The sequence below is a fragment of the Streptomyces sp. NPDC059201 genome (assembly GCF_042754585.1).
Lineage (GTDB): Bacteria > Actinomycetota > Actinomycetes > Streptomycetales > Streptomycetaceae > Streptomyces.
Genome location: NZ_JBHZBB010000003.1, coordinates 163,251 through 620,023, shown reverse-complemented (window position 1 = coordinate 620,023; position 456,773 = coordinate 163,251). Strand labels below are relative to the sequence as shown.

Sequence of the window (456,773 nt, the reverse complement as noted above, 5' to 3'; positions counted from 1 at the left end):
GGTAGAACAGGCGGTCGCGGACGGCGTCGAAGGTGACGGCCGCGCTGTCGTCGCCGGCGGTCACCCACTGCCTGACGTACCGGATCCGGTCCTCGTCGCGGCCCCAGCCGGGGGAGAGGGCGACGGGCAGGTCCTGCCGCAGGACCGGGTCCGCGAGGATCAGCTCGGCGATCCGGGCGAGCGCCACGACCGTCAGCCGGACGTGCCCCGACCACTCCTCCGCGAGGCGCGGCTCCCGCTCCGCGCCGTCCTCGAAGACACCGGAGGCCACCGGGGTCAGCGTGCTGAACGGGCTGGTCTTGCACGCCGTCCGGTAGAGGTAGGTGAGGGCGGACCGCTCGACCTTCCGCATCCGCTTGCCGGGCTCGGCCGCCGGGTCCGCGAGGTACGCGTCGAGGCGGGAGTCCAGCGTCGGGGAGGCGAGAAGCAGCCCGTGCCGCAGCCGGTCCTCCGCGAGCGCGGACCTGAGCGCGCCCCGGGCCTCGCGGAGCTCCGCCGCGAGCAACTCCGGTCCCTCGGCGAGCAGTTCTCCGTACCGGCCCCGCTCCTTCAGCCAGTCCTCCACGCGCGCCCCGGCCTCGGCGTCGAGGCCGGTGACGAGCCGCCGCGCAGCGTCCGGGTCGGCGGGGAGCCGGTTGTTGAAGATCTGTCGGCGCAGGGCGAGAAGGGCGCGGCGGGCCTCGTCGCCGCGCGCGTCGGCGGCCTCGACGAGGCCGTGCAGCAGCTCGCTCAGCCCGGCCCCCTCCCCGGCGAGCCGGGCCTCGTGCTCCAGGACCTCGTCGGCCCAGGCCAGGGCGCGCGGACAGCGCAGCCCCCGGACGGTCTCGACGGGCAGGCCCGCGGCCCGCAGCAGGAACCTCCGCCCCACCTCCCAGCCGTCCGCCGGACGGGCGGGGGTGGTGGACATCGCTTCGGTCGGTGTATCCGTCGGTGTCATGGCGGCCCCCTCAGGCGATCTCGTGACGGAAGTCGGCCGGCGCGGGCCGCTCGTGCCCGAGCGGCATGATCAGCAGCGGCGCCTCCCCGGTGCCCGCGAGGCCCAGCCGCTCCACGAAGGACACGTTGTCGAAGCCGAGCGCCACGCCCGCGCCCACCGACAGGGCGGAGGCCGCGAGGTAGAAGGTCTGGGCGACGGCGCCGGCGGTGCCGACGGCGATCCGGTAGCCCCGGCCGCCGACCGCGTCCAGGACGGCCTCGGTGCGGACGGTCGGCACGAGGACGGCGCCGGCCTGCTCCAGGTTGTAGTTGGCGAGGAAGTAGTTCTCCTGGAGGAAGTCACCTTGTGCGCCCGTGACTTGGAGCACCAGTTCGCCGCTGTCGGGGTCGTAGGCGTACGCGCCCGGCTCGATCCCCTCGACGTGGTTGACGAAGACGTACAGCCGCACGAGCCGATCGGCGCCCGCACTGTCCGGCCCCCCGGTCCCGCCTGCTCCCTCGCCGCCGAGGGAGGTCGCGGCGCAGGCGGCGAGCACCGCCGACAGCTCGGCGGGCGTCACCGGCCGGGCCGCGTCGAACCGCCCGAAGCTGGAGCGGCGGTCGCGCAGCACCCGCCGCACCGGTACCTCGGGCAGCGCGGGGGAGGGCAGTGCCACCCGAGGCCCGCCCTCCGGCAGCGGCCGGACGGCCGCCGCCGCGAGCGCCCCCGGCGCGGGCCGCGCGGTGGCCCCGGCGAGCGTCGCCGCGTGCATGGCCCGCACGGTCGGGAACCCGATGACGGTACGGGACCGCTCCAGGTCCCGGTGGAGCACGGCCGGATCCGGCCGTGCCGCCCGCGCGCGTACCGAAGCATCCCCCATGGGCCCAGCCCCAGCCCCCACCCCCTTCCACCGCAGCGGCACCACCGCGAAGACCGACTCCTCCTCGCTCTCGGCGCCGAGGAGCCCGTTCAGACGGGGCTCGTCGAACCAGAACAGCGGGTCGAGGTCCATCCCGTGGGCGGCGGCCCAGACGCGCCAGGTGCCCACGAGGGTGCCGACGTCGGTGCAGACCACGTGGAAGCCGAAGCTGTTGTACTTGAACGCGGTCTGCCAGTACTTCACGGAGAGCAGCAGGTACTGGTCGGTCTCCCGCGCCTCCGCCGGCGCGTCCGGGCCGAGCGCCTCGCGGACCCGGTCGGTCACGTCCCCGGTGAGCAGCCGCTGCACGGCGTGCCGCTGCACGTCGTAGTGGTGGAGGCCGGGGGTGAGCGGGCCGGACGGGCCCGAGGCCCAGTGGACGGCCACCGGGTAGAGGCCGCCGCCGCCCGCCGTGCCGCGCGACCAGTTGGCGTGGGTGTACAGCGGCAGGCCGGGCAGGTCGCTGTTGGCCTGGATGCCCAGGCGGCGGCCGGTCAGGCCGTAGGAGTCCTTGAGCATCGCGGACAGCAGCGGCAGCGTGAAGCCGGCGTCCGCGTCGGCACCCGCGGCACCCGCCGCGGCTCCCGGCGCCGGGAGCAGCCCGGCCGCGGCCGGGGCGTCGGCGAGGTCGTCGCCGTCCGGGAGGGCGTACGGCTCCACGCCCGGGTAGAACTTCCCCTTGCGCGGGGCGTCCGGCCAGTCGGGGACGAAGTCGGCGGGTTCCATCGGGACGCGGCCGCGGTGCAGCACGGCGTCGGCGTACTCATGGGCGTACCCCATGGGGTCGGCCCCCTTTCGGACGTTCGGAAGGCGAGCGGGTCGGGCGGGCGGACCGGCCGGTCACGGGAAGGGATGCGGGGCGGGGTTGAGCCCGGCGGGGCCGAGCGCCGCCCGCATCCGGGGCATGTGGCGGGCGCGCTGCCGCGCCCAGCCGAAGTCGATCGGCAGCAGGCCGGGCACCAGGACTTTCACCGTGTGCAGGCCGAGGGCCCGCTGCTCGGGCAGGGTCTGGTCGACGACCACCACGTCGAAACCGGCCGCCGCCACCGCCTCAACCGCCCGCAGCAGGTCGTCCCGCAGATCGGCCGAGGCGACCGCGCCCGTGGCGTCGGGCCAGGCCAGGTCGGCCACGGCCAGCGCCGGGCGCGGTGACTCCTGCCGCAGCAGGAAGTCGGCGTACCGGCCCATCTCGGGGATCCCGTACAGGATCGGATGGTCGTGGAGGCTGGTGACCAGGTCGAAATCGGCGGCCATGGCGCGCAGCCGGGCCTCGTCGCGCCGGGTGCGGCCGGTCAGGTTCACCGCGTCGGTGGCGATCTCGCACAGCGCCGAGTCGAGCGCCGACTCGGGGTCGAGCCCCGCGCCCGCCCCGAAGCACATGCGTCCGGTGCCGCCGTCGACGCGCTCGGCGCAGGCGGTGACGACCGGGATCGGGAAGCCGATCCGGGTGTCGAAGAACCGGGCCCGGTAGCCGTACATCGCCAGCCGGTCCACCATGTGCCGGGTCGAGCGCCGGGTGCTCGTCGCCGGGTCGATCTCGCGCAACGGCGCCTGCCCGTACCAGGCCAGCAGGAAGGCGTCCCGCTCGACGACCTCCATCAGCCCGAAGTAGGCGGCCTCCTCCGGACTCCCTCCGGAGGCGCAGCCGTTGGAGCTCTCCTGGACGAACCGGTGCTCCAGACCGGGGGCGTGGTAGTACGCCAGCACCTCCGGCACCGGCCGGGGCCGCGCGTCCCGCAGCGACCAGCCCCACACCCAGGGGATCGGCCGCGTCGTCGAGAACGGCGTGACCCGAGGGTTGGCGTGGTAGAAGGCGGCGTCGTACAGCCCGGTCTCGCGGGGGTCGACGGCGACCGGCCCCAGGTCGTCGAGGGAGGCGACGAGCAGGCCGGACCGCCCGCGCGCCCGCATCCCCGCGTACCGCTCAAGGCCCTCAAGCACTCCGATGCTCCGGCTGCGCGCGTAGCTGTCGGCGTGCCCGCCCCAGAACGTCTCGCGCAGATACTCGCCGGAGCGGGTCGAGAAGCAGCCGACGGTGGCCGAGGTCGTGGTGGACGCCACGTCGAAGACCACGGACGGACCGACCGCCCCCCAGTGCGGATTGGCGAACGCGTCCTCGGGCAGCCCGAGTTCCCCGACCGGCCGCACGCGGAAGGCCCCCGGCCGGTACTTCGGCGCCGGACCGGGTATCAGGGCCGCGCCCTCGGCGGTGTCGGGCACGGGCCGCGCGCACGAGGGGCATTCCGGGTCCGGGACCAGCGGGTGGGTGCGTACGGTGAGGGCGTCCAGGTCGAGCAGGCGGACGGTCGGGTACGGGCCGGGCTCCGGGCCCCGTGCGGCCGCCCGGGCCACCAGCGCGGCCACCGCCGTCGCCGCGAACGGGATCCCGTACGGCCACGCGCCCGCCGCCAGGGTCCCGCCGCCCAGCTCCAGCCCCTCCCGCAGCGCCACCGACCGCACGCCCTGCCAGCGCCGCTCCAGACAGGTCGCGCAGCCGGGCGCGCCGTCCGCCGAGGGCCAGGGGCCCACGAGGATCTGGCGCCCGTACAGCCGCACCGGCAGCCGCCCGTCCGCGACGACGCCACCGGAGGCGTACGCGTCGGTCAGCCCCAGAGGTGCCACGTCGGTCGCGAGATCGCAATCGAACTCCGCGAGAAATGACGCCAGTTGGAGGGAGAACTGGTCTGCGGTGTCCGCCTGAGGTGGCAGGGTGTCAGTCGGCATCGGCGGCCGCCCGGGTCAGCAGCACGCGGACGGTGACGATGCCCGCCGTCGGCAGGTCGGCGGCGTGCGTGGGCACGACGAACGCGTCCCGCCCGGCCGCCGCGAGGCGTTCCAGGACCCGCGTCCACTCCACCCCGGGGCCGTTCCCCTCGGCCGGACCGGCGGCGGTGACGAGGACGAGCGCCGGGTCGAGGTCCCGCAGCAGCGGATCGCCCGGATCGGCGGCGAGCGTCGACTCGCCGTCCTCGGCGGCCAGTTGGGCCTCTCCCAGGAGATCCCGTACGGCGTCCACGGCCGCGCCCGGCAGGTCGAGCGCGGCGCCGACCGCCCACCGGCCCGCGCCGTCGCCGGTTCCGGCCGTGCGGGCCAGCACCACCGAGGCGCCCGAGCGGGCCCGCTCGCCGAGGTCGAGGAGTTCGACGTCGAGGTCCAGGAGCGCCGCCGAGCGCAGCAGGAAGGTCAACTCCGGGTCCTCGCCGAGGACATCGGGCGCGAGGACGGCAACGTCCCCCGCGCCGGCCACCGCCCGGCGGAGCGCGTCGTGGGCGAGCGCCGACAGGAGGCCGGCGGCCGTCGCCTCCGGCAGGTCCGTACCCGCCCCGGCCCCGGCCCGGGTCGGCTCGAAACGGCGGTCGGCGTTGGCCGGGCCGAACGGCCGCACGGCCCCGGCCGGGACACGTACCGCCTCCTTCGTCAGCAGCGAGACCGCGGCCGTCCAGCCGACGCCCCCACCCGAACCGCCCGTCCCCGAAGCGACGGTGAGCAGCTCGGGGGCCACCTCCGGCAGCCCGTCCAAGGGCTCGCCGGGGACGGCCGCCGGCACCACGTGCTCGGCGTAGACGCAGGCCGCCGCGGACAGCGCCCGCAGCCGCGCCCCGGCCGTGTGGTGCACGTCGAAGGCGGTGATCGTACGGGTGCCCCGCGCGCCCAGACCCAGGACGACGGAGCCCACCTTCAGCGGCGTCTGCGTCAGCGGCTCGTCCGCGTAGGCGCGGAACACCCCGGCGTGCGGGCGGACGAGGGCCGAGCGGCGCTCCAGCTCGGCCAGCGGACCCTGGGCCGCGTCGTCGTCCGGCGCGGTGGCCACGGTCGGCAGGAAGGCGGGCCGCGCGGGCGCCGACCCGAGGTCGACGGGCTCCGGCGCGGCGGCGGGCCCGGCGCAGAACGGGCAGCGCGGGTGCGGGAGCAGCGGCTCGGCGGCCACGTCGAGCGTCGCCGTGTGCTGGATCAGCAGCTTGTCCCGGGTCTCGGCGGGCAGCACGCCCGTCGTGAGCCGGAAGACCTCGTAGCCCAGCAGGTTCCCGACCATCGCGGCCAGCGGACCGGTCGGCTGCGCCCCGGAGGCGCCGAGGGCGAGCCCGCTCCACAGCTCGGCGGCGTCCGCCGCGTCCCCCGCGCCCCCCGCGGAGCCGAGCCGCAGCGCGGCGCACGCCCAGCAGGTGGCCGATCCGTCGTTCATCACCGGCCCGGCCACCACCCGGTCGCCGAAGGTCCAGGCGGGGAGCAGCGCCCGCCCCTCGGGCACACCCGCGCGCAGCAGCTCCAGGACGGTGGCGGGCGCGCTCGGACCGGCGGCGGCCACCACCAGGTCGTACCCCTCGTAGGCGGCCCAGCCGGTGGCCCCGGCGGGGAGCACGGACAGGTCCACCGGGCAGCCCTCGGCGGCGAGTTCGGCCGCCTCGGCCCGTACGGCGGCGAAGTCCTCCGGGGCGGTGGCGCCCGTCCCCTCGGCGAGCGCGGGCTCGACGCCGATGGCGGCGCAGCCGTTGCGCAGCAGCGAGAGCACGCACCAGCGGGCCACCGGCCCGTCGCCGAGGACGGCGACCCGGGTGGCGCGGTAGCGGGCGAAACGGGCGTCGGCCCCGTCGGTGTAATGGTCGACGTAGGCGATCTGCGGGGCGAAGCGGGCGGCGGCGGCCGGGTCGGTCGCCGGGCCGTCCGCGTCCTCGGCGGGCGCGGGGACGGGACGGGCGAAGCCACGCGCGTAGAGCGCCTTGACGAGTCCGCCCACCATCGCCTTCTGCCGGTCGCCGAAGCCCGTACAGATCTCCTCGACCGACCGGCTGCCGTCGAAGTGCGGCAGGAGGAGGGTGGCGAAGCGGTAGCCGGAGGCGCCGGTGAGCCGGAAACCGCCGTCGGCGTTGTGGAAGATGACGCCGTCGGGCGTGCGGGTGTACAGGACATCGCGACGGACTCGGGGCCGGGTTCCGGCGACTTCCGTGTACGACGGGGAGGTCATGCGTGCGTCACACCTCTCGTTGCGGTGCGGGCGGGCCCGGGGTGGTGGGGCCGGCCGCTCGGGGGGCGGGGTGGGGCGGGGTGGGGCTGGTGGGGCCTGGGGGAGGGGAGTCGGTGCGTGGGGCCGGCGGGCCGTCAGGGGGAGGACCGGCCGGTGAGGGAGTGCGTCAGCGCAGGGCGGCGGGCCGGGGCGGTCGCAGCAGCGCCTGCGGAGGGCCGCCGGGCGGGCCCGCCGCGCGCCGGGCGTGGGCGCGCAGCAGCGCGTGCGGGCGGAAGTCCCCGGGCAGGCCCTCCTCCAGGAAGCCCGCGTCCAGGAGCCCTTCCAGGATCAGCTCGGCCGTCTCCGCCGGGACGCCGAGGACGCCGGCGGCGCGGTCGGCGGTGAGCGGGTCGTACGGGGAGGCCGCGAGCCGCAGATGGGCCTCGGCGAGCGCGGGGGAGAGCCGGCGCAGGGCCTCGTCGAGGCGCTGCGGCACCGAGGTCCGGGGGTCGTCGGCGAGGCTCAGCCGGCCGGCCGGGTCCTGGCGCAGCCAGTCGGCGTAGGCGGCGAGCCGCAGCCGGGGCCGGGTGAGGAGCCGGGCGGCGGCGATCCGCAGGGCGAGCGGGTGGTGGCCGCAGGCGTCGGCGAGGTGGCGGATCGCGGCGGGTTCGGCGCCGGTCCGCTCGCGGCCGAGGGCGGAGGCGAGGAACGCCTCGGCCTCCTCGGGGGCGAGCACGCCGAGCCGGTGCACGGCGCCGCCGTGGGTGGCGACCAGGGCGGCGAGCCCGGTCCTGCTGGTGACGATCGCGGAGGCCCCGGCGTGCGCGGTGAGCAGCGGGCGGACCTGGTCGGGGTGGACGACGTCGTCGAGGACGAGGAGCGCGGCCCCCGCGCCGGAACCGGCCCCGGAACCGGGGACGCCGACGGATCCGGAACCGGCCACGCCACGGGACACGCCACCGGCGGCGTCGGGCAGCGCGCGGCGCAGCTCGGCCGCCGCGTCCTCGGCCGTGCGCGGGGTGCCGTCGGCGTGGGTGAGCTGCACCAGCGCGCTGCCGCCCGGGTGGTGAGCGGCCACCAGATGGGCGACGTGGAGGGCGAGGGCGGTCTTGCCGATGCCGGGGGCGCCGGAGAGGACCGCGACCGGAGCGCGGCCCTCGTCGCCGGCGCCCCCGGTGAGCAGCCGGACCAGCGCGGCGACCTCGGCCGCGCGGCCGGTGAAGCCCGGCACCGTCGGCAGGGGCGCGGCGGCCGGGGCGTGCGGAGCGGGAGCCGGGTGGGCGGGGCTCGGCAGGGCGGGCGCGGGTATGGGGGGCTCGGTGGGCCCGGCGGGTGCGGGTCTTCGCCCGCTGGAGACCGGGCCGAGGTGTTCGCCGCGCAGGATGGAGAGTTCGAGACTCTGGAGCTCGGACCGGGGGTCGACGCCGAGCCGGTCGCGCAGGTGCTCCTTGACGCGCCGGTACTCGGAGAGCGCCTCGGTCTGCCGGCCGAGCCGGTACAGGGCCGTCATCAGTTGTTCGGCGAACCGTTCGTGCGCCGGGTATACGCGCGTAACCTCCCAAAGATCGACGAGGGCCTCACGACATCGGCCGTGCTCCAGCTCGATGTCGACGACCCGCTCCAGGACCCGCAGCCGCTCCTCGGCGAGGCGCGGCACCTCGTCCCGGTGGAGGAGGTCGGAGGGCACGTTGGCGAGGAGCGGGCCCTGCCAGAGCGCGAGGGCGCTCCGCAGGGTGCAGAGCTCGGAGTCGGGGTCCTCGGCGGCGGCCCGCTCGACGAGCCGGCGGAAGTGCAGCAGGTCCAGGGTCTCGGCGTCGGCGTCGATGCGGTAGCCGCCCGCGACCGCCACGACGGCCTGGTCCTCGATGCCGTACTTGGCGAAGAGCCGGCGCAGCCGCAGGACGCAGCTCTGGAGGGCTGCCTTGGCGGTGGTGGGCTGTTCCTCGCCCCAGACGGCCTCGCGCAGCCGGTCGGTGGAGACGATCGAACCGGGGCGGACGAGCAGCGCCGCGAGGAGAGCCGTCGGCTTGGAGGGCGGGAGCACGGCGACGTCCCGCCCGTCGGTGATGCTCAGGGGCCCCAGCAGTTGGAATCGCACGTGTTCTCCGTCTTCCCCGAGGGACGTACCCGGCCGCTGATCGAACGGCCGGCGATGCGTGGGCGTGCGAAGGGCCGTCGGCGGTCGGCGACGGGTCCCTCCGGTGGGTGCGCGGCTGTGGTCGGACGGGGCCCTAGGGCCGGGCGGAGCCGTGCCGGTGGGGGAGCGGGGTCGGGGGCCGAGCGGGGACAGCGGGCATGGGGGAACCACCGGGGGAGCGGAGGGGCGGGGCGATGCGCTGGGCGGTCGCGGCCGGGGGGCGGCCGGAGGGTGGGGGGCGGGCATGGCCCTGGTCGGCGGCGGGGCCAGCACGGAAGGTACAGGCGGCGCGCCCGGCGCGGACCAGGGGCCGTGGGCTTCCGGCCATGTGCCGTCGCGCCGTTGACGGCGGCCGCCCGGGTGTGCGGGGGCGGGGAAGCGGAGTCCGGCCGGGACGGCAGGTGGTGAGGTCATGGCCAAGGCCGCCCGGTATCCGGACGCGGGGAGGCGGATCTCGCCGCTCACCGGAGAGGCGCCGGGCCCTTCGTCCCGTCCGGCAACAATGGCCGCTTTCCGACCAACCACCTCGGCCGAGACGCGTCGGGGCGGCTCAGGACGTGGAGTCGAGCGCGACCCGGGCCAGCAGCGGCAGGTGGTCGCTCCCGGTGGCCGGAAGGGTGCGGACGGCGGGGACATGGGCACCCCGGGCGAGGACCTGGTCGATGCGGGCCAGGGGGAAGCCGGCCGGGTAGCTGAGGGCGAGACCGCGCTCGGGGGAGGCGAGGCGCGAGGTCAGCGGGGCCAGGCCCCGGTCGTCGACGGTGCCGTTGAGGTCTCCCGCGAGGACGACCCGGCGGGACGGCTCCGCCGCCAGGATCCGGCCGAGCCGGGCGGCGCTCTCGTCGCGCCGCGCCGAGGCGAGCCCGCCGGGGCCCAGCCGGACGGACGGCAGATGGACGACGTACGCCGCCACCTCCCCGTACGGCGTGCGCACCTCGGCCCGCAGCGCCCGCTGCCACGGCTCCGTGATGTCCCGGGGCCGGATGTCCAGGGCCCGGGCACCGCTGAGCGGGTGCCGGGACCAGAGCCCGACCGTGCCCTGGACGGAGTGGTACGGATAGGCGGGCGCGAGGGCCTGCCGGTAGACCGCGAGCGCCGGATCGACCAGCTCCTGGAGGGCGACCAGGTCGGCGCCGCTGTCCACGAGTGCCCGCGCGGTGCCGGCCGGATCGCCGTTGTCGTCGGCCACGTTGTGCTGGACCACGGTGAGTTCCCGCTCCCCGGCGGCGGGCGCGGGCAGCAGCAGCGGCCCGAACACGACGCCCCAGGCGACGACCGGGACGAGCAGCACGACCAGCGCGGTACGGGCCCGCCGGACCACCGCGCAGAGGAGGAGCAGGCCGGTGAAGGGCCCGAGCCAGAAGAGAAACGACTCCAACAGGCTGCCCAACCGCCCCGGGGTGTTCGGCACGAACCGGTGCAACACGAGCACCCCGGCGGTCACTACACCGACCCCGGAGAGCATCCACCCGCGCCTGCGCCCGCCGTCCGCAGTGCGCCGCGCGGCCCACGGCCACCGCGCCGCCGGTTTCCCTTCCCGCCCCGCCATGTGCATCCGCCCTTTCCCCGGTCGTCCCGCGATCTTCCCCCGGCGTCCCTGATCAGGACGTTCGTGGCCGATCGGCGGTTGCCGACCGTTTGGTGGGCTCTTGGAGTGGGCATGCCAGCGCGCGATCGTGTCGTTCGCCGGGCGGGGGCGCCCCGCCAGTCCCCGCCCCGCCACGAGACCCCACCAGGGAGCCGGAGTTGAAGACCACGCGTCGCGTCACGAAGGGTGCCGCCGTGCTCGGCAGCGCCCTCGCCCTCCTCCTCGCGTTCCCGGGCGGCGCCCTCGCCGCGCCGCCCGCCGCGCTCCCCGCGAACGCCGACGCCCTGGAGCGGGCCTACCAGCCCGCGTACGACTACGACACCGACGGCTGCTACCCGACGGCCGCGATCGGGCCGGACGGCACGCTCAATCCCGGGCTCAACCCGTCCGGGACGGTCAGCGGGCAGTGCCGGGACTCCTGGGACCTGACCGCCACCAACGGGTACGCCCGCTCGCTGTGCGACAACGGGTGGTGCGCGGTCCTCTACGGCCTGTACTTCGAGAAGGACCAGGCCGTGTGGGGCAGCGGGCTCGGCGGCCACCGGCACGACTGGGAGCACGTCGTCGTCTGGATCCAGAACGGGCAGGCGCAGTACGTCTCCACCTCGAACCACGGGTCCTTCACCGTCCACGCCCGGGACCGGATCCGCTGGGACGGCACCCACCCGAAGGTCGTCTACCACAAGGACGGCATCGGCACCCACTGCTTCCGTGCCGCCGACGCCGACGACGAGCCGCCCGAGAACCACCAGGGCGCCTGGCAGTACCCCGCCCTGGTGGGCTGGAACGGCTACCCGCCCGGCATCCGCGAGAAGCTGAGCCAGGCCGACTTCGGCAGCGCCGTCTTCGGGCTCAAGGACGGCAACTTCGCCGCCCACCTGGCGAAGGCGAAGCCGGCCGGCATCCCCTTCGACCCCTACGCGTAGGCCCCGTCCCGTACGCCCCGTCCCGTACGTCCCGTCCCGTACGTCCCGTCCCGTACGCCCTGTCCCGTGCGCCCTGTCCTCAGGTGGAGACCCGGTCCCGCAGGGCGGTCTGCCAGGCGGGCGCCGGGATGCTCGGCGCGGGTTCGGGGCGCCGGCCGCCCTGGGCGAAGAAGTCGACCAGCGGGAGGAGCCCCGCGCCGACCGTCACCGCCTCGGGCCCGAGCGTGCCGAGCGCGATCTCCGTGCGCCCGCCGGGGTGGCGGAGCGCGTACGCGCGGGCGTGGGCGCTGACGGCGGCGAGGAAGCGGGCGCCGAGCTGGAGCCCCGCCCAGCCGCCGACGAGGATCCGCTCGGGCTGGAAGAGGTTGATCAGGTCCGCCAGGCCCGCGCCGAGGAACTCGGCGGTCTCCTCCAGGACGGCGAGGGCCGCCCCGTCGGGGGAGCCGTCCCCGGGATACGCGGCGGCGAGCATCGCGGTCAGCGCGGTCTCCTCGTCGGCCCCGGCCGGCGGCTCGCCGCCCGCCTCCCGCCACCGTTCCAGCAGCGCCTCGGCGCCCGCGTACGCCTCCAGGCAGCCCTGCGCCCCGCAGCGGCAGCGGCGGCCCCTGACCCGGACGGTCAGGTGCCCCCACTCCAGGGCCCGCCCGGGCCCCAGCGGATCGGTCACGACGCAGGCGCCGACGCCCGAGCCGAAGAGCACCACGACGGCGCTGCCCGCGCCCCGGCCGGAGCCGAACCACATCTCGGCCTGGCCGAGGGTCTTGGCACCGTTCTCGATCCGGTACGGCACCTCCGGCGGCAGGTCCACCGCCTCCCGCAGCAGCCGCTCCAGCGGGACCGCGTCCCAGCCGATCGTCTGCCCGTGGACCACGGCCCCGCGCTCCGGGGTGCGCTCCACGATGCCCGGGACGCCGATGCCGACGCCGAGCAGCCGTCCCGCGTCCACCCCGGCGGTCCGCAGCACCTCCGCGATCCCGTCCCGCAAGTGGCGCACGACGACCCCGACCTCGTACCGCCCGGTCCGTGGCCCCGAGGTCGCCAGCGGGCGCTCGGTGCGGGCCAGTTCGGTGAGCGCGAGGTCGAAGAGCTCGATCCGCACCCGGGTCTCGCCGATGTCGACGCCGATCATGCAGCCGCTGGAGGGTGCGATCCGCAGCAGGGTGCGGGGCCGCCCGCCGGCGGAGTCGACGCTGCCGGCCTCCTCGACGAGGCCCTCGGTGACCAGCTCCGCGACCACGTTGCTGATCGATCCCGAGCTGAGCCCGGTCGCCGGGCCCAGCATCAGCCGGCTCATCGGGCCGTCGAAATAGAGCCTCCGCAGCACCGCCGTCCGGTTCTCGCGCCGCAGGTCGCGCACCGTGCGGCCACTCTTCGCGTGCACTCTCGTCCCCGTCCGTCGTAGTCGTCGGCTGCAACATACCCGCACGACAAGCCTTGACGCGACCTTCTCATGGGGTTTAACTCACATCCTAAATTAAGCCGATGCGGCGGAGAGCGGTCCGGGCGCTCCCCCTGTCGGTACTCCCGCCTTCCCTGAAAGGGACCAGGAGCCATGCGCAGAATCAGAGCCGCCGTCACGGGTGCCGTCACCCTCTCCCTCGTTCTCACCGCGACCGCCTGTGGCGGCGGCGGGGAGGACACCGGCGGCCAGGCGTCGAAGACCCTCACCTACTGGGCCACGAACCAGGGCTCCAACCTGGAGGTCGACAAGAAGGTCCTCCAGCCCGAGCTGGACGAGTTCGAGCGCCGTACCGGCGTCAAGGTCAAGCTGGAGGTGATCCCGTGGTCCGACCTGCTCAACCGGATCCTCACGGCCACCACCTCCGGCCAGGGCCCTGACGTCCTCAACATCGGCAACACCTGGAGCGCCTCGCTCCAGGCCACCGGCGCCCTGCTGCCCTGGGACGCGAAGAACTTCGAGGCGATCGGCGGCAAGGACCGCTTCGTCGACTCGGCCCTCGGTTCCACCGGAGTCCCCGGCCAGGACCCGGCCGCCGTCCCGCTCTACTCGATGGCCTACGCCCTCTACTACAACAAGCAGATGTTCAAGGACGCCGGCATAGCCAAGCCGCCGACGACCTGGGACGAGGTGATCGCCGCCGGCAAGAAGCTCAGCAAGGACGGCAAGTCGGGCATCGGCGTCGAGGGCTCCAACCTCTCCAGCAACATCCACCAGGTGTTCGTCCTCGCCAAGCAGCACGGCGCCGACTTCTTCACCGCCGACGGCAAGCCCGACTTCACCTCCGACGGCGCCGTCGCCGCCGTCAAGCAGTACGTCGACCTCATGGCCACGCACAAGATCGTCGCCCCGGGCAACGCCGAGTACGCCCAGAACCAGTCCCTCAGCGACTTCGCCAAGGACAAGACGGGCATGGTCCTCTGGCAGACCCCGTCCCAGACCTTCGCCTCCCAGGGCATGTCCGAGGAGGAGTGGGGCGTCGCCCCCGCCCCCGTCCCGTCCGGCAAGCCGGGCACCGGCACCGCCACCAACTCCATGGTCGCCGGCATCAACATGGCCGTCTTCAAGAACACCAAGAACCTCGACGGCGCCCTGAAGTTCGTGAAGTACATGACCAGCGACGAGGAGCAGATCGCCCTCAACAAGAGCTACGGCTCCGTGCCGCCGGTCAAGACCGCCCAGAAGGACGCGGCCTTCTCCGGACCCTCACTCGCCGTCATCCGCGACACCCTCGCCTCCAGCGCCGCGGCCCTCCCGCAGGTCCCGGAGGAGTCCCAGTTCGAGACCGTCGTCGGCACCGCCGTCAAGGAGCTGTTCGCCGACGCCGCCGCCGGCCGGCCCGTCACCACCGAGTCCGTCAAGGCCAAGCTCGAAAAGGCCCAGCAGCAGATGCCCAAGAAGTAGGCACCGGCCCCATGACCCAGACCGCCGTCACCCCCGCGCGGGAGCCGGCGGTGCGCAAGGCCACACCCGGAGGGGCGCGCACCGCACGCCGCTCCGGGCGTCGCCGCCTCGCACTGCCCTACGTACTGCTCCTGCCCGCCCTGCTCCTCGAACTCCTCGTCCACCTCGTGCCGATGCTCATGGGCATCGGCATGAGCTTCAAGGAGCTCACCCAGTTCTACATCCGGGACTGGGCCGCCGCCCCCTGGTCAGGACTCGACAACTTCTCGGTCTCGCTCGACTTCGACGCGGCCGTCGGCCAGTCCCTGCTCAAGTCCTTCCTGACCACCTGTCAGTTCACCGTGCTCTCCGTCGGCCTGTGCTGGCTCCTCGGCACGGCCGCCGCGGTCCTCCTCCAGGAGAACTTCCGCGGCCGGGGCATCCTGCGTACCCTCTTCCTCGTCCCGTACGCGCTCCCCGTCTACGCCGCCGTCATCACCTGGGCGTTCATGTTCCAGCGCGACAACGGCGTCATCAACCACGTCCTCCACGACCAGCTCGGCATCGGCGACAGCCCCGCCTTCTGGCTCATCGGGGACAACAGCTTCTGGGCCCTGCTGATCGTCTCGGTGTGGAAGGGCTGGCCCTTCGCCTTCCTCACCGTCATGGCCGGCCTCCAGAACATCCCCCGGGACATGTACGAGGCCGCCTCCCTCGACGGGGCCGGCATGTGGAAGCAGATCCGGCACATCACCCTGCCGTCCCTGCGCCCCGTCAACCAGATCCTCGTCCTGGTCCTCTTCCTGTGGACCTTCAACGACTTCAACACGCCGTTCGTCCTCTTCGGCGAGGCGGCACCGGAAGCCGCGGACCTCATCTCGCTCCACATCTACCAGTCGTCCTTCCAGACGTGGAACTTCGGCACCGGCTCGGCCATGTCCGTGCTCCTGCTGCTCTTCCTCCTCGTCGTCACGGGCGTCTACCTCCTGCTCACCACCCGCGGAAGGAAGACCTCCGATGTCTGACGCCGCCCACGCGCGCGCCGCCCGGCCCCGCTCCCCGATGGCCCCGCCCCGCTCCTTCCTCTGGACCCGGCGGATCGTCCTCACCCTCCTCACCGCCTTCGTGCTGCTGCCGGTGTACGTGATGATCTCCAGCTCCCTGAAGCCGCTGGAGGACGTGTCGGGCAAGTTCGAGTGGATCCCCTCCGGGCTCACCGTGGCTCCCTACTTCGACATCTGGGAGACGGTCCCGCTCGCCGACTACTTCGTGAACTCGATCGTCGTCGCGGGCGGAGCCACGGTCCTGTCGGTGATCGTCGCGATCTTCGCCGCGTACGCCGTCAGCCGCTACACCTTCCGCGGCAAGCGGGTCTTCACCGTCACCGTCCTGTCGACGCAGATGTTCCCCGGCATCCTCTTCCTGCTGCCGCTCTTCCTCATCTACGTCAACCTCGGCAACGCCACCGGCATCGCACTCTTCGGCTCCCGCGAGGGCCTGATCCTCACCTATCTGACCTTCTCGCTGCCGTTCTCCATCTGGATGCTCACCGGCTACTTCGACTCGATCCCGCGCGAGCTGGACGAGGCGGCCAAGGTCGACGGCTGCGGCCCGGTCAAGGCGCTGTTCCGGGTGATCGTGCCCGCCGCCCGGCCCGGCATCGTCGCCGTCGCGATCTACGCCTTCATGACGGCCTGGGGCGAGGTCCTCTTCGCCTCCGTCATGACCAACGACAGCACCCGCACCCTCGCCGTCGGCCTCCAGGGGTACGCCACCCTCAACGACGTCTACTGGAACCAGGTGATGGCCGCCTCCCTCGTGGTGAGCGTGCCCGTCGTCGTCGGCTTCCTCCTCCTCCAGCGCTACCTCGTCGCCGGCCTCACCGCGGGTGCGGTCAAGTGACGTCCTCCCAGCCCCGTACCGCAGAAAGGCACCCCGTGTCCGACCCCACCGCCGCCCCGCTCGACCTGGCGGCCTTCCCGCCCTCCTTCGCCTGGGGCACGGCGACCTCCGCCTACCAGATCGAGGGCGCCGTCGCCGCGGACGGCCGCGCCCCCTCCATATGGGACACCTTCTCCCGCGTCCCCGGCGCGATCGACAACGGCGACACCGGCGACACGGCCTGCGACCACTACCACCGCTGGCCCGAGGACATCGCCCTGATGAAGGAGCTCGGCGCCGGCACCTACCGGATGTCGATCGCCTGGCCCCGCGTCGTCCCCGGCGGCGACGGACCCGTCAACGCCGCCGGACTCGACTTCTACGACCGGCTCGTCGACGGCCTCCTCGACGCCGGCATCACCCCCTCCGTCACCCTCTACCACTGGGACCTGCCGCAGGCCCTCCAGGACCGGGGCGGCTGGACCTCCCGCGAGACCGCCGAACACCTCGCCGCGTACGCCTCCGTCGTCGCCGGGCGCCTCGGCGACCGCGTCACCAACTGGGCCACCCTCAACGAGCCCCTCTGCTCCGCCTGGATCGGGCACCTGGAGGGCCGGATGGCCCCGGGCCTCACCGACCTGACGGCCGCCGTCCGCGCCTCGTACCACCTGCTCCTCGGCCACGGCCTCTCCACCGCCGCGATCCGCGCCGCCGCCCCCGGCGCCCGCGTCGGCCTGGTGACCAACCACTCCACCGTCGAGCCCGCCTCCAGCCGCCCCGAGGACCTCGCCGCCGCCCGCCGCATGGACGGACACAGCAACCGCTGGTGGCTCGACCCGGTGTACGGCCGCGGCTTCCCCACCGACATGCGCGAGCTGTACGGGGTCGAGCTCCCCGAGCGGCCGGGAGACCTGGAGACCATCGCCGCCCCGCTCGACTGGCACGGCCTCAACTACTACTTCCCGGTCACCGTCGCCGACGACCCCGAGGGCCCCGTCCCCCACGCCCGCGAGGTCCGCCTGCCCGACGTGCCCCGCACCGGCATGGACTGGCAGATCGAGGCGGCGGGCCTGGAGAGCCTCCTGATGCGGCTCACCGAGGAGTACGGCGTCCGCGAGCTGTACGTCACCGAGAACGGCTCCGCGTTCCCCGACACCGTCGGCCCCGAGGGCGCCGTCCACGACCCGGACCGCACCCGCTACCTGGAGCAGCACCTCGCCGCCTGCGCGAGCGCCGTCCGCAAGGGCGCCCCGCTCGCCGGCTACTACGCCTGGTCGCTCCTGGACAACTTCGAGTGGGCCTACGGCTACGACAAGCGCTTCGGCCTCGTCCACGTCGACTACGCCACCCAGAAGCGGACCGTGAAGACCAGCGGCCGTCGCTACGCTGAACTGATCCGCGCCCACCGGGAGCTGCGCGGCTGACCCGCCGGCAGCCGCGACCGTCCGGAAGGCCGCCCCACCGACGGCGGGGCGGCCTTCCGGCGGCGCGTTTGCGGTGCGCCGGTCAGCCGTCCGCGGCTAGTCCGCTCCGCTCCGTCAGCTCCACACAGGAGGAGAGCCCCATGGCCGACGCCGACACCGACACCGCCGCTCCGCACCGCCCGCCGGTGCCGGAGGACACCGCCGCACGGTTACGCCGGGTCCTCGGCCCCGTGACCATCGCCCGGAGCACACCGCTCACCGGAGGCATGTACAACTCCGCCGTCCTGATCGCACTGGAGGACGGAAGGCGGCTGGTGCTCAAGACCGCGCCCGAGGCGACCGTGCCCGCCCTCACCCACGAGCGGGACCTCCTCGGCACCGAGGTGCTCTTCCACCGCCTCGCCACACGGGCGGGGGTCCGGGTCCCCGACGTCCTCCACCACGAGCCCGTCGGGCCGGACAACCCCGCCGAGTGGCTGCTCCTCTCCTACCTCGACGGCACCACCTGGGACGCCGCCCGCGCCCGGCTCACCCCGACCGACACCGCCGCGCTGCGCCACCGGCTGGGGGAGGACCTGGCCCGCATCGCCTCCGTCACCGGACCGGCCCACGGATACCCGCGGCCCGCCCTCGGGCTCCGCGCGCCCGACTGGCCCGCCGCGTTCACCGCCATGCTCCACGCGATCCTCGCCGACGCGGACCGCTTCGGCGTCGCCCTGCCCGTCCCGGCCGGAGTCCTCGCCGGACTGCCCGCCCGGTTCGGCCACCGGCTCGCCGAGGTCGAGCGCCCCGCCCTCGTCCACTTCGACGCCTGGGCGGGCAACGTCCTCCTCGACCGGACCGGCGACGGCCCGTGGCGGCTCGGCGGCCTCATCGACGGCGAACGCGCCTTCTTCGGCGACCCCCTGGCCGAGTTCGTCGCGCTCGACCCGCACGGCGCGGCCGAGGACGACCCCGACCTGATGGCCGGCTACCGCTCCCTCGTACCGACCCTCACCCTCGACACCGGTGCCCGGATCCGCCTGGCCCTCTACCGCGTCTACCTCACCCTCGTGATGCGCGTGGAGGCCGCCCCGCGCGCCTACGACGGGGAGTCCGCGGCCTGGCTCGACACCTGGTCCGCCGAGCGCCTCACGGGGCAGGTCGCGCTGCTCGACGCCCTGGGGGCCTGAGCCGCGCGCCGGATCAGGCCGACTCCCGTACGACCAGGACCGGTTCGAAGACCTTCGAACCGGTCTCCGCCATGCCCGTGTCGAGCTGTTCGAGCAGCAGCCCGGTCATCGCGGCCGCCATCTCCTCCACCGGCTGGCGCACGGTGGTCAGCGGGGGAGCGGCGTCCCGGGCCGCCACCGAGTCGTCGAAGCCGACCACGGCGACGTCCTCCGGCACGGCGACGCCCCGCTCCGCGAGGAGGCGGCAGGCGCCGCGGGCCATCAGGTCGTTGGCGGCGAAGACCGCGTCGACGTCCGGGTGCCGGTCGAGCAGCCGGGCCATCGCGTCCCGGCCGCTCTCCTCGGTGAAGCGGCCCCGCTCCACCGGCACCTCGGTCACCCCGCGCGCGGCGAGGGCGGCCGTGAAGCCGTCGAGCCGTTCGCGCGCGGTCGGCGCCGACACCGGCGCGGCGATGGCCGCCGGCCGCCGCCGCCCGGCCGCCCACAGGTGCTCGGCCGCGAGCCGGGCGCCCGCGCCGTTGTCCAGGTCCACCCAGCCGCAGCGCACCCCGCCGCGCGGGCGCCCGAAGAGCACCGTGGGCAGTCCGGCCGCCACCAGCATCCCGGGCAGCGGGTCCTCCTCGTCGAGCGGCACCACGACCGCCCCGTCGGCGCCGCCGCGCCGCAGGTAGGCGACGAGCTGGAGGCGGGCCGGTTCGGACTCGGCGACGAGCAGCACCGGCTGCACCGCGCGCTCGCGCAGCACCGGGAGCACGCCGTCGACGACGCGCCCGAAGAAGGGGTCGGAGAAGAGGCGCGCGGTGAAGGAGCCGCCGGTCGCCGAGAGGACCAGGGCGACCGCGCCGGTGCGCCGGGTGACCAGGGAGCGGGCCGCCTGGTTGGGCGCGTAGCCGGTCCGGTCGACGGCCGCGCGGACCGCCTCCTGGATCTCCGGAGCCACGTTCCGCACGCCGTTGACCACGCGGGACACCGTCGCGCGTGACACCCCCGCCTCGCGTGCGACGTCCTCCAGCGTCGGTCCTCGATTCCCCATCCACGCACTTTATCGGTGCGGTGTGTCCGGTGGAGGTGCAGTCGGCGGCGCTCGGGCCCCGCCCTGTGATCGATGCTTAATGCAAGCCAAAAGAAAAGTCGTGTCACATGGCTTGACCGTCAACTCCGACCCCGGGCAAGGTTTCGGGAGAGCGCTCTCCCATGTGTCCGCCACGTTTCAATGAGGAGATCCATGTCCTCCTTTGGGTCCCCGCCGCCCCGCCGGCGCCCCGCCTCCCCACTCCGCCGTGCCACGGTCGGCGCCCTCGTCGCCTCCCTGGCCGGCACCCTGCTCGCGGTGGTCCCCACCACCACGGCCCAGGCCGCCGAGACCCTGCTCTCCCAGGGGAAGACGGCCACCGCCTCGACGGCGGAAGGAGCGGTCTTCCCCGCCTCCGCCGCCGTCGACGGCGACCTCGGCACCCGCTGGGCCAGCCAGTGGCAGGACGCCCAGTGGCTCCAGGTCGACCTCGGCGCCAGCCGGCAGCTCAGCAGAGCCGTCCTCACCTGGGAGGCGGCCTACGGCAAGAGCTACGAGATCCAGGCGTCCGACAACGGCACCGACTGGCGCACCGTCACCGCAGTCTCCGCCGGCGACGGCGGCACCGACGACGTCACCCTCTCCGGCTCCGGCCGCTACGTCCGCATGAACGGCCTCACCCGGGGCACCGGATACGGCTACTCCCTCTGGGAGTTCCAGGTGTACGGCTCCACCGACGGCACCGGCCCGACGCTGCCCGGCGGCGGCGACCTCGGCCCCAACGTGCACGTCTTCGACCCGTCCACGCCCGGCATCCAGGCCAAGCTGGACCAGGTGTTCCAGGAGCAGGAGTCGGCCCAGTTCGGCAGCGGCCGGCACGCCTTCCTCTTCAAGCCGGGCACGTACAACAACCTCAACGCCCAGATCGGCTTCTACACCCAGATAGCCGGCCTCGGTCTGCGCCCCGGCGACACCACCATCAACGGTGACGTGACCGTCGACGCCGGCTGGTTCAACGGCAACGCCACCCAGAACTTCTGGCGCGGCGCGGAGGGCCTGACCCTCAACCCGGTGAACGGCACCAACCGCTGGGCCGTCTCGCAGGCGTCCTCCTTCCGCCGCATGCACGTCAAGGGCGGCCTCAACCTCGCGCCGAACGGCTACGGCTGGGCCAGCGGCGGCTACATCGCCGACTCGAAGATCGACGGCCAGGTCGGGAACTACTCCCAGCAGCAGTGGTACACCCGCGAGAGCTCCATCGGCGGCTGGTCCAACAGCGTCTGGAACCAGACCTTCTCGGGTGTCGAGGGCGCTCCGGCGACCTCCTTCCCCGAGCCCCGCTACACCACGCTCGACACCACGCCGATCTCCCGCGAGAAGCCGTACCTCTACCTCGACGGCAACGAGTACAAGGTCTTCGCCCCCGCCAAGCGCGTCAACGCCCGCGGCACCAGCTGGGCCAACGGCACCCCGCAGGGCGAGTCGATCCCGCTGAGCCAGTTCTACGTGGTCAAGCCGGGCGCGACCGCCGCCACGATCAACCAGGCACTGGCCCAGGGCCTGCACCTGCTGTTCACGCCGGGCGTCTACCACGTCGACCAGACCATCAACGTGAACCGCGCCAACACCATCGTGCTCGGCCTCGGCCTCGCCACGATCATCCCGGACAACGGCATCGCCGCGATGAAGGTCGCCGACGTCGACGGCGTCCGCCTCGCCGGCTTCCTCATCGACGCCGGCCCGGTCAACTCCCCGGTCCTGCTGGAGCTCGGCCCGCAGAACTCCGGCGCCGACCACGCCGCCAACCCGACGACCGTCCAGGACGTCTACATCCGCATCGGCGGCGCCGGCGCCGGCAAGGCCACCACCAGCATGGTCGTGAACAGCGACGACACGATCATCGACCACACCTGGGTCTGGCGCGCCGACCACGGCGAGGGCTGGGGCTGGGAGACCAACCGCGCCGACTACGGCGTCCGCGTCAACGGCGACGACGTCCTGGCCACCGGCCTGTTCGTCGAGCACTTCAACAAGTACGACGTCGAGTGGTACGGCGAGCGCGGCCGCACGATCTTCTACCAGAACGAGAAGGCGTACGACGCCCCCAACCAGGCCGCCATCCAGAACGGCACGACCAAGGGGTACGCCGCCTACCGGGTCGACGACTCCGTGAACACCCACGAGGCATGGGGCCTCGGCAGCTACTGCAACTACAACGTGGACCCGACGATCGTCCAGGACCACGGCTTCAAGGCACCCGTCAAGCCGGGAGTGAAGTTCCACAGCCTCCTGGTGGTCTCCCTCGGCGGAATGGGCCACTACAACCACGTCATCAACGACACCGGGGCGTCCACCATCCCCGCCGGCACCTCCACCGTGCCGTCCACCGTCGTCAACTTCCCGTGACGACGGGCCGGGGCGCCCCGCGCCCCGGCCACCGACCCCTTCCGGGCGGCAACCCGTCCCGCTGTGCCGCCCGGAAGGGCACCACCCGCACCACCTCCCCCCTCCTCCGTGTCCGTCCTGGAGCCGCCATGACCGCGCACCACCTGCCCACGACCAGCCGCGTTCGCGAGCGCACCCGCACCACCGCCTCGCTCGTCTCCCTCGGCGCCCTGCTCGCCACCTCCCTGACGGCCCTCGTCGCCGCCCCCGCCTCCGCCGCCGAGACCCTGCTCTCCCAGGGCAGGACGGCCACCGCCTCCTCCACCGAGGGCGTCGGCTTCCCCGCCTCCGCCGCCGTCGACGGCGACCCCGGCACCCGCTGGGCCAGCCAGTGGACCGACGGGCAGTGGCTCCAGGTCGACCTCGGCCGCACCGCCACCGTCAGCCGGGTCGTCCTCAGCTGGGAGTCCGCCCACGCGACCGCGTACGACATCCAGCTCTCCGACAACGGCACCGACTGGCGGACCGTGAAGTCCGTGACCGGCTCCGACGGCGGCACCGACGAGATCGCCGTCACCGGCACCGGCCGCCACGTCCGCCTCCAGGGCGTCACCCGCGCCGGCGGATACGGCCTCTCCCTCTGGGAGTTCAAGGTGTACGGCGAGGAGGGCGGCACCCCGCCCCAGTCCGGCGGCGCCGTCCGCGTCACCGGTAGCCAGGGCAACTGGCAGCTGACCGTCGGCGGCCAGCCCTACACCGTCAAGGGCGTCACCTGGGGCCCGTCCGTCGCCGACGCCGGCCGCTACATGCCCGACGTGAAGTCCCTGGGCGTCAACACCATCCGCACCTGGGGCACCGACGGCTCCACCAAGCCGCTCCTCGACGCCGCCGCCGCCCAGGGCATCCGCGTCATGAACGGCTTCTGGCTCCAGCCCGGCGGCGGCCCCGGCTCCGGTGGCTGCGCCAACTACGTCACCGACACGGCGTACAAGACGACCATGCTCAACGAGTTCGCCAAGTGGGTCGAGACCTACAAGTCCCACCCCGCCACGCTCATGTGGAACGTCGGCAACGAGTCCGTCCTCGGCCTCCAGAACTGCTACTCCGGCACCGAACTCGAAGCCCAGCGCAACGCCTACACGACCTTCGTCAACGACGTCGCCAAGAAGATCCACTCCATCGACCCGGACCACCCGGTGACCTCCACCGACGCCTGGACCGGCGCCTGGCCCTACTACAAGCGCAACGCCCCCGACCTCGACCTGTACTCGATGAACGCCTACGGCGACATGTGCGGCGTCCGCGAGGACTGGGAGCAGGGCGGCTACACCAAGCCGTACCTCATCACCGAGACCGGCCCGGCGGGCGAGTGGGAGACCCCGAAGGACGCCAACGGCGTCGCCGAGGAGCCCACCGACGTGCAGAAGGCCGAGGGCTACACCCGCGCCTGGAACTGCGTCACCGGCCACCAGGGCGTCGCGCTCGGCGCCACCGTCTTCCACTACGGCACCGAGCACGACTTCGGCGGCGTCTGGTTCAACCTGCTGCCCGACGGCCTCAAGCGGCTCTCGTACTACGCCCTCAAGAAGGCGTACACGGGCAGCACCGCGGGCGACAACACCCCGCCCGTCATCACGAACATGACCGTCACCCCGTCCGGATCCGCCCCGGCCGGCGGCGAGTTCACCGTCCGCGCCGACGTCCGCGACCCCGACGGCGACCCCGTCACCACCAAGGTCTTCCTCAGCGGCAACTACGCCAACGGCGACAAGCGCCTCCTGGAGACCCCCTACCGGCGCAACGCCGACGGCTCCCTCGCCGTCACCGCCCCCGAGAAGCTCGGCGTCTGGAAGGTCTACATCCAGGCCGAGGACGGACGCGGCAACGCCGGCATCGAGACCAAGTCCGTGAAGGTCGTCGCCCCGCCGGTCGCCGGCACGAACCTCGCCCTGGGCCGCCCCACCACCGCCTCCTCCTCCCAGGCGTCGTACGGCGACTGCCCGTGCCCGGCGAGCAACGCCACCGACGGCACCACCTCCACCCGCTGGGCCAGCGACTGGAGCGACCCCCAGTGGATCCAGGTCGACCTGGGTTCGGTCCGCTCCTTCAACCGCCTCCAGCTCGTCTGGGACCCGGCATTCGCCCGCGCCTACGAGGTCCAGGTCTCCGACGACGGCCAGAACTGGCGCACGCTCCACACCCAGACCGCCGGCAACGGCGACGTCGACACCATCGAGACTCCCGCCACCGCCCGCCACGTCAAGCTCCAGCTGACGGCCCGGGGCACCGGCTGGGGCTACTCGCTCCACGAGTTCGGCGTCTACAGCTGACCGGCCCGCACCACCCCTCCCACCCCACTGAGGAGATCCCCATGAGATCGAGTCCGAAGCGGCTCTCGGTACTTCTCGTCAGCACGGCCCTCATCGCCGGCGCCCTCGGCATCGGCACCATGGCCCAGGCCACCGACCCGGAGGCCGGCATCCCGCCCGCCGTCGCCGCGGCCGCCAACCACGTCGGGCACAAGATGGCCGCCTCCACCCAGGCGTCGGGCGACGACGCCGACGGCGACGGCTACATCCCGGCCGTCCCGCCGGTCACCGGCGTCACCCCGTCCACGGCCACCCCGCCCCCGGCCTACCACGAGTTCCAGGCCGGCTGCGACGCCAGCCACACCGCGCCGGACGACCCGATCGTCTACCCGGGCCAGTTCGGCAAGTCCCACGACCACACGTTCATGGGCAACACCTCCACCGACGCCGCCAGCACCACCGCCTCGCTCTACGGCGGCACCACCACCTGCAAGGCGCCCGCGGACGCCTCCGCGTACTGGATGCCCACGCTGTTCAAGGGCGACCAGAAGATCCTGCCCGTCGGCCCGCAGGTCATCTACTACAAGGCGGGCGTGACCGACTACCGCAGCGTGCGGCCCTTCCCCAAGGGACTGCGGTTCGTGGTCGGCAACCCGATGCAGACCGAGCAGGAGTTCCGCAACCACAAGGGCTTCGTCGAGGGCTGGGAGTGCGGCGACAGCTTCTTCAACACCGACATCCCGGCGAACTGTCCGAGCCGGCCCGACGTGCAGCTCAACCTGCGCATGCAGGCCCCCAGCTGCTGGAACGGCCTCCACCTCGACACCCCCGACCACAAGAGCCACATGGCCTACCCGGTCGTGAAGCCCGGCACCAACGACAACATGTGCCCGGCCTCCCACCCCGTCGCCCTGCCGATGATCGAGTTCAAGATGGCGTGGCCGGTCAACGGCGACATGAGCCAGGTCCGCCTCGCCAGCGGCCGCGGCTACTCCTTCCACTACGACTTCTTCAACGCGTGGGAGGAGCGCACCCTCAAGGCCCTCGTCGACCACTGCATCAACGGCGGCCTCCAGTGCGACACGCGAGGCTTCGACCTGTACCGCCCCGAGCGCGGCCAGGTGCTGAACGCCGACCACCGCCTCCCCTGACCCCCGCCCACCCCGTACGGGGCGGCCGCCACCCCCGGAGTTCCCACACATGCCTGCCCACGACCGCTTCCCCGACGACGACGCCCTCATCGACCGCCTCCCGCCCGGCTTCCGGATCGGCGCCGCCACCTCCGCCTTCCAGATCGAGGGCGCCACCGCCGAGGACGGCCGCACCCCCTCCATCTGGGACACCTTCTGCCGCGTGCCCGGAGCGGTCGACAACGGCGACACCGGGGACACCGCCTGCGACCACTACCACCGGATGCCCGAGGACGTCGCCCTCATGGCGGACCTCGGCCTCGACACGTACCGCTTCTCCGTCTCCTGGCCACGCGTCCAGCCCGGCGGCCGCGGCCCCGCCAACCCCAAGGGCCTCGCCTTCTACGACCGGCTCGTCGACGAACTCCTCGCCCGCGACATCACCCCCTGGCTGACGCTCTACCACTGGGACCTGCCCCAGGAGCTCCAGGACGCCGGCGGCTGGCCCGCCCGCGACACCGCCCACCGCTTCGCCGACTACGCCGCGCTCGTCCACGACCGGCTCGGCGACCGCGTCACCCACTGGACCACCCTCAACGAGCCCTTCTGCTCGGCCGTCCTCGGACACGTCGAGGGCGTCCACGCGCCCGGCGGCCGCTCCCTCGCCGACGGCGTCGCCGCCGTGCACCACCTGCACCTCGCCCACGGCCTCGCCGCGCAGCGGCTGCGCGCCGCCGCCCGCCGCCCCCTCGACCTCGCCGTCACCCACCTCCTCGGCACCAGCGCCCCCGCCACCGACAGCCCCGCCGACCGCGAGGCCGCCCGCCGCGCCGACGCCTTCGGCTTCCGCTTCTACCTCGACCCCATCCTGCGCGGCGCCTACCCGGACGACCTGATCGCCGACCTCGCCGCCCAGGGCGTCGAGATCCCCGTCCACGACGGCGACCTGGCCGCCATCGCCACCCCCATCGACACCCTCGGCGTCAACTACTACCGCTCCATGAAGTCCTCCGGCACCGGCCCCGACGGCGCCACCGCCGACGCCCGCGGCCTCCCCGTCACCCGCGGCCTCCCGCACGGCGGGCTGCCCGTCACCGGCCTCGACTGGGAGGTCATGCCCCACGACCTCACCGCCCTGCTGCTCCGCATCGCCCGCGACTACCCCGGCACCCCCCTGGTGATCACCGAGAACGGCGCCGCCTACGACGACCGCCCCGACGCGGACGGCTTCGTCGACGACCGCGAGCGCACCGCCTACCTCTCCGCCCACCTCGCCGCCGTCGCCCGCGCCCGCGAGGCCGGCGCCGACGTCCGCGGCTACCTCGCCTGGTCGCTCCTCGACAACTTCGAGTGGGCGTACGGCTACGCCCAGCGCTTCGGCCTCGTCCGCGTCGACTACGCGACCCAGACGCGCACGCCCAAGCGCAGCGCCCACTGGCTCCGCGACACGGCCCTCCGGGTGCGCGGCGGGGTCTGAGCCCGGCGATTGCGGGCGGTCCCGGCGCGGCGGACGATGGAAGGAGGGCGGTCCCGGCCGCCACGGCGGCACCCGGCCCGCCCTCCTTCCCACCGAGCCCCGAGGCCGAGCGCGGAGCCTTGACCCCGAGCCTTGACCCCGAGCCTTGAGCCCGGAGCCGTGAGCCTTGTGCCCCGAGGCCCGCGTCGTGAGCCGTGAAGGACGAAGGAGACGTCATGGCCGAAGAGCAGAGCGACCCGCTGGCCGTCTGGACCGGACGACTGCTCCGCCTCGGTCCCGGGATCTCCCCGGACGACGCCAGGGCGTTCGTCCACGACCTCTACGCCCACGCGCAGTCCGACCTCGACGCGGAGCGCGCCGAGGCCGACTTCGTACGCGAGGAGTAGCCCCGCACCGGGCCGCTCGGGCCCTCGGGGGCACGTGGCGCGTCAGTCGCGCAGCGTCCGCAGCAGCACCACGGCGCCGGCGACCGGCACGCCGAGCGCGAAGAGGCCGATCAGCAGCACCTCCACCGGGCCGAGCCGGCCGGTGGAGAGAAGCAGCCCGCCGAGCAGGAGCAGCGCCGGTACGGCCACGGAGGTGGCCGTGCCGATGCGCTTGTGCCGGACGTCCCACAGTGGGGACTTCCACAGCAGCGCGAGCCCGATCGCCAGGACCAGCGTGCCCGCGAACGGGGAGCCCAGGACCAGCAGGCCGCCGAGCGCGGGCAGGGCCGCGACGAGCCGGGCGACCTGACGGCCGGAGAGCGGGCCGATGCCCGCGGGGAGCGCGGAGGTGCCGGCGGCGCGCGGTCCCTCCTCCTCGGCGAGCGCGGAGGCGGCGACCGTACGGGGCTCGCCCAGCTCGGCGAGGACCGCGCGGACCCCGGCGTCGTCCTGCGCGTCGCTCACCTCGATGTGCTCGCGGAGGTCCGCGAGGAGTTCCGCCCGGCGCTCGGCCGGGAGTTCGGCGGTCTCGCGGGCCACGGAGTCGAGGTAGGCCGCGACGAGCGGGTGGTCGATGGCGTTCATGCGGTGTCCCCCTGCGGGTCGTTGAGGAAGTGGTCGACGGCGTTCCGGAAGTGCGGCCACGCCCCGGTGAACTCGGCGAGCGCGGTCCGGCCGAGTGCCGTCAGCGCGTAGTAGCGGCGCGGCGGCCCGCTGGGGGACTCGCGCAGCTCGGTGTCGACGAACCCCTCCCGCCGCAGCCGCGACAGCAGGGGGTAGATCGTGCCCTGGCTGGTGGTCATCACGCTCACCGCGGAGAGCTCGGCGAGGAGTTCGACCCCGTACTTCGGCTCGTCCCTGAGCAGCGCGAGGACGCAGTACTCCAGCACCCCCTTGCGGAGCTGGCTGGGGACTCTGCCGCCCTCGGTCTCGTTCTTTGCGTTACCAGGAACCATGCAATGCAAGATAGCGCCGACCGGTGCCCGCGACAAGCCGCGCCGCGCCGCCGGGCCCTCAGGGCACCCGTCGGGAACCGGCCGCCGTGGCCGAACGTGTAACGGGGGACGGACGCGAGACGGGACGAGGGGAGACGTGGTGGTCGCCAACGAGGCGAGGATCGAGGGGGACAGCCTCCTGCTGGGGGACGGGGTGCGGGTCCGCTTCATACGGACGCTCCGGCTGCCGGAGACCGGGACGCACCGGCTGCCCCCGGGGCTCGGCACCTTCCCGCTCCGCCGGGTCGAGGACTACCCCGACACCGTGCCCGAGCAGTGGCGCGCCAAGGGCGGCGTGATGATGCCGGTCTACCTCCGCGAGGCGATGTGGCTCAGCTTCGCCGGCAGCCCGGAACCCACCGCGCTCCAGGTCGGCGTCGGCAAGGTCTGCGCGGTCTCCGGCGAGAAGTGGACCGGCCGGCTCTCCCGGCGCCCGCAGAACTACGTGGTGCTGCCCCGCCAGCCGTGGCTCGACGGCATCAACTCCGGCAAGGGCACGGTGCGCCAGTTCGTCGCCGTCCCGCTCGGCATGGGCGCCACCGTCGAGGGCCAGGTCACCGGCGAGGAGACCGTCGGCGGCCTCCAGCTCCAGGCGTTCCCGCTCGCCCCGGAGCCGCGCGCCGCCTGGCGCGAGGAGCAGCGGCGGATCGAGGAGGAGCGGCGGCGCCAGGCCGAGGAGCGCGCCCGGTTCCGCGCCGCGAACCCGCCGCAGTTCGGCGCGGCGCCCATGGCGTACGGCGCTCCGCCCCCGATGCCGATGGCCGCCCCCGCGGGCGCGCCGCCCGCCGGCGCCGCGATGGGCATCGGCGCGGGCGGCACGATGCGCCAGGAGGTGTACGAGGACGACCGCAAGGCCCGCGACTGGTCCGACACCCCCGAGGCGCGCGTCTTCGTCCACCTGGTGACCCCGCCGGAGTGGCGCCGCATCACCGGCGAGGAGCCCCCGCCGTCCCCCGCCGACCGCGCCGCCTACACCCGCGCGGGCCTGCCCTGGTTCGACTACTTCGACGCCGACGGCACCGACCTCGCCCCCTCCGACACTCTCGCCGACGTGAAGCCCGTAGGGGAGTGGCTGGGCGACGACCTCGACCCCTGGACACCGCCCTCCCCGCACCAGGTCAAGCCGCTCGGCCCCCCGCCGCCCCCACCGGGCGGCGCACCGATCGCGGACGGCGACTGGTGAACCGTACGGGGCGACCCGCAGGTACGGGGGGCACGGGCACCGGTACGGGGGCGGCGGCGCTGGTACGGGGGCGGCGCCGGCCTCCGTACCGCGACCGGCCCCCCCGTTCCGCGACGGGTGCCCCGTACCGCGACCGGCCCTCGTACCGCGACGACCGGCCCCTCGTACCGCGACCGGCCCCTCGTACCGCGACCGGCGCCCCCGTACCGGGACCCGCTCGCGAGGCTTCGGTCGTGGCACGATACGAAGACTCCTGTGAACGACTCGACCCAGCCCTCCACCATCCGCGTCTTCATCGCCCTGGCGCCGCCCGACGACGCCAAGGACGAACTCGCCCGCGCCCTGGCGCCCGCCTACGCGGCCCACCCCGGCATGCGCTGGAACCGGATCGAGGACTGGCACATCACCCTCGCCTTCCTCGGCGAGCTGCCCACCACCACCGTGTCCCTCCTCCACGACCCCCTGGCGGAGCTCGCCGCCGCCTGCCGCCCCCTCGGCCTCTCCCTCGTGGGCGGCGGCCACTTCGACTCCCGGGTCCTGTGGAGCGGCATCGCGGGCGACGTCCCCGGTCTCCACCGGCTCGCCGACGAGGTCCGTGCCCTGGTGAAGGAGTCCGGCATCCCCTACGAGGGCCGTCCGCTGCGCCCGCACCTGACCCTGGCGCGCGCCCGGCGCGGCGACCTCACCAGCGTCCCGGACGCGGCCGGCGTCCTCGACGGCTTCCTGGGCCGCCCCTGGCCGACCGCCCGCCTCCACCTCGTCGGCAGCGACTACGCCCGGGGCCCGGCCCCGGTCCGCTACCAGGACCTCGACTCCTGGCCGTTCGCAGGAGCCTGACCTCGTACGCCCCCCGGCTGCCTCAAGGCGCCGTGATCAACTCGCTCAGCCGCGTCGCGAGCCACGGCCTGCGCCCGCCGGCCCGCATCCGACCCAGGGCGATCGCCTTCCAGATCGGTATGCGCCCGAAGGAGACGAGCAGGAAGGCCGCCGGGTCGGCCGTGATCCGGCAGTCGTACGGGCGCGGCGCCGCGTCCCGCGTCACGGTCGCGGCGCCGTCCTCGACGACCACGGCAAGCCGGGGACCGCCCTTGAAGGCCAGGTCGAAGGCGATCCGCACCCCCTCCGCCTTCTCGGCGTCGAGCGCGAGCGGCATCATCGTCACCATCGCCTGCCCGATCACCAGCGAGGCGTCCGCCGGGGTGACGGCCCACGGCAGCCCCGCGCCCCGCGCCATGTCGAGCCCGTGCACCAGCGTCTCGCTGAGCATCAGCCCCGTCGCCGCCGCGAGCGGCACCGTCCGCCCCGGCCCGTACCAGGGCGCCGGGACGGGCGTGTCGTGCGCGAGCCCCTCGGAGCGGCGCAGGAACTCCGCGCCCCGCGCGGCCAGGATCGCCCCCAGGCGCCGGCGCTCGGCCCCGGTGATGAGCCCGATGGACAGCTCGTTCACCGCGGCGATCCGCTCCCCGAAGCCCTCCTCCCGTCCCCGCCCCGCCAGCAGCGCGTCCCAGTCGACGCCCCCGTCACCGGCCACGGCGGACCCGTAAGCGAGATACACGGCGGCGAGATGCGCCCCGACATCCCCCACGGACCACACCGGCACCCCCGACCGAACCTCCAAGTCCCCCACCCCGCCGACCAGTTCCACCACCCGTGCGACCGCCGCCTCCAGCGCGACACGCGTCCGCTCGTGCTCGGTCACCGGATCGAAAGCCGTGACTGCACCCATGCGATTCCCCCAAGACCGTGGACGGGCCTGCACGTTACCGCCCAGTAGCCGCCGAGCGACAGCCCCCGCCCTAGGTCCCGGGGTGCGGTGTACGCAACCGGTCCAGGAGTGCCGCCTCCGCCGCCTCCGAGCGCGTGTCGCTCCACTGCCCCAGCGGCACCGCCCGCAGGTGCCGCCCCCGGGGGTCGAGCAGATGGCCGCCCAGTTTCATCGGCCACAGGGTCAACGCCCGGTCCGCGACGCTCAGTTCGGGGAAGCGTTCGGCGAGGCGGGACTCGAAGGGGGCGATGTCGTCCACCGAGCGCAGCCAGGCCGCCAGGAGGAGGTTGTACGGCCCCGACAGGGAGGCGCAGAGCCTGATCTCCCGCAGGGCGCTGAGCCGCTCCGCCAGCCGGGGCGCCTGGCTCTGCGGGACCGCCGCCCACAGCGACACCGAGACCGGCCAGCCCGACAGCGCCCGCGCCACCTCGCAGCGGTACACCAGCGCCTGCTCGGCCTCCAGCCGGTCGAGGCGGCGCCGGACCGTCGTCGGGCTGAGCCCGGTGCGCTCCGCAAGGCGCGCGGCGGACTGCCGGGGATCCTCGCTCAGTACGCGTACGAGCTCCAGGTCGCGCCCTTCGAGGAGACGGCCGCCCGCCGGACGGGCGGGAGCGGGCCGGTCCGGGCCCGCCAGCCTGCGCCGCTGCTCCTCGGTCAGCCGGTCGAGCCGCCACCGGCTCCCTTCGGTGTGCAGGGTCGTGGCCACCTGCGTCCGCGACGCGGCCACCCCGTCCAGCGCGCCGAGCCGGAAGCCCACGTACCGCGCCAGCTCCGCCTGGTCGGCGAAGACGGCGGTCACCAGCAGGTCCCGCCCGCCGCTGACGTGCTCCAGGTTGAACACGTGCGGATCCTCGGCGATCTCCGCCGCCACCTCGTGCAGCCGGCCGGCCGCGCAGTCCACCTCGATGAAGGCGACCACGGCGGGCGCCTGCGCCCGGACCGCCGGATGGACGCTGATCCAGGCGTTCCCCGCCCGGGTCAGCCGCGCCCACCGGCGCGCCACGGTCGAGGCGTCGAGCCCGAGCGCCTCGCCCACCGTCTGCCAGTCGGCGCGCGGGGCCACCTGGAGCGCCGTCACCAGCAGATAGTCCAGCTCGTCGAGCACGCCCACCACCCCGTTCCCGAAACGGCTCATTCGCGCAAACGATCACCGTAGAGCGGTGGATCCTTGCAAGCGGATCCCGTTCATCCGGCGGATCGGCACTATACCCGGCATGTTCACGCACAGCGACGCCCTGGCTCACGCCGACACCCTCATCGCCCTGCGGCACGACCTCCACCGTGCCCCCGAGCTCGGCCTCGACCTGCCGCACACCCAGCGCAGGGTCCTCGACGCGCTCGCCGGACTACCCCTGGAGATCACCCTCGGCAAGCGGCTCAGCTCCGTCACGGCCGTCCTGCGCGGCGGCCGCCCCGGCCCCGCCGTCCTCCTCCGCGGCGACATGGACGCCCTCCCCGTCCAGGAGGACACCGGCGTCCCGTACGCCTCCGAGCACCCCGGACGCATGCACGCCTGCGGCCACGACCTGCACACCGCCGGGCTCGTCGGCGCGGCCCGGCTGCTCGCCGCCCGCCGCGAGGAACTCGCCGGCGACGTCGTCCTCATGTTCCAGCCGGGGGAGGAGGGCATGGGCGGCGCCGGGCTCATGATCGAGGAGGGCGTCCTCGACGCGGCCGGGAGCCGCGTCGTCGCCGCCTACGCGCTCCACGTCACCTCGACCCTGCTGCCCACCGGCTACGCGGCCGTCCGCCCCGGCCCCATGCTGGCCGCCTCCGACTCGGTCACCCTCACCGTCCGCGGCTCCGGCGGCCACGGCTCCTCGCCGCACTCCGCCAAGGACCCCGTGCCCGCCGTCTGCGAGATCGTCACCGCGCTCCAGACGATGGTCACCCGTACCGTCGACGTCTTCGACCCGGCCGTCGTCACCGTCGGCTCCCTGCACGCCGGCACCGCCGGGAACGTCATCCCGGAGACGGCCGTCCTGGAGGCGACCGTCCGGTCCTTCTCCACCGCCACCCAGTCCGCCGTCCGCGCCGGGTTCGAGCGCGTCGTCCAGGGGGTCGCCGCCGCCCACGGCGTCGAGGCCGAGCTCGACTACCGGGAGAACTACCCGGTCACCGAGAACGACCTCGCCGAGGCCGCGTTCGCCCTCCGCACCGCCCAGGGGCTGCTCGGCGCCGACCGCGCCTTCGAGGCGCCGCGCCCGCTCACCGGCTCCGAGGACTTCTCCCTCGTCCTGCGCGAGGTCCCCGGCGCGTACCTCGGCATCGGCGCCTGCCCGCCCGACCGCGACCCGGCCACCGCCCCCATGAACCACTCGCCCCAGGCCGTCTTCGACGACCGCGCCGTCCTCGACGCGGCCGTCCTGCTCGCCGAACTCGCCGCCCGCCGCCTCCAGGAAGCCGCCGAGGACCCCGCATGACCACGACCGACCACCCCGGCCCCGGCGCCCCCACCCCGGACCTGCCGGACATCTCCGGCCCAGGTGCCGACTCCGGCTCCGGCTCCGTGCGCGCCGTCGTCGGGCTCCTCGTCCTCTTCGAGCTGACCAGCGGCTTCCTCCAGGGCGGCATCGCGCCCCTGCTGCCGGAGATCGGGCGGGAACTCGGCATCGCCGACGCCGACCTGACCTGGGTCATCTCCGCCCAGCTCCTCGCCGCCGCCGTCAGCGTCCCCGTCCTCGGCCGCCTCGGCGACCTCCACGGACACCGCAGGGTCCTGCGCTGGGCGCTCGCCTGCGTCGCCGTCGGCACCCTGCTCGTCGCCCTCGCCCCGAACCTGCCGGTGCTGCTCGCGGGCCGCGTCCTCACCGGCCCGCTGGCCGCCCTGCTGCCGCTGGAGATCGCCCTCGTACGCGACCGGCTGCCGCTCGGCCCGGCCCGCTCGGCCATCGCCCGCCTCGTCGGGGCCCTCGCGCTCGGCACCCTGCTCGGCGGCGTCCTCACCGGCGCCGTCCACGAGCTCACCGACGACGTCCGCCTCACCCTCCTCGTCCCGGTGGTCCTGGCCGCCGCCTGCGTCCCCGTCTCCTTCCTCGCCATCCCCGAGTCCCGGCGCCTCGCCCGCGGCCGCCTCGACTGGCCGGGCGCCGTCCTGCTCAGCGCCACGATGCTGCTGCTCCTCTCCGGCGTCTCGGCCGTCAAGGACGACGGACTCGGCGCTTCCGCCCTGGTCCAGCTGGGCCTCGCCGTGCTGCTCGGATCCGTCTGGACCCGCGTCGAACTGCGCACCGCCGAACCCCTGGTGGACGTACGGGCGCTGGCCGACCGCCGGGTCGCCCCCTTCTTCCTCTGCGCCTTCGCCTTCGGCGTCGTCTATTTCGGCGGCCAGGCGCCCGACGCCACCTTCCTCGCCGCCGACCCCGCCACCACCGGCTACGGCTTCGGGCTCTCCGCCCTGTCGATCTCGCTCGTGGCGCTCCCGGCGGCGGCGACGGCCGTCGCCGGCTCGTCCCTCACGGCCCGCATCGCCGGCCGGACCGGCTACGTCCCCGCCCTCGCCGTCTCCTTCGCCCTCGTCGCGGCGAGCTTCCTGACGACGGCCGCCCTGCACACGGCGATCTGGCAGCTCGTCGCCGCGAAGATCCTCGCCGGTCTCGGCCTCGGCGTCGCCCTCGGCGCCATGCCCACCGTCATCGCGGAGGCCAGCGACCCGTCCCGGACGGGCGTGACCACCGCCCTCTACAACAACGTCAAGACCCTCGGCGGCGCGGTCGCCGGCGGCGTCATCGCCGCCGTCCTCACCGCCTCGGTCCCGCGGGGCACCACCACCCCGACCGAGTCGGCGTACGTCACGGTCTGGCTCCTCTGCGCGGCCCTCGCCGCCACGGCCGCCGCCCTCACCCTGACCGCCCGCCGCCCCGGCACCCCGAAGAAAACCAGTCGCGGCACCGACGGGCCTCCGACACCCTGACCCCATGCCCCGACGCATCATGTTCGTCCACCTGAAGACCGGCCACCCCACCGACCAGGGACCCTCCTGGATCGGCTGGGTGGACTTCTCGAAGACCTGGAGCACCGCCCACTTCCGCGGCAGGACCCTGCGCCGGACGGCCGGGCTGTACGACGCCAACTTCCACGACGTCGACTCCGGCGAGGAGTTCTGGCTCTCCGGCCCCAAGCGGGACCGCACCGACGCCCGCTACGGCCGGTACGCCCCCGAGATCGAGCCGGCCGCCGCCGACGCCTACCGCGCCTTCCTGGCCGGCGCGCCCCTGCCGGGCCGCGAGAACGGCTGAGCCCCCGTCGTCCGGGGGCGGGCCTCAGCGGACGGCCGCCAGCAGACCGGCGATCTCGTGGAAGCCCCGGCGTCCGGCGTGCTGGAGCGGGGTGACGCCGTCGTGGCCGGGGAGGTGGGGCGCGGCGCCGGCGCTGATGAGCAGCTCCACGATCTCCTGGTGCGCGGGGCCGCCGTCGCCGAGGATGACGGCTTCCAGGAGGGCGGTCCAGCCGAGCCTGTTGACGTGGTCGACGTCGATGTCGGTGGCGCGGAGCACGGCCCGCACGTAGTCGACGTGGCCGCGTTCGGCGGCGGGGATGAGGCTGACGCCGCCGAAGCGGTTGGTGAGCGTGACGTCGGGCGCCGGAACGGCGGTGAGCAGCACCCGCATCATCGGGACGCTGCCGGTCACGCCGGTGACCAGCCACGGCGTGTCCTCGCGGTCGTCCCGCGCGTTCGGGTCGGCGCCGGCCGCGACCAGGGCCCGGGCGGCCACCACGCGGTCCTCGGCCGCGGCGAGCAGGAGCGGGGTGCGGTCGTGCGCGTCGCGGTGCTCGATACCGGCTCCACCGGCGAGCGCCTCGCGCACGGCGGCGGCGTCGTCGTTCCGTACGGCGGCCCGAAGGGCCTGGTCGGCGGCGGACATGGGGTTCCTCCTCAGGAAGATCGGGCGGCGCAGCACGTGGAGGGTCGTCCTCAGCCCCGTCCGCACGGCCACCGCGAACCCGCCCCGGACGCCGGCGCGGAGCCGGGCGGGGTCGAGGAGCGGGGGCCGCGCGGGCCCGGAGACCGTACGCGTCCGTGACCTCTGCCGCATGGTCGGATACTCCATCCTGGATCCACTTCCGGGCCTTCCCGTAGGCCCGACGGCTCCATGGTCAGGGCGGAAGGCCGAGGCGGGGGTCAACCGATCGGTGGATACGCCCGCCGGATCCGCGGGTTTGTATGCCAGGAAGGATCCCCATGGAAGCCCTCCCCACCAGAACCGCCCCAGCCGACGCGAGCCCGCGTCACCGCCAGTTGGAGGCCGGCCTCGACCGGATCGGCGTGACCGGAGCGCACAAGCAGATCGGCGCGATGGTCCACCGATACGGCGTCGCCGGCATGTTCACGCTTCTCGGCTCCCTCTTCGTCGGCCTCGCCGTCTTCGTGCAGTTCCCGCCGGAGACCTTCGGCAGGTCCATGGAGGGCGATGATGAGGAGGACATGGCCGCCACGGCCGGGAAGGAGACGGACGCGTGACCCTCATCGGGCTCATCAACCCCAACACCAACGAGGCCACCACCGTGATGATGGCCGCCATCGCCCGCCGCACCCTGCGCCCGGGGGACGGGTACGAGGTCCGGGGCGTCACCGTCGCCGCAGGCCCGCCGATGCTCACCGACGAGGAGGTCCTCCGCGCCTCGGTCCGCCACGTCCTCGACGCGGCCGACCGGCTCCTCGCGGCCCCGGACGCCGACCGCGTGGCCGCCCTCGTCGTCAGCGCCTTCGGGGACCCCGGCGTCGAGGAGCTCCGCACCCGCACCACCGTCTCCGTCATCGGCATCGCCGAGGCCGCCATGCGCGAGGCGGGCGCGGACGGCCGCCGCTTCGGCATCGCCACCACCACCCCCGGCCTCGCCACCGCGATCGACGCCCGCGCGGCGCGCCTCGGCTGGTCCGGCCAGTACACCGGCATCCGCCTCACCCCCGGCGACCCCCACCGGCTGGCCGCCACCCCCGAGGAGATGACGGAACGCCTGGCCGAAGCGGTCGACCGGTGCGTGCGGGAGGACGGCGCCGAAGCGGTGATCATCGGCGGCGGCCCCCTCGGCGAAGCCGCCGAAGCCCTCCGTCACCGCTTCCCCGTCCCGGTCATCGGCCCGATCCCGGCCGCGAGCAGGGAGGTCCTTCGCCGGCTGGCGTGAGCGAAGCGGTACGGGCCGGGCGACGGAAGGAGGATGCGTCGCCCGGCCCGTACCGCCGAAGGGGTGACAGACCCGCCGGGCCCGTGACACCCGGACGGGTGCGGACGGTTGCCCAGGGCATGCGAATGACGACGATTCTCGGAGTGGCCCTGACCGCCGTGTTCCTGGCGGCCGTCGCCCCCGCCCCCGCCGCGCCCGAGCGGATCGATCCGTGCGGCCACGAGGTCGGCGGCCCGGTCCACCTCCGCACCGGCCCGAGCACCTCCCGCGCGTCCCTCGGCGTGCTCAGACCCGGGGACGACATCACCGTCCTCCGGGAGAAGGGCGACTGGTACCGCGTCCGCCTCGACGAACGCGCCAGGGAGGGCCTGCGCGCCGACACGGAGGGCTGGGCGGTGCAGCGGCACATCAGGGCGCGCGCCTGCACCCGCCCCGGCGGCTAGGAATCGGCCGACGGCTCCCGGTGGGCCGCCGCGCGGTCGGAGTCGCTGCGCAGGACGCAGAACTCGTTGCCCTCGGGGTCTCCCAACACACGGAACTAGTAGTTCTGGAGTGTTGCCGTGGGTACGTCGGTGCTGGTCAAGAGCGGTTCCGGGACACCCCCGGTCCCTACAGGGGGTATGAACACCCTCACCCGTGAAACCCGGAACCCTCTCGCGGGCACGGTCTACACCGAGACCCTTCGCGGGGTCCGGTGTGTCCGGCTGTCCGTGCTCACAGACGAGACCACCAGCCCCGAGCGGCAGCGCGAGGCCGACGACCTAGCGGCAGCCGCGCACAACATCAGCTTCGCCGAGGGCGACCAGCTCCGCGAAGCGGTGGACCTGGACGTGTCCGCGTCCAAGGTGTCCCCCTTCGACCGTCCCGCCCTCGGGGCTTGGCTCGCCCGACCCGACGAGTTCGACGCCCTGGTGTGGTGGCGTTTTGACCGTGCTATCCGGTCCATGGCCGACATGCACGAGCTTGCGAAGTGGGCCCGCGAGCACCGAAAGGTTCTCGTGTTCGCCGAGGGCATCGGCGGGGGCGGGCGCATCGTCTTTGACTTCCGCAACCCCATGGACCCCATGGCGGAACTTCAAATGACGATGTTCGCTTTCGCCGCTCAGGTGGAAGCGCAGTCGATGTAAGGAAACAATCATGAATGAATTTCTCGGACAGGTCGAATTCCTGGATGGAAAGCGGGATAAGGGCCAGATTCGCGCCGCCGCGTTCAAGCGGGATAGCCGCATGGAAGCGCTCGCCGAACTGCGCGACTCTCGCCCTGAGGTATTCGAGACGCTGGGCGTTTCCGTACGGATGAACCTTGGCTACTACGAGAACGACAAGAAGATTGCAGCCGAGCACGGCCGCGACGTGACGAAGGGGAGTAACTGACTATGATGACCGACATTCAGAAGGCGGCCGAGCGAGTCGCAAAGCTGCGGGCACAGGCAGAGAAGGCATCCGCCCCGCTTGCGGAAGCCGAAGCACAGTTGCGGGCAGCGCAGGAGGCGGAATCGGCACGGCGTACGGAACGAGCCGCAGCGTACAACCGTGAGGTTGTCGAGACGTGGCGCGAGCGCGCCGACGATGCGACTAACTCCGGTGACACTGCGCGAGAAACTTTCCTCGCTGCCCTTTCCGCAGAGCCCTGGTTCGCGGCATACGTCGAATACCGGGCAGCCCGCCACAAGCGCGGGCATGTACTGACCGAGGCGCAGCGCGCGCAGACCGCATTGGGCGAGGTGCAGACCGTTCCCGAACAGCGCTGGTATGACGCAAGGCTGTTGGAAGACATGGTGTCGCACGCTGACCGAAAGGCTGCCGAACTCGGTGCCGAGTTCGACCAGGAACTGACCGATAAGCGGGACGCATACATTGCGGGCACGGACTGACGGTCACCGCCGGCTCTCGGCGTGGGGGCTGCCCGACCAGGGGGGTACTCCCGACTTCCCCCGCCCCAGATCGGCAGTGAGGCAAAAAACTCGCATGGCTGATTACAGCTTTTGCGCGGAGCGCTGATCGCCCCGCCAGTCCTCTTTCACGAGGCTGGCGGGGCTTTCTGTGTGCAGGAATTCACGCGGCCTTGAGTTTGGCCACTTCGCGCGCTCGCTCGTGAAGTTCCCGAACGACGGAAGAATTGCGCGGCATCGTGAGTGCCCGAAGCTTGCCGAAGTGCTCGTCCCCGCGCGCGGTGGACAGCACTTCGTAGTCGTCCAGGAAGCGCCCCCATGTACGGCACGACTCTTCGAGGTGCCCGTGTTCGTGCTGCCGCTGCGCCAGCACCGCGTGTGCGTGGAGTCGGCCTTGACGCTCCGACGGGGACATGACCCGGATGGAGGACTTGAGTGCCTTGATCGAACCTTCCAGGTCCCGCCCCTCGTAGTGGACGTGCGAGACGTGGAACAGGAACGCGGCGCGGTCGTAGCCCCCCACGGCGTCGCGCCGCGAGTCCGCCCGCGAGAGCGCGGTTTCCGCCTCCCGGAGTCGGACGACGGCCGTCCGTCGGTCACCGACCATCGCGGAGGCGTGGGCTTGCTGCCCCCGCAGGAACGCCACGAGACGGGGACCGGCCGCGCCGGTCGGAGCCGCCTCCGCCGCAGAGTCCGCGAACTCCAGGGCTCGCCGGCCGTAGCGCAGGTGCGATGCCTGCAAGCTCATCCCGCGCAGGGTCCGGCAGTACGTGAGCTGGTCGCCGGACTCCCGAGCGAGATCGAGAGCGTGCAGGTAGTAGGTCTGCCCCAGACCGTGGGCGCGTTCGTACATCGCCATCCACCCGGTGAGGTAGACGAGATCCGACGCGGCGGAGAGCATGTCTCGGTGTACGGCGTCCGGAGCTGCCGCGCGCAGGTACCCGCCAACGGTGTTGACGAGGAACGCCGATGCCATCGGGCGGGCGTGTCCGCCCCCGAGATCATCGAGAATGTCGGCGATCTTGTCCGTCATCCGTCGGACGGTCTCGACCTCACCTTGACCGATGCGGCCCGTGGGCCTGGTGAGCCTTCCCTGGTCCTCTGCGTGCGCCGTGGTCATCAGCGCGGAGAAGGCCGGAACGGTGAGGGCGGCGGAGTACAGAGTCGTCGTGAGCAGCTTGCGGCGGGACGGGTCCATATCTTCCTTCCCGAGGTCGATAAGAGAATCCACGGTGTCACGCCCGGGATCGGCAGCCACCCCGGCAGGCCGCTGCAAGCCCGCTTCCGCGTAAGAGACCGGGCGCCCTAGCTTCCGTTCCAGTACGGCAATGATCACGGGTCTGATCTGGGGTTTCGGCTGCCCGCCCTGCTTCCACTGCGAAACGGAAGGTTGGCGGTAGTCCACCGTCAGACCGGCTTCGGCAGCAACTCGGTTCACGGCATGGGCGAACTTCGTTTCCGAGTATCCCGCCTGTTCAAGGAGGGTGCAGAGTCCTTCATTGCGCGGTCGTTCGGAAGCTCTGGGCACGACAACCCCCGGCGCTTATGAGTCTTATGGTTTGCCCTCCCCGCAACGGTACCGGTTCAAGCGTGCTTCGCGGTTTGCTCTTCGTACGCAAGAGATCAGCGCATGGCGGGAACAAGCCGTTCCCGTAAAGGAGGTGAGCCGCGATGAATGGCCCCCCGGTAGACCCGGTAACGAGTGCGGACCGCCCGCAGGTGCCCGACGGAGACCGGATCGACGACGCCGGGCACGACCAGGCCGTGCCGACCGGCACCACCGATGACTCGCCCGTGCTGGTCGCCCTCATGGCGCGGGTCTCGGAGGAGAACGGGATGCGCCGAGCCATCCGGAGCGGGACCCCGGGGATGCCCGAGTGAGGACCGACAGAGCGCGGACCTATGCCGAGTCCCCGATCACCCTTCCGATGACGTCGGTACCGCCCGCCGTGCCCGTCCCGGGCTGCACGACATGTGCGCTCGCGGCGGAGGGCGAGCGGTACAGCGTCCGCGTCCGCGACGAGTCGGCGGCTGCGGACTACCGCGTCGAGATACGCAATCACCCGCACGAGGAACCGAAGTTGACGATCAGGGAGGGTGCTCCGTGACCACGGCGCCGGCTGTCGCGGTCCCGGTGTACCGCATGGCCAAGCATCCCGGGCGGGAGTCCGAGGTCACCATGACGGCTCGCTGCCTGGACGGCGGGTGTGCTTGGGAGTCGGAGCCGACAACGGCCGACATGTCGTCGGGTGGGTGTGAAGCGCACACGGTCACGACCGGACACACCGTCTTCGCCGTGACGCTGGAGTACGTGGCGCTGGTGACCCGTGAGTGAAGGAAGCCGTGGCCGTCACGGTGACCGCTGTTCTCCTGCTGCTTTCTCTGGTCGTCGCCGTCCTCGCGGAGTGACGCGGCGCGCGTCGGTTTCGTAGAGCGGACGTGACCCGCTCGCGGTCTGACAGGTTGGTGCCGTATCCGGCAACCCTGCGGACCTGTCCCCCTCGAAAGGCTTGCTCATGAAGCGTGTTGTGGCCCGGCTCTGGCGGCTCATCCGGGGCCCGTTGCAGTGGCGCGTCCTGTGGTTCGCCCACGCCAAGTTCATGGTGGGCGTCACCGGTGTCGTACGCGACGACCAGGGGCGCGTTCTGCTCCTCAAGCACCGGATGTGGCCGCCGGAGCGCCCGTGGGGATTGCCCACGGGCTATGCGATCAAGGGCGAGGAGTTCCCGGCGACCATCGTCCGGGAGGTGAAGGAAGAGACCGGGCTCATCGTCAAGCCCGGTCGTCTGGTGAGCGTGACGAGCGGTTACAAGCTCCGTGTGGAAGTCGCCTACGAGGCACTGCACGCCGGAGGAACGCTGTCCATCGATGGCTTCGAGATCTTGGAGGCGCAGTGGTTCGAACCGGACTCCCTGCCGGAGGGGATGCAGGAATCCCACCGGCAGCTCATCAGGGGCACCACCCCGTCGTAGCCCCTCTGGCACCGAACGAAACGGTGGTCGGCGCGCGGGCGTCAGAGGCTCTGGCCTCCCTGCGGGCCGACACCGCCGTCCTCACCTCAGCCCACCCCGACCACGTGTTCCGCACCGCCACCGAACGTCTGGCCCGATGGCAGGCGGCGGGTCTGGACACGGGGGTCTTCCACGCCGGCTTCTACATGGCGTGGAACCGGTACGCGGAACTGGGACTCTCCCAGATGCTCCCGCTACACCGGGTGCTGGTCGGGGCGGAGTCCTCGCGCCCCGGCGCGTTCGGGGGCTTCCATCACCCCGACCAGGGTTACCGGCACTTGCAGATGGTCGCGTTGGTGACCATGCACGGTCCGTTGGGGAGCGACGTTCCCGAGCGGGCGAACCTGGCCCTACTCGACCTGTTGCGGGCCTACGCCCACGACTGTCTTCACTACGGATCCCGGCGCCGGTACGTGTACGTCGACGGGCGCTTGGTCCGGACGCAGTACGGCATCAACTTCCGTCGCGCGTCGGGGCGTACGTACTCCGCTGCTGACCCGAAGGGCGCGCCGCACACCCGAAACCTCGGTGTCGTCATGGAGGGCGCGTGCGACAGGGAAGCCCGCCGCATCGCCCGTGAGGCCGCTGCACGTGTCGGGGTCGGAGAACCCGAGGACGCGACGGAACGGCTCGCGTTCCGGGACGTGACGGGAACCCTGGCGGGGGAGGAGGCGACCGCTTCGGCCGATGCATCCACGGACGAGGTCACGCGCTACACCGGGGCGCTCTGGCGCTACGAAGCGGGGGTGAATCGGCGGTACGCGTCGTTCCTGGACGAGTTCGCTCCCGGTGAGCAGGAAGACCTACACACCCTTGTCCTGCGCTCGGTGATCAGCGGAGCGACCGGGGCCCTCTCGGGGTGGCTGGACGACCGGCACGGCCCCGGTACTTTCGCCGGCCTGTTCCGTACGCCGGAGTACTTCGACCCCGGAGTGCCCGTCTGAACGGTTCCCACGTTGTTCGTGCACCCGTCCCCAGGGTGCGCGGAGGGGCCTACTGCGCGTCCGCGCTGCGGTCGCGTACGTAGGTGCCCCGCTGCGGCACGGTGTAGACGTAGCCGAGTTCACGCAGGTGCCGCACGGCACGGCGGGCGGTGTCCCGGGCCACGCCCCATCGCTGGATCAACGCGGACTCCGAGGGGATCGGGCGATCCACCGCGAGCGTGCCCGACTCGATGTCCCGGATGAGCTCCGCCGCGATCTGCTGGTACGGCGGTGTCGGGGCTTCGTAATCAATGCTCGGGCTCATGGGGGGAAGCGTAGACAACCAGCCACAGTGAGAGCCGTAGCCATACGTAGGTAGACGAGGGTAGAGGAGTTGGTTACCGTCGAAACGAAAAACGCCCCGAGGAACCGATTAGGCCCGGTCCCTCGGGGCTTGCCGAAACAGCTTTAGGGAGCTGAAACGACCATGCGTGAGCTTATCGCCCTCGCCGCTATCGGACTCGGGTCCGTGCTCGTCCTCGCGGTCGTCCGTGCCATGGCCCCTCGCCGGCCCGGACGCCACACCGCCGAATTCCTCGCCGAGCTGCCCGAGCCTGCCCCTGCGGACCCGTGGGCTAAGCCGTGGCCCACCCCGACCCCCGAGCACGTTCGAGCGCTCTACACCCCGCTTCGTGGGGAAGACGTGGCGCTTACCCGCCCGTACTGCCGGATGGACACCACCATGGACCTCGGTGTGATCCGCGAACGGCGCACTGCTGCCGTCCTCGCCACGCTCGGCGTGGACTACGCGTACGGCTACGCGGGCGACCAGTTCGAAACCCTCGCCGGTCTCGCCGCTACAGGGGTGACCGCATGACCCGCGAAGCCTTCGCTGCCGAGTCCGCCCCCGCGAGGCGAGGCGCGCTCTGCTGCCGCTGTAAGCGCTGGACGTACGCGCCCGTGGAGGTCGGCTACATCGAGCGTCAGAGCGGCCCCGGGGTCGTCCTCTGGGGCTGCCCGAGCCACGCCGTGGCCATGACCCCCGCCCCGGTGCCCGGAGAGGGCCGGTCGGGCACGTAGCCCCCGCAGACAGCAAAACGCCCCGTGCGGCTCAACTGTCGTGCGGGGCTTCTGTGTTCTCTGACGTGCGCGTAAGCTCAGAACTGGTAGTCAGAGGTGTTGGGGTCCGCGAGGACGGCCCAGCCCGCGCCGTCCGGCTCCCGGCGGTCGGCCACGAGGGTCGCCCCGAGCTTCAGCAGGCGCTCGACCTCCGCGTCGCGCGTGGTCGTCGGGCGGAGGCACAGGTGGACGCGGTTCTTGACCGTCTTCGGCTCCGGGACCTGGCTGAAGTAGAGGACCGGGCCCCCGGGAAGCAGCACCTGCGTCTCGTGGGCGCCCGGCGCGTCCTCCGGGTCCAGCGGGGCACCGGTCACCTCGCTCCAGAACCGCGCCAGTTCATAGGCATCCGCACAGTCGACCGCCACGTTCTGCACCACCGAGATCATGCCGGTGATCTTGCCCGAACGCCGCGCGCCGCGCCACCGCCCGCGCTCAGCCCTTGGTGGCCGGGGCCTTCGGACCGCAGGAGAGGCGGGCCGCGTCCCGGCCCGGCGCGGAGTCCTTGAGGACCTTCGCCGGCTCGTCGCAGTCGAGGATGCCCGTGCCGTCGACGATCCAGCTCGTGGCGCGGCCGGCGGACGGCTTGCCCCCGGGGCAGGAGTAACGGAAGTCGCCGGTGGCCAGGCGTACGAAGCTGTACTGCACGATGGTGCCCGCGCCCTGGACGTCGGTGATGCCCGGGTCGAGGTCCGGCGCGGTGCGGCCCGCCTCGGCGAACGACGAGTCCTCGCCGCCGCCCCCGATGTGGGCGCCCAGCGAGCGCAGCGCGGCCGCCGCGTCCACCGCGGGGCCCGTCTCCATCGTCACGGCGGTACGCGGCGAGTGGAGCCGCGCGATCGCCCGCGTGAGCCTTCCGCCGCCCTTGCCGAGAGTCTCCTTCTCCGCGACCCCCGTCAGGACGTCCCGCCGCTCTACGTTGAACCACGTGTACGTACCGCCCGAGCACGCCGTCGGCGCCGAGCTCCGGGCCGCGTGGGACACGCGCTCGGTCGCGGCGGGCCGCGTGTCGCCGTCCGACGAGCAGGCGGCCGTGCCCGCGAGCAGGACGGTGGCCGCGCACGCCGCCAGGGCGTTCTTCATGGTGTTCTTCATGCTGATGATTCCCCCGTATCGCGCCATTGGTCGATGGCGGTACGGCGACCTTGCCCGCTACCGATCCGACGTGGCAAGCGACTTGAGCCACATTTGAGCGGCCCAGCAGGGGAGGAGAAGCTTCCGCCCGGGCCGCGCGGGCATCAGCCGGGGCGGGTCACCCGCAGGCCGGTCACCTCGAAGGACATCTCGCTCGTGCCCGGGTCCGGTGCGGGGTGGTAGCGGCCCGCGCAGACGGACAGGCTGACGATCAGGAAGGCGTGCCAGGACGGTCCGACCCCCCGCCCGTCCGCGTACACCTCGGTGCCGTCGACCCACCAGCGCACGGACCCGGCGCCGAACTCGGTCCGCAGATCCACCCAGCCGCCGGGGCGGACGGCGGGCGACCGGTAGTAGTGGTGGGTGCCCGCCACCCGGTTGGACAGCTCCAGGAGATCCGGGTTGTCCGGGTGGTACTCGAAGACGTCGACCTCCTGTCCGCCGTCGCGCCACGTCCAGATCGCCGGCCAGGCACCCGTCTCCACGGGCAGCCGTACGCGCGCCTCCAGCACGTCACCCGCCCGCACCTCGAAGCCCTCGTCGCTGCCCTCCGTCGTGAGCAGCCCGTTGTCCCACATCCCGTCGCGGCGGCGGGTGGCCCGGAAGACGCCGGAGCGGCTGTAGGAGGGATCGTCCACCAGGTGGTCGAGCTTGTTGTCGAGCGGATTGACCGGACCGCCCCCGGGATAGGCCCAGGAACGCCCGGCGACCCATTGCGCGGCCGACCCGAAGTCGGCGGTGAACAGGGGACCGTCGGGCGGCGACAGCGGCGGAGGCGGAGAGGACATGGCGGCTCCTGGCGGTGCGGACGGGAGACGACGGACACCGTCATGGCTCCCCGCACGCGCACCCCGCATGCGGAACCGCCCGCTCCTGTCGAGAAATCGTCACGGGCGTCACGGCGACGCCCGGCCGCGATCCCGGCCACGGCGCCGCGCGAGGGACGGCCTCGTCGGCCTCGTCGGCCTAGGTCCTCACCCGGCCCGGTGGCGCTCCACCAGCGGCCGCCACACCGCCTCCTGCGCCGGGTCGAGACGGCTGCCCCACACCAGCGCCTCACCCACGAGGCCCGGTATGTCCCGCGTGGCGAGGGCCGGTGCCTCCAGCATGTCGGCGAGTTCCTCCAGGTACGTGCCCAAGGTGTCGAGCTCGTCCGGCTGCCCCTCGTTGTAGCGGGACCAGCGGCCCAGGTACCCGGACTCGGTGTCCAGGTACCAGCCCGAGGTGCGGTCGGCCGCTCCGTGGGAGACGACCGGCACCCAGGCGGCCCTCCAGACGGTGAACCGGTCGTACTCCGGCCGGCGCGCGTTCAGGGCGTCCTCGTGCCGCTGGGCTTCCATCTGCTGCCGATGGAAGGCGGCGACGGCGTCGAGCGGCATCAGCGCCTCGTTCCCGGGCAGGCACCCCGCGCCCCGCACACCGCCGTCGCCCGCCGTCAGCAGCCACAGCGCACGCAGGTCGGCGGGGACCCGGACGCCGAGCTCCGCCTCCAGCGCGGCGATCCGCTCCGGACTCGCCCCGGGCGCTAGCGCGGCGTGGGAGCCGGGGGCGTGACGGCTCAGCCAGTGCGTGACGCGCCGCCAGGCGTCCTCGATCACCCGCGCGGCGACGGCCCCGGGCTCAGTCACGGTCACGGACGAGGCAGAACGGGTGCCCCGCCGGATCGGCGAGGACCCGCCAACCCCCCTTGCCGTCACCGCCGTCACCGCCGTCGAGCGCGGTCGCGCCCAGCGCGCGAGCCTCCGCCTCCGCGCGGTCCAGGTCCTCGACGCCCAGGTCGAGATGGAACTGCTGTGGGTGAGCGGGGTCCGGCCAGCGCGGCGGGCGGTGGTCCGCCACGCGCTGGAAGGCGAGGACGAGGCCGCCGTCGGTGTGCAGCGTCGACCAGTCGTCGTCGAGCGACCACCGGGGATCGGGCCGGTTCACCGCGCCCCCGAGGAGCGCCTGGTAGAACCGCGCGAGCTCCGTGACGTCCGGACAGTCCAGCACCACGCACTGCAATGGGGCGATCATGAGGGGAAGGGTAGATCAGCGGCCCGCGCCTGCCCAACGGGTCAGGCGGTGCAGCCGAGTTCCTTCTTCACCTTCGGTACAAAATCGAGGGTGAAGGTCTCGATCGCCTCGCGGCGTTCGGCGGTGCCGGAGCCGCCCTCCGTGCCGCCGTCCACGCTCACGTACGCGATGAGGTGGTCCACCCCGGGGCCGGAACAGGGCGTGGCGACCATGGAGTTGGAGTCGCCGACGGCGCCGAGGCCGGAGAACGGCAGGCCGGTCATCTTCGCGCGGGAGCGGAAGCGGTACTCCTCCGACGCGTGCATCGGGTCGTAGAGCTTGTCGACGCGATCGACCTGGAGACCGACGACCAGCGCGCCGTCGACCCGGAGCTCGCACCGGCTCCAGGTCTTGCCCTGAGGCGGGTCGACGACGGAGTCGCCGGTGACGGTCAGCCGCTCGCCGTCGACGAGGAACGGCGACAGGACCTTCTCGTCGAGCGGGACCCCGCAGGCCGCCTCGGGCACCGTGTAATCCCGGCCGTCCCCGCCGCACGCGGTCAGGGTCAGGGCGAGGGCGGGGGCGAGCACGGCGGAGGCCATGAGGCGCCCTCGTGTCGTCGTCATGTTCTCTGTCGTCCTCACTGCACGCCTCCCACGCCTTCGGCCTTCTTGTTGCCGTCGTTCGCGGCGCCCTCGATCTGAGAGTAGATGCCGTGGTTCTTGGAGTAGCCCTCGTGCGCGGGGTCCTCCGCCCACTCCTTGTTCTGCTGGTACCAGAGGTCGGCCAGGCCGCGCAGCTCCTCGCTGCGGTTCTCGTACGTCTTGGTGTGATCGGAGGTGGCCTGCGCGTTGATCCTGTTCTGCTCGTCCTCCAGCATCTTCGCGGTGATCATGTCCACCCCGCGCTGCACGGCGTCACCGGCCGGATGCCACGGCGTGAGGAGACCGCCCACGATGTGGTACCTCCACGACTTCTCCCACGAGGCGTCGGCGAGCGCTTCGCCCTTGTCGGTGTTGGTCGCCTGGTAGCGGGCCTCCTCCAGGAAGCCGATCGTGCGTCCCGCACGGTCAAGGCTGTCCTCCGGGTGGCCCTTCTCCGTCATGATGTCGGCCACGACCGACTGGTGCATGACCTGGGTGAGGGTCTGGTAGTCGTCCCGGTTCCGCGAGATCTGCTTGCTGACCTCCATGAGCTGGCCGGCGTCCAGCTCGTGCCGTCCGACCGGATCGCTCATCGCCTGGTGCACCCGGTCGCCGTGGTTGCCCAGCGCGTACGCCATGCTGTCGCGCAGCTCCGGCGGGAAGTCGTTGCCGGTGCTCGCGAGGATGGCGAGGGAGCGCTTCATGGCCTCCCGCTGCTCGGGCGTGTGCTCCGCGTACTTCTGCCCGGGCGCCTCCGGGTCGGTGACCCCCGAGACCGCCGCGAACATCGCCTTGCCGGCGGCGTCCCGGGCCTCGTTCGGCCCGTCGTCCAGCGGCGAGTCGTCGAAGTACCCCCGGTCCTTGAGGACCCACTCCGCGTTGTCCTGCGGCTGCTTGGCGTTGAAGAACTCCGTCGACGCGTCAGGGCTGTTGGCCAGGGCGGTCATGAACCCCGCCAGGGGGTCGCGGCCGAACTCCTCGTCGCCGATGAAGTTCATCTTCGGCATCTGCGCGCCGTTCCAGTAGCGGTCCGGGAGCCTCATCTCCTTCTCCTTGGCGACGAGATCGTTGCCGTACCGCGTGAGGAACCGGTCGTCGTAGTCGCCCGTGCGCATGAGGTTGCTCATGATCTGGTAGCCCCACACCTCGCCCTGCCGGGTGCGGTACCGCTCGCCCGACAGGCGCAGCATGTCGTTCTCCCACTGCCGCATGGCGGGGCTGTCCGACTGGGTGGCGCCGCCGAGCACGTACCCGAGGTTCTTCTGGAAGTCGCCGAGCTGGTTCAGCTGCGTCCGGGTGAGGTCCTTCGTGCTGTCCGGGCTCGACAGGTCGGCCCAGAACTCCAGCATCCCCTTCGGCCCCACCTGCGTGGCGAACTTCTCCTGGAACAAAGGGTCGTTGCGGTACGAGGCGAGCAGCCCGTTGAGCCTCTGGAACTCCTCGGGCGACATCTCGTCGCCCTTCCGCTTCAGCAGCTCGGCCGCTTCGTCGGCCTTGCGGAGCGCGTCGGCCGCCGCGTCGCGGTCCCCGTACCTCGCCCCCGAGAAGCCGGTCTCGGCCTGGTCGACGAGCGCCCGCAGCACGGTCGCCGCGGTCGTGTCGCTCTCCGTCGCCCGGTCCAGGATCCGCTGCACGTCGTCCCGCAGGTGCTGCGCGTCCTGCGGCGAGTGATCGGGTACGTCGTGCCCCTTGGCGGCCCGGTCCGGATGGATGAGCATCGTCACGGTGAAGCCGCCGCCCCCGAGGGACGTCACGGTGAGGTTCTTCGTGCGGCCGCGCTCCAGAGCCTGGTCCAACTGCTGCTTGTAGCTGACCAGTTCGTCGTGGGTGTCCTTCAGGATGTCGTGAATGCTCTGCGCCTGGGTGTGGGCGTCCGAGAACTCACCCGCCGTCTTGCCGATGAACCCGCGCGAGACCGTGGCGTTCACACCGGCCCAATCGGCCTTGTCCGCCTTCGCCTTGAGGTCGTCCCTGGCGCTGGTCTCCAGCGTCTTCAGCTTGTCGGCGACCCCCTTCCAGGCGGTGACGGCCTGCCCGAGCTGCCCGAAGCTGCCCTGCCGCAGCGACTCGAAGTCCATCAGCGCCGCGTCCTCTCCGTGAAGCCCTCGTCCAGCGTCGCGATACTGCTCACGACCCCGTAGATGTAGTGCTCGTCGCCCGCGTGGGCGTTCTGCGTGAAGTCCATGTGGTTCGAGATGTGCGCGCAGGCGTCCAGTAGCGTCTTCAACTGCTTCTCCCAGCGGTCCTGTACGTGATCCAGCGCCCCGCCCAGCGCGAAGCCCTGCGTACTCAGGTCCTTCGAGGCGGACTGGCTCACGGACCAGGCGTCCCGCCCGTACTTCCCCAGGTCGTCGAAGAGCCGGAACGCGGCGTCACCGACGGCCGCCAGATCCCGCTGACTGACCTTCAGATCCCCTCCGGGCGCCGCGGCCCCGGGGTCCTCGTCCGGAACCCCGTTCAGCAGCATGGCCGTCGACTGCCGCTCGACCGCCTCCGATTTGAGCTGCTCCCACTCGTCCCAGCCCATGAGACTTCCCTTCCCCCGTACGTTCCCCGCTGCTTCCGCCGGCGCCCTGGACGCGCCTGCGTGATCTTCGCTCGCAGGGTTGGGGGTGCTCAACGTTTCACGCGAGAGGGAGGGGAGATGTATGCGCTAATGTCAGGATATTCGCCCCTGGTGGGGAGAGGAAATGGGTGTCAGCACCCATCAGGCCCGCGGGCCGCGTCCTGGGCGGCCATGACGTCGTCACCGTGCTCGAAGGCCCACGCGCCGAAGGCGTCGATGGGCGCGAGCAACGTCCTTCCCAGAGGGGTGAGTTCGTAGGAGACGCGTGGGGGCACGGCGCCGGGCTCGGGGTGCCGGTCGACGAGTCCGTTGAACTGGAGCCGGCGCAGGGTCTCGGTGAGGACCTTGGAGCTGATGCCCCCGATCCGCTCCCGCAGTTCGAACGGGCGTCTGGGGCCGTCGCGCAGCGCCCAGATCACCACGGCGTTCCAGGTGTTGGAGAGAAGGTCGAAGGCGAGCCGGGCACGGCAGTCGGCGAGGAACGGGTCGCTGGTCACGTACCACATGGTGCCCGACGGGCCCTCTAGCGTCGGTACGCAAGGTCGAAGCAGGCGACGGAAAGGCGGCACGACATGAGGATCGGCGTACTGGGAACGGGCAACATGGCCGACGCACTCGCCACCCACTGGGCCCGAGCCGGACACCACGTGACCATCGGAGGCCAAAGCACGGACAAGGCGGCGAGGCTGGCGACCCGTATAGGGGAAGGCACGGAGTCGGGCTCGCTGCGAACGGCAGCCGAGGCAGGCGAGGTGGTACTCGCCGCGCTCCCCTTCGAGGCGGGAACGGAAGTGGTCAGCGAACTGCGCACGGCGCTGACGGGTAAGGCACTGATCGACTGCTCCAACCCGGTGGGCCCCGGCTTCCGGCTCCTGACCGAAGGAGGCCTCTCCGCGGCGCAGCGCCTGGCGGCAGCGGCCCCGGAAGCGCACGTGGTCAAGGCGTTCAACCTCTGCCACGAAGACGTGTGGCGCATGCGGCCCCCCGTCTTCGACGGCCGCCCTCTCTCCGTCCCGGTCTGCGGCGACGACGAAACGTCCCTGTCCCACGTACACACCCTGATCCGAGCCACAGGCTGCACCCCTGTCCCCGCCGGCGACCTGGCCCGCGCGGCCCTCCTGGAGGCCACGGCCGCCCTCTTCATCGGCCTCTGGGTGGGCGAAGGCGCGGACGCCCAGTCCATCGCCCCACCCCTGGCCTACGCGACGGGCCCGGCGAGCTAGCGGCCGACGAGCCGGCTGCTTATGCGGTGGAAGTCCATGACCCAGTTCACCAGCCACTCCTCCGTGCCCTCGGGGGCGAACGCCTGCTCCCAGCGGGCGGAGTCGGGGGTGATCTCCGACCAGCGGAAGCGGACGTGGACGGGGTGGCCGGCGTAGTGGTCCTCGCCGTGGAACTCGCCGGTGCCGTCCTCCTCGAAGCGGCCGCGGACCGGGGGGTCCAGGCGGCCGGTGCGGGTGCTGGACCAGTTCAGGGTCCACTCGTCGGTCTCCGGTTCGTACAGGCGCAGGGTCAGACCGCTGAACGACTTCGCGGGGAAGACGATCTCGTCGACGTGGGCGCGTCCGCCCCAGTGGAGGCGGCCTGTGGTGTGGCCGTCGAACTCCTCCCAGCCGGCGGCCGGGTCCAGGAAGTCGACGAGGCGGCGGTTGCGGACGGTGAACGCGCCGTCCAGGAAGTCGAAGCCGTGGGAGGTCATGCGGGTGCTCCGTCCGTGGTGCGGGTCGCTGTCGTGCCGGTGCGGAGGGCGTCCGCCAGGTAGGCGGGGAGGTCCGGGGTGTCGGGGGCGAGGACGTGGCGGATCCAGGCCGTGCGCTCGTGGTCGAGCGGCGCCAGTTCCCAGACGCAGCCGATCCAGCCTCGGTCGCGGGCGGTGCCGGTGACGGGGACGAAGTGGGTCGGGTCGGTGTCGGGGCAGTCGAGGGCCGGCTGCCCGGCCGCCGCACCCGCGAAGTGGAGGACGTTGTCCCACGCCCAGCTGTAGACGTTCAGGTATGCGCCCGTGTCGCCGCCCCGGTGGAGGACGACGAAGCTCGCCGCCGGGGTGCCGTCCGGCTCCGGCAGGAGGTCGGGGAGCAGGGCGTAGGCCGCCTTCTCCACCTCCGGTTCGATGCCCGCCGGGTCCGCCGTGACGTGGTAGCGCTTGATGTGCCGGCCGCCGATGTCGACCGGTTCCAGCGCGACGAGGTACTTCTCCGCGAAAGCCATGGCTGGACTGTAGGAGGACTTCACTGACACCTTGTGTCAGTGAAGTCGAGCCGTCTGCTGTCGATCCTGCTCCTCCTGGAGACCCGCGGCCGGATGACCGCCGCCGACCTCGCCGAAGAGCTGGAGGTCTCCGTCCGCACCGTCTACCGGGACGTCGAGGCCCTGCACGCCGCCGGAGTCCCGCTCTACGGCGACGCCGGGCACCGCGGCGGCTACCAACTGCTCGCCGGACACCGCTCCCGCCTCACCGGCCTGTACGCGCGCGAGGCCGAGGCGCTCGTCCTCGCCGGACTGCCCGTCGCCGCCGACGAACTCGGCCTCGGCGGCCACTTCGCCGACGCCCAGCTGAAACTGCGCGCCGCCCTCCCGGCCCCGCTGCGCGACCACGTCGACCGGCTCCGCACCCGCTTCCACATCGACGCCCCCGGCTGGTACGCGGAGGACGCCGGCGCCCCGTTCCTGCCCCAGGTCGCCGAAGCCGTACGGGCCGGGCGCGTGCTCGCCGTCCGCTACCGGCGCTGGAAGGAGCCGACCGATGTCGACCGGCGGCTCGCGCCGTACGGCCTCGTGCTCAAGGCGGGCCGCTGGTACCTCGTCGCAGGGCCCGGCCCGCGCACGTACCGTGTCGACCAGATCCTCGGCCTGACCGTCACCGACGAGGAGGCGGACATCCCCGCCGGCTTCGACCTCGCCGCGCACTGGCGCGCGAGTCAGCGGGACTTCCACGCCCGGCTCCACCAGGGCGAGGCCGTCGTCCGGATCTCCCCGCGCGGAGCCGCCCGCCTCACCGGCGCGGCCGCCCGCGCCCTCGCCGAGAACGGCGTCCCGGAACCAGACGGCTGGACCCGCGCCACCCTCCCCGTCGAGAGCCCCGACCACGCCCACGACACCCTCCTCGCCCTCGGCGCCGAGGTGGAGGTCCTCGCCCCGGACGACCTCCGCGACCGCATCACCGCCACCGTGCGTGCCCTGGCCGCCCGCTACCGCTGACACGGCAGGGGCGGGGCCTCGGTGCCTCGGGTGGCGGGCCGCCGCGCCGGGGATGCGCTTGCGGGTTCCCCGCGTACGGGACAAGGTCGGGCGGACACCTCACCAAGACGGAGAACGATGTCCACGCACCCCCACCCCGACACCCTCGGCCCGCTCGACGACGAACTCGTCCGGGCCGCGGCGGACGTCGCCCGCACCCGCTGCCGGGGCGACGACCACAGCATGGCGGCCGCGGGCCGCGCCCGGGACGGCCGCATCATCACGGCGGTGAACGTCTACCACTTCACGGGAGGCCCCTGCGCCGAGCTGGTCCTCATCGGTACGGCCGCGGCCCAGGGCGCGTACGAGCTGGAGACGATCGTCGCGGTGGGCGACGGCGGCCGGGGCGTCGTTCCCCCGTGCGGCCGGTGCCGCCAGGTCCTGCTCGACTACTTCCCCCGCATCCGGGTCATCGTGAGCGGCGAAGACCGCGCCCGCGCCGTCCCCATCGCCGAGCTGCTGCCCGACAGCTACGTCTGGGCCGACCACCAGCCCGACAGCGACTAGAAGGCGGGGGCGCGGGCCAAGACTCGGGCGCGCCCCTCACTCCGGGCGGCTGAAGCGGCGGGCCGCCCACATCAGGGCCAGGACGCCTCCCGCCAGCAGCAGGCCCGCTTCGAGGAGGAGGGGTGGCTGCTGTCCGGCCCATTCGACGCCGGGGGCGGCCGCCTGCTCGGGCACGCGCAGGGTGATGGAGCGGCGCAGGACGTCCACTCCGTACGCCAGCGGGTTCGCCGCGGCCGGTACCTGCGCCCAGCCGGGCAGGGACGCCAGGGGGAAGAAGCCGCCGGAGAGGAAGAGCAGCGGCATCATCACCAGGCCCAGCAGCGTGTGGAACGTCTCCGGCCGGCGCAGCCCCACCGCCAGGGCCAGGGACATGGCCGTGATGGTGAAGGAGGCGAGGATCATGCCGCCCAGCAGCATCGCCAGCAGGACGGGGTCGTACGGGAGGCCGACCGCGCCGGCCAGGCCGAGGAGCACGGCGCCCTGCACGGTGGCGACCAGGGTGCCCCCGGCGCAGCTGCCGAGCAGGAGGGTGACGCGGCTGACCGGGGCCATCAGGAGCTCGCGGAGATAGCCGCTCTGCCGGTCGGTGATCAGGCGGATCCCGACCATGATGGCCGGGGTCTGCACGGTCATCATCAGCATGCCGGGGAAGAGGTACGTCTGGTAGCCGACGCCCAGCGAGGCGGCGGGGATCAGCGCCGCGAGGCCACCGCCCAGGATGAAGAGGTACAGCACCGGGTGGAGCAGCATCAGCGCCGTCGGGGTCCGCTGGCAGGCGAGGCGGAGCAGGTCGCGGTGGATCAGGGCGTGCATCGCGCGCAGTTCGCGCCGCAGGCGGGGCAGGCGATCCGCGCCGACGCCGTCCGGTTCCCGCAGGGTGAGCGTCGTCATCGGCCGCCGCCCTCCGGGGTCATGCTGCGGCCGGTGTGGTGGAAGAAGACGTCGTCGAGGGTCGGCGGGGTCGCGGACGCGGCGTGGACGGCGATGCCGTGGGCCACCAGCGCCGCGCACAGGCGGGGGATCCAGGCGCTGCCGTCGGGCACCCGCAGCCAGAGCCCGTCCGCGTCGACGGTGACGGACCGGTCCGGGGGCGCGAGGAGGCGGACGACCCGCCGGGCGGCCTCGTCGTCGCTGGTCCGCAGCGCGACCCGGTCGTCCCCGATCGCGGCCTTCACCCCGTGCGGGGTGCCCTGGGCGACCAGCCTGCCCCCGTCGATGATGGCGAGGCGGTCGCAGTGCTCCGCCTCGTCGAGGTAGTGGGTAGTGACGAACAGGGTGCTGCCGTGCCGGTCGCGCAGGGTCCGCAGGTGCTCCCACACGCGGGCGCGCGCGTGGGGATCGAGGCCGGTCGTCGGCTCGTCCAGGAACAGCACGCCGGGGGAGTGCAGGAGCTGGCGGGCGATCTCCAGGCGCCGCCGCATGCCGCCGGACAGGGTGCGTACGGGGGAGCGGCGCCGGTCGGTCAGGTCGGCGAGGTCGAGCACCTCGGCCGTGCGGCGGCGGACCTCGGCGCGGCGGAGCCCGTACAGGCGCGCGTGGATGCGCAGGTTCTGCTCGGCCGTCAGGTCCGGGTCTAGGGCGCTGTGCTGGAAGAGGAGGCCGACCCTGCGCCGTACCCGGTCGGGTTCGGTGAGCACGTCGGCGCCGGCCACGGTCGCGTGACCGGAGGTGGGGAGGGTGAGGGCGCAGAGCATCGCGATCGTGGTGGACTTCCCCGCGCCGTTGGGGCCGAGGAACGCGAAGGTCTCGCCCCGGCGGACGTCCAGGTCGAGGCCGCGCACCGCGTGGGTGGTGGCGCCGTCCGGGGACCGGTAGCTCTTGACCAGGCCGCGCGTGCTGATGGCGTGCGCCGGCCCGGGAGGGTCGGCCCTGGGGTGCGGGGCGGCCGTGCGGGTGGACTCGTGGTCACCGGTGTGCAGCTGCATGCGTCGGGTCCTCGTCGCGGGGGCGTCGGGCCGGGCGGGCGGGGCCTGGGCCTCGCCCCGGCCGGTGGCTGTCCCGGGACAGCCACCGGCCGGGGGAGGCGGCAGGGTTACGCGCAGCTGATGCCGATACAGACGGTGTTGAGGAGCGTGAGCAGGCCCACGCACTCGCACGTCGCGGCGAAGGGCGCTCCGTCCGCGCCGACCGGGTCGGTCTCCGGAAGGGCGTGCAGGCGTGCGAGCAGGTCGAGGTCCTGGTTCTCCATGGCGTTCTCCTTCTCGGTGAGGATCCCAGCGGTTCGCCCGTGGGGGGCGCCGCGGGTGCTCCGCGGGTCGCTGGGGGATGCGTGGTGCGATATCTGCGAGATCCCCGGGGAACGGGAATCCCTGGGGAGTCCCTGGGGGATCTCTGGGGACCGGCGGCGGGCTCTCCGCCGCTCAGACCGGCCGCTGGAGCATCCAGTGCCGGGGCTCTGTGTGGCGGACCCGCAGGAGGAACGCCAGGATTCCGGCGGACCCGTCGCTCCAGCCCGTCGAGACGTCGCCGTACTCGTTGGGGAAGACGACGTGACCGCCGCGGTGGGACCGTTCGGCGACGAGCAGGCGGGCCAGGTCCTCGGCCCGCGCGCGGTGCACCGGGTCGCCGGTGGCCTCCGCCAGGTCGAGGAGGAAGTCGCCGTTGCCCGCCAGGCCGTGGCACTGGGTGAGCGCGGCGCGGGAGGCCCGCTCCACGACGGCCCGGCCCGCGCGGCGGGCGAGGTCGCCGAACCGGTCGTCACCGGTCGCCCGCCACAGCCGCACCAGGAAGGAGCCGATGCCGGCCGAGCCGTGGCACCAGTACGGGGCCGTGGGTACGTCCCCGGCCTGCGCCGGCCACTGGGCGGCACCGTCCACGTCCACGGCGTGGGCCACCAGGAGTTCGCCCGCCGCCAGCGCCAGCTCCCGGTCCTCCGCCCGGCCGGTCACGGACGCGGCGGTGAGGAGGAAGCAGCCGATGCCCGAACTGCCGTGGGCGAAGCCGAGATACCGCTTCCCCGCCTCCTGCGCGACCGCCTCCGCCGGAACCGGCCAGCTCGCCCCGGACGCCTCGCGGCGCGCAGCGGCGGCGAGCCGGTCGGCCGCGTCGGCCACCAGCCCGGCGAGGCGCGGATCGCCGGTGCGCTGCCACAGATGGGCGGCGGCCAGCCCGCCGCCCGCCGTGCCGTGGGTGATGTCGTGGCTGGGCGTCGTTTCCTGCGGCGCCAGCGCCAGGGCCAGCGCGTGGTCCATGAGCGCCTTGTCGCCGACGGCGCTCCCCGCGTCGTACAGCGCCCAGGCCGTGCCCCGGGTGCCGAAGTGCAGACCGGGGCGGGCGGAGCGCGTATCGGTGCGGTCGGCGATCCAGCGGCCCGCCGTGGACAGCAGCTCCGGCAGGCGGGGGTCGGCGGTGAGCTCGAAGTACCGTGTCAGCACCGCCAGGACACCGGACGCGCCCTGCTGCACCGTGCACGGGTCGGTCTCGCCTGCCCTGGTGGAGACGGGCCACAGGCGCCCCTCGTCCTCCGGCGTCATGGTGTCGACGAGGTGGTTCACGATGCCGGTGACGGCGGCGTCGATCGCGTCGTGAGGGGCGGTGCGAGGGTCGTGGTCGGTGCGGCTGTCCGTACGAGCCTGACGGGCCGCCTTCGTCCGCGTCAGGGCCTCCCGCGCCCTCGTCGGGTCCCAGCGCTCGGCGGGCTCGTCCCGCATGAGCCCGAGGATCAGCTCCCGCATGCCGTCGGGGAGTCGTACGGAGGCGGTGCAGGCGGTCAGCCAGTCGGCGAGGCGGTCCTCGGCGGGCCTGTCGGCCGGTTCCTCGGCCAGCAGGTTCGGCACCTTGCCCGTGAGGACGAAGCACACCGTCGCGCCGAGGCTGTAGTGGTCGGCCGTCGGCGAGACCGGCGCGTCCACCAACCGCTCGGGGGCGCTGAAACCGGGTGTCCCCACCCGGGTCGGGAGCGCGACGTCGTCCGTCAGGACGGCGAGCTCCAGGTCGATGAGGCGCAGCTCCCCGTCCGGCCGGACCATCACATTGCCGGGCGTGAAGTCCCGCAGGACGCAGCCGCGCGCGTGTGCCGCCGCCACCAGCTCCACCAGCCGCGCGACCTGGGCCGTCGCCTCGGCCCGGTACCGCTCGCCGCCGACGTCACGGAAACGCTCGGCGACCCAGGTGCGCAGCGGCACACCCGGCACCTCCTCCTGCGCCAGGAAGAGGTGGCCTCCGTGCTCGAACAGCGCCAGGGGCTCCGGCGCGAGACCGGTGCCCTTCAGCTTCTCCAGGGTCCGTGCCTCGGTGCGCAGCCAGTCGCGGACGTCGGAGCCGGAGGCGTCGGCCTCCACGTGCGGCCGGGTCTCCTTGATCACGACCGGCGCGCCGGTGCGGACGTCGCTGCCCCGGTAGACACCGCCCTTGTTGGTGTGCCGGATCGCCTCCCGTACCGCGTACCGGCCGCCGACCACCACCGGGCGGGGTGCCGTCTCCGCGGGGCGCGGCGCGACGGGCACCGTGGCCGGGAACGGGCTCACGGCCCACTCCGGAGGCGCGTACTGTCCGGTCCGCTTGTCCTCCACCGGATTGCCGTCGGGGTCCTCGTAGTACCAGACCAGCAGGCCCTCGTCGGAGAGGCGGCGCCGGCCGACGAAGGCGCCGTACCGGTAGTGCACCAGGCTGTTCACGGCGTACGGCTGGTCGGAGAGGATCCGGGGGCCGGTGAGTCCCGCCGTCGCCCGGTGCAGCTCGCCGGCGATCCGGGCCGCGTCGGCGTCGGAGCGCGGGTAGACCGTCAGGAACTTGCCGGAGCTTCCGCGCGGTGTCGCACGGGAGTTGAGCGCGCTGACCCGCTCCAGCGAGCGCGCGAACTTGAACCCCGACGTGTCCGCCAGCAGCACTTCCAGGGCCTTCGTGAGGACCTCGGGCGCCGAGGCGACCGATGCGGACAGGTGCAGCTTCCATCCCTGCCGGCGCCGCTGGCCGGACGTGGGCGCCACCCGGCACCACATGTCGTCCGACTCGGTCGTCCAGAGCCCGCCCGTGCCCGTGGCGAGCAGTGCGCTGTGGAGGAGGTCTTCCAGTACGGCTTCGGTGGCCTGACTCGTCATGCCCATCCCTCTCAACGGCGAGAACCGCTGGCGGGAACGTGCCCGGCGCACGTGTCGGGCCCACATACCGGGGGCCGGATTCACCGGTTCCGGCGAGCGCGCGCCGGAGTTGTCCCACCCTGAGGTGCGACCGGCGCACAAGGGCGCACGGCCGCGCGCTCAGGGGCGGAAACGGCCGTGCGGGGCAGCTGGTGTCACGGCTTCAGAAACGTCCCGACGTGCCGGTACAGGGTGCCCGTGCCCCCGAACTCTTTGAGGACCGCCTCCCACACCGCCTCGATGTGCGCCGCCGCCTGCTCCTCCGACAGCCACTCGGAGAAGCTGAGGACCTTCGTCCCGTCCAGGCTGATGTGCAGGTGCGCGGCGACCGCGCCGGGGTAGGCGCGGTCCGCCCCCTCCGAGGTCTCCTCCGCCGCCAGCAGGCCGTCGAGCCAGTCCCGGGCCGCCGCCTCGTCCGCCGTGTCGAAGAACGCGACCGGGAACGACTCGGGGAGCGCCTCCGGGTCGGCCGGAGCGGTGCCCAGGACCGCGCGGTAGTGGCGGAAGGGCGTGGCCGTCGGCACGCCCGCGTGCGGGAGGGCGCCGAGGCCGGCGGGCCAGATGGCGGCGGGGGCGGCCTCGGTGAGGGACTGCTCCGACTCCCACTGGGTGTAGGTGAGGACCGAGTCGCCGGTGTTGTCGACGTAGACGGTGAACGACCTCAGGCCCCGGGGCCACGCCTCCGGGTCGGCCCCGAGGCGCGCCACCGCCTCGGCCACGGCCGACCCGCGGCCAGGTCCCTCGACGGGCACGGTGGTGACGAGCGCGACGGCGCTCTCCGGGCTGTCGAGGACCGGGCGGGAGGTGGTGGGGTTCTGCGGGTGCGGCACGAGGAGCCTCCTGGGCGTGCGGCCGGGGGGTACGGGGGAGGGGCAGGGGGACGGATCCAGTCTCCGTGTCGCGTACGGGCCGCCCAAGAGTCGCCGTTTCAGGTCTTCGTCAGATCTTCGAAAGGTCCGTCTCCGGATCCTTGGCCCGCGTCAATTCCCTTGCAGGAGCTGCTTGGTGATGTCCTCCAGGCGGTGTGCGGCCGCGCGGTCGAAGTCGGGGGAGTCGACGCGGAGGCGGTGGCCCTCGACGAAGGCGCTGAGGGGTGCGGCGGGCGGGTCGTCGAGGGCGTCGACAATCGGGGGCAGGGCCGCCGACACGGGCTTCGCGCGCTGCTGCATCGACCTGATGTGCCGGAGCGTCTCGGCGTCGTACTCGCCGGAGAAGCCGGTCGCGGTGACGCCGGGGTGGATGAGGACGTACCGGATGCCCGTGGTGGCGGCGTACCGGTCGGCGAAGGCGACGGCGAGGAGGTCGTTGAGCTTGCCGCCGTGGCCGAGGGCCGCGCCGCCGTGGTAGCCGTACCGGAGCTGGAGGTCGTCCCAGCGGACCACGCCGAGCGGCGCGCCGGGCCCGGCGACGTTGACGACGACGGGCCGCTCGGCCTTGCTCAGGACGGGGACCAGCCCGTGGCCCAGGAGGTAGCGGCTGAGGTAGAAGAGCGCGAAGTTCTCCTCGTACCCCTCCCGTGTCACCGTGCGGCGGAAGCGGTAGTGGCGGGCGCAGAGGACCAGCGCGTCGACGGCGGGCGTCTGGGCGGTGATCTCGTCGATCGCGGCCGTCGTGTCCGCGAGCAGGCTGAGGTCGGCGGTGACGAAGCGCGCCCGGTCGCCGGCGCCGCGGGCCCGGGCGCGCTCCAGGTACGCGCGGCCCTTGGCGGGGTCGCGGCCGATGACGAAGACGGTGTCGCCCCGGTCGAGGTGGCGCTCGGCGAGGGCCTTGCCGATGCCGTCCGTGCCGCCCGCGATGACGAGGGTGCTCACTGCTTGTCTCCCTGGGTGGCGGTGGCGGTGGCGGTGGCGGGCTCGGCGGTCGTCGCGGTGGGAGGCGTGTCGGCCTCCGTGGTCGGCTCCGGGGCTTCCTTGTGGGGTTCCGGGCGTCCGGGGAGCTGGGTCGCGGCGGCCAGGGTGACGACGAGGGCGATCGCCACGGTCCAGGCGGCGGCCCGGAAGCCGCGGACGGCGTCGCCGTCGCCGGCGGTCTGCACGACGAGGGCGACGGTCGCGATGCCTACCGAGGCGCCGAGCTGGTTGAGCATGTAGAGGACGGAGCTGCCCTGCGGGACCAGCGCGGACGGCAGGGTCCGGTAGAGGGAGGCGATGGTCGGGGCGCCGACCGCGCCGAGCCCGAGGCCCAGGGTGAACGCTGCCAGGGCCGTCAGCACCTCGGGGGTCTGTGCGCCCGCCCGGGTGAACGCCAGGGCGCTGAGCGTGGCGAGGACGGCGCCGCCCAGTACCAGGGGCCGGGAGCCGAGCCGGTCGGAGAGCCGCCCGGTGAGGGGCATCGAGAGGGCGGACCCGACGCCGAGCGGGGCGAGCAGCAGGGCCGACGCGAACGTGCCGTGTCCGCGCGCCTGCTGGTAGTAGAGGGGCAGCGCGAAGAGGAAGGCGAAGGTGGCGAGTCCGACCAGCGAGCCCACCGTGACGCTGGCCGAGAAGCTGCGGCGGGTGAAGAGGCGCAGGTCGATCAGGGGAGCCGTACGCCGGGCGCCGAGCGCGTGCACCGCGTAGCCGCCGAGGAGCAGGACCGCCGCGGCGAGCGGGACGAGGACCTGCCACGCGGCGAAGGCCGCGCGCTCGGCGGCTTGCGAGAGGGCGAGGACACCGGCGGCGACACCGGGGCCGATCAGGGCGATGCCGGTGATGTCGAGGCGTGCGACCTGGGTCCCGGCCTCCGGCGCGTCCTTCGGGACGGTCCGCAGCGCGAGGATCAGGGCGACGATCCCGATCGGGATGTTGACCAGGAACATCCAGCGCCAGGAGAGGCCCTGGAGGATGATGCCGCCGACGACCGGGCCGAGTACGGGACCGCTGGAGCCGACGACGCCCATGAGACCCATGACGCGGCCGGCCCGCGCGGGGCCCGAGGCGCGGGCGAGCAGGGTGAGCATCAGCGGGTCGAGGAGTCCCGCGCCCAGGCCCTGCACGACGCGGAAGACGATGAGGCTCGGCGCGTCCCAGGCGAGGCCCGAGCCGATCGAGCCGGCGAGGAAGACGACGAGGCCGACGAGCCAGAGACGGCGGCCGCCGAAGCGGTCGACGGCCCAGGTGGTGACGGGGATGGAGACGGTCAGGGCCAGCAGATAGCTGGTGGACACCCAACTGACCGTCGCCAGTGAGGTGTCGAGGTCCCGGGCCAGGGTGTCGGCGGCGGCGGCGATCATCGAGCTGTCGAGGATCCCCATGATCCCGCCGAGCAGGATGACGCCGATCAGCCGCCGCAGGGCGGGATCGAGGCGTCCGTCGGATGTGTGTGCCATGACTCTCTCTTCCGGAGGTCGAGCAAACTGCACTGGCGGGTGCACTTTATGGGGATGGCTGGTGCGACTGCAACCGCGTGTGCGCTCAATTGCACTCACCAGTGCAGTAGTTGGGTCGGGGCGGTACGATGGCGCGGTGACCGGAACCAGTGCAGCGACGAAGGCGGCGAAGGCGATCGATGCGACGAAGGCGGCGGCGCCCGCCAGGCGGGGCGCGTCCCGCGGCCGTATCGACAAGCGCGAGGCCATCCTCGGCGCCGCGTTCACGGTGTTCGCCCACCGCGGCTACGCCCGCGCGTGCATGGAGGAGATCGCCGAGGTGGCGGGTGTCGCCAAGCACACCGTCTACAACCACCTCGGCGACAAGGAGAACGTCTTCCGCAGCGCCCTGGAGGCGGCCGCCGACACCGTCATGGCCGAGAACCTCGCCGTCGTCGACCAGTTGACGGCGGATGGGGTCGGTGTCGGGGGTGAAACCCCCTTCGGGCCGGACGAGTTGCGTGAGACCCTGGCCGGTGTCGTGCACCAACTCCTCTTGCGATGTTGCGACGAGCGCTCCTGGTCGCTGCGCCGCCTGCTGTACGCCGAGGTCGCCCAGTTCCCCGACCTGCTCGACGTCGTCTGGGGGCGGGGCGCGAGCCGGCTCAAGCAGTCCCTCGCCGACCGGCTCGCCCGCCTCTCCCTCGCCGGACACCTCCGCCCGTGCGACCCCGCCGAGGCGGCCGAACAACTCCTCGCCCTCCTGACCGGACCCATGGAGGCCCGCTCGCGCCTCGGCACCCACCGGGTCTCCGAGGCCGAACTCCATGCCGTGGGCGGCGCCGCGGTCCGTACCTTCCTGGCGGCGTACGGCCCCGTGGCCTGAACCTTTTTGTGAACGCGGGTGAACGCTCCTTTAAGACGGTGCCCGCGCCCCGCCACGGCGTCGGATCTGGTGAATGATCAAACAGATGACGGCAGTTGGAAGGGGAGGCAGCGTGCACGTCTTGGTCGTGGGGACGCCGGCGGACGGATCCGGCTCTCCGGCCGCCCGGCTGGAACGGCTCGGACACGACGTCACCTGTGCCGCGACCGGAGCCGAGGCCCTCACCCTGCACCAGGACGCGGACCTCGTCCTGCTCGACCTGGACCTGCCGGACATCGACGGTCTGGAGCTCTGCCGGCGCATCCGCGCCCTCAGCCAGGTCCCGGTCATCGCGTTCACCGACAGCGGCACCGAACTGGACCGGGTGCTCGGGCTCTGGGCCGGCGCCGACGACTGCCTCGACAAGCCCTACGAATTCCGCGAACTGGTCGCCCGGATCGAGGCCGTCACCCGCCGCACCCGCCCTCGGGAACTCGTACGGGAATCCCTCACCGTGGTCTCGATAGGGGCTCTCCGGGTCGACGCGGAATCACGCGAGGTCCTGGTGCGCGGGCGCCTCGTGGATCTCACGCGCAAGGAATTCGACCTCCTCTACTACCTCGCGCAGAACTCCGGGAAAGTCGTCAGCCGGCAACAGCTCATGAAGGAGATATGGGGCGACCCGCGCGGCGAGGAGATCGGCGCCCGCGCCAGCCGCACCGTCGACACCCACGTCAGCTCCCTGCGCAGCAAACTCGGTGACAGCGCCTGGATCCGTACGGTGCGCGGCGTCGGATTCCGGCTCGGCGCCGGATAGGCCGCCGCGCGTCGACAGCTTCACAGTGAATTGTGAATAAGTGGTCGTTCTCCTGACGATCGCCCTGGCTGATTCAACCTAGAGTCGAAAGGTCAGTGCCCGCCCTATTCAGCGACGGAGACGGACCCATGACTTCCGCCGATTCCCTTTCCCAGGACCTTTCCCGGGGCCTTCACCAGGACCCTTCCGAGGCCCCCTCCTGCCCCTACCTCGCCTCCGCGTTCACCTCGCGGCGCCTCGACCTCGACCCGGTCTACGCCCGGCTGCGGAAGGAGGAGCCCATCAGCCGGGTCACCATGCCGCACGGCGGTGACGCCTGGCTGGTGACCCGTTACAACGACGTGCGCGCGGCGCTCGCCGACCCACGGCTCAGCCGCGCCGCGACCGTCGGCAAGGACGTGCCCCGCTCCAGCCCGCTCATCCAGCACCCCGAGTCGCTGCTGAGCATGGACCCGCCGGAACACACCCGCCTGCGCCGCCTCGCCGCCAAGGCGTTCAGCGTGCGCCAGGTCGAGGCCGTACGCCCCAGGGTCCAGGCCATCGTCGAGGGCCTCGTCGACGACCTGGAGGCGACCGGGCGGCCCGCCGACCTGGCGAGCGGACTCGCCTGGCCCATGGGCATCACCGTGATCTGCGAGACCTTCGGCGTCCCCGAGGAGGACCGGGCCGCCTTCCGTGCCTGGACCGACACGATGATGGCCCTCACCGTGGCCGACCCCACCGACATCCAGGCCGCGCGCGCCGGTCTCGACGCGTATCTGCGCGACCTGATAGCCCGGCGGATCGCCGCGCCCGGCGACGACCTCCTCAGCCGGCTGGTCACCGCGCGCGAGGGCCGCGACCAGCTCACCGAGGCCGAACTGGCCATCTTCGCCGTCGACCTGCTCACCGCCGGCCACGAGACCACCGCCAACCAGACCGGCAACTTCCTCTACACCCTCCTGTCGAGGCCCGCCCTCTGGGACAGCCTCGTCGCGAACCCGGACCTCGTGCCCGGCGCCGTAGAGGAACTGCTGCGCATCACCCCGCTCGCGACGAGCGTCGCCCCCTTCTCCCGTATCGCCGTCGAGGACGTCGAGATCGGCGGCGAGCTGATCCGCGCAGGTGACGCGGTCGTCGCCCAGAACGACTCCGCCAACCGGGACGAGTCGGTCTTCGAGCGGCCCGAGGAGATCGACTTCACCCGCACCCACAACCCGCACCTCGCCTTCGGCCACGGCGCCCACCACTGCCCGGCCGCCCCCCTCGCTCGCCTCGAACTACGCACCGCCGTCGCCACGCTGGTGCGCAGGCTCCCCGGACTGCGCCTGGCCGTGCCGGTGGACGAGGTCGTGTGGCAGAGCAACCGTGTGATGCGCGGGGTGAAGGAACTGCCCGTGACCTGGTGACCACGACAACAGGCGACGGCGCGACTCCCCTCCCGCACGAGGGGGGCCGCGCCGTCGCGGTGGAGGGCCGGCGCCGGACCCGTCGGCGCCGGCCCGGCTGTCAGCGGAACGCCGCCGCGTGCTCCCGCGCCCACTGTGCGAACGGCGCCGCGGCCCGGCCCAGGACGCGCTCCGCGTCGGGCAGCGGTGTCCCCGGACGGCCGTCGCGCTTCCGCTGGAAGTCCAGCAGGAGGTCCGCGATCGGTCCCGGCAGCGCCGCCGTCAACTGGGCGCGGTGCTCGGCGCGTTCGACCTGCTCCACCGGGACGGGTACCCCGGAGGCCGTCGCTATCAGTTCCGCCTGCTGCCTCGCCGACAGGGACTCGGGGCCGGTGATCCGCAGTACCTGTCCGCGGTGCGTGTCGTCCAGCAGTGCGCGGGCACCGACCTCGGCGACGTCGTCCTCGTGGACGGGCTCGCTGTACGTCTCCGGGTAGGCGACCCGCAGGCCCTGACCCGCGCGGATCGGGCCGGCCCACTGGAGGGCGTTGGAGGCCAGGGCCCCCGCCCGCAGGAACGTCCAGTCGAGTCCCGAGGCCCGCAGCGCGTCCTCCACGCCCTGGTGGAGTTGGGCGATGGGGCTGTGCTCGGCGCCGTCCTCGTCGATCGCCAGCGACGAGAAGAGGACGACATGTTCGACGCCCGCCTCGGCGGCCTCCCGCGCGAACCGCTCGGCGGTGTCGGGGCGCGCGTACAGGAACACCTTCCGTATCCCGTCGAGCGCCGGGGCGAAGGTCTCCGGATCGCCCAGGTCGAGGCGGACCGGCGGCTCCCCGGACACCGCCCCGGCCGACTCCGGGGCGGCGCTCGCGGCCCGCGCCTTCACGTCGGCCTCGTGCAGCCGGCGCAGCACGGCACCGCCCACCCGCCCGCGTACTCCGGTCACCAGAAAGGTCATGGGGTGCTCCCGTCGTGGCCGGTACGGGACCGGCCGAGGTCGATGGCGTGGTGCGGGTGGTACCGCTTGAAGCCGATGGGGCGGACGCCCGGGGTGGCCCCGGTCGCCCGCAGGGTGGCCCGGCGGGTGGCGCCCGCCAGGAACGCCTCGTGGGCCTCGTCGCTCGTCCAGCGCGCGTAGTTGAGGACGCGGCTGCCGTCGGTGCTGGTGTGGAAGTGGGCGCTGAGCATGCCCCGGAGCTGCTCGGCGGGGGCCTCGCCGAGCGCGCCGACGATGGACTCGATGATCCGGTCCTGCCGCTCGGCGCCGTCCACGTCGAAGCTCGCCACCACCGCGCACCCCGGCGGCCGCGCCGACGTCGCGAGGGTGACGCCGCGGCGCAGCCGGTACTCGACCGGCTCGGCGCGGGCGGCCCCGTGCAACGCCCGGACGAAGGGCCGGTAGGCGTTCGGATCCCGCGCCTGCACATAGGTGAGGACGGTGTCGTCGTCGGTGCTGAGGTAGGAGTGGAAGGCGATCAGGCCGTCCGGCGGGGCGGCGGTACGCCACTGCTCGGCGACCTCGTCGAGCAGCCGCGTACCCTCGGCCCGCCCCGCCACGTACCACTGCGTCACGAACACCGCGTGCGCGTCCGGGCGATCCAGATCAGGATCCAGGCCGGCAGGGGCGAGCGGTGTGTCACGTCCCATAGGGGCGCTCCGTGCGTGCCGTCCGCAGCGCCCGTCCCCACCAGTCGAGCTGGTCGAGCAGGGTGACCGCCGCCGCGTCCGCCGCCTTGTCGTCGAGGATCCGCCCGTCGGCGTCGAGCCGCTCCCACGCGGTGTGGAAGCTGACCGTCTCGCGTACCGTCACGGCGTGGAGTTCGGCGAAGACCTGCCGCAGCTGCTCCACGGCGCGCAGCCCGCCCGCCAGGCCCCCGTAGGAGACGAAGCCGACGGGCTTGGCCGCCCATTCGGTGAGGAACCAGTCGAGGACGTTCTTCAGCGAGGCCGGGAAGCTGTGGTTGTACTCGGGCGTCACCACCACGAAGGCGTCCGCCCGCTCCAGGACGGAGCGCAGGGCGTCGCGGACGGCGGCCGTGTCGGCCGGCGGCTCCTGGCCGGGCTCGGGCAGCGTCAGCGGCAGCGGTACGTCCCGCAGGTCGACGGTCTCGACGGCCAGGCCGGGCCGGGCCTGGGCCCGGGTGGTGAACCAGTCGGCGAGGGCGGGTCCGAGCCGCCCGTCACGGACGCTGGCCGTGATGACGGCCACGGTGAGCGGGGAGCCCGGGGAATTGGGGGAGTTGGAGGGGTGCGGGGTGGTCATGGGCGGGCCTTTCGGGAGGACGGGAGGAGTGGGGGCAGGGCCGCCGCCAGGCCGACGGCGGCGGCGACGGTCAGCAGGGCGAAGGCGGGCCGCCCGCCGTGCCCGGTGGCGACGAGCGCGCCGGTCGCGGGCAGCAGCACCACGGCGCCGAGCTGCACGGCGGCCTGATAGGCGCGGACGACCGCCGGCCGGTCCGCGGCCGGACCGGCCGACGCGGCCCGCATGTTGAGGGCCGCGAAGGACAGGACGAAGCCCGCGCCGACGAGCAGGAGCACCGGCAGGACCCCGGTGGCGTACGGGGAGAGGTTGGGCCGGACCAGGAGCAGGGCGTATCCGGCGAGCGGCGCGGCGGCGCCGAGCGCGATCAGCCGCCCGGGGTCCCAGCGGGCCGTCGTCCGCGCGGCGAACGGCACCGTCACGGCGAGCGGCACACAGGCGGGCAGCAGCGCCAGCGTGTTGAGCCACGGGGACCAGCCCAGCCGCTCCTGGACGTGCAGGGTCACGAGGAGGAGCACGCTGTGATAGGTGCCGTTGAGCGTCGCAGCCCCCACCGCCGTCCGCAGCAGCGTGCCGTTGTGCAGCAGCCGCAGCGCCGACGGGGAGGGCCGGACGGGGGCGCCGGGACCCCCGTCGCGCGGCAGCACCCGCAGCGCCGGCACCAGCACGAGCAGCGCCAGCGGCGCCGGGAACGCCAGGGTCCAGCGCCAGTCGGCCGCCAGCAGCGCCCCCGACAGCAGCAGCCCCGCCGTGAACCCGGCCGCCCCGCACAGCGAGTACACCGACACCGCGCGCTGCCTGAGGGGGCCCTCCGGGAACGCGGTGGCGATGATGGCGAGCCCCGCCGGGGCGGTCAGCGCCGCGCACACCCCCTTCACGACCCGGGTGGCGATGAGCAGGGCCGGATCGTCCAGGAGGCCGCCCGCCACGGACGCCACGGCGAAGCCGAGCATCGCCGCCAGGTAGACCCTGCGCGTGCCGAGCCGCGCCACCAGCCGCGCGCCGGTGAGCAGGGCGGCGGCGAACCCCAGCGCGAAGCCGCTCATCAGCCACTGCACGGTCAGCGGCGACAGACCGAGCTCCGCCCGGATGTCCGGCAGGGCCACCAGGACGACCGAGACCTCGATGGCGTCGAGGATCATGTTGGCCGACAGCACCAGGAGGACCGCCCGGTGCCGCACGTCCCAGCCGTCCCGTGCGGGGGGAGGCCCGGTGGCCTTCGCCGTCGCGCCGCCGCTCACCGGGAGCCGGGGGCGGGGGATCCGGAGTCGGTCCCGGCGGCGAGGAGCGGGGGCAGCTTCTCCGTGATCAGCTCGACGTTCTCGGCGACCAGGTCGTCGGGCATGCCCGCGATGCTCGCCCAGAAGATGAGGTGGCGTACCGGCAGCCCCGCCGTGAGCTGCTTGATCCGGGCGGCGGCGTCCTCGGGGGTGAGGATGTCGAGGAGGCCCCGGGTGTCCGTGGCGTCCGGGTCGCGCAGGTCCTCCAGGGTCAGCGGCGGGGGGCCTTCGAGGCCGGTGCCCTGGAGGGCGCCCTGCCGGTAGGAGTTGACCTGGTGCAGCAGGTGCGGGCCGACCCGTTCCCAGGCCGCCTCCGGGTCGCTGGAGAGGATGATCGGCAGCAGGTCGGAGACGCGGGCCGTCTCGGGCGGGTGCCCGCCCTCCTCCAGCCCCTTCAGGTAGTGCTCGTGGACGGTGGGGTTGATGTGGAGCAGGCCGAGGCCGAGCCGTCCGGCGATGCGGGCGCCGCGCGGCCCGTAGAAGCCGCCCCAGACCGGCGGCGGGTCCTGGATCGGGGCCGGGGTGATCTCCCGCTCCCGCCACAGCCGCAGGATCTCGGCGATGTTCCGCTCGGTGTGCTGGAAGCGGCGCCCGAACTCGGCGTCGTACAGCGCGTATTCGGGCCGCCGGTAGCCGGCCCCGAGGCCGAGTTCGAGCCGTCCGCCGCTGATCAGGTCGACCAGGGCGGCCTGTTCGGCGAGGTCCACCGGGTGGTGCAGCGCCGGCAGCACGACGGAGGTGCCGATCCTGGCCCGGCGGGTCCGGGCCGCGACCGCGGCGGCGAAGGTCAGCGGCTGCGGTAGGTAGCCGTCCTCGAAGAGGTGGTGCTCGGTGAACCAGAGCCCGCCGACACCGCGCCGGTCGGCCTCCTCGCACAGCTCCAGGGTCTGCGCGTAGTGGTCGGCCCAGGGGCGGTGCCACGCGTCGGGGTTGCGCAGGTCGAAGAGGAGTCCGACGTCCACGGTGTGCTGTTCCTCCGGTGCGTGCGGGGTCGGCGGCGTCATCCGAGGAGGGTCCCGCCGCTGGCGTCGACGAAGGACCCGGTGATCCAGCGGGCCTCGTCGGTGGCGAGGAAGGTGACGACGTCGGCGACGTCGCCGGCCTCGCCGACCCGGTGGAAGGCGGAGAGCGCCGCCATCTGCTCGACCGCCTCGGGGATGTCGAAGACGGCGCTGCCGTTGTCGGTGATGCCGGGCGCCACGCTGTTGATGGTGATGCCGCGCGGGGCGAGCTGCCGGGCCAGGTGCAGGGTGAGCTGCTCGATCGCGCCCTTCGTCATCGCGTACGCGACCTGGTCGGGGTTGGCGACCCGGGTGAGGCCGGACGAGATGTTGATGACGCGCCCGCCCTCGGGGATCTGCGGCAGCGCCCGCTGGAGGAGGAAGTACGGGGCGCGGGCGTTGACGGCGAAGAAGCGGTCGAACTGCTCCGGGGTGACGTCCTCGAAGGCGACGCCGCTCTGGCTGGTCTCGCCGGCGTTGTTGACGACGATGTCCAGCGTCGTCGTGCCGGTACGTTCCTTCAGCGCCTCCTCCAGGCCGAGGAAGAGCGTGTGGACGTCGCCGGGGACGCCGAGCTCGGCCCGGACGGTGAAGCCGCGCCCGCCGTCCTTCTCGATGAGCCGCAGGGTCTCCTCCGCCGCGGCCTCGTTCCCCGCGTAGTGGACGGCGACGAGCGCGCCCTCGCGGGCCAGGCGGACGGCGATGGCGCGGCCGATGCCGCGACTGGAGCCGGTGACGAGCGCGGTCTTGCCGGTGAGCCGGGTCATGCGGCAACTCCTCTGGTGGTAGGGGTGCTTGGTGTCTCGGTGGCGGTGTCGGGCTCGTGGTCGACGCCGCTGATGATGCGGGCGAGGTAGCCGGCGGCCGAGTCGAGGTGGAGCAGCTCGGCCATGACGCTCCGCAGCCCCTCCACCTCCGGCCCGCCCAGGAGCAGCCGGGACTGCGCCCGGATGCCGGTGAGGGTGCGGGCGCCGACGCGGTGGCGCAGCCGTTCGTACTCCTCCAGGCCCGCGCCGGGCGTGCGGCCGGTGAGGTGGCCGGCGAGCCGGTGGCCGAGCGCCGCCGCGTCCTGGAGGCCGAGGTTGAGGGCCTGCCCGCCGACGGGCATCTGCACATGGGCCGCGTCGCCCGCGAGGACCACCCGGCCCTTGACGTACCGGGCGGCCTGCCGGCTGGTGTCGTCGAAGGCGTCGAGCCAGAGCGGGGTGCCGTGGCCGATGGACTCGCCGGTGACCTGCGCCCAGGCGTCGGCGACCTCGTCGAACGAGGGCGGACCGGTCCGGGGCGCGGGGGTGGAGCCGTGGACGTGCACCATGATCCGGGTGGTGCCGTCGGGCCAGCGGTGGGCGGTGGCCAGCCCGTTGGGCCGGCGCTCGAAGCGCCGGTTGGGCACGCCGATGCCCGCCACGTCCGCGCGGAGCATCTCCAGCGTCGGATCGTCGCCGGGGAAGTCGAAGCCGGCGAGCTGGCGCACGGTGCTGCGCTCGCCGTCGCAGCCGACGACGTACGAGGCGGCGAACCGCCGTGGCCCAGAACCGAGTTCGATGCCGCTGACGACGACCCGGTCCGCGTACTGGCGCAGCCCGGTGACCGCGTGCCCGCGCCGCACCTGGGCGCCGAGCCCCGTCGCCCAGGCGCCCAGGACCGCCTCAAGGCGTGGCTGCGGGCACTTGAACTGCCCGGCGTACGGGTGCCCGGGCGCGGCGGCCCGCAGGTCGAGCGGGAGGCCGCCGAAGTGGCCTGGCCCGCCGGGCGGCAGCGGGCCGAGCCGGGCCAACAGCCCGCGTTCGGCGAGGAGTTCCATGGTGCGGGTGTGCAGCGTGGAGGCCCGGGACTCGGTGGACGGCGCGGTGAGCTGTTCGAGGACCGTGACGCGTACCCCCGCCCGGCGCAGGTCGCCGGCGAGCAGCAGACCCACCGGACCGGCACCGACCACGATCACGTCGGTCCGCTCCGGCGCGCCGGCGTACGGGGGAGCGGGGCGCGGTAGCGAGGCCATGGGTCAGCGCCGCGCTTCCGCGTACCGCTTGGCGAGGCCCAGGGTGGCGCGGCTGTTCCCGCCGAGCGCCTCCCGGATGAAGGCGCGGGCCTCGGGGACCCCGGCGTCGGCGCCGAGGACCTGGGTGATGGCGTCCCCGTTGAGGATCACCGTGTGCTGCGAGGTGGCGGTGGTGACGCCGTCGGCGTCCTCGGTGAGCTGCCAGTACCCGGTGTGCAGGGCCAGCAGGGCGGGCAGCGTGGTCTGCTTGTAGGCGATCTTGTGGTGGGGGAAGGCGACCCGTACCGACTCGGTGGTGTGGGTGGAGCCGTCCTTGGTACGGGTGTCCATGCGCAGCGTCTGGAGACCGGGCGCGGGCTCGGCGAACTCGACCGAGGCGACGTGGGGGAGCCGTTCGGTCCACCGGTCGGCCTCGTTGAGGAAGTCGAAGACGTCCTTGGCGGCGCCCTCGACGCGGACGCTGTCCTCGAAGGACAGGGTCAGCTCGTCCGCGCGCGAGGCCCGCTCCAGGTTCTCCTTGAGGGCGGGCAGCTCGGCCCGGCTGTTGCGGTCGACGGCCTGGTCGATCCAGGTCAGCGAGTCGGGGTCGTCGTCGATGGCGCGGTAGGTGTGCAGCAGCCGCACCCGCGTGCCGCCGTCGGCGGTCGGCTCCAGGATCCAGGTGCCGGTCATCTCGGCGATCGGCGGCGAGGAGACCTCCTGCCAGAAGCGGATACGGAGCCCCTCGGGGTCGAGGACCCGGCGGGAGGTCCAGTTCTTGGCCTCGCCGTTGGCGGTGGCCCAGATGCGTATCCGTTCCTCGTCGCCGTTCTGCTCCAGGCGGTCGACGTAGACGGACGGCGGGAACAGGCGCGGCCAGTTCTCCACCTCGGCCAGCAGCCGGTACACCTCGGCGGCCGCGGCGCGCACGGTGATCTCGTGTTCGACCTCACGAACGGTCATGGTGAACTCCCGGGAGATTGGAGATTGGAGATTGGATATCTGAGGTTGGAGGTTGGATTTCGGGGGTTGGATTTCGGGGGTTGGATTTCGGGGGTTGGAGGTTGGATATCGGAGGTTGGACATGGGAGACGGGTGACCGGGGGCGGTCAGAAGTTGCCGAGGCCGCCGCAGACGTTCAGGGCCTGCGCCGTGATGGAGGCGGCGGTGTCCGAGGCGAGGTAGCCGACGAGGCCGGCGACCTCCTCCGGGGTGGAGTAGCGGCCGAGCGGGATCTTGGCCTGGAACTTCTGGAGGATCGCGTCCTCGCTGGTGTCGTAGGCGGCGGCGTACCCCTGGCGGACGCGGGCCGCCATCGGCGTCTCGACGTAGCCGGGGCAGACGGCGTTGACGGTGATGCCGGTCGGCGCCAGCTCGTTGCCGAGGGCCTTGGTGAAGCCGACGACGCCGTGCTTGGAGGCGGAGTAGGGGGCGCCGAGGACGACGCCCTGCTTGCCCGCGGTGGAGGCGATGTTGATGATGCGGCCGCGGTCCTTGGCGCGCAGGCCGCCGGCGTTCAGGACCTCGCGGGTGACGCGGAAGACGCTCGTGAGGTTGGTGTCGATGACGTCGTCCCACAGCTCGTCGGCGAGGTCGGCGGTGACGCCGCCGCCGCTGCGGCCGGCGTTGTTGACGAGGACGTCCACGGGCCCGAAGCGCGTCACCGCGGCGCTCACGAACTCCCGGACCTCGTCGGCGGAGCGCACGTCGAGGACGGCGCCGTCGACGTCGAGGCCCTCGGCGCGCAGCTCCTTGACGGTGGCCGTGACGTTCTCGGCGCTGCGCGCGCCGATGAAGACGCGGTGGCCCTGGGTGGCGAGCAGCCGGGCGACGGCGAGGCCGATGCCGCTGGTGGCGCCGGTGACCAGGGCGACGCGGGGGGCGGGGGTGGTCTGCTGGGTCATCTCCGGCTCCCTCAGGCGGCGCTGGCGGCGGACAGGTGGGCGTTGACCGCGTCGACCAGCGCGCCCGGGGTGCGGGCCTCGCCGAGGGTGTCGTCGTCGAGGGTGATGCCCCACTCGCGTTCGATCCGCCCGGCGGTCTCCAGGAGGGCCAGGGACTCGTAGCCGAGCGCGTCGAACTCGGCGTCGCGGATGTCGCCGTCGAGGTCGACGCCCTCGTCGGCGCCGGCCGCCTCGCGCAGCACACGGCGCAGATCGTCGAGGGTGAAGGGGTTCGTGGACATGGGGATGGCCTCTCGTAGGACGTTGCGTAGGGCGTTGACTAGGACGTTGCGTGGGAAGGCGCGGAGGGTCGGGATCGGCGCTCAGCGGTCCACCGCGCGGACCACGAGCGCGGAGTTGAAGCCGCCCTGGCCGCGGGCCAGGACGAGCGCGGTACGCAGCCGGGCCTCGCGCGGCGCGCCGGTGACCAGGTCGAGGGCGTGGGAGGGGTCGGGCCGGGTGGCCACGGTCGGCGGGATGACCCCGTCGCGCAGGGCGAGCAGCGCGGCGGCCAGGTCGAGCGGCGCCGCACCGGAGTAGAGCCGGCCCGTCATCGTCTTCGGCGCCGTGACCGGGACGCCGCGCGGACCGAACACCTCGGCCAGCGTCCGCGCCTCGATCCGGTCGAGCTCCGGGACGGCGGCGGCGTCCGCGAAGACGACGTCGACGTCACCCGGCGCCGCCCCCGCGTCGGCCAGCGCCAGCTCGATCGCGCGCCGCAGGCCCGGGGCCCGGTCGCTGCCCGGCCGGGGGTCCATCGTCGCCGCGTGACCGGCGATCTCGCCGTACACCCGGGGCGCGCCCCGGCGCCGGGCGTGCTCCTCGTCCTCCACGACCAGCAGCGCGCCGCCCTCGCCCGGCACGTGCCCGGAGGCGTCCTCGTCGAAGGGCAGGTACGCCCGCTCCTGGTCGTCGCTCGTGGTCAGCCGCCCGCCGGCCTGCTGGGCCACCCAGCCCCAGGAGCAGATGGAGGCGTCGACGGCGCCGGAGACCACCAGAGAGGTCCCCTTGCGGACCTGCCGGCGGGCCTGCGCCACCGCGTCCAGACCGCCGGCCTGGTCGCTGACGACGACGCTGCTCGGGCCGCGCAGCTTGTTCCGGATGGAGATCTGGCCGCTGTTGACGGCGTAGAACCAGGCGAAGGACTGGTAGGCGGAGACGTACTGCCCGCCCCGGCTCCACAGCGCCTTCAGCTCGTTCTGCCCGAACTCGAAGCCGCCCGAGTGGCTCGCCGTGATCACACCGGCGGCGTAGTCCGGCAGGTCGTCCGGCGCCACCCCGGCGTCGGCGAGCGCCCAGTCGGCGCTCACCAGCGCCAGCCGGGTCATCCGGTCCGTCTGCGGCAGCAGCCGGCTCGGCAGGTGCTCCCCGGCCTCGAAGCCGCCGATCTCGCCGGCGAGCCGCGACGGGTAGGAGGAGGCGTCGAAGCGTGTGACCTCCCGGATCGCGCTGCGCCCGGCGAGGGTGTTGGACCAGTACTCCTCCAGGCCGAGGCCGTTGGGGGCGGCGACGCCGAGGCCGGTCACCACGGCGCGGGCGCTCATCGCGCGCTCCGGTCGGGGCGGGCGAGGACGACGGCGCTCTGGAAGCCGCCGAAGCCGCTGCCGACCGAGAGGACGGCGTCGACGAGCTGGTCGCGCGCGGTCAGCGGCACGTAGTCCAGGTCGCACTCGGAGTCGGGGGTGTGGAGGTTCGCCGTCGGCGGGACGACGTGGTGCTCCATGGCGAGCGCCGAGGCGGCGATCTCGATGGAGCCGATGGCGCCGAGCGAGTGCCCGACCATCGACTTGATGGAGCTGACGGGGGTGCGGTAGGCGTGCTCGCCGAGGCTCGCCTTGAAGGCGGCGGTCTCGTGCCGGTCGTTCTGCTTGGTGCCGGAGCCGTGCGCGTTGATGTAGTCGACGGCGTCGGCGTCGAGCCGGGCCTCGTCCAGGGCCACCCGGATCGCCTCGGCCATCTCCCGGCCGTCGGGGCGCAGGCCCGTCATGTGGAAGGCGTTCGAGCGGGTGGCGTAGCCGGCGATCTCCGCGTAGACGTGGGCGCCGCGGGCGCGGGCCCGGTCCAGGCGTTCCAGGACGAAGACGGCGCAGCCCTCGCCCAGGACGAAGCCGTTGCGGCTGGCGTCGAAGGGCCGCGAGGCGTGCTCGGGGTCGTCGTTGCGGGCGGTGGTGGCCTTGATGGCGTCGAAGCAGGCCACGGTGATGGGGGAGATGGGGGCGTCGGTCGCGCCGGCCACCATCACGTCCGCGAGGCCGTCGCGGATGACCTCGGCCGCGTAACCGACGGCGTCGAGACCCGAGGTGCAGCCGGTGGAGATGACGGTGCTGGGGCCCTCGGCGCCGACCGCCCAGGCGACCTCGGTGGCGAAGGAGCTGGGGACCAGGAAGTTGTACAGGTGCGGCACCGCGTAGGTGTCGTCCACGACGTCGAGCCGGCCGCCGTCGCTGACCGTGCGGTACTCCTGGTCGAGGCCGGTGGTCGCGCCGACGGCGCTGCCGATGGTGACGCCGGTCCGGGACGGGTCGAGGGCGTCCAGGTCGAGCCCGCTGTCGGCCACGGCCTCCCGGGCGGTGACGATCGCGAACTGCGCGGCCCGGTCCGTGCGCCGGATCTCGTGCGGGGTCAGCCCGGCCAGCTCGGCGTCGAAGTCGACCTCGGCGGCGATCTGGGAGCGGAACGGCGTGGGGTCGAAGAAGGAGATCCGGCGGGTCGCGGTGCGGCCGTCGGTCAGCAGCTGCCAGAAGTTCTTGGTGCCGAGGGAGCCGGGGGCCGTCACCCCGATCCCGGTGATCACGACCCGGCGGTCGTCGGGCCGGGTCACCGGGCGCTCCAGTGGTAGAAGCGGCGGGCCATGGCGTCCGCGGGGGAGCGCCAGGTGGCGGGGTCGTACGCCTCGATGTGCGGCTTCAGGTCGTCGCTGATGGAGACGAACCGCGGGTCGCTCTTGGCGCCCTCGATGCGGCTGCCGCCGTCGGTGTCGTCGAAGTCCTGGAGGTGGAAGTACAGGCCGCGGTAGGCGAAGAGCTGGCGCCTGCGGGTGCCCATCAGGTGGGGCATCTCGGTCGCGTCGAACGCGCCGAAGAGCTGGGCGACCTCGTCGTCCGAGCCGGTGAGCCGGGCGACGATCAGGGTGCTGTGCATCGATACCTCTCTCGGGAGCCGGTGCGGTGCGGAAAGGGTTCTTTGTGGGTGTGGGGTGGGTGGTCAGGCGGGTGTCGGGCGGGGCCCTCGGGTCCGGGCCGCCGCGGGTCCGAACCAGCGGTCCAGGGCGGTGGGCAGGTCGTCGTGGCTGCCGGGCGCCGCCCACGCCACGTAACCGTCGGGCCGCAGGAGCACGGCGGCGCTGCCGTGCGGGACGGGCCCCGGGGGCGTACCGGTCACCACGTCGACGCGGTCGTGCCAGGGGGCGGCCCGGCGGCGCAGCCACGCGTTGTCGTCGAGGTCGAGCAGGACGCCGCGGCCCCGGTGCAGCAGCTCGGCGCTGCCGGTGGCCCGGCCGGCCACGGTCAGGGGCAGCGCGGGCAGCCGGACGCCGAGCAGCGGATGGGTGCCCGCGCCGACGTCGTAGCGGATCTCCACGCCGCTCACCTTCGCGGCCAGGTGCCGGGCCACCTCCTCGTACGAGACGAGCTCGCCCAGCACCTCGCGCAGCGGCCCCACCTCGGCACCGCCGAGGATCAGCAGGCTCTGCGCCTGGGTGTTGGCGAGCAGCCCGCGGCCCACGGCGTGCCGTTCGGAGTGGTACGTGTCGAGGAGCGCGGCGGGCGCCCGCCCCTGGAGGACGGCGGCCAGCTTCCAGCCCAGGTTGACCGAGTCCTGGATGCCGGTGTTCATGCCCTGCCCGCCGGCCGGCAGATGGATGTGGGCGGCGTCGCCGGTCAGGATCACGCGCCCCCGCCGGTACTCGGTGACGAGCCGGGCGGCGTCCGTGAAGGCGCTGACCCACACCGGTTCGCCGTGCGCGATGTCGTGCCCGGTCAGGCGCTTGTAGGTGTCGGCGACCTCCTCGAAGCGGGGCGGGGCGGTACGTCGGCGGGGCGGCGTACCGCGCTCCCCGACGATCAGACGGTGGACGCCGTCGCCCAGCGGCGCGGACATGACCATGCCGCCGGGGACCAGCTCGCCGATGCCCCGGGGCGGCACCTCCACCGCGCGCACGTCGGCGAGGAGGAGCTCGGTGGTCGCCTCCGTACCGGGGAAGTCGAATCCGGCCTCCTTGCGGACCGCGCTGCGGCCGCCGTCCGCGCCGACGAGGTACCGCGCGGCCAGGGTCAGCGGCCCGTCCGGGCCCTCGGCGCGCACCCGGACGCCGTCGGCGTCCTCCTCGAAGCCGAGGAAGGCGTGACCGCGCCGGACGTCCGCGCCGAGCCCGCGGGCCCAGGACTCCAGCACGCTCTCGGTGAGCGACTGCGGGACGGCCTTGGCCGCCTGGTGCGCGCCGTCCAGGACGCCGAAGTCCAGCGGGATGCCGCCGAAGTGGCCCTGCGGGCTCGTCACCGGGTCGCCGAAGCGGGGCAGCAGCCCGCGCTGGTCGAACGTCTCCATCGTGCGGATCGTCAGTCCCAGCCCGCGCGACTCGCCGGTGGGCGCGGCCAGCCGCTCCAGCACCACGACACCGACGCCGGCCAGCCGCAGCTCCCCGGCCAGGGCCAGACCGGCCGGCCCCGCCCCCACGACGACGACGGACACGTCCATACGGCTCTCCTCTCACGACTTTCGTGCGACCGGTCTTCGATATTCCGGCCGTTCCCCGCGGTCTGCCGCCTTTTCGGGCGGCCCGTCGAACGGCCATGAATATCGTCGGCCCGGCCGTCCGGCGTTTTCAACCCGTGAATCTCAGGACCGGCAAAAGGAGTTGTGAAGCGAGAGTCAACCCGGCGGGCCCCGCAAAGAAATCGACAAGCGAATGTCAGAGGAACGGCAAATCTGCCGGACCGGGCCGGGCCGGCAGCGTCCAACTGCCCTGCCTGTGACCCCGGTCACTGCCAGAAACCCAAGGTGTGCCTAGCCTCGGCACCTGTCCCCGAACAGGTCGCGGAGCGCCATCGACGTCGCTCCCCGTCCTCTTTACAGGCTTGTGAATTGTCCGAGCCCGGGGTTGTGACGACACGCCAGACACTGCCAGGCTGCGAACTCGTACGGCCACGGCATGGAACCGGGGGAATTGATGCATGCACTGGTGGTCGATTCCGACCTGGCCGAGAGCTCATTCATCAGCGACGAGCTGAAACGCCATGGATTCGACGCGATGAAATGCGTGACAGGGGCCGAAGCCCTGGATATGCATGAAGAATTCGATCTACTCCTCCTCGACCTGCGGTTACCCGACATCGACGGTCTGGAGGTGTGCCGGGCCGTGCGCGCCACGAGCGACATCCCGCTCATCGCCTTCGCCTCCGCCGACCGCGGACTCGACCGCGTCCTCTGCCTCCAGGCCGGTGCGGACGACTGCCTCGCCAAGCCCTACGGGCCGCGCGAACTCATCGCCCGCATCGAGGCGGTGCTCCGCAGGACCCGCCCCGCGCGGGCGGCCTCCCGCCGGACGTCGGCCGTGCTGGCGCGCGGCTCGCTGTGCATCGACCCCGCGACCCGGGAAGTACGGCTCAACGGGCGCCTGATCAAGCTCACCCGCAAGGAGTTCGACCTGCTGCACCGCCTGGCCGCCGAGCCGCACACCGTGCACTCCCGCGCCCGCCTCATGGCCGACCTGTGGGGCTACCGCGAGGGCTACGCCCCCGACGCCCGGGCCAGCCGCACCATCGACACCCATGTCAGCGCCATCCGGACCAAGTTGGGGGCCCCGGACTGGATCGTCACCGTGCGCGGCGTCGGCTTCCGCTTCGGCCGCACCTGACGCCGGTGGCCTCGTAACCCCTCTCTCTTTTCACCACACGCACTCTTCTCATCACCCGCACGACAGGAGTCACCCCGCCATGCCCGCCACCCGCACCCAGACCCCTCCCCGCACCCCCGCGGAGCCCAGACGTCACGCCGCCGTCGCCTCCGTGCTCCTCCTCGCACTGCCGCTCACCGCCTGCACCGCCGCCGGCTCCGACGGCGAGGGGGGCGCGGGCTCCCGCTCCGGAGGCACCCTCACCTTCGCCCTCTCCTCCGACCCCACCTGCGTCGACCCGCACCAGGCCGCCACCAACGACGCGATGTACGTGACCCGGGGCATCGTCGACTCGCTCACCGACCAGGACCCGAAGACCGGGAAGATCGTGCCCTGGCTCGCGAGCTCCTGGGAGGTCGGGAAGGACGCCTCCCGGTTCACCTTCAAGCTGCGCGCCGACGCCACCTTCAGCGACAAGACCCCTCTCGACGCGAAGGCGGTGAAGGCCAACTTCGACGCCATCCACGCCCTCGGCGCCCGCTCGATCCTCGGGGCGGGCTTCCTCCAGGGCTACAAGGCCACCCGGGTCGTCGACGCGCACACCGTCGAGATCAGCTTCGACGGCCCCAACGCCCAGTTCCTCCAGGCCACTTCCACTCCCACCCTGGGCCTCCTCAGCCCCGCCTCCCTGCGCCGCACCGCCGAGCAGCGCTGCACCGGCCCCCTCGTCGGCTCGGGCCCCTTCACCCTGACGAGCTACACCCCCGACACCTCCGTCGAACTCGACCGCCGCGACGACTACGCCTGGGGCTCACCCCTCTGGAAGCGCCCCGGCGCGGCCCGCCTCGACGGCATCACCTTCCGGGTCGTGCCCGAGTCCGGCGTCCGCTCCGGCAGCCTCACCTCCGGCCAGATCGACGCCTTCGCCGGTGTGGCGCCCCAGGACGAGGCCCTCCTCAAGGGGCAGCAGGTCTCCGTCGTCGGCCGCTCCAGCCCCGGCGTGCCCGTGGCGCTCAGCGCCAACACCGCGAGCCCGGTCGCCAAGGACCTCGCCGTCCGCCGCGCCCTCCAGGCCGCCGTCGACCGCGACGAGGTCGTCGACACCGTCCTCAGCTCCAGCTACCGCCCGGCCACCAGCTCCCTCGCCGAGACCACCGACGCCTACCACGACAACCGGGCCCTCCTCACCCACGACGTCGACCGCGCCAAGTCCCTTCTGGAAGAGGCTGGTTGGCGCGCCGGAGACGACGGGATACGCGTCAAGGACGGACGCCGGCTCGAACTCAAGGTCATCCTCGGCACCAACTTCGGCCCCAACCAGTCCGCGCTCGAACTGATCCAGCAGCAGGTCAAGAAGGCCGGCATCCAGCTCACCCTGAGCGTCCTGTCCGTCGCCGACTACCAGAAGGCCAGGGGTGCCGGCGACTACGACCTCGCGTGGGGCAACGGCACCCGCACCGACCCCGACATCCTGCGCACCGCGTTCTCCTCGAAGCTGCTCAACCTCTCCCGCATCGACGACGCCACGCTCCAGCGCGACCTCGACGCCCAGGCCGCCGAGACCGACCCCGCCCGCCGCGCCGCCCACGTCGCCGCCGCGCAGCGCCGCATCCTCGAACAGGGCTACCAGATCCCGGTGTTCGAGATGACCAGCGTCTTCGCGGTCTCCAAGAAGGTGCGCGACCTGACCTTCGACTCCTCCTCCCGCCTCCAGTTCCACGACACGTGGCTGTCGTGACCGCCCACCACCGGCCCGTACGCCTCACGGAAACCGAAACAGAAACCGAAACAGAAACCGAAACAGAAACCGAAACAGAAACCGAAACAGAATCCGAAACGGAGACGCACCGGTGAAGCGCCGCCTCCCGCGCATCCTGGCCCAGGCACTGTTCGTGCTGTGGGCCGCGTACACGGTCTCCTTCGCCGTGCTCTACCTGCTGCCCGGCGACCCGGTGACCATCATGGCCGCGGGCGGCGGCGACGCGAGCTCGGTCAGCCCGGAGCAGGTCGCCGCACTGCGCGCCCGCTACGGCCTCGACCGGCCGGTGCCCGAGCAGTACGCGACCGCGCTCTGGAACGCCGTACGCGGCGACCTCGGCACCTCGGTCCACGGCGGGCGGCCGGTGACCCAGCTCATCACCGAGGCCCTGCCCGCCACCCTCCAGCTCGCCGGCGCGACGCTCCTCCTGGCGCTCCCGCTCGGCGGCGCGATCGCCCTGCTCGGCACCTCCACCCGGCGGCGCTGGCTGCGGCAGCTCCTGCTGTCGCTGCCGGCCGCCGGCGTGTCGGCGCCCACCTTCTGGATCGGGCTCCTCCTCGTCCAACTGGTCTCGTTCCGCTGGGGCCTGCTGCCCGCCTTCGGCAACGACGGCTGGAGCTCCCTCATCCTGCCCTCGGTGACCCTGGCCCTGCCCGCCTCCGGACTGGTCGCCCAGGTCTTCGCCAAGAGCCTGCGGACCGCGCTGGCGGAGCCGTACATCGACACCGCGCGCGCCAAGGGCGCGGGCCGCGCCCGCGTCCACCTCCGGCACGCCGCCCGCAACGCCCTCGCCCCGCCGCTCACCGTCGCCGGACTCCTCACCGGCGGCGTCCTCGCCGGCTCCGTCGTGGTCGAGACGGTCTTCGCCCGCACCGGCGTCGGCCGGCTCACCGCCACGGCGGTCACCACCCAGGACATCCCCGTCGTCCAGGGCCTCGTGGTCCTCGGAGCCGTCGTGTACGTCACCGCGAACCTCGTCGTCGACCTCGTCCACCCGCTCGTCGACCCCCGCATCGCGGCGACCGACCGCCCGGCGGTGACCGCGTGACCGACCTCGCCACCCACCCCGTCGACACCCCGGCCACCAAGCCCCCCGGCCCCCTGCCCGCCCCCCGCTCCCGGAACCGGACCCGGATCCGCGGCGCGGTCGCCTTCTGGTTGAGCAGGCCGGGACTCCTCCTGTCCGTGGCCCTCCTCGCCGTCGTCCTGCTCGCGGCGCTCTTCCCCTCCCTCCTCACCGGCCGCGACCCCCTCGCCGGGGTCCCCGGCGAACGGCTCCTGCCTCCGAGCGCCGACCACCCCTTCGGTACCGACCAGCTCGGCCGCGACCTGTACGCCCGCGTCGTGCACGGCAGCGCCCTCACCCTGCGCGCCACCGGACTCGCCGTCGCCGTGGGGCTCGTCGCCGGCTCGCTCGTCGGTCTCCTCGCCGGATACCTCGGCGGGCGGGCCGACGCCGCCCTGATGCGCCTCACCGACGTCCTGCTCGCCGTCCCCGGACTGCTCCTCTCCCTCGCGCTGGTGACCGCCCTCGGCTTCGGCACGGTCGAGGTCGCCGTCGCGGTCGGCGTCACCAGCGTCGCCATGTTCGCCCGCATCATGCGCACGGAGGTCCAGCGCGTCGCCCGCACCCCGTACGTCGAGGCCGCGCGGGCGGGCGGCGTCCGCTGGTACGGGGTGCTGCTGCGCCACGTCCTGCCGAACGCCGCCGCCCCCGTCCTCGTCTACGCGGCCGTCGACTTCGGCGCGGTCGTCCTCCAGGTGTCCTCCCTCTCCTTCCTCGGGTACGGCGCCCGCCCGCCGCAGCCCGAGTGGGGCGCCCTCGTCGCCTCCGGACGCGACTACCTCGCCGCCGGCTGGTGGCTCACCACCCTGCCCGGACTCACCCTCGCGGCCACCGTCCTGGCCGCCAACCGCATCGCCCGCGCCCTCGACGGCGAGGCGAGGGAGACACCATGACCACCACCCCGCCGACAGGCGCGGAAACCGGCCCTGACACGGACGCGCGTACGGAGACCGGTGAGGACGCACTCCTCTCCGTACGGAACCTCACCATCACCTACGGCACTCGCGCCGCCCCCGTCCACGCCGTCCGGGGCGTCGATCTCACCGTCCGGCCCGGCGACGTCCTCGCCCTCGTCGGTGAGTCCGGCTCCGGCAAGAGCACCACCGCGCACGCCGTCCTCGGCCTGCTCCCGCCGGGTGCCCGTATCGACAGCGGCTCGATCCGGTACGACGGGACCGAGCTGGCGGGCGCCGACGAGGGCGTCCTGCGGGCGCACCGGGGCCGGGCCATCGGGCTCATCCCGCAGGACCCGGCCGTCTCCCTCAACCCCGTGCAGCGGATCGGCGCCCAGGTCGCCGAGGTGCTCCTCCTGCACGGCCTCGTACCCGACCGCGCCGGCGCCCTGGACCGGGCCGCCGAACTCCTCGGCGAGGCCGGTCTCGACCGGCCGCGGGAGCGGGCCCGCCAGTACCCGCACGAACTCTCCGGCGGCATGCGGCAGCGCGCCCTCATCGCCATCGCCCTCGCCGCCCGCCCCCGCCTCCTCATCGCCGACGAACCCACCAGCGCCCTCGACGTCACCGTGCAGCGCACCATCCTCGACCACCTCGACACGCTCACCCGCACCTCGGGCACCGCCGTCCTGCTGATCACCCACGACCTCGGCGTGGCCGCCGACCGGGCCCAGCGGATCGCCGTCATGGCGCAGGGCCGCATCGTCGAGACCGGCCCCACCCACGACGTCCTCACCTCACCCCAGCACCCCTACACCCAGTCCCTGCTGGCCGCCGCCCCCGCCTTCGCCCCCGCCCGCGTCACCCTCCCCGCCGCCCGCCGGAGCGCCGACGCCCCCGACCTGCTGACCGCCGAGGGACTCGTCAAGGCGTTCCCGCGCCGCCGTACCGGCCCCCACGGCCCGACACCCCCCGCCGTCGACGGCGTCAGCCTGCGCATCGCGCGCGGCGAGACCCTGGCCCTGGTCGGCGAGTCCGGCTCCGGCAAGTCCACGACGGCCCGGCTGCTGCTGCGCCTGACCACCCCGACGGAGGGCCGGATCACCTTCGACGGCCAGGACATCACCCGGCTCCGGGGCCCCGCCCTGCGCGCCCTGCGCCGGCGCCTCCAGATCGTCTACCAGAACCCCTACACCTCCCTCGACCCGCGGCTCCCCGTCGCCGAGATCGTCGCGGAACCCCTCCGCGCGTTCCGCGTGGCCGACCGCGCCGAACGCTCCCGCCGGGTGGCCGAACTCCTGGACCGCGTCCACCTGCCCGCGACCGTCGCCCGCCGCCGCCCCTCCGAACTCTCCGGCGGGCAGCGCCAGCGGGTCGCGATCGCCCGCGCCCTGGCCCTCCGCCCCGACCTCGTGGTCTGCGACGAACCCGTCTCCGCCCTCGACGTCTCGGCCCAGGCCCGCGTCCTCGACGTCCTCACCGAACTCCAGCGGGAGGACGGCCTGAGCTACCTCTTCATCACCCACGACCTGGCCGTCGTACGCCAGATCGCCCACCGCGTCGCCGTGATGCGGCACGGCCGCATCGTCGAGACGGGCCCCGTCGAGACCGTCTTCACCGAGCCCCAGGACCCCTGGACCCGCGAACTCCTCGCCGCGATCCCCGGCCGGAAGCTCGCCCTCGACGAGCCGACGCGGACCGACCCCACCCGGACCGACTCCACCCGGACCGACTCCACCCGGACCGACCCCACCCGGAACCCCTCACCCCACGACGCCGACTGAGTCCACCGTCCGCACCGACCACGTCCCCCCGGCGGGCACCGGCACGGCCACCGCCGCCGCGTACCCCGCCTGGGCGGCCACCGCGCCCACACCCCACCCCGCCGGCCGTGCCGCCGGCTCCCCGTCCCCCAGGTAGTCGGCGCGCGGCGGACGCCCGAGCCCCGTCCCCAGGCCCTTGAGGTACGCCTCCTTGCGCGCCCACAGCCGGGTGAACTCCACCGCCCGCCGCGACGGGCCCAGGCGCTCCAGCTCCGCCCGCTCGCGCGGATGCAGCCTCGCCAGGCACGCCTCCACCGTCCCCGGCGGGCACTCCCGCTGCACGTCCACGCCGACGGCGCCCGCTGCCACGGCGACGGCCACCAGCCCGTGACTGTGCGACAGCGAGAACCCGACCGGCGCCCCGGCGTCCCGCAACACCGGCCGCCCGTAGCGCCCTTCCCGGCCGAACCGCAGCTCCGCCGGAGCCACCCCCGTGTACGAGGCCAGCACCCGCCGCAGCACCACGTGCGCCCAGACGTACCGGTCGCGGCCGCCCGTCGTCACGAACTCCCCGACCCGGCGCCGCTCCTCCTCGTCGAGAATCCCGTACGCCTCCGAGGCCGCCCCCGCAGCCCCGCCGGGAACGCCCGTCAGCCACACCTCCACGGCCCCCGCCCCGGGCAGCTCCCTCACGGCCGCGCCCGCTCCCCGGACGACTCCCGCCCCCGCGCGACGACCTCGGCGGACCCGCCCCCGTCCTTGGCCTCGCCCTTACCCCTGCCCCCGTCTCCCCGCTCGCCACGGCGCCCGACGACGACCGCCGCGAGCCCCGCCGCCAGCGACACCAGCCCGCCGGCCACGAACCCCCACCGCACCCCCCACCGGTCGGCGAGCGCGCCCACGAGCAGTGCCCCCAAGGGCGTCGACCCCTGGAGGATCAGCGTGTACAGGGCCAGGACCCGGCCGCGCAGCTCGGGCGGGACGCCCAACTGCACCCGGTGGTTGGCGGCCTGCACGAAGAAGATCGACGCGCCGCCGGTGAGGAAGAGCAGCACCATGGACAGCCCGTACGACGACACGACCCCCACCCCGGCCTCCAGCACGCCGAAGCCGACGGCCGCCCCGGCGACCAGACGGGCCGAGGGTCGGCCCCGCCGCACGGTCGTGGCCAGCGCGGCCACCAGCGATCCGGCCGCGAAGACGGCGGTCACGACGCCGAAGGTCGAGGCGCCGGCGTGATGCACCTGCGCGGCGAGCAGCGGCAGCGTGAGCTGGAAGTTGAGGCCGAACAGCCCCACCACCGCCACCAGCACCAGCGGCACCACCAGGTCGAACCGGCCGGCCGCCTTCAGCCCGTCCAGCACCCGCACCCGGTCCCCGCGCCGCGCCGCCCCGCCCGCCCGGCCCCGCATCAGGCGCAGGGCGACGACGGTGGCGGCGTAACTCACCGCGTTCAGGAGCATCACCCAGCCGACGCCGGCCACCGAGATCAGCAGCCCCGACAGGGCCGGGCCGACGACGCGGGCGACGTTGAAGTACGCGGCGCTGAGCGCCGAGGCGTTGGGCAGCAGGTCCGATCCGACGAGCTCCCCGACGAACGCCATCCGCGCGGGCACCTCGACCGAGTTCACCACGCCGAGCGCGCACGCGAAGACGTACACGTGCCACAGCCGGACCTCACCCGCCAGGACCAGCACCGCGAGCGCCAGGGCCAGGACGCACGACAGCACGTTCGCGACCGTCAGCAGGGCCCGCTTGTCGTACCGGTCGGCGAGCCGGCCCCCGTACAGCGTGAAGAGCAGCAGGGGCGCGAACTGCAAGGCGGTCACCGTGCCCAGCGCGCTCGCCGACCCGCCGGTGAGGCCGAGGACGAGCCAGTCCTGTGCGACGACCATCATCCACGTCCCGGCCACCGACACGATCTGGCCGAGGACGAACAGCCGGAAGTCCCGGACGCGCAGGGCGCGGAAGACCTCGCCGAGGCCGCCGCTCACGACTCCGGCCCCGCGGGCGCGGCGCCCGCCGCCAGGCACTCCTCCAGGAACGCGAAGACCCGGAGGTGGTACGTGCGGGCCGCCCATCCGAGGCTCACGTTGTGCCCGGCCCCGGGCAGCCGGTCCACCACCACGCGCGGCGACCGGGCCAGCAGGCCCGTCAGGTCGGCCACGTCGTCGGGCCCGTGCCGCCACCACGCCTCGTACTCGGCGAACGTGAAGCGCACGGGCACCGTGACGCGCCCGAGGACGTCCGCGCCGCCACCGGTCCACCCGCCCACCGACTCCACCTCCCGCCTCGGCATCGGTGCCACCACCGACCGGCTGGCACGGAACGTACCCGGCGGATAGAGCCCGAAGGTCGGACCCCAGTCGAGCCGCCGCGCACCGAACCCCGCCTCCCGCGCGGCGCGCCCGGCCGGTACGGCCAGCCGGTGCCCCACCCCCGACACGTCCACGCCCACCAGCCCGGGCGGCGGCCGGTCCGCCGCCAGGGCGAGGGCGACCTTGCCGCCGAAGGAGTGCCCGAGGAGCAGCACCGGCCCCTCGGCGAACCCCTCCAGCGCCTCTCCGACGGCCCCGGCCTGGTCGGCGACGCCCCGCCCGTCCGGCTCCAGCCCGGCGTACGGCCCGTACCCCGGCCGGTCAAGGGCGAGCACCGCGTAGCCGAGCCGCGCCCCGAGCGCGAGGAGGGACACGTCCGGGTGGGCCTGCCCGTCGAAGTACCCGGCGCTCATCCCGCCGCCGTGCAGCGCGACGACCAGCGCGCGGGCCGGCCCGGCGTCGGGCTGGGGCTCCGGCTCGGCCAGCAGCCCCGTCACGGGCGCCCCCCGACCGGACCCGAGCGTCACCCGGCGTACCCCGGGCGACACCCGCGACGACACCCGCGACGACACCCGCGACGACACCCGCGACGACACGACGCTCATCCGCCCTCCCCCTCCCACCCGCCACCGAAGAACCGACCCCTCCAGCATTGGCAGGCGCCGCCCGCCCCCTCAAGACGCGCCGCTCCAGGACTCGGTGAGCTTCCCGCCGCTTCCCTCGGAAACGTCGGCGCCCCGCAAACCCCGCGACAGAGAAGTGTCAGAAGAGGTCGGGCCGCGTTCAGTGGATCACTTCGCGCTCCCACCGCTCGCGCGGCTGGGTGTGCAGACGCCAGTAGTGCTCGGCGATGTCCTCGGGGTCGTACGCCGTCCCGGGCGCGACCGCGCCGCCGACGGTGACCGTGGCGACGTGCACGCCCGACGGCCCGTACTCCGTGTCGAGCAGCTCGACCAGGGCCCGTACCCCGGCCTTGCCCAGCGACAGGCTCACGTACGGCGGCTTCATCTCGGGCATCCCGCCGGTGACGACGAAGGTGCCCCGCCCGCGCCGGGCCATCCCGGGCAGGAGGTGCGCGGCGGTGGTGAGGGCGCCGAGGACGTTGACCGCGTACGTCTCCAGGTGGGCGCGGTGCGGGAGTTCGCCGACGGCGTCGGGCCGGATGACGGCCGCGTTGTAGACCACGACGTCCGGTTCGCCCAGCTCACCGACGGCCGCGTCGAGCGCGGCCCGCAGGGCCGTCTCGTCGGCCACGTCGGCGATGAGCGGCACGCCCCGCACCCCCAGCGCCCCCACGGCCTCCGCCGCCGCCGTCACGGTCTCCTCCGACCGCGCGACCAGCCCGACCGCCAGCCCCTCCCGCGCGAACCGCCGCGCCACGGCCTGCCCGATCCCCGGCCCCGCCCCGATGACCAACGCCCCACCCATGACCGCTCCTCCGTCTCGACGCCCAACGACGCACAACAACGTCGAGCACAACCCCTCTTGATCGTCATGTCTTCCCGGGAGGGAGGGCGTTGTCAGAGGCGCCTGTCAGGATCGCCGCATGAGCGATGTGAAGGATCTTGTCTCCCGGGTGGCGGCGCGGGCCACAGCAGAATCGGGGCCGCTGCCCCCGGCCGTGAGCGGGGAAGAGGTGGCCGCGGCGGAGCGGGCGCTCGGCTTCCGCCTCCCTGCGCTGCTCGTGAGCCTGTACCGGGACGTGGCCAACGGCGGCTTCGGCCCCGACTACCAGTTGCTTCCGTTGACGGGGGAGGGGCGGACGGTGCTTGCCGAGTACGCCTCCGCGCGGGCGGAGTCGGCGGAGGAGGAGACCCCGTACTGGCCTGCCGGTGTGCTGCCGGTTCTCGACTGGGGGTGCGGGATGTACGCGGCCGTCGACTGTCGTGGCGAGGGCGGGCCGGTCCTGCTGTTCGATCCGAACCCGATGGACGACGACGGGGCGCAGGCGTGGTTTTTCGATGCCCCGAGTCTGGAGGGGTGGCTGGAGACCTGGCTTGCCGGGAGGGGCTGGTACCGGGAGGACGCCGACGAGGACGGGGGGCCGGTGGAAGGGCCGCTGCGGTGGGCGGAGGCCGGGGCGCGGATTGCGGAGAGTCATCGGGGTGCGGTGGGGAGCGCTTGACCTTGACACGGTGACAAGGCTTTGACTGCCGGTCGAGGAGGTGGTCCCGATGACCACGACGTATCAGGACACGGATGTACGGCGAGCGCTCCAGGCGCTGGCGGACGAGCGTGCGTCGGTGCGGCTGCGGGCCGCGCTCGCGGTGGGGACGACGCCCGACGACCGGTTCGTCGACGCGCTCGTCCAGCGGTGCGCGGTCGAGCCCGAGTTCTTCGTCCGCGACATGCTGACCTGGGCGCTGACCCGCCACCCCGTGGGCCTGATACTGCCCAGGATGCTCGCCGAGCTGCGCTCGGAGCGGGCGCAGGCGCGGAGCCAGGCCCTGCACACGCTGTCCAAGCTGGGGGAGCGGGTGGCGTGGCCGGCGATCACGCACGGGCACCTGACCGACGCGGACGACGAGGTGGCGCGCGCCGCGTGGCGGACGGCGGTGCTGCTCGTTCCGGACGGCGAGGAGGCCGCCCTCGCCGCCGTGCTCGGCACACAGCTGGGGCGCGGCGGGCAGGACACCCAGCTGAGCCTCAGCCGCGCCCTGATCGAGCTCGGCGACGTGATCCAGCCGGTCCTCGGCGCCGCCGCGACGCACCCCGACCCGGGGGTCCGCGCGCACGCGCTCGCCACCGAGCGGATCCTGCGCGACCCCGACACGGGGTTCGCGTACGCGATCGAGGAGGCGAAGCGCGTCGTGGCACTGGGCGGGTCCGGGCAGGAGGGACACTAGGGCGTGTTGATCGGTGAGGTGGCACGCCGCTCCGGTGTCAGTGCCCGCATGCTCAGGCATTACGAGTCGCTCGGCCTGGTGCGGCCCTCGGGCCGCACCGGCTCCGGCTACCGGGAGTACCGGGACGAGGACATCCGGCGGATCTTCCACATCGAGAGCCTCCGCTCGCTGGGGCTGTCGCTGCGGGAGATCGGCCGCGCCCTCGACGACCCCGGCTTCACGCCCGCGCAGCTCGTCGGCGACCTCATCGACCAGACCCGCGCCCGCATCGCCGCCGAGACGGAGCTGCTCACCCGCCTGCGCCGCATCGACGCGGCGGGACCGGACAGCTGGGACGACGCGCTCCAGGTCGTCGCGCTCCTCCAGGCCCTGGGGTCGGCGAGCAAGGACGCCCGCCAGCGCGCCGCGCTCTCCTCGTCCGACGAGGTTCCCGTACCGGTGGAGGCCCTGGTCGAGGCGGCCCTGCACGAGACGGAGACCAATGTCGCGGGCGCCCTGCGCTGGGCGCTCGTGCGCTCCGGCGACGGCGGCCCCGCCCTCCTGGCCCAGGCTCTGGACTCCCCGGCGGCGGCGGTCCGCGAGCGGGCCGTCCGCACCCTCGCCGCGCTCCCCGGCGACGACGCGGCCTCCCGGCTCCGCACCGCCCTCGCCCACCCCGACCCTGTGGTCCGGGGCCAGGCGGCCCTGGCCCTCGGCAATCGCGGGGAGCCGGAGGCGATCCCGACGCTCGTCGAGATGATCGTGGACGGCAGGAACGACACGGACGCGGCCGACGCGCTCAGCGCCCTGGCCACCGACACCACCACGGCCGACGCGATCGCGGCCGGACTCGTCGCCCGGCTCGCCGACACCGGCACCGGACCCCCCGCGCGGGGCCGCCTCACCCAGGCCCTCGCCGACATCCCCGGCCCCACCGCCACCCGCGCGCTCGCGGACCTGACCCACGACGAGGACCGCGCCGTCTCCCTGACCGCCACCTACCTCCGCCACCTCCGCGACGCCCGCTGAACCGCCACGTCGCTCGTCTCCCGGGCGAGTCGCTACGTCAGTACGTCAGGATGCCCGGGTCCGTCACGCCCTCCGCGCCCGTCTCCACGTGCCCGGCCAGGCGGCGCACGTAGTCGGCGTGCGCGCTGGAGGTGACCGTGACGTCGTACCAGCGGCCCGAGGCCGACAGCGGCACCGCGTGGGTGACGGTCGCGCCCTGCGCCACCGTCAGCGTCCGGGGGCCGCTGGCGTAGGCGTTGGTGAGGGTCACCGTCGTCGCGGCGCCGGCGTTGGTGAAGGTGAGGTCCAGGGTGGCGGTGGTGGCGTTGTGGCGGGCGGTGACCTCGGGGACGGCGGTCTTGCCGGGCGAGCGGAAGCGGCGCAGGAAGCCGTTCGGGCCGTGCACGGTGAGGTCGGTGACGCCCTTGGAGTACTTGGTGTTCCAGGTGTCCGCGATCGACTTCCCGGCCTCGGCCGTGTACGTCCAGGGGGCGTCGGTGCGGTTCGCCGACGTCACGTAGAACTGGGCGCCGGCGGAGGGGCCGCCGCTGAAGGCGAGGCGGAAGGTGCCGGCCGCAGTGTCGGCGGAGCCGTCCACGTACGGGGCGTACTTCAGCGGGCGCGTGGGCTTGGCCCCGCGCTCCTGGCGCGGCATCGTGCCGACGGCCGGCGCGGTGGCCGGGAAGTCGGGGTGCCGGTCCCGGTCCGGCGGGTAGTACCCGGCGGTCGACGGCAGCGCGACCGGCTGCGGCTGCGAGCGGCCGAAGTCGAAGGCCGAGGTCAGGTCGCCGCAGACGGCCCGCCGCCAGGGCGAGATCTGCGGCTCCTGGACCCCGAAGCGGCGCTCGATGAAGCGGATCACCGAGGTGTGGTCGAAGGTCTCGGAGCAGGTGTAGCCGCCGGTGGACCAGGGGGAGACGACGAGCATGGGGACACGGGGGCCCAGGCCGTAGGGCCCGGCGACGTATCCGACCTTCCCGGGGAAGTGGTCGAGGGCGGTGGGGGTGGTCGACAGACCCTGCGCCGCCGAGGCCGGCACGTACGGCGGGACGACGTGGTCGAAGAAGCCGTCGTTCTCGTCGTACGTGATGAACAGCGCCGTACGGGCCCACACGTCCGGGTTCGACGTCAGCGCGTCGAGCACCTGCGCGATGTACCAGGCGCCGTAGTTGGAGGGCCAGTTGGAGTGCTCGGAGAAGGCTTCCGGCGCGGCGATCCAGGAGACCTGCGGCAGCCGCCCGGCCCGCACGTCCGCCCGCAGCCGGTCGAAGTATCCGTCGCCCGCCTTGGCGTTCGTGCCGGTGCGGGCCTTGTCGTGGAGCGGGTTCCCGGGCTGGGCGTTGCGGTAGGTGTTGAAGTACAGCAGCGAGTTGTCGCCGTAGTTGCCGCGGTACGCGTCGTTGATCCAGCCCCACGAGCCGGCGGCGTCCAGCCCGTCGCCGATGTCCTGGTAGACCCGCCAGGAGACCCCGGCCGCCTCCAGGCGCTCGGGGTACGTCTTCCAGCCGTATCCGGCCTCGGCGTTGTTGAGGACCGGCCCGCCGCCGGTGCCGTCGTTGCCGGTGTGGCCCGACCAGAGGTAGTAGCGGTTCGGGTCGGTCGAGCCGATGAACGAGCAGTGGTAGGCGTCGCAGATCGTGAACGCGTCGGCGAGGGCGTAATGGAAGGGGATGTCCTCCCGGGTCAGGTGCGCCATCGTCGCCTTGGACTTGGCCGGAATCCACTGGTCGTAGCGGCCCTTGTTGAACGCCTTCTGGCCACCCGCCCAGTCGTGGTTGAGCCCCTGGAGGAACTCCATGCCGAGCTTCGCGCTCTCCGGCCGGAAGGGCAGGGTCACCTTCGAGCCGTCCGACTGGTTCCACACGGACTTCCCGCTGGGCAGCGTGACCGGACGGGGGTCGCCGAAGCCGCGGACGCCCTTCATCGCCCCGAAGTAGTGGTCGAAGGAACGGTTCTCCTGCATGAGGACGACGATGTGCTCGACGTCCTGGAGCGTGCCGGTGGACCCCTGGGCGGGGATGGCGGCGGCGCGGGCGATGGACTCGGAGAGCGCGCTGAACGCGACGGCGCCACCGGCGAGCTGAAGGAACCGGCGGCGATCGAGGTCGGCCATGGGGAGTAATCCTCCGGAGTACGAGCGGACGGACACGGAACACCGGCCGTGACCGGCGCGGAGCGCCCCAAGAAGAGCGTCCGAGAACTACCGCCTCACGGCCGCCCCGTGACTTCCCGCTGTACACGCGGAGAATTCGCCCCCCGCCCCCGAGCCCGACCGCGATGGCCGGAAACGATCGGTGCTGCGGGCGCGGGCGCGGGCCCGCCCCTGGCGGTCTACGCCGGCTGGTCCTCCGTCGCCGGGTGCGGGGGAGCGGGTGTGTCGGCGTGGCGGAGCTCCGCGAGGAGTTCGCTCTGGCCTACCAGGAGCTCCGTGAGGATGCGCCGGGCGGCCTTGAGGAGATCGGCCACGTCGCCGCCGGCGAGGGCGTAACTGACGGTGGCGCCGTCGCGGATCGAGACGACGATCCCCGACCGGCGCAGGACCGCGAGCTGCTGGCTGAGGTTGGACGGCTCGATGTCGATGTCCTTGAGCAGTTCCCGTACGGGGAGCGGGCCCTGCTGGAGCAGTTCCAGGACACGGATCCGGACGGGATGCCCGAGCATGCGAAAGAACTCCGCCTTGGCCTGGTACAGCGGCACCTGCATGCGACGACTCTCTCCCCCCGGGCCGGCAGGACCGGGCACCGACGGCCCGACCTGCGACATCCCTTGTCCACGGCTGACGCCCATTCTCCCGCGTCCCGGCTCCCGCTCACCCTCGACTGATCACTTTCAGATGTTCCGAGTTGAAGAGTTCTTCAAGTCGAGGGCATACGAAGCCGGGCCGCGGGAGCCCGGCTACAGCTCCAGATCGGCCTCGATGCGCTGGAGCCGATGCCTGGCCATGGCCAGATTGGCGCGGCTCTTGTCCAGGACCATGTACAGGAACAGGCCGTTGCCGCCCCGCCCCTTGATCAGGCGTATGAGGTGGTACTGGGTATCCAGGGTGATCAGGACGTCCTCGATGCCCTCGTGGATGCCCAGCATCTCCATCGTGCGGAGCTTCGCCCGGATGACATCGGTGTTGCCGGCGGCCGCGACGGTCAGGTCCAGGTCCTTGCTCCCGCCCAGCGTCCCGAGGGCCATACCGCTCGTGTAGTCGACCAGCGCGACCCCCACACTGCCCTCGATGGAGGTCATCGCCTCCTTCAGAGACGTTTCCACACTCACCATCAGTAGGTGCTCCCTTGGTTCTCGACGGCCCGGGACCGGAGTCGTGCCCACGGCCGGGGGTGATCACAGACGTCCCCCACTAGACACCAACGGGGCGGGGTGCGAGGGGCTTTCGGCGGAAGAGGTTGCCCCGGGCATAGGACAACGCGCCATTACGCGCTGATCGCGGCTGGATCCACCTGGTTCGCCGGGGCGGCAGGGGGCGTCACGCGGCCGTCCGGGCGATCTAGGGTGGGCCGATGAGCGCATACCCCCACTCCCATCCCCGTCCCATCGAGCGGCCGGCCGACCTCGACGTCGTGCGCGAGTCCTACGACCGGGTGGCGGACAACTACGTCGACATGGTGCTGACGACGGGAATCGGCGACATCCGTACGCACCCCTGGCTCAAGGCGTCGATCGACGCCTTCGCCGACTCGGTGAGCGGGCTCGGGCCCGTCCTCGACGTCGGCTGCGGACCCGGAACCGTCACCGGCTACCTCGCCGAACGCGGGCTCGACGTGTCCGGGGTGGACCTCTCGCCCCGGATGATCGAGAACGCCCGCCGGCTGTACCCGCACTGCCGTTTCGACGTCTCCTCCGCCACCGACCTCGACCTGGCGGAGGCGTCGCTGGGTGGTGTGCTCGGCTGGTGGTCGCTCTTCAACCTCCCCCGTGACGTGCTGCCGCAGGTTCTCGCCCTCTTCGCACGGGCGTTGAAGCCGGGCGGACACTTCATCACCGCGACCCACGTCGGCGACGAGGACCTGGTCCGCACCGAGGCGTACGGCGGCGTGCCCGTCCGGTGGACGACCCACAAGTGGCGGCCCGAGGAGCTCGTGGAGCTGATCGAGGGGGCCGGGCTGCGCACGGTCGCCGAACTCCGGCTGCCGGCCGACGAGACGACCGGGCCGGGCGTCGTCGTCATGGCCAGGCGGCCCGACTGAGCAGGGGCCGGACGCCGGGGGCCGGGAGGCTCGCCGAGGGGCGTTGTCAGTGGTGCCCACTACCTTCGGAGGTGTCGCAAGAGACCGTTCCGACAGGGGGATTCGATGACTGACGGCTGTGTGGACACCGCGCTGCGGGTGGTGCTGACGGATGTCAACGCGGGGGTGGTGGAGGCGTGGCGCGCCGCCTTCGCCGACGTGCCCGGCATCGAGATCCGGCGGGGTTCCATCCTCGACGAGGACGTGGACGCGTGGGTCACGCCGACGAACGCGGCCGGCCGGATGGACGGCGGGGTCGACGCCGCGATCAAGCGCCACCTCGGCGCGGGGATCCAGCTGCGGGTGCGGCGGGCGATCAGCGACCGCTTCGACGGGAGCATGCCCGTCGGCAGCGCCGTCTGCGTCCCGTCGGGGGCGACCGTGCCGCGCTTCGTCATCTCGACGCCGACCATGGTCTCCTCCTCGCAGAACGTGAGCGAGACCCTCAACGTCGCCATGGCCTGCGCGGCGGCGTTCCAGGCCGTGCACCGGCAGAACCGCAAGGCGCCCGGCAGCATCCGCTCGGTGGCCCTGGTCGGGATGGGCGCCCGCACCGGCCGCGTCCCGGCCCGGGTGTGCGCCAACCTGATGTGGACCGGCTACACGCTCTTCCACGACCACTGGTTCCAGGACGACGACGAGCTGCGCGCCACCGTCACCGCCCAGCTCGCCGGCATCGACCAGGCACCGCCCACCACGCGCGTGCGGATCGTGCCGCCCGCCGAAGGAGCACCTGCCAAAGGGGCAGCCGCCAAAGGAGCACCTGCCAAAGGAGCACCTGCCAAAGGGCATTCCTTTCGCCCCTGACGAGGCAGAGCCGGTCGAGGCCCCGACCGCCGTCCCGGCTCACCCCGCAGGCACCGTCCACCCCGCAGGTACGACCACCGGGAGTTCCCCCGCCATGAGCGACACCACCACGCCCTCCACGGAGCCGCAGCCGCAGCCGGACCCGAACGACCCGCTCGCGCTCGCCGAGCTGTTCACGGGCGGGGGCGAGCCGTGGCTGCCGGTGCTGAAGCCCGTCATCGAGGCGCGCGTGGACGCCGACCGGTTCATCGGCGCGGGCCGCAGCCCGCAGGTCGTCCCGGTCCGCGAGCTCACCTTCCAGGCGCTCAAGCCGCATCCGGCGCACAAGTGGAAGGTCGTCGTCTTCGGCCAGAACCCCTACCCGCGGCCGGAGAGCGCCACCGGCATCGCCATGTTCGACAACACGTTCAACGACTGGAAGGACAGCCAGTTCGGACGGGTCGTCAGCATCCGCTGCCTGATCAAGGCGGCGGCGATGTGGAAGTACGGCATCGTCAAGAAGACCCCGATCGCCGACATCCGCGCCCTGCTCAAGGAGCGCGACACCGTCCAGCCGCCCGAGTGGTTCCAGGCCATGCTCACCCAGGGCGTCCTGCTGCTGAACGCCTCGCTGACCGCCAGCGCCGACGGCGCCATGGCCACCGACCAGCACACCGCGTTCTGGCGGCCCGTCGCCGAGCGGATCGTCGAGGAGATCCTGCGCGCCAAGCAGGAGGCCGAGGACCCGGAGGACCGGGGCGTCGTCTTCGCCTGGTGGGGCGCCCACGCCCGCAGCCTCAAGAAGACCGTGCAGCGCCTGGAGAAGAAGTACCCGGGCGTCGAGGTCCGCCACATCGACCACGCCAACCCGGCGGCCCAGGGCGACCTCTTCTGCGACGGCGACCACCTCGCCACCGTGAACGACGCCCTGATGTCCCTCGGCGCCGACGCGATCGACTGGCTGCCGAGCAAGGGCTGGAACCAGCCCCCGGCCGGCCAGGCCACGGGCGCGGACGGCGCCGCGGGCGCCGGAGGACCGGACACCGACGTCGCCGCCCGCATGGGCGCCTTCATCGCCTCGACGATGGAGCTCCACCAGCTGTACCTGGAGCGGCTCACCAGCGTCCGCGACGAGGGCCACGTCCTCCCGCCGCTCACCGGCGTGTTCGACACCCCGCTCATGCCCTTCGAGGACGCCGTCGCCCCGGTCACCCGGGTCCTGCGCGGCCTCGGGGGACACATCGACCGCTCCCGCGAGTTCGGCAAGCGGCGCGCCGACGAACAGGGCGGGGCCGGGCTCTCCGCCGACGCCATCGCCGCGCTCTTCCTCTACACCTGCGAGTCCGGCTTCTACCGGAACATCAACGCCGTCCTCCGCTCGCCGGACCGCGCCCGCGTCGTGCCCTACCTGCCCTACCTGCGGCTGCTGTTCTCGGCGGTGGAGTCGCTCCCGACCCGCACCGAGCCCCTGTGGCGCGGCGTCGCCCTGGACCTCCGCGGCCAGTACCCCCTGGGATCGACGGTCACCTGGTGGGGCGTCTCCTCCTGCACCTCCGAGCTGGGCGTGGCCCGCTCCTTCCTCGGCAGCCGCGGCAAGCGGACCCTGTTCGAGGTGACCCCCGCCCGCGCCGTGGGCATCCGCCGCTTCTCCGCCTTCACCGGCGAGGAGGAGTACATCCTCGCCCCGGGCACCCAACTGGAGGTCACCGACGTGAAGGCCGAGCGCGGCGGCCTGTGCACCGTGAAGCTGAGGGAGGTGGACACCCGCCTCGTCTCCTGACGCCGACTACCGCCCGCCGCCCGCCGCCGGGTCGTGGAGGGTGATCGCGCCGGAGGGGCAGACGCCGGCGGCCATGTGGGCGGCGGCGCGGTGGGCGGGGGCGGGTTCGGGGGACAGGAGGAGGACGAGCCCGTCGTCGGGGTCCTGGTCGAAGACGTCGGGGGCGGTCATGGCGCACATGCCCGCGCCGATGCAGCGCTCCCGGTCGACGCTCAGGCGCGGCGCCGCGGTCACTTCGCGTCCCAGGTGACCGGGAGGCTCTTCACCCCGAAGATGTCCGCCGTCTCCGGCCGCAGGACGACCTCCTCGGCCGGGACGGCCAGGCGCAGCGTCGGGAAGCGGTCGATCAGCGCGCGGAAGGCGACCCGCATCTCGACACGGGCCAGCTGCTGGCCGAGACACTGGTGGATGCCGTGGCTGAAGGCCAGATGGCCGTCGTACGGGCGCCGCAGGTCCAGGACGTCCGGGTCGGGGAAGCGGTCGGCGTCGCGGTTCGCGGTGTTGAACGACAGGACGACGGTCGTACCGGCCTCGATGGTCTGCCCGCCCACCTCGACGTCCTCCAGCGCGGTCCTCATGAACGTCTTGCCGACGCTCAGGTACCGCAGCAGCTCCTCGACCGCCCCGTCGGTGAGAGCGGGATCGTCGCGCAGAGCGGCGAGCTGCTCGGGGTGCTGGAGCAGTGCGAAGGTGCCGAGCGCCAGCATGTTCGCGGTGGTGTCGAAGCCGGCCGCCAGCAGGATCAGGCTGATCCCCCGGAGCTCCTCGTCGGTCAGGTCGCTGTCGGTGAGTTCGCTCAGCACGTCGTCGGTCGGGTTCGCGCGCTTGGCGGCCACCAGCGTCGCGAGGTACTCCTGGGTCGCCGTGTAGGCCGCGATGAGCTCCTCGTCGCTCACGTCCCCGCCCATGAACGTGTCGATCTGCTCCTGGAAGGAGGCGCGGTCCTCGTACGGCACGCCGAGGATCTCGCAGATCACGATGGTGGGGATGGGCTTGGCGAACGCCGTCACGAGGTCCGCCGAGGGGCCCGCCTCCTCCATGGCGTCCAGGCACTCGGCGGTGATCTGCTCGATCCGCTCGCTGAGCATCCGCATCCGCCGGACGGTGAACTTGCCCACGAGCGGCTTGCGGTAGCGGCTGTGCTGAGGGTCGTCCATGAGCAGGAACTCGCCGGGCGGCGCGGGCGGGAGCTCGAAGTCCACCACGTTCATCAGCTCCTTGCGGGAGCTGAACCGGGGGTCGGCCAGGACCGATCGCACCAGGTCGTAGCCGGTGATCATCCAGCCGGGTATCCCGCCGGGATGCGTGAAGCGGCTGAGGGGCCCGTGCTCACGGGCTTCGAGCAGCTCGGCCGGCGGGTCGAAGGGACAGCCGGGCCGACGCTCGGTCGGAAGCGCCGCGACGGTGTGGAGGGATTCACTCATGACCATTCCTCATCTCGCGATATGACGTGTTCGACACTTCCGAAAGCTACGTTGCGTTCAGTATCTCGTCAATCGCGTAATGGTGAAGTCCGAGGTCACAGAAGGAAATTGGTGCAATGGCTCGCTTTCGAACGCAACGAGCCGTTGCAATGAGTGAACGCGAAGGCAATGCCCGCCGACGGGCCGGGCTTCAGTCCGGCAGCGGCGCCGTGGGTACGAGCCGCTCCGTCAGGTACGCGATGATCTCGTCGCGCGCCCGCACGGTGGGGTGACCGGCGGCATCCACGAGATGGGCGGTGACGACGCTGTGCGGGCAGCCGACGACCTCGCGGAAGAAGGGCGGCGGCTCGGGGTTCGCCGCCTCGTCCGGAAGGACCCGGCCGTCGAACGCGTCGCCGAGCAGCGAGCGGTACGCCGCGAACCGGCGCCCCGTGCACCAGCGGTCGTTCTCGAAGCGGTACGCGAGCACCTTCAGCCCGTCGCGCCGGACCCGCTCGGCCACGGCGGCGGCGTCCTCGTCGCTCAGCTCCAGCCCGCCGGGATCGTCGAGCGGGAGGGACGGATGGTTGACCACCGGCGCGACGACCGAGGGTTCGAGCGTCATGGAGAGCGCGAAATTGCCCGTGAAGCAGAGCCCGACGGCTCCGACGCCCGGCCCGCCCCGCTCGGCGTGCGCCACCCGCGCGAGCCCCCGCAGCCACGTCACCACAGGGCTGGTCCCGCCGCCCGCGAACGCCCGGAACTCGGCACTGACGCAGGCGCGCCGCATGACGGTCTCGGCCGCCTCGGCGAGCGGATAGGCCCCGTCGACGCCGAACAGGGACGGTACGTACACCGACAGCCCCGCGTCCCGGATCCACCGCGCGAACCGGACCACATCAGGACTGATGCCTGGCATCTCCGGCATGAGGACGACCGCGGGCCCCGCCCCGGAGACGTACACACGCTTGCCGACACCCTCCACCTCCACGACCCTGCACTCGAAATCGTCCAGCGGGTCGTCGTACGGCCCTTGCTTCTGCCCCTGCGTGTTTGTCATGGCATGCAGCATGGCGAGACTCTGTCCCTGGGGTGAAGCGGCGATATCGCCGCTTCACCGGGAGATACCGCCACCCCGCCTGTTGTCCGTTGCCCGCTGCCCACCGTCGACCGGAGAAGCCCCATGAGCCCGCTGCGAGTGAGCGTCCTCGCCTACCCCGGCTGCTTCGCGTCCGAGGTCTACGGGGTGCCCGACCTCCTGACCATGGCCGCGCACGTCACGGCGGCCGAGGGGCGGACGGGACGCACGGGACGGACAAGTCCCTCGTACGAGACCTCGGTGGTGTCCCCGCGGCGGCGCGTGCTCGTGTCCGGCGGAGCCCGTATCGACGTCTCGGCGGTCCGGCCGTCGGACGTCCTCATCGTGCCCGGCTTCGAGCTGTCGCCCGCGCTCGACCTGGACGCGGCGCTCGCGGCGCTCGCGCCCGAGGTCGCCGCGATCCGGGCGCAGGCGGCGTCGGGCAGCGCCGTGGTGTCGATCTGCGTCGGCGCCTTCCTCCTGGCGGAGGCGGGACTGCTCCGCGACCGCGACGCGACGACCTCGTGGCTGTACGCGGACCGCCTCGCCCGCCGCCACACGGACGTCCGGGTCCGCGCGGAGAGCCTGGTGGTGACCGACCGCGGCGTGACGACCACGGCGGCGTTCAGCGCCATGTACGACTTCGCCCTGCGCCTCGTCCGCGACCACGACGGCCCCCGCACCGCCCGGGCCACCGCCCGCGTCGCCCTCCTGGACGACATCCGCTCCACCCAGACCCCGTACGTCGACACGGACCTCCTCCCGACGTCCGGGCGCGCCTTCTCGGCGACCGTGATGCGCCAGCTCGACCAGCACCTCGCCGACCGTTACGACCTGCCGGCCCTCTCTCGCGCGTTCGGCGTCAGCACCAGGACCATGCTGCGCCGCTTCGGCGCCGAGACGGGCCAGACCCCGCTCACGTACCTGCACAGCGCTCGCGTACGCAGAGCCCGGCACCTCCTGGAGACGACGGACCGGACGATCGCCGCCATCGCCGCGGACGTCGGCTACCGCGACCCGGGAACGTTCACCGGCGTCTTCGCCCGCCACACGGGCCGCCGGCCCAGCGTGTACCGGGCGACCGCTCAACCGGTGGTGGAAGGGGCCGAGGCGGCTTCCTCCGTCGCGGCCAGGGAGGCGAGGAGCCGCAGGCCCTCCTCGGAGGGGGAGCCGGGTTCGGCCGTGTAGACGGTGAGGGTGAGGCCGGGTTCGGCGGCCATCTCCAGGCCCTCGAAGGCGAGGGTGAGGTCGCCGACCGACGGGTGGTGGAAGCGCTTGGTGCCGGTGCCGTGGTGGCGGACGTCGTGGGCGCCCCAGCGGGTGCGGAACTCGTCACTGCGCGTGGACAGCTCACCGACCAGGTCGTGCAGGCCCTTGTCGTGGGGATTGCGGCCCGCCTCGGTGCGCAGGATGGCCACGGCGACGTCGGCGAAGAGCTCCCAGTCCGGGTAGAAGCGCCGGGAGGCCGGGTCGAGGAAGTTGAAGCGGGCCAGATTCGCCTGGTTGCCGGGCGTGGCGTAGACGTCGGCGTAGAACGCGCGGGCCAGCCGGTTGGCGGCGAGGACGTCCATGCGCCCGTTGCGGACGAACGCCGGGCCCGCCGTGATCGCGTCCAGCGTCCACTGGAGGCTGCGGTGCGGCCTCCACTGCTCCTTGGTACGCCGGCGGCGGGGCCGGGTGAGGGCGTCGGAGCCGTCGGCGGCATGAGCGAGATTCGCGAGGTGGGCGCGTTCGGCGTCGTCGAGCCGGAGCGCACGCGCGAGCGCCTCCAGGACGGCCGGGGAGACGCCGGCGAGACTGCCGCGCTCGAGCTTGGCGTAGTACTCGACGCTCATGTCGGCCAGAGCCGCGACCTCGCTGCGCCGCAGCCCCGGCACGCGGCGCCGGGGACCGGCGGGCAGCCCGGCCTGCTCGGGAGTGATCTTCGCGCGCCGCGAGGTCAGGAACTCGCGGACCTCTTCACGGTTGTCCACCCCTCGACCGTACGTCCCGCCCGCCGCCGGAGGGATGTACTGCCGGTACACCCTTCGAGCGTGCCTCGTCGCGCGAGCGGAGAAACGGTTGTCTGGAAGGCGTGGCGCTTCGGCGCATCCAGCCGGCAGACGCCAGAGCACGTACACGCACACGTACACGTACACGCACTTGTTTACGTTCACGTAAAGGAGCCCCACTCATGCGCGGAGCAGTGATCCACGCCCCCGGCGACGTCCGCTTCGAGACCCTGGACGACCCGAAGATCCTCCACTCCACCGACGCGATCATCCGGACGGCCGTCACCTGCGTGTGCGGCTCCGACCTGTGGCCGTACCGCGGCGCGGAGCCGATCGGCGACCCCCACCCGATGGGCCACGAGTACGTCGGCTTCGTGGAGGAGGTCGGGTCCGCGGTCACGTCGATTCGGGCGGGCCAGTTCGTCGTCGGCTCGTTCGCCACGTCGGACAACACCTGTGCGCATTGCAGGAACGGTTTCCCCTCGAACTGTCTGCACCGTGCGTTCATGTCCACCTGCCAGGCCGAGTACATCCGCATCCCGAACGCCGAGGGCACCCTGGTCGCCACCGAGGAGGTGCCGGGGGAGGAGTTCTGGCCCGGTCTGCTGGCCGTGTCCGACGTGATGGGCACGGGATGGTGGGCCGCCGAGGCGGCAGAGGTCAAGCCCGGCTCGACCGCCGTGGTGGTGGGAGACGGCGCGGTCGGCCTGTGCGGCGTGATCGCGGCGAAGGAGAGGGGCGCGGAGCGCATCATCGCCATGTCCCGCCACGAACCGAGGCAGAAACTCGCGCTCGACTTCGGCGCCACCGACATCGTCACCGAACGCGGCGAGGAGGGCGTGGCCCGGATCAAGGAGCTGACCGGCGGGATCGGCGCCGACAGCGTGCTGGAATGCGTCGGTACGGGCGAGGCCATGCGGCAGGCCCTGCACGCGGCGCGGCCCGGCGGCAGCGTCGGCTTCGTCGGCGTCCCCCACGAGGTCGCCATCGACGACCAGGAACTGTTCTTCTCCCACGTCGGCCTGCGCGGCGGCCCCGCCCCCGTACGCCGCTACCTGCCCGACCTGATCGACCGCGTCCTGAGCGGCAGCATCGACCCCGGCAAGGTCTTCGACCTCACCCTCCCCCTGGAACAGGTCGCCGAGGGCTACCAGGCGATGGACGAACGCCGCGCCATCAAGACCCTCCTCACGCCCTGAGCACCTCCGCGTCGACAGCGTCTACGTGCTCCGCCGCGTGGACGGCGGCTGCGGGAAGCGGGAGACGTAGCGGCGTTGCCAGGGTGTCTCGACGGCGCGGGGAGCGTAGTGCGCCCGGACGTACGCCACGGCCTCGCGGTGGGGCACGCCGTCGAGCACGGCGAGGCATGCCAGCGCGGTGCCGGTTCGTCCCTGCCCACCGGCGCAGGCGATCTCGACGCGTTCGGTCGCGGCGCGTGCCCATGCCTCGCGCAACGCCTCGGCGGTCGCGGCGCGGTCGGCCGGCAGCCAGAAGTCGGGCCACCGCAGCCAGCGGCTCTCCCAGGCGACGGGCGGTGGCCGGTGGCCCAGCAGGTAGAGCGCGAAGGTAGGCGCCGGCCCCTGCGGAAGCGGCCGACTCAACCCCCGACCCCGGACGAGCCGGCCCGAGGGCAGCCGCAGCACACCCGCCGTCGTGGGTTCCCATGCGCCTGTCACGGTGCGAGCGTAACCCCGGTCCGGTCCGGTCGACGGCTGGGCGGTATCGGTGGTTCGCGGCGGCTGAGGAACGGCGGCGTTCTCCGGCGGGCGAGCGGCGGGCCGCGGGAAGCGCCGGGGGTCCCGTGCGGCCTGCGCGGGAGCAGGCCAGGGGGTCCGGCAGACCCACGGGCCGACGGCGCCGGACGGTGTCCTAGCCTGTCCCTGACAATCAGGGGGGTGTCGCCATGCGGCGGACGAACAGCCGGACGGCGTCGGCGCGGGCCGCCGTCGTCCTGATGGTGGTGCTGACCGCGGTCCTGTCGGGCTGCGGCGAGCAGGAACCCGATCCAGAGCGGGTCGCGGCCTGGCGCGAGGACTACTGCTCGGATCTGGCGGCCTGGCAGCGGGTCACCCACGACCCGCCGGAGAAGGGCTACGGTAACGAACCCGTCCTCACCGCAGCGGCGGTGATCGCCGCGGCGAAGGTCATCGACCGCGAACACCTCGACCACGACGGCACCACATCCTGAACGACACCGCCCAGGCGGTCTCCCACAACGACCGGGTGGCGGAGGGCCGCGTGTCGGCGTACTGCTCCGCGGTGGGCTTCGAGACGCTGATGAAGTACTAGAGCGCGCGCCGGATCGGCTCGGCGGCGGAACCGGCCGAGCCGTTCACGTTCGCGGCCGGGACGGACGGTGTGCCGCGACCGGCGCCGCGACGAAGCGACCACGTGGCTGTGCTCTGGACGCGGTAGAGCTCGGGGCGGACCATCCCGACGAAACGCGTCAGGGCGTGGGCCGAAGCTTCAGGGACCACTTCCCTTCGGCCTCTCCCAGCCTCACCAGGATCGGGCCCTCCGGCAGCGGCACGCGGTACTCCTGGTCCTCGTACGGCTCGCTGATGAGCAGGTCGGCGTCCCAGACGCCGCGGGCTCGGGGCTTGTAGCGCCCCACTTGGAGGTAGGGGAGGTCGGCCTCTGGGTGCAGCCGGACGGACAGCTCGCCGGCGGGCCCCGTGTGGAGCAGCACGTTCCGTCCCCGGCCCTTCGCCTCGAGGCCGAGTTCCTCGACCACGCTCACCGGGCGGAACGTGAGCTTCCATGTGCTGTCCCGCGCGCGGACCCGCATACGCAGCGGTTTGCTGGGGTCGTGCCGCATCAGGTCCCGGCCCTGGAAGTCCTTCAGTTGCGTGTGGGCGACCAGGTCCAGGCCGGGCTTGGTCTCGTCGAGGACCTGCACCATGAAGGAGCCCTCGCCCGAGCGCTCCGTGTCGACCACGAAGAAGGTGGTCGGCAGCGGCTCTTCGACGGTGAACTCGGCCGAGCCGCTGCCCTCCAGGGTGAACTCCGGAAAGTCCTCACCGAACAGCGCGGCAGCGGGGGAGGGCTTCCTGAGCGCGCTGACGGAGGGCTGCACCTTGGTCAGGCGGGGCGGTTCAGGTGCCGGGTCCGGAATCTGCGCCGGGGCGGGCGGCTCGGGTGCCGGGTCCGAAGTCTGTGCCGGGGCGGCCGGCGTCTGGACCGGCCGCTCGGACCCCGGGGCAGGGGCCTCGGACGCCGGGACCTTGGCCACGCCCTTGATGCGTACGGGGCCGGGACCGGGGACCCCAGCCGGAACCCCGCCCGCGATGCCGTAGTCCTCCGCGAGACCCGCGAGCCCGGAGTCGTACCCCTGCCCCACCGCGCGGAAGCGCCACGCGCCGTCGCGCCGGTAGAACTCGCCGAGGACGAACGCCTTCTCGCTCGTCGCGCCCTCGACCTCGTACAGCGCCAACCGCTCCCCCGTACCGGCGCCGATCGTCTGGACGTGCAGTCCGGGCACCTGCCCGAACGTCCCCTCGTCGCTGGAGGCGACGATCACGATCCGCTGGACGCCGGGCTCGACCCGCGCGGTGTCGATCTCCAGCCAGTCGGCGACGCGTCGCCGCCCCTCGCTCCGTACCTGTCCGAAGAGTTGTACTGCCCCGGAGGCGTGGGCGCGCCGGTCCCGGAAGACGAGGTCGCCGCCGTCCCTGACGCGGCCCGCCGCGTCCAGGAGCAGCGCGGCGGCGTCGACCTCCGGCACTCCGCCGCCGGAAGCCCCACGGACGACCGCGATCTTCCACACCTGCCCGGGGGCCGGCAGGTTTCCCCCCTTGATGATCTGATTCACCGCGTCATGCTGGCACGCGCCCCGGGGGGAAGTCGATGGGGCTTCCGTGGCTTCCGTGGAAAGCACCGTTGCACTGTCGCTGCACTGGCTAGTCCGCTCCGTAGAGCGTGGCCAGGGCCGTGGCGCGGGCGCGCAGGGAGGTGCGCAGCGACTCGGGGGTCAGGGCCTCCGCCTCCGTGCCCAGTTGCCACAGGGCCCATTCGGCGTGCCGGGCGTCTTGGAAGATCAGCTCCAGGCGCAGTCGGCCGTCCGCGTCGGGTTCCTCCGCGCGGACGGCGAGCGCGGTGTCCAGGAGTTCCTCGCGCCGTACGGGGTTCACCCGGACCTGGACGGTGATGTGGTCGCTGCCGGAGAGGAACTGCGCGGAGCGCTCCCGCCAGATCCGGTCCAGATCCACCTGGTTCGGGCGTTGGGCCGCTTCGGGGAGTTCCTCGGCGGCCAGGACGCGTGACAGGCGGTACGTGCGGTCCTCGCCGGCGCGCGTGGCCAGCAGGTAGCCCTTGTCCCGTACGGTGACCAGCCCGATCGGGTCGACCGTCCGCCACCGCGCCGCCTGGCCGTGCGCCGCGTAGTGGATGCGCAGCTTGTGTCCGGCGAGCACCGCGCGCCGGACCTCGAGCATCGTCGCGCCGGGCGGCTCGTCGGTGACCGCGCGGCGGGCGAGCAGGTCCGTCTCCGGTTCGACGAGGAAGCGCCGCGCCGCGTCGCTCGCGGTGGCCTGGTGGCTCTCGGGCAGCGCGTCGACCACCTTCCGCATCGCCGACGCGAGCGCCGAGCCGAGGCCGAACGCCTGCTCGCCACGGCCCGAACCCGCCGTCAGCAGGGCGAGGGCCTCGTCGTGGTTCAGCCCCGTCAGCTCCGTGCGGAACCCGGGCAGCAGCGCGAAGCCGCCGTTCCGGCCGCGTTCGGCGTAGACCGGGACGCCGGCCGAGGACAGCGCCTCGATGTCGCGGAGCACCGTACGGGTGGAGACCTCCAGCTCACGGGCGAGCGCGCTGGCGGTCAGCCGGCCGTGGCGGCGGAGCAGGAGGACGAGGGAGACCAGCCGGTCGGCACGCATCCGACAACTGTATCGAGATACATGACAAGAGATGTCGTGTTTCGTTGGCAGGCTCGTTCATACGGCGTGCGGAGGACCGACGGACCCCTACGTACGCACGTCTCCCCTCGATCGAATGGAGCTGTCATGACGATGGAACGCACTCCCGTGAACCCGGTCACGTGGTCGGAGGCGCTGGGCTTCCACCAGGGCGAGGTCGTCTCCGGGCACACCCGGACCCTGTACATCTCGGGGCAGACCGCGATGAGCGAGGAGGGCAAGCCGCTGCACGACGGCGACATGGCGGCGCAGCTCGCGCTGAGCATCGAGAACGTGGAGGCCGTACTCCGCGAGGCCGGCATGTCCCTCGCGAACCTCGTCCGGCTCAACGTCTACACGACCGACGTCGATGCGCTCTTCCCGCACTACGGCCTGCTGGCGGCGCGGCTGGGCGCCGCCGGGGTGGCCCCGACCACCACCATGCTCGGCGTGACCCGCCTGGCGATTCCGGGTCAGCTGGTCGAGCTGGAGGGCACCGCCGTCGCCTGAGACCCGTCCCTCTTCCCGTCCAGCCCTCTGTCCTCGGCGATCAACTCGCCGAGGACAGAGGGCTGTTGTCGTCTCGCGGTGGGGTCGGAGTCCTTGACGGCGGGGAGAGCGCTCGGTCATGCTCTTCGCCAGGCGCCGCTCAGAATGTTCAACAATCCTCAGATGATGATTCTGACTGATAGCGCCTGCTATCCCCACACTCCACGCTCCCCGTACTTCCCGGTCACCCTCCCTCGCGGAAGGACTGCACGTGACGAAGACGAACTGGAACAGCGAGGCGTACCCCGCACGACTGGAAGAGCGACTGGACGACGACGTCGTCCGCTGCCGCCTCAGCCCCAGGAACTGCCGCATCCGGCCCGGTCAGCACGGCTTCTGCCGGGTGCGGGCGAACCGGGACGGGCGGCTCGTGACCCTGAACTACGGGCGGTCGGTGCACGCCACCGAGGAGACCATCGAGACCGAGGCCGTGTTCCACTACGCGCCCGGCGCCCGGATTCTGTCCATGGGCAACGTGGGCTGCATGCTCAACTGCGACTACTGCCACAACTGGAAGACCTCGCAGGCGCGTTATGTCGAGGACAAGGACGTCCACCGCTACACGCCCGAGGAGGTCGTCGGCATCGCCCTCCGCCATGGGATCAAGGTGATCTCCTGGACCTACAACGACCCGGTCGTGTGGCACGAGTTCGTCGTCGAGACCGCCGCGCTCGCGAAGGCCGCCGGCATCGTCAACCTCTACAAGTCCGCCTTCTTCATCACCGGCGAGGCGATCGACGAACTCCTCCCCGTCATCGACATCTTCTCGGTGTCGATCAAGTCGCTCGACCCGAAGTACTACCGGCGGATCACCAAGGGCTGGCTGGAGCCCGTCCTGGAAGGCACCGAGCGCGTCTTCCGGGCCGGAAAGCACGTCGAGGTCTCCACGCTGATGGTCACCGACCTCAGCGACGACGAGAAGACCGCCCGGGACATGGCCACCTTCGTCGGCGAGCGACTCAGTCCCGACGTGCCGACGCACTTCGTGCGCTTCCACCCCGACTACAAGATGACGCACACCATCCGCACCCCCGTCGACCGCCTGGAGCGGGCCCGGAGCACCGCCCTCGGCATGGGGCTCCGCCACGTCTACCTCGGCAACGTCTACGACACCGAGTCGACGCACACCCGGTGCGCCCGCTGCGGGCGGCTCCAGGTCACCCGCTACGGCCTGAACGCCGACCTCGTCGGGCTCGACGCCGGGGCCCGCTGCGCCGGCTGCGGCGCCGACGCGGGCTTCACCCTCCTCCCGGACGCCCGGCGCCGCGACCGGATCCAGGACCTCCCGCCCGGCCGGGACCTCGACGTCGCCGGCTTCGACTGGCACGGAGACGTACGAGCCCTCCACATCCAGCTCCGCAACACCTCGGCCACCCCCGTCCGGGCCTACACCCGCCGCTACGGCGACCCCGCCGCGGGGGACCCCGGATCGCGGGACGGGCGTGGCTGGGAGGTCATCGAGCTCGCGCCGCAGGAGAGCTTCCGGTACATCGCCGCCAAGAGTACGCCTGGGGAGACCGGAGTGCAGGTGGCCGTACCGAGGCAGTGCGAGTCCACCCTCCACCAGGTCTTCGACCGCGCCCACTTCCCCACCGTCGAGGCGACGGACGGCACGCTCAACGGCGACATCTCGCCGCTGCCCCTCTTCCGCCCGGGGACACGGCCGTGACCGGGAACGAAGCCCGTGAGAGCAACCACCCGGAATCGGCCATGCGCCACGGTACGGACTACCGCGTCCTGCCCTTCGACGACGACACCGCCGCCGTCCTCATCACCGGCAACCACCGGCTCCTGCTCGCCCCGGCCGCCACCGCCCGGCGCCTGGAGGCCGGTGTGGACCACCTCCTGCCGGACGAGCGGCGGGCATGGACCCGCCTGCGGGCCGGCGCGGGCGTCGGCGACGACACCCACAGGTCCCTCCTCGCGGGGAGCGCGCTGTCCGACGGCGCGGACTTCGCGGTCAACGTCAACCTGACCAACGCCTGCAACCTCGCCTGCGCCTACTGCTTCGCGGAGGGCGGCGACTACGGCAGGATCACCGGGGCGATGGGGGAGCACTCCATCGCGTGGATCTTCGACTTCATCGAGACCCACGCGGCCCCGGGGCAGCGCGTCCGCTTCGAGTTCTTCGGCGGCGAACCCCTGGCGAACGCCGAGATCATCCGCAAGGTCTGCGAACGCGCCAGGGGGGTCGCCGAGCGCGACGGTACGCGGTTCCTGCACCGGGTCTCGACCAACCTGACGCTCCTGCCGCCGGGCATCACCGAGCTCTTCCGCGACCACCGCTTCATCGTGTCCGTCTCGCTCGACGGCGGCCGCGAGGTGCAGGACGCCAACCGGCCCTCCAAGAACGGCAAGGGGTCGTACGACAGGATCGTCCGCAACCTCCGGCGGCTGCGGGCGGAGTGCGGCGACGCCGTGACCCTCGTCGCGCGGATGACGATCGCCACCGCCGAGCCCCGCCTCAAGGACAGCGTCCTCGACCTGTGGCAGCTCGACCTCTTCGACTACTTCCAGATCTACCCGGGCGTCTACCCGGTCAGGACGGGTACGACGGTCCCGATCGCGCTCACCCTCGGGGACCGCACGCTTTCCGAGCCGCAGGGCGGGATCCGGTACATCAACCACTTCCTCCAGCCGGGCATCGTCGAGCAGTTCAAGGAGTTCCTCGTCCACTACCCGAAGCTCTTCGCGCCCGGCAACCGCTTCAAGGGCGTGCTGGAGTACGAGAGGACGGTGCAGATGATCACCGAAGGCGCGGCGGCCCTCGCCTTCTGCTCCGGCGGCCGCACCTACTACACCCACTCCCCGGACGGCAGCGTCAGCCCCTGCCACCGGCTCGTCGGCGACGAGAGCTTCGACGTGGGCACCGGAGAGCGGGGCATCACCCGGGAGCACCCCGAGTGGCGGCGGACCGTCGACCAGCACCCGGTGTGCGGCGGCTGCTGGGCGCGCTACCTGTGCGGCGGCGGCTGTCGGCAGGAGAACCACGTCGCGACCGGGGACCTCAACACGCTCAACGACGAGTCGTGCCAGTACCAGTTGATGCTCGCGGAGGAGGTCATCCGCATGCTGGCCCGCTCCACGACCGCGTACCGGAACCGCTCCCGTACCCGCTACGACGACCTCTTCGTCTCCTGCGGCCGCCCCGTCCTCCCCAGCGGAAGACCCACCGCCGACACCCTCACCGACACCCTCACCGACACTCTGACCGCCACCACCACCGACTACGCCCCCTTCCAACTCCTCTGCTGATCGCCGGAAGGTGACGCAGAGTGGCCGGAAATGTGTGCGGTCGTCACCCGATGGAGCGAAGGAAGGGGCGAGGTGTAGACCCGGAGCACATGCCTACGTAGCGTGCCTGATCAGTGAACGCCACCGATCATCGAAGCGGTGGCGCGTGGTCAAGGGGGAGTGCGTGGAAGGTAGTTGGATGGCGTCGGGGCTCTGCCGGGCGGCGGACGCGGAGGACCTGTTCGTCGAGGGGGCGGCCCAGAACCAGGCCAAGGGGCTGTGCGTCGGCTGTCCCGTGCGCTCCGAATGCCTCGCGTACGCCCTGGACCGGCGGATCGAGCACGGCGTCTGGGGCGGAATGACGGAGCGAGAGCGCCGCGCCCTCCTGAAGCGCCGCCCCACCGTACGAGACTGGGCCGGCCTCCTCCAGGCCGCCCGCCGCGAACACACCACAGGCACCCCGACGGCCGACCGCCGCACCGCCTGAGCGCACGGAGTGGCCCCCTGCGCCTACGACCCTCGTGAAGGAGCGTTCCGGCGAGCGGCTGGTGGGGCGAGCTGGGTGCATGAGGTGATGAGGCCACGGAGGGTTTGTTCCGTGGGGTGTTGTCCCAGGGCGGTGCACGCTGCCTTCAGGAGGACGGGAGAGGTTCGGACGCCTCGGCCTGCCGCGTGCCACGCGATGCCGAGTGCGCGGGCCGCGGCGGACATGCGGGCCGCGGTCGCGGGGTCGGCCTGGGCGAGGTGGGCGCCCAGGGTCACGGGCAGGGCGAAGACCGTGCCCGTGGTCAGGGCGATGGCCTCGGCCGCGCGGGCCGCCGGGGGCGGGCCGGAGGTGTCGGGGCGGGCGAGCAGCGTGCCCACGCAGACGTCCGCGCTCGCGCGGCTCATCAGCCGTACCGCCCACGCCCCGACGCCCGCGGCCAGCTCCAGGGCACGGAACAGCAGGTAGTCGCCCGCCGAGACGGCGAACAGATTGGCGGAGCGCGGCCCTTCGCCGCCCGGCAGCGAGTCCAGGACGTCCTCGTGCGCGGCGAGCGCGAGGCAGGCCAGCTCGGAGGCGACGGCCAGCCGGACCGCCTCCCGCCGCCGCCGGTGCGTGGCCGCGAGGGCTCCGGCACACACGAGCAGGGACGCGATCCGGACCTGCTCGGCCGCAGGGTCGCGCAGCTCCGTCACCGCACCCGCGAGCATGGGCAGTTCGGCCCGCGTCTCCTCCCGTACGGCCCGCTGCACCGACCGCACCTCGTTCAGCAGCTCGTGCTCCGCCAGCCACCGGCTCAGCTCGGCCGGTTCCGCCGTTCGCTCTGGCGCGGGCTCCTCGCAGTCGTACGTGCGCACCGCGCGTCGGGCCCCGCGATAGAGAGGCCGGTCGACCGTCGCGATGCCGTTCACCACACCCCACACGAACTCGTGGTGCTCCACCAGCGACCATGCGGCGTCGATACGGCGCCCGAACCGCCGCCGCAGCTCAGCGCCGTATGTGGGTACCTCGCGCCTGCCGACGGCGAGGGAACGGTCGATCAGCTCGGCGGCCAGCGCGCCCGACCCCAGCGCCGTGTCGATCCCCTCGCCCGACAGTGGATCGACGAGGCGCGCCGCGTCCCCCACCAGGACCAGGGCGCCGGACGCGCACCGGGCGGGGTCGAAGTCGCAGGGCAGCGGCGCCCCGCGAAGAGGACCCGGCCGGGGCGGACCCGCCGAATCCAGGGACCCGAGGAAGCTCCGGAACACCGTGCGGAGGTTCACCGACGAGTCCTGTGGGCGGATGCGCAGACAGCCCACGCCCACGTTGGCGACATCGTCGGAGACCGGGAAGACCCAGCCGTAGCCGGGCAGGGTACGGCCCGAGTCGGGGTCGACCAGCGGCACGAAGACGCGGAACTCGTCGGCCAGGTCGCCCAGGCCGCTGACGTAGGCCCGTACGGCGAAGCCCGACCGGTCGGCGGGCCGCGCCAGGCCGGCCTCGCGGGCCAGGGCCGAGTTCGCCCCGTCGGCGGCGATGACGAAACGGCTGGTCACGTCCCGGATCGTCGCGCCGTCGACGTACCGGACACCGACGGTGCGCCCCGCGGGCCCCTCGTCCCGCAGCAGGCCGGTGACCCGGCACGAGGGGGCGACGGTCACCCCCCTCGCGCGGGCCTCGGCGGCGAGCAGCGCGTCGAGGGTGGCGCGTGGCACCACCCTTCCCCGCCCGTCCAAGGACGCCCGGGTGAACTCGGGGCCGGACGCGAAGGAGAGTCGGGTGCCCCGGACGGCCTGGTACGGCGTGAGCGTCGGCTCGACCCCGAGGGCGCCCAGCTGGGCGAGCGAGGCACGCGTGAGGCCGTCGCCGCACGCCTTGTCCCGGGGCGACGCGGACCGGTCGAGCAGCAGGACAGAACGACCGCGGCGGGCCAGCGTCATCGCCGCGGAACACCCGGCGGGCCCGCCGCCCACGACGACGACGTCCACATCCACGTCCGCGTCCACGGTCACACCCACACCTGCGTCCGCGTTCACGTCAGACGACATCACCCACCTCCTCCACCATCGCGTGCAACTGCCGCCGCGCCCACGTGTCCGGCACCGCGTCGAGCTCCGTGTGCGCGCGGTCGAGCAGGCCGCGCAGGGCGACGACCGACCGGTCGACGGCCCCGGTGGCGACAGCCAGCTCGCGGACCTCGGCGGCCCCGGACGCGTCCATGCCCGGCACGCCGAGCAGCGTCCGCAGCCGCGCCCCGGCGGGGCCGTCCGTCGCCAGGGCGAGGATCACCGGCAGGGTGTAGATGCCGGCCCGGACATCGGCGGAGGCGGGCTTGCCGAGCCGCACCGTCGTGCTCGTGAGGTCCGCCAGGTCGTCCGCGAGCTGGAACGCCGTGCCCCAGGTCCGGCCGAAGCGTTCAAGCGCGCTCACGGTCGCGGTCGGGGCGTGCGCCGCGAGGGCACCGGCCAGGCCCGCGAGGCCGAACAGCGCGCCGGTCTTGCGGCCGATCACGTCCAGGTACTCCTCCTCGGTGCGGTCGACGCGGTACGTGGCGACCAGCTCGCGCGTCTGCCCGCGCCACAGCTCGGCCGTGCACGCCGCCGCGGCCCCCGCGGCCCGCTCTCCCGCCGCCGCGATCAGCTCGGTGCCCCGCGACAGCAGGAAGGTGCCCGCGAAGACGGCCGTGCGGTTGCCCCACAGGGCGGCGACCGTGGGGTGCCCGCGCCGCAGGGCAGACTCGTCGACGACGTCGTCGTGGTGCAGGGTGCCCAGGTGCATCAGCTCGACTCCGGCGGCGACCCCGACCGGCCGAGGCGCGTCGGCCGCCCCGCCGCCCCCGGCGGCCGAGGCGAGGAGCGCCATCCGGGGCCGTACGCCCTTGCCCCCGTGCGACGGCAGGTACCGCAGCACGGCGTCCACGCCGGGCATGCCCGCGCCCGAGGAGGCGAGGACGAGGCGGTTCACCTCGTCGAGCGTCCGGGTCAGGCCGTCGGCCGCCGTGGCGGTCGACGTCGTCGCGGTCACTCGACGACCCCGACGAGCGTGTAGCCGCCGAGAGTGAGGTCCTCCCAGCGCTGCCCGAGGGCGACAGCGGCGAACCGGCCCGGCTTCGGATCCACCGCGTCGACCACGACCTCGACGCCGCGCTGCTCGCCCGGCTTCATCTGCGCGGTCGCGACGACCTCCCCGGACGGCTGCTCCTCGACCCTGCCGACGTGCTCGACCACGGTCGCGGCGTACCCCCGGGCCTCTTCGGTGGAGACCGTCCCCACCACCTCGCCGACGGCGACCTTCACCGCGGGCGGCCGGCCCACGGCGCGCACCGGGCCCTCCTTCGGCGCGTGCGGGTCGCCGGCGAGCGCCGCGAGCCCCGTCAGCACCACGGCCTCGCCGTGCTCGGCGAGGAACCCGGGGTCGATCTCGAACATCCCGGCCCTGAGGGTGACGAACATGCGCGTCGAGAACGGCAGCGGGTTGGTCAGCTTCACGGTGAGCGCCATGGAGCCGCCCGGGGCGGGCAGGACGGTCAGGTTGCGCTGGCCGACGTGGCGGTCGAGCCGCGGTCCGAAGGGGACCTGGATCGGGTCGAAGGGGCCGTAGACCGTGCCAGGAGCGGCCGCCATCGTGGGATTGCCGGTGTTCACGACGAGACACTCGTGGCCGCCGTTGACGAACTGCGGGACCCACGGGGTGCGGCAGCGCACGTCGACCGAGGCGCCGTGCCGGATCTCGACCCACTCGGTGCCGATGGGCACGCACGTGCCGGGACCGACGCCGAGCGAGGGGTCCGCCCAGAAGAAGTCGACCTGGGTGGGGGCGGCGGTGGCCTTGCCGAAGTTGAACACCCGCGCGTGCACGAAGTTGTCCTCTCCCGCGCGGGCGGTCAGCCCGATGCCGCCGCTGTTCTCGACCACGATGTACGGCGAGGCCCAGAACGCCTCCCCGGCCGGGACGGGCCGGACCCGGCCCAGGTCCGGGGTCTGGCCGGCCACCACAGGGGCGACCGGCTTGTACGGCACGACGAGGAACGGCGTCCAGGTGCGCCGCTGCTCCGCGAGCCGCGCCCAGATCCGGCGCAGCTTCTCGTGTTGACCGTTCTTCAGGTCCTGTACGCCCTCCAGCCCGATCCCGGGATCGAGCGGGGGCGACCGCCGGTCGATGCTCATGATTGCCTCCTCGCCGCCCGCCCCTCACGGGGACGGCTGGATCGAGACCGCGTCGGGGTCGTAACCGCCGGGGAACTCCCAGGTCAGGTGGGCGAGGCCACGGTCGGCGTCCAGGTTCCAGCCGGGGCGGGCCTCGCCGATCCGTGACAGCAGGTCCACCGCGTTGGCGACGGCGTTGCCGAACTGTACGGGTTGGCCGTGGGCGTCGAGACGGACGGGGAAGGCACCGGACGTGCCCACGTCACCGTTGGATAGCGGGTTGTTCACGTCGTCGTCGACGAAGAACGACGGGTAGACCGCGGACAGGTACGCGACGCTCCTCGGCTTCTCGAAGCCGGGGTTGGACGCCGTCGGCCGCTGGTTGAAGGTGAGCAGGCCTCCGTCCCACGGCTTGGAGGGGAACTCCTGGTCGAAGCCACGCGACTTGACCAGGTTGCGGCCGGATTCGAACGGCAGACCCGACAACGTCGCCGACACGATCTCGTCCTCGGCCAGCGTCTCCGGGTAGGGGTACACGAACCCCGCGAGCGACAGCAGCTCGTTCATGCCCTTGAGCCCGTTGTAGAGGTACGTCCGGTACCAGAACAGCTGGCAGCGCAGCTTCTGCCACTCGACGACGTTCGAGCAGTCGAGCAGCGCCGCCGCGAGGACGATCGCAACGGCGCCTCCCACGAGCGCGCCGCCCAGGAGCAGCAGTCCGCCGAGGATCGCGAGGATGATGCCGCACACCGCCGCGGCGGTGTCCTCCAGGTCGCTGTCGAAGGTCGGCGGCAGGCTCGGCCCGCCGCCGGGTGCGGGCACGAACGGGTCGAGCACGCCCGGCGCCGTACCGCAGTCGCCCGGCGGCTCCACCGGAGCGCCGAAGTTGCAGCCGATCACCTCGCCGCTGGTCTGCACCCAGAGCATCAGCCAGGTCATCTGGTATGCGCCGTTGAGCTGGTCGGCGGCGAGCCCGGCGGGGTGCGGTCCGGGATGGGCGGCGGTCAGGGCCTTGAACCAGGACTGGGCGAAGTCGTCGGGAAGCACGCCGGCGGGCAGATCGCGGTTCCTCTTGACGTCGACGAGCAGCGCGGCGGGATCCATCGGCTGGAACTCGATGCGCTTCTGGAGGTTCGCCGAGCACAGCGACGGCCACTGGGGGTAGGGCGGTGTGGGCGAGTCGACGGCTGCGGGCAGCGGATTCTGCGAGTAGTGGCCGTGGACCCAGGCGTCGATGAAGTTGTTGGTGAACCGGCGCCGCCACCACTGGGTCCGGTGGGGGCCGCCGACGCAGGAGTTGACGAACGGGCTGCCGCACACGTTCGCCGCGTAGCCGATCAGATACCCGTAGGCGTACGCCCGCAGGCGGTCGTCGCCCGTCGCCGCCGCCTCGTCGAGCAGCGCGTCGACGAACGCGCCCGTGCGGCGCCAGTGCAGGAAGTCGCGCGCGTGCCAGTCCTGGGCGGGCGGCACGGGGTCGGCCGGCGCCGCCGTGTCGACCACGGGCTTCAGCCGCTCGGTGATCGTCGAGGCGATCTCGCCGATGACGGGACTCGTGGCCGGGTCGAGCGCGCCGATGATCGTCACGAAGTCGTTGGCGGTCGTCTCGATGTCGCTGAGGCTGATGCCCGGCACGTTGCCGTCCCTGATGTCCTCCAGCCGGTCGCAGTCCTCCGCGTCGGCCACCGTCGTCAACTCGTCGAGGATCCGCCGCATGCGGACGAGCACGGCGTGCAGTCCCACGCCGCTGCCCGGGAACCGGGACTCGTCGCCGCCCAGCAGGGCGAAGACCTGCTTCCAGACGTACGCGTACGGGTTCGGGTCGGCGGTGATGTTTGATCCCTCGACGCGTCCGTTCGGCATGAAGTCCGCGAGGGCGGGACCGATCACGCCGAGGTTCGCGTACGCGGGCTGGGCCCGCATCGCGTCCGCGACGGCCATCAGCTCCGTGTCGCCCGACGCGCTGAGCCGTGTGAGCGTGCGGTCCAGCACGATGAAGTGCGTGGCGATACCGGGCATGGTTCCTCCGGTGTCTGTCAGGCGAGCCCGGGCAGCAGGGCCATGGGCTCGGTGGGGTCGCGCAGCCACAGCAGCGCGTGTGCGATTCCGGCGCTCCCGAGCATCAGCCCGGGGCTCTCGGAGGGGGTGCCCAGCGGCCACCGGCCACCGCCGTGCACGGCCAGGGCGCGGGCGACCGCGTCCCGCGCCGTCCGCTCGCTCTCCCGGTCCCCGACGGCCCGGCCGGCGAAGGCCAGCACCACCGCGTTGCCGAGCAGGCCGTGGCAGAGCGAATGGTCCGCCGCCGGATGCGTCTCACGGACGGACGCGCGGGTCGTCGCGAGCGCCGTGACCGTCTCGTCTCGGTACACCGGGTCGCCGGTGAGCCGCCAGGCCCGCACCCGCGACACGGCGATGCCGGGCGCGCCGTGGCACCAGTAGGTGGAGTAGGCCAGCGCGCCGCCGTCCGTACGCCGGGTGGCCCTGGTCTCGCGCAAGTCGGGCCAGTTCCCCGCGACCGGGTCGAACCAGCCGCGTTCATGCCGGAAGCCGGCCTCGGCGGTGGCCAGGAACCGGGCGTCGCCCGTGGCCGCGGCGAGTTCGAGCAGAGCGAGCGCGATGCCCGCGGTGCCGTGTGAGAGCCCGGTGAGGTGGTACTCGCCCTTGCGGTTGATGGTGCTCCAGGCCAGTCCCTCGCCCGTGGGTGCCGCGTGCGCGACGAGGAGGTTTCCGAGCCGGACCGCGTCGTCGATCAGGGAGCGGTCCCCGGTGAGCGCGGCCAGTTCGAGCGCGGCCAGTACTGCCCCGGCGGCACCGCTGATCAGGTCGTGCTCGGAGCACGGCTGCGCCAGGGCCTCGTGGGCGGCCGTCCGCGCCGCCGCGAGCAGGTCCCGGTCACCGAGCCGGTGGGCGACACGCGCCTGCGCGAGCGCCTGCCCGGTCCAGCCGTCGAAGAGACCGAGCCGGCGCTCCGGGGCGATGTCCTCGCGCAGGCGGGCCGCCTGGCGCAGCGCGGCGCGCGCGGTGTCGGCGCACCGGGGCCCGTCCAGCTGGGCGAGGACGAGCGCGACCCCGGCGAGGCCGTCGTACAGGGGCGGGCCGAGGGTCGCGAGCACCCGATCGGTGCCGTCCGGCACGAGCGAACCGAGCCACGTACAGGCGTCGCCGTCCCGGAACGCGTCCGCCACGATCCGCTCGCCGAGCCGCAGTGCCTCGTCGCGCAGGGCGTCGGACGACGCGGCCACCGAAGGCGGGGGAGACGGCGGCGGCGCCGTGGACGTCGGACCGAAGACCCGGTAGGCGTCGACCGAACCCGGGCGGAGATACGGCGTGTCGAGGGAGACCCCGTGGGTGTCGAGGTACGCGCCGACGCACTCCAGCCGGTCGGCTCGGCGCCCTCGCGCGGACGCCTCGACGAGGCCCTCGGCGAGCAGCCGGCAGCGGTGCATGCCGAACGAACGGCCGTGGTCGGTGTCCTCGGCGAGGCCGACACCGGCGCCGAGCTCCTTGGTGAACACCGGGACCCGCGTGCCCCGCGCGCGGCGCGTGTCCGCGAGCAGCCGGTGCGCCCGGTCCAGGTGCGGGTGCGCCGCCTCGACCGTGTCGGCCGCGAGGTAGAGGACCGCCGCATCGCAGCGGTCGAACGCGGTCGGGTCGTCGAGGACCTTGAACTGGTAGGCGATGCCCGCGCCGTTGAGGCTCGTGGTCAGCGCGCCCATGAGGTCGAGCGCGCCGCGCGCCGTGCAGTTCCAGTACACCCGCACGACGGCCGCGCCCGGGGCGACCGGCTCGTCGGACAGGGCCAGGTAGTGGCCGGGGGAGCGGTGGAGCAGCTCTTTGGGCATCCGCAGCGCGGACGTGACCGCACCCTGCGGTCGCAGCAGCCGCTCGTCCAGGACGCTGATCCGTACGCGCTCCCGCTCCAGACGCACCTCCGGCGGTGGGCCCGTACCCGCGCCCGGCGGGCTCTGGTGGACCTGCCAGCCGCCCTCCCAGCTGCCGGCGCCCGCGTTGCGCCGGCGCAACGCTTCCACGAGCGGGGCGGATCCGCCGCCCACGGTGGGGGGTTCCCAGTGCATCGGCGAGGCATGGCCCTTGACGTAGAAGTAGGCGTAGAGGTGTTCGGCGAGGGCCTGGGCGAGGTAGTCGCGCCGCACTTGCGCGTCGAGCGAACGGGTCAGCCGCGCGGGCAGCCGGGGCGGCCGTTTCCCGAACCAGGCGAACCCGTGGTCGCCGACGATGGCGGTCGCGGCGACCGCGGCGGCGACGTGGTCCCGTGCGGTCATGGTGCGATCCCGAACAGCGCGCGGCCCCCGGCGTCCGGGTCCGCGAGCAGGTTGTGGGCGAGTTGCAGCTTGAGCACCACCTGGCCGGGCAGGTCCGCGAGGAACTGGGTGCTCTCGTACGCCGTCTGTACGAGGCGCGCGGCGGCGAACAGGACGGCCCGGGACCACAGCGCCTCGACGGTGGAGGCGGCGGCGGTGGCGGCGTACGCCGTCCAGAAGTGGTGGACGGACGGCTGCCAGCGCGCGAGCGGGAACGGCCCGTGCTCGAGGAAGCGTTCGGGCGGTGTCGCGGCGCTCACCGGCGCGTGGTCGAGCCACAGGGACAGGTACTCCGAGAGCACGGTGGCGACGTCCCACGCGGGATCGCCCCACATCGCCATCTCCCAGTCGGCCAGGCGCAGCCCCTTGCCGGTGCGCGCGGGCAGCGCCGGACGCACGATGCCGTTGTCGAGACGCAGGTCCGCGTGCACGACGCAGCCGGGCCGCCACTCCCCACGCAGCCGCCCGAGGCGCTCGGCGAAGTCGCCGGTGCCGTGGACGGCGGTGAAGAGCTGGAGGGTGGCCGAGCTGGCGCCGTAGTAGACGGTGACGTCCGGGCAGTCGAAGGAGAACACCAGCGGCAGGCCGGAGACCACCGGGACGAGCGCGCGCACGCCGTCGTCCCGGAGCGCGTGCACCGCCGCGAGCCGGTGGCCCAGCGCCGCCGCCACACCGGGTGGAAACCGGCGCGTGCGGCGGTGATAAGCGGCCAGGCTCTCCGCGTCGGGGTCGATGCCCAGTACGAGGACGGAGCGGTCCGGCAGGAACCGTACGACGGGTGGCAGCGCCGCCGTCAGCGCCGTGGATCCGCAGCGGGCGAGCGCCTCGTAGGTCTGCGCCTCGTTGGCGAGGGTACGCACCTTGTCGGCGTCGCCCGCCTGCTTGACCAGGTACGACGGGCCCGTGGTGGTGACGATCCGGTAGTTGCGGTTGCGGCGCGACACGTCGGTCACGACGACTCCGCCGACGACGTCGGCGACCGTCAGCAGGTCGAGTTCGCGGAGCAGGCCGACCGCGCCGGTCGCGTCGAGCGTGCCCTGACGCACCTGGTCGCGCCGCGCCCGTACGGCATCCGCGGGCGGCGCGGCGGCGATGGCCACGTCAGCACCCGCAGGACAGGCCCACGGAGTCGCCACCCGGCAGCGACGAGCACGAGGTGGTGCAGTGCGCGCAGCCGGAGCAGGGGCAGCCCTCGGCGGCCAGAGCCCTGACGCCGGTCAGTCCCGACAGCCCGCGGAGGAATCCGGTGCGGACCTCGCCCTGGAGGAATTCCACGGGGAGGGTGCGCGAGGTGGTCTCGGTGATGCGCGCGTCGCGCTTCACCCACACCATCGTGTGACCGGGCCTCGTCTCCTCCGCGTGCAGCACATCCGTCGCCTCGCACTCCACGAAGTGCGTGAGCTCCGAGTTGAGGTAGACCCGCCACCGGCCCTCGTCGGCGCTGCGCCCGAGCGCGAATCCCGTGAGGGTCTTCACGTCGGCGTTCGCCGCGGCACGATCGACACGTTCGCTGAACTCGCGGGGTCCGAAGTCTTCCGCTCCTGAGCTGGACACGATTGCCTCCTCGAGGGAATCGTCCTAGGGAAAATCGACGTAACTGCCCCCGCCTCCCTCGGTGCAGCGCCGAAAGCGGTCACCGGTGAGCATCAGGCCGCGGAAAAGACCGTATTTGGTCACTGCGCGTTGCGCGTAGTCCGTGCAGGTGGGGAGATAGACACAGGTTCTTCCGTCCTGCTTCAGACGGTCGCGGAGGAAAGACTCCTGGTACACCTTGACAAACCAGACGATCACCACTCTACCGGCCCGGTGGGGGCGCGCAACCGCACGAACGGGGGGCTCGGCGCGAGCGTTCGGCCTGGGTGCGAGCCGTATGAGCAGGCGGACGCCGGCGTACGCGACGACGCTCGCCGGCGCGGTCTTCCAATTCCCTTTCCTGTCCACGGCGCCATTCCTTCCGTGGGGGTTCCCCCGGTCAATTATGGCGCTCCGATGCGCAGGAGCATCGTGTCCGAGCCGCCGTTGCGGCCGACTCGGGTGAATCCGAGTGAGGAGTAGAGGCGTGCGGCGGGGTTGCCGTCCTCGACGCTGAGGCTGAGGCGGGTGACCGGGGTCGGTTGCTCGGCGGCGGCTTGGATGAGGGCCGTCATGAGGGCGCGGCCGTGGCCCTGGCCGCGGTGGCGGGGGAGTACGCCGAGGGTCAGTTCGGGGACGTCCGGGGCTACGAAGCCGTAGCCGGGTTCGGCCTCGGGGAGGTGGCGCGCCCAGACCGCTCCTATCGGGTCGCCGGTTTCCGTCTCGGCGACGATGCCGAAGTCGCCTTCGCGGGGCCAGCCGGTGAGGTAGCGGGCGGCGTGCGGGTCGGTGGTGAGGTCCTCGGGGCGGAAGCGGTGTTCGCCGTTCCAGTTGTACGCCTCCAGCAGGACGCGCAGGAGGAGGTCGGTGTCGTGGGCGGCGGCGGGGCGCAGGGGCATGAGGGGACGCTAGACCGTCACGGGCGGGGAGGGCGAGGGGGGTTCGGGGGGGCGCAGGTCGAGGGTCCAGTTCTGGCCTATCAGGGCGTGGCCGAAGCTGTGGTGGGGTTCCTCGTCGGCGAGGGTGAAGCCGAAGCTCTGGTAGATGCGGCGGGCCGCGACCAGGACGTCGTTGGTCCACAGGGTCACCTCCTCGTAGCCCGCCTCGCGGGCGAAGGCGAGGCAGGTGGCGACCAGGCGGGTTCCGAGGCCCAGGCCCCGGCCCTCCGGGGTGACGAGGAGGAGGCGGAGCTTGGCCAGGGTGGGGGTCTCGCCCGTGACGAGGAAGACGCAGCCCACGCGGGCGCCGTCGAGCTCGGCGATCCAGGCCGCCTCGCGGGCCGGGTCGTGGCGCTCGCCGTATCCGGCGACGATCGTGGCGACCAGGGCCTCGAAGTCGGTGTTCCAGCCGAACTGCCGGTGGTAGCTCTCGCCGTGGGTCATCACCACCCACCCCAGGTCGCCGGGGCGGTCGGCGCGGCGTACGACGACCTGCCGCTGATCCTGTTCGTGCTGCTGATCCTGTTCGTGACGCTGATCCTGCTGTGCCATGCGCTGTTCTCCCGGGCCCGTGATCGATCGAGCGGTCCACTGAAACACTTGTTTCAGTTGCGTTAGGCTAGCCACGTGACCCAGGAAACGCCAACCCCGTCCGCCCGGCAGACCGAGCTGCTGGAGGCGGCGTACACGTACGCCCTCGCCCACGGCCTGACCGACATGTCGCTGCGCCCGCTCGCCGAGGCCATCGGGTCCAGCCCGCGGGTCCTGCTCTTCCTCTTCGGCAGCAAGGACGGGCTCGTGCGGGCGCTCCTGGCGCGGGCCCGGGCCGACGAGGTGGCGCTCCTCGACCGGGCCCGGCGGCCCGACGACCCGGTGGGGCTGGTGCCGGCCGTCGAGCGGGTGTGGGCGTGGCTCGCCGCGCGCGAGCACCGGCCGCTGCTGCGGCTGTGGGCCGAGGCGTACACGCGGTCCCTCGTCGAGCCGGACGGGGCCTGGGCCGGGTTCGCCCGCGCGACCGTCGAGGACTGGCTCGCCGCCCTGGCCGACTGCCAGCCGCCGGCCGAGCGGGACAGCGAGTCCGGGACCGTCCTGCGGACCCTGGCCCTCGCCGTCCTGCGGGGCGCCCTGCTCGACCTCCTCGCCACGGACGACGAGCGGCGGGTCTCCGACGCCGTCCGTCACCAGCTCACCCTGCTGAGGGGCTGAAAACGCACATCCCGGCCGGCCTTCGGACCTCACGCGCCGCGCCGCAGCCACGCGTTCAGCGTGCCCACCGCGGCCCCGCGCAGGACGGGGTTCCCCGCCACGAGGCTCCGGGTCCGGCCGACCGCGGCCGACTCGGCGCTGCGCAGCGCCGCCCGGGCCGTGGGCCGGGACACCTGGCCCTCGCCGACGACGAGGTCGCCCGTCTTCAGCTGGGTCTTGTACCGGTCGTCGCCCCTGCCGAGGTCGACGTGGTGCAGACCGGCCTCCGCCGCCGCGCGCAGGATGCCCACGAGGAGCAGGATGCCGGGGGAGCAGGAGGCCCACGCGGGGTCGTAGGCGGGGAACCAGTAGGTCAGCACCGACCGGGAGCGCAGGCCGAAGTGGCAGGCCACCGGCCGGTGGTCGGCGTAGAGCACGGACAGCGTGCCCGAGCAGGCCGGAGAGCCGGCGCGCAGCAGCTCGCGGACGGTCGCGGCGACCCACGGGCGGGAGAACTGGTCGATGCGGCCCTTCGCCCGGTACTGGGCGGACTTCCAGGCCATCAGCGCCTCCAGCGCCTCCGGGTCGTGGGAGTCGAAGACGAAGCGGACGTCCCCGGCCCGCCGCGCCAGCCGGTGCTCCTTCGTGCGGACGTCCCGCCGGAAGGCGGAGGAGGCGTGGGCGAGGACGGCGCCGGGTTCCGTGTCCGCGCACACGACGACGGGCGAGGTCGCGCGGCGCGCCACGCCCGGCGCGAACAGCGGCTGCCCGGCGGCGAGATGGTCGAACTGCCACACCTGCAACCCGCAGGCCCGCAGCAGTTCCGCGCTGTCGCCGACGCCGTCCGGGCCGGTGGCTCCGGCGTCGCCCACCAGCCCCTGGCAGTCGCAGACGCCGTCACCGATCGGGCGGCCGAGCCCCAGCGGGCGCCGCTCGAAGGGGAAGAACCCGACGGGGCCGCGGCCGTCCTCCAGGACGGCGACGCGCGCGCCGGGCCTGAACCGGCCGACGGCCCGGGCGAACTCGGGCGACAGGAAGGGGCTGGCGGCCTCCTGGCGGCCCAGCAGGGACCGCCAGACGGTGAGAGCGGTGGTGTCCAGTTCCCCGGGGCGGACCACGGTGGTCTTCATCCTGTCCTCCGTCCCTCGTCCTGGGACTGTTCGATGACCCGGGCGTAGTCCTGGAGGGAGGACCCGGGCGTCCCGTCGTACAGGTTCTCGTCGAAGGCCCACATGAGCCCTTCGAGGCCGCAGGAACGCATCTGCCGGGCGGCCTGCTCCATGACGCCGGGGCGGTACGGCTCCACCTGCGGGCCCGCGCTCTCGCCGCTGACCGGGAAGCCGTTCCGTACGGCGATGGCGGTGACCCAGCGCACCGAGGACCAGGTGCGCGGCACCGAGGAGTCGGGCGCGCGCACGTCGACCGCCGCGTCCCGGGGCTCGCAGCCGCTGTCGCGCGGTGCGCCGGTGCCGTCGACCAGCGAGGTGGGCACGATGTGGACCTCGCCGTCCTTGCGGACCTGCTCGACGGTGAGGAAGAACCCGGCCCCGCGCGCCATGAGCCGGGTGGTCACCGACGTGTCCAGACGGGCGCGGATCGCGGCCCTGTGGTCGGCGGGGAAGTAGCCGGAGCCGGGCACCAGGACCTTGACGATGCCGTCGAAGCCGAGCGACCGGTACATCAGGGTCTGCCAGTTGACGGCGTCGGCGAGGGCGCCGAGGTACCAGTCGTACCACTCCGTCACCTGGGCCGTGGTGACCGGATCGCCCCGGTAGTCGCGGTCGCCCGGCCGCCATCCGGGGAGCGGCGAGGCGGGGACACCGGGCGGCCGGTCGGACTCGTCGCCCTGGGCGTTGGCGTCGTACGCCCAGTAGGCGCTCTCCTCCTCCGCCGGATCGCCCCCGGTGTCCGGGTCGCCGGCGGGACTCGGGTAGGCGAACTCGCCCGTCTCGCTCACCCCGACGCGTACGGCCCAGAACTCCTCCGGCCCGGTCTCCTCCATGACCCGGCTCACGTACCGGGCCGCCTCGTCGCGCACGGACTCGCTGAAGACGATGTTCGGCACCTCCACCGTCCGGCCGCCGTGCTGGTCGGTGAGGACGGCCGACGGGTACTGCTCGAAGAGCCACGCCGGCGGATGGTGGAGGCCCAGGCTCACCTCGACCTTCGCACCGGCCGCGTGGAACACCCGCAGCTCCTCCCTCACCTGCTCGATGTAGCCGCTGTCGTACACCCCGTCCTCCGGTTCGAACCGGTCCCAGTGGATCTCCATGTGCGCGACGCGCACACCGTGCTCGTGCTCCGTCCGGGCGCGCGCCGGATCCGTCTGGAGGGTGCCGAAGAGGTACGGGGGCGGATCGCCGCGCGGCGGGACGAGCAGGGCGGTCAGGACGAGCGCGAGGACGGCCGCGAGGACGCCGAGGAGGACGAGGAGCCGGGTGCGGCGCCGGGCGGTCATGGCAGCAGCTCCCGGTAGAGGGCCTCGTAACGCGCCCGGAAGCGCTCGGGCGTGAAGTTCTCCTGCACGGTGGCCCTGCCCTGCGCGGCGAGGCCCTGCCACCACCACGGGCGGTCGAGCAACTGGCGCAGCAGATGGCCCGTGCGGTGGGAGTCGCCGGGCGGGGCGCGCAGCACGGCGTCGCGGAGGACGGCGAACTCCGGCAGGTCGCTGAGGATGACCGGCCGCCCGGTGGCCAGCGCCTCCAGCACCGTCAGCGGGATGTCGGCCTTGCCGCCCAGGGCGCGCGGCACGAAGAGCAGCACGTCGGCGGCGGCCAGCAGCCCCTGCATGTCGTCGACGCAGCCGAGGACGTCCGTCCCGAACAGGCCCTCCCGGGCCGCCTGCTCCCGCAGCGCCCGTTCGAGCGAGGGCACGTCCTGGCCCGGCCGCCCCCGCAGCGCCAGCGTCAGCCGCAACCGCGCCCCCGCCCGTACGGCGACGGCCGCGGCCCGGATCGCGTCGAACGCGCCGCCCAGCGCGTCGTGGTGGCCGGTGACCAGGACGGTCGGCGGCCCGTTGACCGGCCGCGGCACGAGCGGCCACCGGTCGAGCCGGATCATGGGCAGCACCACGCCCACGTCGCCGAAGCCCGCCCGGCTCAGCTGCCGCGCCGTGACGTCGGACAGCGCCACCGTCGTCCCCAGCGGGCGCGCCCGGTGCAGCAGTTCCGGGTCCACGACCCCGGGCACGGTGTGCAGCACGGGGGTGTCGCCGATCAGCCGCGGCCACACGCGGGAGAAACGCGGATAGCCGGGGCCGAGGGTCATCACGACGTGCGCGAGGTGCGCCCGGCGCGCCAGCGGCACGCTGCGCAGGGCCACCTGGAGCCGCTGCCGCACGTGCGGCAGGCCGTCCCGGGAGTACACGGGCACGGGCCGACCGCCGGAGACGGGGGGCGGCCGGGAGGTTCGCGGGCGGCGCGCGAACCAGACGAAGTCCACGTCGGTCATCACCTCGGCGACGGCGGCGGCCAGCCCTATGTCGGCGCCGTCCTGGCCGTCCAGCGGTCCGCTGGTGACGAGGAGGACGCGTGGCCGCCGGGTCGCCGAGGTCATCAGGGACTCCCGGGCGGCGCGGAGGGCGAGGGCTGGCCGGGCAACGGCAGGAGGTACAGGGCGAGCGTGCCGTAGGTGCGCCCGTCGACGGAGAAGAGCAGCCGCCCCCGCGAGACCATCCGCTCGACGGCGTCCTCGTCGAGGGGCGCGTACCCGTCACGGACGATCTTCCACGGCACCACCAGGTAGTGGGCACCGTGCTCGTACCGCTCCTCGGGCGTGATCCACGTGCCGACCCGGTACTGGTCCTTCAGCGCCCACTGCGTCACCCCGGGGGTCGGCTGCCCGTCGGCGGCCCCCACCGCCGTCCCCGGCGGCACATGCGCGGCCAGATACGCGCGCAGCTGCGCGAAGCCCGTGTCGGGATCGGTCCTGACCTGCGCGTACGAGACGCCCGACAGCGCGGTCACGGCGACGAGGACCGCGCCCGCGCCCGCGCACGCCACGGCCTGGAGGCGCCGGCGCGCCCGCCGCGGGGCATCGGGCCACCGGGGCCAGGCGACGGTGACCGCCACGAGGGTCGGCACCACGAGCAGATAGAGCGCCTGCTCCTCCAGGGTGCCGAACCCGACCGCGTACAGGAGGGTGAAGCCGGCCGACAGCTGGAACAGCGCGAGCAGCCGGCTCGTCGGGTCCTTGCGGCGCAGCAGCACGACCAGCGCGACCGCGCCGAGCAGCAGCAGCAGGTAGGTGGTCCCGAAGGTCGCCACCTCCTCGGCCAGCCGGGTCGTCAGCGGCGGCCCCTGCTCGGCGTTGAAGCCGGTCTCCTGGACGAGCCCCAGGAGGCGCCTCACCCCGTGCGTCTTCGTGAACCAGAGCTCGTCGAAGTGCCCGGCGAGCGTCACGACGAGGACGTACACGCCGTAGGGGACGACCGCGACGGCGGCGGTGAGCAGCATCTGGCGGCGGGGCAGCCCCCAGCCGAGCGCGGCTCCGAGGAGCAGCGGCAGGAGGGTGATCAGGGCGGTGTGGTCCTTGGTCAGGAGGGCGAGACCGAACAGGAGCCCGGCGCAGCACACCCGGGCCCCGACCCGGGAGGGGCGCGGCTGGGGCCGCCGGGTCAGCGGGAGGAGGACGAGGTAGCCCGCCAGCACCCACATCATCGCCTCGGTGTCGAGCATCACCCGGTCGTTCTGGCGCAGGATGTACGGGTCGAGGGCGAACAGCAGGGCGGCCGCCGCCCCGAGGGGCAGCGAGCGGGCCCGCGTCACCAGCAGCACGAGCAGCGCGGCGGTCACCCCGGCCAGCAGCGCGTTGATCTCCCGGAACTCGTACACCCCGGAGACGACGTCCGGTCCGAGGCCGAACACCGAGGCCCAGGCCGCCTGGAGGTAGAAGTAGCCGGGCGGGTGCAGGAAGAACAGTCCGCTCGCGGTGGCGGGCAGACCGCCGTCCACGACGCTGGCGCCGAGCTCCCGGTAGATCAGCTCGTCGATGAACAGGTCCCCGGAGCCTTGCAGGCCCACCAGCCTGAGCGTCGCGGTGAGCACGAGGGCCGCTCCGGCGACCAGACGGACCTGTACGGCGCGGCGCCGCAGGACAGGCAGCCGGCGTACCGGAGGAGCGGTCCCGGACGCGCCCGCACCGGGCGTCGTGGGCGGTGTGCCCTTCACGACCGTGGTCATCACGGACCTCCCCGGGGCAGCAGGTAGACCTCGGGACGGAGCGGCACGCGACCGCCCGGGAAGAGGCCGTCGACCTGGGTGCGGTAGGAGCGGATCAAGCCGGTCTTGCCGGCGAGGCCCCGGTCCCAGACGGTGCTCTCCAGCCCGCTGCGCAGGAGGAAGGCGCCGTCCGCCCGGTGGCTCTCGTTGTACGGGAAGTCGCTGTAGTAGGCGACCCATCGGTGGCTGAGCTCGGCCGCCGTGCGCACCAGCAGGTGATCGACGTGACCGCCGACGGCCATCGGCGCGAGCAGCAGCGTGCGGTCGCCCGGCGCGTCCCGCGCCACGGCCTCGATCACCCCGGCCAGCACCCCGGAGTCGTACCGGGAGAGCCGGTTGGCGCTGAGGTGGAAGCGGTACGTGGGATAGACGTGCCGGTACGTGTGGATCCGCCCGCCCCGCCCGCCCCGCCCGGCCGCGGTTCCGCGCGGCCGCCGGGGCCTGCGCCGGAACAGCCCGTCGACCAGGCCGAGATGGTGCCAGCGCGCGCCGAGCCGCTCCAGGGCCTCCCGGTCCTCCGCGCGGCGGGCCGCGTACAGGCGGGCGGCGTTCAGGTCCCCGGTGCTGTGCAGGTAGCGCAGGCCCGACAGGGTGTGCGGCGGCGGGCCCGCCTCGGTGAAGGCGGTCACGACCGTGACGGGCACCCGGTCGGCGGCGTAGCTGAGGAACGCCCCGCAGGACAGGACGGCGTCGTCCAGGTGCGGTGAGAGCACCGTCACCGGGAGGCCGTCCGCGACGAGGGAGGTCAGGCGGGGACCGGTCATGACGAGCTCACCTCACGCGGGGACGGGGGAGGGGAGGGGGAGGGCACGGGGGACGGCGGCGCGCCGTCCAGGAGCCGGCGGGCCAGGGACAGATAGCGGTCGGTCATCCGGGACCAGGAGAACGCCCGTGACGTGGCGAGGGCGTCCTCGCCGAGCCGCCGGCGCCAGGGGGAGTCCGTGGTCAGCCGCCGCATGGCCTGCGCCAGCGCGTCGACGTCGTACGCCGGTACGGGCACGCTGCCGCCGATCCGGGTCCAGCGCAGGGCCGGCAGGTCGAAGTGGAGGACCGGCTTGCCGTGGGCCATCGCTTCGAGGGCCACCAGACCGAAGGTCTCGTGCCGCGAGGGCATCACGACGAAGGCGCAGTCGGCCAGCAGCCGTTCCTTGTGCGCGCCGGTGACGTGGCCGAGCCGGCGGACCTCGCCGTCGCGCCCCCGCTCCGCCAGCAGCAGGTCGAGCCGGTGCTCCTCGGCCTTGGTGCCGCTGCCCGCGAGCACCAGCGGCAGGCCGGTGTCGGCGCGGGCGTGGGCCTCCAGGAGCAGGTCGATCCCCTTCTGCCAGAGGTCGACCCGGCCGAGGAAGAGGACGAAGCCGCCGTCGCCGGTCCGTTCGCCGTCCGGCCGCGGGGCCACGCCGTTGGGGATCACCTCGACGTCGGCCCGGGGGCTGAACCGCCGGACGGTCGCCGCGTCGGCGTCGTTGAGGACGACGAGGTCCCGGTAGAAGCGCAGGCCGATCCGTTCGACGAGGAAGAAGGGGATGTGGTACTTGCGCCACATCGCGTCGCCGCTGCGGACCTGGTCGATCCCGACGACCGGCGCCCGGGTGAACAGCGGCAGGAAGCTGGTGGAGAACGGCGGGGTGAAGCTCTCCAGCCACAGGTCGTGCGGGACGCGCCGGGCGACGAGCGGGAGCAGCGCCTGGAACAGCAGTTGGCCCGCCCGGGGGCCGGCCCGGCAGACGGGCAGCCGGCGGTACGTCACCCGGTCGTCGGTCGACACGCCTCCGCGCGCACCGGCCGTGACGACGGTGACGTCGAACTCCTCCGCGAGCCGCCGGGCGATCTCCCCGACGACGACCGCGCCGCCGCCCCTGTAGTTGGCGTTGCCGAGGTCGTCGAAGACGGACAGCACCACCCGGGGGCGGCTGTTCGTCGGGCCGGTCCGGGGCAGGTGCGCGCGTACGAGACGGTCGCGTACGAGACGGAGGGCGTCGCCCGCCGTCGCCGAGGGGGTCGGGCCGGGGCGCAGACGGACCGGAGCCGTCCCCGGATCGTCGGCCCAGCGCCGGTAGCGCCGCTCGGTCCCGTCCGGCCGGGTGCCCGTGATGGCGTCGGACGACACCACGTCGGGCTCCAGGAGGAGGGTGAGGTCGCAGCGGTCGGCCAGGCGGCGGAGGCGGCGGGCCAGGGAGGTGCCGGGGGAGGGATCGAAGGCGGCCAGGCCGTCGAGGGGGCCCCGGTCGGTGACGACCACGGCGGGGCGCCGCCCCCGGGACCGCAGGGCCGCGAGGCGGCGCGCCGCCGCGACGCGCAGGGAGAGTTCGGCGGCGTCCACGGACCCGTGGACCCGGTCCAGGAGCGCGCGGCCGGAGCGGCCCGGCTCCGAACGGTCTCCGGAGCCGTTCCGCCACCGGGCGGGGGCGTACCGGCGGCGGCACAGGACGCACCCGTCGCAGGGGGCCGTGACCACGGTGAGCCCGTGCTCCCGGAGCATCGGCGCGAGCCGGTGGACGAGGGTGGTCCTCGCGACGCCGTCGGGGCCCGACACGGCGACGAGGAACGGGGTTGCGGCCCTGGTCATGAGACGGTCCTCCTGAGTTTCTTCGCGACGACCAGCGGCACCCGCAGGCCCGCCTCGCGCACGGCGGCCCCGGGCCGGCCGTGGTGGAGCAGATGTCCCGCGTGCTCGGCCCCGGCCCGCAGCGACACCCGGGCGGGCAGCGGCACGGGCAGCGGCACGGCATGGCGGGCGTCCAGTCGGTGGACGGCGTCGGCGGCGGCGTCGAGCGCGGCGCGGAAGCCGAGCGGCCAGCCCTCCCGCGCCGCCTCGCGACCGGCCCCGGCGATCACCTCGGGACGCAACAGGCCCCGGATGGCCAGCAGTTCGGACAGGTCGAAGGACAGGTCCCGGAAGAGGGCCTGCGCCAGCCGGATCCGCAGCCGGTCCGGAGCGCTCGGCACCCGCCAGGGCAGGCCGTCGCAGGGCTCCGCGCAGGCCAGCAGCCGGTCCGCCGGGATCACGGGGACGCCGCACCACGACACGGCGTCCCGCAGGTGCGCCGCCGGTCCCTCGGGCGGCACCAGCAGTGCCTCGCCGGAGCGCGCGGGCCCGTGCCCCGAGCGGTGCGCGTACCAGCCTGAGAGCGCCGCGTGCGCGGCCCGCCAGTGCTGGGGGAGGACGACCAGGTCGACGTCGCCGTCCACGTGGTCGCCGTGGGGGTCGGCCCCGATGAGCACGACGGGGATGCCGGAGGCGTGCAGGCGGCGGGTGACCTCGGCGAGGTTGCGCCGGAAGCGCAGGGTGGCCGCCTCGACCTCGGAGCGCGTCGAGGCGAGTTGGGCGGGATAGGCGCGGGCGAAGCCGCCCTCGGTGCCGTTGCGGCGGGCCAGGACGAGGGCCCGCGCGAGCTGCCCGTCGGCGGCGGGCGGTGCGGCCCGGTGCCAGACCGCCTCCGTGAGCAGCCGGGTGGTGTCCGGGTCCGCGGCGTGCCGGGCGGCCGCCCGCCCGGCGGCCGTACGCCGTCCCGACCGTGCCGGAGCGGCGTGCGCGCCCCGCCGCCGGAAGAAGCCGTAGGCCGCCCAGGCTCCGGTGCCGACGGCGACCACCAGCCACAGGGCGGGCACCGGGCGGGTCGCGAGCAGGGCCGCGAGGACGAGCGTGAACGGCAGGGCCGCGCGCGCCGCGCGGCGCGCCGTCGCGGTCCCGGACCGGCCCGGTGCGCCCTGCCGCCGCACGAGGCGCGTGCCCAGCAGGACGCCCGCGACGATGTGGCCGGCCGCGGCGCCTGCGGCGAGCCCGGTGATCCCGCCGGCGCCCCATCCGACGAGCAGGGCGACGAGGTAGACGCCCAGCCCGACGATCTGGACGCGCACGCACCGGAAGTCGCCGACGGCCTGACTGAACGTCGCCGTGATGAGGACCGCGCCGAGTGCCAGGCCGGAGATCGCGACGAGCGGCAGCAGGCCGCCCATCAGGGCGTACTCGGCGGGGAAGACGGTGGTGAGCACCGCGCCCGGGATCGTGGCGCAGACCAGGGCGAGCGGCAGGGCGGCCGTGGCGTACATCCGCGCGGCCCCGGCGGTCAGCGGCGGGGCCGACCGGTTCCGGGAGAGGGCGGGGAAGAAGGCGATGGCGAGGGCCCCGGCGACGTAGAGGGGGACGCGGCCGACCATGACGGCCGCCTGGTAGCTCGCCGAGGCGGCGGGTTCGGCGGGCAGGACGGTGACGAGCACGACGTCGGTGGCGGCCATCAGGGCGATCAGGCCCTGGACGGAGGCCGTGCCGAAGGCCCGGCGCCACAGGTACCGGTCGGCGGTGGAGTCCCGGAAGGAGGCGAGGAGCGGGCGGCCGGGCGTCCGTGTGTGGCGGGGCCACCAGAGCAGGAACGGGAGCACGCCGATGCCGATGGCGGCCAGCGCGCCGGTCTCGCCCATGCCCAGCGCCGCGACCATCAGCAGTCCGGCGACGAGCTTCAGCACCGCCTCGCCGGTGGAGACGCAGGCGAGCGTCCGCATCCGCTCGTTGCCCTGGAGCCAGCCGACCGTCACACGGGTGAGGTAGATCAGCAGCGTGCAGACGGCCAGCACGGCCACCGTCCCCCCGGTGGCGAAGCGGGTGGCGACGGCGGCCACGATCGCCGCCGCGAGGATCGCTCCGCCGGTCGCGAGCACGAGGGCGAAGCGGACGGCCTCCGCGCGCTGTTCCGGCGATCCGGCCCGGGCCAGCGCCTGGGCCAGCACCCAGGGGACGACGACCACGGCGACCGTGGCGGCGCACAGGACGAGCGCCTGGCCGGCCGCGAACGTGGCGTACGCCTCCACGTCGAGGAGGCGGGTGAGCACCAGCGCGTACGCGTAGTTGAGCGTGCCGACCAGGACGGCGGCCGTGGTGACCCAGCGCGCTCCGGCTTCGACCCGGTGTTCCTCGGGCCCGGTGCGCTCCTCGGTCAGCGGCTGCCGTACGGAGGTCATGGCGTGGTTTCCCCGCCGCTGCCGACCAGCACGTCCCGCCGGGAGGCGAGGGTCACGGAGCCGTCGAGGACCCCGAGCCGGCGCAGGGCGCGCAGGGCCCGCACCTCGTCGCAGCCGTGCAGGAGCAGTCGGAAGTCGTCGCCCTGGCGGGCGTAGTCGTCGGTCTGGCGCAGGACGCGGGCGATGGACCGTTCCATCGCGTCGCCGTCGGCGGCCCGGAAGCGGCCGGCCGCGGTGAGGTCGTTGGGCCGCCGCCGGGACCTGCGGTGCCTGCGGAGCCGGTGGCTCTCCTCCAGCACCACGGCGGCCAGCCGTTCGGCGCTGGCGTCCCAGGAGAAGCGGGCGGCCCAGGCGCGGCAGCCGGCGGCGAACCGCTCCCGCACGGCCGGGTCCGCCAGCTCCTCCAGGGCGTCCGTGATGCCCTCGGCCAGGTCGGCGTCGGCGGGCAGCAGCCAGCCGTTGCGCCGGTTCTGCACCGCGTCGCGCAGCCCCGGTACGTCGTAGGCGACGGCGGGGGTGCCGACGGCGTTGGCCTCGATGACGGTGAGGCCCCAGCCCTCGGCGGAGGAGGGGACGACGGTCAGCCAGGCGCGGGCCAGGAACTCCTGCTTGCTCCGCTCGTCGACGTGCCCGTGGAACTCCACGGCGTCGGCCACGCCCGTGCGGTCGGCGAGGGAGCGCAGCCGCCCCAGTTCGTCGCCGTCGCCGCAGACGTGGACCCGGAGGTCGGGGAACCGGCGCAGCAGCGCGGGCACCGCCCTGACCAGCAGTTCGACCCGCTTGTGCGGGACCAGCCGGCTGACGACGGTGAGGGTGGGGGTGTCGGCGCGGGGGGCGACGGGGCGCGACGGGGGCGCGGGGCTGCCGTTGGGGACCACGTACACGGGGTTGGCGAGGTGCAGGTCGCGGCGGGTGCCCTCGCGGGTCGACGGGGACACCACGACCACGGGGCGGCCGCGGTAGACCACGCGGCTGACCTGCTTCTCCAGGAGCCGCCCGAGCGTGTTGAGGGGCCACGCGAAGCGGTCGTCGAACTGCCGCTGGTGGATGTGGTGGATGACGCAGACGTCGGCGGTCCAGCGGCTGGTGAACAGCGGCGAGAAGAACGGGATCCCGTTCTGGAAGTCGACGACCGCGTCGTACGCGTGCCGGTGGCGCAGCAGGTGGCGGGCGGCCGCGAGGTAGACCGCGTACGTCCCGCCGCGGCGCAGGATCCGTACGCCGTCGGCCATGCCGGCCGGGGCGGAGCCGGGGTAGCGGGCGGTGAGCAGCGTGACGTCGGCGCCGGCGGCGGCGAACCGCCGGGCGATCTCGAAGCAGTACGCCTCGGCCCCGCCGGCCTGCGGGTGCCAGGGGTCCCGCCAGTTGAGGAGGAGCACGTCGGCCCGGGCGAGCTGGGACAGGTTCTTCGAGGTCATGACGTCACCTCGTGAGGGAGAGGCGGACGAGATCGGCCATGGAGTGCAGTCCGTCCCGGCGGGCGGAGAACGTCGAGCCGGGCATGTCCGTCCAGGCGACGGGGACTTCGACGATGTCCGCGCCCCGGCGGGCGAGCCGGGCGAGGAGCTCCACGTCGAAGGCGAACCCGTCGATCCGGCAGCCCACGGCGGCCGCGCGGACGAGCGGGCCGTCGAAGAACTTGAACCCGCACTGGGTGTCGGCGATGCCGGGCAGCGCCCGGTGCGCCAGCGCCCGGAACGCCCAGCCGCCGCACCGGCGCAGCAGCGGCTGTTCGATCTCGTAGCGGGCGCCGGCGGCGAGCCGTGAGGCGATCACCGCGGAGTGACCGGCCGTCAGCAGGGCCATGACCTGGTCGAGCGTGCCGATGGGGGTGGCGCTGTCGGCGTCCTCGAAGCCCACGAAGCGCGCCGTGGAGGTGAGGAGGCCGCGCCGCACGGCGGCGCCCTTGCCGGGGTCGCTGCATCCGATGGTGTAGAGCGGCACCCGGGGGTGCGGGAAGCGTTCGACGATGTCGCCGGTCGCGTCGGAGCTGTTGTTGTCGACCACGACGACCGCGCTCGACCAGGGGCGTCCTGCGAGGAAGGCGACGGTGGCGTCGATGGTGCCGGGCAGGCGCCCCTCCTCGTTGTACGCCGGGATGATCAGTTCGAGGTCGACCGGGGGCCGCCGGAGCGAGGCCGGGACCCGCGGGTCGGCGGGCCGCGGCACGGGGCGTGTGGGGGGCGCGGTGGCGTACGGGCGGCGGGCGGGCGTGTGGACGGGCAGTGCGGGCGTCATCGGGACCCGCCTCCCTCTGGTGGGAACCGGTGACGTCGGCACCGGGAAGCGGGTCCGCGCACGCGCCCCACCGCGCGGACGGCGCGGTGGGGGCGGGAGCGAGGGGGGTGTGGGCGGGGCGCCGTCGGCGGCGCCCGGGCCGGACGAGCGGCGGCGGGCTCCGGAGCGGGCGCCCGTGGAGCGGGCGCGCCTGCGGCGGCGGGCCGTGACCCGCGGGCGGCCGGTCAGGGTGCGGACCACGGGAGCGGCCCGCAGGACGCGGTCCGAGGCGCGGCGCACCGGGCGGCCGGGGTGACGGGTGGGGGATTGCGGACCGCCGGGGCGGGAGGTGCGCACAGGCCAGTCGGTCGCTCGCCGCAGCGGGTGCGGGGCGGGTGACGCGAAGCGGGTTTCCTGGAGTGAGGACACCGAGCGCCTCTTCCGGAGGGTCGTCACGGGACTTGCGGGCCTGTCTTCTCCACTCTAGGCACGTTATGTCCGGCGTCAACCGCGCCGATGCCGGGTGGCGGTCCTCAGCACCGCGTTCCGGGGGCGCTCCCGCCACAGGACGCGCAGGATGCGCCGCCCTTCCCGAAGGGTCCGCGCGGTCGTCTTCCGTACGGCTTCCGGAGCCTCCCGGCTGGGCACCTCGGCGATCCGCAGGCCGTAATGCAGGGCGTGCACCACGATTTCCGGGCCCACCAGCTCAGGGGATTCCTCCTGCTCTTCGAGGAGGGGCAGGAATTCCCTGCGGAAGGCGCAGAATCCGTACCACACATCGGTCAGCTGCTGCCCGTAGAGGAAACGGGCCGCCGTGAGCAGGAAGCGGTGCCCCATTCTGCGGATCGCCGGATAGGTGCCGCATTCGCCGCCCGCGATGAAACGGGACCCCTTGACGAAGTCGAATCCGTTGTCGAGGTAGTAAAGGAAATGCGGAATGTCCTCGGGGGACATGCTGCCGTCGGCCTGGATCAGGACGACGCGCTCTCCCCAGGAGATGTCCGGCCAGCGATAGGGCCGGCCCGCTCCGGGCGATTCCACCGTCACCACGTCGTCCACGGAACCGGGCAGTTGATCGATGAACCTCTCGGGGACGGGATCGTCGTGATCGACGAGGACGACCAGGGTCACGGTGTTTTCCTGACCCGGCGTCCGGCGACGGTCCGTGGACCGGCGAAACGGATGAGTGACCAATCGGAACACCTCCGGCCCCGAGGTGCGGAGCCATTCCATGATGCTTCCTCGGCCGACGAACGGTCAATGATCCGCATTCGGTACTAGAATCTCCATCATGGCCGGAAAGATCGAGGACTACGCCCTGATCGGTGATCTCGAGACGGCTGCACTCGTCGGACGGGACGGGGCGATCGACTGGTTGTGCGTGCCCCGATTCGACTCCTCCGCAAGTTTCGCGGCACTCCTCGGCACCGCCTCCAACGGGCAGTGGTGGATGGGCCCGGCCGACCGCCCCCTCTCCAGCCGGAGGGCGTACCGCGGCGAGACGCTCGTCCTGGACACCGTGTGGGAGACCGTCGGCGGCGCCGTGCGGCTGACCGACTTCATGCCGCCGCGGCGTCAGTTCCCCTACGTGATCAGGATCGTGGAGGGAATCTCCGGACACGTGCAGATGCGCGGCGAGTTCGGGCCGCGCTTCGACCACGGCCGGGTCGTGCCGCGGAACTGGGCGGCCGGGGAGCGCGTCATGCGCTCGGTGGCCGGACCCGACGCGATGTCCCTCCTCTGCGAGCAGCCGGTGGCCATGTCCGTCACCTCGGCCGGGGCGGCGCTCCGGTTCTCGGTGTCGGCGGGACAGCGCCTGGGATTCGTCCTGCGCTGGACCCCCTCGCACCTCGTCGACAGCGACGTCCCCGTCCCCGACGCCCAGTCGGCCCTCGCCGAGACGCTCCGCTACTGGCGTGCCTGGTCGGCCCGTTGCCGCTACCAGGGCCCCGCCCGCGAGGCGGTGATCCGCTCCCTCATCACCCTGAAGGCGCTGACGTACGCGCCGACGGGCGGCATCGTCGCCGCCGCCACCTGCTCCCTCCCCGAATACCCGGGCGGCGAGCGCAACTGGGACTACCGCTTCTGCTGGCTCCGCGACTCCGCGTTCACCCTCTCCTGCCTGATGCGCAGCGGCTACCACGAGGAGGCGACCGCCTGGAACGCCTGGCTGATCCGCACGATCGCCGGCGAACCCTCCGACCTCCAGCCGGTGTACGGGGTCTGCGGCGAGCGGCGGCTGGGCGAGCGCTCCGCCCCGTGGCTCACCGGTTACGAGGACTCCTCGCCGGTCCGCATCGGCAACGCCGCCGCCGACCAGGTCCAACTCGACGTCTACGGCGAGGTGATGAACACCCTCTACTCGGCCCTGCGGTCCGGAGTGACCCTCGACGCCCGGATGCGCAGCCTGATCGTCTCCTTCATGGACCACGTGGAGAAGCGCTGGCAGGACCCCGACGAAGGACTGTGGGAAGTCCGCGGCCCACCCCGCCACTTCGTGCACTCCAAGGTCATGTCCTGGGTCGCCGCCGACCGCGCCCTGCGCCTCGCCCGCGTCATGGGCCTGCGCTCGCGCGAACCGCGCTGGCGGCTGATGCGCGACCTCGTCCGGCGCCAGGTGTGCGACCAGGGGTGGGACGACGGCCAGCGCTCCTTCGTCCAGTACTACGGCTCCCGCCGCATCGACGCCTCCGCCCTGCTGCTGCCCAAGCTGGGCTTCCTGCCGCCCGCCGACCGGCGCGTGCGCGACACCGTCGACGCGGTGCGCCGGCTCGACCACGGAGGCTTCCTGCGCCGGTACGAGGACGACGCCGCCCGCTCCGGCGGGACCCACGAGGTGGACGGACTCCCGGGCGGCGAAGGGGCGTTCCTCGCCTGCTCCCTGTGGTACGCGGACGCGCTGTCCCTGATCGGGCGCGGCGACGAAGCGCGCGACGTCTTCGACCGCGTGCTGTCCGTCCGCAACGACGTCGGCCTCCTCTCCGAGGAGTGGGACCCGGTGGCGGGGCGTCAACTGGGCAACATGCCCCAGGCGTTCAGCCACGTCGCCGTGGTCAACACGGCGTTCGTGCTCGACGACATCCGGACGGCCTCCCGGGGTCAGCGGTCCGCCCGGACGGCGTGCAGCAGCAGGATGCCGGTGTCCCCGTAGTCGGGCAGCGTGGGGTCCTTGTCGACCCGCCGGACGTCCAGGTCCCGGGTGTACGGGGCGAACACCTCACGGACGGCGCCCGCGTCCACCGGACAGGCCGGCCACAGCGGACCCGTGCCGATCCGGTAGCTCGGCATGTTCTCCATGAACGCCGCCAGCAGATGCCCGCCGGGCCGCACGCAGCCGAGAAAGTCACGGCACACCCGCGCGAACTCCCCGGCGTCCTCCGTCACGCTCTCGGCGACGAAGGACATCGACCCGAGCCCGTAGCCGTGGCGCTCCACCGCGTGGACGTCCCCCCGCACGGCGGTCACCCCCCGCAGCGCCGCCGACAGCGTGCGCGGCAGTGCGGGATCGAGCCGCCGGCACAGCGCGTAGAACGGCTGCCAGCTCGGATCGGGGCCGTTCCGCAACTGCCCGCTGAGATAGGCGTGACCCGCCGCGCCGGGCTCCAGGGCGTCGATGGACCGGCACGCCGTGGCCGCCGGCATCAGCGGGTACAGGTTGGGGCCCGCCCCGAACTCCAGGGAACGCGCCACGCTGCCGGGCCCGAGCCGCCGGTAGAGGGCCGCGTGGTGCCGGATGACCGCGATGTCGCAGGGGTGCAGCCGCCGGTAGTTCTCCGCCAGATAGTCCTGGACGGGCCACCGGTCCCAGTCCGCGTCGGCGTTGCGCCGCGGCGCCGTCACCGCCGTTCCGCCCCGCCCGCCACCCGCTTCAGCGGGAAGCGCTCGTCGAGCCCGGTCAGCGTCCGCAGCAGCCCGTCGATCTCCTCGTCCGTGTTCGCGGCCGTGATCTGGATCCGGAATCCGACCTGGTCGCGCGGGACGAGCGGATACGCGGCCAGCGTGACGTACACGCCCCGCTCCCACAGGTACTCGGCCACGCGCCCCAGGTCCTCGGGGCGTTCGAGGGGCAGCTCGACGATGGGCAGGCCGTCCGTGTTCGGCGTGGCGGCGCCGAGACGGCGCACATGCCGCAGCACCCGCCGCGTCTTGCGGTACAGGTCCGCCCGGATCGCGTCGCCCCGCCGCTCGTTGACGTCGAGCCCGGCCAGCGCCGTGGCCAGGGACGCCGTCGGGGAGGGACCCGAGTAGAGGTACGGGCCCGCCGCGACCTTCAGGTGCTCCTTCACCTCCGTCGGGACCGTGAGGAACGCCAGCAGCGACGAATACGCCTTGGAGAAGCCGCCCACCAGGACGGTGCGGTCGTAGTCGAGCCCCAGGTGCCGCACGATGCTGTTGCCCCGGCTGCCGTACGGGGAACTCTCGTCCGCCCGGCGCTCGCCGATGATCCCGAACCCGTGCGCGTCGTCGACGTACAGCGTCGCGTCGTGCTCGCCGCAGATCCGGGTCAGCTCCCGCAGGTTCGGCAGATTGCCCGTCATGCTGTTGACGCCGTCGAGACACACCAGCCGCGGCCCCCACCGGGGCGCCGCCCGCAGCAGGGTCTCCAGCTCCCCGGGGTCCTCGGCGCGGAAGCGCCGTACCGCCGCCCCGTTCGCCCGCGCGACGAGGCAGCCGTCGTACACCGTGCGGTGGGCCCGGTGCTCGACGAAGAGGTGACCGCCCTCGGCGAGCACCGGGATCACCGACGTGTGGATCAGGGTGATGGTCGGCAGCAGCAGCGCGTCGGGGGCACCGAGCAGATCCGTCAGCCGCTCCTCGATCTGCGGGTACAGCCGGGGGTTGCCGATCAGCCGGGACCAGCTGGGATGCGTGCCCCAGGCGCGCACCTGCGGATCGATGGCGTCCATGATCTCCGGATCGAGGTCGAGGCCCAGGTAGTTGCAGGACGCGAAGTCGGTGAGCCACTGCCCGCCGCTGCGGATGCGGCGCCCGTCGATCTCGTCGATCACGGCGTCGCACATCCGCGCGGTGTGCTGGAGCCGCCCCAGGTCCTCCCACCGCTGCCGGTGCCGCCGCACCGGCACCGACGCCCGCCGGGTCAGCGGTTCGAGGACCGGCGCGGGGTTCGCCGCCCGCCCCGCCGGCACCGCCAGGAAGTCCACCGCCTCGGCCGCCGTCATCGGCTCGGCGAAGAGGTAACCCTGCCCGAAGCCGCAGCCCATGGCGGTCAGCAGGTCGCGCTGCGCCTTGGTCTCGATGCCCTCGGCGATGACCTGGAGCCCCAGCACGTCGGCCAGGCGCACGATGCCCTCGACGATGGCGACCTGCTGCCCGTCGGTGACGATCTGGTCGATGAACGACTTGTCGATCTTCAGGATGTCGAGGGGGAACTCCCGCAGGTAGCTGAGGGACGAGAAGCCCGTCCCGAAGTCGTCGATCGCGATGGAGGCGCCCAGCTCCTTCAACGACCTCATGGTGTCCCGGATCTGCTCGTCGCGCCGCATCAGCACCGACTCGGTGAGCTCCAGGGTGAGCGAGCCCGAGCCGAGGCCGAAGCGCTCCAGGACGTGCCGGACGTTGCCGACGAAGCCGGTGTCGCGGAACTGGCGCGCGGACACGTTGACGTTGACGCGCAGCCGCCGCGCGTCGGGCCGGGCGCGCCGCCACTGGGCGGCGTCCCGCGCGGCCTGGTTCAGCACCCAGGCGCCGAGCTGGAGGATCTGCCCGGTCTCCTCCGCCAGGGCGATGAACTGGTCGGGCGGGACCATGCCGCGCCGGCGCGGCCACCGCACCAGCGCCTCGAATCCCGTGACGTCGCCGCTGCCGATCTCCACGATGGGCTGGTAGCGCAGCTCGAAGCCCTCCTCGGCGATGGCGTCGTACAGACCGGCCTGGAGGTCGTGCCGGGCCTCCATGCGGGCGTGCAGGGCCGGACGGAAGCTCTGCCACTGGCGCTTGCCCGCCGACTTCGCGGCGTACAGGGCGAGGTCGGCGTGGCCGATCAGGGACTCCGCGTCGTCGGCGCGGGTCGCCGTGGCCACCCCGACGCAGGCCGAGATGCTGGCCGAGCCGTTGGAGAGCGGGAAGGGCCGGTCGAGCGCCCGGACGATCTGCTCGGCGAGGGCGTCGGCGTCGCGCGGTTGCCGGGCGCCCTCCACCAGGAGGGCGAACTCGTCGCCGCCGATCCGGGCCGCCGTGTCGCTGCGGCGCAGGGTGGAGGTCAGCCGCCCGGCCACGGCGACGAGGAGCTCGTCGCCGACGGAGTGCCCCATCATGTCGTTGACCAGCTTGAAGTCGTCGAGGTCGATGAAGAGCACGCTGGTCACCGCGGACTTGCGGCGGTCCCGCAGCAGGGCCTGCCCGATGCGCTCCACCAGCAGGATCCGGTTGGGGAGCCCGGTCAGGGCGTCGTGGAACGCCAGGTGCGTCAGCTCCCGTTCCAGCGTCCGCTGCTGGGTGACGTCGCGCAGGGTGAGCACCAGGCCCTCCACCGTGGGGTCGTCGCGCAGGTCGCTGCAACGGACCTCGACCTCGGGGGTGGAGCCGTTCGACCCCCGCATGCTCCAGCTGTCCAGGACCTGGCCCTCGTGGGGGCTCCGCGCCCGGGTGAGGGTGCCCGCCGCCCGCACGCGGTCCTTCGGGTGGACGAACTCGCTCAGCACGGCGTCGGACGGCGGGACGGCGCCCAGCATGCTCTCCGCCGCGGGACTCGCGTACTGCACCGTGTCGTCGTCGCCCAGGATGAGGATCACGTCCGACGCGTTGTGCACCAGCGCCCGGAAGTACGCCTCGCTGTCCCGCTTGGTGATCTCCTCGCTGAGCTCGACGCGTTCGAGGGCGAGCGCCGCCTGGAACGCGAGGGACCGCATCGGCCCGAGGACCTGCCGCAGCTCGGGGGCGGGCGCGGCGAGGACGAGCGCGCCGAGCGGCGGCCGGGTCGGCACACCGGCCCCTCCGGGCAGCAGGGGGCACAACAGCGCGGTACGGAACGGCCGGAGCGCCGCCCGCGCGTCGGGCCCCAGCTCGTCGACCGGCAGGTGCCGGATCTCGGACCCGACGGACGCGGCGGAGGCGCCGGCCCCGTCGCCCAGCGGCCACGACCCGATCTCGCTGGGGGACGGTACGGAACGCAGCCCCCGCCCGCGGTCGAGCACGAGCAGCCGGGCGACGTGCTCCGTCGACCCGAACAGCGCGTCGGCCGCCCGGGTGATCGCCGTGGCGACCTCCCTCCGGGTCCGGGCCGCCACAAGGAGCGCCGCCGCCACCTGGAGGCTCCGCTCACGGGCCAGCGTCTTGCGGTTCTCGACCACCAGCAGCCACAGGCGCAGCAGCACCAGCAGGAACATGGCGGCGGAGACGGCGGCGATGACGGGCGCGTCCCTGACGGTGCCGCCCAGCGACTGGGCCAGCAGGACGCCCGGGGCCACCAGCGCGGCGAGGGCGAGCAGGGCGAGGCGCCGCCGGATCCGGATGCCGGGCGGGTCCTGCCTCGGCTCGGTCAGCCGGACCATGGACGGGTGCAGGGCCGCGAACCCCCAGGCGGTGAAGTACAGCACCCACCCCAGGTCCATGGGCGTCCCCACCTGCCAGGTGCCCTGGAGCTGGAGGTACCCGTACAGCACGTCCGAGGCGAGCAGCCCGACGGCGCCCAGCGCGAGGAGCTGCACGGCCCGTTCGCGCAGCCCGGCCAGGACGAAGCGGGTGAGCATGGCGAGGACGAGGATGTCCCCCAGCGGATAGGCCATGGAGATGGCCCGCTCCACCCACGTCAGCCCCTCGGACATGCGCAGCGGACTGATGAGGAAGACCCAGGACAGCACCGCCAGACCGGTGGTGAGCAGCAGCGCGTCCAGCAGGGCGGAGAGGTCGTGCCCCTGGTAGCGGTACCGCAGGAAGCCGAAGATGCCGGCGGCGAAGAGCGGATACGTCGCGAGGTAGAGGACGTCCGCAGGGGACGGGAAGGGGTTGTCCTGGTTCAGGTAGGTCTCCAGGATGTTGTACGTCGAGTCCCCCGCGACGAACGTGATGTTGGCGCAGGCGAGGACCCACCAGGGCCAGCGGTGCGCCGGCCGGTAGAGGTGGACCCCGGCGAACATCATCGCGACGCCGCCGAGCCCGACGATGGCCCACGTGGTGGTGTGCCGCGACGGAACACCGAGATACGTGACGGTGGCGACGGTCGCGACGACACCGTAGACGAGCGCCAGAACACGGCCCTTGCGGGCGGCCCGGTCACGAGCCGGTCGCACCGGCTCCGCCGGTTCCACCGGTTCCACCGGATCCCCGGTCCCGAGTGAGGGTGGGGTCATGGCTACCTCTGCGCCGGAGCGCGTCCGAGTCGGTGGGAAACCGGACCCTCACTTTCCGTCGCCCGGGCTCCCCCTGCATGGCCACCGTCCATTATGTCCCGATACTTTCGGCCATGCTCGACGTGCCCGGGGGCACGGGTCCGCAGGGCGCGAGGCCGGTCCCGGAATGCGGAGACCCGTGCGGCAGAGTGACCCCATGACGAGCTACGAGACGATGGCGTACCACCTGGAGACCGAGCGGCTCATCCTGCGGCCCTGGGCCGAGTCGGACGCGGAGGAGTTCTCCGCCTTGCTCCGCGAGCGCGAGAAGGGGTCGCCCACGGTCGAGAAGGCCCGCGCGGGGATCGTGGAGCTGCTCGCCTCGACGGAGGCCACGGGGATCGCCCTGCTGCCCGTCCAGCGCCGCGACGAGGGCGACTTCATCGGCTACTGCGGGCTGATCATCGGCCGCGCCTCGCTCGACGAGCCCGAGATCGCGTACGAGCTGTTCCGGCACGCGCACGGGCGGGGTTACGCCACCGAGGCGGCCGGCGCGGTGCTCGACGCCGCGATCGCGACCGGCCGCAAGCGGCTCTGGTCGACGGTCGGCACCTGGAACGCGCCCTCGCTGCGCGTCCTGGAGAAGCTCGGATTCGAGCGGGACCACCTGTCCACAGAGGAGAACGGCGAAGTGGTCTGGCTGACGCGCTCGTTGCCGTGACACGCCGGGTGTCATGACGGGGAGTGACACCATGTCGCGTCCGGCTCGTTGAGCGCGGCATGGAGAACACCATCATGCACCGGCGGGCCTCCGTCGTCGTCCTGGTCACCGCCCTCACGCTGGGCCTCTCGGGCGTGGGGAACGCGCAGGCGGGCACCGACGGCGGGCCGTGCCCGTCGGAGGCGGAGATCTTCGCCACCGACAACACCGCGATCATCACGGATCCGTCCGATCCCCGCCTCGACACCCGCCTCACGCGCTTCGACCGCGAGGTACGCCGCATCATCCGCGCCCACGGCGCGAAGCCCGGCGCCTCGACCCTCCTGGAGGGCGTCTTCTGGTCCTCCGACCTCCAGCGGGCCACCTACGAGCGCTCCCGGGACTTCGACGTCGACAGGATCGGGCGCGAGGGACTGAACCACCTCGCCGGAGTCATCGCCAAGCAGTACCGCCAGGAGGCGGTGCTCACCTTCCGCTGCCTGCCGCGGACGTCGCCGGAGGCGGACGCGGTGCGGATCGAGGCCGACGGCGTCGGCGCGACCCGGCTGCACGACGCGCTCGTCGCCGACCCCGAGGCCCGCGAGCGGCTCGGCGGCGGCTCGACCACCCTCGACGGGCGCCTCATCCTCGTCGCCCCGCTCGCCGACCTGCCCCTCGCCCGGAAGTTCACCAAGGACCTGGGCGTCGACTGGAACACGGCTCAGGTGCGGTACGGCGACGAGGAGTTCGTGAGCTGAGACGGGCCGGGCTCGGCCGGCGGGTCCAGTCGGCCGGGCTCGGTCGGCCGGGCTCCGTCGGCCGGCTCCGTCGGCCGGGCTCAGTCGGGCGGGTCCAGGAGGTGGGGGCCGTTGTTGCGGACGTTGTTCACGGCCGGGGAGACCGGCCGGGCGTCGAGCCGGCCCCCGGCGGGCTGCGTGAGCAGGGCGCGGAGGTCGCCGGTGTCCTGATGGTGGGGGTCGAGCCACGCGGCGTAGTGGTCGGGGGAGAGGGCGAGCGGCATGCGGGGGTGGACGCGGCCGGCCGCGTCGGTGGCCTCCGTGGTGATGACCGTGCAGGTGAGCAACCAGGCGGCCGGATCGTCGTCCTGCGCGACGTCGGGGTCGCGCCAGTACTCGTAGAGGCCCGCCATGGCCAGCGGTTCGTCATTGTCGGCGGGATGGATGAAGTACGGCTGCTTGCGGGTCTTTCCCGTGGCCTCGTCCTTCACCGGGTCCCACTCGTAGAAGCCGTCGGCCGGGAGGAGGCAGCGGCGCTTGGCGAAGGCGCGGCGGTAGGCGGGCTTCTCGTGCACCGTCTCGACCCGCGCGTTGATCATCCGGGCGCCCGACCCGGGGTCCTTCGCCCACGACGGCACCAGACCCCACCGCAGCGCCCGCAGCTCGCGGCGCACCTGGCCGTCGCCCTCCCGGCCGGCGCGTTCGAGGACGGCGTACACCTGGTCGGTGGGGGCGACGTTCCAACTGGGTTCCAGGGTCTCCTCCGGCTGCCAGTCGGTCACCTGGAAGAGCCGGGTCAGCTCCTGGGGGCTGCGGGTGGAAGCGTATCGGCCGCACATCCCGTCACTGTGCCACCGCCGACCGCGCTCGCGCCGGGCGACAGGCCGAGGGCGGGGAAGGCGCGGCCCGCGTGGCACCGGAACGGCCTGGGGACAACGGGTGTGACGCGGGAGGGGGTTGGCCCCACCCTGGACGTGCCGGGTGGCCGGATGGGTCGCCGTGCCGCCGGGCGGCAGGGTGAGGGCATGACAACACATCGCCCTGGCACTGGCACTGGCACTGGTACTGCTACTTCTACTGGTACTCGCACTTCCACTGGTACGTCCCTCGTCGCTTCCTTCCTCTCCGCCGCCGTCCTCGCCTCGGTGGGCCTCGTCTCCGCAACCGGAGCCTCCGCGAACGCGGCGACCGCGGCGACCGCGACCGTGCGGACGAGCGCGGCCGCTGCGGGGGGCGCGCTGCGGTGGGAGGAGTGCGCCGCATCCGTGAAGGCGGTCCCCGGGCAGCGGTGCGCCGTCCTGTCCGTGCCGCTCGACCACGCCGACCCCGCGGGGCCCCGTATCGACCTGGCCGTCTCCCGGCTGCCCAGCGCCCGGCCGGAGGCGCGCCGGGGGACGCTGCTCGTGATCCCGGGCGGGCCCGGGAGCTCCGGGGTGCAGCGGCTCGCGCAGAAGGGCGCCGCGCTCGCCGGGGAGACGGGCGGGGCGTACGACCTGGTGGCCTTCGATCCGCGCGGGGTCGGCGGCTCCGCCAAGGCCCGCTGCGGGCTCGCGGCGGAGGACCGGTGGATGGTGACCCTGCGGTCCTGGCCCGCCGCCGACGGGTCGATCCGCGCCAACGTCGAGCGCTCGCGGCGGATCGCCGACGCCTGCGCCCGCGACGGCGGCGCCATGCTGCGCGGCCTCACCACCGCCAACCAGGTGCGGGACATGGAACTCCTGCGGCGGGCGCTCGGCGAGGAGAAGGTGTCGGCCTGGGCCACCTCGTACGGCACCTATGTCGCCGCCCGGTACGCCCAGGAGCACCCGCGGCGCACCGACCGCTGGGTGCTGGACAGCAGCGCCGACCCGGACCCGCGCCGCGTCGCGTACGGCTGGCTCGCGGACATGGCGAAGGGGGCCGAGGACCGCTTCCCGGACTTCGCCGCCTGGGCCTCCCACCCGGACCGCGCGGGGGAGGGGCTGCGGCTGGCCGGGACCCCCGGGGAGGTACGGGCGCTCGTCCTCGCGCTCGCCGCGCGGCTCGACCGGGCCCCCAGGGCCACCGGCGTGCCCGGCGCGCCGCTGGACGGCGCCTCCTTCCGGCAGGCGCTCCAGCTCGCGCTCTACTCCGACACGGCCTTCCCCGCCTTCGCGCGGCTCGTCGGCCAGGCCCTCGATCCGCAGGCCGTTCCCGTGCTGCCGCCCGAGCTGTCCGGAGCGATGCCCGACGAGGCCGCGGCCGTCGCCGTGGGGGTGATCTGCAACGACGTCGACTGGCCCCGTTCCGTACGGGCGTACGCCCGCGCGGTCGCCGCCGACCGGGTCCGGCACCCGCTCACCGGAGGCATGCCCGCCAACGTCACGCCCTGCGCCTTCTGGAAGGGCGGGGCGGTGGAGAAGCCGGTCCGGCTCACCGACGACGGGCCGTCGAACATCCTGATGATCCAGAACCTGCGGGACCCGTCGACCCCGTACTCCTCCGGTCTGAAGATGCGCGGGGCGTTCGGCGACCGGGCCCGGCTGGTCTCGGTCGACCGGGGCGGCCACGGCGTGTACCTGACCGCCGCCGGCGGGGCGGGGAACGCCTGCGGGGACAGGACCGTGACCCGCTTCCTGCTGACCGGCGAGCGGCCGGCCACCGACGTGCGCTGCTGACACGCCGTACTGAGCCGTACCGGGCCGGGTGCGTCAGGCGGCCGCCTCGTCGGCCGGTCCGTCCGCGGCCCCGTCCGCCGTCCCGTCGTCGGCCAGCAGGCCCGCCCTGAGTTCGCCGTAGATGCGGGCGAGGACGCGGGAGACGTGCATCTGGGAGAGGCCGACGCGGCGGCCGATCTCGGCCTGGGTGAGCTCCTCGCAGAAGCGGAGGCCGAGGATCTGCCGGTCGCGGGCGTCGAGGCGGGCGATCAGCGGTTTCAGGGACTCCAGGTCGTCGATCAGCGCGTAGGCGGGTTCCGTGACGGCGGTGCGACGCCCGGCGGTGCCCGCGGAGGCACCGGTCTCGTCGTCGCCGAGGGGGGCGTCGAGGGACTGGGCGGTGTGGGCGTTGGCGGCCAGCTCCGCCTCGGCGACCTCGGACTCGGTGAGGTCGAGCAGGGCGGCCAGCTCCGACCGGCTGGGCCGGCGGCCCGCGCTCTGGAGCAGCGCGTCGGCCGCCTTGGCGAGGGCCATGCGGCGCTCCTGCATCCGGCGGGGGACGTGGACGGCCCAGCCGGTGTCGCGGAAGAAGCGCTTCAGCTCCCCGACCACGGTCGGCAGCGCGAAGGACGAGAAGTCCACCCCGCGCCCCGGGTCGAAGCGGTCGATCGCCTTGATCAGGCCGATCGTCCCGACCTGGAGGATGTCCTCGGCGGGCTCCGGGCGGCCCCGGAAGCGCCGGGCGGCGAACTTCACGAGGCTGAGGTTCAGCTCGATCAGCGTGTCGCGGACGTACGCGTGCTCCTCCGACCCCTCGTCCAGCTCCCGCAGCCGCTGGAAGAGCGACACGGAGAGGGTCCGGGCCCGGTCCGTGGACACGGCGGCCGGGTGCGCGAGCTCGGGAAGCCCTGCCAGCGCCCGCCGCCGTCCGGCGGCCGCCGGGCAGTCCGGGGCGAGGAGGGGGGGCCGGGGTTCCGCGGGTCGTGGAGTCATGCTTCCTCCTGGGTCGGAGGTCCCAATCCGAGTGTCCGCTTCCCGCTGTTATGCGTCAATCTTTACATGAAAGGCGCTTCCGGTATCGCCGCTCCGACCAGGCAGGACGCCCTCGGGTGGTGGCTTCGGCCGACTGCGCCCAGGCTGGGAGGCGTGCGCGGCGGCGCGGGACGGCCGGGACGCCCCCCTGCCCGCCCTCGCCCCCGCCCCCGCGCCCGGCCGAGTCACCAGACGGAGCGACGAAAGGCAGACGTACCGATGACCGAGAGCCGTCCCGCCACCACGACCGACTCCGGCGCCCCGGTGGAGAGCGACGAACACTCGCTCACCGTGGGCCCCGGCGGGCCGATCCTGCTCCAGGACGCCTATCTCATCGAACAGATGGCGCAGTTCAACCGCGAACGGATTCCGGAGCGGCAGCCCCACGCCAAGGGCAGCGGCGCGTTCGGCCGCTTCGAGGTCACCCACGACATCAGCCGCTTCACCAAGGCGGCCCTGTTCCAGCCGGGCACCCGCACCGATCTGGTCATCCGCTTCTCGACGGTCGCGGGCGAGCGCGGCAGCCCGGACACCTGGCGCGACCCGCGCGGCTTCGCGGTGAAGTTCTACACCAGCGAGGGCAACTACGACATGGTCGGCAACAACACGCCGGTCTTCTTCGTCAAGGACCCGATGAAGTTCCAGCACTTCATCCGCTCCCAGAAGCGCCGCGCCGACAGCAACCTGCGCGACCACGACATGCAGTGGGACTTCTGGACGCTGTCGCCGGAGACCGCGCACCAGGTCACCTGGCTGATGGGGGACCGCGGCATCCCGCGCACCTGGCGCCACATGAACGGCTACACGTCCCACACGTACATGTGGATCAACGCCTCCGGCGAGCGGTTCTGGGTGAAGTACCACTTCAAGACCGACCAGGGCGTCGAGTTCTTCACCCAGGACGAGGCCGACCGGATGGCGGCCAGCGACACGGACTTCCACATGCGGGACCTCTTCGAGCACATCCGCGACGGCGACTTCCCCTCGTGGACGCTGCACGTGCAGGTCATGCCGTACGCGGAGGCCGCGGCGTACCGCTTCAACCCCTTCGACCTGACCAAGGTGTGGCCGCACGGCGACTACCCGCTCATCCCCGTCGGCCGGATGACGCTCGACCGCAACCCCACCGACAACCACGCGGAGATCGAGCAGGCGGCCTTCCAGCCCAACAACCTGGTGCCGGGCATCGGACCGAGCCCCGACCGCATGCTGCTGGCCCGCCTGTTCTCGTACGCGGACGCCCACCGGCACCGCATCGGCGCCAACTACCAGCAGCTCCCGGTGAACGCGCCGATCGTCGACGTCCACTCGTACTCGAAGGACGGGGCGATGGCCTACCGGAAGACGGCCGACCCGGTCTACGCCCCGAACTCCAAGGGCGGACCCGCCGCCGACACCGAGCGGTACGGGTCCCCGCCCAGCTGGGCGGCGGACGGCGAGATCACCCGGGCGGCCTACGTCTCCCATCCGGAGGACGACGACTGGGGCCAGGCCGGAACCCTCGTGCGCGAGGTGCTCGACGACGCGGCCCGCGACCGCCTCGTGGACAACGTCGTCGGCCACCTCCTCGACGGCGTCGGCGAGCCCGTCCTGGAGCGCGCCCTCGCCTACTGGAGGAAGATCGACAAGGCACTCGGCGACCGCATCGCCCAAGGGGTACGGGCCAAGGCCGGCGCGTAGCAGCCCCTCACGGCGCCCCGCCCTTCGGGCCGGTGGGTCAGACGGTGCGTTCGACGACGAAGACGGGGATCTCGCGGTCGGTGTGGAGCTGGTAGTCCGCGTAGTCGGCGAAGGCGGCGACGGCGCGGTCCCACCAGACCCGGCGCTCCTCGCCCTCGACGAGGCGGGCCTTCATGTCCCACAGCTGGGGCCCGTCGCGCAGTTCGACGAGGGGCGAGGCGACGAGGTTGTGGTACCAGACGGGGTGCTTCACCGCGCCGCCGTTCGAGGCGACGAGCGCGTAGGCGCCCTCGTGCTCCACCCGCATGAGGGGCGTCTTGCGGAGCTTGCCGCTCCTGGCGCCGACGCTGGTGACCAGGACGACCGGCAGGCCGCGCATGGTGGTGCCTTCGGCGCCGCCGGACGACTCGTAGAGGGCGACCTGGTCGCGGACGAGCTGGTTCGTGCTGGGCTCGTACGTGCCTGTGAGCGGCATGGGTGCTCGCCTTTCGGGGAGGGTGCGACGGAGCCGGACGTTCCAGCTCCGCCTCCGACGCTATCCGACGGCGGCGGTCAGAGGGGCTGTCGGCCGTCACCCGGGGCGGGCAGAATCGGCCGCATGCCGACCACCGCGGGCGGGCCGCCCGCGCACGACACGCCCGCCGACCTCGCCCTCGGCTTCCTGACGGGCGGCGTGATCGGTGGATCGCTGACCGCCTTCATCGGCGGATGCGTCGCCGAGGAGGCGTCGCTGATCGTCACGGGCCTTGTGCTGCCCGCCGTCTACGGCCTCGCGTTCTTCCTCTGTACCCCTCCGCGCCGCGCACGGCGCTCGCCAGGATCGAGCGTTGCCTGGAGACCGCCGAGGCCGAGACCACCGACTTACCGGTCCGGTTCGAGCTGAGCGTCACCCCGGACGCGGTGATCCTGCCGGGGGGTTCCGCACGGCCGGGTGGCGCAGGATCGCGCGCGCCGACCGGCGGCCCCGGAGCCCTCCGCAGAGGCTGGACGGGTCGGCGCCACCCGGTCGCCGGTCCGTCCAGGAGGTCCCGCATGCCCCGATCCGCCCCGGCCCCGCACCCGTACCGACCGCGCCGGGCCGCCGTCACCGCCCTGCTCCTCGCCGCCGCGCTGACCGGCCCCGCCCTCCCGTACGCCAGCGCCGGCGACACCGGCAGCGCCCCGTCCGGGGCGCACGGCAGCGGCGGGTCGGAACGGGAGCTGCGGCAGGCGCTCGCCGACCTCGTCGCCGCCCCCGGCGGACCACCCGGGGCGATCGCCGTCCTCACCCGTGACGGCGTGCCGAAGGTCTACCGCGCGGGTACGGCCGAGGTGGGCACCGCCCGGCCGCCGCGCCCGCACGACCACATGCGGATCGCGAGCGTCGCCAAGGCGTTCAGCGGGGCCGTCGCCCTGAGCCTGGTGGACCGGCGGGCACTGGACCTGGACGACACCCTGGGCCAGCGCCTGCCGCGCCTCCCGAAGGCATGGCACGCCGTGACCCTGCGCCAGCTCCTCCAGCACACCAGCGGCCTGCCCGACTACAGCAAGACCGCGCGCTTCCAGGCGATCGTCCGCGCCGACCCGCGCCACCGCTTCGACTCCCGGCGCCTGCTGGACTTCGCCGCGGGCGAGGGCCTCGCCTTCCCGCCCGGCAGCCGCTACGCCTACTCCAACTCGGACAACATCGCCGTCGCCCTGATGGCCGAACAGGCCACCGGAGAACGCTACGAGGACCTTCTGCGGGACCTGGTCTACCGCCCGCTCGACCTCCGCGACACCAGCCTCCCCTCCGGATTCCGGCTGCCCCGCCCCCTCCTCCACGGCTACGCCACGGCCCCGGGCGAAGAGCCCGAAGACGTCAGCGAGGCGATCAGCGCCTCCGGCGCGTGGGCCTCGGGCGGAGTCGTCTCCACCCCCGCCGACCTGGGCGCCTTCTTCGGCGGCTACGCCGGTCCCGCGCTGCTGTCGCCGCGCACCCGCCGCGCCCAGACGCGGTTCGTGCCCGGCGAGTCCCAGCCGGCGGGCCCCGGCGTGAACGCGGCCGGTCTGGGCCTCTTCCGGTACACCACCCGCTGCGGCACGGTCCTCGGCCACACCGGCAACACCCCGGGCTACACCCAGTTCGCGGCTGCCACCCGCGACGGCCGGCGCACCGTGACCGTCTCCGTCACCAGCCAGGTCCCCCTCGACCCCGCCCTGCTCGCCCGCCTGCGCGCGACGGAGGAGCGCTTCGTCTGCGCCCTCCTGAAGGACGGCCACGGAGGAGACGGGCACCAGGCGTCAGGAGCCGGAAGCTAGGAGCAGATGAGGACGGTCTTCGCGATCGTGGCGCGGGCTTCGAGGGCCGCGTGGGCGTCCGCCGCGTCGGACAGGGCGTAGCGCTGCCCGATCCGGACCCGCAGCCGCCCCTCGCGGACGAGCTGGAGCACGGCCGTTCCCCGGCGGAGGAGTTCCGCCCGGTCCTGGATGTGATGCGTCAGGTTCGGGCGGGTGACGTAGAGGGATCCGGCGGCGTTCAGGCGCTGGAGGTCGAGCGGCGGCACCGCGCCGCCGGACTGCCCGTAGACCGCCAGGACTCCGCGCGGGCGCAGCGCGGCGAGGCTCTCGTCGAAGGTCGGGCCGCCGATGCCGTCGAAGACCGCGGCGGCGCCGAGGCCGTCGGTGTGGCGGCGTACGGCCTCAAGCAGCGCGCCCGGCCGGTGGTCGACGACCTCGGCGGCGCCCGCGGCACGCGCAGCCTCCGCCTTGGCCGCGGTCGACGCGGTGCCGATCACCGTGCCGCCGCGCATCCGCACGAGCTGGGTCAGCAGCGTGCCGACGCCGCCCGCCGCGGCGTGCACGACGACGGTGTCGCCGGGCCGGACCGGGTACGTGTCGTGGCACAGGTAGTGCGCGGTCATGCCCTGGAGCAGGGTGGCCGCCGCCAGTTCGGGGGCCAGTCCGTCCGGGACCGGCACCAGCCGGTCGGCGCGCAGCACGGCGTACTCCGCGTAGGCGCCGGGCAGGTTCGCCCAGGCGACGACGTCGCCGACGGCGACCTCGCGCACCCCGGGGCCGACCTCGACGACCGTGCCGGCGCCCTCCTGCCCGGGGACGAACGGCAGTTCCTGGGGGTAGAGGCCGGACCGGAAGTAGACGTCGACGTAGTTGACCCCGGCGGCGGCGAGGCGTACCAGCGCCTCGCCTTCGCGCGGTGACGGGCGGGGCAGTTCGACGGGTTCGAGCACGTCCGGCCCGCCGGCCCGGCTGACCTGAATGGCTTTCATGGCGGGGATCGTACGGGGGTCGTCCAGGGCCGTACGAGCCACGGCCGCCTCAGCGGAGGTCATAGCCGGCCTCTTCGGCGAGGTCGCGGACGACCGGCAGGACCTGGCGGATCTCGGACTCGTGACGGCGCCACTTGTCCGGGTCGGGCACGGTCTGCGTCATCACGACGGGGAGGTCGCGGCGGCCCCAGGCGTCGGAGAAGGGAAGCTTCACGGCGTCGGCGACGGCCTCCATGGTGGCCACCGGGTCGGCCTGGACGTCCTCGTAGCGGACGAGGACGGAGTTGCCGGTGGGGGCCATGCTCCGGGCGGCGTCCAGGACGGCCCGGTTGTGGGCGACCCAGTTGTGCGCGCAGACCTCGGCCAGGCGCAGGTCCACCCACTCCCGCCAGCCGGGCGGCAGGCTGAGGTTCCACCACTCCTTGCCCCACGGGAACACGTCCGAGTAGCCCTTGATGCGCAGCGGCTCCGGCACCGGGTACGAGAAGAACATCCGCGGGTTGAGCCAGGCGTCCATCAGGGAGCCGACGCTGGTGCGCGGGTCGCGGACGACGAACACGTAGGTGGCGTCCGGGTAGAGGGCCTGGAGGAAGGGGATGCGGAAGCAGGACTGGATGCTCTTCTCCACCAGCCGGATCCCGTCGGCGAGTTCGGCCTCGGTGGGGCGCGGGCCGCGCGGCGGGAAGCAGAACGGGGTGATCTCGTCGAGTTCGCCGCCGTCCCGCGTGGTGGGCGGGCCCTCCGGCAGGACGCCGGGGAAGCGCTCCTTGAGGGCCTTGAGCGGCACGTCGTAGTAGTACGGCTGGAGGCCCTGGGCGCTGATGAAGTCGAGGTAGTCGAGCTTGTCGCCGACGGACCACTCCGCACCGGGCCTGCGGGCGGCGGCCAGCAGGTCGGCGGTCAGCCGCGCCGCCACCTCGGGGGTCGCGTCGGAGGCGTCCAGGGCGTTGGAGTGCCAGCCGCGCCGGCTCGGGTGCAGGTCGCCGCGCTCCCATATCGGCTTGCCTTCGCGGCCGATGCTCCAGACGTGCTCGCTGCGCTCGATCAGACTGCGGACCAGGCTGGTGCCGGAGCGGGGGTGGCCGACGATGAAGATGGGCTGCTTGAGCATGGGTGAGAGCTCGCCTTCGTGAAGTCGTGAAGTCGTGAGTTCGTGAGGAGGGGAGTGCGGAGGGCGCGCGCGAGAAGGGGGTGCGTGCTCAGGCGGGCCAGCGGGCGGACCTGACGTGCCGGTTCGCGAGCCCGGCCACGGTGATCAGGGCCTGGACGCCGGCGATCAGGACGATCGCGCCGGTGACGCCGAGGAACTGGAGGGCCAGGCCGCCGGCCAGGGAGCCGAGGGGGGATCCGGCGCCGATGAGGGTGATGGTCGCGGCGATGGCGCGGCCCCGCCGGTGGTCCGGGGTCTGCCGGAAGATCATGATGTCGACGAGGATCTTCAGCGCCGGCAGGCCGAGCGCGGCCAGGGTCAGCATGGCGAAGACCCAGACCGGTCCGAGCGGGAGCGCCAGCAGGGCGACCGCGGCGGTGGTCAGCGTGGACGCCGAGAGCAGCAGCGCGCCGGGGCTGAGCAGGCGGTTGAGGCGCGGCACCAGAGCCGAGCCGACGAGCATGCCGACGGCGGTGCCGGACAGGGCCAGACCGATGGTGCCGGCGGAGTGGTGCTGGTCTTGCAGGGCCACCATCACCATGAGGATCGCGGCGGTGACGCTGAAGTAGAAGACGCTGATCAGGAGGAGCGCGGACCGCAGCAGCCGGTCGCCGAGCAGCTCGACCACCCCGGAGAAGGCATGGGTGAGCGGTCCGAGCGCGCTCTTCCGTTCGTCGCCCGCCGGCTCGGTGACCGGCTCCGTCTTCGGGACGCGGATCACCAGGGCGCAGACGAACGAGATGACGAATCCGGCGATCGCCGCGACGAACGGGAACGTGCGGGAGACCAGGTAGAGCGCGCCGCCCAGGGGCGGTCCCGCCAGGGCGGCGGCGCCGCTGCGGGCCTCGTCCTGGCTGAGCGCCGCGGTGAGCTGATGGTCCGGCACCACGGCGCGGATCAGCAGCATCCTGGCCGGTGCGCCGAAGGCCGTTCCGGCGCCCAGGACGACGGCGGCGAGGATCAGCAGGCCGAAGTCGGCCCAACCGGCCATCAGGCCGACGACGATGAACGTGAGAGTGAGCGCGCGGACCGCTTCGGAGATCAGCAGGATCCGGCGCCGGTCCCACCGGTCGACCACCGCGCCGGCCGGCAGTCCGACCAGGAGAGCGGTGCCGATCTGGGCGAAGCCGAAGAGACCTGCCAGCGCCGGTGACCCGGTCAGGTGCATGATCAGCAGGGGATACGCGACCTCCACGGTTTCGAGACCGAGGTTGGCCGCGGCCGCCCCGATCCAGAGGATCTGGAAACGCCGGTTGCGGCGCAGGGGTGTTGGCGTGGCGGGAGCTTCGCTATCACTCTGACGTAAGCGTTCACTCATGCGTGAACGGTAGCATGTTGGTGAATGGTTCGCTACGAGGAAACGGAGTGCGGCAATGGCTGACGATGCCGACGCGGTGGCGGTCGTCCGGGAAGTGGACGACGTGGAGACGCTGAAGGCCCTGTCCGACCCGCTGAGGCTGGCGATCCTGCGCACGATGATGAGCGACGTGCGCGCGGGGCACCGGGTGAAGGACATCGCACGGCTGCTGGACCAGCCGCCCACCCGGCTCTACCGGCACATCAAGGTGCTGGAGGCGGCGGGCCTGATCAAGGTGGCGCAGACCCGGATGGTCTCCGGGATCCAGGAGAGCCAGTACCAGGTGGCGCAGTTCGCCCTGCGGCTGAGCCGGGACCTGCTGGCCGCGCCGGGCAACGCGGGCGACCTCGCCGACGCGTTCGCCGCGACGCTGAACGACTTCCGCGACCGGCTCGTCCGGGACATCATCAGCGGTCGCTTCCAGCCCGAGGCGGACCCGGAGACCGAGGAGAAGCCGGACCCGCTCGGCCCGATGGTCGTGGCGCTGGACCGCCGGCTGTCGCCGGAGCGGGCCACCGAGTTCCGGTCCCGACTGTCCGCGCTCATGGAGGAGTTCAACCGGCCCGACGACGAGGAGAACGCCGTCGTGCCCGTCGAGTTCCTGATGATGTTCTGGGCTCCCAAGGAGCCCGCCGGAGAGCCGTCGGCGTAGCAGTCCCACCTTTCCCAGGCCGGGCATGCGGATGACCGCGCCGTACGCCCTTCCGGACGTCTCGGCGCGGTCACCGTCGTGCGGGTCGTTCGGGGGGACGCCTCACCCGGGTACGGGTACGGGCAACGGGCGTCCCCCGCGGCTCACTTGGCCGCGATGAAGAGGCGGCCGCCGGGGAAGCGGTGCGGCACGCACCGGGCCTGCTCGAAACCGGCCTGCCGGAAGCGGGCCAGCCAGTCCTCCTCCGGAGGCAGCGGTACGTCCATGAACCCGGCGTGCAGATAGGTGAACAGGGCGCTGAACCTGCGCTCGCGCTCACCGGAGGCGTACGGCACCGAGTCGGTGATGGCCATGATGCCGCCAGGGCGCAGCGCCTCCCGGCACGCGCGCAGCACCCGGTCGAAGACGTCGCCCTCCCGCACGATGTCGTGGAAGACGAACCCGGCGTGGACGACGTCGGCGCCCTCCACCGGCGTGGGGTCGTCGGCCACGGACTGGATCGGCCGCTCCACCACCTCAAGACGGTCGCCGACGCCCGCCGCCAGCGCCGCGCGGGCCGCCTCCCGGCACGCGCCCGCGCTCATGTCCAGGGCCACGCCCGTGCTCTCCGGCAGCCGGCCCAGCAGGTCGATCAGCAGACCGGCGGCGCCGGCGCCGAGGTCGACGATCCTGCGCGGCCGGGCGGCGAGGATCGCCTCGGTGGCGGCCGGGTAGAAGCCCTGGCTGCCGATCCACCGGGAACTGACCGCGACCTCGCGCCCGTTCCGCTCGTACCGCGCCCCGGCACCGGCCGGGTCGCGCAGGAACTCGGCGGGGTTCTGGACGTACGGCTGGTTGGCCCTCAGCGACCAGATGAGGTAGCCGGACTCGTGGATCCGGTCGGCGAAGTCGTCCGCGATCCGGAACTCCTTGACGCCCGCCGGCACCAGCAGCGCGGCGGCGACCAGGGCGGACAGGAAGGCGTCCATGCCCTCCTCCGGCACGTCGGCGGCGGCCGCCAGCTCGGCCGAGGTGACCGGCTCGCCGCGCTCCAGCAGCGGGACGATGCCCAGCCGGTCGGCCATCTCCAGCAGGGCGGCGACGGCGGCGAGATCGGCCGCGGTCTCAGGGCGATTGATGGGTGACATCGCGCTCTCCCACTCCATTTCGACGATCAACTCGGGTTCCACGGGGCCGGGCCGGGTGCGTGCCCGGCCGGCGGGCGCGGCACCGTCGGCGCCGAGCCGGTCTTGAGTCCCGCCGCCACGGCTCGCCTGCCACGGCTCGCCCGCCGCGGGACGGCGGGGGAGGGCGGGTGCGGCGGCGCGCGCGGACCGGTCGGGTCCGTCGAGGTCCGCGCCGCACGGCACGCCGGCGGGGTGGTGGCCGTGCGAGCCGGTCGGGCCGGCACGGCCACGCGAGGGGTACGCCCCTGGCCTCATCGCGAGTCCGCGTCCTCGCCGCTGGAGCCGCTGGGCCTGTCGGGCGCAGCGGGGCCGCTGGGGCCGGTGCGCCTGCGGAGCTTCGGGCGGGTGCGGGTCGGGGCCTGGCCGAGGTGCGCGGCGAGGGCGGCGACCGTCGGGGACTCGAAGAGGACGGCCACGCTGAGGCTCGCGCCGAAGCGGGTGCGCACCCGGTTGAGCAGGCGGGTGGCGAGCAGCGAGTGGCCGCCGAGGTCGAAGAAGTTGTCGTCCACGCCGACCCGAGGGGTCTTCAGGATCTCGGCGAACAGGGCGCACAGCGCCGCCTCCCGCTCGTCCCGGGGCGCCACGTACGCCCTCGTGGACGCGCTCGGGTCGGGCGCCGGGAGCGCCTTCCTGTCGACCTTGCCGTTGCCGGTCAGCGGCAGCCGGTCCAGGGTGACGAACAGGCTCGGCACCATGTGGTCCGGGAGCGTCAGGGCGGCGTGGGCCCGTACCGCGGCCACGTCCACGTCCGCCGGTACCAGGTAGCCGATCAGCCGCTCGCCGTCCCCGGTGACCGTCGCGTGCGCCACGTCCGGATGGCCCGTCAGGGCCGCCTCGACCTCGGCCGGTTCGATCCGGAAGCCGCGGACCTTCAGCTGCGCGTCGGCGCGCCCGTCGAACTCCAGGATCCCGTCGGGCCGGTACCGGGCGAGGTCGCCGGTGCGGTACATGCGCCCGCCGGCCGGGCCGTACGGGTCGGCGACGAACCGCGCGGCCGTCACGTCCGGCTGGTGCGCGTAGCCGCGGGCGAGCCCGGTCCCGGTCACGTACACCTCACCGGGGACGCCGGGCGGTACCGGGCGCAGCCGCTCGTCGAGCAGATAGATACCGGTGTTGTCCATGGCCCGGCCGATCGGCACCGTGCGGGACGGTGCCGTGGTGATCGGGTACCAGGAGGAGATGACGGTGGTCTCGGTGGTGCCCCAGGCGGCCGCGACGGCCGTGCGCGGCGCGGCGGCCAGCAGGTCGGCGACCGAGGCGGGTGACACCACGTCACCGGCCACCCAGACGAGGTCCAGGGCGGCCAGGGCGGGTCCGGCCTCGGCCACCATCAGGTTGAACAGGGCGGAGGTGAAGACCGCGGTGGTGGCCTTCCCCTCGACGATGGTGCGGGCCAGGACGTCGGTGTCCAGGTCGACCTCGGGCGCGATCACCACCCGGCCGCCGGTCAGCAGCGGCAGCCAGATCTCGTACGTGGACGGGTCGAACGACGTCGGGGAGTGCATGAGCGCGTCGGCCGGCCGCAGTGCCGCCCAGGCGCGGTCGGTGACGAACTCGGCGACGCTGCGGTGCGAGACGCCGACCGCCTTGGGGGTGCCGGTCGAGCCGCTGGTGAACATCGTGTACGCGGTGCGGTCCGGGTGGCTCGTGGTCGACGGCGCGTGCTCCTCGGAACCGGGGGAGGGCGTGACGACCGTGACCCCGGTCAGCTCGGTGGGCCGGTCGGTGACGAGCAGTCGGGCCCGCATGTGGTCGACCATGCGCTGCTGCCGGGCGAGCGGCGCGGACCCGGGCAGGGGCAGGTAGCCGCCGCCCGCCTTGATCACGGCGAGCACCGTCACGAGGTAGTCGATGCCGCGCGGCTGGAGCACCGCCACCGGGTCGTCGGGCGCGCAGCCCGCCGCCACCAGCGCGTGTGCCAGGTGGTTGGCGCGCCGGTCGAGCTCCCGGTAGCCGATCGACCGGTCGCCCTCGACGGCGGCGACCGCGTCCGGGGTGGCGGCGGCCCTGCGGGCGAAGAGGACGGCGAGGTCCTCGTCGACGACCGGCCGCGCGGTGTCGCTCTCGCCCGCCAGCGCGGTACGCCGCTCGGTGTCGGAGAGCAGGTCGATCCGTCCGATCGGCGCGTCGGGGTCCTCGACGGCCGCGTCCAGGACCCGCAGGAGCCGGTCCATGAGGGCGGCCACGGTGTCCCGGTCGAACAGGTCGGTGCGGTAGCGCACCTCGCCGGTGATGCCCTCGGGCGCCCGGCCGTCCCCGTGGTGCTCGACGAAGCTCAGGTTGAGGTCGAAGTCCACCGGACCGACCCGGATCGCCTCGACCGCGCCCTCGGCCGGGGCCGGCGACACGTCCACCCCGGCGAGCGCGAACGCGGACTCGGCGTTGTTCTGGAGCACCAGCATGGTCTGGAAGAGGGGGTGCCGGCTCAGGCTGCGGGCCGGGTTGAGCGCGTCCACGACCCGGTCGAAGGGCAGCTCCTGGTGGGCGTAGGCCGCCAGGTCCAGCTCCCGCACCCGGCCGAGGAGTTCGCGGAAGCTCGGATCACCGGCGGTGTCGGTCCGCAGGACCAGGCTGTTGACGAAGCAGCCGACCAGGTGGTCGAGGCTGTCGTCGCTGCGCCCGGCGACGGTGGTGCCGACGGGGATGTCGGTGCCCGCGCCGAGCCGGGTGTAGAGCGTGGCGAGCGCCGCGTGCAGCACCATGAAGAGCGTGGTGTGCGTGGACCGGGCCAGGTCGAGCAGCCGCGCGTGGAGCGGTGCGGGCAGCGTCACCGGAAGCAGCGCGCCGGGCAGGTCGGAGGAGTCGGGCCGGGGCCGGTCGTAGGGCAGGGCCAGTTCCTGCGGGAGACCGGTGAGCCGCTCGGTCCAGTACGCCGAGAGCCGCTTCCCGGCAGGGCCTTCGAGGAGGGCGCGCTGCCACAGGGTGTAGTCGGCGTACTGCACCGGCAGGGGCCGCCAGACCGGCGCGTCCCCGCCGGCGCGGGCGGCGTACGCCTGCGCGAGGTCCCGGGTCAGCGGGGCCAGCGACCAGCCGTCGCCGCCGATGTGATGCATCAGCAGCAGCAGTGTGTGCCGGTCCGGGCCGGTGGTGAACAGGTGCAGCCGCAGCGACAGGTCGGTGGTGAGGTCGAACCGGTGCCCGGCGGCGGCCGTCAGCTCCCGGTCCAGCTCGGCCGGGTCCACCGCCGAGATCCGCAGCACCTCGTCCGGGTCGGCGGCGGCCAGGACGTGCTGGCGCGGCGCGCCGTCGACCTCGGGGAACCGGGTGCGCAGCGTCTCGTGGCGGTCCAGCAGATCGCCCACCGCGGCGCGCAGCGCGCCGGTGTCCAGGGCCCCTTCCAGGCGCAGCACCAGGGGCCAGCCCAGGCCGTTCCACCGGGACAGGAACCACAGCCGCTCCTGGGCGTAGGACAGCGGCATCGGGACCGGCCGGACGGCCGGCAGCAGGGGGCCGTGGGCGCGGCCCGCCCCGTCGCCGGAGTCGAGCCGCGCGCCGAGCCGGGCGCCGAGTGCCGCCGCCGTCGGGGCCTCGAACAGGTCCGCGATGCCCAGGTCGGCTCCCAGGTGGGTGCGGATCCGGTTGACCAGGCGGGTGGCGAGGAGCGAGTGGCCGCCGAGGTCGAAGAAGTTGTCGTGGACGCCGACCCGGGACCTGCCGAGGAGTTCGCCCATGAGCGCGACGAGGATCTCCTCGGCCGGGGTGCGCGGCGCCGTGTATCCGGTACCGGTCTCGAACCGGGGCTCCGGCAGGGCCCGCCGGTCGACCTTGCCGTTGCCGGTGAGCGGCAGCCGGTCGAGGACGACCCAGGCGCCGGGCACCATGTAGTCGGGCAGGACCGCGGCGACCCGGTCCTGGACGCGGGCGACGTCCAGGCCGCTCTCCTGGGGCACCAGGTAGGCGACGAGCCGGCGTTCGCCGCCCCGGTCCTCGTGGGCGGTGACGAACGCCTGCCCGACCTCCGGCAGGGCGGTGAGCGCGGACTCGACCTCGGCGGGTTCGACCCGGAAGCCGCGGATCTTCACCTGGGCGTCGGCCCGCCCGACGAAGTCCAGGGTGCCGTCGGCGCGCCACCGGGCGATGTCACCGGTCCGGTACATCCGGCTCCCCGGCGGCCCCCACGGGGCGGCGGTGAACCGCTCGGCGGTCAGGTCGGGCCGGCCGGCGTACCCGCGCGACAGTCCCGAGCCGGCGATGTACAGCTCGCCCGGCACCCCCGTCGGCACCGGCTGGAGCCGCGCGTCGAGGACGTACAGGCGGGTGTTGTCCATCGGCGTGCCGATCGGCACCCGGACGGGCACGGCCTGCGCGTCCGACAGGGTGAACCGGGTGGAGCAGGTGGTGGTCTCGGTCGGCCCGTACAGGGCCCTCACCGTGAGCCCCGGATGGCGGTCGAGGAGCCGCGCGACCGCCGCGGGCGGCACCACGTCGCCGCCGGTCAGGACCTCCCGGACGCCCGCGAAGCAGCCCGGGTCCTCCGCGAGGGCCCCGAAGAGGCCGGAGGTGAGCCAGATCCGGTCGACCCCGTACGAGGTCACCGCGCGGGCCAGGCCGGTGGCGTCGAGGATCCCCTCGGGGGCCACCACGACCGTGCCGCCGGTCAGCAGCGGCGTCCAGATCTCGTGCACCGACGCGTCGAACCCGGTGGCGGAGTGCATCAGGACGGTGCCGCCCGCCCTCCAGAGCCCGTCCCGGACGAAGCCGGCCGTGTTCCGGTGCGTCAGGACGACGGCCTTCGGGGTGCCGGTCGAGCCGCTGGTGAACATCACGTACGCGGCCTGGTCCGGGTGCGGGTCCGCTGGGGGCGGCTCGGGCGACTCGCCGTCCCCGGGCGCCAGCACGGTCAGGCCCGCCGACTCGTCCGGCCGGTCGGTGACGAGCAGGGTGGCGCCGGCCTGGCCGGCCATCTGGCGCAGCCGGTCCTCGGGGGAGTTCTCCGGCAGCGGCAGATACGCCGCGCCGGCCTTCAGCACCGCGAGCATGGACACGATGAGGTCGGCCGAACGCCGCTGGAGCAGCGCCACCGGCCGGTCCGGGGCGGCGCCCGCCTCGATCAACCGGTGCGCCAGATGGTTGGCGCGCCGGTCCAGTTCGGCGTACGTCAGGGTGACCGGGCCGGTGACCGCGACCGCGTCGGGGGTCGCCTCGGCGCGCGCGGCGAACAGGCGCGGCAGTGAGGCTTCCGGCAGCGGCCGCTCCGTGTCGTTCCAGGTCCGCAGGAGGGTGTCGCGCTCGCCGCTCCCGAGCACGTCGAGCCCGCCCAGCCGCTGGTCGGGGTCGGTGGCGACGGCGTCGAGGACCCGGACGAACCGGTCGGCCAGCGACCGGACCGTGTCCGCGTCGAAGAGCCCCGTGCGGTAGACGATCTCGCCGACCATGCCGTCGGCGCCGCCGTCCCGCCCGTACAGCTCCGTGAGGTTCACGAAGAGGTCCAGCTGCGCGGCGGACGGCGTCGACCGCACCACCTCGACGTCCAGACCGGCCAGGTCGAAGGCGGCGTCCGCGTTGTTCTGAAGGACCAGCATCGTCTGGAAGAGCGGGTGCCGGCTCAGCGTGCGGGCCGGGTTCAGCGCCTCCACGAGCCGGTCGAAGGGCAGCTCCTGGTGGCTCAGGGCGGCCACGTCGTCGGTCCTGGTGCGCTCCAGGAGCTCACGGAAGGTCGGGTCGCCCCCGGTGTCGGTGCGCAGCACCAGGTTGTTGACGAAGAACCCGATCAGATCGTCGAGTTGGTCGTCGCCGCGCCCGGCGACCACCGTGCCGATGGGGATGTCGGTCCCCGCGCCGAGCCGCGTGTACAGCGCGGCCAGGGCGGCGTGCAGCACCATGAAGAGCGTGGTCCGGCTCTGCTGCGCCAGGGCTGCCAGACGCGCGTGCAGGGACGCGGGGATCCGCAGGGGGAGAAGGGCGCCGTCGTGGTCGGCGCCGCCGGGGCGGGGCCGGTCGTAGGGCAGGGCCAGCTCCTCCGGGAGAGCGGCCAGGTAGGCGCGCCAGAAGCCCGAGAGCTGTTCCTGGTACGCCGGGGTGAGCAGGTCGCGCTGCCAGAGCGCGTAGTCGGCGTACTGCACCGGCAGCGGCCGCCACTCCGGCGCGGAGCCGGTGACCCGCGCCGCGTACGCGGTGGACAGGTCCCGCGCCAGCGGCCGCATCGACCAGCCGTCGCCCGCGATGTGGTGCAGCACCAGCACCAGGACGTGCCGGTCCGGCGCCGTGCGCAGCAGCCACACCCGCACCGGCGCCTCCGCCGTGACGTCGAAGGGGCGCCGGCAGGCGCTCCGTACCGCCTCGTCCAGCTCGGACTCCTCGACGTCCCGCACACGGATCAGGTCGTCGTCCGCCCGGACGTGGGGCAGGATCCGCTGGTACGGCCGGCCGTCCCGCTCGTCGAAGACGGTGCGCAGCGACTCGTGCCGTGCCATCAGGTCCTCGACGGCTGAGGCCAGCGCCGCCCGGTCCACCGGGCCGGAGAGGCGCAGCACCACGGGCAGGTTGTAGGTCCAGCCCAGCGGGTCCGTCCGGTTGACGAACCACAGGCGCTGCTGGGCCCAGGACAGCGGGACGCGGTCCGGTCGCGGGCCCGAGGCCAGGGCGGGCGCCTCCTGCCCGGTGGTCTCGGCGATGGCGGCCGCGAGACCCGCGACGGTGGGCGCGGCGAACAGGGCGTCGAGCCCGAGCCGGACGCCGAGGGCGCCCCGGATGCGGTTGAGCAGACGGGTGGCGAGGAGCGAGTGGCCGCCGAGGTCGAAGAAGTCGTCGTCGATGCCGACCGAGGGCCGGTCGAGCAGTTCGGCGGCCAGTTCGCAGAGCAGCCTCTCCCGCGCGTCACGCGGGGCCCGGCCGGTCCCTTGGCCCCGGAAGTCGGGTGCGGGCAGCGCCCGCCGGTCCAGCTTCCCGCTCGCCGTCAGCGGCAGCCCGTCCAGCACGACGAACGCGGAGGGCACCAGGTACGAGGGGAGGCGCTCCTTGGCCCAGTCGCGCAGCGCCGCGACGAGCAGCCCACGGCGGCGGGTGGCGATCGGGTCGTTCGTGAATCCGGAAGACGTCGTGGCACCGTCGGCTCCGCCGCGCAGGTAGACGCCGTCCAGGACCATCGGGCCGTCGGCGGCCGGGAAGAGGACGTCGAGCAGGTCCGGGCCCTCCGCCGACCAGGTCACGACGGCGGTGCGTCCGTGCTCGGCGGCGAGCGCGGGCCACTGCTCGGGGTCGATCTGGTCGCCGGGCCCCGCGAGCGCGGCGCGCGCGGTGTCCACCGGCGCGTGCGCCCGGACCGCCCGCGCGGCGGCGACCTCGCCGGCGACGCGGGCGTTGCGTACCCCGGTGAGGCGCAGCGCGGTGCCGTCGGCCAGCCGGGCGGCCAGGTCCCCGGTGGACCGGACGTCGCTGCCCCAGCGCAGGGCCGGGACCGCCGTCAGGTCCTGCGCGCCGGTGCCGTCCTTGTGGAGCACGACGTCGTAGCGGTGCTTGGTGAGTTCGTTGTGGTCGGCGCCCGGCTTGAGCCGCAGGTCGACCGCGCCGGCGCCGACGGTGCCGAAGAAGCCCGGGTCGACCAGGAGTTCCTTCTCCAGGACCACCGCCTGCTCGATCTCCCGGCGCAGCACCTCAGGTGCAGGGTCGTGGTCGGGTTGGCCGAGCTGACCGAGGCGTACGCCGGTCCACATGCCGTCCACGAGCGGGAGGCACCGCACGTCGCCGACGAACAGCCGGCCGCCCGGCCGGAGCAGGTCCAGCAGCTTCGTCAGGACGTCCCGCAGGTACTCCTCGTGGGGGAAGTACTGCACGACGGAGTTGATGACGATCGTGTCGAAGTGGCCTCGGGGCAGGCCGGTGGTGTCGTCGGCGGCCTGGGCGCGCAGGGTGACCTTCGCGGCGGTGTCCGGCTCCCCGGCGAGCCGGTCGCGCAGTCCCTCGATCGCGGAGGCCGAGTAGTCGGTGCCCCAGTACGCGTCCACCTCGCCGACCAGCGGCGTCAGGATCAGTCCTGACCCGACGCCGACCTCCAGGACACGGCGCGGCGCGAAGCCGCGGATCCGGGCGACGATCGCCTCGCGCCAGCGGGCCATCTGCTCGACCGGGATGCCCTCGCCGGTGTAGCTGGAGTTCCAGCCGGTGAAGTCGGTTCCGAAGGCGGAGCGGTCGGAGCCGTCGTAGAACGAGTCGTAGATCTGCTGCCACTCGTCGACGTGCGACGCGGCGCCGCCGTCGTCACCGTCGTCGCCGTCCGGTGTCCGGGCGGCGACCAGGTACCCGGCGAGCCGCTTCTCGCCGGCCTGGTCCTCGTGCACCAGGACCCGGGCCTGCTCCACCCCCGGGTGCCCGGTGAGGACCGTCTCGATCTCGCCCGGCTCGATCCGCAGACCGCGGATCTTGACCTGGTCGTCGGCCCGGCCGCAGTAGGCGAGCTGACCGTCCGGCAGCCGCCGCACCAGGTCGCCGGTGCGGTACATCCGCGTGCCCGGCGCCCCGAACGGGTCGGCGACGTACCGCTCCGCCGTGAGTCCGGCGCGGTCGACGTACCCCCGCGTCACGCCGCCGCCCCCGCTGTACAGCTCGCCGATCTCGCCGGGCGGCGTCGGGCGGAGCTCCTCGTCCAGCACGTACAGGTGGCTGTCGCCGGCCCGGGAGCCGATCGGCGGCGCGTCCGGCCCCGGCGTGAGCGGCTCCGAGAGCGTGATCGCCATGGTGGTCTCGGTGGGCCCGTAGCCGTTGACCATCCTGCGGCCGGGGCTCCAGGTGTCCACGAGCCGCGCGCCGCACGCCTCGCCGCCGACCATCAGGGCCTTCAGGGCGGGCAGTTCGGTCCGTGGCACGGTGGCCAGGACCGACGGCGGGACGAACGCGTGGGTGACGGCCCCGTCCGCGAGGAATCCGGCCAGCTCCTCGCCGACGAGCGTGTCGGGCGGCGAGACGACCAGCGTGCCGCCGGGCCCGAACGCCAGCAGCACCTCGATGATCATGGCGTCGAAGCTGGGCGAGGCGAGCTGCGACACCACGCAGCCGGGGCCCGCCGCCATCCGGCCGGCCAGGTCGGCGGCGAACGGCGGGATCCCCCGGTGCGGTACCGCGACCCCCTTCGGCCGGCCCGTCGAACCGGACGTGTAGATGACGTACGCCAGGGACAGCGGATGGTCCACCGGGTCCGGCGCGGTCACCGGCGCCCCGGCCGCCTCCGCCAGCAGCTCCGGCAGCGACCACTGCGCCGTGCCCGGGGTGTCCGGCAGCCCGGGCAGCACCGCCTCCGCGGCCAGCAGGGCGCGGGGCGCGCTGTCGGCGCACATGAAGGCGATCCGCTCGGCGGGGTGGTGGACGTCCACCGGCAGGAACGCGCCGCCGGCCTTGCCGACCGCGAGCATGGCGACGATCAGCTCCGCCGAGCGGGGCAGCGCGAGGGCCACCACGTCCTCGGCGCCGACGCCGCGCCCGCGCAGCACGTGGGCCAGTCGGTTGGCGCGCGCGTCCAGCTCGGCGTAGTCCCACGCGACCGGGCCGCAGCGCAGCGCGGGCGCGTCACCGCGCCGCGCCGCGTGCCGGGCCACCAGGCCGTGCAAGGACTCGGACACGTCGGTGTCGGCTGACGGCAAGCGCTCCGGCGAAAACGGCATCGCGGCTCTCCATGTCCCTGTGTGCCGGTGGTCCCATGCGGGCTGGCTCATGATGGGCGTACGAAAAGTTTTGCGACAACCCCTAGATGAGACCGCCAAAACCCCTGGAGACAGGGCCATTTGGGCGCCGGTGACCTTGCTTTCACCGGAGCCGTCCTAGCGTGTGCGGCCGACGACCGTCGATGTCTCGCAGGCGCAGGAGGATCCGTGTTCCCGTTGTCGTTCGCGCAGCAACGCCTGTGGTTTCTCAACCGCCTCGACACCTCGGCCTGGACCTACAACCTGCCGCTCGCGCTCCGGCTGGACGGGCTGCTCGACACCGTGGCCCTGCGCGCGGCCCTGGGCGACCTGGTCGCCCGGCACGAGAGCCTGCGCACCGTCTTCCCCGAGATCGACGGCGAGCCGCGGCAGCTCGTACGCGACACCGTGGAGGTCACCGAGTTCCTTACCGGTCTCGACGTCACGGCGGCCGAACTGCCCGCCACTCTGGATCAGTTGGCGCGGCACGCCTTCGACCTGACGGCGGACCTGCCGCTGCGGGTGTGGCTGCTGCGTACCGGCGAGGAGAGCCACACGCTGTATCTGGTGCTCCATCACATCGTCGGCGACGGCTGGTCGATGGCGGTCCTCGGCCGCGACCTGGGCCGCGCCTACGCGGCCCGCAGGGCCGGTGCCGCGCCGGACTGGGAGCCGCTGCCCGTCCAGTACGCCGACTACGCGCTGTGGCAGCGGGAACTCCTGGAGGGCCCGGACGGCGCCGACCTCCTCGCCCACTGGACCGGGCGGCTCGCCGGCCTTCCCGACGAGCTGCCGCTGCCGCTGGACCGGCCCCGGCCCGAGGTCTCCGGCGACGACGGCGGCGAGGTGCGGATCGACCTGCCCGCGGCCCTGCACGCGCGCCTGTTGCGGCTCGCGCGCGACGCCGACGCCTCCCTGTTCATGGTCGTGCACGCGGCCCTCGCCGCCCTGCTGACCCGGCTCGGAGCCGGCACCGACATCCCCCTCGGCACCATGGACGCGGGGCGTGCCGAGGAGGACCTGGAGGACCTGATCGGGTTCTTCGTCAACACGCTGGTGCTGCGGCTGGACACCGGGGGAGACCCGACCTTCCGGCACCTGCTCGCGCGGGCCCGGGAGACGGACGTCGCCGCCCTCGCCCACCCCGAACTGCCCTTCGACCGGCTCGTCGAGGCGCTCAACCCGAGCCGGGCGCTCAACCGCCACCCGCTCTTCCAGGTCGCCCTCGTCCTCCAGAACAACGCCGCCGCCCAGTACACCCTCGACGGCCTGACCGTGACGGAGCTGCGCAACCGGACCATCGCCGCCCACTTCGACCTGTCGGTCTCCTTCACCGACCGGTACGCCCCCGACGGCACGCCGCTGGAGCTGTCCGTGCAGCTCGTCCACCGCACCGAGCTCTTCGACCGGGAGACCGTCACGGCGTTCGCCCACCGCCTGGTGCGGCTGCTCGAAGCGGTGGCGGACGACCCGGACCGGGCGCTCGGCGACATCGACCTCCTGGACGCCCGCGAACGCGCCGCCGTGCTCCGCGACGGGAACGGCACGACGCGCCCGGAGCCGACCACCGGCCTCGCCGAGGCGTTCGCCCGGCAGGCCGCCCTCACCCCCGCCGCGCCCGCCGTCTCCGACCCCGACGGCTCCCTCAGCTACGCCGAACTCGACCGCCGCAGCGACCTGTTGGCCGGGCGCCTCCACCGCCTCGGCGTCACGGCCGAGACCCCCGTCGCCCTCCTCCAGCGGCGCTCCGCCGACCTGCTCGTGTCGATGCTCGCCATCCTCAAGGCCGGCGGCTGCTTCGTACCGCTGCCGCTGACCGCGCCCACCGAACGGCTCCACGACATCGTGGACGGGTCCGGGGCGGAACTCCTCCTCGTCGACGACGCGCTGCGCGACCACGAACTGACGGCCGCCACCCGGGCCCGGCTCCTGACGGTGACGGGATTCGAGGCGACCGACGCCGACCGCGCCGCCGTGCCCGTGGGCCTCGCGCACCCCGACCAGGCCGCGTACATCATGTACACCTCGGGCTCGACCGGCGCGCCCAAGGGCGTCGTCACCACCCAGCGCGGCGTGCTCGCCTTCGCCCGCGACCAATGCTGGCAGGACGAGCGCCCCCGCCGCGCGCTCCTGCACTCACCGCACGCCTTCGACGCGTCGACCTGCGAGATCTGGGTGCCGCTGCTGTCCGGCGGCGAGGTCGTCGTGGCACCGCCCGGCGACGTCGACGGCGCCGTCGTACGGGCCGCCGGCCTCACCGACGTCCTGCTCGTCTCCGGCCTCTTCCAGGTCGTCGCCGAGGAGGACCCCGACTGCTTCGCCGGACTGCGCGAGGTGATGACCGGCGGCGACGTCATCAGCCCCGCCGCCGTCCGCGCGGTCCTGCGCCGCCACCCGGGCCTGCGGATCCGCGCCACGTACGGCCCCACCGAACTGACCATGTGCTCCGTGCAGATGCCCCTGCGCGACCCGGACGCCGTGCCGGACAGCGTGCCCATGGGCCGCCCCATGGACGACACCGCCGTCTACGTGCTCGACGACCGGCTGCGGCCCGTACCCGTCGGCGTCGTCGGCGAGCTGTACGGCGCCGGGCCCGGCCTCGCGCGCGGATACGCCGGGCGCGCCGGACTGAGCGCCGAACGCTTCGTCGCCGACCCCTTCGGCCCGCCCGGCACCCGGATGTACCGCACCGGCGACCTTGCCCGCTGGCGCGCCGACGGCACCCTCGAATTCGCCGGCCGGGCCGACACCCAGGTGAAGATCCGCGGCTTCCGCGTCGAACCCGGCGAGGTCGAGAGCGCGCTGCTCCGCCACCCGGACGTCGCCCAGGCCCATGTGCACGCCCGCGAGGACCGGCCCGGCGACAAGCGCCTCGTCGGCTACCTCGTGCCCGCCGTGCCCGCCCCGGACCTCGCCGGGATCCGCGCCGCGGCCGCCGCGGTGCTGCCGCCGTACATGGTCCCCTCGGCGCTCGTCCCGCTCGCCCAGCTGCCGCTCACCCCGAACGGCAAGATCGACCGGAAACTGCTGCCGGAACCCGAGCAGGACACCGCCGACACCGCGTACGTCGCCCCCCGCGACGACCGGGAACGCGCCCTGTGCGCCCTGTTCGCCGAAGTCCTGCGGGTCCCGCGCGTCGGCGTCCACGACGGCTTCTTCGCGCTCGGCGGCCACTCGCTCCTCGCGATCCGCCTGGTCAACCGGATCCGCACCGCTTTCGACGCCGACCTCGGTGTCGCCACCCTCTTCCGCGCGCCCACCGTCGCCGAACTCGCCACCCGGCTCGGCGCACCCGACAGCGCCCGCCGCATCCCCGCCGTCCCGAGGACCGACGCGCTCCCCCTGTCGTACCAGCAAGAGGGCCTCTGGTTCCTGCACCAGCTCGACCCCACCTCACCCGTCTACAACGTGCCGCTCGCCCTGCGCCTGCGCGGCCGCCTCGACGTCGACCGGCTCTCCCACGCCCTCGGCCGGCTCGTCGCCCGCCACGAGAGCCTGCGCACCCGCTTCGTCACCGTGGACGGCACCCCCGTCCAGGTCACCGACCCCGCACCCGAGGCCCGGCCGCTCACGGTCGTCCCGACCCACCCGGACGCGGTGCCGCAGCTCCTCGCCGAGGCCGCCACCCGCCCCTTCGACCTCGCCACCGACCCGCTGCTGCGCACGGAACTCCTGCGACTCGGCCCGGCCGAGCACGTGCTGGTGCTCTGCACCCACCACATCATCGCCGACGGCTGGTCGGCGGGCGTCCTGCTCGACGAACTGTCCACCCTGTACACCGCACCGGACACCGCCCTCCCGGAACTCGCCATCCAGCCGGCCGACCACGCCGTCTGGCAGCGCGCCCGGCTCGCCGACGCCGTCCTGGACAAGCAACTGGGCTACTGGCGCGAGCAGCTCCACGCCCTGCCGCGACTGGACTTCCCGACCGACCGCCCGCGCGGCACCGGAGCCGGACACCCCGGCGCCACCGTCGACCTCCACCTGCCCGACGGCCTCGGCGCCTCCCTGCGCGCACTCGCCGACACCGAACGCGCCTCGCTGCTCTCCGTCGTGATGGCCGGATTCCTCGTGGTGCTCTCCCGGCACACCGGACAGGACGACATCGGCATAGGCTCGGTGCTCTACGGCCGCGACCGACCCGAACTCGAACCGCTCGTCGGCTACTTCGCCCACACCGTCGTGCTCCGCGCCGACCTCGCGGGCGACCCGACCTTCCGGGAGCTGGTCCGCCGCTGCGAACGCGCCGTCCGGGGCGCCACCGAACACCAGGACCTCCCCTTCAGCACCCTGGTCGAACAGCTGCGGCCGGTCCGCGAACCGGGCCGCAACCCGCTCTTCCAGATCAGCCTCACCCTGCACGCCGACGAGGTCGCGTCCGCCGGACCGGCCTTCGGCCCCGTCACCGCCGAACCCCTGCCGGTGGCAGGATCGGTCGCCCGCTTCGACCTCGCCGCCCACGCCACCGTCACCGCCGACGGCGGACTGCGCCTCCAGGCCGAGTACGCCACCGACCTGTTCGACGCCGACCGGATGAGCCGCCTGCTGGAACACCTGGGCCGCGTCCTCACCCACGCGGTCGCCGGACCCGACGCGGCCGTCCGCGACTTCGTCCTGCCCGGTCCCGACGAGGCGGCGCTGCTGCGCCGGTGGAGCGCCGCCTCCCGCGAGGTACCGGCCGACGCCTCCCTCTGGGACCTCTTCGCCGCACAGGTCCGGGCGCGCCCCGACGCGGTCGCGGTGATCGCCGGCGAGGAGCGGACCACGTACCGGCAGCTCGCCCGGCGCGCCGAACGCCTCGCCGCCCGGCTGGCCGCCCGGGGAGTCACCCGGGGAAGCCTGGTCGGCCTCTGCGTCCGCCGGGACACCGACCTCGTCGTCGGGATCCTGGGCATCCTGCGCGCCGGCGCCGCCTACGTGCCGCTCGACCCCGACCATCCGGCGCAGCGGCTCGCCTACATGGCCGCCGACGCGGGCCTGGACCTGGTGGTCACCCAGCGCGGACTGGAGGTGCCCGCGACCGCGCTGACCCTGGACTCCGACACCGACGGGGACCTGCCGGTGCCCGACGTCACCGTGACCGGCGCCGACCTGGCGTACCTCATCTACACGTCGGGCTCGACCGGGGCGCCCAAGGCGGTCACCGTCCCGCACGGACAGGTCGTCCGGCTGCTGCGCGCCACCCAGCACTGGTACCGCTTCGACGAGCGGGACGTGTGGACGCTGTTCCACTCCTTCGCCTTCGACTTCTCCGTCTGGGAACTGTGGGGCGCCCTCGCCCACGGCGGCCGGCTCGTCGTGGTGCCGTTCTGGCAGACCCGCTCGCCCGAGGAGTTCCAGCGCCTGCTGGCCCGCGAGAAGGTCACGGTGCTCAACCAGACCCCCGCCGCCTTCCGGCAGCTCGTCGCGGCCGACGAGGAGCGCCCGGAGGAACTCTCCCTCCGGTACGTGATCTTCGGCGGCGACGCGCTGGACGCCGACGCGGTACGCCGCTGGTTCGACCGGCACGGCGAGGACCACCCGCGCCTGGTCAACATGTACGGCATCACCGAGACCACCGTCCACGTCACCTACTGCCCGCTGACCCGGGAGCTCCTGCGCGACAACGCGGGACCCATCGGCGAGCCGATCCCCGACCTTTCCCTGTGGGTCGTCGACGCGGCCGGACACCCCGCCCCCATCGGCGTACCGGGCGAACTCCTCGTCGGCGGCGCCGGCCTGTCCTGGGGCTATCTGCACCGGCCCGACCTGAGCGCGCAGCGCTTCGTCGCCGACCCGTTCGGCGGCACACCCGGCGCCCGCCTCTACCGCTCCGGCGACCTCGCCCGGCGGCGCGCCGACGGCGGCCTGGAGTACCTGGGCCGCATCGACCACCAGGTCAAGATCCGCGGCTACCGCATCGAACTCGGCGAGATCGAGGCCGTGCTCGCCGAACACCCCCGCGTCTCCGGCGCGTGCGTGACCGTCCGCGACGACCGCCTCGTCGGCTACGTGGTGGCCAAGGGCGCGGACGAGCGGGGCGACCTCGGTCCCGGTGATCTCGGCCCCGGAGACCTCGGTCCCGGTGACCTCGGAGAGCTCCGCGCACACCTCGCCGCGCGCCTGCCCGACTACATGGTCCCCTCCACCCTCGTCCCCGTGGAGCGCATCGCGCTGACCGCCAACGGCAAGGTGGACCGGGCTGCCCTGCCCGCACCGGAACCGAGCCGCGCCGGCGAGTTCACCGCCCCCCGCACCGAGACCGAGCGGGCGGTCGCCCGCGTCTGGGCCGGTCTGCTCGGCACCGACCGGATCGGCGTCCACGACAGCTTCTTCGACCTGGGCGGCACCTCGCTCGACCTGACCAGGCTGCGGGCCGAGATCCGCCGCGCGTTCGGCGTCGAACTGGGCGTGCGCGACCTGTACTCGGCACCGACGGTGGAGATGACCGCGATGCTCCTCGACCCGTCCCGCCAACAGCGGCCCCAGTCCTCGCCGCTCGTGCCCATCAAGCCCACCGGCGGCCGGCCGCCGCTCTTCCTCGTCCACGCCGTCGGCGGATCCGTGGTGCCGTACCTGCCGCTGGCCCGCCTCGTCGACCCCGAACAGCCGCTCTACGGCCTGGAAGACCCGGGCCTCGACGGCGGCCCGGTCACCACCTCGCTCACCACCCTGGCGGAGCGGTACGTCGACGCGATCCGCGCCGTCCAGCCCCACGGCCCCTACCACCTCGGCGGCTGGTCCCTGGGCGGCATGGTCGCCGCGGAGATGGCCGGCCGGCTCACCGCCGCGGGCGAGGAGGTGGCACTGGTCGTCATGCTGGACACCGGCATGCCGCCGTACCTCGGCGACGAGACGCCCGACCGCGCGGTGCTCCTCGGTGGCTTCGTCCACGACCTGGCCGGCCTCTCGGGCGCCCCGGCGCCCGGGTACGACGAGACCGCGCTGCGGGGCCTGTCGCCGGACCGCCAGGACGAGGCGCTGCTCGACCTCCTGGAGCGCGCGGCCCTCGTCCCGGAGGGCATCCGCGAGGACATGCGGGACCGGATACGGGTCTTCGAGGCCAACACCCGCGCCCTGCTGCGGCACCGCCCGGGCCCGGTCGACGGCCGCCTCGTCCTGCTGTCGGCGCGGCAGCAGCCGCGCAGGCCCAAGACCCGGCCCTGGCGCCTCCTCGCCCGTGCCGGCTTCGAACTCCACACCGTCCCGGGCGACCACCACACGATGATGCAGCAGCCCCACCTGACCACCCTGGCGCAGAGCCTCCAGAGCGTCCTGGACCGGCTGAGCCGGCCGTAAGCCCCCGCCCGGCCCACGCACAGGACGGCGGGAGCGATGGATTCGCTCCCGCCGTCCTGTTGCCTGTGTCGGCTGTCGTACGGTCGTCAGGGCCGGTCCGGGGACCGCTCCCCGGACCGGGCGAGCTGCTCGGCGAAGTCCGCCAGCACGGGGTGTTCGAGCAGGACCCGGACCTTGACCGAGACGCCGAGGCGCCGGCGTACCGCGGCCACCACCTCCATGGCGGCCAGCGACTGGCCGCCCAGGGCGAAGAAGTCGTCGTCGTCCGCGACCGGCACGCCCAGAACCTCCTGCCAGATCTCGGCGATTGCGGTGGTACCCATCTCCATCAGCTCCTTGACGGGATCACGCCGGGCTGAGCCGCACCGGCAGACTGGTCAGTCCATGGATGAAGTTGCCGGTGCTCCACACCGGCGGCCCGGCCGGGGCGATCGCGCGCACGCGGCGGATCAGCGCGGTCAGCAGAGCGGTCAGTTCGAGCCGCGCCACCCGGGCCCCGACGCAGACGTGCGGGCCCCAGCCGAAGGCGAGGTGCCGGTTGGGGGCGCGGTCCGGCCGGAAGGTGTCCGGGTCGGCGAAGACCGCCGGGTCCCGGTTGGCCGAGCAGATCCAGGCGGTCACCCGCTCGCCGGGGACCAGGGCCGTACCGGCGACCGTCACCGGGCGGGTCACCGTCCGCAGCGCGTGCAGGCCGGGGCTGGTCCAGCGCAGGATCTCCTCGACGGTGGTGGGCAGCAGCTCCGGCGAGGCGCGCAGCGCCGTCCACAGCTCGGGCCGGTCGCCGAAGACCAGCAGCGCTCCGGCCGCCGCGTAGCGGACGGTCTCGCTCGCGCCGGTCAGCACGCCGCTGCAATTGACGATCAGCTCCTCGTCGGTCAGATCGCCGCCGGCCGCGAGGAGTTCGCTGATCAGGTCGTCGCCGGGGCGGGCGCGGCGCCGGTCGATGAGCTCGGCGAAGTAGCCGAAGATCTCGGCGTTGGCGTCCAGCCGGTCGATCGGGTCGGGGGAGTCCAGGCCGTCGGTGGTGAGCCGGCCGATCAGCGGCCAGTCGGCCCGGGGCAGGTCCATCATGGCGCAGATGACCTGGTTGGGGAGCCGCTGGGCGAGGTCCGTGACGGCGTCCCGGACCAGCGGCCCGGGCGCCTCGTCCGCTCCGCCGCACGGGGGCGCGCCGGTACTCGTCCCGATCATCTCGTCCACCAGGTCGGTGACGCCGTCGACGATCCGGTCGTGCCAGCGGCGCAGCGCCGCCGGGGTGAACGGCGCGCCCACCACGCGGCGGATCCGGCCGTGCCGCGGCGGGTCGCTGACCACCATCATCCGGTCGGCGACCAGCCGGGCCGCCTCGTCCGAGCCGCCGAGCCTGATGCCGGAGCGGGAGCTGAACGTGCCCGGATCGCCGAGGACCGTCAGGACGTCGTCGTACCGGGCGGCCACCCAGAACCCGGGACCGTCGGGTTCCGGATGCCAGGTCAGGCCCGGGCGGGCGCGGGCGGCCGCGAGCTGGTCCAGGTGCCGGTTCCCGGCGAAGACCTCCGCTGTGAGCAGGTCGATGTCCATCGCCGGTCAGCGCGCCTCGATCACGGAGAACGGCGACCCGGCGATGTCCGCGACCCGCTCCATCCGGTAGCCGGCGGCCTCCAGGATCCGTCCGAACCCGGCCCGGTCGCGCTCCCGGCCGCCGGTGAGGACCATCATGCCGAGGTCGCTCCAGCGGCTGAGGTGCGGGGAGCCGTCCTCCGGCACGAGCATCTCGATCACCAGCAGCCGGCCGCCGGCCGGCAGGGCGCGGCGGCTCGACCGCAGGATGTCCACGGCCTGTTCGTCGGTCCAGTCGTGCAGGACGCTGCACAGGAGGTGGGTGTCCGTGCCGGTGGGCACCGAGACGAAGAAGTCGCCGGGCACGGCGCGGCATCCGGGGACCCCGCCGCGCAGCTCGACCTCGTCGATCACCGTGGGGCGGTCGAAGAGGACGCCGCTCGCGTGCGGGGCCACCGAGAGGATCTCGCCGAGGAGGAAGCCGTCGGCGCCGCCGATGTCCAGGATGACCTCGGACCCCGACCAGTCGACGGCCTCGGCCGCCTGCCGGTAGAGGCGGCCGGTGCGTTCCCGCATCCGGCGCAGGAACGCGACGTTCTCGCCGCGTCTGGAGTTCTTGACGCCGAAGAAGTCGCCGCCGCCGTCGCCGTCGAAGGACGCCGCGCCGGTACGGAACGTGTCCGTGGCGCGCAGCCAGGCGACCTGGCTCTCGGCGTTGACCAGCGACGCGGAGAGGCTCCGCGGGTCGTCCCGGCGCAGCCGCGCGCCGAGCGCGGTCAGCCGGAAGCCGGTGGCGGCGTCCCCGGCGAAGAACCCGGCCGCGGCGAGGGCGGAGAGCAGCCGGCCCAGGGCGTCGGGGTCGGCGTCGATCAGGGCGGCCGTGGCCGCCACGGGCCGCGCCGCCGAGGGGTCCAGGACATCGGCGACGCCGAGTTCGACGGCGATGCGCAGGGCGTGCGGCAGGACCGCGACCATGCTGTCGTCGACGAGCGTGAGGTAGTCCTCCACGATCGCGGCGGTGGTCCTGGCGGAGCGGGCGTCGGCAGTGGCCGTTCCCGCGGGAGCGGCCTCCGCGGGGGTGGTCTTCGTGGTCTCGGCGAACGTGGTCATCGTCAGGCCCTTTCCGGGGGTCGGGACGCTTCCGGGGGTCGGGACGCGCAGCAGCTCCGTCACGGCTCGGTGGTCGACCTTGCCGTTGGCGTTGTGAGGGAGTGCGTCGAGGCGGCGCACCAGGTCGGGTACCAGGTGGCCGGGCAGCCGGTCGCGCAGCGCCGCGCGCACCCGGTCCGGGTCCGCGTCGCCGGTGAAGGCCAGCGCGAGGCGTTCGTACGCGCCGCTCCGGCCGGCCAGCGCCACCGCCATGCAGTCGCGCACACCGGTCTGCCCCGAGGCGTGGCTCTCGACCTCGCCCAGCTCCACCCGGTAGCCGCGGATCTTCACCTGCCGGTCGGCGCGGCCGAGGAAGTGCAGCACTCCCTCGGCGTCCCGCGTCGCGCGGTCGCCGGTGCGGTAGACCCGGGTCGGCACCCCGTCGATGTCGACGGTGACGAACCGTTCGGCGGTCCGTTCCGGGTCGCGGAGGTATCCCTGGGCCAGTCCCGCGCCGGCGACGCAGAGTTCGCCGTCGACGAGGTGGACCTCCGTGCCGGGCACGGGGCGTCCGATGGGCACGCCGTGCGGCAGGTCGCAGTCCTCGGGCCGGATGTGGTGCATCGTGGCGAAGGCGAAACTCTCCACCGGGCCGTAGCAGTTGTGGACGGTGGTGTCCGGGTGGCGCAGCAGCAGTTCCCGGACCGGCTCGGGCGCCAGCCGCTCTCCGCCGATGAACATCAGGTCGACCCCGCGGAAGCAGTCGGGGTCCAGCCGCACCAGCAGGTTCACCACGGACGCGACCAGGACGAGGGTGTTGACCCCGTGCCGTGCGATCAGGTCGCGCAGGGCGTCCGGCAGCAGGTGGTCCTCGTCCGGCAGCACCACGGTGCCGCCCCGGCACAGCGTGCCCCACAGCTCAAGGCCGCAGGCGTCCCAGCCGACGGGGGCGAGCTGCGGCAGCACCCGCCCGGGGCCGAGGGCCGCCAGGGGGCCGCCGTCGAAGAGCCGCAGCACGGCCTGGTGCGGGGTCACGACGCCCTTGGGGGCGCCGGTGCTGCCGGAGGTGAAGAAGACACAGGCCGGGTCGACCGGCCCGATGGCGTACCCGACCGGTCGTGACCCGGGGGCGGGCTCGTCCGGCGGGGTCCAGCACGGTGCGCCGGCGAGCGGGGTGTCGGTGACGAACAGCGGTGCCCGCAGCAGGCGCAGCAGTTCCCGCACCCGCTCGTCGGGCCACTTCACGTCGATGGGGCAGTAGGCCGCGCCCGTCTTGAGGACGGCCAGCAGCAGGGTCACCATCCGGGCCGAGCGGGTGATCCGTACCGGCACCAGGCAGCCCGGCCCGACCCCCGCCGCGACCAGTGCGGCGGCATAAGCGTCCGCCGCGGAAACGAGTCGGGAATAGGTGACCGGGCCCTTTTCGTCAATCAGCGCAATATCGTCGCCGTGTTGTGCCGCGCGCTCGTCGAGTGCCTGATGAATCAGCACGTACCGCTCCTTGTCCGCAGCTTCGATCGCCCGCATATTCGCCTGTCACGACGGGCCGTGCAACCCCTACGAACCCCATAGCGCCCGCCTCGACACCCGGGTGCGGACAGGGGGATTCCGTACTGTCGGGCAGCTCGGGACGGGATTTCGTTGACACGCTTCCCCCGCCGTCCATAGCGTTTTTCCGTCGCGGTACCGGGATCCGGAAATTCTCGTTCCCGAAGTCGAAACCGATTATCGAGCCTTGGGGGAATTCGTGTCGTCCGCACCCCATTCCAGAGATCAGCACCCCGTCGACGCCGGCATCGACCACATCACCCTCTCCGTCGGCGACGCCCACGCCCGCGCGGCGGAGTTCGTCGAGCGCTACGGCTTCGCGGTGATCGCCGCCGGGGAGACCCCGGAGTTCGCCGCCGTGGCGGTGCGGCAGCGGGACGTCGTCCTCGTGCTGCTGGAGGGCCGCACCGACGACCATCCGGCCACCCTGTACACCGCCCGGCACGGCGACGGCGTGAGCGACATCGCCCTCAGCGTGGACGCGCCGGACCGTACCGCGCTCGAAGCCTTCGGCGACGTGACCCACTCCTTCGTGGGCCGGCGCCCCGCCGACGCGCCCTGGTCGCTCCCCGGCATCGACCCGGTCCCCGCCGCGGAGACCACCGGGACCACGGGGACCACCGCCACTGCCAGGAGCCACCTGCTCCGCGTCGACCACGTCGCGGTCTGCCTGGAGAACGGCGAACTCGACCGGACCGTCGAGTCCTACCGGACCCTCCTGGGCTGGCGCGTGGTGTTCGAGGAGGACATCCACGTCGGCGCCCAGGCCATGCAGTCCAAGGTGGTGCAGAGCCCCGGCGGGCAGGTGACGCTGACGCTGCTCCAGCCGATGACCGGTGCCGTCCCGGGCCAGATCGACGACTTCCTGAAGAAGCACGGCGGCAGCGGTGTGCAGCACCTGGCCTTCGCGGTGCCGGACGTCGTGGACGCGGTCGCCGACCTCGGCAGCGCCGGCGTACGGTTCCTGGCCACGCCCGACACGTACTACGAGAACCTGGAGGAGCGGCTCGGGGAGTCCGGCCATCCGGTGGCGGAGCTGCGCAAGTACAGCGTCCTCGCCGACCGGGACCACGACGGCGAGCTGTTCCAGATCTTCACCCGCTCCGAGCACCCGCGCCGCACCCTCTTCATGGAGATCATCGAGCGGCGCGGCGCGACCACCTTCGGCAGCAACAACATCCGCAAGCTGTACGAGGCGGTCGAACGACAGGACCGGACATGACGGGCGGGCGGGCCGCCCTGGCGGCGGATCCGCTCACCCTCGCCGACCTTGAGGACCGGGCCCGCGCCGTCCTGGCGCCCGAGGTGTACGACTTCGTGGCCGGCGGAAGCGGCGACGAGTCGACGCTCGACGCCAACCGTGCCGCGTTCGACCGGTGCCGGCTCGTCCCCCGCGTCCTGTCCGGGGCGGCCACCGCCGACACCACCACGACCCTCCTCGGCGTACCGGCCTCGATGCCGGTCGCGGTGGCGCCGATGGCGTTCCACGCGCTGGTGCACCCGGACGGCGAACCGGCGGTGTCCCGCGCCGCCGCCACGGCCGGCATCCCCTTCACGGCGGCGACCCTGGCCGGGCACCCGCTCGACGCACTCGCCCGCACCGGCGGCGACCTCTTCTTCCAGCTGTACTGGCTCCGCGACCGGGCCCGCACCGAGTGGCTGATCGACGAGGCCGAACGACTCGGCGCCCGCGCCCTGTTCCTCACCGTGGACGTGCCGTTCATGGGCCGGAGGCTGCGCGACCTGCGCAACGGGTTCACCGTGCCGGCACACGCCGCGCCGGTGAACCTGGCCGACACCGAGCGCGGCGGCGGGCAGAGCGTCGGCGGACACGCGGCGGCGGTGATCGACCCCACCCTGTCCTGGTCCGACCTCGCCTGGCTCCGGCGGCGCACCCGCCTGCCGCTGGTGCTCAAGGGAGTCCTCGACCCGGCGGACGCGCGCCGCGCCGTGGACCTCGGCGCCGACGGCCTGGTGGTGTCCAACCACGGCGGGAGGCAGCTCGACGGCGCCGTCCCCAGCCTCCAGGCCCTGCCCGGGATCCGCGAAGCGGTCGGCGACGCCTGCGAGGTGCTCCTGGACAGCGGCGTCCGCGGCGGCACCGACGTGCTGCGCGCGCTCGCCCTCGGCGCGTCCGGGGTGCTCCTCGGCCGGCCGGTCCTGTGGGGGCTGGCCTGCGGAGGCGAGCCGGGCGTGACCGGGGCGCTGGAACTGCTGCGTACCGAAATAGAGGTGGCGATGGCCCTCGCCGGCGCGCCCGACGTGACCGCCGCCGGACGGCTGGGCGTGCGCTGGGCGCCCGGGACGCACGCACGGGAGGCGGGATGACCGAGTCGCCCCACGCCCGGACCGCACGGCCCGGGGCGGTGATGGACCTCGCCGACCTGCACGGGTCGCTGTCCGATCCGGCGCTGCTGTCGATGAACCTGCTGAACGAGGTGTCCGAGCGCTACCCGGACGCGGTGTCGTTCGCGGCCGGACGCCCGGACCCGGGCGGATTCGAGGTCGAGGACGTCCACCGGTTCCTGCGCACCTGGACCGCGCACGTCACCGACGGCGGGCCCGGGGGAGCGGAGACGGCCCGCAACCGGCTGTACCAGTACGGGCGGACGAAGGGCGTGATCCAGGACCTGGTGGCCCGCAACCTCGCCACCGACGAGGACATCCACGCCGACCCGGAGTCGATCGTGGTGACCGTCGGCTGCCAGGAGGCGATGGTCCTGGTGCTGCGCGCGCTGCGCGCCGGTGACGGCGACGTCCTGCTCGCCACCTCGCCGGCGTACGTGGGCATCACCGGCGCCGCCCGTCTGGTCGACCTGCCGGTCGTGCCGGTCGACAGCGGCGACGGCGGCATCGACCTGGACGACCTGGCGGCCAAGGTGAAGGGCGCGCGCGAGGCCGGACTGCGGCCCCGGGCCTGCTATCTGGTGCCCGACTTCGCCAACCCGACGGGGCTCAGCCTCGACGTGCCGACCCGGCGGCGGCTGCTGGACCTGGCCGCGGAGCTGGACATCCTGCTCATCGAGGACAACCCGTACGGCTTCTTCGGCGACGGCGCCGCCCCCAGGCCGACCCTCAAGTCGCTGGACGCCGGGCAGCGGGTCGTCTACCTCGGCTCGTACGCCAAGACCGCCCTGCCCGGCGCCCGCATCGGGTACGTCGTCGCGGACCAGCCCGTCGTCCGGGACGGAGCGGTCGTCGGCACCCTCGCCGACGAGCTCTCCAAGATCAAGAGCATGATCACGGTCAACACCCCGCCGATCGCCCAGGCGGTCATCGGCGGCCGGCTGCTGGAGAGCGGCTTTGCCCTGCGCGAGGCCAACCGGGACGCCACCGCGCGGTACGGACAGCGGCTGCGGCACCTGCTCGACGGGCTGGCCGCACGGTTCCCCACGACGTCGCCGGTCGCCTGGAACCGGCCGGCCGGCGGATTCTTCCTGGTCGTCACGGTGCCCTTCGTCGCCGACGACGACCTGCTCGCCTACTCGGCACAGCGGCACCAGGTCATCTGGACGCCGATGCACCACTTCTACGCGGCAGGCGGCGGTCGGCGACAGCTGCGCCTGTCCTGTAGCTCGCTCACGCCGGAGAAGATCGACCTCGGTCTGGACCGGTTCGCTTCGCTGGTGACCGATCTTCTGGAGAGGACCTGAGAACCATGAGAGCGCTGACGGTAAACGGTCGGACGATCTCCGACGAGACCGACGCCTATGTGATCGCGGAGATCGGCCACAACCACGAGGGCGATCTGGGCAAGGCGGAGGAGCTGGTGCGGCAGGCCGCCGCGGCCGGCGCCAGTGCGGTCAAGCTACAGAAGCGGGACAACCGCTCGCTGTACACCCGGGCGATGTACGACTCCCCCTACACCGGGCGCAACAGCTTCGGCCCGACGTACGGAGCGCACCGCGAGTTCCTGGAGTTCGGCGTCCACGAGTACACCCACCTCCAGCGGCTCTCGGCCGAACTGGGCGTGGACTTCATGGCGACCGCCTTCGACTTCGCCAGCGTCGACTTCCTCGCCGAACTCGGCGTACCCGCCCTCAAGATCGCGTCCGGGGACATCAGGAACACCCCCCTCCTCGCCTACGCGGCGAAGGCGGGCAAGCCGCTGATCGTGAGCACCGGCGGCGCCGACATCGAGGCCGTCCGGCGCGCCTGCGGCACCATCCTGCCGATCAACCCGGAGCTCGCGCTCCTCCAGTGCACGGCGACCTACCCCGCCGAGCCCGAGGAGCTGAACCTCGCGGTGCTGGACACCTACCGGGCCGAGTTCCCCGAGACGGTGATCGGCTTCTCCGGCCACGACCTCGGCCCCTGGGCCGCGTGGACCGCGTACGCGCTCGGCGCCCGGGTGGTGGAGAAGCACGTCACCCTCGACCGCACCGCGCCCGGCAGCGACCACACGTTCTCCCTGGAGCAGGCCGACATCGCCGAACTGGTCGACGGGCTGCGCCGGGTGCGCCGCTCGCTGGGCAGCCCGGACAAGCGGGTCCTGGCCGCCGAACGGCCCGCGATCGCCAAGATGGGCAAGAAGCTCGTCGCCCACCGGGACCTGCCCGCCGGGCACCGTCTCACCCTGGAGGACGTGGCGATCAAGTCGCCGGGCGACGGGCTGACCCCCGACCGGCTCGCCGACGTCGTGGGCCGCCCCCTCGGCCGGGCGCTGTCCGCCGACGACGACATCGTCCTGGACGACCTGGTGGACGGCGATGCCGACCGCGATTGACCTGACCGGCGAGGTCGCCGTCGTGACCGGAGTCCGGGGACGCCTCGGAGCCGTCTGGGTGGACGCCCTGCTCGGCGCGGGCGCCCATGTGGTGGGCCTGGACGTCCGGGACGACGACGGACCGGACCTGCGGGCCGTGCTCGAACGGCACGAACCGAAGCGGTTCGTGCCGCTCGTCGCCGACGTCACCGACACCGACGGGCTGCGCCGCGCGCTCGACGCCTGCCTCGACCTGGCGGGCGAGCCGACCGTCCTGATCAACAACGCCGGCGTCGACAGCCCGCCGTCGGCCCAGGGCGCCAGCTGGCGCTTCGAGGACATCCCGGACGAGGTGTCCGGCGGCGTCCTCGCCGTCAACGCCCAGGGCACGCTGCGGATGTGCCAGGTCTTCGGGTCGCGGATGGCCCGGCGGGGCGGCGGCTCGATCGTCAACATCGGATCGATGTACGGCGGCCTCGCCCCCGACCCGCGCATGTACGAGCACCTGCCGGTGGAGCCGCCGTTCCTGAAACCGCCCGCCTACGGCATGTCCAAGGCCGGTGTCGCCGCGCTCACCCGCTACCTCGCGGCGCTCTGGGGACCGGCCGGGGTGCGGGTCAACACCCTGTCGCCGGGCGGTGTGCTGGGCGCGCAGGACCCCGTGTTCCGGGAGAAGTTCGACGCCCGGGTGCCGCTGCGGCGGATGGCCCGCGCCGAGGACCTGACCGGGCCGCTGCTGTTCCTCGCGTCCGGCCTGAGCCGCTACGTCACCGGCACCGAACTCACCGTGGACGGCGGGTTCGGCTGCTGGTGACCCCGCCCCCTCTCCACCGCCCCCTCTCCGAGGAGAAGCCATGGACAGGTCCTTGGCATGGATCCCGCGCGCCGAGTTCGCGCGCGTCCTGGACCACGTCGACGACCCGTACGACCGGGCCCTCGCCTTCGCGGCGATGTCCCGGATCAACACCCTCTACATGATCACGCGGGCCGGGTCGGGGCACATCGGCTCCAGCTTCAGCGCCGCCGACGTCGTCAGCTGGCTCCTCCTGGAGGAGCTCGACCGGCCCTTCGATCCCGACGGAGACGTCTACTTCTCCTCGAAGGGCCACGACGCACCCGGACTGTACGCCGCGATGATCGGACTCGGCCGGCTGGACGAGGACCTCCTCCACCGGCTGCGGCGCGTCGACGGGCTGCCCGGACACCCCGACGTCGGCACCCCCGGCATGCCGTTCAACACCGGCTCCCTCGGCATGGGCATCTCCAAGGCGAAGGGCCTGATCCTCGCCCACCGCCTCGCCGGCCGGACCTCCCGGGTCGTGGTGATGACCGGGGACGGCGAACTCCAGGAGGGCCAGAACTGGGAGGCCCTGCCCAGCGCCGCCCGCTACGGCATGGGCGAGCTCACCGTGGTCGTCGACCACAACCGCCTCCAGTCCGACACGTACGTCACCGACGTCAGCGACCTCGGCGACCTGGCCGGCAAGTTCACCGCCGCGGGCTGGGGGGTGCTCCACTGCGACGGGCACGACCCCCGGCAGTTGGAGAAGGCGTTCACCCGCCGCGCCGAGAACTACCCGGAGCGGCCCGTGGTGATCATCGCGGACACCGTGAAGGGCGGCGGATGCGCCACCTTCGCCGCGACCTCGATGGCACCCGGCGAATGGCGCTACCGCCACCACAGCGGCGCGCCGAACGCGCAGGACCAGCACGCCGCGTACGGGGAACTCACGGCCACCGCCGACGAGATCCTCGTCCGGCACGGACTGCCGCCCCTGCGGCCCGTCGCGCTCACGCTGGACCTGCCCGCGAAGCCGTCCGGGGTACGGCTGCCCGAGCTGTACGGGCGGCTGCTCACCGAGGCGGCGCACGAGGACCCGCGGATCGTCGCGCTCGACGGCGACCTGGTGCTCGACACCGGCCTCATCCCGTTCCGCGACACCCACCCGGACCGGTTCGTCGAATGCGGCATCGCCGAACAGGACATGGTCTCCATGGCCGGAGGACTGGCGGCGGGCGGCCTGCGGCCGTTCGTCCACTCCTTCTCCTGCTTCCTGCACGCCCGGCCCAACGAGCACATCTACAACAACGCCACCGAACGGCGGCCGGTGGTCTACGTCGGCTCGCTCGCCGGACTGCTGCCCGCCGGGCCCGGCCACTCGCACCAGGCGGTCCGCGACGTGTCGGCCCTGGCCGCCGTCCCCGGCCTGACCATCCTCGAACCCTCCCACCCCGCCCAGCTCGACGCCGCCCTGCGCTACTGCCGCTCCACCCCGGACAGCGTCTACCTGCGGCTCGCCAGCACCCCCGTCCCCGCCGAACTGGCCGACCTGCCTCCCGCGCCCCTGGTGCCCGGCCGCGGCCACGTCCTGCGGGCCGGCGGCGACGCCGTCGCCCTCGGCGCCGGACCGGTGGTCCTCGCCCAACTGCTGGGCGCCGCCGCCCTGCTCGCCGCCCAGGGCCTCGCGCTGACCGTGGTGGACCTGCCCTGGCACAACCGGGTCGACCCCGCGTGGCTCGGCGACCTGCTGAACGGCATCGGGCACGTGTACGTCGTCGAGCACCAGTACGGCAGCGGCGGCCAGGCCGACCTGATCGCCCGGCAGCTGGTGGAGACGGGCACCTGGCACGGGACCGCCTTCCGCGGCCTCGGCCTCACCGACGTGCCGCGCTGCGGCACCGACGCGGAAGTGCTCGCCGCCCACGGCATGGACGCGCCCCACCTGGCGCGCATCATCGGCGCGGACCTCCTGGACCGCGCCCCCACCCCCCGACCGACGGGAGACACACCGTGGAAACTGTCCGCAACGAACTGAACCGCCCGCCCGAGGAGATCGTCGAGGCGTTCCGCGCCGTGCTCGCCGAGTACAGCCCGAGCTGCCTCGTCACCGACGCCCGCCGACGCGTCGGCGCCATCGGCGGACTGCTGCCGGTGAAGCACCACCACAAGATCGCCGGGCCCGCGCTCACCGTCAACCTCTCGATCGACGACCTCGTCGACTGCATGCCGGTGCTGACCCGCGCCCGCCCCGGCGACGTCATCGTCGTGGCCTGCCACGAGACCACCCGCACCGCGATGTGGGGCGGCCTGATGTCCACCCTGTCGCGGCAGATCGGCATCGCCGCCGGCATCGTCGACGGCGCCATCCGCGACGTCGACGAGATCCGCGACCTGGACTTCCCCGTCTGGTACCGCAGCACGGTCCCGCGCCCCTCCCCGACCGCCGTGCACGACCGCACCGAGCCGGTCCAGGTCAACGTGCCCGTCGTGATCGACGGCCAGGTCATCAACCCCGGCGACATCGTCGTCGCCGACGAGAACGGCATCGCGGTCGTCCCCCAGGGCGACGCCGAGACCGTGCTCGCCCACACCCGGATGAACATCGACAGGGAACGGGTGATCCGCGACAAGATCGCCTCCGGCCTGTCGGTCGCCGAACTGATCGCCGAGTTCGGACACCTGTGATGCGGGTCTACCTCACCGGCGCCGACGGGATGCTCGGCACCGCGCTGCGCCAGGAGCTCGCGGCGCGGCCCGAGACCGCCGACTGGCCCGTCCTCGGGGTCTCCCTCGCCGACTTCGACATCGGCGACGAGACCGCCGTCCGGGACTCGATCGCCGGATTCCGCCCCGACGTCGTGGTGCACACCGCCGCGAACGCCGTGGTGGACTCCTGCGAACGCGACCCGGCGGCGGCCCTCCGCGTCAACGTCGGCGGCACCCACCACGTCGCGGACGCCTGCCGAAGGCACGGCAGCCGCCTGGTCTACATCTCCAGCGACTACGTCTTCGACGGCCGCGCACCCGGACCCGCCGGCTACAACGAGGACGACATCCCCGCCCCGGTCAGCGTCTACGGCCTGAGCAAACTGGCCGGCGAACGGATCGTCGAGGCCGTCCCCGACCACCTCGTGGTCCGCACCTCCTGGCTGTACGGCGGCACCGACCCGCGCCTCGACCAGGTGCTCGCCGCCGCCCACGCGTTCCTCGACGGCGGCCGGCCGCGGCTCATCGACGACCAGTTCAGCAGCCCGACCTACATCCCCGACCTGGCGTCCGCCCTCGTCCGCCTGCTGCCCGGCGCCCTCGCCGTCCGCGGCCTGCTGCACATCGCCAACCGGGGCCGGGCGAGCTGGTACCAGGTGGGCATGGCACTCGCCGAACGGCTCGGCACCGCCCACCCGGTCCCGATGTCCATGGACGACGCCGGATTCGTCGGCGGCCGGCCGCGCGACTCACGCCTCGACAGCACCCGCGCCGCCGCCTTCGTCCACGCCATGCCCCACTGGACCGACGCCCTCGCCCGCTACTGCACCCGGCTCACCGCCCTCGACCGGGGCCCGGTGAACCACTGATGCCCCAGCCGTTCCTCCTGCTGGACTTCGACGGCGTGGTCTGCGACACCGAACGGGCCGCCCTGCTGGCCTGGCAGGACCTCTACGACCGGCTCGGGGTCCCTCTGAGCGCGGACGTACGGGCCGCGATGCTCGGCAACTCCGCAGGAGCCCGGGTCGCCCTGGCCGACCTCGCCGACCGGCTGGGCCGGCCCGTCGGGGACGCCGAATGGGCCTGGCAGCGGCGGCGGCGGACCACCCGGTGCGCCGCCGCCCCCGCCCGGCCCGGCGTGGAGCGGCTGCTGGCCACCACCGAACGCGCCGCGATCGTGTCCAGCAGCCCGGCCGCCTGGGTGGAGGACCACCTCGCGCGGCTCGGGCTGCGGCACCGCTTCGCTTTCCTCGTGACCGGCGACGACACCGACCGGCACAAACCCGCACCGGACCTGTACCTGCTCGCCCTGGAACGCGCCGGAGTGACCGCCGCCGAGGCCCTCGCCGTCGAGGACTCCCCGACCGGCGTCCACGCCGCACGGGCCGCCGGCCTGCGCTGCGTCGCCGTGCCCTGGGAGCCTGGAGGGGCGGCCACCCTGACAGGCGCCGACACGGTGCTGACCGGACTCGACCGACTGGACCTGCGGCACTACCGGCATGACGAGGTGTGACATGGAGATCACGGCGGACAACGCCCTGGAGGAACTGTCCCGGCACGTCCTCATGGACGGCCTGGACCTCGTCCTGGACCTGGAACGCAGCCGCGGCAGCACCCTCGTCGACGCGCGCGGCGGCGAGGAGTACCTCGACCTGCTCACCTTCTACGGCTCCCTGCCCCTCGGCATGAACCACCCCGGCATGGCCGGCGACCCCGCCTTCCTCGCCGAACTCACCCGCGCCGCCCTCCACAAGGTGACCAACTCCGACATCTACACCGCGCAGTACGCACGCTTCACGGCCGCCTTCAGCCGTGTGCTCGGCGACCCGCGGCTGCCGCACCTCTTCTTCATCGACGGCGGCGCCCTCGCCGTCGAGAACGCCCTGAAGGTCGCCTTCGACTGGCGGGCACAACGCCCGCGCACCGACACGGCGGCACCCCTCGAAGTCCTCCACATGGAAGGCGCCTTCCACGGCCGCAGCGGCTACACGCTCAGCCTCACGAACACCTCGCCCACGGTCACCGAGCGCTTCCCGGCCTGGACCTGGCCGCGCGTCCCGCTGCCCCGGCCCGGCGCCGAACGGGACGCCGTCGAGACCGCGCGACGCCACCTGGAGGAACGCGGCGACCGCATCGCCTGCTTCCTCGCCGAACCCGTCCAGGGCGCGGGCGGCGACCGGCACCTCGGCCGGGAGTTCCTGCTGCGCATGCAGGACCTCTGCCACGAGCACGACGTGCTGTTCGTCCTCGACGAGGTCCAGACCGGCTGCGGCGTCTCCGGCGCGCCCTGGACCTACCAGCGCCTCGGCCTCGCCCCGGACGTGGTCGCCTTCGGCAAGAAGACCCAGGTGTGCGGCCTCATGGCGGGCGGCCGGGTCGACCAGGTGCCCGAGGGGGCGCTGGCCGTGCCCGACCGGCTCGGCTCCACCTGGGGTGGCAACACCGCCGACATGGTGCGCGCCACCCGGATCCTGGAGATCATCGAACAGGACGGCCTGGTGGAGGCCGCCGAGACCAAGGGCCGGCACCTGGAACGGCTCCTCGCCGACCTCGCCGCCGCCCACCCCGCGCTCGTGCACGACGTGCGGGGCCTCGGCCTGATGTGGGCGTTCGACCTGCCGGACCCGGGCCTGCGCAAGGAGGTCCTGGACCGCCTGCGCCGCCACCACCGGGTCCTGCTGCTCCCCGGCGGCGCCCGCGCCGTACGGTTCCGCCCGGCCCTCACCATCGGGCTCGGCGAACTGGACAAGGCGGTCGCCGCGGTGGACGCGGTCCTGACCTCGCTGCGTACGGGTTCGTAGGGGTTGTCAGCGAGGAGCGGCCCGACCAGAATGCGGGCGGCTTTGTATTTCGGAAGAAATGAAGGAGTGCGACGGCTCATGAGTAATCCGTTCGAGGATGAAAATGCCTCCTACTGCGTTCTGGTCAATGCGGAGGAGCAGTATTCCCTGTGGCCCGCATTCGCGGAGGTACCGGCCGGCTGGACCGTCGTCCTGCCGAGCACGACCCGGCAGAAGTGCCTGGACCACGTGAACGAACACTGGGTCGACATGCGCCCCAAGAGCCTGGTCGACGCGATGCGCCGGACCGGCTGACGCGCCTTCCCCCTCCACGGCCAGGGACCGCACCGCCCGGCGGAGCGCTCCCTGGCCGTCGTGTTTCCCCGCCCTCCCACGGCGGAGGGCCGCCGTCCGGCACAGCTGATAGCCCGCTGATAGCCGGTCGATGAGCCCGGCCGGAACCATGAGTCACGTCGGTGATCGTCTTTCTCACTGACCCATGGGAGGAGGAGTTCGCGGTGGAACTGGTGGAGCGCGAAGCACCGTTGGCACTACTGACCGAGCTGGCCGAGGAGGCGCGGGAAGGACACGGACGCGCCGTCCTGGTCTCCGGACCGGTCGCGGCCGGCAAGAGCGTGCTGGTCCACACCTTCGCCGATCACGCCCCGAGTCGGGGCATGCTCGCCCTGTCGGCGCTGGGATCGGAGGACGAACGGCACCTGACCCTGGGGGTGGTACGCCAACTCGTCGACGACGCGCCCCTGGAACCGGAGGACCGGGCGCGGGCCGTCGCACTGATCGAGGACGGCGTACGCACCGCCCGGCACCGGGGCGCCGGAGAACCGGTGGACGCCGGCATCGTGCACGGGCTCTGCACCGTGCTCCTGGAACTGGCCGAACGCCGCCCGCTGTACCTCGCCGTCGACGACGTCGAACAGGCCGACCAGGCGTCGCTCACCTGCCTGGCCTACCTGGCCCGGCGCCTCAACAGCGCCCGGGTGCTCGCCGTGTTCACCCACAGCGGCCACGGCTGCGACACCGAGTTCCGCTTCGGCGCCGACCTGCTGCGCCAGCCCAACTGCCACCGCGTCGAGGTGACACCCCTCTCCCCGGCGGGCGTCCGGCGGCTGATCGCCCAGCACCTCGGCGACACCACCGCCGACGAGCGGGCGGCCGACTGGTACGCCTACAGCGGCGGCAACCCGCTGCTCGTCGAGGCCCTGGTCCGCGACCACCTCGGCGGCGACGAGGCGGGCCCGCGCTTCCGCGAGGCCGTCCTGTCCTGCCTGCGCCGCGGCTGCCCCGACATGACCCGAGCGCTCAGCGGCTACCTGGTCCTCGGCGAACTGGACCACGTCGACGGCCTGGTGGACCTCAGCCCGTCCCGTACCACCGAGGCCGTGCACGCGCTGATCGCCGGCGGCGTGCTCACCATGGACGGATTCCGGCACGAGGCCGCCCGCGACGCGGCCGCCGGCGCCCTCGACGCCGACGACCTCGCCCGGCTGCACGCCCGCGCCGCCGTCCTCGCCCACGAGCGCGGCGCGGGCACCGACGTGATCGCCGACCACCTGCTCCAGGCCGGGGCACCCGCCGACGGCGGCGCCCCGGCCGAGCCCTGGGCCCTGCCCGCCCTGGAGGACGCCGCGGCCCACGCCCTGCGCGACGGCGCCGCCGGCCGCGCCGTCGACTGCCTCCGGCTGGCCCTGCTGGTCTGCGCGGACCCGCTCCGCCGCGCCCGCGTCACCGCCGCCCTCGTCCGCGCCGAGTGGCGCATCAACCCGGGCGTGTCCGGCGCCAGACTCGGCGAACTCGTCGAGGCCATGCGCCAGGGCCGCCTGCGCGGCGCCGACGCCCTCACCCTCGTCCGGGCCCTGCTCTGGCACGGCCGCTTCGAACAGGCCCATGAAGTCCTCGGCCACCTGGCCGGATCCGCCCAGGCCACGGACCCCGAGACGGCCACCGAGCTCCAGATCACCCGGCGCCGGCTGCGCCACACCTACCCGTCCTTCCTCGCGGCCCTCGGCCCCCGCCCCGCCGCAGGACGCCCGCCCACCCACTCCGTCAGCGCCGACCGCCGGCTCCAGGCCGTCTCCGCGCTCGCCGCCGTCCTCGCCGAAGGCCCCCACCAGGAGGCCGTCGGCGTGGCGCAGCGCGTGCTCCACGGCACCCGGCCCGACGAACTGTCCACCGAGACCGTCGAATGCGCCCTCCTCACCCTCGCCTACAGCGGCCGCGCCGAGCGGGCCGCCGCCTGGTGCGACGTCTTCCTGGACCAGATGCGGACCCGGCACACACCGAGCCGGCGGGCGCGACTCGGAGCCGTACGGGCCGAGATAGCCCTGCGCCGGGGCGACCTCGTCGACGCCCGGAGGTACGCGGGCGAAGCGCTCGCCACGCTGCCCGCCGCCAGCTGGGGCGTCACCGTCGGCGCACCCCTGAGCACGCTGGTCCTGGCCACCACCGCCATGGGCCGCTACGACGAGGCCCAGAGCCACCTGGACCACCGCGTCCCCGAGGCCATGTTCGAGACACGCTACGGCCTGCACTACCACCACGCCCGCGCGCGCTTCGGACTGGCCACCGGCCACCTGGAGATGGCCCTGGAGGACCTCCGCCGCTGCGGCGCCACGCTGCGCCGGTGGGGGATGGACACACCCGGACTGATCCCGTGGCGCACCGACGTCGCCGAGGTGTACCTGGGCCTCGGCCGCCCCGACGACGCCCGGCGGATCCTGGAGGAACAGGCGGCCCGGTTCACCGTGATGCCGAACCGCGCCCGTGGCGCCGCGACCCGCGTCCTGGCCGGAACCGGCGCCCCCGCCCGCCGGCCCGCACTGCTGCGCCAGGCGGCCGAACTGCTCCAGTCCGACGACGGCGACCGCTACGAACTGGCCCTGGCCTTCGCCGACCTGGCCCGCGCCTACCGGACCCTGGGAGAGTTCCGCCGGGCCGCGGCGGCCGAGCGCCGCGCGGTCATCGTGGCCGCCGACTGCCACGCCGAGGCCCTGGTCCGCGGGCTCGCGGTGGAGTCCGCCACGGCGGTGCCGGAGCGGATCGACGGCGGCGACGGGCTCACCGAGGCGGAGCGCCGCGTGGCCGCGATGGCCGCCGTCGGCTGCTCCAACCGGGAGATCGCCGAGGGCCTCCACGTCACCGTCAGCACCGTCGAGCAGCACCTGACGCGCACCTACCGGAAGCTGCGCATCAGCCGGCGCGCGGATCTGCCGTCCCTCCTGGGCGGACCGTCCACCGGTCCCACCGGTCCCGTTCCGCAGTCGAAATTCCGCCAACTCCGCTAATTCCGGCAACAGGGCCCGATCGCCTTCTCCGAACTCGCGGCCAATCCCCCAGTCGCTTCCGCAGCCGAATCCCCGGTCACTTCCCAAACACGGCTCTCTGGACAGAGCCGATCGGGTTAGGTAGATATGGTGTCGCTGCGTAGCTGACCGGCGGGAAATGTGTCGCGGATGTGAAGGACGGTCATGCGCTTTCGTTTACTCGGGCCGTTGGAAGTGACCGGTCCCGGTGGCCCTGCGCTGATCACCGCCGAGCGTCAGCGCATCGTTCTGGCGGTCCTGCTGCTGGAGCCCAACCGGATCGTGCCGATGGGCCGGCTTGTGGACGCGGTCTGGGGCGCGTCCCCGCCGCCCACCGCGCGGGCCCAGATCCAGATCTGCGTCTCCATGGTCCGCGCCAGCATGGCGAAGGTCGGCCTGGCCGACGTCATCCAGACCAGATCGCCCGGCTATCTCGCCGAGGTCGGTGACGACGAGCTCGACCTGCACGTCTTCGAGCGGGCGGCGTCGGCGGGACGCACCGCCGCCGAGGCCGGCCGCTTCGACGAGGCGGCGACCGCCTTCGAGACCGCGCTCGGGCTCTGGCGCGGGTCCTCGTCCTTCGGCGGCGGCGTCACCAGTACGGCGCTCCAGGCGCCGGCCGCGCGGCTGGACGAGCAGCGGCTGGCCGTCGTGGAGCAGTGGGTGGACGCGCGGCTGGCCCTCGGCCTGCACCAGCGGCTCGTGGCGCGGCTGATCGACCTCGTCATGCAGAACCCGCTGCGGGAACACCTGCGCGCCCAGCTCATGGTGGCGCTGTCCCGGTCGGGCCGCCAGGCCGAGGCGCTGGAGGTCTACCGGCGCGGCCGGCGCGAGCTGATCGACGAACTCGGCATCGAACCGGGGGAGGAGCTCCGCCGGCTCCAGGAGGCGATCCTGTCCGGCCGGCTCGACGGCGGACAGCCCGCCGCAGCGCCGCCCGCGCTGCCCGCACCGCCCCTGCCGCCCGCTCCGTCCCCCGTACCGGCGCCCGCCCCCGCCCCGGCCCCCGCTCCGACACCGGCACCTCCGGAGGCACCCGCGCCGGAGCCGGCCGCGCCCCCGGCGGCCGCCGCGTTCGTCGAGCCGCCCTCCGTGCCCCGCCTGCTGCCCGGCGCCATCGCGGACTTCACCGGACGCGACGACCTGCTCGCCCGGCTCCGAGCGGGCCTTGAGGAAGCCGCGGAGACGCCGTACGCCCTGCGGATCGTCGCGATCACCGGCAAGGGCGGCGTGGGCAAGACCACGCTCGCCGTGCACCTCGGGCACTCGTTGGCGAATCGTTTCCCCGATGGTCAGATGTTCGCCAAACTGCGCGGCCCGTCGGCCCAGCCGATCCTGCCGACCCGCATCCTCGAACGCTTCCTGCGCAGCCTGGGCATACCGGGCCCGGCCGTGCCGTCGAGCATCGAGGAACGGGCGGAGCTCTTCCGCAACCTCGTCGCCGACCGCCAGATGCTCATCGTCCTCGACGACGCGATCGACGAGGAACAGGTGCGCTGGCTCTTACCCGGCTCCTCCAACTGCCCGGTCCTCATCACGAGCCGGTCCCGGCTGGCCGGTCTGGAGGGCACGAGCGCCGTCCAGATCGACGTCTTCTCCACCGAACAGGCGCTCCAACTGCTCAGCCGCATCCTCGGCGCCGAGCGGATCGACACCGAGATGTCCAGCGCCCTGCTGCTGATCAAGCAGTGCGGCAACCTCGCGCTGGCCCTGCGGATCGTCGCGGCGCGGCTGGCCGCCCGCCCGCACTGGCCGCTGAGCAAGATGGTGTCCCGGCTCCGGGACGAACGCCAGCGGCTGGACGAACTGACCCACGGAGGCGTCGGCGTCCGCGCCGGACTCGCCATGGCCTACCAGGGCCTGCCCTCCGACGCGCAGCGCCTCTTCCGGCGCCTGTCCATGCTGGAGGCGGCGGAGTTCGCCGGCTGGGTCGCGGCGCCCCTGCTCGACATCGCCGTGACGGAGGCGGAGGACGTCCTGGAGTTCCTCGTGGACGCCCAGCTCGTCGACGTCGAGGTGGTGAAGGGCAGCCGGCCCCGCTACCGCCTCCACGACCTGGTGCGGGTCTACTCGCAGGAGTGCCTGGCCGAGCACGAGAGCACCGCCGAGCGGTCGGTCGTCCTCGGGCGCGTGCTCGGCACCTGGCTCTTCCTGGTGGAGGAGGCGCACCGGCGGGCGTACGGCGGGGACCACACGCTGATCCACGGCGAGGCGCCGCGCCTCGCGCTCGACCAGTCGGTCATCGACCGCGAACTCGCCGATCCGCTGCGGTGGTTCGAGGACGAGCGGGCCAGTCTGATCACGGCGGTCAGACAGGCCGCCGGCGCCGGTCTCGACGAACTGTGCTGGGACCTGGCGCTGACGCTGGTCACGCTCTTCGAGATGTACAGCTACTTCGACGACTGGCGCACCACGCACGAGATCGCGCTCGCGGTCACCCAGCACAACGACAACCGGCGCGGCCAGGCCGCGATGCTGTACTCCCTCGGCTCCCTCCACATGTTCCAGTACAAGCTGGACGACGCGCGGGGACGGCTGGGGCTCGCCCGCGACCTGTTCCTCCGGGTCGGCGACGTCCACGGCGAAGGGCTCGCCCTGCGCAACCTCGCGTTCGTCGACCGGATCCAGGGCCGCCTCGACGAGGCGATGGCGGGCTACGAGAAGGCGCTGGCCATGCTCGCCGAGGTGAACGACTCGACCGCCGAGGCGCACGTCCTCAGCAACATGGCGCAGATCCACCTGGACCGCGGCCTGATCGCGGAGGGCAAACGGACCATGGAGGCCGGTCTGGCCGCCGTGGAGCGCTCGGGCAACCGCCGGGTGCGCGCGCAGATCCTGGTCCGCCTCGGTGAGGCGCACCTCCAGCTCGACGAGGTCGCCGAGGCCGAGTCCGCGTACGCCGGGGCGCTGGAGACCGTCCGCTCCGTCGGCGACCCGGTGGGCGAGTGCTACGCGCTCCGCGGCCTGGCGATCGTGCGGGCGCGCCAGGGGAGCGACGACGCGGCCTACGAGATGCTGGAGCAGGCCATGGGGATCGCCTCCCGGGCCCACGAGTACCTGGCCCTCGGCCGGATCCGGCTCTCGCTCGGCGAGGTCGCCGCGGACCGGGGCAGCCACGAGCGTGCCAAGGAGCACCTCACGGCGGCCCTGGACATCTTCGGCAGGATGCGGGCGACCAGGTGGCAGAAGCAGACGGCGCGCCTCTTGAGCGACGTCTGCGCGGCCTCCGGCGACCCGGCCGGGGCCGCCGCGTACGCGCGGCTGAGCTCGGGCTGATGCTCGTAGACGGGACGCGTCCGGTGTTCCGTCCCACAGGATGCGATCGATGGGCCGGTGTCACGTGAAGCTGGGAGTGTCTGTCTCCGATGGAACCAACGGGCGGCCCGTCGACGGGCTGCTGATCCGCGTCGAGCGGCCCCGCCCGGACGCGTGGGAGACGGTGTGGCAGGGGCTGACCGGCAGCGACGGGCGCCTCGACCGCCCGTCGCTGCCGGACGACCCGCCCGGGCCGTTCCGTCTCGTCCTGGAGACCGAGCGGTATTTCACGACGCTCGGGATGCGCCCGTTCTACAGTCACATCGTGGTGGCGTTCGCCGCGTGGGAGTCCGACCAGGAGATCCCCATCGTGATCGCCCCCCACGGATACGCGGTGTCCGCCGTCGCCCCGTAGCCGCGGCCCCCGTGTGAAGCACCAGGAAAGGCGACCCCACCCGGGTCGCACCCCCGGCGCGGTGACCCCCGCCGACCCGCGCCGACGACCGCCCCACAAGGGCGCCTTCGCTCCCGACGCCCGGCGCTTAGCGAGGACTTAGCGTTCCGGTAGGGGGACGAAAAGAGGACTCGCTAGAACTGGAGGAGTCCACCCGACCTCCGGGTCACGAGATTCCCCACGGGAGATCCCTATGTTGGCTCTGCTCTGCACCCTGGCCGGTTTCGCGGGCTTCTACGCCACGGACGACACCATCTGGGGCTGACCTTCCGCCGGCCGGCACACGGCTGCCGCCGGCGCGGGCACGGGTCGCGACCGCATGCGGCCGGCGAGTGCCCTCACGTACTGATGACGCGGGATGTGATGCGGTGTTGATGGCAGGAGAGGAACGGCCGGCGAACGGCGCGGGCCGGCGGGGAGGTGACGGCGGATGAGCATCTCGGTTCGGGTCATCGACTCCAGCAGCGGCCGCCCCGTCGAGGATCTGGTCGTCACCCTGCACGCCCGGGAGCACGGGGCCTGGCCCGCCGTGGCACGGTCGCGGACCGACAGCGGCGGGCGGATCGGCTCGCTGAGCGACCGGGCCCTGCCGCACGGCTCCTACCGGCTGGTCTTCGAGACCGGCGAGTACTTCGCCGAGCGCGCGGTCGACAGCCTGTACGCGGAGGTCATCGTCTCGCTCCACTACCAGGGCGACCCGGGTCACCTGCACGTTCCGCTGCTCCTGAGCCCGTTCTCGTACACCACCTACCGGGGGCTCGCCCCCCGGACGACGACGCCCGAGAACGCCTGAGGTCCGCCAGACAGCCCCACCCGTTCCCGTACGAGCCCCGCCAGCAGAAGGGATGGAACACGTTGTCCGACCCAGCGCAGTCGACGATCCACACGGTGCCGGTCGCCTCCCTGCTGCCGGCGGACTCACCGCGCCTGTCGGGGCTGAGCGAGGACCACGCGCGGGCACTGGCGGAGAGCGGGACCGCGTTCGAACCGCTCCTCGTGCACCGGGAGTCGGGGCGCGTCGTGGACGGCATGCACCGGCTCCGCGCCGCCGTCCTGCGCGGGGAACGACACATCGCGGTCCGCTATGTCGAGGGCGCGGCGGCCGACCTGTTCATCCGCTCGGTGCAGGCCAACATCCGCCATGGCCTCCCCCTGACCCTGGGGGACCGCAAGGCGGCGGTCCTGCGCATCCTCACCTCCCATCCGCACTGGTCGGACCGGGCCATCGCCGCCGTCACAGGGGTGTCGCCGAAGACGGTAGGGGCTGTACGGGGGCGGCGTTCGACTGAGGAATCTCCTCAGTCGAACCCCCCGGTGCCGCGCGTCGGCAGGGACGGCCGGGCCCGCCCGGCCGACATGCCCGAGCGGCGCGAGAAGGCCCGGTCCTTGCTGACGGAGCGGCCCAGGGCGACCCTGCGCGAAGTGGCCCAGGAGGCCGGCGTCTCGGTCAGCACCGCGCACCGCCTGCGGCGGGAACTGCGGTCCGGCACGCCCGACACCGACGCGTACCCCGCCCCGCTCGTGGTCGCCGGGTCCGCGCGCTGTCCCGGCCTGGTGAGCCGTCAGGCCCCGGCCGACCTCACCGCGCGGGGGACGGCGCGCGTCCGGGTCCGGGCCATGGACGTCCTGTCCAACGACCCCTCCCTCCGCTTCACCGACAGCGGCCGGGCCCTGCTGCGCTGGCTCAACGGCCAGGCCCACGGGCTCGCGGCGGGCGAGCAGTTGCTGGCCGCCGTCCCGCCGCACTGCGCCGGGGCGCTCACCGAGGTCGTGAGCCACTACGCGAGGGAGTGGGAGCGGCTGGCCACCGGGCTCCAGCAGACCGATCCGGTGAAGGGCCCCTGGCGGGCGGTCCGTTGAGACCGCGTTTCCAGAGGAAGGCGGCGAAGATGAGAAAGCAGCGGGAAGCCTTCTACGGGGCTCACTTCGTGGCTACGGTGAGGCGCGAAACGAGGGAGGCAGGCGGTGGGCCCCGGGCCCGGCGGCCGTGCCCCCCTCGCCCGGATCCCTTCGAACGATCCGAGTGACGCGGTCCGAGAGTGACGCGGTCCGAGTGACGCGGTCCGCACGTCACGGACCTCGTGTTCCCCGAGTGCCGGTGGCCGCCCGTCAGGGGCGGGCGGGCGGCACGGACGACGCCGACGCGTCGGAACACGGGCAGGTCCGCGCACGGGAATTCCGACGGGCCATGAGGCAGGCGCGATGTGTTCTGACAGGAGCAGCGTGAACATCTCGGTGGACGATGCCAGGGTCAAGGCCAAGGCGCTGTACGAGGCGCGGGCCACGGGCCGCCCCATCCCCCCCTTCACCGACGACAGTCCGGCGCTGGACATGCACGACGGCTACGCCATCCAGCGGGAACTGGTCGGGATGCTGACGGCGGCCGGCGACAGCGTCGTCGGCTACAAGGCGGGACTCACCTCCGCCCCGATGCAGGCGCTGTTCGGTGTCGGCACCCCCGACTACGGGCCGGTGCTGGGATCGACGGTGTACGAGAACGGGGCCACCACGCCGGGCGGCGCGTTCATCGCGCCCAAGGTCGAGGCGGAGATCGTCTTCCGGCTCGGACGGCCCCTCAAGGGGCCCGGCGTCACCGTGGCGGCGGCGCGGGAGGCGATCTCCGAGGTCATGGCCGGGCTGGAGATCGTCGACTCCCGGATCGAGGACTGGAGGATCCGGCTCGCCGACACCATCGCCGACCTCGCGTCGAACGGCGCGGTGGTGCTCGGCCCCCCGGTCGTCCTGCCCGAGGACTGCGACGTACGCCTCGTCGGCATGGCGTTCTCCCGCAACGGCGCCCTCGTGGCGACCGGGGCCGGGGCCGCCGCCCTGGGGGACCCGGTCGCGGTGGTCGCGTGGCTGGCGAACGTGCTCGGCGAGCACGGAGTGACCCTCGAAGCGGGTCAGCTGATCATGACCGGCGCCCTCCACGCGGCGGTCCCGATGGCCCCCGGCGACCGCTTCGTGGCCGAGTTCGACCGGCTCGGCACCATCACTCTTCACGTGGGCGACGCGTAGACCACCGGCGCGCCCAAGGCGAATCTCTAGAGAGGGAAGGGCGATGCAGCCATGAAGCGAAACGGGCGCCTGCCCGTGGCCGTCCTCGGCGCCGGCCTCATCGGAGTCGATCTGGCCGAGAAGATCATGCGTTCGGAGGTGCTCGACTGCCGTCTGGTCGTGGGACGCGACGAGAACACGCCCGGCCTGCGCCAGGCGGCCGAACTCGGCCTTCCCATCGGGACACGCGGGATCGAGTCCCTCCTGGACGCCCCCGAACCGTTCGCCATCGTGTTCGACGCGACCAACGCCATGGCCCACGCCGAACACGCGGAACGCCTGTGCCTGTCCGGCGTCAAGCTCGTGGACCTGACGCCGAGCAAGGTGGGGCGGATGGTGATCCCGAGCGTGAACGGGGCGGAAGTCCTCGACTGCGACGACATCAACATGATCAGCTGCGGCGGCCAGGCGTCGATCCCGATCCTGCACGCCCTCACCCAGACGCACCGGGTCGAGTACGTCGAGGTCGTCACGACGGCCGCCAGCCCGAGCGTCGGCCGCTCCACCCGGCTCAACCTCGACGAGTACGTCGAGACCACCCAGGACGCGGTACGCGACTTCACCGGCGTCAAGGACGTCAAGGCCATCCTCAACATCAGCCCGGCCCGGCCGCCGGCCACCTTCCGGGTCGCCATGTCGATGCTGGGGGAGGGCTTCGGCACGGCCTCGGTGACCGCGGCCGTGACCGCCGCCGCCGACCGGGTGCGCTCCTTCGTCCAGGGCTACCGGATCACCGCGTGCGTCGTGGAGGAGGGCAAGGTGTTCGTCGCCGCCGAGGTCACCTCGTCCGGCGGACGCATCCCCCGGTACGCCGGAAACCTCGACATCATCAACTCCGCCGCGGTCCACGTCGCCGAACAGTGCGCGGCGGTCGGCCTGGCGAGCATCGGTACGGAGACCTCATGAGCGCAGCAGCACCGCCCGGCGGCGGCGCCGGAAGGCCGGTCCTCCTCTACGACGCGTCCCTCCGCGACGGCCACCACGCCGTCCGGCACCAGCTGGACGCCGAACAGCTGCGGGCCTACGCGCGGGCGGCCGACACCGCCGGCGTCCCCATGGTCGAGGTGGGACACGGCAACGGTCTGGGAGCCTCCTCCCTCCAGGTCGGGCAGGCCCGCCTCGGCGACGACGAGATGCTGTCGATCGTGCGCGAGTCCCTGCGCGACAGCCGGATGGCCGTCTTCATGCTGCCCGGCTGGGGCACCACCCGGGACCTGGAGCGGGCCATCGCCCACCAGGTCGACGTGGTGCGGATCGGCACCCACTGCACCGAGGGCGACCTCGCCGAACGGCACCTCGGCTTCCTCCGCGAACAGGGCGTCGAAGCCCAGGCCGTCCTCCTCATGAGCCACATGGCGAGCCCCGACCGGCTCGCGCGGGAGTGCGCCCGGCTGGTCGAGTTCGGCGCGAACGCCGTCGGCATCATGGACTCCTCCGGCCACTACCTCCCGGACGACGTCACCGAACGCATCGCGGCCATGCGCGAGGCCGTCGACGTACCGGTGATGTTCCACGCCCACAACAACCTCGGCATGGCCGTCGCGAACTCGGTCGCCGCCGTCGAGGCGGGCGCGGACATCCTCGACGCCTGCGCCCGCGGATTCGGAGCCGGCGCCGGGAACACCCAGCTGGAGGTCCTGGTGCCCGTCCTCGAACGGATGGGCTACCCCACCGGTATCGACCTGTACGGCCTCCTGGACGCGGCCGACCTCGCCGAGCGCTCCCTCATGCCGTCCCCGCCCACCATCGACTCGGTGAGCGTCGTCAGCGGCCTCGCCGGAGTCTTCTCCGGATTCAAGAACCGCGTCCTCGACATCGCCCGCCGCGAGGACGTCGACCCGCGCGACGTCTTCTTCGAACTGGGGAAGAGGCAGGCCGTGGCCGGCCAGGAGGACCTCATCGTCGAGGTGGCCCTCGCCCTGAAGGCGGGACGCGATGCGTGAGAACCGCGAACCCGCGGCCCCCGGCCGGGCGAGGACAGAGAGAGGGAAGAGCCAGCCGTGTACGACGCACTGAAGGACATCCTGGTCGGCGACCTCCACGTGCGCGAGGAGGACGTCACGCCCACGGCCACCCGCGAGGAGGTCGGGCTGGACTCCCTGGCCGTCCTGGAACTCGCCACCGCGCTCCACGAACGGCTCGGCATCGAGGTCCACGACTACGAACTGCTGGACGCCGACACCCTGGCCGACGTGGCCCGTCTGATGGCCGAACGGCGGCCCGGAGGCTGAGCCCCCCAGTCGACCCGGGCGCCGCCCGCCCGCCCGCACGACCGGGCGCGGCGGCGTCCACTCCATCGGGAGTCCCCATGGCTTACCCACCCCTGCGCGCGGTCCTGGAGACCGTCGCCTCCTACCAACCGTCCGACGGCCTCCACGGCCCGGCCGCCCGGACTCGCCCGCTGTCGGCGAACGAGTCGCCGCACACCCCGCTCCCCGGCATCGCCGAGGCGATCGCCGACGCCGGTACCACCGTGAACCGCTACCCGGACCCCGGCTGCGGACAGCTGATCCAGGCCCTGGCCCGCGCCCACGGGATCACGGAGGACAGGATCGCCGTCGGCGCCGGCTCCGTGGCCCTCCTCCAGACCCTGTTCCAGGCGGTCGCCGACCCCGGCGCCGAAGCCGTCTACGCCTGGCCCTCGTTCGAGGTCTACCCCACGCTCGCCGCCCTCGCCGGAGTGGAACCCGTACAGGTCCCGCTCGTCGCCGAGGCACACGACCTGCGGGCCATGGCCGACCGGATCTCGGACCGGACCCGGCTCGTCATCGTCTGCAACCCCAACAACCCCACGGGCACCGTCGTCGGACCCGAGGAACTCCGGGCGTTCCTCGCGTCCGTCCCCCCGACCTGCCTGGTGGCCGTCGACGAGGCGTACCACGAGTACGTCCGCGGACCGGCCGCCGCAAGCGCCCTGCCGCTCTGCGACGCGCACCCGAACCTCGTCGTGCTGCGCACCTTCTCCAAGGCGTACGGGCTGGCCGGACTGCGCACCGGCTACCTGGTCGGGCACGCCCACATCGTCGAGCGGCTGCGCAAGGCGTGCCTCCCCTACGCGGTGAACTCCGTCGCCCAGACGGCGGCCGTCGCCGCCCTCGCTCTGGAGGACCGACTCCTGCGGCGCGTCGACGACACGGTCGCCGAACGCACCCGCGTCCGCGACACCCTCGTGCGCCAGGGCTGGGAGGTCCCGGACAGCCAGGCGAACTTCCTCTGGCTGCCCCTGGGCCCGTACGCCGCCGAGTTCGGCGCCTGGTGCGCGGAGCGGGACCTCGCGGTACGGGCCTTCCCGGGCGTGGGCGTGCGCGTGTCGATCGGCTCCACCGAGGACGACGACCAGTTCCTGGCGGCGGCGGACGCTTGGCACGCCGCGCACGGGACGGCGACGGACGCGGAGGCGACCGGGGGCGGACAGGCGACCGGGGACGGGCAGGCGCCGCAGGCGCGGCAGGTGCTTGAGGAGGCGGGGGCATGACCACTCTTCCCACCGAGCGCGGCACGCTCGTCCCGGTCGGCGACGGGGTCTCCCGCCACGTGGTCGTCGCGCCGGGCATGTGCAGCGGCGGCTCCCTGGTGTTCGGCCAGATCGGGGACTGGACCTGGGAGGTCGTCAGCGCGTCCTGCCGCATCAACGTGCACGCGGCGCGGACCGCCGAGGGAGACCCCGCCTACCTGTCCTTCTACTACTTCCACGTGCGCGGCGGAGACGTCGTCCACCCGCACGGACTCACCTTCGGCGACGAACTCCGGGTCGACTCCCGGTCCTTCCGGTTCGGCGGCCAGTCGGTCATCACCCTCCACCGGCTCGCCCCCGCCGGCCTGGAACTGCCCGACGGACCCCTGGACCCGGCGGAGGTCTACGAACACCCGCACCCGCAGTGCCTCTACGCCGAGAACTTCAACCGGTGGATCGCCCGCACCACCGCCGGCAGCAACCAGGGCCTCGCCCAGGTGACCCCGCCGGACTTCGCCTACCAGGAGCTGCCACCGCTGCCGAACGCCTACTCCCCCCGCTCCCTCGTGGGCCGCGCCCGGGCCACCGGAAGCTTCCACCCCGAGGGCCCGCCCGGATTCCACGAGGCAGGGAAGCCCGAGACGTACGCCTACACCCTGGACGTCGTGCGCGACCTCAACGGCGCCGGACTGATGTACTTCGCCTCGTACTTCGCCGTCTTCGACACGATGCTGCTGCGCCTGTGGCGCTCGCTGGGGCGGACGGACGAGGAGTTCCTGCGGCGCAAGGTGACCGACCAGAAGATCGGCTACTTCGGCAACGCCGACCCCGGCACGGTCTTCGAGGTCACCGTCCGCCGATGGCGGAGCACCCGGTCCCCGCAGACCGAGGTGGCCGACATGGCCCTGCGCGACACGGCGACGGGGCAGCTGATCGCCGTCACCGCCATCGAGACCGCTGTCGAGGCGGTTGCCGAGTACGGGACCGGCACCGAGGCGACGGGGTCCGGCACATGAGCGGGGCCGGTGCGACGGTGTGGCTGACCGGGCTGCCCAGCGCGGGCAAGACCACCATCGCGCGGACGGCCGCCGCCGCACTGCGGTCCGCCGGCCGCCGCGTGCACATCCTGGACGGCGACGAGGTCCGCGCCCACCTGACGGCCGACCTCGGCTTCTCCCGCGAGGACCGGTGCGCCAACGTGGGGCGGATCGGCTTCGTCGCCGAGCTGCTCGCCTCCCACGGCGTGACCGTGCTGGTCCCCGTCATCGCCCCGTACGCGCACGCCCGCGAGGCCGTGCGCGTACGCCACGAGGCCGCCGGCACCCCCTACGTCGAGGTGCACGTGGCGACCCCGGTCGCGGTGTGCGCCGCGCGCGACGTGAAGGGGCTGTACGCCCGGCAGGCGCGGGGCGAGATCTCCGGGCTGACCGGGGTGGACGATCCGTACGAGCCGCCGGCCGCACCGGACCTGCGGATCCCGGCGCACGAGCAGAGCGGGACGGAGTCGGCGCGGGCGCTGATCGCCCTGCTGCGGGAGAAGGGGCTGGCATGACGACGGCGACGACACGGCCCGGTACGGCCCACGATCCGGGCGCGCTGACCCACGCGGACGTCCTGGAGTCGGAGGCGGTGCACATCCTCCGCGAGGTGGCGGGCGAGTTCGAACGGCCGGTGATCCTCTTCTCCGGCGGCAAGGACTCCATCGTCATGCTGCACCTCGCGCTGAAGGCGTTCGCGCCCGCCCCCGTGCCCTTCGCGCTGCTCCACGTCGACACCGGGCACAACTTCCCGGAGGTCCTGGAGTACCGGGACCGCGTGGTGGCCGCGCACGGACTACGGCTCCATGTGGCGTCCGTCCAGGAGTACATCGACCGGGGCACCCTCAAGGAGCGCCCGGACGGCACCCGCAACCCGTTGCAGACGCTGCCGCTGACGGAGCGGATCCAGTCCGAGGGCTTCGACGCGGTCCTCGGCGGCGGCCGCCGCGACGAGGAGAAGGCCCGCGCCAAGGAGCGGGTGTTCAGCCTCCGGGACCGGTTCTCGCAGTGGGACCCGCGCCGCCAGCGCCCCGAGCTGTGGCAGCTCTACAACGGCCGGCACGCCCCCGGCGAGCACGTCCGCGTCTTCCCGCTCTCCGACTGGACCGAGCTGGACGTCTGGCAGTACATCGCCCGCGAGGGCATCGAACTGCCCCGCATCTACTTCGCCCACGAGCGCGAGGTCTTCCGCCGCTCCGGGATGTGGCTGCCCGTGGGGGCGTGGGGCGACCCGGGGGACGGCGAGACCGTCGAGCGGCGGCTGGTCCGTTACCGCACCGTCGGCGACATGTCCTGCACGGGCGCGGTCGACTCCCACGCGGTCACCCTGGAGCAGGTGATCGCGGAGATCGCCGCGTCCAGGCTGACCGAGCGGGGCGCGACCCGCGCCGACGACAAGCTCTCCGAGTCCTCCATGGAGGACCGCAAGCGCGAGGGGTACTTCTGAGCATGCCCACCACCACCGTCACCACGGCCACGGAGCTCCCGGCCCCCACCCTGCTGCGGTTCGCCACCGCCGGCTCCGTCGACGACGGCAAGTCCACCCTGGTCGGCCGGCTGCTCCACGACTCCAAGTCGGTCCTCGCCGACCAACTGGAGGCCGTGGAGCGCGCGTCGGCCGGCCGTGGCCAGGACACGCCCGACCTCGCCCTGCTCACCGACGGCCTGCGCGCCGAACGCGAACAGGGCATCACGATCGACGTCGCCTACCGCTACTTCGCCACCCCGAAGCGGCGGTTCATCCTCGCCGACACGCCCGGACACGTGCAGTACACCCGCAACATGGTCACCGGCGCCTCCACCGCCCAGCTGACCGTGATCCTGGTCGACGCCCGCAACGGCGTCGTCGAGCAGACCCGCCGCCACACCGCCATCGCCGCCCTGCTCCGCGTCCCGCACGTCGTCCTCGCGGTCAACAAGATGGACCTCGTCGGCTACAGCGAGCCGGTGTTCGCCACGATCGTGGCGGAGTTCACGGCGTACGCGGCCGAGCTCGGCGTCCCCGAGGTCACCGCGATCCCGATCTCGGCACTGGCCGGGGACAACGTCGTCGAGCCGTCGGCGGTCATGGACTGGTACAGCGGCCCGACGGTGCTGGAGCACGTGGAGTCCGTCCCGGCCGGCCGCGACCCGGCGCCCCTCCAGGCCCGGCTCCCGGTCCAGTACGTCATCCGCCCCCGGACCGCCGAACACCCCGACTACCGCGGCTACGCGGGCCAGATCGCGGCCGGATCCCTCCACGTCGGCGAGCCGGTCACGATCCTGCCGTCCGGCCGCACGACCCGGATCACCGGCATCGACCTGCTCGGCAGACCGGTGGACACCGCCGTGGCCGGACAGTCGGTGACCGTCCTCCTCGCGGACGACATCGACGTCGCGCGCGGCGACCTGATCGTGCCGACGACGGACGCCCCGGCGACCACCCAGGAGATCGAGGCAACCGTCTGCCACGTGGCCGACCAGCCCCTCACCGTCGGCCACCGGGTCCTGCTCAAGCACGGCACCCGCACGGTCAAGGCCCTCGTCGAGTCCATCCCCTCCCGCCTCACCCTCGACGACCTGTCGCTGCGCCCGCACTCCGGCCGGCTCGTCGCCAACGACATCGGCCGCGTCAGGATCCGTACCGCCGAGCCGCTGCCCGTCGACCCCTACGCCGCCTCGCGCCGCACCGGCTCCTTCATCCTCATCGACCCCGGCGACGGCACCACCCTGACGGCGGGCATGGTCGGCGCGTCCTTCGCCGCCCCCGCCCCGGCCGAGCCCGCCGCCGAGACCGAGGCCGACGACGGCTGGGACTTCTGAGACCGCGGCTCCCTATCGTCCCGCCGCCCCCTCCGTGGCCCGGGCCGACAGCACCGCGCCGATCGTGGCCAGCGGAGCCGGATCCAGCATCTCGTAGTGGCCGCAGGCGACGTCGAAGGCCGCGAGCCGCCCGCCGCCGTACGCCCGCCAGGCGTCCGGCGCGGTGCTCGCGGCGTCCGACGCGGCCCGGAAGTGGATCACGTCCACACCGTGGGTCCGCGCCGGAGCGGCCCGCAGCGCGTCCACCGCCGACCGCACCGCGAGCCGCGCGCCCTCTACGACCCGCTCCCCGAGCAGCGCGATCTGCTCCGGCGGCGTGCCGTCCTCGGCGAACCCGGCCGAACCGGCCACGTGCCGGTGCGTCGCCTCCCAGCCGGGCAGACCCTCCTCGGGCGCCGGGTACGAGTCGAGCAGCGCCACGAACTCCACGGGGTGTCCCGACTCCACCAGCTCCGCGGCCACCCCGTAGGCGAGCGTGCCGCCGACCGACCAGCCGAGCAGCCGGTACGGCCCCTCCGGCTCCACCTCCCGGATCCGCCGCGCGTACTCCCGCACCAGCTCCTCCGGCTTGCGCGCGCCGCCCTCCGGATCGGCCAGGCTCGGCGCCTGGAGCCCGTACAGCGGCACGTCTGGGTCCAGGTGCGGCAGCAGCCGGGCGTACGGCCAGGCGAGGCCGCTCGCCGCGTGCACCGCGAACAGCGGCCTGAGACGCCCGCCGGTCCGCAGCGGCAGCAGCACGTCCAGGCCGGAGCCGTCCCCGCCCCCGTCGAGCCGGCGGGCGAGGTCCGCCGGGGTCGGCGCCTCGAACAGGGCCCGGACGGACAGTTCGGTGCCCAGGACCGCGCGCACCCGGCTCACCAGCCGCGTCGCCAGCAGCGAGTGCCCGCCCAGATCGAAGAAGCCGTCGTCCGGACCCACCCGCTCCACCCCGAGCACCTCGGCGAAGAGCGCGCACAGCGGCTCCTCGTGCGCGTGGGCCGCCTCCCGGCGGGCGCCGGCCCCGTACGCGGGGGCGGGCAGCGCCGACCGGTCCAGCTTGCCGTTCGGCATCAGCGGGAACCGCTCCAGCACGACCACCGCCGACGGCACCATGTGGTCCGGCAGCGCCTCCCGGGCGAAGCGCCGCAGGTCCGTGCCGTCGAGCGGCGCCCCGGGCCCGGCCGGCAGGACGTACGCGACGAGCCTGCGGTCGCCCGCCCGGTCCTCCCGCACCACCGCGACGGCCTGCCCCACGCCCTCGTGCCGCAGCAGCGCGGCCTCCACGTCGCCGAGCTCGATCCGGAAGCCGCGCACCTTCACCTGCCCGTCGAGCCGGCCCAGGTACTCCAGCTGCCCGTCCTCCCGCCACCGCACCTGGTCGCCCGTGCGGTACATCCGGCCGCCGGGCGCGCCGAACGGGCAGGCCACGAAGCGCTCCGAGGACAGCGCCGGCCGGTTCAGATAGCCGCGGGTGACGCCCGCCCCGGCGATGTACAGCTCACCGGGCCGCCCCACGCCGACCGGCTGGAGCCACGGATCCAGCACGTACAGGCGGGCGTTGGGCACCGGCCGGCCGATCGGCGGATCGCCGCCGGGGTCCTCGGCGGCGCCGCGCCACCACGTCGAGTAGGTGGTCGCCTCGGTGGGGCCGTAGATGTTGGTGACCACGCAGCCGGGCACCCGTGCCCCGAGCTCGCGCAGCAGCGCGTGCGGCACCGCCTCCCCGCCGAGCACCACGTGCCGCGCCGACGCCGCGAAGCCACTCCCCGCCGCGGAGCCCGCCAGACCAGCCGTACCCGCCATGCCCGCCATGCTCGCCATCGCCGAGGGGACGCCGCTGATCAGGCTCCCCTCCCAGCCGTCCCGTTCGAGCAGCGCGAACAGGTCGTCGACCAGCTCCAGTTGCCCACCGAGTGCCAGCGTCGTGACGATCTCGAAGACCGACACGTCGAAGCTGAGTGACGTGGACGCCAGGACCCGGGCCATGCCCTCGGCGCCGAAGTGGTCCTCGACGGTCGCCACGAAGTTGACGGCGTTCGCGTGCTCGACGACCACGCCCTTGGGGACCCCGGTGGTGCCCGAGGTGTAGATGACGTAGGCCGGATGCCGGGGGAGGAGCGGGACCGGCCGCTCCGCGTCCACGACGTCCGTCCCCTCCTGCGCCTCGATCCGCCGTGCCACGGCGGGGTCGTCCAGGACGAGCGCGGCCGTCCCCTCCGGCAGCGCGCCCCCGGTCGCCCCGGTGACCACGGCCAGCCGGGGCCGCGCGTCGCCGAGCATCCGCGCCACCCGGTCGGCCGGGTAGCGCACGTCGACCGGCACGTAGGCGGCGCCCGTCTTGAGCACGGCGAGCAGCGCGACGACCATGTCCGGGGTCCTCGGCAGCGCCAGCGCCACCCGGGTCTCCGGCCCCGCGTCCTCGGCGAGCAGCACGCGCGCCAGCCGGTTCGCCCGGCGGTTGAGCTCGCCGTAGCGGAGATCACGCCCCTGGTACGACACGGCGGGCAGGTCCGGGATCCGTGCGGCCCGGTCCTCGATCAGGGCGGGCAGGGTGGCCGGTGCCACCGGGCGGGCGGTGGCGTTCCACTCCTCCAGCACCCGCCGGCGCTCACCGTCCGACAGGGTCGGCAGGCTGCCCGCCGTGCGGTGCGGGTCCTCGGCGATCGTCTCCAGGATCCGTTCGAGCCGGTCGGCGATCTCCTCCACCGCCCCGCGCCCGAGCAGATCGGGCCGGAAGTCGAGCCGGATGCCCAGCTCCTCGCCCGGTGTCCAGATCAGGGAGAGCGGATAGTGGGTGGCGTCGAACCCCGTGGCGCCGACGAGAACGGCCTCGCCGAGGCGGCGCTCGGCCGAGCCCACCGGATAGTTGTCGAAGACGGTCGTGGTGTCGAAGAGCGCCCCGAACCCCGCCTGCTGCTGGATCTCCGTCAGCCCGACGTGATGGTGCTCGAAGAGGTCGAGCTGCTCGTCCTGGACCCGTTCGAGGAGGTCGAGCAGCGTGTCCCGGGGGTCGATCCGCACCCGCGCCGGAACGGTGTTGATGAGCAGCCCGACCATCGTCTCGACGCCGTCGACGTCGGCGGCCCGCCCCGACACCGTGATCCCGAACAGGACGTCGCCCTGCCCCGTCAGCTGCCGCAGCACCAGCCCCCAGGCCAGCTGCGTCACCGTGCCGAGCGTGACCCCCGCCTCCCGCGCCCGGTCCGCCAGCGCGGCCGTCCGCGCGGCGGGCAGCGCGCGCACCACCCGCTCCGGCACCACCGTGCCGGTGCCCCGCGCCCGGGGCGCCACCAGCGTCGGCCCCTGGATCCCGGCCAGCGCCTCCGCCCACGCCTGCCGGGACCACTCCTCGTCCACCGTGCCGAGCCAGTCCAGGTAGGAGGTGTACGAGGGGGCCGCAGGCAGCGGGAGAGCGGCGGCGGCACCGTCGCGGGCGCCGCGCCCGGCGTCGTACAGCCGGAAGAGTTCGTCGAGGAGGATCGAGGTGGACCAGCCGTCCAGGATGATGTGGTGGTTTGTCAGGACGAAGCGCCAGCGGGTGGCGTCGAGACGGATCAGCAGGTAGCGGATGAGCGGCGGCCGGGCGGTGTCGAAGCGCCGCCGCCGCTCCTCCTCGACCAGCCGCGCGGCCTCGGCCTCCCGTTCGTCCGTCGCCGTCCCGGTGACGTCGGCCGTCCGCCACGCCGTCGGAACCCGGGACGGCACGAACCGTACGGGTGCCCCCGACGCGTCCGTACGGAACCCGGACCGGAGGCTGTCGTGCCGGTCCTGGAGCACCTCGCAGACCTCCCGCAGGAGGACGGGGTCGAGCGGACCCTCGAAGTCCAGGGCCAGTTGGGTGGTGTAGATGTCCTGGCCGTCCGCGTCGAACGCCGTGTGGAAGAACAGCCCTTGCTGGAGCGGCGCCGGGCGCGACGTCCGCGCGTGGGCGTGCCCGTGGGCGAGCCCATGGGCATCCTCGTGGGCGTGCTCCTGGGCGTGCTCGTACGTGCGATCCGATGAGGTCACGCCGTCTCTCCCGCTTCTCCGGTGCGTGCGATCAGGGTCTCCAGGGCCTCGAACCAGGCGTCGGCCAGCGCCTCCACCCGGGGCCGCCCCAGCAGGGCCTCCGGATACGCCCAGGTGACGTGGAGTTCCGGCCGGGCGCCGCCACGGTCGTGGACGACCGCCGACACCTCCAGGAGGTGCGTCAGGGGCATCTCGGGGTCGCCGCCCCCGGAGACCGCGCCGGCTTCCGGCGCGAGCCCCCAGTCGGCCTCCCCCGGCCGGTCGAACCGGCCCAGGTAGTTGAACAGGATCTGCGCCCGGGGCCCCGCCGCGAGCACCCGCGCGGTCTCCGGATGGAGATGACGCAGCAGCCCGAAGCCGAGCCCCTTGTCCGGCATGCTCCGCAGCCCGGCGTCCACGTCCCGTACGGTGCCCTCCGGGTCGTCCGGCCGCCCCGGGAGCCGTACGGGGAACATGCTGGTGAACCAGCCCACGGTCGCCGCCAGATCGAGGCCGCCGGCGATCTCCTCGCGCCCGTGCCCCTCCACGTCCACGAGGAACGGCGCGGCGCCCCCGGACGCGGGGTCAGGGCCGGAGGCCGTACGCCAGTGGCTCGCGGCCGTGCTCAGCGCGCCGAGCAGCACCGCGTTCACGCCGACGCCGAGCCGGGCGGGCACCCGGGTCAGCAGCGGCTCCGTCCGGTCGGCGGGCAGGACGCGGGTGACGGAGCGCTTCGAGCCCTCGACGTCACGGCCGGCGACGAGGTCCGCGCCCGCGACGAGAGCCTGCGCCCCCTCGACGAGCCCCTGCCAGAAGGGGAGTTCGGACGCGCGGGCGCGCGCCTCGCGCTCCAGGCGGCGGCCCCAGTCGGCGAACGACACGGGCGTGAAGTCCGGCCCCGCCGTCCGGGGCGAGGCCACGCCCGTGCTCAGATCCTCCAGGAGGATCCGCCACGAAACGCCGTCCACGACCAGGTGGTTGATCATCAGGAGCATCCGTCCGGGCGCGCCGGGACCCGCGTCGAACCACACGGCCTGGAGCATGTTGCCCTCGCCGGGCGCCAGCCGCCGCCGCGCCGCGTCCGCCTCGGCGCGCACCAGGTCCGCGAGCCTCCCTGCGGGGAGGCCGGCCGCGTCGATCCGTACGACGTGCCCGGCAGCGTCGACCGCGCCGCGCGGCAGCACCTCCAGGCGCCACGCGGGCGCGCGCGTCAGCCGGATCCGCAGGGCGTCGTGCCGGTTGAGGAGCGACTGGAGCAGCGCGCGAAGGCTCGGCAGGGTCAGATCGGCCGGGGTCCGTACGAGCACGGACTGGTGGAAGCCGTCGACGGGGCCGCCCCGCTCGCGCTGCCAGTGGACGATCGGGGTGAGCGGCACGTCGTCGGACGACGCTCGCGGCTCCGCCGGGGCGGCTCCGGTCGACGCGCCCGCCCTGGGCGGCCGTACCTTCGCGTGGACGGCCAGCGCGGCGACGGTCCGGTACCGGAAGACGTCCTTCGTGGAGAGGGCCAGACCGCGTGAACGGGCCCGGGACACCAGCCGGATCGACACGATGCTGTCGCCGCCGAGCTCGAAGAAGTCGTCCTCGACGCCGACCTCGGTCCGCCCGAGGACGGCCGCGAACAGCTCGCAGAGGATCTTCTCGGCGGGCGTCTCCGGCCCCCGCCTCTCCCCGGCACCGGACGCGGCGGGTGAGAGCGGGGCGGGCAGCGCGGCCCGGTCGACCTTCCCGTTCGGCGTGAGCGGCAGCCCGTCGGGAAGCACGACGACGACGGGGAGCATGTACGGCGGCAGCGCCCGCCGCGCCCACGCGGTGAGTTCGGGGACGAGGCCGTCGGCGGTGGGTTCCGTGGTGGTCGCGGCCCGGACGGGGACCACGTACGCGACGAGCCGCCGCTCGCCTGGCCGGTCCTCGCGCACCACGACGGCGCTGCGGACGACGCGGGCGTGGCGGTCCAGGACCGCCTCGATCTCGCGCGGCTCGATCCGGAAACCGCGCAGCTTCACCTGGTCGTCGGCGCGCCCGAGGAAGCCGAGTCGTCCGGTCGCCGTCCACCGGACCAGGTCTCCGGTGCGGTACAGGCGGGCGCCGGGCGGGCCGTACGGATCGGCGACGAACCGCTCGGCGGTCAGCCCCGGGCGCCCGAGGTAGCCCCGGGCCACGCCCGCGCCCCCGATGTACAGCTCGCCCGGCACCCCGACGGGCACCGGCCGCAGGGCCTCGTTCAGGACGTACACGCGGGTGTCGCCGAGCGGTGAGCCGAGCGGCGGCTGCTCCGCGTCGTCCGGGCCGATCGGGGCCGCGAGGGACCAGATGGTCGTCTCGGTCGGTCCGTACACGTTGGTGACCTTGGAGGCCAGGGCGGTGAGACCGGCGGCCAGGGCGGGCGGCAGCGCCTCGCCGCCGACGAGGACGCGCAGTCCCCGGACCGCCTCGGGGACCTCGGCCACGAGGCCGGTCCACAGGGACGGCGTCGCCTGGACGGCGGTGACCCCGTGCCGCCGGATCAGCCGGCCGAGGGCTTGCGGCTCGCGCACCTCGTCGGGCGCGGCGAGGACGACGGCGGCGCCGCCGAGCAGCGGGAGGAGGAGTTCCAGGTGGGCGATGTCGAAGGCGACGGTCGTCACGGCGAGCAGCCGGTCGGCGGGGCCCAGCGGCAGCCGGTCGCGCATCGCGGCCAGCAGATGCGCGAGGTTGCGGTGGGAGACCGTGACGCCCTTCGGCCGGCCCGTGGAACCGGAGGTGTAGAGGACGTACGCCGTGCGGTCGTCCGGGATCGCTGCGTCCGGGTCCGCCTCCGGGTCCGCCTCCGCGTCCGGGTCCGCCTCCGCGTCCGGCTCCGGCTCCTCGCCCCCGGTCGCGGCGGCGAGCGCCGTGGCGAGCGGGGGCTCGTCCAGCGCGAGCCATTCGGCGGCGCCGAGCGCGTCGCGCGTGGCGCGGTCCGTGAGCACCAGGAGCGGCGCGGCCTCGGACAGCACCGCCGTCACCCGGTCCCTGGGGTGGTGCGGATCGACCGGGAGGTAGGCGGCACCGGTCCGGTGTACGGCGAGGAGCGCGACCAGCAGGTCGGGCGTGCGGTCCATGGCGACGGCGATCAGCCGCTCTGGGCCCGCGCCGAGCTGCCGCAGGTGCCGGGCGAGCCGGTCGACCCGCGCGTCGAGCTCCCCGTACGCGACCCTGCGGGACCCGTGGAGCACCGCCACCGCGTCGGGCGTCCGGGCGGCCTGCTCCCGGAACCACCGCGCCACCGAACCGTTCACGGGCGGCGCACCGGTCGCCGGGCCGCTCCACTCGGCGAGCAGAGTGTGCCGCTCGGCGGGGGAGAGGACGTCCAGCTCCCGCACCGGTCGGGTGGGGCGGGCGACCGCGTCGGCGAGGAAGCGGGTGAAGCACCCGGCGAGCCGCTCCGCCGTGGCGTGGTCGAAGAGGTCGAGCGCGTACACGAGGGTGCCGTCCAGGCCCCCGCCGGACTCGGTGACGTCGAAGAGGAGGTCGAAGGGGACGGACCGGTACTGCCCGTGGTCCAGCACCTCGGCGCGGAGGCCGGGCAGCTCCACGGCACCGGCCGCGTTGTTCTGGAGGCTCAGCATGACCTGGAAGAGCGGGTGCCGGGCCGCCGACCGAACAGGGTCGACGGCCTCCACGACCCGCTCGAAGGGCACGTCCTGGTTCTCCAGCGCGGCGAGGACGCCGGCGCGGACGCGGCCGAGCAGGCCGCCGAAGTCCGGATCCCCGGAGACGTCGGTCCGCACCACCACCGTGTTCACGAAGCAGCCGACGAGCTCGTCGAGCCCGCTGTCGGAGCGCCCGCCGACCGGGCTGCCGACGAGGACGTCCGTCCCGGCCCCGAGCTGCCGCAGCAGCCCCGCCAGGGCGGCGTGCAGCACCATGAACACGCTCACGCCGTGGCCGCGCGCCAGGAGGGTGAGGCGCGCGTGGTCCTCCGGGGCGAGCCGGAACGGCACCGTACCGGCGCGGTGGCTCGCGGTGGCGGGGCGGGGCCGGTCGGCGGGCAGCGGGGTCTCGTCGGGCGCGCCGGTGAGAGTGGTGGCCCAGTGGGCGAGTTGGCGCGCGAAGGGGCTGTCCGGGTCGCCGGGGTCGCCGAGTGCCTCCCGCTGCCACAGGGTGAAGTCGGCGTACTGGAGCGGGAGTTCGGGGAGCTCGGGAGCCTGGTTCCACAGGCGGGCGGCGTAGGCCGCGGAGAGGTCGCGGAGGAGAGGAGCGGCGGACCAGCCGTCGTACGCGATGTGGTGGATCGTGAGGGCGAGGACGTGCTCCTCTGGGGCGCAGGCGAAGAGCTCCGCCCGCACCGGTCTCTCACGGGCCAGGTCGAAGCCGTGCTCCGACGCCTCGGCCACCACCGCTGCGACGTCCCGCTCCCCGACCTCCCTTACCGGAAGCTCGAACTCGGTCGGCTCCAGGATGAGTTGACTGGGCACTCCGTCCGTGACCGGGAACACGGTACGCAGGCTCTCGTGCCGCGCCACCACGTCCCCGAGCGCCGCCGCCAGCGCCCCGGCGTCCAGCGGACCCGACAGGCGCAGCGCGGTCGTCACGGTGTGCGCGGCGGCCCCCTCCGCCAGCTCGCCCTGAAGCCAGAACCGGAGCTGGGAGAACGACGGCGGCAGGACGTCACCGCGCGGCCGGGGCCGCAGCGGGCCACGCCCGGCACCCGGGGACCCGAACCGCCCGGCGAGACCGGCGGGCGTCGGCGCCTCGAAGACGTCACGCATCCCGACCCCGCCGTCCAGCACCTCGCGCAGCCGGTTCACCAGGCGGATGGCCAGCAGGGAATGCCCGCCGAGCGCGAAGAAGTCGTCGTCCGCGCCGACCGCTGGCACCCCGAGGACCTCGCCGAACAGCCCGCACACCAGCCGCTCGGCGGGCGTACGGGGCGGGCGGGGCGCGCCGGAGCGAGCGGCGGCCTCCGAGGGGGCGGGCAGAGCCGCCCGGTCGAGCTTGCCGTTGGGCGTGAGGGGAAGCCCGCCGGGGAGCAGGACGACGAGGGGGACCATGTAGTCGGGCAGGGTTCGCCCGGCGTGCTCGGCGATCTCGCCCGTGATGTCGGTGCCACTGCCCGCGTCCCCGGTGGGGACGACGTAGGCGACGAGGCCGCGTTCCCCGCGCGCGTCCTCGCGCACGAGGACGGCGGCGCGGCCGACGGCCGGATGGCGCTCCAGGGCGGCCTCGACCTCGCGGGGTTCGATGCGGAAGCCCCGTATCTTCACCTGGTCGTCGGCGCGGGCCAGGAAGTCCAGCTCGCCCTCGGCGGTCCACCGCACGACGTCGCCCGTGCGGTACATGCGGGTGCCGGGCGCGCCGTAGGGGTCGGCGACGAAGCGCCCGGCCGTGAGGGCCGGACGGCCGAGGTAGCCCCGGGCGAGCCCGGCGCCCGCGACGTACAGCTCTCCCGGCACGCCCACCGGCACCGGCCGCAGCCGCTCGTCCAGCACGTACACCCGCGTGTTCGCCATCGGCCGCCCGATCGGCGGCCTGCCGGGATCCGTGTCCCGGCCGCCCGGCTCCAGGCGCCCGAAGGTGGTGAACGTCGTGTTCTCGGTCGGCCCGTAGACATGGGTCAGGGCGGTGCCGGGGAAGTCCGTCAGCATCCGCCGCACGGCACCGGCCGACGGCTGCTCCCCGCCCGTCCAGACGTGGTCGAGGCGGCCGAGCAGCGGACTGCCCTCCGCGACCAGCAGGTTGAAGAGCGAGGTGGTGAGGAACGCGCTGGTCGCGCCCCCTTCGGCCACGGCCCGCTCCAGCGCCTGCGGCGAGCTGTCGCCGGGCTGCGCCATGACGACCGTGCCGCCGCCGAGCAGCGGCACCCACAGCTCGTACGTCGAGGCGTCGAAGGAGTGCGGCGAGTGGGCGAGCACGCGCGCGTGGCCGCCGTCGGCCGCCCAGCAGGGGTCGGACGCGAGGGCGACGACGTTCCGGTGGGTCACCAGGACGCCCTTGGGGCGGCCGGTGGACCCGGACGTGTACATCGCGTATGCGGCCCGGTCGCCCGTGACGACCGGCCACTTTCCTGTATGCGTCATCCCGTCACCGTCCGCGTCGGGATCCTCGTCGGCCAGGACCAGCGGCAGACCGGGCGCCTCGCCCGCGAGGGCTGCGGCCCGCTCCTTCGTGGACGCGTCCGCCAGGAGCAGGCAGGGCCGCGCGTCCGCCAGGACGGCACGCTGGCGCTCGTCCGGGTTGCGGGGGTCCAGGGGCAGGTACGCGGCCCCCGTCCTGAGGACGGCGAGCAGGGCGACGACGAGATCGGCCGAGCGGCTCATGGCCACCGCGACCAGCCGCTCCGGACCGGCGCCGCGACGGCACAGACGGCGGGCGAGCCGGTCGGCCCGCGCGTCGAGAGCGGCGTACGTGAGCCGGGTCGCGCCGCAGACGACGGCGAGGTCGTCGGGCGCGGCGGCCGCGCGGCGCCGGAACAGCTCCGGCACCGAGTCGGCCGGAAGCGCCGTTTCCCGTCCCTTCCCCGTCTCCAGCGTCGTGCGGCGCTCGGCGGGGTCGAGGAGTTCGAGCCGGCCGATGGGTTGTTCCGGCGCGGCCAGTGCCTGGGTCAGGAAGGAGGTGAAGTGGCGGAGCAGACGCTCGGCGGTGGCGTGGTCGAAGAGGTCGCGGGCGTAGACCAGGGAGCCGTCGAGCGCCCCTTCGGTCTCCGTGAGGTCGAGGAGGAGGTCGAACGCGAGCCTGCGGTGCTCGGGCGGGGCCAGCAGGCGGGTGTCGAGGTGGGGGAGGCGCACGGCGGCGCCCGCGTTGTTCTGGAGGCTGAGCATGACCTGGAAGAGCGGGTGCCGGCCCGCCGACCGGGGCGGGTTGACGGCCTCCACGACCTGCTCGAAGGGCGCGTCCTGGTGGTCGAGCGCGGCCATGACGCCCGTCCGCGCCTGCCGGAGCAGGTCGTGGAAGTCGGGGTCGCCGGAGGTGTCGGTGCGGACGACGACGGTGTTGACGAAGCAGCCGGCGAGGTCGTCGAGACCCACGTCGGTGCGCCCGGCGACCGGGCTGCCGACCAGGATGTCGGTGCCCGCGCCGAGCCTCCGGAGGAAACCCGCGAGCGCCGCGTGCAGGACCATGAAGGTGCTGGCGCCGTGCCGGAGGGCGAGCCGGGAGAGCTGCCGGACGCTGTCGGGCGGCAGATGGAAGGGGACGGTCCCCGCCCGGTGGGTGGCGGTGGCGGGCCTCGGACGGTCGGTGGGGAGGGGGAGTTCGGCCGGCGCATCGGCGAGGATGCGCGTCCAGTGCGCCAGTTGCCCGGCGAAGACGCTGCCGGGGTCGTCGGGCGCGCCCAGCTCCTTGCGCTGCCAGAGGGTGAAGTCCACGTACTGGAAGGGGAGTTCCTCCCAGGACGGCGGCAGGCCGTCGAGGCGTGCGGTGTAGGCGTGCGCGAGGTCGCGGAGGAACGGCGCGACCGACCAGCCGTCGAAGGCGATGTGGTGCACGGTGATCGCCAGCACGTGGTGCCCGGGGGAGTCGACCGCGAACAGGACGGCCCGCAGAGGGAGTTCGCGCTCCAGGTCGAAGAGGTGCTCGGCCGCGTCGGCCACCGCCGCCTCGACGTCCTTCTCGGCGACCTGGCGCACGGGTAGTTCGACCGACACCGCCTCCAGGATCCGCTGCCCCGGCACCCCGTCGACGACCGGGAAGAGGGTGCGCAGGCTCTCGTGCCGCGCCACCACGTCCCGGAGGGCGTCGCGCATCGCCGTCACGTCCAGCGGGCCCGTCAGCCGGAGCGCCATGGAAGGGTTGGGCGTGGTGCCGCCGGGTCCCATCTCCCGCTGGAACCAGAACCGCGACTGTGCGAACGACAGGGGGATCACGGTGGTACCGGCCTCTCGGGTCAGTCCGCTTGGCATGCTTCGCGGAGGGCGTTCAGGTGGCGCAGCCCGTCCAGGACGGTCTTGGTGTCGATGCCGAAGTCGATCAGGCAGGCGATCTCGTCCACGCCGATGCCGCGCAGCCGCTCGACCGTCGCCGTCGCCTTCCGCACCGTCCCGAACAGCCCCCGCTGCTCGAAGTGGTGCTCGAAGGACTGGTCGAGGAGGAAGTCGATGTCCTCCTCCTCCAGCGCGTCGAGGTCGAAGTCCGGGTCGACGGAGCGGAAAGAGCGCGCGATGAGATGGATCGAACTCCTCAGGTAGGCGCGCAGCGGCTCTTCGACGGTGGCGCGCACCTCGTCCCGGCCGGTGCCGAGGAAGGTGTGCAGCATGAGGACGACGTGCCCGTCCCAGCCGTCGTGCGTCTCGCGCGCCGTGCGCCGGTAGTCGGCGATCTTTCCGGCGAGTTCGTCGCTGTCCTGCTGGAGCAGGTGGGTGAGGACTCCGGCCCGTGCCTCCGCCGCCGTGCGGAAGGTGGCGGCGTCGCCGGCGCTGGTCACCCAGAGCGGCAGCTCGCGCTGCACCGGCGGCGGGTAGACGCGTACGGTCGCCGGGGAGCCGTTCCCGTCCACGACCTCGTGGCCGTCGCCGCGCCACAGCCCCCGGAGCCGCGCGATGCTGTCGGTCAGGACGCGCTTGCGGTCCTCGTACGGCACTTGGCTCAGCGCGAAGTCCACCGGGTGCCAGCCGGAGGCGAGGGACACCCCGGCCCGGCCGCCGGAGAGGTTGTCCACGACCGACCACTCCTCGGCGATCCGCAGCGGATGGTGGAGCGGCGCGACGACGCTTCCGGCGCGGATGGCGACGGTGTGCGTGACCATCGCCAGGGCGGCGCCCATGACGGAGGGGTTCGGGTAGAGCCCGCCGAAGGGGTGGAAGTGCCGCTCGGGCGTCCACACCGCGCGGAAGCCGTGCCGGTCGGCGAAGCGGGCGCCCTCCAGCAGCAGCTCGTACCGCCCGGCGTCCCCGGCGGGTGTGCTGTCGTCGGCGAAGTAGAAGAGGCTGAAGTCCATCGGGATTCCTTCGATCACCCTGTCGGTACCGCGCTGGGCCGTGCTGTCCCGTGCTGTCCCCGTGCTGTCCCGTGCCGCCGTCAGCCGGGGCGGGCCATCCTCCGCAGCCCCGGTCTCGCCGGCCGGGCGTCGCTGAGCCGGGGCGCGAGGCCGGCCGGCGTGGGCGCCCCGAAGACCGCGCCCACCGGAAGCTCCACCCCCAGCTCGGCGCGCACACGGCTCACCAGCCGGGTCACGAGCAGCGAGTGGCCGCCGAGGGCGAAGAAGTCGTCGTCGATACCGACGGCGTGCGTCGTGCCCAGGGTGTCCGTCGCGCCCGGGGTGTCCGTCGTTCCCGGGGCGTCCGTCGCCGCGAGCCCGAGCACCTCCGCGAAGATCCGGCACAGCGCCGCCTCTCCCGGAGTCCGGGGAAGGCGGCCACTCGCCGTCCGGGCGCGGGACGCGGCAGGCAGGGCCGCCCGGTCGAGCTTGCCGTGCGGAGTGAGCGGGAACTCGTCGAGGACGACGACCTCGGACGGCACCATGGGGGAGGGGAGGTACGCGGCCGCCCACGCGGCGACCGACGCGACGAGCTCCGCATCGCCGGACGCCGCGAAGGGCACGTTGACGTACTGCTCGGGACCCACTCCGGCCCGGCTTTCGCTCCCGGGCGCCGCCGGGAAGTGCCGCTCCCCGAAGGTGTACTCGGCGTCGAGGTGGTCGGGTCCCGGCGTCGCGGACCAGCGCAGCGCGACGCGGTAGCCCAGTCGTTCGCCGAGGCAGGCCAGGCCCTCCGGGTCCGGGCCTGTGTCGGGTGTCCCGCCGGACGCGCGCAGGTCCCCGGCCAGACGGGCGTTGGGGACTCCGGTGAGCCGGACGGAGACCGCTTTCCGCGCCCGCTCCCACAGGGCGTCGGCGAGGGCCTCGGGGGTGCGGACGTCCGTACCCCATCGGAGTTCCGCCACCGCGCCGATGTGGGGGCGGGTGTCGTCGGTGCGGCGCAGGACGGCGTCGTAGCGGTAGCGGGTCAGTTCGTTGTGGTGGGAGCCCCGCTTCAGGCGGACGTCGCACGACGCGAAGAGCGGACCGGGGCCCTCCTCCCCGGCCGTCAGCGTGCGGAAGTAGGCGGGATCCACCAGCAGTTCCGGCTCCGTGGCCATGCCGCGCGCCACTGCCCGGCGGTGCTCGCCGCTGCCCGGGACGGTGTCCGGCGAGTGGCTCGCGAGCGCCCCGTGGAAGGTATCCATCAGGCCCAGGTGCCGGACGTCGCCGACGAACACCGCGCCTCCGGAGGCGAGCGCGTCCGCCGCGAGCTTGAGGACGCGCGCGAGATAGCGCCCGCTGGGGAAGTACTGGACGACGGAGTTGAGGACGACCACGTCGAAGTACCCACGTGGGACGCCCTCGTGGTCGTCGGCCGGACGGCTGTGCAGGACGACCCGCCCGGCCGGCTCCGGCCGCTCCTCCACCTGCCGCCGCAGCCGCTCGATCACCCGGGGCGCGAGATCGAGCCCCCAGTAGCTCTCCGTCTCCGGAGCGAGCTGCGACAGCAACAGGCCGCTGCCCACGCCGAGTTCGAGGACACGCCGGGGCCGCAGCGCGCGGATGCTCCGTACCGTCTCGTCGCGCCACTCCCGCAGGTGCTCCGGCGGGAGAGGGCTGCCGTCGTAGCTGCTGTTCCATCCACGGAAGTCCTCGCCGAAGGGCATCGGCGCGTCCTCCGCCGGCACGGCGTCGTGGACGCGCCGCCATGCGGCCACACGCTCAGCGTCACTGGGCCGGTCGGCGCTCGCGGGCGCTGTGGGCTCGCGGCGGACGTAGGCGACGAGCCGCCGGTCGCCGTCCCGGTCCTCCCGCACGGTCACGGCGGCGGCGGACACCCGGGGGTGGCCCGCGAGGCGCGCCTCGATCTCGCCCGGTTCGATCCGGTGCCCGCGCACCTTGACCTGGTCGTCCGTACGACCAGCGAACTCCAGTTCGCCCGTGGTCGTCCGGCGGGCGAGATCGCCGGTGCGGTACATCCGCGTCCCGGCCGGGCCGTACGGATCCGCGACGAAGCGCTCCGCCGTCAGGCCGGGCCGGTCGAGGTAGCCACGCGCCAGCCCCGCCCCGGCGACGTACAGCTCACCCACCACGCCGACGGGCACCGGCCGCAGCGCGTCGTCGAGGAGACGCAGGCGCGTGCCCTGGATCGCCTCGCCGATCGGCGGGGTTCCGGAGTCCTCCGCGAGGGGCGCGCTCATGGTGGCGCAGACCGTGGTCTCCGTCGGCCCGTACGCGTTGATCAGGGTCCGGCCGGGAGCCCAGCGCCGCCGCTGTTCCGCGTCCAGGGCCTCGCCGGCGGAGACCAGGACGCGTACGTGGGGGAGGGCGTCGGCCGGCAGGACGCGCAGCACCGACGGGGGCAAGGTCGCGTGGGTGATCCGCCGCTCGTCGGCGAGACGGCTCAGCCCCGGCCCCGGCAGCAGACCGCGCGCGGGCGCCAGGACGAGCGCGGCCCCGGCGGACAGCGCCATCGCCAGCTCCCAGAAGAACGCGTCGAAGCTGGGCGAGGCGAACTGGAGGACCCGGCTGTCGGCGTCCACCGCGAGCGCCCCGCGCTGATGGGCGGCCAGATGGGCGAGCCCGGAGCGGGTGACGACCACACCCTTCGGCAGGCCGGTGGACCCTGAGGTGTAGATGACGTACGCGGGCAGGGCGCCCGCCGCGCGTTGGGCGCCGGCCGGCGGCCCGGACGCCGGGGCGCGCCGCAGCGCCGCGCGGATCTCCGGGGCGTCCAGGTCGATCCGGGGTGTTGCGGCGCCGGCCGGGAGGACCGTACCGGAGTCCGGGAGGACCGTGCCGGAGTCCGCGAGGAGCAGGGCCGGGGCCGCGTCGCCCAGGATGTGGGCGATCCGCCGCTCCGGGTAGCCGGGGTCCACCGGAAGGTGGGCGGCCCCGGTCTTCATCACCGCCAGGACCGCGACGACCAGGTCCACCGAACGGTCGAGCGCCGAGGCCACCAGGGTCTCCGGCCCGGCGCCCCGCGCGGCCAGCACATGGGCCAGCCGGTTCGCGCGGGCGTCGAGTTCGCCGTACGGGACCTCGTCCTCCCCGAACACCAGGGCCGTGGCGTCGGGCGTGCTCCCGGCGTACTCCTCGAAGAGGTCGAGCAGCGGCCGTACGGGGGCGGTGGGGGCCGGGGAGACGGGCTCCCCGTCGAGCAGGAGGCGCAGCGGAGGGGCGTCCGGCGGCACGGCGGACAGGACGTTGGAGCGCAGGGCCTCCCATTGGGAGGGGGTGACGTCGAGTTCGGTGGCCCCGGCCTCCCGCAGGAACCGCGCGAACAGGGTTGGGTCGGCGCACAGTTCGTCTGTCGGGAGGAGGAGGGTGTCGCCGCGACAGACCCGGGCCCAGTGGCGTACGGAGGCGTCGAGGCCGGCACCCGCGTGCCCCGCCACCCGGGACGGCGCCGGGGGATACGCGCCCCGGTCCTCCAACTCCCGTACGTGGCACGCGGCATCGGCCTGGCCGACGGTTCCCGCGCGGGGGCGGCCGACCGCTCCCGAGGCGACCACCAGGCGTGCCCCTCCGTCCCCGACGAGCACGTGCCGCCCGTCCTCCACCACCGGAAGGCCAGGACCGGGCGGCGCGTACGCCGCTCCGGCCCGCCACACCGCGAGCATCGCCGTCACCAGGTCGACGCCGGAGGCGAGTTCGAGGAAGACGGTCGTGCCGGGCCCCGCGCCCGCCTCGCTCAGGGAACGGGCGGTCCGCTCCACCCGTTCGCGCAGCTCGCCGAAGGTCACCGACTCCGACGGCGTGACCACGGCTGCGCGCTCGGGGTGCCGGTCCGCCTCCCGCAGGAAACGCGTGAGGAGATCGATCGCGCTGGTGACCACGGACAGCTCCTTGCACGGAAAGGGGGTTGTCGATGGAGGCGGAGACGGGGACGGAGGCAGAGACGGGGACGGAGGCGGACGGGTCGGCCGGAGCCCGATACCGGCGGAGGACTACAGACGCCGGGCCGCTTCCACGCCGCCGTCCGCTTGCCTGCCGCTCCGGCCCGCAGAGCGTCGCCCATCCGGCCGGAATGTCGAATTCCAGGGGCCGGTGAGCGTGTTGGTCCTCGTGAGGGATGAGGGCGAGGAATGGGCCGGACTCTCATTCTCGAACGGATTGATCATCCGGGCTCGACCCTCCCATGAGGCATGGTGCGCTGGCAATGGGCGGGGTAGAGCGTAAGCGGCACCGGTGGGAAATGGCCACCCTGGTTTCCCGGGCGATGAACTTGTACGATCCAGCGCGAACTCACGGCCACCGCACTTGCTCTGTACCTGCTCCGAACCTGCTCTGTACCCGCTCTGTGCGCGCGCCGGAAAACCGTCGGTTGTCGAAGTCGTCCGGAGGCTTGCGCTGGAATCCGCCGCGCCCACTGCCGCGCAGACCGAGAAAGGCCGGGGCGGACACCCGCACCGGAACTTCCGTCTGCTGCTCGTCGGTGAGACCACCAGCAAGCTGGGCACCAGCGTGACGTCCGTCCTGCTGCCGCTCGTCGCCGTCACCACCCTCCACGCCTCGCCGTTCGTGATGGGGGTGCTCACCGCCGCGCCGTGGCTGCCGTGGCTGGTCATCGGGCTGCCGGCCGGCGCGTGGGTCGACCGGCTCCCGGCGCGCCGGGTGATGCTGGTGTGCAACGCCGTCTCCGTGGCGGTCTTCGTCAGCGTTCCGGCCACCTGGTGGCTGGGAGTCCTGACCATCGGGCACCTGCTCGCGGCCGCCCTGGTCGCCGGCACCGCCTCCGTCTTCTTCTCCACGGCCTACTCGGCCTATCTGCCCCAGTTGGTCCCCACGGAGGACCTGATGGGGCGGAACGCGCAGCTCCAGGCCGGTGACCAGGCGGCCAGGGTGGCGGGTCCCGGGCTCGGCGGGCTGATCGCCCAGACCGTGGGCAGCGTGCCGGGTCTGCTGCTCGACGCGGCCTCCTTCGTGGTGTCCTCGCTCTGTCTCCTCGCCATCCGCTCCGACGCGCCGCGCCCCGCCCCGGCGCCCCGCCGACGTCTGAGCCGTGAGATCGCCGACGGGCTGCGCTTCGTCGTCGGCGATCCGCTGGTCCGGGCGGTCACCGCGTTCGGCGCGGCGGTCAACCTGGCGATGGCCGGTTTCCAGGCCGTCCAGATCGTCTTTCTCGTACGGACGGTCGGCGTCGGCTCCGACACCCTCGGCTGGCTCGTCTCCTGCGGCGGTCTCGGCGGGGTGCTCGGCGGCCTCGTGGCCGGGCGGCTCGCCAAGCGCCTGGGCACGGCCCGCGCCCTGCTGGTCGTCCAGTTCACCGCCGCGCCCTTCGGCCTGCTGGCCGCGCTCACCGGCCCCGGGCCGAGGCTGGCGTTCTTCGTGCTCGGCACGGTCGTGCTGTTCGCCGGGGTCGTGGCCTGCAACGTCGTCATCGTCAGCTTCCGGCAGGCGTACTGCCCGGCCGAGATGCGCGGCCGCGTCACCGCGACCACCCTGTTCCTCAACTACAGCACCATTCCCGTGGGCGCCCTCCTGGCCGGCTCCCTCGCCTCCCTATTCGGCGCCCGCCCCACGATGTGGGTGGTGACCGCCGCCCTGGTGTCCGCCGGCGCATTCCTTCTCGTCACCCCTCTCCGCGGCCTCCGCGACCTACCTTCCTAGATTTCTGGCCAGAACAGCGGAAGGCCGAAATGCGCTGGATAGGGAACGGAATGCGCCAAGATCAAAACCCGGACCGAATTCATCCTTCCGAGGCGCGCCCATTCCAGCCAAAGTTTCACGACCAGTAATGAGGGCGAACGCCGAACGTCGTGCGCCGCCCGGCTCGCGCGTGATCGTAGGGTTGGCGCGTGCTTCTCGACGTGAACGTGACGTTTGCGGTGCTTCTGGCGGTTCTCCTCGCCCTCGCGGCCGGAGTGGTCACGGTCGCCCGGCTCGGTCGCCCCCGCGACACCCTCCTCGCCGGGGCCCGCGCCGCCGCGCAGCTCGTCGCGGTCTCCTTCGTGATCGGCTGGGTCGTCCGCGTCGTACCGCTGCTCCTCTGCTTCCTCCTGCTCATGTTCGCGGTCGCGGTGCGCACGGCGGGGCGGCGGGTCGTCCCGGCGCCGGGGCGCTCCTGGCCGTGGGTGGCGGTTCCGATCGCCGCCGGGGTCGTGCCCGTGGTCCTCGTCCTGCTCGCCACGGGAGTGGTACCCGTGCGGGGCATCGCGCTCGTGCCCGTCACCGGCATCCTCATCGGGGGCGCGCTCACCGCGACGGTGCTGGCCGGGCGCAGGGCGCTCGACGAGCTCGCGTCCCGCCGGGGCGAGGTGGAGGCGGGTCTCGCGCTGGGCCTGAGCGACCGGGAGGCCCGTATGGAGGTGGCGCGCACCGCCGCGGCCGACGCGCTCCTGCCGGGCATGGACCAGACGCGTACCGTCGGACTGGTCACCCTGCCGGGAGCCTTCGTGGGCATGCTCCTCGGAGGCGCGTCCCCGTGGGAGGCGGGCGCGGTGCAGCTCTTCGTCCTCGTCGCGCTGCTGCTCGTCCAGGCGGTCGCCGCCGCCCTCACCCTCGAACTCGTGGCCCGCGACCGCATCGTCCGCCCCGAACCCCCACTCCAGTGACGCCCCTTGACAGACGCACCCCCCTTCCCGCCCAAGCGGCGCCGGTCGAAAAAATGGCTTGAGCTCGGACGTCCGTACCGACAGGATCGGGGGACACCGATGAGTTCTTCCCTGCGCCCCGGTCTGACGATGTGACCTGCCACCTGCGGAGGACACTCACCTCACGGAAGGCGCCATGCACGCACCGCTCGTAACGCCCACCCTCTCGCCCGCACGCGTCACCGCCGTGCTGCGGATCCTCGTGCTGTCCACGTTCGTCGTCCTCCTCAACGAGACGATCATGGTCAACGCGATCCCGCGCCTCATGCGCGAGTTCGAGGTCACCGCGGCCGCCGCGGGCTGGCTGTCCACGGCCTTCATGCTCACCATGGCCGTCGTCATCCCCGTGACGGGATGGTTCCTCCAGCGTGTGACGACCCGGACCGCCTTCAGCCTCGCCATGGCCCTGTTCCTCGCCGGTACGGCCCTGGCCGCCGCCGCGCCCGTCTACTCCGTGCTGCTGGCCGCCCGCGTCATCCAGGCGAGCGGCACCGCCGTCATGATGCCGCTGCTCATGACGACGCTGATGACGCTGGTGCCCCCGCACGACCGGGGCCGTGTCATGGGCAACATCACCCTCGTCATCTCCGTCGCGCCCGCCCTCGGCCCCGCCGTCTCCGGCGTGCTGCTGGAGCTCGGGTCCTGGCGGCTGCTGTTCCTCGCCGTGCTGCCCATCGCCGCTGCCATGGCCGTCTTCGGCCGGCTCAAGCTGGTCGACATCGGCGAGCCGCAGGCCGGACCGATCGACTGGCTGTCCGTCCCCCTCGCGGCGGCGGGCTTCGGCGCGCTGGTCTACGGCCTGAGCGAGCTTGGCGCCGAGGACGCGGCGCGGGCCGCCGTGCCCCCGGCGGCCACGACGCTGGCCGGTGCCGTGCTGGTCGGCCTGTTCGTCTGGCGGCAGCTCTTCCTCCAGCGCTCCTCGACGCCCCTGCTGGATCTGCGCGCGCTGACCTTCCGTCACTTCTCCGTAGCGCTTGGCCTGATGTGCCTGTCCTTCATGGCTCTCATGGGCGCGTTCATCCTGCTGCCGATCTATTTGCAGGAGGTGTGCGGCCTGACCTCGTTGCAGACCGGGCTCCTGCTGATCCCCGGCGGTCTGACCATGGGCCTCCTCGGGCCGCAGGTCGGCAAGCTCTACGACCGCATCGGCGCGCCTCGCCTGGTCGTCCCCGGAGCCGCGCTGACCGCGCTGTGCCTCGCGCTGTTCGCCTTCGCGGGCGAGGACACCTCGCCGTGGCTGGTGCTCGTCCTCCACGTGGCCCTGAGCGCCGGCATGGCCTTCGTCTTCACCCCCGTCTTCACCTCCGGCCTGTCCGTCCTGCCGCCGCACCTCTACCCCCATGGCTCCGCCATCCTCGGCTCGCTCCAGCAGGTCGCGGCCGCCGCCGGCACCGCCCTCGTCATCAGCGTCATGTCGGGACAGGCCGTCTCGGCGGCGGCCGACGGGGCCGACGCGACCGGCGCGCTGGCCACCGGCATCCGCTGGGGATTCGGCGTCGGCGCCGTGATCGGCGCCGTCGCCGTGCTGATCGCGCTGCTGGTCCGCACCCCGCCCGCTCCCGAGCAGCCCGCCGAGCCGGAGTCCCCGGACGAGGACGGCACCACCACGCACAAGATCGCCCACACGCCCACCTGACGGAGTGGGGAGTGAGTACGCGTACTCACTCCCCACCCGGTGATCGCACCCATCCGCCGGGCGGCCCCGACCGCGTACGGTCCTCGCATGCCCGACGAGAACGTGCCCAGCACCACCACGCCCGACGCGCCCCGCTCCAGGGCCTCCTCCTGCCTCCTCGGCGCCCTGGGATGCGGCGGCGCCGCGCTCGTCGGCGTCCTCGCCCTGGTCGGCGTCCTCGCGTGGGGCTCGTGGGGGTCGACCGACTTCCCCCGCGTCGCACCCGAGGAGATGGCGGACCGGGCCCTCCAGCGTTCCCAGAAGGCGTACGAGGTCCTGGGCTTCGAGCGGACCATCGCACCCGGAGTCGAGGACATCGGCGTCAGCACGCAGAACACCCTCGGCTCCAGCTTCTGCTACGACGGGGGCCTGCTGGGGCTGGAGGACGAGACCATCGACGGCGCCTACTCGATGAGCCACAAGTGGGCGCTGGACCGCGTGCCGGAGAGCCAGGCCGTCCCCGGCCTCCGCCGTCTGCACCAGGCCCTCAAGGACGACGGCTGGAAGATCTCCTCCTACCGCGAGGGCGAGCAGGGCCGGGACTGGTCCCTGTTCGTCCAGCGGGACGGCGGCGACGAGCGGATGTCCTTCACCTGGTACGCGGACCGGGAGTACTTCTCCGGCGGCGCCAGCGTGCCCTGCGCCTACGACCCGGCGTGGACCGAGGGCGACCTCGGCCCCGCCGGTGAGGACGTGAACCCGCCCCCCTTCGGCCCGTCCCAGCGGGACTAGGGGCGCCGGCTGCCTGTCGGCGCGGCGGGTCCTTCCGGGCGGTGGCGCCCGGAAGGACCCGTTCGGCGTTCCGGGGTCAGGCGGTGTGGAGCCGGAGGCCGTAGCGGGTGAGGATCTCGTTGACCGGCTGGAACCACGTCTCGCCGCCGGAGGAGCAGTTGCCCCAGCCGCCGGAGGTGACGCCCTGGGCCTGGTCGCCGCTGATGAACGAGCCGCCGGAGTCGCCGCCCTCGGCACAGACGCTCGTCCTGGTCATCTGGTGGACGGCGCCCTGGCTGTAGTTGACCGTCTCGTTCTTGGCCAGGACCGTGCCGCAGCGCCAGTGCGTGGTCGAGCCGGAGCGGCAGATCGAGGCGCCCACCGGTGCCTCGGCCGAGCCGCGTACCAGCCGGTCGGGGATGGCGCCCCAGCCGAGGACCACGGGCACGGTCCACCAGCCGCTGTGGATCGAGACGTACGCGTAGTCGTCGCCGGGGAACGACGAGCCCTGGAAGGTGCCCATCGCGGAGCCGTCCCAGCCGCGCACCGCCGCGCCGGCCCGCCCGCAGTGCCCGGCCGTCACGAAGCCGCCGTGCACGGAGAAGCCGATCGAGCAGCGGACGTTGCCGGTGTAGTACGGGTCGCCGCCGACGGTGCCCGCCGCGTACGTACGGGGAGCCTGGTCCGTCTCGGCGACGGTGACGAGCCCGCCGGCCACGGCCCGGTCCACGAAGGCGCGGACGGCGGGGTGCTGCCGCTCGGCGCGGACGACGTCGACCACGACGCTGTTCGCCTTCGGGTCGACGTGCCAGCCGGCCACCCCCGCGGGTGCGCGCAGGCCGTCCAGGCGGGCCTTGGCGCGGTCCAGCGCGGCGGCGCTGTGCCGCACCAGCCGGGTGTCGGCGCCGAGGGACCGTACCTCCGCCTCCTCGGCGCGGTCGGTCACGGCGACGACGAGCCGGCCGCTCGCCGGGTCGAACCACGAACCGCCGTAGGCGGCGCCGGTACGCTCCCGGGCAGTCCTCTCCACCTCGGCGGCGGCCTTCTCCGCGCGCAGCCGCTCCTCGGCCCGGGCCGGGGTGAGCCCGAGGTCCCGGCTCATCGCGTCCAGCAGTCCGGCCGAGGCGGACGGCACAGCTGCGGGCCCCGGAAGCGGGGCGGCGCCCGCCGCGCCGGCGTGAGCGGCGCCCAGGCCGACCGTCAGGAGCAGGGCGGCGACGGCGGCGCGCAGAGGGGGCGTACGCAGGGGGGTGGTGCGTTTCACGGGACCTCCAGGTGTGGGGGAGCCAAACGCTGAGAGCGCTCTCAAGAGGTGCGCTCGACACGCTAGCGGGCCGGCCTTGTCAGGTCCATACCACCCGGCTACCCGTCCCCGCGCATACAGGAATTGACGATGCGTCAGTTATTGACGGTTCATCAGGTCAGTCACAGAATGCGGTCACCCGATGGAGGGATCGCCCGTGCCCCGACCCTTGCGCGTCCTCGCCGCCGCGTTGACCCTGCTCCTCGTCACCGCCTGCAACTCCGCCTCCACCGGCGGCAGCAGCCCGTCCTCCGTACGCGGAGTCACCGCCGACACGATCAAGGTCGGCGGCATCGTCTCCATGACGACCGCCAGCGGCTACTCCAAGAAGGACACCGACCTCGGCGCCCGCGCCCGCTACGACCGCGCCAACGCCGAGGGCGGGATCAACGGGCGGAAGATCGAGTACCTGGGGGCCGAGGACGACGGCCAGGACCCGTCCAGGAACCTGGCCGCGGCCCGCAAACTCGTCCAGCAGGAGCAGGTGTTCGCCGTCTCCCCGATGAGCTCCGTCACCTTCGCGGGCGCCGACTTCCTCGACGCCCAGAAGGTCCCGACGGTCGGCTGGGGCACGCTCCCCTCGTTCTGCGGACCGGCCCACATCTACGGCTTCAACGGCTGCCTCGTCCCGATGCCCGGCGGCACCCTCAACCAGACCTGGCCCGAGAGCCTCGCCTCCGTCCTCGGCGGCGCCCAAGGCAAGTCCGTCGCCCTCATCGCGGGCGACAACGACGCCGGAAAGTTCGGCATCCGCACCTTCACCCAGGGCTTCAAGGCCGCCGGCTTCCAGGTCGCGTACGCCAAGGCCGTGGTGCCCGCGACCTCGATGCCCAGCGACTGGTCGGCGTACACCAAGGAGATCCTCCGCTCCGGCCCCGCCGGCGGAGCGCCCGACGCCGTGATCTCCGTGATGCAGACCCCGTACAACATCGGCCTGTTCACCGCGCTCAAGCGCTCCGGCTACCGGGGGCTCATCTCCGACCCGACGGACTACGACCCCGGGCTGCTCGCCAAGGACGCGACGAAGCAGGCCCTCGACGGCGTGCACGTCCTGCTCCAGTTCCAGCCCTTCGAGGCGGACACCCCCGCCATGCGCCAGTTCAAGGAGGACGTCAAGAAGGCCGCCGGCGGCCAGGAAGTCCCCCTGAACATGCACATGCTCACCGGGTACATGAGCGCCGACCTCTTCCTCTCCATCGCCGCGAAGGCCGGCAAGGACCTCACCGTCGAGTCCTTCCAGAAGGCCGCCGACGGCTTCTCCGACACCGGCACCCTCGTGGGCGACCGCGCCCTGCCCAAGGGCAAGAAGGAGAGCTTCGGCTGCGGGGCGCTCGTCCGGCTGAAGGACGGCCGGTACGAGGTGGCGGTGCCCTTCAAGTGCTACCCGCCGATCCCCTTCGGCTGAGGAGGCACGTCACGTGGGTGACCTGCTGGGCTTCGTCCTGAGCGGGCTGGTCTCGGGCGCGCTGTACGCGCTGCTCGCGACCGGCCTCGTCCTCTCCTACTCCGCCTCCGGCCTCTTCAACTTCGCGCACGGCGCCACCGCCTACCTGTGCGCCCTGGCGTTCTACGAGCTCCACTCCGGCTTCGGCTGGCCGGCCGTCCCCACCGCCCTGCTCCTGGTGTTCGTGGTGGCGCCCGGCCTCGGCTGGGCCCTGGACCGGCTGATGTTCAGAAAGCTGGCCAGGGTCGGGGAGACGGCGCAGATCGTCGCCACCATCGGCCTGCTGGTCGCGCTGCCCGCGGCCGGACTGTGGCTGGTCGAGCTCCTGGAGCGGGCCGGCGCCCCCGTCCAGCCCGCCGAGAACCAGTTCGGCCTGCCGGGCGTCGGGCCCAGCCCCGCCGTGTCCTGGCAGCCGCTGGACGGCGTCGGCATCGACTCCGACCAGCTGATCACCTGGATCGCCACCGCCCTCGCGGCGGCCGCCTTGTGGGTCCTCATGCGGCACACCCGGCTCGGCCTGCGCCTGCGGGCGGCCGTCGACGACCGCACGCTCACCGAACTGCGGGGCATCAGCGCGGACCGGCTGTCCTCGATCGCCTGGATGCTGTCGTCCGGCCTCGCGGGCCTCGCCGGTGTCCTGGCGACCCCGCTCCTCGGGCTCTCCGCGCACGACTACACGCTGTTCCTGTTCGTCTCGGCCACCGCCGCGGTCCTCGGCCGGTTCCTGTCGGTGCCGCTCGCCTTCGCGGGCGGCCTCGGGCTCGGGGTGCTGCAAAACCTGGTGGCGGGGTACGCGTCGTTCACCGACGACATCACCGGATTCCGTACCGCCGTCCCCTTCCTCATCCTCTTCGCCGGGCTCGTGATCCTGGTGCGGCGGCAGCGCGCGGCGGGCACGGCCGCCGCGGACCCGCCCCCGGTCGACTACCTCGCCGGACAGGGATGGGGCCGCCGCTGGGGCGCGTGGGTGGTGGCGGGCGTCCTGCTCGGCGCGGCGTTCTACACGGTCACCACACCCTTCTGGAGCGGGATCCTCGCCCAAGGACTCGCCATCGGGCTCGTCTTCATGTCGTTCACCGTCGTCACCGGCCTCGGCGCGATGGTGTCCCTCGCCCAGGCGACCTTCGTGACCGGCGCGGCCCTCGTCGCGGGACTGCTGATGAGCCACGGCTGGCCCTTCGTCGCCGCCGCGGCGGTCGGCACGGCGGCGGCGGCCCTGCTCGGCGCGGTGGTCGCGCTCCCCGCCCTGCGGCTCGGCGGCCGATCACTGGCCCTGGCCACCCTGGCCCTCGCCTTCCTCGCGGACCAGGTCCTCTTCCAGATCGGCTGGCTGCGCAACGGCGACACCGGATGGGAGATCCCGCGACCCGTCGCCGGCCCCGTGGACCTCGGCGACGACCGGGCCCTGGGCCTCGCCCTCGTCCTGCTCAGCGCCGTGGCCGTCGCCGCGCTGACCTGGCTGCGCGGCTCCCGCTGGGGCCGCGCCATGCTGGCGGTCCGCTCGGCCCCCGACGCCGCCGCGGCCTCGGGCGTGTCCGTGGTACGCACGAAACTCCTGCTCTTCACGGTGTCGGCGGGCCTCGCGGGCCTCGGAGGCGTGCTCTACGCCTCGTACAACACCCGCATCACGGCCACCGACTTCACGGCGATGACGGGCCTGGTGTGGCTGGCGGTCGTCGTCGCGGCGGGCGTCCGCAGACCGCAGTTCGCGGTCGTCGCCGGACTGGTCTTCGCGGTCGTCCCTCATCTGATGACGGAGTACGTGACGGAGTCCGCCCACCTGCCGGTGATCCTCTTCGGCCTGGCCGGCCTCGCCCTCGCCAACGACCCCGACGGCTACTGCGCCGCACTGCCGTCGAGACGAGCGGCCCGGCGCGGGGCCGCGGAAGCGGCGAAGACCCGGGCCACCACGCCGCTCCGGCCCGCCCCGCCGGGGGCGGTTCCGCCACCACGGCCTTCGGCGGATCCGGACGGCGGCGGCGCCGCCCCGGGCCTCGCCTCGGGAACGGGCAGTGGACCGGGCGAAGCCGCGACCGCAAGGGGCAGCGGATCAGGCGACGCCGTGCCCGCAGCGGGCAGCGAAACGGGCGGCGCCGTGCCCGCAACGGCCAGCGCGCCGGGCGGCGTCGTCGCCGCGCTCGAACTCAGCGGCGTACACGCCGGATACGGTGGCGCTTCCGTCCTGCGCGGCGTGGATCTCGTGGTGCGCGGCGGCGAGGCGCTGGTGCTGCTCGGGCCCAACGGGGCCGGGAAGTCGACGCTCTGCCGGGTGGCGGCGGGCCTGCTGCGCCCGGCCGAGGGGCTCGTACGGGTACGCGGGGAGGACGCCACCCGCGACGCGGCGGTCGCCCGCGCGCGGCGCGGGGTCCGGCTGGCCCCCGAGGGCCGGGGGATCTTCGCCGGGCTCACCATCGAGGAGAACCTGGCCCTTCAGCTGACGGAAGCCGAGGACCGCGATGCCGTGTACACGCGGTTCCCCGCGCTCGCCGCCCGCCGCACCGTCGTCGCCGGCTCCCTGTCGGGCGGCGAGCAGCAGCTCCTCGCCCTCGCCCCGCTCCTCCAGCGGCCACCGGCCGTCCTGGTCGCCGACGAGCCGTCCCTCGGGCTCGCCCCGCGCGTCGTGGACGAGGTCTTCCACCTCCTGACCGAACTGCGCGGACGCGGCACCGCGCTGGTCCTCGTCGAGGAGAAGGCGGCCGAGGCGCTCGGCATCGCCGACACCGTCGCGTACCTCGCCCAGGGCGAGATCGCCTGGTCAGGACCCCGGTCCGCCGTGGACCGCGACCGCCTCGCCGAGGCGTACCTGGGGACGGGAGCCCGCCCATGAGCGACCCACTGCTCCACGCGAGCGGGATCGACGTCCGCTTCGGCGGCGTCCACGCCCTGCGCGGCGTGACCGTCTCCGTACGCCCCGGAGAGATCTGCGGCCTCATCGGGCCGAACGGCGCGGGCAAGACGACGCTCTTCGACGTGCTGTCGGGGATGCGGCGGCCGGACGCGGGAGCGATCGCGTACGACGGCACGGACATCACCCGCCGGCCCCCGGCCTGGCGCGCCCGGCACGGCATCCGGCGCACCTTCCAACGCCAGCAGCTCTTCGGCCAGTTGACCGTCGCGGACAACCTCGTCGTCGCCCAGGACTGGCGGGGCGGACTCCGGCCCGGGGCGCGCCGCCACCAGGAGCGGGCCGCCGCCGTGCTCCACGCGTGCGGAGTCGACGCGCTCGCCGGCACGTACGCGGGGGGCCTGCCCGTCGGACAGGCCCGCATGGTCGAGCTGGCCCGCGCGCTCGCCGACCCGCCCCGGGTCCTCCTCCTGGACGAACCCGCGTCCGGGACGACGGCCGAGGAGCGCCGGCGGCTCGCCGCCGTCATCCGCCGAACGGCCGAGGAGGAGCACTGCGCGGTGCTGCTCGTCGAGCACAACGTGGCCTTCGTGATGGAGCTGTGCTCGCGCGTCGTGGTGCTCGACCTCGGCCGGGTCCTCACCGAGGGGACACCGGCCGAGGTCCACGCCCACCCGGCGGTACGGGAGGCGTACCTCGGCTCCTCCTCCGGCGAGGGGGCGCCCGGTCCGGCGTCCTGACCGCTCCGGCGAGGTGCGGTCCGGGCCCCCCTGCGGTACCACGGAGTATGACCCTGGAGCATCCTTCCGAACGGGGAAGCAAAGGACGAGGCGCGTTCGAGCGCCTCGCGGAGCGGGCGTCGAACCTGACGAGCTCCCCCTTGTTCTTCTCGTTCTGTCTGCTGCTCGTCGTCGCCTTCATCGCGGTCCACGCGGCGGGGCTGCCAGTCAGCTGGCAGATTCTCGTCGCCGACACCATGGTGTCGGTGACCCTGCTGCTCCTGGCCCTCCTCAAGAACGCCGAGCGGCGGGCGGAGCGCGCCATCCAGCGCAAGCTCGACGCGATCGCGATGGCGCTCCTGGAGGAACGCCAACGGACGACCGGCGAGGTGTACGACTCCCTGGAGGAGGCCATCGGCATGGAGGAGGAGACCTGAGACGCGAACCGCCCCGGAGTGGGAGGCTGAAAGGTGAGGGTGCCGACGAGGGGGTGCTTGGAGGGCCGACGACGTGACACGCGCGGAGTGGCTTCTGACGCCCGGCGAACGCGGCAACCCCGCCACTCGCCTGGACACCCGCCACCAGGACGGGAACGCCTGGTCCGAGGGGAATCAGGCACGCGCCCTGGTGCACGGCTCCACGTACTTCCAGGAACTTCTGGAGGGCATTCGCGGCCTGCGCGCCGGAGACCTGGTCCTGTTCACCGACTGGCGCGGCGACCGCGACGAGCGGCTCGGCGGCCCGGGCACCGAGATCGGCACGGTGCTGCGGGAGGCGGCCCTGCGCCACGTCGTCGTGAAGGGGCTGCTGTGGCGCTCCCACCTGGACGGTCTCCGGTTCAGCGAGGAGGAGAACCGCCGCCTCGGCGCCGAGATCGAGGAGGCGGGCGGCGAGTGCCTGCTCGACATGCGGGTCCGGCCCGGAGGCTCGCACCACCAGAAGCTGGTGGTGCTGCGGCACGCCGGCCGCCCCGAGCTGGACGTCGCGTACGTCGGCGGCATCGACCTCTGCCGGAACCGCAACGACGACGCCGGCCACTCCGGCGACCGCCAGTCCCTGCCCCTGGCCGCCGCCTACGGACCGCACCCGCCCTGGCACGATGTGCAGCTCGCCCTGCGCGGCCCGGTCGTCGGCGACGTCGAGGCCGTGTTCCGCGAACGCTGGGAGGACCCCGCCCCGCTCAGCCGCAGCCCCGCCACCCGCCTGCGCGCGCTGATGCACCGGGAGGACACCGTCGCGGACCACCTGCCGCCCCAGACCTCCGACCCCGAGCCGCGCGGCACGCACACCGTGCAACTGCTGCGGACGTACCCGAACCGGCTCCTGCGCGGCTATCCCTTCGCCCCCGACGGGGAACGGAGCATCGCGCGGGGATACCTCAAGGCGCTGATCCGGGCCCGCGCCCTGATCTACGTCGAGGACCAGTACCTGTGGTCACCCAGGGTGGTCGCCTGCTTCGCCCGCGCCCTCGCCAGACACCCGCGCCTGCTGATGATCGGCGTCATCCCCACGATCCCAGACCAGGACGGCCGGATCACCCGGCCCATGAACCTGGTCGGGAGGATCACGGCCCTGGACGAGCTGCGCCGCGCGGGCGGCGACCGGGTCGCGGTCTACGGCCTGGAGAACCACGCCGGGACCCCCGTGTACGTCCACGCCAAGGTGTGCGTGATCGACGACGTGTGGGCCTCCGTGGGCTCCGACAACATCAACCTCCGCTCGTGGACCCACGACTCCGAACTCAGCTGCGCTGTCGTCGACGAGAGCCTGGACCCGCGGCAGCCGACCGACCCCGGAGGACTCGGCGACGGGGCGCGCGTCTTCGCCCGAGAGCTGCGCCTGGGCCTGATGCGTGAGCACCTGGACGGGCGGGGCACCGCGCTGTGCGACCCCGCGTCCGCGTTCGGCGCCTTCGCCGAGGCCGCCGCCGCGCTCGACGCCTGGCACGAGTCCGGCCGCACCGGCCCCCGCCCGGCGGGCCGCCTGCGCCGGTACACACCGCCGGACCTGTCCGGTACGCAGCGGATGCTGGCGGCGCCTCTGCACAGGGTTCTGGTGGACCCGGACGGCCGCCCGATGCGGTTGCGGCGCCGCAACGCGTTCTGACCGCCAGACGGGCAGACCTCCAGGCCGACGCGTCAGGTGGGGCGGTCGTCGGCCGCGTGCCCCGCCGAGAGGTCCGCTACGTCGCTGAACCGGAGCAGTGGCGGCCTCACCGGGCCGGGCGGGCTCTGGGCGACGGGGGCGAGCAGGAAGCCGACGTGGTCGCCCCCGTCGACGCGTCGGGCGAGCAGGAAGCCGACGTGGTCGCCCCCGTCGACGCGTCCCTGGACCCGGCCGACGAGCCACGCGCAGGCGTCGTCCAGTACCGGTGCTCCGCCCGCTCCCGGCCGCCAGGCCACCCTCTCGAACTTGTCGATGTCGTCGCCGGTCCGCCCGCCGAACAGCTCGGCGACCTGCTGCTGGTCGGGTCGCAGGGCGTGCACGGCGAGGTGGGAGGCATGGCGGGCGACGCGGTACGTGCGGTTGGCGACGGAGAGCCACACCATGAAGCGGGGCGGGTCGATCGAGCACTGGGACGCGAAGCCCACCAGGCAGCCGCCCCGCTCGCCGTCCGCCGCCGCGGTGACGGCGTACATCGGGTAGTCGAGCACGCCGGTGAAGCCGTCGAGGTCGGCCACGGTCACTCCTCAGGCCGCGGGGGAGTGGGCGGGGGCGGGTCCAGGGGGCTCCGGAGCGCCGAGTGCCCGGCCGACCACGCCGCGCGGAGGTGGGCGCCGAGCCGGTCCTCCAGGAGGACGGTGGCCGCGCACCCGAAGGCGATGTCCGGCTCCAGCGCGGGTTCGGCATCGAGGAGACCGCCGACGACCTCACGGCGTACGACCTGTTCGTGGACGGCGTCCGCTTCCACGTGCTCGGTGTAGAAGCGCTCGGCGGCGGGCCCCGCGCCGCAGCGCCGCATCGCCGCGGCGAGTCTCCGGGCGCCGGGCGGGGAGGTGATCTCGACGCAGGCGAAGTGGCCGACGAGCGCCCCGCGCAGGGCCCGGTGGAGCCCGAGGAGGGACATGAGGTTGACGGTGGCGAGCAGCGGGGCGGGGGCGTGGTCCAGATAGTGGCCGTAGGCCGGATCCAGGCCGAGGTCGGTCATGAGCTCCGCGTAGAGCCGCGCGTGGACGCGGTCGGCCCGACCGGCGCCGAACTCGTCGTACTCGACGGCGGCCATCGCGGCCTTGGCCCGGCCGGTCAGCCGGGGGACGACCCAGACGTGCGGGTCCGCCTCCTTGAGGTGGTAGAGGGAGCGCAGGGCGGCGTACTCGCGCAGCTGCCACAGCTCGCCCTCGGTCTCCAGGTAGTGGCTGACGCTGTCGGCCGGATCCGCCTGTTCGACGAGCAGCGGGGCGAAGGCGTCCTCGACGGACCGGGGCGCGTCGGGGAGCGCGGTGCGCAGCGCGTGGAGGAAGAGGTTCTCCGACTCCCGCCGCAGGCGCAGCAGGTCCGGGTCCCACTCGCGGTCGTCGCCGACGCCCTCGAAGCCCCGGTAGTGGAGTTCGTACAGCAGGTAGAGGGCGAGCTGGAGGTCGTCTCCCCAGGGGTCCGCCCTGCGGACGCTGGCCTCGGTGTACGCGGGTGGCCGGTCGCTCCGCAGCGCCCGTTCCACGGCGCCCGACAGGTCGCCCCGCGCCGCGACGAGGCGGGGTCCGGTGGTGGTCTCCGGGGCGGTCGGGCCGGGAGGGGGAGGGGTCATCGGGGGCTCCTGTCCTCGGTGCGCGCGGCGGCTCGCCCGCGGGACCGGTGGCTGGTGTCGCACCAGGGGTACGTCCGGCTGCGGCGGCACGTGCAGACCGCGACCACGAACCGGTCGGACCGGGCGAGGGTCCCGTCGGGCAGCACGATCTCCACGGGGCCCTCGACCAGGATCGGGCCCTGCGGATCGACGGTCATCCGGCGGGCGGGCCGCGAGGGGACCGGCGGGGTCGCGGAGGGGGTGGGTGCTTCGGCGGGCGCCGGGGGGAGGGCGCCCGGCGGCGTACGGTCAGGGGTGCGCGGCACGGATGATCACCAGTTCCTCGCGCTCGTCGCCGTTGGCGTCGCCGTCGCCCGCCAGGCCCTGCGCGCGCAGCCAGGCCCGCCGCGCCCGCAGGACCGGGCCCCACGGGACGGAGGCGCGCGCCGTCACCTCGGCGGTCAGCCCGCCCGCCTCCAGACGGGCCACGGTGGCCGGCGGGCCGCACATCCCGGAGTGCACCATCAGCAGGACGCCTCCGGGCCGCAGCAGGTCCGGCGCGCACGCGCAGACGCGGTCGATGACGCTCCGCCCGTCGGGTCCGGCGTCCCAGGCGCGGGCGGCCCCGTGCGACGGCGGCCGGGCGCGCGCCGAGGGCACGTACGGCGGGTTGGTGAGGACGACGTCGAAGCGCCGGCCGCGGGTGCGGGCCGCGAAGTCGCCGTGCATCACTCTGAGGGGCAGCCGCTGCCGGAAGGCGTTCAGACCGGCCGCGACGACGGCGGGCCACGAGACGTCGACGGCTTCGACCCGGGCTCCGGTCCGTGCGGCGGACAGCGCGAGGGCACCCGTTCCGGTGCCGATGTCCAGGACGTCGGTGTCGGCGTCCACCCGCTCCTGGGACAGGGCCTCCGCGAGCAGCCAGGTGTCGGTTCCCGGGCGGTAGACGCCGGGCAGGGCGATGAGCCGTCCGGGAAGCGTGGCGAAGCCGAGAGCCGTAGGGGGCACCAGGGGGCCTCCGGATCTCTGGGGGCGTGGGTGCGGGAGGAGACGAAAACTCCTCGCTCCATTGTGGCGCGAAGGCACCTCGTCCGCTTGTGCGGCGCGTCCGCGCGCCGGGCCGGGTGCGGGAAGGCGTGGCAAGGTGGTGGATATGGCGCTTTTCGGATACACGATGATGACCGAACAGGCCGGTCCCCGCGAACTGGTCGCCCACGCGGTGGGCGCCGAGAGGGCGGGTTTCGACTTCTCCGTCATCTCCGACCACTCGTTTCCCTGGCTGGAGTCGCAAGGGCACGCGCCGTACGCGTGGAGCGTGCTCGGCGCCGCCGCGCAGGCCACGTCCACGCTGCCGCTCATGACCTTCGTGACCTGCCCGACCTTCCGGTACCACCCGGTAGTGATCGCCCAGAAGGCCGCGACGATGCAGATCCTGTCCGGGGGCCGCTTCCGGCTCGGCCTCGGCTCGGGCGAGAACCTCAACGAGCACGTCGTCGGCACCGGTTGGCCCGCGGCCCCGGTGCGCCTGGCGATGCTCGAAGAGGCCACGGGCATCATCCGTGCCCTGCTGGCGGGCGACACGGTCAGTCACCGGGGCCCTCACTTCGCCGTCGACAACGCCCGCCTCTGGGACCTCCCCGAGGATCCCCCGCCGATCGGCATCGCGGCCTCCGGCGAGCGCTCCTGCCGCCTCGCCGGCCGGTACGGGGACCTGCTGATCGCCACCGAACCCCGCCGGGAGCCGCTGGAGGCGTTCGACCGGCATGGCGGGGCGGGCAAGCCGCGCATCGGCCAGCTGCCCGTCTGTTACGACCCCGACCGCGACGCGGCCGTCGCGCGGGCGCACGACCAGTTCCGCTGGGCCCTCGGCGGCTGGCCGGTGAACGCGGAACTCCCCGGACCCGCCGCCTTCGCCCAGGCTTCGGCGCACATCCGGCCCGAGGACGTGGCGGACGCCATCCCCTGCGGAAAAGACGTCCAGACGTTCGTCGAGGCGGTACGCCCGTTCCACGACGCGGGGTTCACCGAGATCGCCCTCATCCAGATCGGCGGCGACCAGCAGGAGCCCTTCCTCCACTGGGCGCGCGCCGAACTCCTCCCCGCCCTGCGGGAACTGTGAGGAGGGCGGCCATGGACCGCGCCGCGCTCTTCGACATCGACGGCACCCTCACCGACACCAACTACCTCCACGTGGTGGCGTGGTGGGAGGCGCTGCGCCAGTCCGGGCACCAGGTGCCGATGCACTCCGTCCACCGGGCGATCGGCCTTCCCGGCGAGGATCTGCTCGACCACCTCCTCGGAGACGACCACGACCACGAAGAGGACGACCGCCTCGGCGCCGCGCACGACTCCCTGTACGCCACCTGGTTCGACCGCCTGCCCGCCCTGGCGTCCGTCGCCGACCTGCTGCGCACCCTGGCCGCCGGCGGCTGGCGGGTCGTCCTCGTCACCTCGGCGCGGGACCGCGAACTCTCGGCCCTGCGCCGGGCCATCGACGCCGACGACGCCATCGCCGAGACGACGACCGCCGATGACGTGGAGGAGGGCAAACCCGCGCCGGAACCCGTCCGGAACGCCCTCCGGCTGGCCCAGGTGGCACCCGAGCGAGCCGTCTTCGTCGGCGACACCGTGTGGGACATGGAGGCCGCCACTCGCGCCCGGGTGACCGCCGTCGGCCTCCTCTGCGGCGGCATCCCCCGGGCCGACCTGGAAGAGGCCGGCGCCACCGCCGTCTACCGCGACCCGGCCGACCTGCTGGCCCGCCTCGCCTCCAGCCCGTTCGCCGCCGGAGGGCTTCCGGGGGTTTAGCGGTCCGGATGACGGTCAGAAGCGATATGTACCGTGTTATCTGATTCGAGGGAGTGGTCGGTAATGTCGGGTAAGGAAAAGAGCCGCGCCAAGGCCGAGCAGGCCAAGGGCAAGCTCAAGGAGACGACAGGTCGTGCGGTGGGCAACGAGAGCATGACCGCCGAGGGGCGTGGCGAGAAGGCCAAGGGGCACGCCCGCCAGGCCAAGGAGAAGATGAAGGACGTCTTCAAGAGCTGACAGTGGACGGCCGGGCGGTCACCGCATGAGAAGTGTGGGCGTGGAAGAGGAGCTGCTTCTCGTGCATGCCCGCAGTGGGGAGCCCCTGGCTCTGGCCAGTGCCGTCCTCGCGGCCGCGGACCGGTGCGCACGGCAGCGGCCGCGGGGCGACGGCACCCCGCGTCACGCCTTCGAGAAGGAACTGCAAAAGCAACAGGTGGAGTTCGCCACCGCACCGGTGACGGAGATGGGCGCACTCGCGGACGAGATCACCCGGTGCCGCGCCGAGGCCGGCCGGCACGCCGCCTCCGCGGGCGCCCTCGTGGCCGCCCTCGCCACCTCGCCCCTCCCCGCCCGGCCCTCGCTGAACGCGGGCCGGCGGTACGCCTGGCTGGGTGAACAGTTCGGCCTGACCGCGCAGGAACAGCTCACCTGCGGCTGCCACGTCCACGTCGCGGTCGAGTCGGACGAGGAAGGAGTGGCCGTACTGGACAGGATCCGGCCCTGGCTCGCCGTCCTGACCGCGATGAGCGCGAACTCGCCCTTCTGGCAGGGACAGGACAGCAAGTACGCGAGCTACCGCAGCCGGGTGTGGAACAGGCTGCCCTCGGCCGGACCGATGGACGTCTTCGGCTCCGCCGACCGCTACCACGAGCAGGTCCGCGCCATGCTCGACACCGGCGTCCTGCGCGACAAGGGAATGATCTACTTCGACGCCCGCCTCTCGGCCACCTACCCCACGGTGGAGGTCAGAGTGGCGGACGTGTGCCTCGAAGCGTCGACGCCCGTCCTCCTCGCCGCCCTGGTACGCGCCCTCGTCGAGACCGCCGCCCGGGCCTGGCGCGCCGGGGAACCGCCCTCCCGCGTCGGCACGGACCTGCTGCGCCTCGCGGCCTGGCGGGCCGGCCGGTCCGGCCTGGACGGCCCCCTCCTCCACCCCGCGACCATGCGGGGCGCACCGGCGGCGGAGGTCGTCCAGGCGCTGTACGCCCACGTCCGGGAGGCCCTGGTCGAGAGCGGCGACGACGAACGGGTCCGCGAAGGCATCGCCCTGCTGCTGGAACGGGGCAACGGAGCGCGCGTCCAGCGCGAGCTCCGCCGCACCCACGGCAGCCTCACCTCGGTGGTCACCCACTGCGCCCGCATCACGTGCGAGTCCCGGGCCTGAGACGTAACGCGAGGAGAAGGATCATGGCAGCGAAACGGACCGTCTACCACGTCGCACCGTCCGGCGACCGGGCGGCTGCCGCGGGCGTGAAGTGGCAGGTCGAGGGCCGGGAAGGCCGCCGGCTGCTGCACGAACCGCACCGTACCCAGCAGGACGCGATCGACTCCGCACGGCGGCACGCCAAGGAGCACACCCCCGCACAGGTCGTCGTCCACGCCCGCGACGGGCACATCCGCACCGCCTACACCTACGGCGACACCCCCGCACCGGCCTCCGACGAACGCGGCCGCAGGCCCGGAGAACGCGGGGGCCTCTTCTAGCGAGGCGGGCGGCCGCCGGTCACGACGGCGGCCGCCCGTTCCGTCAGGAGCCCGCGCGGCGGATCCGGCAGCGCGCCGTGCCGGAGATGCGCAGGCTGATGCCGGCGGCGACCGTGAGCTCGGTGTCCACGGCCTCGAACTCGTAGGCCCGCAGGATCATCGCCAGCGCGATCACCGACTCCAGCATCGAGAAGTGCTGCCCGATGCAGGCGCGCGGGCCCCCGCCGAAGGGGAAGTAGGCGTAGCGCGGGCGGGTCGCCTCCGCCTCCGGGGTGAACCGGTCGGGGTCGAAGCGCTCCGGGTCCGGCCAGTAGCGCGGGTGCCGGTGCGTGACCCACGGGGCCAGCATCACGTCCGCGCCCGCCGGGATGACGTGGCCGTCGACCTCGCTCGCGGCGACCGCGCGCCGGCCGGTGACGGGAGCCGCCGGGTAGAGGCGCATGGCCTCCTTGAGCACCCGCATCAGGTACGGCAGGCGGTCCAGGTCGGCCGCCTCGGGCGTCCGGTCACCCAGGACGCGCGTGATCTCCTCCCGGGCCCGGGACTGGATCTCGGGGTGGCAGGCCAGCAGATGCAGGGCGAACGCGAGCGAGGTGGCGGTCGACTCGTGCCCGGCGAGCAGGAAGATCAGCATCTGGTCGCGCAGTTCGGTGGCGTCGAGCTCGCCGTCCTCCGCGTTCGTCGCGGCGGCGAGCAGCGACAGCAGGTCGTCCCCCTGGGGAGCCGTCCCGCCGCGCCGCTCGGCGACGATCGCGTCGCACACCCCGTACAGCTCGTTCACCGCAGCGGCCGCCCGCCGGTTGCCCGGGGTGGGCCAGTCGCGCGGGATGGTCACGGGGGAGTAGCCGCGGCGCATCGTGTACTCGGTGATCACCGGGAAGCACCGGTCGACGACGTCGATGGTCGCCTCCACGTCGGCGCCGAAGAGGATCCGGGCGACCGCGCGCAGCGCGAGCCGCATCATCTCGTCGGAGAGCTCGACCACCCCGTCCGGCGCCTGCTCCCAGGAGGCGAGGGTCGCCTCCGTCTCGGTGACGACCGCGCCCGCGTACCCGTCCACCCGCCGCTTGGTGAACAGCGGCTGCACCAGCCGCCGTTGGCGCAGGTAGTCCTCGTCCTGGCTGGTCAGCAGGCCGTTGCCGAAGGAGTCCCGGATCTCCTGGTAGAAGTGGTTGTCCTTGCGGAAGTTGGCCGCCTCCGACCCGAGCACCTGGTGGGCACCCGCCGCGGAGAACACGCAGTGCATGTCGGCGCGCAGCCCGGGCGGCCCCGCGGTGATCCGCACGACGTCGCCGTGCGCGCGCATCGCGCGCAGATACGTGCCGAGCGAGTCCGACTTCATGTCGAAGAGCGAGCCGAGCACGGGCACGCCCGCGAGCCGGGGTATCTCCGCCCCGCTACGCGCCCCCGCCGCTTCTGTCGCCTCTGTCGCCGTCGTTCCTGTCGTTCTTGTCGTTTCCGTCACGTCTGTTGCCTCCATGGTCGAACCCGCCTCTGGATCGCGTACTCACGGCCGCCCGCGCGGCGGCCCCCTTCACCGCTGTTCGCCCAGGAAGTCCAGGATGTGGCCGAAGACGTCCAGCGCGGCGGCCCGGCCGATGAACGTGTCCGCGTGCCCGTAGCCGGGGATCTCGGCGTACCGGACGTCGAGTTGGGGCTGCCGGGCGGTGAGGACCTCGTGGCAGAGCTTCTGCGAGTCCATCCACGTCCTGTTCTCGCTGCCGGACATGAGCAGCACCGGGCAGTCGATCCGGCCGGCCTGGTCCAGGGCGTTCTCCGGCAGCGCCGCGTAACGGTCGTCGCCGTGGTGCCAGCGCACGACGCTGCGCGCCAGGTCGATCCGCCGCAGGTGCGGCACGATCCACGTGGGCGCGGGCCCGAACAGCTCCGCCAGCCGGCCGTGCGTGGCAGCGGACAGGTGCTCGTGCACGTACAGCGAAGCGCCCATCCCCCAGGCGGAGTTGTGCAGGATCTGGCAGGTGGGGTCGGGGCAGCCCGCCTTCCTGGACGCCAGGGCGAACAGGGGGGTGTACTTCGACCAGAGCCCGACCTCGCGGAAGTCCACCGGGATGTGGTCGACGCGGGACCGGAGCAGCTCGCCGCCCAGGGCCATCCGCAGCGACGTCGTGCCCGCGAACCTGGGCGTCAGGAAGGCGCCCTGCGCCACCACCCCGGCCAGCCCCGGCACCAGGCCCGCCGCCATGCTCATCGACAGCGTGACCGCGCCCATGCAGTGCGCGACGGCGAACAGCGGCCGATCGCCGATCCGCCGCCGGATGTGCGCCACCGCCTCCGGGATGTCGTACAGGGAGACGTCGTCGTACGTGTACGTGCGCCCGGTCGCGTTGTACGGCAGGCGGCAGCTCCCCCGCCAGTCCAGCAGCCACGGTTCGTAGCCCTCGTCCAGCAGCACCTCGACCAGGTTGCGGGTCTCGGGCTGCACGAACATGTCCGAGGAGGCCGTGTGACCGTGCAGGAGCAGCACCGCGGGCCGGTCGCCGTGGCCCCGGGAGACCCTGCTCAGGCCGATCCGGGTGCCGTCCCCGGCCCGGAAGGGGATCTCCTCGACGGTCGCCCCGTCGAGGCGGGCGTGCAGCGGGCGCAGGGTCGTGGTCGCCCGCCGGGCCAGCGCCAGCTGAGCCAGCGCTCGCTGAGCCGGTGTCCGCCGGGTCGTGGCTCGCGGGGTCATCGGTCGCGCTCCCTCGGGGTCGGGGTCGGTGCCGGGGTCCGGCGCAGGTCGAGGAGGTCCGCGCCGACGCGGGCGAACGGGCCGAGCAGGCCACGGCCCACCTCCATGCCGAACCAGGCGAGCCAGGTCAGCTTGGCGGCCCGCTTCTCCTGAGCGGACAGGCGCGGATCGACCCGGATGCCGTCGACCTGTTCGCGTACGTAGCTGTCGCCGGGCACGACGACCTCGCCCTCCAGGCACGCCGGCTCGCCCTCACGCCCGAGCGCGACGCTCAGCGTGCGCGTCTGCCGCCACAGGTCCCGGCGCGCGCGGGCGTACTTCCGGCCCTCCAGCCACCACTCCCGGCCGTCGCGGTCGCGCAGCCGCAGCCGGTAGCGCAGCAGCGTGTGGCGCAGACCGTGCGCCTCCGGGATCCCCTCCTGGGGGCGGACCCACAGGTCGCCCCTCTCGACCACGAGCGGTTCGGGATGCAGCAGGGCGCAGGAGAGTTCGCCCCGGATGTCGACCCTGCGCTCCCGCTGGAGCTGGTACATGCTCGCGATCGACAGGGTCAGCTTCAGCGCGCACGCGCTGTCGGCGGGCCCGCCGACCGCCCCGAGGGCGCCCTCCAGCGTCTCGGGGAACCACAGGTACGGCGGATCGGCCTGCTCGGGCAGGCGGCCGAGCCCGTCCCGCGCCAGCTTCTCGAAGGTCTTCAGCTGCGCCTGAGCGTCGTAACGGGTCGCGGGCGGCAGCCCCAGCGCGGCGACGAAGGCGTCCGTGCGCTCGCTGGTGCACGCCGGTCCCTTCAGCGTCGCCTCGCACAGCTTCACGGCCGTCGGGCTCTCCAGCACCCGGGCCAGGAAGTCCAGTTCGGGCACCGGATCGGCCTTCAACCGCGCCACCGTGTCGGCCCGCCACTCCTCCCACTCCTGCACGCGGACGTTCATGCCGCCGAGCGCCAGCTCGCGCACCAGGTCCGGCAGCGTGTTGGGCCTGCCCGTCAGGTGGTAGTTGTAGCCCCAGGCGCCGGGTTCCAGGACCACGCCCACCGCCACCCGGCTCACCCAGTCCACCGGGGCGCTGTTCAGGTGGCGGAACGCGGGCACCCGACGGAAGCGGGCGATCGCCGAGGTCAGACCGCTGCTGAGGTCCTGGGCGTTGTAGGCGCCCGTCCGGGTGTGCCCGGCGATGCCTCCGGGGCGCAGCACCGTGACGACCAGCCCGTGGTCACGGGCCCGCCGCAGCAGCGCCTCGGCGGCCCACTTCGACTTGTCGTAGCCGGCGACCAGCCGGTCGATGTGCGCGACGGGGTCGTCCTCGCCCATGGAGGAGATGCCGACCTCGTTGAAGACCGCGACCGACGAGATGTGGTGCAGCGGCTTCGGCCGTCCGGTCGCCGCGAGCTCCGCCAGCGTCAGCGGACCCATCACGTTGCTCTGCCGCAGCGACGGGTAGCCGCGCAGGAAGTCCACCGCCGCGGCCACGCCGACGACCGAGTCCACCTCGTGCGCCAGCGCGCTCCAGCGCTCCTCCGAGAGCCCCAGCCGCGGCTGCCGGATGTCGCCGGGGAGGACCGTGACCCGCCGTCGTACCTCGGAGGACCAGGGCAGGGCGTACGTGGCCAGGGCGGCGCCGAGCCGCTTCATCCCCTCCTCCTCGTCCGCCGCGCGCACCAGGCACAGCACGTGCGCGTCGCTGTACCGCAGCAGATCGAGGAGCATGTGGCTGCCCAGGAAGCCGGTCGCCCCGGTCAGCAGGATCGTGCGCGGAACGACGGCCTCCGGCGGGCCGGCCCACGGCAGCCCGTCGGCGCGGGCGAGGTCGGCGAGGATCAGCCCGAGATCCTCGTCGGCGGCGCCCGCCGGCACGGCACGCGCGGCGGGAGCGAGGGCGGGGGCGTGGGTGGTGGTCGACGGGCTCGGCGCCGGCCGGGTTCCCTCGGCCGCGAGCCGGCGCTCGGCGAGGCGGCGGGGCCTGGCATCGGCGAAGACGTCGTCGAGACCGACCTCCACGCCGAGCTCGCGGGCCAGCGCGGCGACGAGTTCGACCGCGTCGACCGACGTCCCTCCGGCGTCGAAGAAGTCGGTCTCGGGGCCCATCGCGCCGTCCGGCAGGAACCGGGAGGCCACGGCGGAGATGGCCTCGGCCAGTCGCTCCACATCTCCCGCCGTACCGGCCGGGACAGGGGGAGGGGAGGGAGCCGTGGCCGTGGCCGGGGCCGTCGGCCGGACCAGGGCCAGCAGATCGGCCACACCGAGCTGCCCGCCACCCCGCTCGATCGACACGCCTGTCAGGTGCTGCCCGTCGCCGGGGCCGCTCACCGGCGTCTCCGCGTTCACCTCACCCATGGGGTGCCTCCCACCGTCTGCTCTCTCCTCCGCCATCAGGGCCGCCAGGACCGGAACGCCCGCAGGTGCTCCGGGGTCGTCACGAGTCCCAGCCGTTCGTCGTCCGGGTCGCCTCCGCCGAGCGCGGCCACGAGGCGCCGGGCCGGCGCGTTGCGCGGCGTACGCTCCGCCGTGATCCGTACCGCGTCGCAGCCGAGCGCGTCACAGCGGTCGGCCAGCCACTGGAGCAGCCGCTCCTCCACCCCGCGGCCGAGCGCGCGGCAGCTGAGCGCCCAGCCCAGGACGTCCAGCCGGTCGCCGTCCCGGCACACCGCGAGGAGTCCGATCTGCCCGTAGTCGCCGAACCGGTCGCGGGCCGAGGCCGTCCACACCTCACCCCGCTCCTGCCACCGCTCCAGGTCGCCGCCGTCGGCCGACCGCGCCCGCAGGGTGAACTGGTTGGTGCGCCGGACGAGTTGGGCGCAGCGGTCGAGGTCGTCCCCGGACACGGGCCGGATGTCGACGTCGAGCCCCAGGGTTTCGAGGAACTCCTCGAAGCCGACGTGTGCGCGGGCGGCGTCCCGTACCCGCTCCTGCCGGTAGAACTCCGGACGCAGGGCGTCCTCGGCCGTCGCCGGCAGGGGGACCAGCGGCCACAACCGGGCCAGGAAGGACTCCAGTTCGCCGACGGCGGGGCAGGTCACGGACAGCACCTCGGGCAGCGCGGCGCGCATGGAGGCGATCTCGACCGGGTTGTCGTCGAGGAAGAGGAAGCTCTCCGGCGCGAGGCCGAGCGTGCGAGCCGCCTCCTCCACGCGTTCGGCCTTGCGGCCCCACGCGGCGGAGATCACGCTGAAGTGCTCGGCCCGCAGGACGCTGTCCGGGCGCTCCAGGACGGCCCGCACCGTGGCCTCGTCGTTGTTGCTGACCAGGACCAGCAGGGTTCCGGCGGCACGCCATCGCAGGAGGCGCCGGGCGAGCAGCGCGCGGGCGCCGCCGAGGTCCACCCCGTCCGGCCCGGCCTCGCCCGCGACGCCGCTCCACAGGGTCTCGTCGCCGTCGACGGCGATCACCTTCGGCGGGACGCGGCGCACGGCTCGTACGACCTCGGCCAGGGTGAGGGCCACGGCCGCCTGGAACTCCGGGGTGAACGGCAGGTGGGCGAGCTCCTCGGTCCTGCCGTCGAAGGGCTCCGCGACGGCATGGTGACGGGTCCAGTCGTCGGGCCGCAGCACGGCGATGCCGGGCAGCTCCGACAGCCGCGCCGCCACGTCCCGTTCCCACCGCTCCAGCCGCTCGTCGCGGCGGGCGGACGGCGGGAAACCCACGATCAGCGGTACCCGCGTCCGCTCGGACAGCGCCCGCAGAGCGGCCGGGTACTCCGTGCGGAGTCCGTCGAGCAGCTCGTCGGTCACCGGCCCGAACCGTTCCAGGTCGGCGGCCCGCAGCAGGACGGCACCGACGGCCGTCGAGGGCTGGGAGAAGACGCCGGAGGGATCCCGGAGACTCGCCAGCACGTGGTGGTACGGGGCCTCCACCACCGCCGCCCCGGGGCTCCCCGGCTCGCGCGAAGGCCCGTCGCCCAGAGCGGCCCCGCACATCAGGGGCAGGTTCCCCAGCGCGAAGGTGGCGGCGAGGGCGAGCGAGCCGTGGGCCGCCGACGGCACCGGCACCGGAGGCGCCTGGGTCGGGATCCGGGCGGGTGAGGTGGGATCGTCCGCCGCCTCGGCGAGGAGGCGCAGGAACTCCTTCCCGATCCCGGCGGCAGCCGCCTCGTCCATGATGTCCAGGTTGTGGTCGAGGCGCAGCCGGCCGATGCCGGGTGTCAGGGTGACCATCAGGTCGACGTCGGAGTACCCGGTCCCGGACGGGAGGAATTCCAGCGCGACGGGCTGGTCCTTCGAGGGCCGCATGTAGTTGAAGTAGACCTCGACCAGCGGCGCGTTCTTCCGGTACAGCTCCTGGGCTGCGAGCGCGGCCAGTGTGTCGGAGAACATGGCTCCCTGGGCCAGCACCCGGTCGAAGTGCTCGTCGGTACGGCGCAGCACCTCGTCGATCCGCTCACCCGGCACCGCGCGGGCCGGGAACGGCACCGGCACACCGAAGAAGCCGACCGCGTCGAACGCGCCGACGTGCATCCGGGTGTCCACGGGGACCGCGAGCACGAACCGGTCGCGCTCCCGCAGCCGGGCGAGGAGGACCGTGAGGACGCCCAGGCAGAAGGCCGCCGGAGTGATGGCCAGCAGGCTCGCCCGCGACGCCACCCGCTCCATGAGCCCGTCGGGAAGCTCCAGCGGCACGCTGCCGGCCCGGAACGACCGCGTCTCGGGACGAGGGTGACTGAGCGTCAGGTCGAGGCGCCGACTCCCGGTGAACTCCTCCCGCCAGGCGGCCGCCGCGCCGTCCGGCACGCCGTCGGGGCGCGCGGTCTGCGCCTGGATCAGGAGGTCGATGCCACGGTTGGAGACGGTGCCGTCGAGCGGAGTCCCGGACAGCTCGGTGTCGATCTCGGCGGCCACCAGCAGCAGCGACTGGAGGTCGCTGACGCCGTGGTGGGCGCCGATGAGCAGCGTCCTGCCCCCGGCGCCGCGGTCGAGCAGCTCGAAACGCCACAGGGGCGCGGCGGCGAGGTCGAACGGCGGCTCCAGCAGCTCGCGGAGCCGCCGGTCGACGTCCGGTTCCACGCCGTCCCCGAGGTCGGTCCACCGCAGCAGCGGCACGTCGAGGTCCCGCACCACGCGCAGCCGCCGCTCCTGCCCTGCGCCCGCGAGGATCGCCGTACGCAGCGCCGCGTGCCGTGCGGCGAGCCGGGTGAGGATGTCCGTCAGCCGCTGCCGCGTCACGGGCACGGTGACGCGTACCGCGAGCCCGATGGCGTGCGCCGCGCTCGGCGCGCCCGGCTGCGCGCTGCGCAGCAGACGTACCACGTCCCGGGTCGCGGGCCGCAGCTCGTACGCGGGCACGGCGGCGCCGCTCTCCGACGGCGACGGCCGCTCCTCGTGCCCAGCGGGCTCCACCGAGCCGGCCCGCGCGACGAGCGCGTCGCGCAGGTCGCCCGCGAGGCCGCGCAGGTCCGTCGCCGAGAACACGGCGGACGCCGCGAGTTCGATGCCCAGCTCGCGGACGAAGGCGTTGCGCAGCCTGACGAGCATCACGGAGTCGAACCCGAGCTGTTTCAGCGACGTGGCCGGGGCGAGGCCCGTGACGGGGCCGCCGGCCACCTCGCCGACCGTCGTCCGCACGTACGTCTCCAGCAGCTCGGTCTGCTCCCGCGCCGTGGAGAGGGCGAGCACCCGGGCGACGAGCTCCTCGGAGCCCGGGGCGCCCGGCGAGGCGGGGAGGAGATCGCGCAGGAGCGGACGCGCCCGGGCGTCCGCGTCGAGGGCGAGAGCCGTCCAGTCCAAGGCGAGGGGCGCGAGCTGACGGCGTGTCGTGGACAGCACCCGCTCGAACAGCTCGCCTCCCTCCTCCGCCGAGAGGCCGAGGAGGCCCGACCGCGCCGTGCCGGTGATCCGCGTCTCCGACGCGGCGACCATGCCGACCTCCGCCCAGGTGCCCCAGTCGAGGCTGAGGGCGGGCCGTCCCGCGCGGGAAAGGTGGTGGGCCCAGGCGTCCAGGAAGGCGTTCGCGGCGCAGTACGGGCTCTGCCCGGCCGAGCCCAGCAGACCGGCGGCCGACGAGAACAGGACCAGGGACTCCGCCTCCGGCACCAGCTCCGTGAGCAGTGCCGTGCCGAGCACCTTGGGCGCCAGGACGCCGAGGATCCGCTCGGGCGTCAGGTTCGGGACGGTCGCGTCGTCGAGGACGCCCGCGGCGTGGACGACGCCGGCGATCGGGGACGCTTCCCGGCGCAGCAGGTCCAGCGCCGCCGTCAGACCGGCCCGGTCGGTGACGTCGGCCCGCGCGAGGTGCACGGTGACGCCGCGCTCCCGCAAGGCGGCGATCCACCGCTCCGCCTCCGAGGAGGGCGCGCCCCGGCCCATCAGGGCAAGCCGGCGCGCCCCTCCCCGCACCAGCCGGTCGGCGACAACCCGGCCGAGACCGCCGAGACCGCCGGTGATCAGGTACGTGCCGCCGGGGCGGATCCCCGCGTCGCCGGCGCGGTCCGGGCGGGTGGGCGCGAGCCGCGGCACGAGCCGGCCCGTGCCGCGCAGGGCGACCAGCCGTTCGTCGTCCGCGTGCCGCAGTTGGGTCCACAGCGCGTCCGTCCCCCCGTCGGCCGGGAGGTCGACCAGGGTGGTGCGCAGCTCCGGGTATTCCAGGGCCACCGCGTTGCCGAAGCCCCACCCGAGTGCCTGCTCGGGGCGGGTCACGTCCGTGCTGTCCCCGGCGGGCTGGCTGCCCCGGGCGACGAGGAAAAGGCGAGGGGCCGGACCGTGCGCGCGAGCGGCGAGCGCCCGCACCAGATGCAGATTGCTCACGCAGCACAGCCGGGCGGCTTCCTCGGCGGTCTCGGCCGAGTCGATCGCCGGGGCGTCCAGGCCGTAGAGCTGGACCACCCGCTCGGGCGGCTCCGTGGTGAACGCCTCGTCGAGCAGGCGCTCCAGGTGCCCGGGGTCCTGGGGGTCGATCACATAGCGCCCGGGTGCCTCGGCGGCGTACGTGTCTCCCTTCCGCGCGAGCACGTACGGCACCGGACCGAGTCGGCGTCCGATCTCGGCCCCCACGCCCGCGTCGTCGGCCAGGATCAGCCAGGGGCCCCGGGCCGGTGGTTCCCCGGCGGGAGGCCGGGGCTGCCAGCGCACCTCGAAGAGCGCCGCGTCCAGCGGGGAGGTGGCGGCCAGTTCGAGCGCCTCGATCTCGACCACCAGCCGTTCCTCCTCGTCCAGGAGACGCAGGTCGACGGTGGCGGTGTCCCCGTCCAGGTCCCGCAGGGTGCAGGCGACCCAGACGGGGGCGGTACGGAGCCCGGTGAACCGCAGACGGCCGATCCCCGCGGGCACGAACGCCTTCCCTGCGGGGGCGTCGCCGGGAAGGGCGGCCGTGTGGAAGGCGGAGTCCAGGACGGCGGGGTGCACCAGATGCCCGGCGCCGGGCATCCGCGCGAGCCTGCCCAGGGCTTCGGACCGCCCGCGCCGGCCTTCCGTGAGCCCGCGGAAGGCCGGACCGTAGTCGATGCCCGCCGAGGCAAGCGCGGCGTACACACCGGCCACGTCGACCGGTTCGGGGCAGCGCTCCCGCAGCGCGTCCGGCGACGCGCTCGCGGTGTTCTCGGGTTCGACGGCGGCGAGGGTTCCGCTCACATGCCGCACCCATGGTGTCCGTCGGTCGTCCAGCCCCGCCCTCGACGCGATGGTGAAGCGCCCCGTCCCGTCCTCGGCATCCGTCCGCAGCACCAGTTGCAGCCGGACCGGGGTGTCGGGGTCGAGCGGCAGCGGCTGTTCGAAGCGGACCCCGGTGAGCTGGAGCTCCCCGGCGGGCCCGAGCGCGGACGCGGACGCCGCTTCGAGGGCCAGCTCCAGGAACGCGGCGGCGGGCAGCCAGACCTCCCCGGAGACGCGGTGGTCGAGCAGGTAGGCGAACCGGCTGTCGCCGAGGTCGATGTCGGTCTGGAAGACGTGCCGGTCCGGCTCGTCGCTGGATTCGACGTGCGTGTCGACGAGCGGCGCCGTGCTCTGCCGGGCCGGGCGCGGGGGAGCGAGGGACAGCCAGTGGCGATCCCGCGCGAAGGCGTACGTGGGCAGGTCGGCCGGGCTTCCCGCCGGGAACAGCGCCGGCCAGCGGGGGCTGTGGCCCGCCGCGTACAGCTCCCCGAGCCGCTCCGGTACGGCCTCGGGTCCGCCCTCGTCCCGGCGCAGCGAGCCGACGGCCGCGACGTCGAGCCCGGCCTCGGCGGCGAGGGACTCGATCGACGGGACGAGCGACGGATGCGGGCTCAGCTCCACGAAGTACCGGACGCCGTCATGCAGCATCCGCCGCACCGTGTCGGCGAAGCGCACGCGTTCGCGCAGGTTGCGGTACCAGTAGTCGGCCTCCAGCGGCTCCTCGTGGACCGGCTCACCGGTCACCGTCGAGTACCACGCGGCGGACGACGGATGCGTCACGATGCCGTCCAGCTCGGCCAGGATCGTCTCGCGTACGGGTTCCACCCGCGCGCTGTGGGAGGCGTAGTCGACCGGGATCCGCCGGGCGAACACCTGGTCCCGCTCCAGCCCGGCCAGGAAGGACTCCAGCGCCTCCGTGTCACCGGAGACCACCGTCGACATGCCGCTGTTGACGGCGGCGACGGACAGCCCAGACCCTGGCTTGGGGCTTGTTTCGCTGTCCGGCTCGGCGCCCAGCGCCGAGAGCCTCGCCTCGACCTCTTCCAGCGGCAGCGCGGCCACGGCCATCCCGCCGGTGCCGGTGACCGTCTTCAGGGCCCGGCTGCGCAGGGCCACCACGGCGGCCGCGTCGTTCAGGCCGAGCGCACCGGCGACGCAGGCCGCGGCGACCTCGCCCTGGCTGTGGCCCACGACCGCGTCCGGTGTCACGCCGTGGGCGCGCCACACCGCCGCGAGGGCCACCATGACGGCGAACAGCGCGGGCTGCACGACGTCGACGCGGTCCAGGGAGGGCGCACCGGCGTCCCCGCGCAGCACCGCCCCCACCGACCATCCGGTGTGCGGGCGCAGCGCCGCGTCGCAGCGGTCGATCTCGTCCGCGAACAGCGGGGACCGGTCGAGCAGTTCGCGGCCCATCCCGGCCCACTGCGACCCCTGACCGGGGAGGACGAAGGCCAGCTTCCCGGCGGGGATCACCTGGCGCGGCCCGACGACGAGCCCCGCCGCGGGCTGTCCGGAGGCCAGGGCGCGCAGCCCGGCCGTCAGGTCCTCGCGGTGCCGCGCCACCACGGCGGCGCGGTGCTCGAAGTGGGTACGGTGCCGTGCCAGCGTCCGGGCGACAGCGGGCAGCGCCTGCGCCGGGTCGTCCGTCAGGGCGTCCAGCAGCCGGCCGGCCTGTGCGCGCAGCGCGGGCAGGCTCCGGGCCGAGAGCGGGAACAGCGTCGCGGCCGGCGTACGGTCCGCCTCTTCCGCCTGATGAGCCTGCTCCGAGGCGGCCTCCTCCAGGATCACGTGCGCGTTGGTGCCGCTGATCCCGAAGGCGCTCACGCCCGCGCGGCGCACCCGGGCCCCTCGCGGCCACGGCCTCGGCCGGCCGCACACCTCAAGGCCGCCGCCGGCCCAGTCGACGTGCCCGGTGGGGGTCTGCGCGTGCAGGGAGGCCGGAAGCAGCTCGTGCCGCAGGGACAGGACGGTCTTGATGACGCCGCCGATGCCCGCCGCGGCCTGCGTGTGGCCGAGGTTCGACTTGAGCGAGCCGACGGCGAGGGGCCGGTCCGCCGGGCGGTCCGGCCCGAAGACGCGGGCCAGCGCGCGGCCTTCGATGGGGTCCCCGAGGGTCGTGCCGGTGCCGTGCGCCTCCACGTAGTCCAGGTCGTCCGGCCGCAGACGGGCGGCGGCCAGCGCGGCGCGCACGACCCGCTCCTGTGCCGGGCCGTGCGGGGCGGTCAGCCCCTGGCTGCGGCCGTCCTGGTTGACGGCCGAGCCCTTGACGACCGCGAGGACCCGGTCGCCGTCCCGCCGCGCGTCACGGAGCCGCTTCAGCACCACCAGGCCGCAGCCCTCGGCCCACACCACGCCGTCCGCGTCGTCGGCGAACGGGCGGCACCGCCCGGACGGCGACAGCCCGCGGAGCCTGCTGAACTCGACGTGGCCGCGCGGGCTGACCATCACCGTCGCGCCCCCGGCCAGGGCGAGGTCGCACTCGCCGTCCCTCAGCGCCCGCACGGCCAGGTGCAGGGCGACGAGCGAGGAGGAACAGGCGGTGTCGACCGTCACCGCCGGCCCCTCCAGGCCCAGCGCGTAGGCGAGCCGCCCGGAGGCCACGCTCGCCGCCGAACCCGTGCCGACGTGCCCGTCCAGCAGCTCCAGGCGGGTCGAGTCCGGATAGCCGCTCTCGTACAGGCCGACGTAGACGCCGGTGGCGCTCCCGTTCAGCTCCTCCGGCACCGTCCCGGCCCGTTCGAACGCCTCCCAGCAGGTCTCCAGGAGCAGGCGTTGCTGCGGGTCCATCGCGGCGGCCTCGCGGGCGGAGATCCCGAAGAAGGAGGCGTCGAAGCGGTCGATGTCCGTGAGGTACCCGCCGCGCAGGGTGTACGCCTTGCCGACGGCCTCCGGATCGGGGTCGAGGAGCGCCTCGGTGTCCCACCGCCCCTCGGGGGCCTCGGAGACGGCCTCCTCGCCCCGCGCGAGCAGCCGCCACAGCTTCTCCGGATCGTCCGCGCCGCCGGGGAAGCGGCAGGCCATGGAGATGATCGCGACGTCGTCCACGACCTCATCCGCGACCGCGTTCGTGCCCGCCGTGCTCCGGGAGGGCCGGACGGCAGGGGTACCGGAGGACAGCGCCTCCGCCATCGCCGCGATGGTGGGATGGTCGTAGGCGAGGGTCGGATCCAGCGGCCGGCCGAGCCGGTCGGAGAGGTGCGCGGCCAGGGCGACCAACTGCACCGATCCCAGGCCGAATTCGGTGACCGGCCGGTCCACCCCGATCTGGTCCGGGTCCAGTCCGGTACCGCCGGCGACGGCCTCCACCAGCCACCCCCGCAGCGCGGCGGCGGAGGGCTCGCCGGACTTCTTCGTAGACATGTCGGAACCCATCTCCTTGAGCCCGTCGGCGGGCTGCCTACCGCGCGGCGTGGCTGGTGGCGGGGACGGGCCGGTCGACGACGGAGAGGGTTCCGTCCAGGTAGGCGGCCCGGGATGCCTTGCGCTGGATCTTTCCGCTGGAGGTCTTGGCGATGGTGCCCCGGGCGATCAGCACGACGTCCCGCAGCGTCAGGCCGTGGGCCTCGCCGACGGCTCCGCGGATCGCGGCCCGGATCGCCTCGGCGTCGTGCGCGGTCTCCGGGGTCACCTCGGCGACGAGGACCGGCTGTTCGCCCGCGGTGTCGTCGTCGACGGAGAACGCCGCGATGCAGCCCGGCCGGACCCCGGGATGGGCCGATTCGGCGGTCAGTTCGAGATCCTGCGGGTAGTGGTTGCGTCCGCCGATGACCAGCAGGTCCTTGAGCCGGCCGGTGACGAACACCTCGCCGTCCCGCATGAACCCCAGGTCGCCGGTCCGCAGGAATCCGTCCCTGCCGTCCGCCAGGGACGCCCGGAACACCTCACGCGTGGCCCGCACGTTGCGCCAGTAGCCGTGGGTGACGCTCTCCCCGGCGACCCAGATCTCGCCGACCTCGCCCTCCGGGCACTCGGCCTGCCGCTCGGGGTCCGCGATCACCACCGAGATGCCGATCCCCGGGCGGCCGGAGCTCACGAGCTCCGCGTCCTCCGCCGTACCGGACATCGACGGCACCTCGGCTCGGTCGACCAGCGTCGGCGCCCGGTCCACCGAGCTTCCCGTCACCATCAGTGTCGCCTCGGCGAGCCCGTAGCAGGGGAAGTGGGACTCCCTCCGGAACCCGGCCGCCGCGAACGCGTCGGCGAACCGGCGCATCGTGCCGGCCCGCACCGGCTCGGCTCCGTTGAGCGCCACCCGCCACCGGCTCAGGTCGAGGCGGTCCAGCAGTTCGGGCGTGGCGCGGCGCAGGCAGAGCTCGTACGCGAAGTTGGGGCCGCCGCTGGTGTGCGGGCGGTAGTGCGAGATCGCCTCCAGCCAGCGCTCGGGCCTCTGGAGGAAGTGCGGCGGGGAGAAGAGGGTCGAAGTCCCGCCCACGTACAGGTTGTTGAGGACGGGGGCGATGAGACCCAGGTCGTGGTAGAGCGGAAGCCAGCTCACGTAGAGCTCCCCGCCCCACTCCTCCAGCACCTCCGGGGTGTGTCCCATCCGCTCGGTCAGGGCCACCTGGTTGTGCATCAGATTGGCGTGCGTCACCATCACCCCGCGCGGCGCGGAGGTGGATCCGGACGTGTACTGGAGGAAGGCCACCGCATCCGGTGCGATGTCGGGCTCACGCCAGGAGTCGCCCGCCGCGTCGGGGATCTCCTCCGTGGCGACGCACACCAGGGAGGACAGTTCGGGGAAGCGATCGGACGCGGCGTCCAGCGCGGAGAGGACCGGGCGGGTCGCCAGGATCACCCTGACGTCGGCGTCGGCGATCATCCTCCGCATCCGTGACAGCGTCCGGAGGTTCTGCGTCCGGCCCTGCGGCGGAACGCTCGGCACCGCGACGACCCCCGCCGCCAGGCAGCCCATGTACCCGGAGACGAACTCCACGCCCGGCGGGTGGAGCAGCAGGGCGCGGGCCCCGGCGAGCCCCCGCTCCTGGAGGTGGGCGGCGATGGCGCGGGCGCGCCGGCCCAGCTCCGCGTACGTCAGCTCCTCGATGTCCCCGTCGCACGCGCCCGTGGCCAGGAACCGGAAGGCGGTCCTGTCCGGCCGGTCCGCCGCGTGGGAGGACAGTACGTCGACCAATGACCGAGCCATGCGACAGCCCCCGCTGATTCCGGTGAAGTGAACGAGTACGTGACGGACGCCGTGCTCAGGCGGGCATGCCCGCGAGCGCGGCCGCCCTCTTGGCCCGGGACGCCCGGATGCCCTCACGGCGGTCGGTGAAGGACGTCGCCTGGGTGTCCAACCGCGCGACGAACTCAGCGAGTTCGATCCGCGCCCGCTCGCCGGCCGGACCGAAGCCCTCCCGCTCGAAGACGCGCAGCTTGCGCAGGACCGGCATGACCACGCTGTCGTGGTGCAGCCGGAGGTCGTAGATGCCCGCGATGGCGATCTCCGCGGACTTGCGCCCGAAGTCCTTGATGGTCGAGCCGGGCATCTCGAACCCGGTCACCACGTCCCGTACGGCCTCCATGGTGACGTCGGGCGACAGCTCGAACGCGGCCTCGACCAGGTTCCGGTAGAAGACCATGTGGAGGTTCTCGTCCGCCGCGATGCGGGCGAGGAGCGCGTCGCACACCGGGTCGGCGCTCGCGTGACCGGTGTTGCGGTGCGAGATGCGGGTGGCGAGTTCCTGGAAGGCCGCGTACGCGATGGCGTGCAACGCGCTGAATCCGTCCGGGCGTTCGTACCCGGTCGACATGTGCACCATCCGGGCGCGCTCCAGGGCCCGGGGGTCGACGGCCCGGGTGACCAGGAGGTAGTCGCGCAGCGCGGTCCCGTGCCTGGCCTCCTCGGCCGTCCAGCGGTTGACCCAGTTGCCCCAGGCCCCGTCCCTGCCGAACTGCGCGACCGCGAAGTGGTAGCCGGGGAGGTTGTCCTCGGTCAGCAGGTTCACCACGAGCGAGGTGCGGGCCACGTCCGGCAGGGTCGCCTCGTCGGGCGTCCACGCCGCGCCGCCGAGCGGCCCCTCGAAGTCCCGGCCCTCGCCCCAGGGGATGTACTCGTGCGGGAACCACTCCTTGGTCACGTCCAGGTGGCGGTGGAGGTTCTCCTCCACCACCGGCTGGAGCTCGGCGAGCAGGGAGTGCTCCGCGCGTGCGGCGGAGCGGTCGGAACGGTCGATCGGTGCCATGTCCTGCCACTCTTCGTGTCGATCGGGTCGTCGGTTCGGGTGCCCTGCCGGGGCGTCTCCCGGCAGGGTGCGGCGGCAGGGGAGTTCAGGACTTCCCGGCGCGGGCCCGGATCGCCGGGGCCGCCGCGGCGGCCGCGACCGAGCCGAGGGCGCACGCCAGGAACACCTGGAGGTAGCCCTGGTCGTCGAGGACGTCGTGACGTCCGAGGATCGCCGCCAGGACCGCGATGCCGAGCGCGCCGCCGACCTGGCGCATGGTCATCAGCAGACCGGTGCCGGAGGCGAAGCGCTGCGGTTCGAGGGCCATGGTGGCCGCGTTGGAGATTCCGGTGAGGGCCGCGCCGATGCCCACGCCGGCCACGATGCCGATGGGCAGCCAGAGCGCGAGGTACCGGGGCTCGCTGTCGAGCAGCAGGTACATCGCGGCGCAGGAGACCGCGAACAGCGCGGAGCCGATGAACACCCCGGCCCACTGCCCGCGCGGTCCGACCCGCTTGCCGACGACCATCGCGCCGATCGCGGCGCTGAAGGCGCCGGGCGTGACCGCCAGGCCGGCCTTCAGCTCGGAGTAGCCCCACACCGCGTTGAGGAAGAGGAGCGTGCTCAGGAGGTACGCGTACATCGCCGCCCCGAACAGCAGCGAGGCGACGTTGCTCGCGGCGAAGGTGCGGCTGCGCCACAGGTCCCACTCGATGGCGGGCGCGTCGTGCCGGCGGGAGCGCAGCAGCGCGGCCGCGGTGAGCACCGCGCCGCCGATCAGGAGGGCGAGCACCCGGCCGCTGTCCCAGCCCCACTCGGTCCCCTGGGTCACGCCGAAGACGAGGCCGCCGACTCCGAGGGCCAGCGCGGCGGTTCCCACCGGGTCGGGCATCCGGCGCCCGCTCGGCCGGTCACCGGAGAGCCCCCGGGCCGCGACCAGGGCGACGGCGAGGCCGATCGGCAGGTTGATGAGGAACACGCTGCGCCAGCCCCATGCGTCCACCAGGAGCCCGCCGAGGCTGGGCCCCACGGCCGCGGCCATGCTGCCGACCGCTCCCCACACGCCGACCGCGGCCGACCTGTGGGCGGCGGGCGTGTGCTGGAGCACCAGCCCGAGGGCGGAGGGGATCATGCCGGCCGCCGCCACGCCCTGGAGGGCGCGGGCGGCGACCAGCACCTCCACGTTGGGCGCTAATCCGCTCAGCACCGAGGCGATGGTGAACAGGACGGTCGACCAGAGGAAGAGCCGCCGGCGCCCCACGACGTCGGCGACGCGCCCGGCGACGGCGAGGAGCGCGGCGAACACGACGGTGTACGAGGTGACGACCCAGGTCAGCTGGGTCAGGGAGGCGGTCGAGAAGTCGGCCCGCAGGTCGGAGAACGCGATGTTCACGACCGTGGTGTCGAGCACGGCGAGGAAGGTCGCCCCGGATGCCACGAACAGCGCCAGCCGCGCGGTGGCCGACGCCGCCGCGGAGCTCGCGGGCGTCTGCCCGCCGCCCTCCGCGTCCGGGGCCGTCGCGCCCTCGCTGGGTGAGTGCGGTGAAGCGGTTGTCATGACGGTTTCCTCCATCGGTCGATGCGCCGGACCAAAACTAAACGACCGTCCGTGCATTTAAAAGCCCTGCCGGCGAACAGGGCGTGTCCATACGGTGCGACCCCGGGCCGCCCGCACCGGCCGGCCCGGTCAGCCCCGGGCGGCCGTCCCGCTCAGGCGCAGCGCGCCGGAGCCCGCGACCGGGATCCGGGCCCGGCCCTGCGTGCCCCGGACCAGCGCCGCGGTGAGCCGCGCCGTGCTGGCGCAGGGCTCCTCCGGTGCCCCGGTCCCCAGGTCCCGCAGGGCCTCGACCACCGACTCCAGCTCCGCGGCGAACTCCGCGAGGACGTCCGCCACGGCCGCGCCGTTGGAGCCGAGGATGTCGGTCCACAGCCCCGGATCGCCGCCGGCGATCCGCGTGGTGTCCCGCAGCCCCTGCCCGGACAGCCGGAGCTGGGACTCGTCCCCCGACAGCAGACGGGCCGCGAGCAGCGTCGCCACCACGTGCGGGGCGTGCGAGGTGAGGGCCACGGCCCGGTCGTGATCGCCCTGCGCCATCACGACCGGATGGGCGCCACAGAGCTCGGCGAGCTCCGTGACCCGGCCGACGGCCGCCTCACGGGAGGCGGGCGAGGGCGTCAGCACCCACGGCCGCCCGTGGAACAGCTCCCGCCGCGCCGCCAGCGGCCCCGACTGCTCGCGGCCCCCCATGGGGTGCCCGCCCACGAACCGCGACAGGTCGCAGCCCAGTTCGGCCGCCTCCCGCTGCGGCCGTTCCTTGACGCTCGCCACGTCCGTGAAGTCCTCGGCCAGACCGAGCAGTTGGTACTCCTTGAGCACCTGGGCGACATGCTGGGGCGGAACCGCGAGCACGGCCAGGTCGACCGGCTCACGGGGGAACCCGACCACGCCCGCGCCGAGATCGGCCGCGGTGCGCGCCGCTTCGGGATCCCTGTCGAGCAGATGGGGGACGACGCCCCGGTCCCGCAGGGCCAGCGCGATCGACGTACCGATCAGGCCGGTTCCGACCACCGCCGCACTGAACATCAGCGGCTGCTCCACAACACAGGGCAGTACTCGGGGTCGCTGTAGTCCGGGGTCCCCTCGGCGGTCCGGCGCACCAGCACGTCGTGGTTGTACGCGACCTGGGTGCCGTCCGAGCGGCGGAAGTCCCGGTACCGGTTGTCGCCGTCCTGGAGGTGGAAGGAGATGGCCCGGCGCGGGCGGTCGCTCACGTTGGCCCCGCTGCCGTGGTAGGTGCGGCAGTGGTGGAAGTTGACGTGGCCCTTGGGGATGTGGACCGGGATCTTCACGACCTCGGTGCCGTTGTGCGCCGCGTTCTCCTCCAGCATGACGTCGAGCTCGCTGCGGTCGCGCTCGGCGAAGTGCAGCGACGTCGCGTCGTTCTGGGCGGTCTCCTTCCAGCGGTGGCTGCCGTCGACCATCGTGATCGTGCCCATCTCCTCGCCACAGTCGTGGAAGGGGATGAACGCGGTCAGCATCCGCTCCGAGGTGGACGTCGACCAGTAGTGCCGGTCGAAGTGCCAGGGCACGATGTTCGACCGCTCCTGGGCGACCGGCGGCTTGAAGATGAGGGTGGACTGGAAGACCCGTATCTCCTCGGCCTCGGCCAGCCGCGCGGCCACCGCGCCGAGCAGCGGCTTGCGCAGGATGCGGCCGATCGTGTCGTCCTCGTAGTGGATGTAGTCGTTGTGCCGCTGCACCGGGCCGTGCCCGGGCTCCCAGTACGCGAGCTTCGGCGGGCGGGTGGGCAGGGTGCGGTCGCGGTGGCCGGCGTAGAAGTCCTCACTGGCCGCCTCGAGGAGGTCGATCTCCTCGTCGGTGAAGAGCTTCTTCGACAGGTACCAGCCGTGCTCGGCGTAGAAGGCGACGTCCTCGTCGCTGGGGAGGAGCGCCCGCTCCTCCTCGGTCAGGGTGAACAGCTCGGATTCCTGGACAGTCACGGTGTTCCTTCGGGTACGGGTGCGAGTGCGGGTGCGGCGCTGTTCTGAGGGGTCTGGGGAGGGAGGCGGAGAGGGCCGGGTCAGGCGGTGGCCTTCTCGCGGGCGACGGCCTCGTAGAGGGCCTTGATGTTGCCGCTGCCGAAGGTGCGGGCCCCGTGCCGGTCGATGACCTCCCAGAAGAAGGTCCGCCGGACGTGCGGGGACTGCGTGAAGATCTGGAACACCTGGCCCCAGTGGTCCTGGTCGACCAGGACGTTGGTGCGCCGCAGGTCCGCGATCTTCAGCTCCGGGGTGCCGAGACGCTTCTCCAGCTCGGAGTAGTACGTCTCCGGTGTCTCCAGGAACCGCACCCCCCGGCCCTCCAGGGTCTCGACGGCGGCGACGATGTCGTCGGAGAGCAGGGCCAGGTGCTGCACGCCGGCACCGCCGTGGCGGGCCAGGAAGCCGTCGATCTGGCCGGGCTCGCGGTCGGTCACCGGCTCGATCAGGGTGAAGGTGACCTGCCCGGACGGGCTCTGGACCACCTTGGAGTCCATGGCCTGCGTGCCGACCTCGATGAACTCCTCGAAGATCTGCGAGAAGCCGAAGACCTTCTCGTAGAAGGCGACCGTCTCCCGCAGCTGCCCCGCCGGCAGGCAGATCGCCGCGTGGTCCACGGTGTGCACGACCTGCTCGGCCTCGTCCGGGTCCGGGGCGAAGATGTCCATCACCCCGGGCAGGAAGTCGTCCCGGTCGCCGGTCCGCTGGACGAACCGGTGCGCGACGTCCCCGAAGCCCAGCACGGAGGCGGTGACGACCTCGGTGCCGCCCCGGCTGTGCGTCGCGGGCTCCTCGACCGCGGTGGCACCGCGCTCGACCGCCGTCTCGAACGCCTTCGCGGCGTCCGTCACCTCGAAGGCGATGTTCGCCACGCCGTCACCGTGCAGCGCCACATAGGCGGCCGCGGGGTGCTCGGGCGTCAGCGCGGAGGTGAGGACGAGGGAGATGCCGCCCTGGCGCAGCAGCAGCGACCGCCGGTCGGGCAGGCCCGTCTCGGGACCCGCCTGACCGCACAGGCGGAAGCCGAACGCGGTGCACAGGTAGAACGCCGACTGCTGGGCGTCCCCGACATAGAACTCGACATGATCTACGGCCCCGATGTTCACGGAGTCCCCTTTCTTCTGGCGCCTCGGGCGCCGCTAGCGCTTCTCGCGCGTGGTCGGCTCGCCGAGCAGCAGGCTGACGTTGTGGCCGCCGAAGGCGAACGAGTTGGAGAGGACGGCGCGGACCCGCTGCTCCCGGGGCCCGCCGCGGACGTGGTCCAGGTCGCAGGCGGGGTCGACCTCGTCGAGGTTGTGGGTCGGCGGGAGCTGCCCGCGGGAGATCGCGAGCGCGCAGAACGCCGCCTCGACCGCACCGGATCCGCCCAGGAGGTGGCCCGTCATCGACTTCGTACTGCTGACGGCCGGGGACCGGTCGCCGAAGACGGCCCGCACGGCCTTCGTCTCGGCGACGTCGCCGAGCTTGGTCGAGGTGCCGTGCGCGTTGATGTAGTCGATGTCGCCGGGCACGAGCCCGGCCGTCGCGAGCGCCCCGCGCATGCTGGCCGCCGCCCCCTCGCCGTCCGGGCGCGGCGCCGTGGGACGGAACGCGTCCGTGGTGGCGCCCCAGCCCAGCAGGTCCGCGTAGCCGGCGGCGCCGCGCGCGTCCGCCAGGCCGGCCCGCTCGACGACGAGCACACCCGCCCCCTCGGACAGCACGAAGCCGTTGCGGCGGCGGTCGAACGGGCGGCTGGCGGCCTCCGGGTCGTCCCAGCGGGTGGCCAGCGCCCTGGCGTGGTGGAACGCCAGCGCGGAGGTCGGGTTGAGCGGCGCCTCGACGCCGCCGCAGACCACCACGTCGGCCTCGCCGTAGCGGATCAGCCGCGCGGCCTCCACGACCGCGTGGGCGCCGGCGGCGCACGCCGTGGCGATCGCCGAACTCCAGCCGCGGATGCCGTACTTGATGGCGATACGGGCGGCCGCCATGTTCGGCAGCATGCCGGGCAGCAGGTACGGGCTGACCGCCGTCGGCCCGCGCTCGGCCCGGGCCAGGGACTGCGCCTCGTACGTCGTCAGGCCGCCGGCGCCGCTGGACACGACCACCGCGACCCGGTGCGGGTCGACGTCGCGGCCGACGACGATGCCCGAGTCGGCCAGCGCGTCGTCCGCGGCGGCGAGCGCCATCAGGGCGTACCGGTCGACCAGCCGGCCCTCGCTCGGCGGCAGGACCTCGCTCGCCTCGATGTCCGGCGCGATGCCGGCGACGTCCACGGTGCCGGCGAGGAGATGGCCCTCGGGCGGCCTGCGAAGCCCGGACTTGCCGTGGCAGAGCGCGTCGAAGGTGTCCGAGGCGCCCCGGCCGAGCGGGGTGAAGGTGCCGATGCCCGTGACGACGGCGGCGGGCGCCGCTCCGCGCCCGCTCATGCCGCCACCGCCGCGGCGTCCGTGCCCAGCAGCTCTCCGGCGAGGAATCGGGTGCGCAGCAGCACCTTGCGGACCTTTCCGGTCGGGCCGAGGGGGATGAGGTCGGGGCTGACGACGATCACGCGGTCGACGGTCTCGGCGACATGGGGTTCGAGGGCGGCCAGCACCTCGGCGCCGTGGTCGGCCACCGGGTCGGCGCCCTCGTCGAGGACGAGCAGCACGGAGGAGGTGACCTTCCCGTCGTCGCCCTTCACGGCGACGAGGGTGCACTCCCGGACGGCGGGGCAGGCGGCGAGGACGCGCTCCTCGGAGAGCGCGGTGAACAGCCTCCGGCCGTCGCCGAGTTCGACCGCGTCGACCGCCCGGTCGACGTGGTAGAAGTACCCGGCCTCGTCGCGGAAGACGAGGTCACCGGTGAGGAAGTAGCCGTCCCTGCGGGTGCGGTAGGTGGTGACGGAGTCGTTCCAGTACCCGAGGGCGAGGGTCGGCGCGGCGATGGCGAGCTCGCCGACCTGGCCCGGGCCGAGCTTCTCCCCGTCCAGGTCGAGGATGGCGGCGTCGGTGAAGGCGTGCGGCTTGCCGATGCAGCGCCCGTACCGGCTGGTCTCCGGGGTGTGGGTGATGAAGAACTGGGAGTGGCCCATCTCGGTGGAGCCGAGACCGTCCACGAAGTACGACCCCGGGCGGCGGGTCGCGCGGGCCGCGGCGCGGCTGCCGACGGCGATGAGCTTGCGTACGTGCGCCTCGTGGGCGCAGTCGCCGGTGTTCCACCAGACGCTGACGGATTCGAGGTCGCGGGCGGTGAGGTCCTCGCCGGCCAGTTCCGACCAGGTCGCGGCGAAGCCGAGGACGCTCTGGGGCCGCCAGCTCTCGATGGCGTCGAGGACGACGGTGCCGCTCTGGTTCGACACCAGGGCGAGCTCGACCCGGTTGGCCAGGGCGAGGTTGACCGCGATGACGGTGGCGGCGTGGGCCGAGGGGAGGGCGCCGAGCATCCGGTCGAGGCCCTGGCCCTTCGGGAGGGAGAGCCGGTGCCGGATGGAGGCGAAGAGGCTGTGGTGGGAGTGGGCCACGGCCTTGGGCAGGCCGGTGGTGCCGGACGAGTGCGTGATGACGACGGGCTCGTCGGCGTGGTGGCGGTAGGGCCGGGGGGCTTCGGCCGGGTCGCCCTTGCCGAGCTCGGAGACGTCGGGCAGCAGCGGCGTCTGCGTCTCGTGGCCGTCGAGCACCGCCCGGTGGGCGGCGTCGGTGAGGACGCCGACCGCGCGGAGCCGCTTGATGTATTCGGCCGCCGACTCGCCGGGGACCTTGCCGTTGACGAGGGCCGGGATCGCGCCGAGGCGGGCCAGCGCCAGGTAGGAGAGCACCTGGTCCGCGGCGTTCGACACGAACACGGCGACCGGGTCACGGGGCTTGATGCCCAGCGCGTGCAGGGAGGCGGCCCGTGCGGCGACCCGCTCGCCCAGCTCGCCCAGGGAGAGGGGGCGCCAGGCCGGGTGCCCGTCCACCTCGGTGTCGAAGGTCAGCGTCGGCAGGTCGAGGCCGTCGCCCCGGGCGACGAGCGCGGTCAGCAGATTGCCGATGCCCAGCGCTTGGTCGGCCGCGAGTTCCGCGCGCTCGTTCTTCGGTTTCATCCTTCGGTCTCTCCATGTTCTGAGTCTGGACGGGCTGGCTGCGGGTCCTCGGCGCGGCTTCCCGCACACGGCCGCCCCGGGCGTCCGCGGGACCTGTCCGCCCGCCGCCACGGCGGCGGGCGGACAGGTCGCGGAGCGCCGGGGCACGGCGCGGCTACTGGGCCGGGGCGGCGGCGGTGGCGGCGCGCTTGACGATCTCCTGGACCAGGCCGGCGACGGTGAGCAGGGCGACCGTCTCCATCTCGTCCTCTTCGAACTTGACGCCGTAGGTGTCCTCGACCTGGATGGCGATCTCCGCGACGGAGAGCGACTCGAGGTCGAGGCCGGCCGGACCGAGGGGGGTCTCGCCGGTGACATCCGTGACGTCGTAGTTCATGTTCTGGAGGGCCTCGATGACAAACTGGGTGACCTCGGCGGACATCTGATTGACTCCTCTGTGTGGAACGACGGCCGGGTACGGACCCGGACAGGGTGACGGTGCTGTGGTGCACCACGGACGGGGACGAGCGCGCGCAGGCGCACCGGCTGCTCTTGCAGAGCGCGGCCGCGCTTCTCGCTGTCCCGGTGTCCGAGCTTCGGGTGGAGCACGAGCCGGGCGGGCGCCCTTTCCTGGGCGGCGCCGGCGAGGGGCTGGCGGTGAGCGTCAGCCATGCCCGCGGGGTGCTGGCCCTCGTGCTGGGCGCGGGCTGCCCCGTGGGGGTCGATGTGGAGGTGGTGCGTCGGCTCAACGCGGGCGCGTTGGCACGGGCCTACCTGGATCCTGTGGAGACGGACTGGCTCCGCGCGCTGCCCGAGGCGGAGCAGGCGACGGGTTTCCTCTGGCTGTGGACGCAGAAGGAGTCGGCGGGGAAGGCGCTCGGTCAGGGGCTGCGGGACGGCGGGATGAGCCGCCGGGTCCCGCTGCCCGAGTCCTGGCCCCCCGGCGACGCCGCTTTCCTGACGCCCCGCCGGCTGCCGGGGCATCCGGACATCCGGTCGGCGGCCGGCTTCACCGGCGGAGGCCGTTACGTTCTCGGTGTCGCGAGGCATTGCGTGGACGGTGGGCACGGCGACTGTGGCGTGCCCGTCCAGGTGCGCCGGGTGGACGCCCCGGCGCCCGGCTGAGACGTCGTTACTTCTCGGCCGGAGCCGCCCCGGCCGTGGCGCGGGCCGCCGAGCGGAGCGTCTGCGCGTTCCGTACGGGCTTGCCGGTGGCCGTGCGGGGGAGTTCGGCCAGGACGTGCACGGCTCTGGGCCGCTTGTAGGGAGCCAGTCGCGTGGCCAGGGACTCGGCGAGCCGCTCGGTCACCGACTGCTCGGCGACGGTCACGTACGCCTCGATGCCGGTGCCGTGCACGACCACCGCGTCCGTGATGCCGGGGAGCGAGGCGATCGACGCCTCGACCTCGGAGAGGTCGACCTTCAGTCCGCCGACGGAGACCTGGGAGTCGAGCCGTCCGTGCACGGTCAGCAGGCCGTTCGTCTCGTCGTAGTGGCCGGCGTCCTTGGTGTACAGCCACCCGTCGACGTACCGGGTGGGGTCGATCTTCCCGACGTACGGGGAGGTGGGCAGGCCCAGCAGGATCTGCTCGTCGTCGACGCGGACCCGCATGCCGGGCACCGGGGTCAGCCCGGCGGCCGTGCCGGAGAGGTCGACGGCGATGACACCGGTCTCGGTCATGCCGTACATGGCGCCGAGGCCGGCGCCGTAGCCGTTGGTGAACCGCTCCCGGACGGACGCCTTGATCAGCTCGCCCCCGGTGATCATCTGACGGAGCTGCGGGGGGCGGGCGGGTGACTGGGCGGCGGCCAGGAGGGCCGCCTGGGAGGGGACGCCGAGGATCGTCGTCGGTTCCGGTCCGGCCTGGACGGCCTTGAGGATGCCGTCCAGCGTCTGGCTGGTGGGCAGCACCACCTGGGTCCCGCTGGCGAGGCCGTACAGCAGCCCGCCGACCAGACCGAGGACGTGGACGATGGAGGCCAGGACGACGGTCCGCTCGCCCCGGCGGGGGAAGCCGTCCAGCTGTCCGTACCGGCCGATCTCCTCCAGGAGGCTCGCGACCGTGCGGCCGATCACCTTGGACGGACCGGTCGATCCCGAGCTGAGCTGGAGCAGGGCGTGCTCGGTGGCGGCCGGGCGGCCGCCGCGCAGCGGAGTGAGGCGGACGTCCACGTGGAAGAAGCCCCGGAGTCCTCCGCCGACCTGCTCGGTGGACTCGACGACGAGCTGGGGAGTGAGCCGCGCGATGGCCTGGCCGACCTCGTGCGGGGTCAGCCGGTAGTCGAGCAGGATCACCTGGGCGCCCGTCCGCCAGCCGGCGAGCATGGTGACGATACAGCTGAGCGACGGTGGCAGCCGCACCGCGAGGGATCCGCCGGCGGTCAGGCCGGCCCCTTCGAGCTCGGTGCGGCGGGCCGCGACCAGGCCCCGGAGCGCCGCACGGGTCACCGGCGCGTCCAGGTGCAGGACGACGTCGCGGCCGTCCCCTTGAAGCAGAATGTCGTCGACCCAGGAGCCGTCGACGCAAACGGGCCTGTTCGGCACCGTTTCCCCCACTGGAATCCCCCACCTATCGAAATTCTTGATTACCCGGCAGTAAATTCGGAACCGCACTGTTCGGAAAACGGTCGGGCAGGCTTGTCGCGCATTCGTTCGGCGGCGACGACTTCACCCTCTCCTAGTACTCATGAGTAGGCAAGCGAACAAAAGTGATCCTCGCAACAGTCTGACGGTTTCCTAATGGTTTCGATTCCCGACCCCTTACGGACACGCCAAATACCCCGCACACCCTCGGTGTCGCGGGTGAGCGGGGTCTGGCTGAATTTCGACGGCTGGCCGGTTTATGCGCCGGCTGTGGGTCGGCTACGCGCCGGCTACGGCTCGGCTACGCGCCGGAGGTGGCGGACCGGGAAATTCCGGATGGCGTGAAGTCCTGCGGCGTGGGCGCCCCCATCAGGGCCATGACCTCGTCGAACTCATCGGTCAGGCGCTGGAGGACCCCGGCGGCACCCGTACTGCCGGCCTGCGCGAGACCCCAGAGGACCGGGCGCCCCACGAAAGCGGCGTCGGCGCCGAGGCACAGGGCTTTCGCGATATCGGCGCCATGTCTGATTCCACCGTCGAGAATGACCGAACATCGTCCGGAAACCGCTTCCGCTATTTCCGGAAGACAATCAGGGGCAGCGATCGCGAAATCGAGCTGACGGCCGCCGTGATTCGACACGACGATTCCCTCGACGCCGTGCTCGACGGCGAGTGCGGCATCCTCCGCGGTGAGGATTCCCTTGAGCACCAGGGGCAGCGAGGTCTGCTCCCGCAGCCACGCCAGATCCTTCCAGGTGATCGACGCGTCGAACTGTTCTCTCGAATGGCGCGCGATGGCGGACTCGCCGGGCGTGTGACCGTGCGAGGCGGCCATCATCGCCGGATCCACATTCACCGCGCGAATGCCCGGCGGAATGCTGAAGCCATTGCGCGCGTCGCGCGGGCGGTGGGCCACTCTGGGTGCGTCCACCGTCAGCACCAGCGCCCGATAGCCGGCCGCCTCCGCCCGCTTGGCCAGAGCCGCCAGCTGGTCCCGGCTCCTCAGCCAGTACAGCTGGAGCCACAGGGGCCCGCTCGCCGCGGCGGCGATGTCCTCCAGCGAACGGCTCGCGAACATGCTGACCGTGAACAGCGCGCCCGCCTCGCCGGCCGCCCGCGCGGTGGCGAGCTCCCCCTCGGGGTGGGCCAGTTCGTGGTACGCCATGGGGGCGATGCCGAGCGGCGCCGCCAGCGGCGCGCCCAGCAGGGTCGTCCGCGGGTCGCGGCTGGACACGTCGACGAGGCAGCGCGGCCGCAGCGTGATCCGGTCCAGTGCCCGGCGGCCCGCCGAGAGCATCGACTCGGTGCCGCTTCCCCCTTCGAGGAAGTCCCAGACGGGGGCGGGCAGCCGCTCCCTGGCCATGGCCTCGTACTCGTGCAGTGTCAACGTCACCGCGGTCCAACCCCCCGTGATCTGCTTCGGCCGAGCCAACCAACCGCACGACCGTCCTACTACTCTCGCATACTGACCGCACGGTCGTCCATGTTCTTAGTATGCTGCACCTATGGCATCGGGGGAGATGCTGTACGAAATGATGTTGGGGGACCTGTAGTCCAGGAACGAGAAGAGGCCGAACCATGACAGCGACGCACCCCGACGGGCGGATCGCACGCGGGAACCAGACCCGGCAGCTGGTCCTCAAGCGCACCGTCGAGATCGCGTCAGTGGAGGGACTGGAAGGTCTCTCCCTGGGACGCCTGGCGACCGAGCTCAAGCTGAGCAAGAGCGGGGTCTTCGCCCTCTTCGGCTCCAAAGAGGAACTGCAACTCTCCACCGTCCGCGCCGCCATCAAGATCTACCTCGAACACGTGGTGCAGCCCACGCGCGAGATCCCGCCGGGCCTGCGCCGGCTGTGGGGCATCTGCACCGCCTGGCTCACCTACTCCGAGCAGCGCGTCTTCCCCGGAGGCTGCTTCTTCTACTCGGTGTCGGCCGAGTACGACGCCCGCGAGGGCAAGGTGCACGACACGATCGCCGCGGCCCACGCCAACTGGTTCTCCTTCCTGGGCCAGACGGTCGAGGAGGCACAGCGGGTGGGCGAGGCCCAGCAGGACATCGACATCCCCCAGCTGGTCTTCGAGATCGTCGCGCTCCTGGAGACGGCCAACGCCGAATCCGTCCTGCACAACGACTTCACCTGCTACCACAAGGCGGCCAAGGGCATCCTGTCCCGCCTGCGCGGCGTGGCCACCGATCCCTCGCTGCTTCCCGAAACACCCTGACGCCGCCCGCCGCCGCCACGGTCGCGGGCCCGGACCGGAGACACCATGCCATTCGATCCGCAGTTCCAAGCCTTCTACGACCAGCGCGCGGCGCGGGGCGTCCGGCCGCTCTACACCATGACCCTGGAGGAGGCCCGGGCCGCCGACCTCGCCGCGATCCAGGCCGACGCGGGCGAGCCCGAAGCGGTCGGCGAGGTCCTCGACACGACCGTCCCCGGACCGGGCGGGCCGATACCGCTCCGCGTCTACCGGCCCGCCGGCGCGGAGGGGCCCCTGCCCGTCCTCGTCTACTTCTTCGGCGGCGGCTGGACCCTGGGCAGCATCGAGACGGGCGACGCGATCTGCCGCAGCCTCACCAACGCGGCCGGCTGCCTGACCATCGCCGTCGGCTACCGCCTCGCGCCCGAGCACAAGTTCCCCGCCGCCGTGGACGACTGCGAGGCGGGCGTACGGTGGATCGCCGAGCACGTCGGCCGGTACTGCGGCGACGCCTCCCGCATCGCCGTCGCGGGCGACAGCGCGGGCGGCAACCTCGCCGCGGCCGTCACCCTCAGGAACCGGGACGCCGGCGGCCCCGCCCTCCTCGCCCAGCTGCTCGTCTACCCCAACACGGACTTCCGGGCGGACACCGACTCCCGCCGGGAGAACGCCGACCCGCTCCTCTTCAACGACAAGTCCGTCCAGTGGTACTGGGACAACTACCTCGCCACCCCCGAGGACGGCACGCACCCGCACGCCTCCCCGCTGCGCGCCGCCGACCACTCCGGCCTGCCGCCCGCGCTCGTGATCACCGCCGAGTACGATCCGCTGCGCGACGAGGGCGAGCGGTACGCCGACCGCCTGCGGGAGAGCGGCGTCGCGGTCGAGTCGGTCCGCTACCCCGGCGTCGCCCACGGCTTCTTCGCCATGGCCGGCACCCTGGACGCCGGCCGGCGCGCCGTGGCCCACGCCGCCGCCCACCTCCGCACGGTCTTCGCCGACGCCTCGACGGGAGCCTGACCGATGCCGGACACCACCGCCACGCCCGTACCGGCCCTGCCCCTCGGCGAACTGCACGCCTCGCTCTCCGACCCGCTCCTCGACGCGATGAACTTCCTCAACGAGGTCGTCAACCGCTTCCCGGAGGCGATCTCCTTCGCCCCCGGCAGGCCGTCCGAGGGCGGCTTCGAGACGGAGGACCTGTTCCGCCATCTGCGCACGTACACCGACTACTTGGAGCGCGAACTGGGCTGGTCGCCCGAGCGCGTGCGCACCCAGCTCTTCCAGTACGGGCGGACGAACGGCATCATCCACGAGCTGATCGCCCGCACGGTGGCCAACGACGAGGGGATCCACGTCCCGGCGCAGGCCGTGGTCGTCACCACGGGCTGCCAGGAGGCGATGCTCCTCACCCTGCGGGCGCTCTTCGCCGCTCCCGAGGACACCCTGCTCGTCAGCTCGCCCTGCTACGTCGGGATCACCGGCGCGGCGCGCCTGCTGGGCGTCCCCCTGTGCCCCGTACCGGAGGGGCCGACGGGCCCGGACCCCGAGGCGGTCCTGGCGGCGGTCCGCCGGACCCGCGAGGCGGGCGGACGGCCGCGGGCCCTGTACGTCGTGCCTGACTTCGCCAACCCGTCGGGCGCGAGCATGACCGTGGAGGCCCGCGAACGGCTCCTCGAGATCGCGGCCGAGGAGGACCTGCTGATCCTGGAGGACGATCCGTACGGGTTCTTCGTCCGCACCGGGACCGGCCGGCCCACCCTCAAGGCGCTCGACCACCACCGCCGGGTCATCCACCTCGGCTCCTTCGCGAAGACCGCGCTGCCCGGGGCCCGCGTCGGCTACGTCATCGCCGACCAGGAGGTCATCGGGCCCGGAGGACGTACCTCGCTGCTCGCCGACGAGCTCTCCAAGATCAAGAGCATGACCACGGTCAACACCTCGGCGGTGAGCCAGGCCGTCATCGGCGGACTGCTCATCGCGTCCGACTGCCGGCTGCGCGAGGCGAACACCGAGGCCATCGCCTTCTACCGGAGCAATCTGGACACCCTGCTCGCCGAACTGGACCGGCACTTCCCCGCCGACCGCCGGGCGGCCCTCGGCATCGACTGGAACGAGCCGGACGGCGGGTTCTTCCTCGTGGTCGACGTCCCGTTCCTCGCCGACCACAAGGCGCTGGAGCGCTCCGCCCGGGAGTTCGGCGTGCTCTGGACCCCGATGAGCGACTTCTACCTCGACGGGGGCGGACTGCGTCAGCTCAGGCTCTCGTGCAGCGCCCTGCGGCCGGAGGGGATCGTCGACGGGATCGCCAGGCTGGCCGCGTTCATCGACGCCCGGATCGCCGAGACGGACGCGTAGGACCCAGGACAGAGAAAAAGGGGGAGGGGAGGGGCCGGATCCGGCCCCTCCCCTCCCCCCTCTCGTCCGTGCTCAGGCGCCGATCGCGTGGACTCCGCCGTCGACGTGCACGATCTCACCCGTGGTCTTGGGGAACCACGGAGAGAGCAGAGCGACCACCGCGCGCGCCGTGGGCTCGGGATCGGAGAGGTCCCAGCCCAGCGGGGCACGCGTGGTCCACACCTCCCGGAAGGTCTCGAAGCCGGGGATGGACTTGGCCGCCATCGTCTTGATCGGACCTGCCGCGACCAGGTTGCAGCGGATGCCGTGCGGGCCGAGGTCCCGGGCGAGGTAGCGGGAGGTGGACTCCAGGGCCGCCTTGGCCACCCCCATCCAGTCGTACGCGGGCCAGGCCACCTGGGCGTCGAAGTCCAGGCCGACGATGGCGCCGCCCTCCTCCTCCATGAGCGGAAGACAGGCCATGGCGAGGGACTTGAGCGAGTACGCGGACACCTCGACCGCGGTCGCCACCGACCCCCAGCCCGCCGACAGGAAGTTGCCTCCCAGGGCGTCCTGCGGGGCGAAGGCGATGGAGTGCACCACGCCGTCGAGCCGCGCGTCGCCGCCGGCCTCCTGCCGGATCCGGTCGGCGAGGGTCGCCAGGTGGTCCGGGTTCTGGACGTCGAGTTCGAGCACCGGGGCCGGCTCCGGGAGCCGCTTGGCGATGCGCTCCACGAGGCTGAGGCGGCCGTAGCCGGTGAGCACGACCTCGGCGCCCTGCTCCTGGGCGAGTCTGGCGGCGTGGAAGGCGATCGAGGACTCCATGAGGACCCCGGTCACCAGAACGCGCTTCCCCGCGAGAATGCCGCTCACTGCGCCGCCTTCGTGTCGAGCCCGTTCGTCTGCCGGACGTCGTCGACGGACACGAAGTCCACGACCTCCCGGACGACCTGCGGCGCGCCGATGATCCGGCGGTGCCCCAGCCGCTCCGTGGTCACCAGCCGGGCGTTGTCGCCGAAGGCGGCCAGGACCCGGCGGGCGTGCGGGGGGTCGACCATGTCGTCGTCATCGTCGTGGATCACCAGGATCGGGATCTTCACCTCGTCGGACCCGGCGAACACGGAGAACCGGTGCCAGATGTCCTCCTCGTCCGGGAACATCTCGCGCTCGATGCGCCCGCGCAGCTCGTCCTTGAGCTTGTCCCGCAGGCCCAGCTGCTCGCAGAACTTGTCGACCAGGTAGGCGAATTCGGGTACGGGGCTGATCGCCGCGATCCGTCCCGCGCGCAGCCCGTGCTGGATGGAGAGGAACGTCGCGGTGACGCCGAGGGAGTGGGCGACGACCGCCTCGAAGTCCCCGTGCTCACGGTGCAGCCGGGTGAGGATCTTCAGGTACTCGGCGATGTTGGTGGTGCGGCCCGTGGAGTCGCCGTGTCCGGGCGCGTCGAAGCTGACCGGGCTGTAGCCCAGTTCGACCAGTTCGCCGATGATCTTCGCGAAGCGCGAGGCGCGCGACTCCCAGCCGTGGACGACGAGCACCTTGCGCTTCCCGTCGCCCCACTCGTAGGTCACCACGGTCGCGTCGCCGAGCCGGAGTTCACCGCGCCGGGCGGTGTCGAAGACGGGGGCCTCGTCGGGCCTCGGCCTGCTGCGGCCCTTGGGCATCCGGAAGAGGTTGAACGCCCCCTTGCCGGCCAGTTTGCCCGAAGCGTAGGACGTGCTGTTCAGCGCTGCACGTACGACTGCCGTAGAGCGATCCATGTCACGCGCCCTTCTGGTTCTGCCAGGATGCGGGAGAATCTAGCACGATCGTTCGCGTATATTCATCCCCACGAGCCCGTTCCGGCCCGCGATCAGGAGGCATCGAGCCGTGTCCCGCCCCATCTGGAGCACTCCCTGGCAGCCCGGCCCCGAGGCGGTGCCGACCGGCGGCTCGGACCCGGTGACGGTGAACATCACCGAGTTCACGGCCCACCGCCCGCTGGACGCGGCCAAGGTCTTCGTCGCCGGGGTCATGCTCCGCCGGAGCTGGCCCCGGACGGACGGCGCCCTCGGCATGTGGCTCTGGATGGAGGCCGGTTCGCTGCGCCCGCGCTCGGGCTCGGTCTCCCTCTGGCGCGACCGTGACCACTTGCAGGGCTTCGTCGTCCGGCCCGACCACCTGCGGATCGTGCGCGCCTTCCGGGGCAAGGGCGAGCTGCGCTCCGCCACCTGGAGCGCGGCCGCGTCCCCTCCGGACGCGGTCTGGGAGGCGGTGCAGCGGATCCTGACCGGCCAGGATCCCTGGCCGCAGGGGCCGGGGGCCTCTGGCGAACCTGCGGGTCCCGCCAGTCCTGCCGAGTCCTGAAAGTATACGTACGGTCGTGCTACTGTCTGCTCCGTCTGCACTCCCGTTCTGGAGGATGACTTGTCTCTTTCGCACGGGCCCGGAGCCCAGGACCGCTATCCCGGCCCCAACCAGCGATTCAAGGACGACCTCGACCGCGTGATCGACGAGCTCCTGATGCCGTCCGTCCCGGACCACACCCACGGCCCGTCCCACGGGCCCGCTCCGCTCGCCGCCGCCCCGACCGACGAACAGGGCGACGGCTGAAGTCACCGACCGAAAGGGGGGTCGAGTGGACATCCTGGACCTCGACCGCACGGCCGTCCTGGAGACGATCCGTCTCCTGGAGCACGCACAGCCCGAGGACTGGGAACGCCCCACTCCGTGCGACGGCTGGAATCTCCGCCGCCTGGTGGCCCACATGACGGGCCAGCACCACGGATTCGCCGCCTCCGCCGCCGGCGGCGGCACGGACCTCGCCGACTGGCGGGACCGGCCCCTCGGCGACGACGGCCTCGCCGTCTACCGGGAGTCGGCCGGCCTCGTCCTCCGGTCCTTCGCCGAACAGGGCGTCCTGACCCGGGAGTTCGTCCTTCCCGAGATTCGCACCGACCTCACGTTCCCCGCCACCGTCGCCATCGGATTCCACTTCCTGGACTACGTCGTCCACGGCTGGGACGTCGCCCGGACCCTCGGCGTGGAGCTGGAACTGTCCGAGGAGACCGCCGAGGCCGCCCTGCTCTTCGCCCTGCGGGTCCCCGACGACGAACGGCGCCTGGGACCCGAGGCTCAGTTCGCGCCCGCCCTGCCGACCGCCCGCGGGACGGGGTCGCTCGACCTCGCCCTCGCCGCGCTCGGCCGCTCACCCGACTGGCCCGCCGCCGGGGCCGTACCGACCGACCGCACCCTCCAGGAGGACCACCATGACCGCTGACCTCAGGGCGAACATCGCCCGCCGGCTCGAACTGACCGAGGACGAGGTGTTCGACGGGCGCCCGCTGTCCGCCGTCCTCGTCGCCTCGCCGGTGGCCATCAACTCCATCGACCTGCTCGACGCGTTCGCGGGCGCCCTCGCCGACGTCGGCCTCGACGACGACGTGGAGCTGCCGACGATGACGCTGGACCACACCGCCGGCGACGTCGTGGCGGCCCTGACCGGCCAGCTCGACTCCGCTCCCTCCTCCTGAACGGAAGGCGTGTCCCCGTGCTGATCATGACCGACATCGTCAAGGAGCTCCGCGCCGGAGCGACCATCAGCGATGTGCTGCGCTCCCAGCAGAGCTACCACGAGTACCGCCGCTGGTCGACCGACAAGCTCTTCGACGGCCGGCGGCTCGACCGGCCGGCCCCCGAGGACCGGGCGGCCCTGTGGCACGCGGCGCGCGCCGAGCTGACCACCCAGCCCGCCGGCATCCGCCTCGCCGTCGACGGCGTCAAGCTCGCCCAGGAGATCCGCGAGTCCAACCCCCTCGGCGCCGACGTCCTGCACATCGCCGCCGCCTGGTCGGCCCGCTACTGGCTGGAGGAGGAGGCCCACCACGAGGTCTCCTTCGGACGCCTCATGGAGATGGCCGGGGTCGACCCCATAGGCCACGACGAGGTCGTCGACCACCGGGGACCCTTCCCCACCGACAACTACGCCCGCGTCTGCGTCCTCCAGGCGTGCGTCGAGATCGAGGCGTGCGTCTCGTACGGCTTCGTCTCCCGCACCACCGAGGACCCGCTGGTCCGCGACGTCTTCCACACGGTCATGAAGGACGAGGTGCAGCACCGGCAGTACTTCGTGTCCTTCGCCAAGGCCCTCGTGGAGTCCGGGGTGTACCCCATCAAGGACGTCCTCTCGATGGCGTACACCTGGGTCCGTCCCGACGGCGGCGAGACCTACGGCTCCTCCCGCGAGGCCCAGACAGACCGGCAGGGCTACGTCAACTGGTGGGAGCACCTGCGCGGCGGCGAGGAGGAGTTCGGGCTCGGCGACGTCGCGCTGCACGAGGGCTCGGTGCATTCCAGGAAGCTCAGCAGTGTCTTCGCGCTGGTGCGCGAGGCCACCGGGATCGCCGTCACATCCTACGAGGACCTCAAGCGTGCCTACTTCGCCAGCCTTCGGACGAACGATGTCGACCGGATTCGATCTGCAGTCCGTCGAGGAGCTGAGAAGGAAGCCGCACTTGCTCGATAGCGGTGCGCTGTTCACCGCCGCCGAACGGGCGTACGTCCGGACCCGGCCCGACCCGTACGCCTCCCTCGCCGGCCTGTTCTCGGCGAAGGAGGCGTGCGTGAAGGCCCTGAGCTCCCTGGGCGGAGCACCGGACCACACCTTCCCCGACATCGAGGTGGTGCACGGCCCCGCGGGCCAACCCCGGATCCGGCCCCACGGCCGGCTCGCCGCGTGGGCCCGCGAGCGCCACCTCGCCGTCGAACTGTCGATCAGCCACACCGGCGGCCTCGCGGGCGCCGTCGTCGTACTCCTCTCCGCTCCTCCGGAGGGGCGAGAGGGAGAAGGGGAGGCCGCGTCATGACGAGCGACGGCACGGAAGGCCGCGCCGGGGACGACACCGCACCGCCCGCACTCGTGGAGCACCGGGCCGAAGTCGGCCTGCGCCCCAACGACTTCGACTGGGCCGGGCACCTGAACAACAGCGTCTACCCCCAGCTCATGGAGACCGGGCGCTGGGAGTGGGGACTCGCCAACAAGGTCGACCTGCGGGACAGCACCCTCGTCGCCGTGGTCCTCCAGCTCCAGCTCGACTACCTCAAGGCCGTCGACTGGGACCCGGTGGGCCGCCTCTTCGTACGCACCTCGCTCGCCGGGCAGACCGCGTACAGCTTCACCCTCGCCCAGGACATCGAACTCGCCGACGGGACCGTCGCGGCCCGCGGCCGGGTGCGCCTCGGGCTGGTCGACCGCGAGACCAAGGCCATCCACCGGGCCGACCTCGGAGCCCTGCTGGACACGCGGGGGCGGGCCGCATGACCGCGCGCACCCTGGGCCAGGCCGTCGCCGCGCAGGCCGGCCGCGCGGACGCGCACGTCGTCTTCGGAACGTCCGCCCGCCGGGAGACGCTCGGCTACCCCGAGTTCACCGAGCGGATCGCGGCGGCCGCGGGCGGCTTCGCCGAGCAGGGCGTACGCCCCTCGGACCGGGTGATGATCCGCGTCGACAGCACCCGCGAGGCGGTCGTCGCGCTCCTCGGCCTCGTCCACCTGGGGGCGGTGCCCGTCTCGGTGAAACCGAAGGTCCCCGGCGCCATCACCCGCCAGTACCTCGCCATGGTGGCCCGCCAGCAGGGCATCCGGCACACGTTCAGGATCCCCGGCCAGGGGCTGCGCGAACTGGACCTCGTCGCACGCCCGGGCGTCGTGCGCGAGCCGGCCGCCGCGGCTCCGGAGGACCTCGCGTTCGTCCAGTACACCAGCGGCTCCACCGGAATGCCCCGGCCGATCCCGCTCAGCCACCGCGCGCTGCTCGGCAACATCGAGGCCATCCGCGGCGTCTCCGGGATGAAGCACGGGCACGCCGGGCTCATCGCCCTGCCGCTCCACCACGACATGGGCCTGGTCGGCGTGCTGACCTCGCTCGTCCACGGCATCGACCTCGTCGTCGAGGACTCCGGCACGTTCCTGCGCCGCCCCATGGCGGCGCTCCAGCTCCTGCGGGACACGGAGAGCGTCCACAGCGCCCTGCCCGACTTCATGCTCCGCTACCTCGCGGCGCGGATCGGCGAGGCGGCCCGCCAGGGCACCCGCGACCCGGAGCTGTTCGGCGCCTGGCGCACCGTCTTCTGCGGGGCGGAGCCGATCCGCAGACGGACGGTCGACACCTTCCTGGACGCCGTCCGCCCCTGGGGCTTCGACCCGACCTCGCTGGTGTTCTGCTACGGCCTCGCCGAAGCGACCCTGATGGCCACCTCGCACCGCTACGTGGACGCCGCCACCAGCTTCTCGGCCGCCGGGGCCGTCGAAGCGGCCTGCCTCGGCGTACCCGTCCCCGGCCTCGACCTGCGGATCGCCGACGAGGTGGGGCGCCGCTGCCCGCCGGGCACGACCGGCGCCGTGCAACTGCGCGGCCCCACCCTCTTCGACGGCTACGACGGGGCCACCGACCACCGCACCACCTGGTTCGACACCGGCGACCTGGGACACGTGCGCTCCGGGCGGCTCTACCTGAGCGGCCGGCACGGCGACCGGATCTCCGTGAACGGCGTGAACGTCTTCGCCACCGACATCGAGCAGGTCGTGTCGACCCTGGACGCCGTCTCCGAGGTCGTCGTCCTGCCGCACGGCGAGTCCTTCGCCGTCCTCGTCGTGCCCCAGCGGGGACAGACCCTCGACACCGAGAGCGTCGCGGCCCAGGTCGCCCTCGACTTCGGCGTCGCGCCCCACTCCGTGATCGAGGTCCCGCGCAGCGCGATCACCCGTACGGCCAGCGGCAAACCGGCCCGCACCCACATGACGGAACAGTTCGAGAAGGGACTGCTATGACCCCCACCGGCACGGGCGGGCGCATCGGCATCGCCGTCGCCTCCGGAATGCTCAAGGGCGTGTTCGGACACGGCGTGCTCTCCGCCTTCGAGGAGCGCGGACTGCGCGCCGACGCGTACGGCACGGCCTCGTCCGCCGTGCTCTCCGGCGGTCTCGCCGCCGTGGGCGAGGCGCGCGCGACCGGCGTCGACTACTGGCACAAGGCCGCCGCCGGAGCCGCCGAGAAGGGCATGAGCCAGGTCGTCCTCGGCAGCATCGAGGAGTACGGCCCCACGCTGCGAGCCGGCCTCTTCCGCGCGGAGGCCCCCGAATTCCTCCTGGCCACCAGCAAGGTCACCACCCCCGAGGCGGCCGAGGTCACCCAGGGCCCGGGCGCGAAGGAGCTCGGCAGGCAGCTGCTGCGGAACATCTTCACCGGGGACCGCGCCTGGGTCGAGGAGAACCTGGCGACCGTGGTCTTCTCCTCGCACGCCGACGCCCCGGGCGGCCGCCCGCCGCTGACGCCGGAGAACTTCGACGCCGTGTCGTACGCCTCCACCCGCATGCTGCACGCCTGGGCCGTCCCGGCCGAAGTCGCCGGCGAAGCGTACGTCGACGCCTCCTACACCTGCGCGTGCCCCGCGCGCGAGGTCGCGGCCACCGGCGTGACCGACCTGATCGTGATCGGCGCCGACCCCTTCCCGGTCTTCCGCGACATCTACGCCTCCGAGGAGATCGCCGACGGCTCCACCCTCGACGGGGCCACCGTCCACGTGATCAAGCCGGACGAGGACCTCAAGACCCTGGGCGTCGACTACGCGGCGGCCTCCCCCGAGGGCCTGACCAGTGCCTACGACCTCGGCCTCGCCGCGGGACACCGCTTCCTCGACGGCAACGCCCGCCTCCTCGGCCCCGCCGGGCAGCCGACACACTAGGACCGCACCGCCGCAAGACCCGGACGCCCGCCGCCACCCGTGCCGGCGGGCGTCCTCACGGAACCCGTGGATCCGTCCGCAGGCGCGGCGGTTCGGACCTACCGTTTCCCAGGGCGGCCCCGCGGCACGGAAGCGGGTGCCACCGTACGAGAAGAGAAGAACAGAGGCAGGACGCATGCGCCGAGACAACCCCGTCACCGAAGCCCGGCACGAGGTGCTGCGCGTCATCACCGAGCGCTCGCGCGACGGCAGCCGCCCCGGCGAACGCGGCGACGGCCTGCGCGTCGCCCTCGTCATCGAAGGCGGCGGCATGCGCGGAACCATCTCCGCCGGCATGGCCCTCGCCCTGCACGAGGCGGGCGTCGCCGACGCGTTCGACGCCGTCTACGGCGCCTCCGCCGGAGCGATCACCGGAGCCTGGTTCCTCAGCGGCACCCCGGAGCTGCTGACCGGCTGGGCCGAACCCGCCTACGCGAAGGCGATGATCCGCCCCGTCAACTTCTGGCGCGGACGCCCCGTCGTGGACGTCCACAACCTGGTCGAACACCTCTACTGCGAGGTGGCCCGCATGGACTTCGACCACGTCCTGGCCCACCCCGTCGAGTACCATCCGCTCGCCACCGACGCCCACACCGGCACCTCCACCGACCTGCGCCCCCTGCTGACGGGCCCGGTCGAACTCCGCCTCGCCCTCCGCGCCAGCGCCGCGCTGCCCTTCCTCGCGGGCCCGCCGGTCGAACTGGGCGGACGGCGCTTCTACGACGCCGGACTCGCCGAGTCCATCCCCTACCGCACGGCGCTCGCGCAGGGCGCGACCCACGTCCTGGTCCTCCGCTCCCGCACGGAGGCCACGACGGCGACACCGGCCGCCGAGGCCGCCGTACGCCCCTCGTACGGCGCCCGCCTCGTGGCGGCGACCGCCCTGCGCGGCTACCCCAAGGCCCTGCACGACACCTACTTCGACCGGCCCCGACGCCTCCTGGAGGACGACGCCTTCCTCGCGCGCCAGGACGCCACCGTGTTCTCCGTACGCCCCGCGCTCGACGCGCCGCGCGTCGGACGGCTCACCCGGGACGGCAAGAGCCTCCGCGCGGCCCTGGAAGCGGGCCGCGCGGCGGTCGGCCGCCTGCTGGAGTGACCAGTTCTGGAGTGACCAGCTAGTGATGTCCGTGGTGGGAGCCGCCAGGGGAGGGCGTCGGGCTCGTCGTCGCGGGTGACTCCGACGCGGGACCGATCGGCCCGACCGCCGCTCCCAGCGCGTACGACCCCATGAAGACCAGGGCCAGCAACAGGAGAAAGCCCCCGAGGACGACCGGCGGAGAACCGAGCCGTCCTCTGGCTCCCACGGTGGGCGGGGCTTTGCGTGGCTTGTCCATCGTTCGTCTCTCCAGGGCGCGCGGGACGGCTCCGGAGGGATCGGGCCGTGTCCCCGGAGAAGTCGGACGGCGGTGCGTTCCGGTTCCCGCGAGAGGGGAGGGGGGCGGTCAGGCGAGCGCCCGCGCCCGCGTGAACCGCCTGCGCACCGGTACGCCGCCACCCGGGGCAGGAGCCTGTGACGGTACGGGTTCCTCGGCGTCCTGCACCAGGGCGACCAGGGAGGTCCGGGCCCGCGCGACGCGCGAGCGGACCGTGCCGACGGGACAGCCGATGGCCTCGGCGGCCTCGGCGTAGGGCAGGCCCAGGAGCTGGGTGAGGACGAAGGCGTCCTTCCGTTCGGCCGGGAGGGCGGCCAGGAGCTCGGAGAGGGCGACCCCGTCCTCGAAGCCCGGAAGCCCCCGGGGCTGAGAGTGTTCGGCCTCCGCCTGCCAGTCGTCACGATCGGAAAGACGCGGCCGGGCGGCCGCGTGCCGCAGGCTGTCGACCACTGTCCGGCGGGCTATCGACAGCAGCCACGTGCGGGCCGAGGAACGCCCCTGGAACCGGGGCAGCGCGGCCAGCGCGCGGAGGAACACCTCCTGGGTGAGGTCGTCCGCCGCCTGGCGGTCGGCACTGAGATAGGTCACATAGCGCCGCACGTCGCGGTGCAGCGCACGGACGAAGAGGTCGGCCTTGGCCGGGTCGCCGTCCCGCGCGGCGAGCGCGAGCCGGGTCGTCGTCGCGTCGGTGTCGGCATCCGGTACGTACGCCGAGCGAGAAGGTTCCGTCCGTCGCTGAAGGAGGGTGTCGTGGGCAGGAGTCATCGCCACAAGTCCTTACGAGGCAAAGGGAATCCGGCCGGGCGCGCGGATGAGGTCGGCGCCGCGCCGGTGACTGGTACGGCCGGGCCGCGACCGGACGGAAGCGGCATGACCGATGCCCGAGCGACGGAACGGAGCCGTCGAGCTCGGGGAGCCGGCTGTCAGAGGACAGCGAGTGCCGGGGGAGGACCTCGGGAGATGACGGAATGCGCGAGGAGGAGCCGCCGAGGAGCGCGCTCGTCACCGGCCCGAACCGGCCGGAGACGAGGCCGGTTCCGTACGGCGGGGACCAAGGACGCGAGCAGCGGACACAGGGGGCGGAAGAGCCGCAGGGACGCGGCCCGCAGGAGACGGAACGCCGCCCGCTCGCCGTACGCCATCCACAGCCCGCTCAGCAGCGCGGCCAGGAGATGGGCCGAAAACATGCCGAAGGACGACGACATGTCTGTCATGTCGTGCCCTGTCGGGGCAGCTGCGGAGACCATGTCGCCGTGTCCCATGGCCGCGTGCGCCATGTGCGCGTGCGCCGCGTGCACGTCGTCCATCGGCATCGGCATCGCCGTGCTCGTCGTCTGTGGAGTCGTCGGCTGGGACCACGAGAAGACCGTGTGCAGCGTGCTCTGCACGACCACACTCGCCGAGATCACGGCCAGGAGCCCGCGCTCGCGGCTCGCGAGGACCCAGGTGGCCGCCACGGTGGCGGCGAAGGCGAGGGCGAGGGTCCAGACGGGCACGCCCCGCCCCGACATCAGGATGTGACCGGTGGCGGCGAGCAGCACACAGACGGCCGCGAACATCGCGGCCCGCACTCCTCGCGAACATCGGCCTGGTGTCATGGCGCGCCCATCCTTGCACCCCTCCCCGGAGGCATGAGGGCGGGTGCTGGCCGTCCCGCGGCAGCCCCTTCGACCTGTCGGGACATGAGTACGCGACTGTGACCCGTCCCACAAGAGCGCCTCGGGAACTTCCGGCACGGTCGCCACGACTCCTCCACAGCAACGGCGTTCGGCCCGGGCGCCCGACGGGGGAGGGGTGCGCGGTGACGAGCGCAGGTATGGCGGCGGAGGCACCCGCCGGTCCCGGAGAGAAGCCGGCCCGAGGGCTGACCGCGCTCCTGACGACGGCCATGGCCTTCTCGATGATGCAGCTCTTCCTGCTCGGAGCGCTGGGCCCCCGCCTCGTCGACCGGCTCGGGGTCTCGGAGACCGTACTGGGCCTGACCACCACCGTGGGCTTCGGCACGGCGGCCGTCCTCTCGCCCGCCGGGGGCCGGATCGTCGACCGCGTCGGCCCCCGCCGCGCCCTCGTGGCCCTGCTCGCCCTCTCGGCGGTGGCCCTGGGCCTCATCGGCGCCGCGCCCGGATCCGGCCTGCTCCTCGTGGCCGTCGCGCTCGGCGGCCTGCCCCAGGCGCTCGCCAACCCGGCGACGAACAAGGCGATCCTGGCGTCCGTCCCGCCACCGAGGCGGGGCGCGGTCACCGGCACCAAGCAGTCCGGTGTCCAACTGGGCGCCTTCGTCGCCGGGTTGCCCCTCGCCGCGGCCGCGAGCGCGATCGGCTGGCGGGGCGCGGTCTGGGTGGCCGCCGGTGCGGCGCTCCTCGCGGCCCTGTGGGCCTGGCGCGCGCTCCCGGCCGACGCGCCTCCGCCGCCGAAGGGGGCGGCGAGCGGTCTGGGGCCGTCCCGCCCCGGCGGTCCCGTGCGCTGGCTGGCCGCCTTCTCGCTCTTCCTCGGAGCGGGGATCGCCTCCGTCAACACCTACCTCGCCCTGTTCGGCGCCCAGCGCCTCGGCATGGGACCCACGGTGGCGGGCGCGCTGGTCGCCGTCCTCGGTGTCGCCGGGATCGCCGGGCGCGTCGGCTGGTCCCGGGCCGCCACCCCCGGCCGCGCCCCCTGGCTGCCGGGCCTGCTCGCGGGCGGAGCGGTGGGCGCGGCCGTGCTCCTGGCCGCCGCCGTCCGCGTCGACCCGCTGGTGTGGGTGGCCGCCGTGGCGGTCGGCGTGTTCGCCGTGTCCGGGAACGCCGTCTCCATGGTCCTCGTGATGCAGCGCTCCGCGCCCGGCCGGGCCGGTCAGGACTCCGCCCTGGTCGCCGCCGGCTTCTTCGCCGGATTCGCGGTCGGCCCGCCCCTGTTCGGTCTCCTCGCGGAGCGCGGGCGGTACGGTGAGGGCTGGGTCCTGGTCGCCGTGGAGTTCGCCGTCGCGGGGGCCGTCGCGCTCGCCTGGGCGGTACGGGACCGCCGTACGCGCGCGGAGGGACCCCGATGACCGCGCCGCCGGGCCCGGGCTGGGCCGAGGAAGCCCTCGGCCTCGTGCTCCGCCGCGCGGGGGAGACCTCGGAGCGGGTGGGCGACCGCTTCCCCCTGTACGCCGATCCCGCCGACGGCCGCTGGACGACCACAGGGCGCGGATCGTGGACGGGCGGCTTCTGGGCGGGGCTTCTGTGGCTCCGGGCCGCTCACACCGGTTGCCACACTGATCGAGAGGCGGCTGCCGCCGTCACCGCCCGGCTCGCCCCGTGGGCCGAAGCGGACACCGCGACCCGCGGCCTGATCCTCTGGTACGGCACGGCTCTGACCGCCGACGACGCGGCGGCGCAAGCCCTGCGGGAGCGCGCGGCGAAGGCCGCCACCGGCGCCTTCGATCCGGAACGGGGCCTCGTCCCGTGGGGCGCGGCCCTCGGCGGCGCACGGCTGCGGGCGCGTACGGACGGCGTCCCCGGCCTCGTACGGCTCCTGGCCTCGGCCGGACCCGAAGGGCAGGCGGCGGCCGCCGCGCACCTCCACCGCCACCTCGACCTGTGCCTGCCCCAGGGCGGCGCCACCGGGCGGCCCCGCCCGGCATGGCGCTGGGACGACACGCACGGCTGGACGCCCGAAGCCGATCCCGCACCCGGCTGGACCCGGGGAGAGGCATGGCTCCTCCTCGCCGTGGCGGACGCCCTGCTCCTCGCGGAGCCCGCGTCCCGGCCCACCGACCGGCTGATCCGAACGGTCGAACTCCTGCTGGATAAATGCGCGTTGCTCGACGGTCCCCTGGTCCCGCCGGCGGAGGCCCATCACGCCGACGGCCCGCTCGACACCTCCGCCGCCGCGATCACGGCAGGCGCCCTCCTGAAGCTCGCGCGCGTCCCCGGAGCCGCGTGGGCCACGGCGTGCGCGTCCCGCGCGGAGGCCGTCCTGCACCGGCTGGCGCACGCCCACCTCACCCGCCCGGGCGGCCCGCGCCCGGCCGGCATGCTGCTCGACGGCTGCTACGACCCGCACAGCGGCACGGCCGTCCGCCACGAACTCGTCTGGGGCGACTTCTTCCTGGCCCTCGGCCTGGCGGCACTCCTCGGCCGCGCCGACCTCACACGGGTGTGACGGCCGAGCCCTGACGGCTCCGCAGGACGCGCCGGGCGACGGAGGAGACGTGCTGCTCGTCCGGCCCGTCGAGGATCCGGGCCGTCCGTCCCGTACGGAACAGCGCGGGCAGGGGCGTGTCCGGGCCGAGTCCGGCGGCGCCGAAGACCTGGACGGCCCGGTCCGCGACCTCTTGGAGCGTCCGGGCCGCCGCCGTCTTCGCCAGCCCGACCTCCACATGGGCGTCGCGTCCGTCCGCGACCAGCGCCATCGCCTCGTACACGAGCGGCCGTACCGTCCTGAGCGCCAACAGTGCCTCGAAGACGTGCTGTTGGACGAGCTGGCGGTCGGCGAGCGGTCCCCGTGCGCCCTGGCGTGCCGTCGCGCGGTCGCAGAGGAGGTCGTACGCCCGCTGGGCCTGGCCGATCCACCGCAACGCCCGCAGCGTCCGCCCCAGTTGGAGGCGCTCACCGGCGACGGCCAGGGCCTGCCCGGTGTCGCCGACGAGGTGATCCTCCTCGACCTCCACACCGTCGAACGCGATCTCGTACTGCCCGGTCGCGCCCAGGATCGGCAGCTCCCGTACGACGCGGAACCCGGGGGAGTCGGTCGGCACGAGGAGGAGGGATAGACCGGTGCGGTCTCCCGCCGATCCGCTCGTGCGGGCGAGCACCGTCACCAGGTCCGCGTCGCCCGCGTGCGACACGAACCACTTCCGGCCGGTGACGCGCCAGCCGCCGCCCGGCCGCTGCTCCGCGCGCGTCGCCGTGAGTGCGGGCTCGGTCCCGGGCGCGTCTGGTTCCGTCATCGCGTAACAGGTGCGCAGATCGCCGGAGACCAGGCGCGGCAGGTACTCCGCGCGCACCCGCGCCGATGCGTGCCGGGACAGCATGGTCACGTCGAGGAGGGACGCCGATCCCAGGGCCGCAGGACCGTGGTCACTGGCGCCCTCGGCCTCGGCGATCGCCGCGTACGCGCTCAAGGGTAGTCCGCCGCCGCCCAGTTCGGCCGGAAGGGGAAGGGCCCACAGGCCGGACTCCCGCGTCTCCGCGCGCAGGCGCTGGCGGAGCTCCCTGGCGGCCGGACCACCGGCGTCGAGTTCCGGCTCGGACGGGAAGACGCGGTCACGCACGAACCCGGAGACCTTCCTCCGCAGCAGGTCGAGAGCGGCTCGATCCTGCGCCGTTACGTCATGATCTGCCACTAGTTTCCTCCATCTCGGGAACTCGACAGAACACGCGTCCGACTGCCTGCCCGTGGAAGTGGTCGGCCGCACCGGCTCTCCAGTTCCCGTGACCGTGAAACGAAAGTCCCCGTGCGGCGGCCTGCGCCGCCGCGCCAGGAGAGGAGAGCCATGGCGTCACCAGCGACCGCGCGCACCACGCGTACCGCAGTCGGCCGTCCGCTCGACGCAGCCCGCCCCCTCGACGCCCTGCGGTGCGACCTCGGCGGCCCTACGGCCCTGACCCGCGTCGTCTCCGACCACCTGAGACGGCTCGGGGCGACGGTGCGAGACAGCGGCCCGGGGCAGATCGCGCTCGGCGGCGCCGGGTTCGCGCCCGTCGCGGCCCGGACCGCCTGGGGAGCGGCCGGCTCCGGGATCGAGGACGAGGCCACCGCCCAGGCTGTCACGGGCGTGATGGCCGTCCACGGCCGCCGCCACGGCACCCCGCGCGGCCTCGGCGTCGACTACCTGGCGACCGCCACCGGCATGCTCACCGTCCAGGGCCTGCTCGCCGGACTCGTCGGCCAGGTCCGGGGCGGCCTGCCGGCCCCCGTGCGCACGACGACGGCCGACCGGGCCGGGCTCCTCACCGTCTCCCAGTACCTCGCCGCCGCGGGCGCCGACGAGCCGGAAGCCGTCGAACCCGCCCCCGGGGGACCGCCGTTCACCTCCTCTGACGGCCTCCTGTTCGAGCTGGAGACGCTCGATCCGGGGGCCTGGGCGGAGTTCTGGCGCGCGCTGGAGGCTCCCGCCGACGCGACACGAGCGGGCTGGCGGCCCTTCCAGTTCCGGTACGCCACCGCCTGCGCGCCCTTCCCGGCCGAGCTGCACGAGGTGACCCGTCGGCACGCGTGGGCACGGATCCGGCAGGCCGCCGCGCTCTCCGGAGCCGAGGTGTGCCGGCTGCGTACGCTCGCCGAGCGCGCCGCCGAGGACGACGGCGCCGACCCGTGGACCCTACGCGCGCTCGGTCCGGGCCGCCCGGTGACCGCCGCGACCCCCGTAGCCGCAACGCTCGACCGACCGCTCGCGGGCCTGACCGTCCTGGAAGCGGGCCGTCGGATCCAAGCACCCCTCACCGCCCACCTGTTGGGCCTGCTCGGCGCCCGTGTGATCCGGATCGAGCCGCCGGGCGGCGACCCGCTCCGGGGCATGCCGCCCGCCTGTGACGGGATCTCCGCCCGCTGGCTCGCGCTCAACCGGGGCAAGGAAGCGGTGGAGATCGACATCAAGGCGCCGGGTGACCGCAGAGCACTCCGTGAACTGGTCGCCGACGCCGACGTGTTCGTCCACAACTGGGCCCCGGGCAAGGCCGCCGCACTCGAACTCGACGCCGAGCACCTCACCCCCGTCAACCCCTCCCTCGTCTACGCCTACACCGGCGGCTGGGCCGACCGGCTCGACGACGCCCCCATGGGCACCGACTTCATGGTGCAGGCCCGCACCGGTGTCGGGGAGGCCGTCCACCCCGCCGGCGAACCGCCCGTGCCGTCCCTCATGACGCTCCTCGACGTCCTGGGCGGTCTGCACGGCACCCAGGCCGTCCTCGCCGGCTTGCTTCTGCGCGAGCGCACGGGCCACGGCGTACGGGTCGACTCCTCGCTGCTCGGCGCGGCCGACACCCTCCTCGCCCCCGCCCTGCGAGAGGCCGCCTCCGGCGCGGACCCCCGGCGCCCCGCCGGATTCCGGCACCCGCTCCGTACCTCCGACGGCTGGATCGCCCCCAGCGACACCAGCGCGCCCGCGGCGGCGGCGTACGACCTCTCGGGCATGTGTACCGAGGACGCCCTGGACCAGCTGCGCGGCCACGGCCTGACGGCCACCGCCGTCACCACGGACCTGTCCGCCCTTCACCACGACCCGCGCCTGTCCGGCTCGATCGGCCGGGACGCGCACGGTGCCCCGGCCGTTCCCGACCCCTGGAGCCTCGCGTGACCGTCACCCTGACCGACCTGCTGCCCGCCGGACTCCGCCGCTCCTGGGTGGTCGACGGCACCTGCCCGGACCTCGACCTCTACAGCCTCTACCGGGCGAGACAGATCGCCGACCTGCACCGCACCGCCGTGATCGACGCCAAGGGCACGCTCTGCTACACGGCTCTCGACCGTAAGGTCCGATGTCTGGCCGAGGGCCTGCGCGGGCTCGGCATCGGTACCGGGGACGTCGTCGCCGTCCAGCTCCCCAACCACCGCAACGCCGTCATCGCCGACCTGGCCCTCGCCGCCCTGGGCGCCGTCGCCCTCCCCTTCCCCGTCGGGCGCGGCGCCGCGGAGGCCGAGAGCCTCCTGCGCCGCGCGGAGGCGGTGGCGGTCATCGCCGCGATCGAACACCGCGACCAGCACCACGCCGCCGACCTCCAGACCCTCGCCCCGGCGCTGCCCGCCCTGCGCCACGTGATCGCCGCCGGTCGTGGCACCGCACCCGAGGGAACGATTCCCCTCGCCCGGCTCCTGCGCGGAGACCCCACCGGCTTCGTCCCGGCCCGCCCCGATCCCGACAGCGCCGCGCGCATCCTCGTCTCCTCCGGGTCGGAGGCGGAGCCGAAGATGGTGGCGTATTCCCACAACGCGCTGGCCGGAGGGCGCGGCAACTTCCTCGCCTCCCTCATGCCCGACGGCACACCGCCCCGCTGTCTCTTCCTCGTCCCGCTCGGCTCGGCCTTCGGCTCGAACGGCACGGCCGTCACGCTCGCCCGGCACGGCGGCACCCTCGTCCTGCTCGACCACTTCACGCCCGAGGCCGCGCTCGCCGCCGTACGGGAGCACGAGCCCACCCACATCCTCGGCGTGCCCACCATGATCCGGATGATGCTGGAGGCCCTGGAGAAGACGGACGGCCCGCTGCCCACCCCCACCGCGCTCGTCCTGGGCGGCGCACCTCTCGACGAGGCCACCGCCTCGGCCGCGTCCGAGGCGTTCGGCTGCCCGGTCGTCAACCTCTACGGCTCGGCGGACGGCGTCAACTGTCATACGGGACTCGGTCATTCCGTGCCGCCCACCGACCGCTCGGGTGTCGTCGCGGGCCGTCCGGACCCCCGGGTCGCCGAGATCCGCATCGCCGACCCCGACACGCACGAACCCCTGCCCGACGGGCGGATCGGGGAGATCGTCTCGCGCGGGCCGATGACCCCCCTCCGCTACGTGGCCGCCCCGGAGCTCGACGCCCGCTACCGCACCCCGGACGGCTGGGTCCGGACCGGCGACCTCGGCTTCCTCGACGACGAGGGCGTCCTCCACGTGGTCGGGCGTCTCAAGGACGTCGTGATACGCGGCGGTGCCAACATCAGCCCCGCCGAGGTCGAGCGCGAACTCGTCGCGCACGCACAGGTGCGGGACGTCGCCTGCGTCGGCGTGCCGGACCCGCTGATGGGGGAGCGGCTCGCCGCCTGCCTGGTGGGCAGGGGCCCCGAGGTGCCGACGCTGACGGAGCTCGGCGAGTACCTGGCCGGGCGCGGGCTCGACCGGCACAAGCACCCCGAGCACCTGCTCGTCCTCCCCGAACTGCCGCTCACCGCCGCCGGAAAGCCCGATCGCGCCGCGCTGCGACGCCAGATCGTCGAGCGGGGGTCTGCCCTCGTCGAGGCGTGACGGCATGGGGGAGGGGAGGGACGCCCGCCGGCGTCCCTCCCCTCCCCCCGTACGTGGCCCAGGGCTCAGCCCATGGCCTTCTTCACCTCGGCCGCCGCCTTGCGGTACACGGCGAGGAGATCCAGGTCCTCGCCCGGGTAGTTGACGATCGCGATCTGCTCGGCGCCCGCGTCGGGCAGCACCGTGCCCGTCGACATGTGCGCGTTGTCGAGGACGAACGCGGGCTTCTTCGCCGAGAGTTCGGCGAGCTGGGCGGGGGTGACCGGCTCGGGGCCGTACGTGCCGACCGGCGTGGCACCCGCGAGAGCGGCCGCCCAGCCGGTGAAGACCTGGGTGACGACGGCCGGGCTCTTCCCGTCCGGCCAGGCGGACTTGAGCTCGCCGTTCAGCTTCGTGACCTCGGCGTCGAGACGGGTCTTCCACTGGGCGGCGGCGTCCTCGGTACCGAACAGGGCGCCCAGGCGCGCCACTTCGGCCCCGGCCTTCGCCGGGTCGTTGTCGAGGTTCACCTCGACGAGCTTCGCCTTCGAGCCCGCAGCCTCCTTGATCTTGGCGGCGTACGGCTCGAACGGCGCGTACAGCACGAAGTCGGCCTTCGCGACGGCCGCCAGGTCCGACGGCTTCGGGTCGTAGTCGGGGGCGTGGTGCACCGACTGGGGCACGATCACCGTGATGTCCTCGGCCCCGGCGGCCTTGGCGAAGGCGCCCTCCCAGGTGGTCGTCACGACCACCACCGGCTTGCCGTTCTTGGCGTCGGAGGTGCCGGAGGAGGCGGCCTCCTCGCCGCCGCACCCGGTGAGCAGCGGCAGGGCCGCGCTCAGTGCGACGAGGGGAGCGATACGGGGGTGACGGACGCGGGTGCGCGCCATGAGCTGGTTCTCCGTTCGGGAATGAGATGGACGGCGAGGACCACGACCCCCGCCGTCAGGACGAGGACCGGGCCCGGAGGCCAGTCCAGCCACAGGGCCAGGAGGAAACCCGTCGCGTTGACGGCGACGCCGATGCCGACCGCCCACAGGGTGATCGACCACAGCGAGTGGCCGAGGCGGCGGGCGGCCAGCGCCGGCAGCAGGGTCAGGGCGTCGACGAGCAGCGCACCGGTCAGCTTGATGGCACCGGCGACCGCGACGGCGACGAGGACGAGGAGCGCGGTGGTCAGGAGGCGTACGGGCACGCCCGAACACTGGGCGAGCTCACGGTCGTACAGCAGCAGGCCCACCTCGCGGCGCCGCCACCAGAACAGCGCGGGCACGATGACGGCGAGCGCGCCGAGCACCACGAGGTCGGCGGTGCCGACCGAGAGGATCGACCCCCAGAGCAGGGCGAAGGCGCCCGAGGCGTTGACACCGGAGACGGCGAGGAGGAGGAGCGCGGCGGCGATGGCCAGGCTCATCAGCAGGCCCATCGCCCCGGACAGTCCGGCCGGTGTCCGGGCGAGCGGGGCGACGCCCGCCCCCGACAGGGCGCAGGCCACGAGGGCGCACAGCATCGGATCGAGCCCGGTCAGCAGGCCGACGGCGATCCCGAGGAGCGCCACGTGCATCATCGCGAACCGCACCGGCATGATGTCGAGCCCGACGATGATCACTCCGATCACCGGCAGCCCGATGGCCGCCAGGAGCAGGGCCACCCCCGCCCGCTGCACGGGCACGAGCTGGAGCATGGCGCCGAGATCGGCGCCCGCGAGCGCGTTCACCGCACCTCCCGCAGCCGCCCGGCGGCCATCTCCAGGACCCGGTCGCACCGTTCCGCCAGCGCCCGGTCATGCGTCACGACCAGGAGCGTGACCGGCAAGGCGGTCAGCGCGTCGGCCGCCTCCTCCTGCCCCTCGAAATCGAGGGCCGCGGTCGGCTCGTCGGCGAGCAACACCTGCGCGCCCGCCGCCACACACCCGATCGCCCGCGCCAGATACATCCGCTGCAACTGCCCACCGGACAAGGTGTCCACCGGCCGTGCGACCAGGGAACCGACGCCGAGTCGTTCCGCGGCCTCGGCGGCCTCGCCCGCCGCCCCACTGCTCGCCAGGAGCTCGTCCCCGCGCAGCGGAAACCGTCCGGCGGCCGGCTTCTGCGGAATCCACGCACACGACCGCCGCCGCCACGCCCACTCGGCGGCGGAACGCGCTTCGCGCCCGCCGACCTCGATGGCGCCGCTCACGTGCCGGTGCAGCCCGAGGACCGCCCGCAGCAGCGTCGTCTTCCCGGACCCGTTCGTCCCGGTCAGCGCGATCCGCTCACCGGCGGCGATCTCCAGATCCACCCCCACCACGGCTTCGGTACGGCCGTGCCGACAGGCGACTCCGCGCATGCGTATGTCCAGTCCGCCCATCCTCTGCCCTTCCGCCGCCGCGCTGTGCCGTGCGCTGAAGGAGTCGTACGGGAACACCGCCGAGTTCCCGCACGGCGTCGGGAACCACGGACCACCCCCGCCCGACGACCTCTCCGTTCGCCCCCCCAGGGACAGGAGCCCCTATGAACCGCAGGCAGTTACTCCACGCCACCGCAGCCCTCGGCGCCACCGGCACCCTCGCGGGCACCATAGCGGCCCCGGCGTCCGCCACGGATGCGCCCCGCCCGCTCCGCGTCCACATCACCCTGTTCGACGGCGTCGAGGAACTCGACTTCGCCGCCCCGTACGAGGTCTTCTCCGCGTCCGGCTTCTTCACCCCGCGCCCGGTGGAGGTCCGCTACGTCTCGGCCACCGGAGCCCGCACGGTCACCGCCGCCTACGGCACGACCCTCCGCGGCATCCGCCCCTGGGCACCGGCTGAGGCGGACATCCTCGTCGTCCCGGGCGGCGGCTACGCCCGCCCCGGCAGCCCCGGCATCCGGGCCGAGATCGACCGCGGCACCCTGCCCCGCGCCCTCGCCTCCGCCGTCCGCCCCGGACTCACCCTCAGCGCCGTCTGCACCGGCGTCATGCTCCTCTCCGCCGCCGGCCTCACCCGAGGCCGCCCCTGCACCACCCACCACAAGGCCAGGCCCGACCTCCACCGGGAGGGCGGCCTGCTGAAGCCCGCCCGCGTCGTCGACGACGGCGACCTCGTCACCGCCGCGGGCGTCACCTCCGGCCTGGAACTCGCCCTCTGGCTGGCCCGCCGCGAACTGGGCCCGGACACCGCGACCAGCCTGGAGGCGATGCTGGAGTACGAGGCGCGCGGCACGGTCTGGACACTGACTCCGTCCCGCTGAACCGCCGCTCGCGGTCCTCCCTTCGCCGCGACGCGGCCCGCCGCCGTCAGCGGAAGCTCCAGCCGAACTCCACGCCCGCCGACACCCGTGGGCCTCCGATTCCCCAGGACATTCCGGTGCCGCCGGTGAGGGAGCCGTCGCGTGTCGCCATCGTGACGGAGCCGTCGAGGCCGACGCCGAGGCGGCCGGCGGTCGCGGAGATGTCCTTGCTGACGGTGAGGGTGCCCGGCTCGTCGATGCCGCTCTCGCTGCCCTTGACCATCTTCGCGACGCCGACGCCCGGGAGACCCCAGCCGACCGACCCCTTGACGGAGAAGCTCCCGCCCGGCCCTGAGGCGTCGTGGCCGGTGCAGTACTCGAACCCGAAGCCGACGATGAAGAGCGAGACGGAGAAGGACGTGCACTCCATCACGCTGCCCTTCATGTTCTTCAGGTCGGCCTCGCGCTGTTTGGCCGCATCGAGGGCGCGTCGCCGCTTCTCGGCCTCCTGGTCACGGGCGCGCATGGCGGCACAGCCCGCCTTCTCCTCGGAGCAGAGATCCATCCGCCCGAGGACGCCCGGCTTCCTGTCCAGGGGGCTGTCGCAGCGCAGCGGCCCGAGGCAGCGGTGACCGTCCCTCGACGACGGCGGCACGTTCTCGATCCTCAGGGGCGGGCGCGTCAGGCCGGTGACGATGCAGCGGGCACCGCCGGGCGAGTCGACCAGCGCGCAGTTGGACAGGCCGGTCTTGTCGTTGAAGCTGGCCGGGTTGTTGTTCGCGTAGGAGAAGCCGTTCAGGGACTGCGGGTCCTTCGGGTTGACCATCGGATCGACCGACAGGAACGTGCCGGTCCCGGGGTCGTAGTCGCGGGCGCCCAGGCGGGTCAGCCCGGTGACCGCGTCCTCGGTGCCGCCCACGAAGCCCCGGCGGCCCGGCAGCGCCCGCTGCCCGCTGTCCGGCCCGGCGGCGGCCTGCCGGGGGAGCCCGAAGGCGTCGAGCCTCCGCCGGGTCGGGGCGAGGATCACCGCGTCGACGGCGACGGTGCCCGTGCCGTGCAGGTCGTTGACCTGGTAGCTGAGACGGCTGCCGACCCGGACGGCGATCGTCCGGTCCTTGCCGTCCGAGTAGTAGCGGGTGCCGCGCAGCGGGCCGCCCGCCGTGTCGGCGCGCAGTTCGCCGATGGGCAGGTGGAGGGTGCGTCCGCCGGCGTCGCGGGTGACCAGCCGGACCCCGTCGGTGTCGTAGACGTACGACGTCGTCAGGCCGTCCTGCTCCACGCCGACCAGCCGGTCCTCCACGTCCCACGTCAGCGTCTGCGCCGTGCCGGAGGCGCCGGGCCTCTGGATGGTCGCTCCGGTGGGGCTGTACGCGTACGAGTCGGTCCGCTCCGCCACGCCCCCGGAACCCGCGACGGGAGACGCGGTCGCCGAAGGGCCGGTCGTGGTCACCGACCGGAGGGTGTGCGGCTGGGGCGAACCCGGCTCGGGGTAGTGGTAGGTCCGGACGGTGTCGGCCGTGCCGCCCAGACCGTGCCTGGTCTCGGTGCGCCGGTTGCCCGCCGGGTCGTAGCTGAGACCGACCCAGTACGGCGCCGGTCCGCCGACCGTCGCACCGGGCGCGCCCTGGCAGTCGTCGGTCGGCGTCCACGCCTCCTTCGTGCGCCTCAGGTGGTCGTGGACGAAGCACTGGGTGTCCACGCCGTCCGCCGAGTCGCTGCGGATCCGGGTCACGTTGCCGATCGCGTCGTATCCGTAGTTCGTCTCGTCGACCCTCAGCGAACCGTTCTCCCGCTCCGTCAGCGTGCTCTCGACCCTGCGGGTGCCGGGCTCGTAGTACGTGCTCTGCCACAGCGAGCCGCCCTCCGGGCCCTGCGACAGCCGGGCGGGCTCGGCGAACGCCGTGTAGTGCATGTCCTTGACGTACTGGCCCGCCGACGAGGTCAGCGTCTTGAGTAGACCGAGCGCGTCGTAGCGGTACACCAGCGTCTCCGCGGGCAGGTCGCCGACCTTCGGCAGGCGCTGCGTGGCCAGGCTCCCGTCCGGGTGGTAGCCGGTGACCGTCTCGTAGCTGCCCGGCAGCCCCGCCTCGCCCCCGGGCAGCGTCAGCACCGTGCCCGTCGTCCGGTTCCCGGCGTCGTACCCGGTCACGGCGGTGCGATAGGCACCGTCAGCGGTGTGGCGGACGGAGGAGGCGAGCAGGCCCTTGAGCGGACGTCCGCCCTCGTCCGGGACGGTGTCGTACGTCCACTCCGAGAGCAGCCGTCCGGTCTCCGAGCCCGCGCGGACGGCGGTCCGCCGGCCCAGCGGGTCGTAGGAGTGCACCGTCGTCTCGCCGCGCGCGTCGGTGCGCGTGCGGACCTGCCCGGCGGCGTCGAACGTCGTCAGCGTGGTGCCCTTGTCCGGGTCGCGCGCCTCGACGCGGTTCCCGGACAGGTCGTAGCCGTACCGCAGGACGTTCCCCGCGGCGTCGGTGACCGTCTCGACCTCGCCGCCCTTCGCGTACGTGTACGTCGTGGTGTCGTGCGCGCCGAGCGGCTCCACACCGTGGAACTGACGCAGCTCGGTGGTACGGCCCCTGGCGTCGGTGTACGTCGACGTGGTGGTGCCGCCCTCCGGCGGGACGACGTCCGTGTGGTCCCCGTGGTAGCGGGTGACGGTGCGCCACTCGTGGCCGGGGGTCTTGGCGACCGAGGCGATCACCCGCTCGGCGCCGTCGTACTCGGTGAGCACCTGGGACGGCACCGCGATCGGGTCGGCCTCCACCAGGTCGGGGCCGTGTTGCCCCGTCGTGTTGTACGGGTTGTTGGTGTGCACGGCCAGCCCGCGCGAGTCGTACTGGGTGTCGGTGACCACCCGGCCGCCTCCCCAGGCCGCCTTCTGCGTCTGACGCGGCCTGAGCAGCCCGTCGTACAGGTCGATCTGCGAGGTGTGGTCGCCGGAGCCGACGAGCTTCTCCGTGGTGACCGCGCTCGCCCCGTCCTTGCGCAGGAGGTACTGGAACCGCAGGTGGGGTTCCTCGGCGCCCTTGGCGCGCCCCGGTCTCCACACGCCGGTCAGCCGGCCCAGCGGGTCGTGCGCGAGATCGGTACGGCGGCCGTTGGCATCGGTCACGGTCTGCGGCTCGCCCCATTCGACCCGCAGGGCGGTGGTGGTCGTATGGCCCAGGGGGTTCGTGACGGTGGTGCTGTTCGCGGGCCCGGTCGCCGGGTCGTAGACGGTGGTGGTCCGCTGCCCGAGCGCGTCGGTGGTCTCCACCTCCCGGCCGTGCACGTCGTGCCGCGCCTGCTGCCGCACGGCGTACTCGGGGACGCCGTCGCGGTACGAGACGGCCCGCTCGGTCCTCGTCGGGTCACCGGCCGTGGGAGGGGCACCCCACGCGGCCCCGTCGTAGAACGTGCGCTCGTCCGACACGGCGTGCTCGGGGTAGCGGGCGGGCGTGCCGCAGGCGACGGCGACCGTCTCGGTGCGGCTCACCAGGGACAGCAGCCAGCTCGCCGAATCGCGGGCATAACTGGTGCGCACACAGCGGTCGTCGGCTGCCGTCGCCGAGTCCCCGAGGTCGTCGGTCTCGGAGGCCAGCCCGTGCTCGTCGTAGCGGGTGTGGAGTTCGGCGCGCCGCCACCGCCCCTCGTCGAGCGCCGTCTTGGTGACCACCCGGCCCGGCCGGACCATCGCCGCGATCTGCCCGCCACGGGCGGCCGTCTGCTTGCGCCAGGCGTCCGTGATGACGTCGGTGACCACCGGGCCTCCCGGTCCCCGGCGGGTGATCTCGCCGCGCAGGAAGCCCTGGAGACCGTCGGTGTCCTCGACCCGCCGTCCGTCCGTGTCGTCCAGCAGGACGGGCGGTTTGGTGCCCCCGGCGGGGTTGAGCCGGTCCCCGTGCATGCCCCGGAAGTAGCGGTACTCCTTCTCGGTCCGGACCACCTCCGGGTCCGTCGGGTCTCCCTTGCGCTCCAGCACCTTGCCGTAGCCGCGCCACTGCGACCACGTCCTGCGCTCCCGTGGGATCAGCTCGCTGTCGTTGTAGTGCCACGCGCCGCCGTCGAGATAGTCGTACGTGGTCACCTGGCTCGGCGCGTGGCCCACCGGGTCCGACTGCGCCACCTGCGCGACGACGTACTTGTGGAACCAGTCGTCCCGCGCCTGCCCCTGGTCGTGGGACCAGTGCACCGGGAAGCAGCGCAGCGTGTTGGTCTCGGCGGTGGGCAGGGCCGACGGACGGCAGTCCGGTGGCGCGTAGTTCAGACTCAGCACACCGCCGGCCTCGTTGTGCACCGCGAGGAGACGGAACTTGTTCAGCGGCGGAAGCCCGTCAGGACTGGAGTCGACCCGGTTCGCCAGCGCCGTTCCGTGGAACTCGACGGGCGGCGTGCTCACGCGCCCGCCGACCAGCCCCGTGCGGGTCACGTCGCTCAGCCACAGCGCCGGGCTGGTCTTGTCACCCGGAAGCGGGAAGATGTGGCGCAGCGACCAGGAGTCGACGTCGGAGTAGCCGGCGCCGCCGCGCACCTGGGTCGTCACCTTGGCCAGCCGCTTGGTGGTCCAGAACGTCGGCGCGTACTTCTCCGGGCAGGACGCGGCGGTGGCGGCGCAGTCCTGGTCCCAGGGCACGTCGGGGTAGCTCTGCGAGGTGTGCTGCGTACAGTCCGCCTGCGGCGCGCACCGGTCGGCCACCTCGAAGAGGACCCGGGCGGGGGCGGGACCGTCCACGCCCTCCCGGGTGCCGTACTCGACCCGCTCCAGCTGACCGCCCCGGACGTACTCGGCCTTCGCCTTGGCCATGTTCAGGCCGTAGGAGTTGGTCTCCTTGCGGTAGTGGTACGAGATCGTGTTGCCGTGGCGGTCGACGACGTGGTCGAGGTTCCAGCGCCACGCCCGGGGGCACCACGAGGTGGCGAACGTGCCGGTGTGGCACGGCTCGCCCGCGTCGTTGCCGAACACCGGGACCGTCCAGGTGGACTGGCGCTCCGGGCGGGACCCGAAGAAGTACTGGGTGCCGTCGGTGGTGGTCACCTTCCAGTGCTCGCCGAACCGGTCGTCGTTGGAGGCTCCGGTGAGCAGCTCGATCCTGGAACCGTCGTCGTCCCTGGGCCGCCACGCGCCCGACGCGTCGTGGACGAACTCGGTCGCGCGGCCGCCGTTCACCATCGACACGTGATGGTCACCGGCCCAGCACTGGTCACCGGTCTTCTTCCGCTCGTCGGTCGTGTCGTGGACACAGGACGCGAACGAGCGGGTGATGTAGCCGGGCCAGAGGTCCCAGCCCTCGCCGACCCACGACGGCTGGTTGTTGGTGGCGGCGACCCGGCCGTCGACCGCGCCGGTCGAGTAGCTCAGCGAGAGCGAGGGCTGGAGACCTCCGGGGACCGGCGGAACGCGCATCGGATGGTTCCACGTGAACGTCCCGCTGTTCGCCGACACCTGCCAACTGGAGGACGGCGACAGGGGAGTGGCCTTGTAGTCACCGGTCGCCCCCTCGGGAGTAGCCGCCAGAGCGAAGCGGGTGGAGGAGGCGGAGACGTCGAGCCGCGCCGAGACCCGGCCCGCGTCGAGGTCGTTGCGGGTGGCGACCGGCGTCAGCGTGCGGCACTCCGCGCGGTGCGGCGTCCGGGCCGCACAGGACGGCAGCGCCGCGAGCCGGAGCCGCGAGGCCCAGTCCCCGCCGTAGGCGTGCCGGAAGGCCGAGTAGTCCACCTCCACCGCCACCGGAGCGGCTCCGCTGCCGCCGCCCGTCGCGCGCAGGTCGAACAGCACGGCGGCCGGCAGTCCGGCGGAGGCCGCCGCCCCACGGGAGAGCACCGTGACGCCGACCCCGGCGGGCGAGGGCCCGTCGAACGCGGGATCGACCCCGCCGATCCACACCGGCGTCCCGCCCGCGCGCACGGGGGCGGGCGCACGGTCCGACACCCCGACCGGCAGCTCCACGTCGGCCACCTCGGCGTCCGGCCACGTCACCGTCGGTGTTCCCGTCACCTGGTCGGCGGCGGCCGGATCGGGTGCGATCGGCAGCACCTCCACCGGAGTGACCTCGACCGGCGCGTCATGCTGCACCGGACTGGGCGTACCCCGCCCGGCCCTGCCCGGCCCCGGCGGCGTCGCGTCCGCCGGCAGGGCGCCGAGCAGGGAGCTCAGCATCACGGCGGCCAGCACGGTCGCGCGGGCGCGGTGCCACGCCCACGGCCTGCGCGTCGGGACGGCCCGGTCCATCGCGGTTCTCCTTCCAGCGAACGATCAGCAACTGAGGGGGGAGGGTGCTCTCACAGCCGGCGCAGCAGGTGCCCCAGCGACAGGTCGAGGGTCTGGCCCTCGCACGAGGGATCGGTCGAGTCGAAGCGCTCCCCGGTGGAGGTCACCAAGCAGCGTCTGAGCTCGTAGCTCGTCTCGTCGGGCAGCGCCCGGGTCCGGATCCATCCGAGCAGCCGGACCTGCCGTCCCCCCTCGCAGTCCGCGGCGAGGGAGCTGAACGCGTCCGCGCCGTCCAGGCACGCGTACAACGGGCGGGTGTCGGGCAGTTCGACCAGGGAGAGGACACCGATACGGCCCTCCGCCCGGTAGCCGGCGGGGACACCGCCCACGCTGCTCCAGTGGTCCCCCGGCAGGTCCGGCTGGACGTGCCGGACCAGGGGCGCGTACGCCCGCACATGGCCCAGCAGGAACTCGGTCTCCTGGCCCTCGCAGCCGGGGTGCCAGGAGTCGAAGTGCTCCCCGGCCGGGGTACGGCACCGGTACAGCGCCACGGTCGCCTCATCGGCCGGCGCGTTCCGGTACACCGGCCCGAGGACGGCCAGACGACGGTGTCCCTCGCAGAGCGGGTCGACGGAGCTGAACTGGTCCTCACCGGTCAGGCAGGAGTAGAGCAGGGTGGTGTCGGGCGCGTCCGCCGGTGCGAACCAGCCGAGTTCGTGCTCCATGTGGTAGCCGGGCGGGGCGAGACCGCCGCTGGTCCGGCCACCGGTGGTGACGTGTTCCCCGTTGTGCCCGAGGTAGCGGTTCAGCCCGTCGCGGGCGAACGGCCGGCCCTCCTGCGGGTCCCCGGCCTCCTCCTCGATCTGCCCCGGGGTCCGTACCCCGGAGTGCGCCCGGACGTCGTCCACCGACCCCGCCCAGTGCTCCGCCGCGGCTCCCCGGTCCTTGGCCCGGCCGATCCGCAGCGGCCCCGAGGCATGCCAGGGCTCACCGGAACGCCCCACCGCCTGGAGTACGCCGTTCACGTACAGCCGCACTTCGCCGGCCGAGGCGTCGTACACCCCGGCGAGATGCGTCCACGCGCCGGACACGGCCCCGGCCGGAGCGGACGCCTCGTACGTCACGGGGGCGTCCGTGTCGGACCCGGCCAAGGTGAACGCCCAGCGCCGGCGCGGACCGTCGTAGCGGAGCCGGAAGCCGCTGACGCGGTCCCCGTCCTGGCTCACCGCCGTCATCGCGGGCACGTCCTGCCCGCTCGGCCGGACCCGGGCGCTGACCGTGAGGCTTCCGTCCGTGCGCACCGCCGGACCGGCGGTGCCGACGTGGTCGTCGACGCCGTCGAGCGCCACCGCGCTGCCCCCGGCGTGCCCGGACGTCCAGGCCGCGCCGCCCTGGGGCTCGCCGTGCCGGCGCATGCCGGACGAGTCGGCGGTGCTGTCGGCGCTGTTCTCCTCGAACGTCCAGCGCCCTTCCTCGACCGACGGCCTGGTGGCGAGCGCGTGGATGTCGCTGTCGACCGCCACCCGGTCCCCGACGTGGATCCGGCCGTCGCTCAGCACCCGGTCGTAGAGCCGGACCTCGTCCAGCGCACCGGGCCAGGGGTCGACCGGCGCACCGTTGAACCGGCCGCGGCCGAGCTGGACCTGCCCGCTCGCGTGCCACTTGGTCCGGTGCTCGGCCTGCCCGGCGAACCTGCCGTCCACGTACAGCTTGATCACCTGCTCGCCCGCGTCGTACACCCCGGCGAGATGGGTCCACACGCCCGCGCGCACGGGGATGTCCGAGGACACCCGGTCGCCGCCGAAGTGGTCCATGTCTGCCACCGGGACGGTGAAGGCCCACTGCTTCGTGTCACTGCGGTACTGCAAGTAGAACCCGCTGGCACGGTCGCCGTCCTGGCTGACCGCCGTCCGCCAGGGCCCGTCGAGCCGGTCCAGCCTCACCCAGGCCGCGACGGAGAAGCTGCCACCGGTGTGGATAGTGGACCGCTCGCCCATGGCGAGGTGCCCGGCGAGGCCGTCGAACCGCACGGCGTCCCCCTCCCGCCCGGTGGTCCAGGCCGTCGCGCCGGACGTGAGGGTCCCGTCCGCGCCCGAGCCGACGGCGTCCGGGACCGCGGTGGCGGGCAGCCGGCCGTCCATCCGCCAGTGGTGCACCGGAGGGAAGCGCGTGGTGCGCACGAGGAAGTGGTAGGTCGTCGGGCTGCTTTCGTTGCCCGCCCGGTCGACACCGACGACGTAGAGGTCGTGCGGCTCCCCCCGGCCGGGCGTCACCTCCACCTGGGCCTTTCCGTCCACCACGGCCACCTCCCGGGTCGGGGGAGTGACCAGGCCGTACCGGAACCGCACGATGTCCGGATCGCCGTCGGCCGACAACGTGAAGCCACCGGTCTGACCCACCCCGCCGCCCAGCGCGTCGGGCGGGTAGACGGCGGAGGTGACCACCGGCTGCTTCTGGGGCGCGGTCTGGTCGATCGTCACGTCGCACCACTGCGACCAGGGACCGTGAACCCGGCCGTCCCAGCCGCGCACCCGCCAGCCGACCTTGCCTCCGTCGGTGAACGCCCCGGGCGGGATGGTCACCGAGAACGGCGTACCGGACTCCTGCATCACGGTCGTACGGGCATCCACCCGCTGCTCACCGCGCACCCACCACTCGAACTCCGCCGCCACCGGACCCGCGTCGGGATCGGCCACGGTGGCCCGCAGGGTGGGGGTGGCGCTCCTCGTGTACGGCTCGTCGGGTTGCAGCCCGCAGCCGAGATCACCGGTGGACAGCCGCTGTGGCGGGTCGGGGAGGGAGTTGTAGGTGACGATCAGCGTCGGGTCGGTGCGCAACTTCTTCCAGGCGTACCGGTCGCCCTCGTCCTCGGCCCGCAGCATCAGCGTCACGAACGATCCGCCGCCCACGGCGTCGACCGCCGCCGGGGTGACGTCGAAGCCGATCCAGTTGGCCGGGCAGGAGGCCGAGTAACCGTGCGCCACATGGTGAGAGCCCAGGTTGCGGATGCCGGACGGCTGGTTCTCCCACGTCGTCCACGGCTCGACCACCCCAGTCTGCCACAGCTGGACGCTCCGGGGCGAGCACGAGGGCGCGTACGACTCGAAGACGTTGAACTCCGCCCGCACCACCTGCTTCCCGGCCAGCGCGCGGAGGTCGTACTGGAAGAACGACCGGGCGAGCACCGTCGGGCGCTCCCAGGTGCTGTACCCCACCTTGGCGACGCCGTCCCCGTCGCCGAGCCAGTACGACTGGTTCCGGTATCCGTCCGGCACGCCGTACACCAGCGCCCAGCCGCCCGGGCCCGAGGACCACTCGGGGTCGATGGTGACCGGGAACCGGGTCGCCGGGTCGGCGAGCAGCTTCCTGTCGGGGAAGAGGGTGAGCGTCCTGTCGTTCACCCTCACCGGCATCGTCGCCCGACGCCCGGTCGCGGAGGCTGTGCCCTGATCGCGCGGGCCCACGCGATCGGCTCCCAGCGCGTCCCACATCTGCGGTGCGGGCGCGCGGAGGACCGGCCGCCCGTCGGCGTCGGCGGCGGTGAGATTGCCGGCCGCGTCGGCGCTCACATCGAGCCCCTCGGTCCGCAGCCCGAAGCGGAGCTCCGCCAGCGCTGGATCGCTCGCCGCCGCCCGGTCACGTACGACGAGCACATGGGAGAACCCGTCGCTGGTGGCCCGTACGCCGAGGTCCACACCTGGCAGGACGGCACGGTACGTGGCGGTGTCCCCGCTCAGCTCGGGCCGGGGCAGCGGCGCCGGCCAGCTCAGCTCCAACCATCGGCCGTCGGCCTCGTAACGGACGAGCGGTCCGGTGCCACCGCCCGAGAACTCAAGGCCGACGGCGGCACCGCGCGGTACGACCGACCCTCCGGGCCGGGCGTGCAAGGTGGTGTCGAGAGCACGCCACCCGGACCCGTCACGGGCCCGGACCGGCCGCAGGTGCTGTTCGAGCGTGAAGGTCCCGTCCGGCTGTGCGAAGACCTGCCCCGTAGCCGTCCGCTCGCCGACCACCTCCACCCGCCGCCCGCTCGACCGCGCCCGCACCGAGGCGTCCGCCGCCGTGGAACCGGCCGCCGTCGCCTCCGAGGCGGGACGCCCCAGCGCCACCGGAATCGCGGGCGACGGCTCCCACCCGACGAGGACGATCAGCGTCAGCGTCCACAGCAGCACATGGCACACCCCAAGCCGAACCCTGAGCACCCCGAACCTCCCGCCGCCCGTACCACCTCGAACATCTGCGTGACATGATCGTCACTCAACGTAACAGGGTCGTCTCGCCAGTGAGAGAATTACCGTCTAAACCACTCATTTCGGCGAACGGGGTCAGTAGGAGCATCCCCCGGTGGGCAGGGAGTTCGGGGCCGGTGGTGTGGTGCCGTCGTAGAGGGCGAGAAGCAGTCGCTGCGGGCAGTGCTTGACGCCGCCGATGCGGATCTCGAAGTGGAGGTGCGGCCCGGTGGACTGGCCCGTGTTGCCGGACTCGCCGAGGTACTGGCCGGGGGTGACGGTGGTTCCGGAGGCGACGGCCCGTGAGTCCAGGTGGCCGTATATGTACGTCACGCCGTCGGCGTCGGTGAGGGTGATGCCGTTGCCGAAGCCGCCGTCGATGTGTCCGACGGTGCCGCGCGTGACGGCGTACACGGGGGTGCCGATGGGGACCTGGATGTCGATCGCCGCGTAGTCGTGGTGCGGGTCGTCCAGCTCGCCGCGGGCGACGGCCGACCGGGGGAGGACGTACGCGTACTGCCGGCCGACGCATTCGGCGGTCTCCGGCTCGGCGGAGAGCAGGGTCTGCGCCCAGCCGGAGACGTCGACCGGATCGTCGTTGTGGTAGACGATGTCGCTGCCCGAGCCGTCGTCGGGGTTGAGGTCCTGGTACCAGTACATGCCCCCCGCCGAGGTGACGCCGTAGTAGAGGCCACCGCCGGGCGAGAGGAGCTTGCCGAAGCCGGACCAGCCGGACGCGATGAGCTGCTTCCCGGTCCAGTCGCCCGCGGCGTCGATCCGGTACTCCAGCAGCCGCCCGTCGGCGGTGTTCGCGAGGAGCCGGTCGTCCCCGGTGGAAGTGAGCGCCTTCAGGACGAATCCGCCGCCGATCTCGCGGCGCTGGCCGATGTGCTGGGATCCGGCGGGCTTGGGCTGAGAGACGAGGTACTGGAGCAGCACGCCGTCGGCGGTGCCGTAGAGATGTCCGTGGCCGTCGTAGACGAGCTTGTCATGGGTCCAGCCCGTCCCGATCGGGGTGGGCGCGCTCATCAGGGCGAGGGAGAGGTTGTTGGTCCTGACGTCGATCCGGTACAGGGTTCCGGACGCGTCGGTGGCGAGGACGGTGTTGAAGTTCAGCGTCGCGAGGGCCTTGGGCCGGAAGCCGAGATCAGGGCCTATGTGGGTCTTGACGCGGTTGCCGCTGGAAGGGTCGATCTGGGAGTACGTCAGGCGGCCGTCGGCGAGGGCGCCGTAGAGGGAGACGGAACCGGAGCAGTCGGCGTCCGCGGACGCGGTGCGTAAGGTGCTCGGGCTCGCGGCGGCGCGGGGCGCCCCGGCGTGGACGGCCGCCGTGGCCGTGGTGACGAGTCCGAGGGCCATGGCCCCCGTGAGGAGGGCGCGGGCGGTCCTGCGGCGTGTGCGGGTCAAGGTCGGTCCTCCGTCGGTCCGGTTCCGGCGGCGAGGACGCCCGGTTCTCGGCGCCCGCGCCTCCGGCGGGGTGCCGGCGCGCGGAGTGGTGCCGGCGCCGGTGAGCCTCTCCGACGACGAGACAGGCCCGCACGGAACGTGACCGATCCGTTACCTGTCGTGGCGGAGTTGACCGGAGAGCACACCCTTCACGACCCGCGGAAGCCTTGACCGGACACCACGGGACGGCCTAACAGCGAGGGGGTAGGAGGGGAGCATGCCAGGGGCACGAGACGTCGAGAGGCTTGGCGAGCAGGTCCCGAGCCGCGTAGAGGTCACCGGCGGTCAGCGAGGTGGCGTCGGCCGTCATGTCCGGGGCGCGCGGGTTCCGTTCGCGGGCGAGCGTGCCCATCTGACTGTCCATCGAAGCCATGGTCAGATCGGAGAGGACCCAGCCCAGCGGCGCCGTCACCTCGGGCTGGGAGCGCGGGGCGACGAGGAAGCTCCGGGCGTCCGAGGCCGCTTCCCCGCCGACCGTGACCTCGGTGTCCGGGCCGAGGCCGGGCGGCGGGCCGGAGAAGCGCATCAGCGCCGCCTGCTGGAGCGTGGTCGAGCGGGCGGCGACCTTGGCGGCCTTCAGGCCGGTCAGGGGAGCGAGCAGTTCGTCCACCGGGACGAGTCTGGGGGCGGGCGTCTTCACGGAGTAGTGGTTGTCGAGGAACACGAGGAGCGGGACGACGTACCGTCTGCCGGCGCCCTTCTCCCTGGTGACCTGCCGGTTGTGCTCCGCGACGGTGGGCTCGACGGCGGCCCAGAGCTCCAGGAGCGCGGAAATGCCGCTGCCCTCCAGATTGCCGCCGTCGATGGAGGAGAGGACCTTGGCCTCGGCCTCGGTGCCGTCGCCGTCGGCCGCGCGGGGCACGCAGCGGTACATCGTGCCGCTGGGCGAGACATAGGCGAAACGGGCCGAGAGGTGGGCGGCGGTGGACATGCGGAGCCCCGCGCCGCCGGTGTCACAGTCCGCGGCGTCGGTGTAGCCCATGGCGTCGACGGTCGCGGTGGTGAACTGGGGATCCGCTTCCGTGTGGGAGACCACCGCCTTCTGGCAGCGCAGGGCGCCGTTGCCCGCCGCCCCGCCGGCCGCCCGGTGGGCCGAGACCGCGATCCGGCAGCCGGAGCGCACGTCCGTTCCGTTCAGGATGAGGACCGGACCGGCCGCCCCCGCCTGGTCCCCTTCGTGCGGCGCCTGTGCGGTGACGGCGAAGTAGTCCTGCTCCCAGGCGTTGTCCTCGCCGGCCCAGGACCGTTCCCAGGCGCGCTCGAAGACCGAGGCGCGGTCGCCGACCACCTGGTCGAGCATGCGGTTCATACCGTGGAGGGCACGGGTGCCGTCCCGGTAGAGGAGGGCGGCGATGTTCGCGGCGAGAGCGTCCTCGTCGGCGAGCCGGCGGACGATCTTCCGGCCGGTTCCCCTGCCGGCGGTCGTACGTCCTCCCTCGCCGCCCCTCCGCTGGTCGAGGGTGTACGCGGCGAGGCCGAGACTGCCGCCGGACACGCCGCTGAGTCCGAAGACCGAGGTCGCGGCGCACGGGGACGCGCCGGCGAGGCGGTCCATTCCGGAGCCGGTCCAGTACGCGGCCCGGATGCCGCCGCCGGCCGCCGCCACGAGGAGCAGGGGGAGCGCGTTGCCCGTGAGGTTCGCGGGCAGAGCGTCCTGGCACCCCGCGGCCCGCTTGTACCAGTCCTCGAACTCGGCCCCGGAAGAGAAGGGCCGTGCGGGCGTGGGGACGGGCGGGGACTCGAGGGTGCGCGGGTCCTTGAGGCGTACGGCGTGGTAGACGCCCGTGGTGTCGAGCATCGACTGGGCGGCCAGGACGGCGAGGACCGGCAGCCAGATCGGGGTGAAGCGGAAACGCAGCGCGCGGAACGCGCGGTACGGCATCCGGGCCTCGGCGCGGCGGACGAAGGCGGCGCACAGGAGGACGACCGTGGTGAGGAAGAGGGCCAAGACACCGAGGGTACGCAGCCGGGAGCCCCAGCCCACGGGGTCCACCGCGGTGAGGACGCCGAAGAGGGCGGTCACGGCGAGGAGGCCACCGCCGGTGAGCAACGGCACCAGTCGGCGGCGGCGTGTCTCGCCCCGGGTCGCGGGTTCGGCCGTTCCGAACAGGCGCGTGTCCCACCGCCGCAAGAGCCCGTGGAGGACGGGCGGCACGACCAGGGCCAGGACGACTCCGGCAGCGAACCAGCACCGCACGCCGAGGGTGGAGATGCCGGCGCCCTCGACAAGCGAGCCGAGCAGGACGGGCCGGGCGAAGGACCGGACCAGGCCGAGCGCGGCGATCAGTAGGGGAACGATGGCGAGCGCGCGTCCGATGCCCTCGACGCGCGCCCGGTTCGAGGTCGGCGCCCGCACGATGCCGGGCTCCGGGTCGGGCCGGCTCACGACCCGACCGGCGAGGACGGTCAACAGCGCGACGAGGGGGATCGCGGCGGCGCCGATCATCTGTTGCCAGGGCTGAGAGGAGAAGACCGGCCAGAGACCGCAGACGGCGACGAGTGAGGCGCCGCACACGATCCAGAGGGTGGGGGAACTGTGGGCCTTGCGGCGTTCGCGCGGCTCGCCGTCGAGGAGCGCCCACCGCCCGGCCACCCACATCGCGAGGGAGAGCCCGAGCAGGGTGATCGCCGGGCCGGCGACATCGCCGATCCGGAACAGGTCGTCCCCCTGGTGGACCCAGGCGCGTTGGATGTCGGGGAACTGCTCCATGGGGCCGCCGGCGGGCAGGACCACCAGCGCCGCCAGGAAGACCACGGCGGCGAGTTGGACGCGGTGCCGTGTCCAGGCTCGGGAGCGGGCGGAGACACCCCTTCGCCAGCGGACGAACCAGCGGGTCAGGCTGACGGGCAGGATGTCGACGAGGAGGACCGCCACGGCGAGGAACACCGCGGCCCCGAGGAAGACCCACTTCAGCCAGGACAGCACGGTGACGGCCCACGCCCAGGGGGTCATCTCGCCCTCGCGGCCCTCCAGGCCCGCGTGGACGAGCCCGCCGGTGGTGGCCGTCTCGGCCAGGTCGCTGAGGAGGAACAGGAGCACCAGGACGTTGATGTGGCGGGGCTTGCAGGGAACGGCCCCGGGAGTGCCCTGCCCTTCACGGAAGCGCCGGATGCGGTGCAGCAGCAGGTACAGGCCGTAGGCGACGGCGGGAGCGAAGAAGACGAAGTCGAGCGCGAGGTGGGTGGCGAGCCACGTGGCGAGATGACCCTCGCTGCCCGAGTCGCTCGACGTCGCCGCCTCGGCCCAGGCGGTCCAGGCCCTCATCGCGTCGATCCGCTCGCTCGGATCGTTCGGGACGAGGCCGGGAGGACCGGTGAGGGCGCCCATGTCGTACGAGAAGTGCGCACCGGTGGAGAGCGCCCCGAGGAGCTGCGAGATCTCGCTCATCACGAGGAGGGAGACGGCCGCGACGGTCGGCACCCACCACGACCGCCCCCAGCGCCATGCCGGGCGCGCCCACCGCACGGGTACCGCCAACAGATTCCGCATGGTCACGACGTGCGCAGAGAACCGGGCGGCCTCCGGTATGACACGCCCAGAACCGGACGGCGGTTCACGCGTACGGCTCGATCGGCACCCGTATGCCCCGATCGGCGCCCACCGAGCGGTCAGGTGTGGCCCACCGGGACGTAGGGGCGCTGGATGTCCTCCGGGTAGGCCGTGGCGAGTACGGCCTTCTCGTAGGTGATGGCGCCTGCCGCGACCAGGGCGTTGATGCCGGCTTCGAGGGTCTGCATGCCGTCGCGGTGGCCGGTCGCGACCATGTTGCGGATCTGGCGGGTCTTGCCCTCGCGGATCAGGTTGCGGATCGCCGACGTGCCCACCAGCACTTCGAACGCGGCCACCCGGCCGCCGTCGGTCCGGGGGATGAGCGTCTGGTTGAGGATGCCGACCAGCGTGTGCGCCAACTGAAGCCGGATCTGCGGCTGTTGCTCGGCGGGGAACACGTCGACGATGCGGTCCAGCGTCTGCGACGTGTCGTTGCTGTGCAGGGTGGCGAACACCAGGTGACCGGTCTCGGCGATGGTCAGGGCCGCGGAGATGCTCTCCGGGTCGCGCATCTCGCCGAGGAGGAGAACGTCGGGATCCTCGCGCAGGGCCGAGCGCAGCGCGGCGGGGAACGAGTCGGTGTCGGTGCCGACCTCGCGCTGGCTGACGGCCGAGCGCTTGTGCCGGTGCAGGTACTCGATCGGGTCCTCGATGGTGAGGATGTGCGCCGACCGGTGCGTGTTGACGTGGTCGATGAGCGCCGCCAGGCTCGTCGACTTCCCCGACCCGGTCGGCCCGGTGACCAGCACCAGCCCGCGCGGTACGCCCGCCCACCCGGTGACGACCGGGGGGAGCCCGAGCTGCGCGGGCGACGGCACGTCGAACGGGATGATCCGCAGTGCCAGCGCCGACGCGCCGCGCTGCACGAAGGCGTTCCCACGCAGCCGGGCCCGCTCTCCCCAGGTGAACGCGAAATCGACCTGCTTCTCGCGGCGGAACCGTTCGGTGAGGTCCCCGCCCAGCACCCCGGTCACCAGACGATCGGCCTCCGCCTCCGTCAGCGCGACTCCCTCGACCGGTCGCAGGGCGCCGTCGACGCGCAGGAACGGCGCCGACCCGGCGGTGAGCAACAGGTCGCTGCCGCCCAACTCCCGCAGCTCACCGAGCAGGTGGTCGATGATCGCGGAACTCGGCCCGGACATGGTGGTCTCCAAGGTGGTGGGGTGGCTCATGGCAGGACCGTCCACTGCTTGACGGTGCTGGTGTGGCCGTCGAAGGACACGGCGGCCTGGACGAGCGGGCCGGACATCAGGTCGATCCGGGTGCCGGCGAGGTGCGCGGTCGCACCGCCGCTCCCGGCGGTGACGGTGTAGGTCACGGTCAGTCCGGCCACCTGGGAGGCCGTGGTCAGGCCGCAGGGTGCCAGGTCGATCTGGTCGGTCACCGGGCCGTCCGCGCCGAGACGGACCGGCACGTCCAGTGCGCCGGCGCCGGTGCAGGTGCTGCCGGTGAAGCCCACCGACACCTTCACCGACTCCACGTCGCCGGCCTCGTGGTGCGCCACCCGCAGGATGGCGTGGTCGAGCGGTGCGGTCGTCGTCGGCGCAGTCGGTGGCGGTGGCGGTGGCGGTGGCGCGTAGCCGTCGAGCGTGAGGGACGCCCGGCCGCCGCCGGGGACGGTGGCGTCCGTGACGTCGACGGGCGCGCCGGGAGCCGGGGGTGTGAACCCGTTGATCGCGGTGACCGACGCCGGTTTCGCGATCACGGCCGGATACGTCGTGAACAGCACCGGCTCCGGGGGGATTCCGATCACCGGGCGGAGGTAGCCGGTGGCCGGGCTGATGCCGAGAGCGATGGTCCGGGCGATGATGCCGCGGGTGACGACCTGCGAGCGGACCCGGCTCATCGACAGGTCGACGGCGGCGGTCGGCGCGTAGACGGTGCCGTTGATCACCAGGCGGGTGTGGTGGGTGGTCGTGTCCGCGTCGTCGGTCGACTTCAGCACCGCGCAGCGGCTGCCCGTGGTCAGGCAGCCGGACAGGGGCCGGATGGACGGGGCCCGGAACACGATGTCGAGCTCGACGCCGTCGAGCCGGCTGACGGCGTCCGTACTGCCCTTGCCCAGCTTCACCGCGTAGTCGATGGCGAGCTCGGACAACTGGTCGGCCTTCGTGACCCCGCAGGCGCCGAGGTCGATCACGTCGACACCCAGCGCCTCTTTGTGAGGGGTCAAGGCGTGGTTCGCGTCGCAGGCGGTACCGGTGCCGGAGAGGGTCAGCGCGGCCGTGGGGGGTTCCGTAGGTGCACGTGTTGTGGGCGGTGTCGGCGGGGTAGGCGGTGCAGGTGGTGCCGGGGTGGCGTCGTCGTTCTGGTGCGCTACGCGCAGCCCGATCCTGTCGATCACCGCCCCCGCAGGCAGGGGAGGCACCGTGAACGAGTCGAGTCGGATCGACGCCGACGGGGTGGCCGTGGCAAGCGTCGCGGTCGACGTCGTGGTGTCGATCTCCCGCGCGTTCTGCGGTTCGAGGAACTGCGCGGCGGTGGGCGTCGCGGTGCTGGTCGCCGCCATGGGCCGTACCGAGATCGGGGGGCGGTGGGCCAGCTCCAGGGTGACGCCGTCGAGCTGAGCGGTGGCGGTGGTGCTGCCGGTGCCGAGGGTGGCGCTGTAGGTCACGACCAGGCCGTTCAGGTGGGCGGGGTCGGTCAGCCCGCAGAGGGCGACCAGGTCCAAGGTGTCGGTGCCGAGGGCGTCCTGGCGCGCGGCGAGCTTCCTCGGGGTGGTGCAGGAGCGGGGTACGCCGGGGCCGGTCAGGGTGACCGCGACCGTCGGCGGCGGTCCTCCGGCCGCCCCGGGATCGTCGCGGTGCACGACGCGCAGCAGGGCCCCGTCCAGGACCGAGCCGGGCGCCACCGCAGGGGTGTCGAAACCGCCGAGGTCGATGGTGGCGGTCGGCTGGGCCGAGTCGAGTGTGGCGCGGGCCGTGTCGGAGCCGTCGATCGCCTGGGCGTCGGTCGCGGGGAGGAACGTCGTCGACGTCGCGCTCGTCGCGGGCCGGGGCGGCGGCAGGTCGTAGACGACTTCGAGCCACACGCCGTCCAGGGAACTCCCGCCCGAGGTTCCGTCCGCGTCCAGTCCAGCGGTGTACGTCGCGGTCAGATCGGTCAGCTGTGCGGGGTCGGTGATGCCGCAGACCTTCAGGTCCACGCGGTCGTCGCCCAGACCGGCCCGCGCGGTGAGCGGCAAGTCAGTACAACCGCCACCGCCGCCACCGCCGCCGGGCGTGACGCTGACCCTGGGCGCCGCCGCGTCCCCCGTCTCCTGATGGGCCACCCGCAACACGGCGGAGTGGATCGTCGAGCCCGGCGGCAGGGGCGGCCGGCCGAACCCGGCCAGAGTGATCGACGCGGACGGGGCCGACGCGGTCAGTTCCGCGCCCGCCACCGACGCCGTCGGCTGCTCGCCGATCTCCAGGGCGTTGCCGGGGTCGGTGCCGGGGGCGGTGAACCCGGTCGACGCGGTCACGGCGGTCGGCTTGAACGTGGTCGGCGTGCGGTAGGCGACTTCCAGCCAGATGCCGTCCAGGCGTTCCGTCGCGGTGGTGCCGTCGGCGTCCAGGGTGGCGGCGTACGTCACCGTCAGACCGGCGAGCCGGGCCGGGTCGGTCAGCCCGCACGCGCTCAGCAGGTCGATCGGGGGATCGGTGGCGAGCGCCGTGTGTAGGGGAAGTTCGTCGGTGCGGCAGGTGTCTCCGCCGACGGCGGTGGTGACCTTCACCCCTCCGCGCGCGGTCAGGTCGCCGTCGTCCTCGTGCCGGACGTGCAGCTTCGCACTGGTGATGACCGATCCGGGCGGTACGCGCGGGGTGAAGCCGGCGAGCTGCATCGAGGCGGACCGGCCTCGGGTCGGGTCGAGGAGGGCGTCGGCCGTGCAGCTCGCGGTGCCGGTCGGCTGCGCGCACCCGGGCAGGGGCGGCCGTTCTCCAGCGGTCAGGGCATGGCCCGGGTCGGTGAAGCCGGTGTTGGTGACGACCGCCGTCGGCTTCAGCGTGTGGTACGGCTTCGGCGGCTGGGCCCCGTACACCGCCACCTGCTGCTCGCCCGGGGTCACCGGGGCGCAGAGTTCGACGTGTCCTCGGTCGACCTGGAATCGGCTGCCGCCGCCCATCATGATCTCGACGCCTTCGGGCCGCGTTCTGTCGCAGCCACCCGGGCTGGGGACGGTGGGGCGGGTGGGGGCCCCGGGGTCCCAGCCCGCCTGAGTACCTCCGACCACGCTGACCGTGGGGTCGTCGACCGTCCACACGCCGCTGTCGCCGGTGAAGGCGAAGGTGAAGTCGAAGTAGTAGACGCCCGGTTGCAGCCAAACGACGACGCCGGGGCAATCGCCGCCGGTGAGGCGGGTGAGGGCGCGGGCGTCGTCGTAGTAGCCGGGCCGCAACCGCACCAGCCAGGAACCGGGGCCGGGGCCGGGGCACGCGGGCACCGTCTGCCGGACCGGGACGGCCGTGGCGGGCGGGGTGTAGTCCGGGTCGGCGCCCACGACCTCGTCGGCGGGCGCCGGCGGGGTGTCGTTGGCGCAGCCGCGCGCGTACGGCGCCTGGGTCGGGGGCAGTTGGGGCTGCGAGACGGCACCGGAGCAGGCGCCGACGGCGGACACGTCGCCCGACACCACCATCGAGGCGCCGGTGCCGGTGGTGATGTCCGAGCGGGAGAACACGCTGCCCTGGACGCGCAGACCGCGCGTGGTCACGTCGATGCCGTCCCCCGGCTCCTCGCCCAGGCTGCGCAGCGCGTCCTGCGGCTGGGTCGTACGCGCGGTCGCGGGAGTCGCGTTGAGGGGGTCGCAGTGGACGGTCATCCGCCGGCCGTTGAGCGGCGGGGCGGTGTAGGCGGCGCACGGGTTGCCCTGCGAGAAGTTCTTGATCGCAAGCTGGGTGGCACCGTCCGCGCTGTAGGCCCGCTCGCCCTGTTCGGCGTGCGCGCTCGCGGCTTTCAGCCCCGTGACGGCGAAGGACAGGACCGCCACGGTGACCAGGGTGAAGACGACGACGAAGGCGAGCGCGAGGATCAGTGTCGCGCCCTGTTCGTCGTGGCGCGGGCGGCGCCGGTCGAGGCGGCCGGTCATGACGAGCTCGCTCGTCGGACGGCGGTGAGGGCCGTCGGGGGCGCGGTGGGGTTGCTCCGCACGGTCAGCGTTACCTCCATGGGCGAGGTGCACGAGGTTTCGGCACCGCAGCTCAGCGTCACCGGAAGGGTCGGGGTGGTGTGGTCGAACCGGCCCAGCAACGTGGTGACGACGCCTTCGTCGGCGCACTTCGTCCGGTGGAGGGCGCCGGTCGACCGGTCATAGGTGTAGACGATGTCGGTGCCGGTCCGGCTCAGGTGGACGATCACGGGGGCGAGGCCGCATCCGGGGTCGGTCGTGACGTGGTCCGCGCTCTGCACGTCGCCGTAGAAGTAGCTGTTGAGCGTGCCCGCCGCGCTGGTGGCGGCCACCCGCTTCTCGGTGTCCGCCGTGAACCGCAGTCCGAGGATGACCGCCTTGGACAGCAGTGTCCCGATGAGCGCCACGATGACGATCGTGACCAGCAGCTCGGTCAGGGTGAACCCCGACTCCGAGCGCTCGGAGGTCCGTTGGGTCGTCATGACAGCATCGACTCCCGCTTGACGACTTCGAGGGTCGCGTCCCTGACGGAGCGTGGGCCGGTCGAGCGTACGGTGAGCGTCACCTTCTGTACTCCGGTGTCGGCCGTCGGGCAGGACCGGCCGAAGGCCCCGACTCCGTCCCAGTACTCGATCTCGACGGTCACGGTGTACCCGGCCGGCGGCGGCGGAGTCTCGTAGCTCGCGGCGCAGGGCACGTACGGGGTACTGACGATCTTCTCGGCGGTGCTGCGGACGACCGAGGCGGAGGTGGTCACCGTCTGCTGTGTGACCGAGCTGACGATCGTGGTGCCGATGCCCCCGAGGATGGCCATGAAGGCGATGCCCACGAGCACCACGGCGACGAGAGCCTCGACCAGCGTCTCGCCCTCTTCGCCGCGGCGGCGCCGCGCGCGGTGCGCCGGGCCGGTCACGGGACCTCGACCTGGTTGTAGACGCCGTAGATCGCCGAGAGGAGGGCGACGGCCACGAATCCCACGACGACGCCGACCATGATGACGACTGCCGGTTCGAACAGGCTGGTCAGCCGCTTGAGCTTGTGCTGGAGTTCCTTGTCGTAGAACTCCGACACGTTCTCGAGCTGGTCGTCGAGGGTTCCGGTCTCCTCGCCCACGCGCATCATCTGGGTGACCGCCCCGGGGAACAGTTTGGTGCGGGCGATCGGACGGGAGATGCCGCCGCCTTCGAGCATCTCCTTCCGGGCCGTCCCGATGGACCGTTCGTACACCCGGTTGTTGGCGCCCGCGCCGGCCAGGCCGAGCGCCTCGGGGATGGGGACGCCGGCCTTGATCATCGAGGTCAGGATGCGGCAGAACCGTTCGATGACCATGAAGCGGACCACGTCGCCGAGGACCGGCAGCGCCAGCAGCAGACGGTCGCGCAGTACGCGTCCCTTCTCGGTCCGCAAACCGGCGATCACCGCCGCGACGAGCGCGGCGAACCCGCCGACGATGTACGGATACCAGGCCGTGACGAAGTCGGTGAAGCCCAGCAGGATCCGGGTCGGCAGCGGCAGTTCCGCGTTGAAGGACTCGAAGAACAGCTTGAATCGGGGCAGTACGAAGATGACGAGGACGAGGACGACGGCGACGGCGAGGACCATCACCAGGATCGGATAGGTCAGGGCGGAGCGGATCGTGCGCCGGCCCTCGACGTCGCGCTCGATGTAGCGGGACAACTGGTCCATCACGACGTCGAGTTCACCCGTCGCCTCCGCCGAGCGGAGGACCGAGACGTAGAACGGCGGGAGGGCTCTGGCGTGGACGGCCATCGCGGCGGCGAAGCTCTCGCCGAAGCGCAGCGAGTCCATGACGTCGCCGAGCACCTTGCCCAGCTTCTTGTCCTTGGCCTCGGCGCGGATGATCTCCAGGGCGTCGAGGAGGGGCACTCCGGCCTTGATGAAGGCGGCCATCTGCCGGGAGAAGTTGCTCAGCGCGACCAGGTCCACCTTCTCCGCGGTGAGTTCGAGCTGGAGCAGGTTGCGGCCCTCGGCCTTGACCGACTGTACGTCGTAGCCCTGCCGGGTCAGGCTGTCGGTCACGCCGTCGACACTGGAGCCCTTGAGCACGCCGGTGGCCCGCCGCCCGTCCGGGCCGATCGCGACGTACTTGAAGGTGGCCATGCCGTGCGCTCCTGCTTTCCGATGTCAGAGGTTCGTGTCAGTGGGGGGGAGAGAGGGCGGCCGGCGAGCCGTATACGCAGCTAGACGACATACACGCCGCTGGACGACATACACGCCGCTAGACGACGTACACGCTGGACATGATCTCGGCGATGGTCGTGGTCCCCTCCTCGACCAGACGGACACCGCCGTCCAGGAGGCTGTCCATGTGCTGCTCGCGGGCGGCCCTGCGCAGGCTGTCGATCGGCGCCTTCTCGACGAGCAGCCGCTTGACCGCGTCATTCATCACGAGCAGCTCGAAGACGCCGATCCGCTCCTGGTAGCCGGTCCGGGAGCAGAAGTTGCAGCCCCGGCCCTGCCAGAACCCGTTGTCGGCCGACCCTCCGGCCTTGGCGAAGAAGGCCAGTTCGTCCACGCCCGGCTGGTAGGGCTCGCGGCACTGGTCGCAGATGCGCCGTACCAGTCGCTGGCTGACGACCCCGGCGACCGTGGAGGTGATCAGGAACGGCTCGATGCCCATGTCGGTGAACCGGTGCAGCGCGGAGCAGGCGTCGGCGGCGTGGATGGACGACAGCACGAAGTGGCCGGTGAGAGCGGACTCGACCGCGATACGCGCCGTCTCGGCGTCGCGGATCTCGCCGACCAGGATCACGTCGGGGTCCTGCCGGAGGATCGAGCGCAGCCCGGTCGCGAAGGTGATGCCCGCCTGGTCGTTGATCTGGATCTGGTTGACCGAGGGGAAGACGTACTCCACCGGGTCTTCGATGGTGGTGATGTTGCGCTCGCTCTGGTTCAGCTCGCCGAGCGTGGCGTACAGGGTGGTCGTCTTGCCGCTGCCGGTCGGTCCGCCGCAGGCGACCATGCCGTACGGGGAGCGCAGCAGGGACGCGAACCGTTCGTAGGTCGCGGCGGGCATGCCGAGCTCGCTCAGCCGCAGCAGAGTGCGGTTGCTGTCGAGCAGCCGCAGCACCGCCTTCTCGCCCCAGATGGTGGGGGTGGTCGCGACCCGGATGTCGACCGACCTGCCGTCGATCTCGGTGGCGATCTGCCCGTCCTGCGGGCGCCGCCGGTCGACGATGTTCATGTTGGCCATGATCTTGATCCGGCTGACCACGGACGGGCCCATGTTCTCCGGCAGGCTCAGGACGTCGTGGAGCGCGCCGTCGATGCGGTACCGGACCCGGACCCGGTCGCCGTGCGGTTCGACGTGGATGTCCGAGGCCCGGTCGCGCAGGCCCTGGGTGAGCATGAGGTTGACGAGGTGCACGACCGGCGCGTCCTCGCTCACCACCCTGGCCCCTGAGGCGGCGTCGCGGCCGGTCTCGGTCGCCTCGAACGCCTCGACCAGGCTGTTCACGCCGACCAGCGCCCGGTACGTGCTGTCGATCGAGCGCCGGATGTCCGAGGGGGCCGCGATCGCCAGCCGCACCCGGTCCGGCGCGACGGCCCGGCCGACCTCGTCGAGCACGCGCGGGTCGCCCGGGTCGTCCGTCGCGATCAGCAGCGTGTCCCCGTCCCGCCGCACCGCGACGACACCCAGCGAGCGGGCCAGCGCCTCCGGCACCCGGGCGGCCGCCTCGGGATCGGGGTCGCTCTGGCGCAGGTCGGCGACCGGGACGTCGAGGTGAACCGACAGCGCCTCGATCAGCGACCGCTCGTCGACCATGCCGAGTTCGACCAGCAGGGCGCCGAGTCGCTTGCCCGACGCCGACTGTTGCAGGAGCGCCTCGTCCACCTGTGCCGGGGTGAGCAGCCCGCGCTGCACCAGCAGTTCCCCGATGAGGGTCCGCTTCTGCCCTGCGGGCCGCGACTGCGCCGCGCCGGACGTGGCCTCCCCGGCCTCCCGGACCGGTTCGCCCACAGGATCGGTCGTCGCCTCGCGGCGTCGGAGAAGCCGGCGATTCGCCACGGAACCCCACCCCTATCGCGTATCCGGAAGAACGGCCGATCTTGTGTTGCGAGCACACTCAACCGGACTGTCAGCCGTTGAATAGTCAGCCGGATACTACCGTACGGGGTCCGTACTGCCGTACGCCTCCGAGGTTGGTCATGCTCGCCAGGGTCACCCCTTGTGGGGCTATCGCCCGCTCAGTAGTCTGCCGCTGATTACTCAAGCAGTAACTAACACGAGATGTGCTTGCGGCGCCGCCGTAGATGGAGAGAGATGTTCACGTACCTGCAAGGCAAGTTGCACCGACGTCTGCGCGCGCGGAACGAGACGGCGGAAGCCGGCTTCACGCTGATCGAGCTTCTCGTGGTCATCGTGATCCTCGGCGTCCTGTCCGCCATCGTCGTCTTCTCCGTCCGCGGCATCAACGACAAGGGCCAGGGCTCGGCGTGCAAGATGGATAAGTCCACGATCGAAACCGCGGAAGAGGCGTACTTCGCCACCGGCGACCGCGGCACGTACGGCACCATGGCCGAACTGGTGAAGGCTGGGTTCCTGTCCAACCCTTCCACCTGGTACGACGTCGAGCCGGTCGCCCCCAAGTACAAGATCACGCCGAAGGCCAAACTCGACAACGGCCAGCCGAACCCCTGCAAGGAATGACGCGGGGGAGCCCGCGCCGGAGGTCGTGGCGAGGGTCGCGGCCGCCTCGGCCTCCCCTTTCATGCCGGTAGCGAACGACATGTCAGATGCGGCACTATTCCGGCCATGTCACCCACATTCGTCGTGATCATCGGTCTGCTGGGGCTCGCGGTGGGGTCGTTCCTCAACGTCGCCGTCTCCCGGGTCCCGGCCGGCCGCTCGGTCGTGCGGCCACGCTCCGCCTGTCCGCGATGCGCCACGCCCATCGCCGCCCGGGACAACATCCCCATCGTGTCCTGGCTACTGCTCGGCGGGCGCTGCCGCGCGTGCCGGGTTCGGATCCCCGCGCGCTACCCGCTCGTCGAAGCGCTCACCGCGCTCCTGTTCGTCGCCGAGGCACTGCGCTTCGGCCGGTCGGAAGTCCTGCCGGCCGCACTGGTCTTCACCGCCGGGCTGCTCGCTCTGGCCGCCTGCGACGCCGAGCACTTCCTGCTCCCCCGGCGGCTGATCTACCCGACTCTCGGGCTCACCGCCGTCTGTCTCCTCGCCGCCGCGGCGGCCACCGGCCAGTGGCAGCGGCTCGCGGTGACCACGGCCTGCGGAGCGGGCGCGTACGCCGTCTTCTTCGCCCTGCACTGGATGCGGCCGGCCTGGCTCGGATTCGGCGACGTGCGCCTGGCCGGGCTGCTCGGCGCCGGGCTGGGCTGGCTCGGCCCGTGGCACGTCGTCTTCGCGGTACTGGCCGGCAGCGCGGTCGGCCTGCTGGTGGGCCTCGTGCTCATGGCGGCAGGGCGGGCGACCCGCCAGACCCGCCTCCCGTTCGGCGTGTTCCTCGCCGCCGGCGCCATCACCGCCCTCCTCGCCGGCGGTCCTGTCATCCAGTGGTACGCGAGCGCGATCGACCCGTACGCGACGAGTGCGCCACGGGCGACGATCCGACACTGACCATGAGCACGAACGTCCGGGTTCAGAGGATCGCAAACATCACTGACGATCCTTACCCTGGTCACCATGACCGAACCTGATCTGCCACTCGCCGAGTGGATCGTGCTCGCACTCATGGCCGAGCGCCCCAGCCATGGCTTCGCCATCTCGACCCTCACCGCGGAGGGTGCGGAGATCGGCGAGTTCTGGTACATCTCGCGGCCGATGGTCTACCGGTCGATCACGCGCCTCGTCGAGCGCGGACTGATCACGGCGGTCGGCTCGGAGGAAGGCAATCGGGGACCGCAGCGCATGATCTACGCAGCCACGCGGTCGGCGAAGGCGACGGTCAGCCGGTGGCTCAGCGAACCCGTGACCGAGCTCTTCGACGTCCGCGCCGAGCTCACCTGCAAGCTTCTGCTGCTCCAGCGCCGCGACTCCAGCCCGGCGCGCCTGGTCGAGCGCCAGCGGGTCGTCCTCGACGAGATCGAGGGGTCGCTGCGCGCCAAGGAGGACGCCGCGGGCGACCACATCGCCCGCGCGAGCTACGCCTGGCGGCAGGAACACGTCCGCGCCACGCGCCGGTTTCTCGACGCCGTCGATGCCGATGCCGATGCCGACGCCGACGCCGCTTCGACGCGGCCGGCGGTCAAGAACGGCTGATCTCACACCCGGTAGCCGTATCCGGTAGTTGTGTCCGGTAGCCGTGGGCAGGCTCGACGATGTACGGGTGACAGCCAGACGGGCCCGGCCATCGCGCGTCCACGCGATCGCCGAGCCCGCGACGTACGTCAGGGTCTCAGGGGGCAGCAGCCGGAGGAGACCGGAGAAGACTCGTCGGCTACGGCACCTCGACGATGGTCTCGCAGGAGCCGCCGGCCGCGATCGTGTCCGTGCCCGGGAGTGTCGGACCGCCGTGGGCGTCGCCGGCGCAGACGTCCGTACCGCTGCCGCCGGCGAGGCTGTCGCTGCCGGCGCCGCCGACCACGAGGTCGTGGGCGGAGCCACCGGAGAGCGCGTCGTCGCCGGCCCCGCCGCGGACGGTGTCCGTGCCGTCACCGCCGCTGACGGCGTCGTTGCCGTCACCGCCGTCGATGGAGTCGCCGCCGCTGCCGGCCGACACGGCGTCGTCGCCGCCGAACGCGCAGATCGTGTCGTTGCCGCCGTTTCCGCTCACGCTGTCGTTCCCGTTGCCGGTCACGATCACGTCGGCGCCGCTCGTACCCTTCACGACGCCGTTGCCGGTGATCGTGGCGGCGAGACCGTTGCAGCCGGCCGAGACGTCGATCGTCACGGTCGCGACGTTGGAGTCGGACGTGCCGTCCGTCGCCTTGTACGTGAAGCTGTCGCTACCGACGTAGCCGCTGCCGGGCCGGTAGGTGAACGAGCCGTCCGGGCCCAGCGTGAGGGTGCCGTGCGTCGGCCCGGTCACGACCGACGCCGTCAGGGTGTCGCCGTCGGGATCCGTGTCGTCGCCGAGGACACCGGGAGCGCCGACGACGAGCGGGGTGTCCGCGCCGACGTGGCCGTACGCGTCGTCCGCGGCCACCGGCGGCCGGTTCGTCGTGTTGAGCAGCACCGACGCGTCGCTGACGAACGTCGCCGCGCTGTTGTGGTTGGCCGTGACGACGTCGATACGCCCGTCCCCGTCGAGGTCGGCCGTCGCGGTGGCCTGCGGGGCGCGACCGCCGTCGAGCCCGAAGGCGAACGGGCTGCCGAACGCACCCGTGCCGTCGCCCTCCAGCACGACGACCTCGTGCGAGCCGGCGCTGGAGACGACCAGGTCGGCGTGGCCGTCACTGTTCAGGTCGGCCACCGACGCGGAGCTGAGGTTCGCCCCCGCCGACAGGAGGCTCGCGGTGCCGAATCCGCCCGCGCCGTCGCCGGGCAGGACGGCGACGCTCCCCGGCGAGCCGGGCGCCACGAGGACGGCGTCCAGGTCGCCGTCCTCGTCGACGTCGGCGAGCTTGAGCCTGGACGGCAGCGCCAGGCCGGCCGGGACGCTCGACGCCGTGCCGAAGCCCCCGCTTCCGTCGCCCGGCAGCACGGAAAGCGTGCCGGTCGACGAGTTCGACGTGACGAGATCCAGATGCCCATCGCCGTCGAGATCAGCGGCGGCGATGCCCTGCGGGCCCGTACCGCCGTTCAGTCCGAAGTGGGTCGCCGCGCCGAAGGTGCCGTCGCCGTTGCCGCGTACGACCGAGACGTTGTTCGTGTTCGTGTTGGACGTGGCGAGATCCGGCACGCCGTCCTCGTCGAAGTCGCCCACCGCGATGTCGGTCGGGAAGCGTACGACACACGGGTTGTCGCCCGTGGTGTCGCACCCGGGCGTCGGGTTGAGCTGCACGGCCGCTCCGGCGCCGAGCGCGCCGGAGCCGTCGCCCAGCCAGACCAGGGCGACGTTGCCGCGCCCGTCCTGGCTGATGACGTCCTGGTGGCCGTCGCCGTCGACGTCACGGATCACCGCCGAGCCGAGGAAGGCGCTCGGCGCGGTCTTCGGCGCCGGGTACTTCGTCACCGTGCCGAAACCGCCACCGCCCGAGCCGAGGAACACGCCGAGGCCCTCGGCGCGGATCGCCGTCACGAGGTCCGGCGTCCCGTCGCCGTCGAGATCGCCGATCGCGACGGCGGAGCTGCCGCGGCCGTTGTCGTCGAGGTTGACGGCGGTACCGAAGGCGGTCGTCTCGACGCCGGTCGCGGAGGCCGGGCCGGCGACCATCACGACGGTCGCTACCGAGAAGACGAGCGCGGCGGTTCGGCGTGGCCGAACGCGCGTGACCGCGGCGGGGCGGCCGTCCGGCGTGAGGTGCCGGCGTGGTGATCTGTGCATGGGTGAGGAACCCTCCTCAGGGTGTGTGGAAAGAGAACGGGGGAGACGCTTCGGCATGACGGCGTGACGGCGTGACGGCGTGACGGCGTGACGGTGTGACGGCGTGACGGCCGTCGATCGGCGAGGTGCCGTGCCGGTCGTCACCGATCCGGCGGGAAGACGGCGGTCCTGCCGTCGGTGGGCAGGACCGCCGTCGAGGAACTAGTAGCCGTAGGCGGCGAGGGTCGACTGGATGGTGGCGTCGAGATCCCACTGGGTGTTGAAGAGGTCGCTCCAGGCAGCCGCCGCACCGGGGTTGCCGCCGGTCAGGGCGACGCCGTACTGCTGGATGGGCCCGTAGCCGGAGTACTCGCTCGCATCGACCTCGGTCCAGCTGTTGGGGTCATTGCCCGTGGTGCCGTCCAGCGAGCTCGACGTCCAGCTGACGTGCACGACATTCGACTTCGCGACGAGACCCAGCTGGGTGTTCCCCCCGGCGTTCGCGGTCACCGCGCCGCGCACCTGGCTGATGCCCGATTCCAGGCGCACCTTGCACGCCGTACCCGCGTTGTCGCACGCGCTTCCCCGGAACACGTTCTGGCCCGGTCCGCTGTCGGTCCACGTGAACCCGTTCTGGGTCAGCGCCTGCTTGGACGCCGCACCGAACGGCGCGGAAGCAGGGTCGGCGACCGCGATCCGGTGCCCGCTCGTCGTGAGCCAGTTCACCACCCCCGACATCGTCGTGGGCGCGCCGCCGGAGACCGGCGCCGCGTCACAACGAGGCGACTGCGCCTTGCCGTTGCCGCTGCCATTGACGTCCGAGCCGAGCGCCAGCGGCGGAGTGCCGGCGTTGGACGGGTCATCGCCCTTGGTCGGGCCCGCCCAGTCGCCGTCACAGCTGTAGAGCGCCAGACGGCCGGTCGCCACCGGGTACTTGCTCCAGATGTCGCCGTTGCACTCGACGCTTCCGCTCGCCGTGCACGTCCCGCCGTCCGCGGTCGGGATGACCGCGTTCACGTTGGCCTCGTCCGCCGACAGGAACGCGTCGATGTGCAGCGGCCCGTTCATGCAGTTGTCCGAAGTGGATGGATTGCACGTGGTGTAGGGGCCGGCGCTCTTCAGCTGCTGACGCAGGCTGCCCGAGGTGATCCCGCGCATCGTCGACGTATCGATCGTCGGCTTGTTCCAGAACCCGCCGACCTGCGAGGCGGTGTTCGCCACGAACGGCGTGAACGACTGGAGCGAAGCGATCGTACCCTTCATCTCCTTCAAGGCGGGATACATGTTGTTCGCGACCCCGACCTGCGAGTCGGTCGTGGCGAACGCCGTCGGTGCGGCGGCGATGAGCGCCGTGGTGAGGGCGCCCACCGCGAACGCCTTCCGTATCCGGCGGATGGTGGTGGAGCCGGAGTTCGGGGCGCTCCGGGTGTTTCTGAGCTTGCGTCGCATCTGTGACTCCTCGTTGATCGGGTTGGCGGCGGCTGCCGCACGGGGCGCCCGGTGGGATCAGGCGATGGCGGAGAACACCTGGGCATCTGCCAGGTTTCCGGCATGGCGGTGCCGCACTTGCGTAGATGGTGCTCGCCCCACAGCCCGGTAGTCAATGATTGACAACCGGTGTGGCTCTGGATGTAATGCACGCATCCAGCCTGCTGCGGGCCGACGGACGCGTGCCGTCGGTCCGCTGCGGCACGCAACGGAAGGGCTGGCGGCACGATGAGCAGAGGCGTGTGATGGCAGTGGTGAACAGACAGTCGCGCACCCGCGCGATCAAGCGGGGTGTGCTGGCTCTCGCGGTGATCGCGGTGGCGCTGGCCGTCGTGGTGTTCGTGCGCGGTGAGTCGGACGCACCCGCGGGGGCCCAGGGGCCCGTCCGGGAGTGGTGTACGCCCGGCACCCCGCGTACCGCGCTCTGTCCGAACAACGAGGTGTTCGACGCGAAGGAGTACGCCACCCACGGCGACGCCTTCGACTGCGTCAACTTCGCCCATCAGGCGGACGCCCAGGCGGTGTTGCGGGCCAACCCCGGCGATCCGAACCGCCTCGACGACGGAGGCGGCGTCGCGTGCCGCGGACTGCCGGAACCGCGCGACACCCAACCGGTGCTCCGCGCAGGACAGAAGTCCGAGTGCGGTCCTCGCGACACCCGCAGCGCGCTCTGCCCGCAGCCGAAGCGAGCCTTCGACGCCCGCTACTTCCTGCGCTACGGCAACGACGCCTACGACTGCCCGGACTTCGCGAGCCAGGCGGACGCACAGGCGGTCCTGCGCTTCGCGCCGGCCGACCCGAATCGCCTCGACCCCGACGGGAACGGCGTCGCGTGCCCGGATCTTTCCGGGGCCAAGGACGTCAAGCCCGTGCGACGGGGAACAGCGTGACGCGGCGAGGGCTCGGGCGTGAGCTCGGGCGCGAGCCCGTGCCGAACGTGACCCATCGATCGAAAGAAGCCCCACTGCCATGACACCGGACCCTCGCCCGCTCTCCTCGCGCGCCAGAGGCCAGGACGGCTTCACGCTCATCGAGTTGCTCGTGGTCATCGTGATCCTGGGCGTCATCGCCGCCATCGTGGTGTTCTCCGTCAGGGGCATCGGCGACAAGGGCCGCGAGAACGCGGTCGCCGCGGACGCGGCCACCCTGCGCACGGCGCAGGAGTCCTACTGCGCGCGGCACGGACGCTACGGGACCGTCGACGACCTGAAGGACGACGGGCTGCTGGCCGGCGATCCGGTCTACAACATGGTGCTGGTCGGCGACGAGAACAAGTGCGGCCGGGGCCCGAAGTCGTCGTTCACGCTCTACAACACCTCACCGATGGAGCGCGGAGCGGACCCGATCCCGGTGGGCGCGAACCCGACCGACCTCGCGGTCGACGAGAAGGCCAACCGCGTGTACGTCGTCTCCAGCGGCAGCGGCAGCGGCAAGCTGAGCAAGGTGACCGTGATCGACGGCAGGACCGACGAACCGATCGGCTCTCCGATCGCCATCACCGGCGCAGTGTCGAACCCGACCCGGATCGCGGTCGACGCCGACACGGGGAAGGTCTACGTCGGGGGGACGAACGGCGTCGCGATCATCGACACGGCCAACGCCAACGGCGTGACCCGGGTCAGCGGCTTCACGGCGGCCGTCAGTGGCCTGGCCGTCTCGCCCGAGAACGGCGAGGTCTACGTCGGCGGCGGCACCGCGAGCAAGCCCGAGGTCGCCTACATCGCGGCCGGCGGCGCGTCGGCGACGCCGATCCCCTTGCCTTCCGCGGGTCTCGTGGCCGCGGCCAACGGCATGGACTTCTCCTTCGACCCCTCGCGCCACGCGGTGTACCTCGCGAAGGCGGGGCACGGCAACGGCACGACCTCCGCCGCCAACATCGGCCTCTTCGCCATCTCGTCGGAGACCCACCAGGCGAGGCTCGTGGTGGACTTCCCGACGAAGCCGAGCTGTGCCACCCCCGGAAACGTCCTTCGGGGCGGCACCGTCCGCGGCAGCACGGTCGTCGATCCGAACCGCAACCTCGTCTACCTCCTCGCCAGGAGGTGCGCCCCGGACACGGCGGATCCCCAGGGCTCGTGGAGCGCCGTCGCGACGACGATCGCCATCGACCCCACCGACGGCAGTTCCACGCCGATCGACGACCCGGCGGGATCGGCCTACGGCCCCATGTCCGCGGTCTACAACGCCGCGGCAGGCTCGGTCTACGTCTTCTCGAACGGCGGAACCCTCGCGGGATGCGGCAGCCTGGCGGGCCGTATCAACCGGATCGTCGGGACGAAGGTCACGGGGGAGGCGTCAGCCTGCGGAATGTCGTACATCTCCGGGAACGCGGCGCACAAGATGACCGTGCTGAAGAACTTCAACAGGGTCTTCGTCGCACAGCTGAAGACCGAACGCACGGACGGCGCAGTCGAAGCCCCGGGCGGCATCGCGGTGGCCGACGGCACGACCCTGCTCACGCAGGCTCCGCTCGGCACGCCTCGCCACTTCGGCTCGCTGGCCGTGAACAACACGACGGCGAAGGTCTACGCGGTCGATCCGGTGGACGGAACGGTCGCGGTCTTCCGGACGGGATCGGCCTAGAACCATGCGAGACCAGATACGCGACATCCACGAGGGCGGCCGGCCTCACCGGCGACGACGACGGGGCAGTCGTACCTCCATCGCGGCGCTCGGCGTGATCGCGGCGATCACACTGACGGCGTGCGCCGGCAACGAACGAGCCCCGGAGCACACGTTCGACGTAGCCCCCTACATACACAAGGGCCACGTGGTCGACTGCGACACCTTCAAGAGCCAGGCCGACGCGCAAGCGGTCCTGCGAGCGGACACCCTCGACCCCAACGAACTCGACCGCGACGGAGACGGCATAGCCTGCCCGACCCTCCCCGCACCGACGGACAAGACCCCGGTCCACCGCGACTTCAGAACCGACCTGGACGGCGCCCCGATCAGCGACCCGATCAAGCCACCGCCGAAGTAGCAGCGGCGGAAGCGGGAGGGTGCCCGACAGGGGCACCCTCCCGACGCGCCTGGCCGGGCGCACATGTGACCTCAGGCGAGGTCGAGGAGTTCCGTGTGCACGGCGGCGTAACCGCTGTATTCATCGACGAGGTGGATCTGAAGGATCCAGTGGGCCCGCCACCCCTCCTCCAGCGTGCGGCGCAGGGGGCGGTCGTTGTCCGGGCCGATGAAGTCCTCCGGCCGCGTCGCCTCCGCATACGTGGCGGGTGCGGTGCCGGTCAGCCGACCGCAATGCCAGGCGCCCAGACTCCGGTCGGCCTCGGCCGCCATGTCGCGGACCTTCGCGTAGAGCTCGCGACCGGTGAGGGAACCGTCGGCCCGAAAGGCATCCTGGGCGCCGGCGGCCACGAAGGCCAGGTCCTTCACGAGGCGCTGCCGCCCGAGACAGTCACCGAGGGCCACGGTCCGGGCGAAACCCGTCTCATACGGCGCCAGCAGCGCCCCGAAGTCCAGCACGACCAGGTCCTGCGCGCCGATGACCCGTTCGGGACATCGCCCGCCCACCACGGTGTTGGGCCCCGAGCGCACGAACCTGCGGCCGGCCAGGCCCGCCCGCACGCCGAACACCTCACGGGCGATCAGGGCGATCCGGTTGTCGACCTCTTCCTCGCTGCGGCCGGGCTTGATCACCTGCGTGGCGATCACCTGCGTGAACAGGCGCCGCGCCATGCGCTGGCCTTCCAGCAGGTGCAGGGCCCGCAGCCCCATGTCCATCCGATCCAACGTAGCCATCGTGTGCGTCCCCGCTGTCAGCCCATGCCCGTGCCGCTAACCGCCGGGCCCCGTCGGCGCCCGGGCGACCACCCGAACCGGCCGTGGCACGCCGGAGCGGGCCCGTAGCGCGAGTGGTGCTGCGACCGGCCCGAAGGGACCAGCCCTGAGCACGCAGCCGAACCTAACAGCGCCCACCTACGCGACATCACCGGTTGATCATCCAGCGCTGCGCCGACAGCAGCCGCCGACCCTGGTCGGTCGTACGAGGCCGTGGGCTCAGCCCTTGGGGTGGATGAGGCCGCCGGGCAGGAATGTGGCCGGTTCGCAGGCGCCGGCCGCGTCCCCTGGTGTCCGTCAGCGGCCCACGGGGTCGCCGGCCGCTCCGTCGTTGCGGCTGAGGAGTGTCGTGTGGCCGCCGTGATGGAGGGGGGTGCTCATCTGTAGGCGGGTTGCCTCGTGGCCTGTTGTCGCGTCGATCAGGTGTATTTCGCCGTGGCCGCCGCGGGTGACGGCCACCCAGTCGGCGCCGGGTGAGGCGGCTAGCGCTCGGCGTTGGACGCCCTCCCAGGGGGTGTCGCCGCGACGTGGCGCGCCGTCCATCGCCGGGAGGGGGACGCGGCGGAGGGTGTCGTCGGCGGACAGGAGGATCAGTTCGTCGCCGTCGGGGTGGATGCGGGTGAAGGCGGTGTGGTTTCGGGCCAGGGCCAGGCGGAAGACCAGGCCGGGGCCGAGCTCGGTGAGGTGCGTGCGGCCCGTCTCCAGGTCGCGGTGCCATGCCTGGTTTGTCCAGTCCGGCCACCGTAGGGGGTCCCTGGGGCCGCCGCGCAGGGTGCTCCACAGTGCACGTCTGCGGGTGTCGAGGCGGAGATACCAGCCTCGGGCGGGGGATTGCCAGGGGATCAGCGTCTCGGCCACGAGCGTGTCGCCCTTCCTCCGGGCTGCGTGCACTCCCGCGCTCGTGGCCGCGAACACCTGGCCCGAGACGGGGTCGTGTGCGTCGCCGTGTCCGTCGTCCGGCAGGGGCAGGAGCGCGTCGGGCGTGACCGTGGGGCAGCCGGGCGGGGCCGCGAGGAGATCCGCGAAGCGGTGGACCGCCAGGGCGCCCGGCTCCCGGTACCGGAGGATGACGAGCGGGTCGCCGCCGCCCAGGACCGTCACGCCTGGTTCGCCGACGCGTGTGCGTACCCGAGCTGTCTCCCCGGTGGCCAGGTCGACGACCGTCAGGAGGTCCGACCATGGCTCCGCGTTCTCGCCCAGGCCGGTCGTGACGGCCAGCAGGCGGCCCGACGGATCGCAGGCCAGGTGCTCGGCCGGTACGGCGACCGGGACCGCGAGTTCCACGAGCTCGTCACCGAACGGGTCGAGCACCAGTAGCTCCCCCCGACGGTCGTCGACGCAGGCCACCCGCCCTCGCGGCAGCGCCAAGAACCCGGCGTGCTCGGAGAGATGGCGCCCGGCCAGGCGTCCTGTGACGGTGCCGTCCGGAAGCGTCAGCGCGTACACCGTGCCGGCCATGTGGTCGGAGACGAGCAGGACGGAAGCGGTGATGGTCATGGGTCCTCCGGGCGGCTAGGGGGGCTGTTTGGTGAAAACGATTATCATGTATGTTCGGTGCGTTCCAGATCCCTGAAGAAGAAGCGAGGGCGTCGATGCTGCGCGCACCGTCCAGATTTGTCCGTAATTGGGTCACCGTGGGTGTGGTGGGTTCCGTCCTGGTCGGCTGCGGCTCGACCCCTGGCGAGCCCGCTAGCGACAAGGCCGTGCGGCCCGGCGCGAAGACCGAGGTCACCGTCGAACCCATCAAGGCGGCCACCGAGTTGACCGATGTGAACGGCTCCAAGGTCTCCCTGGAGAAGCAACCGCAGCGGATCGTCTGCCTGTTCGCGCTCTGCGACGACATCCTGACCGAACTCGGCATCGTCCCGACGGCCACCAACAGCGCGCTGCTCGCCCACCCCGGATTCCTCGGGGAGGACAAGGCGAAGAAGGTCGACGTCATCCCCGGCGGATTCATCGCCCCCGAGGTGGAGGCGATCCTCTCCCACAAGCCGGACCTCGTGATCGGCCTGGGGGACACCCACGGGAAGCTCGCCCCCGCGCTGAAGGGCGCCACCACGTTCTGGGCCATGCAGCCCGAGACGTGGGAGGACGGCGTGGGTTACCTGCGCGACGCCGCCGCCCTCACCGGCCGTACCGCCCAGGGGGAGAAGGCCGAGAGGGCCTTCCGGACCAAGCTCGCCCAGGCGGAGAAGGCTCCGAGCGACAAGGCGGCCCTCATCATCTACGGCAGCGACGAGAACTTCGGCGTCGCGACGCCGGACGGTGACGTGACCGCCGGCCTGTTCCCCAAGCTCGCCGAATACCCGTGGAAATCCCGTGGTGTGGAAGGCAGTTACAGCCTCGAAGAGATCCTCGCCCGGGACGTCGACGTCCTGTTCGTCGAGACGATGAGCTTCGGCGGCGCGGACGGCAAGCTGTCGGAGAAGCTGGCGAAGAACCCCCTCTGGAGCAAGATCCCGGCCGTGAAGAACGGCGACGTCCACGAGGTGAACTCCGAGGTGTGGGCCAAGGGGCGCGGTACCCGCTCGATGGGCATCGTCCTCGACGAGGCCACGGCCGCGCTGCGGTGAGGGCGCCCTCCTCGGGGCCTTCGGTGGTCGAAGGCCCGGCGGGACTGGCCGGAACTCCTCGGCGGTCCTCACCGCGTGCACGGAGGTGGCAGCCCCTCCTGGTGATCGGGGTGCTGATCGCCGCCTCCGTCTGCGCGCTCTGCCTCGGTACCCCCTCCGTGCCACCGCATCGCATCCTCGGCGCGGTGCTGGAAGGGGACACCACGCTCGCCGGGATCGTCGTCACCGAACTCCGCATCCCAAGACTGGTGTTGGCGCTGATCGCCGGAGCCTGCCTGGGCGCGGCGGGGCTCGTGCTCCAGGAGGCGCTCCGCAACCCCCTCGCGGTGCCGGAAATGCTGGGCGTCTCCTCCGGGGCGGCGCTGGGCGTGGCCGCGCCGCTGGTGCTGGCGCTCTCGCTGCCCGCGGCGGTCGAGCCCCTGCTCGCGCTCGGCGGGGCCGCGCTCGGCGGTGGGCTGACCCTGCTGGCCGCCGGGCTCGGGCGCAGCCCGTCCGCGGTGCTGCTGACCGGCGCCGCGGTCGCGGCCGCGTTGCAGGCCGCGCTGCTCGTCCTGATGGTCATGGCGGACCAGCTCGACCTCCAGCTCATCTACCGCTACCTGCTCGGGTCCCTCTCCGCCCGCACCTGGGACGACGTCGCGGGACTGTGGCCGTGGCTGCTCGTCGCGGCCCCCGCGCTCGTGCTCTGCGCTCCGGTGCTGTCGGTGATGCGGCTGGGCGACGAGGACGCCGAGGCGCTGGGTGTACGCGCCCAGCGGGCCCGGCTGGCCGCGCTGGCCATCGCCGTCGTGCTGATCGCGCCCGTCACGGCCGTGTGCGGGCCCGTCGCCTGGGTGGGGTTCCTCGCCCCGCACCTCGCCCGCTGGTTCAACCCCGCGTCGGGAGCGGTGCGTTGGCTCCCGTGGTCCGCCGCGTGGGGTGCGGTCGTCGTGACCGTCGCGGATGTCCCCGCCCGGCTGGCGCTGGCACCCGTGGAGACCCCGGCCGGTGCCTGGACCGCGCTGCTCGGAGTCCCGGCCGGCGTCGCCCTGATGCGATCGGGCCGCCGCCGCGCTCGTACCGGAGGGCGTAACCCGGCCGGTTCCGCACAAGGGGCGGTGCCGCACGGCGGGCCGGGGACCGGCGGAGCCTCCCCGCGCCAAGGAGAGAAGACCGGAACGGAGGACGCGCAGTGAGCCGTCGATTCGTGGCCCTCGGGGCCGTCGGGGCCCTCAGACCCCTCGGGGTCCTCGCGGGGCTCGCCGTCGTGTGCGCCGGGGTGGAGTTGCTGGCCGGGCGCGGCATGTCCCCGGGCGCGGTCTGGGACGTACTGGGTGGCGGCGGGGACGTGACGGAGCGGCACATTCTCCTGCAACTGCGGCTGCCCAGAACGCTGGTGGCCCTGGGGGCGGGCGCGTCCCTCGCCGTGGCCGGGCTGGTCCTCCAGTCCGCGCTGCGCAACCCCCTCGCCGGTCCCGAAGTGACGGGTGTGACACCAGGGGCGGTCCTTGGTGCCGTCACCGCCACGGCCCTGGGCCTCGCGGGGTGGGACTCACCGCTGGCCGTGGTGCTCGCCGCCTGCGCGGGCGGATGCGCCGGAGCGCTGCTGCTCTGGCTGCTCGCCGGTCGCGCGGGTGGCGACCCCGCCCGGATCGCCATGCACGGAGTGCTGGTGTCGGCGGTGCTCGGCGGGCTCACGGCCATGGTGCTGCTCGTGAAGCCGGGGGAACTCGGCAGCGTCGTGCAGTGGTTGGTGGGCACCACGGAGGGGCGGGTGTGGGAGCACTGGCATCTGCTGTGGCCATGGGCGCTGGTCTGGGGGGTCGCTGCCTGGCTGCTGGCCGGGCCGCTCACCCTCTTGCGCTGCGGCGACGACATCGCGCTGGCCGCCGGCCTCTCCGCCCGGCGCGCCCGAACCCTCGCCCTGCTATGCGCGGTGGCGCTGACGGCGGGTGCCGTGGCCGCTGTGGGTGCGCTGGGCTTCGTGGGACTGCTCGTCCCGCATCTCGCCGTCGCCGTGTTCGGCGCGGACCTGCGGGCGAGCCTTCCCGGCGCCGCGCTGATGGGCGCGGTCGTCGTGTGCGGGGCGGACGCCGCGGCGCAGCTGGGCTCGCGGCTCCTTGCCGAGGCGCTGGACGCCGGACGGCTCACGCTTCCGGTCGGAGCGCTCACCGCCTGCCTGGGCGCGGCCCTGCTGCTGGTCGTGGTGCGCCGCGCGCCGAGCCATACGTTCTGAGAGCCGACGGAGGACTGAGCATGACCACGAGCGAGTGCATGGGGATCCACGTCGAGGGGGTCCACTTCGGCTATCCCACACGGCCCGTGCTGCGGGGCGTCGACCTGACCATCCGGCCGGGCGAACTGACAGCCCTCATCGGCCTCAACGGCTGCGGCAAGTCGACCCTGCTGCGCCTGTCCGCCGGGCTGCTCCGGCCGGACCGTGGGCGGGTACTGCTCGGCGGGGACGACCTCGCCGGGCTCACCCGGCGCGCCACGGCGGCCAGAGTGGCCCTGCTCCATCAATCGGCTCCGACCGTACCGGGAATGACGGTTCGTCACTTGGTGCGGCAGGGGCGTTACGCGGCCCGCGGCCCGCTGGGCATGCTGCGCGAAGGTGACGATGCCGTCGTGCACCGGGCCTTGCGCGACGTCGGGGTGGAGGAGTGGGCCGACCGTGACGTCGACGCGCTGTCCGGAGGCGAGCGGCAGCGGGTGAGGCTCGCGATGGCCCTCGCCCAGGACACCCGCGTCCTGCTGCTCGACGAGCCGACGACGTATCTGGACCTGCATCACCAGCTCGACGTGCTGCGGACGGTGGTCCGCCTGCGGGAGGAGCGCGGGCTCACGGTGGTCATGGTGCTGCACGACCTGGCCCACGCCGCCCGGTTTGCCGAACGCGTCGTCGCGCTGCGCGAAGGCCGCGTGGTGGCCGACGGGGCGCCGAAGGAGGTCGTCACGCCGGCGCTGCTCGCCGACGTGCTGAAGGTGGCTGGCCGGGTCGGCATCGACCCTGAGGGCGGCTGGCCGGTGTGTTACCCAGATCACCCTCTCCCCTCTAGAAAATGAAAATCAGTGCCATTAGTGTTCGATTCGCGGCGCTCGACCGAACGCCGCATCTCCCTTACGAACTAGGAGAGTTCATGGACAACGAGCAGATCTTCGCCCCCATCGCCGACCCGGGTCAGCTGGCCCACGCCTCGGCCAGCCACTCCAACGCGCTCGTCGAGAACCCCTTCGAGGACACCGAGGAGTAAGGGAGGGGCCTTACCCCCTCTCTCGACCGTGGGCCCGCCCGTTGCCTTTCGGGCGGGCCCACGCCCATCCCAGCCCCCTTCGTCAGGAGATCCTGTGTCCCGCAGTCGGCTCGTACCGGGTGTCGAAGTCGTCACCGTGCCTGGGCGGGGTCTCGCCGTCCGCACCGCCGAAGGAGAGTTCCTCAGCGTCAGGAAGACAGGAGACGCGAAGGGTGGCGACCTGCTGTCCGTGCTTTCCGGGCTCTCCGGGCTCTCCGTGCTTTCCGGTGCGGACCGGGCCCCGCTGGACGAGGAACTGCACCGTGTCGTCCGGGCCTTCGAGGAGGCGGGATACCTGGCGGACGAGCCTCAGCTTCCGCAGTGGCCCGCCGACCGCCGCGACATCCGGCTCCTCGGCGACCCGGCCGTGATCCGACCGCTGGCGGCGCACCTGGCCGCCCTGGGCGCCGAGCCCCGGACCGCACCGGCCGTCACCGACGCGGACACGTCGCCGGTGGAGATCGAGAACCTGCTCGCCGGAGCCCCCGCCGCCGTCGTGTGGTGCCTCGACGGCCCTGTACCCGACGGGCTGTGGGAGGCCGCTGACCGGCTGCCCGAGCACGGGGTCGCGTGGCTTCGCTGCCACCGCGAGGGGTGGCAGGCGTACGTCGAACCCCTCGCCGCCGGGCCGGGCGATGTCACCGCGGCCCACGTACGGGCCCGCCGGCTGGCCGCGACCCCCGCCCACCGGGAACTGGCCGCCTACTGGAGCGGGCCCCGCACGACGGGCACACCGGTCCGACTCACCGTTCCGGCCGCCGCGCTGCTCGCGGCACTGCTGGCCGACGACCTCGGCCGGTGGGCCACCGGGACCCCCGACGCGGCGGGGTTCCCCGCACGGCGCCGACTCCGGCAGGTGGACCTGCGCACGCTGACCGTCACCGACCACCCCGTCCTGCCGGTGCCCGTCGTCGCGACGATGCCGGTCGCACCGACATCGGTCGCAGCGAGGCCGGTCGCACCGATGCCGGTGGATGCGCTGCCGATGGCTGCGATGCCGGTCGTGCCGACACCGAAGAAGGACGGATGACGTCCCTCCGTACGGCGCGTGTCGGAGGTCTCGCCACGGACGTGTGCCTTCCCGGCGGCGCCGGCTCCTTCCCCGCCGTCCTCATCCGCACCCCCTACGACCGTTCCCGGCACCTGGCCGAGGCGCGCGGCTGGGCCCGTCGCGGTTTCGCCGCCGTCGTCCAGGACGTCCGCGGCCGCTTCGCCTCGCCGGGGGAGTGGCGCCCTTACGAGAACGAGGCTGCCGACGGGGCGGCGACGGCCCGATGGCTCAGGCGGCAGCCGTGGAGCGACGGCCGGTACGTCGCCGTCGGCGCCTCCTACGCCGCCCACTGCGCGCTCGCACTCTCCCTCGATGTGTCCGGGGAGGCTCGCCCCGACGCCGTCATCGCCGCCGTACCCGCACTCGGCGCCGCCGAGACCGCGCGCGAACCCTCCGGCGTGGAACGGCTGTTGGCCCGCGCCGGATGGTGGGCCGCCCACGGCGACCGGTGCGACTCCGACGAGGGTGCGCTGGAGCAGGCCCTCGCCGCGGACCCCGGCCTGCTCACCCACCTGCCCCTCGCCACCCTCCCCGAGCGGCTGGGGCGAAGCCTGCCCTCCTGGGCGGGACTGTGGCGACACCGTGAACGCGGCCGACTCGCGTTCCGGGCGGCGCACGCCGACGTACCCCTGCTCGTGGTCGGCGGCCACCACGACCACTTCACCGAGGACACCGTCGCGCTGTGGCGGACCTGGGGCGGACCGTCGGCGCACCTGCTGCTCGGTCCTTGGGGCCACGGCCTCGTCTCCGCGCCCGGACCCGACGCGGGCCCCGCCCACCGGGTCGTCCTGGGCGAGTTGTACGCGGAGTGGGCACGCCGCGCCCTGACCGGCGGGCTCGCCCCCGGCCGCCACGGCGCGCTGGCGCTGGGCGGCGGCGACCTGTGGATGCCCCCGGGGACCGAAGGTGAACCCCGTACGCAGCCGCTGCGGCTCCTGCACGGGTCCCGCTTCACCGCCGACCCCGACAGCCCCGTCCGCTCCGACGACCTCACCGTGCCCACCGGGGGAGTCCCCGACCGTTGCCTGCTGGTCTCCCCGCCGCTCCCGCGACCGCTAGACGCCGTCGGGCCCGTACGGCTACGGCTACGAGCCACCGCCGACACCCCGTCCGCCGACTGGGCCGCCCGCCTCGTCGCCCTCACCCCGGACGGGACCGCCGAACGCCTCGCCGTCGGCGTCCTGCGGCGCGAGGAACCGGCAGACCGGCAAGCGGAGTTCACCGCCGAACGCCGCCTTGCCGTCGGTGCCCCGCCACGCAAGGAACCCGCAAACCGGCACCCGGAGTTCACCGTCGAACTCGGCCGGCTCGCGCGGCGGCTGCGCGCCGGCACGCGGCTGCGGCTCGAGATCGCCGGACACCATTTCCCGGCGCATGCCCGTAACCCCCACACCGGGGACGACCCCATCACGGTCGACCGGCTGCTCGCCTCCCGGCGAGAGGTCGACCCGGCGAGCGTGACGCTGACCCTGCACGTCCTCCCCACCCGCCCCACCTCCACCGACCCCGCCAAGGAGATCCTGCGATGACGACGCTGCCGCTGGAAGCACTCGTCGACCCCGTCTGCGGCATCGTCCGCGAGGTCAAGCCCGTCGAACACCCCCCGGGCGCCCCACCCCGCTACACCGCGTACACCGCCGAGATATCCGACGCCCGCAGACTCGGCCTGTGGCCCGCCGACCGGGTCTCCCTCGGCACCACCTTCGGCGACCCCGAGCAAGCCCGGATCGCCGCCATAGCCGAGGGCATAGAACGGTACTGCGGCAACCGCGTGCCCCCGCCCGGCCACCGCGACGCCCCCCTGCGCGCCACCGCCGCCGAACTCACGGAGAAGGGTCTGCGACTGTACGGCCCCGATGCCCTGCCCGCGTACGCGCCCTGGCAGTACACCCGGGAGAAGTTCCCCTACCGCCCCCTCGCCGCCGACACCCCGTCCCTGTGGACGCGCGGCACCGAACGGCTGTCCGGAGGACGTACGACGGAGGTCTGGGCACCCGTCGCCCTCACTCACCTCAACTGGCGCCAGGGCGACCTGCGCGAGCTGCCCCGGACCCATCACCTCAACTACGCGGGCATCGCCACCGGTCAGGGCTTCGACGACGCCGTCGAACGCGGCCTGCTGGAGATCGTCGAACGCGACGCTTTGGAACTGTGGTGGCACCTCGACGGATCCACCCGCGGAATCGACCCGGCCAGCGTGCCCGGCCTCATGGACGACCTGGCCGGTTCCGCGCTCGACGTCCACATCGTCGAGATGCCGTCCGAGTTCGCCCCGTGCATGGCGGCGCTCGTCCACGACCCCCGACTCGGCCTGTACGCGGCCGGGTTCGCGTGCAAGTACGACCCCGCCGAGGCGGCCCGCAAGGCGGTGCTCGAAGCGGTCCACACCTGGGTCTTCACCCAGGGCCTGACCGACCCCGACGGCTGGGTCTTCCAGGCCGCCGAGGCCGGCCTGCTCGCCCGTGGCCTCTACCTGGAGCACCGCGCCGACGGCCGCTATCTCGACGCGTGCGGGCGGCAGTTCGAGCATGTACGGGACCTGGGCGCGCACGTACAGGTATGGCTCGACGAACGGATGACGGCAGAGGCGCGGCGATTCACCGAACCCGCCCACGGCACCGTATCCGTCGCCGCGGTCGAGCCCGGCAGCCGCGCCCGGCTGGAGAGCGCCTTGCACGCGGGCGGCCACCGTGTCATGACGTTCGACCTGACCACCGAGGACGTGGCCGAGACGTCCCTGCGGGTGGCCCGGGTCCTCGTCTCCGGCCTCCTCCCCAACGCCCCCGCCGCCTTCGGCTACTTCGGCTGCCCGCGCCTCGCCGAAGCAGCCGTCCGCCGAGGCTGGCGTACGACCGAGCCCGGCGCACCCGAGGACTTCACGCTCGCTCCTCCGCCGCACATGTGAGGAGGAGCGCTGTGGAACACCTCGATGAGGGCGGCCGCGCGATGGAAGGCGAACTCCTTTATGGGGAAACCTCGTTGGACGGGGAACGCCTCGATGCAGGCCACCCGCTGGACCTCGCCGCCGCGCTCGCCCGCGCCCGCTCCCCGCAGCTGCCCGGCCCCGACACACCCGCCGGGACGGCCGTCCCGGCGTGGCCGGGGCCGCCGCGCCCGATCCCGGGAGCCGGCCCGGCGGACCTCGACCTGGGTGCCCTGTTGCGCCTCTCCCTGGCAGCCTCGGACGGCTCCGGGCGGCTGAGGCCCGTGGCATCCGCGGGTGCGCTGCACCCGGTGGACACCGCACTCGTCGTCGGCGCCGGCTGTTCCCTGCCGCCCGGCCGCTACGGATACGACCCGCTGCGCCACCGCGTCCACCGCGTCCACCCCGTCCACCCCGTCCACCGCGTCCACCGAGTCCACTCCGTCCACCCAGCTCACCGCATCGGCCGGCAACCCGACCGCACGCCGCCGGGCGTGACCGCCGAACTGTCCGTCACCGCCCGGCGTACGGTCTCCCACTACGGTCACCGTGCCTGGCCTCTGCTGCTCCTCGACACCGGGCACGCCGCCGCCGCGCTGTTCCTCGCGGCGCGTGCGCTGGGTGCGGGGGAGCCCGACCTCGTGCTTGACGGCCGCGCCCGGAGCCCGCTCGCCGCCGTACACATCCTCCCGCTGTCCCACCGGCCCGACGGTGCACCGAGCCGCCCCCGGCCGTCGGCGACCGCGCCCACGGCGGCGGAGCTGCTGGCCCGTCGCAGTGCCCCGCCGCCGCTGTCGGGTACCCCGACGGCGGACGCGCTGCGGGCTGTCCTCGCCACCGCCGTACGGGCGGGCGCCGGCGCAGTGCGCTGGTGCGTCGCCGTCGGCCCGCCACGGCCCGGCCTGCTGGAGCTGGCCTCCGAAGGCACGACACTGCGACGGTACGCCGCGGGGGAGGCCCGCCCGACGCTCGCGGTCTGGGCGGCGCGGCAGGCGTGGATCGCGGACGCCGGAGCCGTCCTGCTCGCTCGCGGTTGCCCCACGGACGCCGACGAACAGCACATCCGCCGCACCCACCTGCGCGCCGGATTCGCCGTCCACCTCGCCCACCTCACCGCCCGGCGCCACGGGCTCGCCGCCCGGCCCGTCGGCTCGTGGCAGCAGGCGGACCTCGGCGCCGCACTCGGCGCCCCACCCGGCCAGGACTGGATCGTCCACGGACTGGCCCTCGGCACCCTCCACGCCGACGAGGAGACCACCACATGATCGTCCACCCCGAACTGCGCCGCGCCACCCGACCCGCACGGCACTCCCTGCTCCACGCCACTCTCCTGCAAGGTGCCGTCACCCTCACCCATCTCGCGCAGGCGGCCCTGCTGGCCCTCGTGCTCGCCGCCCTGGCCCGCGGCCACACCGGAGAACTCCCTTGGCTGCTCGGCGCGGTGCTCGCCGTCGTCGCCGCCCGCGCCGGACTCGGCACGTGGCAGCGGCGCACCGCCACCCGCGCCGGGGCCGAGGTCAGGGTCGCGCTACGGGACGAACTCCTCGCCCACCTAGGGAGGTTGGGGCCTGCACACCTGACGGCCGCCCGCGCCGGAGCCGTACGCACCACCCTCGTCGACGGCGTGGAGGGCGTCGATGCCTACGTCTCCCGCTACCTGCCGCAGCTCCTGATCACCTTGACCGTACCGCCCCTGGTCCTCGCCGCCCTGGCCGTGGTGGAACCGGCGGCGCTGCTCGGTCTCGTACCCGCCCTGCTCCTCGCCCTGTGCGGCCCGCGCGCCTGGGACAGCCTCCTCGCCGCTCGCGGAAAGGAGCACTGGGACACGTACGAAGAACTGGGCGCCGACTACCTGGAAGCCCTGCAAGGCATGCCCGCCCTGCGGGCCGCAGGCGCGGTCGGCCGCACCCGCGAACGCCTGGAGAAGCGCTCGGCGGCCCTGCACCGGGCGACGGTCGCCAAACTGCGCGTCTCCCTGGTCGACACCGGCATTACCGACCTCGCCATCCAGGGAGGCACCGCCGCCGCCGCGCTCCTCGCCGGCTGGTCGGCCGTCAGCGGATCCACGACGGCGACCGGCACCTACCTGGTGCTGCTCCTCGCCTCCGAGTGTTTCCGGCCGGTCCGCGACCTCGCTCGTGAGTGGCACGCGGGATACCTCGGCGTGTCGGCCGCGGACGGGATCGCGGTGCTGCGGACCGCAGAACCGGCGGTACGCGACACGGGAACGGCACGCGCGGACTGGCCCGCGCCCCCGGAACTCCGTTTCGAGAAGGTCCGGTTCGCCTACGACGGCGCCCCTGCGCCCGCCCTCCACAGCGTCTCCTTCACCGCCCCGGCAGGACGTACGACAGCGATCGTCGGCCCGTCCGGCGCCGGCAAGTCCACCCTCCTCGCCCTGCTCCTACGCCACCACGACCCGCACGAAGGCCGCATCACCCTCGACGGGCGGCCCACGGCCGCGTACGCCCTCGACGCCCTGCGGCAGGGCATCGCCGTGGTGTCGCAGGACACCTACCTCTTCCACGCCACCATCGCCGACAACCTGCGCATGGCCCGCCCGGACGCCACGGACGACGACCTGACGTTGGCGGCGCGCGGCGCGGGCGTCCACGAGGAGATAGCCGCCCTCCCCGACGGCTACGCCACCGTGCTCGGCGAACGCGGCGCCACCCTGTCCGGCGGGCAGCGGCAGCGGCTCGCGCTCGCCCGGGCCCTGTTGGCGGACGCCCCCGTGCTCGTCCTCGACGAGGCGACGAGCTCGGTCGACGAACGCCGCGAGGCGGACATCGTCCGCGAACTGCTGAACGCCGCCGGCGACCGCACCGTCCTGGTGATCGCCCACCGCCTCGCCGCCGTCCGGCACGCCGACCACATCGTCGTCCTCGACGCGGGACGGCTGGACGCCACCGGCGACCACGCCGGCCTGCTCGAAGCCGGAGGCGTCTACGCCCGACTCGTCGAGGCCGGCCGCACCGACCGAGGAGACCTCCCCGCATGAGCCACGCCCACACCCACGACACCGCTACGGTCGCAGCCACCGGCTCAGCCACGGCCACCGACACCGCCATGGCCGAGACGATTGTGCCCGAGCGGGGCGCCCTGCGCGCCCTGCTCCCCGCGCTCGCCGGGCACCGTGCCATGACGGCCCGCACGTGCGCTGCCGCACTCCTCGAACAAGGCTCCCTCGTCGCGCTGGTCACGCTCGCCGCCCACACCGTGGGCACCGCTGTCATCGAGACGAGGGCCCCTTCGCCCGGCACCGTCGCGGCACTCGTCGCCCTGGTCCTCGTACGGGCCCTGACGACCTGGCGCGAGATGGACCTCTCGCACGACCTGGCGTACCGGGTACTCGCCGCGCTGCGGGTACGCGTCTTCGACGGGCTCGCGCGCAGCGCGCCCGCCCGAGTCGCGGGCCGACGCAGCGGGGACCTCGCCGCCACCGCCATGGCCGACGTGGAGGCACTGGAGTTCTTCTACGCCCACACCACCGCCCAACTCCTGGCCGCGGGAACGGTCTTCACCGGCGGCGCGACGGCCCTCGCCCTCCTGGAACCGTGGCTTCTCGCGGCCGTGCTGCCGGTCGCGGCCGTGCTCACCGTGGCCCCCTTCGCCGACGCGCGCGGACGTGCGGTACGCGGCTCCCGCACCCGGGGGGCGCTCGCCACGCTGTCGGCCGACACGGTGGAGATCGTCGACGGACTGCGGGAGCTGCTTGCCTTCGGCACCGTCACCGGACGCCGAGCGCGGCTGGCGGAGCGCGGGCGACAGGTGGGTGACGCCCAGCGCGCGGAGGCGACGTGGGAGGCCCTCACCGCCGCCGTACGCGATCTCCTCATCGTGGCGGCAGTCCTGGGTGTCGTGGCAGCAGCGGCGGAGTCCGTAGCCTCAGGGCGGCTGCACGGCGCGTGGGCGCCGGCGGCGATGGCGCTGGCCCTGGCGATTCTCGGCCCCGTCGCGGAGTCCGCCCGATCCCTGAGCCAGGCCGTATCCCTGCGCGCCGCCGCGTCCCGGGTCGGTGCGGCCCTCAAGGCCCCCGCGCTCGCCCCGCCGCCGGCGGAGCCCCGTACGATTCCTCCCGGCCAGCTGGGAGTCCGGCTGCATCAGGTGCGCTTCGACTACGGCGGCAGCCCCGTCCTCGACGGCGTCGAGCTGACCGTCCGCGCGGGGCAGACGCTGGCACTGGTCGGCGCCTCGGGCGCCGGCAAGTCCACCTGCGCCCACCTCCTGGCCCGCTTCTGGGACCCGACCGAAGGCAAGATCCAACTGATACCCGCCGCCGGAGACCCCATCGACGTGAGGGAGGTGGGCGACCCCGAACTCCGCCGCGCCGTAGCGCTGGTGGGGCAGGAGACGCCCCTCTTCCACGGCACCCTCGCCGAGAACCTGCGGCTCGCCGCCCCCGAAGCCGACGACGACCTCCTCGCCGAGACGGCCCGCCTCTGCGGCATCGACCGGATCGCCCCGCTGGGCACCCTGGTCGGCGAGCGAGGCTCCACCCTCTCCGGAGGCCAGCGCGCCCGCATCGCCCTCGCCCGCGCCCTCCTGTCGCGCCCCAGAGTCCTGATCCTGGACGAGTCCACCGCCCACCTGGACAACGCCAGCGACGCCCAACTCGCCACCGCACTCCACCAGGAAGGCCGTACGACCATCGTCATCGCCCACCGCCGCGCCACCATCCGCCGCGCCGACCGAATCGCTGTCCTAGAAGCCGGCCGCATCGCCGAGCAGGGCACCTGGGAGGAGCTCACCAGCCGCCCCGACAGCGCCCTCAACCGCACCCTCGCCGACACCGCCTCCTGAGAGCGGGGCAGGCAATCCGAGCCGCCGGAAGGGCGGGTGTGGTAGGCGGCTGAAGCTCAGGTGGTGGGCGAGGAGCCGCTCTTGAGGTACGGGGCGAGCAGCGTGCTCCAGGAGTTCTGAATCTGCTGGTACTCGGCAGGGCAGCGGTCCGCTCGCGACTCGGGCAGGTAGCCGTTCGGGTTGGCCTCGGTGAGGACGACGCCCTGGTAGAGCGCCGGGTTCGAGCCGTAGAGCCAGCAGACGGCGTTGAAGAACCGCTGTGCGTTGAGAGAGTGCTCTCCGGCGACGTTCTCGCTGATCCGGCCCTCCTCGGAGGCCACGGCGAGCGCGCCCCACGCCTCGATGTCGCTCCAGGCGTACTCCTGGTGGACGGAGTCCTGGGAGAGCAGGAGCGTGGCGAGCTGATCGGCCGCGTCCTCCTCACGACCCGTGATGGGCAGCTCGTACACGCTGATCAGGGCGTGCGCGAGTTCGTGGAAGACCGTGCTGTTGGAGATGCCGATGATGTCGTTGTCGGTGGCCCGTTCCCGCTCAAGCGTCGTACCCGACGTGTTCAGGTCCGTGAAGACCGACCGGAAGAACGCCGCGTACTCGTAGCAGAAGTAGATGGCCTGGTCGTTGGGATCCCAGTACGCGTTGGGCTCCTCGCAGCTCACGCCGACCACAGGGATGTCGTGAGGGAGTCCGATGAGGGCGTTCGCGTGGGTGGCTGCGCTTTCCAGGACCTGGTTCTCCTGGAGGAATCGCTGCTCCGCCAGGCCCGCCTGCGTCTGGGCCTGCTGGTAGCTCACCACGAGCTGGCCGGGACCGGGCACGGCGGAAGACGCGGTGGGCGCCGACAGGGCGCCGACGAACAACAGGGCCACGACGGACAGAAGCGCCGCCGCCCACCTCCAGGAGGTCCGGTGGAACAGCATCGTCGTCTCCGTTCGACGTCACAGCAGGCAGCGAGACGCTTGGAGCGTTTCCGGACTCCAGCCCGTTCGCCGCCGCGTTCAGGCGCCGCGGCTGTTCCAGGGGCAGGGGCAGGGGCGAACCGGCCGTACAGGAAAAGCATAGGTCGCTGCGGTTCCGCCAGCAGCTTCTGGCCCCCCGGCTCGGGCCACAACCGCTTCTTCAACATCGCCCCGGAGGGAATCCCCGCGGCCGACGTCTCCATCTCCACCCAGCGCGTCAGCACCCGCTACAGCGCCGCGACCCTCACCGACCTCGTCGACCATGTCCGCAACAGCAACGCCACCGGCAACCTCGACAGGTGGGACAGTGTCTCCCTCGAAGCAGCCGATGCCACGGGCGACCGCAAGATCACCATGGGCATCGATACCGACGGGTCGAAGTCCAGGTCTCCGGCACCGACGCCACCTGGGTCCACGGACAAGCGGCACGCGTCGAGCTCCATTCTCCGTGCATGGCCCGCCTACCCGGCGCGGACCTGTGAGACCGCGAGGTCGTGGCACGGAGGCCGTACGGTCGGCCCGCGACCACCCTGGGCCCGCGAGTGTCAGCGGACGGGAGTCGCGGGGTGAGATCGGAGGTCGGCGGAGGACGGACCACCACCGCCCGAAGGAGCATCGCGACCGTCCACCTGCTCCATGCGGGCCAGAGCGTTCCGGAAGCTCTCGGGCGTGACGCGCATGCCGCTGGCGAACGGGTGGTTGAGCTGTAGTACGACCCAGATCCCGCCGGCGAAGAGCGCGGCGACCGTTCCCATTCCCAGCACGGCACGCCTGCCGGTGGGCCACCCCATCAGCAGGAAGTACAGGGGCACCGCGACGGCGGTTGAGACGAGGAAGGCCAGCAGGACGGGTGGGATGCCGTCGTCCGCCGCCGCGACCCTCGCCCGGCGATGGGTGTAGACCTCGTGCAGGGCTGTCCGCAGATCGGCCGCGTCCGCGGCCGTGCCGGACGTGCTCGACCGCGCTCGCTCCTGGAGGGCATCCAACTCGTTCCAGGCGCCCGCCGCCTCCTCACCCCGCGCGAGCGCGGGCCACTCCACGTCGATCACGGTGCTGGTATACGCCCGAACGCCCTCCTGAAGGCCGCGCCTCTCGGCCCCGGGATAGCCGCTGGCCGCCATGTAGGCATCACGCAGAGCACCGGATTCGGCCACAGCGCTCGCCCGGGCGTTTCCCAGACTCGAACTGGTGTTGACGATCAGGAACGCGATCATGAGCACGTAGAGCGAAGCGACAGCGCCCGAGGAAGCACCCACCACGGGACCGCCCTGAATGGACCAGCGCCGGTCGACATGGCGGGACCAGAGCCAGGCCACCGCCGCGCCGAGCGCGAAGGCTCCGAGTGCGACCAGCGCGCCGCGTACATACATCGAAGTCCCTGTCTCACGACGTTTCGGGTTCTGACGCCCACGTACGGTAACCGTCATGATGGCGGACATACGTGTCCGGCGCGCTGCCCGAACCCCTCGGGTTCCTCGAACAGCAGGCTGCCGTCCGGGGTTGCGCTCTGTAAGACGTATCGCCAGATACGTGTCCAGCTACCCTCGGTTACGACACGGGACGTGGCTCCCTCCGGATCCGCCGACCGCACGGCTCTACTCGGGTAGACCAGCGAGGGGTGGCTCGCGCGCGGCCGGTGCGCGAGAAGAAGAGTGTCGTCGATCCCATCCGCAAGCCTGCTCGGCTCCGAATGTCTGGGTGAGAGGTCAACCGATCCACGGCCGTGGGGCCTCGGCGTCCGGCCGGTGGGAGGAGCAGCTCATGAACACCACGCGCACTCGACGCCGCATCCCGGCCGCCTTGTCCGCCGCCGCCCTCGTGGTCTCGTTCGGGGCCCTCGCCCCGCAGGCGTTCGCCGACAACGGCGGCACTCCGTTCGGTCCGGGCTGTGCCTCGGTCCCGAAGGAGGGAGACGGTTCGTTCGACGGTATGGCCGCCGACCCGGTGGCGACCGCCGCCTCGAACAACCCCGCCCTGTCGACCCTGGTCACCGCCGTTGAGAAGGCGGGTCTGGTCGACACCCTGAACGAAGCGGAGGACATCACGGTCTTCGCCCCGACGAACGACGCCTTCGAGAAGATACCGAAGGCCGACCTGGACAAGGTCCTCGCCGACAAGGCGATGCTCACCAAGATCCTCACCTACCACGTGGTCGACGAACCGGTGGAGAAGGCGGACCTCGCCGACGGATCCTTCAAGACCCTCCAGGGCGGCACTCTGACCACCGCCGGGTCCGGGGACACGTACAAGGTGAACGACACCGCGTCCATCGTCTGCGGCGACGTGCAGACCTCCAACGCGACCGTGCACATCATCGACACCGTACTCATGCCGAAGTGAACGGACGCCGGGTCAGGGAGCCTGCTCGACGCCGGCTCCCTGGCCCGCCTTCGTCTTGCCCTCGCGAGGGGCAGTGTGTGGGGGCGTCTTCCTGCCCTCTCCGTGACACGTCTAGACGACTCCCGATCGCAGGTCGGTCAGGACCGTGCGGGCTGCCTGGGCTCCCGAGGCCAGGGCGCCTTGGAGGGAGCCGGTTGAGCGGTGGTCGCCGCAGACGTAGTGGCCGGGGGTCCAGCGGGTGGTTCGGGAGAGGGGGGTGGGGCCGGGCATGGCCGGCAGGGCGTCGGGGATCGTGATGCGGTGGATGGGTTCCCAGTCGTCGGTGTTCGTGTCGTACACGTTGGCTAGGGCCGCCAGGACTGCGTTCGTGTCCGCCGGGTTGGGGGAGCCGAGCACGGATGTGGACACCAGTGCCCGGCCGTCGGGGGAGAAGCCGGGCTGGACCGCGGTGAGGACACACGTGTTGAGGAACCTGCGGCGGGAGTCGACGACCAGGGTGGGCTCGGCCAGGGGAGGCCGGGCGGTGGCGTGGTACAGCGTGGTCACCGTTCGGCCGTCCGGGATGCGGAGTCCCGGAAGCAGCTGCGCGGCGACGGGCCCGCTCGTGGCGACGACGACCGTACGGGATCGCACTTCCCGTCCGTCCGTGAGGGTCACCCCTTCGGGTGTCACGGCGGAGACCTCCGTCCCCGTCCGCAGGACGTCCTGCGGCAGACGTGAGGCGAGCTGGGCGGGTACCGCGCCGATTCCCTCGGCCGGCAGGCAGAGGGTGCCGCGCAGCATGCTCCGCCACACGAGGTGGAAGAACCGGGCCGAGGTCTCCAGCCGGTCCTCCAGGAAGACCCCGGAGAGGAACGGCCGGAAGAAGGTCTCCACCAGGCGCGGTGACACGCCTGCGGACGCCAGGGCGTCGAGCGTGGTCCCGTCGGCGCCCCGCCGCAGCACGGACGCCGGCGCGAGGGCGTCCCGTGCCGACAGCGCGGTGAGGGCCAGCAGGTCGCGACCCGACGCGAGGCGTCCCGGCAGCAGATCCCGACTCTCCCTGGGGCGACGGCTCGGATCCGTGAACCGCCGCATCCCCCGCTCGGTATGGACGAGCACCCCCGGCGTGAAGGGCCGCAGCCTTAGCGCTTTCAGGTCCATGCGCCGTTTCACCTGCGGATACGAGGTGTTGAAGACCTGGAAGCCCCGGTCCAAGGTGAAGCCCGCGACGTGATCGGTACGCATGCGTCCGCCGACCGTGTCGCCCGCTTCCAGGAGCCGTACCCGCAGGCCCGTCTCGCACAGATCGCGGGCGCAGGCGAGTCCGGCGGCACCGGCTCCGACGACCACCACGTCGTACCGGGTGCGGTCCGTCGTGCCTCTCGTGTCCCTCGTTCCCCTCGTGTCCCTGGTGTTCTCCATGCGGTCCTCGTTCCGTGCGGGGTTCCTGGTGCGGTGACCCGTAAGGCTTGTCCCGTCGATCATGTCCTGAGGCAGGCGACGACAGCCGCTGCGAGGGCTGTGCCGGGGGATACGTAGGCGCGTATGGCGTAGCGAGTGGTGACAGTCGGGGATGTGATGGCGCGGCGCGGGTGTTTCGGCGCGGAGTGCGGCTGGGAGGTCATCGTCACCCACCCAATCCCTGCTTACTTATTGTTACGCTCCGATCGCCTTTCGGAGTCGTGCGTAGGAGGTCTGTGTGAGCATCACATTCATCGTGGGGTCCGGTCGTTGCGGGTCGACCATGGTGTCCCGCGCCTTGCAGGCCCATCCCGATGTGCTGAGCATGAACGAGTTCTTCACCTCGCTGGCCTGCAAGGGTGACGGTGCCTTTGAGCAGCGGGAGATCGACGGAACGGGTTTCTGGTCCATCCTGAGCGAGCCGGCCCGACCGCTCGACGCGATCGCCGCCTCCTCCCATCCCATGCCGGAACTGCTCTATCCCTACACGCGCGGACGCTTCCGGCCCGAGACCGGCGTGCCGGCCATCGCGCACATGTCCCTCCCCGCCCTGACCTCCGACCCGGACACCCTGCACGACGACCTCGCCGCCGTGGTACCCGGCTGGCCGAGTCGAACCCCGGCCGATCACTACCGTGAACTCTTCGCCGAACTCGGGCGACGGGAACGGACTTCCGTGGTGGTGGAACGCTCCGGGGCGTCCCTCGCCTTCCTCCCGGCCCTGCGCGTCATGTTCCCCGAGGCGCGTTTCGTGCACCTGTCCCGTTCCGGGCCCGCTGTCGCCATGTCCATGAGCCGGCACATCGGGTTCCGTACCCTGCTGTTGAGGAGGGAAGCCATGGGCCTGCTCGGGCTGACCTCTCCCTTCCAGCTCGGCCCTGAACACGCCGCACTTCTCCCGGATCACCTGGCCCATCTGGCAGGCGACGTGGACTGTGATCTCGTCATGCGCACACCCATCCCCCTGGCGGCCTTCGGACAGTTCTGGTCGCAGCTCATCACCCAAGGAGTGGACGAGTTCACCCAACTGCCGCCCGACCAGAGGATGTCCCTCGCCTACGAGGACATCCTCGACCGTCCTGAGCACCACTTCGGCCGCCTCGCGACCTTCGCCGGAGCCGAGCCCCACCCCACTTGGCTGCGCGACGCCTCCGCATCCGTCATCCGCACCGACCGCCGACCGGTCACCGACCCCGACACCCTCGCCGCCTGCGCTTCGGGGAACGCCGCGCTGGAACGACAGGCCCGGCTCTTCGAGCCCTCGGACGGCCTGTAGAGCGATCGGTGTGACTCCGCGCATGTGCATGCGGGTCCAGACCGAGGGTGGTCGCGTGGCGTGTTTCGATGCATGAACGACGCGGATGGTGGGCGGTCGGGGCGCGGGAGACCGTGGAGTGGAACGGCGTTCACGGCGTTCGTACCCGGGAGGCGTCATGGCTGACAGGCCCGCATCCGCATCCGTTCCCGTTCCCGCACCCGTTCCGCCTGAGGAAACACCTCCGGCCGAGGGTTCCACGTCATCGGCGCATCCGGAGCGACCGGACGGGGGTATGTGGGAGCACCCGGTGGTGTGGGTTTCCTTGATCGTCTTCGGGTCCGTGATGGTGGCGCTGCTGTTCGCGTTCCGTGTCGGCGGTGGACTGTGAGGTATCCGGGAGGCCGGGGGTCGCGCACTGATGGTGACCCGTCATTCGGTAGCGGTATGGCCATGCTGCGTCACCTCGATCAGGAAGAGCTCGTCCGCGTAGCACCAGGCCCACTTCTCCTCTGGGTCCAGGGAGAGTGCGACCGGGTGCCCCGACGCCGCGTGGTGGGCGTAGGCGTGGCGCCCCCGGGAGCTGTCACAGCATCCGACGTGACCGCACGTCGTGCACCAACGCAGCCTCGACCAGGACCAGCCCAGGGCGCGGCACTCCTCGCAGCCTTCGCCAGGCGGTTCGGCCGGTCGTGTCACGTCCGTGAGGTGGACACAGTCGCGGCCGGTAGGACGGCCGAGGTCGGGCGCCACCTTCCACGACCCCTCGATGTCGCCGGCGGGGCCGTCGGCCGCCGTGTTCCCGCGCCCCTCGCCCCTCGGAGCTGTCGTCATCGTCGCGCGACCTCGCCTCGCAGCAGAACCTTCCCCGAACCTTCCCCGTACGCCTTCTCTTCTGGCACCGAGGCGCTGATGGATGCGCGGCCTCGCCGCGTCCTCGGCGTGGCGTGCAGGCAGGACCGTCCCGGAACCGGTATCAGCCTTGTGCATGACCTACCTCGAAGGCGCCATCGACCCGCTGCGGCGCCGGGCTCCGGTGCCGTTTGAACCCCGCCCGACCGCGGCTGAACCCAGCCCGACCGCGGCGCCGGGACCCGTACACGCTATTCGTCCGCTACGGGAGGAGGGAGCACCCGCATGACCTCCTCGGACATCGCCATCTCGGCGGAGGGGGTGGTGCGCCGGTTCGGCCGGCTCGTCGCACTCGACCACGTCGATGTCGCCGTGCGGGGCGGGGAGATGTACGGCTTCCTGGGGCCCAACGGTGCGGGCAAGTCCACGCTCACCCGGGTTCTGTGCACGCTGCTCAACCCCTCCGCCGGACGTGCCACGGTCGCCGGGTACGACGTCACCTCGCAGGCCGACCAGGTCCGTCTGCGTGTCGGCGTCGCATTGCAGGAGGCCGCGCTGGACAACGGGCAGACCGGTGCCGAGATGCTCACTCTGCAAGGCCGCTTCTACGGCCTGTCGCGTGCTGCCACGCGCGCCCGAGTGGCGGAGCTGACCGAGCTCGTCGACATCGGCGAGGCGCTCGGTCAGCGCGTCGGCACCTACTCCGGCGGTATGAAGCGGCGGCTCGACCTGGCGCTCGCGCTCGTACACGATCCGGAGGTGCTCTTCCTCGACGAGCCCACGACGGGGCTGGACCCGGTCAGCCGGGCCCGGGTCTGGCAAGAGGTGCGCCGCCTCAACACGGAGCTGGGCATGACCGTGTTCCTCACGACCCAGTACCTGGAGGAGGCGGACGAGCTCGCGGACCGGGTCGGCATCATCAACCACGGCCGGCTGGTCGCCGAAGGCACCCCCACCGAGCTCAAGCGGGCGATCGGCACGGATGTCGTCGTCGTGACGCTCGAAGGGCCCGTCACCGAGGCCCTCCGCGTCCTCGAACCCCTCGACGTCGTCCAGCGCATCGACATCGCCGGCCGGACGCTGACCGTCAGTGTCTCCGACGGCCCCGCCGCGATCAGCCCGGTGGCCGTCACGCTCTCGGCGGCGACCGGAGTCGTCGTCAAGGAGCTCTCACTGCGACGGCCTTCCCTGGACGACGTGTTCCTTTCCGTCACCGGCGAGCGGATCGCCACCCCCGAGGGGGGAGTCAACGAGGACGCGGCACGCCCCCGTGATCTCGCCGCCCCGGTCGACGCCGACCCCCGCTCGTCCCAGGAGTCTCCATGACCGTCAGCGAGCGACAGGCCACCAGGCGGGTCGCACCACGCCGTGCCGGATTCTTCCGGGACCTGGCCTCCGTCGCCACGCGCGCCCTGCGGTCCATCCCGCGCGACCTCGAGACGGTGATCCCGGCGCTGGTCATCCCCGTGTTCTTCTTCGTCGTGAACACCGGAGCTCTCGAACCCGTGGCGGAGGCCACCGGCGTCGCCGACTTCCGGGCCTTCCAGCTTCCTGTCGCGATCGTCTTCGCGGTCACCGGCGTCTCGCGCGCCAGCGGGCTCGTCACCGACATCAGCAGCGGCTACTTCGACCGCCTGCTGCTCACTCCCATGCACCGTTCCGCCCTGCTCCTGGGCCTGATGGTGGCCGACCTGGCGCTGGTGATGGCCCTGTGCGTCCCGGTCCTGATCCTGGGCGCGGCCGTGGGAGTCGGCTTCAGCACCGGACCGCTCGGCGTAGTCGTCTTCATCGTCATCTCCGGACTGTGGGGCCTCGCCTTCACCGGTTTTCCGTACGCCATCGCTCTGCGGACCGGCAGCCCTGGAGCCGTCAACTCCTCGTTCCTCCTCTTCTTCCCCTTCGCCTTCCTCACCACCTCCTTCCTGCCGCAGGAAGCGCTGGCCGGATGGCTGGCGACGATCGCCGACTACAACCCGGTCACCTACCTCCTGGCGGCCCTGCGTTCCCTCCTGACCGACGGCTGGGTATGGGCCGCCCTGTGGCCGGGCTTGCTCGCGATCGCCGGCCTCGGCGCTCTGAGCTTCACCCTTGCTTTCGTCACGCTGCGGGGGCGTGTTTCGCGGGCCTGATGAGTCGTCGCGTCCGGGGTGGGGTCGGGTCGTGGGCGGGATCTGCGCCTGGGTGTCGCGCGGGCGTACTGGGGGCGGGGTGGTGGTCTATCGGACGGCTCCGATCGCAGGTGCCCTTCGCGCTTGGGCGGGTCGGGCTGGGCCGGCTTCGGGGCTGGCGGGAGGCGCACGCTGCGGCTGTGGGGGCGGCGACCACCACATGGTGCTGGAGACGGTCGCGTCGGTTGCTGCTCAGCGCAGCCCGACCTGTCGAGAGCATGGCCGTAGTCGGCGGGGAGCGTCGCCCCGCTTGCGGACCGAGCTGGGTCCTGGTCGCGTCGCGGTTCCGCCCCCTGATGCAGGTGGCTGTCTCCGTGCGGGAGGGCACGATCTCCTCCACGCTGCGGCCGGCCGGGTCAGCCGCACCGTGCGACTCCTGCGGTATCTGACGGGCGCGCCGCTGCGCCAGCGGGTGACTCCCAGTGGGTCGGCTTCGGCGACGGCGGGGTGATCGCCGACAACGACATTGCCGAGCAGGGGAAGACCGCGAAGTTCAACGTGCTGCTGTCCAAGGCGGTGATCTTCCATGACGCGCTCGACTTCGCCGAGATCGTGCGCCGGCCGCAGGCCGAGGGGACGGGCATCGGCCCGGAGGATCTGGCGTCCGTCAGATCACCGTTCCACCTGGTCGGGTGTGATCTTCACTTCTCCGTGGGCTCCTGATCGTTGTGTTCTTGCTCCTGCGCCCAGGTGATCGCCCATTCGTCGAGCGGACGGAGGGCATCACGGAGTGCTGTCCCCAGCGGCGTCAGCTCGTAGCCATCGGCCGAGGGGGTGATGATCCCGCTCGATGTGAGCTCGCGGAGCCGCTGGTAGAGGACGCTGGATGACAGCCCTTCGCACCGTGCCAGCAGCGCGCGGGCGCCGAGTGGACCGTCACGCAGTTCCCAGAGAATGCGCAGCGCCCACCGACGGCCGAACAGGTCCATCGCGGCCATGAGGGGACGGCCGGTCGTCGATCCACGAACCGGGGTTCCTGGGCGCGGTGTCGGCATGACCCTCCTTGTGTTTCGTTATTCGAAACACTAGCATCCACCCTGCGTTTCTGATTTCGAAACGAACTCGACGGGAGAACCGATGTCGCGGACAGCCCTGCTGGAACCGCCATGCACCGACCAGTCCGGCGCACGGCTCGCGCGCACGATGCCCAGGGACGCCCCGGGTCGCTACGACTGGGGCAGCCGACTGGCGTCTCTGGACGGAGGCCGTCATGCATAAGCTTGTTGTCCTGTATCCCGAGCCCGCCGACCCCGACCACTTCCGCGACTACTACGTGACCAACCACCTTCCGCTGGTCAAGAAATGGCCCGGCCCGCTGGCGTGGCGCTACACCTTCGACGTGGCGGCGCTCGACGGAGCAGCGCCGTATTTCGCGGTCTTCGAAGCCGACTTCGCTCACGCCGCCGCCATGGACGCGGCGCTGGCGTCGCCGCACGGCCGGCGGCTGTCCGCCGATGTCGCCAACTACGCCACTGGGGGTGTAGTCATCATCCACTATCCGGTACTGGACGGCACGGGCTGAGGCAGGCCGGTGCCCTCCGGGGCGCGTTCGGCCGACCGCTCAAGGCCAGGTCCGGCTAGCGACGGACACCAACCGGCGTACGGTCGCTGCTGCGCGGCCTGCACCTTGCACGCGGCGTTCCTCGGCCCCGGGTGGAGCTGGTACCCGTCCGCGACCGGTCGGCACTGCTCAAACCTCGGCAGGTTGACAGCCGAACGGGCTTCTCGGCTGTTTCGTGCACGGACCGCCCGACTGACGCACCGAGCCAGGGCCGGTCGAGACGATGACCGGCTCGCCGGAAGCGCGGCGGCCCGAACAGGAACGAAGAGTCCGACGGAACGCCGTAAGTGCCGGAGGCCACCGGGGGTTTCAGGCTCTGTGGCCCTGTATCACGGCCGCGACGGCCTGTACCTCGACGGCGGCGCCGTAGTGCAGGGCGCTCACGCCGGCGACCGCGCGGGCGGGGCGGTGGGAGCCGATCCATTCTGCGTAGATCGTGTCGAAATCGGGCCACTGGGCGATGTCGGTGACATAGACGGTCACGGAGATCAAGTGGTCGCGAGCTGTGCCAGCCGCGGCCAGGCAGTGGTCGAGGTTGCGCAGGACCATGCGTACCTGGGTGTCGAACGGCTCGTCCGCTGCGGGGGTGCCGTCCGGGGCGAGCGGGAGCTGGCCGGAGATGTGGGCGACGCCGTTGTGGACCGCTACGTGTGAGTAGTGGCCGCGTGGGGCAGCCATGGCGGTGCTGTTGGCAAGGCGGACGGTGGGGGAGTTGGGCATGGTCGCTCTTCCTGGGGCATGTCGCGGCCGGTTCTTGAGGGCGGCGTTCATCGGGACTGCTACTTCGTGTAGTTGTAGACGGTCGCCCGGGAGACACCGAGCTGGTCCGCGATGAGCTGTGCCGAACTCCGGGTCTCGAAGAAGCCCTCGCTGTGCAGCTGTCGCACCAGCTCGCGCCTCTGGTCACGGTTGAGACCGCGCGGGGTGCTGGAGCGCTCCGCCGCGAAGGAGTCGATGGCCGACCGGAGTTCGCGTCCGCTGCGGTCGCGCAGCGTCTCCAGGGCGGCCTCACCTTGGGGTTCGATGTTCGTGGCGACGAGGTGGGCCAGGGACAGGGCCACCGGGGACAGTGTGCTGATGTCCAGGTTCAGGCACAGGGCGGCGACGTAACGTCCCTCGGCGTTCTTGATGCCGATCGAGGTGCTCTTGGCGGGGCGGCCGTCGGGGAACCGGTTGCTGTAGTTCTGAATGACGCTGGGGTAGTCGGGGTCCGCGATGCGGCGCAGGCCCAGTTCGGTGGCGGAGTCGCCGACCTGCCGTCCGGACAGGTTGTTCTCGATGATGCGGATGGCGTTGTCAGGTCGGCGTAGATCGTGCAGGACGACCTCGCACAGACCGGGGAACATGCGCCCAACGGCGACGGCGATGCGCTCGGCTTCCCGGAGGAGGTGCTCGTCCTCCGACGCCTCGCGCTCGTCTTCGGGTCCGGCGGGCCCGGCCGCGCGGGGGCCGTCCGGCAGGTCGACCGGGTGCCGTGTCATCGCGCGCTCCTCGCTTCCTGAGCGCCGCCGCCGGGTCCGGCGAACACCGCGGCCATCGTTTCGGCCGACTTGAGCCCCGCACCGGTGAGCACGACCACGGTCGTCTCGTCCGGGGCGATCTCTCCGGTCGCGAGGAAGTGATCGAGGGTCGCCGCGGCGACGCTGCTGGTCGGCTCGGCGTACAAGCCTCGCGCGCTCAGTGCGCGGACCGCGGCGTGGATCTCCGCCTCGGGGACGGCGCGGGCGGCGCCGCGGGAGCGGCGGACGGCCTCCACCGCCTCGGGCAGCCGGACCGGGTGGGCGAGGGACGCGCCCTCGGCGATCGTCGGCAGCCGCTCGCCGCGGCCGGCCGGGTCGATGCCGTTGAACGTGTCGGCGATGGTCGCCCAGTGCTCGGGCTGGCCGACGAAGAGGCGCGGGCGCCTTTCGATCTGGCCGGCGTCGAGCAGTTCGCCGAACGCGAGGTCGCAGCCGATGATGTTGCTGCCGGCCCCGGCCACGAGGACCACGTTGTCGGGCGCGGTGAAGCCGAGGGACTCCCACATCTCGTAGGCGATGGTCTTGGTGCCCTGGAGGAACATGGGGTGCCAGTTGTGGCTGGCGTAGGTGATGTGCTCCGCCTGGCGGATCGCCTCGTCCGACACCTCGTCGCGGGTGCCGGCCACGAGCTCGATCTCGGCTCCGTAGGCGCGGGCCTGGAGGATCTTGGCCGCCGAGGTGGTGGCGGGAACGATGATCTTGGCGCGGATACCGGCGGCGGCGGCGTAGGCGGCCACCGACGAACCGCCGTTGCCCGAACTGTCCTCCAGTACGCGGGTGGCGCCGTGCGCCGCGAGGTGGGACATCATCACGGAGACGCCACGGTCCTTGAAGCTGGAGGTCGGGTTGAACCACTCCAGCTTGAAGTGGACGCGCCGCCCGGCCCAGTCGAGCGGGATCATCGGAGTGCACCCTTCGCCCAGGCTCACCCGGCGGGCGGCGGGGACGGGCAGGGCCGCCTGGTAGCGCCACAGGGACCGTTCGCCGGTCTCGATCTGCTCGGGACGCAGGCCCGGCAGCGCGCTGACGGCGAGAGGGCTGCCGTCCTCGCCCCGCCAGCGGGGGTCGTCCAGGCGATAGTGCTTCCCGGACCGGTCGTAGAGGTCGGCGACGGCCGAGTGATCTGCTGCGTTCATGGGCGCCTCGGGCCTCCATCGGTCCACGTGCTGTCGCTGGGGTCCACGGCCGACGGGCACCGCACCCTGCCGCCCACTCTAGACATGTTATCCAGATCTAGACAACAAGTCTAAGTCTGTCTCCCGAGCGTCGGTCGACGCTGGGCTTCACCGCCGGGGCGCTGCGGGGCAACGCGGCACGCCGAGGGCGGGGACCTGAAGCGGTGGTCGGACGCCGACGGGCCGGACGGCGAGCAGACCGGTGCGGGCGCCCCCCCCGGGGGGGGGGGGGCCCGGGGGAGCGCCTTGGGGGGACCGGCCCGCGCCCGGGGCGGGGGTTGGCGCCGGCCCCGGGGACGGGGGGCCCGACCGGGGGGGTCCTCTTCTGGGGGGGGGGCCCCCGCCGGGCGGGCCGGGGTCCCACCGGGGGGCGCCCCCCGCCGGGGGGGGGGGGCGCCCGCTTCTCTCGCCTTTCGGGCTACTGCCAGGCGCAGTGGACGTGGTTGCCCTCGTCCAGGGCTTCCGTCGCGCCGTACGCGCGGCAGGCGCTGACGAAGGTGGCGTTGCTGACGGACATGTTGTCCGCGTCGAACGCGATGCCCTTGTAGTGGTTCGAGTTCGACGAGTGGTCGCCGCCCGCGATCTCGGTGACCAGGAAGGTGTAGCCCCGTTCCGTGGCCAGCTTCAGCATGCCGTTGAGCATGGCCGTGGAGAGCCAGACCTCGCGCTCGCCGACGTCGCTGTAGTTGCTGGTCTCGGCGGTGGTGCCGTTCTTCGTGTCGGTGATGTTCGCCTGGGCCGTGGAGTCGGCGTCGACGACCCCGCTCACGTGGTAGGTGAGCAGGGAGATACGGGAGTTGGCGTCGATCGACGCTGCGAGCTGGGCGCGGCTGGTGCCGCCCCCGCCGCTGCCGGAGCCGCCGACCAGGGCGTTCCAGGTGTTCGGGCCCACGATGCCGTCCGCCGTCAGTCCGTGCTTGGACTGGAAGTCCTTGGCGGCGTTGGTCGACGCGGTGCCGAAGTCACCGTCGACGACGAGGCCGTACCCGTACCGGTTCAGCTGGGTCTGGGCCGCCCTGGCCGCGTTGCCGGTGCTGCCGCTCTGCACCGTGGCGACGAGCTTGGGCCAGGTCAGAGGGCCCACGGAGCCGTCGGCCGTGAGTCCGTTGGCGCTCTGGAACGCCGAGACCTTCGCTTCGGTCGCGGGACCGAACTGGCCGTCGGCCGAAGTCGCGTACCCGCGGTGGTTGAGCAGGTGCTGGATCGTCGTCACCTGGGCCCCGCTGTCGCCGTTGGCGATGACGGGCCAGGTGGCGGCCGAGGCGGTGTTCGGCCCGAGCAGGACGGCCATCATCGCGGCGATCACCGCGGCGACCAGCGCCGGGAAGCGTCTGCGCATGTCTCTCCTTCGCGTGCTGCGCCGGCCCCGCGTCAGCGGTAGCGGACGTGCAGGTGGTTGTCGTGGTTCGGGTACTGCGTGGTCAGGCCCTCGGAGATCAGCGTCGGGTCGTTGAAGTAGATGACCTCGATGTGCCCGGGGGCCGCCGCGCGGATCGCCTGCACGAGCCGGCGGGTCGCCGCCCGGTCGTAGGTGCCGGACTGCCAGGTGATCCGGCCCGCCGAGCACTGCGCGGAATCGGTGCGGATCGGCCAGATGTCGATGTCGAGCCCGACCTCGTGGCTGGCGTGGCCCGGGATGTCGCCGCCGTGCTCGAAGCCCGCGTCGCCCATCGGCACCTTGCCCTGACCGGTCGAGGCGAACGACGCGGCGGCGGCCTCCAGCTGGCCGACGGCCGCGGCGGTGGCCCAGTTCGCGGTCGCGTTGCCGTCCGGGTTCTGGTCGCAGATGTGGGTGAAGTTGACCAGCTCGTAGTGCCAGACCAGGTTGCGCCAGGTGTCGGGGCCGACGACCCCGTCGGCGGACAGGCCCGCGTGGCTCTGGAAGGTCTTCACCGCGGTGGCGGTCGCCGGGCCGAAGTCGCCGTCGACCGTCAGGCCCGCCGAACGCTTGGCGTTGAGCAGGTGCTGCACGGCCTTCACGGCCGGTCCGTTGTCGCCCTGGCGCACCGTGGCGACGAGCTTGCCCCAGGTGTTCGGGCCGACGATGCCGTCCGCCGTCAGGCCCTTGGAGCTCTGGAATGCCTTGACGGCGGTCGCCGTGCCGGAGCCGAAGACCCCGTCGGCGGCCACGGACTGGCCGTGCGCGCCCAGCAGGTACTGGAGGGCGACGACGTCGCTGCCTCGGTTGCCCGAGCTTTGCAGGTGGTACGAGGCTCCCGCGAACGCCTGGGCTGGGGTGCCCGTCTGGACGAGCAGGGCCGTGGTCAGGGCGAGGAACAGGGCGATCCGGGCGCTCTTCTTGCGCAGACCGGACGATCGGAGCATGGCGCGATCCCTCTCGTGTCGAATCGTGTCGGGCTCGGTTGCGATGGGTTACGGGTGCGGGGTGCGGGGTGCGGGGTGCGGGGTGCGGGGTGCGGGGTGCGGGGTGCGGGGTGCGGGGTGCGGGGTGCGGGGACGGGGGGGGCGGGTCACGTGCGCGGGGTGTGCCTGGCGCGTTCCCGTGGACGTCCTCGTGACGGTGCTCAGGGGACCGGGCGCCCGAAGGTCAGGCCATGCCGGTGCTCCAGTTCCCGGATGCGCGGCAGCAGGCCGCGTTCCAGGGCACGGAGTTCGTCGCGGTGCGCCGCCTCGAAGGCGGTGCGGCGGGCGGTGCGCAGGGGTTCCCGGATCGCTTCCACCGGGGCCATGCAGGAGGCGTAGGCCGCCCCGAGGCCCCGGTCGGCGCGGGCGGCCTCCGACCCGTCCTCGATGCCCTGGACGGTCCGGTCGACGAGGGCGAAGAAGCCGTCCTCGTCCTCGACCTCGACGCCGTACCGCGTGAGGCAGCCGGGCAGGGTCCGCAGGGCCTCGATGGCCCGCGGGTCGTCCCGGACCGCCGCGACCTCAGGCCACCACAGCGACTGGAGGGGCGAGTACAGGTCCTTGAACTCCTTGCTCGCGGCGCGGCCCTCCGTCTCGCAGCGCTGCTGCGCGGCCCGGTCCGTCCGGCCCGCCGCCCGGCCACTCGGGGAGGCCGACGGCAGGGCGGGCACGCTCATCGTGAGGCCGTGCCGCCCGATGAAGCCCAGGTCGGGCAGGTCGGACCAGCCGATGTACGCCGGGGGCGGCGCCTCGGGGAGCCGCACGTCCGCCCGCTCCGCGCACTCCTGGAGCCGGGCGTGGCCGACCAGTTGGGCGAAGCCGTCGAGCCCCTGGGTCAGCCTGGTGTCCGTGCCGGTCGCGGGCAGCACCATCGCCGTCAGGTCCCGCTCCGCCGGCAGGCCCCGCGCCACCGTCGGCGGCCGTACGGTGCCCGACGCCGTGGGGAGGGGCGCCGCGGAGAGGCCGGGCGCGGCGCCCCCGCAGCCCGTCAGGGCGCCCGCCGCGATGACGGCGCCCAGGACCGCCGCGGTGATCGGCCTCTTCTTCACAGCGTCTCGTGCCTCTCGGTTGTCCGGGCGCCGCGGGGCCGTCGTGCCGGTGGCCCCGCGGCGTACTGCCGATCCGTCGGGGAGTGGGTCAGTGGGTGATCCGGACCGTGTCGCCGCCGTCGTACAGGCTGGCGACGCTGAACTGGGTTCCGGCGGAGAGGCCGGTCACCAGCCAGTACTTCGAGTCGTTGACGCTGTGGGAGCCGTCGTACGCCAGGACGTACCGCTTCGAGCCGGTCACCCAGCCGGACGACTTCCTGTAACGGCCGGCGTACTCGTCGTAGGTGCGGGCGCCGGCGTTGTACGAGTAGGTCAGGTTCAGGTCGCCGCAGCCACTGGATGCCTTGGTGGCGATGGTGCCCTGCGACTCGTACGCACCGGTGGTGAGGGTGGTGACCGTGCACGCCTGGGCCGCGGCGGACGCCGCCGGGGCGAGCGCCACGCAGGTGGCGGCGACACCGGCGAGGGCGAGGGCACCTGCGGTGAGGGTGGTGCTGCGGATGCGACGCATGTCGTGACTCCTGTGGTCGGACGGGTGGTGGGGATGGGTGGTGCGCGAGGGGCCGGTTCCGGCGCGCCGCCGTTTTCGGCCCAGCGGAATCCTGACCATGCCGACCGGCGAATGCGTAGGTCCCGTCGCCCACTCGGGACACTCCCGGGACGCGGGCCCACCGGGACCCGCGGGAGGGGACGCGAGGGGACGGGACGGGAACGGGGGAGGGACGGGGAGAGACGGGCAGCGGGACGCCAGAAGACGGGGTACGGGAGAGGGGGGTGAGGCGGTCTCCCGCCTCACCCCCCTCCCCCGTACCGGGACACCGGCCACTCAGGCCAGCAGCCGGCTCCAGGTGCGGGCGTCCGCCACGCCGTCGGCCGGCAGGCTCGCCGAGGTCTGGAACGCCCGCACCCCCGCCTCGGTGCCCGAGCCGAAGCTGCCGTCGACGACCAGCGTCTGACCGCGCGCGTTGAGCTGGCCCTGCAACGCCTTCACCGCGTCGCCCTGCGCTCCGCGCGCGAGCGGGTTGGCGAGCTGGTGCCAGGTCTGGTTTCCGGCCACGCCGTCGACCCCGGCCCGGTTGGTCGTCTGGAAGGCCCGCACCGCGCTCTCGGTCGCCGGCCCGAAGGAGCCGTCGGCCACGACCGTGGCGCCACGGGAGTTGAGCAGGTACTGCAAGGACCTGACGCGCTCGCCCGAGTCGCCGAGCCGCGCCACCGGCCAGCCGCCCCACGCCGGGCTGCCGCCGATCCGGGCGCCGACGTCGGCCCTGAGCTGCGGCAGCAGCGCGTACAGCCGGTCGCCGGGGCACTCGGTGTTGTTGAAGTCCCGGTGCCCGAAGATCTGGTAGGCGCGCAACCCGTACTGGGAGCAGATGTACGCGCAGAGGTCGACCAGCTTCGCGTACTGCGCCGACCGTGGGTCCACCGACGTGTACGTGCCCTCGTTCTCGATGCCGACGGCGAAGGTGTTCTGGCCGGTGCAGTGCGCCGACTCGACCTGCTGGGTACCGGCGGCCAGCGCGGCGACGCTGGAGTGCCGGCCCTCGGTGATCCAGCCGCCGCGGCTGATCGTGAAGTGCTGGCCGGTGTCGATCCATCCCCGCGCGTCCATGTGGTGGGCCTGGATCGACCGGGACAGCTCGAAGGCGTGCGCCTGCGAGTAGTCGGTGCTGTTCGGGGTCGCGGTGTGATGGACGATGATCTTCTGCGGCCCGGTGGCCAGCAGCTTCACCGGGGTACTCGGCTCGCGGGCGCCCCAGGCCGCACACCCGGAGATCACCGGTCCGGCGAGCACGGCCCCCGCGGCGGCGCGCGCGGTCCCCGGCAGCGCGGTCCCCAGGACCGCTCCGGCACCGAGGGCGAAGGCCCCGGACAGCAGCGCGCGCCGTCGCGGACGCGGCATCGACAGGTCGCTCATCGTCTCTCCCCATGCGTTCGGCAGCCACCCCGCACCACGCGGAGCAGCGGCCGAATGCTATGAGCAACCCCCCTGTCCCATCAGTGAGTCCCGCACCTCGGACTTGGGCGCGTCGGCTTCTCGGGACGCCCCGGGATCCCGCCCGGGCGTCGCCGCCTCAGGGCTGAGGGGCGTCCTGCGAGGGGTCGCACTCCTGCTCCTTGGCCTTCGGGATCACCCCGCAGATGGAGATGCTCGAAAGGGGGTACTCGGCCACCGACAGCATCCGCGTGTAGGTGTCGCGATCCACCCGGATGGTGGAATCCTCCGTCCGGCTGCCCTGGTCGGTGATGATCACACCGTCGCCGATCGCCCCGTTCTCCAGCCGCCCCCAGACCGCCTGGCAGGCGGCGCTGTGCCGGAGCTGGATCCGCAGCCCGCGCAGGTAGAGGAGCCGGACGGTCTTCGCGTCCCACTGGCAGTTCATCGTCTGCGGTTCGCGCCCGAGGCACGACTCCCCGGAACAGCCGGGCAGGGGGTGGTCGGACTCGGCGCCGGGCGTGCGCTCGGCCGCGCCCTGGGCGATCACCCCCGAACTCTCGCCGCTGGCCGTCGGCTTCCCCGCGTCCGACCGCGCGCCGTCCGGAGCGGACTTCACCCCGAGGACGGCGATCACGATCAGGGCGCCCACGACCGCGCCGATCGCCATGTGGACGAGCGGCCGCACCCGTCCGGTGGGGCGGGGCCCGGGCCCGGCGGCGCGGTCCGGATCGGGCGCGGCGCCGGTGGCTGTGGCCGCGCCTCCGGAGGGCTCCGCGGCCGGACCGGCCCCGGCCCGCGCGGACCCGTCGGCGCCGTCGGGCTCCCGGGACGAGGCGGGCGCGCCACCCGGCGCGGGCCGCTCCTCCCGTACGGGTCCCCTCTCCGGTATGCGTTCCCCGTCCCGTACGGGCTTCCCCCGGGCCGCCGGCTCCTCCGGCCCCGGCTCCGTCGCGCCCCGGCCCTCGTCCTGCCCCTCGTCCAGGCCCTCCGGACCCAGGCCGTCCGTCCCCTCTCGCTCTCCTCGCTCTCCCCGCGCCGGCTCCAGCTCCCCCTGGACCTCTGGCCCGGCTCCCTCGCGTCTGCTTCTGCGGGCCAGCTTCTCGGCGTGTTCCCAGAGAGCGATCAGGGGCGTGGGGTCCTGTCCGACCACGTCCGCGAGCTGCTGGATCGCGGCTCGGCTCGGCCACTGCTTTCCGTTGAGGAAGCGCTCCCAGGACGAGCGGCTGTAGTGCGTCCTCTCGGCTAACCGGCCGTAGCTCAGACCGAACTCCTCCTTGATTTGACGCATCCCCGCCAGGATCCCTTCGCGGACGGCCCTGAGCTCGGCGTCCCGCCGACGCCGCTCGTCCCGGGCCTGCTGCTCGACAGCGGTCATTCGAAGCCCCTCCCCGTGTTGAACACCCCTTGGAAGTAAGGGAGTTCATGAACAACTTGCCGCTACCTGCGGCAGGACTTTGTCACACCGGGACACCCGTGACACGGCGGACTCACAGACCTCCAGGGCTCGCGTGAGTGATCTGCGCCACAAACGGCCGCATGGCACGAGTCGTCCCGCCCCATCCCGTCCCGCACGCCCCCCGGCGTCCCGCGCGTCCCGGGCCCGTCCCGGCCCCGTCCCGTATCGCTCGCGAGAGGCTCCGAAGCAACCGTCCCGGCAGCACCATGACTTCGGCCGCTCCCCGATCCACCGCGAAGACAAGGACTCCGAGTGATACCCACCCGAACGCCGGACCTCCGGCGTCGCCTGCCGCTCGCCCAGGCGGCGCTCGTGCTGGCCGCCGCCCTGCTCGCCGTGCTGGCGCCCTCCCTCCCCGCGCACGCTCTGGACTCCACCACCTGGATCCAGCGCAACCTCGCGGGCATCGGCTATCTGCCGGCCGGCGGGATCGACGGCGTCTACGGCGCGCAGACCACCGCCGCGGTCCGCTCCTTCCAGCAGGACAACGGGCTCGCCGAGGACGGCGACTACGGCAGCCGCACCGAACTCGCCCTGCACAACAAGGTGAAGGAGGTGCAGCGCAAGGCCGGTGCCACGGCCGACGGCGCGTACGGCGACGGCACCAAGTCCAAGGTGACGTCCTGGCAGCAGGCGAACGGCCTGTCCGCCGACGGTGTCGCGGGCCCCGCGACCATGAACGCGATGCGGGTGGCCCGCACCGTGAAGATCACCGCACAGTGGAAGATCACCGAGCACGGCTGGTCCGTGAGCGGCCAGTTCGGCTGCCTCGACAACCTCTGGATCCGTGAGAGCACATGGAAGGTGTACGCGAAGAACCCCTCGTCCGGCGCCTACGGCATCCCGCAGTCCCTGCCCGGCGACAAGATGTCCGCGGCGGGCCCCGACTGGCAGACCAACCCGGCCACCCAGATCGAGTGGGGACTCGACTACATCAAGTCCCGCTACAGCACTCCGTGCGGGGCGTGGTCCTTCTGGCAGTCGCACAACTGGTACTAGGAAAGCGCGAGTTCACCACGACATCGGCATCCGGCCTGTCCCGCCGTTCACTGCCGCGCAGCGGCGCCGGTGCGGCGCCGAGCCGCTTCCAGGCGGCGTAGGGCTCTCCGCCGACGGGGTGGCCGGGCCCCAGACCTTCAGCCGACTTCTCCGGGTTCCAGAGCAAGGACGGCCAGTAGGCCGTGACCAGCAACACCCGATCCTCCAGCGGCAGGCTCCATGGCCGGGTTCGGCGAACCGCGTCAACCCCCTCGTGCGCAGCTGTGCCACCAACGTGCCGAAGGAGCGGGGGCTCAACCGGTGAACGGGGCTATCCAGGAGGGCTGCGACGCCGTGATCACACCAGCCACGGCGGGAGCCTCACACGGTTCTCGGCGTGGGCTGGTGTGTTGATCACTTGCTGGACAGGCGAAGGTCGCCGGACCAGGTCTCACACCCGATACGACCGGAGTCGAAGGCGATCTCCAGCGCGATCCGCCCGTTGTCCGGGACACTTTCAACCGCTTCGACTCCACGCCTCGACCGTACCGTCAGGCCAACCCCCAGCTCACGTCCTTATGCGGGACAGCCCTTAGGCAGCGGACCACTTGGTACGACCTGGCTGTCGAGCGCTCCAAGGAGGCACCTGACCCGTGGAAAACCCCGGGTCAGGTGCCTTCCTTCGTGCCCCTAGAAGAAGCCGAGCTTCTTCGGCGAGTAGGAGACCAGGAGGTTCTTCGTGTGCTGGCGGTACAGGGACTGCACCACGGATGACCTGCTGGGCGCCCGTCTCTAAGAACTCCTAACGGAATGATCTTTCGCGTCAGGAGTCGATCTCCCAGTGGAGGGCGCCGGCCTGGGCAAGGGGTTCCAATGCCTCGGCGAAGGGCGCCTCATCCGTTCCAGGGGGGGAGGTCCATGGCAAGGTAGGTGCCCTGGAGCCACTCGTGTGGCAGGTCGGCGTCGACAGCCTTGCCGTGCAGGAGCTCGTGTATCTGGTCTCGGTCTGCGTGTTCCACGACGAGTGCGACGCGAAGGGTCCGGTGGCCGGACTTTCGCACGACCCTGGTCAGCAGGTGGTTGCTGTCGATGGCTACGACGTCGCGGTAGCAGATTCCGTAGGTGAAGAACGGCAGACAGGCCACCTCGAATGTGTCCTCGGTGAGCTGGCGGGTCCACAGTTGCTCGCGCCAGCCGTCCTGCCGGTCCGAAAGGTCGGCGTGGATGATGTAGTTCGTGGGGCCCCGTCCGATTGGATCCTCGTGCGTGATGATGGTGATGGGGTGCCTCCCGGAGCTGGGTTCCGACTCCCAGATCCTGCAACAGCTGCCTCGGCCTCGATGCAGCGGGGCGCGTTCAGACGTCGCCAGCAGATCAGTGCGCATCCGAGGGTGAGGAAGGCTTCGTGGATGTCGTCGCGGATCTCCCTGCGCATCCACAGGCGACGGAACCAGTGCAGGTGGGCGAATGCGCGTTCCACGACCCAGCGTTGGGCGCCCAGCCCGGAGCCGTGTTCGGTGCCTCGGCGGGCGATCAGCGGCTTCACTCCGAGGTCCCAGACCAGGCAGCGGTACTTGTCGTGGTCGTACCCGCGGTCAGCGAGGACGACGTCCGGGCGCCGCCGCGGACGGCCGCGCTTGCCCCGCACGGGCGGAACGGCCTCCAGGAGCGGGATGAGCTGGGTGACGTCGTTGCGGTTGCCACCGGTCAGCGCGACGGCGAGCGGGATGCCGGTGGCGTCGGTGATCAGGTGATGCTTGCTGCCCGTCCTGCCCCGGTCCACAGGGCTTCGTCCCGTCTTGGGACCCCTTTTAGCGCCCGTCGGCCAGCCGACGCCGGCACGTCATGCCCGAGCCGAAACCGAGCTCCTGCGGAAGGTGTTCCCAGGGGATCCCGGTGTGCGGCACGAACAGAATGCCCTGGAACACCAGACGGTCCGGATGCCGCTTGCGCCCGGGATAGCGAGTGCGGCGCTCAACCTTTGGCAGCAGCGGTTCGATCACCGCCCACAGCTCGTCCTCGACATGCCACGGCTTCGGCCGAGCCACCCCACACCTTCGGATCGTCACTTCCGGAGCGATCCAACCACCTCGAAGATCATTCTGTTAGGAGTTCTCAGGAACAGGAAGGTCACGAACGGTGTCATCGAGTGCCAGGAGCGTCCTATTTGCGGCGTCAGGCTCGCGGCACCGCCACGATCAACTACACCTAGGCACCACGGCCCGCCCCAAGGGCGCGAACCCGGATGGGCACTGGTGCGCAGCGAGGCCCACACCCTCGCCGCGGGCATCGACCGTGACCGCGACGCCGTGATCGCCGGTTCACCCTGCCCTGGAACTCAGGCGTGGTCGAAGGACACGTCAAACCGGACCGGGACGCTCAAGGCCAGATGCGAGGCGGGGCTCCGTCAGTGGACCAGCGTGCGACCTGCCGGATCATTCGTGCCTGGTGACCGGGCAGGAGGCAGACAGAGGCACCGGAGTACGCAAGTACGCATCGAGGGCGGCTGGCAGGGTTCGGCGGACGCCGGTGCACGCCCGGTGCACATTGCGTGATGCGCGCGCCTTCACGCGCCCAAGGGGAGCTCCGCGCGCCCTACCGGCGCCCGCGGGGCGACGGAAAGGATGAGCGCAACGCACATGAACCAGGTGATCCGCACCCCTGTCCTCGGCCAGGTGGACATGCGGCGGAAGGAGCTCACGGTGTTGCTTCTCATCTCCCCGGACGGTGTCGAGGAAGCCCTCGACTGTGCGAAGGCCGCGGAACACCTCGACATCGTCGATGTCAAGAAGCCCGACGAGGGCTCGCTGGGCGCCAACTTCCCCTGGGTCATCCGGGAGATCCGCGACGCGGTGCCGGCGCACAAGCCGGTGTCCGCCACCGTGGGGGATGTGCCGTACAAGCCCGGCACGGTGGCGCAGGCCGCGCTCGGCGCGGTCGTCTCCGGCGCCACGTACATCAAGGTCGGCCTATACGGCTGCACGACTCCAGAACAGGGAGTCGAGGTCATGCGGGCGGTCGTCCGTGCGGTGAAGGACCACCGCCCCGAAGCGCTCGTCGTCGCCTCGGGCTACGCCGACGCCCACCGCATCGGCTGCGTCAACCCGCTCTCCCTGCCCGACATCGCCGTCCGCGCCGGTGCCGACGCGGCCATGCTGGACACCGGGATCAAGGACGGCACGCGGCTCTTCGACCACGTTCCGCCCGACGCCTGCGCCGAGTTCGTCCGGCGTGCCCACGCCTCCGGTCTGCTCGCTGCCCTCGCGGGCAGCGTCAAGCAGGCAGATCTCGGTCCGCTGACCCGCATCGGCACGGACATCGTGGGCGTGCGGGGAGCGGTCTGCGCGGGCGGTGACCGCAATGCCGGGAGAATCCAGCCGCATCTGGTGGCGGCCTTCCGGGCGGAGATGGACCGGCAGGCCCGAGAGCACGCTGTCGGCACCTCGGCCGTGAACTGACCACCGGGATGCCGACACCAGAAGCCGGTCGCGTCCCTGGGCGTCGTGCCGCACGCCTCGCCGTCGTCGACCCGGCCACCGGGGAGGCCTTCGACGAGGCCCCCGACCAGCGGCCGGAGGAGTTGGACGAGGTGGTCGCCCGGGCACAGCGGGCCTGGCACGGCTGGCGCACCGACCACGCCGCCCGTACCACCGCCCTGCGCGCCGCCGCCGACGCCGTGGAAACAGCCGGCGACGACCTCGCCAGGCTGCTCACGCGGGAACAGGGCAAGCCCCTGGCCGAGTCGCACGCCGAAATCGCCCGTACGGCGGCCCGGCTGCGCTACTTCGCCGACCTGGCCCCCAGGTCCCGCCGGATCGACGACGGTCGGCCCGTGCACAGCGAGGTCCGCTGGCGGCCCGTCGGGCCCGTCGCCGCGATCGTGCCGTGGAACTTCCCGCTCCAGCTCGCGGCGGCGAAGTTCGCGCCCGCGCTCGCGGCCGGCAACACCGTGGTCCTCAAACCGTCCCCTCACACTCCGCTCGCCACCCGGCTCCTCGGCTCCGTCCTCGCCACCGTCCTGCCCGAGGACGTCCTGACCGTCGTCACCGGCCGCGAACCCCTCGGTGCCCGTCTCGCCGCCCACCCTGGCATCCGTCACGTCACCTTCACCGGCTCGGTGCCCACCGGTCGGGCCGTCGCCGAGGCCGCGTCGGCCTCGCTCGCCAGGGTCACCCTGGAACTGGGCGGCAACGACGCCGCCGTCCTCCTGGACGACGTCGACGTGGACCGGATCGCGGACCGGCTGTTCTGGGCCGCGTTCCGCAACTGCGGGCAGGTCTGTATGGCGGTCAAACGCGTCTACGCCCCCGCACGGCTCCACGCCGAGGTCGTCGAAGCCCTCGCCCGGCGCGCGAAGGCGGTCGTGGTCGGATCCGGACTCGACCCGGACACCCGGATCGGTCCGGTCAACAACGCTCCCCAGCTGGCCCGGGTCGAGCAGGTCACCCGGCAGGCCCTGGCGGACGGCGCCCGGGCCGCGGCCGGCGGCCACCGACTCGACGGAGCGGGCTACTTCTTCGCTCCCACGATCCTCACCGACGTCCCACCCGACAGCCCGGTGGTGACCGAGGAACAGTTCGGACCGGTCCTGCCGGTACTGCCGTACCGGGACCTCGACGAGGCCGTCGACGCGGCCAACGGCACCGGCTTCGGACTGGGCGGCTCGGTCTGGGGCACCGATCTCGACCGGGCCGAGGCAGTGGCCGACCGGCTCGAATGCGGCACGGCCTGGATCAACCACCACGCCGAACTCTCCCTCGCCCAGCCCTTCGCGGGCATCAAGGACAGCGGCGTCGGTGTAGCGGGCGGACCGTGGGGCCTCTACGGCAACCTCCGGCCGTTCGTCGTGCACCGCCCGCGCGAGGAGGAGGCGTGACGAGGAGGTTCCAGGCGGCCGTACTGCGCTCGTACGAGGACCCGTTCACGGTCGAGGAAGTGGCCCTGCGTACGGAGCCCGGCCCCGGCGAGATCCTGGTCGAGATCGCGGGAGCCGGGATGTGCCGTACCGATCTCGCGGTACGCCGATCGGCCGGCCGCAGCCCGCTGCCGGCGGTCCTCGGCCACGAGGGCGCCGGGGTCGTCGTGGCGACGGGCGGCGGCCCCGGCATCGCACTCGGCGTCGGCGACCACGTGGTGCTGAGCTTCGACTCCTGCGGACACTGCCGGAACTGCCTCGCCGCCGCCCCCGCCTACTGTGACTCCTTCGCCTCCCTCAACCTCTTCGGCGGGCGCGAGGAGGAATCACCGCGCCTCACCGACGCGGCCGGAAAGGTGCTGGCTCCCCGGTGGTTCGGCCAGTCCTCGTTCGCCGCGTACGCGCTCGTCCCGGCCCGCAACGCCGTCCGGGTCGACCCTGCCCTGCCGCTCGAACTGCTCGGGCCGCTCGGCTGCGGCTTCCTCACCGGTGCCGGAGCCGTACTGAACACCTTCGCCGCAGGACCCGGCGACACCCTCGCGGTGCTCGGCGCGGGAGCGGTGGGCCTCGCTGCCGTGATGGCGGCCACTGCCACCGGGATGCGGACCGTGGCCGTCGACCGGCATCCCGAGCGGTTGGTCCTGGCCGAACGGTTCGGCGCGACCCCGCTGTCCGCCGGATCGCACGGACTGCCCGAGCGGATCCGCCGACTGACCGACGGCGGAGCCCAGTACGCCCTGGACACCACGGCCTCGGCCCCGCTCATCAACGACGCGCTCCAAGCACTGCGCCCGACCGGCACCCTCGGCCTCGTGGCACGCCTCCACACTCCGCTGCCGCTCGTACCCGGCACGCTCGACCGAGGCCGCGGCATCCGCCACATCTGCGAAGGCGACGCGGTACCCGCACTGCTGATACCCCGGCTGACCGGCCTGTGGCGGGCCGGCCGCTTCCCCTTCGACCAGCTGATCCGCACCTACCCGCTGGCCGACATCAACGAGGCCGAACGCGACTGCGACGCCGGCCGCGTGGTCAAACCCGTCCTGCTGCCGGAAAGAAGAGACCGATGAGCGAAACCTTCACCACCAAGGAGTCCTCCCATCCCGCCACCGGCGGAGACTCGGCCGCCACGGCCGCTCGGCAGGGCGATGCGGAAGGCGTGGACGGAGGGGTGGGGCTGACCGCCCTCCTGGTCGCCGCGGCCCGGGCGATCGAGACCCACCGCCACGACAGCCTGGCCGAGGACGTCCACGCCGAACACTTCGTACGCGCGGCCCCGGCGTGCGCGGACTGGCCGGTACGCATCGGGCAGGTCCCGGAGGGGGACGACAACCCGCTGTGGGGCAGGTTCGCCCGCTACTTCGGGCTGCGGACCCGGGTCCTCGACGACTTCGTCCTCGGGTCGGTCCACGACGGTGCCCGTCAAGTGGTCCTGCTGGGCGCGGGGCTTGACACGCGTGCCTTCCGGCTGGACCTGCCGTCCGACTGCGTGGTCTTCGAGATCGACAGGGCGGGTGTGCTGGCCTTCAAGCAGCAGGTGCTCACGGACCTGTCGGCCGCCCCGAGGGTGAAGCGCGTCCCCGTACCGGTCGACCTGCGCGCGGACTGGGTCACCGCGCTGACCACCACCGGCTTCGACCCGGCCGCACCGAGCGTCTGGCTGGCCGAGGGGCTGCTCTTCTACCTGCCGAGCCCCGCCGAGACGTACCTCATCGACACGGTGGACCGGCTGACCACCGGGGGCAGCGCCCTGGCCTTCGAGGCCAAGCTGGAGAAGGACCTGCTGGCGTACCGCGACAGCGCGATCTACACGGCGACGCGGGAGCAGATCGGCATCGACCTGCTCGACCTCTTCGACCTGGGACCGCGCCCCGACTCGGCGGGTCGCCTGACGGCCAAGGGCTGGTCCACGTCGATGCGCACGCCTTTCGAATTCACCCGCCGGCACGGACGCGGTCCCCTCCCCGAACCGAACGACGCCCTGGAGGGGAACCGGTGGGTCTTCGCCCACAAGCCCGGGCCGTGACGTCCGTCGGGCCGACGGTGTACCGGGGCGGCCGGCGCCGCCCCGGGGCGCTCGTGACCGATCCGTGTCAGACCGCCGGGGTTCCCACCAGCCGGTCGCCGGGAATCCCGGCCAGCTCCGGTGCGTAGTAGTCCTCGATGCCGGCGGCCCATGTGGCCACGGTGATGCGATCCTCGGCGTCCGGGGCGAAGGCGTCGAAGAGCGCGTGGATGTTCGCCTCCTCGAAGCCGATCGCCGTCATCAGCGACACGAAGAGCGGACGCTCGATCAGGCCGTCCCCGTCCGGGTCGCCGAGTGCGGAGAGTGCCTCGGCGAACTCGGTGACCGTGGGGCCGAAACGCTCGGGGTCGAGCACGAAGGGGCGGAACTCGTCGACGGTGATCACGCCGTCGCCGTTGGCGTCCAGCTCGGTGGCCAGCGTCGTCCACCAGCGGCGGAACGCGGTCCGGATGGCCTCCTTGGCGCCGGCGTCCGATGCGACCGCCGCCTCCAGAACGCGTCCCGTCATGAGGTCGAAGTCGCCGGAGTCGATGACTCCGTTGCCGTTGGCGTCGAAGAGGGAGAAGACCAGCTCGACCCGCCTGGCGGCCTCAGTGCGCATGTCCGTCACCTGTCTCGTGCGGCCCGTCGGTCCCGGGCCTGGCTCAATGAGTGCTTCTACGTAACCGGGCTGGTGGGAGTGGCGTGACGGTGAGGCGGGCGTTGTTACCGGAAGGAGTGAGTTCGCCGACAATCGGTCCGGACGGCTCGGACCGAGCACCTGCGATCCAGGGTGATGCCCCCACATTCCCCTGGCGGGTCGCACTCGCCGACGCGGACTCCCTCCATCGTCACCTCACCTCCTTCACCTTCCTCACCGACACCGGCCGCGTCCCGCCGCCCCCCCCCGCGGTGACAGGAGTGCGGACGGGAGCTTTGTACCGTCCGAACCACGGCTGCCGACGCGAGGTGGGCCATCAGCCGAAACGGAATCGATTCGGCAGACCCGATCCGGGAACGGCGTGCTTGGTCCTCGGCGGCCGGGGCATCGCCGGCCCAGGTCGGACCCGTATCCGGGGGAGGGCGATCCCCGTGTCTCTTTGTTCCGTCACCGCAGCCATCAGCGCCGCGGCAGGCGCCTTCGTTCTGCTCGTGAAGTGCACTCCTTGAAGCGGCGAGCCGTCAAGGCCACGCGTCCCGTGCCGATACCGCTGTCGTTCGTGCACACACTGCGAAATCACGTCGATCGCTTCGGCCTGGCGCCCGACGGCCGAGTACTTCGCAACGCGGCCGGCGGCTACGTTGATCCAGCGGCCTACGGCAAGACGTGGGAGCGGGCCCGTAAGAAGGTCCTGGCTCCCCATGAGCACCCGACGCTCCTCGCCAAGGAGTCGGTGCAGGAGTGGAGCCGGCGCAGCGAGGACAGCAGCCCCAGGGGCTGAGCCGCAATCTGGCCCGTGTATGGCGCGGAACTGCTGGAAGAAGAGGGTTATTTCGACGCCTCCCCCACGGGAAGGCTCGAGCGCTCCAAGAAGGCGCCTGACCCGGGGAAAACCCCAGGTCAGGCGCCTTCTTTCGTGGCTCTAGAAGAAGCCGAGCTTCTTCGGGGAGTAGGAGACCAGCAGGTTCTTCGTCTGCTGGTAGTGGTCGAGCATCATGCGGTGGGTTTCTCGGCCGATGCCGGACTGCTTGTAGCCGCCGAAGGCGGCGTGGGCGGGGTAGGCGTGGTAGCAGTTGGTCCAGACTCGGCCCGCCTGGATCGCGCGGCCGGCGCGGTAGGCGGTGTTCGTGTCGCGGGTCCAGACGCCGGCGCCGAGGCCGTACAGGGTGTCGTTGGCCGTGCGGATGGCGTCGTCGAAGTCGGTGAAGGACGTGACCGCGACGACCGGGCCGAAGATCTCCTCCTGGAAGATCCGCATGCGGTTGTCGCCCTCGAAGATGGTCGGCTGGATGTAGTAGCCGCCCTCCAGGTCGCCTCCGTGGCCTACCTGCTGACCGCCCGTCAGGATCTTGGCGCCCTCCTGCTGGCCGATCTCCAGGTAGGAGAGGATCTTCTTCAGCTGCTCCGCCGACGCCTGCGCGCCGATCATCGTCGCGGGGTCCAGCGGGTGGCCCGCGACGATCGCCTCCGTGCGGGCGACCGCAGCCTCCAGGAACTCGCCGTAGTGGCCCCGCTGGACCAGCGCGCGCGAGGGGCAGGTGCAGACCTCGCCCTGGTTGAGGGCGAACATCGTGAAGCCCTCCAGCGCCTTGTCGCGGAAGTCGTCGTCCGCCGCCCACACGTCGTCGAAGAAGATGTTCGGCGACTTGCCGCCCAGCTCCAGCGTCACGGGCTTCAGGTTGGCGGAGGCGTACTCCATGATCAGGCGGCCCGTCGCCGTCTCGCCGGTGAAGGCGATCTTCGCCACCCGCGGCGAGGAGGCGAGCGGCTTTCCGGCCTCCTCGCCGAAGCCGTTCACGACGTTCAGCACACCCGGCGGCAGCAGGTCCGCGACCAGGCTCAGCCAGTAGTGCACCGACGCCGGCGTCTGCTCCGCCGGCTTCAGCACGACCGCGTTGCCCGCCGCCAGCGCGGGCGCGAGCTTCCACACCGCCATCAGGATCGGGAAGTTCCAGGGGATGATCTGCGCCACGACCCCCAGCGGCTCGTGGAAGTGGTACGCCACCGTGTCCTCGTCGATCTCGCTGAGCGCGCCCTCCTGCGCCCTCAGCGCCCCCGCGAAGTAGCGGAAGTGGTCGATGGCGAGGGGGATGTCGGCCGCCAGAGTCTCCCGGACCGGCTTGCCGTTGTCCCAGGTCTCCGCGACCGCGAGCGCCTCCAGATTGGCCTCCATCCGGTCGGCGATCCGCAGCAGCACCCCCGCCCGCTCGGCCGGCGGCGTCCGCCCCCACGCCGGGGCGGCCGCGTGCGCCGCGTCCAGGGCGCGCTCGACGTCCTCGGCCGAGCCCCGGGCGATCTCGGTGAACGGCTTGCCGTCCACCGGGCTCGGGTTCTCAAAGTAGCGGCCGCCGGCCGGGGCGACGTACTCGCCGCCGATCCAGTGGTCGTAGCGCGGCTGGTACGCCATGAGCGCGCCCTCGGTACCGGGTGCGGCGTAGCGGGTCATCGGCAGACCTCCCTGCGGGTCGGACGGATCCGGACCCGCGCCGCGCCCACCGGGGGAGGGCGCGCACGGGCGGCCGGACGGCGCGCGCCCGGCCGTCCCGACCGGCGCGCTCACCGCCGAGTGTGGGGGAGCGGACGTTGCAGACCCGTTGCGTCGGCGGACAGTTCCGCCTCCAGGCGGTCCAACCGCGCGTGTACGGGAGCCAGTTGTGCCGCAGGCACCGCCGCGCACAGCGCCCGCCACACGTCCAGGTCCTCCTCGCCCCACGCGCTGTACGCCCAGTCCGCCAGCAGCAGCGGATCCGCCCGGGCCACCAGCGCCGCCCGCATCCGGTCCGCCAGCCGCTCCCGCAGGCGTACGACCCCGGGCGCGGCCGAACCCGGCAGCAGAGGCCCCGCGTAGTCCCCGGCGGCCGCCGCCACCGCCCCCGAGGCGAGACGCCGGTCCACCGCCGCGAAGTCGGCGTCCACCGGGCAGGCGAGCCGGTACGGACGCGAACGCAGCAGCTCCGGGCCGAGCAGGCCCCGCAGGCGGGACAGCTCCGCGCGCAGCGTCACCGGCGTGACCGACTCGTCCTCGTAGAGAAGGGTCAGCAGCTCCTCGCCCGACACCCCCTCCGTGCGGTGCGCGAGCACCACCACGATCTCGCTGTGCCGCCGGCTCAGCCGCAGCCGCCGCCCGTCCACCGCCAGCAGCGCCTCGTCCCTGCCCAGCGCCGTCAACCGCGGCCGCCCCGGCGCCGGTTCGGGGGCCAGCAGCGCCAGCTGCGCCTCGGCCGCCCGCGCCACCGCCCGCACCAGGCCGAGACTGTGCGGATGGGCGAGCCCCTCGCCGCCGGTCAGATCGACCGCGCCGAGCAGCCGCCCGCTGCGCGGATCGTGCAGCGGCGCCGCCGCACACGTCCAGTCCCGCACCGGTGGCCGGAAGTGCTCGCCCGACACCACCTGCACCGGCCGGCCGACGGCCAGCGCCGTCCCCGGCGCGTTCGTCCCCGCCGCGGCCTCGGCCCAGCCCGCACCGGCCACGAAGTTCATCCGCCGCGCCTGCCGCAGCGCCGCCGGGTCCCCTTCCACCCACAGCAGCCGCCCGCCCGCGTCGCACACCGCGAGCAGATGCCCGCCGTCCCGGGCGTCCGCGCCGAGCAGTTCCCGGATCACCGGCATCGCCGCCACCAGCGGATGCCCCTCCCGGTACGCGGCCAGCTCCTCCTCGTCCAGCTCCATCGGCGCCGCCCCGTCCCGGCTGACCCGCGCCCGCTCCGACCGCCGCCACGACTCCGCCACCAGCGCCCGCACGGCCGGAGGCCGTACTCCCGGCCCTGGCCCTGGCCCTGGGGCGGGCGCTGAGCCTGGCGCTGAGCCTGGCCTGGGTGCTGGACTGGGCGCCGGCCCCGGCTCCGGCTCGCGCCGTCCGTTCCTCCGCGTCGTCGCCTCGCTCAACTCGGCCTCCCCATTGAGGACGTACGGCTTCCCGGCGCACATCGTCGTGGCACCGCCCGCCGCCGACAAGGACCCGGAAGCGTCCGCATATGCGTCCTGGCCGGGACCGATCGACGCCGATCGACGCCGGTCGGGACCGGTCGGGACCGGCCCCGGACGCACCCGCCTATCGTTGCGTGCACCGGCGCCTTCCATGCGCGCCGCGTGTGCGCCGAGCGTGGTCGGGCAGGGGTTCGAAGGAGTGTGCGGTATGGGGGACGGCGCCGGGGCGCGGGTGACGGTGGAGGAGCTGGAGGCGCACCGGGGAGAGCTGAGCGCTCGTACGGGCCTGGCGGAACGCCGAGCGGTTCGAGGGCAGGTCCTCGCTCCGGGCCTGGGTGTACCGCATCGCCACCCGCGTCTGCCTCGACGCCCTCGCCTCCGGGAAGCGGCGGGCGCTGCCGATGGACCTGAGCGGACCGGCGGACGGCGCCACACCGCCCGGAGCCCCGGCGGACGCCGTCCTGTGGATCGATCCCCTGCCGGATGGCGATCCCGGGGCCACGGTGACGGCCGCCGAGTCCGTACGGCTGGCGTTCGTCGCCGCCCTCCAGCACCTGCCGCCCAAACAGCGCGCCACGCTGATCCTGCGGGACGTGCTGGGCTTCACGGCCCGCGAGGTCGCCGATCTGCACGGCGCCACCGTCGCCGCGGTCAACAGCGCCCTGCAACGGGCCCGTGCCACGCTCACCGACCGCCGGGAGGAGGTCGGCGGGCGGTGCGCCCCCGCACCCGACGGGGTGCGCCGGGCCCTGGCGGAGCGGTACGCCACCGCGTTCGCGCGGTACGACATGGAGGAGCTGAACCTCCTCCTCCACGTCGACGCCACGCTGTCCCTTCCGCCCTACGCGACCTGGATGCGCGGCGCCGCCGACATCCGCTCGTGGCTCACGGGCCCGGCGGTCGGCTGCCGCGGATCGCGCCTCCTCCCGACCACCGCGAACGGCTCCTTCGCCTTCGGCCAGTACCGCCGCCGTACGGACGGGACCGGTTACGAGCCCTGGGCCCTCCAGGTCGTCGAGTTCTCCGGCGACCGCATCGGCAGCATCACGGCCTTCCGCGACACCGCGCGCCTCTTCCCTCTCTTCGCCCTCCCGGACCGCCTGGGCCCGTGACGTCGTCGCGGAGCCGAGGACACCGGCGCTGCCCACGCATCCCGGATGGGCGATACTTCGAAGACGGGGGTATCGCTCGGGGCCGAGGGGCCTGGAGGCCGACGTGGGCGACGTGGGCGGCGTGGGCGGCGAGCGTGGTGTGGGCGGCGTGGGCGGCGCGCGTGGCGGGCGGTCCGTATCCCCGCGGAGGGCGTCCGGACCCGACCGTACGGGCATCATGGGCACCACCCTGTGGCTGTCCCGGGCGGTTCCCGCCCTCCTCATCGGCGTCGGCATCGTCTTCCAGCTCGTCACCCCCACCCAGCTGACCGGTACCCCGTTCTTCGTCGCCGCGCCGCTCGCGGCGACCGCGCTGCACTCCTGGTGGGCGACCCTGGCGTTCGGCGGTGCGGGCCTCGTCTCCGCCGCGCTCCTCCACCTGGTCGCCGGCGCCATGTGGGAGTCCGTGACCGCGCAGGACCTGGCCACGGAGCTGGCCACCATCGCGTTCGCCACCGTCCTCGCGGTCCTCCTCAGCAGGGTCGTACGCCGTGGCCAGGAACAGCTGGCCACCGCCCGGGGCGTGGCCGAGGCGGCCCAGCGGGCCGTCCTGCCGGCACCGCCCGAGCGCCTCGGAGGACTGCGGCTGGGAAGCCACTACGAGGCCGCGCAGCAGGACGCGCTGATCGGCGGGGACCTGTACGCGGCGCGATCGACCCCGTACGGCGTACGGCTCGTGATCGGGGACGTGAGGGGCAAGGGCCTGGGGGCGATCGAGACGGTCTCCGTCGTGCTGGGCGCCTTCTGGGACGCGGCGGACCGCTGCACGACACTGACCGGCGTCGCGGGGAACCTGGAGCGCGCGCTGGCCCGGGAAGCCGTACGGCGCAGCGGGTTCGCCGACACGGAAGGGTTCGCCACCTGCGTCCTCGTCGAGGTCCCGTCCGGAGCGGGCGTGCTGCGCACCCTGAATCTCGGCCACCCACCGCCCCTGATCCTGACGCCCGACGGAACCGTCACCACCCTCACACCCTGCGTGTCCAGCGTCCCCCTCGGACTCGGCGACCTCGCTCCTACCGCGCCCGTCGCGGACGAGTGGGACTTCCCCGCCGGAGCCACCCTGCTCCTGTACACGGACGGCCTGTCGGAGGCGCGGGACGAGAGCGGGAGCTTCTACGACCCCGTAGGCCGCCTCACCGGCCGGATCTTCCCGACCCCCACGCGCCTGCTCGACGCCCTCGTGAGAGACGTGAAGCGCTACACCGGCGGCCTGGCGACGGACGACATGGCCCTGATCGCGGCCCAGAGCTCCACGGGCGGGAGCGGACCGTCCTAGGGCCTTTCGTTTGGATCATCCGGTTGTTGGCCGGGGTGTGCGGTTGCCTGATGCTTTGGGCGCGGATGGAGACCCTTAATGTGTCTATGAGCTACTCGCGGTCGGTCGCGAGCGTGAGTGGCTGGTGCTCACGGGGCGTTCGATTCCTCGGCGTTTTCGCCGTGGTTGAGGCTGAAGGGCGGGGTGCTGGTGTCGAGGAGCCGGGCGAAGTAGTCGCGTGCGAACTGTGCGAAGGCGTGTGCTTGCGGGTGCGGATCGGTGGCCCTCCAGGCGAGGATCACTTCCACAGGCGGAGAGTCCTCGATGGGCCGGTAGGTCACGTCGGGAGCTTGGTGGTTGTAGGTTGTGGCTTGTGCGGTCACGCCCACGGCGTCGCCGACGGAGATCCGGGTCAGCCATTCGTCGGTGTTGGCCACACTGATCGTGTGCGGGGTGTGGCCGGTGTGGTCCCAGAGGTGGTCGGTCACCGTGGGCGCGGTCGCGCAGACGGCGACCGGTCCTTGCGCCAGCTCGGGCAGCGTGACACTGGTCTTTGCCGCGCGGGGGTCCTCCACGGCGATCGCCGCGACCAGCCTCTCCGTGAACAGCGTGGCCGTCGCCAGGCCGGGCAGCGGTTCCGGCGAAGGCGGTGTCCTGCGGACGAGGGCGGCGTCGATGGCTCCGCGCCGGAGAGCCGCTACAGGGTCGGGCGGGCGGCTGAGTTCGACCGCTCCTGCGTGGGCCCGCTTCCACTCCTGGAGCAGCTGCACCGTGTGGCCGCCGAAGCCGGCCCAGGCCCAGCCGAGCCGCAGCGGGGCCTCGGTGTGGCCCAGTTCGTCCAGTGCGGTGTTGAGCGACGCGAGCAGTTCTCGCGCGGTCGCGGAGAATTGGCGTCCGGCCGGGGTGAGGGACATCTCCCGGGTGGTGCGTTCGACCAGCCGTACCCCCGTGATCTCCTCCAGCTGGGTGATCGTGCGCGACAGGGTGGGCTGTGTCGTGCCCAGCACGGCCGCGGCGGTCGTGAACGTGTTGGACTCGGCCAGGGCGACCAGGGCGCGCAGATGCCGCAGCTCCACATTCATACGCCAAGCGTATAACGGGTGGTGCGTTCGCGTATTTCCCTCCGGAGGGTCCCGGTGTCTAGCGTCGGGGCATGCGAATCATTCTCGTAGGTGCAGCAGGAAAAGCAGGCCGGGCCGTCCACGAGCTGATGGAGGCGCGGGGTCACGAAGTCGTCACCGTCGGCCGGACGTCCGGGGACGTCCGCTGCGACATCTCCGACCCGTCGCAGCTGGCCCGGATGTGGGAGCGGGCCGGGCAGGTCGACGCCGTCGTCTCGGCAGCCGGGGAGGTGCCCTACGCGCCGCTGGCCGAGCTCGGCGGCGAAGACTTCGAGTCGGCGTGGCAGCAGAAGGCGCTCGCGCAGATCAATCTCGTCCGTACCGGCTTGGACCACGTGTCCGAGCGCGGCTCGTTCACGCTGATCAGCGGGATTCCCTCGCGCGATCCGATCGTCTCCGGGGCGGCCGCGGCGACCGTCAACGGCGCCATCGAGGCGTTCGTCCGCGCAGCCGCGATCGAGATCGCCCCCCGGCGGATCAACGTGATCAGCCCGTCGGTGTTCACCGAGAGCCTGGACGACTTCGGCGACTTCTTCCCCGGATTCGTCCCGGTCGACGTGGCCGATGTCGCACGCGGGTTCCAGAAGGCGGTCGAGGGCGCCTCGACCGGGGAGGTCATCACGCTGCCGTGACTGCACAACGCCGGGCCGCCGTGGCGGCCTACATCGCTCTGGGCATGATCTGGGGCTTCAGCTTCGTGTTCATGCACATGGCCGCACCGTTCATCAGCCCGGCGCAGACGACGCTGCTGCGTGTGGCGTTCGGCGTCGTCCCTGTCCTGGTCTTCGCCCTGGTGACGCGGTCGCTGGCATGGCGCCATCTGCGTCACTTCCACCACTTCGCCGTCCAAGCGGTGCTGGCCGCCGGCCTCTACTACTACGCCTATGCGGCCGGCACGGCCCGGCTGGACAGCGGCATCGCGGGGGCATTGAGCGGGTCGATCCCGCTGTTCGCCACCGCCGCCGCCGTCCTGGTCTTCCGCACGGAACCGCTCACGGCGCGCAAGGCGACAGCGGTGCTTGTAGGGGCGGTCGGGGTAACGTCGCTGGCGCGCCCCTGGGCGGCCGACGAGGTCGACATGGCCGGCCTGATGTGGATGCTGCTGGGCTCCGCCAGCCTGGGAGCGTCGTTCGGCTACACCCGCCGGTTCATCAGCCCGCTGGGGATCCCCGCAGCCGCGGCGGCCTCCTACCAGATGCTCCTGGCCGTGCTCGGCCTGACCATGGTCACCGACCTGTCCGGCATCACCGCCATCGCACACGACCCGACGGCGCTGCTCGGCGTCACCCTCGGGCTCGGCGTCGGCGGCACCGGATTCGCCTTCGTCTGCTACTATGTCGCCGTGGTCGGCCTCGGCGCACTGACCGCGTCGACCGCGACCTACATCCCGCCCGTGGTGGCGATCATCATGGGTGTCGGACTCCTCGGCGAACCGCTCCACGCCGTCACGATCGTCGCGGTGGCCCTCATCCTGTGCGCCGCCGTCCTCACGCAGAAGCCGTCCCCCTCCACCACCCGGCAAGAACGCGGCGAGAAGCCCACTCCCGAAACGGTCACAGCCCGTCCGCAGGAATAGGCAGCCGCGGTCGAGTCACCGGGCAGACCAGAGGAAGATACCCGCGACGTGGAGTCCGGCCAGGTAGATGGCGGCGGTCTTCTCGTAGCGAGTGGCGATGCCTCGCCACTGTTTGAGGCGCTTGATGCGCCGCTCGACGGTGTTGCGCTGCTTGTATGCTTCGCGGTCGAAGGTCGGCGGTCTGCCGCCTGCCTGTCCGCGCCGCCGCCGGTTGGCCTGCTGGTCGGCCCGCTCCGGGATCACCGCCCGGATACCGCGTCCGCGTAGGTGGTCGCGGATCGCGCGGGAGGAATACGCCGTGTCGGCCAGGACCAGGTCCGGCCTGGTGCGTGGCCGTCCAAGAGGACGGGGAACACGCAGACGGGCCATGACATCCATGAAGGCGGGTGCATCTGCGGCCTGGCCGCCGGTGAGGACGAACGCAAGTGGCCGACACCGGCCGTCCGCCGCGAGGTGGATCTTCGTGGTCAGCCCGCCGCGGGACCGGCTGATGGCATGATCGTCCGGCTCACCGACCGGAGCCCCTTTTTGCGGGCCCCGGCCGCATGCTGGTGAGCCCGCACGACCGTGGAGTCCACCGAGACGGCCCAGCTGACGTCTTCGTTCGCATCAGCCTGGGCCACCAAGCGGCGAACACCGCTCCCAGGTGCCGTCGACGGCCCACATCCGCAGGCGGTTGTAGACACCTCGTCATTTGCCATACTTCTCCGGCAGATGCACCCACTGGGTACCGGTCTGGAACTTGAAGGCGATCGCGTCGATCACCTCACGATGGTCCCGCCAGCGGCCACCCCGCTTCGGCGTCCTGTCCGGGAGCAACGGCTCGATCCGCGCCCACTGCGCATCAGTCAACGGCACACCCGGACCAACGCCCAGCTGATCCAAACGAAACCGCCTAGTCGCAGCCCCCGCGAACTGGGCCACGGCCCAGGGCGGCCTCACCGCAGGCCGCGGGCCGTCGTGCGGGCCGTGTAACCCCTCGCGCGCCGAGCACGTGATCGTCTGGAAACCGGTTCTTCATACCGTCTCGGACGTGGGAGATTTCCCAGGTGAGTGTCGACGGGGGAGGGGTGCCAGTGGTGTCGCCGGAGGTGGGGGACGGGTCGGTGCGTACGGCCTGTTCGTACTGTGGGGTCGGTTGCGGCATCGTCCTCGACGTCGCGAGGGACCCGGCCACCGGGCGCCGTACGGCCGTGAAGACGTCGGGGGATAAGGCCCACCCCGCGAACGCCGGGCGGCTCTGTACGAAGGGGGCCACGAGCGCGTACATGCTGGCCGCCCCCGGGCGGGCCACGGCGGCGCTGGTACGGGCGGAGCGCGAGGCGGCGCCCGTGGAGACGGACGTCGACGCGGCCGTCGCCGACGTGGCGCGGCGGCTGCGCGCCATCCTGGACGAGCACGGGCCCGACGCCCTGTCCTTCTACGTCTCCGGCCAGATGTCGCTGGAGGCGCAGTACCTGGCGAACAAACTGGCCAAGGGCTTCGTGCGGACGAACCAGATCGAGTCCAACTCCCGCCTGTGCATGGCCTCCGCCGGCACCGGCTACAAGCTGTCGCTCGGCGCGGACGGGCCGCCCGGCTCGTACCAGGACTTCGACCACGCCGACGTCTTCTTCGTCATCGGTTCCAACATGGCGGACTGCCACCCGATCCTCTTCCTGCGGATGATGGACCGGGTGAAGGCGGCCGGGGCGAAGCTGATCGTCGTCGACCCCCGGCGCAACGCCACCGCCGACAAGGCCGACCTCTTCCTCCAGATCAGGCCCGGCACGGACCTCGCCCTGCTCAACGGCCTGCTGCACCTGCTCGTCGAGAACGGGCACATCGACGAGGGGTTCCTCGCCGAGCACACCGAGGGGTGGGAGGCCATGCCCGCCTTCCTCGCCGACTACCCGCCCGCGACGGTCGCCGGGATCACCGGAATCCCCGAGGCCGACATCCGGCAGGCCGCGCGGTGGATCGGAGAGGCGGGCGCAGGCTCCGGCACCGGATCGGGCACCGGATCCGGATCCGGCTCCGGCGCGTGGATGAGCTGCTGGACGATGGGGCTGAACCAGTCCACGCACGGCACCTGGAACACCAACGCGCTGGTGAACCTGCACCTCGCGACCGGCGCGATCTGCCGGCCGGGCGCCGGGCCGTTCTCGCTGACGGGCCAGCCCAACGCCATGGGCGGGCGCGAGATGGGCTACATGGGGCCCGGCCTGCCCGGACAGCGATCGGTGCTGGTCGACGCCGACCGCGCCTTCACCGAGGAACTGTGGGGCATCCGGGAGGGCTCGCTGCGCACGGACGTCGGGCGCGGCACGGTCGAGATGTTCGAGCGGATGGCGGCCGGCGACATCAAGGCGTGCTGGATCATCTGCACCAACCCGGTGGCCTCCGTCGCCAACCGCAAGACCGTCATCGCCGCCCTCGAAGCGGCCGAACTCGTCGTCACCCAGGACGTGTTCGCGGAGACCGAGTCCAACGCGTACGCCGACGTCGTCCTGCCCGCCACGCTGTGGGCCGAGTCCGACGGCGTCACGGTCAACTCGGAGCGGAATCTGACCTTGGTCCGGGGCGTCGTGGACCCGCCGGGGCAGGCGCTGCCCGACTGGCAGCTCATCGCGCGGGTGGCGTGCGCGATGGGATTCGCGGAGGGATTCACGTACGCCTCCGCCGAGGAGGTCTTCGAGGAGCTCAAGCGGGCATGGAACCCGCAGACCGGCTGGGACCTGCGCGGAGTCTCGTACGAGCGGCTGCGCGGCACCCCCGTGCAGTGGCCCGCCCCTACCGCCGATGGCCCCGACCGCAACCCGCTCCGCTACCTCAACGACGGCGTCAGCCAGACCCTCCTGGAGCACGCGGACGGCACCCGCCCCCGCCTCGCCTTCCCGACACCCAGCGGACGCGCCCGCTTCTTCGCGCGCCCGCACCTCCCCGCCGCCGAACTCCCCGACGACGACTACCCGTTCGTCCTCAACACGGGACGCCTCCAGCATCAGTGGCACACCCTGACCAAGACCGGGAAGGTCGCCAAGCTGACGAAGCTGAACCCCGGTCCCTTTGTGGAGGTCCACCCCGAGGACGCCGCCGCGCTCGGGGTCGCCGAGGGCGACCATCTGGAGATCGCCTCGCGGCGGGGGCGGGCTGTTCTGCCCGCCGTCGTGACCGACCGGGTCCTGCCGGGCAACTGCTTCGCCCCCTTCCATTGGAACGACCTGTTCGGTGAGTACCTGAGCATCAACGCGGTCACGAACGACGCCGTCGACCCGATCTCCTTCCAGCCCGAGTTCAAGGCGTGTGCGGTGACGCTCGCGAAGACGATCGCCCCTGTGCCGGCTGCTCGGCCTGCTGATGAGCCTGACGCTCTGGCGAGGGAGGGGGTGGCGCGCGAGGTGGAGGCGCGCGAGGTGGGTCCGGTGGTGACGGGCGAGCCGGTGGTGACGGGCGAACCGGTGGCGATGCTCGGTGCCCTGTTCGGCGTCGCCGATCTCGTCCCGCCAGCGTTCAGCGAGCCGGAGCGCCGCTATCTCGCCGGGTATCTGGCCGGACTGGCGGCAGCGCCCGTCCCAGCGCCCGTCCCGGCGCCCGCCTCGGCGTCCCCCGACGGCCGGGTCCCGGTCCTGCCCTCCTCCGCCCCCTTCTCGCCCGAGCACGGTCTCTGGGTCGACGGGGTCCTGGCCGGAATGTTCTCCCGCGCCGCCGGGCCTTCCTCCTCGTCCTCGCCCTCGCCCTCCATATCCACGCCGACCGGGCGGCCGACGTCTGTGGTCGGCCCTGAGCAGCCGTCGCCTCCCGCGCGGAGGCTCCTCATCCTCTGGGCCTCTCAGACGGGCACGGCCGAGGAGTTCGCCGCGACGGCGGCCGGTCGGCTCGCCGAGGCAGGACACCGGCCGGCGCTCCTTTCCATGGAGGGCGCCGACCTGACGGATATCGGATCCGATACGGATCTGCTGGTGGTGACCAGTACCTTCGGGGACGGCGAAGCCCCCGACAACGGCGCGGCCTTCTGGGAAGCGCTCAGCGCTCCCGACGCCCCGCGCCTGGAGGGCCTGCGGTACTCCGTCCTCGCCTTCGGGGACTCCAGTTACGGTGACTTCTGCGGCCACGGGCGCCGGGTGGACGAGCGCCTGGCCGAACTCGGAGCGGGCCGCCTGCTCCCTCGTACCGAGTGCGAACCCGACCACGAGGAGAGCTCCGCCGCCTGGCTCTCCACCCTCGTACCCCTGCTGACCGCAACCGCCCCGCAGCCGCGTGCCTCCTCCGTCGCCCCCTCCGCCCCCGCCCCCGCCTCTGTCTCTGGCGCGGCGGCGCGGACGTCCTTCTCGAAGGCGGCGCCGTTCCCCACGCTCCTCATCGGCAACCGGCTGCTCAGCCTGCCCGGCTCCCAGAAGGAGGTGCGGCGGTACACCTTCGACACGCGTGGCGGTGAGCTCGCGTACGAGGCGGGTGACGCCCTCGGCGTGTGGCCGACGAACAGCACCGAGCTGGTCGCGGAATGGCTCGCCCTCACCGGTCTCGACCCTGCCGAACCGGTAGCCGTCGGCGACCGCGACACGGGCCCGCTGCCCCTGGCCGAGGCGCTGCGGACGCGCCTCGACATCACGCGCATCACTCCGGACCTGCTTCGCTTCGTCGCGGACCGCACGGGCAGCCAGGAACTCAAGCAGTTGCTGCGCCCGGGGCACAAGGACGAGCTGGCCAAGTGGAGTTGGGGCCTCCAGGCGGCCGACCTCATCGGCTCGCACGCGGTCCGCGCCTCCGCGGCCGACTGGGCGGGCGTCCTCAAACGTCTCCAGCCGCGCCTGTACTCGATCTCCTCCAGCCCCCTCGCCCACCCGAGCGAGGTCAGCCTCACCGTCTCCGTCGTCCGCTACTCCAACGACCGGGGCAGGGACCGCGCCGGCGTCTGCTCCACCTACCTCGCCGACCACGCCGACGACGGCCCGGTGCAGGTCTTCGTCCAGCGCTCCCCGCACTTCCGCCCGCCGGCCGACCCCGCCGCGCCCATGATCATGGTCGGCCCGGGTACCGGCGTGGCCCCCTTCGTCGGCTTCCTGGAGGACCGCCAGGCCCGCGGTCACACGGGCCGCAACTGGCTCTTCTTCGGCGAGCAGCGCGAGGCCACCGACTTCTACTACCGCGAGGAACTGGAGACCCACCTGGCGACCGGACACCTCGCCCGCCTCGACACCGCCTTCTCCCGCGACCAGCGCGCCAAGGTCTACGTCCAGGACCGCATGCGCGAGCACGGCGCCGCCCTCTGGTCCTGGCTCCAGGACGGCGCCCACTTCGCCGTCTGCGGCGACGCCGCCCGCATGGCGAGCGACGTAGACCAGGCCCTCCGGGAGGTCGTCGCCCGCCACGGCCGCATGACCGAGGACGAGGCGGCCGCGTACGTGAAGCAGATGGCCGCGGAGAAACGATACGTCCGCGACGTCTACTGAGCACGCCGCCGGCCGCCCGTCATGTGCCCCGTTCGGGCCGTCGGTGGCACTCTTCTCCCACGTGGGCACGAGACGGCTACGACACCGGCTAGGACACCTCACCGCGAGCGGGAATCGGATCGCCACGGCCGGAGTTGCTGAGGGAAGTCAGCCGTTTCAGGAGGGGTCATGCGAGCGATTCAGGTTTCCGAGGTGGGCGGTCCCGAGGTGCTGCGACTGGTCGACATCGATCGACCGATGCCGGGCCCGGGCCAGGCGGTCGTGGAGGTCGCCGCGTCCGGCGTCAACTTCCTCGACGTATACCACCGCCAGGGCCGGTACACCCTCCCGCTGCCCTTCACCCCGGGCACTGAGGGCGCGGGCACGGTCCTCGAGGTTGGACCCGGCGTCACCCACGTCGCTGTGGGAGACCGGGTCGGCTGGGTGGAGACTCCCGGCACCTATGCCGAGCAGGCCGTCGTGGACTCCTCCCGGCTCGTGCCCCTGCCCGACGGCGTCGACTTCGATGCCGCCGCCGCCGTGCTGTTGCAGGGCATGACGGCGCACTACCTCGTCAAGGACGCCTACCCGGTCCAGCCAGGCGACACGGTGCTCGTGCACGCCGCCGCCGGCGGCATGGGGCTTGTGCTGACCCAGCTCATCACCCATCTCGGCGGCAGAGTGATCGGCACAACCTCGACACCGGAGAAGGCCGAGCTGGCGCGGCGGGCCGGGGCCGCCGAAGTGATCCTCTACTCGGCAGCGGACGATCTCGCGGCCGAGGTGAAGTGGCTTAACGGCGGCCAGGGCCTGCCTGTCGTCTTCGACGGCGTCGGCAGGGACACCTTCGATGCGAGCCTCGCCAGCCTGCGAACCCGCGGCCACCTGGTGCTCTTCGGCGCCGCGAGTGGTGCGGTGCCGCCCTTCGACCCCATCCGGCTCGCCCAGGGCGGTTCGCTGACCCTGATCCGACCCAGCCTCGACCACTTCATAGCCGATAGGTCCGAGCTGCTCCGGCGCGCCGCCGACGTGCTCGAATGGGTGCGCACCAAGGCGCTTGAGACCACCGTGACGGCCCGCTACCCGCTCGCCGAGGCCGCCCGAGCTCACCGCGATCTGGAGGCTCGGCGCACCACCGGCAAGCTGCTCGTCATCCCCTAGGGCACCGACGGAATCGACTGACCTGCAAGCAAGGAACGTGGCTTCCGCCAGGCGTCGATCCCTCGCAGCTGTGTCCGCGATCCCGGGTGATGAGGGTACGACCCTGAGGATCCAGGCCCGGAACGGCGTACTCATCGGGTCAGCGGCCGCCCGCGCCGAGCTCCTTCGGGCCGTAGAGCGCCGAGTCCGCGCCCGTCATCAAGGCCCAGTAGCGGTCCCCGAAGGACCAGTGCCACCACTCCGTCGGGTAGTTCACGAGGCCCACGGCCGACAGCGCGGAGCCCAGGATCTCGCGGTGGGCGCGGGCCTCGGCGTTGATGCCGGGGGCGTCGGTGTAGCAGGCGCCGTCGCTTTCCTCGGGGTCCGCGTTCATGCGGGTACCCAGGTCCAGTTCATGCCCGTCGACGTCGGCGAGGGTGAGGTCGACGGCAGCACCGGCGCTGTGCGGGGCGATGTCGGGCGGTGACACGTACCGGCTCGCCGCCGAGTGGATCTGCCCGGCGGACCAGTCGGGGTGGGTGCCCCGCAGCTGACCGGCGTACTCCTCGAAGTACGCAGCCTGAAGGGCGGGAGGCCGGTACCCCTCGACGAACAACAGCCTCAACCCCCGCGGCAGCGCCCCCTGCGCCTCGACCAGCCGCTCCAGCACCCCTTCCCGGAGATACGCGAAGGCATCCGCAGGGTCCTGCTTACGGCCATCGACCAGCAAGGCACCACCCCGACGGACGTCCACGAGACGTTCACCGCACTCGGCGACGGGTATGGCGGCGACCCGCGGGTCGGACATCAACACGATCTGGCTCATGGCTTGATCATCCCGCAGGGCTCGGGGGTGGGGGAGCGGTGGCCCGCGCGTTGCCCGCCGCTCCCTATGCCTCCGATCGCCGCCTACCTTGGTTCCCACGACCTTGGGGGCGATCGCGTCCGGGCGTGCTGACCTGGCGGATCGGCTGGTGGGTGATCAGCAGGCGGCCTGACAGGCGAGCACGAGCCCAGCCCTGCCGTCTCGGCGTAGGCGAACGCCGGGTCGCTAGAGGGGCTTGCGCCAGACGGAGATGTGTTTCGTGGAGTCCTGGGTGAAGGGAGTCTCGTCCCAGTTCGCGACACGGCGTTCCAGTTCGAGGCCGGCGATGCGTGCCATCAGGTCGAGTTCTGCCGGCCAGGCGTAGCGGTGTCGGGAGTTCTCGCGGCGGTAGCGGGCGTCGTCGCCTTCGCCGTCGCGGGTGAGGTGGTGCGAGACGAGGATCTGCTCGACCAGGTCGAAGGTGTCGAAGCCGACGTGCCGTTCGGAGACGTCGAACGGAACCGCTACCTGGCCGGGTGGGAGGTGGCGCAGGGGTGGGACGTTCAGTTCGATGACGAAGCGGCCGCCGGGCGCCAGGTGGCGTGCGGCGTTGCGGAAGCACTCGACCTGCTCGTCCTGGGTGAGCAGGTTCGTGATGGTGTTGTAGACGAGGTAGACCAGGGTGAACTCGCCGGGGACGACGGTGGTGGCCATGTCTCCGATGACGACCGGGAGTGTGTTCTCGTCGGTCTTGCGGCGCAGCACCGCTGCCATGTGTTCGGAGAGTTCGATGCCTGCCACCGGTACGCCGCGTTCCCGGAGGGGGACGCCTACGCGTCCCGTTCCGATGGCGAACTCCAGCGCCCTGCCGTCTCCTGCCAGCTCGGCGAGGAAGGCGAGGGTCGGTTCGAGAACGGCAGCCGAGAAGGCTTCGGTCTCCTCGGTGTCGTAGCGGTCGGCGGTCGCGCGGGTCCACAGCTCACTGCTCGTCACGGACGGCCACTCTGCCGCGCGCCGAGGGGTGATGTCGACGCAATTACGCGGCTCGATCGTATGGGGTGGTTCATGGGGGTTCAGGTCGGGGAACGGCAACTTTTCTGTTGCCTGGGGCGATGAATCCTGCCCGAGGGCTTCCCGAGCAATGCGACATGTGAAATTTTACACGTCACATGTCAGCCGCCCGTGTCCCTCAGCACGTGGCCACCACGGCCCCGGAGGCCCCCGCAGATGCAGCACCCCTTCCGGATATCGAAGACCCGCGCGCGAAGACTTCCCGTGCTTGGCGCGGCCGTCTTCATGACGCTCGGTCTGTTCGCTCCGCCGAGTCAGGCCGCCGTCACCAGCGCCGCGACGCCTGCCCCGGCCTCGGCGCCTGCCCCGGCCGCGACGCCCGCCCCGGCCTCGGCGCCCCGGGCGATCCCCGTCCCCAAGTCGCCCGACGCGATGAGCAGCAACCCCCGTTTCCGTCTCTCCTCACAGGACAGCGCGGAGGAGTCCGGACCGCCGCCCGCGCCCACGGCGACGGCCGCCGGCAAGGCGAGCCAACGGTCGTCGGCCGCCGTCGCGGACGCGTGCGGTGATCTGTCCGGCGTCATCGACGCCACGGGCGCCGCGCTGGTTCAGCAGCTCAAGGCGCTTCCTCAGATCACCTGTACCTACCCGCTGTTCAACCTCACGGGGGAGAACGCGCGGAAGGCGTTCAACGAGGCCCAGATGGTGACCGTCGCCGACGCGCTGCGCGACGCGTCGGCCACGTACGCCGGAAACAACAGCGCGTCCGTCGGGCAGCTGGTGCTGTTCCTGCGCGCCGGCTACTACGTGCAGGACAACAACGCGGACGTCGTCGGCGACTACGGCACCGCGCTCGCGGGCGCGGCGCGCGGCGCGCTGGACGCCTTCTTCGCCTCGCCGCGCAGCAGGGACGTCACCGACGCCAACGGCGAGATCCTCAACGAGGTCGTCACGCTGATCGACAGCACCCACGAGGCGGGCCGGTACGCCGGGGTCGTGAAGTGGATGCTCGGCGGCTACGACGCCACCTGGCCCGGCCAGATGAACCTCGCCATGCAGCACGTCGAATGGGTCGTCGAGAACGGCTTCAAGGCCAAGGACGACGCGCGCGGCTGGCGGGCCGCGCTCAAGGCCGACCCCGCCCTCCTCGACACCTGGGCCGGGTTCGTCACGCGCAACGGCGCGCAGCTGAACCGCCTGGACGTCGTCAGCAACGTCGGCCGGCACCTCGGTCACGCCCTCGACGTCCCCGAGCTCAAGGACCGCGTCCGGCCGCTGCTGAAGGACCTGATCAACCGGTACCCGAACGTCGGCCCGACCGCGCCGATCACCATGAACCTCGGCTGGGCCACGCGTCAGTACGACCGGGGCAACTGCGCGGCCTACGCCATCTGCGACCTCGGCGAGCGCGTGCTTCCCGCCGTCCTGCCGATCCAGCACACCTGCACCCCGGGCCTGAAGATCCGCGCCCAGGACATGTCGCCCGGCCAGCTGGCGAGCACCTGCACCAGCCTCGTCAACCAGGACGCGTACTTCCACCGCGTCATCGGCGACAAGGGCGCGATCCCCGGTGACGTGAACACCGACCTGGAGGTCGTCGTCTTCGACGACTACACCCAGTACGCGCTGTACGCCTGGGCCATCTACAACATCGACGTCGACAACGGCGGCATGTACGAGGAGGGTGACCCGGCCGTCCCGGGCAACCAGGCCCGCTTCATCGCCCACGAGGCCCACTGGCTGCGCCCGGCCTTCGAGATCTGGAACCTCAACCACGAGTACACCCACTACCTCGACGGCCGCTACAACATGCACGGCGACTTCGAGGCGGGCATGACCACGCCGACCATCTGGTGGGTCGAGGGCATCGCCGAGAACATCTCGTACGGCTACCGCGGCGAGCGCAACGCCGACGCCATCGCCGAGGCCGGCCGCGACACGTACCGGCTCAGCGACCTGTTCGACACCGTCTACGGCCAGGAGGAGGACCCCGAGGTCAACTCGAACCGGGTCTACCGCTGGGGCTTCCTCGCCGTCCGCTACATGCTCCAGAAGCACCCCGCCGACGTCGAGACCGTGCTCGGCAAGTACCGCACCGGTGACTGGGCCGGGGCCCGTACCTTCCTCAAGCAGACCGTCGGCACTCGTTACGACGCCGACTTCGCCACCTGGCTGACGACCGCGTGCGCGACGAACGACTGCGGTCCGCTGCCGGAGGCCACCGCCGCCCCCGCCCCGCTCTGCACCCTGGGCGACGCCCGCCAGTTCGACCAGAACTGCCGCCGCGACGGCCTCGCCGCCACCATCGGAAACTACAGCTACCACTTCGTGTACCTGCCGGCCGGCGTCGAGAAGCTGACGATCACCAGCAGCGGTGGCACCGGCAACGCCGACCTCTACTACGGGGGCGGCAGCTGGGCCACCACCGGCAGCTACCAGGCGAAGTCCACCGGCACCGGGAACGGCGAGACCCTGACGATCGCCGACCCGCCCTCCGGCTGGGTCTACTTCAGCCTCGCCGCCGCGCAGGACTTCAACGGCGTGACCCTCTCCACCCAGGCCGAGTGAGCCGTTTCGCCGGGGCTCTCACCGCCGAGCCCCGGCGAACGCCTGGCGGAGGCTTTCTATCTCCAATCTGCGTTGTCACTAGAATGGTCCGATGAAGGACATCGACGTGATCGCGGTACTACAGGATCCGGTACGCCGCCGGCTGTACGAGTACGTGGCGGCGCAGGGCCGCGAAGTCGGACGCAACGAGGCCGCCGAGGCCGCGGGCGTCGCGCGCACCCTCGCCGCGCACCACCTGGACCGGCTGACGGAGGCCGGTCTGCTGGAGAGCGGCAGCCGCCGCCTGACCGGCCGCTCGGGGCCGGGGGCGGGCCGCCCCGCCAAGGTGTACACGCGGGCGCGGGCCGAGCGCTCGGTGTCGCTGCCCGCCCGCGACTACCGCACCGCCGCCGAACTGCTCGCCGAAGCCGCCGAACTGGCCGGCCTGGACTCGGGACTCTGCGACGCCGCGCGCAGGCGGGGCGAGGCCCTGCGCGGCTCGGCCGCGCCCTGCGCCGGCCTCGCGGAGGCCATGGTGATGCTCGCGGAGCGGGGCTACGAACCGCACCTCGAAGGACCCGAAGTCGCAGAGGGCCACGAGGCGTCGGAAGAGGCGCCAGAAGAGGTGTCAGGAAGCGTCGTCCGGATGCGTAACTGCCCCTTCCACGCCGTCGCGGAGCGCTTCCCGCCGCTCGTCTGCGGCATGAACCTCGCGCTGCTGGAAGGGCTGCTCGGCACGGACGGGCCCGTGCGCGCTCGTATGGACGCCCGGGCGGGGGAGTGCTGCGTGGTGGTCGAGCCTTCTGAAGGCTTCTAAAAACAACTCTCATTGACATAGAAAAGCGGCCGTGCTGGGATGAGGCCATGACCTCACCCATGCCCGCCGCCCACCTCGCCGAGCTCAACGTGGCCACCCTCCGCCACCCCCTCGACGACCCCCGCATCGCGCCGTTCGTCGAGATGCTCGACCCGGTCAACGCGGCGGCCGACGGCACGCCCGGCTTCGTGTGGAGGCTCGTGGAGGAAGGGACGGCCGACGCCACCGGGCTGCGCCCGGCGGGCGAGAACGTCATCGTCAACCTCAGCGTGTGGGAGACCCAGGAGGCGCTGTGGGACTTCACGTACCGCAGCGGGCATCTGGAGGTGATGCGGCAGCGCCGCGCCTGGTTCGAGCGGCACGTCGAGGCGCACATGGTGCTCTGGTGGGTCCCCGCCGGTCACATCCCGACCGTCGGCGAGGCCCTGGAGCGGCTGGCGGACCTGCGCGCACACGGCCCGTCCCCCCGCGCGTTCACCTTCGCCTCCGCCTACACCGCGACGGAGGCCGCCACCGCGTCTGAGGCCGCCACCGCGACGGAGGCCGCCACCGGGGGCGCGGCGGCACTCTGAGGCGGTGGGTCCTACTGCTCCGTGGACTCGAGGGCGGCGCGCCAGGCGGGGCTGTCGACGTAGTGGTTGTCGTAGCGCTCCGCCGATTCGGCGATCTCCTTGACGTCGGCCTCGCCGCGCATGACGCGGCCCAGCAGGCGCAGGTAGTCGAAGCGGCCCATGCCGGGCGTGAAGACGAAGAGGACGTCCGCCTCGCAGCCGGGGGCGGCGGCGAAGGCGTGCGGGGTGTGCGGGGGTACCGCGAGGAAGTCACCCGCGTTGAGGACCGTGACCTCTTCGCCGACGAGGACGCGGAGGGAGCCGCTGATGACGAAGAACAGCTCGGTCGCCTTGGTGTGGAAGTGGGCGGGTGCGCCCACGGCCCCCTTGGCGAAGGTGGACCGGTAGCTGGTGAAGCCGTCGGCCGTGCTGTCCGAGTCGGCGAGGAGCATCATGACGCTGCTCGGGTCGGCGCAGGTCTCGGCCTCGTCGTGGCGGGTGAGCAGCGGCAGGAAAGGGGCGGTGGCCTGATTCTTTTCGATCATGATCCGACTTTATGATCGTGGACCCCCTCGCGCCCGCGCTTTTCGGATAGCCCCCTCTCTCGCTCGGGGAGTTGCCCGCGTTTGTCATGCACCGTACGGGCGTCTTCCGGCCAACATCGTGACGATTAACGCCCTCCGGACAACCGGGTGTTCAACGCCCTCCTCTCACACCGCGGGCGAGCACGTGGGGACGTGACCCGCCTTCTTCTCACCGCACCCGGAGGACGAGGGAACGATGACCACAACGCGCACCACCCGGCTACGGCGTCCGCTGCTGGCGGGGACCACGGCCGTCGCCGCCATGGCCGTGACGGCCGGCTTCATGGCCGCCACGCCGGAGCAGGCCAAGGCCGCGGCCGGCGGCCTGAAGCTGAGTCTCATCGCGGCGACCGACTCGGTCACGCTCACCTCCTGGAAGGAGGAGCCGGGCGTCTACCTGGACCTCGGCACCTACCTGACCGCCGAGGGGACGCCGCTGGAGCTGAAGGTGACCCGGAAGTCCTACAAGGACCCGGTCACCATCACCCAGACCGTGTTCGAGGGCGGCAGGACCAAGGCGAAGGCCCTGCCCCTGGGCACCGTGAAGGACTTCTCCGGACTGCCCGGCTTCGCCGAGATCAGCGTCACGGACAAGACCGGCAAGGTGGTCTACAACCGGGCCGAGAGCTTCTGCCCCAACAACGCCAGCGGACGGGTCCGACCCGACGCGCCCGCCACCTCGAAGTATCCGGAGAGCTGCCCCACCAACCCCTTCACCCTCGGCTCCGTGTGGGGCGTCGAGAAGGGCTGGGCGGCCAACACCTACGCCGGTTCCTACACCCAGCCGGTGAAGCTCGCCGCGGGCAAGTACACCGCCAAGGTCCGCGTCGCCAAGAAGTACCGCGACCTCTTCGGCATCGCCGACAGGCCCGCGACGGTGAAGCTCACCATCGAGGAGCGCAGCTGGGAGGACGGCCGCGCGGCCGCCGCCGGCGAGCACGCCGGCCACGGCGCCGCGCACCAGGCCCCCTCCGGGCAGGGCGCACACGAAGGGCACGGCACACAGGCCGGGCAGGGCGCACAGGCCGGTCACGCCGGGCACGGACCGGGCCACGCCCCGACGCCCGCCCAGGTGGCCGCGCCGCAGACGAGCGGTGCCGGCCCCTCGTACAACGTGGGCCACGGGCCGCTCAAGGCCGCGCCCCCGGCCCTGCCGTGGGCCCTGAAGAAGCTTCAGGCCGGGCGCGCCGGTGTGCAGGCCGCGGGTGACACCGCCGGGCAGACCGACGGCTCGCGCCAGGCGCCCGCCCTCACGCCGCACCGCGCGCGACCCACCGGGACCCCCTCCGTACCCAACGTCCCCAAGCCCGACCTGCGGTCGCTGCCCGCCTACGGCATCACCATCAGCGACGGCGGCGTCCAGAACGTCCCCGGCAAGGACTACCTCGCCTTCAGCGCGAACGTGTGGAACGCCGGGCCTGCCCAGCTCGTGGTGGACGGCTTCCGCTCGCCCGGCAAGGCCAAGATGGACGCCTACCAGTACTTCTACGACGCCCAGGGCAAGCAGGTCGGCTACACCCCGACCGGCACCATGGAGTGGGACCCGCGCCCCGGCCACGTGCACTGGCACTTCACCGACTTCGCCAGCTACCGGCTGCTGAAGGCCGACAAGAAGGAAGCCGTGCGCAGCGGCAAGGAAGCCTTCTGCCTGGCCAACACCGACGCCGTCGACTACACGGTGAAGAACGCCAACTGGCACCCCTTCAACACCGACCTCTCCACCGCCTGCGGCCAGGAGAACTCCATCTCCGTCCGCGAGGTGCTGGACGTCGGCTCCGGTGACACCTACACCCAGGACCTGCCGGGTCAGTCCTTCGACATCACGGACCTGCCCAACGGCACGTACTACATCCAGGTCCTCGCCAACCCGGCGAAGCGGCTCAAGGAGACCAACCTCGACAACAACAGCGCGCTCCGGAAGGTCGTCCTCGGCGGCACGCCCGGCCGGCGGACGGTCACCGTCCCCGCGCACGAGCTCGTGAACGCCAACTGATCACGCGCCACCCGACCCGACGTGACCGAGCCGGCCAGGTACGCCGGCCCGGTCACGCGGGCCCCGCCTCCGCCGAGGACGTCACGCCGGGCGGGCAACCTCAGCGCTAGCCACAACGAGCAGATCCCGGGCGAGCAGCCCCGCCCCCCAGCACCCCGCCGCGTCCCCGAGCGCCGCGGGCAGGATCGCGGGAAGCCTCTGGAACGTGAGGCGTTCCTCCACCGCCGCCCGGAGGGGGACGAAGAGGGTGTCGCCCGCCCCGGCGAGGCCGCCGCCGATGATCAGGGCGCTGGGATCCAGCACCGTGACCGCGGTGACCAGGCCGTCGGCGAGGGCGGCGACCGCCGCCCGCCACACCCGGGACGCGGCCTCGTCGCCCGCCGCGACGGCCCGCGCGCAGCCGGCCGCGTCGGCCGGGACGCCGCCCACCGAACCCCAGGCACGCCCGATCGCCGCAGCCGAGGCCAGGGACTCCAGGCAGCCGCGCCCGCCGCAGGCGCAGACGGGGCCGCCGGGGCGTACGACGACATGGCCGATCTCCCCGGCGCAGCCGCCCGCCCCGGCCTCGATCGCCCCGTCGATGCCGATGGCACCGGCGATGCCGGTACCGACCGACACGAACAGGAACCGGCCGGTCCCGCGGCCCGCCCCCAGACGACCCTCCGCCAGGCCGCCGGCGCGGACGTCGTGCCCGAGCGCGACGGGCATCCCTCCGAGCCGGCGGCACAGCAACTCCCGCAGCGGGACGTCACGCCAGCCGAGGTTGGCCGCGTGGACGGCGACGCCCCGCTCCTCGTCGACGACGCCGGGCACGGCGACACCGGCGGCCTCCGCCGCCACGCCGAAGCGCGTCCGGCCGAGGGCACGCAGGTCCGCCGCGAAGCCGAGGACCGACTCCACGACGGCCCCGGGCCCGCGCCCACGGCCGGTCGCCCGCCGCTCCTCGTACAACAGCGCCCCGTCCAGCCCGACCAGTGCGGCCTTCATGCCGGTGCCGCCCACGTCGAGGGCGATGACGTGTCTCACGGGAGGACCCTCACCGCTCGCCCCCGGCGGGCTCGGCGCCCTGGGAGAGGTCCAGGACACGGATGTCGTCGTGGTGGACGACCCGCGTCGGTACGTCTCCCTTCTCCAGCGACTGGCCGGGACGGTAGAGACCCCACTTCAGGTACCCGAAGTGCGCCGGGTTCACGGGGTGGAAGGTCTTCACGTTCTCGTACGTCCTCCGGAGCGTGTACCGGGATTCGCCGGGCAGCCGCGTGGAGACCTCGTAGTACCCGGTGTCGTCGTCCGTCCAGCGCACGTCCACGCGGAAGCGCATCCACCGGCCGACGTACGGGAGGAAGTCGTCGACCACGGTGGCCTGGAGATCGAGGGTCGGCGAGCGGAAGGCGATGCTGTTCCGCTTGGTCATGAGGTAGAAGGACGGGAGGTTCCCGCCGGCGTGCTTCCCCTGGAAGACGATGTCGCCGCTCTCCGAGTCCCCGGGCCGGAAGGGCTTCCAGTCCTTCAGCAGCACGCTGAACTCGTACCGCTGCTCGTCCCCCACGACGAACTTCCCCTCGTGGACGTCGTTCGTGGCGCTCTCGCTGCGGGGGGCGCCGTCGGAGACGTACGCGGGATCGCCCAGGGTCACCTTGTGGGCGACGGCGTGGTCCGTACCGGACGGGACGACGTACGACGCGTCGGCGGCCGTCGCGTGGGTGGTGGTCAGGTCCTCGGTGCCGGAGTTCAGCTCGCCGTTCCGGTAGTCGATGGTCAGCAGGGGCGAAGGGCCCCGGTCACGACCGCCGCACGCGCCCGGCGCGGGCCGGCTCTCGCCGTCCTGCCCCGCCTGGGCGACGGTCAGGCCCGCCACGGTCAGTGTCCCGGCGAGCGCCGCGCCCATGACGGAACGCCTTGTCGACTTCTTCATGTCCGGATCACCGCCTGTCGTCGACGCGGACGAGGTGGTGGCCGCGCATCGTGTACAGGCGGCCGCGGTTGTCGACGTTCACGTGCGGGCCGCTGTACCAGGCGCCGTTGATCTCGGCCACGACGGTGGTCAGGGCGAAGGTCTTGGGGTCGAAGCGGAAGAGGGTGGTGTCGGAGACGCCGTAGACCACGCCCCGGCTGGTGACCATGGCGGCGAAGCCGGGGCAGACGGCGCGGTGGTCGGCGGTGTGGATCACCCGGCGGATGCTGAGGTCGACGACGAAGAAGCCGCCCTTCCGCGTGAGCCCGTACAGGTGCCGGCCGCGCACGGCCAGCGCGGCCGTCCCGGTGGTCAGGGTGGCGGGGAGGTCGAGGCGCCACAGCTCCCGCCCGGCGACCGGGTCGAAGGCGACGAGGGTGCCGCGCGGTCCCTGGGCGGTGGGGTTGTCGCCGCCGAGGTACGCGACGCCGTCCCGGGTGGCGACGGCACGGACGAGCTGGTTCCCGTCGACCGGATTGATGTACGCGGCCTTCTTCCCCGTCCTGGGGGAGTACGTCCACAGGGAGCCGCCGCCCTCGGTGTCGGACTGGACGCCGACCAGGAGGAGTCTGTTGCGCCCGTCGTAGCAGACGTCGAGCGGGCGGTTCTGCTCGCTGGGGAAGGCGGCGAGCTGCCGGGGCAGTTCGTCCCTCTGGGGGTCGTACGTCCACATGCCCTGCGAGCTGTACTGGCCGGTGTAGAGCACCCCGTTCAGCACCTCGGCGTCCTTCGCCTCGCCGGGTGCGCGCAGGTTGGCCACCTTGCCGTCGCGCAGGTCGTGGCGGGCGATGACGTTGTTCCCGCCGACGTAGACGTACCGGTGGTCGGCGGCGATGCCCATCGTGGTCTGCGGGCTGACGGGCGCGCCGGCCGCGCCGAGATCGGTGACGACGGCCCGGCCCGAGGCCAGGTCGATCTCGCCGACGAAGCCGTAGCCGGAGACGACGGTCAGGGTGTCGCCGACGTGGTCGAGCCCCCAGACCTCGCCCAGGTCCCCGTCGAAGGCGACGGGGCTGAGGACCCCGGTCGCCAGGGAGTAGGAGTGCAGACCGGTGTCGGTGGCGAAGTGGACGGTGTCGCCCTGCGCGGTCAGGTTCTTGACGACCTTGCCGGTGCTGGTCGTGACCTTGTACGAGGAGAGGTCGGCGAGGTCCATCACGGCCAGCTTGGCGGGCTCCGTCGAACCCGAGGTGCTGACCACGAGCCGGTCGCCGAGGACCACGAGGTCCCGCAGGCTGGGGTCCTTCTCCATCTCCGGCGGCGTGACATCGGCGAAGGTGCCGGCCGCGCGGTCGTACGCGTACAGCGACGCCTTGCTCGCGCCCTCGCCGCCGGACAGGACGCTGCCGGCTCCGAAGAAGACCGTGGTGTCCGTGGCGGCGACGGCCCTTGCCAGGGTTGCCTTCGGGTCGGGTATGCCGAGCTTGGTCACCTTGCCGGTGGCGGGGTCGTACATCCAGAGCGCGGGCGCCTTGCCGGGGATCCCGCCCACCGCGTACACGGTGCCGTCCGGGGCGACGGCGAGGTCGCGGATGTCCCGGTCCTCGGTCCGGCCGATGCCCACGGCGGGCGTCTGGGGGGTGGTCAGGTCCCAGCGGAACAGGTTCGGCTTGCCCTCGTCGCCCTTGGTCAGGATGCCCGCGTACAGGTACCGGCCGGTGGGGTCCGCGGCGAGGGCCTGGATCGAGTGTCCGGTGCCGAGGACGGTCTGGGAGACCACCTTGCGGGTCGGCAGGTGGAAGCCGATGACCCGGGTCGGTTCGAGGTTGCGTGAGCCGATGTAGACGGTGTCGCCGACCTGGAGGGCGCTCATGAGCGCGAACTGCTCGATGGCCGGGCCGAGATCGGTGACGGTGGTGCAGGGTTCCTGGGGGCGGGCCTGGGCCGGGGAGGTGAGCAGGGGCGCCGCGGCGGTGGCGAGCCCGAGGGCACCGCCTGCCATGAGCAGCTGACGCCTGCCCACCGGTCGAGAGTGCTGCATGGGGGGAGACTCCTTTGTCTTTGTGCGGCTGGGGAGGGAGGAGTGTGCCTTCGTGCGACTGGGGAGGGAGGAGCGGATGGGGCGGCTGGGGAGGCCAGAGCCGTCAGGCGGACGTCGCGAGGGCGGCGTGGTGTACGGCGTGGGTGAACGGTTCTCCGGCGCAGTAGCGGCCGACCTCGTCGAGGGCACCGGCGGCGATCCGGTGCAGCTCGCCGCCGAGGGAGCCGGCGATGTGGGGGGTGAGGAGGACGTTGGGCAGGGAGTAGAGGGGCGAGGCGGCGGGGAGCACCTCCGGTTCGGTGACGTCGATGACCGCGTGGATCCGCCCGGACACCGCTTCGGCCGTGAGGGCCTCGGTGTCGACGAGGGAGCCACGGGCCGTGTTGATCAGGGTGGCGCCGTCGCGCATCAGCGCGAGCCTGCGCGCGTCCATCAGGTGTCGGGTCTCGGGCAGCTCCGGCGCGTGCAGGGAGACGATGTCCGAGGCGCGGACGAGTTCGTCCGGGTCCACCAGGCGGACGCCCATCGCCGCCGCCCGCAGGGTGCTGACGTGGGGGTCGGCGAGGAGGATGTCGAGGTCGTAGGGCCGGAGCAGTTCGATGACCTTGCGTCCGACGAGCGAGGCTCCGACGACGCCGACGGTCCGGCGGTAGTTGCCGAAGCCGGGGAAGTGCCGGGACCAGTCGAGGGGAGAGCGGTGCTCGCGATAGAGACCGCCGATCTCCAGGACCCGCTTGTTGGCGAAGAGGATCGCGGCGACGGTGTACTCGGCGACGGGGACGGCGTTGGCCGCGGCGGCGGAGGAGACCAGCAGACCGCGGTCCCAGCACGCCTGTGTCACATGGTGCTTGACGCTGCCCGCCGCGTGCACGATCGCCTTCAGGGCAGGGGCCCGCGCCAGGACGTCCTCGTCGAGGACGGGGCAGCCCCAGGAGGTGAGCAGGATCTCCACGTCCTCCAGGGAGGGCTCGTCGGTGAGGTCCTCGGCGACGTGGTCCGGGTCGATGTCGACGTACGCGGTCAGCCGCTGGATCTCGGCGGGCCCGAACAGCGCGTCCCGGTGGCGGCGCCCCATGGCGAACAGGGCGCGGGGGCGGGAGCGGGGGCCGGGGCCGGAGTGGGGAAGGGGGGTCGGGGTCGGGGTCGGGAGCATGGGTGAGTTCCTCACGGTGGCGGCCTACTTGACGGCGCCGGCGGTCATGCCGGACTTCCAGAACCGCTGGAGCATCAGGAAGACGGCGATCAGCGGGGCCACGGCCACGAGCGAGCCGACGACGGCCAGCAGGTAGTCCTCGGGATGCCCCTGCGTGAGCGCGGACGAGTACCACACGTAGAGGCCGAGGTTGACCGGGTACAGGTCCTGGTCGGAGAGCATCACCAGGGGAAGGAAGAAGCTGTTCCAGATCTGGGTGAACTGGAAGAGGAAGATGGTGACGAAGCCGGGCGCGATCATCGGGAAGGCGATACGGCAGAAGGTCTTGAATTCGCCCGCCCCGTCCATCCGCGCCGCTTCCAGCACCTCGTCGGGCACGTAGGACGCGCTGAACACCCGGGCCAGGTACACGCCGAAGGGGAAGACGAGGCCGGGGATGAAGACGCCCCAGAACGTGTTCACGAGTCCGGCCTTGGCGGCGAGCAGGTACAGCGGGATCGCCATCGCCGTGCCGGGCACCATCACGCCAAGCAGCACGAGCGAGAACAGGCGCTCCTTGCCGGGGAACGCGAGCTTGTCGAACGCGTAGCCGGCGGCGACGCTGAACACCGCCGCCAGGAGGGCGCCCACACCGGCGTACAGCACCGTGTTGACCAGCCAGCGCACGTAGACGCCGCCGTCGGCCTGGAACAGGTGGCTGAGGTTGTCGGCGAGGTGGATCTTGTCGCCGAGCGCGAAGCCGTTGGTGCCGAAGAGGTCCTCGCGGCTCTTCGTGGAGGACAGCAGCAGCCAGGTCAGCGGCAGCAGCGTGTAGAGGGTCGCGAGACCGAGGAGGGCGGTGACGCCCGCCTTGGACAGCAGCACGGACGGCGACTTCCCGGCGCCCTTGCCCCGGCGGGGCGCGGGCCGGCGGCCGGATGGCGCTGACGTCGACGTCGCGGGGGTGTGGGCCGGAGCGTCGAGCGTGGAGGACTTGGTCACGGCTTGCTCCCGCGGCGTGAGATACGGGTGACGACGAACGACAGCACGGCGGCGAACAGGGCGATGAGCAGGGAGGCGGCCGCGGCGAGCCCGAAGTCGTTGTTCTGGAACGCGGCCGTCTGGACGTACATGTTGGGGGTCCAGCTGCTGCCGATCGCGCTGGACGCGTTGTAGATGACCTTTGGCTCGGTGAAGAGCTGGATCGAGCCGATGACGGTGAACAGGACGGCGAGCGCCACCGCGGGGTAGATCATCGGGACCTTGATGGACAGTGCCGTCCGTATGGCGCCGGCGCCGTCGACCTTCGCCGCGTCGAGCGTCTCGCGGGGCACGGCTTGCAGGGCCGCGTAGAAGATCACCATGTTGTAGCCCGTCCACTCCCAGACGGCGATGTTGGCCGCGGAGAACACGGCGTTGTCGACCGAAAGGAAGTTGACGTCGATGCCGCCGGACTCCAGGAAGTCGATCACCGGGCTCAGGCCGGGGGTGTAGAGGTACACCCAGATCAGCGCGGCGATCAGCCCCGGCACCGCGTGCGGCAGGAACAGCGCCAGCTGGAAGAAGGACTTGGCCTTGGCCAGCCCCGAGTCGAGGAGCAGGGCCAGGACCAGCGCGCCGCCGATCATCAGGGGGATGTAGATCGCGCAGTACGCGGCGATGACGAGGAAGCCGTCGAGGAACGCCTCGTCGGAGAGGGCGCGGGCGTAGTTGCCCAGCCCGGAGAAGACGCTTTCGGTGCCGCCGAACCCGAGGCCGGAGGTGCGGGTGGTGAACAGGCTCAGCCAGGCCGCGTACAGCAGCGGGGCGAGGGTGACGGCCGCGAACAGGCCGAAGAACGGTGTGAGGAGCAGTGCGGCGGTCCGGCGCTGTCCTCGGGCGGATGGGCTTGCCATACCGGCCTTCCTTGGGTGGGGCGGGGGAGTGCGAGCGGCGCGGAAGGGGCGGAGCCGGCCCGCCGCACGGGCGGGGGCCGATCCTCCGGGTCCTTCGGGCTGCCAGGGGCTTGTACGGGCTCCGCGAGCTGCGGGGGCTGCGCGGGCTTCGCGGGGTTCCAGGTGCCGGGCTGGGGCCCGGGCCGCTACGGGCTTCGGCGGGCCGCTACGGAGCCGTGACGGACAGGCCGCGCTGCTTCATCTGCGTGAGCGTGACGTCCTCGGCCGTGGTGAGGACGCCGGGCAGGTCCACCGAGCCGCCGGCGACCTTCGGGAGCTGGTCCACGAGGGCCGTGTTGGTGGCGCCCATGACCGGGCCCCAGGTCCAGCCGGGCGGGATGGCGTCGTAGGAGCGCGCCATGAGGGTGTAGATGTCCTGGCCGCCGTAGTAGTCCGTCTTGAAGGCGGCCTTGGTGACCGGTACGAGCTCCGGGTCGGCGGGGAACATGCTGCTGGTGCCGGAGGACACCCACGCCTTCATGCCCTCGGGGTCGGTGGTGATCCACTTGATGAACTCGGCGGCGGCGCCGCTGTTGTCGGATCCCTTGGGGATCACGAACGAGGACCCGCCGTACATGCCCGAGGCCGGCTTCCCGTCCCACGTCGGGACGGGGGCCACGGCCCACTTGCCCTTCTGGTCGGGCACGGTCGCCTGATGGGCCCCGGCGCACCAGCTGGCGCAGACGTAGGCGACGGTCTGGCCCTTCTGGACGCTCGTCCAGAACGGGTCGAGCTGGCTCAGCGAGCGGACGAGGTCCTTGCGGGCGAGGTCGCCCCAGTAGGCGGCGACCTTCTTCGACGGCGCGTCGTCGACGGTGACCTTCCAGGAGTCCTTCTCGGCCGCGAACCACCGGCCGCCGGCCTGCCAGGAGAACGCCTCCAGGAGCCCGGGGTTGTCGGTGTAGAGGACGCCGCCGCGGGCGGCCGGATCGGCCTTCTTCACCTGCTCGGTCATGTTCCGGTACGCGTCCCACGTCGTGGGGACGTCGATCTTGTGCTGGGTGAAGAAGTCCTTGCGGTACATCATCATCAGGGGCGCCGCGTCGCGCGGGACGGCCCAGGTCCTGCCGCCGAGGTCGACCAACTGCCGGGCAGCCTCGGGGAACTGGTCCTTCACCACCGGGCCGAGCGTGCCGCTCAGGTCCTCGATCTTTCCCTGGGCCGCGAATTCCGGCAGGTGGGGGTACTCGACCACCGCGACGTCCGGCGCGGTGCCGGCCTTCACGGCGTTGGTGAGCTTGGAGTAGTACTCCTGGCCCGAGGGGACCGTCTCGAAGGTGACCTTGATGTCCGGGTGGCTGCGGTTGAAGGCCGCAGCCACCTTGTCGGACCCCTTCACGAAGGACCAGAAGGTCACCTCGCCGGTCTTCTTCGCGGAGGAGGAGGCTCCCCCCTGGTCCGTCCCGCCGCAGGCGGTGGCGAGCAGGGCGAGAGCCGTGACGGAGCAGGCCAGGGCGGCCGTGGATCTGCGAAGCATGATGTGCACCGATCGTTCGCGGGGGCGTTGACCGGAATCATTCGCCAGGAAATTTGCCCCGTCAATGCTTTGGGCTTCATTCGATGCGAAACGAAAGTAAACGAAGCTATGCGATGTCGATCGGTGGTCGCGTCTACGCGCGGCGGTGCGGTGCGGGAGCGGTGCCGCTGGAGTCCCGTACGCGCAGCTCCGGGCGGAGCAGCAGCTCGGCCAGGGGTGCGGCCGGATCGGCGATGCGGCGCCGCATCAGGTCGACCGCCCAGGCCCCCACGGCCCTCTTGGGCGGGGCCACGGACGTCAGCGGCACATCGCTCAGCTCGGCGACCTCGTCGTCGTACGTCACGATGGCCAGGTCCTCGGGAACGCGCAGGCCGCGCGCCTGGAGGAGGCCGAGCAGGGCGACCGCGTCGAGGTCGTTATGGACGAGCGCGGCCCGTACGTCGCCCGCCTCGACGGTCCGGACGAACTCCTCGAACCACTCGGCCGACGCCGCCCCGTCGGTCGGGTCGATGCCGTACTCCGGCCCCTCCGCCAGCCGCAGGGACCGGCAGGCCGCCGCGTAACCCTCCCTGATCAGGGGGGTGTTGGGGCTCTCGGTCCGGGCGATGAGCGCGATCCGCTCGTGCCCCAGCCCGGCGAGGTGCCGGACCGCGAGGCCCGCGCCGTGGGCGTGGTCCGACGCGACCTGCTCCAGCCGCCCGGCCCCGCCCGTCCTGCGGTCCACGAGGACCACCGGCACGTCGAGGCCGGCCAGCCACTCCTCGGCCAGGTCTACGGGCTCCAGCCCGGCGCGCGGCATCAGCAGCAGGCCGTCGACGCCCGCCGCGACCAGCCGGCGCACCTGCTCCCGGTTGTCGGTCAGCGTCTCGCCGGAGACCGCGAGGACGATGCGCACGCCATGCGTACGTGCCGTGTCCTGCACCCCCCGGATGATCTCGGGGTAGTAGTAGCCGCCGGGCGGCACGATCAGCCCGAAGACGTCCCCGTGCCGCCTGTCGGACCGGGCGGCGGTGGCCCCGTCGGTCGACTGCGCGGCGCTCGGCGACATCGCGCCCCCGTGCACCCGCACGACCAGCCCCCGGCCCGCCAGGTCCCGGACGTCCTGGCGCACCGTGACGGCGGAGACCCCCATCTCCTCCGCCACGTCCTTCACCTTGATCGTGCCGCGGCGCTCGATCAGGCGCAGCAGTACCTCACGCCGCTCTTCGGTCAGCACGTCACGTGCCCCCTCTCCTCGCGAGCGAAGCCATTTGCTTTCACTCGACAAATGAAAGGTATCAACCAAGCCGGCGGCAGAGGTCGCCACCGAGCGCTCGCCTACCGGCGGCCTGCACATGGCGCCGTCCCCTCAGAGCCGAGCCGGACCCGGACCCGCTGGGGGGCCCGGGTGAGGCCGCCGAAGTCGACCGTCAGCGCCGCGCCCGTCGTCGTCTCCACGGACACCCCCCGCGGAACGGAGGCGAGTTCACCGACGCGCACGCTCGCCCGCACCCGCGCGAGCCGCAGGACGCGCCCGTGCCGCTGCTCCACGCTCTCGCGCATCGGCGACGGTCCCTCGCTCCGGTCGGGCGGTCGCGCGCGGCGTAGGGCCCGGGTCCCGCCCGGGTCCCGCTCGGGACCTGATAACTTCTACAGCAATGTAGAAGTTGGGTCGGCCCGGGTCATCACCACACCCCTGCCGGGCAACCCTCCACACGTTTTAGGGAGTTCTCCATGGCCCTGTGGGACCGCATCAAGGAGTCCGCGTCGACGATGCAGACGCAACTGGTGGCGAAGAAGAACGACCTCAAGTCCGGCGCCTTCCGTGACGCCTCCATGGCCATGTGCGCCCTGGTGGCCGCCGCGGACGGCACCGTCGACCCCTCGGAGCGCCGCCGGGTCGCCCAGCTCATCGCCGGCAACGAGGTGCTCCAGAACTTCGACGCGACCGATCTCCAGCGCCGGTTCGACGCGAACCTGGACAAGCTGATCGCCGACTTCGACTTCGGCAAGGTCAGCGTGCTCCAGGAGATCGCCAAGGCGAAGAAGAAGCCGGCGGAGGCCCGCGCCGTCGTCCAGATCGGCATCGTCATCGGCGGCGCCGACGGCGACTTCGACAAGACCGAGCAGGCCGTGGTCCGCGAAGCGTGCTTCACCCTCGACCTGCCGCCGCACGAGTTCGACCTGTAGCGAGAGCCGACGTTACCGCCGCGCGAGGCGGGGAAGGCGGAAGGCATGGAGATCTCGGGCATCATCAGCGCGATCGTCATCGGCGTCGTCATCGGCACCCTCGGCAGGCTCGTCCTGCCCGGCCGCCAGCGGATCGGCGTCCTGTGGACGATCGCCGTCGGCATCGTCGCCGCCCTCGTCGGCACCGCCCTCGCGGCGGGCCTCGGGGTCGCGGACACCAAGGGGGTCGACTGGATCGAATGGCTCCTCCAGATCGGCCTCGCGGCAGCGGGCGTGGCCGCGCTGGAGAAGGCCAAGAGGCGGGGCTGACCCCGTGGGGGCGACCTGCGCCCGAAGAGCATGGCGAGGGGCCTCCGTCCATCCGGCGGAGGCCCCTCGCCATGCGCCGAGTTCGGTGGACTCCCGGGAGGAGCGTACGACCGTACCTTTAAGGTGTACGATCGTACGCGTGGCGACGGACTACTTCGCGGGCGACCCGCGCACCCAGCTGGAACGCATGCTCGCGGGCGACCTCTACATGGCCGACGACCCCCAGATCGCGGAGCGCCAGCGGCGCGCGATGAAGCTGGCCGCCGCCTATCAGGCCGCGTACCTGGACGACCCCGCGCAGGCGCGCGCCCTCCTCGGGGAGCTGCTCGGTTCCGCGGGCGAGGAGGTGGAGGTGCGTCCGCCGCTGTACGTCGACTACGGCAGCAACATCACCATCGGGGCGCGTACCTTCGTCAACTACAACCTGACGGCGCTGGACGTGGCGGCGATCACGATCGGCGAGGACTGTCAGATCGGACCGAACGTCCAACTGCTCACGCCCACCCACCCGTTGGAGCCGCAGCCGCGGCGGGACAAGCTGGAGGCGGCGCGCCCGATCACCCTCGGGGACAACGTCTGGCTCGGCGGCGGCGTGATCGTCTGCCCCGGCGTGACCATCGGCGACAACAGCGTCGTCGGCGCCGGTTCGGTCGTCACCAAGGACATTCCCGCGAACGTCGTCGCGGTCGGCAACCCCGCCCGCCCCGTCCGCGACCTCTAGGCGTCCCGCCACCATGGCCACCGGACACACCGACCCGCAGCGGCGCGAACGCATCCTCGCCGCCACCCTCGACCACATCGCCGCGGAAGGCGTCGCGGGCGTCTCCCACCGGAAGATCGCCGCCCGCGCGGGCGTGCCGCTCGGCTCGATGACGTACCACTTCACCGGCATCGACGAGCTGCTCCGCGAGGCGTTCACCCGCTTCGCCGACCACATCGTCACCGTCTTCGCGCGGCACCTGGACGGCGTGACGGGCCCGGAGCAGCTGCGCGAGGCGCTCGTCGACCTCATCCACGCGATCTCCGACGGGCCGCAGCGCGACCTCGTCCTCACCCAGGAGCTGTACACGCTCGCCGCACGGCGACCCGAGTACCGCGCGCTCACCCAGAGCTGGATGGCCCGCAGCCGCCAGCTCCTGGAGCGCCACTTCGACGCCGCCACCGCCCGCCAACTCGACGCCCTCATCGAGGGACTGACGCTCCATCGAGCGCTCGACCCCACCCCCCACGACCGCGCGCTGACGGCCGAGGCGATCCGCCGCATCACCGCCACCACTACCGCTTAGGGCTAGGCCCGGCGGTCACCGACAGCCTGCGAGGGTGCGGACCTGACACCGCGCCCTCGCAGGCGTACGTCCGCAGGTGTACGCCCGCAGGCGGGGGAGTGCGGGATCAGCCGAGCCGGGGCGGGACCCAGGTGTGGTGCCGGAGGATCATGCGGGTCGCGGTGCGGGAGGGAGTCAGCCGCATCGCGGTGTTGCGCAGGGCGACGGCCACGGGGTGGGAGAGCTGGTGGCCCATCCGGCCGGCCTGCCGGGCGGCGCGCGCGACCGCCTGGCTGCGGGGCCGGCGCTCGGAGTCGTAGCGGGCGAGCGCGGCGTCGACGGTCGGCTCGCCGGCGAGGGCGGCGGCCAGGGTGACCGCGTCCTCCAGCGCCTGGCAGGCGCCCTGCCCCAGATTGGGGGTCATCGCGTGCGCCGCGTCGCCGAGCAGCGCGATCCGGCCGACGGCGTACGAGGGGAGCGGTGTGCGCAGTTCGTGGACGTCGTGGTGCAGTACGGCGTCCGGTCGCGTCGCGTCGAGCAGGGCCGGGATCGGGTCGTGCCAGTTCTGGAACCGGCGGCGCAGCTCGGCCAGCGGGTCGGGGAAGCGCACCCCGGCGGGGAGCGTGAGGACGGCGTGCCACTCGGCCCGCCCGTCGGCGAAGGCGATGTGCCCGAACTCGGCCCCGCGCCCCCACGTCAGCTCGAAGTCGGTGCGCAGGCCGACCGGTTGCTCGGTAATGGCGCGCAGCACGGTCGAGCCGCTGTGGACCGGGCCGGGGTGGGCCGGGAAGAGCAGACGGCGCACCGTGCTGCCGATGCCGTCGGCCGCCACCACGAGATCGGCGTCGAGGACGTCGTCGCCGCAGTGGACGCGTACCGTCCCGGTCTCGTCGTCCTGCCGGACCGAATCGACCTCCGCGCCGATCCGGAGGGCCTCGGCGGGCAGGTGCGCGCGGAGCAGCCGGTGCAAGGTGGAGCGGGGTATGCCGACGATCGGGGTGCCCACCGCCTTCTCCAGCGCGGCGCCGTCCATCCGGGTCAGCCAGCCGCCGCGCGGTGTGCGCGTGCCGCCGCTGTACTGACCTCGCGCGGCGGCCCGTACGCCCTCGCCGACGCCGAGCCCGTCCAGCGCGCGCAGGCCGTTGGCGGCGAGCGAGATGCCCGCGCCGGCGTCGTCGAGCACCGGTGCGCGCTCGACGACGGTCACGTCCCAGCCGACGCGGCGCAGGCCGATCGCGGCGGCCAGCCCGCCGATGCCCCCACCGACGACCACGGCGGTACTGCCCATGCCGAACCCCCATCCGCTTCCTTCTACACCTGTAGAAAGAGAAGGCTAGCCGAGCTTCTACAGGTGTAGAAAGGGGGTATGACTTCAGACAGACGCGCCCTCCTCGCGGACGCGGCCCTCGACGTACTCGCCGACGAAGGGATGCGCGGCCTGACCCACCGCGCCGTCGACCGGCGCGCCGACCTCCCGCCCGGCACCACGTCCGCCTACTACCGCACCCGAGCCGCCCTCCTCACCGGCCTCGTAGCCCGCCTCGTCCAACGCGACCAGGCGGAACTGGAGGCGACGGCCGAGAAACTGCCGCCCCTGCGCACCGCCGATGAACTCGTGGACGGCATGCTGCTGCTCACCCGCCAACGCCTCACCGGCGAGGGCCGCCGCCGCTCCCTCGCCCGCTACGCCTGCGCCGTAGAGAGCGTCCGCGACCCCGAACTCCGCGCCCTCCTCGTCCCCCGCGAAAACGCCGCCCGCGAAGCCGTGCGCCACTTCCTATCCGCCCACGGCGTGCAAGACGTCGAAAACCGCACCCACACCCTCCTCACCTGCATCGACGGCCTGATCTTCGACCACCTCCTCACCGGCGGCGAAGTCCCCCGCGAAGCCCTGGAGGGCCTGCTCACGGCGGCTCTGCGCTAGAGCCCAGGCATGTACCCGTCCACGCCGAGGCGCGGACGGCCGTGACGGAAGGCGCCGAGCGGGTCGGCCGGCTTTCGGCCGGAGAGCGGCGGACAGAATCGGAGGGACACAGCGTGGAGCCGCACGTATCCTCCGGACCGTGACACCGACGTATGTGCTGGATGGCAGGCAGATCAGAACGCTGGAGGACTTCTGGCGCGTCACCGGCGAGGCGATCAACGGTCCGGGAGGGTACTTCGGTCGGAACCTCGACGCCTTCGCCGACTGCCTCAGCGGTGGCTTCGGGACGCCCGACGACGATGACTACGTGGTCGAGTGGCGCGACCACCACGTGTCTCGCCGGCATCTCGGCTATCCGGAGACAGCGCGCCAGCTGGAGATCCGGCTTTCACGCTGTCACCCCACGAACCGGCCTTCGGTCGGCGTCGACCTCGCCGCAGCGAGGGAAGAGCGCGGAACCACCGTCTTCGATTGGCTGGTCGAGACCTTCGACGATCGCGCTCCTGGCGTCCTGCGACTCCTGTGACACCGCCTGAGCGAATCAGGGCTTCTTCCGTGCCGGAAGGTGAGGGCGGTCATCCGACGGGCGGACAGAGGTTCCCCCGGATCGCCCTCCTGCCCCGGGATCGGGCGATACCGTAGGGAGAGACGTCAGGACGGACACAGCCAGGAGTCCAGGATGAGCCAGCAGTCGGCCGCCGCGCCCGAGTCCGTACGCCAGCCGCTCGACCAGGCCGCACGCCAGCCGCTCGACGCGGAGGCCGCCGCGTCCGTGCGGGCTTACGTGGCGGATCAGCGGGCTCGGGTCGAGCTTCTCGCGTCCGTGCTGGAGGACATCGCGGCGCACGGGTATCCGGCGGCGGAGTCCGGGCTGCTGTGGGAGGACGCTCGGGACGCGCATCTCAAGCGGCTCGCCGACGAGGAGCCGCGTGTCGCCTGAGCATGCCCCCCGCCGCGCCCAGGTCGTCCTGGTCGAGCCCGCGCTCACCCAGCTCTCCGCACTCACGGCGGCCGAGACGCACCGCCTCGACCGCGCGATCGTCGCGATCAGCGTCAACCCCGACCTCGGCACACCCGTGCCCGGCACCCTCCTGCGCGACTACACCGACGACGTCGACGGAGTCCGGGTCATCTACTACGTGACCTCGCTGCGCACCATCACGATCGTCGCGTACGTCGAAGCCTGACCCGCGACGGGACCGGGCCGCGCGTCCGTGCCGGCCGCTCGTTCCGTGGACGGGTGCGTGAGGTGCCTCGCGGGTGGTGCTATCGTCCCGTCCATGCTGCACACCGCCACCCTCGCCATGATGCGAATGATGCCCCCGCCACCGGAGGCGCTTCGCTAGCGAAGCCGTGCGCGCACAGGATGCGACGGACCCTCCGGAAACGGAGGGTCCTTTTTTTGTTGCCCGGACCCGCCCGGACCTCATCACTCGACAGAAGGCGAAGAATCCCGCCATGACCCTCCCGCCGGTCGTCTCCCTCACCGACTGCGCCGACCCCAACGCGCTGGCCCGGCAGTCCACCCGGATCGCCACCCTCTTCGGCTCCACCCCGACCGTCCTTCCCCTGACCGGACCGGACCCCGAGGGCGCCGCCGCCCTCACCCTGCTCGACCTGCTGCGCTCCACGGACCTGATCGGCGGCCCGACCCAGCCGGTGGTCGTCCTCGTCAACATCGCCCCGAGGGACGGGCACTGGCCCAACGGCGTGCCGTTCTGCTACTTCCGGTACCGGGACCACCTGGTCATCAGCACCCTGAACCCACGGGTCCTCGCCCCGCTGGCGACCTATCTGGACGTGAAGGAAGTCCAGGTCACCGACGTCCGCGAGGTGCTGGAGACCGCCGCCGCCGACTGGGCCGACCTGGCGCCGGCCGAGGTCGAGGAGATGGTACGGACCCAGTTCCGCAGCCTCTGGTACGTGCCCCTGCTCGCCCGCTGGCTCGCGGACGGCCGCCCGGTCCCGGCGCAGGCGTGGGCGGTGGACCCGTCCGACACCCCCGAGGTGCGCATCGCCGTCGTGGACAACTTCGGCAACTGCAAGCTGGACCGGCCCGCGACCGAACTGCCCGGCTACGGCGGCGCGAAGACCCTCCTCGTCCACAACCGGCTCGAAGACCGTGCCGTCCCCGTGCGCTGCTACGACCGCCTCCCCGACGTCCCCCTCGGAGAGCCCGGAATCACCGTCGGCAGCTCCGGGGTCGGATTCGCCGAACTGGTCGTCCGGGGCGGATCCGCCGCCGAGGTCTTCGGACTGGGCCAGGGCGACCCGGTCTTTCACCTCACCAGTTGACCCGTGTCATAGATTCCCGTGGTCAGGAGAGCGCCCGCCGTGACCACCCCTACTGCCCCGCCCAGTACGCGGCCCGCACCTCCCCCTCCGCGAACCACCGGCGCGGCAGGCGCAGGCCGAGGGACTGCTCCAAGGCGTGGAAGTACAGGGCGAACGTGTCGGTCAGGTCCGGGTGGTCCAGCTCGGCGCGGCGCAGGGCGCGGTTGAGGAAGTCCAGCTCGCCGCCCCGGGGGTAGGGGGCGTCGCCGCGGTCGTAGAAGATCAGCTCCAGCATGCCCAGGTCGTCGTCGACGCGGCGGCCGTCCTTCACGTAGTCGAAGGAGTAGATGGCCTTCCCTGAGGTGGCGGTGAGCCACACGCTCTCCTCGATCCCGAGCTCCGCGTACGCCTCCTTGTCGGCGAAGGCCCCCGGGGGCGTGTCGTGGTGCAGCAGGAACGTCCACTCGCCGGCCTGACCGAAGCAGCAGCTCTTCCACTGGCGGTCCCAGTGGGCCCGGCCGCCGTCCACGGCCTGGAGCTCCTTCAGGCGCGTCCCGGCCGCGACCTGGGCGGGATCGGCCCCGTACAGCAGCGCCAGCCGTTCGCTGTCGACGCTCCGCCCGGGCGCCGCGCGGAAGAAGGCGAGGACCGTGTACGGGGCCTGGTCCCGCCAGGTCTTCGCTATCCAGGCCAGCCCCTCCAGCGGGTCGTCCCCGCACGCCTCGACCGTCCCCGTGTCGTCCAGGCCGCCGGAGCGGAACCGCCTGCCCCACGCCGCGTCGATCCGCTCCAGCGACTCGGCCACCTCCTCAAGCCCGCCGCCGCGCCGACGCATCGCGGCCTCGGCGATCAGGTACACCACCTGATCGAGGTCGCGGGTGGCGAAGGTCTCCCGAGAAGGGGAGTGACGGCCGTGCACGGTGCCGAACTCGTCCAGCAGCAGGAACAGTCCCTCTTCCGCCTCCTCCTCCGCTCGCTCGGCCCACTCCTCCAGCTCGTCCTCCGAAGGCGCGACGGGCGGCAGCCCGACCCCGTGGAGCAGGGCGTGTCCGGCCGCCGTGCGCTGCCAGGCGTCCGCGAGTGTCTGCTGAGTGATCTTCATGCCGCCAGCATAGGAAGGCCCACTGACAGGCCCACTGACAGACCCGTTCACAGGCCCATTGGCAGGCCCATTGACAGGCCCACTGACAACCGGCCGGTCACCGCTACGCGTTCGCGATGACCAGCAGCGTCCGGGCGGCCGTCGGGCCCACCAGGCGGCAGCGGTGCGGGACTTCACCCCGGTGGTGCGCGCTCTGGCCGGCGCGCAGGGCCAGGGGCTCCTCGCCCTCGACCTCCAGGACGATCTCGCCCTCCAGGACGTAGAGGAAGTCCTCGCCGGGGTGCTCGAACCAGCCGCGCTCGCCCTGCCCGGGCTCGAAGTGGTGCTCGTACGCCTCCATCAGCGCGCTGCGCCCGCCGGGGATGAGGACCCGTGCGAACTGTCCGGCGGCCTCGTTCACGCGGATCACCTGGGGGTCGCTCTCGTGGCTGACCGCGCCCGGCCGCGCGGGCGGCCGGAGGAAGGTGCCGGGGGTGACGTCCAGCGCTTCCGCGATCCGGTAGATCGAGCTGAGGCTGGGCGTGGTGAGCCCTCGTTCGAGCTGGCTGAGGAAGGGCTGGGAGAGACCTGAGCGGGTGGCGAGTACGGCCATGGAGACGCCGCGCTGCTTGCGGCAGTTCCGGACCACCCGGCCGACCTCGATGGCCTCGGGCGTGGGTTCGGGGCGGGACACGCAGGTGAACGTACCGCATCACCGATCGAGGGCCGGAGCGCCCGGTGACGTTTCATGCCACCGCAACACCCTCTTCATAAGCGTCGTCAATTATTGACCTCGCTTATTAATCCCTCACGCAGAACGAGGAGTCGCCCCGTGCACGCCACCCCCTCACCGCCGCCCGGCCGGGCCTTCGGCAGGCTCGGTCCGGCCCTGGGCGCGGCAGGTGCCGTGCTCGCCCTGTGGTACCTGCTCGCCCGGTCCGGCGCGGTGGCCCCGGGGCTGCTGCCCACACCGGGCGAGACCGTGGCCGCGCTCGCCGACAGCGCCCGCAGCGGCATCCTCGCCGCGGACCTCGGCGCCAGCCTGGCCCGCGCCGGGCAGGGGTTCGCGCTGGGCGCGGTGGCGGGCAGCGCGCTGGGCTTCGCCACCGGCTACCTGCCCAGGCTGTCCGCCGCCGTCACCCCGGTCGTCTCCTTCCTGCGCCCCATCCCGGCCATCGCGCTCGTGCCGCTCGCGACCGCCTGGTTCGGCATCGGGGAGACCGCGAAACGCCTGCTCATCGCGTACGCAGTACTGCTTGCCGTCTGGCTGTACGTCCACGACGGGGTGTCCCGCGTACCGGCGTCCCACCTGCGGGCGGCCCGCTCGCTGGGCGCGCCGCTGCACCGGAGGTTCACCGAAGTGCTGCTGCCCGCCGCCGCGCCCGCGCTGCTCGCCGCACTGCGCTACGGCGCGTCGGTGGCGCTGCTCGCCCTGGTGGCGGCGGAACTGGGCGGCGCGGACAGCGGACTCGCGTACCGGCTCCAGGTCGACGGCCAGTTCCTGCGCGTGGACCGGATGTTCGCGGGACTGATCGTCCTCGGGCTGCTCGGCGTGACCGTCGACCTCGTCCTCGCCGCGGCCGGCCGCCGCCTCGTCCACTGGAGCACCTCATGAGCCTCGACGTACGCCTGGAGGGCCTGTCGGTCCGCTACGGCACCGCCCCCGTCCTGGACCGCACCGACCTGGAGCTCCCGGCCGGATCGTTCTCGGCGCTGCTGGGCCCCAGCGGGTGCGGCAAGTCCACCGTCCTCAACCTGGTCGCCGGATTCGTACGGCCCACCGAGGGGCGGGTGTCGGCGGGCTCCGAGCCGGTCCGCGGGCCGGGTCCGGAGCGGGGCGTGGTCTTCCAGCACTACGCGCTCTTTCCCTGGCGCACCGCGCGCGGCAACGTCGAGTTCGCCCTCAAACGGCTCGGACTGCCCCGCCCTGAGCGCCGGCGCCGCGCCCTCGCCGCCCTGGCCGAGGTGGGGCTCGCGGACGGCGCGGAGAAGTACCCGGCGCAGTTGTCCGGCGGGATGCAGCAGCGCGTGGCACTGGCCCGCGCGCTGGCCGCCGAACCCGAAGTGCTCCTGATGGACGAGCCGTTCGGCGCGCTCGACGCGCTGACCCGGACCCGGATGCAGACCCTGCTGCGGAAGCTGTGGCAGCGCCGCGGCACCACCGTCCTGTTCGTCACCCACGACATCGACGAGGCACTGGCCCTCGCCGAGCGGGTCGTCGTCCTCGGCGGCAGCCCTGGGCGCGTGCTCGCCGACTACGCCGTCCCCGCGGGGCCGCCCGACCCGGAGCTGCGCTCCCGCATCGCACACCACCTCGGCGCCGACTGAGCACCCACTGCCCCGCCCCTATCAACCCATCCCGAGCCCCAGCCCCATCCCCGTCTCTGGAAGGACCACCCATGTCCAGACCCCGCGCCCGTGCCGCTCTCCTGATGGCGGCTCTGCTCTGCGCGCTCACCTCCGCCTGCTCCGACGGCTCCGCCGCCTCCGGTGACCGCCCCGCCGTCACCCTCGCCACCAGCGACTACCTCGGCGGCGCACCCGTCCACGTAGCCCAGGAGCGCGGGCTGTGGGCCGCCGAGGGCATCGACGCGACCGTGACCACCCAGCCGACCGGGCGGGACGCGCTGAACGCCGTGCTCGGCGGGCAGGCGCAGCTCGGCGTCGTCGGGGACCTGCCCGCCGTCACGGCCGCGCTCGGCGGGCGTGAGCTGCGGATCGTCGCCGACCTGTCCCGGTTCTCCGACTGGCGCCTGCTGACCCGTACCGACCAGGGGATCACCGGCTTCGCCGCGCTCAAGGGCCGTACGATCGGAGTCCCGCAGGGAACCAACGTCGAGTACGCGCTCTCGCGCATGCTGGCCTCGGCGCGCCTGACGACCGCGGACGTGACGGTCGTCAACCTCGCCCCGAACCAGGTCACTTCGGCGCTGGCGCGCGGCGACGTCGACGCCGGGGTCACGTTCCCCAGCTTCTACGACGCCGCGCGCACCGCCCTCGGCGACCGCTACGCCGAGCTCCCGTTCACCGGCTACACGGCCAGGACCCTGCTCGTCGCCGGCCCGAAGGCGGCCGAGAAGACCACGACAGCGGTGCTCCGGGCGCTGGGCAAGGCGCAGCGCGAGATCGCCGACGCGCCGGCCGACGCGCGGAAGGCCGTCCTCGCCCAGTCCAAGGGCGCGCTCCAGGCCGGGTACGTGGACGCCTTCCAGCCCCGCTACGCCTACGGCTCCACCCTCTCGCCCGAGCTGCTGAACGAGCTGGTGCAGGAGGCCACCTGGGCGAAGGCCGCCCAGGACCTGCCCGGTTCCGCCGACCGCGCCACGCTCCTCAAGCTCCTGGACCCCGCGCCCCTGAAGGCCGTCGAACCGGCCGCAGTCACCGTCCGCTGAGCCGCACCCCCACCCTTCCACCGCACCCCTAGGAGACCTTCATGACCGTCGACCAGAACACCCTCCGCCGTCGTGGCGTCGGCCTGATCGCCCATGACCCCGCCCGCAGTTACGGCGGCTACACCCTCTACACGCCGATCACCAGCGCCGGCGAGATCCACCTCGTCGACATCGAGGGACGCCCCGTCCACACCTGGAGCTCCCCGCACCCGCCCGGCCGCCAGGCGCAGCTCCTCCCCGGCGGGAACCTCTTCTACGCGGCCAAGGACACCAGCAGCCCGACCCTCTTCCCCATCTGGGACGTCTACCACGGGGGCATCTTCCAGGAACTGGCCCCCGACTCCACGGTTCTGCGCGAGGTCCGCCATCCCTTCCACCACCACGACGCCACGGTCCTGCGCAACGGCAACCTCCTCATCACCACCGTCGAACCGCTCGACCCGGCCGACGCGGCCCGCATCCGAGGGGGGATACCCGGCTCCGAGGCCCCGGACGGAGTGATCTACGGGGACGTGGTCCTCGAACTGACCTGGGACGGGCGGACGGTGTGGCGCTGGGCGGCCATCGACCACCTCGACCCCGAGGATTTCCCGCTCAACGCGCACTTCGCTCGTGAGCACTGGCCCATGGCGAACACCGTCAACGAGCGCGCCGACGGCTCGATCATCGTGGGCTTCCGCAGCGCGTCCTCCGCCGTGGCCGTCGACCGCGCCGACGGCTCCGTCCTGTGGCGCGTCGGCCCCGATGTCCTCGCTCAGCAGCACCATCCGCACGAGCTGCCGGACGGCAACATCCTGGTCTTCGACAACGGCACCTACCGCGACACCACCTCGGTGCCGTACTCACGCGTGCTGGAGCTGGATCCCCGTACCGGAAAGGAGGTCTGGTCCTACCAGGACAACCCGCCCCAGAACTTCTACAGCCCGTACATGTCCAGCGCCCAGCGCCTCCCGAACGGGAACACCTTCATCGCGGAGGGCTCCTTCGGGCGCCTCTTCGAGGTGACGCCCGCCGGCGAGGTGGTGTGGGAGTTCGTGGTCCCGCAGTTCCGCTCCTTCGGCGACGGCGTGGGCCTGGAGTCCTCGGCCGGCGCCCAGAACTCCGTGTTCCGCGCCCACCGCTACTCGGCCGACCAGCTGCCCTGGCTCTGACCAGCCGGCCAGCGCGGCCTCGCCCTCAGGGCAGGGCGAGGAGGTCGTCGATCGCGGCCCGGTTCTTCTCGTCCCAGAGGACGGCCTGGTAGTCCGGGTCCGCCGACAGCCGCCGGTCGCGTCCCCGCACCGTACGCAGGGCAGCGCGTGCGGCCGGGGAGACCGTGCCGATCCTGGCGAGGCCGCTCAGCGCGCGGACGAACGCGCCGTAGTCGTCACCGCCGTCGGCGAAGCGACGCAGGTCCTCCTCCAGGCCGGACGCGCTCGGCTCCGGCCCGTCGGTGAGCGACGGCGACTCCTCCCCGTCGCCGCTCAGGCATCGGACGGCCCACGCCACGTGGCGCTGGCCGGCGGGGGAGTCGAGGACGGCACACCGGCGTACGGCGGGTGTGGCCGACGCCGCGGCCGGTCCCATGGCCGCGAGCGTGGTGAGGGCGCTCTGCGCGTACCTGGCATCCTCCAGCAGGGGGACGACCTCGGGGAGGGCGGGTGCCGCCGCAGGCCCCCACGCCGCGAGGATTTCCAGGAAGCAGGGGGTCAGCCAGCCGCCGGCGCCGTCGTCCCGGAGCATCCGCCGCACCTCGGGCAGCAGCGCCTCGGCGTGCGCCCGCAGGGGCAGGAGTACGTGTTCCACCTCCGGCAGGCGCGGCTCGGTGATGACGTACCCGCGGCTGAACTGGCCCTGGTAGGGCGCGCACAGGCGCGCGACGAGTCCCGGCAGGGCGCGCGGGTCACCGATGCGGGTCAGCGCCCAGCGGGCGTGATCGCCGACGGCGCCCTCGAAGAACTCGTCCGCGCCCGGGTCGTCGACGAGCGCCGCCAGCTCGTCGGCGTACGGCGCCGCGCGCTCACCCAGCACCGCCAGCAGGTGCGCCGCCCGGTAGCGCACACCCTCGTCCGGGTCGGAGAGCAGCGCGCCGGCGAGAGGCGCCAGCGCGGACTCGGCGGACGGCCGCCGCACCAGCAGCCGCCACCCCGCGTCCAGCGCGGCCCGGCACAAGGCGGTGTCCCCGTTCCGGCGTGCCGCGTCGGCGAGCCGGAGGACGAAGGTCAGCGCGCCCTGCGGGGCGTCCTCGAACAGGGCGGCCGTCAGGGAGACGACCGTCTCGTGGGGCAGGGGAACCTCGTAGTCCGGCAGGTACCAGACCACCTCGAATTGAGGCCGCACCGCCCGGTCGGACAGGACCTCCACCAGCACGTCCAGCTCGCGGACCGCCGCCCGAGGATCGAACGCGGACCAGGCGTGCACGGCCGCGAGCCGCATGAGGGGCTCCTCCGCCCGCAGCGCCTCCGCCACCACCGCCCGCACCCGGTCCACCATCCCGGAGCCGGTCGCGGCGGCGCCCAGCCTGATCAGCAGGGGCACGCGGACCGTGGGGTCCGTCTCGGCGTACCACCGCTCCAGCAGCTCGCCCGCGCCCTCCGCGAGGGGCAGCGCCTCTCTCCGTACCTCGGGCACGGGGTCGGCGAGCAGCGCCCGTATCCGGGGACGCTGGAGCCGCCACGCCTCCCGCCACCCCGCGTCCACACGAGCCGGATCCGCCCGCTCCGCCCCCCGGGCCAGGCTCGCCAGCAGCTCGACGAGCGTCGCTCGGGCACCCGACTCCGGATCGCGGGCGAGGGCGACGACGAACGGCAGCGCGGCGGTCTCGACCGACGCCACGCGCCCGGCACCCGGCGCGAAGCAGTCGAACAGGTCGTAGCAGTCGTCCTCGGTCGCCGCTCCGCCCTTGAGCACCAGCCGGCGCAGCGCGCGCCGCATCTCCTTGGGCGGGAAGTCCTCGACCGCCGACTCCAGCCGCGCCCACGGCACTTCGCCCAGGGCGTCGAGCAGGGCCTCGGCGGGCGTCGGTCGCATGTCGGATCAGGCTCGGTGGGCCACTGCCGCCAGGGCGTTCTTGACCTCTTGGGCCACTCGGGCCGCGTCGTCGGGGTTGTTCACGACGTCGGTGTGGTTCATGTCGACGACGAGGACGTCGCTGGCGGAGTAGTGCTTGTGCACCCAGTCGTCGTAGCCGGACCACAGGGTCCGGTAGTACTCGACGAGGCCCTCGTCCTGTTCGAAGTCGCGGCCGCGCAGCCCGATGCGGTGCAGCACCGTCTCGAAGTCCGCCTTGAGGTAGACCATGAGATCGGGCGCCTTGCGGTAGGGCAGGCCGTCGATCTCGCGCATCATCTCGTCGAGCAGCCCCTCGTACACCCGCATCTCGAGGGAGCTGATCCGGCCCAGGTCGTGGTTGACCTTGGCGAAGTACCAGTCCTCGTAGATGGACCGGTCGAGCACGCTGTCGTCCTGCTTGTACGCCTCCTTGATCGAGGCGAAGCGGGTCTGGAGGAAGTACAGCTGGAGGAGGAAGGGGTACCGCTTCGCCTGGATCTCCTCGGGGCTCGCCGAGTAGAAGAGGGGAAGGATCGGGTTGTCGTCGACGCTCTCGTAGAAGACCTCGGTGCCCAGCTCCTTGGCGAGCAGCTCGGCCACACTCGTCTTGCCGATTCCGATCATGCCTCCGACGCAGATCACCGGCATACCTCGCTTCTCCCTGGGGGTCTTCTGTTCGCGGACGGGGGCTGGGTCTCCCGTACCACTGAGACGCACGCCGATGGTCACGCGATTCCCCGGATCTTCGTGATCAACGTCATGAGGCCCGCCGGGACCGGAACCCCTGCCCCGAACCGCTCGCCCGGACCCGGCAGTGCTCCTGGACGCGGCCGCCTTGAATCTTAGATGACGATTCACCCCCGGTAGGCCCGTGGCCACGAGCGCGGGCCCGCACGGAGCGTGCGGGCCCGGAGTCACGGAAGGAGGTGGTGGGAGGTCAGGGGCAGCTGATGCGGGTGTCGCCGGAGTCCGTCGTGCAGGTGTCCGTGTTGAAGCCGCCGTTGGCGGTGTCGTTGCCGGCCACCCCGTCCACCGTGTTCAGCGAGTCGTTGCCGTAGTTGCCGAGGAGCGTGTCGGATCCCGGCCCGCCGAACAGGGTGTCGTTGTGGTAGCCGCCGTCCACCCGGTCGTTGCCCGGACCCGCGTGGACGGTGTCGCTTCCGAAGCCGGCGTTGACGGTGTCGTTGCCGCTGAGGGCGCAGATCACGTCACCCCCGTACGTGCCGTTGAGGGTGTCGTTGCCACTGGTTCCGATGAGGGTGCACCCGCGGTTGTTGTTCACCGTCGTGGCACGGGTCGCGGTGTTGTTGCCGGGCGTCGGGTCGGTCTGGGCCGCGCTCGCCGTCGCCGTGTTCGTGAGCGTGCCGGTGCGCGAGGGCTCGACGACGAGCGTCACCGTGGCCGTGGAGCCGGAGGGGCTGCCGGCCGGGTTCAGCGTCCCGATCGCGCAGGTGACCCGGCCCGGGACGGTCGTGCAGCTGCCCCGGTCGGTGGTGACCGACAGGACGGTGGCCGTGCCGGTCAGGGTGTCGGTGAGCTGGACGTTCGTGGCCGCGGCCGTGGCGCTGTTGTTCGTGACGCGCACGGTGTACGTGGCGGTGTCGCCGATGCTGACCGCGCTCGGCCCGCTGTTCGTCACCGACACGTCCACGCCCGCCGGCGGCTCGGTGCCGCCGCCGCCCAGGTAGCGGGCCAGGCCGCGGTGGGCCTCCAGGCTGCTGGGGGTGCCGGCGAGCCCGGCGGCGACGATCTTGCCGTCGGCCTGGAGCGCCACGCGCGCGGCCGCGTCGCCGGGGCCGCCGAAGTCGGTCGTCACCCGCCCGTCGCCGCCGAAGTCCGGGTCCAGGCTGCCGCCGGTGTTGTACCGGGTCACCGCGAAGTCGCCGCCGTAGGAGCCGGCCGCGACGATCCGCCCGTCCGACTGGAGGGCCACGTCCGCGGCGCCGCCGTCCTCGGGCCCGAAGGCGGTGGTGAGGCGGCCGTCGCCGTCGAAGCTCGGGTCCGGGGCGCCTCCGGTGGTGAACCTCGCCACCAGGAAGGCGTTGCCCTCCTTCCCGGCGACGACGATCCGGCCGTCCGGCTGGAGGACCACGCCCCTGCCGGACCCGGCGCCCGTGGTGACCCGCCCGTCGCCGTCGAACGTCGTGTCCAGGCTGCCGTCGTCGTGGTAGCGCGTCAGGGCGAGACCGTCGGCGCTCCCGACCGCGACGATCTTGCCGTCCGCCTGCGCCGCCACGTCACCGACCCCCTGGCAGCAGGTGGGTCCGAAGGGGGTGGTGACCCGGCCGTCCCCGCTGAAGGCCGGGTCCGGGACGCCGGAGGAGTCCCAGCGCACCAGCGTCCACAGACCGTTGCTCGACCCGCCCGCGACGATCTTGCCGCCCGGCATCACCACGACCGCCTCCGCGGTCTCGATCGCGTCGACGTCGATCTCGGTGAGCACCTTGCCGCCCTCGCCGAAGCTCGTGTCGAGGCTGCCGTCGGGGAGGTAGCGCGCGGCGGCCCAGGCGCCGTTGCCGCCCCAGTCGGTGGACCCGCCGACCGCGACGATCTTGCCGTCCGGTTGCAGGGCCACGCCGCGGCCCTCGTCGTTGTTGGCGCCGACGAAGTCGGTGGTGACGATGCCGTCGCCGCCGAACGTCGCGTCCAGGCTGCCGTCGGGGTGGTAGCGGGTCAGGGTGAAGTCGCCGGAGGTCTCGTCGGAGTAGCCGTACCCGATGGTGACGATCTTGCCGTCGGCCTGTACGGCCATGCCGTCGGCGCCCGCGTACCCGCCCAGGTCCGTGACGACCCTGCCGTCCCCGCCGAACGAGGGGTCCAGATCGCCGGGCGCGGCCGACGCCACCGCTGGCAGGCCGAGCACGAGCGCGAGCGCCGTGGCGCCCACCGCGCCCGCGCGCCCGGCCCGTGGCCATGGGGTTCTCAAGGACATGCGTGCTCACTCCGTCCATCGGATCCTGGGGCCCACAGCTTTCGGGTACGCCGCCGGGCGCCGGGCCCGCGACGGGCCGTACTGCGCCTACTGGACGGCCCGGCGCCACCCCCAGGGGTGAGCACGGAGGCAGAGCAGTGCTCTCGGTACGGCTCCGATGCCTCAGCCGGTGCCCTCGATACGGGCGACCGCCGCGCTCGCCGCGTCGCGGAGGGCCTCGTCCGCCGCCACGCTGCCGCAGTGCCGCCATGCGGAGGCCAGCAGGGCGGCGAGCGGAGGCAGCGCGGGAGCGGCCGGGCCGCCGATCTCGCCCAGGAGTTCCACCGTGCGCCGCGCGATCCACGGGTCGCGGAGCCCGTCGTCGCAGGTCAGCGTCCCGAGCAGGACGGGCACCGCTTCCGCCGGGTCGCCGGTCAGCCGCCACCACGCCTCGGCCGCGTGCGTCAGGGCGCGGGGTCCGGTCGAGCCGGGGGCCGTCCGCGACCGCCTCAGCACGTCCCGTAGGGCATCGGCGTGGACGCGAGCGGTCGGACCGAGCTCGGCGAGGAGGTGGAACGGGCCTTGCGCACCCCGCCGTACGGCAGATCCCAGCACGGCGAGGGCCGGTTCCGGATCGCCGGTGACGCGCCAGTACGCCCACGCCGCCGTCGGGGCGCCGGCCCACGGCATCCCGGGCTCCGGCGCACCGCCCGCGCGCCGGGGCGGGCGGCTGACCCCCAGCGCGAGCGAGCGCAGCGCCGGGGCGGCGGTGCGGGCCGGGGGACCGATCCGCCCGAGGACCGCGGCCGTTTCCCACGCCCAGGGCCCGGACAAGCGTGGCAGCAACTCCGGGATGGCCGGGGCCGCGACCGGACCCCAACCGGCCATGACGCGGAGCAGGGGCGGTACGTCCGGGTCGTCCGGGCGGTTGCCGCGCAGCCGCGCGACCGCGCCGGGCAGCAGTTCAGGAGCCCACGCGACGGGCAAGGCGACCGCCGCCGGCCAGGGCAGGTACCACCGCTCGGGGAGCCACCGCAACGCCCGCCGGTCACCGATCCCGGCCAGGGCGGCGACCGCCCCGCGGATGCCGGCGGTCTCGTGCGGAGGGGCGTTCCGCAGCCACTCCGCCAGCCGGTCGGCCTGCGGGCCGGCGCCGGACCCGGCGCCGTGGAGGGCCCGTCCGGCGGCGTCGGCCGTCCACCCACCCGCCCGGAGGCCGTCGACGATGGTCTCCCAGAGGCGCTCGGGCGCGTCCCGGCGCGTCATCAGCCAGGTACGGGCCACGAGCACGGCGCCGGTCGAGACCGGCGCGGGCGGCGGGGGCGTCACGCCCGCCGCCAACGCGGCGAGCTGGTCCGGATGCCCGGCCAGCCGACGCGCCCATGCCTCCGTCTCCTCCCGCCGGTACGCCGCCCACGGCGGCCTCGGCCAGGGCTGCTCGTCCACCTCCGCGAGCGCCCGTCCGACGACCTGCCCGAAGCCGACCGGCCACGGAGCGGACGCCCCCGAGGCCGCCCGCTGCCGGAACACCCACTCCGCAGCGGCGAGCCGGACGAGCGCGGACGGGTGGCGCAGGTCGGCATGACCGGGGTCGTCGGACAAGTGGGCGGGCAAGTCGTCGGACAGGTCGTCGGGCAGGTCGCCGGGCGCGAGGGCGGCGAGCGCGCGCAGCCGGGAGGCCCGCGCGCTCGGCGCGGCATCGTCGGCCAGCCCGTTCCGCAGCGCGCCGACCACCTGGGCCGTCACGCCGGGGTCCCCGCCCGGGCCCAGGGCCCCGAACAGCCAGGCCGCCATGGTCCGCACGCCCGGCGACGGGTCCCCGACGAGACGGAGGAGCGTCGGCCGCAGCGGGAGGAGGACGGCACGGCCTGCGGGCCCGGGCACGTGGTCGTCGACCCGGCAGGCGAGGATGGCGAGCAGCTCGACGACCCGCCCCCGGTCCGCCCCGTCGAGCACCTCGCGCAAAGCCGCCGCGCTCTGCTCGGCAGGCACACTCCCGTCAGCGCGCAGCACCATGTCCGCAAGGTCACGGACCGCGATCTCCCCGACAGCCATGGCCTCCCCCTTCGACCCGAACCCGTACCCGGGTCGGTCCCCGTACCCGTCCCCGTACCCGAACCGGTACCTGTCCCCGTACCGCGCCCAGATCATCGCACCACCCGGACGCCTCCGGTCCTACCAGGACGCCTTGGTCACTCCCGGGAGGAAGCCGGCGTGAGCCTGCTGGCGCGTACGGACGCGGGAGAGTCCGAACGTCCGCAGATAGCCGCGCGGGCGTCCGTCCACGCTGTCGCGGTTGCGTACGCGGGTGGCGCTGGCGTCGCGTGGCTGGCGGCGCAACTCGGCCTGGGCGGCGTCGCGTTCGGCCGGGGTGGAGGAGGGGCGGCGGATGATCTCCTTGAGCTCGGCGCGGCGGGCGGCGTACCGCTCGACGATCTCCCTGCGCTGTTCGTTCCGCGCGATCTTGCTCTTCTTCGCCATCAGACCTTCCCCCCTCGGGCGCGGATCCGGGCCACGGCGGACTCGATGCCGATGGCGTCCACCGTCTTGATCGCCCTCGCGCTCAGCGTCAGCCGGACGTGGCGCCCCTCGCTGGGCAGCCAGTAGCGCTTGCGCTGGATGTTGGGGTCGAAGCGGCGTGAGGTCCGCCGGTGCGAGTGGGAGATGTTGTTGCCGAATCCCGGCTTGGCGCCGGTCAGTTGGCAGTGGGCCGACATGGGTGTGATCACCTGTCTCACTGGTCGTGGGTGTTGGTAATGGAAATCATTGTCATATACTAGCGGCATGGCACGCAACGAGATCCGCCCCGTCATCAAGCTCCGCTCGACCGCGGGCACCGGATTCACCTATGTGACGCGCAAGAACCGGCGCAACGACCCCGACCGCCTGACGCTCCGCAAGTACGACCCCGTCGCCGGCCGCCACGTGGACTTCCGCGAAGAGCGCTGACGCCCCTCCCCAAGGTCCACCTCCACCCTCCGCCCCCGAAAGGCCCTGCCATGAAGCCCGGGATCCATCCCGCCTACGAGCCGGTCGTCTTCCGCGACTCCGCCTCCGGCACCGCGTTCCTCACCCGCACCACCATGACCAGCGACAAGACGATCGAGTGGGAGGACGGCCACACGTACCCGGTCGTCGACGTCGAGATCTCCTCCGCCAGCCACCCCTTCTACACAGGCACGGCACGCGTGCTCGACACGGCCGGCCGCGTCGAGAAGTTCGAGCGCCGCTACGGAGCCCGCTGATGCGCGACGACCGCCGACTCCCCGTCGTGATCGTCGCCGGGCTGCACGCCGAAGCAAGGACCGAGGTGGTCGACCGCCTCCTGGCGGCCGTCCCCGGGAGCGTGGCGCTCCACCACGACCTCGCGGGAGCGCCGGACGGTAGCGTCGTCCGGTCGGTCCGCGACGCCACCGGGACCCTCTCCCTCGGGGAGACGCCGCTTGTCAACGACTGTGCCTGCTGCGCCCTGCGCGAGGACCTCGTTCCGGAACTGGAGCGGATGGCCGACGCCGGACTGACCCGCCTCGCCGTGGTCGAACTCTGGGACTCGGTCGAACCGAAGGCCATGGCGGAGGTGATCGCCGGACACGGCGGCGACCGGCTCGTCCTGGCGAACGTGATCACCGCCGTCGACCCCGCGCTCGTCCTCCCCTGTCTCGCCAACGGCGACGATCTGCGCGAGGCCGGGCTCGCCGCCGCCCCCACCGATCATCGGACCGTCGGGGACACCTGGGCAAGGCAGTTGGAGTACGCGCCCGTCCTCGCCGTCGTCGACAACGACACGGCCGACGCCGAAGACCACGCGCTTCTCGGCCAGTTGCACCCCACCGCCCAGCGCGTGAGGGCCGCCGACCCCGGGGAACTGGCGCGGGCCGTTCTCGCCGCCGCCGAAAAGGGCGAGGGCTTCGACGTGGAGGCAGCGGCCGCCGCTCAGCATCCGGCGTGCGCGCTGCTGCCCCAGGAGGCGGACGAGTCGGGCGTCGCCACGTTCGTCTGGCGCCGCAGGCGCCCGTTCCACCCCGAACGCCTTTACCAGGCACTCGAAGACCTGTGCTGCGCCGCCGCCCGGAGCCGCGGCCGCTTCTGGCTCGCCGACCGCCCCGACACCCTCCTCGCCTGGGACGCGGCGGGCGGAGCGCTCTGCGTGGAGAGCGCGGGGCCCTGGCTGGCGTCGCTCCCGGACGCGGCCTGGGAACTCGTTCCGCCCGTACGCCGCGCGGCCGCCGCGCTCGACTGGCATCCCGAGCACGGCGACCGCTGCCAGCACCTCGTCTTCACCTCGCCCGGCCTCGACCGCGACGGCCTCGAACGCCTCCTGGACTCCTGCCTCTTGACGGACGAGGAGTACGGGTCGGGGCGCGATTCCTGGACGCGGCTCCCCGCCGCCTTCGACGCCCTCCTCGACGCGGCCTGACACTCACCCACCCACACGCACGCGCCCCCTCACCGTGACGGGGCCTCCCCAAGGAGACACGACGCCGCCATGGCCCGACGACACGAACCCCGCAAGCCCGCCACGCCCCGCCCCAACCCGCTCGACGCGGCCGGCATCACCTTCATCGACTACAAGGACACCGACCTGCTGCGGAAGTTCCTCTCCGACCGGGGCAAGATCCGCAGCCGGCGCGTCACCCGCGTGACCGCCCAGCAGCAGCGGGCCCTCGCCGCCGCCGTCAAGAGCGCCCGCGAGATGGCCCTCCTGCCGTACGCCACCCGCTGACGACCGCCAGGGCCGGACCGGACCCGGACCCGGACGGACCCGGACCCGGACGGACCCGGACCCGGACCCGGACCGGACCGGACCGGACCGGACCGGACCGGAACCGGACGGGCGTACCCGGGTGCGCCCGGAGTTAACGATCTTGAGCCGGGGCGGTCACGGACAGCGTGGCTCGAAAGAGACCCAATGCGCGGTCTTTCGCCGCAGGGGATGAATCGTTCCCCCGATTCCCCCGCGGCCCGCAGCCCGAGGTCTCCATGGCGCGTTAGGCAACACGAAACCCGCTCTCACCCCCGTTGCCCCGCATCGCCATGCCCGTACCGACACGCCCGTACCCCCGCGCGTGCTCGGTGCTTGTCCCCCTCCGGAGACCTTCATGACCACCGCCCCGGCTCCCACCCGGGTCCGGATCGCGGCATCCTGCCGCGCCCTGACCGAGGCCCCCGCCTTCTCCCTCACCGTCCTGGCCGTGATCCTCTGCAACGCCGTCCTGCTCGGCGCCGAGACCTACCGGGGCTTCGCCGCCGACCACGCTGACGAACTCCGCTGGGCCGAGCACGGCTGCCTCGCCTTCTTCACCCTGGAGATGCTGCTGCGCCTGGGCGCCCACGCCGACCGGCCCCGGGACTTCTGGCGCGACGGCTGGAACATCTTCGACCTGATCGTCGTGGCGTGCGCCTACATCCCCTTCGTACGGGAGAACGCCACCGTCCTGCGGCTGCTCCGCATGGTCCGCGTGCTGCGCACCGCCCGCTTCCTGCCCCAGCTGCGCATCCTGTTCATCGCGGTCTCCCGCAGCCTGCCCGGCACCGTCAGCTTCCTCTTCGTCGGCGCCGTCATCCTCTACGTCTACGCGATGGTCGGCTGGGTCTGCTTCGGCTCCCACGACCCCGCCCACTTCGGCTCCCTGGGCCGCGCCCTGCTCACCCTGTTCCTGCTGATGACGCTGGAGGGCCTCCAGGACGCCATCTACAACGGACTGTCCATCTCGCGCCTGAGCCTGCTCTATTACGGCTCCTTCGTCCTGCTCGCCTCGTTCGTCCTGGTCAACGTCCTCATCGGCGTCGTCCTCAACAGCCTCGACGAGGCGCGCGAACTCGACGACGCCGCGCTCGACGCGGACCGGCGCGCCCCCCGCCCGGCGAAGCCCGGGGCCGACCCGGCGGCGGTGCACTACCACGAGCTCGCCGCGCGCATCGCCGACATGCGGCAGGCGCTGGACGTCCTCGAACAGTCCCTGGCCGCGCAGCCGCCCGCCTCCCGCGAACAGGACCGTATGACGACCATCGCCTGACCTGTGGCATCCCGCTCGACAGCTCACGGATGATCAGGTTAGCCTGCCCTAAGTTGAGTCCGGGAGGGGGGACGCGACGTCCCTCGTGCTCCCCTCGTCCCGGTCGGTCGCCGCCATCGGCCCGGACAGGCGAGGCGCGCACCGAGAGAACCCCCCCGAGAGGAACGTCCGTGTTCACTGGTACGCGTCCCGCACGCCCGCGGTTCGTCGGACAGCTGCCCCAGGTGGCCATAGCCGCGGTCGCCGCGCTCGCCCTGTCGGCCTGCGGCGGCGGCTCGGAGAAGGCGGAGTCGAAGCCCGAGCCGAAGCAGGAGACCTCGGCGCCGGGCGGCGCGGCGGCGTCCGCCTTCCCGGTCACCGTCGAGCACAAGTACGGCAGCACGACGATCGACAAGGAGCCGAAGCGGGTCGTCACCCTCGGCCTCTCCGACCAGGACGCCGTGCTGGCGCTGGGCGTCACGCCGGTCGGCGCGGTGGACTGGTTCAAGGAGGACCCGTACGGCAAGTGGCCGTGGACGAAGGACAAGTGGGGCTCCGCGAAGCCGGAGATCGTGGGCGAGCGCGACGAGTACAACATCGAGAAGATCGCCGCGCTCAAGCCGGATCTCGTCATCGCGCAGTACTCCGGCATGAAGAAGGAGCAGTACGACACGCTCTCGAAGTTCACGAAGGTCGTCGCCCAGCCCAAGGGGCTGCCCGACTACGGCGCTTCCTGGCAGGTGATGACCCAGCAGATCGGCAAGTCCCTCGGCAAGACCGCCGAGACCGACCAGCTGATCGCCGGCATCGACGCCCGCTTCAAGGCCGTCCGTGACAAGCACCCGGAGTGGGCGGGCAAGACCCTCGCCGTCGCCGACAGCTTCGAGGCCGGAAAGTACTCGGCGTTCACGAAGACCGACCCCAAGTCGATCTTCTTCCAGGAGCTCGGCTTCCAGCTGAAGCCCGAGATCGACACGCTGGCCAAGCCGGGCTGGAACGTCGCCGAGCTCAGCGCCGAGAAGCTCAACGTCCTCGATGTCGACCGCCTGGTCTGGGTCACCTCCAGCACCGACGCCAACACCCGCATCAAGGCCGAGCCGCTCTACAAGAAGCTCAAGGTCAACCAGGAGAAGCGCGACCTGTTCGTGCCGTACCAGGACCCGGACATCGGCGCCGCCTTCTCCTTCAACACGGTCCTCTCGATCCCCTACGCGATCGACGAGATCGAGCCGCTCCTGACGGCCGTCAAGTAACCCTCGCTCCCGTACCGGCGCCGCCCGCGAAGTCTCCTTCCGCGGGCGGCGCGGTCGTGTCCGGAGCGGACACGGCCTGAGCAGAGCTACCCGACCAGGGGTTCCGGGTCCGGAGCCACCGCCGGGGCCGGGGCCGGGATCGGCGTCGCCGGCGGCTCGGCCGGGTCCCGGCGGCTGTCCGACCAGGCCGCCCACAGCTCCGCGTACCGGCCGCCTGCCGCGACCAGTTCGGCGTGGGTGCCGGTCTCGACGACCCGGCCCCCGTCGAGGACGACGACCCGGTCCGCCGCCGCGGCCTGCGGCAGACGGTGGGCGACGACCACACCCGTACGGCCCGCCAGGGCGCGCTCGGCGGCCTCCTCCAGGACGCGTGCGCCCGCGCTGCCCGCGTCGGCGGTCGCCTCGTCCAGGATGGCGATCGGCGGGTCGGCGAGGACCAGCCGGGCCAGCGCGAGGTGCTGGGCCTGAGCGATCGTCAGCCGGTGCCCGCCCTCGCCCACGACCGTGTCCAGCCCGTCGGGCAGGGCCTGCGCCCACTCCAGGGCGCCCACCGCGTCCAGGGCGGCGCGGAGCTGCTCGTCCGTGGCGTCCGGCCGGGCCAGTCGCAGGTCCCCGGCCAGCGGGCCGGCGAACACGTGCACCTCCTGGCTGATCAGGGTCACCGCGCGCTGGACACCCTCGGGCCCGAGCTCGCGGACGTCGACGCCGCCGAGGGAGAGGGATCCGCCGCTCGGGGTGTGGATGCCGGCGATGACCTTGGCCAGCGTCGTCTTGCCCGCACCGCTCGCGCCGACCAGCGCCACCCGCTCCCCGCCGCGTACCTCCAGGTCGATGTCGGTGAGCACCGGCGCGCCGTCGGTGTACGCGTGCCCGACCCCCCGCACCTCGACGGAGCCGTCGGCCGGGGTGGGCGCGTCCTTCGGCGCCGGCTCGGCGGGCAGGTTCGCGACCCCGATCATCCGGGCGAAGCTCGCGCCCGCGGACTGGGCGTCGTCGATGAGGTACAGCGCCGCGTTGACCGGGTTGAAGAGGCTGTGGAAGTACAGCGCGGCGGCGGTGGCGGTGCCGATGCTCACCGAGCGGTCCTGGACGAGCAGGAAGCCGGTGGCGAGGACGGCGGCGAGGCCGATGAACTCGGCCAGGTTCAGCCGGGAGAAGAAGCCGGTGACGAGGTGCATGCCGCGCAGCGCCACATCGCGCGCCGCCCCCGACCGGTCCTCGATGAGCCCGGTGTGCGGGCCGTTGAGGCGGAAGGCCCGGACGGTGCGTACGCCCCCGATGCTGTCGAGCAGCTGGTGCTGGAGGGCGCCGGTGGCGACGCGGTGCTCCGCGTACACGGGGGCGGCCCGGCGCAGGTACCAGCGCACGGACAGCACCTGGACGGGCATGGCGAGGAGCGTGGCCAGCAGGAACCGCCAGTCGAGGACGGCGAGCCCGACGAGGGTGAGGATGATGGTGAGCGCCGAGTGGGCGAACTCGAGCAGCGCCTGGCGCACCGACTTGGCGATGACGGAGACATCGCTGGTGACGCGGGAGACCAGGTCTCCGGAGCCGGCCGCCTCGACGCGTTCGAGGGGCAGCCGGAGCGCCCGCTCGATGAACCGTTCCCGCGTGGCGGCGAGCACCGTCTCGCCGATCCGGGCCACCAGGGCGCTGCCGACGGTGGCGGCCGCGCCCCGCGCCAGCGCGACCACGACCAGCAGGGCCAGGGGGACGGTGAGGGCCGCCGGTCCTTCGCGGTCCATGACCAGGTCGACGATGTGGCCGAGCAGCGGAGCCGTCAGCAGGCCGATGGCGGTGCCGGCGACCAGGACGAGTGCGGCGGTGACGGCCAGGACCCGGTGGGTGCGCAGGATCGCCCGGAGCGCGGTCAGGCACTCCGCGCCGCCGGCGGTCGGGAGGAGCACGCGGCCCGTGGGATCCGTGCCGGCGCCGCTCATGTCCGTCTCCGTACTGCTCGTCGTTCGTGCCGCCGGGGCCGCGTCGGTGCGTGCCGCCGGGGTCTGGCCGGTGTCTTCCTCGTGCACGGCGGTCATGCGAGGACCGCCTTGCGGTACGACTCGTCGGCGGCGAGGAGCTCGGCGTGCGAGCCGTCGGCCGTCACGGTGCCCTCGTCGAGAACGATCACCCGGTCCGTCCTGGCGAGGAGCGCCGGGCTGGTCGTGATGAGGACGGTGGTGCGCCCCTGCCGCATCTCGCGCAGCTGGGCGGCTATCCGCGACTCGGTGACCGTGTCCACGGCCGTGGTCGGATCGTGCAGGACGAGGACCGGGCGGTCGGCGGCGAGCGCCCGGGCGAGGGCGACGCGCTGGCGCTGCCCGCCGGAGAGGGACCGGCCGCGCTCGGCGAGCACCGTGTCCGCTCCGTTCGGCAGCAGCCGGGTCACCTCGTCCGCGGTCGAGGCGGCCAGGGCCGCGTCCACCTTCCCCGCGTCGGCCCTCCCCGCCTCGGCGTCGCCGGTGTCCGCCCGTACGACCTCCAGGAGACTGCTCTCGAACAGGTCGGCGTCGTGGTGGGCGACGAGGACCGCGCGGCGCAGCAGGTCGGGGTCAAGCTCGGTCAGCGGTACGCCGTCGAGCTCGACGTGGCCGGCGGTGGGGTCCGCCTCCCGGGCGAGCGCCAGCAGCAGGTCGTGGGCGGCGGCCGGGTCCCGGGTCACGATGCCGGTGAGACTGCCGGCCGGCAGGTCGAGGTCGACCCCGCGCAGGGCGCCCAGGCGGACGTCGCGGAACCGGACGTGCCCGGCCTCCGTCCCGGCGGGCGCCCGCGTGCCGCCGGAGACGGCGGCGGGGGAGGCGAGGACCTCGGCGATCCGCCGGGCGGACGCCCGCGCCTGGGCGAACTCGGCGTTGGCGTAGGAGAGGAGCTGGAAGGGGCCGAGGAGGAACTGCGCGAGCCCGACCGCGGCGACCAGGTCGCCGACGCTGATGCTCCCGTCCATCGCCAGGTAGGCGCCCACGATGCCGATGAGCGCGATGAACACGCCCGTCAGGCCGAGCAGCGCGCCCTCGTGCCCGGCGCGGCTGCGGGCCGCCCGCAGCGCGGCGGCGAGCGAGTCCTGACTGGTCGTGCGGTAGCGGGCCACGGCCGCCGACTCGGCGCCCATGCCCTTGAGGACCCGCAGCCCGGAGATCAGGTCGGCGGCGACGCCCGAGGCGTGCGCGGCGCTCTCCTGCTCTGCCTCGCTGCGCCGCTCCAGGGGCAGGCTGATGCGGTGGCCGAGCCACAGCAGCGGGGGTATGCCGAGCAGGACGAGCAGCCCGAGCGGTACGGAGATCCTCAGCAGCGCGACGGCGCTGACCACGAGTGCGGCGATCGCCGCGCAGCCGTACGGGAGGACGGTGGCGACCGAGCCGACCCGGCGGGCGTCGTTGGTGGCGATGCTGGTCAGCGCGCCCGGCAGCCGGTTCGCGTCCGCCCCGCCGCGCGGGTCGAGGACGCGCGCGCCGAGTTCCAGCCGCAACAGGTGCGCGGCGTGCTCTCCGGCGCCCTCGGCGATCCTGGCGCTGGTGCGGTAGCAGGTGGAGAGGACGAGGAAGAGGACCCCGAGCACCAGGAGCCAGCGCAGCAGCGCTCCGCTGGATCCGGTGGCGACCGCCGCGTCGATCGCGGCGCCGATGACCACGGGGACGAGCGCCTCGCAGGACTGATGGGTCATGCCGAGTACGGACGCCGAGACGACCCTCCGGCGCTGGCCCTTGATCGCCCCGCGGAGGACGAGCTCTCCGGTCGGCCCTCCCACTGGCATGTGACTCTCCATCCGGACGCGTTGTGGCTGATAGACGGCTTGCGAACGCCGCCTCATGAGTTAGGTAAGGCTATCCTGGGGCTCTGTCGGCTCCTGCCGCGGGCGGCCCTCGCGCGGGCACGGCCGCGTGGGCGTCCCGCCCCGGGCCCGAACGCGTTGACCTGCCCCTCACGGTCGGTTAGCCTCGCCTAAGTTGCAAGCCTCGTGCAGCCTCTGGAGCGCCGAGCCGCCGCCTCATCCGTACCACCACGCACGACCGCGGTACGCGTGCACCGCCGTCAGGGGGACAGTCGTTGCCGTTCGAGACCCAGGCGGTGCCCGAGCGGCATGCCCGCCCCACTCCCGTACCCCGGCCGCGAGGCACCTCCACGGCGCTGCGCGGAGCCGGACTGCTCGCCGTGTGCGCCGCGCTGGTCCTCGTGGCCCTGCTCAGCGTGTGGACCGGCACCCGCGGCATCCCGTTCACCGCCACCTGGAGCGCGCTGTGGAACCCTGACGGGTCCGAGACCTCCGTCATCATCCACGACTACCGCATCCCCAGGACCCTGCTCGGACTGCTCGTCGGCGCGGCCCTCGGCCTCTCGGGCGCGCTGATGCAGGCGCTGACCCGCAACCCGCTCGCCGAACCCGGACTGCTCGGTATCAGCCTCGGTTCCTCCGCCGGCGTCGTCGTCGCCATCGCCTTCCTGGGCGTGGGATCCGTCCTCGGCTACGTGTGGTTCGCCTTCCTCGGCGCCGCGATCGCCACCGTCGTCGTCTACCTCCTCGGCTCCTCCGGCCACCAACTCGCCACGCCCGACCGGCTGATCGTCGCCGGCGCGGCGGTGACCGCGGTGCTGTACGCCTTCAACGCGGCCGTCCTGCTGCTGAACCCGCGCGCCTTCGACCAGTTCCGCTTCTGGAACGTCGGCTCCCTCGCCGGCCGCTATCTCGACGTCGTGTACGTGATCCTCCCCTTCGTCGTCGTGGGCCTGGTGATCGCCCTGCTGCTCGGCCCCTCGCTCAACGCCCTCGCCCTGGGCGACCAGATGGGCCACGCGCTCGGCGTCAACGTCAACCGGACCCGGATCCTCGGAGCCGTCGGCGTCATGCTCCTCTGCGGCGCCGCGACCGCCGCCGCCGGACCGATCGCCTTCGTCGGCCTCGTCGTCCCGCACATCGCCCGCTTCGTCGTCGGCCCCGACCAGCGGTGGGTCCTCGCCTACTCGATGCTGCTCGCCCCGGTCCTCCTCATCGGCGCCGACGTCATCGGCCGCGTGATGGGCGCGCCCGGCGAGGTCCAGGTGGGCATCGTCACCGCGTTCATCGGCGCCCCCGTGTTCCTCGCGCTGTGCCGCCGCCGAAAGCTGGTCATGCTGTGAGCACCGCACGCGCCGCGAAGACGGCCCCCGACGAGAACACCCCGCGCCCGGCGGGCGGATTCGCCCACCGGCCCGGCGTGGTCCCCGGAACCGTGCTGCGGACCCGGGCCGGCGGCCTGTCCGTACGCGTACGGGGCCGGGCCCTCACCGTGACGGCGGCCATCCTCCTCGCCCTCGTCGCCGTCATGTTCGTCAGCCTCGCCACCGGCGACTACGAACTGACCCTCGGCGAGGTCCTCCGGGCGCTGATCGGACAGGACTCCGGCGGCGCCGACTTCATCGTCAACACCCTGCGCCTGCCCCGCCTCCTGACCGCCCTGGCCGTCGGCGCCGCCCTCGCCGTCAGCGGCGCCCTCCTCACCAGCCTCACCGGCAACGCCCTGGGCAGCCCCGACATCATCGGCTTCACCAACGGCTCGGCCGTCGGCGCGCTCCTCGTCATCATCGTGATGCACGGCAGCATGACCCAGACCGCGATCGGCGCCCTCATCGGCGGCCTCGCCACCGCCGCCGCCGTCCGCCTCCTCATGCTCGGCCGAGGACTCCAGGGCTTCCGGCTGGTCGTCACCGGCATCGGGGTCAGCGCCCTGCTGCTCGCCGTCAACTCGTACCTGATCACCCGGGCCACCTGGCAGGAGGCCCTGGAGGCGCAGGCGTGGCTCATCGGCAGCCTCAGCAACCGGGGCTGGACGCACGCGACCACCATCCTCCTCGCGATCGCCGTCCTCCTCCCGCCCGCCTTCCTCTACTCCCGCCGGCTCGCCATGGTGGAGATGGGCGACCTCACCGCGACGGCCCTCGGCGTGAACGTCGCACGCACCCGCGGAATCCTCCTCCTTGTCAGCGTCGCCCTCGCCGCCTTCGCCACCGCCGTCACCGGACCCATCTGGTTCATCGCCCTGGCGGCACCCCAGCTCGCCCGGCGCCTGACCCGCACCTCCGGACCCGCACTCCTGCCCGCCGCCCTCATGGGCGCGCTGCTGCTCGCCGTCGGCGACCTCGCCGCACAGCGCCTCTTCGCCCCCGCACTCCTCCCCGTGGGAACGGCGACCGGCACGATCGGCGGGCTGTACCTCATCTGGCTGTTGATCACCGAGTCGCGAAAGAGCCGCGCATGAACGCACCGACGCCCCGCCTGCGCGCCGAGGACCTGACGCTCGCCTACGACGGCCGGACCGTCGCCACGGACCTCGGCGTCGACATCCCCGACCACTCCTTCACCGTGATCATCGGGCCGAACGCCTGCGGCAAGTCCACGCTCCTCAAGGCCCTCGCCCGGATGCTGAAGCCCCGCCACGGACAGGTCTACCTCGACGGCGCGTCCATCGCCTCGTACCGCTCCCGCGAGGTCGCCCGCCGCATCGGCCTCCTGCCGCAGTCCTCCACCGCCCCCGGGGGCATCACCGTCGGCGACCTCGTGGCCCGGGGCCGGTACCCGCACCAGGGGATGCTCAAGCAGTGGTCCGCCGAGGACCAGGACGCCGTCGTCAAGGCCATGACCCGGACCGGCGTCCTCGAACTCGCCGACCGGCCCGTCGACGACCTCTCCGGCGGGCAGCGCCAGCGTGTCTGGCTCGCCATGGTCCTCGCCCAGCAGACCCGCCTCCTGCTGCTCGACGAGCCCACCACGTACCTCGACATCGCCCACCAGGTCGACGTGCTCGACCTGTGCGCCGAACTGCACGCCCGCGAGGGCCACACGGTCGTGGCCGTGCTCCACGACCTCAACCAGGCGTGCCGCTACGCCACCCACCTCGTCGTGATGCGCCCCGGCGGCACCATCGCCGCCGAGGGCGCCCCCGCCGACGTCATGACCGCCGAACTCGTCGAGGACGTCTTCGGCCTGCCCTGCCGCATCATCGACGACCCCGAGACCGGGACACCCCTCATGGTCCCCGCCGCCCCCAGGCGCTACCACGCGGCGCTGTGACGAGCGCTAGCGCGCGGGCGGTCGCCGCGTGAGGCGGTGGCCGGTCCAGGCGCCGAGGGCCGTGGCGGAGGCGTGCCGCAGGCCCGCGTCGGCGGCGGCCTCCGTGATGTCGACGGGCGGCGCGTGGCCGGGCAGGCCGGCGCCCGGGGTGAGGATCCAGATCGCGACGTCGTCGGACACCGGTCCGAGGTCGTACGCCAGCTCGCTCGCGAGGTCGCCGTCGCCGTTCCGCCACCAGTACAGAACGACGTCCACCCGGTCCGGGGACTCGTCGTCCAGCAGCGCGAGCCCGGTGACCCGCCGGACGGAGTCCTGGATCGCCGGGTCCGTGTCGTCGTCCCAGCCGAGTTCCCGCACCTTCTGCCCCGCCGTGAGGCCCATCCGCCGCGCGTAGTCCGCCGTCATCCGCCCCTCCTCCGGCCGCGCGCACCCCGCGTACGGCCGGAAGAGAGCCAAACAGACGAGGCGGGCCGGTGGCGAGCCGTGTGTCGTCCGGCGTGGCGCACATGTATCGCGCCAGGCAGGGGAGTTACCCGGGTGCGGACGTTTCCGTGATCAGCGGCAGCGGCGATACAGTCCGGCGGAAGCAGGGCTGGCGAACAGGGGGAGGGGCCGACGTGTTGGAGGTCGTGGCGCTCAGTGCGCTGACCACGTTCCTGCTGGGGGTGGGGAACGGGGCCGCCGGAGAGATCGGCAAGAACCTGACCCTGTCGGCGGGAGCCCTGGTGAGACGGACCCTCGGGAGGGAGACCGCCCTGCCGGCGGGTACGGAGGACCGCCGCGCGCTCGCGGGGCGCGTGCACGCACGGCTCGGCCGCGACCCGCAGCGGGCCGGCGAATGGGCGCTGATGCTGGCGAGCGCCCCCGACGAGGACGGGGAGCCCTCCCAGGGCGCCATGCCCCCGGCGCCCTGGGCGTTCACGAACCGGCAGAAGGTGCTCAAGCAACTGCTGAAGGAAGCCGACCGCCCCTGGGAGGGCCGCCCCCGGGTCGCCCTCCTGTCGGGCGCCGCGGGCAGCGGTTCCACCGCGGTCGCGCTCCGGCTGGGAGCCGAGGGCCGCGACCGCTTCCCCGACGGGCAGTACTACGTCGATCTGCGCGACACCTCCGGCGAGACCGGACCGGAGCCCGCCGGCGTACTCCTGCGGCTGCTGCGCGAGATGGACGTGGACGCCGACCGCATACCGCCCACCGAGTCGGGCCGCGAGCGGCTCTACCGGAAGCTCACCGCGGGACGGAGGGCCCTCGTGGTGATCGACCACACGACCTCGCTGGCCCAGGTCCGCGCCCTCGTCCCGTCGACCCCCGACGTCCTGCTGGTGGTCGTCGTGTCCGGGCCGCCGCTCCTGCTGGAGGCCGAACGCGTCGCCGTACCGCCGCTGACCGACCGGTACGCGAAGCAGCTCGTACGCAAGGTGGCCGGGCCGGAACACGCCGCGCGGGTCAAGACGCACCTGCCCGGCGTGCTCGAACGCTGCCGCGGCAACGCGTTCGCCCTGCACGCGGAGGCACGCCTGCTGACCCGCGACGAGCCGGAGCCCGCGCCCGGCGCCGTACCCGTGTCTCGGGCCGGGACGTCGCAGGACCATCCGGTCCGGGCCGCCGCGCACCTCGCGTCGCTCCGGCTCGACCCGGAGGCGCTGCGCCTGTGCCGGCTCACCGCGCTCGGCGGCTGGCCGTCCATCAGTGCCACGCTCGCGTCGGCCGCCGCCGAGGTCCACGAGCTGACGGCCGCCCGGCGCCTCGACGAGGCCGTGGACGTCGGGATCCTGGAACCCCTCCCCGAACAGCGGTACCGCTTCCGGCCCGAGATCAGGCGGCAATTGGCCGAGACCGCCGCCGGGGAGTACGGCCTCGGCGCGTGCGCGGCCGCCGTGGACCGGATGCTCGCAGCGCTGCTCGGCCTGGTGCTGCCCGCCTCCCGCGCGGCCCTGCCGGAGAGCTGGCGGACCGAGCTCCCGCCGGAGCACCGCGCCGAACCCGGAGCCGTACCCGACGGCATCGCGGTCCTGGCGGCCGAGGCGGCCAACGTGGCCCGCGCGGTCGTCCTGGCCGAGGAGCACCAGCGGACCGACACCGCCCTGTGGCTGGCCCGCGCCCTGTGGCCGCTCCAGCTCAAGGCCGGGTACTGGGACGAGGCCCTCCCCGCGCTCCGGGACGCGGCGCGGTACGCCGAGGAGAGCCGCGCCGACGAGCGGATGGCCGCCGCCCTCCACTTCCAGCTCGCCCACTGCCTCGGCGAGTTGGGGCGCTGGGAGCAGGCGAACCGCGCCGCCCGCGCGGCCGTCACGTACGAGCGCGCGGCCGGCCACCTGCGGGGCGAGGCGTCCGCCGTGGAACTCCTCGGGCTGCTGAGCCTGAACCGCTGGGCGTACGAGGAGGCACACGAGAGGTTCGTGGAGGCCGAGTCCGTCTACCGGAGGATCGAGGCAGGCCAGGAAGGCGCGGCGGACCTTCCGAGGGCCCTCGCCCTGGCCGAGCGCCATCAGGGACGCGCGCTGCGTGGCCTGGGCCGGCTGGACGAGTCCCGCCGCTGCCTGGAGAACGCCGTGGACTTCTTCGCCGGACGCACGGGAGCGCCCCCGGAGGCGTACAACCAGGCCCGCGCCCTCACCGACCTGGCGGAGACCCTGCACGACGCGGGTGACGAGACGACGGCCCTGGCCACGATCGACGCAGCCGAGGCGCTGCTGCCCGCCTCCGCCACCCCGCACCGCGCCTACCTCGCCGGTCTGCGGCGCCGGTGCGAGGCGGGCGCCGTCCGGTAGGTCAGCCGACCGCGTCCACGCGGAACGGATGCGCACCGCCGGCCGTGTGCATCCGGAGTACGACGCCGGGCGCGGTGGCTCTTCCGCCTGTTCGGTCGTACGCCAGCCAGGCGTGCAGGGCGGAGGCGTACGCGGCCGGGTCGGCGTCGGCGTCGGCGTTGGCGGACAGGTGGAAGAGGCCCCGCGTCCGGCTGCGTACGACGCAGGTGTGCGGGCCCGTCACGAACACCGCGGTCGAGCAGTGGGGGTGCAGGCGCAGCACCTCCTCGCTCCACCGGTCCGGGCCGCCCAGCCGAGGGTCGTCCGCCCGGCCGTCGCGCGTGATCACGTCGGCCACGTCGAGGTCCCCGGGGTGCCGCGTCTCCTCGTGCACGGCCAGATGCGCCTCGCCCGCGGCGCCCGCCGGATGCTCGGTGGACCGCTCGATGGCGATGTCCGTCCCGTTGACGCGGGTCCGCACGTGCAGCGGAGCCGTGACCTTCGCAGGGCTGAGGGGCGGGAGCGGGAGGGGTTCCAGGGACGCGGGGCCAGGGGGCTCGGGCAGGTCCATCGACGCGTAGAAGTGCCGGCGCAGCAGCTCGGCCGACCGCCCGGGGGCCGAGGTGACGAATCCGGCGGCGTCGGGATCGGGGCGGTGCCCGGCGATGCCCTGGCGCACCTGGGGGAGGAGCGGGGCGTACGGATCGAGCCGGGGCGCGCGCCGGACGAACTCCGCGAGCGGCGCGTCGGGGGCGAGGACGTCCGCCCCGTCGGCGGCCAGCAGGACGGGAGTGCCCAGGGCGGCGGCGTAGTACGACACCGCGCCGAAGTCGCCAAGGACGAGGTCGGCGGCGAGCAGGGCCTGCCGCCACGCGTGGACGGGATCGATCAGGACCAGCCCGCCCCGCCGGGCGCGGTCCAGCCACGCCCGGACCTGGCCGGGGCCGTGCCCGTACCAGATGTTCGGATGCAGGACGGCGGCGAGCCGGTAGTCGTCGGCCGGCAGCTCGGCGGCGAGGCGCGGCAGGAGCCCGGGCAGCACGTCGCGCCCGCCTCCGCCGCCGAAGAGTCCCTCAGGGTTCCAGGTCGAGTTCAGGACGACGAGCCGCTGCCCGCGGCGGACCCCCAGCGCACGCCGGAACCTGTCCCGGTACGGGCGCGCCGCGAGCATCCGGTCGAAGCAGGGGTCGCCCGCGACGACGGCCGAAGGCGCCGCCTCCGCGCAGACCCGGGCGAGCCGCTCCAACTGCTCGGGGTGGGAGAGCACGAGCCCGTCGACGAAGGGCCGTCCGTCGGCCAGCAACCACTCCGGCGACAGCCCGAACGTGGATCCCGGATCCCGGATCCCGGATCCCGGATCCCGGATCCCGGATCCCGGTGTGGGCAGTCTCTTAGTGTATCCGACACCATGGGACAAGACGGACAACTTGCCCTCGATCTGGTCGAGTTCGCCGCCGAAGCTCGCCGAGATCGCCAGGTCGACCGACGTAGACAGCGCCTGCTTCCACGGCAGCTCCGGCAGCTCCAGTTCGCGGAAGACCTCGCCGATGCCGGCCTGGAACGCGGAGGAGCCCGTCGACGTGACCAGCAGTTGGACGCGGAAGTCGTCGTGGAAGAGAGGCACGACATCCATCAGGCGGCCGGCCGAGGTGACGTTGTGGACCACCAGCAGCACCCGACGCTGGGTGGTCCGGCTCGTCCACCGCCGGGATCCCTCTCCGACCGGCACGCGGATCGCCTGAGGTTCGGGCCCCACTCGTGACCTCCTGAACGAGCGTGCTGTCGTCGCGGCCCCTCACCCTATCCGCCACGGCGCGGGGACCCTCACCGACCGGCTGCCATGAAGGTGCGCCCGTATCCCGGAGGGGTCATCGTTCAACAAGGACGACCGGACGACCGAACGTGAGGAGCGCTGGATGATGACGGGGCCGCTCGCTCTGACCGACGTCACCCTCGTCACCGGTGACACCCAGGGAAGCCTCCTCCCCGGGTCGACGATCGTCATCGGCGGCGACGGAGCATTCGAACAGGTCGGACCGACGGCCACCACACCCGTGCCACCGGGATATCGGATCCTCAGCATGGCCGGACGCTACGCCGTCCCCGGTCTGATCAACGCGCACGCGCATCTCTTCTCCGACGGCAAGCCACTGCCCCCGATCCTGCTGAACGACTCCGCGCAGGGCATCCTCTCGCTCTTCTCGCGCAGCCCCTTCGGCAAGCAGTTCTTCAAACGGCGCACGAAGGCGAACGTGCGGACGCAGCTGCACTCGGGTGTGACCACCATCCGCAGCGTGGGTGACGTCGCCTACGAGGTCGTCGCGGTCGCGGAGGAGATCGACCGCGGCGACTACCCCGGGCCCCGCGTGCTCGCCTCGGGCCCGCTGCTCGCCGTGACGGGAGGCCACGGAGCCCCACAGATCGCGCTGATCTCGGACTCGCCCTGGGAGGCCCGGCGCAACGTCCGCGCCAACCTGGCCCAGGGCGTGAAGGCGATCAAGATCTCGGCCACCGGTGGCGTGACCGACGCCCGGGTGATCGGCCAGGCCGGGCGGCCGGAGATGACCGAGGAGGAGATGAGGGCCGTCTGCGAGGAGGCGCACAACGCCGGCGTGCTCGTCGCGGCCCACGCCCAGAGCAAGGAAGGCATCCTGGCATCCCTGCGCGCCGGCGTCGACACGATCGAACACGGCGCGCGGATCACCGAGGAAGCGGCTGCCCTCTTCCACGACAACCCGCGCTCGCTCAACGGCACGTCGGCCCTCATCCCGACCCTCCAGGCATGCCTTCCCCTGGTGAAACTCGACCAGGAGACCACCGGAATCAGCGACATCAACAAGGCCAACGCGGAACTGGTCCTGGAGGAGATGATGCAAGGCATCCGCGACGCCCTGACGTACGGGATCCCGATCGGCATGGGCACCGACTCGGCACTCACCTTCGTCACCCACTACAACGTCTGGCGCGAGCTGGACCTCGCCGTACGCTACGGCGGCCTCACCCCGGCGCAGGCGCTGAACGCCGCGACCGGCACCAACGCGAAGATCCTCGGCCTCGCCGACGTGACGGGCTCCGTCGAGAGCGGGAAGACCGCCGATCTCGTTGTCCTCGCATCCAACCCGCTGGACGACTTCCGGGCCTTCATCGACCCGCTGATGGTCGTCGCACGAGGCACCGTCATCGACCGGCTGACGGTCACCCGCTACCCGGAAGTGGACGCCGAGCTCGATGCGTTCTGACGTGCTCCCCGTGTAGGGGAGTGTTCTGCGAGTTCGGCGAGCGCCTTCACCCACAGCTCGGGGAGGTCGGCCACCGCGGTATGGGACTGGTCGTGGACGAGCGTGACGCGGGCCGTGGGCGTGGTCCGGGTGAGGGAGAAGTAGCCGAGCATGCCGGGACTGTTCAGGCCGAAGACGCTCGTGCCGAGCGGGGCGGCGCCCAGGATACGGTAGGCGCCGTTGACGCGGATGTGACTGGTGACCAACCGGAAACCGGGGCGCTGCATCGACCGGTGGAGCAGGCGGGGCGGCACGCGCAGGAGGGTCTTCCAGCCGCCCTCCCGCAGCCCGGACCCCTTGTGGGCGAGGGTCTGCCCGGCCACGGCCTCCAGCCGCGCAGCCGGGCTCGCCTCGCCGCACGGCAGCCGCAGCATCGCCGGCAGAGCGGCGTTCCCCGGCGTGAGCTGCGCCTCCAGCGTGCGGACCGACATCGGCATCACCACCCGCAGATCCTGGGTCCGCCCCGCCTCCCGCCGCTGCAAGGCCGCGAGCGCGCCGGTCACCGCGGCGAGATACACCTCGTTGACACCCACGCCCCACCGCGAAGCCACCGCCCGCAGGCGGTCGTCCGGGACGTCCGCGTACGCCATGGCCGCCAGCCCGCTCCCCGCCGCCTCGCACCCGGCGGGCACCGTCTCGTGCTCGGGGAACCTTCCGAACGGCGACGAACGCAACCACGCCGTCGAGGCACGCCGGGACACGGGCGGCCGGTACGGGTAGGGCCCCATGACGGGCGTGTCGGTCAGCAGCGCGGCCACCAGGTGCGCCGCCCCGACGCCGTCCGTGACGGCGTGGTCGATACGGAAGCACAGCCGCTGCACCTTCTCGACCTGGCACGTCAGCATCCGCAGGTCCCACCCGGGCGCCGGACGGGCGGGCAGCGCCTCGCGCAGCAGCTCGTCGGTCGCCTCGCCGAGCCGCCCGTCCACCCGCTCCTCACGCACATGCGCGCCGGTCACGGGCAGCGCGGTCCGCGTCCATGAACGCGCACCCGCGACCGCCTCGACCTGGAGGGCCTCCAGCCCGGGGGCCCGCTCAGCCACGCGCGCACGCAGCGCGTCGAGCGTGAACGAGCCCTCGGGAAAGTCCAGGACGTGTACCACCGTCACCCGCTCGGTGCTCCGCTCCGGGAACAGCGCGAACGCCCGGTCCAGCACGTTCATCCTCCCCGCACGGGCCACCGCCCCCTCCCCGATCCCGTCCGCACGCTCCGCAACCATCCGGACCTGCATGAGCCACCCCTCCATCGATCGACCGAAAACCGCAGATACGAACGAGGCACGCACACCAAGGGACACGCCCGCGAAGCCGTGTTTCCGCGCGTCGCGATGAGTTCCGGGGCGAGCGGCGGTCGTACTGTCGAGAGTCCCTACCGAGGAGGTCTTCCGATGCGCACCGTGACCTATTCGATGAACGTGTCGCTCGACGGCTACATCGTCGGGCCGGACGGGGGGTTCGACTGGACGGCGCCCATCGACGAGGTCTTCCGGTTCTGGATCGACGAGATCCGGGGGGTCGACGTACACCTGCTGGGGCGCAAGCTGTACGAGACGATGCTGTACTGGGAGACCGCCGATCAGGATCCGACGCTCGACGAGGACACGCGCGAGTGGATCGCGCTCTGGAATCCGCTGCCGAAGGTGGTCTTCTCCCGCACCTTGTCGGAGGTGGAGGGGAGCGCCCGGCTCGCCACCGGCGGACTCGTGGAGGAGATCGAGCGGCTGCGGGCCGAGCCGGGGGAGGGCGAGATCGCGATCGGCGGGGCGACGCTCGCCGTGCAGGCGGCCGAGGCGGGTCTGATCGACGAGTACCGGGTCATGGTCTACCCGGTCCTCGTCGGCGGCGGCATCCCGTACTTCGCCCGGCACGAGCGGCACGTGGATCTCGAACTCGTCGAGACCCGCACCCTCGGCGCGAAGGTCGTCTACCTCCGCTACCGCGTGGCCCGTTAGCCGGCGCGTCCGCCGGCTCCCGGGAACGCGGGATCAGAAGTTGCCGTAGTTGACCTGCCACGTGGGCAGGCCCATGCGGCGCCAGACCGCCACCACCCGGTCGCGGTCGTCGAGGGACACGCGGACCGCGTAGCGGTGGCGGACGTGGGCGTCGAAGAGTTCGGCCTTGACGACGTCGTCGGAGCGCCCGTCGTCGGAGGGGCGCATCCACAGCTCGTCGTAGGGGACCTCGTACCGCTCCAGCCATGCCTCCGTCAGCGGGCGGTGAGCCTCGCTGCGGCCGGACAGGAGCACGATGCGGTCCTGGTGGGAGCCGCGGAAGGCGCGCAGGGCGTCGCGGACCGAGACGTTGAGGAGATCGAGGTCGCAGCGGGTGAAGTCGTACGGACCGCGGTCGCCGCGCAGCGCGAGGGTGCCGTCGATGTCGCACAGGACGGCCGACGGCAGCGCCGTGTCGGGGACGTACGGGGTGACGGCGGGCCGCTCGCCGAGCCACTCCGCGGTCAGCCGCCAGCCGCCGCGGGTGGCCTTGGCGTGCTTCTCGGCGAGGATGCGGATGATCTCCTCGCCGACGGGCCGCTCGCGGGCCGCGTCGCGGCGGACGCACTCGTCGGTGGGCACGGCGGTGAAGTCGTGCACGACGAAGTCGGCCTCACGGCCGGCCAGGGCCGCCTTCAGCCTGCGCGGGATGTGCGGGGTGAGGTGGGTGTTGTCGACGACGACGTCGAAGCCGCCGTCGACGGCGGCGCGCACGGCGACGTCCTGGATGTCGAGCACCGTCCGCTCGTGGGCGCGCGAGCGGCGGTCGCCGCTCGGCAGGTCGAGCATGGTGCGCAGGTCGTCGAGGTTGACGCGGCGCATCCGGCCCTCGGAACGCTCCTGGAGGGCGCGGGCGGCGGTCGTCTTGCCGGAGGCCGGCAGTCCGGTCATCACGTGGACCACGGGCACGGTCAGTTCTCCTCGTCGGTGGTGAAGGGGTCGGCGGTCTCCGGGCGCAGGCTACGCCAGACGAAGAGGTCGGTGGGGCGGTCGTCGAGGCGCAGGAACATCGCCGAGCGCAGCTCCGGGTCGGGCAGCTCCTGCGCGGCGCGGGCGAAGGCGCCCCGGTCGCCCGCGAGCGGGGCGAGCCGCGCGAAAGCGGCGTCGATGGCACGCTCGCGGGCGGCGAACGACTCCTCCAGCCCCGCGATCACGGACCGGACCCAGGCGTCGAACTCGTCCGGCACCTGCTCCAGGAGGGCGTCCAGGGGGCGCCCGCCCTGCGAGCGGATGCCGCCGAGCTCCGCGACGGACAGGCCGAGGCCCTGGGCCAGGCGCTTCGCGGAGGTCCCCGCGAAACGCTGGATGCCGTGCCCGCGCCAGATGTCGCGCTCCGTGACGCCCGTGAGGACCTTGTGGAGGCGGACGTACTCGGCGAGCTTGGCCTTGGCCCGTACCCCGGACGCGAAGCGCAGCACGAAGCCCTCGGCGTCGGTGCCGGTGGCGGCGGCGCCGTCGGGCAGCGTGTTCGTCGCGGCCAGCTTGACGAGCGCGTCAAGCGGCATCGGCGGGTGCACGGTCACGACCGAACCGACGCCGGTCCACGCCGCGGCGGCCTCGTCGAGGCCGATCTCCGAGCCGTCGGGGCCGAACGCGGCGAGCAGGACGAGGTCCCGCCGGTCGCCGTAGTCCACGACGATACGGTTCTGCGGGTAGACGATCTCCATCAGGTACGTCGTCCCCGGCACCAGCCTCGCGGTGTCGGCCGCGTCGAGCCGGCGCTGCGCCCAGGTGGCCTGCGCGCTGATGAAGGAGCCCTTGGAAGCGACCCGCCAGCGGCCCTCGTAGTGGAAGACCAGGCCGAGGCTGCCGTCGACCTTCTCGTACACCTCGAACGGTTCGTCGGGCAGCGCGGGCGCGTAGGGCCGGCCGGACTCGTGCTCGGAGACGTTGAAGAACTTCGGCAGCGGCAGGGCGACGATCCGGCCGGTGCGGTCGTCGGCGACGAGGCCGCGGCAGCGGATGGTGACGCGGTTCCAGATGCCTTCGTACTGACAGCTCCGCGTGTACGTGTAGATGGACAGCGGCAGCTCGGGGTGCGACTTGCGGGTCACATGCCCGGCCTCGACCGCGGCGGCCAGCTCGTGCGGCGGCAGCAGTGCGTCGAGAGTCAGGTACGCCTGGCTCATGGGTTCCCTCCTGGTTCCGAGGGCCCCATCCTCCCGTGCGGACCACGGCCCGGACCAGCGATTTAGCGGGTCCGGGCCTGGTGCGGATGCTCGTGGTCAGGGCGTGCTGCGAACGGTTCAGTAACGGACCGTCACACTTGCCCCCGTGAAGCCCTGTTGGGCGTGGAGGCTGATGTAGACCCAGCCGGTCGGCGGGTTGTCCACGGTGAGGGCCTCGGCGCTGCCGGTCCGGGTGGAACGGGCGGTGTACGCGCCCGTGGTGGCCCAGGAGGAGGCGTTGTAGTAGAGGTCGGCGTTCCCGTCGGCGCCGGTGGTGGTGATGGTCAGTCGCGGGGTTCCGGCGGGGACGTACAGGTAGTGGTAGGCGTAATTGCCAGTGGTCGCGGAGACGTTGCCTCGGGTGCAGTCCCGGTCGAGCCGGCGGACATCGGGGTCGGGGCAGCCGGGGAGGACCGAGACGGCGACGGTGCGGCTGGTGGTGGCCGTGGCGCCCTTGTCGTCGGTGACGGTGAGCTTCACGGTGTACGTGCCTGCCGCGGTGTAGGTACGGGAGGGGGTGGCGGCGGTCGACGTCGTGCCGTCGCCGAAGTCCCAGGAGCGGCTCGCGATGCTGCCGTCGCTGTCGCGGGAGGTGTCGGTGAAGGAGGCCGTCATGCCGCTGACGGTGGCCTCGAAGGAGGCCGTCGGGGCCTGGTTGCCGGGCTGCGGGGTGGTGGCGCAGGCGCCGGCGGCGCAGGCGGTCAGCCAGGCGTCGAAGTCCGCGTCGTACCGGGTGCCGATCGTGGTCTTCAGCAGGGTGCGCGCGCCGTTCCAGTCGCCCGCCCGGTACTTGGCGAGCACGGCGTCCAGGTCGGCGCGGTGCTTCTCCAGCATGTAGCGCACGGCGAGGTAGCCCCAGCGGTAGGTGCGCTCCGTGTTGGTGTTCTCGTAGGTGGTGTCGAAGAGGGTGCTCAGCTTGTACGTGTGCAGACCGGCCGCGGCGATGGCGGCGTCGTAGGACAGGTTCCGGTAGGAGTACGAGACGTACTCGGCGAAGCCCTCGATCCACCAGATGGTGGGGGTGGAGACGCCGGCGGTGAAGTCGCCGTGCATGTTGAAGCGGCCGTCGAGGTAGTGGGTGTACTCGTGGTTCAGGTTCCACACCTGGAAGTCGGGCAGCACGCGGGTGTCCTCGTACGCGAGGAAGCGGGGCAGGTTGCCCGGCTGGGCCGGGTCGCCCTCTAGGTACATGCCGCCGTTGTCGGTGTTGATGCCGTAGATGGCGGCGGCGAACACCTGGTAGTCGTAGCTCCGGTCGAAGACGACGACCTCGATCGCGGTGTTGTGGTCGTCGGCGACCGGCCCCAGGTCGCGGGCGACGGAGTGGAAGTACGCGTCCTGCTTGATGAGGCTGTCGCAGATCGCGGTCAGGTTGGCGGCGGTCACCTGCTGGGCCAGCACCCGGATCGACGGGCTGCACGAGTGGCTGGTGACGAGGATGCCGGCGCGCAGCCGGGCCGCGGCGTTCGCGGTGCCGTAGTCGGCGGCGCGGGAGGGGTCGTAGGCGTCGACCATCTCGGCGAGGGCGGCCAGCAGGTAGGCGGTGTTCCCGCTCGGGGCGCTCTGGTCGGCGAGCCCGCGCATCAGCGGCTGGAGCTTGGACCGCAGCCCCGGGTGCTGGAGGAAACGGCCGAGCTCGCGGGCGGTGTTGTACGGCAGATAGCTGTAAGTACCGCCGAGGAGCGCCTTGTTGCGGGAGGTGAAGGCGGCCAGCGTGTCCAGAAGGCTCGGGTCCGCCTGGACGGCGGCGAGGAAGCCGTCGGCCTGATGGCCGCGGAACAGCACGGTGTTGACGTTGTTGACCGCCGGGGGCATGCCGGCGACGGCGTTGTACGTGGCGGCGTCGTAATCCGTCAGCAGGCGCTTGACGACCGGGATGTACCGGGCGTTCTCCTGCGCGCTGTCGATCAGGATGACCGACTCGCCGAGGATGCCCGCGTTGGCGGCCGTGACGTCGCGGGAGCGGGCGCTGCCGAAGTAGCCGTCGAGGGCGCCCCGGATGGCGGCGGTCAGGGCCGGTCCGTAGCTGCCGACGTCCGAGGAGTTGTACCACTGGACGTAGTAGCCGGCGCGGAGGAAGAGCACCAACTGGTAGGTGGAGGTGCCGTTGTCACCCGGGTACGCGGCGGAGTTGGCGCGCAGCGCGTCGGCGACGGTCACCATCTGCGCCTCGCGGAAGGCGCCCCGGGCGTCGCTGCCGGTCAGCTGGAAGAGGTCGTCGACGCAGCCCGGTTCGGACGCCTTGACGAGCTGGACCAGGGCGCTGCCAGTGCGGGTGGTGAAGTCGGCGACGTTGCAGGCGGCGGCGGTCCGGGCCCGCGCGGTGGCGGAGAGCGAGGCGGCGGTCGCCGGGTCCTTGACGGGGAGGACCGGCGGACGCTGGGAGGCGGGGACCCTCCCGGAGGCGTGGTCCGCCTCCCGTGTCTCCGGGGCGGGGACGCTCGCGGGCTGCGGGGCGTCGGCGTCGGGCGCCTTGGCGGGGGCGGGGATCGCAGCGGGTGCGGGTGCGGGGAGGGGAGCGGCGGCGCCCTGGGCGGTCGGGGCGAGCAGCCCGAGCGCCAGACAGGACGTCACGGTGGCGGTCAAGAGCCGTACGCGGTACGGCAGTCCCGATATTCGGGCGGTTTTCACCTTGGCCTCCTGGCCTTGCACGGCCGCATGACAGGGCCGGACACAGTGGGGGAGTGATTGACGGCGCTCCGTCAAGGGCTCTCGGAGCGGTCGTACAATTTCACACGTCACATGGCGACGGGAAGGGGTACGACAGAACCCGTCGCGTCACCTCGGCGTCATCCGCCCGTCGTCGGCCCGTCGTCGGCCCGGCATGCGGAACGCCGCCCCTGGTCCCGTGTCTGTGACGGGATCAGGGGCGGCGCGGTGGAACTGGGGTGGAGCAGGCGTCGACGTCAGCGGAGGCGGCGGGCTCGCAGGACGACGTCGTGGGTGTGGTGGGCGCCGGCGCCGCCTTCGGGGGCCACGCGGGGGCGTTCCTCGTCCACGTCGACCCGCCAGTCCTCGCCGAGGAGCGCGGCGACCATCGACGGCCAGACGTAGTCGGCGGGGTCGAAGGCGCTGTCCTGCTCGGGCCGGTGCTCGTGCATGCCCGCGTGGTGGACGAGCAGCAGCACGCCGCCGGGGGCGACGGCCGCGAGCAGGGCGTGCTCGGCCTCGGCCCCAGGGGTGCGGAGCAGGGCCGGGTACTGGGCCGAGACCAGGTCGAAGGAGGCCGGCGGGAGCGCCGCCTCTGTCAGTCCGGCGTGCACCCAGCGGATGTCGGCACCGGCGTCCCGCGCGTGGGCGGCCGCCCGCCGCAGCGCGACCCCCGACACCTCCAGAGCGGTGACGTCCCAGCCCGCGCGGGCGAGCCAGATGGCGTCCGCGCCCTCACCGCAGCCGACATCGAGCACCCGTCCCGGGGCGAGGTCCGCGACCTCCGCCACGAGCGCCCCGTTGGGCTGCCCGCTCCAGAGCTGCTGCCGCTCGGAGTAGCGGCTGTCCCACTCGTCGCGCACGCTGGGGTCCCCGACGTAACCGTCGGCGAACGCGGGGGCGTCGGGGGAGGGGGCGTCGGAGGAGAGGGGGGTCGGGGCGGTCGGGGGCGCTTCTGCGGCGATGTCGTCGGGCATGGGGTCACGGTCGCGCAGCCGGTCCCGTCCGGGCCAGTCCTGTTGCCGAAACGGCAAAGCGCGATGTCGATTCCGTACGGGCCCGGTGTCGGGGTTCGGTCGTCGCTCTAGGGTCGTGTGCATGACCGACGACTCGCTACGGATCACCGTGCTCGGCTCCGCCACGCCCTTCCCCCGGCCGGGGAACGCCTGCTCCGGCCAGCTCGTCGAGGGCGGTGGCGTCCGGGTGTGGGTGGACGCAGGCACCGGCACGCTCGCCGAGCTCCAGAAGTACGCCCGACTCGGCGAGATCGACGCGATCTGGATCTCCCACCTGCACGCCGACCACAGCGCCGACCTGCTCACCGCGTACTACGCCCTGCTGTACGCCGGGCTCTCCCTCGACCTGCCTGTCCCCCTCTACGCGCCGCCCGGCACCGCCGACCGGCTGGCGGGCTTCCTGACCAACGGCCCCGAACGGAGCCCCGTCGAGCGGGCCTTCGCCTTCGAGGAGCTGTACGACGGGCACGTCGCCACGATCGGCGGACTGACCCTGCGCGCGCGGGCCGTCGAGCACGGCATGCCCGCCTTCGCGCTCCGCGTCGAGGACGGCCGGGGCCGCTCGCTCGTCTACTCGGGCGACTGCGCGCCCTGCCCCGCCCTCGTCGAACTCGCCCGGGACTGCGACCTCTTCGTCTGCGAGGCGGACGGGGCGGGGCCGGGACACCACTCGGCCGCCGAGGCGGGGCGGAGCGCGGCCCGAGCCAGCGCGGGCCGGCTCGTCGTGACGCACGTCGGGCCCGGCACGGAGCCCGCCGAGGCCGTCGCGCTAGCCGCCGCGGAGTTCCCGGGAGAGGTCCGGTACGCCGAACCCGGCGTGTCCTTTACGGTCTGAACTGTCTGGTCACGGGGAAGCCGGTGGCTCCAGGCGGCCGAGCCAGTTCGTGAGGAGTGCCTCCAGGGCCGCGGCCTCGACGGGGGTCAGCTGGTCCAGCAGGCGCCGTTCGTTCTCCATGTGGTCGGCGAAGGCGCGGTCGATCAGCTCGCGTCCCGGGCGGGTGAGGGCGACGATCCGGCCGCGCTGGTCGTCGGCCGCGCGGCGGCGGGTGACCAGCCCGGCGCGCTCCAGGCGGTCGATGCGCTTGGTCATCGCGCCCGTGGTGACCATGGTGTGCGCGGCGAGTTCGCCCGGGGCGCGTTCGTACGGCGCGCCCGCGCGCCGCAGCGCGCACAGCACGTCGAACTCCCCCTCGCCGAGCCCGTACCGGTCGTAGACGAGGCTCAGCTCGCCGGTGAGGCGGTCGGCCAGCCGGTGCAGCCGGCCGATGACTCCCTGGGGGGTCACGTCGAGGTCGGGGCGCTCGCGGCGCCAGTCGGCCTGGATGCGGGCCACCCGGTCCAGCGACGGCGGCGGCGACGGCGGCAGAGTCGGAGGCGGATCGTCCATGACCACCATCATAGCTTCCCGGGAAGCTATATATTTGCTTCCATGGAAGCAAATCGTTGGGTCGTGCTGACCGCTGTCGCGCCCGTGGCCTGGGGAGCGAACTACTTCGTCACCCATGAGTTCCTGCCCGCGGACAGCCCGCTCTACGGAGCGGCCCTGCGCGCGCTGCCCGCCGGCGCCGTCCTGCTGCTCCTGGCGAGGAAGCGGCCCCGCGGTGCGTGGTGGTGGCGCTCCGCGGTGCTCGGGCTGCTCAACGTGAGCCTCTTCTTCGTCCTCGTGTACGCCGCCTCCCAGATGCTCCCGACGAGCGTCGCGTCCACGGTGATGGCGGTGTCGCCGCTCGCGATGATGCTCATCGCGTGGATCCTCATCGCCGAGCGGCCCCGCCTCGCCCACCTGGCCGGGGCCGTGGTCGGCCTGACCGGGGTCGCCCTCATGCTGCTCACGGGGGCGGGCGGCGTCAGCGGCACGGGCGTCCTGGCGTCTGTCGCCGCCATGCTCGTCTCGGCCTTCGGGCACATCCTCGCCAAACGGTGGACCACCGACGTGGACGTCCTCGCCTCGACCGCGTGGCAACTCACCGCGGGCGGCCTCGTCCTGCTGCCCGTCGCGGTCGCCGTGGAAGGCGCCCCGCCCGCGCTCTCCCCGTCCGCGCTCCTCGCCTTCGCCTACGTCTCCCTGATCGCCACGGCCCTGGCCTTCACCGTCTGGTTCGCCGGCCTCCGGCACCTGCCCGCCGCCACGGTGGGCCTGCTCGGCCTGCTGAACCCGGTGACGGGCGTACTCCTGGGCGTGGCGGTCGCCGGCGAGACACTGACGGCCCACCAACTGGGCGGCCTGGCCCTCGTCCTCTGCGGCATCTTCCTCGGCAGACCACCCCGCAGCCGACGCCTCCAAACCGACCGACCGGCCGGGGCACCCCCTGGACTAGGCGGTGGACCTGAGCCAGGTGATGCGGGTGACCGCCACAGTGGTTCACCGGAGGCCCGGACGCCCCCACGGGTCGGTGGGGGTTGAGCCGGGTGGGACGGTGCCGCGTTCGTGTGCCGCCGTGATGGCGGCCAGAGTACGGACGCTCGCGGCGAAGGTGTCGGGCGCCTGCGCGGACATGGCCGAGAGGACCACGGCGGCCCGGTCGGTCAAGCCGTGGCTCACCGGGCCCCGCCGAGCGAGGCCACGACGTCGCCGAGGGGGCGCATCCCGCCGCGCTCGCCGGTCCGCAGCGCGGCCGCCTGCGCGCGGTCGACGTCCGTACGCCGGCCGTCGGCGACGGCCCGCAGATGCCGACGGTCCCTCACCGCCGACTGCTCGTCCCCGGCCGGCGCGCCGAGTAGCTCCGCCAGCAACCGGCCCTTCCGCCCCGGGGAGAGCGCGGCCGTGATCGCGTGGGCGGTGCGGAGGATGCCGGGCTCGGCGGGGCGGGGCAGG

General features: G+C 73.1%; 376 protein-coding genes and 5 pseudogenes (2 of these 381 cut by a window edge). 187 read left to right on the top strand and 194 right to left on the bottom strand.

Going from position 1 to position 456,773, the window contains the following annotated elements; genetic code table 11:
- The 6 genes from ACFXMG_RS13070 to ACFXMG_RS13045 form a co-directional block, all read right to left on the bottom strand.
- Positions 1 to 937: the beginning of a lantibiotic dehydratase gene (locus ACFXMG_RS13070; protein WP_383824492.1), read on the bottom strand. It extends 1,913 nt beyond the left edge of the window; 937 of the gene's 2,850 nt are visible here — the first part of the coding sequence; it begins with the start codon at positions 935 to 937; its stop codon lies beyond the left edge, outside the window.
- A gap of 10 nt (positions 938 to 947) precedes the next feature.
- Complete coding sequence (locus ACFXMG_RS13065; RefSeq protein WP_383824494.1) at positions 948 to 2,615, bottom strand: nitroreductase family protein; 1,668 nt, start codon at positions 2,613 to 2,615, stop codon at positions 948 to 950.
- A 60-nt stretch (positions 2,616 to 2,675) separates the two neighbouring features.
- Positions 2,676 to 4,559, bottom strand: coding sequence for a TOMM precursor leader peptide-binding protein (locus ACFXMG_RS13060; RefSeq protein WP_383824497.1), 1,884 nt, complete (start codon positions 4,557 to 4,559; stop codon positions 2,676 to 2,678).
- Positions 4,549 to 6,798: a TOMM precursor leader peptide-binding protein gene (locus ACFXMG_RS13055; RefSeq protein ID WP_383824500.1), complete on the bottom strand. Its 2,250-nt coding sequence runs from the start codon at positions 6,796 to 6,798 to the stop codon at positions 4,549 to 4,551. The genes ACFXMG_RS13060 and ACFXMG_RS13055 overlap by 11 nt, the downstream gene beginning before the upstream one ends.
- Before the next feature lie 166 nt (positions 6,799 to 6,964).
- Complete coding sequence (locus ACFXMG_RS13050; RefSeq protein WP_383824502.1) at positions 6,965 to 8,875, bottom strand: BTAD domain-containing putative transcriptional regulator; 1,911 nt, start codon at positions 8,873 to 8,875, stop codon at positions 6,965 to 6,967.
- Between the two features lie 589 nt (positions 8,876 to 9,464).
- A complete protein-coding gene (locus ACFXMG_RS13045; RefSeq protein ID WP_383824505.1) occupies positions 9,465 to 10,379 on the bottom strand; it encodes an endonuclease/exonuclease/phosphatase family protein in 915 nt (304 codons plus the stop codon).
- A 281-nt stretch (positions 10,380 to 10,660) separates the two neighbouring features.
- Here ACFXMG_RS13045 and ACFXMG_RS13040 point away from each other — a divergent pair, with 281 nt between their 5' ends.
- Positions 10,661 to 11,428 (top strand): NPP1 family protein, encoded by a 768-nt coding sequence (locus ACFXMG_RS13040; RefSeq protein WP_383824508.1) that lies wholly within the window; start codon positions 10,661 to 10,663, stop codon positions 11,426 to 11,428.
- 79 nt (positions 11,429 to 11,507) lie between these two features.
- On the opposite strand, the gene ACFXMG_RS13035 is transcribed toward ACFXMG_RS13040, so the two are convergent.
- Positions 11,508 to 12,809, bottom strand: coding sequence for an ROK family protein (locus tag ACFXMG_RS13035; RefSeq protein WP_383824511.1), 1,302 nt, complete (start codon positions 12,807 to 12,809; stop codon positions 11,508 to 11,510).
- Positions 12,810 to 12,980: 171 nt separating this feature from the next.
- Here ACFXMG_RS13035 and ACFXMG_RS13030 point away from each other — a divergent pair, with 171 nt between their 5' ends.
- From ACFXMG_RS13030 to ACFXMG_RS13010, 5 genes are all read left to right on the top strand, one after another.
- Positions 12,981 to 14,291, top strand: a complete 1,311-nt coding sequence (locus ACFXMG_RS13030; RefSeq protein ID WP_383824513.1) for an ABC transporter substrate-binding protein — start codon at positions 12,981 to 12,983, stop codon at positions 14,289 to 14,291.
- 11 nt (positions 14,292 to 14,302) lie between these two features.
- Positions 14,303 to 15,295 (top strand): carbohydrate ABC transporter permease, encoded by a 993-nt coding sequence (locus ACFXMG_RS13025; protein ID WP_383824516.1) that lies wholly within the window; start codon positions 14,303 to 14,305, stop codon positions 15,293 to 15,295.
- 37 nt (positions 15,296 to 15,332) lie between these two features.
- On the top strand, positions 15,333 to 16,172 hold the full coding sequence (locus ACFXMG_RS13020; protein WP_383824538.1) for a carbohydrate ABC transporter permease: 840 nt from the start codon (positions 15,333 to 15,335) through the stop codon (positions 16,170 to 16,172).
- 35 nt (positions 16,173 to 16,207) lie between these two features.
- Positions 16,208 to 17,575, top strand: coding sequence for a GH1 family beta-glucosidase (locus tag ACFXMG_RS13015; RefSeq protein ID WP_383824519.1), 1,368 nt, complete (start codon positions 16,208 to 16,210; stop codon positions 17,573 to 17,575).
- Positions 17,576 to 17,715: 140 nt separating this feature from the next.
- Complete coding sequence (locus ACFXMG_RS13010; RefSeq protein ID WP_383824522.1) at positions 17,716 to 18,747, top strand: phosphotransferase; 1,032 nt, start codon at positions 17,716 to 17,718, stop codon at positions 18,745 to 18,747.
- 13 nt (positions 18,748 to 18,760) lie between these two features.
- Here the strand turns inward: ACFXMG_RS13010 and ACFXMG_RS13005 are convergent, their stop codons facing one another.
- Positions 18,761 to 19,780, bottom strand: a complete 1,020-nt coding sequence (locus ACFXMG_RS13005) for a LacI family DNA-binding transcriptional regulator (protein WP_383824524.1) — start codon at positions 19,778 to 19,780, stop codon at positions 18,761 to 18,763.
- A 192-nt stretch (positions 19,781 to 19,972) separates the two neighbouring features.
- On the opposite strand from ACFXMG_RS13005, the gene ACFXMG_RS13000 reads away from it, so the two are divergent.
- The 5 genes from ACFXMG_RS13000 to ACFXMG_RS12980 all read left to right on the top strand — a co-directional run bounded on the left by ACFXMG_RS13000 (position 19,973) and on the right by ACFXMG_RS12980 (position 27,446).
- Complete coding sequence (locus ACFXMG_RS13000) at positions 19,973 to 22,165, top strand: discoidin domain-containing protein (RefSeq protein WP_383824527.1); 2,193 nt, start codon at positions 19,973 to 19,975, stop codon at positions 22,163 to 22,165.
- A gap of 128 nt (positions 22,166 to 22,293) precedes the next feature.
- Complete coding sequence (locus ACFXMG_RS12995) at positions 22,294 to 24,474, top strand: discoidin domain-containing protein (RefSeq protein WP_383824530.1); 2,181 nt, start codon at positions 22,294 to 22,296, stop codon at positions 24,472 to 24,474.
- Between the two features lie 41 nt (positions 24,475 to 24,515).
- The gene (locus ACFXMG_RS12990; protein ID WP_383824532.1) at positions 24,516 to 25,604 is read left to right on the top strand and encodes a DUF1996 domain-containing protein; all 1,089 of its coding nucleotides are present in this window, start codon (positions 24,516 to 24,518) and stop codon (positions 25,602 to 25,604) included.
- Between the two features lie 49 nt (positions 25,605 to 25,653).
- Positions 25,654 to 27,060, top strand: a complete 1,407-nt coding sequence (locus ACFXMG_RS12985; protein WP_383830416.1) for a GH1 family beta-glucosidase — start codon at positions 25,654 to 25,656, stop codon at positions 27,058 to 27,060.
- 215 nt (positions 27,061 to 27,275) lie between these two features.
- On the top strand, positions 27,276 to 27,446 hold the full coding sequence (locus tag ACFXMG_RS12980) for a hypothetical protein (protein ID WP_383830419.1): 171 nt from the start codon (positions 27,276 to 27,278) through the stop codon (positions 27,444 to 27,446).
- Between the two features lie 42 nt (positions 27,447 to 27,488).
- Here the strand turns inward: ACFXMG_RS12980 and ACFXMG_RS12975 are convergent, their stop codons facing one another.
- Positions 27,489 to 28,070 (bottom strand): HAAS signaling domain-containing protein, encoded by a 582-nt coding sequence (locus tag ACFXMG_RS12975; protein ID WP_383830422.1) that lies wholly within the window; start codon positions 28,068 to 28,070, stop codon positions 27,489 to 27,491.
- A complete protein-coding gene (locus ACFXMG_RS12970) occupies positions 28,067 to 28,441 on the bottom strand; it encodes a PadR family transcriptional regulator (protein WP_383830424.1) in 375 nt (124 codons plus the stop codon). Before ACFXMG_RS12970 ends, ACFXMG_RS12975 begins: the two co-directional genes overlap by 4 nt.
- Before the next feature lie 139 nt (positions 28,442 to 28,580).
- Here ACFXMG_RS12970 and ACFXMG_RS12965 point away from each other — a divergent pair, with 139 nt between their 5' ends.
- The gene (locus tag ACFXMG_RS12965; RefSeq protein WP_383830451.1) at positions 28,581 to 29,663 is read left to right on the top strand and encodes a hypothetical protein; all 1,083 of its coding nucleotides are present in this window, start codon (positions 28,581 to 28,583) and stop codon (positions 29,661 to 29,663) included.
- Positions 29,664 to 29,918: 255 nt separating this feature from the next.
- The gene (thpR, locus tag ACFXMG_RS12960; RefSeq protein ID WP_383830427.1) at positions 29,919 to 30,500 is read left to right on the top strand and encodes an RNA 2',3'-cyclic phosphodiesterase; all 582 of its coding nucleotides are present in this window, start codon (positions 29,919 to 29,921) and stop codon (positions 30,498 to 30,500) included.
- A gap of 22 nt (positions 30,501 to 30,522) precedes the next feature.
- On the opposite strand, the gene ACFXMG_RS12955 is transcribed toward thpR, so the two are convergent.
- Positions 30,523 to 31,389: a maleylpyruvate isomerase N-terminal domain-containing protein gene (locus ACFXMG_RS12955; RefSeq protein WP_383830430.1), complete on the bottom strand. Its 867-nt coding sequence runs from the start codon at positions 31,387 to 31,389 to the stop codon at positions 30,523 to 30,525.
- Between the two features lie 70 nt (positions 31,390 to 31,459).
- Positions 31,460 to 32,563: an Lrp/AsnC family transcriptional regulator gene (locus ACFXMG_RS12950; protein WP_383830433.1), complete on the bottom strand. Its 1,104-nt coding sequence runs from the start codon at positions 32,561 to 32,563 to the stop codon at positions 31,460 to 31,462.
- Between the two features lie 79 nt (positions 32,564 to 32,642).
- Here ACFXMG_RS12950 and ACFXMG_RS12945 point away from each other — a divergent pair, with 79 nt between their 5' ends.
- The 3 genes from ACFXMG_RS12945 to ACFXMG_RS12935 are packed head-to-tail and all read left to right on the top strand — an operon-like array spanning position 32,643 to position 35,666.
- A complete protein-coding gene (locus ACFXMG_RS12945) occupies positions 32,643 to 33,851 on the top strand; it encodes a M20 family metallopeptidase (RefSeq protein ID WP_383830436.1) in 1,209 nt (402 codons plus the stop codon).
- Positions 33,848 to 35,341, top strand: coding sequence for an MFS transporter (locus ACFXMG_RS12940; RefSeq protein ID WP_383830439.1), 1,494 nt, complete (start codon positions 33,848 to 33,850; stop codon positions 35,339 to 35,341). The genes ACFXMG_RS12945 and ACFXMG_RS12940 overlap by 4 nt, the downstream gene beginning before the upstream one ends.
- Positions 35,342 to 35,345: 4 nt before the next feature.
- Positions 35,346 to 35,666: a hypothetical protein gene (locus ACFXMG_RS12935; protein WP_383830442.1), complete on the top strand. Its 321-nt coding sequence runs from the start codon at positions 35,346 to 35,348 to the stop codon at positions 35,664 to 35,666.
- A gap of 24 nt (positions 35,667 to 35,690) precedes the next feature.
- Here ACFXMG_RS12935 and ACFXMG_RS12930 read toward each other — a convergent pair whose 3' ends face one another.
- Positions 35,691 to 36,293, bottom strand: a complete 603-nt coding sequence (locus ACFXMG_RS12930; RefSeq protein WP_383830454.1) for an ankyrin repeat domain-containing protein — start codon at positions 36,291 to 36,293, stop codon at positions 35,691 to 35,693.
- A 317-nt stretch (positions 36,294 to 36,610) separates the two neighbouring features.
- Between ACFXMG_RS12930 and ACFXMG_RS12925 the strand changes: the two genes are divergently transcribed.
- From ACFXMG_RS12925 to ACFXMG_RS12900, 6 genes and pseudogenes are all read left to right on the top strand, one after another.
- The gene (locus ACFXMG_RS12925) at positions 36,611 to 36,889 is read left to right on the top strand and encodes a hypothetical protein (protein WP_383830445.1); all 279 of its coding nucleotides are present in this window, start codon (positions 36,611 to 36,613) and stop codon (positions 36,887 to 36,889) included.
- Positions 36,886 to 37,554: an aspartate/glutamate racemase family protein gene (locus ACFXMG_RS12920; protein ID WP_383830448.1), complete on the top strand. Its 669-nt coding sequence runs from the start codon at positions 36,886 to 36,888 to the stop codon at positions 37,552 to 37,554. Before ACFXMG_RS12925 ends, ACFXMG_RS12920 begins: the two co-directional genes overlap by 4 nt.
- 125 nt (positions 37,555 to 37,679) lie before the next feature.
- A complete protein-coding gene (locus tag ACFXMG_RS12915; RefSeq protein WP_383829753.1) occupies positions 37,680 to 37,997 on the top strand; it encodes an SH3 domain-containing protein in 318 nt (105 codons plus the stop codon).
- A gap of 177 nt (positions 37,998 to 38,174) precedes the next feature.
- Positions 38,175 to 38,678 (top strand): annotated as a pseudogene (locus tag ACFXMG_RS12910) (recombinase family protein); the annotation flags it as partial.
- A 13-nt stretch (positions 38,679 to 38,691) separates the two neighbouring features.
- Positions 38,692 to 38,928, top strand: coding sequence for a hypothetical protein (locus ACFXMG_RS12905; RefSeq protein WP_383829750.1), 237 nt, complete (start codon positions 38,692 to 38,694; stop codon positions 38,926 to 38,928).
- Positions 38,929 to 38,930: 2 nt separating this feature from the next.
- A complete protein-coding gene (locus ACFXMG_RS12900) occupies positions 38,931 to 39,428 on the top strand; it encodes a hypothetical protein (RefSeq protein WP_383829747.1) in 498 nt (165 codons plus the stop codon).
- A gap of 181 nt (positions 39,429 to 39,609) precedes the next feature.
- Here the strand turns inward: ACFXMG_RS12900 and ACFXMG_RS12895 are convergent, their stop codons facing one another.
- A complete protein-coding gene (locus tag ACFXMG_RS12895; protein WP_383829744.1) occupies positions 39,610 to 40,974 on the bottom strand; it encodes a hypothetical protein in 1,365 nt (454 codons plus the stop codon).
- Between the two features lie 191 nt (positions 40,975 to 41,165).
- Between ACFXMG_RS12895 and ACFXMG_RS12890 the strand changes: the two genes are divergently transcribed.
- The 4 genes from ACFXMG_RS12890 (at position 41,166) to ACFXMG_RS12875 (ending at position 43,401) form a co-directional block, all read left to right on the top strand.
- Positions 41,166 to 41,327, top strand: a complete 162-nt coding sequence (locus ACFXMG_RS12890) for a hypothetical protein (RefSeq protein ID WP_359171494.1) — start codon at positions 41,166 to 41,168, stop codon at positions 41,325 to 41,327.
- A gap of 262 nt (positions 41,328 to 41,589) precedes the next feature.
- On the top strand, positions 41,590 to 41,781 hold the full coding sequence (locus ACFXMG_RS12885) for a hypothetical protein (protein ID WP_384900941.1): 192 nt from the start codon (positions 41,590 to 41,592) through the stop codon (positions 41,779 to 41,781).
- Between the two features lie 181 nt (positions 41,782 to 41,962).
- Positions 41,963 to 42,418, top strand: a complete 456-nt coding sequence (locus tag ACFXMG_RS12880) for an NUDIX domain-containing protein (protein ID WP_383829736.1) — start codon at positions 41,963 to 41,965, stop codon at positions 42,416 to 42,418.
- Positions 42,340 to 43,401 (top strand): hypothetical protein, encoded by a 1,062-nt coding sequence (locus ACFXMG_RS12875; protein WP_384900937.1) that lies wholly within the window; start codon positions 42,340 to 42,342, stop codon positions 43,399 to 43,401. The genes ACFXMG_RS12880 and ACFXMG_RS12875 overlap by 79 nt, the downstream gene beginning before the upstream one ends.
- A gap of 49 nt (positions 43,402 to 43,450) precedes the next feature.
- Here ACFXMG_RS12875 and ACFXMG_RS12870 read toward each other — a convergent pair whose 3' ends face one another.
- A complete protein-coding gene (locus ACFXMG_RS12870; protein ID WP_359171485.1) occupies positions 43,451 to 43,705 on the bottom strand; it encodes a winged helix-turn-helix domain-containing protein in 255 nt (84 codons plus the stop codon).
- A gap of 162 nt (positions 43,706 to 43,867) precedes the next feature.
- Between ACFXMG_RS12870 and ACFXMG_RS12865 the strand changes: the two genes are divergently transcribed.
- Both ACFXMG_RS12865 and ACFXMG_RS12860 read left to right on the top strand, forming a co-directional pair.
- Positions 43,868 to 44,257, top strand: coding sequence for a hypothetical protein (locus tag ACFXMG_RS12865; protein ID WP_383829730.1), 390 nt, complete (start codon positions 43,868 to 43,870; stop codon positions 44,255 to 44,257).
- On the top strand, positions 44,254 to 44,460 hold the full coding sequence (locus tag ACFXMG_RS12860; RefSeq protein WP_383829727.1) for a hypothetical protein: 207 nt from the start codon (positions 44,254 to 44,256) through the stop codon (positions 44,458 to 44,460). Before ACFXMG_RS12865 ends, ACFXMG_RS12860 begins: the two co-directional genes overlap by 4 nt.
- Before the next feature lie 77 nt (positions 44,461 to 44,537).
- Here ACFXMG_RS12860 and ACFXMG_RS12855 read toward each other — a convergent pair whose 3' ends face one another.
- The 9 genes from ACFXMG_RS12855 to ACFXMG_RS12815 form a co-directional block, all read right to left on the bottom strand.
- Positions 44,538 to 44,885, bottom strand: a complete 348-nt coding sequence (locus ACFXMG_RS12855; protein WP_383829724.1) for a VOC family protein — start codon at positions 44,883 to 44,885, stop codon at positions 44,538 to 44,540.
- 46 nt (positions 44,886 to 44,931) lie between these two features.
- Positions 44,932 to 45,591 carry a hypothetical protein gene (locus ACFXMG_RS12850; protein ID WP_383829722.1) on the bottom strand — a complete coding sequence of 220 codons (660 nt, stop codon included), beginning with the start codon at positions 45,589 to 45,591 and terminating at the stop codon, positions 44,932 to 44,934.
- A gap of 143 nt (positions 45,592 to 45,734) precedes the next feature.
- Positions 45,735 to 46,418, bottom strand: a complete 684-nt coding sequence (locus ACFXMG_RS12845; protein ID WP_383829719.1) for a beta-glucanase — start codon at positions 46,416 to 46,418, stop codon at positions 45,735 to 45,737.
- Between the two features lie 186 nt (positions 46,419 to 46,604).
- On the bottom strand, positions 46,605 to 47,264 hold the full coding sequence (locus ACFXMG_RS12840) for an SMI1/KNR4 family protein (RefSeq protein WP_383829716.1): 660 nt from the start codon (positions 47,262 to 47,264) through the stop codon (positions 46,605 to 46,607).
- Positions 47,251 to 47,643, bottom strand: a complete 393-nt coding sequence (locus ACFXMG_RS12835; protein WP_383829713.1) for a VOC family protein — start codon at positions 47,641 to 47,643, stop codon at positions 47,251 to 47,253. Before ACFXMG_RS12835 ends, ACFXMG_RS12840 begins: the two co-directional genes overlap by 14 nt.
- Before the next feature lie 41 nt (positions 47,644 to 47,684).
- Entirely contained in the window at positions 47,685 to 48,248 is a 564-nt protein-coding gene (locus ACFXMG_RS12830) for a hypothetical protein (RefSeq protein ID WP_383829710.1), read from the bottom strand.
- 14 nt (positions 48,249 to 48,262) lie between these two features.
- Positions 48,263 to 50,344, bottom strand: a complete 2,082-nt coding sequence (locus ACFXMG_RS12825; RefSeq protein WP_383829708.1) for a hypothetical protein — start codon at positions 50,342 to 50,344, stop codon at positions 48,263 to 48,265.
- A complete protein-coding gene (locus ACFXMG_RS12820) occupies positions 50,344 to 50,793 on the bottom strand; it encodes a hypothetical protein (protein WP_383829705.1) in 450 nt (149 codons plus the stop codon). Before ACFXMG_RS12820 ends, ACFXMG_RS12825 begins: the two co-directional genes overlap by 1 nt.
- Positions 50,794 to 50,963: 170 nt before the next feature.
- A complete protein-coding gene (locus tag ACFXMG_RS12815; RefSeq protein ID WP_383829702.1) occupies positions 50,964 to 51,329 on the bottom strand; it encodes a winged helix-turn-helix transcriptional regulator in 366 nt (121 codons plus the stop codon).
- Positions 51,330 to 51,404: 75 nt separating this feature from the next.
- On the opposite strand from ACFXMG_RS12815, the gene ACFXMG_RS12810 reads away from it, so the two are divergent.
- Complete coding sequence (locus ACFXMG_RS12810; protein WP_383829699.1) at positions 51,405 to 52,055, top strand: NADPH-dependent F420 reductase; 651 nt, start codon at positions 51,405 to 51,407, stop codon at positions 52,053 to 52,055.
- On the opposite strand, the gene ACFXMG_RS12805 is transcribed toward ACFXMG_RS12810, so the two are convergent.
- Both ACFXMG_RS12805 and ACFXMG_RS12800 read right to left on the bottom strand, forming a co-directional pair.
- The gene (locus ACFXMG_RS12805) at positions 52,052 to 52,531 is read right to left on the bottom strand and encodes a hypothetical protein (RefSeq protein ID WP_383829696.1); all 480 of its coding nucleotides are present in this window, start codon (positions 52,529 to 52,531) and stop codon (positions 52,052 to 52,054) included. The genes ACFXMG_RS12810 and ACFXMG_RS12805 overlap by 4 nt on opposite strands.
- A complete protein-coding gene (locus tag ACFXMG_RS12800; protein ID WP_383829693.1) occupies positions 52,528 to 53,040 on the bottom strand; it encodes a hypothetical protein in 513 nt (170 codons plus the stop codon). The genes ACFXMG_RS12805 and ACFXMG_RS12800 overlap by 4 nt, the downstream gene beginning before the upstream one ends.
- 39 nt (positions 53,041 to 53,079) lie before the next feature.
- Between ACFXMG_RS12800 and ACFXMG_RS12795 the strand changes: the two genes are divergently transcribed.
- Together ACFXMG_RS12795 and ACFXMG_RS12790 are read left to right on the top strand one after the other, a co-directional pair.
- Positions 53,080 to 54,030: a helix-turn-helix transcriptional regulator gene (locus ACFXMG_RS12795; protein WP_383829690.1), complete on the top strand. Its 951-nt coding sequence runs from the start codon at positions 53,080 to 53,082 to the stop codon at positions 54,028 to 54,030.
- Between the two features lie 117 nt (positions 54,031 to 54,147).
- Positions 54,148 to 54,576, top strand: coding sequence for a cytidine deaminase family protein (locus tag ACFXMG_RS12790; RefSeq protein ID WP_383829688.1), 429 nt, complete (start codon positions 54,148 to 54,150; stop codon positions 54,574 to 54,576).
- Positions 54,577 to 54,612: 36 nt separating this feature from the next.
- On the opposite strand, the gene ACFXMG_RS12785 is transcribed toward ACFXMG_RS12790, so the two are convergent.
- The 7 genes from ACFXMG_RS12785 to ACFXMG_RS12755 all read right to left on the bottom strand — a co-directional run bounded on the left by ACFXMG_RS12785 (position 54,613) and on the right by ACFXMG_RS12755 (position 62,961).
- Entirely contained in the window at positions 54,613 to 55,467 is an 855-nt protein-coding gene (locus ACFXMG_RS12785; RefSeq protein WP_383829685.1) for an ABC transporter permease, read from the bottom strand.
- Positions 55,464 to 56,501, bottom strand: a complete 1,038-nt coding sequence (locus ACFXMG_RS12780; RefSeq protein WP_383829682.1) for an ATP-binding cassette domain-containing protein — start codon at positions 56,499 to 56,501, stop codon at positions 55,464 to 55,466. Before ACFXMG_RS12780 ends, ACFXMG_RS12785 begins: the two co-directional genes overlap by 4 nt.
- A 107-nt stretch (positions 56,502 to 56,608) precedes the next feature.
- Entirely contained in the window at positions 56,609 to 56,764 is a 156-nt protein-coding gene (locus tag ACFXMG_RS12775; protein ID WP_383817042.1) for a VenA family class IV lanthipeptide, read from the bottom strand.
- A gap of 172 nt (positions 56,765 to 56,936) precedes the next feature.
- Positions 56,937 to 59,615 (bottom strand): class IV lanthionine synthetase LanL, encoded by a 2,679-nt coding sequence (lanL, locus tag ACFXMG_RS12770; protein WP_383817039.1) that lies wholly within the window; start codon positions 59,613 to 59,615, stop codon positions 56,937 to 56,939.
- A 194-nt stretch (positions 59,616 to 59,809) separates the two neighbouring features.
- Positions 59,810 to 60,484, bottom strand: a complete 675-nt coding sequence (locus tag ACFXMG_RS12765; protein ID WP_383817036.1) for a hypothetical protein — start codon at positions 60,482 to 60,484, stop codon at positions 59,810 to 59,812.
- Positions 60,485 to 60,634: 150 nt separating this feature from the next.
- Complete coding sequence (locus ACFXMG_RS12760; RefSeq protein WP_383817033.1) at positions 60,635 to 61,465, bottom strand: SDR family NAD(P)-dependent oxidoreductase; 831 nt, start codon at positions 61,463 to 61,465, stop codon at positions 60,635 to 60,637.
- Positions 61,462 to 62,961: a DHA2 family efflux MFS transporter permease subunit gene (locus ACFXMG_RS12755; protein ID WP_383817030.1), complete on the bottom strand. Its 1,500-nt coding sequence runs from the start codon at positions 62,959 to 62,961 to the stop codon at positions 61,462 to 61,464. The genes ACFXMG_RS12760 and ACFXMG_RS12755 overlap by 4 nt, the downstream gene beginning before the upstream one ends.
- A 175-nt stretch (positions 62,962 to 63,136) precedes the next feature.
- Here ACFXMG_RS12755 and ACFXMG_RS12750 point away from each other — a divergent pair, with 175 nt between their 5' ends.
- The 3 genes from ACFXMG_RS12750 (at position 63,137) to ACFXMG_RS12740 (ending at position 66,010) form a co-directional block, all read left to right on the top strand.
- Positions 63,137 to 63,826 carry a TetR/AcrR family transcriptional regulator gene (locus ACFXMG_RS12750; protein ID WP_383817057.1) on the top strand — a complete coding sequence of 230 codons (690 nt, stop codon included), beginning with the start codon at positions 63,137 to 63,139 and terminating at the stop codon, positions 63,824 to 63,826.
- Positions 63,827 to 63,938: 112 nt separating this feature from the next.
- Positions 63,939 to 64,622 (top strand): response regulator transcription factor, encoded by a 684-nt coding sequence (locus tag ACFXMG_RS12745; protein WP_383817027.1) that lies wholly within the window; start codon positions 63,939 to 63,941, stop codon positions 64,620 to 64,622.
- 128 nt (positions 64,623 to 64,750) lie between these two features.
- A complete protein-coding gene (locus ACFXMG_RS12740; RefSeq protein ID WP_383817025.1) occupies positions 64,751 to 66,010 on the top strand; it encodes a cytochrome P450 in 1,260 nt (419 codons plus the stop codon).
- Between the two features lie 100 nt (positions 66,011 to 66,110).
- On the opposite strand, the gene ACFXMG_RS12735 is transcribed toward ACFXMG_RS12740, so the two are convergent.
- From ACFXMG_RS12735 to ACFXMG_RS12670, 14 genes are all read right to left on the bottom strand, one after another.
- Positions 66,111 to 66,947, bottom strand: coding sequence for an NAD(P)H-binding protein (locus ACFXMG_RS12735; RefSeq protein WP_383817022.1), 837 nt, complete (start codon positions 66,945 to 66,947; stop codon positions 66,111 to 66,113).
- A complete protein-coding gene (locus ACFXMG_RS12730) occupies positions 66,944 to 67,636 on the bottom strand; it encodes an antibiotic biosynthesis monooxygenase (protein ID WP_383817020.1) in 693 nt (230 codons plus the stop codon). The genes ACFXMG_RS12735 and ACFXMG_RS12730 overlap by 4 nt, the downstream gene beginning before the upstream one ends.
- Positions 67,626 to 68,252: an NADPH-dependent FMN reductase gene (locus tag ACFXMG_RS12725; protein ID WP_383817017.1), complete on the bottom strand. Its 627-nt coding sequence runs from the start codon at positions 68,250 to 68,252 to the stop codon at positions 67,626 to 67,628. The genes ACFXMG_RS12730 and ACFXMG_RS12725 overlap by 11 nt, the downstream gene beginning before the upstream one ends.
- Positions 68,249 to 69,430, bottom strand: coding sequence for an MFS transporter (locus tag ACFXMG_RS12720; protein ID WP_384338726.1), 1,182 nt, complete (start codon positions 69,428 to 69,430; stop codon positions 68,249 to 68,251). Before ACFXMG_RS12720 ends, ACFXMG_RS12725 begins: the two co-directional genes overlap by 4 nt.
- 56 nt (positions 69,431 to 69,486) lie before the next feature.
- Entirely contained in the window at positions 69,487 to 70,533 is a 1,047-nt protein-coding gene (locus ACFXMG_RS12715; protein ID WP_383817011.1) for an LLM class flavin-dependent oxidoreductase, read from the bottom strand.
- Positions 70,530 to 71,297: an SDR family NAD(P)-dependent oxidoreductase gene (locus ACFXMG_RS12710; protein WP_383817008.1), complete on the bottom strand. Its 768-nt coding sequence runs from the start codon at positions 71,295 to 71,297 to the stop codon at positions 70,530 to 70,532. The genes ACFXMG_RS12715 and ACFXMG_RS12710 overlap by 4 nt, the downstream gene beginning before the upstream one ends.
- On the bottom strand, positions 71,294 to 72,529 hold the full coding sequence (locus tag ACFXMG_RS12705; RefSeq protein WP_383817005.1) for an FAD-dependent monooxygenase: 1,236 nt from the start codon (positions 72,527 to 72,529) through the stop codon (positions 71,294 to 71,296). The genes ACFXMG_RS12710 and ACFXMG_RS12705 overlap by 4 nt, the downstream gene beginning before the upstream one ends.
- A 3-nt stretch (positions 72,530 to 72,532) precedes the next feature.
- Positions 72,533 to 73,471, bottom strand: a complete 939-nt coding sequence (locus tag ACFXMG_RS12700) for an aromatase/cyclase (RefSeq protein WP_383817003.1) — start codon at positions 73,469 to 73,471, stop codon at positions 72,533 to 72,535.
- Between the two features lie 146 nt (positions 73,472 to 73,617).
- Positions 73,618 to 74,412 carry a 3-oxoacyl-ACP reductase FabG gene (gene fabG, locus ACFXMG_RS12695; RefSeq protein WP_383817000.1) on the bottom strand — a complete coding sequence of 265 codons (795 nt, stop codon included), beginning with the start codon at positions 74,410 to 74,412 and terminating at the stop codon, positions 73,618 to 73,620.
- 11 nt (positions 74,413 to 74,423) lie between these two features.
- Positions 74,424 to 74,693 (bottom strand): acyl carrier protein, encoded by a 270-nt coding sequence (locus tag ACFXMG_RS12690; RefSeq protein WP_383816997.1) that lies wholly within the window; start codon positions 74,691 to 74,693, stop codon positions 74,424 to 74,426.
- Between the two features lie 81 nt (positions 74,694 to 74,774).
- On the bottom strand, positions 74,775 to 75,995 hold the full coding sequence (locus tag ACFXMG_RS12685) for a ketosynthase chain-length factor (protein ID WP_383816994.1): 1,221 nt from the start codon (positions 75,993 to 75,995) through the stop codon (positions 74,775 to 74,777).
- Positions 75,992 to 77,272 carry a beta-ketoacyl-[acyl-carrier-protein] synthase family protein gene (locus tag ACFXMG_RS12680; RefSeq protein WP_383816992.1) on the bottom strand — a complete coding sequence of 427 codons (1,281 nt, stop codon included), beginning with the start codon at positions 77,270 to 77,272 and terminating at the stop codon, positions 75,992 to 75,994. Before ACFXMG_RS12680 ends, ACFXMG_RS12685 begins: the two co-directional genes overlap by 4 nt.
- Entirely contained in the window at positions 77,269 to 77,592 is a 324-nt protein-coding gene (locus tag ACFXMG_RS12675) for a TcmI family type II polyketide cyclase (RefSeq protein WP_383816989.1), read from the bottom strand. The genes ACFXMG_RS12680 and ACFXMG_RS12675 overlap by 4 nt, the downstream gene beginning before the upstream one ends.
- Positions 77,593 to 77,655: 63 nt before the next feature.
- Positions 77,656 to 79,146, bottom strand: coding sequence for an FAD-dependent monooxygenase (locus tag ACFXMG_RS12670; RefSeq protein WP_383816986.1), 1,491 nt, complete (start codon positions 79,144 to 79,146; stop codon positions 77,656 to 77,658).
- A gap of 454 nt (positions 79,147 to 79,600) precedes the next feature.
- Between ACFXMG_RS12670 and ACFXMG_RS12665 the strand changes: the two genes are divergently transcribed.
- From ACFXMG_RS12665 to ACFXMG_RS12645, 5 genes are all read left to right on the top strand, one after another.
- Positions 79,601 to 80,305, top strand: coding sequence for a response regulator transcription factor (locus ACFXMG_RS12665; RefSeq protein ID WP_383816984.1), 705 nt, complete (start codon positions 79,601 to 79,603; stop codon positions 80,303 to 80,305).
- A gap of 79 nt (positions 80,306 to 80,384) precedes the next feature.
- The gene (locus tag ACFXMG_RS12660) at positions 80,385 to 82,022 is read left to right on the top strand and encodes an ABC transporter substrate-binding protein (protein ID WP_383816981.1); all 1,638 of its coding nucleotides are present in this window, start codon (positions 80,385 to 80,387) and stop codon (positions 82,020 to 82,022) included.
- 112 nt (positions 82,023 to 82,134) lie between these two features.
- On the top strand, positions 82,135 to 83,091 hold the full coding sequence (locus ACFXMG_RS12655) for an ABC transporter permease (RefSeq protein ID WP_383816978.1): 957 nt from the start codon (positions 82,135 to 82,137) through the stop codon (positions 83,089 to 83,091).
- Entirely contained in the window at positions 83,088 to 84,002 is a 915-nt protein-coding gene (locus ACFXMG_RS12650) for an ABC transporter permease (RefSeq protein WP_383816975.1), read from the top strand. The genes ACFXMG_RS12655 and ACFXMG_RS12650 overlap by 4 nt, the downstream gene beginning before the upstream one ends.
- A complete protein-coding gene (locus tag ACFXMG_RS12645; RefSeq protein WP_383816972.1) occupies positions 83,999 to 85,786 on the top strand; it encodes a dipeptide ABC transporter ATP-binding protein in 1,788 nt (595 codons plus the stop codon). The genes ACFXMG_RS12650 and ACFXMG_RS12645 overlap by 4 nt, the downstream gene beginning before the upstream one ends.
- Here the strand turns inward: ACFXMG_RS12645 and ACFXMG_RS12640 are convergent.
- From ACFXMG_RS12640 to ACFXMG_RS12625, 4 genes are all read right to left on the bottom strand, one after another.
- Positions 85,766 to 86,458: a 4'-phosphopantetheinyl transferase family protein gene (locus ACFXMG_RS12640; RefSeq protein ID WP_383816969.1), complete on the bottom strand. Its 693-nt coding sequence runs from the start codon at positions 86,456 to 86,458 to the stop codon at positions 85,766 to 85,768. The genes ACFXMG_RS12645 and ACFXMG_RS12640 overlap by 21 nt on opposite strands.
- A complete protein-coding gene (locus ACFXMG_RS12635) occupies positions 86,455 to 87,759 on the bottom strand; it encodes an MFS transporter (protein WP_383816966.1) in 1,305 nt (434 codons plus the stop codon). The genes ACFXMG_RS12640 and ACFXMG_RS12635 overlap by 4 nt, the downstream gene beginning before the upstream one ends.
- On the bottom strand, positions 87,756 to 88,688 hold the full coding sequence (locus ACFXMG_RS12630; protein ID WP_383816963.1) for an alpha/beta fold hydrolase: 933 nt from the start codon (positions 88,686 to 88,688) through the stop codon (positions 87,756 to 87,758). Before ACFXMG_RS12630 ends, ACFXMG_RS12635 begins: the two co-directional genes overlap by 4 nt.
- Before the next feature lie 178 nt (positions 88,689 to 88,866).
- Complete coding sequence (locus tag ACFXMG_RS12625) at positions 88,867 to 89,511, bottom strand: SDR family NAD(P)-dependent oxidoreductase (protein WP_383816962.1); 645 nt, start codon at positions 89,509 to 89,511, stop codon at positions 88,867 to 88,869.
- Between the two features lie 118 nt (positions 89,512 to 89,629).
- Here ACFXMG_RS12625 and ACFXMG_RS12620 point away from each other — a divergent pair, with 118 nt between their 5' ends.
- Genes ACFXMG_RS12620 through ACFXMG_RS12610 form a run of 3 tightly spaced genes read left to right on the top strand, consistent with a single transcriptional unit; the run spans position 89,630 to position 91,937 of the window.
- The gene (locus ACFXMG_RS12620; protein WP_383816959.1) at positions 89,630 to 90,208 is read left to right on the top strand and encodes an SMI1/KNR4 family protein; all 579 of its coding nucleotides are present in this window, start codon (positions 89,630 to 89,632) and stop codon (positions 90,206 to 90,208) included.
- Between the two features lie 49 nt (positions 90,209 to 90,257).
- Positions 90,258 to 90,929: a HEAT repeat domain-containing protein gene (locus ACFXMG_RS12615; RefSeq protein WP_383816956.1), complete on the top strand. Its 672-nt coding sequence runs from the start codon at positions 90,258 to 90,260 to the stop codon at positions 90,927 to 90,929.
- Between the two features lie 3 nt (positions 90,930 to 90,932).
- A complete protein-coding gene (locus ACFXMG_RS12610; protein WP_383816954.1) occupies positions 90,933 to 91,937 on the top strand; it encodes a HEAT repeat domain-containing protein in 1,005 nt (334 codons plus the stop codon).
- Between the two features lie 37 nt (positions 91,938 to 91,974).
- Here the strand turns inward: ACFXMG_RS12610 and ACFXMG_RS12605 are convergent, their stop codons facing one another.
- The 3 genes from ACFXMG_RS12605 to ACFXMG_RS12595 form a co-directional block, all read right to left on the bottom strand.
- Entirely contained in the window at positions 91,975 to 94,029 is a 2,055-nt protein-coding gene (locus ACFXMG_RS12605) for a phosphocholine-specific phospholipase C (protein WP_383816951.1), read from the bottom strand.
- 218 nt (positions 94,030 to 94,247) lie between these two features.
- Complete coding sequence (locus tag ACFXMG_RS12600) at positions 94,248 to 94,619, bottom strand: ArsR/SmtB family transcription factor (protein ID WP_383816948.1); 372 nt, start codon at positions 94,617 to 94,619, stop codon at positions 94,248 to 94,250.
- Positions 94,620 to 94,811: 192 nt separating this feature from the next.
- The gene (locus ACFXMG_RS12595; RefSeq protein WP_383816945.1) at positions 94,812 to 95,186 is read right to left on the bottom strand and encodes a hypothetical protein; all 375 of its coding nucleotides are present in this window, start codon (positions 95,184 to 95,186) and stop codon (positions 94,812 to 94,814) included.
- A gap of 239 nt (positions 95,187 to 95,425) precedes the next feature.
- Between ACFXMG_RS12595 and ACFXMG_RS12590 the strand changes: the two genes are divergently transcribed.
- The 3 genes from ACFXMG_RS12590 (at position 95,426) to ACFXMG_RS12580 (ending at position 98,717) form a co-directional block, all read left to right on the top strand.
- A complete protein-coding gene (locus tag ACFXMG_RS12590; protein WP_383816942.1) occupies positions 95,426 to 96,112 on the top strand; it encodes a class I SAM-dependent methyltransferase in 687 nt (228 codons plus the stop codon).
- A gap of 105 nt (positions 96,113 to 96,217) precedes the next feature.
- Complete coding sequence (locus ACFXMG_RS12585) at positions 96,218 to 96,958, top strand: macro domain-containing protein (protein ID WP_383816939.1); 741 nt, start codon at positions 96,218 to 96,220, stop codon at positions 96,956 to 96,958.
- A gap of 94 nt (positions 96,959 to 97,052) precedes the next feature.
- A complete protein-coding gene (locus tag ACFXMG_RS12580; protein WP_383816936.1) occupies positions 97,053 to 98,717 on the top strand; it encodes an ADP-ribosyltransferase domain-containing protein in 1,665 nt (554 codons plus the stop codon).
- A 6-nt stretch (positions 98,718 to 98,723) separates the two neighbouring features.
- On the opposite strand, the gene ACFXMG_RS12575 is transcribed toward ACFXMG_RS12580, so the two are convergent.
- The 3 genes from ACFXMG_RS12575 to ACFXMG_RS12565 all read right to left on the bottom strand — a co-directional run bounded on the left by ACFXMG_RS12575 (position 98,724) and on the right by ACFXMG_RS12565 (position 101,180).
- Complete coding sequence (locus tag ACFXMG_RS12575; protein WP_383816934.1) at positions 98,724 to 98,951, bottom strand: ferredoxin; 228 nt, start codon at positions 98,949 to 98,951, stop codon at positions 98,724 to 98,726.
- Positions 98,948 to 100,141, bottom strand: a complete 1,194-nt coding sequence (locus ACFXMG_RS12570; RefSeq protein WP_383816931.1) for a cytochrome P450 — start codon at positions 100,139 to 100,141, stop codon at positions 98,948 to 98,950. The genes ACFXMG_RS12575 and ACFXMG_RS12570 overlap by 4 nt, the downstream gene beginning before the upstream one ends.
- A 190-nt stretch (positions 100,142 to 100,331) precedes the next feature.
- Positions 100,332 to 101,180: a dienelactone hydrolase family protein gene (locus tag ACFXMG_RS12565; RefSeq protein ID WP_383816929.1), complete on the bottom strand. Its 849-nt coding sequence runs from the start codon at positions 101,178 to 101,180 to the stop codon at positions 100,332 to 100,334.
- A 123-nt stretch (positions 101,181 to 101,303) separates the two neighbouring features.
- On the opposite strand from ACFXMG_RS12565, the gene ACFXMG_RS12560 reads away from it, so the two are divergent.
- Entirely contained in the window at positions 101,304 to 102,386 is a 1,083-nt protein-coding gene (locus ACFXMG_RS12560) for a GlxA family transcriptional regulator (protein ID WP_383816926.1), read from the top strand.
- Here ACFXMG_RS12560 and ACFXMG_RS12555 read toward each other — a convergent pair.
- Positions 102,284 to 103,171 (bottom strand): helix-turn-helix transcriptional regulator, encoded by an 888-nt coding sequence (locus ACFXMG_RS12555; protein WP_383816924.1) that lies wholly within the window; start codon positions 103,169 to 103,171, stop codon positions 102,284 to 102,286. The genes ACFXMG_RS12560 and ACFXMG_RS12555 overlap by 103 nt on opposite strands.
- Before the next feature lie 200 nt (positions 103,172 to 103,371).
- On the opposite strand from ACFXMG_RS12555, the gene ACFXMG_RS12550 reads away from it, so the two are divergent.
- Complete coding sequence (locus tag ACFXMG_RS12550; RefSeq protein ID WP_383816921.1) at positions 103,372 to 104,388, top strand: zinc-dependent alcohol dehydrogenase family protein; 1,017 nt, start codon at positions 103,372 to 103,374, stop codon at positions 104,386 to 104,388.
- 21 nt (positions 104,389 to 104,409) lie between these two features.
- Here the strand turns inward: ACFXMG_RS12550 and ACFXMG_RS12545 are convergent, their stop codons facing one another.
- Positions 104,410 to 104,865, bottom strand: a complete 456-nt coding sequence (locus ACFXMG_RS12545) for a protein phosphatase (RefSeq protein ID WP_383816918.1) — start codon at positions 104,863 to 104,865, stop codon at positions 104,410 to 104,412.
- A gap of 227 nt (positions 104,866 to 105,092) precedes the next feature.
- Between ACFXMG_RS12545 and ACFXMG_RS12540 the strand changes: the two genes are divergently transcribed.
- Positions 105,093 to 105,377 carry a hypothetical protein gene (locus tag ACFXMG_RS12540; RefSeq protein ID WP_383816916.1) on the top strand — a complete coding sequence of 95 codons (285 nt, stop codon included), beginning with the start codon at positions 105,093 to 105,095 and terminating at the stop codon, positions 105,375 to 105,377.
- A 258-nt stretch (positions 105,378 to 105,635) separates the two neighbouring features.
- Here ACFXMG_RS12540 and ACFXMG_RS12535 read toward each other — a convergent pair whose 3' ends face one another.
- Both ACFXMG_RS12535 and ACFXMG_RS12530 read right to left on the bottom strand, forming a co-directional pair.
- On the bottom strand, positions 105,636 to 107,000 hold the full coding sequence (locus tag ACFXMG_RS12535) for a TerD family protein (RefSeq protein ID WP_383816913.1): 1,365 nt from the start codon (positions 106,998 to 107,000) through the stop codon (positions 105,636 to 105,638).
- Between the two features lie 88 nt (positions 107,001 to 107,088).
- The gene (locus tag ACFXMG_RS12530) at positions 107,089 to 108,060 is read right to left on the bottom strand and encodes a helix-turn-helix transcriptional regulator (protein ID WP_383816911.1); all 972 of its coding nucleotides are present in this window, start codon (positions 108,058 to 108,060) and stop codon (positions 107,089 to 107,091) included.
- Positions 108,061 to 108,192: 132 nt separating this feature from the next.
- On the opposite strand from ACFXMG_RS12530, the gene ACFXMG_RS12525 reads away from it, so the two are divergent.
- The 4 genes from ACFXMG_RS12525 (at position 108,193) to ACFXMG_RS12510 (ending at position 112,348) form a co-directional block, all read left to right on the top strand.
- A complete protein-coding gene (locus ACFXMG_RS12525) occupies positions 108,193 to 108,588 on the top strand; it encodes a RidA family protein (protein ID WP_383817055.1) in 396 nt (131 codons plus the stop codon).
- A gap of 250 nt (positions 108,589 to 108,838) precedes the next feature.
- Positions 108,839 to 110,296 (top strand): AmmeMemoRadiSam system radical SAM enzyme, encoded by a 1,458-nt coding sequence (gene amrS / locus ACFXMG_RS12520; RefSeq protein ID WP_383816908.1) that lies wholly within the window; start codon positions 108,839 to 108,841, stop codon positions 110,294 to 110,296.
- Entirely contained in the window at positions 110,293 to 111,882 is a 1,590-nt protein-coding gene (locus ACFXMG_RS12515) for a radical SAM protein (RefSeq protein WP_383816905.1), read from the top strand. The genes amrS and ACFXMG_RS12515 overlap by 4 nt, the downstream gene beginning before the upstream one ends.
- Positions 111,883 to 112,060: 178 nt before the next feature.
- The gene (locus ACFXMG_RS12510; protein WP_383817052.1) at positions 112,061 to 112,348 is read left to right on the top strand and encodes a WhiB family transcriptional regulator; all 288 of its coding nucleotides are present in this window, start codon (positions 112,061 to 112,063) and stop codon (positions 112,346 to 112,348) included.
- Positions 112,349 to 112,371: 23 nt separating this feature from the next.
- On the opposite strand, the gene ACFXMG_RS12505 is transcribed toward ACFXMG_RS12510, so the two are convergent.
- The 10 genes from ACFXMG_RS12505 to ACFXMG_RS12460 all read right to left on the bottom strand — a co-directional run bounded on the left by ACFXMG_RS12505 (position 112,372) and on the right by ACFXMG_RS12460 (position 123,856).
- Entirely contained in the window at positions 112,372 to 114,375 is a 2,004-nt protein-coding gene (locus ACFXMG_RS12505) for a geranylgeranyl reductase family protein (protein WP_383816903.1), read from the bottom strand.
- Positions 114,365 to 115,351: a polyprenyl synthetase family protein gene (locus tag ACFXMG_RS12500; protein ID WP_383816900.1), complete on the bottom strand. Its 987-nt coding sequence runs from the start codon at positions 115,349 to 115,351 to the stop codon at positions 114,365 to 114,367. Before ACFXMG_RS12500 ends, ACFXMG_RS12505 begins: the two co-directional genes overlap by 11 nt.
- Complete coding sequence (locus ACFXMG_RS12495; RefSeq protein ID WP_383816897.1) at positions 115,348 to 116,493, bottom strand: hypothetical protein; 1,146 nt, start codon at positions 116,491 to 116,493, stop codon at positions 115,348 to 115,350. Before ACFXMG_RS12495 ends, ACFXMG_RS12500 begins: the two co-directional genes overlap by 4 nt.
- Positions 116,494 to 116,517: 24 nt before the next feature.
- Positions 116,518 to 118,491 carry a hypothetical protein gene (locus ACFXMG_RS12490; RefSeq protein ID WP_383816894.1) on the bottom strand — a complete coding sequence of 658 codons (1,974 nt, stop codon included), beginning with the start codon at positions 118,489 to 118,491 and terminating at the stop codon, positions 116,518 to 116,520.
- Between the two features lie 17 nt (positions 118,492 to 118,508).
- Entirely contained in the window at positions 118,509 to 120,755 is a 2,247-nt protein-coding gene (locus ACFXMG_RS12485; RefSeq protein ID WP_383816892.1) for a lanthionine synthetase LanC family protein, read from the bottom strand.
- On the bottom strand, positions 120,752 to 121,894 hold the full coding sequence (locus ACFXMG_RS12480; protein WP_383816889.1) for a phosphotransferase: 1,143 nt from the start codon (positions 121,892 to 121,894) through the stop codon (positions 120,752 to 120,754). Before ACFXMG_RS12480 ends, ACFXMG_RS12485 begins: the two co-directional genes overlap by 4 nt.
- Before the next feature lies 1 nt (position 121,895).
- Complete coding sequence (locus ACFXMG_RS12475) at positions 121,896 to 122,348, bottom strand: hypothetical protein (RefSeq protein WP_383816887.1); 453 nt, start codon at positions 122,346 to 122,348, stop codon at positions 121,896 to 121,898.
- A gap of 24 nt (positions 122,349 to 122,372) precedes the next feature.
- Positions 122,373 to 122,585 (bottom strand): membrane protein insertion efficiency factor YidD, encoded by a 213-nt coding sequence (gene yidD / locus ACFXMG_RS12470; protein WP_383817050.1) that lies wholly within the window; start codon positions 122,583 to 122,585, stop codon positions 122,373 to 122,375.
- A 185-nt stretch (positions 122,586 to 122,770) separates the two neighbouring features.
- Positions 122,771 to 123,265, bottom strand: a complete 495-nt coding sequence (locus ACFXMG_RS12465) for a GNAT family N-acetyltransferase (protein ID WP_383816885.1) — start codon at positions 123,263 to 123,265, stop codon at positions 122,771 to 122,773.
- A 9-nt stretch (positions 123,266 to 123,274) separates the two neighbouring features.
- The gene (locus ACFXMG_RS12460; protein ID WP_383816882.1) at positions 123,275 to 123,856 is read right to left on the bottom strand and encodes a GNAT family N-acetyltransferase; all 582 of its coding nucleotides are present in this window, start codon (positions 123,854 to 123,856) and stop codon (positions 123,275 to 123,277) included.
- A gap of 75 nt (positions 123,857 to 123,931) precedes the next feature.
- Here ACFXMG_RS12460 and ACFXMG_RS12455 point away from each other — a divergent pair, with 75 nt between their 5' ends.
- Positions 123,932 to 124,510, top strand: coding sequence for a TetR/AcrR family transcriptional regulator (locus ACFXMG_RS12455; RefSeq protein ID WP_383816879.1), 579 nt, complete (start codon positions 123,932 to 123,934; stop codon positions 124,508 to 124,510).
- Between the two features lie 29 nt (positions 124,511 to 124,539).
- On the opposite strand, the gene ACFXMG_RS12450 is transcribed toward ACFXMG_RS12455, so the two are convergent.
- The 10 genes from ACFXMG_RS12450 to ACFXMG_RS12405 form a co-directional block, all read right to left on the bottom strand.
- On the bottom strand, positions 124,540 to 125,619 hold the full coding sequence (locus ACFXMG_RS12450) for a GNAT family N-acetyltransferase (protein ID WP_383816877.1): 1,080 nt from the start codon (positions 125,617 to 125,619) through the stop codon (positions 124,540 to 124,542).
- The gene (locus ACFXMG_RS12445) at positions 125,616 to 126,947 is read right to left on the bottom strand and encodes a beta-galactosidase (protein ID WP_383816874.1); all 1,332 of its coding nucleotides are present in this window, start codon (positions 126,945 to 126,947) and stop codon (positions 125,616 to 125,618) included. The genes ACFXMG_RS12450 and ACFXMG_RS12445 overlap by 4 nt, the downstream gene beginning before the upstream one ends.
- Entirely contained in the window at positions 126,944 to 128,044 is a 1,101-nt protein-coding gene (locus ACFXMG_RS12440; RefSeq protein ID WP_383816871.1) for a glycosyltransferase, read from the bottom strand. The genes ACFXMG_RS12445 and ACFXMG_RS12440 overlap by 4 nt, the downstream gene beginning before the upstream one ends.
- Positions 128,044 to 129,669 carry a phospholipid carrier-dependent glycosyltransferase gene (locus tag ACFXMG_RS12435; RefSeq protein WP_383816869.1) on the bottom strand — a complete coding sequence of 542 codons (1,626 nt, stop codon included), beginning with the start codon at positions 129,667 to 129,669 and terminating at the stop codon, positions 128,044 to 128,046. The genes ACFXMG_RS12440 and ACFXMG_RS12435 overlap by 1 nt, the downstream gene beginning before the upstream one ends.
- On the bottom strand, positions 129,669 to 130,472 hold the full coding sequence (locus ACFXMG_RS12430; protein ID WP_383816867.1) for a PIG-L deacetylase family protein: 804 nt from the start codon (positions 130,470 to 130,472) through the stop codon (positions 129,669 to 129,671). The genes ACFXMG_RS12435 and ACFXMG_RS12430 overlap by 1 nt, the downstream gene beginning before the upstream one ends.
- Positions 130,469 to 132,274, bottom strand: coding sequence for a glycosyltransferase family 4 protein (locus ACFXMG_RS12425; RefSeq protein WP_383816864.1), 1,806 nt, complete (start codon positions 132,272 to 132,274; stop codon positions 130,469 to 130,471). The genes ACFXMG_RS12430 and ACFXMG_RS12425 overlap by 4 nt, the downstream gene beginning before the upstream one ends.
- A complete protein-coding gene (locus ACFXMG_RS12420) occupies positions 132,271 to 134,664 on the bottom strand; it encodes a hypothetical protein (RefSeq protein WP_383816862.1) in 2,394 nt (797 codons plus the stop codon). Before ACFXMG_RS12420 ends, ACFXMG_RS12425 begins: the two co-directional genes overlap by 4 nt.
- The gene (locus ACFXMG_RS12415; RefSeq protein WP_383816860.1) at positions 134,661 to 136,082 is read right to left on the bottom strand and encodes a glycosyltransferase family 4 protein; all 1,422 of its coding nucleotides are present in this window, start codon (positions 136,080 to 136,082) and stop codon (positions 134,661 to 134,663) included. Before ACFXMG_RS12415 ends, ACFXMG_RS12420 begins: the two co-directional genes overlap by 4 nt.
- Before the next feature lie 4 nt (positions 136,083 to 136,086).
- Complete coding sequence (locus ACFXMG_RS12410; RefSeq protein ID WP_383816857.1) at positions 136,087 to 136,902, bottom strand: glycosyltransferase; 816 nt, start codon at positions 136,900 to 136,902, stop codon at positions 136,087 to 136,089.
- Between the two features lie 483 nt (positions 136,903 to 137,385).
- A complete protein-coding gene (locus tag ACFXMG_RS12405) occupies positions 137,386 to 138,012 on the bottom strand; it encodes a glycosyltransferase (RefSeq protein WP_383816854.1) in 627 nt (208 codons plus the stop codon).
- A gap of 160 nt (positions 138,013 to 138,172) precedes the next feature.
- Between ACFXMG_RS12405 and ACFXMG_RS12400 the strand changes: the two genes are divergently transcribed.
- Entirely contained in the window at positions 138,173 to 140,032 is a 1,860-nt protein-coding gene (locus ACFXMG_RS12400; protein WP_383816851.1) for a glycoside hydrolase family 15 protein, read from the top strand.
- On the opposite strand, the gene ACFXMG_RS12395 is transcribed toward ACFXMG_RS12400, so the two are convergent.
- Positions 139,981 to 140,721: a class I SAM-dependent methyltransferase gene (locus ACFXMG_RS12395; protein ID WP_383816848.1), complete on the bottom strand. Its 741-nt coding sequence runs from the start codon at positions 140,719 to 140,721 to the stop codon at positions 139,981 to 139,983. The genes ACFXMG_RS12400 and ACFXMG_RS12395 overlap by 52 nt on opposite strands.
- On the bottom strand, positions 140,718 to 145,130 hold the full coding sequence (locus ACFXMG_RS12390) for an aminotransferase class I/II-fold pyridoxal phosphate-dependent enzyme (RefSeq protein WP_383816846.1): 4,413 nt from the start codon (positions 145,128 to 145,130) through the stop codon (positions 140,718 to 140,720). The genes ACFXMG_RS12395 and ACFXMG_RS12390 overlap by 4 nt, the downstream gene beginning before the upstream one ends.
- Before the next feature lie 256 nt (positions 145,131 to 145,386).
- Here ACFXMG_RS12390 and ACFXMG_RS12385 point away from each other — a divergent pair, with 256 nt between their 5' ends.
- Entirely contained in the window at positions 145,387 to 145,890 is a 504-nt protein-coding gene (locus tag ACFXMG_RS12385) for a GNAT family N-acetyltransferase (protein WP_383816843.1), read from the top strand.
- A 59-nt stretch (positions 145,891 to 145,949) separates the two neighbouring features.
- Complete coding sequence (locus ACFXMG_RS12380; RefSeq protein WP_383816840.1) at positions 145,950 to 146,627, top strand: hypothetical protein; 678 nt, start codon at positions 145,950 to 145,952, stop codon at positions 146,625 to 146,627.
- A gap of 80 nt (positions 146,628 to 146,707) precedes the next feature.
- Here ACFXMG_RS12380 and ACFXMG_RS12375 read toward each other — a convergent pair whose 3' ends face one another.
- Positions 146,708 to 147,445 (bottom strand): SOS response-associated peptidase, encoded by a 738-nt coding sequence (locus ACFXMG_RS12375; protein ID WP_383816837.1) that lies wholly within the window; start codon positions 147,443 to 147,445, stop codon positions 146,708 to 146,710.
- A 135-nt stretch (positions 147,446 to 147,580) separates the two neighbouring features.
- Between ACFXMG_RS12375 and ACFXMG_RS12370 the strand changes: the two genes are divergently transcribed.
- Positions 147,581 to 149,242: an alpha/beta hydrolase gene (locus ACFXMG_RS12370; protein ID WP_383817047.1), complete on the top strand. Its 1,662-nt coding sequence runs from the start codon at positions 147,581 to 147,583 to the stop codon at positions 149,240 to 149,242.
- Positions 149,243 to 149,275: 33 nt separating this feature from the next.
- Here ACFXMG_RS12370 and ACFXMG_RS12365 read toward each other — a convergent pair whose 3' ends face one another.
- Complete coding sequence (locus ACFXMG_RS12365; RefSeq protein WP_383816834.1) at positions 149,276 to 150,214, bottom strand: SigB/SigF/SigG family RNA polymerase sigma factor; 939 nt, start codon at positions 150,212 to 150,214, stop codon at positions 149,276 to 149,278.
- Between the two features lie 258 nt (positions 150,215 to 150,472).
- Here ACFXMG_RS12365 and ACFXMG_RS12360 point away from each other — a divergent pair, with 258 nt between their 5' ends.
- A complete protein-coding gene (locus tag ACFXMG_RS12360; RefSeq protein WP_383816831.1) occupies positions 150,473 to 151,933 on the top strand; it encodes a catalase in 1,461 nt (486 codons plus the stop codon).
- Positions 151,934 to 151,970: 37 nt separating this feature from the next.
- On the opposite strand, the gene ACFXMG_RS12355 is transcribed toward ACFXMG_RS12360, so the two are convergent.
- The gene (locus ACFXMG_RS12355) at positions 151,971 to 152,408 is read right to left on the bottom strand and encodes a nitroreductase family deazaflavin-dependent oxidoreductase (RefSeq protein WP_383816828.1); all 438 of its coding nucleotides are present in this window, start codon (positions 152,406 to 152,408) and stop codon (positions 151,971 to 151,973) included.
- Positions 152,409 to 152,531: 123 nt separating this feature from the next.
- Here ACFXMG_RS12355 and ACFXMG_RS12350 point away from each other — a divergent pair, with 123 nt between their 5' ends.
- Positions 152,532 to 152,816 carry a hypothetical protein gene (locus tag ACFXMG_RS12350; RefSeq protein ID WP_383816826.1) on the top strand — a complete coding sequence of 95 codons (285 nt, stop codon included), beginning with the start codon at positions 152,532 to 152,534 and terminating at the stop codon, positions 152,814 to 152,816.
- A gap of 149 nt (positions 152,817 to 152,965) precedes the next feature.
- Positions 152,966 to 154,213, top strand: coding sequence for a serine hydrolase domain-containing protein (locus tag ACFXMG_RS12345; RefSeq protein WP_383816823.1), 1,248 nt, complete (start codon positions 152,966 to 152,968; stop codon positions 154,211 to 154,213).
- Here the strand turns inward: ACFXMG_RS12345 and ACFXMG_RS12340 are convergent.
- The 3 genes from ACFXMG_RS12340 to ACFXMG_RS12330 form a co-directional block, all read right to left on the bottom strand.
- Positions 154,210 to 155,181, bottom strand: a complete 972-nt coding sequence (locus tag ACFXMG_RS12340) for a quinone oxidoreductase family protein (RefSeq protein WP_383816820.1) — start codon at positions 155,179 to 155,181, stop codon at positions 154,210 to 154,212. The genes ACFXMG_RS12345 and ACFXMG_RS12340 overlap by 4 nt on opposite strands.
- Before the next feature lie 49 nt (positions 155,182 to 155,230).
- Positions 155,231 to 156,292, bottom strand: a complete 1,062-nt coding sequence (locus ACFXMG_RS12335) for a sulfotransferase family protein (RefSeq protein ID WP_383816817.1) — start codon at positions 156,290 to 156,292, stop codon at positions 155,231 to 155,233.
- 88 nt (positions 156,293 to 156,380) lie between these two features.
- Positions 156,381 to 157,649, bottom strand: coding sequence for an MFS transporter (locus ACFXMG_RS12330; RefSeq protein ID WP_383816814.1), 1,269 nt, complete (start codon positions 157,647 to 157,649; stop codon positions 156,381 to 156,383).
- 55 nt (positions 157,650 to 157,704) lie between these two features.
- Between ACFXMG_RS12330 and ACFXMG_RS12325 the strand changes: the two genes are divergently transcribed.
- Positions 157,705 to 158,340: a helix-turn-helix domain-containing protein gene (locus ACFXMG_RS12325; RefSeq protein WP_383816808.1), complete on the top strand. Its 636-nt coding sequence runs from the start codon at positions 157,705 to 157,707 to the stop codon at positions 158,338 to 158,340.
- 143 nt (positions 158,341 to 158,483) lie between these two features.
- Here ACFXMG_RS12325 and ACFXMG_RS12320 read toward each other — a convergent pair whose 3' ends face one another.
- Together ACFXMG_RS12320 and ACFXMG_RS12315 are read right to left on the bottom strand one after the other, a co-directional pair.
- Positions 158,484 to 159,467: a class I SAM-dependent methyltransferase gene (locus ACFXMG_RS12320; RefSeq protein WP_383816806.1), complete on the bottom strand. Its 984-nt coding sequence runs from the start codon at positions 159,465 to 159,467 to the stop codon at positions 158,484 to 158,486.
- A gap of 290 nt (positions 159,468 to 159,757) precedes the next feature.
- Positions 159,758 to 169,099, bottom strand: coding sequence for an amino acid adenylation domain-containing protein (locus ACFXMG_RS12315; protein WP_383816804.1), 9,342 nt, complete (start codon positions 169,097 to 169,099; stop codon positions 159,758 to 159,760).
- Between the two features lie 207 nt (positions 169,100 to 169,306).
- Here ACFXMG_RS12315 and ACFXMG_RS12310 point away from each other — a divergent pair, with 207 nt between their 5' ends.
- A complete protein-coding gene (locus ACFXMG_RS12310; protein ID WP_383816801.1) occupies positions 169,307 to 176,395 on the top strand; it encodes an amino acid adenylation domain-containing protein in 7,089 nt (2,362 codons plus the stop codon).
- Between the two features lie 86 nt (positions 176,396 to 176,481).
- Here ACFXMG_RS12310 and ACFXMG_RS12305 read toward each other — a convergent pair whose 3' ends face one another.
- The 3 genes from ACFXMG_RS12305 to ACFXMG_RS12295 are packed head-to-tail and all read right to left on the bottom strand — an operon-like array spanning position 176,482 to position 180,514.
- The gene (locus ACFXMG_RS12305) at positions 176,482 to 176,718 is read right to left on the bottom strand and encodes a phosphopantetheine-binding protein (RefSeq protein ID WP_383816798.1); all 237 of its coding nucleotides are present in this window, start codon (positions 176,716 to 176,718) and stop codon (positions 176,482 to 176,484) included.
- Between the two features lie 22 nt (positions 176,719 to 176,740).
- The gene (locus ACFXMG_RS12300) at positions 176,741 to 177,955 is read right to left on the bottom strand and encodes a cytochrome P450 (RefSeq protein WP_383816795.1); all 1,215 of its coding nucleotides are present in this window, start codon (positions 177,953 to 177,955) and stop codon (positions 176,741 to 176,743) included.
- Between the two features lie 6 nt (positions 177,956 to 177,961).
- Complete coding sequence (locus ACFXMG_RS12295; protein ID WP_383816793.1) at positions 177,962 to 180,514, bottom strand: AMP-binding protein; 2,553 nt, start codon at positions 180,512 to 180,514, stop codon at positions 177,962 to 177,964.
- A gap of 256 nt (positions 180,515 to 180,770) precedes the next feature.
- On the opposite strand from ACFXMG_RS12295, the gene ACFXMG_RS12290 reads away from it, so the two are divergent.
- From ACFXMG_RS12290 to ACFXMG_RS12170, 25 genes are all read left to right on the top strand, one after another.
- The gene (locus ACFXMG_RS12290; protein WP_383816790.1) at positions 180,771 to 181,793 is read left to right on the top strand and encodes a VOC family protein; all 1,023 of its coding nucleotides are present in this window, start codon (positions 180,771 to 180,773) and stop codon (positions 181,791 to 181,793) included.
- Entirely contained in the window at positions 181,790 to 182,899 is a 1,110-nt protein-coding gene (locus tag ACFXMG_RS12285; RefSeq protein WP_383816787.1) for an alpha-hydroxy acid oxidase, read from the top strand. The genes ACFXMG_RS12290 and ACFXMG_RS12285 overlap by 4 nt, the downstream gene beginning before the upstream one ends.
- Positions 182,896 to 184,224, top strand: coding sequence for a PLP-dependent aminotransferase family protein (locus ACFXMG_RS12280; protein ID WP_383816784.1), 1,329 nt, complete (start codon positions 182,896 to 182,898; stop codon positions 184,222 to 184,224). Before ACFXMG_RS12285 ends, ACFXMG_RS12280 begins: the two co-directional genes overlap by 4 nt.
- Positions 184,225 to 184,229: 5 nt before the next feature.
- Entirely contained in the window at positions 184,230 to 185,297 is a 1,068-nt protein-coding gene (locus ACFXMG_RS12275) for an N-acetylneuraminate synthase family protein (RefSeq protein ID WP_383816781.1), read from the top strand.
- Positions 185,281 to 186,090 (top strand): SDR family oxidoreductase, encoded by an 810-nt coding sequence (locus tag ACFXMG_RS12270; RefSeq protein ID WP_383816778.1) that lies wholly within the window; start codon positions 185,281 to 185,283, stop codon positions 186,088 to 186,090. The genes ACFXMG_RS12275 and ACFXMG_RS12270 overlap by 17 nt, the downstream gene beginning before the upstream one ends.
- Before the next feature lie 40 nt (positions 186,091 to 186,130).
- A complete protein-coding gene (locus tag ACFXMG_RS12265) occupies positions 186,131 to 188,092 on the top strand; it encodes a transketolase C-terminal domain-containing protein (protein WP_383816776.1) in 1,962 nt (653 codons plus the stop codon).
- Positions 188,068 to 188,742 (top strand): RraA family protein, encoded by a 675-nt coding sequence (locus tag ACFXMG_RS12260; RefSeq protein WP_383816773.1) that lies wholly within the window; start codon positions 188,068 to 188,070, stop codon positions 188,740 to 188,742. Before ACFXMG_RS12265 ends, ACFXMG_RS12260 begins: the two co-directional genes overlap by 25 nt.
- Positions 188,742 to 189,632, top strand: coding sequence for a dTDP-4-dehydrorhamnose reductase (gene rfbD, locus ACFXMG_RS12255; protein WP_383816770.1), 891 nt, complete (start codon positions 188,742 to 188,744; stop codon positions 189,630 to 189,632). Before ACFXMG_RS12260 ends, rfbD begins: the two co-directional genes overlap by 1 nt.
- Complete coding sequence (locus ACFXMG_RS12250) at positions 189,632 to 190,276, top strand: HAD family hydrolase (protein WP_383816767.1); 645 nt, start codon at positions 189,632 to 189,634, stop codon at positions 190,274 to 190,276. Before rfbD ends, ACFXMG_RS12250 begins: the two co-directional genes overlap by 1 nt.
- Position 190,277: 1 nt before the next feature.
- Positions 190,278 to 191,564 carry an L-lysine 6-transaminase gene (lat, locus tag ACFXMG_RS12245; RefSeq protein WP_383816764.1) on the top strand — a complete coding sequence of 429 codons (1,287 nt, stop codon included), beginning with the start codon at positions 190,278 to 190,280 and terminating at the stop codon, positions 191,562 to 191,564.
- Positions 191,565 to 191,642: 78 nt separating this feature from the next.
- Complete coding sequence (locus ACFXMG_RS12240; protein ID WP_383816761.1) at positions 191,643 to 191,858, top strand: MbtH family protein; 216 nt, start codon at positions 191,643 to 191,645, stop codon at positions 191,856 to 191,858.
- Between the two features lie 203 nt (positions 191,859 to 192,061).
- Positions 192,062 to 194,845, top strand: coding sequence for an AAA family ATPase (locus tag ACFXMG_RS12235; protein ID WP_383816758.1), 2,784 nt, complete (start codon positions 192,062 to 192,064; stop codon positions 194,843 to 194,845).
- Positions 194,846 to 195,058: 213 nt separating this feature from the next.
- Positions 195,059 to 198,139, top strand: a complete 3,081-nt coding sequence (locus tag ACFXMG_RS12230; protein WP_383817045.1) for a BTAD domain-containing putative transcriptional regulator — start codon at positions 195,059 to 195,061, stop codon at positions 198,137 to 198,139.
- 76 nt (positions 198,140 to 198,215) lie between these two features.
- Positions 198,216 to 198,533, top strand: a complete 318-nt coding sequence (locus ACFXMG_RS12225; protein WP_384338723.1) for a hydroxyisourate hydrolase — start codon at positions 198,216 to 198,218, stop codon at positions 198,531 to 198,533.
- Positions 198,534 to 199,002: 469 nt separating this feature from the next.
- Positions 199,003 to 199,365 carry a hydroxyisourate hydrolase gene (uraH, locus tag ACFXMG_RS12220; protein WP_383821859.1) on the top strand — a complete coding sequence of 121 codons (363 nt, stop codon included), beginning with the start codon at positions 199,003 to 199,005 and terminating at the stop codon, positions 199,363 to 199,365.
- Between the two features lie 62 nt (positions 199,366 to 199,427).
- Positions 199,428 to 200,432 (top strand): transcriptional regulator, encoded by a 1,005-nt coding sequence (locus ACFXMG_RS12215; RefSeq protein ID WP_384119604.1) that lies wholly within the window; start codon positions 199,428 to 199,430, stop codon positions 200,430 to 200,432.
- Between the two features lie 363 nt (positions 200,433 to 200,795).
- Positions 200,796 to 201,590, top strand: coding sequence for a 2-keto-4-pentenoate hydratase (locus tag ACFXMG_RS12210; RefSeq protein WP_383821868.1), 795 nt, complete (start codon positions 200,796 to 200,798; stop codon positions 201,588 to 201,590).
- A 51-nt stretch (positions 201,591 to 201,641) separates the two neighbouring features.
- Entirely contained in the window at positions 201,642 to 202,535 is an 894-nt protein-coding gene (locus tag ACFXMG_RS12205) for an acetaldehyde dehydrogenase (acetylating) (protein ID WP_383821871.1), read from the top strand.
- A complete protein-coding gene (gene dmpG / locus ACFXMG_RS12200) occupies positions 202,532 to 203,572 on the top strand; it encodes a 4-hydroxy-2-oxovalerate aldolase (RefSeq protein ID WP_383821874.1) in 1,041 nt (346 codons plus the stop codon). Before ACFXMG_RS12205 ends, dmpG begins: the two co-directional genes overlap by 4 nt.
- Positions 203,573 to 203,629: 57 nt before the next feature.
- The gene (locus tag ACFXMG_RS12195; protein ID WP_383821877.1) at positions 203,630 to 203,860 is read left to right on the top strand and encodes an acyl carrier protein; all 231 of its coding nucleotides are present in this window, start codon (positions 203,630 to 203,632) and stop codon (positions 203,858 to 203,860) included.
- A 77-nt stretch (positions 203,861 to 203,937) separates the two neighbouring features.
- Entirely contained in the window at positions 203,938 to 205,104 is a 1,167-nt protein-coding gene (locus ACFXMG_RS12190; protein ID WP_383821880.1) for a histidinol-phosphate transaminase, read from the top strand.
- Positions 205,101 to 206,099: an LnmK family bifunctional acyltransferase/decarboxylase gene (locus ACFXMG_RS12185; RefSeq protein WP_383821883.1), complete on the top strand. Its 999-nt coding sequence runs from the start codon at positions 205,101 to 205,103 to the stop codon at positions 206,097 to 206,099. The genes ACFXMG_RS12190 and ACFXMG_RS12185 overlap by 4 nt, the downstream gene beginning before the upstream one ends.
- Positions 206,096 to 206,635, top strand: coding sequence for an adenylyl-sulfate kinase (gene cysC / locus ACFXMG_RS12180; RefSeq protein WP_383821886.1), 540 nt, complete (start codon positions 206,096 to 206,098; stop codon positions 206,633 to 206,635). Before ACFXMG_RS12185 ends, cysC begins: the two co-directional genes overlap by 4 nt.
- Positions 206,632 to 207,567: a sulfate adenylyltransferase subunit CysD gene (gene cysD, locus ACFXMG_RS12175; RefSeq protein ID WP_383821889.1), complete on the top strand. Its 936-nt coding sequence runs from the start codon at positions 206,632 to 206,634 to the stop codon at positions 207,565 to 207,567. Before cysC ends, cysD begins: the two co-directional genes overlap by 4 nt.
- 2 nt (positions 207,568 to 207,569) lie before the next feature.
- Positions 207,570 to 208,922, top strand: coding sequence for a sulfate adenylyltransferase subunit 1 (locus ACFXMG_RS12170; RefSeq protein WP_383821892.1), 1,353 nt, complete (start codon positions 207,570 to 207,572; stop codon positions 208,920 to 208,922).
- Positions 208,923 to 208,934: 12 nt separating this feature from the next.
- Here the strand turns inward: ACFXMG_RS12170 and ACFXMG_RS12165 are convergent, their stop codons facing one another.
- The 4 genes from ACFXMG_RS12165 to ACFXMG_RS12150 all read right to left on the bottom strand — a co-directional run bounded on the left by ACFXMG_RS12165 (position 208,935) and on the right by ACFXMG_RS12150 (position 225,644).
- Positions 208,935 to 212,909: an amino acid adenylation domain-containing protein gene (locus tag ACFXMG_RS12165; RefSeq protein ID WP_383821895.1), complete on the bottom strand. Its 3,975-nt coding sequence runs from the start codon at positions 212,907 to 212,909 to the stop codon at positions 208,935 to 208,937.
- The gene (locus ACFXMG_RS12160) at positions 212,906 to 220,714 is read right to left on the bottom strand and encodes an amino acid adenylation domain-containing protein (protein WP_383821898.1); all 7,809 of its coding nucleotides are present in this window, start codon (positions 220,712 to 220,714) and stop codon (positions 212,906 to 212,908) included. Before ACFXMG_RS12160 ends, ACFXMG_RS12165 begins: the two co-directional genes overlap by 4 nt.
- 20 nt (positions 220,715 to 220,734) lie before the next feature.
- Positions 220,735 to 221,784: a MupA/Atu3671 family FMN-dependent luciferase-like monooxygenase gene (locus ACFXMG_RS12155; protein WP_383821901.1), complete on the bottom strand. Its 1,050-nt coding sequence runs from the start codon at positions 221,782 to 221,784 to the stop codon at positions 220,735 to 220,737.
- A gap of 80 nt (positions 221,785 to 221,864) precedes the next feature.
- Positions 221,865 to 225,644, bottom strand: a complete 3,780-nt coding sequence (locus ACFXMG_RS12150; protein WP_383821904.1) for an amino acid adenylation domain-containing protein — start codon at positions 225,642 to 225,644, stop codon at positions 221,865 to 221,867.
- Between the two features lie 514 nt (positions 225,645 to 226,158).
- Here ACFXMG_RS12150 and ACFXMG_RS12145 point away from each other — a divergent pair.
- The 4 genes from ACFXMG_RS12145 to ACFXMG_RS12130 all read left to right on the top strand — a co-directional run bounded on the left by ACFXMG_RS12145 (position 226,159) and on the right by ACFXMG_RS12130 (position 230,808).
- A complete protein-coding gene (locus ACFXMG_RS12145) occupies positions 226,159 to 227,418 on the top strand; it encodes an MFS transporter (RefSeq protein WP_384338742.1) in 1,260 nt (419 codons plus the stop codon).
- Positions 227,419 to 227,606: 188 nt separating this feature from the next.
- Complete coding sequence (locus tag ACFXMG_RS12140) at positions 227,607 to 228,362, top strand: ABC transporter permease (protein ID WP_383821907.1); 756 nt, start codon at positions 227,607 to 227,609, stop codon at positions 228,360 to 228,362.
- A gap of 175 nt (positions 228,363 to 228,537) precedes the next feature.
- Positions 228,538 to 230,037 carry a DHA2 family efflux MFS transporter permease subunit gene (locus tag ACFXMG_RS12135; RefSeq protein WP_383821911.1) on the top strand — a complete coding sequence of 500 codons (1,500 nt, stop codon included), beginning with the start codon at positions 228,538 to 228,540 and terminating at the stop codon, positions 230,035 to 230,037.
- A gap of 87 nt (positions 230,038 to 230,124) precedes the next feature.
- Complete coding sequence (locus ACFXMG_RS12130) at positions 230,125 to 230,808, top strand: hypothetical protein (RefSeq protein ID WP_383821914.1); 684 nt, start codon at positions 230,125 to 230,127, stop codon at positions 230,806 to 230,808.
- 76 nt (positions 230,809 to 230,884) lie between these two features.
- Here the strand turns inward: ACFXMG_RS12130 and ACFXMG_RS12125 are convergent, their stop codons facing one another.
- Positions 230,885 to 232,051, bottom strand: coding sequence for a S1 family peptidase (locus ACFXMG_RS12125; RefSeq protein ID WP_383821917.1), 1,167 nt, complete (start codon positions 232,049 to 232,051; stop codon positions 230,885 to 230,887).
- A 196-nt stretch (positions 232,052 to 232,247) separates the two neighbouring features.
- On the opposite strand from ACFXMG_RS12125, the gene ACFXMG_RS12120 reads away from it, so the two are divergent.
- The 5 genes from ACFXMG_RS12120 (at position 232,248) to ACFXMG_RS12100 (ending at position 239,204) form a co-directional block, all read left to right on the top strand.
- Entirely contained in the window at positions 232,248 to 233,495 is a 1,248-nt protein-coding gene (locus ACFXMG_RS12120) for an ABC transporter substrate-binding protein (protein WP_383821920.1), read from the top strand.
- 13 nt (positions 233,496 to 233,508) lie between these two features.
- The gene (locus ACFXMG_RS12115) at positions 233,509 to 236,361 is read left to right on the top strand and encodes an ATP-binding cassette domain-containing protein (RefSeq protein WP_383821923.1); all 2,853 of its coding nucleotides are present in this window, start codon (positions 233,509 to 233,511) and stop codon (positions 236,359 to 236,361) included.
- Complete coding sequence (locus ACFXMG_RS12110) at positions 236,358 to 237,119, top strand: ABC transporter ATP-binding protein (RefSeq protein WP_383821926.1); 762 nt, start codon at positions 236,358 to 236,360, stop codon at positions 237,117 to 237,119. The genes ACFXMG_RS12115 and ACFXMG_RS12110 overlap by 4 nt, the downstream gene beginning before the upstream one ends.
- Positions 237,120 to 237,166: 47 nt before the next feature.
- On the top strand, positions 237,167 to 237,535 hold the full coding sequence (locus ACFXMG_RS12105) for a low affinity iron permease family protein (RefSeq protein WP_383821929.1): 369 nt from the start codon (positions 237,167 to 237,169) through the stop codon (positions 237,533 to 237,535).
- Positions 237,536 to 237,608: 73 nt separating this feature from the next.
- Complete coding sequence (locus ACFXMG_RS12100) at positions 237,609 to 239,204, top strand: phospholipase D family protein (protein WP_383821932.1); 1,596 nt, start codon at positions 237,609 to 237,611, stop codon at positions 239,202 to 239,204.
- A 32-nt stretch (positions 239,205 to 239,236) separates the two neighbouring features.
- Here the strand turns inward: ACFXMG_RS12100 and ACFXMG_RS12095 are convergent, their stop codons facing one another.
- The 4 genes from ACFXMG_RS12095 to ACFXMG_RS12080 are packed head-to-tail and all read right to left on the bottom strand — an operon-like array spanning position 239,237 to position 241,833.
- Entirely contained in the window at positions 239,237 to 239,779 is a 543-nt protein-coding gene (locus tag ACFXMG_RS12095) for a flavin reductase family protein (protein WP_383821935.1), read from the bottom strand.
- A gap of 2 nt (positions 239,780 to 239,781) precedes the next feature.
- Complete coding sequence (locus ACFXMG_RS12090; RefSeq protein ID WP_383821938.1) at positions 239,782 to 240,843, bottom strand: iron-containing redox enzyme family protein; 1,062 nt, start codon at positions 240,841 to 240,843, stop codon at positions 239,782 to 239,784.
- Positions 240,840 to 241,148 (bottom strand): CDGSH iron-sulfur domain-containing protein, encoded by a 309-nt coding sequence (locus ACFXMG_RS12085; protein ID WP_383821941.1) that lies wholly within the window; start codon positions 241,146 to 241,148, stop codon positions 240,840 to 240,842. Before ACFXMG_RS12085 ends, ACFXMG_RS12090 begins: the two co-directional genes overlap by 4 nt.
- Positions 241,132 to 241,833: a HemK2/MTQ2 family protein methyltransferase gene (locus tag ACFXMG_RS12080; protein ID WP_383821993.1), complete on the bottom strand. Its 702-nt coding sequence runs from the start codon at positions 241,831 to 241,833 to the stop codon at positions 241,132 to 241,134. The genes ACFXMG_RS12085 and ACFXMG_RS12080 overlap by 17 nt, the downstream gene beginning before the upstream one ends.
- A gap of 142 nt (positions 241,834 to 241,975) precedes the next feature.
- On the opposite strand from ACFXMG_RS12080, the gene ACFXMG_RS12075 reads away from it, so the two are divergent.
- The 5 genes from ACFXMG_RS12075 to ACFXMG_RS12055 all read left to right on the top strand — a co-directional run bounded on the left by ACFXMG_RS12075 (position 241,976) and on the right by ACFXMG_RS12055 (position 245,334).
- Entirely contained in the window at positions 241,976 to 242,941 is a 966-nt protein-coding gene (locus tag ACFXMG_RS12075) for an LLM class F420-dependent oxidoreductase (protein WP_383821944.1), read from the top strand.
- An 11-nt stretch (positions 242,942 to 242,952) separates the two neighbouring features.
- Positions 242,953 to 243,630, top strand: coding sequence for an HAD family hydrolase (locus ACFXMG_RS12070; RefSeq protein WP_383821947.1), 678 nt, complete (start codon positions 242,953 to 242,955; stop codon positions 243,628 to 243,630).
- A gap of 63 nt (positions 243,631 to 243,693) precedes the next feature.
- Entirely contained in the window at positions 243,694 to 243,867 is a 174-nt protein-coding gene (locus ACFXMG_RS12065; protein WP_383821950.1) for a CsbD family protein, read from the top strand.
- Positions 243,868 to 243,892: 25 nt separating this feature from the next.
- Positions 243,893 to 245,014 (top strand): glutamate--cysteine ligase, encoded by a 1,122-nt coding sequence (locus ACFXMG_RS12060; protein ID WP_383821953.1) that lies wholly within the window; start codon positions 243,893 to 243,895, stop codon positions 245,012 to 245,014.
- Between the two features lie 23 nt (positions 245,015 to 245,037).
- The gene (locus ACFXMG_RS12055) at positions 245,038 to 245,334 is read left to right on the top strand and encodes a DUF2188 domain-containing protein (RefSeq protein ID WP_383821956.1); all 297 of its coding nucleotides are present in this window, start codon (positions 245,038 to 245,040) and stop codon (positions 245,332 to 245,334) included.
- Between the two features lie 43 nt (positions 245,335 to 245,377).
- Here ACFXMG_RS12055 and ACFXMG_RS12050 read toward each other — a convergent pair whose 3' ends face one another.
- The 13 genes from ACFXMG_RS12050 to ACFXMG_RS11990 all read right to left on the bottom strand — a co-directional run bounded on the left by ACFXMG_RS12050 (position 245,378) and on the right by ACFXMG_RS11990 (position 269,760).
- Complete coding sequence (locus ACFXMG_RS12050; protein WP_383821959.1) at positions 245,378 to 246,703, bottom strand: cytochrome P450; 1,326 nt, start codon at positions 246,701 to 246,703, stop codon at positions 245,378 to 245,380.
- 165 nt (positions 246,704 to 246,868) lie between these two features.
- Positions 246,869 to 248,023: an alpha/beta hydrolase gene (locus ACFXMG_RS12045; protein ID WP_383821962.1), complete on the bottom strand. Its 1,155-nt coding sequence runs from the start codon at positions 248,021 to 248,023 to the stop codon at positions 246,869 to 246,871.
- Positions 248,020 to 250,353 (bottom strand): thioester reductase domain-containing protein, encoded by a 2,334-nt coding sequence (locus tag ACFXMG_RS12040; RefSeq protein ID WP_383821964.1) that lies wholly within the window; start codon positions 250,351 to 250,353, stop codon positions 248,020 to 248,022. Before ACFXMG_RS12040 ends, ACFXMG_RS12045 begins: the two co-directional genes overlap by 4 nt.
- A gap of 35 nt (positions 250,354 to 250,388) precedes the next feature.
- Entirely contained in the window at positions 250,389 to 258,959 is an 8,571-nt protein-coding gene (locus tag ACFXMG_RS12035; protein ID WP_383821967.1) for an HAD-IIIC family phosphatase, read from the bottom strand.
- Positions 258,960 to 258,996: 37 nt separating this feature from the next.
- Positions 258,997 to 260,742 (bottom strand): fatty acyl-AMP ligase, encoded by a 1,746-nt coding sequence (locus ACFXMG_RS12030; RefSeq protein WP_383821970.1) that lies wholly within the window; start codon positions 260,740 to 260,742, stop codon positions 258,997 to 258,999.
- Positions 260,743 to 260,797: 55 nt separating this feature from the next.
- Positions 260,798 to 261,781 carry an acyl-ACP desaturase gene (locus ACFXMG_RS12025; RefSeq protein WP_383821973.1) on the bottom strand — a complete coding sequence of 328 codons (984 nt, stop codon included), beginning with the start codon at positions 261,779 to 261,781 and terminating at the stop codon, positions 260,798 to 260,800.
- A gap of 85 nt (positions 261,782 to 261,866) precedes the next feature.
- Complete coding sequence (locus ACFXMG_RS12020) at positions 261,867 to 263,318, bottom strand: DHA2 family efflux MFS transporter permease subunit (RefSeq protein WP_383821976.1); 1,452 nt, start codon at positions 263,316 to 263,318, stop codon at positions 261,867 to 261,869.
- 129 nt (positions 263,319 to 263,447) lie between these two features.
- Positions 263,448 to 264,344 (bottom strand): prephenate dehydrogenase, encoded by an 897-nt coding sequence (locus ACFXMG_RS12015; protein WP_383821978.1) that lies wholly within the window; start codon positions 264,342 to 264,344, stop codon positions 263,448 to 263,450.
- Positions 264,344 to 265,261, bottom strand: coding sequence for a phytanoyl-CoA dioxygenase family protein (locus tag ACFXMG_RS12010; RefSeq protein WP_383821981.1), 918 nt, complete (start codon positions 265,259 to 265,261; stop codon positions 264,344 to 264,346). The genes ACFXMG_RS12015 and ACFXMG_RS12010 overlap by 1 nt, the downstream gene beginning before the upstream one ends.
- Before the next feature lie 80 nt (positions 265,262 to 265,341).
- Positions 265,342 to 266,406, bottom strand: coding sequence for a 4-hydroxyphenylpyruvate dioxygenase (hppD, locus tag ACFXMG_RS12005; protein ID WP_383821983.1), 1,065 nt, complete (start codon positions 266,404 to 266,406; stop codon positions 265,342 to 265,344).
- Positions 266,407 to 266,439: 33 nt separating this feature from the next.
- Positions 266,440 to 267,705, bottom strand: a complete 1,266-nt coding sequence (locus tag ACFXMG_RS12000; protein ID WP_383821985.1) for a beta-ketoacyl-[acyl-carrier-protein] synthase family protein — start codon at positions 267,703 to 267,705, stop codon at positions 266,440 to 266,442.
- Positions 267,702 to 269,339, bottom strand: coding sequence for a class I adenylate-forming enzyme family protein (locus ACFXMG_RS11995; protein ID WP_383821987.1), 1,638 nt, complete (start codon positions 269,337 to 269,339; stop codon positions 267,702 to 267,704). The genes ACFXMG_RS12000 and ACFXMG_RS11995 overlap by 4 nt, the downstream gene beginning before the upstream one ends.
- Before the next feature lie 154 nt (positions 269,340 to 269,493).
- The gene (locus ACFXMG_RS11990) at positions 269,494 to 269,760 is read right to left on the bottom strand and encodes an acyl carrier protein (protein WP_383818767.1); all 267 of its coding nucleotides are present in this window, start codon (positions 269,758 to 269,760) and stop codon (positions 269,494 to 269,496) included.
- Between the two features lie 17 nt (positions 269,761 to 269,777).
- On the opposite strand from ACFXMG_RS11990, the gene ACFXMG_RS11985 reads away from it, so the two are divergent.
- On the top strand, positions 269,778 to 270,443 hold the full coding sequence (locus tag ACFXMG_RS11985) for a 4'-phosphopantetheinyl transferase family protein (RefSeq protein ID WP_383818769.1): 666 nt from the start codon (positions 269,778 to 269,780) through the stop codon (positions 270,441 to 270,443).
- Positions 270,444 to 270,450: 7 nt separating this feature from the next.
- Here the strand turns inward: ACFXMG_RS11985 and ACFXMG_RS11980 are convergent, their stop codons facing one another.
- A complete protein-coding gene (locus tag ACFXMG_RS11980) occupies positions 270,451 to 271,863 on the bottom strand; it encodes a class I adenylate-forming enzyme family protein (protein ID WP_383818770.1) in 1,413 nt (470 codons plus the stop codon).
- A 340-nt stretch (positions 271,864 to 272,203) separates the two neighbouring features.
- Positions 272,204 to 273,295, bottom strand: a complete 1,092-nt coding sequence (locus ACFXMG_RS11975; RefSeq protein WP_383818772.1) for an alpha-hydroxy acid oxidase — start codon at positions 273,293 to 273,295, stop codon at positions 272,204 to 272,206.
- Positions 273,296 to 273,480: 185 nt separating this feature from the next.
- Between ACFXMG_RS11975 and ACFXMG_RS11970 the strand changes: the two genes are divergently transcribed.
- From ACFXMG_RS11970 to ACFXMG_RS11960, 3 genes are read left to right on the top strand one after another with little or no spacing between them, the layout of a single operon-like run.
- Positions 273,481 to 274,125 carry a TetR/AcrR family transcriptional regulator gene (locus ACFXMG_RS11970; protein WP_383818773.1) on the top strand — a complete coding sequence of 215 codons (645 nt, stop codon included), beginning with the start codon at positions 273,481 to 273,483 and terminating at the stop codon, positions 274,123 to 274,125.
- A 45-nt stretch (positions 274,126 to 274,170) separates the two neighbouring features.
- Entirely contained in the window at positions 274,171 to 275,124 is a 954-nt protein-coding gene (locus tag ACFXMG_RS11965) for an alpha/beta hydrolase (RefSeq protein ID WP_383818774.1), read from the top strand.
- A gap of 3 nt (positions 275,125 to 275,127) precedes the next feature.
- The gene (locus tag ACFXMG_RS11960) at positions 275,128 to 276,462 is read left to right on the top strand and encodes a PLP-dependent aminotransferase family protein (RefSeq protein ID WP_383818777.1); all 1,335 of its coding nucleotides are present in this window, start codon (positions 275,128 to 275,130) and stop codon (positions 276,460 to 276,462) included.
- A gap of 72 nt (positions 276,463 to 276,534) precedes the next feature.
- Here the strand turns inward: ACFXMG_RS11960 and fabI are convergent, their stop codons facing one another.
- Together fabI and ACFXMG_RS11950 are read right to left on the bottom strand one after the other, a co-directional pair.
- On the bottom strand, positions 276,535 to 277,314 hold the full coding sequence (fabI, locus tag ACFXMG_RS11955) for an enoyl-ACP reductase FabI (protein ID WP_383818778.1): 780 nt from the start codon (positions 277,312 to 277,314) through the stop codon (positions 276,535 to 276,537).
- Entirely contained in the window at positions 277,311 to 278,201 is an 891-nt protein-coding gene (locus tag ACFXMG_RS11950; protein WP_383818781.1) for an alpha/beta fold hydrolase, read from the bottom strand. Before ACFXMG_RS11950 ends, fabI begins: the two co-directional genes overlap by 4 nt.
- A gap of 109 nt (positions 278,202 to 278,310) precedes the next feature.
- Between ACFXMG_RS11950 and ACFXMG_RS11945 the strand changes: the two genes are divergently transcribed.
- The 10 genes from ACFXMG_RS11945 (at position 278,311) to ACFXMG_RS11900 (ending at position 285,300) form a co-directional block, all read left to right on the top strand.
- On the top strand, positions 278,311 to 278,787 hold the full coding sequence (locus ACFXMG_RS11945) for a hypothetical protein (RefSeq protein ID WP_383818783.1): 477 nt from the start codon (positions 278,311 to 278,313) through the stop codon (positions 278,785 to 278,787).
- 60 nt (positions 278,788 to 278,847) lie between these two features.
- Positions 278,848 to 279,033 carry a hypothetical protein gene (locus tag ACFXMG_RS11940; protein ID WP_383818785.1) on the top strand — a complete coding sequence of 62 codons (186 nt, stop codon included), beginning with the start codon at positions 278,848 to 278,850 and terminating at the stop codon, positions 279,031 to 279,033.
- Between the two features lie 25 nt (positions 279,034 to 279,058).
- Entirely contained in the window at positions 279,059 to 279,700 is a 642-nt protein-coding gene (locus ACFXMG_RS11935) for a TIGR03086 family metal-binding protein (RefSeq protein ID WP_383818787.1), read from the top strand.
- Positions 279,690 to 279,953 carry a hypothetical protein gene (locus tag ACFXMG_RS11930; protein ID WP_383818789.1) on the top strand — a complete coding sequence of 88 codons (264 nt, stop codon included), beginning with the start codon at positions 279,690 to 279,692 and terminating at the stop codon, positions 279,951 to 279,953. Before ACFXMG_RS11935 ends, ACFXMG_RS11930 begins: the two co-directional genes overlap by 11 nt.
- 17 nt (positions 279,954 to 279,970) lie before the next feature.
- The gene (locus ACFXMG_RS11925) at positions 279,971 to 280,945 is read left to right on the top strand and encodes a ferritin-like domain-containing protein (protein WP_383818790.1); all 975 of its coding nucleotides are present in this window, start codon (positions 279,971 to 279,973) and stop codon (positions 280,943 to 280,945) included.
- Positions 280,935 to 281,285: a holo-ACP synthase gene (locus tag ACFXMG_RS11920; protein ID WP_383818792.1), complete on the top strand. Its 351-nt coding sequence runs from the start codon at positions 280,935 to 280,937 to the stop codon at positions 281,283 to 281,285. The genes ACFXMG_RS11925 and ACFXMG_RS11920 overlap by 11 nt, the downstream gene beginning before the upstream one ends.
- Positions 281,282 to 281,740 carry an acyl-CoA thioesterase gene (locus ACFXMG_RS11915; protein ID WP_383818793.1) on the top strand — a complete coding sequence of 153 codons (459 nt, stop codon included), beginning with the start codon at positions 281,282 to 281,284 and terminating at the stop codon, positions 281,738 to 281,740. Before ACFXMG_RS11920 ends, ACFXMG_RS11915 begins: the two co-directional genes overlap by 4 nt.
- Entirely contained in the window at positions 281,737 to 283,248 is a 1,512-nt protein-coding gene (locus ACFXMG_RS11910) for an AMP-binding protein (protein ID WP_383818795.1), read from the top strand. The genes ACFXMG_RS11915 and ACFXMG_RS11910 overlap by 4 nt, the downstream gene beginning before the upstream one ends.
- Positions 283,245 to 284,162 (top strand): hypothetical protein, encoded by a 918-nt coding sequence (locus ACFXMG_RS11905; RefSeq protein ID WP_383818796.1) that lies wholly within the window; start codon positions 283,245 to 283,247, stop codon positions 284,160 to 284,162. Before ACFXMG_RS11910 ends, ACFXMG_RS11905 begins: the two co-directional genes overlap by 4 nt.
- Before the next feature lie 175 nt (positions 284,163 to 284,337).
- Entirely contained in the window at positions 284,338 to 285,300 is a 963-nt protein-coding gene (locus ACFXMG_RS11900) for a patatin family protein (protein ID WP_383818797.1), read from the top strand.
- Positions 285,301 to 285,646: 346 nt separating this feature from the next.
- Here ACFXMG_RS11900 and ACFXMG_RS11895 read toward each other — a convergent pair whose 3' ends face one another.
- Positions 285,647 to 286,342: a sigma-70 family RNA polymerase sigma factor gene (locus ACFXMG_RS11895; RefSeq protein WP_383818799.1), complete on the bottom strand. Its 696-nt coding sequence runs from the start codon at positions 286,340 to 286,342 to the stop codon at positions 285,647 to 285,649.
- Between the two features lie 158 nt (positions 286,343 to 286,500).
- Positions 286,501 to 287,136 (bottom strand): hypothetical protein, encoded by a 636-nt coding sequence (locus ACFXMG_RS11890; protein WP_383818801.1) that lies wholly within the window; start codon positions 287,134 to 287,136, stop codon positions 286,501 to 286,503.
- A gap of 242 nt (positions 287,137 to 287,378) precedes the next feature.
- Here ACFXMG_RS11890 and ACFXMG_RS11885 point away from each other — a divergent pair, with 242 nt between their 5' ends.
- A complete protein-coding gene (locus tag ACFXMG_RS11885; protein ID WP_383818802.1) occupies positions 287,379 to 288,602 on the top strand; it encodes an MFS transporter in 1,224 nt (407 codons plus the stop codon).
- The gene (locus tag ACFXMG_RS11880) at positions 288,599 to 289,699 is read left to right on the top strand and encodes a sugar ABC transporter permease (protein WP_383818803.1); all 1,101 of its coding nucleotides are present in this window, start codon (positions 288,599 to 288,601) and stop codon (positions 289,697 to 289,699) included. Before ACFXMG_RS11885 ends, ACFXMG_RS11880 begins: the two co-directional genes overlap by 4 nt.
- Here ACFXMG_RS11880 and ACFXMG_RS11875 read toward each other — a convergent pair.
- The gene (locus ACFXMG_RS11875) at positions 289,686 to 290,882 is read right to left on the bottom strand and encodes an acyl-CoA dehydrogenase family protein (protein ID WP_383818805.1); all 1,197 of its coding nucleotides are present in this window, start codon (positions 290,880 to 290,882) and stop codon (positions 289,686 to 289,688) included. The two genes, ACFXMG_RS11880 and ACFXMG_RS11875, sit on opposite strands and share 14 nt — an antisense overlap.
- A 150-nt stretch (positions 290,883 to 291,032) precedes the next feature.
- On the opposite strand from ACFXMG_RS11875, the gene ACFXMG_RS11870 reads away from it, so the two are divergent.
- Together ACFXMG_RS11870 and ACFXMG_RS11865 are read left to right on the top strand one after the other, a co-directional pair.
- Positions 291,033 to 292,838: a CoA transferase gene (locus ACFXMG_RS11870; protein WP_383818807.1), complete on the top strand. Its 1,806-nt coding sequence runs from the start codon at positions 291,033 to 291,035 to the stop codon at positions 292,836 to 292,838.
- A complete protein-coding gene (locus ACFXMG_RS11865) occupies positions 292,835 to 294,490 on the top strand; it encodes a class I adenylate-forming enzyme family protein (protein WP_383818809.1) in 1,656 nt (551 codons plus the stop codon). The genes ACFXMG_RS11870 and ACFXMG_RS11865 overlap by 4 nt, the downstream gene beginning before the upstream one ends.
- Positions 294,491 to 294,555: 65 nt before the next feature.
- Here ACFXMG_RS11865 and ACFXMG_RS11860 read toward each other — a convergent pair whose 3' ends face one another.
- The 3 genes from ACFXMG_RS11860 to ACFXMG_RS11850 are packed head-to-tail and all read right to left on the bottom strand — an operon-like array spanning position 294,556 to position 296,818.
- A complete protein-coding gene (locus ACFXMG_RS11860; RefSeq protein WP_383818811.1) occupies positions 294,556 to 295,359 on the bottom strand; it encodes a metal ABC transporter solute-binding protein, Zn/Mn family in 804 nt (267 codons plus the stop codon).
- The gene (locus ACFXMG_RS11855; RefSeq protein WP_383818812.1) at positions 295,308 to 296,186 is read right to left on the bottom strand and encodes a metal ABC transporter permease; all 879 of its coding nucleotides are present in this window, start codon (positions 296,184 to 296,186) and stop codon (positions 295,308 to 295,310) included. Before ACFXMG_RS11855 ends, ACFXMG_RS11860 begins: the two co-directional genes overlap by 52 nt.
- On the bottom strand, positions 296,183 to 296,818 hold the full coding sequence (locus ACFXMG_RS11850) for an ATP-binding cassette domain-containing protein (protein ID WP_383818814.1): 636 nt from the start codon (positions 296,816 to 296,818) through the stop codon (positions 296,183 to 296,185). The genes ACFXMG_RS11855 and ACFXMG_RS11850 overlap by 4 nt, the downstream gene beginning before the upstream one ends.
- A gap of 143 nt (positions 296,819 to 296,961) precedes the next feature.
- On the opposite strand from ACFXMG_RS11850, the gene ACFXMG_RS11845 reads away from it, so the two are divergent.
- The gene (locus ACFXMG_RS11845; RefSeq protein WP_383818816.1) at positions 296,962 to 297,681 is read left to right on the top strand and encodes a DJ-1/PfpI family protein; all 720 of its coding nucleotides are present in this window, start codon (positions 296,962 to 296,964) and stop codon (positions 297,679 to 297,681) included.
- A gap of 46 nt (positions 297,682 to 297,727) precedes the next feature.
- On the opposite strand, the gene ACFXMG_RS11840 is transcribed toward ACFXMG_RS11845, so the two are convergent.
- From ACFXMG_RS11840 to ACFXMG_RS11795, 10 genes are all read right to left on the bottom strand, one after another.
- Positions 297,728 to 303,868, bottom strand: coding sequence for an RHS repeat-associated core domain-containing protein (locus ACFXMG_RS11840; RefSeq protein ID WP_383818817.1), 6,141 nt, complete (start codon positions 303,866 to 303,868; stop codon positions 297,728 to 297,730).
- A 50-nt stretch (positions 303,869 to 303,918) separates the two neighbouring features.
- Entirely contained in the window at positions 303,919 to 308,019 is a 4,101-nt protein-coding gene (locus ACFXMG_RS11835; protein WP_383818818.1) for a LamG-like jellyroll fold domain-containing protein, read from the bottom strand.
- Between the two features lie 153 nt (positions 308,020 to 308,172).
- Positions 308,173 to 309,435, bottom strand: a complete 1,263-nt coding sequence (locus ACFXMG_RS11830) for a M23 family metallopeptidase (RefSeq protein WP_383818887.1) — start codon at positions 309,433 to 309,435, stop codon at positions 308,173 to 308,175.
- Between the two features lie 277 nt (positions 309,436 to 309,712).
- Positions 309,713 to 312,943, bottom strand: a complete 3,231-nt coding sequence (locus tag ACFXMG_RS11825; protein WP_383818820.1) for a hypothetical protein — start codon at positions 312,941 to 312,943, stop codon at positions 309,713 to 309,715.
- A gap of 188 nt (positions 312,944 to 313,131) precedes the next feature.
- A complete protein-coding gene (locus ACFXMG_RS11820) occupies positions 313,132 to 314,244 on the bottom strand; it encodes a type IV pilus twitching motility protein PilT (protein ID WP_383818821.1) in 1,113 nt (370 codons plus the stop codon).
- Positions 314,241 to 318,137, bottom strand: coding sequence for a hypothetical protein (locus ACFXMG_RS11815; protein WP_383818823.1), 3,897 nt, complete (start codon positions 318,135 to 318,137; stop codon positions 314,241 to 314,243). The genes ACFXMG_RS11820 and ACFXMG_RS11815 overlap by 4 nt, the downstream gene beginning before the upstream one ends.
- Positions 318,134 to 318,658, bottom strand: a complete 525-nt coding sequence (locus ACFXMG_RS11810; RefSeq protein ID WP_383818824.1) for a type II secretion system protein — start codon at positions 318,656 to 318,658, stop codon at positions 318,134 to 318,136. The genes ACFXMG_RS11815 and ACFXMG_RS11810 overlap by 4 nt, the downstream gene beginning before the upstream one ends.
- Complete coding sequence (locus ACFXMG_RS11805; protein ID WP_383818825.1) at positions 318,655 to 319,089, bottom strand: type II secretion system protein; 435 nt, start codon at positions 319,087 to 319,089, stop codon at positions 318,655 to 318,657. Before ACFXMG_RS11805 ends, ACFXMG_RS11810 begins: the two co-directional genes overlap by 4 nt.
- Positions 319,086 to 320,297 carry a type II secretion system F family protein gene (locus ACFXMG_RS11800; protein ID WP_383818827.1) on the bottom strand — a complete coding sequence of 404 codons (1,212 nt, stop codon included), beginning with the start codon at positions 320,295 to 320,297 and terminating at the stop codon, positions 319,086 to 319,088. Before ACFXMG_RS11800 ends, ACFXMG_RS11805 begins: the two co-directional genes overlap by 4 nt.
- A gap of 118 nt (positions 320,298 to 320,415) precedes the next feature.
- Entirely contained in the window at positions 320,416 to 322,158 is a 1,743-nt protein-coding gene (locus ACFXMG_RS11795; RefSeq protein WP_383818828.1) for a GspE/PulE family protein, read from the bottom strand.
- 303 nt (positions 322,159 to 322,461) lie between these two features.
- Between ACFXMG_RS11795 and ACFXMG_RS11790 the strand changes: the two genes are divergently transcribed.
- The 3 genes from ACFXMG_RS11790 to ACFXMG_RS11780 all read left to right on the top strand — a co-directional run bounded on the left by ACFXMG_RS11790 (position 322,462) and on the right by ACFXMG_RS11780 (position 324,414).
- Complete coding sequence (locus ACFXMG_RS11790; RefSeq protein WP_383818830.1) at positions 322,462 to 322,848, top strand: type II secretion system protein; 387 nt, start codon at positions 322,462 to 322,464, stop codon at positions 322,846 to 322,848.
- A 105-nt stretch (positions 322,849 to 322,953) separates the two neighbouring features.
- Positions 322,954 to 323,772 carry a prepilin peptidase gene (locus ACFXMG_RS11785; protein WP_383818832.1) on the top strand — a complete coding sequence of 273 codons (819 nt, stop codon included), beginning with the start codon at positions 322,954 to 322,956 and terminating at the stop codon, positions 323,770 to 323,772.
- 66 nt (positions 323,773 to 323,838) lie between these two features.
- Positions 323,839 to 324,414 (top strand): PadR family transcriptional regulator, encoded by a 576-nt coding sequence (locus ACFXMG_RS11780; protein ID WP_383818834.1) that lies wholly within the window; start codon positions 323,839 to 323,841, stop codon positions 324,412 to 324,414.
- 178 nt (positions 324,415 to 324,592) lie between these two features.
- On the opposite strand, the gene ACFXMG_RS11775 is transcribed toward ACFXMG_RS11780, so the two are convergent.
- On the bottom strand, positions 324,593 to 326,581 hold the full coding sequence (locus tag ACFXMG_RS11775) for an FG-GAP-like repeat-containing protein (protein WP_383818835.1): 1,989 nt from the start codon (positions 326,579 to 326,581) through the stop codon (positions 324,593 to 324,595).
- A gap of 201 nt (positions 326,582 to 326,782) precedes the next feature.
- On the bottom strand, positions 326,783 to 328,009 hold the full coding sequence (locus ACFXMG_RS11770; protein WP_383818836.1) for a hypothetical protein: 1,227 nt from the start codon (positions 328,007 to 328,009) through the stop codon (positions 326,783 to 326,785).
- 293 nt (positions 328,010 to 328,302) lie between these two features.
- Here ACFXMG_RS11770 and ACFXMG_RS11765 point away from each other — a divergent pair, with 293 nt between their 5' ends.
- The 3 genes from ACFXMG_RS11765 to ACFXMG_RS11755 all read left to right on the top strand — a co-directional run bounded on the left by ACFXMG_RS11765 (position 328,303) and on the right by ACFXMG_RS11755 (position 331,031).
- The gene (locus ACFXMG_RS11765; RefSeq protein ID WP_383818838.1) at positions 328,303 to 328,938 is read left to right on the top strand and encodes a hypothetical protein; all 636 of its coding nucleotides are present in this window, start codon (positions 328,303 to 328,305) and stop codon (positions 328,936 to 328,938) included.
- Positions 328,939 to 329,017: 79 nt separating this feature from the next.
- Positions 329,018 to 330,631, top strand: coding sequence for a prepilin-type N-terminal cleavage/methylation domain-containing protein (locus tag ACFXMG_RS11760; RefSeq protein ID WP_383818840.1), 1,614 nt, complete (start codon positions 329,018 to 329,020; stop codon positions 330,629 to 330,631).
- A gap of 4 nt (positions 330,632 to 330,635) precedes the next feature.
- The gene (locus ACFXMG_RS11755) at positions 330,636 to 331,031 is read left to right on the top strand and encodes an excalibur calcium-binding domain-containing protein (protein ID WP_383818842.1); all 396 of its coding nucleotides are present in this window, start codon (positions 330,636 to 330,638) and stop codon (positions 331,029 to 331,031) included.
- A 71-nt stretch (positions 331,032 to 331,102) separates the two neighbouring features.
- Here the strand turns inward: ACFXMG_RS11755 and ACFXMG_RS11750 are convergent, their stop codons facing one another.
- Both ACFXMG_RS11750 and ACFXMG_RS11745 read right to left on the bottom strand, forming a co-directional pair.
- Complete coding sequence (locus ACFXMG_RS11750; protein WP_383818843.1) at positions 331,103 to 331,786, bottom strand: M24 family metallopeptidase; 684 nt, start codon at positions 331,784 to 331,786, stop codon at positions 331,103 to 331,105.
- A 354-nt stretch (positions 331,787 to 332,140) separates the two neighbouring features.
- The gene (locus ACFXMG_RS11745) at positions 332,141 to 333,340 is read right to left on the bottom strand and encodes a hypothetical protein (RefSeq protein ID WP_383818845.1); all 1,200 of its coding nucleotides are present in this window, start codon (positions 333,338 to 333,340) and stop codon (positions 332,141 to 332,143) included.
- A gap of 95 nt (positions 333,341 to 333,435) precedes the next feature.
- Here ACFXMG_RS11745 and ACFXMG_RS11740 point away from each other — a divergent pair, with 95 nt between their 5' ends.
- The 11 genes from ACFXMG_RS11740 (at position 333,436) to ACFXMG_RS11690 (ending at position 346,465) form a co-directional block, all read left to right on the top strand.
- On the top strand, positions 333,436 to 334,416 hold the full coding sequence (locus ACFXMG_RS11740; RefSeq protein WP_383818888.1) for an ABC transporter substrate-binding protein: 981 nt from the start codon (positions 333,436 to 333,438) through the stop codon (positions 334,414 to 334,416).
- Between the two features lie 101 nt (positions 334,417 to 334,517).
- Positions 334,518 to 335,591: a FecCD family ABC transporter permease gene (locus tag ACFXMG_RS11735; RefSeq protein ID WP_383818846.1), complete on the top strand. Its 1,074-nt coding sequence runs from the start codon at positions 334,518 to 334,520 to the stop codon at positions 335,589 to 335,591.
- A complete protein-coding gene (locus ACFXMG_RS11730) occupies positions 335,588 to 336,631 on the top strand; it encodes a FecCD family ABC transporter permease (protein ID WP_383818848.1) in 1,044 nt (347 codons plus the stop codon). Before ACFXMG_RS11735 ends, ACFXMG_RS11730 begins: the two co-directional genes overlap by 4 nt.
- A 20-nt stretch (positions 336,632 to 336,651) precedes the next feature.
- Complete coding sequence (locus tag ACFXMG_RS11725) at positions 336,652 to 337,461, top strand: ABC transporter ATP-binding protein (RefSeq protein ID WP_383818850.1); 810 nt, start codon at positions 336,652 to 336,654, stop codon at positions 337,459 to 337,461.
- A 74-nt stretch (positions 337,462 to 337,535) separates the two neighbouring features.
- Entirely contained in the window at positions 337,536 to 337,649 is a 114-nt protein-coding gene (gene amiA, locus ACFXMG_RS11720; RefSeq protein WP_356696513.1) for a streptamidine family RiPP, read from the top strand.
- Between the two features lie 94 nt (positions 337,650 to 337,743).
- Positions 337,744 to 338,718 (top strand): hypothetical protein, encoded by a 975-nt coding sequence (locus ACFXMG_RS11715; RefSeq protein WP_383818852.1) that lies wholly within the window; start codon positions 337,744 to 337,746, stop codon positions 338,716 to 338,718.
- On the top strand, positions 338,715 to 340,268 hold the full coding sequence (locus ACFXMG_RS11710; RefSeq protein ID WP_383818854.1) for a CocE/NonD family hydrolase: 1,554 nt from the start codon (positions 338,715 to 338,717) through the stop codon (positions 340,266 to 340,268). Before ACFXMG_RS11715 ends, ACFXMG_RS11710 begins: the two co-directional genes overlap by 4 nt.
- The gene (locus ACFXMG_RS11705; RefSeq protein ID WP_383818856.1) at positions 340,265 to 341,644 is read left to right on the top strand and encodes a YcaO-like family protein; all 1,380 of its coding nucleotides are present in this window, start codon (positions 340,265 to 340,267) and stop codon (positions 341,642 to 341,644) included. The genes ACFXMG_RS11710 and ACFXMG_RS11705 overlap by 4 nt, the downstream gene beginning before the upstream one ends.
- 11 nt (positions 341,645 to 341,655) lie before the next feature.
- The gene (locus ACFXMG_RS11700; protein WP_383818857.1) at positions 341,656 to 342,927 is read left to right on the top strand and encodes a nitroreductase family protein; all 1,272 of its coding nucleotides are present in this window, start codon (positions 341,656 to 341,658) and stop codon (positions 342,925 to 342,927) included.
- Positions 342,924 to 344,663 carry an ABC transporter ATP-binding protein/permease gene (locus tag ACFXMG_RS11695; protein WP_383818859.1) on the top strand — a complete coding sequence of 580 codons (1,740 nt, stop codon included), beginning with the start codon at positions 342,924 to 342,926 and terminating at the stop codon, positions 344,661 to 344,663. The genes ACFXMG_RS11700 and ACFXMG_RS11695 overlap by 4 nt, the downstream gene beginning before the upstream one ends.
- Before the next feature lie 68 nt (positions 344,664 to 344,731).
- Positions 344,732 to 346,465: an ABC transporter ATP-binding protein gene (locus ACFXMG_RS11690; RefSeq protein WP_383818890.1), complete on the top strand. Its 1,734-nt coding sequence runs from the start codon at positions 344,732 to 344,734 to the stop codon at positions 346,463 to 346,465.
- A 56-nt stretch (positions 346,466 to 346,521) separates the two neighbouring features.
- Here ACFXMG_RS11690 and ACFXMG_RS11685 read toward each other — a convergent pair whose 3' ends face one another.
- Positions 346,522 to 347,382, bottom strand: coding sequence for a DUF4344 domain-containing metallopeptidase (locus ACFXMG_RS11685; protein ID WP_383818860.1), 861 nt, complete (start codon positions 347,380 to 347,382; stop codon positions 346,522 to 346,524).
- 584 nt (positions 347,383 to 347,966) lie between these two features.
- Complete coding sequence (locus ACFXMG_RS11680) at positions 347,967 to 348,848, bottom strand: hypothetical protein (protein WP_383818861.1); 882 nt, start codon at positions 348,846 to 348,848, stop codon at positions 347,967 to 347,969.
- A gap of 334 nt (positions 348,849 to 349,182) precedes the next feature.
- Here ACFXMG_RS11680 and ACFXMG_RS11675 point away from each other — a divergent pair, with 334 nt between their 5' ends.
- On the top strand, positions 349,183 to 349,761 hold the full coding sequence (locus ACFXMG_RS11675; protein WP_383818863.1) for a fasciclin domain-containing protein: 579 nt from the start codon (positions 349,183 to 349,185) through the stop codon (positions 349,759 to 349,761).
- 111 nt (positions 349,762 to 349,872) lie between these two features.
- On the opposite strand, the gene ACFXMG_RS11670 is transcribed toward ACFXMG_RS11675, so the two are convergent.
- Positions 349,873 to 351,165 carry an NAD(P)/FAD-dependent oxidoreductase gene (locus tag ACFXMG_RS11670; RefSeq protein ID WP_383818864.1) on the bottom strand — a complete coding sequence of 431 codons (1,293 nt, stop codon included), beginning with the start codon at positions 351,163 to 351,165 and terminating at the stop codon, positions 349,873 to 349,875.
- A 277-nt stretch (positions 351,166 to 351,442) separates the two neighbouring features.
- On the opposite strand from ACFXMG_RS11670, the gene ACFXMG_RS11665 reads away from it, so the two are divergent.
- The gene (locus ACFXMG_RS11665; RefSeq protein ID WP_384338720.1) at positions 351,443 to 352,480 is read left to right on the top strand and encodes a sulfotransferase; all 1,038 of its coding nucleotides are present in this window, start codon (positions 351,443 to 351,445) and stop codon (positions 352,478 to 352,480) included.
- A 157-nt stretch (positions 352,481 to 352,637) separates the two neighbouring features.
- Positions 352,638 to 352,850: a DUF6480 family protein gene (locus ACFXMG_RS11660; protein WP_383818866.1), complete on the top strand. Its 213-nt coding sequence runs from the start codon at positions 352,638 to 352,640 to the stop codon at positions 352,848 to 352,850.
- A 41-nt stretch (positions 352,851 to 352,891) separates the two neighbouring features.
- Here ACFXMG_RS11660 and ACFXMG_RS11655 read toward each other — a convergent pair whose 3' ends face one another.
- The gene (locus tag ACFXMG_RS11655; protein ID WP_384338718.1) at positions 352,892 to 353,293 is read right to left on the bottom strand and encodes a UBP-type zinc finger domain-containing protein; all 402 of its coding nucleotides are present in this window, start codon (positions 353,291 to 353,293) and stop codon (positions 352,892 to 352,894) included.
- Between the two features lie 303 nt (positions 353,294 to 353,596).
- Between ACFXMG_RS11655 and ACFXMG_RS11650 the strand changes: the two genes are divergently transcribed.
- The 3 genes from ACFXMG_RS11650 to ACFXMG_RS11640 all read left to right on the top strand — a co-directional run bounded on the left by ACFXMG_RS11650 (position 353,597) and on the right by ACFXMG_RS11640 (position 356,142).
- A complete protein-coding gene (locus tag ACFXMG_RS11650) occupies positions 353,597 to 354,637 on the top strand; it encodes an ATP-binding cassette domain-containing protein (protein WP_383818870.1) in 1,041 nt (346 codons plus the stop codon).
- The gene (locus ACFXMG_RS11645) at positions 354,634 to 355,440 is read left to right on the top strand and encodes an ABC transporter permease (protein ID WP_383818871.1); all 807 of its coding nucleotides are present in this window, start codon (positions 354,634 to 354,636) and stop codon (positions 355,438 to 355,440) included. Before ACFXMG_RS11650 ends, ACFXMG_RS11645 begins: the two co-directional genes overlap by 4 nt.
- A gap of 345 nt (positions 355,441 to 355,785) precedes the next feature.
- Positions 355,786 to 356,142, top strand: a complete 357-nt coding sequence (locus ACFXMG_RS11640; RefSeq protein ID WP_383818893.1) for a Tn3 family transposase — start codon at positions 355,786 to 355,788, stop codon at positions 356,140 to 356,142.
- On the opposite strand, the gene ACFXMG_RS11635 is transcribed toward ACFXMG_RS11640, so the two are convergent.
- Positions 356,121 to 356,417, bottom strand: coding sequence for a winged helix-turn-helix transcriptional regulator (locus ACFXMG_RS11635; RefSeq protein WP_383818872.1), 297 nt, complete (start codon positions 356,415 to 356,417; stop codon positions 356,121 to 356,123). The genes ACFXMG_RS11640 and ACFXMG_RS11635 overlap by 22 nt on opposite strands.
- Positions 356,418 to 356,689: 272 nt before the next feature.
- Here ACFXMG_RS11635 and ACFXMG_RS11630 point away from each other — a divergent pair, with 272 nt between their 5' ends.
- Positions 356,690 to 357,001, top strand: a complete 312-nt coding sequence (locus ACFXMG_RS11630) for an EthD family reductase (RefSeq protein WP_383818874.1) — start codon at positions 356,690 to 356,692, stop codon at positions 356,999 to 357,001.
- A 348-nt stretch (positions 357,002 to 357,349) separates the two neighbouring features.
- On the opposite strand, the gene ACFXMG_RS11625 is transcribed toward ACFXMG_RS11630, so the two are convergent.
- The 9 genes from ACFXMG_RS11625 to ACFXMG_RS11585 form a co-directional block, all read right to left on the bottom strand.
- Positions 357,350 to 357,760, bottom strand: a complete 411-nt coding sequence (locus ACFXMG_RS11625) for a RidA family protein (protein ID WP_383818875.1) — start codon at positions 357,758 to 357,760, stop codon at positions 357,350 to 357,352.
- 59 nt (positions 357,761 to 357,819) lie between these two features.
- The gene (locus ACFXMG_RS11620) at positions 357,820 to 358,521 is read right to left on the bottom strand and encodes a transcriptional regulator (protein WP_383818877.1); all 702 of its coding nucleotides are present in this window, start codon (positions 358,519 to 358,521) and stop codon (positions 357,820 to 357,822) included.
- Positions 358,518 to 359,696, bottom strand: a complete 1,179-nt coding sequence (locus tag ACFXMG_RS11615; protein WP_383818879.1) for a pyridoxal-phosphate dependent enzyme — start codon at positions 359,694 to 359,696, stop codon at positions 358,518 to 358,520. The genes ACFXMG_RS11620 and ACFXMG_RS11615 overlap by 4 nt, the downstream gene beginning before the upstream one ends.
- A gap of 457 nt (positions 359,697 to 360,153) precedes the next feature.
- Positions 360,154 to 361,074 (bottom strand): peptidoglycan-binding protein, encoded by a 921-nt coding sequence (locus tag ACFXMG_RS11610; RefSeq protein WP_383818880.1) that lies wholly within the window; start codon positions 361,072 to 361,074, stop codon positions 360,154 to 360,156.
- A 32-nt stretch (positions 361,075 to 361,106) separates the two neighbouring features.
- On the bottom strand, positions 361,107 to 362,060 hold the full coding sequence (locus ACFXMG_RS11605; RefSeq protein ID WP_383818881.1) for a penicillin-insensitive murein endopeptidase: 954 nt from the start codon (positions 362,058 to 362,060) through the stop codon (positions 361,107 to 361,109).
- A gap of 200 nt (positions 362,061 to 362,260) precedes the next feature.
- Complete coding sequence (locus ACFXMG_RS11600) at positions 362,261 to 363,148, bottom strand: hypothetical protein (protein ID WP_383818883.1); 888 nt, start codon at positions 363,146 to 363,148, stop codon at positions 362,261 to 362,263.
- An 88-nt stretch (positions 363,149 to 363,236) separates the two neighbouring features.
- The gene (locus ACFXMG_RS11595; protein WP_383818885.1) at positions 363,237 to 363,659 is read right to left on the bottom strand and encodes a hypothetical protein; all 423 of its coding nucleotides are present in this window, start codon (positions 363,657 to 363,659) and stop codon (positions 363,237 to 363,239) included.
- A gap of 315 nt (positions 363,660 to 363,974) precedes the next feature.
- Positions 363,975 to 365,063, bottom strand: a complete 1,089-nt coding sequence (locus ACFXMG_RS11590; RefSeq protein WP_383814568.1) for an N-acetylmuramoyl-L-alanine amidase — start codon at positions 365,061 to 365,063, stop codon at positions 363,975 to 363,977.
- A 157-nt stretch (positions 365,064 to 365,220) separates the two neighbouring features.
- Positions 365,221 to 366,459, bottom strand: coding sequence for a helix-turn-helix domain-containing protein (locus ACFXMG_RS11585; protein WP_383814570.1), 1,239 nt, complete (start codon positions 366,457 to 366,459; stop codon positions 365,221 to 365,223).
- 333 nt (positions 366,460 to 366,792) lie between these two features.
- Here ACFXMG_RS11585 and ACFXMG_RS11580 point away from each other — a divergent pair, with 333 nt between their 5' ends.
- Entirely contained in the window at positions 366,793 to 367,539 is a 747-nt protein-coding gene (locus tag ACFXMG_RS11580; RefSeq protein ID WP_383814572.1) for a peptidoglycan-binding protein, read from the top strand.
- A gap of 172 nt (positions 367,540 to 367,711) precedes the next feature.
- Here the strand turns inward: ACFXMG_RS11580 and ACFXMG_RS11575 are convergent.
- From ACFXMG_RS11575 to ACFXMG_RS11565, 3 genes and pseudogenes are all read right to left on the bottom strand, one after another.
- A pseudogene (locus ACFXMG_RS11575) lies at positions 367,712 to 367,889 on the bottom strand (IS5/IS1182 family transposase); the annotation flags it as partial.
- A gap of 522 nt (positions 367,890 to 368,411) precedes the next feature.
- Positions 368,412 to 368,903: a DUF4265 domain-containing protein gene (locus ACFXMG_RS11570; protein WP_383814574.1), complete on the bottom strand. Its 492-nt coding sequence runs from the start codon at positions 368,901 to 368,903 to the stop codon at positions 368,412 to 368,414.
- Positions 368,879 to 369,566: pseudogene (locus ACFXMG_RS11565) on the bottom strand (IS5 family transposase); the annotation flags it as partial. The gene ACFXMG_RS11570 and the pseudogene ACFXMG_RS11565, both read right to left, overlap by 25 nt.
- Positions 369,567 to 370,220: 654 nt before the next feature.
- Between ACFXMG_RS11565 and ACFXMG_RS11560 the strand changes: the two are divergent.
- The 4 genes from ACFXMG_RS11560 to ACFXMG_RS11545 are packed head-to-tail and all read left to right on the top strand — an operon-like array spanning position 370,221 to position 374,459.
- The gene (locus ACFXMG_RS11560; protein WP_383814980.1) at positions 370,221 to 370,976 is read left to right on the top strand and encodes a (5-formylfuran-3-yl)methyl phosphate synthase; all 756 of its coding nucleotides are present in this window, start codon (positions 370,221 to 370,223) and stop codon (positions 370,974 to 370,976) included.
- 8 nt (positions 370,977 to 370,984) lie between these two features.
- Positions 370,985 to 372,394, top strand: coding sequence for an aldehyde dehydrogenase family protein (locus ACFXMG_RS11555; RefSeq protein WP_384119721.1), 1,410 nt, complete (start codon positions 370,985 to 370,987; stop codon positions 372,392 to 372,394).
- On the top strand, positions 372,391 to 373,503 hold the full coding sequence (locus ACFXMG_RS11550) for an NAD(P)-dependent alcohol dehydrogenase (RefSeq protein ID WP_383814578.1): 1,113 nt from the start codon (positions 372,391 to 372,393) through the stop codon (positions 373,501 to 373,503). Before ACFXMG_RS11555 ends, ACFXMG_RS11550 begins: the two co-directional genes overlap by 4 nt.
- The gene (locus ACFXMG_RS11545; protein WP_383814580.1) at positions 373,500 to 374,459 is read left to right on the top strand and encodes an SAM-dependent methyltransferase; all 960 of its coding nucleotides are present in this window, start codon (positions 373,500 to 373,502) and stop codon (positions 374,457 to 374,459) included. The genes ACFXMG_RS11550 and ACFXMG_RS11545 overlap by 4 nt, the downstream gene beginning before the upstream one ends.
- Before the next feature lie 67 nt (positions 374,460 to 374,526).
- On the opposite strand, the gene ACFXMG_RS11540 is transcribed toward ACFXMG_RS11545, so the two are convergent.
- Entirely contained in the window at positions 374,527 to 375,060 is a 534-nt protein-coding gene (locus ACFXMG_RS11540; RefSeq protein ID WP_383814582.1) for an EF-hand domain-containing protein, read from the bottom strand.
- Positions 375,061 to 375,658: 598 nt separating this feature from the next.
- Here ACFXMG_RS11540 and ACFXMG_RS11535 point away from each other — a divergent pair.
- A complete protein-coding gene (locus ACFXMG_RS11535; protein ID WP_383814584.1) occupies positions 375,659 to 375,880 on the top strand; it encodes a hypothetical protein in 222 nt (73 codons plus the stop codon).
- A gap of 141 nt (positions 375,881 to 376,021) precedes the next feature.
- On the opposite strand, the gene ACFXMG_RS11530 is transcribed toward ACFXMG_RS11535, so the two are convergent.
- Both ACFXMG_RS11530 and ACFXMG_RS11525 read right to left on the bottom strand, forming a co-directional pair.
- A complete protein-coding gene (locus ACFXMG_RS11530; protein ID WP_383814586.1) occupies positions 376,022 to 377,545 on the bottom strand; it encodes an aldehyde dehydrogenase family protein in 1,524 nt (507 codons plus the stop codon).
- A 110-nt stretch (positions 377,546 to 377,655) separates the two neighbouring features.
- A complete protein-coding gene (locus ACFXMG_RS11525; protein ID WP_383814588.1) occupies positions 377,656 to 378,840 on the bottom strand; it encodes a GAF domain-containing protein in 1,185 nt (394 codons plus the stop codon).
- Between the two features lie 512 nt (positions 378,841 to 379,352).
- Here ACFXMG_RS11525 and ACFXMG_RS11520 point away from each other — a divergent pair.
- Together ACFXMG_RS11520 and ACFXMG_RS11515 are read left to right on the top strand one after the other, a co-directional pair.
- Positions 379,353 to 380,138: pseudogene (locus ACFXMG_RS11520) on the top strand (RNA polymerase subunit sigma-70); the annotation flags it as partial.
- A 217-nt stretch (positions 380,139 to 380,355) separates the two neighbouring features.
- Positions 380,356 to 381,453, top strand: coding sequence for a PP2C family protein-serine/threonine phosphatase (locus tag ACFXMG_RS11515; RefSeq protein ID WP_383814590.1), 1,098 nt, complete (start codon positions 380,356 to 380,358; stop codon positions 381,451 to 381,453).
- 128 nt (positions 381,454 to 381,581) lie between these two features.
- Here the strand turns inward: ACFXMG_RS11515 and ACFXMG_RS11510 are convergent, their stop codons facing one another.
- Positions 381,582 to 382,514, bottom strand: coding sequence for a LysR family transcriptional regulator (locus ACFXMG_RS11510; protein ID WP_383814592.1), 933 nt, complete (start codon positions 382,512 to 382,514; stop codon positions 381,582 to 381,584).
- A 71-nt stretch (positions 382,515 to 382,585) separates the two neighbouring features.
- Here ACFXMG_RS11510 and ACFXMG_RS11505 point away from each other — a divergent pair, with 71 nt between their 5' ends.
- Both ACFXMG_RS11505 and ACFXMG_RS11500 read left to right on the top strand, forming a co-directional pair.
- A complete protein-coding gene (locus ACFXMG_RS11505; RefSeq protein WP_383814594.1) occupies positions 382,586 to 383,185 on the top strand; it encodes a short chain dehydrogenase in 600 nt (199 codons plus the stop codon).
- Positions 383,182 to 384,129 carry a DMT family transporter gene (locus ACFXMG_RS11500; protein WP_383814595.1) on the top strand — a complete coding sequence of 316 codons (948 nt, stop codon included), beginning with the start codon at positions 383,182 to 383,184 and terminating at the stop codon, positions 384,127 to 384,129. The genes ACFXMG_RS11505 and ACFXMG_RS11500 overlap by 4 nt, the downstream gene beginning before the upstream one ends.
- Before the next feature lie 15 nt (positions 384,130 to 384,144).
- On the opposite strand, the pseudogene ACFXMG_RS11495 reads toward ACFXMG_RS11500, so the two are convergent.
- A pseudogene (locus tag ACFXMG_RS11495) lies at positions 384,145 to 385,005 on the bottom strand (IS5 family transposase).
- A gap of 194 nt (positions 385,006 to 385,199) precedes the next feature.
- On the opposite strand from ACFXMG_RS11495, the gene ACFXMG_RS11490 reads away from it, so the two are divergent.
- Together ACFXMG_RS11490 and ACFXMG_RS11485 are read left to right on the top strand one after the other, a co-directional pair.
- Positions 385,200 to 389,561, top strand: coding sequence for a molybdopterin-dependent oxidoreductase (locus ACFXMG_RS11490; RefSeq protein WP_383814981.1), 4,362 nt, complete (start codon positions 385,200 to 385,202; stop codon positions 389,559 to 389,561).
- Positions 389,562 to 389,729: 168 nt separating this feature from the next.
- The gene (locus ACFXMG_RS11485) at positions 389,730 to 390,701 is read left to right on the top strand and encodes a quinone oxidoreductase family protein (RefSeq protein WP_383814597.1); all 972 of its coding nucleotides are present in this window, start codon (positions 389,730 to 389,732) and stop codon (positions 390,699 to 390,701) included.
- Between the two features lie 139 nt (positions 390,702 to 390,840).
- Here ACFXMG_RS11485 and ACFXMG_RS11480 read toward each other — a convergent pair whose 3' ends face one another.
- From ACFXMG_RS11480 to ACFXMG_RS11470, 3 genes are all read right to left on the bottom strand, one after another.
- Entirely contained in the window at positions 390,841 to 391,506 is a 666-nt protein-coding gene (locus ACFXMG_RS11480) for a M15 family metallopeptidase (RefSeq protein WP_383814599.1), read from the bottom strand.
- Positions 391,507 to 391,731: 225 nt separating this feature from the next.
- Entirely contained in the window at positions 391,732 to 392,478 is a 747-nt protein-coding gene (locus ACFXMG_RS11475) for a class I SAM-dependent DNA methyltransferase (RefSeq protein ID WP_383814601.1), read from the bottom strand.
- 332 nt (positions 392,479 to 392,810) lie between these two features.
- Positions 392,811 to 392,939, bottom strand: coding sequence for a hypothetical protein (locus ACFXMG_RS11470; protein WP_383814603.1), 129 nt, complete (start codon positions 392,937 to 392,939; stop codon positions 392,811 to 392,813).
- Between ACFXMG_RS11470 and ACFXMG_RS11465 the strand changes: the two genes are divergently transcribed.
- The 3 genes from ACFXMG_RS11465 (at position 392,929) to ACFXMG_RS11455 (ending at position 396,432) form a co-directional block, all read left to right on the top strand.
- Positions 392,929 to 395,064, top strand: coding sequence for a collagenase (locus tag ACFXMG_RS11465; RefSeq protein ID WP_383814605.1), 2,136 nt, complete (start codon positions 392,929 to 392,931; stop codon positions 395,062 to 395,064). The genes ACFXMG_RS11470 and ACFXMG_RS11465 overlap by 11 nt on opposite strands.
- A gap of 91 nt (positions 395,065 to 395,155) precedes the next feature.
- A complete protein-coding gene (locus ACFXMG_RS11460; protein WP_383814607.1) occupies positions 395,156 to 395,860 on the top strand; it encodes a helix-turn-helix transcriptional regulator in 705 nt (234 codons plus the stop codon).
- Between the two features lie 47 nt (positions 395,861 to 395,907).
- Positions 395,908 to 396,432, top strand: a complete 525-nt coding sequence (locus ACFXMG_RS11455) for a DUF3291 domain-containing protein (RefSeq protein ID WP_383814608.1) — start codon at positions 395,908 to 395,910, stop codon at positions 396,430 to 396,432.
- Between the two features lie 11 nt (positions 396,433 to 396,443).
- Here ACFXMG_RS11455 and ACFXMG_RS11450 read toward each other — a convergent pair whose 3' ends face one another.
- Positions 396,444 to 396,956 carry a cupin domain-containing protein gene (locus ACFXMG_RS11450; RefSeq protein ID WP_383814610.1) on the bottom strand — a complete coding sequence of 171 codons (513 nt, stop codon included), beginning with the start codon at positions 396,954 to 396,956 and terminating at the stop codon, positions 396,444 to 396,446.
- Between the two features lie 235 nt (positions 396,957 to 397,191).
- On the opposite strand from ACFXMG_RS11450, the gene ACFXMG_RS11445 reads away from it, so the two are divergent.
- Positions 397,192 to 398,988: a lysyl oxidase family protein gene (locus ACFXMG_RS11445; RefSeq protein WP_383814612.1), complete on the top strand. Its 1,797-nt coding sequence runs from the start codon at positions 397,192 to 397,194 to the stop codon at positions 398,986 to 398,988.
- 81 nt (positions 398,989 to 399,069) lie between these two features.
- On the opposite strand, the gene ACFXMG_RS11440 is transcribed toward ACFXMG_RS11445, so the two are convergent.
- From ACFXMG_RS11440 to ACFXMG_RS11405, 8 genes are all read right to left on the bottom strand, one after another.
- Positions 399,070 to 400,014 (bottom strand): ROK family protein, encoded by a 945-nt coding sequence (locus tag ACFXMG_RS11440; RefSeq protein WP_383814613.1) that lies wholly within the window; start codon positions 400,012 to 400,014, stop codon positions 399,070 to 399,072.
- Between the two features lie 10 nt (positions 400,015 to 400,024).
- A complete protein-coding gene (locus tag ACFXMG_RS11435) occupies positions 400,025 to 400,903 on the bottom strand; it encodes a heparin lyase I family protein (RefSeq protein WP_383814615.1) in 879 nt (292 codons plus the stop codon).
- Positions 400,904 to 400,910: 7 nt separating this feature from the next.
- A complete protein-coding gene (locus ACFXMG_RS11430; protein ID WP_383814617.1) occupies positions 400,911 to 402,923 on the bottom strand; it encodes a PQQ-binding-like beta-propeller repeat protein in 2,013 nt (670 codons plus the stop codon).
- Between the two features lie 103 nt (positions 402,924 to 403,026).
- A complete protein-coding gene (locus tag ACFXMG_RS11425) occupies positions 403,027 to 404,076 on the bottom strand; it encodes a hydroxyacid dehydrogenase (RefSeq protein WP_383814619.1) in 1,050 nt (349 codons plus the stop codon).
- A gap of 24 nt (positions 404,077 to 404,100) precedes the next feature.
- On the bottom strand, positions 404,101 to 405,057 hold the full coding sequence (locus tag ACFXMG_RS11420; RefSeq protein WP_383814621.1) for a carbohydrate ABC transporter permease: 957 nt from the start codon (positions 405,055 to 405,057) through the stop codon (positions 404,101 to 404,103).
- Positions 405,054 to 405,950 carry a carbohydrate ABC transporter permease gene (locus ACFXMG_RS11415; protein ID WP_383814622.1) on the bottom strand — a complete coding sequence of 299 codons (897 nt, stop codon included), beginning with the start codon at positions 405,948 to 405,950 and terminating at the stop codon, positions 405,054 to 405,056. Before ACFXMG_RS11415 ends, ACFXMG_RS11420 begins: the two co-directional genes overlap by 4 nt.
- Before the next feature lie 205 nt (positions 405,951 to 406,155).
- Positions 406,156 to 407,466: an ABC transporter substrate-binding protein gene (locus tag ACFXMG_RS11410; protein WP_383814624.1), complete on the bottom strand. Its 1,311-nt coding sequence runs from the start codon at positions 407,464 to 407,466 to the stop codon at positions 406,156 to 406,158.
- Positions 407,467 to 407,599: 133 nt separating this feature from the next.
- Positions 407,600 to 408,682, bottom strand: coding sequence for a LacI family DNA-binding transcriptional regulator (locus ACFXMG_RS11405; RefSeq protein ID WP_383814626.1), 1,083 nt, complete (start codon positions 408,680 to 408,682; stop codon positions 407,600 to 407,602).
- Positions 408,683 to 409,179: 497 nt separating this feature from the next.
- On the opposite strand from ACFXMG_RS11405, the gene ACFXMG_RS11400 reads away from it, so the two are divergent.
- From ACFXMG_RS11400 to ACFXMG_RS11385, 4 genes are all read left to right on the top strand, one after another.
- A complete protein-coding gene (locus tag ACFXMG_RS11400) occupies positions 409,180 to 409,635 on the top strand; it encodes a tellurite resistance TerB family protein (RefSeq protein WP_383814629.1) in 456 nt (151 codons plus the stop codon).
- Positions 409,636 to 409,680: 45 nt separating this feature from the next.
- Positions 409,681 to 409,944: a GlsB/YeaQ/YmgE family stress response membrane protein gene (locus tag ACFXMG_RS11395; RefSeq protein WP_383814631.1), complete on the top strand. Its 264-nt coding sequence runs from the start codon at positions 409,681 to 409,683 to the stop codon at positions 409,942 to 409,944.
- Positions 409,945 to 410,083: 139 nt separating this feature from the next.
- The gene (locus ACFXMG_RS11390; RefSeq protein ID WP_383814632.1) at positions 410,084 to 410,665 is read left to right on the top strand and encodes a sugar O-acetyltransferase; all 582 of its coding nucleotides are present in this window, start codon (positions 410,084 to 410,086) and stop codon (positions 410,663 to 410,665) included.
- A 13-nt stretch (positions 410,666 to 410,678) separates the two neighbouring features.
- Entirely contained in the window at positions 410,679 to 411,230 is a 552-nt protein-coding gene (locus ACFXMG_RS11385; protein ID WP_383814634.1) for a TetR/AcrR family transcriptional regulator, read from the top strand.
- A 106-nt stretch (positions 411,231 to 411,336) separates the two neighbouring features.
- On the opposite strand, the gene ACFXMG_RS11380 is transcribed toward ACFXMG_RS11385, so the two are convergent.
- Positions 411,337 to 412,497, bottom strand: a complete 1,161-nt coding sequence (locus ACFXMG_RS11380) for an FAD-dependent monooxygenase (RefSeq protein WP_383814636.1) — start codon at positions 412,495 to 412,497, stop codon at positions 411,337 to 411,339.
- Between the two features lie 78 nt (positions 412,498 to 412,575).
- Between ACFXMG_RS11380 and ACFXMG_RS11375 the strand changes: the two genes are divergently transcribed.
- The 5 genes from ACFXMG_RS11375 to ACFXMG_RS11355 all read left to right on the top strand — a co-directional run bounded on the left by ACFXMG_RS11375 (position 412,576) and on the right by ACFXMG_RS11355 (position 415,428).
- Positions 412,576 to 413,133 (top strand): TetR/AcrR family transcriptional regulator, encoded by a 558-nt coding sequence (locus ACFXMG_RS11375; protein WP_383814637.1) that lies wholly within the window; start codon positions 412,576 to 412,578, stop codon positions 413,131 to 413,133.
- A 139-nt stretch (positions 413,134 to 413,272) separates the two neighbouring features.
- Positions 413,273 to 413,659, top strand: a complete 387-nt coding sequence (locus ACFXMG_RS11370) for a barstar family protein (protein ID WP_383814639.1) — start codon at positions 413,273 to 413,275, stop codon at positions 413,657 to 413,659.
- Positions 413,660 to 413,812: 153 nt separating this feature from the next.
- Positions 413,813 to 414,073 carry a hypothetical protein gene (locus ACFXMG_RS11365; protein WP_383814641.1) on the top strand — a complete coding sequence of 87 codons (261 nt, stop codon included), beginning with the start codon at positions 413,813 to 413,815 and terminating at the stop codon, positions 414,071 to 414,073.
- Positions 414,063 to 414,320: a hypothetical protein gene (locus tag ACFXMG_RS11360; RefSeq protein WP_383814643.1), complete on the top strand. Its 258-nt coding sequence runs from the start codon at positions 414,063 to 414,065 to the stop codon at positions 414,318 to 414,320. Before ACFXMG_RS11365 ends, ACFXMG_RS11360 begins: the two co-directional genes overlap by 11 nt.
- Before the next feature lie 271 nt (positions 414,321 to 414,591).
- The gene (locus tag ACFXMG_RS11355) at positions 414,592 to 415,428 is read left to right on the top strand and encodes an SAM hydroxide adenosyltransferase (RefSeq protein WP_383814645.1); all 837 of its coding nucleotides are present in this window, start codon (positions 414,592 to 414,594) and stop codon (positions 415,426 to 415,428) included.
- A 49-nt stretch (positions 415,429 to 415,477) separates the two neighbouring features.
- Here the strand turns inward: ACFXMG_RS11355 and ACFXMG_RS11350 are convergent, their stop codons facing one another.
- Both ACFXMG_RS11350 and ACFXMG_RS11345 read right to left on the bottom strand, forming a co-directional pair.
- A complete protein-coding gene (locus ACFXMG_RS11350; protein ID WP_383814646.1) occupies positions 415,478 to 416,509 on the bottom strand; it encodes a hypothetical protein in 1,032 nt (343 codons plus the stop codon).
- Between the two features lie 103 nt (positions 416,510 to 416,612).
- Positions 416,613 to 417,182, bottom strand: a complete 570-nt coding sequence (locus ACFXMG_RS11345) for a helix-turn-helix domain-containing protein (protein WP_383814648.1) — start codon at positions 417,180 to 417,182, stop codon at positions 416,613 to 416,615.
- A 138-nt stretch (positions 417,183 to 417,320) separates the two neighbouring features.
- Between ACFXMG_RS11345 and ACFXMG_RS11340 the strand changes: the two genes are divergently transcribed.
- From ACFXMG_RS11340 to ACFXMG_RS11325, 4 genes are all read left to right on the top strand, one after another.
- On the top strand, positions 417,321 to 418,103 hold the full coding sequence (locus ACFXMG_RS11340) for an ABC transporter permease (protein ID WP_383814650.1): 783 nt from the start codon (positions 417,321 to 417,323) through the stop codon (positions 418,101 to 418,103).
- Positions 418,100 to 418,816, top strand: coding sequence for an ABC transporter ATP-binding protein (locus ACFXMG_RS11335; RefSeq protein ID WP_383814651.1), 717 nt, complete (start codon positions 418,100 to 418,102; stop codon positions 418,814 to 418,816). The genes ACFXMG_RS11340 and ACFXMG_RS11335 overlap by 4 nt, the downstream gene beginning before the upstream one ends.
- Positions 418,817 to 418,887: 71 nt before the next feature.
- Complete coding sequence (locus ACFXMG_RS11330) at positions 418,888 to 419,880, top strand: ABC transporter substrate-binding protein (RefSeq protein WP_383814653.1); 993 nt, start codon at positions 418,888 to 418,890, stop codon at positions 419,878 to 419,880.
- A 41-nt stretch (positions 419,881 to 419,921) separates the two neighbouring features.
- Positions 419,922 to 421,031 (top strand): aryl-sulfate sulfotransferase, encoded by a 1,110-nt coding sequence (locus ACFXMG_RS11325; protein ID WP_383814654.1) that lies wholly within the window; start codon positions 419,922 to 419,924, stop codon positions 421,029 to 421,031.
- Between the two features lie 25 nt (positions 421,032 to 421,056).
- Here ACFXMG_RS11325 and ACFXMG_RS11320 read toward each other — a convergent pair whose 3' ends face one another.
- The 6 genes from ACFXMG_RS11320 to rpmB form a co-directional block, all read right to left on the bottom strand.
- A complete protein-coding gene (locus ACFXMG_RS11320; protein WP_383814655.1) occupies positions 421,057 to 422,889 on the bottom strand; it encodes a hypothetical protein in 1,833 nt (610 codons plus the stop codon).
- Positions 422,890 to 422,895: 6 nt separating this feature from the next.
- Positions 422,896 to 423,558, bottom strand: coding sequence for a deoxynucleoside kinase (locus tag ACFXMG_RS11315; RefSeq protein ID WP_383814657.1), 663 nt, complete (start codon positions 423,556 to 423,558; stop codon positions 422,896 to 422,898).
- Positions 423,559 to 423,847: 289 nt separating this feature from the next.
- The gene (locus ACFXMG_RS11310; protein ID WP_383814659.1) at positions 423,848 to 425,842 is read right to left on the bottom strand and encodes a calcium-binding protein; all 1,995 of its coding nucleotides are present in this window, start codon (positions 425,840 to 425,842) and stop codon (positions 423,848 to 423,850) included.
- 162 nt (positions 425,843 to 426,004) lie between these two features.
- Positions 426,005 to 427,876, bottom strand: a complete 1,872-nt coding sequence (locus ACFXMG_RS11305; RefSeq protein WP_383814660.1) for a hypothetical protein — start codon at positions 427,874 to 427,876, stop codon at positions 426,005 to 426,007.
- A 120-nt stretch (positions 427,877 to 427,996) separates the two neighbouring features.
- Positions 427,997 to 428,302 carry a 30S ribosomal protein S14 gene (gene rpsN, locus ACFXMG_RS11300; RefSeq protein WP_383814662.1) on the bottom strand — a complete coding sequence of 102 codons (306 nt, stop codon included), beginning with the start codon at positions 428,300 to 428,302 and terminating at the stop codon, positions 427,997 to 427,999.
- The gene (rpmB, locus tag ACFXMG_RS11295) at positions 428,302 to 428,538 is read right to left on the bottom strand and encodes a 50S ribosomal protein L28 (RefSeq protein WP_383814664.1); all 237 of its coding nucleotides are present in this window, start codon (positions 428,536 to 428,538) and stop codon (positions 428,302 to 428,304) included. Before rpmB ends, rpsN begins: the two co-directional genes overlap by 1 nt.
- Before the next feature lie 67 nt (positions 428,539 to 428,605).
- On the opposite strand from rpmB, the gene rpmG reads away from it, so the two are divergent.
- The 6 genes from rpmG to ACFXMG_RS11265 all read left to right on the top strand — a co-directional run bounded on the left by rpmG (position 428,606) and on the right by ACFXMG_RS11265 (position 433,070).
- Complete coding sequence (gene rpmG / locus ACFXMG_RS11290; RefSeq protein ID WP_383814666.1) at positions 428,606 to 428,770, top strand: 50S ribosomal protein L33; 165 nt, start codon at positions 428,606 to 428,608, stop codon at positions 428,768 to 428,770.
- 50 nt (positions 428,771 to 428,820) lie between these two features.
- A complete protein-coding gene (locus ACFXMG_RS11285; RefSeq protein WP_383814668.1) occupies positions 428,821 to 429,066 on the top strand; it encodes a type B 50S ribosomal protein L31 in 246 nt (81 codons plus the stop codon).
- The gene (locus ACFXMG_RS11280; protein WP_383814670.1) at positions 429,066 to 430,238 is read left to right on the top strand and encodes a CobW family GTP-binding protein; all 1,173 of its coding nucleotides are present in this window, start codon (positions 429,066 to 429,068) and stop codon (positions 430,236 to 430,238) included. Before ACFXMG_RS11285 ends, ACFXMG_RS11280 begins: the two co-directional genes overlap by 1 nt.
- A 69-nt stretch (positions 430,239 to 430,307) precedes the next feature.
- Positions 430,308 to 430,544: a 30S ribosomal protein S18 gene (gene rpsR, locus ACFXMG_RS11275; protein ID WP_383814672.1), complete on the top strand. Its 237-nt coding sequence runs from the start codon at positions 430,308 to 430,310 to the stop codon at positions 430,542 to 430,544.
- A gap of 376 nt (positions 430,545 to 430,920) precedes the next feature.
- Positions 430,921 to 431,838 carry an ion transporter gene (locus ACFXMG_RS11270; RefSeq protein ID WP_383814673.1) on the top strand — a complete coding sequence of 306 codons (918 nt, stop codon included), beginning with the start codon at positions 430,921 to 430,923 and terminating at the stop codon, positions 431,836 to 431,838.
- A 170-nt stretch (positions 431,839 to 432,008) separates the two neighbouring features.
- A complete protein-coding gene (locus ACFXMG_RS11265; protein WP_383814675.1) occupies positions 432,009 to 433,070 on the top strand; it encodes an iron-siderophore ABC transporter substrate-binding protein in 1,062 nt (353 codons plus the stop codon).
- 86 nt (positions 433,071 to 433,156) lie between these two features.
- On the opposite strand, the gene ACFXMG_RS11260 is transcribed toward ACFXMG_RS11265, so the two are convergent.
- Together ACFXMG_RS11260 and ACFXMG_RS11255 are read right to left on the bottom strand one after the other, a co-directional pair.
- Entirely contained in the window at positions 433,157 to 435,010 is a 1,854-nt protein-coding gene (locus ACFXMG_RS11260) for an ABC transporter ATP-binding protein (RefSeq protein ID WP_383814983.1), read from the bottom strand.
- Positions 435,011 to 435,102: 92 nt separating this feature from the next.
- Positions 435,103 to 436,818 (bottom strand): ABC transporter ATP-binding protein, encoded by a 1,716-nt coding sequence (locus ACFXMG_RS11255; RefSeq protein ID WP_383814677.1) that lies wholly within the window; start codon positions 436,816 to 436,818, stop codon positions 435,103 to 435,105.
- Positions 436,819 to 437,111: 293 nt separating this feature from the next.
- Here ACFXMG_RS11255 and ACFXMG_RS11250 point away from each other — a divergent pair, with 293 nt between their 5' ends.
- From ACFXMG_RS11250 to ACFXMG_RS11240, 3 genes are read left to right on the top strand one after another with little or no spacing between them, the layout of a single operon-like run.
- Entirely contained in the window at positions 437,112 to 438,179 is a 1,068-nt protein-coding gene (locus tag ACFXMG_RS11250) for a FecCD family ABC transporter permease (protein ID WP_383814679.1), read from the top strand.
- A complete protein-coding gene (locus ACFXMG_RS11245) occupies positions 438,176 to 439,297 on the top strand; it encodes a FecCD family ABC transporter permease (protein WP_383814681.1) in 1,122 nt (373 codons plus the stop codon). Before ACFXMG_RS11250 ends, ACFXMG_RS11245 begins: the two co-directional genes overlap by 4 nt.
- On the top strand, positions 439,294 to 440,109 hold the full coding sequence (locus ACFXMG_RS11240; protein ID WP_383814683.1) for an ABC transporter ATP-binding protein: 816 nt from the start codon (positions 439,294 to 439,296) through the stop codon (positions 440,107 to 440,109). The genes ACFXMG_RS11245 and ACFXMG_RS11240 overlap by 4 nt, the downstream gene beginning before the upstream one ends.
- Positions 440,110 to 440,115: 6 nt before the next feature.
- Here ACFXMG_RS11240 and ACFXMG_RS11235 read toward each other — a convergent pair whose 3' ends face one another.
- On the bottom strand, positions 440,116 to 440,514 hold the full coding sequence (locus ACFXMG_RS11235; RefSeq protein ID WP_383814684.1) for a DUF3052 family protein: 399 nt from the start codon (positions 440,512 to 440,514) through the stop codon (positions 440,116 to 440,118).
- 212 nt (positions 440,515 to 440,726) lie between these two features.
- Here ACFXMG_RS11235 and ACFXMG_RS11230 point away from each other — a divergent pair, with 212 nt between their 5' ends.
- Positions 440,727 to 442,877, top strand: a complete 2,151-nt coding sequence (locus ACFXMG_RS11230; RefSeq protein ID WP_383814686.1) for an ATP-binding protein — start codon at positions 440,727 to 440,729, stop codon at positions 442,875 to 442,877.
- Between the two features lies 1 nt (position 442,878).
- On the opposite strand, the gene ACFXMG_RS11225 is transcribed toward ACFXMG_RS11230, so the two are convergent.
- Positions 442,879 to 444,612, bottom strand: coding sequence for a hypothetical protein (locus tag ACFXMG_RS11225; protein WP_383814688.1), 1,734 nt, complete (start codon positions 444,610 to 444,612; stop codon positions 442,879 to 442,881).
- Between the two features lie 160 nt (positions 444,613 to 444,772).
- Between ACFXMG_RS11225 and ACFXMG_RS11220 the strand changes: the two genes are divergently transcribed.
- Positions 444,773 to 446,095, top strand: coding sequence for an amidohydrolase family protein (locus ACFXMG_RS11220; RefSeq protein ID WP_383814689.1), 1,323 nt, complete (start codon positions 444,773 to 444,775; stop codon positions 446,093 to 446,095).
- On the opposite strand, the gene ACFXMG_RS11215 is transcribed toward ACFXMG_RS11220, so the two are convergent.
- On the bottom strand, positions 446,059 to 447,297 hold the full coding sequence (locus ACFXMG_RS11215) for a hypothetical protein (RefSeq protein ID WP_383814691.1): 1,239 nt from the start codon (positions 447,295 to 447,297) through the stop codon (positions 446,059 to 446,061). The genes ACFXMG_RS11220 and ACFXMG_RS11215 overlap by 37 nt on opposite strands.
- A gap of 225 nt (positions 447,298 to 447,522) precedes the next feature.
- Between ACFXMG_RS11215 and ACFXMG_RS11210 the strand changes: the two genes are divergently transcribed.
- Entirely contained in the window at positions 447,523 to 448,086 is a 564-nt protein-coding gene (locus ACFXMG_RS11210) for a dihydrofolate reductase family protein (protein ID WP_383814693.1), read from the top strand.
- A 33-nt stretch (positions 448,087 to 448,119) separates the two neighbouring features.
- Here the strand turns inward: ACFXMG_RS11210 and ACFXMG_RS11205 are convergent, their stop codons facing one another.
- The 4 genes from ACFXMG_RS11205 to ACFXMG_RS11190 all read right to left on the bottom strand — a co-directional run bounded on the left by ACFXMG_RS11205 (position 448,120) and on the right by ACFXMG_RS11190 (position 453,919).
- A complete protein-coding gene (locus ACFXMG_RS11205) occupies positions 448,120 to 449,034 on the bottom strand; it encodes an AAA family ATPase (RefSeq protein WP_383814695.1) in 915 nt (304 codons plus the stop codon).
- Between the two features lie 2 nt (positions 449,035 to 449,036).
- Positions 449,037 to 450,254 carry an RNA ligase gene (locus tag ACFXMG_RS11200; protein ID WP_383814697.1) on the bottom strand — a complete coding sequence of 406 codons (1,218 nt, stop codon included), beginning with the start codon at positions 450,252 to 450,254 and terminating at the stop codon, positions 449,037 to 449,039.
- Positions 450,255 to 450,371: 117 nt separating this feature from the next.
- Positions 450,372 to 452,945, bottom strand: coding sequence for a collagenase (locus ACFXMG_RS11195; protein WP_384119724.1), 2,574 nt, complete (start codon positions 452,943 to 452,945; stop codon positions 450,372 to 450,374).
- A 254-nt stretch (positions 452,946 to 453,199) separates the two neighbouring features.
- Positions 453,200 to 453,919, bottom strand: coding sequence for a class I SAM-dependent methyltransferase (locus tag ACFXMG_RS11190; RefSeq protein ID WP_383814700.1), 720 nt, complete (start codon positions 453,917 to 453,919; stop codon positions 453,200 to 453,202).
- A 121-nt stretch (positions 453,920 to 454,040) separates the two neighbouring features.
- On the opposite strand from ACFXMG_RS11190, the gene ACFXMG_RS11185 reads away from it, so the two are divergent.
- On the top strand, positions 454,041 to 454,793 hold the full coding sequence (locus ACFXMG_RS11185; protein ID WP_383814701.1) for an MBL fold metallo-hydrolase: 753 nt from the start codon (positions 454,041 to 454,043) through the stop codon (positions 454,791 to 454,793).
- A 9-nt stretch (positions 454,794 to 454,802) separates the two neighbouring features.
- On the opposite strand, the gene ACFXMG_RS11180 is transcribed toward ACFXMG_RS11185, so the two are convergent.
- Positions 454,803 to 455,354 carry a MarR family winged helix-turn-helix transcriptional regulator gene (locus ACFXMG_RS11180; protein WP_383814985.1) on the bottom strand — a complete coding sequence of 184 codons (552 nt, stop codon included), beginning with the start codon at positions 455,352 to 455,354 and terminating at the stop codon, positions 454,803 to 454,805.
- Positions 455,355 to 455,387: 33 nt separating this feature from the next.
- Between ACFXMG_RS11180 and ACFXMG_RS11175 the strand changes: the two genes are divergently transcribed.
- The gene (locus tag ACFXMG_RS11175; protein WP_383814703.1) at positions 455,388 to 456,362 is read left to right on the top strand and encodes a DMT family transporter; all 975 of its coding nucleotides are present in this window, start codon (positions 455,388 to 455,390) and stop codon (positions 456,360 to 456,362) included.
- 134 nt (positions 456,363 to 456,496) lie between these two features.
- Here the strand turns inward: ACFXMG_RS11175 and ACFXMG_RS11170 are convergent, their stop codons facing one another.
- A protein-coding gene (locus ACFXMG_RS11170) for a hypothetical protein (protein WP_383814705.1) crosses the window boundary here: on the bottom strand, positions 456,497 to 456,773 show its 3' portion. It continues 62 nt past the right edge of the window; only the last 277 of its 339 coding nucleotides appear in the window; its start codon lies beyond the right edge, outside the window; the stop codon is at positions 456,497 to 456,499.

What these genes read in the sequence shown, in the direction of transcription:
- ACFXMG_RS11460 (WP_383814607.1), top strand. Translation starts at nt 395,156, where the DNA reads ATGAAGGACATCGACGTGATCGCGGTACTACAGGATCCGGTACGCCGC.
- ACFXMG_RS11780 (WP_383818834.1), top strand. Translation starts at nt 323,839, where the DNA reads ATGACCGAACCTGATCTGCCACTCGCCGAGTGGATCGTGCTCGCACTC.
- ACFXMG_RS12805 (WP_383829696.1), bottom strand. Translation starts at nt 52,531, where the DNA reads ATGACCTCCCACGGCTTCGACTTCCTGGACGGCGCGTTCACCGTCCGC.
- ACFXMG_RS13010 (WP_383824522.1), top strand. Translation starts at nt 17,716, where the DNA reads ATGGCCGACGCCGACACCGACACCGCCGCTCCGCACCGCCCGCCGGTG.
- ACFXMG_RS12425 (WP_383816864.1), bottom strand. Translation starts at nt 132,274, where the DNA reads ATGACCAGGGCCGCAACCCCGTTCCTCGTCGCCGTGTCGGGCCCCGAC.
- ACFXMG_RS13045 (WP_383824505.1), bottom strand. Translation starts at nt 10,379, where the DNA reads ATGCTCTCCGGGGTCGGTGTAGTGACCGCCGGGGTGCTCGTGTTGCAC.
- ACFXMG_RS12485 (WP_383816892.1), bottom strand. Translation starts at nt 120,755, where the DNA reads ATGACCGCACGGGACCACGTCGCCGCCGCGGTCGCCGCGACCGCCATC.
- ACFXMG_RS11605 (WP_383818881.1), bottom strand. Translation starts at nt 362,060, where the DNA reads ATGCTCCGATCGTCCGGTCTGCGCAAGAAGAGCGCCCGGATCGCCCTG.
- ACFXMG_RS12275 (WP_383816781.1), top strand. Translation starts at nt 184,230, where the DNA reads ATGAGAGCGCTGACGGTAAACGGTCGGACGATCTCCGACGAGACCGAC.
- ACFXMG_RS12040 (WP_383821964.1), bottom strand. Translation starts at nt 250,353, where the DNA reads ATGGGTGAGGTGAACGCGGAGACGCCGGTGAGCGGCCCCGGCGACGGG.
- ACFXMG_RS11255 (WP_383814677.1), bottom strand. Translation starts at nt 436,818, where the DNA reads ATGCCAGTGGGAGGGCCGACCGGAGAGCTCGTCCTCCGCGGGGCGATC.
- ACFXMG_RS12190 (WP_383821880.1), top strand. Translation starts at nt 203,938, where the DNA reads ATGGCTTACCCACCCCTGCGCGCGGTCCTGGAGACCGTCGCCTCCTAC.
- ACFXMG_RS11310 (WP_383814659.1), bottom strand. Translation starts at nt 425,842, where the DNA reads ATGTCCTTGAGAACCCCATGGCCACGGGCCGGGCGCGCGGGCGCGGTG.
- ACFXMG_RS12550 (WP_383816921.1), top strand. Translation starts at nt 103,372, where the DNA reads ATGCGCGGAGCAGTGATCCACGCCCCCGGCGACGTCCGCTTCGAGACC.
- ACFXMG_RS11725 (WP_383818850.1), top strand. Translation starts at nt 336,652, where the DNA reads ATGACCACGAGCGAGTGCATGGGGATCCACGTCGAGGGGGTCCACTTC.
- ACFXMG_RS12710 (WP_383817008.1), bottom strand. Translation starts at nt 71,297, where the DNA reads ATGACCCGGCTCACCGGCAAGACCGCGCTCGTCACCGGCTCCAGTCGC.
- ACFXMG_RS12855 (WP_383829724.1), bottom strand. Translation starts at nt 44,885, where the DNA reads ATGATCTCGGTGGTGCAGAACGTGGCGGTCGACTGTGCGGATGCCTAT.
- ACFXMG_RS12990 (WP_383824532.1), top strand. Translation starts at nt 24,516, where the DNA reads ATGAGATCGAGTCCGAAGCGGCTCTCGGTACTTCTCGTCAGCACGGCC.
- ACFXMG_RS11175 (WP_383814703.1), top strand. Translation starts at nt 455,388, where the DNA reads ATGGAAGCAAATCGTTGGGTCGTGCTGACCGCTGTCGCGCCCGTGGCC.
- ACFXMG_RS12930 (WP_383830454.1), bottom strand. Translation starts at nt 36,293, where the DNA reads ATGTCCGCCGCCGACCAGGCCCTTCGGGCCGCCGTACGGAACGACGAC.
- ACFXMG_RS11670 (WP_383818864.1), bottom strand. Translation starts at nt 351,165, where the DNA reads ATGGAGAACACCAGGGACACGAGGGGAACGAGGGACACGAGAGGCACG.
- ACFXMG_RS12885 (WP_384900941.1), top strand. Translation starts at nt 41,590, where the DNA reads ATGGCCAAGCATCCCGGGCGGGAGTCCGAGGTCACCATGACGGCTCGC.
- ACFXMG_RS11270 (WP_383814673.1), top strand. Translation starts at nt 430,921, where the DNA reads ATGACCACCGCCCCGGCTCCCACCCGGGTCCGGATCGCGGCATCCTGC.
- ACFXMG_RS12810 (WP_383829699.1), top strand. Translation starts at nt 51,405, where the DNA reads ATGAGGATCGGCGTACTGGGAACGGGCAACATGGCCGACGCACTCGCC.
- ACFXMG_RS12350 (WP_383816826.1), top strand. Translation starts at nt 152,532, where the DNA reads ATGCCGACCACCGCGGGCGGGCCGCCCGCGCACGACACGCCCGCCGAC.
- ACFXMG_RS12205 (WP_383821871.1), top strand. Translation starts at nt 201,642, where the DNA reads ATGAAGCGAAACGGGCGCCTGCCCGTGGCCGTCCTCGGCGCCGGCCTC.
- ACFXMG_RS11930 (WP_383818789.1), top strand. Translation starts at nt 279,690, where the DNA reads ATGACCGCTGACCTCAGGGCGAACATCGCCCGCCGGCTCGAACTGACC.
- ACFXMG_RS12780 (WP_383829682.1), bottom strand. Translation starts at nt 56,501, where the DNA reads ATGCAGCTGCACACCGGTGACCACGAGTCCACCCGCACGGCCGCCCCG.
- ACFXMG_RS11190 (WP_383814700.1), bottom strand. Translation starts at nt 453,919, where the DNA reads ATGCCCGACGACATCGCCGCAGAAGCGCCCCCGACCGCCCCGACCCCC.
- ACFXMG_RS12020 (WP_383821976.1), bottom strand. Translation starts at nt 263,318, where the DNA reads ATGACAACCGCTTCACCGCACTCACCCAGCGAGGGCGCGACGGCCCCG.
- ACFXMG_RS12030 (WP_383821970.1), bottom strand. Translation starts at nt 260,742, where the DNA reads ATGGCTCGGTCATTGGTCGACGTACTGTCCTCCCACGCGGCGGACCGG.
- ACFXMG_RS12665 (WP_383816984.1), top strand. Translation starts at nt 79,601, where the DNA reads ATGGAACCGGGGGAATTGATGCATGCACTGGTGGTCGATTCCGACCTG.
- ACFXMG_RS11220 (WP_383814689.1), top strand. Translation starts at nt 444,773, where the DNA reads ATGATGACGGGGCCGCTCGCTCTGACCGACGTCACCCTCGTCACCGGT.
- ACFXMG_RS12335 (WP_383816817.1), bottom strand. Translation starts at nt 156,292, where the DNA reads ATGCTCAAGCAGCCCATCTTCATCGTCGGCCACCCCCGCTCCGGCACC.
- ACFXMG_RS11695 (WP_383818859.1), top strand. Translation starts at nt 342,924, where the DNA reads ATGATCGTCCACCCCGAACTGCGCCGCGCCACCCGACCCGCACGGCAC.
- ACFXMG_RS11590 (WP_383814568.1), bottom strand. Translation starts at nt 365,063, where the DNA reads ATGAGCGACCTGTCGATGCCGCGTCCGCGACGGCGCGCGCTGCTGTCC.
- ACFXMG_RS11480 (WP_383814599.1), bottom strand. Translation starts at nt 391,506, where the DNA reads ATGAGCCAGATCGTGTTGATGTCCGACCCGCGGGTCGCCGCCATACCC.
- ACFXMG_RS12945 (WP_383830436.1), top strand. Translation starts at nt 32,643, where the DNA reads ATGTTCACGCACAGCGACGCCCTGGCTCACGCCGACACCCTCATCGCC.
- ACFXMG_RS13055 (WP_383824500.1), bottom strand. Translation starts at nt 6,798, where the DNA reads ATGACCTCCCCGTCGTACACGGAAGTCGCCGGAACCCGGCCCCGAGTC.
- ACFXMG_RS11895 (WP_383818799.1), bottom strand. Translation starts at nt 286,342, where the DNA reads ATGACTCCTGCCCACGACACCCTCCTTCAGCGACGGACGGAACCTTCT.
- ACFXMG_RS13000 (WP_383824527.1), top strand. Translation starts at nt 19,973, where the DNA reads ATGTCCTCCTTTGGGTCCCCGCCGCCCCGCCGGCGCCCCGCCTCCCCA.
- ACFXMG_RS13065 (WP_383824494.1), bottom strand. Translation starts at nt 2,615, where the DNA reads ATGGGGTACGCCCATGAGTACGCCGACGCCGTGCTGCACCGCGGCCGC.
- ACFXMG_RS13025 (WP_383824516.1), top strand. Translation starts at nt 14,303, where the DNA reads ATGACCCAGACCGCCGTCACCCCCGCGCGGGAGCCGGCGGTGCGCAAG.
- ACFXMG_RS12365 (WP_383816834.1), bottom strand. Translation starts at nt 150,214, where the DNA reads ATGACTCCACGACCCGCGGAACCCCGGCCCCCCCTCCTCGCCCCGGAC.
- ACFXMG_RS12865 (WP_383829730.1), top strand. Translation starts at nt 43,868, where the DNA reads ATGCGTGAGCTTATCGCCCTCGCCGCTATCGGACTCGGGTCCGTGCTC.
- ACFXMG_RS12315 (WP_383816804.1), bottom strand. Translation starts at nt 169,099, where the DNA reads ATGCCGTTTTCGCCGGAGCGCTTGCCGTCAGCCGACACCGACGTGTCC.
- ACFXMG_RS12605 (WP_383816951.1), bottom strand. Translation starts at nt 94,029, where the DNA reads ATGGCCGACCTCGATCGCCGCCGGTTCCTTCAGCTCGCCGGTGGCGCC.
- ACFXMG_RS11355 (WP_383814645.1), top strand. Translation starts at nt 414,592, where the DNA reads ATGACCCTCCCGCCGGTCGTCTCCCTCACCGACTGCGCCGACCCCAAC.
- ACFXMG_RS12800 (WP_383829693.1), bottom strand. Translation starts at nt 53,040, where the DNA reads ATGGCTTTCGCGGAGAAGTACCTCGTCGCGCTGGAACCGGTCGACATC.
- ACFXMG_RS11820 (WP_383818821.1), bottom strand. Translation starts at nt 314,244, where the DNA reads ATGAGCCACCCCACCACCTTGGAGACCACCATGTCCGGGCCGAGTTCC.
- ACFXMG_RS12595 (WP_383816945.1), bottom strand. Translation starts at nt 95,186, where the DNA reads ATGGTGAGTGTGGAAACGTCTCTGAAGGAGGCGATGACCTCCATCGAG.
- ACFXMG_RS11400 (WP_383814629.1), top strand. Translation starts at nt 409,180, where the DNA reads ATGGCCCTGTGGGACCGCATCAAGGAGTCCGCGTCGACGATGCAGACG.
- ACFXMG_RS11410 (WP_383814624.1), bottom strand. Translation starts at nt 407,466, where the DNA reads ATGCTTCGCAGATCCACGGCCGCCCTGGCCTGCTCCGTCACGGCTCTC.
- ACFXMG_RS12825 (WP_383829708.1), bottom strand. Translation starts at nt 50,344, where the DNA reads ATGGACTTCGAGTCGCTGCGGCAGGGCAGCTTCGGGCAGCTCGGGCAG.
- ACFXMG_RS12600 (WP_383816948.1), bottom strand. Translation starts at nt 94,619, where the DNA reads ATGCAGGTGCCGCTGTACCAGGCCAAGGCGGAGTTCTTTCGCATGCTC.
- ACFXMG_RS11305 (WP_383814660.1), bottom strand. Translation starts at nt 427,876, where the DNA reads ATGGCTGTCGGGGAGATCGCGGTCCGTGACCTTGCGGACATGGTGCTG.
- ACFXMG_RS11860 (WP_383818811.1), bottom strand. Translation starts at nt 295,359, where the DNA reads ATGGCGCGCACCCGCGTCCGTCACCCCCGTATCGCTCCCCTCGTCGCA.
- ACFXMG_RS12690 (WP_383816997.1), bottom strand. Translation starts at nt 74,693, where the DNA reads ATGTCCACGAACCCCTTCACCCTCGACGATCTGCGCCGTGTGCTGCGC.
- ACFXMG_RS12685 (WP_383816994.1), bottom strand. Translation starts at nt 75,995, where the DNA reads ATGAGCGCCCGCGCCGTGGTGACCGGCCTCGGCGTCGCCGCCCCCAAC.
- ACFXMG_RS12560 (WP_383816926.1), top strand. Translation starts at nt 101,304, where the DNA reads ATGAGCCCGCTGCGAGTGAGCGTCCTCGCCTACCCCGGCTGCTTCGCG.
- ACFXMG_RS11710 (WP_383818854.1), top strand. Translation starts at nt 338,715, where the DNA reads ATGACGTCCCTCCGTACGGCGCGTGTCGGAGGTCTCGCCACGGACGTG.
- rpmB (WP_383814664.1), bottom strand. Translation starts at nt 428,538, where the DNA reads ATGTCGGCCCACTGCCAACTGACCGGCGCCAAGCCGGGATTCGGCAAC.
- ACFXMG_RS12045 (WP_383821962.1), bottom strand. Translation starts at nt 248,023, where the DNA reads ATGACCCCGCGAGCCACGACCCGGCGGACACCGGCTCAGCGAGCGCTG.
- ACFXMG_RS11530 (WP_383814586.1), bottom strand. Translation starts at nt 377,545, where the DNA reads ATGACCCGCTACGCCGCACCCGGTACCGAGGGCGCGCTCATGGCGTAC.
- ACFXMG_RS12700 (WP_383817003.1), bottom strand. Translation starts at nt 73,471, where the DNA reads ATGACCGTTCGTGAGGTCGAACACGAGATCACCGTGCGCGCCGCGGCC.
- ACFXMG_RS11365 (WP_383814641.1), top strand. Translation starts at nt 413,813, where the DNA reads ATGAGCCAGCAGTCGGCCGCCGCGCCCGAGTCCGTACGCCAGCCGCTC.
- ACFXMG_RS11775 (WP_383818835.1), bottom strand. Translation starts at nt 326,581, where the DNA reads ATGCACAGATCACCACGCCGGCACCTCACGCCGGACGGCCGCCCCGCC.
- ACFXMG_RS12360 (WP_383816831.1), top strand. Translation starts at nt 150,473, where the DNA reads ATGACCGAGAGCCGTCCCGCCACCACGACCGACTCCGGCGCCCCGGTG.
- ACFXMG_RS12660 (WP_383816981.1), top strand. Translation starts at nt 80,385, where the DNA reads ATGCCCGCCACCCGCACCCAGACCCCTCCCCGCACCCCCGCGGAGCCC.
- ACFXMG_RS12415 (WP_383816860.1), bottom strand. Translation starts at nt 136,082, where the DNA reads ATGACCTCGAAGAACCTGTCCCAGCTCGCCCGGGCCGACGTGCTCCTC.
- ACFXMG_RS12065 (WP_383821950.1), top strand. Translation starts at nt 243,694, where the DNA reads ATGTCGGGTAAGGAAAAGAGCCGCGCCAAGGCCGAGCAGGCCAAGGGC.
- ACFXMG_RS11375 (WP_383814637.1), top strand. Translation starts at nt 412,576, where the DNA reads ATGACTTCAGACAGACGCGCCCTCCTCGCGGACGCGGCCCTCGACGTA.
- ACFXMG_RS11810 (WP_383818824.1), bottom strand. Translation starts at nt 318,658, where the DNA reads ATGACGACCCAACGGACCTCCGAGCGCTCGGAGTCGGGGTTCACCCTG.
- rpsR (WP_383814672.1), top strand. Translation starts at nt 430,308, where the DNA reads ATGGCCCGACGACACGAACCCCGCAAGCCCGCCACGCCCCGCCCCAAC.
- ACFXMG_RS11740 (WP_383818888.1), top strand. Translation starts at nt 333,436, where the DNA reads ATGCTGCGCGCACCGTCCAGATTTGTCCGTAATTGGGTCACCGTGGGT.
- ACFXMG_RS11395 (WP_383814631.1), top strand. Translation starts at nt 409,681, where the DNA reads ATGGAGATCTCGGGCATCATCAGCGCGATCGTCATCGGCGTCGTCATC.
- ACFXMG_RS12905 (WP_383829750.1), top strand. Translation starts at nt 38,692, where the DNA reads ATGAATGAATTTCTCGGACAGGTCGAATTCCTGGATGGAAAGCGGGAT.
- ACFXMG_RS12330 (WP_383816814.1), bottom strand. Translation starts at nt 157,649, where the DNA reads ATGAGTGAACGCTTACGTCAGAGTGATAGCGAAGCTCCCGCCACGCCA.
- ACFXMG_RS12670 (WP_383816986.1), bottom strand. Translation starts at nt 79,146, where the DNA reads ATGGACGTGTCCGTCGTCGTCGTGGGGGCGGGGCCGGCCGGTCTGGCC.
- ACFXMG_RS11595 (WP_383818885.1), bottom strand. Translation starts at nt 363,659, where the DNA reads ATGCGTCGCATCCGCAGCACCACCCTCACCGCAGGTGCCCTCGCCCTC.
- rfbD (WP_383816770.1), top strand. Translation starts at nt 188,742, where the DNA reads ATGCGGGTCTACCTCACCGGCGCCGACGGGATGCTCGGCACCGCGCTG.
- ACFXMG_RS12775 (WP_383817042.1), bottom strand. Translation starts at nt 56,764, where the DNA reads ATGGAGAACCAGGACCTCGACCTGCTCGCACGCCTGCACGCCCTTCCG.
- ACFXMG_RS13020 (WP_383824538.1), top strand. Translation starts at nt 15,333, where the DNA reads ATGGCCCCGCCCCGCTCCTTCCTCTGGACCCGGCGGATCGTCCTCACC.
- ACFXMG_RS11445 (WP_383814612.1), top strand. Translation starts at nt 397,192, where the DNA reads ATGACCACAACGCGCACCACCCGGCTACGGCGTCCGCTGCTGGCGGGG.
- ACFXMG_RS12075 (WP_383821944.1), top strand. Translation starts at nt 241,976, where the DNA reads ATGGCGCTTTTCGGATACACGATGATGACCGAACAGGCCGGTCCCCGC.
- ACFXMG_RS11185 (WP_383814701.1), top strand. Translation starts at nt 454,041, where the DNA reads ATGACCGACGACTCGCTACGGATCACCGTGCTCGGCTCCGCCACGCCC.
- ACFXMG_RS12035 (WP_383821967.1), bottom strand. Translation starts at nt 258,959, where the DNA reads ATGTCTACGAAGAAGTCCGGCGAGCCCTCCGCCGCCGCGCTGCGGGGG.
- ACFXMG_RS12630 (WP_383816963.1), bottom strand. Translation starts at nt 88,688, where the DNA reads ATGAGCGTCGTGTCGTCGCGGGTGTCGTCGCGGGTGTCGTCGCGGGTG.
- ACFXMG_RS11630 (WP_383818874.1), top strand. Translation starts at nt 356,690, where the DNA reads ATGCATAAGCTTGTTGTCCTGTATCCCGAGCCCGCCGACCCCGACCAC.
- amiA (WP_356696513.1), top strand. Translation starts at nt 337,536, where the DNA reads ATGGACAACGAGCAGATCTTCGCCCCCATCGCCGACCCGGGTCAGCTG.
- ACFXMG_RS11615 (WP_383818879.1), bottom strand. Translation starts at nt 359,696, where the DNA reads ATGAACGCAGCAGATCACTCGGCCGTCGCCGACCTCTACGACCGGTCC.
- ACFXMG_RS12580 (WP_383816936.1), top strand. Translation starts at nt 97,053, where the DNA reads ATGAGCGACACCACCACGCCCTCCACGGAGCCGCAGCCGCAGCCGGAC.
- ACFXMG_RS11540 (WP_383814582.1), bottom strand. Translation starts at nt 375,060, where the DNA reads ATGCGCACTGAGGCCGCCAGGCGGGTCGAGCTGGTCTTCTCCCTCTTC.
- ACFXMG_RS12730 (WP_383817020.1), bottom strand. Translation starts at nt 67,636, where the DNA reads ATGGGACGTGACACACCGCTCGCCCCTGCCGGCCTGGATCCTGATCTG.
- ACFXMG_RS12285 (WP_383816787.1), top strand. Translation starts at nt 181,790, where the DNA reads ATGACGGGCGGGCGGGCCGCCCTGGCGGCGGATCCGCTCACCCTCGCC.
- ACFXMG_RS12505 (WP_383816903.1), bottom strand. Translation starts at nt 114,375, where the DNA reads ATGTCGTCTGACGTGAACGCGGACGCAGGTGTGGGTGTGACCGTGGAC.
- lat (WP_383816764.1), top strand. Translation starts at nt 190,278, where the DNA reads ATGGAGATCACGGCGGACAACGCCCTGGAGGAACTGTCCCGGCACGTC.
- ACFXMG_RS11260 (WP_383814983.1), bottom strand. Translation starts at nt 435,010, where the DNA reads ATGAGCGGCGCCGGCACGGATCCCACGGGCCGCGTGCTCCTCCCGACC.
- ACFXMG_RS12645 (WP_383816972.1), top strand. Translation starts at nt 83,999, where the DNA reads ATGACCACCACCCCGCCGACAGGCGCGGAAACCGGCCCTGACACGGAC.
- ACFXMG_RS11585 (WP_383814570.1), bottom strand. Translation starts at nt 366,459, where the DNA reads ATGACCGCTGTCGAGCAGCAGGCCCGGGACGAGCGGCGTCGGCGGGAC.
- ACFXMG_RS12400 (WP_383816851.1), top strand. Translation starts at nt 138,173, where the DNA reads ATGGCCGGAAAGATCGAGGACTACGCCCTGATCGGTGATCTCGAGACG.
- ACFXMG_RS11660 (WP_383818866.1), top strand. Translation starts at nt 352,638, where the DNA reads ATGGCTGACAGGCCCGCATCCGCATCCGTTCCCGTTCCCGCACCCGTT.
- ACFXMG_RS12675 (WP_383816989.1), bottom strand. Translation starts at nt 77,592, where the DNA reads ATGCACAGCACCCTGATCGTCGCCCGGCTCACCGGCTCGGACGACGAG.
- ACFXMG_RS12980 (WP_383830419.1), top strand. Translation starts at nt 27,276, where the DNA reads ATGGCCGAAGAGCAGAGCGACCCGCTGGCCGTCTGGACCGGACGACTG.
- lanL (WP_383817039.1), bottom strand. Translation starts at nt 59,615, where the DNA reads ATGACGAGTCAGGCCACCGAAGCCGTACTGGAAGACCTCCTCCACAGC.
- ACFXMG_RS12420 (WP_383816862.1), bottom strand. Translation starts at nt 134,664, where the DNA reads ATGACCTCCGTACGGCAGCCGCTGACCGAGGAGCGCACCGGGCCCGAG.
- ACFXMG_RS12460 (WP_383816882.1), bottom strand. Translation starts at nt 123,856, where the DNA reads ATGGCACAGCAGGATCAGCGTCACGAACAGGATCAGCAGCACGAACAG.
- ACFXMG_RS12790 (WP_383829688.1), top strand. Translation starts at nt 54,148, where the DNA reads ATGTCCACGCACCCCCACCCCGACACCCTCGGCCCGCTCGACGACGAA.
- ACFXMG_RS12845 (WP_383829719.1), bottom strand. Translation starts at nt 46,418, where the DNA reads ATGTCCTCTCCGCCTCCGCCGCTGTCGCCGCCCGACGGTCCCCTGTTC.
- ACFXMG_RS12495 (WP_383816897.1), bottom strand. Translation starts at nt 116,493, where the DNA reads ATGAGCATCGACCGGCGGTCGCCCCCGCTCGATCCCGGGATCGGGCTG.
- ACFXMG_RS11625 (WP_383818875.1), bottom strand. Translation starts at nt 357,760, where the DNA reads ATGCCCAACTCCCCCACCGTCCGCCTTGCCAACAGCACCGCCATGGCT.
- ACFXMG_RS11335 (WP_383814651.1), top strand. Translation starts at nt 418,100, where the DNA reads ATGAGCCTCGACGTACGCCTGGAGGGCCTGTCGGTCCGCTACGGCACC.
- ACFXMG_RS12820 (WP_383829705.1), bottom strand. Translation starts at nt 50,793, where the DNA reads ATGGGCTGGGACGAGTGGGAGCAGCTCAAATCGGAGGCGGTCGAGCGG.
- ACFXMG_RS12755 (WP_383817030.1), bottom strand. Translation starts at nt 62,961, where the DNA reads ATGGCACACACATCCGACGGACGCCTCGATCCCGCCCTGCGGCGGCTG.
- ACFXMG_RS12985 (WP_383830416.1), top strand. Translation starts at nt 25,654, where the DNA reads ATGCCTGCCCACGACCGCTTCCCCGACGACGACGCCCTCATCGACCGC.
- ACFXMG_RS12250 (WP_383816767.1), top strand. Translation starts at nt 189,632, where the DNA reads ATGCCCCAGCCGTTCCTCCTGCTGGACTTCGACGGCGTGGTCTGCGAC.
- ACFXMG_RS12445 (WP_383816874.1), bottom strand. Translation starts at nt 126,947, where the DNA reads ATGACCGCCCGGCGCCGCACCCGGCTCCTCGTCCTCCTCGGCGTCCTC.
- ACFXMG_RS11485 (WP_383814597.1), top strand. Translation starts at nt 389,730, where the DNA reads ATGCGAGCGATTCAGGTTTCCGAGGTGGGCGGTCCCGAGGTGCTGCGA.
- ACFXMG_RS11385 (WP_383814634.1), top strand. Translation starts at nt 410,679, where the DNA reads ATGGCCACCGGACACACCGACCCGCAGCGGCGCGAACGCATCCTCGCC.
- ACFXMG_RS11380 (WP_383814636.1), bottom strand. Translation starts at nt 412,497, where the DNA reads ATGGGCAGTACCGCCGTGGTCGTCGGTGGGGGCATCGGCGGGCTGGCC.
- ACFXMG_RS12435 (WP_383816869.1), bottom strand. Translation starts at nt 129,669, where the DNA reads ATGACCACGGTCGTGAAGGGCACACCGCCCACGACGCCCGGTGCGGGC.
- ACFXMG_RS12835 (WP_383829713.1), bottom strand. Translation starts at nt 47,643, where the DNA reads ATGATCGCCCCATTGCAGTGCGTGGTGCTGGACTGTCCGGACGTCACG.
- ACFXMG_RS12055 (WP_383821956.1), top strand. Translation starts at nt 245,038, where the DNA reads ATGGCAGCGAAACGGACCGTCTACCACGTCGCACCGTCCGGCGACCGG.
- ACFXMG_RS11905 (WP_383818796.1), top strand. Translation starts at nt 283,245, where the DNA reads ATGACCCCCACCGGCACGGGCGGGCGCATCGGCATCGCCGTCGCCTCC.
- ACFXMG_RS12590 (WP_383816942.1), top strand. Translation starts at nt 95,426, where the DNA reads ATGAGCGCATACCCCCACTCCCATCCCCGTCCCATCGAGCGGCCGGCC.
- ACFXMG_RS12735 (WP_383817022.1), bottom strand. Translation starts at nt 66,947, where the DNA reads ATGACCTTTCTGGTGACCGGAGTACGCGGGCGGGTGGGCGGTGCCGTG.
- ACFXMG_RS12325 (WP_383816808.1), top strand. Translation starts at nt 157,705, where the DNA reads ATGGCTGACGATGCCGACGCGGTGGCGGTCGTCCGGGAAGTGGACGAC.
- ACFXMG_RS11415 (WP_383814622.1), bottom strand. Translation starts at nt 405,950, where the DNA reads ATGGCAAGCCCATCCGCCCGAGGACAGCGCCGGACCGCCGCACTGCTC.
- ACFXMG_RS11840 (WP_383818817.1), bottom strand. Translation starts at nt 303,868, where the DNA reads ATGGACCGGGCCGTCCCGACGCGCAGGCCGTGGGCGTGGCACCGCGCC.
- ACFXMG_RS12240 (WP_383816761.1), top strand. Translation starts at nt 191,643, where the DNA reads ATGAGTAATCCGTTCGAGGATGAAAATGCCTCCTACTGCGTTCTGGTC.
- ACFXMG_RS12270 (WP_383816778.1), top strand. Translation starts at nt 185,281, where the DNA reads ATGCCGACCGCGATTGACCTGACCGGCGAGGTCGCCGTCGTGACCGGA.
- ACFXMG_RS12850 (WP_383829722.1), bottom strand. Translation starts at nt 45,591, where the DNA reads ATGAAGAACACCATGAAGAACGCCCTGGCGGCGTGCGCGGCCACCGTC.
- ACFXMG_RS11180 (WP_383814985.1), bottom strand. Translation starts at nt 455,354, where the DNA reads ATGGTGGTCATGGACGATCCGCCTCCGACTCTGCCGCCGTCGCCGCCG.
- ACFXMG_RS12615 (WP_383816956.1), top strand. Translation starts at nt 90,258, where the DNA reads ATGACCACGACGTATCAGGACACGGATGTACGGCGAGCGCTCCAGGCG.
- ACFXMG_RS12185 (WP_383821883.1), top strand. Translation starts at nt 205,101, where the DNA reads ATGACCACTCTTCCCACCGAGCGCGGCACGCTCGTCCCGGTCGGCGAC.
- ACFXMG_RS12785 (WP_383829685.1), bottom strand. Translation starts at nt 55,467, where the DNA reads ATGACGACGCTCACCCTGCGGGAACCGGACGGCGTCGGCGCGGATCGC.
- ACFXMG_RS12280 (WP_383816784.1), top strand. Translation starts at nt 182,896, where the DNA reads ATGACCGAGTCGCCCCACGCCCGGACCGCACGGCCCGGGGCGGTGATG.
- ACFXMG_RS12925 (WP_383830445.1), top strand. Translation starts at nt 36,611, where the DNA reads ATGGAAGCCCTCCCCACCAGAACCGCCCCAGCCGACGCGAGCCCGCGT.
- ACFXMG_RS12970 (WP_383830424.1), bottom strand. Translation starts at nt 28,441, where the DNA reads ATGGTTCCTGGTAACGCAAAGAACGAGACCGAGGGCGGCAGAGTCCCC.
- dmpG (WP_383821874.1), top strand. Translation starts at nt 202,532, where the DNA reads ATGAGCGCAGCAGCACCGCCCGGCGGCGGCGCCGGAAGGCCGGTCCTC.
- ACFXMG_RS11635 (WP_383818872.1), bottom strand. Translation starts at nt 356,417, where the DNA reads ATGGCCGCGATGGACCTGTTCGGCCGTCGGTGGGCGCTGCGCATTCTC.
- ACFXMG_RS11690 (WP_383818890.1), top strand. Translation starts at nt 344,732, where the DNA reads ATGGCCGAGACGATTGTGCCCGAGCGGGGCGCCCTGCGCGCCCTGCTC.
- ACFXMG_RS11350 (WP_383814646.1), bottom strand. Translation starts at nt 416,509, where the DNA reads ATGAAGATCACTCAGCAGACACTCGCGGACGCCTGGCAGCGCACGGCG.
- ACFXMG_RS12530 (WP_383816911.1), bottom strand. Translation starts at nt 108,060, where the DNA reads ATGCGTGCCGACCGGCTGGTCTCCCTCGTCCTCCTGCTCCGCCGCCAC.
- ACFXMG_RS11425 (WP_383814619.1), bottom strand. Translation starts at nt 404,076, where the DNA reads ATGCTCCCGACCCCGACCCCGACCCCCCTTCCCCACTCCGGCCCCGGC.
- ACFXMG_RS12345 (WP_383816823.1), top strand. Translation starts at nt 152,966, where the DNA reads ATGCCCCGATCCGCCCCGGCCCCGCACCCGTACCGACCGCGCCGGGCC.
- ACFXMG_RS11455 (WP_383814608.1), top strand. Translation starts at nt 395,908, where the DNA reads ATGACCTCACCCATGCCCGCCGCCCACCTCGCCGAGCTCAACGTGGCC.
- ACFXMG_RS12955 (WP_383830430.1), bottom strand. Translation starts at nt 31,389, where the DNA reads ATGGGTGCAGTCACGGCTTTCGATCCGGTGACCGAGCACGAGCGGACG.
- ACFXMG_RS12620 (WP_383816959.1), top strand. Translation starts at nt 89,630, where the DNA reads ATGAGCGATGTGAAGGATCTTGTCTCCCGGGTGGCGGCGCGGGCCACA.
- ACFXMG_RS13005 (WP_383824524.1), bottom strand. Translation starts at nt 19,780, where the DNA reads ATGGGGAATCGAGGACCGACGCTGGAGGACGTCGCACGCGAGGCGGGG.
- ACFXMG_RS12935 (WP_383830442.1), top strand. Translation starts at nt 35,346, where the DNA reads ATGCCCCGACGCATCATGTTCGTCCACCTGAAGACCGGCCACCCCACC.
- ACFXMG_RS11325 (WP_383814654.1), top strand. Translation starts at nt 419,922, where the DNA reads ATGACCGTCGACCAGAACACCCTCCGCCGTCGTGGCGTCGGCCTGATC.
- ACFXMG_RS11770 (WP_383818836.1), bottom strand. Translation starts at nt 328,009, where the DNA reads ATGCGACGCAAGCTCAGAAACACCCGGAGCGCCCCGAACTCCGGCTCC.
- ACFXMG_RS12060 (WP_383821953.1), top strand. Translation starts at nt 243,893, where the DNA reads ATGAGAAGTGTGGGCGTGGAAGAGGAGCTGCTTCTCGTGCATGCCCGC.
- ACFXMG_RS12450 (WP_383816877.1), bottom strand. Translation starts at nt 125,619, where the DNA reads ATGAAGACCACCGTGGTCCGCCCCGGGGAACTGGACACCACCGCTCTC.
- ACFXMG_RS11705 (WP_383818856.1), top strand. Translation starts at nt 340,265, where the DNA reads ATGACGACGCTGCCGCTGGAAGCACTCGTCGACCCCGTCTGCGGCATC.
- ACFXMG_RS11435 (WP_383814615.1), bottom strand. Translation starts at nt 400,903, where the DNA reads ATGAAGAAGTCGACAAGGCGTTCCGTCATGGGCGCGGCGCTCGCCGGG.
- cysD (WP_383821889.1), top strand. Translation starts at nt 206,632, where the DNA reads ATGACGACGGCGACGACACGGCCCGGTACGGCCCACGATCCGGGCGCG.
- ACFXMG_RS12725 (WP_383817017.1), bottom strand. Translation starts at nt 68,252, where the DNA reads ATGACCACCCCGCACCCCTCCAACTCCCCCAATTCCCCGGGCTCCCCG.
- ACFXMG_RS11320 (WP_383814655.1), bottom strand. Translation starts at nt 422,889, where the DNA reads ATGCGACCGACGCCCGCCGAGGCCCTGCTCGACGCCCTGGGCGAAGTG.
- ACFXMG_RS12570 (WP_383816931.1), bottom strand. Translation starts at nt 100,141, where the DNA reads ATGAGTGAATCCCTCCACACCGTCGCGGCGCTTCCGACCGAGCGTCGG.
- ACFXMG_RS12320 (WP_383816806.1), bottom strand. Translation starts at nt 159,467, where the DNA reads ATGTCACCCATCAATCGCCCTGAGACCGCGGCCGATCTCGCCGCCGTC.
- ACFXMG_RS11915 (WP_383818793.1), top strand. Translation starts at nt 281,282, where the DNA reads ATGACGAGCGACGGCACGGAAGGCCGCGCCGGGGACGACACCGCACCG.
- ACFXMG_RS11965 (WP_383818774.1), top strand. Translation starts at nt 274,171, where the DNA reads ATGCCATTCGATCCGCAGTTCCAAGCCTTCTACGACCAGCGCGCGGCG.
- ACFXMG_RS12585 (WP_383816939.1), top strand. Translation starts at nt 96,218, where the DNA reads ATGACTGACGGCTGTGTGGACACCGCGCTGCGGGTGGTGCTGACGGAT.
- ACFXMG_RS12440 (WP_383816871.1), bottom strand. Translation starts at nt 128,044, where the DNA reads ATGACCTCGGCGACCCGGCGGCCACGCGTCCTCCTCGTCACCAGCGGA.
- ACFXMG_RS11900 (WP_383818797.1), top strand. Translation starts at nt 284,338, where the DNA reads ATGCGCCGAGACAACCCCGTCACCGAAGCCCGGCACGAGGTGCTGCGC.
- ACFXMG_RS11645 (WP_383818871.1), top strand. Translation starts at nt 354,634, where the DNA reads ATGACCGTCAGCGAGCGACAGGCCACCAGGCGGGTCGCACCACGCCGT.
- ACFXMG_RS11995 (WP_383821987.1), bottom strand. Translation starts at nt 269,339, where the DNA reads ATGAAACCGAAGAACGAGCGCGCGGAACTCGCGGCCGACCAAGCGCTG.
- ACFXMG_RS12070 (WP_383821947.1), top strand. Translation starts at nt 242,953, where the DNA reads ATGGACCGCGCCGCGCTCTTCGACATCGACGGCACCCTCACCGACACC.
- ACFXMG_RS11755 (WP_383818842.1), top strand. Translation starts at nt 330,636, where the DNA reads ATGCGAGACCAGATACGCGACATCCACGAGGGCGGCCGGCCTCACCGG.
- ACFXMG_RS12870 (WP_359171485.1), bottom strand. Translation starts at nt 43,705, where the DNA reads ATGAGCCCGAGCATTGATTACGAAGCCCCGACACCGCCGTACCAGCAG.
- ACFXMG_RS11970 (WP_383818773.1), top strand. Translation starts at nt 273,481, where the DNA reads ATGACAGCGACGCACCCCGACGGGCGGATCGCACGCGGGAACCAGACC.
- ACFXMG_RS11845 (WP_383818816.1), top strand. Translation starts at nt 296,962, where the DNA reads ATGAACCGCAGGCAGTTACTCCACGCCACCGCAGCCCTCGGCGCCACC.
- ACFXMG_RS11850 (WP_383818814.1), bottom strand. Translation starts at nt 296,818, where the DNA reads ATGGGCGGACTGGACATACGCATGCGCGGAGTCGCCTGTCGGCACGGC.
- fabG (WP_383817000.1), bottom strand. Translation starts at nt 74,412, where the DNA reads ATGACCCAGCAGACCACCCCCGCCCCCCGCGTCGCCCTGGTCACCGGC.
- ACFXMG_RS11950 (WP_383818781.1), bottom strand. Translation starts at nt 278,201, where the DNA reads ATGGATCGCTCTACGGCAGTCGTACGTGCAGCGCTGAACAGCACGTCC.
- ACFXMG_RS11990 (WP_383818767.1), bottom strand. Translation starts at nt 269,760, where the DNA reads ATGTCCGCCGAGGTCACCCAGTTTGTCATCGAGGCCCTCCAGAACATG.
- ACFXMG_RS12525 (WP_383817055.1), top strand. Translation starts at nt 108,193, where the DNA reads ATGGAACGCACTCCCGTGAACCCGGTCACGTGGTCGGAGGCGCTGGGC.
- ACFXMG_RS12300 (WP_383816795.1), bottom strand. Translation starts at nt 177,955, where the DNA reads ATGGACATCGACCTGCTCACAGCGGAGGTCTTCGCCGGGAACCGGCAC.
- rpmG (WP_383814666.1), top strand. Translation starts at nt 428,606, where the DNA reads ATGGCACGCAACGAGATCCGCCCCGTCATCAAGCTCCGCTCGACCGCG.
- ACFXMG_RS12705 (WP_383817005.1), bottom strand. Translation starts at nt 72,529, where the DNA reads ATGGCCTCGCTACCGCGCCCCGCTCCCCCGTACGCCGGCGCGCCGGAG.
- ACFXMG_RS11650 (WP_383818870.1), top strand. Translation starts at nt 353,597, where the DNA reads ATGACCTCCTCGGACATCGCCATCTCGGCGGAGGGGGTGGTGCGCCGG.
- ACFXMG_RS12430 (WP_383816867.1), bottom strand. Translation starts at nt 130,472, where the DNA reads ATGACCGGTCCCCGCCTGACCTCCCTCGTCGCGGACGGCCTCCCGGTG.
- ACFXMG_RS12340 (WP_383816820.1), bottom strand. Translation starts at nt 155,181, where the DNA reads ATGAAAGCCATTCAGGTCAGCCGGGCCGGCGGGCCGGACGTGCTCGAA.
- ACFXMG_RS11505 (WP_383814594.1), top strand. Translation starts at nt 382,586, where the DNA reads ATGCGAATCATTCTCGTAGGTGCAGCAGGAAAAGCAGGCCGGGCCGTC.
- ACFXMG_RS11620 (WP_383818877.1), bottom strand. Translation starts at nt 358,521, where the DNA reads ATGACACGGCACCCGGTCGACCTGCCGGACGGCCCCCGCGCGGCCGGG.
- ACFXMG_RS12130 (WP_383821914.1), top strand. Translation starts at nt 230,125, where the DNA reads ATGCCCGACGAGAACGTGCCCAGCACCACCACGCCCGACGCGCCCCGC.
- ACFXMG_RS12715 (WP_383817011.1), bottom strand. Translation starts at nt 70,533, where the DNA reads ATGACGCCGCCGACCCCGCACGCACCGGAGGAACAGCACACCGTGGAC.
- ACFXMG_RS12900 (WP_383829747.1), top strand. Translation starts at nt 38,931, where the DNA reads ATGATGACCGACATTCAGAAGGCGGCCGAGCGAGTCGCAAAGCTGCGG.
- ACFXMG_RS11745 (WP_383818845.1), bottom strand. Translation starts at nt 333,340, where the DNA reads ATGACCATCACCGCTTCCGTCCTGCTCGTCTCCGACCACATGGCCGGC.
- ACFXMG_RS12410 (WP_383816857.1), bottom strand. Translation starts at nt 136,902, where the DNA reads ATGACGCCCGCACTGCCCGTCCACACGCCCGCCCGCCGCCCGTACGCC.
- ACFXMG_RS12975 (WP_383830422.1), bottom strand. Translation starts at nt 28,070, where the DNA reads ATGAACGCCATCGACCACCCGCTCGTCGCGGCCTACCTCGACTCCGTG.
- rpsN (WP_383814662.1), bottom strand. Translation starts at nt 428,302, where the DNA reads ATGGCGAAGAAGAGCAAGATCGCGCGGAACGAACAGCGCAGGGAGATC.
- ACFXMG_RS12995 (WP_383824530.1), top strand. Translation starts at nt 22,294, where the DNA reads ATGACCGCGCACCACCTGCCCACGACCAGCCGCGTTCGCGAGCGCACC.
- ACFXMG_RS11750 (WP_383818843.1), bottom strand. Translation starts at nt 331,786, where the DNA reads ATGGACATGGGGCTGCGGGCCCTGCACCTGCTGGAAGGCCAGCGCATG.
- ACFXMG_RS12375 (WP_383816837.1), bottom strand. Translation starts at nt 147,445, where the DNA reads ATGTGCGGCCGATACGCTTCCACCCGCAGCCCCCAGGAGCTGACCCGG.
- ACFXMG_RS11675 (WP_383818863.1), top strand. Translation starts at nt 349,183, where the DNA reads ATGAACACCACGCGCACTCGACGCCGCATCCCGGCCGCCTTGTCCGCC.
- ACFXMG_RS12105 (WP_383821929.1), top strand. Translation starts at nt 237,167, where the DNA reads ATGACCCTGGAGCATCCTTCCGAACGGGGAAGCAAAGGACGAGGCGCG.
- ACFXMG_RS11465 (WP_383814605.1), top strand. Translation starts at nt 392,929, where the DNA reads ATGAGCAGCAACCCCCGTTTCCGTCTCTCCTCACAGGACAGCGCGGAG.
- ACFXMG_RS12110 (WP_383821926.1), top strand. Translation starts at nt 236,358, where the DNA reads ATGAGCGACCCACTGCTCCACGCGAGCGGGATCGACGTCCGCTTCGGC.
- ACFXMG_RS11515 (WP_383814590.1), top strand. Translation starts at nt 380,356, where the DNA reads ATGGGCACCACCCTGTGGCTGTCCCGGGCGGTTCCCGCCCTCCTCATC.
- ACFXMG_RS12625 (WP_383816962.1), bottom strand. Translation starts at nt 89,511, where the DNA reads ATGGGTGGGGCGTTGGTCATCGGGGCGGGGCCGGGGATCGGGCAGGCC.
- ACFXMG_RS12510 (WP_383817052.1), top strand. Translation starts at nt 112,061, where the DNA reads ATGGCGTCGGGGCTCTGCCGGGCGGCGGACGCGGAGGACCTGTTCGTC.
- ACFXMG_RS11545 (WP_383814580.1), top strand. Translation starts at nt 373,500, where the DNA reads ATGAGCGAAACCTTCACCACCAAGGAGTCCTCCCATCCCGCCACCGGC.
- ACFXMG_RS12830 (WP_383829710.1), bottom strand. Translation starts at nt 48,248, where the DNA reads ATGACGACGACACGAGGGCGCCTCATGGCCTCCGCCGTGCTCGCCCCC.
- ACFXMG_RS11830 (WP_383818887.1), bottom strand. Translation starts at nt 309,435, where the DNA reads ATGGCCCTCGGACTCGTCACCACGGCCACGGCGGCCGTCCACGCCGGG.
- ACFXMG_RS11210 (WP_383814693.1), top strand. Translation starts at nt 447,523, where the DNA reads ATGCGCACCGTGACCTATTCGATGAACGTGTCGCTCGACGGCTACATC.
- ACFXMG_RS12950 (WP_383830433.1), bottom strand. Translation starts at nt 32,563, where the DNA reads ATGAGCCGTTTCGGGAACGGGGTGGTGGGCGTGCTCGACGAGCTGGAC.
- ACFXMG_RS11680 (WP_383818861.1), bottom strand. Translation starts at nt 348,848, where the DNA reads ATGACGGTTACCGTACGTGGGCGTCAGAACCCGAAACGTCGTGAGACA.
- ACFXMG_RS11285 (WP_383814668.1), top strand. Translation starts at nt 428,821, where the DNA reads ATGAAGCCCGGGATCCATCCCGCCTACGAGCCGGTCGTCTTCCGCGAC.
- ACFXMG_RS12015 (WP_383821978.1), bottom strand. Translation starts at nt 264,344, where the DNA reads ATGTTCAGTGCGGCGGTGGTCGGAACCGGCCTGATCGGTACGTCGATC.
- ACFXMG_RS11240 (WP_383814683.1), top strand. Translation starts at nt 439,294, where the DNA reads ATGAACGCACCGACGCCCCGCCTGCGCGCCGAGGACCTGACGCTCGCC.
- ACFXMG_RS11870 (WP_383818807.1), top strand. Translation starts at nt 291,033, where the DNA reads ATGGCGTCACCAGCGACCGCGCGCACCACGCGTACCGCAGTCGGCCGT.
- ACFXMG_RS12565 (WP_383816929.1), bottom strand. Translation starts at nt 101,180, where the DNA reads ATGACAAACACGCAGGGGCAGAAGCAAGGGCCGTACGACGACCCGCTG.
- ACFXMG_RS11430 (WP_383814617.1), bottom strand. Translation starts at nt 402,923, where the DNA reads ATGCAGCACTCTCGACCGGTGGGCAGGCGTCAGCTGCTCATGGCAGGC.
- ACFXMG_RS12170 (WP_383821892.1), top strand. Translation starts at nt 207,570, where the DNA reads ATGCCCACCACCACCGTCACCACGGCCACGGAGCTCCCGGCCCCCACC.
- ACFXMG_RS12265 (WP_383816776.1), top strand. Translation starts at nt 186,131, where the DNA reads ATGGACAGGTCCTTGGCATGGATCCCGCGCGCCGAGTTCGCGCGCGTC.
- ACFXMG_RS12880 (WP_383829736.1), top strand. Translation starts at nt 41,963, where the DNA reads ATGAAGCGTGTTGTGGCCCGGCTCTGGCGGCTCATCCGGGGCCCGTTG.
- ACFXMG_RS11685 (WP_383818860.1), bottom strand. Translation starts at nt 347,382, where the DNA reads ATGCTGTTCCACCGGACCTCCTGGAGGTGGGCGGCGGCGCTTCTGTCC.
- ACFXMG_RS11800 (WP_383818827.1), bottom strand. Translation starts at nt 320,297, where the DNA reads ATGGCCACCTTCAAGTACGTCGCGATCGGCCCGGACGGGCGGCGGGCC.
- ACFXMG_RS11910 (WP_383818795.1), top strand. Translation starts at nt 281,737, where the DNA reads ATGACCGCGCGCACCCTGGGCCAGGCCGTCGCCGCGCAGGCCGGCCGC.
- ACFXMG_RS12385 (WP_383816843.1), top strand. Translation starts at nt 145,387, where the DNA reads ATGACGAGCTACGAGACGATGGCGTACCACCTGGAGACCGAGCGGCTC.
- ACFXMG_RS12740 (WP_383817025.1), top strand. Translation starts at nt 64,751, where the DNA reads ATGACTTCCGCCGATTCCCTTTCCCAGGACCTTTCCCGGGGCCTTCAC.
- cysC (WP_383821886.1), top strand. Translation starts at nt 206,096, where the DNA reads ATGAGCGGGGCCGGTGCGACGGTGTGGCTGACCGGGCTGCCCAGCGCG.
- ACFXMG_RS11815 (WP_383818823.1), bottom strand. Translation starts at nt 318,137, where the DNA reads ATGACCGGCCGCCTCGACCGGCGCCGCCCGCGCCACGACGAACAGGGC.
- ACFXMG_RS12860 (WP_383829727.1), top strand. Translation starts at nt 44,254, where the DNA reads ATGACCCGCGAAGCCTTCGCTGCCGAGTCCGCCCCCGCGAGGCGAGGC.
- ACFXMG_RS11890 (WP_383818801.1), bottom strand. Translation starts at nt 287,136, where the DNA reads ATGTTCGCGGCCGTCTGTGTGCTGCTCGCCGCCACCGGTCACATCCTG.
- ACFXMG_RS12000 (WP_383821985.1), bottom strand. Translation starts at nt 267,705, where the DNA reads ATGAGCGGGCGCGGAGCGGCGCCCGCCGCCGTCGTCACGGGCATCGGC.
- ACFXMG_RS11555 (WP_384119721.1), top strand. Translation starts at nt 370,985, where the DNA reads ATGCCGACACCAGAAGCCGGTCGCGTCCCTGGGCGTCGTGCCGCACGC.
- ACFXMG_RS11570 (WP_383814574.1), bottom strand. Translation starts at nt 368,903, where the DNA reads ATGCGCACTGATCTGCTGGCGACGTCTGAACGCGCCCCGCTGCATCGA.
- uraH (WP_383821859.1), top strand. Translation starts at nt 199,003, where the DNA reads ATGAGCATCTCGGTTCGGGTCATCGACTCCAGCAGCGGCCGCCCCGTC.
- ACFXMG_RS12540 (WP_383816916.1), top strand. Translation starts at nt 105,093, where the DNA reads ATGCGGCGGACGAACAGCCGGACGGCGTCGGCGCGGGCCGCCGTCGTC.
- ACFXMG_RS12155 (WP_383821901.1), bottom strand. Translation starts at nt 221,784, where the DNA reads ATGGACTTCAGCCTCTTCTACTTCGCCGACGACAGCACACCCGCCGGG.
- ACFXMG_RS11880 (WP_383818803.1), top strand. Translation starts at nt 288,599, where the DNA reads ATGACCGCGCCGCCGGGCCCGGGCTGGGCCGAGGAAGCCCTCGGCCTC.
- ACFXMG_RS11760 (WP_383818840.1), top strand. Translation starts at nt 329,018, where the DNA reads ATGACACCGGACCCTCGCCCGCTCTCCTCGCGCGCCAGAGGCCAGGAC.
- ACFXMG_RS11790 (WP_383818830.1), top strand. Translation starts at nt 322,462, where the DNA reads ATGTTCACGTACCTGCAAGGCAAGTTGCACCGACGTCTGCGCGCGCGG.
- ACFXMG_RS11655 (WP_384338718.1), bottom strand. Translation starts at nt 353,293, where the DNA reads ATGACGACAGCTCCGAGGGGCGAGGGGCGCGGGAACACGGCGGCCGAC.
- ACFXMG_RS11510 (WP_383814592.1), bottom strand. Translation starts at nt 382,514, where the DNA reads ATGAATGTGGAGCTGCGGCATCTGCGCGCCCTGGTCGCCCTGGCCGAG.
- ACFXMG_RS11315 (WP_383814657.1), bottom strand. Translation starts at nt 423,558, where the DNA reads ATGCCGGTGATCTGCGTCGGAGGCATGATCGGAATCGGCAAGACGAGT.
- ACFXMG_RS12915 (WP_383829753.1), top strand. Translation starts at nt 37,680, where the DNA reads ATGACGACGATTCTCGGAGTGGCCCTGACCGCCGTGTTCCTGGCGGCC.
- ACFXMG_RS11785 (WP_383818832.1), top strand. Translation starts at nt 322,954, where the DNA reads ATGTCACCCACATTCGTCGTGATCATCGGTCTGCTGGGGCTCGCGGTG.
- ACFXMG_RS12355 (WP_383816828.1), bottom strand. Translation starts at nt 152,408, where the DNA reads ATGCCGCTCACAGGCACGTACGAGCCCAGCACGAACCAGCTCGTCCGC.
- ACFXMG_RS12090 (WP_383821938.1), bottom strand. Translation starts at nt 240,843, where the DNA reads ATGACCCCTCCCCCTCCCGGCCCGACCGCCCCGGAGACCACCACCGGA.
- ACFXMG_RS13030 (WP_383824513.1), top strand. Translation starts at nt 12,981, where the DNA reads ATGCGCAGAATCAGAGCCGCCGTCACGGGTGCCGTCACCCTCTCCCTC.
- ACFXMG_RS12380 (WP_383816840.1), top strand. Translation starts at nt 145,950, where the DNA reads ATGGAGAACACCATCATGCACCGGCGGGCCTCCGTCGTCGTCCTGGTC.
- ACFXMG_RS12465 (WP_383816885.1), bottom strand. Translation starts at nt 123,265, where the DNA reads ATGCCCCTGCGCCCCGCCGCCGCCCACGACACCGACCTCCTCCTGCGC.
- ACFXMG_RS13060 (WP_383824497.1), bottom strand. Translation starts at nt 4,559, where the DNA reads ATGCCGACTGACACCCTGCCACCTCAGGCGGACACCGCAGACCAGTTC.
- ACFXMG_RS11200 (WP_383814697.1), bottom strand. Translation starts at nt 450,254, where the DNA reads ATGAGCCAGGCGTACCTGACTCTCGACGCACTGCTGCCGCCGCACGAG.
- ACFXMG_RS12025 (WP_383821973.1), bottom strand. Translation starts at nt 261,781, where the DNA reads ATGGCACCGATCGACCGTTCCGACCGCTCCGCCGCACGCGCGGAGCAC.
- ACFXMG_RS12135 (WP_383821911.1), top strand. Translation starts at nt 228,538, where the DNA reads ATGCACGCACCGCTCGTAACGCCCACCCTCTCGCCCGCACGCGTCACC.
- ACFXMG_RS11280 (WP_383814670.1), top strand. Translation starts at nt 429,066, where the DNA reads ATGCGCGACGACCGCCGACTCCCCGTCGTGATCGTCGCCGGGCTGCAC.
- ACFXMG_RS12490 (WP_383816894.1), bottom strand. Translation starts at nt 118,491, where the DNA reads ATGCCCGGTATCGCCACGCACTTCATCGTGCTGGACCGCACGCTCACA.
- ACFXMG_RS11330 (WP_383814653.1), top strand. Translation starts at nt 418,888, where the DNA reads ATGTCCAGACCCCGCGCCCGTGCCGCTCTCCTGATGGCGGCTCTGCTC.
- ACFXMG_RS11450 (WP_383814610.1), bottom strand. Translation starts at nt 396,956, where the DNA reads ATGATCGAAAAGAATCAGGCCACCGCCCCTTTCCTGCCGCTGCTCACC.
- ACFXMG_RS12305 (WP_383816798.1), bottom strand. Translation starts at nt 176,718, where the DNA reads ATGGGTACCACCGCAATCGCCGAGATCTGGCAGGAGGTTCTGGGCGTG.
- ACFXMG_RS12940 (WP_383830439.1), top strand. Translation starts at nt 33,848, where the DNA reads ATGACCACGACCGACCACCCCGGCCCCGGCGCCCCCACCCCGGACCTG.
- ACFXMG_RS11215 (WP_383814691.1), bottom strand. Translation starts at nt 447,297, where the DNA reads ATGAACGTGCTGGACCGGGCGTTCGCGCTGTTCCCGGAGCGGAGCACC.
- ACFXMG_RS11610 (WP_383818880.1), bottom strand. Translation starts at nt 361,074, where the DNA reads ATGCGCAGACGCTTCCCGGCGCTGGTCGCCGCGGTGATCGCCGCGATG.
- ACFXMG_RS11235 (WP_383814684.1), bottom strand. Translation starts at nt 440,514, where the DNA reads ATGACGGCGGACTACGCGCGGCGGATGGGCCTCACGGCGGGGCAGAAG.
- ACFXMG_RS11960 (WP_383818777.1), top strand. Translation starts at nt 275,128, where the DNA reads ATGCCGGACACCACCGCCACGCCCGTACCGGCCCTGCCCCTCGGCGAA.